This is a genomic window from Qipengyuania polymorpha, assembly GCF_019711435.1.
In the GTDB taxonomy this organism is placed as follows: Bacteria; Pseudomonadota; Alphaproteobacteria; order Sphingomonadales; family Sphingomonadaceae; genus Qipengyuania; species Qipengyuania polymorpha.
The window spans coordinates 335501-702840 of the sequence record NZ_JAIGNK010000002.1; the positions used below are offsets into that span (position 1 = coordinate 335501).

At 63.5% G+C, this 367340-nt stretch carries 339 protein-coding genes, 7 tRNA genes, 1 other RNA gene and 2 riboswitches (1 of these 349 cut by a window edge); of the genes, 177 read left to right on the forward strand and 170 right to left on the reverse strand.

Annotation, left to right across the window (positions count from 1 at the left end):
• From K3152_RS06970 to K3152_RS06980, 3 genes are all read right to left on the reverse strand, one after another.
• Positions 1-961 carry the 5' end (the start) of an autotransporter assembly complex protein TamA gene (locus K3152_RS06970; RefSeq protein ID WP_345719774.1) on the reverse strand. 1118 nt of this gene lie to the left of the window's left edge, so the window shows 961 of its 2079 coding nt (coding positions 1-961); it begins with the start codon at positions 959-961; its stop codon lies beyond the left edge, outside the window.
• A 52-nt stretch (positions 962-1013) separates the two neighbouring features.
• Entirely contained in the window at positions 1014-1856 is an 843-nt protein-coding gene (locus K3152_RS06975; RefSeq protein ID WP_221573390.1) for an arginyltransferase, read from the reverse strand.
• 158 nt (positions 1857-2014) lie between these two features.
• Positions 2015-3268, reverse strand: coding sequence for a threonine ammonia-lyase (locus tag K3152_RS06980; protein ID WP_221573391.1), 1254 nt, complete (start codon positions 3266-3268; stop codon positions 2015-2017).
• A 112-nt stretch (positions 3269-3380) separates the two neighbouring features.
• On the opposite strand from K3152_RS06980, the gene K3152_RS06985 reads away from it, so the two are divergent.
• Entirely contained in the window at positions 3381-5030 is a 1650-nt protein-coding gene (locus K3152_RS06985; RefSeq protein ID WP_221573392.1) for an amidohydrolase, read from the forward strand.
• Here K3152_RS06985 and tatC read toward each other — a convergent pair.
• The 9 genes from tatC to K3152_RS07025 form a co-directional block, all read right to left on the reverse strand.
• Positions 5027-5824: a twin-arginine translocase subunit TatC gene (gene tatC, locus K3152_RS06990; RefSeq protein ID WP_221573393.1), complete on the reverse strand. Its 798-nt coding sequence runs from the start codon at positions 5822-5824 to the stop codon at positions 5027-5029. The two genes, K3152_RS06985 and tatC, sit on opposite strands and share 4 nt — an antisense overlap.
• Position 5825: 1 nt before the next feature.
• Entirely contained in the window at positions 5826-6287 is a 462-nt protein-coding gene (tatB, locus tag K3152_RS06995; protein ID WP_221573394.1) for a Sec-independent protein translocase protein TatB, read from the reverse strand.
• Between the two features lie 24 nt (positions 6288-6311).
• A complete protein-coding gene (gene tatA / locus K3152_RS07000) occupies positions 6312-6542 on the reverse strand; it encodes a twin-arginine translocase TatA/TatE family subunit (RefSeq protein ID WP_040964955.1) in 231 nt (76 codons plus the stop codon).
• Between the two features lie 64 nt (positions 6543-6606).
• Positions 6607-7224, reverse strand: a complete 618-nt coding sequence (gene scpB / locus K3152_RS07005; protein ID WP_345719775.1) for an SMC-Scp complex subunit ScpB — start codon at positions 7222-7224, stop codon at positions 6607-6609.
• Positions 7221-8024 (reverse strand): segregation and condensation protein A, encoded by an 804-nt coding sequence (locus tag K3152_RS14120; protein WP_247713255.1) that lies wholly within the window; start codon positions 8022-8024, stop codon positions 7221-7223. The genes scpB and K3152_RS14120 overlap by 4 nt, the downstream gene beginning before the upstream one ends.
• Positions 8021-9040, reverse strand: a complete 1020-nt coding sequence (gene nagZ, locus K3152_RS07010; protein ID WP_221573396.1) for a beta-N-acetylhexosaminidase — start codon at positions 9038-9040, stop codon at positions 8021-8023. Before nagZ ends, K3152_RS14120 begins: the two co-directional genes overlap by 4 nt.
• 91 nt (positions 9041-9131) lie before the next feature.
• Complete coding sequence (locus K3152_RS07015; RefSeq protein WP_221573397.1) at positions 9132-9836, reverse strand: SPOR domain-containing protein; 705 nt, start codon at positions 9834-9836, stop codon at positions 9132-9134.
• Positions 9837-9840: 4 nt separating this feature from the next.
• Positions 9841-11580: an arginine--tRNA ligase gene (gene argS / locus K3152_RS07020; RefSeq protein WP_221573398.1), complete on the reverse strand. Its 1740-nt coding sequence runs from the start codon at positions 11578-11580 to the stop codon at positions 9841-9843.
• A 171-nt stretch (positions 11581-11751) separates the two neighbouring features.
• Positions 11752-12405 (reverse strand): hypothetical protein, encoded by a 654-nt coding sequence (locus K3152_RS07025; protein ID WP_221573399.1) that lies wholly within the window; start codon positions 12403-12405, stop codon positions 11752-11754.
• A gap of 93 nt (positions 12406-12498) precedes the next feature.
• Here K3152_RS07025 and ispH point away from each other — a divergent pair, with 93 nt between their 5' ends.
• The 3 genes from ispH to rnhA are packed head-to-tail and all read left to right on the forward strand — an operon-like array spanning position 12499 to position 14932.
• On the forward strand, positions 12499-13485 hold the full coding sequence (ispH, locus tag K3152_RS07030; RefSeq protein ID WP_221573400.1) for a 4-hydroxy-3-methylbut-2-enyl diphosphate reductase: 987 nt from the start codon (positions 12499-12501) through the stop codon (positions 13483-13485).
• A gap of 12 nt (positions 13486-13497) precedes the next feature.
• Positions 13498-14454: a homoserine kinase gene (gene thrB / locus K3152_RS07035; protein ID WP_221573716.1), complete on the forward strand. Its 957-nt coding sequence runs from the start codon at positions 13498-13500 to the stop codon at positions 14452-14454.
• Between the two features lie 28 nt (positions 14455-14482).
• The gene (gene rnhA, locus K3152_RS07040; RefSeq protein WP_221573717.1) at positions 14483-14932 is read left to right on the forward strand and encodes a ribonuclease HI; all 450 of its coding nucleotides are present in this window, start codon (positions 14483-14485) and stop codon (positions 14930-14932) included.
• Positions 14933-14935: 3 nt separating this feature from the next.
• Here the strand turns inward: rnhA and K3152_RS07045 are convergent, their stop codons facing one another.
• The 3 genes from K3152_RS07045 to K3152_RS07055 form a co-directional block, all read right to left on the reverse strand.
• Complete coding sequence (locus K3152_RS07045) at positions 14936-15112, reverse strand: YegP family protein (RefSeq protein ID WP_221573401.1); 177 nt, start codon at positions 15110-15112, stop codon at positions 14936-14938.
• 67 nt (positions 15113-15179) lie between these two features.
• Positions 15180-16277 (reverse strand): NAD(P)/FAD-dependent oxidoreductase, encoded by a 1098-nt coding sequence (locus tag K3152_RS07050; protein WP_221573402.1) that lies wholly within the window; start codon positions 16275-16277, stop codon positions 15180-15182.
• On the reverse strand, positions 16274-17248 hold the full coding sequence (locus K3152_RS07055) for an alpha/beta fold hydrolase (protein ID WP_221573403.1): 975 nt from the start codon (positions 17246-17248) through the stop codon (positions 16274-16276). Before K3152_RS07055 ends, K3152_RS07050 begins: the two co-directional genes overlap by 4 nt.
• A 108-nt stretch (positions 17249-17356) precedes the next feature.
• Here K3152_RS07055 and K3152_RS07060 point away from each other — a divergent pair, with 108 nt between their 5' ends.
• The 7 genes from K3152_RS07060 (at position 17357) to K3152_RS07090 (ending at position 24868) form a co-directional block, all read left to right on the forward strand.
• The gene (locus K3152_RS07060) at positions 17357-18070 is read left to right on the forward strand and encodes an A24 family peptidase (RefSeq protein WP_221573404.1); all 714 of its coding nucleotides are present in this window, start codon (positions 17357-17359) and stop codon (positions 18068-18070) included.
• A 91-nt stretch (positions 18071-18161) separates the two neighbouring features.
• Positions 18162-19238 carry a Flp pilus assembly protein CpaB gene (cpaB, locus tag K3152_RS07065; RefSeq protein WP_221573405.1) on the forward strand — a complete coding sequence of 359 codons (1077 nt, stop codon included), beginning with the start codon at positions 18162-18164 and terminating at the stop codon, positions 19236-19238.
• A gap of 38 nt (positions 19239-19276) precedes the next feature.
• Entirely contained in the window at positions 19277-20854 is a 1578-nt protein-coding gene (locus K3152_RS07070; protein WP_221573406.1) for a type II and III secretion system protein family protein, read from the forward strand.
• A gap of 14 nt (positions 20855-20868) precedes the next feature.
• On the forward strand, positions 20869-21525 hold the full coding sequence (locus tag K3152_RS07075) for a CpaD family pilus assembly protein (RefSeq protein WP_221573407.1): 657 nt from the start codon (positions 20869-20871) through the stop codon (positions 21523-21525).
• A gap of 3 nt (positions 21526-21528) precedes the next feature.
• Entirely contained in the window at positions 21529-22803 is a 1275-nt protein-coding gene (locus tag K3152_RS07080; RefSeq protein WP_221573408.1) for a pilus assembly protein CpaE, read from the forward strand.
• Positions 22804-22890: 87 nt separating this feature from the next.
• The gene (locus K3152_RS07085) at positions 22891-23862 is read left to right on the forward strand and encodes a type II secretion system F family protein (RefSeq protein WP_221573409.1); all 972 of its coding nucleotides are present in this window, start codon (positions 22891-22893) and stop codon (positions 23860-23862) included.
• Between the two features lie 22 nt (positions 23863-23884).
• The gene (locus K3152_RS07090) at positions 23885-24868 is read left to right on the forward strand and encodes a type II secretion system F family protein (RefSeq protein ID WP_221573410.1); all 984 of its coding nucleotides are present in this window, start codon (positions 23885-23887) and stop codon (positions 24866-24868) included.
• 54 nt (positions 24869-24922) lie between these two features.
• Here K3152_RS07090 and K3152_RS07095 read toward each other — a convergent pair whose 3' ends face one another.
• Both K3152_RS07095 and K3152_RS07100 read right to left on the reverse strand, forming a co-directional pair.
• Positions 24923-25393: a MarR family winged helix-turn-helix transcriptional regulator gene (locus K3152_RS07095; protein WP_221573411.1), complete on the reverse strand. Its 471-nt coding sequence runs from the start codon at positions 25391-25393 to the stop codon at positions 24923-24925.
• Positions 25394-25458: 65 nt separating this feature from the next.
• Positions 25459-26331 (reverse strand): crotonase/enoyl-CoA hydratase family protein, encoded by an 873-nt coding sequence (locus K3152_RS07100; RefSeq protein ID WP_221573412.1) that lies wholly within the window; start codon positions 26329-26331, stop codon positions 25459-25461.
• Between the two features lie 206 nt (positions 26332-26537).
• Between K3152_RS07100 and K3152_RS07105 the strand changes: the two genes are divergently transcribed.
• On the forward strand, positions 26538-27737 hold the full coding sequence (locus K3152_RS07105) for a pyrophosphate--fructose-6-phosphate 1-phosphotransferase (RefSeq protein WP_282098347.1): 1200 nt from the start codon (positions 26538-26540) through the stop codon (positions 27735-27737).
• A gap of 64 nt (positions 27738-27801) precedes the next feature.
• The gene (locus tag K3152_RS07110; protein ID WP_221573414.1) at positions 27802-28401 is read left to right on the forward strand and encodes an SDR family oxidoreductase; all 600 of its coding nucleotides are present in this window, start codon (positions 27802-27804) and stop codon (positions 28399-28401) included.
• An 82-nt stretch (positions 28402-28483) separates the two neighbouring features.
• Here the strand turns inward: K3152_RS07110 and K3152_RS07115 are convergent, their stop codons facing one another.
• Positions 28484-29269, reverse strand: coding sequence for an SDR family NAD(P)-dependent oxidoreductase (locus K3152_RS07115; RefSeq protein WP_221573415.1), 786 nt, complete (start codon positions 29267-29269; stop codon positions 28484-28486).
• Between the two features lie 27 nt (positions 29270-29296).
• The gene (locus K3152_RS07120; protein WP_221573416.1) at positions 29297-30469 is read right to left on the reverse strand and encodes an acetyl-CoA C-acetyltransferase; all 1173 of its coding nucleotides are present in this window, start codon (positions 30467-30469) and stop codon (positions 29297-29299) included.
• 366 nt (positions 30470-30835) lie between these two features.
• Here K3152_RS07120 and K3152_RS07125 point away from each other — a divergent pair, with 366 nt between their 5' ends.
• The gene (locus K3152_RS07125; protein WP_221573417.1) at positions 30836-33826 is read left to right on the forward strand and encodes a TonB-dependent receptor plug domain-containing protein; all 2991 of its coding nucleotides are present in this window, start codon (positions 30836-30838) and stop codon (positions 33824-33826) included.
• Positions 33827-34685: 859 nt separating this feature from the next.
• On the opposite strand, the gene K3152_RS07130 is transcribed toward K3152_RS07125, so the two are convergent.
• The 3 genes from K3152_RS07130 to K3152_RS07140 form a co-directional block, all read right to left on the reverse strand.
• Positions 34686-38225, reverse strand: a complete 3540-nt coding sequence (locus tag K3152_RS07130) for a TonB-dependent receptor domain-containing protein (RefSeq protein WP_221573418.1) — start codon at positions 38223-38225, stop codon at positions 34686-34688.
• A 377-nt stretch (positions 38226-38602) separates the two neighbouring features.
• A complete protein-coding gene (gene clpB, locus K3152_RS07135; protein ID WP_221573419.1) occupies positions 38603-41179 on the reverse strand; it encodes an ATP-dependent chaperone ClpB in 2577 nt (858 codons plus the stop codon).
• A gap of 256 nt (positions 41180-41435) precedes the next feature.
• Complete coding sequence (locus K3152_RS07140; RefSeq protein ID WP_221573420.1) at positions 41436-42887, reverse strand: ATP-binding protein; 1452 nt, start codon at positions 42885-42887, stop codon at positions 41436-41438.
• A gap of 118 nt (positions 42888-43005) precedes the next feature.
• On the opposite strand from K3152_RS07140, the gene K3152_RS07145 reads away from it, so the two are divergent.
• The 5 genes from K3152_RS07145 (at position 43006) to K3152_RS07165 (ending at position 50276) form a co-directional block, all read left to right on the forward strand.
• Positions 43006-45237: a penicillin acylase family protein gene (locus K3152_RS07145; protein WP_221573421.1), complete on the forward strand. Its 2232-nt coding sequence runs from the start codon at positions 43006-43008 to the stop codon at positions 45235-45237.
• Positions 45238-45323: 86 nt separating this feature from the next.
• A complete protein-coding gene (locus K3152_RS07150; RefSeq protein ID WP_221573422.1) occupies positions 45324-48233 on the forward strand; it encodes a M16 family metallopeptidase in 2910 nt (969 codons plus the stop codon).
• Positions 48234-48291: 58 nt separating this feature from the next.
• A complete protein-coding gene (locus tag K3152_RS07155) occupies positions 48292-48597 on the forward strand; it encodes a hypothetical protein (protein WP_221429168.1) in 306 nt (101 codons plus the stop codon).
• Positions 48598-48778: 181 nt separating this feature from the next.
• Entirely contained in the window at positions 48779-49564 is a 786-nt protein-coding gene (locus K3152_RS07160; protein WP_221573423.1) for a hypothetical protein, read from the forward strand.
• Between the two features lie 40 nt (positions 49565-49604).
• On the forward strand, positions 49605-50276 hold the full coding sequence (locus tag K3152_RS07165) for a hypothetical protein (RefSeq protein WP_247713257.1): 672 nt from the start codon (positions 49605-49607) through the stop codon (positions 50274-50276).
• 3 nt (positions 50277-50279) lie between these two features.
• Here the strand turns inward: K3152_RS07165 and K3152_RS07170 are convergent, their stop codons facing one another.
• The 17 genes from K3152_RS07170 to rpsU form a co-directional block, all read right to left on the reverse strand.
• Complete coding sequence (locus K3152_RS07170) at positions 50280-50516, reverse strand: hypothetical protein (RefSeq protein WP_221573424.1); 237 nt, start codon at positions 50514-50516, stop codon at positions 50280-50282.
• Between the two features lie 115 nt (positions 50517-50631).
• The gene (locus K3152_RS07175; protein WP_221573425.1) at positions 50632-52794 is read right to left on the reverse strand and encodes a S46 family peptidase; all 2163 of its coding nucleotides are present in this window, start codon (positions 52792-52794) and stop codon (positions 50632-50634) included.
• A gap of 120 nt (positions 52795-52914) precedes the next feature.
• Positions 52915-53517, reverse strand: coding sequence for a hypothetical protein (locus K3152_RS07180; RefSeq protein WP_221573426.1), 603 nt, complete (start codon positions 53515-53517; stop codon positions 52915-52917).
• Positions 53514-54743, reverse strand: a complete 1230-nt coding sequence (locus K3152_RS07185; protein WP_221573427.1) for a M48 family metallopeptidase — start codon at positions 54741-54743, stop codon at positions 53514-53516. The genes K3152_RS07180 and K3152_RS07185 overlap by 4 nt, the downstream gene beginning before the upstream one ends.
• Complete coding sequence (locus K3152_RS07190; RefSeq protein ID WP_221573428.1) at positions 54740-55600, reverse strand: hypothetical protein; 861 nt, start codon at positions 55598-55600, stop codon at positions 54740-54742. The genes K3152_RS07185 and K3152_RS07190 overlap by 4 nt, the downstream gene beginning before the upstream one ends.
• Before the next feature lie 184 nt (positions 55601-55784).
• The gene (locus K3152_RS07195) at positions 55785-56387 is read right to left on the reverse strand and encodes a hypothetical protein (RefSeq protein WP_221573429.1); all 603 of its coding nucleotides are present in this window, start codon (positions 56385-56387) and stop codon (positions 55785-55787) included.
• 1 nt (position 56388) lies between these two features.
• The gene (locus K3152_RS07200) at positions 56389-57552 is read right to left on the reverse strand and encodes a M48 family metallopeptidase (protein WP_221573430.1); all 1164 of its coding nucleotides are present in this window, start codon (positions 57550-57552) and stop codon (positions 56389-56391) included.
• Positions 57553-57554: 2 nt separating this feature from the next.
• On the reverse strand, positions 57555-58289 hold the full coding sequence (locus K3152_RS07205; protein ID WP_247713258.1) for a hypothetical protein: 735 nt from the start codon (positions 58287-58289) through the stop codon (positions 57555-57557).
• Between the two features lie 114 nt (positions 58290-58403).
• The gene (locus K3152_RS07210; protein WP_221573431.1) at positions 58404-59261 is read right to left on the reverse strand and encodes a hypothetical protein; all 858 of its coding nucleotides are present in this window, start codon (positions 59259-59261) and stop codon (positions 58404-58406) included.
• Complete coding sequence (locus K3152_RS07215) at positions 59258-59866, reverse strand: hypothetical protein (protein WP_221573432.1); 609 nt, start codon at positions 59864-59866, stop codon at positions 59258-59260. Before K3152_RS07215 ends, K3152_RS07210 begins: the two co-directional genes overlap by 4 nt.
• 60 nt (positions 59867-59926) lie before the next feature.
• Positions 59927-61426 carry an Asp-tRNA(Asn)/Glu-tRNA(Gln) amidotransferase subunit GatB gene (gatB, locus tag K3152_RS07220; RefSeq protein ID WP_221573433.1) on the reverse strand — a complete coding sequence of 500 codons (1500 nt, stop codon included), beginning with the start codon at positions 61424-61426 and terminating at the stop codon, positions 59927-59929.
• Positions 61423-62199 carry an FkbM family methyltransferase gene (locus K3152_RS07225; RefSeq protein ID WP_221573434.1) on the reverse strand — a complete coding sequence of 259 codons (777 nt, stop codon included), beginning with the start codon at positions 62197-62199 and terminating at the stop codon, positions 61423-61425. Before K3152_RS07225 ends, gatB begins: the two co-directional genes overlap by 4 nt.
• On the reverse strand, positions 62199-63680 hold the full coding sequence (gene gatA / locus K3152_RS07230) for an Asp-tRNA(Asn)/Glu-tRNA(Gln) amidotransferase subunit GatA (RefSeq protein ID WP_221573435.1): 1482 nt from the start codon (positions 63678-63680) through the stop codon (positions 62199-62201). The genes K3152_RS07225 and gatA overlap by 1 nt, the downstream gene beginning before the upstream one ends.
• On the reverse strand, positions 63680-63982 hold the full coding sequence (gatC, locus tag K3152_RS07235) for an Asp-tRNA(Asn)/Glu-tRNA(Gln) amidotransferase subunit GatC (protein WP_040965000.1): 303 nt from the start codon (positions 63980-63982) through the stop codon (positions 63680-63682). Before gatC ends, gatA begins: the two co-directional genes overlap by 1 nt.
• 58 nt (positions 63983-64040) lie before the next feature.
• A complete protein-coding gene (locus K3152_RS07240) occupies positions 64041-65744 on the reverse strand; it encodes a DUF4153 domain-containing protein (RefSeq protein WP_221573436.1) in 1704 nt (567 codons plus the stop codon).
• A gap of 82 nt (positions 65745-65826) precedes the next feature.
• Entirely contained in the window at positions 65827-66393 is a 567-nt protein-coding gene (locus K3152_RS07245) for an FKBP-type peptidyl-prolyl cis-trans isomerase (RefSeq protein WP_221573437.1), read from the reverse strand.
• 137 nt (positions 66394-66530) lie between these two features.
• A complete protein-coding gene (gene rpsU, locus K3152_RS07250; protein ID WP_040965003.1) occupies positions 66531-66737 on the reverse strand; it encodes a 30S ribosomal protein S21 in 207 nt (68 codons plus the stop codon).
• A 203-nt stretch (positions 66738-66940) separates the two neighbouring features.
• On the opposite strand from rpsU, the gene crcB reads away from it, so the two are divergent.
• From crcB to K3152_RS07280, 6 genes are all read left to right on the forward strand, one after another.
• The gene (gene crcB / locus K3152_RS07255; protein ID WP_221573438.1) at positions 66941-67351 is read left to right on the forward strand and encodes a fluoride efflux transporter CrcB; all 411 of its coding nucleotides are present in this window, start codon (positions 66941-66943) and stop codon (positions 67349-67351) included.
• On the forward strand, positions 67348-68472 hold the full coding sequence (locus tag K3152_RS07260) for an RluA family pseudouridine synthase (protein ID WP_221573439.1): 1125 nt from the start codon (positions 67348-67350) through the stop codon (positions 68470-68472). The genes crcB and K3152_RS07260 overlap by 4 nt, the downstream gene beginning before the upstream one ends.
• Positions 68469-69122 (forward strand): HAD-IA family hydrolase, encoded by a 654-nt coding sequence (locus tag K3152_RS07265; RefSeq protein ID WP_221573440.1) that lies wholly within the window; start codon positions 68469-68471, stop codon positions 69120-69122. Before K3152_RS07260 ends, K3152_RS07265 begins: the two co-directional genes overlap by 4 nt.
• Positions 69115-69327, forward strand: coding sequence for a hypothetical protein (locus K3152_RS07270; protein ID WP_221573441.1), 213 nt, complete (start codon positions 69115-69117; stop codon positions 69325-69327). The genes K3152_RS07265 and K3152_RS07270 overlap by 8 nt, the downstream gene beginning before the upstream one ends.
• Complete coding sequence (locus K3152_RS07275; protein WP_221573442.1) at positions 69324-70025, forward strand: ATP12 family chaperone protein; 702 nt, start codon at positions 69324-69326, stop codon at positions 70023-70025. Before K3152_RS07270 ends, K3152_RS07275 begins: the two co-directional genes overlap by 4 nt.
• A gap of 73 nt (positions 70026-70098) precedes the next feature.
• Complete coding sequence (locus tag K3152_RS07280; protein ID WP_221573443.1) at positions 70099-70464, forward strand: hypothetical protein; 366 nt, start codon at positions 70099-70101, stop codon at positions 70462-70464.
• Here K3152_RS07280 and K3152_RS07285 read toward each other — a convergent pair.
• From K3152_RS07285 to K3152_RS07305, 5 genes are read right to left on the reverse strand one after another with little or no spacing between them, the layout of a single operon-like run.
• Positions 70461-70895: an OmpA family protein gene (locus K3152_RS07285; protein ID WP_221573444.1), complete on the reverse strand. Its 435-nt coding sequence runs from the start codon at positions 70893-70895 to the stop codon at positions 70461-70463. The two genes, K3152_RS07280 and K3152_RS07285, sit on opposite strands and share 4 nt — an antisense overlap.
• 2 nt (positions 70896-70897) lie before the next feature.
• The gene (locus K3152_RS07290; protein ID WP_221573445.1) at positions 70898-71482 is read right to left on the reverse strand and encodes an ABC-type transport auxiliary lipoprotein family protein; all 585 of its coding nucleotides are present in this window, start codon (positions 71480-71482) and stop codon (positions 70898-70900) included.
• Between the two features lie 17 nt (positions 71483-71499).
• Complete coding sequence (locus K3152_RS07295) at positions 71500-72447, reverse strand: MlaD family protein (RefSeq protein WP_221573446.1); 948 nt, start codon at positions 72445-72447, stop codon at positions 71500-71502.
• Positions 72448-72450: 3 nt separating this feature from the next.
• A complete protein-coding gene (locus K3152_RS07300) occupies positions 72451-73353 on the reverse strand; it encodes an ABC transporter ATP-binding protein (protein ID WP_221573447.1) in 903 nt (300 codons plus the stop codon).
• Positions 73353-74462, reverse strand: coding sequence for an ABC transporter permease (locus K3152_RS07305; RefSeq protein ID WP_221573448.1), 1110 nt, complete (start codon positions 74460-74462; stop codon positions 73353-73355). Before K3152_RS07305 ends, K3152_RS07300 begins: the two co-directional genes overlap by 1 nt.
• A 105-nt stretch (positions 74463-74567) precedes the next feature.
• On the opposite strand from K3152_RS07305, the gene K3152_RS07310 reads away from it, so the two are divergent.
• Both K3152_RS07310 and K3152_RS07315 read left to right on the forward strand, forming a co-directional pair.
• Positions 74568-77276 carry a valine--tRNA ligase gene (locus K3152_RS07310; RefSeq protein WP_221573449.1) on the forward strand — a complete coding sequence of 903 codons (2709 nt, stop codon included), beginning with the start codon at positions 74568-74570 and terminating at the stop codon, positions 77274-77276.
• Between the two features lies 1 nt (position 77277).
• The gene (locus K3152_RS07315; RefSeq protein ID WP_221573450.1) at positions 77278-78012 is read left to right on the forward strand and encodes a 7-carboxy-7-deazaguanine synthase QueE; all 735 of its coding nucleotides are present in this window, start codon (positions 77278-77280) and stop codon (positions 78010-78012) included.
• Between the two features lie 124 nt (positions 78013-78136).
• On the opposite strand, the gene K3152_RS07320 is transcribed toward K3152_RS07315, so the two are convergent.
• The 5 genes from K3152_RS07320 to K3152_RS07340 all read right to left on the reverse strand — a co-directional run bounded on the left by K3152_RS07320 (position 78137) and on the right by K3152_RS07340 (position 83746).
• Entirely contained in the window at positions 78137-80131 is a 1995-nt protein-coding gene (locus K3152_RS07320; protein WP_247713259.1) for an ATP-binding protein, read from the reverse strand.
• A gap of 102 nt (positions 80132-80233) precedes the next feature.
• Positions 80234-80944: a TIGR02186 family protein gene (locus tag K3152_RS07325; RefSeq protein WP_221573721.1), complete on the reverse strand. Its 711-nt coding sequence runs from the start codon at positions 80942-80944 to the stop codon at positions 80234-80236.
• A 35-nt stretch (positions 80945-80979) separates the two neighbouring features.
• The gene (locus K3152_RS07330; RefSeq protein ID WP_221573451.1) at positions 80980-81885 is read right to left on the reverse strand and encodes a sulfite exporter TauE/SafE family protein; all 906 of its coding nucleotides are present in this window, start codon (positions 81883-81885) and stop codon (positions 80980-80982) included.
• Positions 81886-81932: 47 nt separating this feature from the next.
• A complete protein-coding gene (locus tag K3152_RS07335; protein WP_221573452.1) occupies positions 81933-82349 on the reverse strand; it encodes a hypothetical protein in 417 nt (138 codons plus the stop codon).
• Complete coding sequence (locus K3152_RS07340; protein ID WP_247713260.1) at positions 82346-83746, reverse strand: glycosyl transferase family protein; 1401 nt, start codon at positions 83744-83746, stop codon at positions 82346-82348. The genes K3152_RS07335 and K3152_RS07340 overlap by 4 nt, the downstream gene beginning before the upstream one ends.
• A gap of 82 nt (positions 83747-83828) precedes the next feature.
• On the opposite strand from K3152_RS07340, the gene nhaA reads away from it, so the two are divergent.
• Positions 83829-85040 (forward strand): Na+/H+ antiporter NhaA, encoded by a 1212-nt coding sequence (gene nhaA / locus K3152_RS07345; RefSeq protein ID WP_221573454.1) that lies wholly within the window; start codon positions 83829-83831, stop codon positions 85038-85040.
• A 21-nt stretch (positions 85041-85061) separates the two neighbouring features.
• On the opposite strand, the gene K3152_RS07350 is transcribed toward nhaA, so the two are convergent.
• On the reverse strand, positions 85062-85499 hold the full coding sequence (locus K3152_RS07350) for a VOC family protein (protein ID WP_221573455.1): 438 nt from the start codon (positions 85497-85499) through the stop codon (positions 85062-85064).
• 85 nt (positions 85500-85584) lie between these two features.
• Positions 85585-86337: a TorF family putative porin gene (locus K3152_RS07355; protein WP_221573456.1), complete on the reverse strand. Its 753-nt coding sequence runs from the start codon at positions 86335-86337 to the stop codon at positions 85585-85587.
• A 272-nt stretch (positions 86338-86609) separates the two neighbouring features.
• Here K3152_RS07355 and K3152_RS07360 point away from each other — a divergent pair, with 272 nt between their 5' ends.
• On the forward strand, positions 86610-87407 hold the full coding sequence (locus K3152_RS07360) for a metallophosphoesterase family protein (protein WP_221573457.1): 798 nt from the start codon (positions 86610-86612) through the stop codon (positions 87405-87407).
• Positions 87408-88718, forward strand: a complete 1311-nt coding sequence (locus K3152_RS07365; RefSeq protein WP_221573458.1) for a UDP-glucose dehydrogenase family protein — start codon at positions 87408-87410, stop codon at positions 88716-88718.
• A 10-nt stretch (positions 88719-88728) separates the two neighbouring features.
• On the opposite strand, the gene K3152_RS07370 is transcribed toward K3152_RS07365, so the two are convergent.
• From K3152_RS07370 to K3152_RS07400, 7 genes are all read right to left on the reverse strand, one after another.
• Positions 88729-89511: a hypothetical protein gene (locus tag K3152_RS07370; protein WP_221573459.1), complete on the reverse strand. Its 783-nt coding sequence runs from the start codon at positions 89509-89511 to the stop codon at positions 88729-88731.
• A gap of 42 nt (positions 89512-89553) precedes the next feature.
• An RNA gene (rnpB, locus tag K3152_RS07375) (RNase P RNA component class A) lies at positions 89554-89952 on the reverse strand.
• Positions 89953-90009: 57 nt separating this feature from the next.
• Positions 90010-90729, reverse strand: a complete 720-nt coding sequence (locus K3152_RS07380; protein ID WP_221573460.1) for an energy transducer TonB — start codon at positions 90727-90729, stop codon at positions 90010-90012.
• A 291-nt stretch (positions 90730-91020) separates the two neighbouring features.
• A complete protein-coding gene (locus tag K3152_RS07385) occupies positions 91021-91386 on the reverse strand; it encodes a carboxymuconolactone decarboxylase family protein (RefSeq protein WP_221573461.1) in 366 nt (121 codons plus the stop codon).
• Positions 91387-91460: 74 nt separating this feature from the next.
• Positions 91461-92207, reverse strand: coding sequence for an N-acetylmuramoyl-L-alanine amidase (locus K3152_RS07390; protein WP_221573462.1), 747 nt, complete (start codon positions 92205-92207; stop codon positions 91461-91463).
• Positions 92204-92863, reverse strand: coding sequence for a histidine phosphotransferase family protein (locus K3152_RS07395; protein WP_221573463.1), 660 nt, complete (start codon positions 92861-92863; stop codon positions 92204-92206). Before K3152_RS07395 ends, K3152_RS07390 begins: the two co-directional genes overlap by 4 nt.
• A gap of 34 nt (positions 92864-92897) precedes the next feature.
• The gene (locus tag K3152_RS07400; RefSeq protein ID WP_221573464.1) at positions 92898-93293 is read right to left on the reverse strand and encodes a M67 family metallopeptidase; all 396 of its coding nucleotides are present in this window, start codon (positions 93291-93293) and stop codon (positions 92898-92900) included.
• A gap of 16 nt (positions 93294-93309) precedes the next feature.
• On the opposite strand from K3152_RS07400, the gene K3152_RS07405 reads away from it, so the two are divergent.
• The 8 genes from K3152_RS07405 (at position 93310) to K3152_RS07440 (ending at position 99818) form a co-directional block, all read left to right on the forward strand.
• Positions 93310-94254, forward strand: coding sequence for an RluA family pseudouridine synthase (locus tag K3152_RS07405; RefSeq protein ID WP_221573465.1), 945 nt, complete (start codon positions 93310-93312; stop codon positions 94252-94254).
• Positions 94255-94322: 68 nt separating this feature from the next.
• The gene (gene rpoH / locus K3152_RS07410) at positions 94323-95282 is read left to right on the forward strand and encodes an RNA polymerase sigma factor RpoH (RefSeq protein ID WP_247713261.1); all 960 of its coding nucleotides are present in this window, start codon (positions 94323-94325) and stop codon (positions 95280-95282) included.
• Between the two features lie 72 nt (positions 95283-95354).
• Positions 95355-96026 (forward strand): monofunctional biosynthetic peptidoglycan transglycosylase, encoded by a 672-nt coding sequence (gene mtgA / locus K3152_RS07415; RefSeq protein WP_221573467.1) that lies wholly within the window; start codon positions 95355-95357, stop codon positions 96024-96026.
• Complete coding sequence (locus K3152_RS07420; RefSeq protein WP_247713262.1) at positions 96019-96813, forward strand: glycoside hydrolase family 25 protein; 795 nt, start codon at positions 96019-96021, stop codon at positions 96811-96813. Before mtgA ends, K3152_RS07420 begins: the two co-directional genes overlap by 8 nt.
• 147 nt (positions 96814-96960) lie before the next feature.
• Positions 96961-97887, forward strand: coding sequence for a cation diffusion facilitator family transporter (locus K3152_RS07425; protein WP_221573468.1), 927 nt, complete (start codon positions 96961-96963; stop codon positions 97885-97887).
• Positions 97887-98456: a sigma-70 family RNA polymerase sigma factor gene (locus tag K3152_RS07430; protein WP_221573469.1), complete on the forward strand. Its 570-nt coding sequence runs from the start codon at positions 97887-97889 to the stop codon at positions 98454-98456. Before K3152_RS07425 ends, K3152_RS07430 begins: the two co-directional genes overlap by 1 nt.
• Positions 98453-99163, forward strand: a complete 711-nt coding sequence (locus tag K3152_RS07435) for an anti-sigma factor (RefSeq protein WP_221573470.1) — start codon at positions 98453-98455, stop codon at positions 99161-99163. The genes K3152_RS07430 and K3152_RS07435 overlap by 4 nt, the downstream gene beginning before the upstream one ends.
• An 82-nt stretch (positions 99164-99245) precedes the next feature.
• Positions 99246-99818, forward strand: a complete 573-nt coding sequence (locus K3152_RS07440) for a fasciclin domain-containing protein (protein WP_221573471.1) — start codon at positions 99246-99248, stop codon at positions 99816-99818.
• A gap of 174 nt (positions 99819-99992) precedes the next feature.
• Here K3152_RS07440 and clpX read toward each other — a convergent pair whose 3' ends face one another.
• The 6 genes from clpX to K3152_RS07470 form a co-directional block, all read right to left on the reverse strand.
• A complete protein-coding gene (clpX, locus tag K3152_RS07445; RefSeq protein WP_221573472.1) occupies positions 99993-101249 on the reverse strand; it encodes an ATP-dependent Clp protease ATP-binding subunit ClpX in 1257 nt (418 codons plus the stop codon).
• Between the two features lie 195 nt (positions 101250-101444).
• Positions 101445-102158 (reverse strand): ATP-dependent Clp protease proteolytic subunit, encoded by a 714-nt coding sequence (locus tag K3152_RS07450; protein WP_221573473.1) that lies wholly within the window; start codon positions 102156-102158, stop codon positions 101445-101447.
• A 64-nt stretch (positions 102159-102222) separates the two neighbouring features.
• Positions 102223-103176: a DUF6999 family protein gene (locus K3152_RS07455; protein WP_221573474.1), complete on the reverse strand. Its 954-nt coding sequence runs from the start codon at positions 103174-103176 to the stop codon at positions 102223-102225.
• Positions 103169-103858, reverse strand: a complete 690-nt coding sequence (locus K3152_RS07460) for an iron-containing redox enzyme family protein (RefSeq protein WP_221573475.1) — start codon at positions 103856-103858, stop codon at positions 103169-103171. Before K3152_RS07460 ends, K3152_RS07455 begins: the two co-directional genes overlap by 8 nt.
• Positions 103855-105003, reverse strand: coding sequence for a 3-oxoacyl-[acyl-carrier-protein] synthase III C-terminal domain-containing protein (locus tag K3152_RS07465; protein WP_221573476.1), 1149 nt, complete (start codon positions 105001-105003; stop codon positions 103855-103857). Before K3152_RS07465 ends, K3152_RS07460 begins: the two co-directional genes overlap by 4 nt.
• A 62-nt stretch (positions 105004-105065) precedes the next feature.
• Entirely contained in the window at positions 105066-106787 is a 1722-nt protein-coding gene (locus tag K3152_RS07470) for a methyl-accepting chemotaxis protein (RefSeq protein ID WP_221573477.1), read from the reverse strand.
• A 372-nt stretch (positions 106788-107159) separates the two neighbouring features.
• On the opposite strand from K3152_RS07470, the gene K3152_RS07475 reads away from it, so the two are divergent.
• Positions 107160-109244, forward strand: a complete 2085-nt coding sequence (locus K3152_RS07475; protein WP_345719776.1) for a TonB-dependent receptor plug domain-containing protein — start codon at positions 107160-107162, stop codon at positions 109242-109244.
• Between the two features lie 45 nt (positions 109245-109289).
• A complete protein-coding gene (locus tag K3152_RS07480) occupies positions 109290-110645 on the forward strand; it encodes a cation:proton antiporter (RefSeq protein ID WP_221573478.1) in 1356 nt (451 codons plus the stop codon).
• Between the two features lie 68 nt (positions 110646-110713).
• Here the strand turns inward: K3152_RS07480 and tig are convergent, their stop codons facing one another.
• Both tig and K3152_RS07490 read right to left on the reverse strand, forming a co-directional pair.
• Positions 110714-112279, reverse strand: coding sequence for a trigger factor (tig, locus tag K3152_RS07485; RefSeq protein WP_221573479.1), 1566 nt, complete (start codon positions 112277-112279; stop codon positions 110714-110716).
• 61 nt (positions 112280-112340) lie between these two features.
• Positions 112341-112425: transfer RNA gene (locus K3152_RS07490), tRNA-Leu, on the reverse strand.
• 151 nt (positions 112426-112576) lie between these two features.
• Here K3152_RS07490 and K3152_RS07495 point away from each other — a divergent pair.
• The 6 genes from K3152_RS07495 to K3152_RS07520 all read left to right on the forward strand — a co-directional run bounded on the left by K3152_RS07495 (position 112577) and on the right by K3152_RS07520 (position 115820).
• A complete protein-coding gene (locus K3152_RS07495) occupies positions 112577-112825 on the forward strand; it encodes a hypothetical protein (RefSeq protein ID WP_221573480.1) in 249 nt (82 codons plus the stop codon).
• Positions 112826-112837: 12 nt separating this feature from the next.
• Complete coding sequence (locus K3152_RS07500; RefSeq protein ID WP_221573481.1) at positions 112838-113011, forward strand: hypothetical protein; 174 nt, start codon at positions 112838-112840, stop codon at positions 113009-113011.
• A 39-nt stretch (positions 113012-113050) separates the two neighbouring features.
• Positions 113051-113347, forward strand: coding sequence for a DUF3297 family protein (locus tag K3152_RS07505; protein WP_221573482.1), 297 nt, complete (start codon positions 113051-113053; stop codon positions 113345-113347).
• Between the two features lie 212 nt (positions 113348-113559).
• Complete coding sequence (gene der / locus K3152_RS07510; RefSeq protein WP_221573483.1) at positions 113560-114999, forward strand: ribosome biogenesis GTPase Der; 1440 nt, start codon at positions 113560-113562, stop codon at positions 114997-114999.
• Positions 114992-115495, forward strand: coding sequence for a DUF2721 domain-containing protein (locus tag K3152_RS07515; RefSeq protein ID WP_221573484.1), 504 nt, complete (start codon positions 114992-114994; stop codon positions 115493-115495). Before der ends, K3152_RS07515 begins: the two co-directional genes overlap by 8 nt.
• A gap of 112 nt (positions 115496-115607) precedes the next feature.
• On the forward strand, positions 115608-115820 hold the full coding sequence (locus K3152_RS07520; RefSeq protein WP_221573485.1) for a hypothetical protein: 213 nt from the start codon (positions 115608-115610) through the stop codon (positions 115818-115820).
• On the opposite strand, the gene bfr is transcribed toward K3152_RS07520, so the two are convergent.
• The 3 genes from bfr to K3152_RS07535 all read right to left on the reverse strand — a co-directional run bounded on the left by bfr (position 115817) and on the right by K3152_RS07535 (position 117980).
• Positions 115817-116308 (reverse strand): bacterioferritin, encoded by a 492-nt coding sequence (bfr, locus tag K3152_RS07525; RefSeq protein ID WP_040965055.1) that lies wholly within the window; start codon positions 116306-116308, stop codon positions 115817-115819. The genes K3152_RS07520 and bfr overlap by 4 nt on opposite strands.
• A gap of 125 nt (positions 116309-116433) precedes the next feature.
• Positions 116434-116628 (reverse strand): (2Fe-2S)-binding protein, encoded by a 195-nt coding sequence (locus tag K3152_RS07530; protein WP_040965057.1) that lies wholly within the window; start codon positions 116626-116628, stop codon positions 116434-116436.
• A gap of 71 nt (positions 116629-116699) precedes the next feature.
• Positions 116700-117980, reverse strand: coding sequence for a DUF418 domain-containing protein (locus K3152_RS07535; RefSeq protein WP_247713264.1), 1281 nt, complete (start codon positions 117978-117980; stop codon positions 116700-116702).
• Positions 117981-118269: 289 nt separating this feature from the next.
• On the opposite strand from K3152_RS07535, the gene K3152_RS07540 reads away from it, so the two are divergent.
• The 3 genes from K3152_RS07540 to K3152_RS07550 are packed head-to-tail and all read left to right on the forward strand — an operon-like array spanning position 118270 to position 121126.
• Positions 118270-118986: a ParA family protein gene (locus tag K3152_RS07540; RefSeq protein ID WP_221573486.1), complete on the forward strand. Its 717-nt coding sequence runs from the start codon at positions 118270-118272 to the stop codon at positions 118984-118986.
• A gap of 33 nt (positions 118987-119019) precedes the next feature.
• Complete coding sequence (locus K3152_RS07545) at positions 119020-119760, forward strand: hypothetical protein (RefSeq protein WP_221573744.1); 741 nt, start codon at positions 119020-119022, stop codon at positions 119758-119760.
• Positions 119761-119800: 40 nt separating this feature from the next.
• Positions 119801-121126: an SPOR domain-containing protein gene (locus K3152_RS07550; RefSeq protein WP_221573487.1), complete on the forward strand. Its 1326-nt coding sequence runs from the start codon at positions 119801-119803 to the stop codon at positions 121124-121126.
• Positions 121127-121201: 75 nt separating this feature from the next.
• Here K3152_RS07550 and K3152_RS07555 read toward each other — a convergent pair whose 3' ends face one another.
• Positions 121202-122428 (reverse strand): dihydroorotase, encoded by a 1227-nt coding sequence (locus tag K3152_RS07555; RefSeq protein ID WP_221573488.1) that lies wholly within the window; start codon positions 122426-122428, stop codon positions 121202-121204.
• Positions 122425-123450, reverse strand: a complete 1026-nt coding sequence (locus tag K3152_RS07560; RefSeq protein WP_221573489.1) for an aspartate carbamoyltransferase catalytic subunit — start codon at positions 123448-123450, stop codon at positions 122425-122427. The genes K3152_RS07555 and K3152_RS07560 overlap by 4 nt, the downstream gene beginning before the upstream one ends.
• Positions 123451-123562: 112 nt before the next feature.
• On the opposite strand from K3152_RS07560, the gene sppA reads away from it, so the two are divergent.
• Both sppA and K3152_RS07570 read left to right on the forward strand, forming a co-directional pair.
• Positions 123563-125443 carry a signal peptide peptidase SppA gene (sppA, locus tag K3152_RS07565; RefSeq protein ID WP_221573490.1) on the forward strand — a complete coding sequence of 627 codons (1881 nt, stop codon included), beginning with the start codon at positions 123563-123565 and terminating at the stop codon, positions 125441-125443.
• Positions 125444-125528: 85 nt separating this feature from the next.
• Positions 125529-125603: transfer RNA gene (locus tag K3152_RS07570), tRNA-Val, on the forward strand.
• A gap of 37 nt (positions 125604-125640) precedes the next feature.
• On the opposite strand, the gene K3152_RS07575 is transcribed toward K3152_RS07570, so the two are convergent.
• Positions 125641-126930, reverse strand: coding sequence for an adenylosuccinate synthase (locus tag K3152_RS07575; protein ID WP_221573491.1), 1290 nt, complete (start codon positions 126928-126930; stop codon positions 125641-125643).
• A 125-nt stretch (positions 126931-127055) separates the two neighbouring features.
• Between K3152_RS07575 and K3152_RS07580 the strand changes: the two genes are divergently transcribed.
• The 3 genes from K3152_RS07580 to K3152_RS07590 are packed head-to-tail and all read left to right on the forward strand — an operon-like array spanning position 127056 to position 129454.
• Positions 127056-127874 carry an aldo/keto reductase gene (locus K3152_RS07580; protein WP_221573492.1) on the forward strand — a complete coding sequence of 273 codons (819 nt, stop codon included), beginning with the start codon at positions 127056-127058 and terminating at the stop codon, positions 127872-127874.
• A gap of 40 nt (positions 127875-127914) precedes the next feature.
• Complete coding sequence (gene trhO, locus K3152_RS07585) at positions 127915-128856, forward strand: oxygen-dependent tRNA uridine(34) hydroxylase TrhO (RefSeq protein ID WP_221573493.1); 942 nt, start codon at positions 127915-127917, stop codon at positions 128854-128856.
• Positions 128849-129454 (forward strand): glutathione S-transferase, encoded by a 606-nt coding sequence (locus tag K3152_RS07590; RefSeq protein WP_221573494.1) that lies wholly within the window; start codon positions 128849-128851, stop codon positions 129452-129454. Before trhO ends, K3152_RS07590 begins: the two co-directional genes overlap by 8 nt.
• Here K3152_RS07590 and K3152_RS07595 read toward each other — a convergent pair.
• The 3 genes from K3152_RS07595 to K3152_RS07605 all read right to left on the reverse strand — a co-directional run bounded on the left by K3152_RS07595 (position 129451) and on the right by K3152_RS07605 (position 133416).
• Entirely contained in the window at positions 129451-130563 is a 1113-nt protein-coding gene (locus tag K3152_RS07595; protein WP_221573495.1) for an ATP phosphoribosyltransferase regulatory subunit, read from the reverse strand. The genes K3152_RS07590 and K3152_RS07595 overlap by 4 nt on opposite strands.
• A gap of 28 nt (positions 130564-130591) precedes the next feature.
• Positions 130592-132175: a phosphoglycerate dehydrogenase gene (gene serA / locus K3152_RS07600; RefSeq protein WP_221573496.1), complete on the reverse strand. Its 1584-nt coding sequence runs from the start codon at positions 132173-132175 to the stop codon at positions 130592-130594.
• A gap of 86 nt (positions 132176-132261) precedes the next feature.
• Entirely contained in the window at positions 132262-133416 is a 1155-nt protein-coding gene (locus K3152_RS07605; protein WP_221573497.1) for a phosphoserine transaminase, read from the reverse strand.
• 257 nt (positions 133417-133673) lie between these two features.
• On the opposite strand from K3152_RS07605, the gene K3152_RS07610 reads away from it, so the two are divergent.
• On the forward strand, positions 133674-134846 hold the full coding sequence (locus K3152_RS07610) for a glycosyltransferase family 4 protein (protein ID WP_221573498.1): 1173 nt from the start codon (positions 133674-133676) through the stop codon (positions 134844-134846).
• A 1-nt stretch (position 134847) separates the two neighbouring features.
• Here the strand turns inward: K3152_RS07610 and K3152_RS07615 are convergent, their stop codons facing one another.
• Together K3152_RS07615 and K3152_RS07620 are read right to left on the reverse strand one after the other, a co-directional pair.
• Positions 134848-135300 (reverse strand): hypothetical protein, encoded by a 453-nt coding sequence (locus K3152_RS07615; RefSeq protein ID WP_221573499.1) that lies wholly within the window; start codon positions 135298-135300, stop codon positions 134848-134850.
• 73 nt (positions 135301-135373) lie between these two features.
• The gene (locus K3152_RS07620; protein WP_247713265.1) at positions 135374-136006 is read right to left on the reverse strand and encodes a PadR family transcriptional regulator; all 633 of its coding nucleotides are present in this window, start codon (positions 136004-136006) and stop codon (positions 135374-135376) included.
• Positions 136007-136111: 105 nt separating this feature from the next.
• Between K3152_RS07620 and K3152_RS07625 the strand changes: the two genes are divergently transcribed.
• On the forward strand, positions 136112-137428 hold the full coding sequence (locus K3152_RS07625) for a replication-associated recombination protein A (protein WP_221573500.1): 1317 nt from the start codon (positions 136112-136114) through the stop codon (positions 137426-137428).
• Complete coding sequence (locus K3152_RS07630) at positions 137415-138293, forward strand: hypothetical protein (protein WP_221573501.1); 879 nt, start codon at positions 137415-137417, stop codon at positions 138291-138293. The genes K3152_RS07625 and K3152_RS07630 overlap by 14 nt, the downstream gene beginning before the upstream one ends.
• Here the strand turns inward: K3152_RS07630 and K3152_RS07635 are convergent.
• Positions 138290-139231 (reverse strand): glutaminase, encoded by a 942-nt coding sequence (locus K3152_RS07635; protein WP_221573502.1) that lies wholly within the window; start codon positions 139229-139231, stop codon positions 138290-138292. The genes K3152_RS07630 and K3152_RS07635 overlap by 4 nt on opposite strands.
• A 90-nt stretch (positions 139232-139321) precedes the next feature.
• On the opposite strand from K3152_RS07635, the gene K3152_RS07640 reads away from it, so the two are divergent.
• Positions 139322-139397: transfer RNA gene (locus K3152_RS07640), tRNA-Thr, on the forward strand.
• 66 nt (positions 139398-139463) lie between these two features.
• On the opposite strand, the gene K3152_RS07645 is transcribed toward K3152_RS07640, so the two are convergent.
• Together K3152_RS07645 and K3152_RS07650 are read right to left on the reverse strand one after the other, a co-directional pair.
• Complete coding sequence (locus K3152_RS07645) at positions 139464-139727, reverse strand: hypothetical protein (RefSeq protein ID WP_221573503.1); 264 nt, start codon at positions 139725-139727, stop codon at positions 139464-139466.
• Positions 139728-139773: 46 nt separating this feature from the next.
• Positions 139774-140394, reverse strand: a complete 621-nt coding sequence (locus tag K3152_RS07650) for a TetR/AcrR family transcriptional regulator (protein ID WP_221573504.1) — start codon at positions 140392-140394, stop codon at positions 139774-139776.
• Between the two features lie 121 nt (positions 140395-140515).
• Between K3152_RS07650 and K3152_RS07655 the strand changes: the two genes are divergently transcribed.
• Positions 140516-142843, forward strand: coding sequence for a TonB-dependent receptor (locus K3152_RS07655; RefSeq protein WP_221573505.1), 2328 nt, complete (start codon positions 140516-140518; stop codon positions 142841-142843).
• A gap of 61 nt (positions 142844-142904) precedes the next feature.
• On the opposite strand, the gene K3152_RS07660 is transcribed toward K3152_RS07655, so the two are convergent.
• Complete coding sequence (locus K3152_RS07660) at positions 142905-144209, reverse strand: sulfotransferase family protein (RefSeq protein WP_247713266.1); 1305 nt, start codon at positions 144207-144209, stop codon at positions 142905-142907.
• Positions 144210-144340: 131 nt separating this feature from the next.
• Here K3152_RS07660 and serS point away from each other — a divergent pair, with 131 nt between their 5' ends.
• From serS to K3152_RS07675, 3 genes are read left to right on the forward strand one after another with little or no spacing between them, the layout of a single operon-like run.
• A complete protein-coding gene (gene serS, locus K3152_RS07665) occupies positions 144341-145621 on the forward strand; it encodes a serine--tRNA ligase (protein WP_221573506.1) in 1281 nt (426 codons plus the stop codon).
• Positions 145618-146382, forward strand: a complete 765-nt coding sequence (gene surE, locus K3152_RS07670; RefSeq protein ID WP_221573507.1) for a 5'/3'-nucleotidase SurE — start codon at positions 145618-145620, stop codon at positions 146380-146382. Before serS ends, surE begins: the two co-directional genes overlap by 4 nt.
• Positions 146383-146425: 43 nt before the next feature.
• A complete protein-coding gene (locus K3152_RS07675) occupies positions 146426-147553 on the forward strand; it encodes a potassium channel family protein (RefSeq protein ID WP_221573508.1) in 1128 nt (375 codons plus the stop codon).
• A gap of 3 nt (positions 147554-147556) precedes the next feature.
• Here the strand turns inward: K3152_RS07675 and K3152_RS07680 are convergent, their stop codons facing one another.
• Positions 147557-147925 carry a DUF1761 domain-containing protein gene (locus K3152_RS07680; RefSeq protein WP_221573509.1) on the reverse strand — a complete coding sequence of 123 codons (369 nt, stop codon included), beginning with the start codon at positions 147923-147925 and terminating at the stop codon, positions 147557-147559.
• Between the two features lie 66 nt (positions 147926-147991).
• Here K3152_RS07680 and rimO point away from each other — a divergent pair, with 66 nt between their 5' ends.
• The 7 genes from rimO (at position 147992) to eda (ending at position 157962) form a co-directional block, all read left to right on the forward strand.
• Positions 147992-149365, forward strand: a complete 1374-nt coding sequence (gene rimO, locus K3152_RS07685) for a 30S ribosomal protein S12 methylthiotransferase RimO (RefSeq protein WP_221573510.1) — start codon at positions 147992-147994, stop codon at positions 149363-149365.
• Positions 149366-149666: 301 nt separating this feature from the next.
• Positions 149667-151955, forward strand: a complete 2289-nt coding sequence (locus K3152_RS07690; RefSeq protein WP_221573511.1) for an EAL domain-containing protein — start codon at positions 149667-149669, stop codon at positions 151953-151955.
• Between the two features lie 242 nt (positions 151956-152197).
• Positions 152198-152995 (forward strand): transglutaminase-like domain-containing protein, encoded by a 798-nt coding sequence (locus K3152_RS07695; RefSeq protein ID WP_221573512.1) that lies wholly within the window; start codon positions 152198-152200, stop codon positions 152993-152995.
• Between the two features lie 94 nt (positions 152996-153089).
• Positions 153090-154538 (forward strand): glucose-6-phosphate dehydrogenase, encoded by a 1449-nt coding sequence (gene zwf, locus K3152_RS07700; RefSeq protein ID WP_221573513.1) that lies wholly within the window; start codon positions 153090-153092, stop codon positions 154536-154538.
• Positions 154531-156342, forward strand: a complete 1812-nt coding sequence (gene edd, locus K3152_RS07705) for a phosphogluconate dehydratase (protein ID WP_221573514.1) — start codon at positions 154531-154533, stop codon at positions 156340-156342. The genes zwf and edd overlap by 8 nt, the downstream gene beginning before the upstream one ends.
• A gap of 37 nt (positions 156343-156379) precedes the next feature.
• A complete protein-coding gene (glk, locus tag K3152_RS07710; protein WP_221573515.1) occupies positions 156380-157351 on the forward strand; it encodes a glucokinase in 972 nt (323 codons plus the stop codon).
• Positions 157348-157962, forward strand: a complete 615-nt coding sequence (gene eda / locus K3152_RS07715) for a bifunctional 4-hydroxy-2-oxoglutarate aldolase/2-dehydro-3-deoxy-phosphogluconate aldolase (protein ID WP_221573516.1) — start codon at positions 157348-157350, stop codon at positions 157960-157962. The genes glk and eda overlap by 4 nt, the downstream gene beginning before the upstream one ends.
• On the opposite strand, the gene tilS is transcribed toward eda, so the two are convergent.
• The 5 genes from tilS to K3152_RS07740 all read right to left on the reverse strand — a co-directional run bounded on the left by tilS (position 157959) and on the right by K3152_RS07740 (position 163427).
• Positions 157959-158945, reverse strand: coding sequence for a tRNA lysidine(34) synthetase TilS (gene tilS / locus K3152_RS07720; RefSeq protein WP_221573517.1), 987 nt, complete (start codon positions 158943-158945; stop codon positions 157959-157961). The genes eda and tilS overlap by 4 nt on opposite strands.
• Position 158946: 1 nt before the next feature.
• Positions 158947-159846, reverse strand: coding sequence for a tetratricopeptide repeat protein (locus tag K3152_RS07725; RefSeq protein WP_247713267.1), 900 nt, complete (start codon positions 159844-159846; stop codon positions 158947-158949).
• A gap of 89 nt (positions 159847-159935) precedes the next feature.
• Complete coding sequence (locus tag K3152_RS07730; RefSeq protein ID WP_221573518.1) at positions 159936-160769, reverse strand: helix-turn-helix domain-containing protein; 834 nt, start codon at positions 160767-160769, stop codon at positions 159936-159938.
• Positions 160770-160912: 143 nt separating this feature from the next.
• Complete coding sequence (ptsP, locus tag K3152_RS07735; RefSeq protein ID WP_221573519.1) at positions 160913-163183, reverse strand: phosphoenolpyruvate--protein phosphotransferase; 2271 nt, start codon at positions 163181-163183, stop codon at positions 160913-160915.
• 88 nt (positions 163184-163271) lie between these two features.
• Positions 163272-163427, reverse strand: coding sequence for a YdcH family protein (locus K3152_RS07740; protein ID WP_221573520.1), 156 nt, complete (start codon positions 163425-163427; stop codon positions 163272-163274).
• Between the two features lie 151 nt (positions 163428-163578).
• Here K3152_RS07740 and K3152_RS07745 point away from each other — a divergent pair, with 151 nt between their 5' ends.
• Entirely contained in the window at positions 163579-163785 is a 207-nt protein-coding gene (locus K3152_RS07745) for a YdcH family protein (RefSeq protein WP_221573521.1), read from the forward strand.
• Positions 163786-163889: 104 nt separating this feature from the next.
• Positions 163890-164345: a DUF1465 family protein gene (locus K3152_RS07750; RefSeq protein WP_247713268.1), complete on the forward strand. Its 456-nt coding sequence runs from the start codon at positions 163890-163892 to the stop codon at positions 164343-164345.
• Positions 164346-164354: 9 nt separating this feature from the next.
• Here the strand turns inward: K3152_RS07750 and glpK are convergent, their stop codons facing one another.
• Positions 164355-165818, reverse strand: a complete 1464-nt coding sequence (gene glpK / locus K3152_RS07755) for a glycerol kinase GlpK (protein ID WP_221573522.1) — start codon at positions 165816-165818, stop codon at positions 164355-164357.
• A 118-nt stretch (positions 165819-165936) separates the two neighbouring features.
• On the opposite strand from glpK, the gene K3152_RS07760 reads away from it, so the two are divergent.
• From K3152_RS07760 to K3152_RS07775, 4 genes are all read left to right on the forward strand, one after another.
• On the forward strand, positions 165937-166812 hold the full coding sequence (locus tag K3152_RS07760; protein WP_221573523.1) for an MBL fold metallo-hydrolase: 876 nt from the start codon (positions 165937-165939) through the stop codon (positions 166810-166812).
• Positions 166813-166903: 91 nt separating this feature from the next.
• Entirely contained in the window at positions 166904-167683 is a 780-nt protein-coding gene (locus K3152_RS07765; RefSeq protein ID WP_221573524.1) for a hypothetical protein, read from the forward strand.
• An 82-nt stretch (positions 167684-167765) separates the two neighbouring features.
• Positions 167766-168752, forward strand: a complete 987-nt coding sequence (gene nadA, locus K3152_RS07770) for a quinolinate synthase NadA (protein WP_221573525.1) — start codon at positions 167766-167768, stop codon at positions 168750-168752.
• 34 nt (positions 168753-168786) lie between these two features.
• On the forward strand, positions 168787-170109 hold the full coding sequence (locus K3152_RS07775) for a DUF2254 domain-containing protein (RefSeq protein WP_221573526.1): 1323 nt from the start codon (positions 168787-168789) through the stop codon (positions 170107-170109).
• On the opposite strand, the gene K3152_RS07780 is transcribed toward K3152_RS07775, so the two are convergent.
• A complete protein-coding gene (locus tag K3152_RS07780; RefSeq protein ID WP_221573527.1) occupies positions 170093-171010 on the reverse strand; it encodes a DMT family transporter in 918 nt (305 codons plus the stop codon). The genes K3152_RS07775 and K3152_RS07780 overlap by 17 nt on opposite strands.
• 55 nt (positions 171011-171065) lie before the next feature.
• On the opposite strand from K3152_RS07780, the gene K3152_RS07785 reads away from it, so the two are divergent.
• On the forward strand, positions 171066-172175 hold the full coding sequence (locus K3152_RS07785) for an alkene reductase (RefSeq protein ID WP_221573528.1): 1110 nt from the start codon (positions 171066-171068) through the stop codon (positions 172173-172175).
• A gap of 49 nt (positions 172176-172224) precedes the next feature.
• Complete coding sequence (locus tag K3152_RS07790) at positions 172225-173100, forward strand: HpcH/HpaI aldolase/citrate lyase family protein (protein ID WP_221573529.1); 876 nt, start codon at positions 172225-172227, stop codon at positions 173098-173100.
• Between the two features lie 6 nt (positions 173101-173106).
• Here the strand turns inward: K3152_RS07790 and K3152_RS07795 are convergent, their stop codons facing one another.
• Together K3152_RS07795 and lipB are read right to left on the reverse strand one after the other, a co-directional pair.
• The gene (locus K3152_RS07795) at positions 173107-173418 is read right to left on the reverse strand and encodes a hypothetical protein (RefSeq protein WP_221573530.1); all 312 of its coding nucleotides are present in this window, start codon (positions 173416-173418) and stop codon (positions 173107-173109) included.
• Positions 173406-174077, reverse strand: coding sequence for a lipoyl(octanoyl) transferase LipB (lipB, locus tag K3152_RS07800; protein WP_221573531.1), 672 nt, complete (start codon positions 174075-174077; stop codon positions 173406-173408). Before lipB ends, K3152_RS07795 begins: the two co-directional genes overlap by 13 nt.
• 63 nt (positions 174078-174140) lie before the next feature.
• On the opposite strand from lipB, the gene K3152_RS07805 reads away from it, so the two are divergent.
• The gene (locus K3152_RS07805; protein ID WP_221573532.1) at positions 174141-174971 is read left to right on the forward strand and encodes a hypothetical protein; all 831 of its coding nucleotides are present in this window, start codon (positions 174141-174143) and stop codon (positions 174969-174971) included.
• Here the strand turns inward: K3152_RS07805 and K3152_RS07810 are convergent.
• A complete protein-coding gene (locus tag K3152_RS07810) occupies positions 174968-175585 on the reverse strand; it encodes a class I SAM-dependent methyltransferase (RefSeq protein WP_221573729.1) in 618 nt (205 codons plus the stop codon). The two genes, K3152_RS07805 and K3152_RS07810, sit on opposite strands and share 4 nt — an antisense overlap.
• 113 nt (positions 175586-175698) lie before the next feature.
• Between K3152_RS07810 and K3152_RS07815 the strand changes: the two genes are divergently transcribed.
• Positions 175699-177048 carry an MFS transporter gene (locus K3152_RS07815; RefSeq protein ID WP_221573533.1) on the forward strand — a complete coding sequence of 450 codons (1350 nt, stop codon included), beginning with the start codon at positions 175699-175701 and terminating at the stop codon, positions 177046-177048.
• On the opposite strand, the gene arsC is transcribed toward K3152_RS07815, so the two are convergent.
• Complete coding sequence (gene arsC, locus K3152_RS07820; protein ID WP_221573534.1) at positions 177045-177389, reverse strand: arsenate reductase (glutaredoxin); 345 nt, start codon at positions 177387-177389, stop codon at positions 177045-177047. The genes K3152_RS07815 and arsC overlap by 4 nt on opposite strands.
• A gap of 166 nt (positions 177390-177555) precedes the next feature.
• On the opposite strand from arsC, the gene K3152_RS07825 reads away from it, so the two are divergent.
• Positions 177556-179652, forward strand: a complete 2097-nt coding sequence (locus K3152_RS07825; protein WP_221573535.1) for a TonB-dependent receptor — start codon at positions 177556-177558, stop codon at positions 179650-179652.
• Between the two features lie 58 nt (positions 179653-179710).
• Here the strand turns inward: K3152_RS07825 and K3152_RS07830 are convergent, their stop codons facing one another.
• On the reverse strand, positions 179711-180271 hold the full coding sequence (locus tag K3152_RS07830) for a (2Fe-2S)-binding protein (RefSeq protein ID WP_221573536.1): 561 nt from the start codon (positions 180269-180271) through the stop codon (positions 179711-179713).
• A gap of 41 nt (positions 180272-180312) precedes the next feature.
• On the reverse strand, positions 180313-181077 hold the full coding sequence (locus K3152_RS07835; protein WP_006834481.1) for a class II aldolase/adducin family protein: 765 nt from the start codon (positions 181075-181077) through the stop codon (positions 180313-180315).
• A gap of 122 nt (positions 181078-181199) precedes the next feature.
• On the opposite strand from K3152_RS07835, the gene K3152_RS07840 reads away from it, so the two are divergent.
• From K3152_RS07840 to K3152_RS07880, 9 genes are all read left to right on the forward strand, one after another.
• A complete protein-coding gene (locus K3152_RS07840; RefSeq protein ID WP_221573537.1) occupies positions 181200-182567 on the forward strand; it encodes an MATE family efflux transporter in 1368 nt (455 codons plus the stop codon).
• A 49-nt stretch (positions 182568-182616) separates the two neighbouring features.
• Positions 182617-185019, forward strand: a complete 2403-nt coding sequence (locus K3152_RS07845; RefSeq protein ID WP_221573538.1) for a chemotaxis protein CheA — start codon at positions 182617-182619, stop codon at positions 185017-185019.
• A complete protein-coding gene (locus tag K3152_RS07850; RefSeq protein WP_221573539.1) occupies positions 185016-185450 on the forward strand; it encodes a chemotaxis protein CheW in 435 nt (144 codons plus the stop codon). The genes K3152_RS07845 and K3152_RS07850 overlap by 4 nt, the downstream gene beginning before the upstream one ends.
• Positions 185451-185507: 57 nt before the next feature.
• A complete protein-coding gene (locus K3152_RS07855; RefSeq protein WP_006834477.1) occupies positions 185508-185873 on the forward strand; it encodes a response regulator in 366 nt (121 codons plus the stop codon).
• 20 nt (positions 185874-185893) lie between these two features.
• Entirely contained in the window at positions 185894-186988 is a 1095-nt protein-coding gene (cheB, locus tag K3152_RS07860; protein WP_345719777.1) for a chemotaxis-specific protein-glutamate methyltransferase CheB, read from the forward strand.
• The gene (locus tag K3152_RS07865) at positions 186979-187851 is read left to right on the forward strand and encodes a CheR family methyltransferase (RefSeq protein WP_221573540.1); all 873 of its coding nucleotides are present in this window, start codon (positions 186979-186981) and stop codon (positions 187849-187851) included. The genes cheB and K3152_RS07865 overlap by 10 nt, the downstream gene beginning before the upstream one ends.
• A gap of 151 nt (positions 187852-188002) precedes the next feature.
• Positions 188003-189541, forward strand: coding sequence for a putative bifunctional diguanylate cyclase/phosphodiesterase (locus tag K3152_RS07870; RefSeq protein ID WP_345719778.1), 1539 nt, complete (start codon positions 188003-188005; stop codon positions 189539-189541).
• A complete protein-coding gene (locus K3152_RS07875; RefSeq protein WP_247713270.1) occupies positions 189538-191316 on the forward strand; it encodes a methyl-accepting chemotaxis protein in 1779 nt (592 codons plus the stop codon). Before K3152_RS07870 ends, K3152_RS07875 begins: the two co-directional genes overlap by 4 nt.
• Before the next feature lie 50 nt (positions 191317-191366).
• On the forward strand, positions 191367-192710 hold the full coding sequence (locus K3152_RS07880; protein ID WP_345719779.1) for a methyl-accepting chemotaxis protein: 1344 nt from the start codon (positions 191367-191369) through the stop codon (positions 192708-192710).
• A 71-nt stretch (positions 192711-192781) separates the two neighbouring features.
• On the opposite strand, the gene K3152_RS07885 is transcribed toward K3152_RS07880, so the two are convergent.
• Both K3152_RS07885 and K3152_RS07890 read right to left on the reverse strand, forming a co-directional pair.
• Entirely contained in the window at positions 192782-196120 is a 3339-nt protein-coding gene (locus tag K3152_RS07885; RefSeq protein WP_221573541.1) for an amidohydrolase family protein, read from the reverse strand.
• 84 nt (positions 196121-196204) lie between these two features.
• Positions 196205-197233 (reverse strand): LacI family DNA-binding transcriptional regulator, encoded by a 1029-nt coding sequence (locus tag K3152_RS07890; protein WP_221573542.1) that lies wholly within the window; start codon positions 197231-197233, stop codon positions 196205-196207.
• Positions 197234-197382: 149 nt separating this feature from the next.
• Between K3152_RS07890 and K3152_RS07895 the strand changes: the two genes are divergently transcribed.
• The 6 genes from K3152_RS07895 (at position 197383) to K3152_RS07920 (ending at position 206560) form a co-directional block, all read left to right on the forward strand.
• Positions 197383-198432: a glycosyltransferase gene (locus tag K3152_RS07895; RefSeq protein ID WP_221573543.1), complete on the forward strand. Its 1050-nt coding sequence runs from the start codon at positions 197383-197385 to the stop codon at positions 198430-198432.
• Positions 198429-199802, forward strand: coding sequence for a hypothetical protein (locus tag K3152_RS07900; protein ID WP_221573544.1), 1374 nt, complete (start codon positions 198429-198431; stop codon positions 199800-199802). Before K3152_RS07895 ends, K3152_RS07900 begins: the two co-directional genes overlap by 4 nt.
• A gap of 45 nt (positions 199803-199847) precedes the next feature.
• On the forward strand, positions 199848-201245 hold the full coding sequence (locus K3152_RS07905) for an O-antigen polymerase (protein WP_221573545.1): 1398 nt from the start codon (positions 199848-199850) through the stop codon (positions 201243-201245).
• Between the two features lie 57 nt (positions 201246-201302).
• The gene (locus tag K3152_RS07910; protein WP_221573546.1) at positions 201303-202820 is read left to right on the forward strand and encodes a flavin-containing monooxygenase; all 1518 of its coding nucleotides are present in this window, start codon (positions 201303-201305) and stop codon (positions 202818-202820) included.
• 33 nt (positions 202821-202853) lie between these two features.
• The gene (locus K3152_RS07915) at positions 202854-203609 is read left to right on the forward strand and encodes a competence/damage-inducible protein A (protein ID WP_221573547.1); all 756 of its coding nucleotides are present in this window, start codon (positions 202854-202856) and stop codon (positions 203607-203609) included.
• Positions 203610-203764: 155 nt separating this feature from the next.
• Positions 203765-206560, forward strand: a complete 2796-nt coding sequence (locus tag K3152_RS07920) for a DUF2339 domain-containing protein (protein ID WP_425594671.1) — start codon at positions 203765-203767, stop codon at positions 206558-206560.
• 99 nt (positions 206561-206659) lie between these two features.
• Here K3152_RS07920 and rplA read toward each other — a convergent pair whose 3' ends face one another.
• Both rplA and rplK read right to left on the reverse strand, forming a co-directional pair.
• Complete coding sequence (rplA, locus tag K3152_RS07925) at positions 206660-207352, reverse strand: 50S ribosomal protein L1 (protein ID WP_221573549.1); 693 nt, start codon at positions 207350-207352, stop codon at positions 206660-206662.
• A gap of 4 nt (positions 207353-207356) precedes the next feature.
• Positions 207357-207788, reverse strand: a complete 432-nt coding sequence (gene rplK / locus K3152_RS07930) for a 50S ribosomal protein L11 (protein WP_221573550.1) — start codon at positions 207786-207788, stop codon at positions 207357-207359.
• Between the two features lie 422 nt (positions 207789-208210).
• Between rplK and K3152_RS07935 the strand changes: the two genes are divergently transcribed.
• From K3152_RS07935 to K3152_RS07945, 3 genes are all read left to right on the forward strand, one after another.
• Positions 208211-208891: a PspA/IM30 family protein gene (locus tag K3152_RS07935; RefSeq protein WP_221573551.1), complete on the forward strand. Its 681-nt coding sequence runs from the start codon at positions 208211-208213 to the stop codon at positions 208889-208891.
• Positions 208892-208991: 100 nt separating this feature from the next.
• Positions 208992-210035, forward strand: coding sequence for a retroviral-like aspartic protease family protein (locus K3152_RS07940; protein WP_221573552.1), 1044 nt, complete (start codon positions 208992-208994; stop codon positions 210033-210035).
• 121 nt (positions 210036-210156) lie between these two features.
• Positions 210157-210909 carry a CPBP family intramembrane glutamic endopeptidase gene (locus tag K3152_RS07945; protein WP_221573553.1) on the forward strand — a complete coding sequence of 251 codons (753 nt, stop codon included), beginning with the start codon at positions 210157-210159 and terminating at the stop codon, positions 210907-210909.
• 76 nt (positions 210910-210985) lie between these two features.
• On the opposite strand, the gene nusG is transcribed toward K3152_RS07945, so the two are convergent.
• Together nusG and secE are read right to left on the reverse strand one after the other, a co-directional pair.
• Entirely contained in the window at positions 210986-211522 is a 537-nt protein-coding gene (gene nusG / locus K3152_RS07950; protein ID WP_040965140.1) for a transcription termination/antitermination protein NusG, read from the reverse strand.
• A gap of 26 nt (positions 211523-211548) precedes the next feature.
• Positions 211549-211782 carry a preprotein translocase subunit SecE gene (secE, locus tag K3152_RS07955; RefSeq protein ID WP_221573554.1) on the reverse strand — a complete coding sequence of 78 codons (234 nt, stop codon included), beginning with the start codon at positions 211780-211782 and terminating at the stop codon, positions 211549-211551.
• Positions 211783-212022: 240 nt separating this feature from the next.
• On the opposite strand from secE, the gene K3152_RS07960 reads away from it, so the two are divergent.
• Positions 212023-213546, forward strand: coding sequence for an alanine/glycine:cation symporter family protein (locus K3152_RS07960; protein WP_221573555.1), 1524 nt, complete (start codon positions 212023-212025; stop codon positions 213544-213546).
• Positions 213547-213633: 87 nt separating this feature from the next.
• Here the strand turns inward: K3152_RS07960 and K3152_RS07965 are convergent, their stop codons facing one another.
• The 5 genes from K3152_RS07965 to K3152_RS07980 all read right to left on the reverse strand — a co-directional run bounded on the left by K3152_RS07965 (position 213634) and on the right by K3152_RS07980 (position 218020).
• Positions 213634-213783, reverse strand: coding sequence for a hypothetical protein (locus K3152_RS07965; protein ID WP_221573556.1), 150 nt, complete (start codon positions 213781-213783; stop codon positions 213634-213636).
• Positions 213784-213984: 201 nt separating this feature from the next.
• Positions 213985-214458 (reverse strand): EF-hand domain-containing protein, encoded by a 474-nt coding sequence (locus K3152_RS07970; protein WP_221573557.1) that lies wholly within the window; start codon positions 214456-214458, stop codon positions 213985-213987.
• A 105-nt stretch (positions 214459-214563) separates the two neighbouring features.
• Positions 214564-216423 (reverse strand): DUF885 domain-containing protein, encoded by a 1860-nt coding sequence (locus K3152_RS07975; RefSeq protein WP_221573558.1) that lies wholly within the window; start codon positions 216421-216423, stop codon positions 214564-214566.
• A gap of 122 nt (positions 216424-216545) precedes the next feature.
• A complete protein-coding gene (locus K3152_RS14260) occupies positions 216546-216674 on the reverse strand; it encodes a hypothetical protein (protein ID WP_282098348.1) in 129 nt (42 codons plus the stop codon).
• A 68-nt stretch (positions 216675-216742) separates the two neighbouring features.
• A complete protein-coding gene (locus K3152_RS07980; protein WP_221573559.1) occupies positions 216743-218020 on the reverse strand; it encodes a metal-dependent hydrolase family protein in 1278 nt (425 codons plus the stop codon).
• A gap of 131 nt (positions 218021-218151) precedes the next feature.
• Between K3152_RS07980 and K3152_RS07985 the strand changes: the two genes are divergently transcribed.
• A complete protein-coding gene (locus K3152_RS07985) occupies positions 218152-220209 on the forward strand; it encodes a S9 family peptidase (RefSeq protein ID WP_221573560.1) in 2058 nt (685 codons plus the stop codon).
• 53 nt (positions 220210-220262) lie between these two features.
• Here K3152_RS07985 and K3152_RS07990 read toward each other — a convergent pair whose 3' ends face one another.
• The gene (locus K3152_RS07990) at positions 220263-220856 is read right to left on the reverse strand and encodes a DUF2585 domain-containing protein (RefSeq protein ID WP_221573561.1); all 594 of its coding nucleotides are present in this window, start codon (positions 220854-220856) and stop codon (positions 220263-220265) included.
• Between the two features lie 71 nt (positions 220857-220927).
• Positions 220928-221809 (reverse strand): MipA/OmpV family protein, encoded by an 882-nt coding sequence (locus K3152_RS07995; protein ID WP_247713271.1) that lies wholly within the window; start codon positions 221807-221809, stop codon positions 220928-220930.
• A 100-nt stretch (positions 221810-221909) separates the two neighbouring features.
• Here K3152_RS07995 and K3152_RS08000 point away from each other — a divergent pair, with 100 nt between their 5' ends.
• From K3152_RS08000 to K3152_RS08035, 8 genes are all read left to right on the forward strand, one after another.
• Positions 221910-222650 (forward strand): hypothetical protein, encoded by a 741-nt coding sequence (locus tag K3152_RS08000; protein WP_221573563.1) that lies wholly within the window; start codon positions 221910-221912, stop codon positions 222648-222650.
• Positions 222651-222662: 12 nt separating this feature from the next.
• The gene (crtY, locus tag K3152_RS08005) at positions 222663-223853 is read left to right on the forward strand and encodes a lycopene beta-cyclase CrtY (RefSeq protein WP_221573564.1); all 1191 of its coding nucleotides are present in this window, start codon (positions 222663-222665) and stop codon (positions 223851-223853) included.
• Between the two features lie 56 nt (positions 223854-223909).
• Entirely contained in the window at positions 223910-225406 is a 1497-nt protein-coding gene (locus K3152_RS08010; RefSeq protein WP_221573734.1) for a phytoene desaturase, read from the forward strand.
• Positions 225403-225840, forward strand: coding sequence for a hypothetical protein (locus K3152_RS08015; protein WP_221573565.1), 438 nt, complete (start codon positions 225403-225405; stop codon positions 225838-225840). The genes K3152_RS08010 and K3152_RS08015 overlap by 4 nt, the downstream gene beginning before the upstream one ends.
• Positions 225837-226418, forward strand: a complete 582-nt coding sequence (locus tag K3152_RS08020; protein WP_221573566.1) for an LOG family protein — start codon at positions 225837-225839, stop codon at positions 226416-226418. Before K3152_RS08015 ends, K3152_RS08020 begins: the two co-directional genes overlap by 4 nt.
• 104 nt (positions 226419-226522) lie before the next feature.
• Entirely contained in the window at positions 226523-227437 is a 915-nt protein-coding gene (locus tag K3152_RS08025; protein WP_345719784.1) for a phytoene/squalene synthase family protein, read from the forward strand.
• Between the two features lie 61 nt (positions 227438-227498).
• The gene (locus tag K3152_RS08030; RefSeq protein WP_221573567.1) at positions 227499-227960 is read left to right on the forward strand and encodes a nuclear transport factor 2 family protein; all 462 of its coding nucleotides are present in this window, start codon (positions 227499-227501) and stop codon (positions 227958-227960) included.
• Positions 227957-229828 (forward strand): acetyl/propionyl/methylcrotonyl-CoA carboxylase subunit alpha, encoded by a 1872-nt coding sequence (locus K3152_RS08035; protein WP_221573568.1) that lies wholly within the window; start codon positions 227957-227959, stop codon positions 229826-229828. Before K3152_RS08030 ends, K3152_RS08035 begins: the two co-directional genes overlap by 4 nt.
• Before the next feature lie 125 nt (positions 229829-229953).
• Here K3152_RS08035 and K3152_RS08040 read toward each other — a convergent pair whose 3' ends face one another.
• Positions 229954-231213 carry a multidrug effflux MFS transporter gene (locus tag K3152_RS08040; protein WP_221573569.1) on the reverse strand — a complete coding sequence of 420 codons (1260 nt, stop codon included), beginning with the start codon at positions 231211-231213 and terminating at the stop codon, positions 229954-229956.
• A 64-nt stretch (positions 231214-231277) separates the two neighbouring features.
• On the opposite strand from K3152_RS08040, the gene dinB reads away from it, so the two are divergent.
• Positions 231278-232393 carry a DNA polymerase IV gene (gene dinB / locus K3152_RS08045; protein ID WP_221573570.1) on the forward strand — a complete coding sequence of 372 codons (1116 nt, stop codon included), beginning with the start codon at positions 231278-231280 and terminating at the stop codon, positions 232391-232393.
• On the opposite strand, the gene K3152_RS08050 is transcribed toward dinB, so the two are convergent.
• The 4 genes from K3152_RS08050 to K3152_RS08065 all read right to left on the reverse strand — a co-directional run bounded on the left by K3152_RS08050 (position 232390) and on the right by K3152_RS08065 (position 235416).
• Complete coding sequence (locus tag K3152_RS08050; RefSeq protein WP_247713272.1) at positions 232390-232803, reverse strand: NUDIX domain-containing protein; 414 nt, start codon at positions 232801-232803, stop codon at positions 232390-232392. The genes dinB and K3152_RS08050 overlap by 4 nt on opposite strands.
• A 44-nt stretch (positions 232804-232847) precedes the next feature.
• The gene (locus tag K3152_RS08055) at positions 232848-233468 is read right to left on the reverse strand and encodes a 6-phosphogluconolactonase (RefSeq protein WP_221573572.1); all 621 of its coding nucleotides are present in this window, start codon (positions 233466-233468) and stop codon (positions 232848-232850) included.
• A 71-nt stretch (positions 233469-233539) separates the two neighbouring features.
• A complete protein-coding gene (locus K3152_RS08060) occupies positions 233540-234001 on the reverse strand; it encodes a Dps family protein (RefSeq protein ID WP_221573573.1) in 462 nt (153 codons plus the stop codon).
• A 98-nt stretch (positions 234002-234099) separates the two neighbouring features.
• Positions 234100-235416, reverse strand: a complete 1317-nt coding sequence (locus K3152_RS08065; RefSeq protein ID WP_345719780.1) for an alkaline phosphatase PhoX — start codon at positions 235414-235416, stop codon at positions 234100-234102.
• 84 nt (positions 235417-235500) lie between these two features.
• On the opposite strand from K3152_RS08065, the gene K3152_RS08070 reads away from it, so the two are divergent.
• Together K3152_RS08070 and K3152_RS08075 are read left to right on the forward strand one after the other, a co-directional pair.
• Positions 235501-236295, forward strand: a complete 795-nt coding sequence (locus K3152_RS08070; RefSeq protein WP_221573574.1) for an SDR family oxidoreductase — start codon at positions 235501-235503, stop codon at positions 236293-236295.
• Entirely contained in the window at positions 236292-236690 is a 399-nt protein-coding gene (locus K3152_RS08075; protein ID WP_221573575.1) for a nuclear transport factor 2 family protein, read from the forward strand. Before K3152_RS08070 ends, K3152_RS08075 begins: the two co-directional genes overlap by 4 nt.
• 15 nt (positions 236691-236705) lie before the next feature.
• Here K3152_RS08075 and K3152_RS08080 read toward each other — a convergent pair whose 3' ends face one another.
• Both K3152_RS08080 and K3152_RS08085 read right to left on the reverse strand, forming a co-directional pair.
• Complete coding sequence (locus tag K3152_RS08080; RefSeq protein WP_221573576.1) at positions 236706-236954, reverse strand: DUF6356 family protein; 249 nt, start codon at positions 236952-236954, stop codon at positions 236706-236708.
• Between the two features lie 60 nt (positions 236955-237014).
• A tRNA-Gly gene (locus K3152_RS08085) sits at positions 237015-237088 on the reverse strand.
• A gap of 114 nt (positions 237089-237202) precedes the next feature.
• Between K3152_RS08085 and K3152_RS08090 the strand changes: the two genes are divergently transcribed.
• From K3152_RS08090 to K3152_RS08110, 5 genes are all read left to right on the forward strand, one after another.
• The gene (locus K3152_RS08090) at positions 237203-238417 is read left to right on the forward strand and encodes a DUF819 family protein (protein WP_221573577.1); all 1215 of its coding nucleotides are present in this window, start codon (positions 237203-237205) and stop codon (positions 238415-238417) included.
• Positions 238418-238505: 88 nt separating this feature from the next.
• The gene (locus K3152_RS08095; protein WP_221573578.1) at positions 238506-240014 is read left to right on the forward strand and encodes a CoA-acylating methylmalonate-semialdehyde dehydrogenase; all 1509 of its coding nucleotides are present in this window, start codon (positions 238506-238508) and stop codon (positions 240012-240014) included.
• A gap of 28 nt (positions 240015-240042) precedes the next feature.
• Complete coding sequence (locus K3152_RS08100) at positions 240043-240519, forward strand: hypothetical protein (RefSeq protein WP_221573579.1); 477 nt, start codon at positions 240043-240045, stop codon at positions 240517-240519.
• 44 nt (positions 240520-240563) lie between these two features.
• Complete coding sequence (locus K3152_RS08105; protein ID WP_221573580.1) at positions 240564-240818, forward strand: I78 family peptidase inhibitor; 255 nt, start codon at positions 240564-240566, stop codon at positions 240816-240818.
• Positions 240815-241204: a RidA family protein gene (locus tag K3152_RS08110; protein WP_221573581.1), complete on the forward strand. Its 390-nt coding sequence runs from the start codon at positions 240815-240817 to the stop codon at positions 241202-241204. Before K3152_RS08105 ends, K3152_RS08110 begins: the two co-directional genes overlap by 4 nt.
• Here the strand turns inward: K3152_RS08110 and K3152_RS08115 are convergent.
• Positions 241201-241398, reverse strand: coding sequence for a YgaP family membrane protein (locus tag K3152_RS08115; protein ID WP_221573582.1), 198 nt, complete (start codon positions 241396-241398; stop codon positions 241201-241203). The genes K3152_RS08110 and K3152_RS08115 overlap by 4 nt on opposite strands.
• A 166-nt stretch (positions 241399-241564) precedes the next feature.
• Between K3152_RS08115 and K3152_RS08120 the strand changes: the two genes are divergently transcribed.
• From K3152_RS08120 to mmsB, 4 genes are read left to right on the forward strand one after another with little or no spacing between them, the layout of a single operon-like run.
• Positions 241565-242719 carry an acyl-CoA dehydrogenase family protein gene (locus tag K3152_RS08120; RefSeq protein WP_221573583.1) on the forward strand — a complete coding sequence of 385 codons (1155 nt, stop codon included), beginning with the start codon at positions 241565-241567 and terminating at the stop codon, positions 242717-242719.
• An 8-nt stretch (positions 242720-242727) separates the two neighbouring features.
• Positions 242728-243783: an enoyl-CoA hydratase/isomerase family protein gene (locus K3152_RS08125; RefSeq protein WP_221573584.1), complete on the forward strand. Its 1056-nt coding sequence runs from the start codon at positions 242728-242730 to the stop codon at positions 243781-243783.
• Positions 243780-244562, forward strand: a complete 783-nt coding sequence (locus K3152_RS08130; protein ID WP_221573585.1) for an enoyl-CoA hydratase-related protein — start codon at positions 243780-243782, stop codon at positions 244560-244562. Before K3152_RS08125 ends, K3152_RS08130 begins: the two co-directional genes overlap by 4 nt.
• A 40-nt stretch (positions 244563-244602) precedes the next feature.
• Positions 244603-245469, forward strand: coding sequence for a 3-hydroxyisobutyrate dehydrogenase (mmsB, locus tag K3152_RS08135; RefSeq protein ID WP_221573586.1), 867 nt, complete (start codon positions 244603-244605; stop codon positions 245467-245469).
• A 139-nt stretch (positions 245470-245608) separates the two neighbouring features.
• Here mmsB and K3152_RS08140 read toward each other — a convergent pair whose 3' ends face one another.
• The 9 genes from K3152_RS08140 to K3152_RS08180 all read right to left on the reverse strand — a co-directional run bounded on the left by K3152_RS08140 (position 245609) and on the right by K3152_RS08180 (position 256773).
• Complete coding sequence (locus K3152_RS08140; RefSeq protein WP_221573587.1) at positions 245609-246337, reverse strand: Nmad3 family putative nucleotide modification protein; 729 nt, start codon at positions 246335-246337, stop codon at positions 245609-245611.
• A gap of 16 nt (positions 246338-246353) precedes the next feature.
• The gene (gene gcvPB / locus K3152_RS08145; RefSeq protein ID WP_221573588.1) at positions 246354-247961 is read right to left on the reverse strand and encodes an aminomethyl-transferring glycine dehydrogenase subunit GcvPB; all 1608 of its coding nucleotides are present in this window, start codon (positions 247959-247961) and stop codon (positions 246354-246356) included.
• Entirely contained in the window at positions 247958-249325 is a 1368-nt protein-coding gene (gene gcvPA, locus K3152_RS08150) for an aminomethyl-transferring glycine dehydrogenase subunit GcvPA (protein ID WP_221573589.1), read from the reverse strand. Before gcvPA ends, gcvPB begins: the two co-directional genes overlap by 4 nt.
• Before the next feature lie 42 nt (positions 249326-249367).
• Positions 249368-249739 carry a glycine cleavage system protein GcvH gene (gene gcvH / locus K3152_RS08155; RefSeq protein WP_221573590.1) on the reverse strand — a complete coding sequence of 124 codons (372 nt, stop codon included), beginning with the start codon at positions 249737-249739 and terminating at the stop codon, positions 249368-249370.
• Between the two features lie 4 nt (positions 249740-249743).
• Positions 249744-250916 carry a glycine cleavage system aminomethyltransferase GcvT gene (gene gcvT / locus K3152_RS08160; protein ID WP_221573591.1) on the reverse strand — a complete coding sequence of 391 codons (1173 nt, stop codon included), beginning with the start codon at positions 250914-250916 and terminating at the stop codon, positions 249744-249746.
• 52 nt (positions 250917-250968) lie between these two features.
• Positions 250969-251068: riboswitch (glycine riboswitch) on the reverse strand.
• Positions 251069-251166, reverse strand: a riboswitch (glycine riboswitch). It lies immediately after the preceding riboswitch.
• A 57-nt stretch (positions 251167-251223) separates the two neighbouring features.
• Positions 251224-253839, reverse strand: a complete 2616-nt coding sequence (gene metH, locus K3152_RS08165) for a methionine synthase (RefSeq protein ID WP_247713274.1) — start codon at positions 253837-253839, stop codon at positions 251224-251226.
• Positions 253839-254879 (reverse strand): homocysteine S-methyltransferase family protein, encoded by a 1041-nt coding sequence (locus tag K3152_RS08170; RefSeq protein WP_221573592.1) that lies wholly within the window; start codon positions 254877-254879, stop codon positions 253839-253841. The genes metH and K3152_RS08170 overlap by 1 nt, the downstream gene beginning before the upstream one ends.
• A gap of 5 nt (positions 254880-254884) precedes the next feature.
• Positions 254885-255805, reverse strand: coding sequence for a methylenetetrahydrofolate reductase (metF, locus tag K3152_RS08175; protein ID WP_221573593.1), 921 nt, complete (start codon positions 255803-255805; stop codon positions 254885-254887).
• Entirely contained in the window at positions 255802-256773 is a 972-nt protein-coding gene (locus K3152_RS08180) for an ArsR/SmtB family transcription factor (protein ID WP_221573594.1), read from the reverse strand. The genes metF and K3152_RS08180 overlap by 4 nt, the downstream gene beginning before the upstream one ends.
• A gap of 231 nt (positions 256774-257004) precedes the next feature.
• Between K3152_RS08180 and K3152_RS08185 the strand changes: the two genes are divergently transcribed.
• Positions 257005-259047 carry a glycoside hydrolase family 3 C-terminal domain-containing protein gene (locus K3152_RS08185; RefSeq protein WP_221573595.1) on the forward strand — a complete coding sequence of 681 codons (2043 nt, stop codon included), beginning with the start codon at positions 257005-257007 and terminating at the stop codon, positions 259045-259047.
• Here the strand turns inward: K3152_RS08185 and K3152_RS08190 are convergent.
• From K3152_RS08190 to K3152_RS08240, 11 genes are all read right to left on the reverse strand, one after another.
• Entirely contained in the window at positions 259044-260030 is a 987-nt protein-coding gene (locus tag K3152_RS08190) for a DUF2891 domain-containing protein (RefSeq protein ID WP_221573596.1), read from the reverse strand. The two genes, K3152_RS08185 and K3152_RS08190, sit on opposite strands and share 4 nt — an antisense overlap.
• Complete coding sequence (locus K3152_RS08195) at positions 260021-260971, reverse strand: DUF979 domain-containing protein (protein WP_221573597.1); 951 nt, start codon at positions 260969-260971, stop codon at positions 260021-260023. Before K3152_RS08195 ends, K3152_RS08190 begins: the two co-directional genes overlap by 10 nt.
• Positions 260968-261639, reverse strand: coding sequence for a DUF969 domain-containing protein (locus K3152_RS08200; protein WP_221573598.1), 672 nt, complete (start codon positions 261637-261639; stop codon positions 260968-260970). The genes K3152_RS08195 and K3152_RS08200 overlap by 4 nt, the downstream gene beginning before the upstream one ends.
• Before the next feature lie 3 nt (positions 261640-261642).
• Positions 261643-265194, reverse strand: coding sequence for a hydantoinase B/oxoprolinase family protein (locus K3152_RS08205; protein ID WP_221573599.1), 3552 nt, complete (start codon positions 265192-265194; stop codon positions 261643-261645).
• A gap of 38 nt (positions 265195-265232) precedes the next feature.
• Positions 265233-266657: an aldehyde dehydrogenase family protein gene (locus K3152_RS08210; protein WP_221573600.1), complete on the reverse strand. Its 1425-nt coding sequence runs from the start codon at positions 266655-266657 to the stop codon at positions 265233-265235.
• Positions 266658-266762: 105 nt separating this feature from the next.
• Positions 266763-269735 (reverse strand): M10 family metallopeptidase C-terminal domain-containing protein, encoded by a 2973-nt coding sequence (locus tag K3152_RS08215; RefSeq protein WP_221573601.1) that lies wholly within the window; start codon positions 269733-269735, stop codon positions 266763-266765.
• A gap of 306 nt (positions 269736-270041) precedes the next feature.
• On the reverse strand, positions 270042-271277 hold the full coding sequence (locus tag K3152_RS08220) for an MFS transporter (RefSeq protein WP_221573602.1): 1236 nt from the start codon (positions 271275-271277) through the stop codon (positions 270042-270044).
• 56 nt (positions 271278-271333) lie between these two features.
• Positions 271334-273301: a tetratricopeptide repeat-containing sulfotransferase family protein gene (locus tag K3152_RS08225; protein ID WP_221573603.1), complete on the reverse strand. Its 1968-nt coding sequence runs from the start codon at positions 273299-273301 to the stop codon at positions 271334-271336.
• A gap of 80 nt (positions 273302-273381) precedes the next feature.
• Positions 273382-276054, reverse strand: a complete 2673-nt coding sequence (locus tag K3152_RS08230; RefSeq protein ID WP_221573604.1) for a TonB-dependent receptor — start codon at positions 276052-276054, stop codon at positions 273382-273384.
• A gap of 364 nt (positions 276055-276418) precedes the next feature.
• Entirely contained in the window at positions 276419-278101 is a 1683-nt protein-coding gene (locus tag K3152_RS08235) for a BCCT family transporter (protein WP_221573605.1), read from the reverse strand.
• 226 nt (positions 278102-278327) lie between these two features.
• The gene (locus K3152_RS08240; protein ID WP_221573606.1) at positions 278328-278996 is read right to left on the reverse strand and encodes an OmpW/AlkL family protein; all 669 of its coding nucleotides are present in this window, start codon (positions 278994-278996) and stop codon (positions 278328-278330) included.
• Positions 278997-279090: 94 nt separating this feature from the next.
• Between K3152_RS08240 and K3152_RS08245 the strand changes: the two genes are divergently transcribed.
• The 14 genes from K3152_RS08245 (at position 279091) to K3152_RS08310 (ending at position 293917) form a co-directional block, all read left to right on the forward strand.
• The gene (locus K3152_RS08245) at positions 279091-279840 is read left to right on the forward strand and encodes a helix-turn-helix domain-containing protein (RefSeq protein ID WP_221573607.1); all 750 of its coding nucleotides are present in this window, start codon (positions 279091-279093) and stop codon (positions 279838-279840) included.
• 80 nt (positions 279841-279920) lie between these two features.
• On the forward strand, positions 279921-281594 hold the full coding sequence (gene ccoN, locus K3152_RS08250) for a cytochrome-c oxidase, cbb3-type subunit I (protein WP_221573608.1): 1674 nt from the start codon (positions 279921-279923) through the stop codon (positions 281592-281594).
• Between the two features lie 12 nt (positions 281595-281606).
• On the forward strand, positions 281607-282371 hold the full coding sequence (gene ccoO, locus K3152_RS08255) for a cytochrome-c oxidase, cbb3-type subunit II (RefSeq protein WP_221573609.1): 765 nt from the start codon (positions 281607-281609) through the stop codon (positions 282369-282371).
• Positions 282368-282532 carry a cbb3-type cytochrome c oxidase subunit 3 gene (locus K3152_RS08260; protein WP_221573610.1) on the forward strand — a complete coding sequence of 55 codons (165 nt, stop codon included), beginning with the start codon at positions 282368-282370 and terminating at the stop codon, positions 282530-282532. The genes ccoO and K3152_RS08260 overlap by 4 nt, the downstream gene beginning before the upstream one ends.
• The gene (ccoP, locus tag K3152_RS08265; RefSeq protein ID WP_221573611.1) at positions 282522-283433 is read left to right on the forward strand and encodes a cytochrome-c oxidase, cbb3-type subunit III; all 912 of its coding nucleotides are present in this window, start codon (positions 282522-282524) and stop codon (positions 283431-283433) included. The genes K3152_RS08260 and ccoP overlap by 11 nt, the downstream gene beginning before the upstream one ends.
• Entirely contained in the window at positions 283420-285003 is a 1584-nt protein-coding gene (ccoG, locus tag K3152_RS08270) for a cytochrome c oxidase accessory protein CcoG (protein WP_221573612.1), read from the forward strand. The genes ccoP and ccoG overlap by 14 nt, the downstream gene beginning before the upstream one ends.
• Positions 285003-285449 (forward strand): FixH family protein, encoded by a 447-nt coding sequence (locus K3152_RS08275; protein WP_221573613.1) that lies wholly within the window; start codon positions 285003-285005, stop codon positions 285447-285449. Before ccoG ends, K3152_RS08275 begins: the two co-directional genes overlap by 1 nt.
• On the forward strand, positions 285446-287569 hold the full coding sequence (locus tag K3152_RS08280) for a heavy metal translocating P-type ATPase (protein WP_221573614.1): 2124 nt from the start codon (positions 285446-285448) through the stop codon (positions 287567-287569). Before K3152_RS08275 ends, K3152_RS08280 begins: the two co-directional genes overlap by 4 nt.
• Complete coding sequence (gene ccoS, locus K3152_RS08285; RefSeq protein ID WP_221573615.1) at positions 287566-287721, forward strand: cbb3-type cytochrome oxidase assembly protein CcoS; 156 nt, start codon at positions 287566-287568, stop codon at positions 287719-287721. Before K3152_RS08280 ends, ccoS begins: the two co-directional genes overlap by 4 nt.
• Positions 287718-287927, forward strand: a complete 210-nt coding sequence (locus tag K3152_RS08290) for a hypothetical protein (protein ID WP_221573616.1) — start codon at positions 287718-287720, stop codon at positions 287925-287927. The genes ccoS and K3152_RS08290 overlap by 4 nt, the downstream gene beginning before the upstream one ends.
• Positions 287928-287959: 32 nt before the next feature.
• On the forward strand, positions 287960-289273 hold the full coding sequence (gene hemN / locus K3152_RS08295; RefSeq protein WP_221573617.1) for an oxygen-independent coproporphyrinogen III oxidase: 1314 nt from the start codon (positions 287960-287962) through the stop codon (positions 289271-289273).
• Between the two features lie 245 nt (positions 289274-289518).
• Positions 289519-291135 carry a hypothetical protein gene (locus K3152_RS08300; RefSeq protein WP_221573618.1) on the forward strand — a complete coding sequence of 539 codons (1617 nt, stop codon included), beginning with the start codon at positions 289519-289521 and terminating at the stop codon, positions 291133-291135.
• Positions 291132-292682, forward strand: a complete 1551-nt coding sequence (locus K3152_RS08305) for a Dyp-type peroxidase (RefSeq protein WP_221573619.1) — start codon at positions 291132-291134, stop codon at positions 292680-292682. Before K3152_RS08300 ends, K3152_RS08305 begins: the two co-directional genes overlap by 4 nt.
• Positions 292679-293917 carry a cytochrome P450 gene (locus K3152_RS08310; RefSeq protein WP_221573620.1) on the forward strand — a complete coding sequence of 413 codons (1239 nt, stop codon included), beginning with the start codon at positions 292679-292681 and terminating at the stop codon, positions 293915-293917. The genes K3152_RS08305 and K3152_RS08310 overlap by 4 nt, the downstream gene beginning before the upstream one ends.
• A 15-nt stretch (positions 293918-293932) precedes the next feature.
• Here the strand turns inward: K3152_RS08310 and K3152_RS08315 are convergent, their stop codons facing one another.
• Positions 293933-295570 carry a winged helix-turn-helix domain-containing protein gene (locus K3152_RS08315; protein WP_221573621.1) on the reverse strand — a complete coding sequence of 546 codons (1638 nt, stop codon included), beginning with the start codon at positions 295568-295570 and terminating at the stop codon, positions 293933-293935.
• Between the two features lie 295 nt (positions 295571-295865).
• On the opposite strand from K3152_RS08315, the gene K3152_RS14265 reads away from it, so the two are divergent.
• Both K3152_RS14265 and K3152_RS14270 read left to right on the forward strand, forming a co-directional pair.
• The gene (locus tag K3152_RS14265; protein WP_282098349.1) at positions 295866-295988 is read left to right on the forward strand and encodes a hypothetical protein; all 123 of its coding nucleotides are present in this window, start codon (positions 295866-295868) and stop codon (positions 295986-295988) included.
• 60 nt (positions 295989-296048) lie between these two features.
• The gene (locus K3152_RS14270; RefSeq protein WP_282098350.1) at positions 296049-296171 is read left to right on the forward strand and encodes a hypothetical protein; all 123 of its coding nucleotides are present in this window, start codon (positions 296049-296051) and stop codon (positions 296169-296171) included.
• Between the two features lie 93 nt (positions 296172-296264).
• Here the strand turns inward: K3152_RS14270 and K3152_RS08320 are convergent, their stop codons facing one another.
• Complete coding sequence (locus K3152_RS08320) at positions 296265-299495, reverse strand: autotransporter outer membrane beta-barrel domain-containing protein (protein ID WP_221573622.1); 3231 nt, start codon at positions 299493-299495, stop codon at positions 296265-296267.
• Between the two features lie 89 nt (positions 299496-299584).
• Entirely contained in the window at positions 299585-301228 is a 1644-nt protein-coding gene (locus tag K3152_RS08325) for a bifunctional helix-turn-helix transcriptional regulator/alpha/beta hydrolase (protein WP_221573623.1), read from the reverse strand.
• A 276-nt stretch (positions 301229-301504) separates the two neighbouring features.
• Here K3152_RS08325 and K3152_RS08330 point away from each other — a divergent pair, with 276 nt between their 5' ends.
• Positions 301505-303145, forward strand: coding sequence for a bifunctional helix-turn-helix transcriptional regulator/alpha/beta hydrolase (locus K3152_RS08330; protein WP_221573624.1), 1641 nt, complete (start codon positions 301505-301507; stop codon positions 303143-303145).
• Between the two features lie 182 nt (positions 303146-303327).
• Here the strand turns inward: K3152_RS08330 and K3152_RS08335 are convergent.
• Both K3152_RS08335 and K3152_RS08340 read right to left on the reverse strand, forming a co-directional pair.
• Positions 303328-303403, reverse strand: a tRNA-Thr gene (locus K3152_RS08335).
• A 20-nt stretch (positions 303404-303423) separates the two neighbouring features.
• A tRNA-Cys gene (locus K3152_RS08340) sits at positions 303424-303497 on the reverse strand.
• A 114-nt stretch (positions 303498-303611) separates the two neighbouring features.
• Between K3152_RS08340 and K3152_RS08345 the strand changes: the two genes are divergently transcribed.
• On the forward strand, positions 303612-304391 hold the full coding sequence (locus K3152_RS08345) for an acyl-CoA thioesterase (protein WP_221573625.1): 780 nt from the start codon (positions 303612-303614) through the stop codon (positions 304389-304391).
• Between the two features lie 438 nt (positions 304392-304829).
• Positions 304830-305330 (forward strand): transglutaminase-like cysteine peptidase, encoded by a 501-nt coding sequence (locus K3152_RS14125; RefSeq protein WP_247713275.1) that lies wholly within the window; start codon positions 304830-304832, stop codon positions 305328-305330.
• 4 nt (positions 305331-305334) lie between these two features.
• On the opposite strand, the gene K3152_RS08355 is transcribed toward K3152_RS14125, so the two are convergent.
• The 3 genes from K3152_RS08355 to K3152_RS08365 form a co-directional block, all read right to left on the reverse strand.
• Positions 305335-306135 (reverse strand): crotonase/enoyl-CoA hydratase family protein, encoded by an 801-nt coding sequence (locus K3152_RS08355; protein ID WP_221573627.1) that lies wholly within the window; start codon positions 306133-306135, stop codon positions 305335-305337.
• Entirely contained in the window at positions 306107-306853 is a 747-nt protein-coding gene (locus tag K3152_RS08360; RefSeq protein ID WP_345719781.1) for a winged helix-turn-helix domain-containing protein, read from the reverse strand. The genes K3152_RS08355 and K3152_RS08360 overlap by 29 nt, the downstream gene beginning before the upstream one ends.
• A 112-nt stretch (positions 306854-306965) precedes the next feature.
• A complete protein-coding gene (locus K3152_RS08365; RefSeq protein WP_221573628.1) occupies positions 306966-308150 on the reverse strand; it encodes an LL-diaminopimelate aminotransferase in 1185 nt (394 codons plus the stop codon).
• A 134-nt stretch (positions 308151-308284) separates the two neighbouring features.
• Between K3152_RS08365 and K3152_RS08370 the strand changes: the two genes are divergently transcribed.
• The 5 genes from K3152_RS08370 to K3152_RS08390 all read left to right on the forward strand — a co-directional run bounded on the left by K3152_RS08370 (position 308285) and on the right by K3152_RS08390 (position 313343).
• Complete coding sequence (locus K3152_RS08370; RefSeq protein WP_221573629.1) at positions 308285-310165, forward strand: PHA/PHB synthase family protein; 1881 nt, start codon at positions 308285-308287, stop codon at positions 310163-310165.
• A gap of 24 nt (positions 310166-310189) precedes the next feature.
• Complete coding sequence (locus tag K3152_RS08375; protein ID WP_221573630.1) at positions 310190-311308, forward strand: FG-GAP repeat domain-containing protein; 1119 nt, start codon at positions 310190-310192, stop codon at positions 311306-311308.
• A 139-nt stretch (positions 311309-311447) separates the two neighbouring features.
• Positions 311448-312263: a phasin family protein gene (locus tag K3152_RS08380; RefSeq protein WP_221573631.1), complete on the forward strand. Its 816-nt coding sequence runs from the start codon at positions 311448-311450 to the stop codon at positions 312261-312263.
• A 203-nt stretch (positions 312264-312466) separates the two neighbouring features.
• On the forward strand, positions 312467-312832 hold the full coding sequence (clpS, locus tag K3152_RS08385) for an ATP-dependent Clp protease adapter ClpS (protein ID WP_221573632.1): 366 nt from the start codon (positions 312467-312469) through the stop codon (positions 312830-312832).
• Between the two features lie 4 nt (positions 312833-312836).
• Positions 312837-313343 carry a DUF427 domain-containing protein gene (locus tag K3152_RS08390; protein WP_221573739.1) on the forward strand — a complete coding sequence of 169 codons (507 nt, stop codon included), beginning with the start codon at positions 312837-312839 and terminating at the stop codon, positions 313341-313343.
• Between the two features lie 15 nt (positions 313344-313358).
• On the opposite strand, the gene K3152_RS08395 is transcribed toward K3152_RS08390, so the two are convergent.
• On the reverse strand, positions 313359-314594 hold the full coding sequence (locus K3152_RS08395; RefSeq protein WP_221573633.1) for a hypothetical protein: 1236 nt from the start codon (positions 314592-314594) through the stop codon (positions 313359-313361).
• 108 nt (positions 314595-314702) lie between these two features.
• On the opposite strand from K3152_RS08395, the gene K3152_RS08400 reads away from it, so the two are divergent.
• The 4 genes from K3152_RS08400 (at position 314703) to K3152_RS08415 (ending at position 317867) form a co-directional block, all read left to right on the forward strand.
• Positions 314703-315929: an LptF/LptG family permease gene (locus tag K3152_RS08400; RefSeq protein WP_221573634.1), complete on the forward strand. Its 1227-nt coding sequence runs from the start codon at positions 314703-314705 to the stop codon at positions 315927-315929.
• A gap of 3 nt (positions 315930-315932) precedes the next feature.
• A complete protein-coding gene (gene lptG / locus K3152_RS08405) occupies positions 315933-317030 on the forward strand; it encodes an LPS export ABC transporter permease LptG (RefSeq protein ID WP_221573635.1) in 1098 nt (365 codons plus the stop codon).
• Entirely contained in the window at positions 317027-317545 is a 519-nt protein-coding gene (locus K3152_RS08410; RefSeq protein WP_221573636.1) for a GNAT family N-acetyltransferase, read from the forward strand. Before lptG ends, K3152_RS08410 begins: the two co-directional genes overlap by 4 nt.
• A gap of 67 nt (positions 317546-317612) precedes the next feature.
• Complete coding sequence (locus tag K3152_RS08415) at positions 317613-317867, forward strand: hypothetical protein (RefSeq protein ID WP_221573637.1); 255 nt, start codon at positions 317613-317615, stop codon at positions 317865-317867.
• An 81-nt stretch (positions 317868-317948) separates the two neighbouring features.
• Here K3152_RS08415 and K3152_RS08420 read toward each other — a convergent pair whose 3' ends face one another.
• Positions 317949-319040: a fatty acid desaturase family protein gene (locus tag K3152_RS08420; protein ID WP_221573638.1), complete on the reverse strand. Its 1092-nt coding sequence runs from the start codon at positions 319038-319040 to the stop codon at positions 317949-317951.
• Between the two features lie 155 nt (positions 319041-319195).
• Here K3152_RS08420 and K3152_RS08425 point away from each other — a divergent pair, with 155 nt between their 5' ends.
• Both K3152_RS08425 and K3152_RS08430 read left to right on the forward strand, forming a co-directional pair.
• Positions 319196-320353 (forward strand): GNAT family N-acetyltransferase, encoded by a 1158-nt coding sequence (locus tag K3152_RS08425; RefSeq protein WP_221573639.1) that lies wholly within the window; start codon positions 319196-319198, stop codon positions 320351-320353.
• A gap of 139 nt (positions 320354-320492) precedes the next feature.
• Complete coding sequence (locus K3152_RS08430; protein WP_221573640.1) at positions 320493-320921, forward strand: response regulator; 429 nt, start codon at positions 320493-320495, stop codon at positions 320919-320921.
• 250 nt (positions 320922-321171) lie between these two features.
• On the opposite strand, the gene K3152_RS08435 is transcribed toward K3152_RS08430, so the two are convergent.
• Complete coding sequence (locus tag K3152_RS08435) at positions 321172-321825, reverse strand: Crp/Fnr family transcriptional regulator (RefSeq protein ID WP_221573641.1); 654 nt, start codon at positions 321823-321825, stop codon at positions 321172-321174.
• Positions 321826-322068: 243 nt separating this feature from the next.
• Here K3152_RS08435 and K3152_RS08440 point away from each other — a divergent pair, with 243 nt between their 5' ends.
• Positions 322069-322860 (forward strand): response regulator, encoded by a 792-nt coding sequence (locus K3152_RS08440; protein WP_221573642.1) that lies wholly within the window; start codon positions 322069-322071, stop codon positions 322858-322860.
• Positions 322861-323053: 193 nt separating this feature from the next.
• Here the strand turns inward: K3152_RS08440 and K3152_RS08445 are convergent, their stop codons facing one another.
• Positions 323054-324688 carry a CHASE domain-containing protein gene (locus K3152_RS08445; RefSeq protein WP_345719782.1) on the reverse strand — a complete coding sequence of 545 codons (1635 nt, stop codon included), beginning with the start codon at positions 324686-324688 and terminating at the stop codon, positions 323054-323056.
• Positions 324689-324954: 266 nt separating this feature from the next.
• On the opposite strand from K3152_RS08445, the gene K3152_RS08450 reads away from it, so the two are divergent.
• From K3152_RS08450 to K3152_RS08460, 3 genes are read left to right on the forward strand one after another with little or no spacing between them, the layout of a single operon-like run.
• Positions 324955-325134 (forward strand): NepR family anti-sigma factor, encoded by a 180-nt coding sequence (locus K3152_RS08450; protein ID WP_221573644.1) that lies wholly within the window; start codon positions 324955-324957, stop codon positions 325132-325134.
• Positions 325134-325742, forward strand: a complete 609-nt coding sequence (locus K3152_RS08455; RefSeq protein ID WP_040965207.1) for a sigma-70 family RNA polymerase sigma factor — start codon at positions 325134-325136, stop codon at positions 325740-325742. Before K3152_RS08450 ends, K3152_RS08455 begins: the two co-directional genes overlap by 1 nt.
• A gap of 54 nt (positions 325743-325796) precedes the next feature.
• Complete coding sequence (locus K3152_RS08460) at positions 325797-326975, forward strand: AI-2E family transporter (protein ID WP_221573645.1); 1179 nt, start codon at positions 325797-325799, stop codon at positions 326973-326975.
• A gap of 59 nt (positions 326976-327034) precedes the next feature.
• Here K3152_RS08460 and K3152_RS08465 read toward each other — a convergent pair whose 3' ends face one another.
• Positions 327035-327646, reverse strand: coding sequence for a superoxide dismutase (locus K3152_RS08465; RefSeq protein WP_221573646.1), 612 nt, complete (start codon positions 327644-327646; stop codon positions 327035-327037).
• A gap of 174 nt (positions 327647-327820) precedes the next feature.
• Between K3152_RS08465 and glmM the strand changes: the two genes are divergently transcribed.
• From glmM to thiD, 3 genes are read left to right on the forward strand one after another with little or no spacing between them, the layout of a single operon-like run.
• The gene (glmM, locus tag K3152_RS08470) at positions 327821-329158 is read left to right on the forward strand and encodes a phosphoglucosamine mutase (protein WP_221573647.1); all 1338 of its coding nucleotides are present in this window, start codon (positions 327821-327823) and stop codon (positions 329156-329158) included.
• Positions 329158-329382: a DUF1272 domain-containing protein gene (locus K3152_RS08475; RefSeq protein ID WP_221573648.1), complete on the forward strand. Its 225-nt coding sequence runs from the start codon at positions 329158-329160 to the stop codon at positions 329380-329382. Before glmM ends, K3152_RS08475 begins: the two co-directional genes overlap by 1 nt.
• Complete coding sequence (gene thiD / locus K3152_RS08480; RefSeq protein WP_221573649.1) at positions 329379-330200, forward strand: bifunctional hydroxymethylpyrimidine kinase/phosphomethylpyrimidine kinase; 822 nt, start codon at positions 329379-329381, stop codon at positions 330198-330200. Before K3152_RS08475 ends, thiD begins: the two co-directional genes overlap by 4 nt.
• Here the strand turns inward: thiD and K3152_RS08485 are convergent.
• Positions 330197-331087 carry an LOG family protein gene (locus K3152_RS08485; RefSeq protein WP_221573650.1) on the reverse strand — a complete coding sequence of 297 codons (891 nt, stop codon included), beginning with the start codon at positions 331085-331087 and terminating at the stop codon, positions 330197-330199. The genes thiD and K3152_RS08485 overlap by 4 nt on opposite strands.
• Positions 331088-331180: 93 nt before the next feature.
• On the opposite strand from K3152_RS08485, the gene K3152_RS14275 reads away from it, so the two are divergent.
• Positions 331181-332386 carry a calcium-binding protein gene (locus K3152_RS14275; RefSeq protein WP_221573651.1) on the forward strand — a complete coding sequence of 402 codons (1206 nt, stop codon included), beginning with the start codon at positions 331181-331183 and terminating at the stop codon, positions 332384-332386.
• A gap of 13 nt (positions 332387-332399) precedes the next feature.
• Here the strand turns inward: K3152_RS14275 and K3152_RS08495 are convergent.
• Positions 332400-332475, reverse strand: a tRNA-Trp gene (locus tag K3152_RS08495).
• An 89-nt stretch (positions 332476-332564) separates the two neighbouring features.
• On the opposite strand from K3152_RS08495, the gene aat reads away from it, so the two are divergent.
• Positions 332565-333248, forward strand: a complete 684-nt coding sequence (gene aat / locus K3152_RS08500) for a leucyl/phenylalanyl-tRNA--protein transferase (RefSeq protein WP_221573652.1) — start codon at positions 332565-332567, stop codon at positions 333246-333248.
• Here aat and K3152_RS08505 read toward each other — a convergent pair.
• Genes K3152_RS08505 through K3152_RS08520 form a run of 4 tightly spaced genes read right to left on the reverse strand, consistent with a single transcriptional unit; the run spans position 333197 to position 335183 of the window.
• Complete coding sequence (locus tag K3152_RS08505) at positions 333197-333682, reverse strand: DUF2155 domain-containing protein (RefSeq protein WP_221573653.1); 486 nt, start codon at positions 333680-333682, stop codon at positions 333197-333199. The two genes, aat and K3152_RS08505, sit on opposite strands and share 52 nt — an antisense overlap.
• 2 nt (positions 333683-333684) lie before the next feature.
• The gene (locus tag K3152_RS08510) at positions 333685-334083 is read right to left on the reverse strand and encodes an NADH:ubiquinone oxidoreductase subunit NDUFA12 (RefSeq protein ID WP_221573654.1); all 399 of its coding nucleotides are present in this window, start codon (positions 334081-334083) and stop codon (positions 333685-333687) included.
• 51 nt (positions 334084-334134) lie between these two features.
• Entirely contained in the window at positions 334135-334605 is a 471-nt protein-coding gene (locus tag K3152_RS08515; RefSeq protein WP_221573655.1) for a DUF192 domain-containing protein, read from the reverse strand.
• Positions 334605-335183 (reverse strand): regulatory protein RecX, encoded by a 579-nt coding sequence (locus K3152_RS08520; RefSeq protein WP_221573656.1) that lies wholly within the window; start codon positions 335181-335183, stop codon positions 334605-334607. Before K3152_RS08520 ends, K3152_RS08515 begins: the two co-directional genes overlap by 1 nt.
• Before the next feature lie 129 nt (positions 335184-335312).
• Here K3152_RS08520 and K3152_RS08525 point away from each other — a divergent pair, with 129 nt between their 5' ends.
• Both K3152_RS08525 and K3152_RS08530 read left to right on the forward strand, forming a co-directional pair.
• Positions 335313-337052 (forward strand): fatty acyl-AMP ligase, encoded by a 1740-nt coding sequence (locus tag K3152_RS08525; RefSeq protein ID WP_221573657.1) that lies wholly within the window; start codon positions 335313-335315, stop codon positions 337050-337052.
• 195 nt (positions 337053-337247) lie between these two features.
• Entirely contained in the window at positions 337248-337583 is a 336-nt protein-coding gene (locus K3152_RS08530) for a response regulator (RefSeq protein WP_221573658.1), read from the forward strand.
• Here the strand turns inward: K3152_RS08530 and K3152_RS08535 are convergent.
• Positions 337580-338605 carry a PAS domain-containing protein gene (locus K3152_RS08535; protein ID WP_221573659.1) on the reverse strand — a complete coding sequence of 342 codons (1026 nt, stop codon included), beginning with the start codon at positions 338603-338605 and terminating at the stop codon, positions 337580-337582. The genes K3152_RS08530 and K3152_RS08535 overlap by 4 nt on opposite strands.
• 179 nt (positions 338606-338784) lie before the next feature.
• Here K3152_RS08535 and K3152_RS08540 point away from each other — a divergent pair, with 179 nt between their 5' ends.
• The 5 genes from K3152_RS08540 (at position 338785) to K3152_RS08560 (ending at position 344405) form a co-directional block, all read left to right on the forward strand.
• Complete coding sequence (locus K3152_RS08540; protein WP_247713277.1) at positions 338785-340032, forward strand: toxic anion resistance protein; 1248 nt, start codon at positions 338785-338787, stop codon at positions 340030-340032.
• 4 nt (positions 340033-340036) lie between these two features.
• Positions 340037-340792 carry a hypothetical protein gene (locus K3152_RS08545; protein ID WP_221573660.1) on the forward strand — a complete coding sequence of 252 codons (756 nt, stop codon included), beginning with the start codon at positions 340037-340039 and terminating at the stop codon, positions 340790-340792.
• On the forward strand, positions 340792-341094 hold the full coding sequence (locus K3152_RS08550) for a hypothetical protein (protein WP_221573661.1): 303 nt from the start codon (positions 340792-340794) through the stop codon (positions 341092-341094). Before K3152_RS08545 ends, K3152_RS08550 begins: the two co-directional genes overlap by 1 nt.
• A 204-nt stretch (positions 341095-341298) precedes the next feature.
• Positions 341299-341835, forward strand: a complete 537-nt coding sequence (locus K3152_RS08555; RefSeq protein ID WP_221573662.1) for a biliverdin-producing heme oxygenase — start codon at positions 341299-341301, stop codon at positions 341833-341835.
• A complete protein-coding gene (locus tag K3152_RS08560; protein ID WP_221573663.1) occupies positions 341832-344405 on the forward strand; it encodes an HWE histidine kinase domain-containing protein in 2574 nt (857 codons plus the stop codon). The genes K3152_RS08555 and K3152_RS08560 overlap by 4 nt, the downstream gene beginning before the upstream one ends.
• Here K3152_RS08560 and K3152_RS08565 read toward each other — a convergent pair.
• From K3152_RS08565 to K3152_RS08575, 3 genes are read right to left on the reverse strand one after another with little or no spacing between them, the layout of a single operon-like run.
• A complete protein-coding gene (locus K3152_RS08565; protein WP_221573664.1) occupies positions 344365-345168 on the reverse strand; it encodes a class I mannose-6-phosphate isomerase in 804 nt (267 codons plus the stop codon). The two genes, K3152_RS08560 and K3152_RS08565, sit on opposite strands and share 41 nt — an antisense overlap.
• A 20-nt stretch (positions 345169-345188) precedes the next feature.
• The gene (locus K3152_RS08570; protein WP_221573665.1) at positions 345189-346205 is read right to left on the reverse strand and encodes a mannose-1-phosphate guanylyltransferase; all 1017 of its coding nucleotides are present in this window, start codon (positions 346203-346205) and stop codon (positions 345189-345191) included.
• 52 nt (positions 346206-346257) lie between these two features.
• On the reverse strand, positions 346258-346869 hold the full coding sequence (locus tag K3152_RS08575; protein ID WP_247713278.1) for a TonB family protein: 612 nt from the start codon (positions 346867-346869) through the stop codon (positions 346258-346260).
• A gap of 200 nt (positions 346870-347069) precedes the next feature.
• On the opposite strand from K3152_RS08575, the gene K3152_RS08580 reads away from it, so the two are divergent.
• Entirely contained in the window at positions 347070-349841 is a 2772-nt protein-coding gene (locus K3152_RS08580) for an ATP-binding protein (RefSeq protein WP_221573667.1), read from the forward strand.
• A 91-nt stretch (positions 349842-349932) separates the two neighbouring features.
• Here K3152_RS08580 and K3152_RS08585 read toward each other — a convergent pair whose 3' ends face one another.
• The 3 genes from K3152_RS08585 to K3152_RS08595 all read right to left on the reverse strand — a co-directional run bounded on the left by K3152_RS08585 (position 349933) and on the right by K3152_RS08595 (position 355921).
• Entirely contained in the window at positions 349933-353373 is a 3441-nt protein-coding gene (locus tag K3152_RS08585) for a TonB-dependent receptor (protein ID WP_221573668.1), read from the reverse strand.
• 251 nt (positions 353374-353624) lie between these two features.
• Positions 353625-354566, reverse strand: coding sequence for an isopenicillin N synthase family dioxygenase (locus K3152_RS08590; RefSeq protein WP_221573669.1), 942 nt, complete (start codon positions 354564-354566; stop codon positions 353625-353627).
• A 14-nt stretch (positions 354567-354580) separates the two neighbouring features.
• A complete protein-coding gene (locus K3152_RS08595) occupies positions 354581-355921 on the reverse strand; it encodes a NupC/NupG family nucleoside CNT transporter (RefSeq protein WP_221573670.1) in 1341 nt (446 codons plus the stop codon).
• Positions 355922-356058: 137 nt separating this feature from the next.
• Between K3152_RS08595 and K3152_RS08600 the strand changes: the two genes are divergently transcribed.
• On the forward strand, positions 356059-356748 hold the full coding sequence (locus tag K3152_RS08600; protein ID WP_221573671.1) for a queuosine precursor transporter: 690 nt from the start codon (positions 356059-356061) through the stop codon (positions 356746-356748).
• On the opposite strand, the gene K3152_RS08605 is transcribed toward K3152_RS08600, so the two are convergent.
• From K3152_RS08605 to K3152_RS08615, 3 genes are read right to left on the reverse strand one after another with little or no spacing between them, the layout of a single operon-like run.
• Positions 356745-357257, reverse strand: coding sequence for a DUF421 domain-containing protein (locus tag K3152_RS08605; protein WP_221573672.1), 513 nt, complete (start codon positions 357255-357257; stop codon positions 356745-356747). The two genes, K3152_RS08600 and K3152_RS08605, sit on opposite strands and share 4 nt — an antisense overlap.
• A 32-nt stretch (positions 357258-357289) precedes the next feature.
• On the reverse strand, positions 357290-358279 hold the full coding sequence (locus K3152_RS08610) for a radical SAM protein (RefSeq protein WP_221573673.1): 990 nt from the start codon (positions 358277-358279) through the stop codon (positions 357290-357292).
• On the reverse strand, positions 358276-359691 hold the full coding sequence (locus K3152_RS08615; RefSeq protein ID WP_221573674.1) for a dihydrolipoyl dehydrogenase family protein: 1416 nt from the start codon (positions 359689-359691) through the stop codon (positions 358276-358278). The genes K3152_RS08610 and K3152_RS08615 overlap by 4 nt, the downstream gene beginning before the upstream one ends.
• Positions 359692-359798: 107 nt before the next feature.
• Here K3152_RS08615 and K3152_RS08620 point away from each other — a divergent pair, with 107 nt between their 5' ends.
• Positions 359799-360812 (forward strand): SDR family oxidoreductase, encoded by a 1014-nt coding sequence (locus tag K3152_RS08620; protein ID WP_247713279.1) that lies wholly within the window; start codon positions 359799-359801, stop codon positions 360810-360812.
• On the opposite strand, the gene K3152_RS08625 is transcribed toward K3152_RS08620, so the two are convergent.
• From K3152_RS08625 to K3152_RS08635, 3 genes are all read right to left on the reverse strand, one after another.
• Positions 360809-361531 (reverse strand): glycosyltransferase, encoded by a 723-nt coding sequence (locus K3152_RS08625; RefSeq protein WP_221573675.1) that lies wholly within the window; start codon positions 361529-361531, stop codon positions 360809-360811. The genes K3152_RS08620 and K3152_RS08625 overlap by 4 nt on opposite strands.
• Positions 361528-362103, reverse strand: a complete 576-nt coding sequence (locus K3152_RS08630) for a TIGR04282 family arsenosugar biosynthesis glycosyltransferase (protein ID WP_221573676.1) — start codon at positions 362101-362103, stop codon at positions 361528-361530. The genes K3152_RS08625 and K3152_RS08630 overlap by 4 nt, the downstream gene beginning before the upstream one ends.
• Positions 362104-362317: 214 nt before the next feature.
• Positions 362318-362827, reverse strand: a complete 510-nt coding sequence (locus tag K3152_RS08635; protein ID WP_221573677.1) for a hypothetical protein — start codon at positions 362825-362827, stop codon at positions 362318-362320.
• A gap of 111 nt (positions 362828-362938) precedes the next feature.
• Here K3152_RS08635 and K3152_RS08640 point away from each other — a divergent pair, with 111 nt between their 5' ends.
• The 7 genes from K3152_RS08640 to K3152_RS08670 all read left to right on the forward strand — a co-directional run bounded on the left by K3152_RS08640 (position 362939) and on the right by K3152_RS08670 (position 366970).
• Positions 362939-363592 (forward strand): hypothetical protein, encoded by a 654-nt coding sequence (locus tag K3152_RS08640; RefSeq protein WP_221573678.1) that lies wholly within the window; start codon positions 362939-362941, stop codon positions 363590-363592.
• A gap of 293 nt (positions 363593-363885) precedes the next feature.
• The gene (locus K3152_RS08645; RefSeq protein ID WP_221573679.1) at positions 363886-364314 is read left to right on the forward strand and encodes a hypothetical protein; all 429 of its coding nucleotides are present in this window, start codon (positions 363886-363888) and stop codon (positions 364312-364314) included.
• Between the two features lie 695 nt (positions 364315-365009).
• Positions 365010-365315, forward strand: a complete 306-nt coding sequence (locus K3152_RS08650; RefSeq protein WP_221573680.1) for a type II toxin-antitoxin system RelE/ParE family toxin — start codon at positions 365010-365012, stop codon at positions 365313-365315.
• A gap of 82 nt (positions 365316-365397) precedes the next feature.
• Positions 365398-365730: a helix-turn-helix transcriptional regulator gene (locus tag K3152_RS08655; protein WP_221573681.1), complete on the forward strand. Its 333-nt coding sequence runs from the start codon at positions 365398-365400 to the stop codon at positions 365728-365730.
• A 47-nt stretch (positions 365731-365777) separates the two neighbouring features.
• Positions 365778-366233 carry a surface-adhesin E family protein gene (locus K3152_RS08660; RefSeq protein WP_221573682.1) on the forward strand — a complete coding sequence of 152 codons (456 nt, stop codon included), beginning with the start codon at positions 365778-365780 and terminating at the stop codon, positions 366231-366233.
• Positions 366234-366328: 95 nt separating this feature from the next.
• Positions 366329-366748, forward strand: a complete 420-nt coding sequence (locus K3152_RS08665; protein WP_221573683.1) for a hypothetical protein — start codon at positions 366329-366331, stop codon at positions 366746-366748.
• A gap of 18 nt (positions 366749-366766) precedes the next feature.
• On the forward strand, positions 366767-366970 hold the full coding sequence (locus K3152_RS08670) for a hypothetical protein (RefSeq protein ID WP_221573684.1): 204 nt from the start codon (positions 366767-366769) through the stop codon (positions 366968-366970).
• A gap of 3 nt (positions 366971-366973) precedes the next feature.
• On the opposite strand, the gene K3152_RS14385 is transcribed toward K3152_RS08670, so the two are convergent.
• Positions 366974-367135: a DNA methyltransferase gene (locus K3152_RS14385; protein WP_425594672.1), complete on the reverse strand. Its 162-nt coding sequence runs from the start codon at positions 367133-367135 to the stop codon at positions 366974-366976.
• Between the two features lie 76 nt (positions 367136-367211).
• Positions 367212-367340: helix-turn-helix domain-containing protein (locus tag K3152_RS14280; protein WP_221573742.1), on the reverse strand; the 129-nt coding region annotated here is incomplete at its 5' end.

The following is a 367340-nucleotide window of genomic DNA, read 5'->3' on the forward strand; positions in this document are numbered from 1 at the left end:
CCATCGACAGGCTGCGCTTGTACGTTTCGCCCGGCTCGAAGCGCGCGATGGTGCCGAGATGGCGCCCGGACAGGAATTCCGGATCGCTGCTGGTCACTTCGCCAAAGACATATTTGCCATTCGGCTCGACCGCGAGGGTGAGGTCGCCTTCCTCGCGCGCATGGTCGATGAGCAGTTGCGGCTCGTCGATGGCGGCGAAGGGATAGCCGGTTTCGCCCAGCATGCGGTCGAGGTCGAACTGCTCCTGCACGATGGTGTCGCTTTGCAGGAAGTCCCCGGGGTAAATTTCGAACGCGGCGCGCAAGGCCTCGAAATCGGGCGCCGCGGCGAGATTACCGAGGTTCACCGCGCCCACGCGGTAGCGGTTGCCAGGCACGATATCGAACCGCACCGTCGGCGACGCATCGGCGGTCTCGTCGCCCGCCTCCAAGGTGCCGATGCTGCGCGTGACCTGCCCGTCGTAATACCCGTAAACACGCAGCAGGTTGTTCAGCAGTTCCTCATCCTCGTTGGCGCGCGCGGCAAGCTGGGCGACACTGGCTTCGTCGCTGCCCAGTTCCTCGATGGTCGAGAGCGCCTCGTAGCGCTCGACGAAATCGCCACGGTCGGTGAAAGGGGGTTCGGCCTGCGGGAAGCCGAGCACGAGATTGTCTGCCAGCCGCTCGGTTTCGGCTTCTTCGAAATTCAGTTCCGCACGGCCGAGGTCGAGATCGGCGAACTCGATATCCTCCTCCGGTTCGAGCTGCTCGATATCCTCAATGGCGATGTCTTCGGGCCAGGGCAGGTCGAGCCCGGGAGGGGTTTCGATAGGTGTTTCGGGCTCGGGCGTCTCGGCGTCAGGGGCCTGCACTGTTTCGTCCGAACCCTGCGAGGCCCAGTCCTCGGGATTGTCCAGCGCCGAATCGGGAATGAGGTCTTCAAGGGTCTTCGGCGCCTGCCGGTCTTGCGCGGCCAGCGGCACTCCCGCCAGCGCAATCGCGGCGACACACAGTTTCAGTCCGTTGCAAAAAAGCTCAGTCGGCGAGCTTGTATTCGAGCTGGCTGCCGTCCTTGGAGGGCATGGGCTCGCCATCGCGTTCCTTGCGGGGAGCGGTTGCGGCACTGATGAGGCGCTTCTGCTCGGCGTCGGGCATGCGCTCCCAACCGTTGCGGCTGAGGCGTTCGAGCGGGCGATAGCGGACCTTGTATTGCATCCGGTCGGAGCCTTCGACCCAGTAGCCGAGGTACACGTAGGGGAGGCCGCTGTCCGCAGCGCGCCTGATGTGGTCGAGGATGATGTAATTCCCAAGCCCGGCCCGATCCTCAATCTCAGGGTCGTAGAAGCTGTAGATCATCGACAGCCCGTCGCCCTGCACGTCCGTGAGGCAGGCACCGACCAGTTTCCCTGGCTCGTTACCCTCTCCCGGTTCCCGATATTCAATGACATAGCTGGATACCGGCGTGTGTTCCACCATATCCGCAAAATCGCTTTCGTCCATCTCCGCCATGCCCCCGCCGGGGTGACGTGCCGCAAGATAGCGACGAAGCAATTCATACTGCTCGTCGGTCGCCCATGGGCGACACTCGGACGCGATAAGGTCGCTGTTCTGCTTGAGCGTGCGCTTCTGGCTGGACGAAGCCTTGAATTCGTTCGCCACCACGCGAACCGAGACGCAGGCCTGGCAATCGAGGCAGGAGGGACGATAGGCGACAGTCTGGCTGCGGCGGAAACCGATCCGGCCCAGCGCTTCGTTCAACTCGTCGGCGGAATCGCCGCGCAGTTCGGTGAAGACCTTCCGCTCGCTGCGCCCGGGCAGGTACGGACACGGCGCAGGGCTGGTCACGAAAAACCGGGGAAAGCGAATGGGTGCCGTCACGGCTGCGGGATCCTCTCTTGGTGCGACGTTCTATTCGTTAACAACTCCTTTATGCATGAGCAGGGTCCGGGTTAAAAGGCAATTAACCACGAAAAATCGCCTCGCCGCGCGAGTCGCACGGGTCGGATGGTTAATCGCGTTAAGATTCAGGCGCCTGTTCAGGCGAGTTCGGCAAGCTCTACCGAATAGCCCTTGGCTTCGAGTGCCTTGACCAGCCGGTCGATTTGCGCCCCGTCGCGCGCTTCGCACTCGATTTCGGTAATCAGGCCCTTCGCCGGCAGCGTCGTGAAGATCCGCTGGTGATAGATCTCGATGATGTTGACGTTGTGATCGTTGAACTCGCGCATGACCTTGTAGAGCGCGCCGGGCCGGTCCTGCAGGGTGATCCGCAGGCGCGCGAGGCGGCCCGAACGGGCGAGGTCGCGCACGAGAACGTTGGCGAGCAGGCGCGTGTCGATGTTGCCCCCGCACAGGACGAGGCCAACCTTCTTGCCTGCGAACTTCTCCGGATTGGAGAGCACGGCAGCAAGACCCGCGGCCCCTGCGCCCTCGACCACGGTTTTCTCGATTTGCAGCAACAGCGAGACGGCGTGTTCGAGCGCAGGTTCTTCGACCAGCAGCACTTCATCGACCAGTTCGGAGATAATCTGGCGGGTGAAGGCACCCGGCTCCTTCACCGCGATGCCTTCCGCCAGCGTATCGCCGCCGCAAGGTAGCTCGTCGCCAGTGACGGCCGAATACATTGAGGGATATAGTTTCGCCTGCACGCCGACCATCTGGATGTCGGGATTGAGCGTCTTGGCGACGGTCGCCATGCCGCTCATCAATCCGCCGCCGCCGATGGGCACGACCAGGCAGTCGAAATCATCCTTCAGCTCGAGCATTTCGAGCGCGACCGTCCCCTGCCCCGCCGCGACCTGCGGGTCATCGAAAGGATGGACGAAGGTGAGGCCGCGCTCCTTTTCGAGCGTGCGCGCATGGGCATAGGCCTCGTCGAAGGTCTCGCCGACCAGCTCGACATTGCCGCCTACGCTTTCGGTCTGCATCACCTTCACGCTGGGCGTGGTCGAGGGCATGACGATGGTCACCGGCACGCCAAGGCGACGGCCGTGGTAGGAGAGGCCCTGCGAATGGTTGCCAGCCGAGGCGGCAATCACACCCTTGGCCCGCTGTTCCTCGGTCAGCTGGAGCAGTGCATTCAATGCGCCGCGTTCCTTGTAGGCCGCGGTGAACTGGTGGTTCTCGAACTTGAGCCAGATTTCGGCGCCGGTAATTTCCGACAGCGTAATCGAGTGCATCATCGGCGTCTTGACCACTGCGCCATCGATGCGCGCCGCCGCTGCGCGCACATCTTCGAGGGTGAGGAGCTCGGTCGCGCTCTGCTCGGCGCGCAGGGATGATGCCTGTGTCATACCTCCGCCCCTAGGCCGCGCGCCGCGCTCACGCAATCGGGATAAGGGTTTGCGCAAGCCAAGCTATGCCTTATCGCCTGCACAATTGATTCAATCGGGGTCCAGAAAGTCCATGAAGCTCAAACTCGTCGCCGTCCTCCTCGCCAGCGCGATCGCCATGCCCGCCCATGCCGATGTGCTGGTCGACAATGTCAGCGGCATCACCATCGATGCCGATGGCAAGGTGAAGCGCTTCGAGGCGCTGGTCATCGACGATGATGGCAAGGTCGCGCAGCTCATCGAGCGCGGACAGGAGCGCCCGCGGACCGACTATCTCGAAGATGCCGGCGGCAAGGTCATGCTGCCAGGCTTCATCGATGCGCATGGCCATGTGAGCAGCGTCGGCTTCAACGCGATGACGCTGGATCTCTCGGGCACCAATTCGCTCGAAGAGGCGCTCGAAGCCATTCGCGTTTTCGCGGCAGAGAACGAGGCGCGCCCGTGGATTCTCGGACGCGGCTGGAACCAGGAGAAATGGGGCCTTGGCCGCTTCCCGACCGCAGCGGAACTCGACAGCGTGGTGTCCGACCGTCCTGTCTGGCTCAACCGTGTCGACGGCCATGCCGGCTGGGGCAACAGCCTCGCGCTGAGGGCTGCCGGTATCGATGCCAAGACCGTGTCCCCTGCTGGTGGCCGCATCGAGAAGCTGGCCGACGGGAAAACCCCTTCTGGCGTCTTCGTCGACATGGCGATGGGCCTCGTCGAGAAGGTCGTCCCCGCCCCGCGTCCGGTAGAGCGCGACCTCGCGCTGGCCGAGGCGCAGAAGGTCCTCCACGCGCAAGGCATCACCGCCATGGCCGACATGGGCACCACCATCGAGGACTGGCAGTCTTTCCGCCGCGCGGGCGACAATGGCACGCTGACCCTGCGCATCATGTCCTATGCCGCAGGGCCCGACCAGATGGTGCTGCTCGGCGGCAGCGGCCCCTCCCCGTGGCTTTATGACGACAAGCTGCGCATGAACGGCGTGAAGCTCTATCTCGACGGCGCGCTGGGCAGCCGCGGGGCGTGGCTGAAGGAGCCTTATGCCGACGACCCGCACAACACGGGCCTGCCGCTGACCCCGCCCGCCGCGCTTCGCAACATCCTCGTCCGCGCGGCGCAGGGCGGCTTCCAGCCCGCCATCCACGCCATCGGCACCGCCGCCAATGCCGAGGCGCTGAACGCCATCGGCGAAATCGCGGAAAGCTTCGACGGCGACCGCCGCTGGCGCATCGAGCATGTGCAGATTGTCGACCCGGCCGACCTGCCCAAGCTGGCCGAGCATGGCATCATCTCGAGCATGCAGCCGGTCCACCAGACCAGCGACATGTTCATGGCCGAAGCCCGCCTCGGCCCCGACCGGCTCGGCGGTGCCTATGCCTGGAACACCATCCTCGAGATGGGCGGGCGGCTGGCCTTCGGCTCGGACGCCCCGGTGGAATCGGCCGATCCCTTCGCCGGTCTCGCTGCCTCCATCACCCGCAGCAATGCGGCAGGCGAACCCTTCGGCGGCTGGCGCCCGCAAGAGCGCGTGAACCGCGAGCAGGCGCTGGCAGGCTTCACTTCGGAAGCGGCATTTGCGGGTTTCGCGGAAGGGCGCTTCGGACGCCTGATACCGGGCGAGCGCGCCGACTTCGTGCTGGTCGATGTCGACCCGCTGATGGCCACGCCCGACGAAATCCGCGCCACCAGGGTCCATGAAACCTGGGTCGGCGGGCAGAAGGTCTACGACGCGGATTAAGAGGCTTCAGGCTCGCTTGTAGCTTCGTCCTTCGCTTTCGCATCGCGCTTGTCGAACAAACGCATGAGGACGAGTGAGCCTTCGAATAGCAACAACAGCGGCACGGCCAGCAGGAGCTGTGAGCCAGGGTCGGGCGGCGTGATGACGGCGGCCAGCGCCACCACCAGCACGATGACATAACGCCGCGCGCCGACCAGTTGCGCGCGCGTCACGATGCCTGCGCGATGCAGCAGCAACAGCAGAACCGGCAGCAGGAAGCTCATCCCGAAAGCGAGGATGAACTGCATGACGAGGCCGAGATATTCGTTCGCAGTCGGCAGCGCCTGTATTTCCAGCCCGCCCGCGCTACCCTCGAAGCCGAGAAACCACTCGAAAGCGGTCGGCATGACCACGTAATAGGCAAGGCTGGCGCCCGCGAGGAACAGGAAGGGCGTCGCCACGAGGAAGGGCAGGAAGGCCTTCTTTTCCTTCGCGTAAAGCCCCGGCGCGACGAAGGCCCAGAGCTGGTTGGCGATATAGGGAAAAGCGATGCAGAAACCGGCGAAGAGCGCCACTTTCAGCTCGACGAAGAACACCTCGTAAAGCTTGGTGAAAATTAGCTGGCCCTGCCCGTCTGGAAAGGCTTTCTTCAGCGGCTGGATGAGGAAGCCGAGGATCCGGTCGGCGAAATAGAGGCAGACGCCGAAAGCCAATACCAGCGCCGCCACGCAGCGCACGAGGCGGCTGCGCAGCTCGATGAGATGGTCGAGCAGCGGAGCCTGCGTGTCGTCGATATCCTTCACTTCGAACGCCATGTTACGCGCCCTTTTCCGGATCGCCGAAAGGAAGGCCCGGCTCGTCGATCTTCGGTGGCGGGGCGGGTTTCGCCTCTCCGCCATGTTCGGGAGCCTTTTTCGGGGCAGCCCGCGCTATCGCAGCTTCGGCGGCAGCATCGGGGTCGGCGACTTCACCGGCAGAGGCAAGCGGCTCCATCTGCGGCGTAGGAATTTCCTCCGGCGCACCGCCTTCCGGCTCGTCGCCGGTGGGGTATTTCGCCATGATTTCCTTGTTACGCTGCGACCACTTTTCTTCCATTTCCTCGATTTCGGCCTGCCGGACCATCTCGTCGATGCCCGAGCGGAAATGGGCGGACATGCGGCGCAGCTTGCCGATCCAGCGCCCCGCGGCGCGCATCGCGGCGGGCATGTCCTTTGGCCCGATGACGAGTATCGCCACCACGACGACCACCAGCAGTTCGGCCGCGCCGATATCGAACATGGCTTAACCCGCCCTCAGGTGAGCTTACTTGGGTTCGGAAGGCGTCTTGACCTGCTCTTCCGTGAGGCCCTGATCGGCAGGCTTGGCCTCGTGCGAAATCTGCTTCGAAGGTTCGGCATCGTCTTCGTTCATGCCCTTCTTGAAGCTTTTGATACCCTTGCCGAAATCGCCCATCATTTCCGAAATGCGGCCGCGCCCGAACAGGACGAGGATGACGATGGCGATGATGATGAGCTGCCAGGGGCCGAGTGACATGGGATTTACCTTCAAAACATAGGGTGTTGTCGCCAATATAGGCGTTGCCGCACACGAAAGCCAGTCAGGCTGCGTCGGTGGCGTCTTCTTCCGTTTCGGGAGCCTCCTGCGGCCCCTCTTCCTCGCCCTCGCCCATCAAATCGTCATAGGCATCGTCGACGGGGTCGAGCAGGCCGGTGGCTTTCAGTTCGGCAATGCCCGGCAGGTCGCGGCGGCTGGTGAGGCCGAAATGGTCGAGGAATTCGGGCGTGGTGGCGTAGATGGTCGGGCGGCCGGGCACTTCGCGGCGACCGGCAATCTTCACCCAGCCCGCCTCCATCAGCACGTCTAGCGTGCCGCCACTGGTCTGCACGCCGCGGATCGATTCGATTTCGGCGCGGCTGACCGGCTCGTGATAGGCGATGATGGCGAGCACCTCAGTCGCAGCACGGCTCAAACGGCGGACCTGCTCGCGCTCCTTGCGCAAGAGGTGGGCAAGGTCGGGCGCGGTCTCGAAGTGCCAGCGCTTGCCGCGCTCGACGAGGTGGATGCCGCGCTTTTGATAGGTTTCGGCGAGGGCTTTGAGGGCACTGCGCACATCGGGCTTTTCCGCATCGCCAAGGAAACCCGCCAGCGCATCGACGCTCATCGGCTCCTCGGCCGCGAAGAGCGCTGCTTCGACCGCGCGCTCCAACTGGTTCACGCTACCCGCCTCAGCTTCATCGGGCCGAAGACTTCGTCCTGCGCAATTTCGGCCTTGCCCAACCGCGCCAGTTCCAGCGCCGCGACGAAGCTGGAAGCCAGCGCCGATTTGCGCAGGCGCGGCTCGGCATGCGGCGGCAGGAAGTCGCGCAATTCCATCCATTCGAGCGTCACACCGAGCATGTTGGACACGCGGTCGAGCGCCGATTCCAGTGTCATCACCGGCCGCTCGCGGACCATGTGGACGGCTGGCGCGGTGCGCGCCTTGACCCTGCCATAGGCCTCGATGAGCGCGAACTGGTCGCATTGCCAGTTGGTCTTGCGGACGATGTCGAGACCTTCGGGGCTGCCACGCAGGAACACGTCGCGCCCGATACGGTCGCCGCCCATCAGCCGACCTGCCGCCTCGCGCATCGCGCCGAGACGCTGGAGGCGCAGTTGCAGCTTGAGCGCCAGCTCTTCCGGCGACGGGTCTTCCTGCTCTTCCTTCGGCAGGAGCATGGCTGATTTGAGATAGGCCAGCCACGCCGCCATCACGAGGTAATCGGCGGCCAGTTCGAGCTTCAGCGCCTCGGCCTGCTCGATATAATCGAGATATTGTTCGACCAGCGCGAGGATGGAAATTTCGCGTAAATCGACCTTCTGGCGGCGCGCGAGGTCGAGCAGGAGGTCGAGCGGACCTTCCCAACCGTCGAGTTCGAGATACAGCGCATCGCTATCGACCGTGGCTTCGGCAGCGATGCCGTCCCAGTCTTCCGACTCCTCCTGCGGCGGGTCGGTGAAGAGCACGCCGTCGCTCATGCAGCGGCCTCGGCGATGGCCAGCAGCGCATCGCGCTTGGCGAGGAGTTCGGCGGTGTCGACGCCTTCGGGAGCCTCGCCCATGGCATCATGCACGCGGTCGAGGCGGGCTTTGCTCGCTTCGGACAGGTCCGGGAAGCGGTTGGCGATTTCCTGCTGGTCGTCCATTTTCGCCCAGCAGTTGAGAATGATGTCGCACCCCGCCGCCAGCGCCGCTGCGCCGCGGTCAGGGATAGTGCCGTCGAGCGCCTGCATGTCGATATCGTCCGACAGCAGCAGGCCATCGAAGCCAATCTTGCCGCGAATGATGTCGTCGATGACCTTCTTCGACAGCGTTGCGGGATTGTCCGCATCCCATGCCGAGAACACGATATGCGCGCTCATGCCGAGCGGGTGGGAGGACAGCGTGCGGAAGGGCTCGATATCGGTTTCGAGCTCTTCCTCGCTTGCCGTGACGAGGGGCAATTCCTTGTGGCTGTCCGCCGTGGCTCTGCCGTGCCCCGGCATGTGCTTGAGGCAGCCGACCACGCCTACGCGCGCCATGCCATCGAGCACGGCGCGGCCCAGTGCGGCCACCTGCATCGGCTCGCTGCCCAAGGCGCGGTCGCCGATGACGTCGTCGGTTTCGGGGCGGCGCACGTCGAAGGGCGCGTGATAGTCCACGCTCACGCCCACCAGCGCCAGTTCGCGCGCCATCGCCTCGGCATTCACCCGCGCCGCCTCGATGGCCGAGGCAGGGGCGATGTCGTAGAGCTTGGCGAAGGCCTCGCCCGCCGGGTACTTCGGCCATTCGGGCGGCTTCATGCGGGCAACGCGCCCGCCTTCCTGGTCGATCGAGACAATCAGCCGATCGCGCCCGTGGATGCTTCGCAAATCATCGGTCAGCGCGCGCATCTGGTCGCGGGTTTCGCAATTGCGCGCAAACAGGATGTAGCCCGCGGGGTCGGCCTCCTTGAAGAAGGCGCGTTCGTCGGCTGTCAGACTTGGGCCAGAAATGCCGAAAATTGCGGGCGTCATGGAGGCGAAGCTGCGACTTTTCTTGGCGATTGCCAAGCGAGGCGGAGTCGTCAGGTGTGGAAATTACGCCGAGACGAGTCCAAAACGGCCATTATTTGACGAAACAGGCCAGCCCGTCGTCCTTCAGCCGTCCGCACAGCGCGCGCGCCTCGGCATTGCCGCCGGTGACTGCCTGCAGGCGGTAAACCGTGCCGATGTCGACCTGGGCCTCGACCACGCGGTGACGCACGCCGTTGAGCGAGGTCGTCTGGCGCATCAGCCGGCCCCATGCCTCCTGCGCATCGCCGCGGCTGGGATAGGCACCGACCTGCACCAGCGTGCCCTTGGGCGGTTCGCTGGCGCGCGGGCCTTCGTTGAGCGTGGTGGCGAGCGACGGACCGGCAGGCTCGTCGCTCGGTTCGGGGGTCGGGGTGGGTGTGGGGGTCTTGTCCGCGAGCTTGCCGACGCGGGTCTGCCCCTCGCCCACTGCAAAGCTGGTGTCGCCCGTTCCGGCATGAACCTTGCCGCCCGGATCCTCGGGCTTGGTCTTGTAGGGGCCCTCCGGCGCCTCGACGAGGCTGCCGTCGGCAGGAGGCTCGTCGCTCGTTGCGCCCATTGCGAACCACGCGACCGCCACCAGAGCACCCACGACGACCAGCGACAGCACGCCCAGCATGACCAGCCGTGAGGTGGCGAAACCCGCCTCGCGCTCTTCATCATCCTCGGCATCGAGCCACGGCAGCCGCTCGTCGCTCTCCATGAGCTCGAGCTCGGCCGTATCCCAGTCCTCGTCGTGTTCGTAGGGCGGACGCGCCATTCGTTTACATCTCCTCCACCGCCTCGACACCCAATATGCCGAGACCGTTGCGGATTACTTGCCCGACCTGCGCCGCCACGAACAGGCGTGCGGCGGTCAGCTCGGCATCATCCTCCTGGATAATCCGCTTTGCCGGGTCATCGTTACCCGCATTCCAGAAACTGTGGAAGGCAGCGGCCAGATCGCCGAGGAAAAAGGCGATGCGATGCGGCTCGCGCGCCTTGGCGGCGGCTTCGACCACGCGCGGGAATTGCGCCGCTTCGCGCACCAGCACCAGTTCGTCCGCGCCGAGGCGGTCCAGATGCGCATCGCTTGGCTCGACACCTGCCTTGCGCAGCGTAGAGCGGATGCGGGCGTGCGCATATTGCAGGTAGAAGACCGGGTTGTCCTTGCTGGCCTCGACGACCTTGGCGAAGTCGAATTCCATCTGCGCTTCGGGCTTGCGGGTGAGCATGGTGAACCGCACCACGTCCTTGCCCACTTCCTTCACTACATCGGCCAGCGTCACGAAGGTGCCCGCGCGCTTGGACATCTTCACCGGCTCGCCATTGCGGACGAGGTTGACCATCTGCACCAGCTTGACGTCGAAAGGCACATCGCGGCCTGCGCCCTTGGTCAGGGCGGCGACGGCGGCCTTGATGCGCTTGACCGTACCCGCGTGGTCCGCGCCCCAGATATCGATGAGCGCATCGGCGCTTTCGGCCTTCTGGAAATGATAAGCGAGGTCGGCGCCGAAATAGGTCCACGCGCCGTTCGACTTCTTGATGGGGCGGTCTTGGTCGTCGCCGAATTCGGTCGAGCGGAACAGCGGCAGTTCGACCGGCTCCCAGTCCTCGGGAGGAGCCTTGCCCTTGGGCGCTTCGAGCACGCCATCATAGACGAAACCATGCTCGCGCAGCCACGCCTCGGCCTCTTCGGGCTTGCCGGCGGCCTGCAGCTTCGCCTCGGAAGAAAACAGGTCGTGATGAATGCCGAGCAGCGAGAGGTCCTCGCGAATCATGTCCATCATCGCGGCGACGGCGCGCTCGCGGAACTGGGCGAGCCATTCGCTTTCAGGCGCGTGTTTGTAGGCATCGCCGAATTCCTGCGCGAGCTTCTTGCCGACGGGAATGAGGTAATCGCCCGGATAGAGGCCTTCGGGAATGGCGCCGATATCTTCGCCCAGCGCCTCGCGGTAGCGCAGGTGCGCCGAACGGGCGAGAACGTCGACCTGCCCGCCCGCATCGTTGACGTAATATTCGCGCGTGACCTTGTGGCCGGAAAATTCGAGCAATCCTGCCAGCGCATCACCCACCACCGCGCCGCGGCAATGCCCCATGTGCATCGGCCCCGTCGGATTGGCCGAGACATATTCGACGTTTACGACCTTGCCGCCGCCGACTTGCGAGCGACCATAGTCCTCGCCCAGCGCGGCGATGGCTTTCAGCTCGCGCAGCCATGCCTGTTCGGACAGGCGAAGGTTGATGAAACCGGGGCCGGCAATACTCGCCTCGGTGATATCGGGCTCGCGTTGCAGGTGCTCGACAATCAGTTCGGCAAGGGCGCGAGGATTGGTCTTGGCCTGCTTGGCCAGCACCATGGCGGCATTGGTCGCAAGGTCGCCATGCGAAGGGTCGCGCGGCGGCTCGACAGTTACGTTTGCGCGGTTGGTCTCGGGCGGAAGGTGGCCTTCCATCTCGAGGGCGTTGAGAACGGCGTCGATTTTCGCCGCGAAACCGGCGTGCAGGGTCTGGATGTCGGACATGCACGCGCGCCTAGACGATTGGCGCGAAATCGCAAGATGCCATCCAGCGCTGGAGGGCTGCAAATCGCGCCTCCGAACGCTTCCGGTGCTCACGGGCTAGATGCCCGCTGCGCTCCCGGTCATTCGACAGCCCGATTTTCGCACCTCCATCATCTGGATGGCGAACACAGATTAACGCGTGGCGTTGTACTTGAGCTGGTCCTGCGTCAGCTGGAACCCGACGAGCATCTCGAAGCTGGCGCGCTGGACTGCGGCGCGCACTTCGGGATCGGCCAGCGGGTCGAGCGCGGCATCGGGGTCGCCCGGCTTGCGCTTGCGGGTGATTTTCTCGCGAATGTCGGCAGGAAGCGTGGCTTCGGCGCGATCAACATAGGCACCCGCCTTGCCTGTCGCCACTGCGCGCTCCGCACCATCGGCGAAGTTCAGCGTGACCGTGCCGACGCGCTTGGAAACGACGGCACTTCCGCCGCGAAGGACAGTGGTGAAGTAAGGAAGCTGCACGCTGCGTGCGCCGCGCACATCGGTGCGGCGGGCGACGACATTGAAGGTAGCCTCGGTGTAGACGCGCTCGACATCTTCATTGCAGGTCGAGGTGAGGTCGGTCATCGCCGCAGTCACATCGAGGTCGGCGAGCGTCTTGGAAGTTTCGCTGCGGAACAGCGTCACGTCGCCGGTGTAATCGGGAATGCCGACTGCCGGGCAGGTCGTGCGCAGCGCGGTGATACCCGCGCCGCCGGCGTCAACCACCAGTTCACCTGACGACTTGCATCCTGCCAGCGCAAGACCCAGTCCAAGGGCGGTCAGGAGGCGATTGCGAGTGTTCATATCGGCGGCATTCCTCAAGTGTTCGTATGCATGGCAAGCCATGGGCGACGCGTCCCCTAGCTTGGCGCGATGCAAAGCGCTAGGGGGGCGGGTATGAACGCTCCCTTTCAATCCCCGAATGAAAATAGCGGCAATGCCGACCCGCGCCTGCCGTTAAAGCTGCTGATTGCCGCGCCGCGCGGTTTTTGCGCCGGTGTCGACCGTGCCATCGAAATCGTCGAGCGCGCGCTCGAGAAATATGGCGCGCCGGTCTATGTGCGGCACGAAATCGTCCATAACCGCTATGTGGTCGACAGCCTGAAGGCCAAGGGCGCGATTTTCGTCGAGGAACTGGACGAAGTGCCCGACGATGTGCCCGTGGTCTTTTCCGCGCATGGCGTGCCCAAATCGGTGCCTGCCGAAGCCGACCGCCGCAAGCTGCTCTATGTCGATGCGACCTGCCCACTGGTGAGCAAGGTCCACCGCCAGGCCGAACGGCAGATCGAAAAGGGCCAGCACATCCTCTTCATCGGTCACGCGGGCCATCCCGAAGTCATCGGGACGATGGGGCAGGTGCCCGAGGGCCAGATAACGCTGGTCGAAACGGTCGAGGATGTAGCCACCCTGCCCTTCACCAGCGATGACAACCTTTCTTATCTCAGCCAGACCACGCTTTCGGTCGACGACACGCACGAGATTATCGAGGCATTGGAAGCGCGCTTCCCGCAAATCGTCGCGCCCAAGGCGGAGGACATTTGCTACGCCACCAGCAACCGGCAGGCGGCGGTAAAAATCATCGGCCCGTCGAGCGACCTCGTGCTGGTCATCGGTGCACCCAATTCCTCCAACTCGCTGCGGCTCGTCGAAGTGGCAGAGCGGCTGGGTACCGATGCGAAGCTCATCCAGCGCGCCGATGAAATCCAGCCTGAATGGCTCGAAGGCGTGGGGACACTCGGCCTCACGGCGGGTGCTTCGGCGCCCGAAAAGCTGGTGCGCGAAGTGGTCGACCGCTTGTCCGAGTGGCGGCTGGTCGAGGAAAACCCGGTCGTGTCGGCAGAAGAAAACATGATTTTCAAACTGCCCCGCCAGCTCACGGAATAATTGGCCGAACAGGTGGCGGTCTACACCCATCTCGGCGCGGAAGAACTCGCGCGGCTGATTGCCGAGTATGACGTCGGCGAACTGGTCTCGGCCAAGGGTATCGCCGAGGGTGTGTCCAATTCGAACTGGCTGGTGGAGACGACCGGCGGGCGGTTCATCCTCACCATGTACGAGCGGCGCATCGATATTGCGCAGCTGCCCTTCTTCCTCGGCCTGCTCGACCATCTGGCAGCGGCAGGCTGCGCGGTCCCGGCGACCATTCACGACCGTTCGGGCGAAGCGCTGAGGGAGGTCGATGGCAAGGCGGTAGCGCTTATCGAGTTCCTGCCGGGTGTATCACCGAACGAGCCGACACCTGCGCAAGCTCGCGCGGTCGGTGCAGCGCTGGCGCGTGTGCATCTCGCGGCGAAAGATTTCATGCCGCAGCGCGAGAATGACCTCGCGCCGAAGGACACGTCGCGCATCCTCGACAAGTGCGGGATGGATGCCTTGCGCTCCATCGATGCGGCCTTACCCGAAATCGCAGAGAGGGCGCATCGTTTGGTCGAGCAATGGCCGGACGACCTGCCCCACTCCATCATCCATTCCGACCTCTTCCCCGACAACGTCCTGATGCTGGGCGACGAGGTTTCGGGGATGATAGACTTCTATTTCGCGGCGCACGACATGATGGCTTACGACCTCGCCGTGACCCATGCGGCCTGGTGCTTCGACAAGACCGGCGAGTTGTTCGATGCAGCGGTCGGCAAGGCACTGGTCGAAGGGTACGAGAACATCCGCCCGCTGGAACCTTCCGAACGCGAGGCGCTGCCCTTACTGGCCGAAGGTGCCTGCCTGCGCTTCGTTGCCAGCCGTGCGGAGGACTGGCTCGACACGCCCGCCGATGCCCATGTCCTGCGCAAGGACCCGATGGATTTCGTCCGCCGGTGGGATTTCTACCGTGATCAAGGCGCTGCGGCATTTGCCTGAACGCAAGCAGGCGCTAGAGACGCGCGCGATGAAGACAGTCGAGATTTTCACCGATGGTGCCTGCAAGGGCAATCCCGGCCCGGGCGGCTGGGGCGTGCTGCTGCGCATGGGCCCGCATGAGAAGGAAATGTCCGGCGCCGAGGTCGAGACGACCAACAACCGGATGGAAATGACCGCCGCCATCCGCGCATTGGAAGCGCTGCGCGAACCGTGCGAAGTCCTGCTCCACACCGACAGCAAATACGTGATCGATGGGATCACCAAGTGGATCCACGGTTGGAAAAAGAAGGGCTGGAAAAACTCGGCCAAGAAGCCGGTGATCAATGAAGACCTGTGGCGCGAGCTCGATGCCCTGCGCGGCAAGCACCAGGTAACCTGGCACTGGGTGAAGGGCCACTCCGGCCACGCGGAAAACGAGCGGGTGGACCAGCTCGCCAGCGACGCGGCCGAGGCCATCGCCGCTGGCGGTGATTGCTAGGCGTTACGAATTGTCGACGGTTTCCGCGCCGGGGCCGTTCTTCTTGATCGACGCGATGGCGTTCTTGGCGCTTTCCTTCGAGCTGTAGCCTTCGGTCGAGAACATGATTTCCGAATTGTACTTGAAGCGCACGCGAAACTCGCCGGCCTTGTCCTTGTAGATTTCGAAATGGTGACCCATCGATGTTCTCCCGTTGATGGTTGGTAGTTCTTGCGAAGCGCCACCCTATCAAACGAAACGCGCTTGGCTAGTCGAAGCGTGCCGGGTCATAAAGCGCAGCATCGAGCCCCCGCGTCATGTCGTCGCGGTCCAGCCCAAGCAGCAATTGCGCGGCAAGGCGCGCGGCGGCCGGAGAGGTCTGGATGCCGTAGCCGCCCTGCCCGGCAAACCAGGCAAAACCTTCGACCCTCGGGTCCCGGCCATAGACCGGCAGGCGGTCTGGCGCGAAGCTGCGCAGGCCCGCCCAGCGGCGCTCGACCGCCTCGACCTTCCAGTCGACGACCTTTTCGAGCCGGTCGATGGCCTCGGCCACGGTCAGTTCCTCGGGCGCGGCATCGCACGGCGCGCTAGGCTGCTCGTCATGCGGGCTGAGCCACAAGCGACCCGCTTCGGGCTTGAAGTAGAAAGTCCCCCCGATATCGAGCACGAGCGGCTGGTCGGGGTCGGGCGCGGGGCTGGTCCGCAACTGGGCGACGGTGCGCAGCAAGGGCTGGATGCCGAGCGCGCGGGCTCCGGCCATTTGCGCGACTGTGTCGGCCCATGCACCGGCAGCGTTTACGAGATTTGCGGCAGCAAAACCACGTTCATCCTCGCATCCGATGCTCCACACGCCTTCCGACTTCGCGACACGCGAAACACGTGCGCGGCATTCGAGGACGACCCCTGCCCTGCGTGCACGAGAGAGATAATGCGCGTGGAGCCCCGCCACATCGATATCCGCGCAGGCCGGCTCCCAGACCGCTCCGGTCCATGCTTCGCGCAAGCTCTCGATACGTGTCTCGAGCCCTTCCCTGCCGAGCCTTTCGATGGTCGCGCCGGTCTTGCCGAAGCGCTCCATGAAGGCATCGAGTTCGCCCGCATCCTCGTCGCGCCCGATGTAGAGCGCGCCGCGCCGGGTGAGGAAGCCGTTGTCGCGCAGGTAATCGCCCGAGGCGAGCGTCAGCGGGACAAGTTCGGGGCCGCCATAACATTCCTCCCAGAACGCCGCCGAACGTCCGGTGGCGTGGTAGCCGGGCCGGTCCTCGGCCTCGAGCAGCAGCACGCGCGCGCCGCCCTCGGCCAGTTCGGCAGCAAGGCTGGCTCCGGCAATCCCGGCTCCGACAAGGGCGAAATCGAAAAAGGTCACGGTTGCGGCGGAGCTACCCGGTCGAGGAAGTCGGCAATCGCGCCCATCGCCCGGTCCCGCACTTCGGGCACCTCGCGCAGGATTTCATGGTGCGCCTCCTCGCCGAATTCGGCCAATTCCCCCTTGGGAAAGCGCTGTGCGGCCCGCGCCGCAGCATCATGCCTGACCAGCTTGTCGTTCGAGGTGGATACGACGAGGACGGGAGTGGACACCTTTTCCATCACGCCCGGCGCTTCGAGTTCGCGGGTCGAGGCATAGGCGCGCTCCACCCAGCCCCAGCTGCCCGGACCCATGGCAAGTTCGGGCCGCTTTTCGCGCCAGTAGAGTTCGTCCTCGTAGCGGGCATCGTCATGCGTCAGCAGGTCGCGGCGGCGCGAGGGCATTTCGCCCGGCTTCTCGCTCCACTTCCATGCGGGGCGCTTGGGCGAACCGATGCGCGCCATCACGCGCGCGACCGAATGGAGCACCGCGAGCGGCAGCGGCGGCCCCGCCATGCCGAGCATCGGTGCCGATAGCACCATGGCATCCGGATCGACCGCCCCGTCGATCAGTGCGCGCGTGACGATATGGCCGCCCATCGAGTGCGCGACGAGGACATGCGGCCCCGGAGATTCTGCCTTCCAGGCGGTCCAGAAGTGTTCGAGGTCGGCGACCCATGTGTCGAAATCATCGACATGGCCGGTCAGCGCATCGTCGCCCAACCGCCCCGAGCCTGCCTGCCCGCGCCAGTCGGCAGCGGTCACTTTCCAGCCCGCGCGATGCCATTCTTCCAGGCTTTCGAGATATTTTTCGTAGAAATCGCCGCGCCCGGGGAGGAACAGCAGCGAGCCGCGCTTGCCCCCGCCCCCGTACTCGCCCGCACCCGGCCAGTCGATACGGCGCAACTCGTGTCCATCAGCCGCCTGCCAGCGGCTTTCCGCGGCATGCGCAGGAATTGTCCTGCGGTCGATGGAGTCGCCGCTGCGGGTCATGGTCGTTTCGGGAATGGGAACCTCCGTTGCGAATTCCGGGCCATGGTTACTCTTTGGTAAGCATGTTTCTGTAGCTCTCCTGCCCATTAGATATTCGCAGGGCAGGTCATGGACCAACAGATTCTCAACTATGTGCTCCTCGGCGCCTTGGCAATGGCGCTGCTGGTTGCCGCCTTCACCGATCTGAAGAGCCGCACCATCGCCAACAAGCTGAACATTGCGATTGCCGCGGGCGCGCCGCTGTACTGGTGGACCAGCGGCCTGTCGCTGTGGCCGGGCGTGGGATACCAGCTGGGCATCGCCGCCATCACCCTTGCCGTGTGCGCCCTGTTCTTCGCCATCCGCCAGATGGGCGGCGGCGACGTGAAACTGCTGACCGCGCTCGCGCTGTGGTTCCCGCCGAGCAACTTCATCGGCCTCGTGCTCATCATGGCCATGCTCGGCTGGGTGCTGACGCTGGCCATGGGCATCTGGGGTGTCGCCCATTCGCGCGTCGTCGGCGCCAAGCCGGTGCGCGACACCACCTTGCTCATCGCCTGCACGCTCGTTGCCGCCAATTTTGCCAGCGCCGTGCTCGGCGGTCCGAAACTGGCCATTCCGCAGCCGCTGATCGATTCGCTGGGTTCGAATCCGGCCATGTCGATTCTGCTCGCGATGCTGCCGATTGCCATCCTGGCGGTCGTCACGCTCGCCTCTATTCGCATCATCCGCCGGCACGAGCACCAGCCGCGCGTCCCCTACGGCCTCGCCATCTCGATGGCGGGCCTGTGGATAGTTGCAGGCGGGCTCGCGGCAGGAATGTCGGGCAATCCGGTCGGCTGAAACCCGATTTTAACCAATCGCCACTTACAGATGGAAACCATAGCTGCCCGCACACGAATCCAAGCGGGCCATACGAGGGGGCTTAATAGCCATGGATAGGAAGAAGCTTGTTCTGCTGGTTGGCGCACTGGTCGTTGCGATCGGTACCGCACTTATCGCCCGCAGCATGTTCGCAGGAGCAGCCGCTCCGCAGGCAGAGGCCGCTGCGGTGGTCGAAGCACAGGGACCCAAGATCCTCGTCGCGCAGCGTGCGCTGCCGGCAGGGACCATCATCACGGCAGACGCCATCGGCTTCCAGCTGTGGCCCGAAGAGCTGGTCCAGGATGCCTACTTCCTCGACGGCGAGGCCGACGTGACCAAGCTCATCGGCACGGTGGTGCGTCACAATGTGACCGCCGGCGAACCGGTGACCCAGGGCTCGCTCGTGAGCCCCGGCGACCGCGGCTTCCTCGCAGCAGCCCTCACCCCCGGCATGCGCGCCATCACCGTTCCGGTGGACGCCAAGGCCGGTGTGGCAGGCTTCGTTTTCCCGGGTGACCGGGTCGACATGGTCCTGACCCAGTCGGTCAAGGGCGAAGACGGCCCCTCGCTCAAAGCGTCGGAAACCATCCTTCGTAACCTTCGCGTCCTTGCGACCGACCAGTCGACCACGCAGAGCAAGAAGGACGGCCGCACCGTGGTCCGCGCTTTCCGCACCGTTACCCTCGAAGTGACGCCGACGATTGCCGAAAAGGTGGCCGTTGCGCAGACCCTCGGCACGCTCAGCCTCGCGCTGCGCCCGCTGGCCGACAGCCAGGGCGAACTCGACAAGGCCATCGCATCGGGTGACCTCGTGATCCCCGAAGGCGCCACGCCCGAAGAAGAAGAAGCGCTCATCCGCGAAGTCGCCGGTCGTCCCGACGATGGCAAGAGCACCTATGTCACCGGCGGCGACGTCTCGCGCTTCCAGCGCAGCTCGGCCCCCGCACAGGGTCGCCAGGCAGCCAGCAGTGGCGGCGGTAGCGGTGAAGCTGCACCCGTTCGCAAGGGTCCGACGGTCATCGTGACCCGTGGACGCAACTCGCAGGCCGTGAACGCCGGTCCGGTCGGTCGCTACAATGCGGCTGTCGCAGGCGGCGTGAGCAAGGCTGGCAAGACCGCTCCGGTCGGCCTGAGCACCTTGCGTTGATTTTAGAACAGACAGGAAGCCATTCAGGGGGCAATTCCATGAAACGTCGTCTTACCACCAAGCTCCTGCTCGCCAGCATGGCCCTCGTGCCGCTCGCAGCAGTCCCGGCAACCACTGCCACCGCGCAGTCGGTCGTCAAGCCGAACACCGAGATCGTCCTTTCGATCGGTTCGGGTGAACTCGTCAACGTGCCGGGAACCATGGCCGATGTCTTCATCGCCAACGATTCCATCGCCGATGTGCAGATCAAGTCGCAGCGCCAGCTGTACCTGTTCGGCAAGTCGGGCGGTGAAACCACCGTCTACGCCAGCAATGCAGCGGGCGACATCATCTGGGCCAGCACCATCCGCGTCGGCTCGAACATCGGCAGCATCGACCAGATGCTGGCGCTGGCGATGCCGCAGGCCAAGGTCAATGTCGCGACGATGGGCACCAACACGATCCTCCTGACCGGCACCGTTGCCGCTCCGGAAGATGCCGCCGATGCCCAGGCGCTGGTCGAAGCCTATGTCGGCGAAGACACGAACGTCATCAGCCGCCTGCGCATGGCGACGCCGCTGCAGGTCAATCTGCAGGTCCGCATCGCCGAAGTCAGCCGTTCGGTCGTCAAGGCCATCGGCGTGAACCTCGCCACGGCAGACTTTACCGACGGCTTCCAGTTCGGTGTCGGCAAGGGAAGCTTCCTGCAGAACGAGGAAGGTTTCTTCTATGGTGCCCCGCTTGGTGTTGGCGTTACCGCCAGCACGGCAGGCATCGACCCGACGACCGGTGAACTCGCCAAGATCACCGGGCCGTCCGTCGGCGCTACCGACCTCGGCAACACGCTGGGCTTTGCCGGTCGCCTTCTCGGCCTCGACATCATCGGCGCGCTCGACCTGGCCGAAACGCAGGGCCTCGTGACCACGCTGTCGCAGCCGAACCTGACCGCCCTGTCGGGCGAAACGGCGGAATTCCTCGCCGGTGGCGAATTCCCGATCCCGCTCAGCCAGGGCCTGGGTTCGACCTCCATCGAGTACAAGAAATACGGTGTCAGCCTCGCCTACACGCCGACCGTGCTTGCCAACGGCCGCATCTCGATGCGCGTGCGTCCGGAAGTTTCGGAACTGTCGACGCAAGGGTCGATCAACCTCAACGGCTTCAACGTGCCGTCGCTGGTGACCCGCCGCACCGAGACCACGGTCGAACTGGGCTCGGGCCAGAGCATGATGATTGCCGGCCTGCTGTCGAACTCGGCGCAGAACTCGATCGAGAAGGCACCGGGCCTCGGCGATGTGCCGATCCTGGGTAACCTCTTCCGCTCGACCTCGTACCGCAAGGGCGAAACCGAACTGGTCATCGTGGTCACGCCGTATCTGGTGAAGCCGGTGAATGCGAACGACATCCGCCTGCCGACCGACGGTTACCTCAAGCCGACCGAATACCAGCGACTGCTGCAGTATCGCGAAGCCGACGGTGTCTCGGGCGCAACCCGCCCGATGCCGACGGCAACCGGTGAGGCCGCAAGCCCGCAGGTTTCGCAGGGTCCCGCCCAGCCGGGCGAACAGGTGGCTGCCTCGCCCGAGGCACGCCGTAACGAGAAGACCGCGGCGGCCAAGCCCGGCTTCAGCTTCGAATAAGGGAGACGAGGACAATGCGTACCATCAACACTCGCAAACTCGCCGCTCCGCTGGCGGTCTCGCTTGCCCTGACGCTTGGTGCATGCGGCGGCGTCAACATGGACAACCGCACTCTCTACAGCGTCAAGCAGCCGGTGGTCGAACGTTCGAACTACGTGCTCGACGTGAACACCACCAGTGAAGGCCTGCCCATTTCAGAGCAGCAGCGCCTTGCCGGCTGGTTCGAGAGCATGGGCCTTCGCTATGGCGACCGTGTTTCGATCGACGACGGCAGTGCCAATCTCGCCGTGCGCGACGATGTAGCTGCCATTGCCGGCCGCTATGGCATCATGGTTGCCGAAGGCGCCCCGGTTACCGCCGGTGCCGGCAATCCCGGCCAGGCGCGCGTCATCATCACGCGTACCAGCGCATCGGTTCCGGGCTGCCCGGACTGGTCGCACACGGCCGAAGAGAACGAACTCAATTCGACCAATCCGAACTACGGCTGCTCCGTGAACAGCAACCTTGCTGCCATGGTCGCCAATCCGGAAGATCTCGTGGTGGGCCAGCAGGGCTCGGGCGAGACGATCGTCACCACCCACACCAAGGCGATCGAAACCTACCGCGACCAGGAGCCGACCGGCAAGGCCGGACTGCCGCAGGTCAGCACCAGCTCAGGAGGAGGCAAGTAAGTCATGAGCGGATTTTCCAAATCGGGCGGCATGCCCGGCAACCGCGACCCGTTCGCTGCCTATATCTGCGACGAGACTGCGCTGGACGTCCTGCGCCCGGTGGTCATCGAACTCGGCTGGCAGCCGGAGAAGTGCAACAAGGGCGGCCTGCGTAACGCCGTCCAGTCGCTCTCGGTCTCGGCCAGCCCGAACATCCTGATGGTGGACCTGTCGGAAAGCGGCGACCCGCTCAACGACATCAACGCGCTGGCCGAGGTTTGCGAACCCGGCACGGTCGTGATCGCCATCGGCCAGGTCAACGACGTGCGCCTCTATCGCGACCTGCTCGCAAGCGGCATCCACGACTATCTCCTGAAGCCGCTGTCGGCCTCGGTCCTGCGCGACTCGCTCAATGCAGCGCAGCAGGTCTTCTCGGCACCGCGCGGCGGTGAAGCCGAAACGGTCAAGAGCCATATTTCGACCGCGATCATCGGCACGCGCGGCGGTGTGGGTGCCTCCACCCTCGCCACCTCGCTCGCCTGGCACTACAGCGCCGACAAGCGCATGCCGACCGCACTGCTCGACCTCGACGTGCACTTCGGCACCGGCGCGCTCACGCTCGACCTCGAGCCGGGCCGCGGCCTGACCGACGCGATCGACAACCCCAGCCGTATCGACGGGCTGTTCATCGAACGCGCCATGATCCGCGCGAACGACAACCTCGCCCTGCTCTCGGCCGAGGCTCCGATCAACTCGCCGCTGATGACCGACGGCGCGGCCTTCCTGCAGCTGCAGGAAGAATTCCGCCATGCCTTCGAGATGACGCTGGTCGATTTGCCGCGCAACATGCTGATCAACTTCCCGCATGTTCTCAACGACGTGAATGTCGGCGTGGTGGTCTGCGAAATGACGCTGGCTTCGGCCCGCGACACCATTCGCGTGCTGAGCTGGCTCAAGGCCAACGCCGGTCACGTGACCCCGCTGGTCGTCGCCAACAAGGTCCAGCCGGGCACCGCCGAAATCAGCAAGGCCGATTTCGAAGCCTCGATCGAACGCAAGCTCGATGTCATCATCCCCTTCGACCAGAAGGGTGCCAGCGCGGCAGCCAAGCTCGGCAAGACCTTCATCGACGCCAACGGCTCGAGCAAGGTTTCCGGCGCCATCAAGCAGGTCGCCAGCAAGATCATCGGCCTCGGCGATGCCGACGGTGAAGGCGAAGGCGAAGACGGCGGCAAGAAGAAGTCCGGCGGGTTCGACCTCAAGGGTCTGCTCGGCAAGAAGGACAAGGCCGACGCCTGATACGCAAAAAGAGGAAGGGCGGGTCATCGGGAACCGCCCTTCCCCCACAATTTCGAAGTTTTGAACGCACGGGACGGAGTAGGTTAGATGAACATGATACAGCTTGTGATGCTTGCTGGCGGTGTCCTGGTCCTGCTCGTCCTGGCATATGCAGCCTTCGCCGGCCCCAATGCCGCCAAGGCCAGCCAGCGCCGTCTCCAGCAGGTCCGTTTCCGTCACTCGGAAAGCACCGACGCCAAGGTGGAATCGCAGCTGAAGAAGGCGATTGCCGCGCGCAAGCCCAAGAAGTTCACCAAGGCGGGTTCGGGCTCGCGCGTCGAAGCGCTGGCTATGCGGCTCGACCGGACCGGCAAGGGCTGGACGCTGAGCCAGTATACCTACGCCTGCGTCGGCGTCGGTCTGGTCGTGGCCGTGGTCCTGTTCCTGCGCACCGCCTCGCTGCCGCTGTCCTTCGCAATCGGCGTTGCTGCGGGTGCGGGTATCCCCCACTTCATCGTGGGACGCGCAATCAAGAGCCGCACCAACAAGTTCAACACGAAATTTGCCGACGCTATCGAATTGCTCGTACGCGGCCTGCGCTCGGGTCTGCCCGTCACCGAGACCCTCAACGTGGTCTCGCAGGAAGTCCCCGGCCCCGTGGGCGAGGAATTCAAGGGCATCGTCGAGCGTATCAAGATCGGTCGCACGATGGAGGAATCGCTCCAGGAAACCGCCGACCGCCTCGGCATCCCCGAATTCAACTTCTTCTGCATCACGCTCGCGATCCAGCGCGAAACCGGTGGTAACCTTGCCGAGACGCTGTCGAACCTCGGCGACGTGCTGCGCAAACGCTCGCAGATGAAGCTCAAGATCAAGGCGATGAGCTCGGAATCGAAAGCTTCCGCCTACATCGTCGGCGCCCTGCCCTTCATCGTCTTCATGCTCATCTGGTGGGTGAACCCGGGCTATCTCGGTGGCTTCTTCACCGACGACCGCCTCATCGTGGCGGGCATCGGCGGGCTTGTCTGGATGAGCATCGGCGCCTTCATCATGGCCAAGATGGTCAGCTTCGAAATCTAACCGACCGAGGGATCAAAAAATCATGGAATCCGGCCCAACGCTCCTAGGTTTCGACGTCATCCTCGTCGGTTCGATCCTTGCCGGGATCGCGGCAATGGCGGTGCTCTTCGCCATCTACACCGCGGTCACGATCAAGGATCCGATGCAGAAGCGCGTGAAAGCGCTCGAGGGACGGCGCGAGGAACTCAAACTCGGCCTCGTCACGGCCAGCGCCAAGAAGCGCACCAGCCTCGTGCGCAAGTCGGGCACCACCGACAAGGTGCGCGACACGCTCAAGGACATGAAGGTCCTGCAGGCGAGCCAGGTCGAAATGATGCAGCAGAAGCTGGCCTGGGCCGGTTTCCGCAACAAGGAAGTCGCCGTCCTGCTGATCGGCCTGCGCATGGTCGCGCCGATCATCCTCGGCATGGTCGCCGCCATCCTGCTCTATGTCGTCGAGATCTTCCCCGACTGGGAATTCAAGCGTGTTGCAGCGCTGTCGGCTGCGGTCTTCATCGGCTACAAGGGACCGGAGATCTATCTCAAGAATATCGCCAACAAGCGCACCGATGCCATCCGCAAGGGCCTTCCCGACGCGCTCGACCTGCTGGTCATTTGCGCCGAGGCCGGCCTGACCGTCGACGCCGCGTTCAACCGCGTGGCCAAGGAACTGGGCCGCGCCTATCCTGAACTCGGCGACGAATTCGCGCTGACCGCCATCGAGCTCTCATTCCTCAACGAACGCAAGAAGGCCTTCGACAATCTCGCCTATCGCGTGAACCTCGAAGCGGTGAAGGGCGTGGTCACGACCATGATCCAGACCGAACGCTACGGTACGCCGCTAGCATCGGCACTGCGCGTGCTCTCGGCGGAATTCCGTAACGAGCGCATGATGCGTGCAGAAGAAAAGGCAGCCCGCCTGCCGGCCATCATGACCATCCCGCTGATCATGTTCATCCTGCCGGTCCTGTTCATCTTCATCCTCGGACCCGCAGCCTGTTCGATTGCCGACGCCTTCTCGATGTAGGCAAGGCAGCCGGAAGGCAGAAAACCGAAGGAAGCGAGGGCCTCGCCGACTGTCCTAGTCGGCGAGGCTTTCTGCATCGAAGTCCCCGGCATTTTCGCGCAGGCGCGCCAGCATGTCGCGCATCTGCGCCTGCTCTTCCTCGTTGAGGACCGAGAACAGCTCTTCCTCGATGGCCAGCGCCAGCGGCATGATGCCGGCGTGCACCGCCCTGCCCTCTGCCGTGAGTTCGAGGAGGTGCGAGCGACCGTCTTTCGCATTGGGCTTGCGCTCCGCGAGCCCGCGGCTTTCCAGCGTCTTGCAGGCGCGGTTGACCGGCACCTTGTCCATCAGCGTCATCTGCGACAGCTCGCGCTGCGTGGTCGGCCCGCTATCGCCCAGCACCGCCATGATGCGCCACTCGGTGGTCTTCAGCGCGAAACGCTTGCGATACTGCTCTGCAATCCGGGTCGAGACCGCGTTGGACGCGACCGAGAGCTGGTAGGGCAGGAAGTCGGCGAGGCGCTTGGCGGGCTTGCGTGCAGTCATGACGCCTAGCTGTAACCCGCTTGTCGCACTTGGCAAGGTTTCGCCTGTGACTATTACACTTGCAACTACTCGAAGCCCGGCTCGTCCCACCAGGGATAGAAGTCGGGCATGTCCTCGCTGACAGTGTCGGGATAGGCGGGCGAACGCTTCTCGAGGAAGCTTGCGATACCCTCTTTGGCATCGGCACTCCGGCTCAGGCGATAGATGGAGCGGCTGTCGATCCTGTGCGCCATCATCGGATGCTCGGTGGCAGACAGGCGCCACAGCATCGCGCGGGTCATGCTGACCGAAACGGCAGAAGTGTTGTCGGCGATTTCGCGCGCCAGCCCCACGGCCGCATCCATCAGCTCTGCCTGCGGGTGGACCGAGCGCACCAGCCCGCGCTCCTTGGCCTCGGCGGCGTCGAACACGCGGCCCGTCATGCACCATTCGAGCGCGGTCTGCATGCCGACCAGCCGCGGGAGGAACCAGCTGGAAGCCGCCTCGGGCGTGATGCCGCGCCGGGCAAATACGAAGCCGAAACGCGCATTGTCACTGCAAAGGCGGATATCGAACGGCAGCTGCATCGTCGCGCCAACGCCCACCGCAACGCCGTTGCAGGCGCCTATCAGCGGCTTCATCGAATTGAACAGCCGCAAGACCAGCCGCCCGCCCCCGTCGCGCACGCGCTCGTCGGAAAGATCCTCGACCGGATTGGGATCGGAGAAGACGTGCCCACCGCCCTCGGGTCTCAAATCGGCCCCGGCGCAGAAGGCACGGTCGCCGTGGCCCGTGACGATGACCGCACGCACGCTGTCGTCGGCATCGGTCACGTCGAGCGCCTCGATGAATTCCTGCATCATCACGCGGGTGAAGGCATTCATCTTCTCGGGCCGGTGGAGCGTCACCGTGGCAATGCCATCGGCGATGTCGAGCTTGATTTGCGTGAAGTCGGTCATTGGGATTTCTCTCCTTCGGTCCCCTCAGGATGGAACACTTGGAACACGGTCCTGCGGCAAAATCCATCCCTCTCGCACATTGCGCAAAGCAGGGCAGGTGGATGAGGGGTAAGCGTAGGCTTGCCGGTAGGAAAGCGCCGCCTTTGCATTCGTAGTCATTCGAGGCGGCTCTGGCCTTCGTCCCCTACCCTTGCCACAAGTCCGCCATGGGAGAGAAAACCGTAGCCATGCTCACCGCCGGGGGCCTTGCGCCCTGCCTGTCCTCCGCTGTCGGGGGGCTCATCGAGCGGTACAGCGAAATCGCGCCCGATGTGCGCATCGTCGCCTATCGCAACGGCTATGCCGGCTTGCTGACGGGCAACTTGATCGAAGCCACCGACGAGGTGCGCGCCAATGCGGGCCGCCTCCACGCCTTCGGCGGCAGCCCCATCGGCAACAGCCGCGTCAAGCTCACCAATGTCGAGGACTGCGTGAAGCGCGGTCTGGTCAAGGAAGGCGAGGACCCTCTGGCGGTGGCCGCCGAGCAGCTGAAGCGCGACGGCGTCGACATCCTCCACACCATCGGCGGGGACGACACCAACACCGCCGCCGCCGACCTGAAGGCGCATCTTGCGGCAATCGGTTCGGACCTTACCGTGGTCGGCCTGCCCAAAACCATCGACAACGACGTCGTACCAATCCGCCAGTCATTGGGCGCATGGACCGCTGCCGAGCAGGGCGCGCTCTATGCCCGCAACATCATCGCCGAATTTTCCGCCAATCCGAACATGCTCATCGTGCACGAAGTGATGGGCAGGAACTGCGGATGGCTGACCGCTGCCACTGCCCGCGCACACCATGAATGGGTCGGCACCGCGCCGTTTGCCGAATGGGTCGACAATGCCGCCGCGCGCTGGGACGTGCACGGGGTCTATATCCCGGAACGTGCTTTCGATCTGGCAACCGAAACCGAACGCCTGCGCGGCATCATGGACGAACATGGCGGGGTCAACCTGTTCGTTTCCGAAGGGGCCGGCGCGCGTGAAATCATCGCCGAGATGGAGGCTGCAGGCGAAGAGGTCCCCCGCGATGCCTTCGGCCATGTGAAGCTCGACAAGATCAATCCGGGCCAGTGGCTGGCGGACCGTTTTGCGGCAGAACTGGGCGCGGAAAAGGTGCTGGTGCAGAAGAGCGGCTACTTCTCCCGCTCGGCCCCTGCCAACGCATCGGACCGCGAACTGATTGCCCATTGCACCCGCCTCGCCGTCGATGCTGCGCTCGAAGGCACCAGCGGCGTGGTCGGCCATGACGAGGAGCGCGGCGACGATCTGCGCGTCATCGAGTTCGACCGCATCAAGGGCGGCAAGGCGTTCGACGTGACGCAGAGCTGGTTCCGCGAATTGCTCCAGGACCTCGGCCAGGCCTGAGCCTGGATTACGCGAGGAACAGGCCCGCCTGTGACCGGTTCATCCGGCAACACAGGAGACAATCATGAAAATACTCGTCGCCGGAGCCACCGGCAACACCGGCACGCGGCTGGTCAGGGAGCTTCAAAGCCGCGGCCATGACACCGTTGCGCTGGTCCGTTCATCTTCGGACACCAGCGATTTGCCCGAAGATGTCACGCTTCGCGAAGGTGATCTGACCGACCTTCAGGACGACGTCACCGACGGCTGCGAAGTGGTGATTTTCGCCGCCGGGTCGGGCGGCGACACGAGCGCAGAAATGACCGACAAGGTCGACCGCGATGGCGCTATCAAGCTCATCGACATTGCCGACAAAAGCGACGTTCGCCGCTTCGTGATGCTGAGTTCGGTCGGCGCGGACAATCCCGACCCCGACAGCGACCTTGCGCATTATCTCGAGGCGAAACACGCCGCCGACGAACACCTGAAGCAAAGCAGTCTCGAATACGCCATCCTGCGCCCGGTCGCGCTCACCGATGACGGGCCGACTGGCTCGGTGATGCTGGGCGATGACGTCGACCCCAAGGGCAAGGCGGCGCGCGGCGATGTGGCGCAGTTGCTCGCCGACGCGGCCGAGCAGGACGAGTGGACCGGCTCGATAAAGATGATGGAAACGGCCTACTAAACGGCCTCGACCAAACGCAAAACGCCGCCCGTTCCAAGTTTGGGGCGGGCGGCGTTTGCTTGTTCAGGCGAACTTGCGGCGCTTAACGCGGCGCCATGCGGATTGCGCCGTCGAGACGGACGTCTTCGCCGTTGAAATAGTCGCACTCGATCATGGTCATGGCGAGCTGCGCGTATTCGCTCGGATTGCCGAGGCGCTTGGGGAACGGGACCGAAGCGGCCAGCGCGTCCTTCACCTGCGGCGGGGCAGCGTTCATCAGCGGGGTGTTGAAGATGCCCGGCAGGATGGTGTTCACGCGGATGCCCTCATTCATCAGGTCGCGTGCGATGGGCAGCGTCATGCCGATCACGCCGCCCTTCGATGCCGAATAGGCGGCCTGGCCGATCTGGCCGTCTTCACCGGCCACCGAGGCGGTGTTGACGATCGCGCCGCGCGCGCCGTCGTCGTTCAGCGGGTCCAGCGTCATCATGCCCGCTGCCGATTTGGCGATGCAGCGGAAGGTGCCGATGAGGTTCACCTGGATGACGAATTCGAAGGCCTGCATCGGGAAGTGGCTGATTTCGCCGGTCTGCTTGTCGCGCTTGGCGGTCTTGATGGCGTTGCCGATGCCGGCACAGTTGACGAGGATGCGTTCCTGTCCGTGCGCTTCGCGCGCCTTGGCGAAACCGGCGTCGACGTCCTCGTCGCTCATCACATTGACCTTGCAGAAGATGCCGCCGATGTCCTTGGCGACCGCCTCGCCCTTTTCTTCGTTCATGTCGAAGATGGCGACCTTGGCACCCTTGGCTGCGATGGCGCGGGCGGTGGCTTCACCAAGGCCCGATGCGCCGCCGGTGACGACTGCGGGGGTATTGCTGCTGACTTCCATTTCAGATTTCCTCTCGAATGGGGATAATTAAAGCGCCTCTACGATAGTGACGTTGGCGACACCGCCGCCTTCGCACATCGTCTGGAGGCCGTATTTCTTGCCGCGCGCCTTCAGCGCGTGGACCAGCGTGGCCATGAGCTTGGTGCCCGATGCACCCAAGGGATGGCCGAGCGCAATAGCGCCGCCGTTGACATTGAGCTTTTCCGGGTCCGCTCCGGTGTGCTTGAGCCATGCGAGCGGCACGGGCGCGAAGGCTTCGTTGACTTCGAACAGGTCGATGTCGGAAATTGTCATTCCCGCCCGCTCCAGGGCGCGGTCGGTCGCGAACAGCGGCTCTTCGAGCATGATGACCGGGTCGCCCGCAGTGACAGTGAGGTTGTGAATGCGCGCGAGCGGCGTGAGGCCGTATTCCTTGAGGGCTTTCTCGCTGACCACCAGCACCGCGCTCGACCCGTCGCAAATCTGGCTGCTCGAGGCGGCCGTGATGGTGCCCTCGGGGCTCAGCAGCTTGACCGACTGGATGCTTTCAAGCGTCGCGTCGAAACGAATGCCCTCGTCCACCGTGTGCATCTCGGTGCCTTCGGGCGTCTCGATCTCGACCGGCACGATTTCCGCCTCGAACGCGCCCGCACGGGTGGCTTCGATGGCCTTCTGGTGGCTCGCCAGCGCGAAGCGGTCTAGGTCGTCCTTGGTGAAGCCGTGCTTCTTGACGATCATCTCGGCGCCCATGAACTGCGACCACTGGATACCGGGGTATTTCTCTTCGAGACCGGGCGATTTGTAGTTCCCCAGCCCCTCCTTCATGTGGAACATCGCGGTCGAGCCCATCGGCACGCGGGTCATGCTTTCGACCCCGCTGGCGATGACGACATCCTGAGTCCCGCTCATCACCGCCTGCGCGGCAAACTGGATGGCCTGTTGCGAGGAGCCGCACTGACGGTCGATGGTGACGGCAGGAACGCCTTCGCCCAGATGCTTCGAGGCAAGGACGGCGTTGCGTCCCACCTGCATCGCCTGTTCGCCGCCCTGGCTGACACAGCCCATGACGACATCGTCGATCGCTTTCGCTTCCAGCCCCGAACGCTCCATCACGGCGTCGAGAGACTTGGCCGCGAGGTCGACCGGATGCACGCCGGCAAGCCTGCCTCCACGGCGTCCGCCTGCGGTCCTGACGGCTTCGACGATATAGGCTTCGGGCATGGAGAATCCTCTCTGGGTAGATGTTGCCGTGGGCCTATTTGCGCTTTCCGTTTACGTCAAGGGGAGGTCGCATGTTGCAGCGTCGATCCGTGCATAGGATTGCACAAACGCCTTAACCTTCACGATAAACCGTTTCCCCCGCAATTTTCCTGCGTTCGTAACGCTTGTGACTAAATGGCAACACCGCCACGGAGTCTTGCCTCTTTTGTTACAAAATCTTTGCGTTTCGGGGCGCGCTACAGGCAAATGCCCTCATCCGCAGGGGGAAGCGCCATCAGTGCGTCCAACAGCGGGAGGTATCTCAAGAAACCTCCATTGCCGGATGAACCGGTGTGGGGGCCTTGGATTAAAGAGGAAACTTATCACATGAAGATGCATAGCAAGCTCAAGCTCGCTGCAGCGCCGACCGCGCTTGGCATCGCGCTCATGGCCCAGCCGGTCATGGCGCAGGATGTCGAGGACGATACGGTAGCCGACGCACCGGAACCGATCGTTGTTACCGGTTCGCGTATCCAGACGACCTCGTTCGACACGGTCGCACCGGTTACGGTCATCGGCGAACAGTCGATCGAATCGACCGGCGCCGTCAACATCCAGGAAACGCTGCTCCGTGACCCGGTCATGGGTACGCCGAGCTTCTCGCGTACGAACACCTCGTTCAGCACCAGCGGCACCGGCCTCTCGACCGTTGACCTTCGCAACCTCGGCATCAGCCGCACCCTGATCCTCGTCGACGGCCGCCGTCACGTTTCGGGTGTCCCGGGTTCGTCGGCAGTCGACCTCAACGCCATTCCCACCGCGCTCATCGACCGCGTCGACATCCTGACCTCGGGTTCGGGTTCGGCAATTTACGGTTCGGACGCTGTGGCCGGCGTCATCAACTTCATCCTCAAGGATGACTTTGAAGGCTTCGATGTCGAAGGTTCGGCTGGTGTTACCGAAGTCGGTGACAGCCCCGAGTACACCCTTGGCGTGACCATGGGTTCGAACTTCGCAGACGGCCGCGGTAACGCGACGCTCTTCGCTGGCTACAGCTACGAAGGCACCGCCTACCTGCGTGACCACAAGACCGAAGCAGGTCCGTCGGAACGCGACAGCCTGAGCGCTCTCTACTTCGGTGGTGACTACCAGGACGTCGTCGAGCCGTTCTACTCGAGCTACTCGCCCTACGGCACCTACTTCACCGACAACTACTCGTTCACCTACGCTCCGAACGGCGTGCTGCAGGGTTGTACCACGACCAACGGCACCACCTGTACTTCGGGTGACGGTGTTTACAGCGGTGTCGGCCCGACCGGCTTCAACCGTACCTTCTTCCGCTATCTGGCCGCACCGACGGAGCGCTTCATGCTCACCGCCAATGCGACCTACGACATTGCGGACAACCACGAGTTCTTCCTGCAGGGAAGCTACATCAACACCGCAGTGGAATCGAACGTCGAACCGTTCCCCTTCGCTTCGGCTGATGCATACTCGGACGGTCAGATCCCGATCGAAACCATGCTCGACGACGGCACGATCTTCCGTAACCCGTTCGTTCCCGATGCCATCTACAACGATGCCAGCGACACCAACGGCGACGGCCTTCGTGACATCTATGTCACCAAGCGTCTGACCTCGTTCGGTCCGCGTAACGCAAGTGCAGATCGCGATACCTTCCGTATCGTTCTCGGCATGCGCGGCGACATCACCGATAGCTGGAACTACGAAACGTTCTTCAACTACGGCAAGACCAAGCAGATCCAGCTCGGTACCGGCCAGATCAACACCCCGGCCCTGCGCCAGGCACTGGCGATCATCCCCGATCCCAGCGATCCGACCGGCACGACCTTCATCTGTGCCGATGCTGCTGCACGTGACGCAGGCTGTCAGCCGGCCAACATCTTCGGTCGTGAGTCGCTCTCGCCCGAATCGCTGGCCTACCTTGAAGCTCCCACGAGCTACAACGCTGACGTCAGCCAGATGCAGATCGGTGCCTTCGTTGGTGGCGACCTGTTCGCTCTCTACAGCGACATCGACCCGATCCAGGTTACGACCGGTGTCGAATACCGTAAGGAAGAATCGTCGTCGGTTTGGGACGTGCTTTCGCAGCGCGGCCTGAACGCAGGTAACGCCCTGCCGCCGACCGTCGGTGAGTTCGACGTCAAGGAAGCCTACATCGAAGGCAAGATCCCGCTCATGCAGGACTCGTTCCTCTATGACGTGTCGATCCGCGGCGCTGCCCGTATTTCGGACTACAGCACCGTTGGTCAGACCTTCAGCTGGAACGCTGGCGGTGAAATCGCGGTTACTCCGGATCTTCGCTTCCGTGCGATGTACGCCGAAACCGTTCGTGCACCGAACATCAACGAGCTGTTCGCAGGCCTGAGCCAGACCTACCCGACCCTGACCGACCCGTGCTCGGGCGCGACGGATGACGGTTCGGTCCTCGGCACCGCCTGCTTCGCCGACCCGGGTGTCCGCAACAACGCGGCAGCCAACGGCGGCGTGTTCACGCTGAACGGCACCTCGGACGTGCAGGGCGTCACCGGCTTCGACGGTGGTAACCCGCTCCTGAACGAAGAAACGGGTAAGACCTTCACCGCTGGTGTGGTCCTCAACCCGACCTTCATCCCGGCGCTTGAAAACCTGACGCTGACCGTCGACTACTTCAACATCGAAGTCGCCGACTACATTCAGCCGACCAGCCGTCAGTTCATCCTGAACCAGTGCTACACCGAAGGTAACACGGCACTTTGCGACCAGTTCGTTACGCGTCGTGAATTCGCCGAAGGTCCTTACAGCGCCGGTTCGCTTGACGAGGTTAACACGTCCTCGCTCAACTCGGGTGGCCTGAAGACCGAAGGTATCGACGTCAAGGTGAACTACAACACGGGTCTCGGCTTCATCAACGAAGACGCCGACCTGCGTATCAGCTTCGCCTACACCCACCTGATCGAGCAGTACATCGACCAGCTGCAGGACACGGACGAAGAGCCGCTCGACCTGCAGGACGGCGAAGTCGGCTACGCCAAGGATCGTTTCACCTCGCAGGTCTTCCTCGGCCTTGGTGACGTGACCCTCGCAGCAACCGGCACCTACTATGGTCCGTCGTACCTCGACGACCAGCTCACGGGTGTGACGCGCTTCGACGAAGGCTACGAAGACTATCGCTGGCACGATGAGTTCTACCTGGACCTCCAGGCACGTTGGAACGTCACCGACCGCCACGAATTCTACGTCGGTGTCGACAACGTCACGGACAACTCGCCGGTCTATGCTGGTGGCCTGATGGTCGCCGGTATGGAAACCGACACGGGTACCTACGATCCGCTGGGTCGTCGTTACTACGCCGGCTTCAAGATCTCGCTGGACTAATTTCCAGCCGATCATTGGCTAAAGAAGAAGGGCGGGGAGCAATCCCCGCCCTTTTTTCGTGCAAGGGGCGCGCAGGCGCGGGTGCCGCACACCTCCCCTGCCCGCCAACAGCATGACCTGCTGCGCTTGCTGACCACCTTCTGGCATGGGACCTTCCGGCCTCCCCACCGCCGCTGGGCAAGATCAGACCACTCGATATAGTCATCGGTGGCGCACAGGCGCGCTGTCCACCCGCTGCATTCGAGGCGCGTGATCATGTCAGGGACTACTTTGGGGAGCTCCTGCGAAGGGTGAATCCTCTAACGGGGCAGCAGCCCACAAGGCCTCTCACACCAGCATCAGCCGCCGCCCCCACGTCCAGTGCTGCTCTCCATGGCGGGCGAGCGCGCATTCGCTTCCTATCCAGGCCCCACAGGGCTTGTGCACCGTGTTTCCGATGCCAGGCGAGCAACCTCGCCGCCGTTGCTTCGTCGGCAGGCCTGACAAGCGATGTCCGCGAACCCGCAACCGCACCGATAGTGCGCAGGATGCCGCATTCAGGCCTGCTCCCGTCTTCGCGGATACGCCGCAAAGCTGATCTCGAGCGTCGTGCGCCAGCCCTCTCGCGGACCCGCTCTGGGCGCGCAACGCCAGCCGCGAACAGGCTCCCCCCCCCCTGCCAGCTCGAAGGATTGCTCGAGCGCTCACTATCAAGGCCATTCCAGGTCGACCGCCCGGGGGCCATCGAACACGAGGCGTGGCAAATCGCCGCTGTATCGCAGGGCCAATCCCGCGACCGCCGCCGGTCTACCTCGAGCACACAAAAAAGCGGCCCCGCCGAAGCGGAGCCGCTGTTTGTCAGGCTAATGCCTGGTTCGGTTTAGAAGCGGAATTCTGCCGAAGCGAAGAATTCACGGCCGTCGAGGTTGTACGTACCACCCAGCGGGATGTTCGAACGACACAGGCCGACTTCACGGCAGTCGACGCGCGGCGGAGCCGTGTCGAACAGGTTCGAGACACCGAAGCGCAGGGTGAAGTCGTCGCCGTTGTAACGGATCGAAGCAGCGTGCTCGAACCAGTCGTCTGTCCAGCCGATGCCGCGACAGTAGACGCCGTCACCTTCGACAACACCGTCAGGGTTGCCGTCCGCGTCACGCGAACCGCCACCGGTACAGGTCTTGCCTTCGAAGTCGGGGATGCCGTTGCCGTTTTCGTCGATGAACTCACCGTCCGGGCCGTAACCGAAGGCATCGGCGAACTCGTCGCGGAATTCTTCGGGGACGCTCTGCTCGCCGACCCAGCGGGTCTGCCAGGTGAACAGGAAGCGACCGACTTCGGCGGTGAAGGTACCGCGGCCAGCCCATTCGGGAAGACCGAATTCGCCTTCGTCACGATCGTAGAACGCGTTGCCATCGAAATCGAGGAACGTGGTGCTGCGCTCGATCAGGTGGTTGGCGCGCAGGTCGATGCCGAGGTCGACGACCTGGCCACCGAGTTCGATTTCCTTGTCGACAGCGGCGTTGAAGTCAGCACCGCGAACCGCCTGCTTGTCGAGGTTGACGAAGCCAACCGTGCTCGACGTGAGGAGGCCAAGGCTACCGGCCGAGGCCGGGTTGTCCTGGAGACCATCGCAGAACTGGCTGCGGGGGCCTTCACGCTCGTAACACTCCGAAACCGCCAGCGCCGGGCTGAGTTCGACCACCGAATCGTCGATCTTGATGTCGTAGTAGGAACTCGACAGCGAGACGTCGAAGCCACCGAAGCTCTGCTCGAAAGCGAAGCCTGCGGTAATCGAACGCGAGGTTTCCGGCTCGAGGTCGAGACTACCGGTCTGGTTGACTTCGAGGCTGGCGATCTGGGTGACCGAAAGCACGCGACCGTTCGGGTTGATACCGATGCTGGTCGGATCGCGACCTTCACGAACACAGTTCGCGAGGACGAAATCCTCACGTGGATCGAGGGTCGGATCGTAGGATGGCTGCGTACCGGCCGGCGAACCTGCCGGGACCACGAAGGCCTCGGTCGGGATTGCGCAGGGGTCGATCACGCTGAGGAAGCCCGTGGTGTTGGTGAGGAAGTTCTCACGCAGGTTCGGTGCGCGGAACGACGTACCATAGCTGAAGCGCAGCAGCAGCGGATCCACCGGACGCCAGCCAGCCTTGATCGAGTAGGTCCCGGCCGTGCCGTAGAATTCCTCGTCGGTCAGACGGGCAGCCAGGTTCAGACGCAGGTCGCGTACGAAGGGCTTGTCCGCCTGCAGCGGAACGTCGACTTCGGCGTAGGCTTCGCGGATCCACTTGGAACCCGTGGCGCCCTTGTCCGAGTTGAAGTTCAGCCACAGGCCGTTGCCGGTGACGAAGTTGGTCGTCGAGTCGATCGAGTCTTCGCGCCATTCGACACCGACCACGGCACCAACCGGACCGGCGGGCAGTTCGAACAGGTCACCCGTTGCGAAGGCCGAAAGGACCGTCTGCTCGTAGGTGGTGTCCGACGAACGCACACCGAAGAGGTAGTCGCGCTCTGCCTGCGTGGCGAAATCACCGACAGCATAGCCAAGGATGGTCGGCGAGAAGAGGTTCACCGGCACACAGCCATCGAGCAGATCGGGCGAAATCGTGTCCGGGTTGGACAGGATCGAGGTGTCGCACGGCGTGCCTGCGGCCGGATAGCCGAACAGCGCACCGTAGGACTGGGTCGAGTCGAATTCGTCGGCAATGCCGTCACCGTCGTTGTCGACCACGCCGTCGCCATTTGCGTCGCGCGTCGGGTCGATACCCAGGGCGAAGGCAAGCTTGTCTTCGCGCAGGCCGACAGCCGAGGACTTACCGATCGACTTGGTGTAGGTACCGGCGACTTCGAAGGTCCAGCTCGGCGAGATGAATGGAAGGTCGCCGCGAACACCGAGCACGCCGCGATACTGTTCCATGTCGACGTCGTAATTGTTGCGGTCGCCACGGATAACACCGCGGGCAGCAACCGGTCCGTCGATCAGGAACGGATAGAACGACAGTCCGAAGTTGAACTGCGTCGAAGCGTCGAAACAGTCGACGCCGCTCGGCTGGTACGGGTTACACGGGTTGAACTGGTTCGTTGCGGGAACCTCGATCTGGTAACCGATCGCGCGGTTATCGACCGATTCGATATCCACCTTGGTGAACAGGGCTTCGAAGAAGGGCGTGATGTTGGCATCGCCGCCGAGTTCGTACTCACCGTAAGCCATTACGTTCCAGCGCTGCTGCTCCGGCTGGAGCTCGAGGTTCTGGAAGGTGCCGTTGGTGCTGAAGTCGGAGTAGATGATGTCCGCGATGCCATCACCGTCGGTGTCGGTGTCCTGGCCGAAGAACGTGCGCGATTCCGTGAAGTTCGGAACGCCCGTGTTGCTCTCGCCCGGGGTGTAATAGATGACGCCGAAATAGTCCTGCGTCACGATACCGCCGCGGAGGCCGTAGCCCTGGCGGCTACACTCGTTGTCGGGGCGGGTGATGGTGCCGCCGCTGTCGACCAGCGTGTCGACGCGGTCGCTGACTTCCGCAGTGCGGATTTCGCCCGTGGTGGTTTCTTCATATTCGGTCGTACAACCGGCAAGGAAATCACGATCGCGCGAACGGATGCGCTCACGGAAATCGTATTCGGCGCCGATGCCGAAGAAGCCGCGGTCGAAGTTCTTACCCCAGCCGGCTGCGACCGTGTAATCGTCGCCAGCGCCTTCGGGATTGTAGCTGCCGCTGCCGTAAAGCTCGAGGCCGTCGAAATCCTTCTTGAGGATGACGTTGACCACACCGGCCACGGCGTCCGAACCGTAGACCGACGAAGCACCGTCGAGCAGCAGGTCGACACGTTCGATCAGCGAGGACGGCAGGAGGTTGATCGACGGCGCAGTCGGCGAACCACCCACACCCGAAGGTGCGAGACGGCGGCCATTGACCATCAGCAGGGTGCGGTCGGCACCGAGGCCGCGCAGGTTGACCGTCTGGTTACCCGGACCGTTGTCGAGCACGTAGCCGGTGAAGGTCGAGTCGATCTGCGTACCCGTGGCAGCTTCGTCGCGCTGCAGGATCTGGCTGGGGTCGAAAAGGCCGGCATCGTTCGCGCGGTCGGTGTTGATCACCTGCAGCGGCGAGATACTCGAATAGGCGTCGGGACGGCGGATACGCGAACCGGTCACGATGATCGCGCCGTCGTTCTGCTGGCCGGTGGCGCCGGTGTCGGTCACATCGACGACATCGTCGGTGTCGTTGGCATTGTTGGCAACACCATCGGGGCCGGGCGTCTGGACAACGCACTCGTCACCGACGAACTCTTCGTTCGCGGCGCAATCTTCCGGTGTCTCCTGAGCAAAGGCCGAACCGCCGGTGGCGATGGCAAGGACCGATGCGGAAAGCGCGAGCCCCTTCAATTTCGTGTGATTAATCTTTCGCATTTCATACTCCAGTCGCGACAACTGGAACTGCGACCGCCAACCCATCACACAGATGAAAACCACACACCCCTAGCTGCGCGGTTACCTGTTACGAAATGTGAGGTTGACTATGACCCCAGTCCCAACAGACGGAGTGATGCGTTAACCCTTGTCCCCTGTCAAAGGAGTCAGGTTGAATTCAGGGTGGCTGTTGCGAGAATCCCACAATTTTTGGTGTAGCGTCCTTGGCGAAAATTGCTTCAGGCAAGATTCGAATGCCCTGCACCCGGGTGCGGGGCATAAAATTACGCGAACGCGAGACCTCGCTTCATGCCATTCGTATGCGGCGAGGCGAATCGGCGCGCATGCCGCGCGCCGATTACGCCGTCATTACAGGGTCAGGCGATGCTCATTGCTAGCTCGCCATCGCCCTCGTCGATCGTCACGGTCGAGCCGTCGGGCACCTTGCCCGAAAGGATCATGTCGGCGAGCGGGTCCTGCACATAGCGCTGGACCGCGCGTTTCAGCGGACGTGCGCCATAGACCGGGTCGTATCCCACCCGGCCGAGCCACTTCTTCGCGGCGTCCGTGAGGTCGAGCTCGATCTTGCGGTCCTTCAAGAGCTTCTGCACCCGCGCGACCTGGATATCGACGATCGGCGCCATGTGCTCCATCGCGAGGCGGTGGAAGAGGATGATCTCGTCCAGCCGGTTGAGGAACTCGGGGCGGAAATGTCCGCGCACAACATCCATCACCTGCGGCTCGACATCTTCGACCTTCTGGTCGTCGTCCATATTGGCGAGGTATTGGCTGCCGAGGTTCGAGGTGAGGATGATCAGCGTGTTCGAAAAATCGACCACCCTGCCCTGCCCGTCTGTCAGGCGCCCGTCGTCGAGCACCTGCAGCAGCACGTTGAAGACATCGCTGTGCGCCTTCTCGACCTCGTCGAACAGCACAACCTGATAGGGCCTGCGCCGCACGGCTTCGGTCAGCACGCCGCCTTCCTCGTAGCCGACATAGCCCGGAGGCGCGCCGATCAGGCGGGCGACCGCGTGCTTCTCCATGAATTCGCTCATGTCGATGCGGACCATTGCCTGGTCGTCGTCGAACAGGAAGCCTGCGAGCGCCTTGGTCAGCTCGGTCTTGCCGACACCCGTGGGGCCGAGGAACAGGAAGCTGCCGAGCGGACGGCCCGGGTCCTGCAGGCCTGCACGCGCACGGCGCACGGCCTTGGATACGGCATCGATGGCCTGCGTCTGGCCGATGACGCGCTTGGAAAGAATACTCTCCATCTCGAGCAGCTTCTCGCGCTCGCCTTCCATCATCTTGTCGACCGGGATGCCGGTCCAGCGCGAGACCACGCCGGCGATGTCGTCCTCGGTGACCTCTTCCTTCAGTAGCGCATTGTCGGTGTGGCCGCTGGCTTCCTCGAGCTTTTTCTCAAGCTCGGGGATGCGGCCATACTGGAGCTCGCCCGCCTTCTGCAGGTCGCCTGCGCGCTGGGCCTGTTCCAGCTCGATACGCGCCTGGTCGAGTTCTTCCTTCACGCGGGCCTCGGCGTGGATCTTGTCACGCTCGTTTTGCCAGCGGGTGGTGAGCTCGGAGGACTGCTGCTCGAGTTCGGACAGCTCCTTGCGCAGGTTTTCGAGCCGCTCCTTCGAAGCGCTGTCGGTTTCCTTTTGCAGCGCCTGCTCTTCGATACGCAGCTGGATGATGCGGCGGTCGAGGCCTTCGATTTCCTCGGGCTTCGACTCCACTTCCATGCGGATGCGCGAAGCCGCTTCGTCCATCAGGTCGATGGCCTTGTCGGGCAGGAAGCGGTTCTGGATGTAGCGGTCGGACAGGCGCGCGGCGGCGACAATCGCGCCGTCGGTGATGCGCACGCCGTGGTGCAGCTCGTACTTGTCCTTGATGCCGCGCAGAATGGACACGGTGTCCTCCACGCTGGGCTCGTCGATATAGACCGACTGGAAGCGCCGCTGCAGCGCCGGGTCCTTCTCGACATACTTCTGGTATTCGTCGAGCGTGGTCGCGCCGATGCAGTGGAGTTCGCCGCGGCTGAGCGCAGGCTTCAGGAGGTTGCCAGCATCCATGCTGCCCTCCGACGCCCCCGCGCCGATGAGCGTGTGCATCTCGTCGATGAAGAGGATGATCTGGCCCTCTGCACCCTTCACCTCGTCGAGCACGGCTTTAAGCCGCTCCTCGAACTCGCCGCGATACTTCGCGCCAGCGATGAGCGCGCCCAGGTCGAGCGCCATCAGCGTGCGGCCCTTGAGGCTGTCGGGCACGTCGCCATTGGCGATGCGCAGCGCGAGGCCTTCGGCAATCGCGGTCTTGCCGGTGCCGGGTTCGCCGATGAGGGCGGGATTGTTCTTGGTGCGGCGGGCGAGGATCTGCACCGTGCGGCGGATTTCCTCGTCGCGCCCGATGACGGGGTCGAGCTTGCCGTCGCGCGCTGCCTGCGTGAGGTCGCGCGCGTACTTCTTCATCGCGTCATAGGCGTCTTCCGCGCCCGCGCTGTCGGCGGTGCGGCCACCGGTCGCTTCCTGAATAGCGGCTTCCAGCGACTTGGCGTCGATGCCCGCTGCCTTCAGCGCGCGGCCTGCCTCGTTGTCTGCCATGGCGAGAGCCTGGAGGATGCGCTGGACCGGCACGAAGCTGTCGCCGGCCTTCTCCGCCAGCTGCTCGGCCTGGTCGAGCGCGCGCACGGCGTCATTGTCGAGGCCCGGCGTCTGCTGCGCCCCGCCGCCCGACACTGCCGGAATCTTGCCCAGCGCCGTGTCGACTTCGGTTATCGCCACACCCGCATTGCCGCCCGCGCGCTGGATGAGCTGAGCGGCCATGCCCTGCTCGTCGTCGAGCAGCGCCTTCAGCAGGTGCGAAGGCGTGATGCGCTGGTGGTTCATGCGGATTGCGACCGTCTGCGCGGCCTGCAGGAAGCCTTTGGCGCGGTCGGTGAACTTTTCGAGATTCATTCAAACACCCCTGACTGGAATTATGCCTCGAATATGGTGTTGCGATAATGCAACACAAGATCTCCCCGACGTTTTTTGTCGAGGTGTGTTAGTCGCATATAGGGGTGGCCTCTCGATTGGCGAGAGGCAAGGCAAAAAATTGCCCCTCCGTTCGTATCGAGCGGAAGCCGCAGGCTGTAGTCGAGATACCGAGGCAAGCGTGTCTCGACGGGCGCCGACGTCCCTGACGGGACACCGGCTGCTCGACACGAACGGGTCAAGTGGTGACGCTAACACCTTCAAGGCCCGGCACCATCACCGTGCGCCCACCGCCGAAATCCTCGCGCACCACGATGAGGCCCTGCCGTTCGAGGTGGTCGAGCAGGCGGCGGATGCGGCCAGGCGAGCTGGTGCCATAGGCGCGCGCCAGCTCGTTCTCGTCGACCTGCGTTTCGCCCGCATGGGCGGCCTTGGCGATGACGAGGAAGGGGCCGAGCAGGTCTTCATCGACCGCGCTGGCAAGCTGCATGATGCGCGCCTGCATTTCTTCGCCAAGCGCCTCCAGCCCCGCGCCCGCAACGGCGAAGCGGCGGCGGAAGGCGTGCATGTCGGGCATCGGACCGATAAGCCGCTCGCGGCGGCAGCGGGTGAGGAAAGTCTGGTATTGCGCGCTGGCGGACTGGAAGGCGATGCCCTCCTCGCTCGCCAGCTCGGCAATGATTTCCGCGATGCGCGAGGCGACATGCGAAGTGTCGAGCGCTTCTGCCGGAGCCTCGACCTGCCGCTCCTCGGCATGGGCGATGCTGTCTTCCATTTCCTCCATCCGCGGCGCGGGCGGCGGCGCTGGCGGCGGCGGAGCCTTGGCGACATCGGCAGCAAGGTCGCGGGTGAGAAGGTCGGCCATGTCCTCGGGCGCGGTGTCGGGAAGCGCCATCAGGCCTTCGCTGCGCACGGTGTTTCCGGTCTTCACCGGACCGATCTTGCAGGCCAGCGGCAGCCGCGTGATGGCCGGACCGAGCGCGAGGAAATGACCACGTTCCAACTCGCGAATACGCTCTGCCTGCCGCCGCTCCATGCCGAGCAGGTCGGCCGCGCGCACCATGTCGATGTCGAGGAAGGTGCGGCCCATGAGGAAGTTCGACGCTTCTGCCGCGACGTTCTTGGCAAGCTTCGCCAGCCGCTGCGTCGCGACGATGCCCGCCAGCCCGCGCTTGCGCCCGCGGCACATAAGGTTGGTCATCGCGGTCAGCGTCATGCGCCGCGTGTCCTCGGCCATCTCGCCTGCGGCAGCAGGTGCGAACATCTGCGCCTCGTCGACCACCACCAGCGCGGGATACCAGTGCTCGCGCGGGGCATCGAACAGCGCTGTGAGAAATTGCGCGGCGCAGCGGATCTGCTGTTCCACTTCCAGCCCGTCGAGATCGAGCACCACGCTGGCGCGGTGTTCGCGGATACGGCGGGCCAGCGCCTCTATCTCGCCCGGCGAATAGGCCGAGCCGTCGATGACGACGTGCCCGAACTCTTCCGCCAGCGAAGGGAAGTCGCCTTCGGGGTCGATGACGACCTGCTGCACCATCCCTGCGCTTTCTTCGAGCAGGCGGCGCAACAGGTGCGACTTGCCGCTGCCCGAATTGCCCTGGACGAGCAGGCGGGTGGCGAGAAGCTCCTCGATATCGAACTCGACCGGCTTGCCGGACGATTCGTGGCCGATGGTGATTTGTGCTGACACTCCCCTTGGCTAGCGGCCCCCACCGGCAAACCGGAAGTGCGCTAACCATCGTTTTGCCCAACACATTGCCTCGCTTCGTCGCACTCGCTAGTCAGGTTGCAAGAGAGGACTGAAATTTATGAAGAAGTGGTCGCTGCGCATCGGCGCTGCCCTGCTCGTCATCCTGCTGGTGGTGTTCATCGCGCTGGCAAGCTGGGAACCGTTCTGGGCCAAGCGCGAGGGCGTATCCACGCCGCCCGCCACCTATTCCGCCGAGATCATCCGCGACGAATTCGGTGTGCCGCACATCTATGGCAAGCGCGACCGCGACGTGGCCTACGGCGTTGCCATCGCGCATTCGGAAGATGATTTCTCCACCCTGCAGGACGTCATCGCCATGGCGCAGGGCCGTTATGGAGCAATCGCGGGCGAGGACGGCGCACAGGTCGATTTCTTCTATCACCTGCTCGATGCGCGCGGGACGGCCGAGCGGCACTATCCGACGCTGCCCGAAGATACGCGCGCGCTGTTCGAAGCCTATGCCACTGGCCTCAACGATTTCGCGGCGCAGAACCCGGACGAGGTGAAGCTGGCCAACCTCTTCCCGGTCAACGGGACGGATGTGGCAGCGGGCTTTGCGCTGCGCCAGCCGCTCTTCTTCGGCCTCGGCAGCGTGGTGGGACAGCTGGTCGAGGGCAGCGATCCCTACCGCGAATACGGGCCCGACATTCCCGGTTTCCCGCGCGACAATCCGCCTGAGCCGATGTTCGAGGAGCCCTCGAAGCCAAGCGCAAAACCCGCTCCGGCCAGTCAGGCCCGTGCCCTTCCGGCCCATCTTGGCGAGGATGGCGCGCTCGCGGGCTCCAACGCCTTTGCCGTCGCGCCGGAGAAATCGGGCGGGCCGACCATCCTCGTGTCGAACAGCCACCAGCCCTGGTGGGGCGGCGTGGCGTGGTACGAGCTGGTCGTCGAGAGCGAGGAAGGCTGGCACTATGCCGGGGCGAATTTCCCCGGTTCGCCCTTCCCCTTCCTCGGCCATAACGAAGACCTCGGCTGGACCAACACGGTCAACACGCCCGACATGACCGATGTCTACCGGCTCGAACTGGACGAGGATGGCAAGCGCTACCGCTTCGGCGGAGAATGGCGCGAACTGGAAACCAAGACCGTGACCCTGCCCGTCCGCATCGGACCGGTCGTGCTACCCATCCAGCAGGACATCCACCGCAGCATCCACGGCCCCGTCATCATCAACGACAAGGGCGCATTTGCCTTTCGTTACGGCGGGATCGACAACCTCGGCCAGCTCGACGCCTATTACCGGCTCAACAAGGCGAAGAGCCTCGATGAATGGGAAAGCATCCTTGCCCGGATGGACATTCCCTCGACCAATTTCATCTATGGCGATCGCGAAGGCAACATCGCCTATGTCTACAACGCCGCCCTGCCAGACCGGCCCGAGGGTCCGAACTGGCGCGGGGTGCTCGATGGCTCGGACCCTGCGCTGCTGTGGCAAGGCCCGGTCGATTACGACAAGCTTCCGCGCTACGTGAACCCGGCCTCGGGCTGGCTCTACAACGCCAACAACACGCCCTTCACCGCGGCCGGCCCCGGAAGCGACCTCGAGCCGGAACAATTCGCGCCCGAACTGGGCGTCGAACTGAAACAGACCAACCGCTCGCGCATGGCATGGAAGCTCCTGAGCGGGGTCGATCTGCTCGACCGCGCCGCGCTGGAGGAGATCAAATACGACACCACCTATGCGCGCGAAGGCTACATCGCCGATCTGTGGGACGCATTCGAGGCGCTCGACGTGTCGGACGACGCAGACCTGGCCGCAGCGCGCCAGCTCTTGCTCGACTGGGATTTCACCGCCGACAATATCGGGCGCGGCGACAGTCTTGCGCTGCTGGTGATCCGCGAATTCATGTCCTGTCGCTACCAGAACAAGCCCTGCCCGACCGCGCGCGAGGAACTGGAAAAGGCCGTCGACCATCTCCAGACGCACTTCGGGCGGATCGACCCGCCGATGGGCGATCTGCTCCGCCTGCGCCAGGGTGATGTCGACCTCCCGCTCGACGGGGGCTCGGATACGCTACGCGCCTCCACCCTGTGGCACGTCCACGAGGATGGCCGACTGGCGGTGCGTCACGGCGACAGTTTCATCCAGTGGACCGAGTGGCAGCCGGGCGAGCGCGTGACCTCGCGTTCGATCATGCCTTTCGGTGCGGCCACCACGCGGCCCCGCTCGAAGCATTACACCGACCAGTCTACGCTGTTCGTCCAGCACCGCTTGAAGCCGGTGCGTTTCTGGCGCGACGACGTGCTGGCCAATGCCGTCACCCGAAAAACGGTGACGCACGCGCCCTAGCTGCCTAGGGTCCGCCCCGCGCGAGTCGGGGAGAGACTCGAATTTCAATGCCTTGGCGGTGAGCAGACACCGCAAACGGGGAGAGCATGATGAAGAAGATTACCGCAATGACATCCGTGCTTGCGTTGGCGCTCGGCGCCTGCACGAGCTACACGGATGGTGAAGTCGAAAGCGCGCCGGTCGCACCGGTCGCCGAAGCGGATACCGGCGATGCCGAGCTTGCCGCACTGGTCGACGAAGTCCAGATTCCCTACGAGACCTTCACCCTCCCCAACGGGCTGACCACTGTGGTCCACACCGACCGCAAGGCCCCGCTGGTCGCAGTGTCGGTCTGGTACGATGTCGGCTCCAAGCATGAACCGGCCGGCAAGACCGGCTTCGCCCACCTCTTCGAACACCTGATGTTCAACGGTTCGGAAAACGCCGACGGCGATTTCTTCGAGCCGCTCCAGCAGGTCGGCGCGACCGGCTTCAACGGCACCACCAATGCCGACCGCACGAACTATTTCGAAACCGTGCCGACCGCCGCCATCGACCGCGTGCTGATGCTGGAGAGCGACCGCATGGGTTACCTGCTCGGCGCCGTCACGCAGGAAAAGCTCGATAACCAGATCGGCGTCGTCCAGAACGAGAAACGCCGCGGCGACAACCAGCCCTTCGGCCTGTTGCGCTACGAAGTGGTCGAGAACATCTTCCCCAAGGGGCACCCCTACCATCACTCGACCATCGGCTCGATGGACGACTTGCAGAACGCCTCGCTCGAGGACGTGAAGCAGTGGTTCCGCGACAATTACGGTCCGAACAACGCCGTCCTCGTGCTGGCTGGCGACATCGATGTCGCCACCGCCAAGGAAAAGGTCGCCCACTGGTTCGGTGCCATCCCGCGCGGTGACGAGGTCGTCGACCCCGCGGTGACCGTGCCGCAGCTGGCCGCCGACAAGGAAAAGGTCATCAAGGACCAAGTCTCGACCACGCGCATCTACCGCATGTGGCCGGTGCCGGGCGAGACCTCGACCGATTACGTGCCGCTCGTCATGGCGCAAACCACGCTTGGCGGTCTCGCCAGCTCGCGTCTGGACAATGCGTTGGTGCGCGGCCAGAGCCTCGCGGTCTCGGTTGCCAGCTGGCAGTGGTCGAACGAGGACGCCGGTGTCTTCGTGGTGCAGGCCGACCTCAAACCCGGTGTCGAACGTGCGGCGCTCGAAGCCGCGCTCGACGAGCAGATTGCCGGCTTCATCGCCGAAGGTCCCACGCAGGACGAGCTCGACCGCTCGAAGACGAGCATCGTCTCCGGCTTCATCAGCGGCATCGAATCGGTTGGCGGCTTCGGCGGCAAGGCCGTGACGCTGGCCGAAGGCGAACTCTATCACGACAATGCCGGACACTTCCGCACGCAGCTCGACCAGATGGTCGCGGCATCGCCGGAATCGGTTCGCGCGATCACCCAGCAGTGGCTGACGAAGCCCCGCTTCTCGCTTATCGTCGAACCGGGCGAGCGCACCGAAGGCGGCGAAAACCGCGGGGGTGCGGCCATTCCCGACACCACCGGCGAAGGCCTCAACGCGGCTGCGGTCGATTGGTATTGCAATCCCGATTTCTGCGATCCCGAAGAGATGCAGACCACGGCAGCCCAGGACCGCTCGAAGCTGCCAGAAGTCGGTCCGCTGACCGACCTCGACTTCCCCGATATCGAGCGCGCCACGCTCTCGAACGGCATGGAAGTCTATTTCGCGCGCCGCGATGCAGTGCCGAAGGTTACGGTGCGCATGGTCTTCGATGCGGGCTACACCGCCGACAGCCGTGACGCGCTGGGCACCCAGTCGCTGATGCTGGCGGCGATGGACGAAGGCACGGACAGCCTCGACGCGACCGAGCTTGCCATCGCGCAGGAACGCCTCGGCGCGAGCGTCAACGGCTTTGCCAACCTCGACGAAACGAGCTTCCAGCTCACGGCCCTGTCGACCCGGCTCGCGCCTTCGCTCGACCTGCTCGCCGATTTCATTCGCAACCCGGCTTTCCGCGCGGATGACCTCGAGCGTGTCCGTTCGCAGCAATTGAACCGCATCAGCGCGGAGATGAAGAGCCCGGTGGCTGCCGGACAGCGCGTGTTGACGCCGCTGGTTTACGGGGACCATCCCTACGGCATTCCGGCGTCTGGTCTTGGTGATAGCGACGTCGTGACGGGCCTTACTCCTGCCGCGCTCGATGCTGCGCACCAGCGCTGGATCCGCCCGGACAATGGCAAGGTCTTCGTGGTCGGCGACACCACGCTTGCCGAAGCCGTGAGCCTGCTCGAAGCCTCCTTTGGCGATTGGCGCGCACCGGCAACGCCGCTACCGGCCAAGGCTTTCGACGTGGAAATCCCCGAACCGGATGCCCGCATCGTCCTGCTCAATCGTCCGAATTCGCCCCAGTCGGTCATCCTTGGCGGGCGTATCCTCGATGCGCGCGGCACCGATGACAACACCGTGCTGCTCGCTGCAAACGAGGTCCTGGGCGGTAGCTTCCTCTCGCGCATCAACATGAACCTGCGCGAGACGAAGGGCTGGTCGTACGGGTCGCGTTCGGGCGTCGTCTACAACCGCGACCGGCTGGGCTTTGCCATCCAGGCCGAGGTCCAAGCCGACCGCACAGGCGATTCCATTCTCGAACTGGAAAAGGAAATCACCGGCTTTGTCGGCGACAATGGCGTGACCCCGGAAGAGCTCGAACGCACCATCAACGGCAATGTCCGCGAACTTCCCGGCCAATTCGAAACCTCCAGCAGCGTGCTCGCCGGAATGGTCAACATCGTGAAATACGGTCGCGCAGACGACTATTACGAGACCATCGCCGACACTTACCGCTCCATGACCGCCGAACAGATGGTCGACGCCGCCCGCCGGAACTTTGTCTATGACGACATCGTCTATGTCGTGGTGGGTGATGCCGAAGTGGTCGAGCCGCAGCTCGAGCGCACCGGCCTGCCCTACACCGTGCAGGAACTCGACCAGTAATTGACAAGAGTGTCAGTAACAGCAAAGAAGCTGCATCTTTAATCCAAGGAGAATATGCATGTCCGTAGCCGGTACTTATGACACCGTCGTCAAGAGCCCGATGGGTGACCAGAAGGGCACCTTCACTGTCGTTCCGGGTGACGATGGCAACACCTTCACCGGCTCGATGGCCGGCGGCATGGGTTCGATGGACGTCAAGGACGGCAAGATCAACGGCGACGAGCTGACCTGGGCGATGGACATGACCGTCCCGATGCCGATGACGCTCAACTGCAAGGCCACCGTCAACGGTGACCAGCTGACCGGCACCGTCAACGCCGGCGCGTTCGGCGACATGGCGCTGACCGGCGAACGCCAGGGCTAATCAGCCTCGCAGCATCAAACGAAGGGCCGCCGGTAGCGATACCGGCGGCCTTTTTGTTTGGCGCGACGAGTCGAAGGCCTTGAAAGCTTCACCTTTCACTGTTGGTATTCAGGTCACACGGGTCGAGTCGGGCGGGCAACTGCAAAGCAGTGAGCGCCATTTCGCTGAAGGGAGACCCGTTGTGCCATCCAGAATCGCCAAACTCGCCGCTACCTGTGCCGCCGTATCGCTTGTCGCCACCCCGGTCCTTGCCGAGAAGGCAAGCCAGTTGGTCGACATCAACGGATCGATGGGCCGCGATGCGGAATACCAGCTTCGCGAGCGCGGCTTCGCGCATGTTTCCACCCACAAGAACGACATCGGCTACGTGTACAGCTACTGGTGGGACGAAGCTGACGACGACTGCGTCAATGTCGAGGTCTACGACGGGCGCGTGATGACGATCAACGACGCGAGCGACCAGGATTGCGGCCACCACAAGGGCAATGCCGGAGCAGCGGTGGCAGCCGTTGCAGGAGCCGCGATCCTCGGCGCCCTGCTCAGCCACAAGTCGCACCACCACGAAGACAACCAGCACCACGAGGACCGCGATGCGGAACTCGCCTACGAGAGGGGTTACACGGATGGCCTGTACCACCATCCCTTCCACAACCCCGACCGCGAATCTGCTTACGTCAACGGGTATCACGCGGGCGTGAGCGAGCGCCAGGCAAACGCCGAGCATCACTATGGCCGCGGTGGCCACGCGCAAGTCGCGCGGTTCAAGGATTTGCAGGGCGCGCGTGCGGCGGGCGGCATGTCCGAACTGGAGCGGCGGGGCTTCCGCCAGGTCGACAATTTCACCAGTGGCAACACGCGCTATTCCATCCAGTGGCAGCCGCAGTCGCGTCAATGCGTGCAAGTGACCATTGCCGACGGGCGGCTTTACGACCTGCGCGATATCGGCCGCCATCCCAAGTGTCGCTGAGTAGGGAGAAATAGCGTGAAATTCATCCATCTCGCGGCGGGTGCTTCGGCACTCGGCCCTCGCCGCTTGCGGGGAAACGCCAACGGCAGACGCGACTTCGGAAGAGTCAGCTGCTGCCGAGACGGCAGTCGCCATTCCCGAAAGCCTCGCCCCGTTCGGAGAGGGCTATCCCAACGCGGGCGATGCCTGCCGGAACCTCGGCGAAAGCGCAGCCACATCGAATTATCTCGACGACAGCGCCATCCTCGTGGGATGCCCGAGCGAGGCCTCGGCAGAGGCACTGGGCGGCACGATCGTCGACAACATCGACGGCGTGCGGCTGGTCAGTGTCCCGATGGGCGATGCCAACGCAGGAATGGGCGAGAACGGACCCATGGCCGGCCGCGGCGATGCGATGGTTGCCGGGACCGACTATAACGCGACAGCCCCCGTGCCATGCGGCTTTGGCGGCGCGTCGCCGTCGCAAACCTGCAATGCAGGCGTGAAACGCAACTGGGGCGAAGACGGGACCACGCTGGTCGAGGTCACCAAGCCGGATGGCCGCAAGCGCGCCATCTTCTTCAACGGCACCGAGCCCTATGGCGCGGACAGCGCCCAGACCGACGGTTCGGCAGGATGGGATTTCACCTCGACACGCGATGGCGACCGGGTAACGATCAAGTTCGGCCCCGAGACCTATGTCGTGGTCGACGCCTTTATCGAAGGCGGCTGATCCTCACTTGCGCCAGAGCCAATAGAGGATACCGGCATTGATGAGCGGCGCCAGGACGGCGACAAGCGGTCCGCCCAGCCCCGCCCGATCGGCAAGGATGTTCCATGGCAGACCCAGCGGCATCAGGAAGACACCCGAAAGCGGATCGCGCTCTTGCCCAAGCCAGCCGAAGGTCCCGATGGCCAGCAACATGAGAGCCACGAGATACAGGGCTAGGAATATCAGGAATACCCACTTCATGGCTGTCACCCTCCGCATCGCTTGAGGCGGCGACCATAGCAGGAGGGCAAAATCACCAAAAGGGCCGCCGGTATCGCTACCGGCGGCCCTTTTTTCGTGGCGTATCGCCCTTGGCTTATTCGACGATGTCCATTTCCTCGATGAGGCCGTTGGCCCCGTCGACCTTGTCCATCACCCACAGCATGTAGCGCGTGTCGACGTGGATGGTCCGCGTGGTGCGCGGGTCGAAATCCCAGTCGGAATTGACGCTTTCGAAGGTGCCGTCGAACAGCAGGCCGACCAATTCGGCGCGCGCGTTGAGCGTAGCCGAGCCGCTGTTGCCGCCCGTGCTGTCGAGGTCCGACAGGAAGTTCACCGGCACCGAGCCGACTTCGGGCGAGTAATAGGCGCCGTAATCCTTGTTGCGGATGTGTTCGAGCTGGTGCTTGGGCGCGTTGAACGGGTCTTCGCCAGTGTCCTTTTCAAGAATGCCTTCGAGCGTGGTGAACGGCAGGTAGGCCATGCCGTCCTTGGGCGAGCCGCCCAGCACGGTGCCATAGGTCACGCGCAGGGTGGAATTGGCATCGGGGTAGGTCAGCAGGCCCTGGCTCGACTGCCAGCCGGTGATGGCTTCCATGTAAGCCGGGCGCAGCGCGAGGGCGCGGCCGTCGCGTTCCTCGGCAGCGTCTTCGAGACCGCGCTCGTATTCATAGAGCGCGACCGCCAGCTTCATGAACGGGTCGTCGAGCGATTCCAGCTCTGCGGGGGTCGCTTCCATCAGCTCGAGACGGTTCTCCGCATCGGCCAGCATGGTGCCTTCGTAATAGGCGTCGAGCTTGGCCGAAAGCTCCGCTTCGGTGAGGCCCGGAGTGAGGCCAAGCGCCTCGTCGAATACGGCGACGCGGTTGCCGGCAGGCTCTTCGAGATAGGTGTCGAGGAACAGCAGCCACTGCGCCTTGTCGACCGATGCGTCATAGCGGCGGTCCAATGCCTGCATGCCCTGCTTGAAGAAGGTCATGTCGCGTTTCTGGTAGCCGCGCTCGCGCTGGGCGTCGGGCAACTGGCGCTCGTGCGACAGGCGGTAGAGACGCTGCGCGGTGGAAAGCAGCGCAGGGCGCGTGGCGAAGTTGTACCAGAACGCCTGGCGCGCGATTTCTGCGCTCTCTTCAGACAATGCCTGCAGGTCGGCGATCGCCTTGGCATAGCCCGCGCGGCTCTTGTCCGCAGCGATCCACGCGGCAAGCGCTTCTTCGCGCTCCGCACGGCGGCCGACGAGGTCGACACGGCGCGCGCCATCGAGCTGGCCGCGGGTGTTCTTCTCGAAATTGTTGAGGCCCGCGAGAAGCGATTCGTACTTCACGCGCGCGTCCGAACCTTCGGGAGCGGCCTCTTCGATGGTGTCGATCCACTCGTTCACCAGCTTCACGTAGGTCGGGTAGGACCAGCTGAAGGTGTTCTCCACCTCGGCCAGCGTCGCATAGCGCGAGGTCGAGCCGGGATAGCCCGCCGCCATCACGAAATCGCCTTCCTTCAGGCCCGATGCGCTCACCTTGAGGTGGTGTTCGGGCTGGTAGGGGACGTTGTCTTCCGAATAGTCGGCAGCCGAGCCGTCAGGCGCGACATAGGCGCGGTAGAAGGCGAAGTCGCCGGTGTGGCGCGGCCACATCCAGTTGTCGATATCGCCGCCATACTTGCCGATGCTGTCGGCGGGCGCATAGACGAGGCGCACGTCGCGCACTTCGAGACGCTCGATCAGCGTGTATTCCTTGCCGCCGTAGAAGCTGGCGACCTGGCAGCGGTAGCCCGCCTTCTGCTCGCACTCGGCGGTGATGTCCTTGGTGCGCTGGTCGATGGCGTCGTAGCGCTCGGTCGCGCTCATCGCTTCGGTGCCGCTGCGCATGCGCTGGGTGACGTCGGTCAGCGCGGTGGTGACATAGATGCGCGAACCCGGCGCTGCGGCCAGTTCATCGCCCTTGGTCTTCGCGAGGAAGCCGTTCTCGAGATAGTTGTTCTCGGCAGTAGAATTGTACTGCACCGAGCCGCGTGCGCAATGGTGGTTGGTGACCACGAGGCCTTGCGGCGAAACGAAGCTGGCCGAACACCCGCCCAGCGAGACGATTGCGCCCATCGGGAAACCGGTGAGGTCGCTCAGCGCCTCGGGGTCGATTTCGAGACCGGTTGCGCGCAGGTCTTCGGCAATTTCGGGAAGCTGCTGCGGCGTGAACATGCCTTCCTTGGCAGCGAGCGGCGCGGATGCAGCGCAGGCCAGCAGGGCGGCGATGGTGGCGGTTTTACGCATGTATGATTGACCCTCTCAAAAAGGCGCGATCCCCTCGCGCGCACGGCCGGTGGCTAGGCAGGAATCCCGAGGCAATCAAGCGCCCGCCATGCAGTTCGTCGAAGAATGTCGAGCGGCGGGCTATTCGAAGCGGGCATTATCCATCATCGCGCGCACGCCGGTGATGTAGCGGTCGAAATAATAGATTTTCGGCGCTTCGAAGCTGATGAGGTACAGCTTCTCGTCGATAATGGCCGCCCTCACCTCGCCCAGCCGCGCGACATTGTCGCCGCCGGTGTAGCTATAGCGGAAGTGCACGCCGGGATAGCCGCCGAGCGTCGCGGGCTGGACCTCGACAATCTCGAACAGCGACCCGCCGAGCACGATATTGGCCGTGTCTTCATACCATTCGACAAGGTCGGTCGGCAGCATGTCGGGACTGAACTCGGGCAAAGGGTTGCGCTTGCGCTGGCGGCGCTTGAACAGCGTCTCGCCGTCCTTGATCTTGGCATAGAACATCAACTCGGTGAGTTGCGTGCCCTCTGTGGTCCAGATCTCGCTGCGGCTGGTCGGGCGCTCGGTGGCGCGGTTCCAGTCTTCTGGCGCGGTGACCACGAGCTTGCTGCGCGCGACCTTGCGCTCATCGCCAGCCTCGACGAGACGCCAGCGGGCCTCGGCAGGAGCGGCGACCAGCGTGCTGGCCAGCGCCAGTGCGGCGGCGGATTTCATCAGGAAGTTCATCATGCAGTCTCCCCGGCCATGCTGGCCAAAAGCGCCGCGTCGGGCGCGTCGGGACGAAGGTCGAGATAGCTGCGAAGGGCAGCCTGCCCCTCCGCCTTGAAGCCGTCACGCAAGAGCGAAATGCCCAGTCCGCGCCAGCTTTCGGCAGGCGCCGTGCCGGTGGCTATCGCCTGGCGGTAGAAATCGGCAGCCTGCGCGAAATCGCCTTCTTCGGCGCGCGCGCGGTAAAGTTCGCCGCGGGCGTAGAGCAGGTCGCCGGTCCATCCGAGCGGGTCGTCACCGGCGAGCGTGGCCAGAAGGTATTCGGTCCCGCCGAAGTCCTTCAGCGCAATCTGGTCGTCGATAAGCTTGGGCCACCAGTCGCCGATGGCAGCGCGATATTCGGTAGCACCGCGGTCGTATTCCTTGTCCTCGTCCATCGCCTCGCGCGCCATGATGGCAAGCTTGCCCATGCGGTCGGTCGAGCGTGGGTGAGTGGCAAAGAGGCCGCCATTGCGGTTCTTGTCGCTGCGGTGGCGGCGTTCCTTGGCCGTCGCATCCATCTCCGCGCCCAGCTGCGACCAGATAGCCGAGGCAGCACGCGGGTCGTAACCGGCACTCACCAGCTCGTCGATGGAGCCGGCATCCGCCTCGCGCTCCATCTCGCGGTTGAAGGAATAGACGCTGCCGATGAGCGCATATTGCGACGCCATGGCGGCAGCATAGGGCAGCCGCACCGGCAGGATCGACAGCCAGCTCATGATGTCGGTCTTGGTGCGGATCGAGCGGAAGATGCGCAGCGAATGCTGTTTTTCGAAATGGGTGAACTCGTGGCCCAAAACGGCAGCCAACTGCGCCTCGTCGCGCATGCGCAGGAGGAGGCCCGAATAGACCAGCATCGCGCCATTGGGCGCCATGCTCGCGTTGAATTGAGGCGTTCGCACAAGGTAGAGGCGGGTTGCCTGACAACGCTCCTCACCCACGGTCTTGCACAGCACCGAGCGGACGTAGGCGTTGAGCTCGGGGTCCTCGATGAGGAAGCGCGATTCCTTGAGGCGCTTTTCCGCCTCGTCCATCTCGTACCACAGGCCCTTTTCGAGATCGTCCTGCGGCTCGTAACCGTGGGCGCTGGGGAGCGGGGTGTCGTCGACATCCTCCGCCTCGATGATTTCAGGCTCGTCGGCGTCCTGCGCGGCGAGCGGCTGGATGGCGAGGCCCGCGATGGCGACGCTGGCAAGGAGGCCCTTCATTCTGCGTCCTCCTCTTCGGTCGCTTCGGTGGCAGGCAAGTCACTTTCCTCACCGGCAGGCCGCAGCGTGCCGTCCTCGGCCGTGGCGGGAGGGACGACAATGACCACGCCTTCCGGGTCTTCACCCGGCTCGCCAGCGGCCTTGAGCGGGAACTCCTCCATCAGCTGCGCGACACGCTTCTGCGCACCTTCCACCGTGCGCGGGTCGCCGCCCATCGAGGTGTCGACGTTGAGCCAGACAAGGTCGCCCGTGTTGAGATCGACCAGCCCGGCATAGCCCATGTGCACGCCCGAAGGCACGAACCCGCCGCCCAGCACCAAAGCAAGGCCCTGGATGACTTTGCGGCCCGTCGAACCGTAGCTGTCGTAGGTATAGAAGAAGAGGCCGTAATCGCCGCCCAGTTCCTTCAACTGCGCCGCGCCCTCACCCAGCGTCCAGTCGAACCGATCTTTCTTGGTCGGCAGGCGGTTGCCATAGGTCATCTTGTGCGTGAGCACCGCGCTCGCGACCGTGCCGAACAGCGCGGTGTAGCTTTCCACCACATCGCCCATCTCGCCTTCCTGGTCAGGCACCATGACCAGTTCGATGCCGTTCGCTCCGTGCATTTCCTGCATCGCGCCGATGAGGTTGGCCTTGGCGGTCTCGGTCCACTCGGCGTTCGGCTCGTGCATCCCGCCCGTGGTCTGCGCGCCGACGCGCACATTGGGGCGGAAGACGAGGATGTTCGCCTCGCCCGCCTTGATCTGGTAGCCTTCCTTGACTTCCGTACGCTCCAAGCCGCCGAACTGCGCATGGGCAGGCAGGGCGGTGACGAGCGTCATCGACAGGGCGGCCGCAACCGCAAGAATATATCGCATGAGGAGCGAGCCTCCATGTATGGGGAATGCGCATAATCGCATCCATGTAATGAACCATCGCTGACGGGCGAGTGTTCCATTTGTTATAGCTGGAGAATCCCGCCGAGTGCCTTGGCGCGGGCATGAAAAAGGGCACCGCGAGCAAGTGCCCGCGGTGCCCTTGTCGGCTAGCAAGCTAAGACGCTTATTTCAGCTGGAGCGTGTCCATGATGACATGCACTTCCTCGATCGACTGGTCGAAATAGTGCAACTCGGGAGCGATGAAGTTGACGAGGTAGACCTGGCCATCGACCTTTGCCAGACGTGCCTCGCCGACGCGGGTGAGCGCATCGTTGGGCAGCGCAAATTCATAGGTCATCTTGATGGCATCATGGCCGCCAAGTTTCGAAGGTTCCATTGCGCGGACATCGAACTGCGTCACGTCATATTCGATCGAGAAGCTGGCTTCGAACAGTTCTGCAAGGTCGGTGACGAGCATGTCGCCGCGGACCTTGGGCATCGGCCGTTCCTTCTTCTTGCGGTCCTTGAACAGCGTATCGCCATCGCCGACCTGGCCGATGAAGTGCATCATGTTGAGGCCGAAACCGTCCTGCGTCCAGATTTCACCGCGCTTGGCGGGGCGACGCGACCAGCGGCTCCACTCGGTCTGCGGCGTGACGACGAAAGCGCCCTTGCCGACATCGGTGGCTTCGGTGGTGATACGCTTCCAGCCAGCAAATGCCGGAGCCGGGGCGATGGCCATCGCAGCAGTGGCGAGGGCGAGCGAAAGTTTCTTTGCAGTCTTCATGTTACGACCCCTTGATCATCATCTGCATCATCGGTGCATCGGGCGCATCCGGCGCCAGTTCGAGATAGGTTGCGAGCGCTTCTGCGCCCTGTTCGCGGTTGCGTGCCCGCATCAGTGTGAGGCCCAGCCCGCGCCATGCCTCGGGACGGGTCGACCCCGCCTCGATAGCTGTGCGATAGGCTTCCTCTGCCGTAACGAGGTCACGCGGAAGGCCGCGCTTGCGGTAGAGTTCGCCCTGCATGACGTAATGGATGGGACGCCACTGGTCGCCGCCCATCTGATCGAGAATGAACTTCGAAGCAGCGAAGTCATTGCGCTGCAACTGGTCCTCGAAGAAGGTCAGCAGGTAGGGGTCCATGGTCTCGCCATAACGCTCGAACCCATAGTCGCCATCGTCAGCATGCTCGGCTGTGGCGCGCGCCAGATACTCCGAACGTGCCAGCGGGGCCGGATGGCTGGCGAACCAACCGGTGCTGCGACCACGCTTGCGACGCTTGCGTTCTTCGGCGCGGGCATCGTCCTCGTCGATCAGGCGAACCCAGATGTCGGCAGCCGCGCGGCTCGCATAGGGCGAGGCGGCGAGATAGTCTGCCGATGCCACATCGGCTTCCTTCTCCATGTCGCGATTGAAGCTGAAGACATCCAGCAGGAAGAAGGCCCCGAGCGGAACGCCCACGACCACGCTGACAATCGACGCGATGTCCGAACCGCTGCGCAGCCGTTTGAACAGCTGCAGCGAATGCCGCTGTTCGAAATGGCTGAACTCGTGACCCAGTACGGACGCCAACTCAGCCTCGTTGCGCATGCGCAGGAGGAGGCCGGAATTGACCATCATCATGCCGTTGGGCGCCATGCTGGCATTGAAGGCATTGTTGCGGACAACGTAGATGCGCGTGGCGTTGCAGCGGTCGTCACCGACCGAGCGACACAGCACATCCTTCATGTACTGGTTGATGCCTTCGTCGCGAATGAGGTCCTTGCTGGTCGCAACCTTGCGTTCGACTTCGTCGAAGCTTTCCCACAAGCCGCGTTCATCGACATCTTCCGGTTCATATGCGCCGGTGAAGACAGGATATTCGGCGCGATTGGCCTTATCACCCGCCTGCACCGCAGGGGCGCAGGCGAGAGCAACGAAAGCCCCTGCCGTAGCGAGGAGAGAGCGCATGATTACTTCTCTTCGGTGATGGTGCTGCCGGGGAAGTCGGCGAGCAACTGGCTTACGCGCTTCTGCATTCCGTCGGCTTCGCGCACATCGCCGCCCATCTGCGGGTCGGCATTGAGCCACAGCACGTTTCCAGTGCGAAGATCGACGAGACCAGCGTAGCCGATGTGCACCGGCGGGACACCGCCGACGAGCATGCGCATGATCTTGTTACCGGCCGAGGCGTAGTGGTCTTCGGTATAGATGAAGAGGCCGTATTTCGCGTCGGAAACCTCGGCGAGGCGGGCGATCTCGTCACCCAGCGTCCAGTCAAAGGCGCCGCGCTTGCGGGTTGGCAGGCGGTTGCCGACGAAGAACTGGTGCACCATGATCGAGTTGGCGACCGAGTTGAACAGCGCTTCGTATTCGGCAACCAGTTCGGCCTGCTCGCCGTAGAGTTCCGGCATCTGGACGAGTTCGTTCGACATCCGCGACTGGGCGTTGACCAGTTCCGCGTCCATCAGCTTGCGGGCTTCTTCGGTCCATTCGGCACGCGGTTCGAACATGCCGGCCATCGACTTTTCGCCGACCTTCACGCTCGGGCGAAAGAGAAGGATCTTCTCGCCCTGGATCGAAGCTTCTTCGAACCCGGGACGGACGCCCGATTTTTCCTGCGCGAAGGCAGGCTGCGTGGCCATGCCGAATGCAAGGACAGCACCAAACGCCGCCACGAAGGCAGCGCGCAAACGCAAAATAGTCATGATCTTGTGACCCCTGAAATAATCCCGGGATCACGTTACTGCCGAAATTGGACAGTTCAACTACGAAACACCCCTAAATAGGGGTTAAATTAACAGTTCTCTATTGCCTTGCACTCAGCGCCCGGGTCGCATGTCCAGCATTTCATCGCGGTGGTAGTCGACCAGGCCGGGGAAAGGCTGGATCCGTGAAATACGCTCGCCGAAATAGTTGGGCATGCGCTGGACCAGTTCGAAATCGGGTATGGTCAGCATCTCGAACGGAATGCGCGGGTCGATCACGTAATCGCTCGGTGGCTGGAGCATCATGCCGAAGCGTGTCGCCTGGTCGGTGCTGTTGCTGGAACCGGGATAGGCGGGCAGCGAATTCCCGCGTTCGTCGAGCCATGTCAGCCCGACGCGCACTGCCGTCACCATGCCAGCGCGGGTATTGAAGGCCATCGTGCCCATGCAGGCGCAGTCGCCCGCGCCCCCGGTCCCTACCCCGTAGAAGACATATTTGCCGACCGGCACCTCGAACAGCCAGAGCGAGAATTCCTTGCCGTTCGCGAACCGGTTTTGCGGTCCCACTGTAAACACACGCTGCGCTTCCAGTGCAGGCCAGGCGAAATTGGCATCGGTGGGCTCCACCGGCATTTCAGGTGCCGCCTCGCCCGTTGGCGATGCTTCCCAGCGCGCACGCCTTTCCTGATAGCGCTCCATTTCGCGGGCGAATTTCGCCTGCTTCTCGGCAAGCGCCGCCTGCCGCTGTTCTTCCCAATCGGCGCGCTCGGCATCGCTCGGCAGCGCCAGCCAGCGCGAAATGACCTGGCCCGGCGCCTCGACGAGCAGATAGGCCTTACTGCGATCGAGCGCGAGGTTCTTCACGTCGCCGAAGCGGCGAATTTCCAATGGTTCGCTCTCCTGCGCGGCAGCAGGGGTAGCCGTGAGCATGGCCGAGCCGAGCGCGGCGGCCAAAACGAGAAAGCGCTTCATAGTCCAAGGTCCTGCGTCGTGGGTCGTTCACCGGATGCCACCAGCGCCTGCTGCGCCAGTTTGCGTTGCCTGTCCTCTTCGACGACAGCGCGAGCGCCTTCTTCGAAATTGAAAGCTTCCCACAAGTCCTTGTCGAGACCGAAGCGCGCATAGCCCTTGTAGAACATGCAGCGGCGCATCGACACGCGGCGGGTCAGCCGGGCTTCCGCAGGGGCGAAAATCGCAGTTGCGAGGGCTCCGACGACAGCGCCGCCCACCTGACCGGCAAGCAATCCATATTGCGCACTGGCTGCAGCGGTGTCTGGATAAAACGAGGAGCGGGTCAGTCCCCGTGCCAAGCCGTCGCATTCGCGAAGGTCGCCCAATGCCTCGGCAAAACCCGTATCCGCGCGGTGGAAGTAGTAATACTTCTCGTAATTCTTGCGGTCGTCACGGTCCTCGACGAAATCGAGCACCGGTATTTGAATCTCGGACGGGTCGGGCACCCAGCCCATCCACTCCACATCGCTCGTAGGATCGGCCACCTTGCCCGGCACAGGATTTTCCTGCGCTGCGACGGGCAAGGCCGCGCATGCCAGCACGGCCGCGAATATGCGGTATTTCATCTGCGACCCCCAATTCCAATCGGGTGCGACCTTATGCACCCGACCGGATGGAGGCAAGCGTCAGCCGTCCAGCTTGGCCTTCAAGAGCTGGTTCACCACCGCCGGATTGGCCTTGCCCTGCATCGCCTTCATCGTCTGGCCGACGAAGAAGCCGAAGAGCTTGTCCTTGCCGCCGCGATATTCGGCGACCTTGTCCTCGTTCGCGGCGATGATCTCGTCGATCTTGGCCTCGATCGCGCCAGTGTCGCTCACCTGCTTGAGACCGCGCTCGTCAGCAATGGCTTCGGGCTCGCCGCCTTCCTTGAGGACGATTTCGTAGATCTCCTTGGCCTGGCCGCCGGAGATTTCGCCCTTGTCCTGCATGGCAAGGATGCTCGCCTGCGCCTCGGCCGTGGCGTTCGCCATGTTCGCGTCGTCACCCAGCGACTTGACCACGCCCGGCGCAACCGAGAGCGCCCAGTTGGCGACCTGCGTTGCAACCTTGGCCTCGGGCTTGCCGATTTTGGCGGCGGTTGCCGCAAGCAGCGTTTCGAAGCGGCCGAAGGTCTCGACCTCGGCAGTCAATTCGCGTGCGTTGTAGGGCGTGAGGCCCAGCTCGTTCTCGTACCGCGCGCGCTTGGCGTCGGGCAGTTCGGGAAGCGAAGCGCGGCATTCCTCGATGAAGCTGTCCTCCAGTTCCAGCGGCAGCAGGTCCGGATCGGGGAAATAGCGATAGTCATGCGCGTCTTCCTTCGAGCGCATGGTGCGCGTCGTGCCGGTACCGGGGTCGAACAGGCGCGTCTCCTGGTCGACCGTGCCGCCGTTTTCCAGAACGTCGACCTGGCGGTTCGCCTCATATTCGATGACCTGCATCACGAAGCGGACCGAGTTCACGTTTTTGGTCTCGGTGCGGGTGCCGAATTCCTCGCCCGGGCGGCGGACCGACACGTTGACGTCGGCGCGCATCGAACCTTCTTCCATGTTCCCGTCGCACGATCCGACATAGCGCAGAATGCTGCGCAGCTTGCGGACATAGGCACCCGCTTCGGCGGGGCTGCGCATGTCGGGCTTCGACACGATTTCCATCAGCGCGATGCCGACGCGGTTGAGGTCGACATAGGACATGGTCGGATGCTGGTCGTGCATCAGCTTGCCCGCGTCCTGCTCGACATGGATGCGCTCGATGCCGATGACCTTGTCTTCCGGGATGCCGGCCTTCTCGTCCGCCTCGATATGCAGCACGCCCTCCCCCACGATGGGGTGGTAGAGCTGGCTGATCTGGTAGCCCTGCGGAAGGTCGGCGTAAAAGTAGTTTTTGCGGTCGAACCGGCTCCATTTGTTGATCTGCGCCTCGATCGCCATGCCCGTGCGCACCGCCTGGCGGATGCACTCCTGGTTCGGCACGGGCAGCATGCCGGGCATCGCCGCATCGACGAGGCTGACCTGCGTGTTCGGCTCGGCACCGAAAGCGGTCGAAGCGCCGCTGAACAGCTTGGCGTTGGAAGTGACCTGTGCGTGGACTTCGAGGCCGATCACGACCTCCCATTCGCCCGTTGCGCCCTGGATGCGGTAAGTACTCATGTCGTCTGCTCCTCGCGGCGGATGTAGATCAGGTTTTCGCCCCTGATCAGCAGGTCGAAATCGCGCCTGCCCATTTCCGCCTGGAAATTCCTGCTCGTCCCCCTTGTGGGGAAAATGTGATCGTGCGGCTCGATATAGACGAGTTTCACCTCGTCGAGCCAGTCGGTGTTCGCCGCAAAAAGGTCGTCTTCAAAACCTTCGATGTCGACCTTCACCGCAAAAAGTTCGCCCTTGTCCACCATCGCCACACAATCGGCGGCAGTGACCACCCGGCAGCCGCTGTCGGCCCGGGTGGTGGTGACGGCAAAGGCTTCCGCCTCGCTGCCGACCGAGACATGGCCCGGCTCTCCGCCGATGGCTCCCTCGACCAAGGTGATGCGGCCGTGACCGGCGCAATTGGCCTGCGCCATCGCAAAATTGGCCGCGTCGGGCTCGACCGCGACGATATGCGCTTGCGGATACTCCTGCGCGAACCAGAGCGATGCAGGGCCGATATTCGCGCCCGCATCGACGATGACCGGCACATTGCCGCGCGCACGGATATCCGCTTCGTAACGCGCGGCGCGCTCGCGGTGCGCGGCCTGCGCAATGGCATATTGCCGGTCCCGCCAGACCTGCCTGACGACTTCGACATCGCTGCCGTTGGGACGCACGCGAATGCTCCCGCCACCCGCGAGCGGCAGGGTCGAGGACCCAAGCGCCGCACGCGCAGTGAAGGCCGGACCGCCGCGCAGCAGGTCCTTGGCAGTGGCAAGAGCCCTGCCCTTGAGCATTACCACCACTTCTCCGGCTGCGCCTCGAACCCGGCGCGCTGCTGGATGGCGAGGCCGGCGTTGAGCACGCCTTGCTCGTCGAAGGGCTTGCCGACCAGCTGGAGGCCGAGCGGCAGGCCGTCCGAATTGACCATGGCGGGCACGCTCATCGCAGGCAGGCCGGCGAGCGATGCGGGAACGGCGAAAACGTCATTCAGATACATCGTCAGCGGGTCTTCGTTTAGCGAACCCAGCGGGAAGCTGGCCGTCGGCGTCGTCGGCGCGAGAATTACGTCGCACTCGGCGAACGCCTTCTCGAAGTCCTGCGCCACCAGCGTGCGGATCTTCTGCGCCTGCGTGTAATAGGCGTCGTAGAAACCGGCGCTGAGCACATAGGTGCCGATGAGCACGCGGCGCTTCACTTCGTCGCCGAAACCGGCGGCGCGGGTGGCGGCGTACATGTCCTGCAGGCCAGCCCCATCGGGCAGATCGCGCAATCCATAGCGCACGCCGTCATAGCGGGCGAGGTTGGACGAGGCTTCTGCCGGAGCGATGATGTAATAGGCAGGCAGCGCGTATTTGGTGTGCGGCAGCGAGACGTCGACGATTTCCGCGCCAGCATCGCGGAGCATGGCCTTGCCCTGCTCCCAGCTGTCGAGGATCGCCTGGTCGGTGCCGTCCATGCGGTATTCCTTCGGGATACCGACTTTCTTGCCCTTGAGGTCAGCCGACAGCGCCGCTTCCCAATTGGGCACGTCCATCTGCAGGCTGGTCGCATCCTTCGGGTCGAACCCGGCCATGGCTTCGAGCATGATGGCGCAGTCTTCGACCGAGCGCGCCATCGGGCCTGCCTGGTCGAGGCTGCTGGCAAAGGCGACGACGCCCCAGCGGCTGCAGCGGCCATAGGTCGGCTTGATGCCGCAGATACCGGTAAAGGCGGCGGGCTGGCGGATCGAGCCGCCGGTGTCGGTGCCGGTTGCGGCGGGCGCGATGCGCGCGGCGACGGCGGAGGACGAACCGCCCGACGAACCGCCCGGGCTCATCGCGGCATTGGTGCCGTCCTTCTTCCACGGCGAGGAGACATTGCCGAAATAGCTGGTCTCGTTCGACGAACCCATCGCAAACTGGTCGAGATTGAGCTTGCCGAGCATGCCCGCGCCCGCATCCCACAGGTTCTGCGAGACGGTGCTCTCGTACTCGGGCTTGAAGCCTTCGAGGATGTGGCTGGCTGCGGTGGTCTGGACGCCCTTGGTGGCGAAAAGGTCCTTCATGCCGATGGGCACGCCGCCCATCTTGCCAAGGTCCTCTCCCTTCGCGCGCTTGGCATCCGTGGCATCTGCCGCGGCAAGCGCATGGTCCGGCGTTGTGACGATGAAGGCGTTGAGTTCGGCAGCAGCGGCAACGGCAGCGTTGAAGCTTTCCGCCACTTCGCGCGCGGTGAAGTCGCCGCCGGCCACGCCGTCACGGATGTCCTTCACGCCAAGCTGGGTAAAGTCGGTCATTATTCGATCACCTTGGGCACGCCGAAGAAGCCGTGTTCGGCTGCCGGTGCATTGGCGAGCACATCCTCGCGGCGGCCCCCGCTGGTTTCGGGGATGGCATCGACCACGTCGTCGCGCAGGCGCAAGCTGTTCGGGATGACCGCGGTCATCGGCTCGACGCCCGAGGTATCGACCTCGCCCAGTTGTTCGACCCAGTCGAGGATGTTGTTGAGTTCGGGGACCATCCGATCGAGTTCCTCGTCGCCCATCTTGATGCGGGCGAGCGAGGCGATCTTGGCCACTTCTTCGCGTGTGACTGACATGGCCAAGCGCCCTAGCCGCGCCGTGGATTCGCTTCAAGCGGCGATGGGCCGTGAAATGCTATTCGAACGGCCTGCCTGCGGGTTTCCCGTCGATATAGACGCGGCGGCCGGTCCATTCGCGGATTTCGACCGTGGAATCCGGTTTCTGAGTGGCTTTCAGATCGCCTTCTTCCATGGCCACTTCGACAGCGAGCACCTCGTCGGACTCGCTCTTCCCGCTGCGCAAGTCAAAGAAGTGCCGCTCAACCCTGCCGTTCTCGACGAAAGCGACTGTATGCTCATCCCTTTCGTTCCGCCCAAGGTCGAGAACCACGCAAGGGTCGTCACACAGCCATGACCTTTGTCTTATGCGCTCCAGCACAGCCTCCCGGAGAGCCTCGTCTTCGATCTGCACCCGGACATTGGCCAGCCGCTCGTCGCGCTCTTCGCTGGGTTCACGTCTGCGATAGCTGCGCACTTCCTCGTTGCGCGCTGCGGTAGCCAGTTCCGCTACCTTATCGTCACCGCTGCGGGTGAGCCGCTCCAGCGCCTCGCGCCCGGCATCGCCGAAATCCCAGCGCAGGGCGGTGAAGTCGAAATCCTCGACATCGACCTTGCCTGCCTCGAGCCGGGCAATCTGGTCGCGCGCCGAGATGGCGCCGAAGTCGAGGACGGGCAGCGCGAGCAGAAACGCCACCACGCAGGTGCCCACGGCAAGATGCAGGTTCGCGGTTCGCACGCGCTCCATCCAGTGCGCCATCCGCCCGCGGATGGGGGCAACAAAATAGGCCACGCCATAGGCCACCGCCACCACGATGGCGACGAGGCCCCAGATGCGTTCGGGACTGAGCCCGTATTCGGCAATCCGCGTGCCGGTCGATGCCGCGGCCATGATGCCGAGCGGCAGGATACCCAGCGCCAGCACCAGCGCCGCCCAGCGCATGACGCGGCTTCCGCTCGCCTCATCGTCTCTGTTGCGGACGACCGAATTGACGAGGACGAAGCTAGCCGCCGCACAGGACAGAAGGAGCGGCGTCGGGCTGCGGGTTGCGCCCCAGAGCACGTCCAGCCCACTCACCAGAACAGCGAGGATGAAGATGACGAGCGCCGCAGCGAAGGGCACCGCAATGAGCGAGAAGACGAGCATCACCACCGATTGCATCGTGCCGATGATTTTCAGCTGGTTCCGCAGCACGCCAAATGCCGCTCCGAAAGTCACGCCCGCAAATGTCGCGGTGAACCAGTCGTCACGCAGCAATTCGCGCAGGAGCGTGATGTCGATGGTCGCGAACAGCTCGGAGAGCAAATACGCCAGCAGCAGGGAAAGCAGGAAGAAGGCCAGCGCCCCTGCCGCGCTGATGGCATCGGTCCAGACGTGGAAATGCGTTTCCTCGTAGGGCGTGCGCCAGAGCAGCTTGTAAAAGTGCGACTGGAACAGAGGGATGGCGAGCACCACCGAGACCACTCCGGCGGCCATCCAGTAACCGGCGTCCGTATAGTGGTCGCCCGCGCTCTGGGCGCGCCAGGCTATTCCCGCCATCACCAGTCCGGCGAGCAACGAGAACAGCAGCGGACGTTGCCACTCCTTGGGATCGATGGTGAAAGCCAATGCGCCGAAGCCGAAGAACACGAAGGCCCCTGCTGCGGCACGCCACGGCACGAATTCTGCGCGCGACACGTCGGTGAAAAACCAGACGAGCAGGCCCGCCAGACCGAGCAATCCTGCCAGCACCCATGGGCGCAGGGACCAGTCGGTCTGCTGAGTGGCTGCGGCTTCGGTCACGGCTAATCCTCCCTCTTTCAAGGAAGGGCTAGCCGATGATCCTTACCCGCGCATGGCCGCGCAGGCATCAAACGGTGGAAAGTTACTCGACCGGTGCTGGTGCGCCCTCGGTCGCCTGTTGCTGCTGCATTGCGCCCATCATGGCCTGGAGCTGCTGCATACGCCCCTCCGCTTCTTCGCGGCTCAGGACACCGTGCACGGTAACCTCGAAGATAAGGTCGCTGTTCGGTGGTATTGACGACCCGGCGCGTGGGCTAGCCCCGTAGGCTTCGTCGGAAGGAATCTCTATGCGATACTTCCCGCCATCGCGCGTACGCATCAGGCCATTGAGGAAGCCTGGAATAAAGGCGCCCTCCTCGAGGACAATAGGAGTTCCATCGGGAAACACTCCCGGCGGGAAGGGACTGGCGGGCGAGCGTTCGAATACGGTTCCGTCGGACAATGTCCCGACATAATCCACAAACACAATATCACCCATCTGCGGTGCCCGTCCGCTGCCTTCAGTCAGCGTTTCGACCTCGAGCATCTTCGGCGCTGCCGCCCATGCCAGACCGCCACCCAGCAGGATGGCGACGATAACCCCGAGCCAGAGCTTGGTCAGCGACCCCTTCTTGATGGGCTGCAGCGGAACGCGGGTAATATCGGTCATGGTGAACTTGTCCTGATACGCAAAGGGCGCGGATTTCTCCGCGCCCTCATGGCTTAGCTTAGGTGCTGGTGCAACGCGGTTTTGAGTTTTCGGCCCGTCCGGGCGCAAAACCGCTGCACACTTTTGCTGACGGCTCCTTACTTGATGCCGTCACGCTCCATACGCTTGCGCTCGAGCTTGCGTGCGCGGCGAACGGCGGCAGCCTTTTCGCGGGCGCGCTTTTCGCTCGGCTTTTCGAAGTGGCGACGCAGCTTCATTTCGCGATACACACCTTCACGCTGCAGCTTCTTCTTGAGCGCGCGCAGGGCCTGGTCGACATTGTTATCGCGAACGATGATCTGCATAAATTCAAACACCTCAACTTGCGGGCCAGAGCCCGGCGAAGCGGGTTTTGCCTCCGTAAAATGGTTTCGCCTGATAAACGAAAAACGCGCCGAATCCGTTCCGGACCGGCTCGAACGAGGGCGCACATAAGGATTCGGGCGCCAAAAGGCAACCCACTAACGGGCGCTTTCGTAATTGCCTTACTATCGCTAGAGGGGCGGCAATGTCTACCCTTTCAACCTCTGTCGCCACGCTGCACGTCGCCCTCGGCGGTGCAGCCGGAGCGGCGCTGCGCTATCATGTGGGACGCGCGATGACGCAATGGCTCGGCGCGCCCATCATCGGCGCTTTCCCCTTCGCCACGCTCGCCGTGAACGCCGTCGGGAGCCTGCTGATGGGCGTGCTCGCCGGATGGCTGGCACGGAGCGGCGGCGCCAATTCGGACCAGCTGCGCCTGCTGCTGGGCGTCGGCCTTCTCGGCGGCTTCACCACTTTCAGCGCCTTCAGCCTCGAAATGGTGCTGATGATCGAGCGCGGACAATATCTTTTCGCCTCGCTCTACGCCGTGCTCTCCTTCGCACTGGGCATCTCCGGGCTGATGATGGGGCTCGGCATAATGAGAATAGCATCGTGAAAACCTCCGACGAAGTCCGCAATTTCACTGTCGAAGCCGATGACGACGGCATCCGCCTCGACCGTTGGTTCAAGCGGCACCTGCCGCAAATCGGCTTCGGCACGGTCAGCAAATGGGCGCGCACCGGGCAGATCCGTGTCGACGGCAGCCGCGCGAAGCCCGACGACCGGCTCGCCCAAGGCCAGCAAATCCGCGTGCCGCCGGGCGGCGATGCGCCGCACAAGACGCCCAAGCCCAAGCGCGAGCTGACCAAGGCCGAGGTCGAGGCTGCAGAGGCCATGCTCATCAAGCAGACCAAGAGCGCGCTGGTGATCAACAAACCGCCGGGCCTCGCGACGCAGGGCGGGACCAACACCTTCAACCACGTCGACGGCCTGCTCGATGCTTATATGGAAGAGGGTGACGAGCAGCGCCCGCGCCTCGTCCACAGGCTCGACAAGGATACCTCCGGCGTGCTGCTGGTGGCGCGCACTCCGGGCAGTGCGGCGTTTTTCTCCAAGCGCTTCTCGGGCCGCAGCGCCAAGAAGATTTACTGGGCGCTGGTGGTCGGCGTGCCCGACATCAAGGAAGGTGTCATCGAGGCCCCGCTCGCCAAGCAGCCCGGTTCGGGCGGCGAGAAGATGCATGTCGACCACGAAGGCGGCGCACCCGCCAAGACCAAGTATCGCGTCGTCGACAGCGCGGGCAAGAAAACCGCGTGGCTCGAACTCCAGCCGCTGACAGGCCGCACCCACCAGCTGCGTGTCCATTGCGCCGCGATGGGCCACCCCATCGTGGGCGATGGCAAATATGGCGGGAAGGAAAGCTTCCTCACCGGCTCGGTCAGCCGCAAGATGCACCTTCATGCGCGTCGTCTCATCATCGACAGTCCTGATGGCGGGAAGCTCGACGTGACTGCCGACCTGCCCGAGCATTTCGCGGCCAGCATGGAGCAGCTGGGCTTCGACGAGGGCAAGAGCGACGCCACGCCCATGCGCGACGACCCGCCGCCCAAGACGCGCGAGGAAAAGAAGCAACAGGCCCGCCAGCACGCCAAGAACTACAAGAAATCGCAGCGCGGCCCGCGCCGTGCTCGGGGCGGTGCGAGTGGCAAGCCGAAGGGCCGGGGCAAGAAGAAGTGACCCGCGTCGTCATCTTCGATTGCGACGGCACGCTGGTCGACGGGCAGGCCGCGATTTGCGACACGATGGACGAGGCCTTCGCCGCGGCAAAGCTGCCCGCGCCCGACCGCAACGAAGTGCGCCGGATGGTCGGGCTGAGCCTGCCGCAGGCGCTGCGCCTGCTCGCGCCCGATGCGGACGAGGAAAAGCATGCCGTCGCGCTCGAAGCCTACAAGTCGGGTTATCGCGAGCGGCGCATGTCCGGTACGCTGGAAGAGCCGCTCTATGACGGCATGGCGGCACTCATCGAGCGGCTCGCCGAAGCGGGCTGGCTGCTGGGCGTGGCGACGGGCAAGAGCGACCGGGGTCTTCATGCCTGTCTCGACACGCATGGCATCAAGCACCGCTTCGTGACGCTCCAGACCGCCGACCGCCATCCTTCCAAGCCGCATCCGGCGATGCTCGAAGAGGCTTTGGGAGAAGCAGGTGCAGAGGCTGCAAACGCAGTGATGATCGGCGACACGACCTTCGACATCGAGATGGCCCGCGCGGCCGGCGTGCGCGCCATCGGTGTCGCTTGGGGCTATCACGAACCGCGCGAACTCATCGCGGCGGGCGCGGTAGGTGTGGCGCAAACTATGGAAGAACTTGAGGACCTTATAAATGGCTGAGCCAGACCCCGCTGCGCGCCGTTTCTGGATAATCCAGCTCGCCCGTTTCGGTGCGGCCATCATGGTGGTGTTCGGCGCGCTCATCATCGGCAGGCTCATCGATGTGCCGCAAGCCGTCGGCTATGTCCTGCTGGTCATCGGAGCGGTCGAATTCTTCCTCGTGCCCAACCTCCTCGCCCGCAAATGGCGCAGCCCGAAATCATGAAGCGTTTCTACAAGGATGTGAGTGTCGCGAAGACCGAGCTCGGCTGGACTATCGCGCTCGACGGGCGGCCGCTGAAGACACAAGGTGGCCAGCCGCAAGTGCTGCCGAGCGAAAGGCTGGCGGAAATGCTCGCCGAAGAATGGCGCGCGCAGGGAGAGGAAATCGACCCCGCCGCATTCCGTTTTCGCGATATGGCCGATTATGCGCTCGACGTGGTGGCGAAGGATACATCCGCGCTGGTCGAGAAATTGCTCGGCTATGCCGAGACCGACACGCTGTGCTTCCGCGCCGACCCCGAAGATGCGCTCTACCGACGCCAGCAGGAGGTGTGGGAGCCGATCGTGCTGGGCATGGAGGCGCGCGAGGATGTGAAGCTGCACCGCATCAGCGGCATCCTTCACCGCCCGCAGACCGAGGAGACCCGCGCGCGGCTCGCCAATAGGCTCGACACGCTCGACCCCTTCACGCTCGCCGCGCTCGAACAGACCACCTCGCTCGCCGCATCCCTGTGCATCGGGCTGGAAGCACTCGAGCCGCATGCCGACGGCGAGGCGCTGTGGGATGCGGCCAATCTCGAAGAAGATTGGCAGGCAGAGCTGTGGGGCCGCGACGAGGAGGCCGAGGAACGCCGCGCCAAGCGCAAGGGCGATTTTCTGGCCGCAATAGAGTTTACGCGCGCCGCGCGCGCTTTAACCTAAAGCCGTAAAGCTTCGCTCAGCACTCTTTCCTACCCTTTGCACACCACATTCGGGTGAAACGAGGGCCAGGCACATGACGCTGAGCAGGAATGTCCGCATCGCAAGCTGCACGCTGGTGCTCTGCGTCCTCGCATTGCTCGCGCCCGCCTATGCCCAGTCGCCCGAGCGCAGTTTCCTCTATTGCGTCGCCTCCGCATCCGAACCCGGCGGCAAGGCCTATTTCACCGGCGTCTATCCCGGCACATGGGAGCAATCGGCGGACGACGAGGAAAGCTATTTCGGCCACGTCTCAGCCAAACTGGACGACGGCGTGGAGCGCAGCACGACCTATTGCTACGTGCTCGACAGCTTCGACGAAGCCGGCCTCGACCGCGACGAGGGCAAGTCGATGGTCAGCAAGCAGGGTTGGGAGCCGGTGGACGTCACCTGGCGACCTTAATCGGCGGGCACTTCCCAAGGACCGAAGGTAATTTCGACCCGGCGATTTTCCCGCATCGGGACATCCGGACCTGTGCTTTTACGAAGACGGTTCGGACCGTAAGAAACCGCGTGGGTCATCTCCTCGGCAAAGCCAAGCTCCCGAAAGAGGTCTCGCACCCGGTCGACCCGCTTATCGCTCATCTCCACCGTTTCCGCCGTGTCAGAATGACCCTCAATTCTGACTTTCGAATATTTACAAACTTGCGCAGCGTCTTTCGCATAGGCCAAGATTTCCCTCGCCTCGTCACCAATGGACGCTGAGTTTTGGTCGAAAAAAATCACGTATGGCCCAGCGTCGCAGGAAAAAGCATTCGCCGCTTGAGACGAGAGGAGCGCGCCGACCAGAACGAGGCAGTTAGCGAGTGGATATTTCTGTCCACTCTTGGCCATTATTAGCTAACCCAGTCCGCCACCTGTGCGGCCACATCATTGGCCGCCTGGTTGAGCGCCGGGCCCACACTCGCGACATCGGCTGCAACGCCCGGCACGACGGCCTCGAAGCGGCGAGTGGTGACGGACGAACCTTCACCGGGACGCACGGCATCGAACACGACCACCACGCTGCTCGTCCGCGCGTCATAGCCGAACTGGCGCATCGTGCCGGTCAGGCGGTTGTCGGCGAGCACGCCGGGATCATCGCCATCGACCACCACGCGGTTCGAGCGCGTACGGATGGTCTCGGCAATCAGGCGGCGGAACAGGCGGGCAGGCTTTTCGACCCACACCGCGTCTTTCAGATAGGCGAGCTCGGTGTCGGTCACCTGGACCGGCACGCGGGTCACGTCGAGCGCGCTGGGCGCTTCGAATTCCTGCAGTACGATGGCCGTGCCCGCCGCGCTCGAGGCGCCGCTTCCGGCAGGAGCGGTCGCAGCAGGCGTGAGCGTCAGCAGGCTCGGCGGCGGTTCGCTGCCGAAGGAAATGCAGCCCGACAGCAGGAGCGCGGGAGCAAGGATGGCGAGGTGAAGCTTCTTGGTCATCGCTCTGTTACCCAATCTCAAGGCTCGTACTCGGGCAGCGGCTGCCCTTCGAGGAGCGCGCCGGCGCCCTTCTCGTCCAGTTTCTCGGTCACGTCGCGCAGCGCCTTGCTGGTTGCGCGAAGGTCGCGCAGCGTGGCTTCGGCGGCGGGCAGCGTGCTTTCGGTGAGTTGCTTGGTCGCCGGACGCGCTTCTTCGAGCAGGCCGCCCAGCTCTTCCGATGCATCGCCCGCCTGCTTCAGCGTCACACGAAGTTGCTGCGCCAGCTGCGCGCCTTCCTGGTTGAGGATGCGGTCGGTCGAAGCCGTGACCTTCTCGAATTCGTCCAGCGCTTCGGAAGCTTCACGCAAGGTCACCTGCAGTTCGGCCATGGTCGCCTCGAATTGCGGCGCCGCCTGCGCAAGGTCGGCCGTCATCTGGTTGGTGTTGGCAAGGATGCCGGCAATCTCGCCCTGGTTGTCCTCGTCGAGCAGCTGCGTCAGCCGCTCCGTCAGAGTGGCCAGCCGTTCAAGGAGCAAGGGCGCGTTCGAGAGCAGTTCTCCCAGCCCGCCGGGCTTGGGCGGGATGATGGGCACGCCTTCGGTACAGGCGGTCGTTTCGCAGGAAATCGGCGGAGCACCGCTGCGCGCGCCGTCGAGCAGGATGGTCGATACGCCGGTAAAGCTGCCCTGGATGGTTGCCGTGGTGCCGACGAGGATGGGCACTTCTTCCTTCACGCTGATGCGCACGCGGACGTATTCGGGATCCTTGTCCCACAGCACGATCTGGCTGACCTGTCCGACCGGGACACCCGCAAAGGCGACCTGGCTGCCGTTGGCAAGGCCCGACACGCTTTCCTTGAAGAAGATGTCGTATTCCTTCTGCGCGCCTTCGCCCCAGCGCGCGATCCAGACGATGAACAGCGCCAGCGCTGCCAGCACTGCGAGCGTGACCGCCCCCACCCAAACGTAATTTGCCCGCGTTTCCATTCGCTAAGCCTTATCCTTGCCCGCAGGCGGTTTGTCCAACGCTTTGACTGCATGGGCAGCAACCGGCATGTCCATGTGCTTGCGCAATTCGTCGAGTGCCTGTGCGGTCAGCGCGGCGCGTCCACGCGGGCCGTTGAAATATTCCTGTATCCAGGGATGGTCGAGTTCCATCAGCTTGGGCACCGTGTCGACCGCGATCACCCGCTTGTCGGCCAGCACCGCGACACGGTCACAAATCTCGTGCAGCGTATCGAGGTCGTGGGTGATGAGGAAGACGGTGAGGCCCAGCGTTTCCTTCAGTTCGCGCGTGAGGTTGTCGAAGGCCGCCGCGCCAATGGGGTCGAGGCCTGCAGTCGGCTCGTCGAGGAACAGCAGTTCGGGGTCGAGCGCCAATGCGCGGGCAAGCCCGGCGCGTTTCTTCATCCCGCCCGAAAGCTCGCTCGGGAACTTGTTGACCGCATCTTCGGGCAGGCCCGAGAGCAGCACCTTGTAGCGCGCGATTTCGTGGCGCAACTCGTCCGAGATATCGGGGTAGAACTGCTTTAGCGGCACCTCGACATTTTCGCCCACCGTCAGCGTGGAGAACAGCGCCCCGCCCTGGAACAGGACGCCCCAGCGATCGCGCACACCGATGGCCTCGTCGGGCTCGGCATCGATGATCGACTTGCCGAAGACCTGAACATCGCCCGCGCTGGGCGGCTGCAGGCCGATGATCGAGCGCATCAGCACCGACTTGCCCGTACCCGAGCCGCCGACCACACCGAGGATCTCGCCGCGGCGCACCTTGAGGTCGAGGTCCTGGTGCACGACGTGGTCGCCGAACCGGTTCTCCAGCCCTTCGACCACGATGGGGTAATCGCCCCTGAAGCGCTGGGGGCCGGTGGCGGTATCCCTTTCCTCGCCCATCAGCCCCACCCCAGTTCGGTGAAGAATACCGCGAAGAAGGCATCGAGCACGATCACGGCGAAGATCGCCGCCACCACGGACAGCGTGGTGCGCCGGCCGACCTCTTCCGAATTGCCCTTGACCTGCATGCCGTTGTAGCAGCCCGCCAGCCCGACGATGAGCCCGAAAACCGGTGCCTTGATGAGCCCGACCCACACGTCGTAGGTCGGCACCACTTCCTGGATGCGCGACAGGAAAGTCCAGAACGGAATGCCGAGCATCAGGTCGCCCACCACCGCGCCGCCGATGATCGCCAGACACGAGGCGTAGAAGCCCAGCAACGGCATCATGAGCACTGCAGCAAGGATACGCGGGATGACCAGCGCCTCCATCGGCGAAATGCCGATCGTGCGCATGGCATCGACCTCTTCGGTCAGTTTCATCGTGCCGAGCTGCGCGGCAAAGGCGCTGCCAGAGCGGCCCGCGACCATGATCGCGGTCATCAGCACGCCCAGTTCGCGCAAGGTGATCCGGCCGACGAGGTTGATCGTCAGCGTCTCCGCCCCGAACTGCGCCAGCTGGACCGCGCCCTGCTGGGCAATGACGATGCCGATAAGGAAGCTCATCAGCCCGATGATCGGCAGTGCGGAAACCCCGACCAGCTCGACCTGGTGAACCAGTGCGACCATGCGGAAGCGGCGCGGGTGCCGGATGAGGGTGCCAGCCGAAATCAGCAGTGCGCCAAGGAAGCTGACGACGCCCGTGGCACCGGTCCGCGCATTGAAGACCTTCTCGCCCATCGCCTCGGGCACCCGCTTCCACACCGGCAGGCGGGGAGCGGCAAGTTCCTGTTCGCTGTCCATGCCGGTCAGCGCGCCCAGCAGGCGCTGCGCCCGCTCGCTCGCCCCGGTAATCTCTGCCCCGTGCGAACTGGCAAGACTGCAGGCCAGCCACGCGCCGACCGTATCGATTTCGGAAACGTCCGACAGATCGACCCGGCTCAGGGGTTCTTCCATGTCGCGCAGGTCGTCATCGATCGCGCCGACGGTGGACACGAGATAGGGTCCGGACAGTGCCAGCACTGTGCCCCCATCGCCCCTTTGCAACTCGTATTCTGCCAAGCGTGTCATTCGTGCTCGCGGTATGCGTGGAAATGCCACGCTAAACAAGCGCGTATCACTTCGCATCCCCTACGGCGTTGCATCGCACAATTTGCGCTGGCATGGGCGTTCGTCATGAGCACCGAGCTATCCAAGACTTTCGACCCCGCCGATATCGAGCAGCGCTGGTATGCGCATTGGGAGGAAAACGGCCTGTTCCGCCCTGAGCGGCCCGACGCCGAGCCCTTCACCATCGTCAACCCGCCGCCCAATGTGACGGGTTCGCTCCACATCGGACACGCGCTCGACAACACGCTGCAGGACGTGGTCATCCGCTATGAACGCCTGCGCGGCAAGGATGCGCTGTGGGTGGTCGGCACCGACCATGCAGGCATCGCCACGCAAATGGTGGTCGAACGCCAGATGGAGGCGAAGCAGGACAAGCGCACCAATTACAGCCGCGAGGATTTCGTCGGCAAGGTGTGGGAATGGAAAGAGGAAAGCGGCGGCCAGATTACCCGCCAGCTGCGCCGCCTCGGCTGTTCGATGGACTGGTCGCGCGAACAGTTCACGATGGACGAGCATTTCTCGAATGCCGTGCTCAAGACCTTCGTCGACCTCTACAATGACGGCCTCATCTACCGCGACAAGCGGCTGGTGAACTGGGATCCGAAACTGAAAACCGCCATTTCGGACCTCGAAGTCGAGACCACCGATGTGAAGGGCGGCTTCTGGCACTTCAAATATCCGCTCGAAGACGGCGTTACGCTCGACGATGGCCGCGATTATATCGAGGTCGCCACCACGCGCCCCGAAACCATGCTCGCCGATATGGCAGTGGCGGTGCACCCCGATGACGAGCGCTACAAGTCGGTCGTCGGCAAGTATGTCGTGCTGCCCATCACCGGACGCCGCGTGCCGGTGGTGGCGGACGAACATGCCGACCCCGAACTGGGCTCGGGCGCGGTGAAAATTACGCCGGGTCACGATTTCAACGATTTCGACGTGGGCAAGCGCGCAGGCTTCGCTGCAGGCGAGATGCTCAACATGCTCGATGCCGAGGCGAATGTCTGCCAGACCGCCGACGGGCTGGTGCCGGAGGAATTCCTCGGCCTGCACCGCTTCAAGCGCGACGGTGTGGATGGCGCGCGCGAACTGGTGGTCCAGCGCCTTAAGGAACAGGGCTACCTCATCCCGCATATCGCCAAGACCAAGAAGGGCGAGGAACAGGAACTCGACGCAGAACCGCGCACCATCGCGACGCCCTTCGGCGACCGCGGCGGCGTGGTCATCGAGCCGTGGCTGACCGACCAGTGGTATGTCGATGCCGAAAAGCTCGCCCGCGCACCCATCGCGGCGGTGAAGGACGGGACCATCGAAATCGTCCCGAAGAGCTGGGAGAAGACTTTCTTCAACTGGATGGAGAACATCCAGCCCTGGTGCGTGAGCCGCCAGCTCTGGTGGGGTCACCGCATCCCGGCTTGGTATGACGCCGAGGGCAATGCTTACGTCGCGATGACCGAAGAGGAAGCGCAGGCAAAGGCCGGTGACGGCGTTTCGCTCACCCGCGACGACGACGTGCTCGACACGTGGTTCTCTTCCGCGCTCTGGCCCTTCGCCACGCTCGGCTGGCCCGAGAAGACCGACCTGCTCGACAAGCATTACCCGAACAATTTGCTGATCTCGGGCTTCGACATCCTGTTCTTCTGGGATGCGCGCATGATGATGCAGGGCATGCACCTGACCGGCAAGGCGCCGTGGCCGCGGCTGTATCTCCACGGGCTGGTCCGCGCCGCCGACGGGGCGAAGATGTCGAAGTCGAAGGGCAATGTCGTCGACCCGCTCGGCCTCATCGACCAGTACGGTGCCGATGCGCTGCGCTTCTTCATGTCGGCGATGGAAAGCCAGGGCCGCGACATCAAGATGGATGAGCGCCGCGTCGAGGGCTATCGCAATTTCGCAACCAAGCTCTGGAATGCGACGCGTTTCTGCCAGTCGAACGGCATCGGCGCGAGCACCAGCATCGCCGCCCCTGCTGCCACGCAAGCGGTGAACAAGTGGATTATCGGCGAGGTCGTCGAGACCAAGAATGCCCTCGAACAAGCGATGGCCGACCTGCGTTTCGACGCCGCCGCGAACACCATCTACCACTTCGTGTGGGACCGCTTCTGCGACTGGTACATCGAGCTCATCAAAGGCAATTTTGACGAGGAAACCAGGGCCGTCGCCGGCTGGGCGCTCGACCAGATTCTCGTCATGCTGCATCCCTTCATGCCCTTCATCACTGAAGAGCTGTGGTCGAAGCAGGGTGACCGCGCTGATTACCCGCTCATCACCGCAAAATGGCCTGAGCCCGAGGCCGAAGTGGATGCAGACGCCAAGGCCGAAATCGACTGGCTCATTGCGCTCACCAGCGCAGTGCGCACAGCAAAGAACGAACTCGGCATCGCGCCGGGCGCGAAGCTGGAGGCTTACTGCCCCGCCCCGTCCACTCTCGGCCGCAAGGTCGTCGAGGAAAACGCTGCCGCCATCGAACGCCTCGCGCGCCTCACGCCGGTCCATTTCGCCGAAGCCCCGGGCGGCGCGGCAATGCAGGTGGCAGCGGGCGAGGATGGCTTCATCATCCCGCTCGAAGGTATCATCGACATCGAGGCGGAAAAGGCGCGCCTGACCAAGGCGCTCGAAGCCTCGGCCAAGGAAGCCAAGTCGCTCGAGGGCCGCCTCGGCAACGCCAATTTCGTCGAACGCGCCAAGCCCGAAGCCGTCGAAAAGGCCCGCGCCGACCACGCCCATCACACGGCGGAAATCGAGCGGTTGCAGGCAGCACTGACGCGGCTGGGCTGACATGAGCCTCGTCCTCGCCACCGATGACGACGGCGGGCCGGAGATTTTTGCTTCGGTCCAGGGCGAGGGTCCGAGTGCAGGCATGCCGGTCGCCTTCATGCGGCTGTCGCGCTGCAACCTTGCTTGCGTGTGGTGCGACACCGCCTACACCTGGCATTTCGAGGGCGACAACCGCCCGCACCGCGATGGCATGACCTTCGAGCGCAAGGCGAACCAGCTCACGCTGGACGAGGAAGAAGTCGTCGCGCGCATCACGCGGCTAGGTCAGGACCGGCTCGTCATCACCGGCGGCGAGCCGCTGCTGCAGGCCCCTGCGCTGGCGAAATTGCTCGACCTGCTGCCGGACATCTCGGTCGAGATCGAGACCAACGGGACCACCAAGGCCCCTCCCCGCCTCGATATCCGTATCGACCAGTTCAACGTCAGCCCCAAGCTTTCGCATAGCGGCAATCCAGCGGACTTGGCGCTGCTCCCCGAACGGCTCGACGCCTACGCCACCGACCCGCGTGCGTGGTTCAAATTCGTGATTGCCGAGCCCTCGGACGTCGACGAGGTTCTCGCGCTACGCGACCGCTACCGCTTCAAGCCCGGCCACGTTTTCCTGATGCCCGAAGGCACCGACAGCGAGACCTTGCGCGAACGGGAAAAATGGCTTGCGGACCTGTGCCTCAAACACGGGTTCCGAATGAGCGACCGCCTGCACATCCACCTGTTCGGTGATACCAGGGGGACTTAACGCGATGACGCGCGTCCGGGCTGCGACTAGCAGCCCGCAAGGGCGACCGCCCGCCCGCAGCGGGTGCAGCTTGCTGCACGAATAGCGAGGACGAACCCGCGGAGGCGGGTTCGAAAAACAAGAGTCAGCCCTGACTACGCCAGCGCTGCACGGTGCGCAGGACGAGGTCTTCCTCGCCGCCGGGGTTGTTCCACTGCTCGATGAAGCTGGGGTCTTCCGATGCCGGGCGCTTCACTTCCTCGAGGTTGTCGAAGCTCACGCGGATCGGAATGGCGACACCTTCGCCGCAGACGATGCACTCGCGGTTGCGCAGCGCCGGAATGGCGTCGAGGAAGCCGCGCGCCCCTTCGGGCATGGCGGCGCGCACGAAATCCTGGTCGCGGTCGTTGTTGAGGCGCATCGAGATGATCGTGCCGCACTGCGACAGCACGCCTTCCGCCAGGTCGGACGGGCGCTGCGTAATGAGGCCCAGCGAGATCCCGTATTTACGGCCTTCCTTGGCGATACGGCCGAGGATGGTGCCGACCGAGTTGCCATCGGCATTCTTCTCGTTCGGCACGTAACGGTGCGCTTCTTCGCAGACCAGCAGGATCGGCACGGTCTTGTCGTCGCGGCCCCAGATGGCAAAATCGAAGACGAGGCGGCTGAGCACGGCGACCACGGTTGCGGTAATATCCGAAGGCACACCCGACACGTCGATGATCGAAATCGGCTTGCCGTTCGAGGGCATGCGGAAAATCTTCGAAATGAAGTCGGCCATGGTGTCGGCCACCAGCATGCCTGAGAACATGAACTGGTAACGCGGGTCGGCTTTCAGCTCGTCGAGCTTGTTCTTGATGCGCATGTAGGGCGCGGAATTGGTCGCCTTGTCGAGCTTGCCCATCTGGTCCTGGATCTCGTTCGAGAGGTCGGACAGCAAATAGGGAATGGGCGAATCGACGGTGATCTTGCCCATCGTCTGGGCGAGCTTGCTCTTGCTGCGCGCCTTCAAGAGGCACTTGGCGAGGATGTCGCTGTCGACCTGGCGTTCGTTGCCGCTGCTGGTGAGCAGCACTTCGCAATGCTCCTCGAAATTCATGATCCAGTAGGGCATCTGGAGGTTCGACACGTCGAGGATGATCCCGGTCTGCCGGAAAGCGGCCGAATATTCGCCGTGAGGGTCGATCATCACGATATGGCCTTCGGGCGCGGCCTCGCAAATGCGGTGCAGGATCAGCGCGGCGCTGGTCGACTTACCCGTACCGGTCGAACCCAGCAGCGCGAAATGCTTGCCGAGCATGGCATCGACATAAAGGCCGGCGCGGATGTCCTTGGTGGGATAAACCTTGCCGATCGTCACCGAGCTGCGACCGTCGCTGGCGTAGACCTGCTTGAGGTCGGGCGTGGAAGCGGGATAGACCATCGCGCCCGGCACCGGATAGCGGGTCACACCGCGGCGGAAACCATGGAGCTTGCCGGTAAGCTTCTCCTCGATGCCTTCACCGAGAAAGTCGATATTGGCGAGGATGCTGCCGGCCTTGCGGTCCTGCTTCTGGTTGCGGACGCTGGCAATAAGCCAGCTTTGCCCGACACGGATCTTGATCTGGCTGCCGACCTGGCCTGCCATGGCGACCGAAGGATCGCTGTCCTCGCTGCATTCGTTGAGGCGCTGCAGGTCGATGGCGATCATCGAACCGGAGCCTGCAATTTCGAGCACCACGCCGATCGGTTGCATGGCGTTGTCGCTGACTGGCTGCTCTTCCTTTACGGGTTCTGGCTCGGGCTTGGGCTCGGGCTTGGGCGCGAGTTCCGAAGGGCGCGGCGGGGCTTGGCCGAGACGCGGCTCGGATGTCGGCGCCGCCGGGCGGGCTACGGGCGCATCCTGGCGCGCCTGCACTTGCGGCTCGGGCTGGAAGCCGGGTTGCGGAGCGGGCTGCTGGGCAACGGGTTCCGGCTGGGCGTCGGCTTGCGGCTGGTGGACATAGCCCGAGCGCGAAACTCCGCCCTGCTGGGCAGGAGGCGCTTCGCTTTCGGCGGAACGGCGGATGCGATCGCGCAAGTTGCGCCGCCCGGCTTCTTCGCCCTGCATCTGGCGCGAACCGCCGAAAGAACCGTAATTGCCGTTACCCGTATCGCTCATTGAAAGCCCCAAAGCCCGTTAGATTTCACGCATAAGCGTAGGGCTGGGGTGATGGCGGAAAAGGGTTAAAATCGGGTCAACGATGATGGCGGGCGATGCCCCCTAGAGCCGCGCGAACAGGCGGCCCGCGCCCCAGCCCATGAGCACCGAGAGCATCACCGCAAGGGCCCCGTAGAGCAGCCCGAAATTCTGCGAGAAATATTCGACCTCGCGCTCCAGCCCCACTTTGCGCACCTCAACCTGCGATTCCGCCGAGGCGATGACACGCCCCTGGGTCACGGCGAAGGTTTCCGCCGTATAGGTTCCCGTCGTGACGTTGGAAGGCAGGGAAATGCGGGCCTGGTAGAGTACGCTCTGCGTGATCGTCACGCCGTTCATGTCTTCCTTGTAGAGGCCCTGCCTCTGCTTGAGGTCGACCAGCCCGTCGCGGAAGCGGCGCTGCTCGACAGGATCGATGTTCCCGCTCGGGGAAAGCTGGATATAGCCCGTGCCGAATTCGTAGATCGCGGCGGTCTTCTCGTCGACGATCTGGCCGATGGGGCGCGAGGACGCGACCGCGAAGAAGCTGGGGACCGACCTGAGATCGGTGCTTTGCGCATTGACCCAGACCCCGGCGAACCGTTCCTTTTCGCGCAGGCGGATCGGCTCGCTCGGGCCTTTCAGGACCACGACGATATCATAACCCTGCCCGGCCCTCCCGGCCGGGTCCAGCACGGCCCCGAACAGCAGCAGCTCGGTACCGGTGAAGCCCTGCCGTACCTTGACGTCATGCTGCGAAACCTCGGGCACGAGCAGGGCATCGCGCTGGCCCATCAGCGCGAGGGCTGCAAGCAGGAGGAAGGCCCACCTCACAGCGGGTAGACCGTGTAGATTTCGTCGGGCTGGTAAAACAGGCCGAGCAGCATGCGGAAGGCGATGGCCAGCACGATCGCGGCCAGGACGAGGCGCAGGATTTCAGGCTTGGCCTTCACCGCCAGTTGCGAGCCGAATTGCGCGCCGGTCACCGAGCCGATGAGCAGCAGCGCGACAAGAATGATGTCGACCGCGCGCGTCGTCAGCGAATGCATGATCGTGGTCGCGATGGTGACGAAGAGGATGTTGTAGAGGCTGGTGCCGACAACGACATTCGCGCTCATGCCGAGAATGTAGAGCATGGCGGGCACGAGGATGAAGCCGCCGCCCACCCCCATCAGCATCGTCAGTATACCCACGGCAACGCCGACCAGCGCCGGAGCGAGCGGGGAAATATAAAGGCCCGAGCCGTAGAAGCGCCAGCGCCACGGCAGGCTCGCAACCAGCGGATGATGACGCCTGCGTGCCGCCTGCCTGTTCCCCGTCCCGCGCAGGAGCTGGAGCGATTCCCTCGCCATCAGCAATCCGATCGAGCCGAGCAGCACCACGTACAGCGCGTTGATGACCACGTCGATCTGGCCGATGGACCGGAAGAAGCGGAACAGCAGCGCGCCGATACCGGCACCGATGATGCCGCCGCCCACCATGACGCTGCCCATGCGGTAATCGACGCCCTTGCGCTTGCTGTGCGCGATGACGCCCGACACGCTTGCGCCGGTTACCTGCGTCGAAGCCGAGGCTGCGGCGACCGTCGGCGGGATGCCGTAAAAGATCAGCAAGGGGGTCGTCAGGAACCCTCCGCCAACGCCGAACAGGCCCGACAATACTCCCGTAAGCGCGCCAAGGGCCACGATCCAGAGACCGTTCACCGACAGATTGGCGATGGGGAGGTAGACGTCCATGAACCGCCCCTATCGCAGCAGGGCGGTGTATAAAAGCAGAACTGCCCTCAAAATTCCTCCGTGACAGGCGGCTCACTCGGGGCTGCTACGGGCAGCGGCACGGCAGCTTCGAAATCGCCCGATGCATCCATCCAGAGAGCATTATGGGCCGCTGCTGCCGGAAGCGGGTCGAAACCATTTTCCAAGTGAGCAGGTGGTGGTGCCTCGAGAGCAGCCGGCTCTTGCGTTGCAGGTGCCGGCTGGGGTGCTTGCGGCTCTACGGTTTCGCTGCCTGCCACCGTGGGCTGGTCCTGTTCTGCGGCCCGAAGCGCCATCTGCACTGCGGGGTCGTTCTGGGCGGGAGCGCCGCTTTCAACTTCCGGCCAAGCGGTAAGGACAGCGAGGCGAAGACCAATCCATGAGAAACCGAGCGCCGCAAGGAAGGCCAGCGGACGGCCGCGCCTGGTGACATCGCGAGTGCTCATGCAGCCCGCTCCTTTAACGCGGCCAGCGCCGGATGGGCGCGGTGGCTGGTCTTGTCCCACACCACCGGCGCGCCGCGCAGCGTGCGCAGATAAGCGGCCAGCGCCCTGCGCCCGCTCATGATGGTGATGATGTTCGATACCACGACCCGCGGAATGGCGAGCAGGCCCTGTTTCAATCCATATTCGCGCCCCGTAAAGACAGCGCGCAAGAAGAGCCGCCATGCCAGACCGACAAAGGTAACAAGCAACAGCGCGCCGAGAACCGGCGAAGTCTTCTGCGGGCTGACGAGGCCCATGTCGGCTGCCAGATGCATCGCCATGGCGAGCGCCATCGTGACATAGGCAATCAAGAGAAGGATGGCGGCCAATGGGCCCCGCCGGTCGCGCAACGTCATCCAGCGCTGCGCGAGCGAACCGCCCCATCCCAGTCGGTCCCAACCCTGCAGGGCAATACCATGCGTCCAGCGGGTCTTCTGGCGAACCGATTGTTCGAGTTCATCGGGGAAATAGGCACGCGTGGCGACGAGCCTTCCCTCGTTCGTGCGGACGCGAAGGTAACGGCCCTTCCCGCCCAATGCGTGGACCTCGAGGCCGAGTTCGTAATCTTCGGTCAGGCTGCCTTCGGGGAATGGCCCGGTCGCTCCGTCCTTCACCAGCCTGTCGAGCATGGGGCGCGCAAAGGCGCAGCCGACACCCGCGCCCGGAATTGCGGCCCCCAGATGCTGGCGCACCGCCATGACCTTGGCATGTGCCTCGGCGAACTCATCCGAATAATGGCTCGCTATCCAGCGGGAATCCGACGGCGGCAGGGCCATCACGGGCAGCTGGACGAAATCGCTGTTCCAGACCGCGAAGTCCATCAGCGGGAGCGCGGCCGCATCGATCATGTCCTCGGCATCGTGGAGCACGACCATGTGCGCCCTGTAACCGCAGCGCGCTTCGTCGGTGCGCAGGGCATCATACAGGCGGTTGAGGCAATGCGCCTTCGAGGTCGGTCCGTCCTCTCCGACGATGACCACGCGCACCCGTTCGTCGCCGCGCGATGCCGCCATGACCGAGGCAATCGTGTGCGGGTCGTTGCGATAACATCCGACATAGATGCGCAACTCGTCCTGCGGCCACGAAGCGAGCGCATGAGCCAGCGTCGGCCCGATGACGGCATCTTCCTTCCACGCGGGGATGAACACGGCAGCCATGCCGGAGAGCTGCTGGCGCGCAAGGCTGTGCTCGTCGACCCGCGGCGTACGCATCCCTCCGGTCAGGCGGTTCCAGAAATACACCGCATCGACCGCAAATTCGTCGAGCATGCCGATGGCGAAGAACACCGCCGCGAACAGCAGCAGTTCGTTCTGTAGCGCGAAAATCGCCTCCGCGGCGATGATATGAGGTGCTTGCAACCCTTTTTCCCCCCGCGAAGGTCCTAACGCGGCCAATCGGGACTTGCAACGCGCTATGCTTTGCGAAAAAGAGCGCAGCGACATGACCGAACGCCCCTCTGCATTCCGCCTCGTCTTTGCCCCCGTCCGCGCGCTGTTCGTCAGCGACGCTTCGGCAGGCATCTTGCTCATCCTCGTGGCCGTGGCCGCGATGCTGGCGGCCAATTCGCCGTTTGCAGACGAGTACCAGCAGCTGTTCTACGGCAAGCTGCCATGGACGCCCATCCCCAAGCTTTACGACCTGCACCTGTGGATCAACGATGGCTTGATGGCGATTTTCTTCTTCGTCGTGGGCCTCGAGGTGAAGCGCGAGTGGATTGAGGGACAACTCAGCACGTCGCAGCAGCGCAAGCTGCCCATCCTTGCAGCTGTCGCGGGCATGGCTGTGCCCGCCCTCTTCTACGTCGGTGTGGTCGGCGGAGATTCCGAACTCTTGCGCGGCTGGGCCATCCCGGCAGCAACCGACATCGCCTTTGCGATGGGCGTCCTCGGCCTGCTCGGCAATCGCTGCCCGGCATCGCTTCGCCTGTTCCTGCTGACCGTTGCCATCGTCGACGATATCGGGGCGGTGGTCGTCATCGCCGCGTTCTACACCGAGGAAATCAAGCTCTTGTGGCTCGGCGCCTCGGCGGTTGTCGTAGGTGTGATGTACGCGATGAACAGGATGGGTGTGAGCCGTTACTGGCCGTTCGTCCTGATGGCGCTGGTCTTATGGGTCTTCGTGCTCTTCAGCGGCATCCACGCCACCATCGCCGGTGTCGTCGCTGCGCTTTGCATCCCCATGGTCGGCAAGGACGACGAGACCATGGTCGAGAAGATGGAGCACGGCCTCGCCCCGTGGAGCGCCTATCTCATCGTGCCGGTATTCGGCTTCGCCAATGCCGGCGTGCCGCTGGCAGGCATCGGCATGGAAGGCGTGCTGGCGCCGCTCCCGCTGGCGATTGCCGCGGGTCTCTTCCTCGGCAAGCAGGTGGGCATTTTCTCGGCGATATGGGTCGCCGACCGGATTGGTTTCGCCCCGCGTCCGGACAATGCCAGCTGGCAGGAAATCTGGGGTGTCAGCATCCTGTGCGGTATCGGCTTCACCATGTCGCTGTTCATCAGCGGGCTGGCCTTCACCGGGCAGCCGCTGTTCATCAACGAGGCGAAGATCGGCATTCTCGGCGGTTCGCTGCTCTCGGCGATACTGGGCTATGCAGTGCTCAGGCTGTCGACCGAACACCCCGACGACGCCAAATCGCCCTACGTAGATTGAGGAATATGAGCCCCGGCAGCCTTACCAGCTGCCGGTATTCTCCATGCTCGCCCAGGGTTCTGCCGGGTCGAGATAGCCGTCCTGCAACAGTTCGACCGAAATCCCGTCTGGCGAGCGGACGAAAGCCATGTGCCCGTCGCGCGGGGGGCGGTTGATAGTGTGGCCGGCATCCATCAGGCGCTGGCAGGTGTCGTAGATATTGTCGACGCGGTAGGCGAGGTGGCCGAAATTGCGGCCGCCGGTGTATTCCTCCGGCGCGCTCCCGTCCTCGGGCGGCCAGTTATAGGTCAGTTCCAGCTCGGCCACGTCCTCCTGCCCCGGCGCGGCGAGGAAGATGAGCGTGAAGCGCCCCTTCTCGCTTTCCTTGCGGCGGACCTCCTCGAGGCCGATGAGCTTGAAGAAATCGATCGCCGCTTGCGGGTCGGCGACGCGGATCATGGTGTGGAGGTAATGGGTCATGCCCCGCCAGATAGGGCGGGCACGCGCAAAGAAAAAGGGGCGCGCCTAGCCAGCACGCCCCTTCATTTTGGCGCCAGTGAATTCTCTAGAAACTGGCGCTAAGCGTGGCGACGATGGTGTCGTCGGTGAAGCCGTCGATCGAAGGTCCTTCAACGCCAACATAGGAAATTCCGAGTTCGAGCGGGCCGGAAGCGACTGAAGCTCCGAGCGACCAGTCGAGGCCGCTGTCGTCGAGATCGCCGGCCAGCAGCGGCGGCGCGAGCACGCCGTCGGTATAGCCGAGGTGCGCCGAGAGCGAGATCGGCGTTGCGGGCAGCGAGAAGCCGAGATCCGAATAGAGATAGAGGTTATCCCCGCCGAGCGAATCCTGGTCCCAGGCATAGGCTGCGCCGACCGTCGCTTCTGCCGGGCCGAGGGTGAAGGCGGCAGAGGCATAGGGCTCGAAATAATTGACTTCCGCGCCGATGTTTTCGGACGGATAGAGGTAATAGAGCAGGCCGACATCGACGGTCACGCCCTCGGCGACATCGCCCGACCAGCCGCCGTAAAGATCGAGCTCGAGCTCGCCATAGGCATCGCCGCCCTCGATCGAGGAGGCCCAGGTGCCGACATAGAAACCGCTTTCATGGCCGACATCGATGCCGCCCTGGATGGCGGGGTCGCCATTCGACAGCGAGACACCGCGGAAACGGTAATCGGTGGTCAGCGCGACATTGGCAGAAACGGTGACAGGACCGGCTTCTTCGGTATCCTGCGCGAGCGCCGCTGAGGGCGCAGTGATGCCGGCTGCAAGAGCGGCGAGCGAAACGGCAAGTTTGCCGCGAAAGGACGTGAGCATTCTCGAAACCCCTTGGTTCGGTTTGGTGCTTCGTCCCACCTGCGTTTTCGCCGGGTCCCGGTTTTAGAGGAGGGCTCCTCGGTCGAAATCGAAAGGAAGGTGCACGATTCGCACACCCCGCGCAAGATGCGTGCGCAATCCATTCGCTTGTGCAGCAAATAGCGTGGCTATTGTGCAACTGCGAAATGGTGCGGATGTGTCCCGCGACTTGCCGCCCCGCCTGCGAGCGCCTAGATGCTCGCCAACCCCCGAGAAAGCCCCGCAACGCCCGCATGTTCGATTCCATCCGTCGCATCTTCTCTTCCGGCCAGCCCGCGCGTCGCACCGCGCGCGTGCCCGATGGAGAGCGCTGGTATGTCATCGGCGACATCCACGGTCGGCGCGACCTGCTCGAAGCGCTGCAGCAGGCCATCGAAAGCGATGACGACGGCGCCAGCGAGACCACTGTGGTCTTCCTCGGCGACCTCGTCGACCGCGGGCCGGACAGCAGGGGCGTAATCAAGCTTGCCCGCAAATGGGGCGAGAGCCGCAAGGTCCGCTACCTTGCCGGCAATCACGAGGAAATGTTCCTCCAGAGCTTCGAGGACAAGGAAGTTCTGCGCCATTTCCTGAAACATGGCGGGCGCGAGACGGTGCTGAGTTACGGCATCGACAAGAAAGCCTATTCCAAGATGAAAATGGGCGAGTTGCAGGATGCGATGCACGAGGCCGTGCCGCAGAAGCATCGCGATTTCCTCGAGAGTTTCGAAGACCTAATCGTCGCGGGCGACTATGTCCTCGTCCACGCAGGGATAAATCCCAAGCTCGCCATCGAGGAGCAGAAGAAGTCGGACCTGCGCTGGATACGCGACCGCTTCCTGAGCCACGAGGAACCCTTCAGCCACGTCGTCGTGCATGGCCACACCATCTTCGAGGATGTGGAACATCGCGACCATCGTATCGGTATCGATACCGGAGCCTTTCGCACCGGGCGCTTGACCGCGCTCGTGCTCGAAGGCAGCGACAGGCGGCTTATCCAGGCCATCGCAGATGACGACGGCGCAATAAAAATCGAAAAGGTGGATGCGTAAATGAAGATCGCAATGGTGGGTTCGGGCTATGTCGGCCTGGTGTCTGGCGCATGTTTCGCCGATTTCGGCCATGACGTGGTCTGCATCGACAAGGACCAGTCGAAAATCGACCGCCTCCACGATGGCATCATGCCCATTTACGAGCCGGGCCTTGCCGAACTGGTCGGCACCAATGTGAAGGCGGGCCGCCTCACCTTCACCACCAGCCTTGCCGAAGGCATCAAGGGCGCGGATGCGATCTTTATCGCCGTCGGCACCCCAAGCCGCCGCGGCGACGGCCATGCCGATCTTTCCTTCGTCTATGCCGTGGCCGAGGAAATCGGCCAGAACCTCGCCAATGACGCGGTCGTGGTGACCAAGTCCACCGTTCCTGTCGGCACGGGCGACGAGGTCGAGCGCATCCTCAAGGACAGCGGAACGAGCCACAAGTTCGCGGTCGTCTCCAATCCCGAATTTCTGCGCGAAGGCGCGGCCATCGGCGATTTCAAACGCCCCGACCGCATCGTCATCGGCGCCGAAGACGAGTTCGGCCGCGAGGTGATGCGCGAGGTTTACCGCCCGCTGTTCCTCAATGAATCGCCGATCCTCTTCACCGGCCGCCGCACCAGCGAGCTCATCAAATACGCCGCCAACGCCTTCCTCGCGACGAAGATCACCTTCATCAACGAAATGGCGGACCTGTGCGAAAAGGTCGGTGCGGACGTGCAGGACGTGTCGCGCGGCATCGGCATGGACAACCGTATCGGCGCCAAGTTCCTCCATGCAGGGCCCGGCTATGGCGGCTCGTGTTTCCCCAAGGACACGCTTGCCCTCCTGAAGACGGCAGAAGACTACGACAGCCCGACGCGCATCGTCGAGGCGGTGGTCAAGGTCAACGACAGCCGCAAGCGCGCGATGGGCCGCAAGGTGCTCGATGCACTGGGCGGCGCGGAAAACGCGCGCGGCAAGAAGGTCGCGCTGCTTGGCCTCACCTTCAAGCCCAACACCGACGACATGCGCGACAGCCCGGCTATCGCCGTGGCGCAGACGCTGACCGATGCGGGGGTGGAAGTGGCCGCTTTCGACCCCGAGGGCATGGAAATTGCCGCGCCGCTGATGCCCGAAGTGACCATGGTCGACGAACCCTATGCCGCCATCGAAGGCGCGGACGCGATTGCCATCGTCACCGAATGGGATGTCTTCCGCGCGCTCGACTTGAAGCGGGTGAAGGAAATCGCCAAGGCCCCGGTCCTAGTCGACCTGCGCAATATTTACCGCCCGGACGACGTGCGCGCTGCGGGTTTCGAATATTCGAGCATCGGGCGCGGCTGACCGCGCCTGTTCAGCCGAACCAGTGGTGGCGGTTGGCCCGGGTTTTCAGCCCGACGACCGCTGCACCTGCCACCAATAGGCCCGAAATAAGGGTGGCGAGCGCAATTGCGCCGTTTTCCTGCCCGCCCTTGAAATAGATGGCCAGAAGCGCCCAGCAGAACACCAGCGCATACCACGGGTTGCCGCGGCTGCGTGCAGTGGCAAGCGCGGCAATCACGCCGCCGACCACGACAAGGATCGCGGTAATCATCGGGAAGTCCCCACCGCCGCCGACGCCATGATAGACGAGGCTCGCCGTGATGTTGACGATGCTGGCAGCCGTCAACCACGCCGCCAGCGCGCTGAAGGTAATGGCGACGATAGTCCGCTCCGCCAGTGAAAAGGGCCGCTCGAAAGCGACCAGCGTGCGCAGGATGGAAAGCAGCGCGGCAAGCGAAGTGAGGATGATGATGGCCGAAAGGAAGGTCAGGTTCGCGAACTGGGTGTAGATGGCCCAGACGCCCTGCATCGAGAGCGCCAGCACCGAGGCCCACCCGATCCGGTCGAGCAGGACATTGTCGCGCTGCGAAGGGAGAGCCTGCCAGATGGCATAGACCGCCGAGCCGAAGAACAGCGGACCCCAGATGGCAAAGGCCCAGCCGGCAGGGGTGATGAGTGTCCTCACGCTGTCCGACCGCTCACCGATCGGATCGCCGAAACCCAGTTGCGGCAGGAAGGTCGCGCCGATCTGGATAACGACGGCAAGGATGATGGCGAGGCGCTGGAAGGCGCTGCGGTGCTTGTGCGTGCTCATAACCGGCCCAATCGCCAGCCAGAGCGCATAGTTCCGTGAATAAGTGCCAGGGGGCCTGTAAGCCGGGTTCTGTCCCGCCCGCGGTATGCTTGCACACCAGCCGCGCGGAGGCAGCCATTCGTCTGGGCCCTGGATTGCTCCAGAGCTCGAGCAGCCAACCCGGGCGGTCGATACGAAACGCATCTGCCAGCAAGCTGGCGCGCCGCCCCTATTTGGCCTTGCTCCGGGTGGGGTTTACCATGCGGGCCGCGTTACCGAAGCCCCGGTGCGCTCTTACCGCACCCTTTCACCCTTGCCTGATCTCCCGAAGGAGCCATCGGCGGTATGCTCTCTGTGGCACTTTCCCTGAGGTTGCCCTCGGCGGGCGTTACCCGCCACCCTTGTTTCGTGGAGCCCGGACTTTCCTCGCGACCGAAATCACGCGGCTGCCCGGCCCCCTGGCGGATGTGCAGATAAGCTGGTCGAGCCGAGATGCCAAGCATGTAACGAAGGTGAAGGTCAGCCTTCAGGTTCCAGTGTCTGGACGGGATAGAAAACCGGATAGATGCCCGGCACGGCCTCGCCGCTCAGCAATGCAGCAGGCGTGAAACGCGCGTGCTCCAGCAAACCCGCGCAAGTCTTCCGGTCGAGAGCGACATCACCGGAAGGATAGGCCATACCGCAACCGGTCGGCTTGCCGTTTTCATCGAGGGTCAGCATGTAGATTGCCCGGCCCCTTCCGACCTTGCCGATGGCGGCAACAAACTCGCTATCGAAAACCTTTTCCCGCCAGGCCTCTTCATCGATGGGTTCGGCCCGATCGTACGGCCTCGGGGAAATGGAAGACGCATCCGGCAAGACATAACGGATCGACTGCTTCATCGTCGTAGCAATCGTGTCGCCGTTTTCATTGCGCGCCGGATCATACTGCGCGTGCCGCAGCATTCCGCTACAGGCAGCGTTGTCGAGCGCTTGCGAACCACTCGTCTGCTCGATCTGGCACGATGTCACCCGCCCTTCGGTTCCAATTCCGATCGACATGACGACAGTCCCCTCTTCTGCATTGCGAAGAGCGGCCGAAGGATATTCCTGCTGGATTTTCCCTGCCCAGACCTGGATATCGCGAGGCGTGGCGCCACGGGGGCCGTCAGCCTCCTGCGCCCATGAGGAAACCGCAGACATTGCGATCGGTGCAACCATCATGGCCGCCAGATATTTGCGAAAATTCTTGTGTATCATGCGTGACCCCTGTCGCAATCGAGCAGCAGTCCGATTTGGTCGCTCGAAATTCGCCGTCGATTTATTCACGAATTTTCTGTGACTGTTAGCGTTCAAAGTCAAACACTTCGCAATAACGGGCCGCTGCCAACCTCGTTAATTGAAACCAATCCAAGGGGTTCGAATGGGTAACCCGTTTAGACTACCCGAAGCGACATTTTCTCTATCGATATCGCCGGCGGTAGGCTCTCTGTGCCTGCTGCCCTTGGCGGGCACGCACATAGGGCCGGTGCCGGCGAACTGGTTGCGCGCTCAGTCGTTCGCGCTGTCGACGTACTGATCGTAAGCTTCGAGTGCCTGCGCAGCGTACATCGCACTCGGCCCTGCGCCCATATAGACTGCAAGCCCCATCGTTTCGGCGATTTCCTCGCGCGTGGCGCCCTTCTTGCGCGCACCTTCGACATGGTAGGTTATGCAGGGGTCGCAGCGCATCGCGACCGAGATGGCAACAGCGAGCAATTCCTTGGTCTTGGCATCGAGCGCACCGCCCTCATGCGCGGCAGCGCCCATTTCGCGGAACGCCTTCATCACTCCCGGAGCCCCCTTGTGGAGCTCCTTGATGGCAGGGATGAGATTGGCGGCCATGCCAGGCCAGTCCTTGAATTCGGTATGCGCCATGTGCGGCTCCTCGCTTGGTTTTCACGAGTCCTGCACGCATCGGGGCGGCGCATCATTGATGCAGGTCAATCCTGCTAGCGCGAAAGTCCCCTGTCGCGATCGAGCAGCAGCTGGAACAGGATCGCCCGCACCTCGCCATCGATTTCGCCATTGATTTTCTCGGGCCGCCAGCGGCGCTGGAAAGCCTCGACCGCCTTGTGGCCGTCCGTGATGTCGTAGCCGAAGCGTTCGAGCGCGAGGTAGAAGGCCGCATCGTTGTCGAACGGGTCGCCGCGTTCGAGCTTCTTGGGGCGCGGCAGGCACAGGCCGTATTCTGCGAGGCGGTCCCACGGGAACAGCTCGCCCGGGTCGATCTTGCGGGCGGGCGCAACGTCCGAGTGGCCGACCACGTTGGCGCGCGGAATGTCGTATTGCTTGACGATGCGGGCCACCAGCGGGACTAGCTTTTCGAACTGCGCATCGGGAAATTCGCAATATCCGTATTTGTGACCCGGATGATCGAGCTCGATTCCGATGCTGGCCGAATTCACGTCCTTGATGCCGCGCCAGTAGGACACGCCGGCATGCCAGGCGCGCTTTTCCTCGGGCACGAGACGAACCACTTCGCCGCCCTTGCCGATCAGGTAATTGGCCGAAACCTTGGCTTCCGGGTCGCACAGCCGTTCGATGGCGAAGCCCTTGTCCTCCATTTCGGTGTAGTGGATCACTACCATGGAGATGGGCAGCTTGCGCTCGTCATGGTTGGGCGAAAGGATCTTGCGGTCGACCAGCTCGTCGTTCGCTTCGGGTAGGCCGGCACCCAGTTCGCCGAAATCGCTCATCCGATCAGGCCCTCGGCTTCGGGAAGCACTGCCCCCAGGACCAGCGTTTCGTCGGTCCGCGCAAATTGCAGCCCGCCGCCTGCGCCTTCGGCAAGCAGGTGGATCATGTGGGCAGCCGCCGTGCGGCTGGAGAGTTCCGAGCGATCGAGACTGCCGTCGAGAGCCTTGCCGATATTGTCGTCGAAACCGATCTTGCTGCCCGTGGCGCGCACAACGATCTCGCAATTGCCCTCGCGTACCTCGGCCCCGATATCGAGCGTCCCGCCGCGCACCAGCGCGTCGAGCGCGATCTGGGCAAAGTTGAGCAGGACCTTCACCGCAGGCTTGGCAAGATTGGCCGCGTCGATGGCCCAGTGGATTTCGACATTGTTCTTGTCGGCTGCCAGCGCATCGATCAGCGCCTTGGGTTCGGCCACGTCGACCCGGTCGCCGAAGCCGCCCGCGGCACCGAAGGCGAGGCGGAAGAACTTGAGCTTGTTGGTCGACGTCGTCGCGCTTTGTTCGAGCAGCGCGATGACGCTCTTTCGCATTTCCGGGTCGTCTTCCATGGCCAGCAGCTCGAGCCCGTTGTTGAGCGCGCCGACCGGGCTCAGCATGTCGTGGCAGAGGCGCGAGCAAAGCATTGCCGCAAGGTCAACTGATTGGCTGTCGTCCATGTATTTCCTGTCGAAACTCGAAATTTATCGTCTTCTAGCGAGAGGTTGTCACATAGGGAAGCGCGGCGAACCCCGCAGCCCCTTCGCGCCAGAAGGTGACTCGCCCTGCCGCGATAATCGCCCAGACCACCCCCTGCCCGGTCGCCATCGCCTCGTCGGTAGCCGACGGACGGGCGAGGCCATTGGGATGCGAGTGGTAATAGCCGAGCACCTGCGGTCCGCCATTCCGCGCGGCGCGGTGGGCATCAACCAGCGCCTGCGGGTCGATTTCGAAATGGGTTTCGGGATCGGGATGGACGTTGGCGCCGGGCTGGAGGGAGGTGACGATCAGCCCCTCACCGAGCAATATCCCGCAGCACTCGCGAGGGAGCGCGCTTTCGGCCTCGGCGAGCAGCCGATCCAACACATTGCTTGAGACTTCCAGCGTCATCGCGCATGGCCCTAGCATGGCTGAGCCAGAAGTCCTCACCGGAACGCTCGAAACCGCAGGCCGCCTCGACAAGGCGCTGGCGGAGGCGACGGGCCTGTCGCGCGAGCGTGTGAAGGGGTTGATTGCCGACGGAATGGTGGAAGTGGGTGGAAAGCCCGCGAAATCGGGCTCGGCCAAGCTCACGGGAGGGGAGACTTACAGCATTGCCCTGCCCCCGCCCGAACCGCTCGAAACCGTGGCGCAAGACATCCCGCTCGATGTCGTCTTCGAGGACGAGCACTTGCTGGTCGTCAACAAGCCGGCGGGCATGGTCGTTCACCCCGCGGCCGGAAATCCCGACGGCACACTGGTCAACGCGCTGCTCTTTCACTGCGAAGGCCAGCTTTCTGGCATCAACGGGGTGGCGCGGCCGGGTATCGTCCACCGCATCGACAAGGACACCTCGGGCCTGCTGGTCGTCGCGAAAAGCGATGCCGCGCACGAGGGGCTGGCGAAGCAGTTCGCAGACCATTCCATCACGCGCCGCTATCTCGCGGTGTGCGCCGGACATCCCAATCCGCCGTCGGGCAGCGTCTCGGGCCGCATCGGGCGTTCGGACAAAGACCGCAAGAAAATGGCCGTCCTCCCCGATACTTCCACCCGCGGGAAACACGCGGTCACGCATTTCGAGACCGTCAGGCTGCTGGACCACGCCGCGCTCCTCGAATGCCGGCTTGAAACAGGGCGCACACATCAGGTCCGTGTTCACTGCGCGTCAATCGGTCATCCGCTATTGGGAGACCCTGTTTACGGGCGTACTCCCAAGCCGCTTCGCGCGCTTCTCCAGCAGCTGCAATTCGCGCGCCAGGCGCTGCACGCAGCAAGGCTCGGATTCATACATCCTATCAGCGGTGAAAGCTTGGATTTCTGCGCCGAATTGCCCGCCGATATGGCGGAACTTATCGACGAAACCGCACGTTGATATCGACGAAAGTTAATGCAAATTCGCGCCGTTTGCGCTATAGGAATGCACGTGGCCCGAAAGACCGGATGCCCAGCAGGGGTCCGGCGCATGAGGTCGACGAAAGAAAGGTCAGGGTACAAGTGAGCAGTACAAGAAGTTTGAGCGTTCCGGCGCTCGGTGGTGAGCAGAGCCTCAACCGCTATCTTTCCGAAATCAAGAAGTTCCCGATCCTCACGCAGGAACAGGAATATATGCTCGCCAAGCGTTATGAAGAGCATGGCGACAGCGAAGCTGCAGCGCAGCTCGTCACCTCGCACCTGCGCTTGGTGTCGAAGATTGCCATGGGCTATCGCGGCTACGGCCTGCCCGTTTCGGACCTCATTTCCGAAGGCAATGTCGGCCTGATGCAGGGCGTGAAGAAATTCGAAGCCGATCGCGGCTTCCGCCTCGCCACCTATGCCATGTGGTGGATCAAGGCGAGCATCCAGGAATATATCCTTCGTTCGTGGTCCCTCGTGAAGATGGGCACCACCGCTGCGCAGAAGAAGCTGTTCTTCAACCTGCGCCGCATGAAGAAGAACCTCGATGCCTACGAGGACACCGACCTCCATCCGGACGACGTGCAGAAGATTGCGACCGACCTCGGCGTGCCCGAGCAGGAAGTGGTCAATATGAACCGCCGGATGATGATGGGTGGCGATGGCTCGCTCAACGTGCCGATGCGCAATGGCGAAGAAGGTTCGGGCGAATGGATGGACTGGCTGACGGACGACCGTCCGCTGCAGGACGAGACCGTCGCCGACGCCGAGGAAGCGCAGGTTCGCCACGAAATGCTGGGCGAGGCGATGGAAGCGCTTAACGAGCGCGAACAGCACATCCTCACCGAACGCCGCCTGACGGAAAACCCGCAGACGCTCGAGGAACTCAGCCAGGTCTACAACGTCAGCCGCGAACGCATCCGCCAGATCGAAGTGCGCGCATTCGAGAAGCTGCAGAAGGCGATGAAAGCCATCGCCGGCGAAAGGCTGCTACCGGGCGTCGCCTGATAGCGACATTTGAACATCGAAGCGGCGCGAAGGGATGGACCTTTCGCGCCGCTTTTTCGTAAGGACGGCGCAATGATACGCTGGATTTCCGTGTTCTTCCTCAAGCTGGCGCTGGGCCTGTTCGCGCTCAGTCTGCTGTTGGTCGTCCTGTTCAAATTCGTTCCCGTGCCTGTCACCGCGACGATGGTGATGGACGGCTACGGCATCACAAAGGACTGGGAGCCGCTGTCCGACATCGACCGCAACCTTGTGCGCGCGGTGATTGCGGCGGAGGACGGCAAGTTCTGCAGCCACGAAGGTTTCGACCGCAAGGCCATCGAGGACGCGATAAAGAGCAATGCCAAGGGAGGGCGCATCCGCGGCGGTTCGACCATCAGCCAGCAGACCGCGAAGAACGTCTTCCTGTGGCAGGGTGGCGGCTATTTCCGCAAAGGGGTGGAGGCCTATTTCACATTCCTGATCGAGAAAGCCTGGGGCAAGCGGCGCATCATGGAAGTCTATCTCAACGTCGCGGAGACCGGCATCGGGACTTACGGGGCGGAGGCCGGGGCGCAGCGCTATTTCGGCAAGCCCGCCAATTCGTTGACCACGCTGGAGGCCGCGCGCATGGCGGCCGCGCTTCCCCTTCCCAAGGAGCGTTCGGTCAAGAACCCGACCGGCTGGCTGCGCGGCCATGGCAATACGATTGCCGCGCGGATCGGCCAGGTCCGGCGCGACGGTCTCGACGCCTGCGTCTATGAGTAGCGCCTACGTCCCGCGTGACCCCAATGCGCCGCCGCCCAAACGCCTGCGCAAGCCGAAATCGAAAAACAAATGGGGCTGCGGCCTGTTCATCGTGCCGCTGGTGCTGGCTGCTTTCTATGCCTTCATGGAAGCAAAGAACTGGCATCCTTCGGACGATGACTATCCGGCACAGGGCATCGATATCTCGCACCATCAGGGGGCCATCGACTGGTCGCTATTGCCGGACCAGGGTGTCGACTTCGCCTATATCAAGGCCACCGAAGGGGGCGATTTCGTCGACCCGCGCTTCGCCGAGAACTGGGAGGCGGCAGGTGAGGCGGGCATCGCACGCGGGGCCTATCACTTCTTCACGCTATGCAAGCCGGGCGCGGAGCAGGCAGCCAACTTCATTGCGACCGTCCCGCGAGACGAGCGGGCTCTCCCGCCGGTGGTGGACCTCGAATATATGGGCAATTGCTCAGAGCGCCCGAAGCTCGACGATGTGCGGGCGGAACTGGGCGACTATCTGCGACTGGTAGAGGCACACTACGGCAAACCCGCCGTGCTCTACCTGACCGAGGAATTCGACGAGGAATATGCCATCAGCGAGAATTTCGACCGTCCGCTGTGGCTACGTTCGCTCGTCCTCGAACCCGAGTTCGGCGCCCGAGACTGGACCTTCTGGCAAGTGTCGAACTTCCGCCAGCTTGAGGGGATGCAGGGCCGCGTCGACTGGAATGTCATGCAAGAGACGGCTCTCACCATCCAGCCGACACCCGTTCCCGAAGCCACCTCATCAAGCCCCTAATCGCTTGCCTACTTGTGAGAATGATATAACATTGCAGTCCTGATATTCCGTATCATACTGAATTTTCGCGGATTTTTCTTGAAGGCCTCTCCTGCTTTCGCCTAATCCGCGTCATAGGGACGCGAGAAGAGAGGGGCATTGCCGCCAGTGGGAATTGGACACAGCCACAGCCACGATGACGGGCATGACCACGGCCACGGGCATGCGCACGCCCCCAAGGATTTCGGCCGCGCCTTCCTCATCGGCATCGTGCTCAACACCGGCTTCGTCATCGTCGAGGCGGTTTACGGCTGGCTCTCGGGTTCGATGGCCCTCATCGCCGACGCCGGGCACAACCTCTCCGACGTCCTCGCCCTGCTCCTCGCCTGGGGCGCGAGTGTCGCAGCGAAGAAGCCGCCATCTGGACGTTTCACCTATGGCTACAAGAGCTCGACCATCCTTGCCGCGCTCGCCAATGCGGGGCTGCTGCTGGTGGCCATCGGCGCGATTGCCTTCGAGACCTTCCACCGCATGGCCGAACCTGCACCCGTACAAGGTATGACCATGGTCATCGTTGCCGGGATAGGCATCGCCATCAACACCGGCACCGCGCTGATGTTCATGCGCGGGCGCGAGAACGACATCAACGTGCGCGGTGCCTTCCTTCACATGGCCGCCGATGCGCTGGTCAGCGTGGGGGTGGTCCTCGCCGGTTTTGCCATCCTGATGACCGGCGCATTGTGGATCGACCCCGTGGTGAGCATGATCATCGTGCTGGTCATCGCGTGGGGCACTTGGGGCCTTCTGAAAGACAGCGTGGCAATGAGCCTGCTCGCCGTCCCCAAGGGTATTTCCGAAAGCAAGGTTCGCGGTTACCTTGCAGGGCTCGAGGGGGTGAAGGAAATCCACGAACTGCACATCTGGCCCATGTCGACGACCGAAACGGCGCTCACCGCGCATCTCGTCATGCCTGCCGGACATCCGGGTGACGAATTCCTCCGGGAGGTGAGCGAGGAGTTGGAACACCATCACCGCATCGGCCACGCGACAATCCAGGTCGAAACCTCTCGCATCCATTGCACGGGTAGGTGCTGATGCAGCCAGCCAGCCGAGAAGCACGTGAGCGCCTCAAGGCAGCCATGGCGCGCCTCGCTGGCGGGGAGCGCAAGGCGCTTGAAGATATTTATCGCGCAACCTCGGCGAAACTTTTCGGAATTTGCCTTCGTATCTTGAAAGACGAGAAGGAAGCCGAGGACGCCTTGCAGGACGTCTACATCACCCTCTGGCGGCGTGCAGACCGCTACGACCCCGAGCGGGCCAGCCCGATCAGCTGGCTCGCCACCTTCGCGCGCAACCGCGCCATCGACCGGCTGCGCGTGGGCAAGGTCCGCGCGGGCAGCGTTGGCGAGGAACAGGCGGCGCCGGTGGCCGATAAGACCCCACTCGCCGACAGCCTTCTCATCGACGAGGAACGCGACGCGCGCGTCCACACCTGCCTCGAAACGCTGGACGAGAAACCCCGCGATGCCATCCGCACGGCATTCTTCGAAGGCCGCACCTATGCCCAGATTGCCGAGGAAGGCGGCGTCCCGCTCGGCACGATGAAAAGCTGGGTGCGGCGCGGCTTGCAGAAACTCAAAGCGTGTATGGAGAGGGGCGAATGAGCGACGAACCTGCCCCCGAGGAAATGCTGGCTGCCGAATATGCGCTCGGCCTGCTCGAAGGCGAGGAACTGCTCGCCGCGCGTGGCCGCGAGGCATCCGACCCGGCCTTTGCTACCGAAGTGGCACAGTGGCAGGAGCGGCTTGCTCCGCTTCTCGACGAGATTTCGCCAGCCACGCCGCGCGAGGAAGTCTGGCTGCGTATCAGTGCTGAGCTCGAAGGATCCGGCCGGGAAGCAGACGTCATCTCGCTCAAGACCCGCATACGCCAATGGCAACTCGCAACCGGAGTGGCTGCGGCGGCTGCCGTTGCGGCATTCGCCCTGCTGTTCACCATTCCGGTACAGACCAATCCGCCGGCGCCCCAGGCCCCGCTCGCCGCGTCGATACCGATTGGCGACACGCAATTGCGCCTGGCCGTCACCTATCTGCCCGAGAGCGAGGAATTGCTTATCTCGGCCAGCGGCCTCACCGCTGATGGTGTCCACGACCACGAACTTTGGCTGGTCCCGCAAAGCGAGGACACGCCGCTGCTCTCGCTTGGTGTTGTGGCACCGGGCGAAGAGCGCCGCATCCAGCTCACCCCGGCGGTGGCAGCTGAAATGGCAGACGGATCCGGCCTCGTCCTGACCCGCGAGCCGCTCGGCGGAAAACCGCGCGACGCCGACGCCGGACCGGTGGTCGCCGAAGGACGCATGCAAAAAATTTGAAGCCGGGTGCATCCGCCGCGCGGGGCGCTTCGTAACTCTTCGCACAAGTTGGACGGGGCTTGTGAGGAAAGAGGAGTTACCAATGACCATTTCGACCCAGCTCAAGGCCGCAGCCGCAGCATCCATCCTCGCGATGGGCGGTGTCACGCTTGCCGCCAGCGTCCCCGCCGCCGCGCACAACCACAAGGCCAAGCCCGCGCAGGCGCCGGCCAATATCGTCCAGACCGCCATCGGCACCGGTGTGCACGAGACGCTGGTCGCCGCCGTCCAGGCCGCAGACCTCGTGGACACGTTGTCCTCGCCCGGCCCCTTCACCGTCTTCGCGCCGACCGACGATGCTTTCGCTGCCCTGCCCGACGGCACGGTGAGCACGCTGCTCGAGCCGCAGAACAAGCACCAGTTGCAGGACATCCTGAAGTATCATGTCGTCGCAGGCCGCGTACCGGCCGCGGCGCTGTCGGCAGCCATCAAGAAGCACGGTGGCACCTACACCTTCGACACGGTCGCGGGCGAGGAACTGACCGCCAGCTTCAGTGGCGACAACAACATCGTGATTACCGACGGCGCCAACCGCACCAGCACGGTCACCATGGCCGACGTGAAGACCACCAACGGCGTCATCCATGTAACCGACGGTGTTTTCCTGCCGGGCTGACACCACCAGTTCCATCACGCCGCTTTGGGTCACCTCCCCCTTAAAGGTGAGCGGCGTCACTGCCCCGCCCGGCCATCTCATCGGCCCGGCGGGGCTTTTTTGCACCCCGAACGCAAAAGCGCCGCGCAGTCCCGAGACTACGCGGCGCCTTGAAATTCTTGGGAAAAGGTCGGCTTAGGCCGCTTCTTCCTTCGGACCGTGGACCTGGATGGGTTCCTTCTTGCCCTCGACCACATCGGCATCGATGACGATTTCGGTCACGCCGTCCATGTCGGGCAGGTCGAACATCGTGTCGAGCAGGATGCCCTCGACGATCGAGCGCAGGCCGCGGGCGCCGGTCTTGCGGGCGATGGCCTTCTCGGCGATCTTCTGCAGCGCGTCCTGCTTGAAGGTCAGCTCGACATTCTCGAGCTCGAACAGCTTCGCATACTGCTTGCACAGCGCGTTCTTCGGCTCGGTCAGGATGGTGATGAGCGCATCGGTGTCGAGGTCGCGGAGCGTCGCGATGACCGGCAGGCGGCCGACGAATTCGGGGATCAGGCCGAACTTCAGCAGATCTTCCGGCTCGCCCTTTTCAAGCAGCTCGCCGATGCGGCGCTTGTCGGGGTCGGCGACATGCGCGCCGAAACCGATCGAACGCTTCTGCAGGCGGTCGGCGATGATTTTTTCAAGACCCGCAAACGCGCCGCCACAGATGAACAGGATGTTCGTCGTGTCGACCTGCAGGAATTCCTGCTGCGGATGCTTGCGGCCACCCTGCGGCGGAACCGAGGCGGTGGTGCCTTCCATCAGCTTGAGCAGCGCCTGCTGCACGCCTTCGCCCGACACGTCGCGGGTGATGGAGGGGTTTTCGGCCTTGCGGGTGATCTTGTCGATTTCGTCGATGTAGACGATGCCGTGCTGTGCCTTCTCCACATTGTAGTCGGAGGCCTGCAGCAGCTTGAGGATGATATTCTCCACGTCCTCGCCCACGTAACCGGCTTCGGTCAGCGTGGTCGCGTCGGCCATGGTGAAGGGGACGTCGAAGGTGCGCGCCAGCGTCTGCGCCAGCAGCGTCTTGCCGCAGCCGGTCGGGCCAACGAGCAGGATGTTCGACTTGGCCAGCTCGACATCGCCGGCCTTGCCGCCATGCTTCAGGCGCTTGTAGTGGTTGTGCACGGCGACCGAGAGAACGCGCTTGGCGCGGTCTTGGCCGATGACATAGTCGTTGAGCGTTTCGAAGATTTCCTTCGGGGTGGGGACGTCGCCGTCCTTCTTGCCCGAGATGCCGGCCTTGGTTTCTTCGCGGATGATGTCGTTGCACAGTTCGACGCATTCATCGCAGATGAACACGGTCGGGCCCGCAATCAGCTTGCGGACTTCGTGCTGCGACTTGCCGCAGAAGCTGCAGTACAGCGTGGATTTGCTATCGGTTCCGGTCAACTTCGTCATTTCCTGCTCTGCCCCCGCCTAGCCCTACAATACAGGGATTCGCCGACTCTAGGCCGGTGGGGGATTCGGTCAATATGTCACCTACCACCAACCCCTTGCCATAAGCTGAAGGCGCGAGGTTGCGGTTTTCCTAGGACAATAATGCAACAGTCCCCCTCGGGGACAAAATCTGCGAGGGTTACTGTAGAGTAAAGCTTACTCGGGCGCGCCGCCCGAGCCCTTGTCCTCGTCCTTGATGGGCTCGTCGTCACCCTCGGTATCGGGACGCGTTTCGAAGACCTTGTCGACGAGGCCGAACTTCATTGCTTCGTCGGCTTCGAGGAAGGTGTCGCGGTCCATCGCCTTTTCGATTTCTTCCAGGCTGCGGCCGGTGAACTTCACATAAAGGTCGTTCATGCGCTTGCGGATGCGCAGGATTTCGCGGGCCTGGATTTCGATATCCGAAGCCATGCCGCGCGCGCCGCCCGAAGGCTGGTGGATCATCACGCGGGCGTTGGGCAGCGCGATACGCATGCCGGGTTCGCCAGCGGCAAGCAGGAAGCTGCCCATGCTGGCGGCCTGGCCCATGACCACGGTCGAAACACGCGGCTTGATGTACTGCATGGTGTCGAAAATCTGCAGGCCGGCCGTCACCACGCCGCCCGGCGAATTGATGTACATGCTGATCGGCTTGGAGGGATTTTCGCTTTCGAGGAACAGCAGCTGCGCGGTAATCAGCGACGCCATGCCGTCTTCGATCTGGCCGGTGACGAACACGATACGTTCGCGCAGCAGGCGGCTGAAGATGTCGAAGGCGCGTTCGCCGCGGCTGGACTGTTCGACCACGGTCGGCACCAGCGCCCCGGTGAGGGGATCGCGGGTGAACTGGCCCTGCGTGCCGTATGCTTCGCTGCCGAAGAGGTCGATCATGAAAATCCTTCCGTCTGAATATCGAGCGCCTATGTCGCCATCGCGGGCGCGATGTTCAAGGGGGTTAACCCTGCGCAGGCGCGGTTTTTCCCCGCTCGGCCGCCTGGCGCTGTTTCAGCTCGACGAGGAAACCGTGGAGCACCTCGGTCGAAAGGCCGTGAAGCATGAGGCGGAAACCGGCCTTCAGCGTGCTTTCGGGAACCAGCGGGTGGGCGTTGGTGACCATGGCGAGGTGCTGTTCCTCCCCCGTAAGCCGCGCACAATAGAGGCCGATGGTCTCGTCGAGCTGGAGCGAATTGGCGGCGCGCCAGAAATCGCGGTCGGTCAGCCAGAAGGCATAGGCCGGCGTGTACATCTCGATCGCCGTCTGGAGGTCGATCTTGTTGAAGCGCCCCTTCGGCATATCGTCGATCTTCACCGCCTCGGGATCGATGGCGGAGAAGTCGAGGCTCTCGGCCTTTTTCAAGCTCACCCCGCGCTTATCCATCTCGTGACTGAGCTGGATGAGGAAGTTGTAGATGTTGAGGTCGTGCTTCAGGAAAAGGTTGTCGCGCACGCCGTCGACATCCTTCGGGTCCATCGGCTCGAGCACGGGGCGGAAACCCGGCGTCACATTGTCGGCAATGAAGAGCAGGATTTGCGAGCCCAGGTGAAAGTGCCGCAGGATCAGCCAGTTGGCATCGGGGGTGAGGAAACGCTTCATCCCCGTCGCAATCATCCAGTGCAGGAACTTCGGCGCATGCGGGAAGCGCGGGAAGACCGCCTTGAAGACCTGCGCCAGCACGATCGTCAGCCGCGCGAGCGGACGCACGAAGGGCAGCAGGAACTGGCGGCTTGCCGAACGTTGGTCGCGCAGCAGCGCGGCCTTAGCTGCGGGGTCGAAGGGCAGCGAGCGGTCCATTGCCAGCGCCGCCCATGGGTCGGGGTCTGCCGGATCGTGGACGCCGAAGGCATGGACGATGGGCTCGTCATGCGCGGTCCCGGGATGCGGCCTCTTAGCGACCTTGGCGTCAGACATTGTCGATTTCTTCGAGCTGCAAACGGTAGAGCCGCGCGACGATTTTCGCGTGGCGAACGATATCCGCGCCGACTTCTTCGGACGTGACCGCCATTTCCATCGCCTCGTCGAATTCGTCGAGATGGTGGCTGTCGTTGACCGCATGGTACTTGAAGAAGCTCACCGCTTCGTCGGGTAGGTCGAGCTGCTTCTGAATGAGCTCGGACCACGGCCCCGCGATGCGATTGCCCAGCCCCTCGATGATGAACATCGCGCCGAGCAGTCCCACGGGGTCGGGCTTGGAGGCGGCATGGTACATGAAGGCCGACAGCGCTTCCGAACCGACGTTCTTGGGCGCGTTCTGGATTTCCTCGCGCGCGCCGCCGACGGCGACGTAGCAATCCTCCAGCATGCGGAAATCGCGGTGCTCTTCCTGCGCATGCGACAGGAACATGCTGCGCAAATCCTCATGCGTGGGTGTGAGGCTGGAGGACGCGCGCGCAATCCAGCGGCTGCCTTCGATGACCTGCTGGCGGAGGTTGCGCAGCAACGCCCGGTAATCCTCGATACGCCACTTGCCTGCATGGAGCCGCGAGACCAGCGGTACGGTCATCAGCGCGCTTTCGAAATCAATCCAGACCTGCGCCAACTGGCGATGGGTCTTGGCTAGCGGCGCGTCGGGCCGTCCTGCTTCTGCGTTCATTTCGCGTCCCTCCCGTCATGCGGGCCGACAACCGTCATCCCCGCGTAGGCCATCACACATTGCCCGCTTTCGGGCACGGCGCAAAGCACCGTCTGTCCTTCCTCCAGCTTCGCGCTTTTCAGCAGGTCGTCGAGGATGAGGAAAATCGAGGCCGCGCCGACATTGCCCTTGGTGGCGAGGTTCGAGAACCAGCGCTCCTCGGGTATCATGCAGCCCGCCTTGGTCGCTTGTTTTATCATCTCCTCGCGCAACGAATGGGCGGAGTAATGGATGGCGAACCAGTCGACCGCGTCGGGCTCGATCAGCCCCTCGTCGACCAGCCTCATGAACTCGCCGAGCCACACCGGGAGCATGCGGTAAAGCGCATCGACGTCCTGCCGCAGCTGGAAAGCGCCCGCCTGCGCGGCGGCGCGAATGTTTTCATGGTGCGACCACGGGGTGAGGCTGCCCTCCCTGTCGCGCACCGAGCCAGCGGTCATGCATGGCTCGAACCGGTCGGCGAAACTGCGCAGGCTGACCCAGTCCACCCGCAGCGACAGGCCGCGACTGGCCGGGCGGTCCTCGAGCAGCACTGCAGCCGCGCCGTCGCTCAGCGTCCAGCGCAGGAAGCCCGCATCGCCCGGCAGCGTCCCGTCTTGGAGCACGCTGTCGGTACCCTCGTAGAAACCGGGCCGGAAATAGCGACTGGCAAATTCGCCCCCGCCGACCAGCGCCGCGCGGTGCTCGCCCGATTTTACCTGCAAGTAGGCAGATTTGAGCGCCATCATCGAACTGGCGCAGACCGATTGCATGCTGGCAAGTTCGAGCGGCGGCAGTCCCAGTTCACCATGCACCTGGCTGGCGAGGCCCGGCACCATCAAGTCGTTCTGCGTGGTCGAAGTGGCGAGATAGCCGACCTGCTTCGCATCGATTTCGGCATCGTCGAGCGTCGAGCGAACCGCCTGCCCGAGCATTTTCGCAATCGTCCAGTCGGTCGTTCCGTCGGGCTTCATCGCATAGTGGCGGGTCGCAATCCGGTTCTGGCGCAGGACCAGCCGCCCGAGCCGTTCCGCCTGTGGCGAAAGGCGGCCGATATGGTCGGCCATATGGGCATTATCGACAGGGTCTCCGGGAAGGAACTGACCCGATGCGGTGATGTATACCATGGCCCCGATGTCGGTATTCGTTCATCGGCGCGCAAGGCAGGGCAGCATTTTTCCCAATGAAATCAGGCAGCGCGGACGTGTTCGAGGAACTCGGCCACCTGCGCACGCAGGACTTCGGCCTGTTGTTCGAGCGAAGTGCAGCCGGTGAGGACCTGGCTGGCCGCAGCACCCGTTGCGAGCGCCATGCGGCTGACCTCGTCCATGTCGCCGCTGACGGCCTCGGTGTTGCGCGCGGCGGCATCGATGCTGCGGGCGAGTTCCTGACCCGCGACCGCCTGCTGGTCGACGGCGGCGGCAATCGAGGTCGAGGTGACGCCCAATTGGCCGACTTCCTCGGTAATCTTGCGGAGCGCGCCGGCGCTGGCCGAGGACGAGCCCTGGATGAGCTTGATCTGCGCTTCGACTTCCTCGGTCGCGCGCGCGGTCTGCGCGGCGAGTTCCTTGACCTCGCTCGCCACCACGGCGAAGCCGCGGCCCGCCTCGCCGCCACGCGCAGCCTCGATGCTGGCATTGAGCGCGAGCAAATTGGTGCGCTGGGCAATCTGGCCGATCATCTCGACGACCTGACCGACATGGGTTGCCATCTGGTCGAGGTCGGAAATCGTGCGGTCGGCGTCCTGCGCGGCAGTGTTGGCATGCCCTGCACGCTCGGCACTGGAGGCGGCCTGACGGCTGATCTCGCCGATCGACATGACGAATTCGTCCGAAGCAGCGGCCGCGCCGGTTACGCCTTCGCTCGTCTCGGCCAGCAGGCGCGAGGCGTTGACGACGCGCTGCGAGGACATTTCGGCATTGTCCGACATGGTCCGCGCCGCATCCTTGAGCTGGCCGCTGGCGGCGGCGACATCATGCGCGACACCGCTGACCATCTGTTCGAACGCATCGGCGAGGTTCTGGATGGCGGCGACCTTGCGGTCGCGCTCTTCCGACGAGGCGACCTGCGATTCGAGCTGGTCGTTGGCGGCCTGACGTGCGGCTTCCTGGATGACGCGCAGGCTTTCCAGCGCGCGGGCCATCTCGCCGATTTCGTCCTGACGGTGAATTTCGGGAATTTCGAGGTCGCTCGCGCCTTCGGCGAGCAGCGTGCTGGTTTCGCCAATGTTGCGGATGGGGGCGACAACGCGGCGCGCCATCAGCTTGCGACCAAGGAACACGGTCACCAGCGAGGCGAGGCCGAGCAAGACCATCACCGCGATGAAGGTCTCGATTTCCTCGCCCTGCGCGCGCTGGACGCGGTAAAGGCTCACTTCCGAACGATTGCGCAGCGAATTGGAAATCTGGCCAACCGCATAGCCATGCTTGAAGGCCGGGATGACGCCGGCGTAGATATCTTCGGGTGCCGTGGTGTAGAGCGCGGATAGCGCGGCCTTGAGCCCGACAAGTTCTTCGCGAATTTGCGCGATGTCCTCCTGCGCGGCAGGGTCTGCGTCTCCGACCAGTTCGGACAGCGCCTCGTTCTGCTCGGTCGCGCGCTCGACCAGCTCGATGGCGGTGTCGAGGTCCTGCGCCCGGTTGCCCTCGTCGAGGAAGTTGCCGAGGCTTTCCTGCGAGGCATGCACATCGGCTCCGGTCCGGGAAACCAGCAGCACGCTCTCGGTAATCTGGGTGAGTTCGTCGGAATGCGACTGGACGCGCTTGAAGCCGAATGCGGCGACAACACACAGCACCACCACGCCGATTGCGAAAGCGGCGAACAGGCCGTTCATCTGGCGCGCGATCGACTTACCGCCCCCGCCGATGGAATGCTCGGTGGCCTCGAATTCGTAACTATCGCTATAGGACAATGGACTCTCACTCGCACTTCGATGCGGGCCATGCCGTCCGGCACTGTGCAGGAAAGTCGGCGCGCAGCCGGATGGCGGGCGAATGCCCTGCCCCCGACAGCATCTTGCGACCCCATGCGACCCCGATTGGTCTTTTCGGCTTACGCGCGGACGCCGAATCATTCCGTTCGTCCGCTTGCCCTCCTCCTAGATCGCGAAGGTAATATAACAGTTAACCATCCGGCGCCCGTTTGCCCGTTTCAAACCGCCACCCAACTCGCCGTTCATCGGATGCGCTGAGCGCTCGTCGGGCTTGGTTCGTCATTCATCGACAGCGCCTTGGGTGTATTGGCTACATTTGTAAACGGCGCATCCGGTCTTGAGGAGAAACTAGTGTCGCGACTTCGGAATTCCTGCCTGCTGACCCTTGCCAGCCTGCTATGCCTGCCCGCCCCGCTGGCTGCGCGCGAGGAAGCAGCCATGGCCAGTCCGGAGCGCGGCCCGACGCAACGCGCACGGGTCTACGAGCCACAGTACTTCGCCCAGTTTGCCCCGCGCAACGCGCTCGACATGGTCAGCCGGATCCCCGGCTTCACCATTTCCGGCGGCAATGATGGCGGCCAACGCGGATTGGGCCAGGCCGACCAGAACGTGCTCGTCAATGGAGAGCGGTTTTCGAGCAAGTCGGATTCGGTACGCGACCAGCTGAGCCGCATTCCCGCAAGCGATGTCGTCCGCATCGAACTGGTCGATGGCAACACGCTCGACGTGCCGGGACTCACGGGGCTCGTCGCCAATGTCATCTACACGAGCACCGGCCCTTCGGGGCAGTTCCAGTGGAACACCGGTTTCCGGCCGCACAATACCGAAGCCCAGCTCTACGGCGGGGAAATTTCTCTGACCGGCAGCGAAGGTGCTCTCGATTTCACGATCTCGCTGTCGAACGAGAACAACCGGTTCGGCGCCGACGGCCCCATCACCATCACCGGCCCGGACGGCGAACTCATCGAGGAACAATACTCGCAATTCTCTGGCGGCTTCGACAATCCCAAGCTCACCACCGCCTTCACCTATGATTTCGGCAGCGAGACAGTCGGCAATCTCACCCTCAGCTATGGCGAAGACTTCTTCTTCGTCGACGGGACCGAAGATGCGACCTCGCCCGGCGGCCCCGACCGGCTCCAGGATAACGGGCGCAGGGAGAACGGGCCCGAATATGAAATCGGCGCGGACATCGAATTCCCGCTCGGCCCGGGCAAGCTGAAGCTCATCGGGCTCGAACGGTTCGAGCGCGACAATTTCTCCAGTTTCCTCGTCGACACCTACGCCGACGACACGCCCGCCGCAGGATCGCGCTTCAACCAGACGAACGGGATCGGAGAGCGCATCGGCCGCCTCGAATACGGCTGGAACATGCTTTCGGCCGACTGGCAGGTTTCGGGCGAAGCCGCCTTCAACCGATTGGACAGGACATCATCGCTCTTCGTCCTCGAAGATACCGGAGAGTACGTCGAATTGGACTTTCCCGCGGGCACGGGCGGTGTCACCGAGGACCGCTACGAGGGCAGTCTATCGTTTTCGAAACAATTGTCCCCGACACTTTCGATGCAGGCCATTGGCGCAATGGAGTTCTCGCGCATCGAACAGACCGGCTCTGCTGCCAATTCACGCTCTTTCCAGCGTCCCAAGGGCTCGCTGGCGACGACATGGAAGCCAGCCGACGACTTCGACATCTCGCTGACCGTGGAACGCAGCGTGAGCCAGCTGTCCTTCGGCGATTTCCTGGCCAGCGTCTCGCTCGACAATGACAACGAGAACGGCGGCAACAACGAACTGGTGCCCTTCCAGAGCTGGGGCTTCGAGGTCGAAGCGAACAAGACGCTCGGCCCGTGGGGATCGCTCACCCTGGAACTCGAACACGACTGGTTCGAGGACTGGATCGACTGGTTCCCGCTCGACGATGGCGGGGAAGCGCGCGGCAATGTGGGGGATGCAGAGCGCACCAAGCTGCAATTGACCGGGACGCTCAATCTCGACCCCCTTGGAATTTCCGGAGCCCGTCTCGATCTGCGCACCGCCAAGCGATGGATGGACACGACCGACCCCTTCACCGGCGAGAGCCGCGCCATTTCGGGCGCACAATACGACTTCATCGACCTCGATTTCCGGCACGACATTCCCGCAACCGACCTTGCCTGGGGGGCCTCGCTCTACAGCAACAACAATGTCGGCTACTTCCGCCGCTATGAAGAGGGGCGCGAATGGGAAGGCCCCAGTTTCGTAAGCCTGTTCGTAGAGCACAAGGACGTGTTCGGCCTGACCGTGCAGGCACGGGCCGGCAACCTGCTCGGCGCGCGCAACAAGTTCTACCGGACCGTCTACGAGACCTCCCGTCCGTCGGACGACGTCGCCTTTCGCGAAGCGGTGGACCGGCGTATCGGCCCCATCTTCCGCTTCTCGGTCAGCGGGGACTTCTAACCTGCGTGCTTGCATTGTCCCCCCGCCCTGTCAGGGTGCGGGGACATGGAACTCGACCCGCGCATATTGATGTTCGTCATCTTCGGGCTCGGCCTGACGCTGGCGGTCACGCTGGAACGTTTCCTCGCGAAATTCTGGCTCTCGCTACCGATCCTCTACGTGGGCGCAGGTTTTGCGCTGTTCTCGCTGCCGCTGGGCCTGCCGCATATCAATCCCACGCTCGACAGTTTCGATGCGGTGGCGCTGGAGTATATCACCGAGTTCATCGTCATCGCCTCGCTGATGGCGGCAGGTATCGCCATCGACCGGCCGGTGAGCTGGAAGAACTGGCGCCAGATTTGGCCGCTGCTGGTCATTGCCATGCCGCTCACGATCGCAGCCGTCGCGTTGATGGGCTGGTGGGTGGTGGGCCTTGCTCCCGCCAGCGCGCTGCTGCTTGGCGCGGCCCTCGCTCCGACCGACCCGGTGCTGGCGCGCAGTGTGCAGGTCGGACCGCCGGGCGAGAACAAGCGCCACGACGTGCGCTTTTCACTGACCGTCGAGGCGGGGCTGAATGACGGGCTGGCCTTTCCCTTCACCTATCTCGCCATTGCCGCTGTCGGCATGACTTCGCTCGGCATGTGGACGATCGAGTGGGCGGCGCTCGACCTCGTGTGGCGGATTGCGGCCGGATGCGCAGTGGGCTGGGCCGTGGGCAGAGCAGGCGCGTGGTACGTGTTCGAGCGCGAGGCCGATGCGCCGATGGAGGCCATCGAGCAGGAGGACACCGCCGAGCAGCCCAAATACTCGACCAGCGAGGGGCTCATCGTGCTCGGCACGCTGCTGCTCGCCTATGGGCTGGCCGAGCTGGCCGAGGGCTACGGCTTCCTCGCGGTGTTCGTCGGCGCGGTCACGGCCCGCCAGCGCGAGAACCGCAGCCGCTATCACAAGCTCAGCCACCACTTCATCGACCAGATCGAGCAGATCGTGCTGGTGCTGGTCCTGTTCGGTTTCGGCGCCATGCTGGCGAGCGGCGTGCTGGCATCGCTGACATGGGAGGGCGCCGCCATCGGGCTGGCGCTCATTTTCATCATCCGCCCGTTATCGGGCCTGTTGTCCGAAAGCTTCTGCGGGCTGCCGCTGCCCGGGAAACTGGCGGTCGCCTTCCTCGGCGTGCGCGGCATGGGGTCTATCTACTACCTCGCCTACGGGCAGAACCATGGCAATTTCTTCCATTTCGACCAGCTCTGGGCGATTGCCAGCTTCACCATCCTCGTCTCGATCGTGGTGCATGGCATCGTGGCCGGTCCCTTCATCCGCCTGGTGGAGGAGCGCTCCTGGCATATCCATGACGGCGAGGATGAGGGTCTCGAAAGCCACAGCCCCGGCAGCATCGCCGTCCCCGCCCCCGACAAGCCCTGACCGGGCGAAACAAAAGGGCGGCAGGATTTCTCCCGCCGCCCTCGTGTTCGTTCAGCTGAAGGAGAAGCTTACTTCTTCTTCGCTGCAGCCTTCTTGGGCGCTGCCTTCTTGGCAGGGGCCTTCTTGGCGGCAGGCTTCTTCTCGCCTTCATCCTTCTTGGCAGCAGCCTTCTTGGCCGGTGCCTTCTTGGCCGGTGCCTTCTTGGCAGCAGGCTTCTTGTCGTCCTTCTTCTCGTCGGACTTCTTGGCAGCAGCCTTCTTCTTCGGCGCGGCCTTCTTCTTGGCCGGCTTCTTGGCTTCTTCGCCTTCCTCGGCTTCGATAGCGGCTTCCAGTTCTTCGCGCGTCACTTCGCGGTCGGTGATTTCTGCCTTGTCGAAGAGGAAGTCGACGACCTTGTCTTCATAGAGCGGGGCGCGCAGCTGTGCGGCGGCCATCGGCTCCTGCTGGACGTACTGGATGAAACGTTCACGGTCTTCGGGGCGATACTGCTGGGCGGCCTGCTGGATGAGCATGCTCATTTCCTGCGAGGTGACCTGCACGTTGTTCGCCTGGCCGATTTCCGACAGCAGCAGGCCGAGGCGCACGCGGCGTTCGGCGATACCGCGGTAATCGTCCTTCTCCGCGTCCATTTCCTTCAGCATTTCTTCGGGGTTTTCCGAACGAGCCGCTTCCTGCTGGAGCTGGGTCCAGATCTGGTCGAATTCCGCATCGACCATGCCCTCAGGCACGGCGAAGTCGTGGCCGGCAGCCAGCTGGTCGAGCAGCGAGCGCTTCATCTGCGTGCGGGTGAGACCGGCAGTTTCCTGCTCGAGCTGGCCGCGCAGCAGTTCCTTGAGCTTGTCGATGCCGTCGAGACCGAAGTTCTTGGCGAAATCGTCGTCGAGCTTGGTCTCGCCTTCGACCTTCACCTGCTTCACGGTGACGTCGAACTCGGCCTTCTTACCGGCGAGATGCGTCGCCTGGTAATCTTCCGGGAAGGTGACTTCGATGGTCTTCTCGTCGCCGGTCTTCACGCCGACCAGCTGGTCTTCGAAGCCGGGAATGAACATGCCCGAGCCCAGCACCAGCGCAGCGTCTTCGGCCTTGCCGCCTTCGAATTCCTCGCCGTCGACGCGGCCCACGAAATCGATGATCAGCTGGTCGCCATCGGCAGCCTTCTTGGTCTTGGCGGCGTCCTTGTAGCTCTTGTTGTTTTCAGCAAGCTTGCCGACTGCGTCCATGACTTCCTCGTCGGACACGGGAACGGTCAGGCGCTCGATGGCGAGGCCATCGGTCGAAGGTGCCTCGATTTCGGGCAGCACTTCGAGTTCCATGGTGACTTCGGCGTCCTTGCCCTGCTCGTAGCCTTCGCCCAGTTCGACCTTCGGCTGCATCGCAGGCTTCAGCTTGTTGTCGGCCATGGTCTTGTCGACCGATTCGCGAATCATCGAGTTGAGCGCTTCAGCGTGAAGCTGCTCGCCATGCATCTTGCGCACGAGGTTGGCAGGGACCTTGCCGGGGCGGAAGCCGGGCATCTTCACCTGCGGGGCGATCTTCTTGATCTCCGAATCGATACGACCATCGATTTCCTTGGCCGGAATGGTGATGGCGTAAGCGCGCTTGAGGCCGTCGTTGGCGGTTTCTTTGATTTGCATGGGTGTAGGACTCGTCGGTTTACTGTCTGTCTGTGCGAATGGCCTGCGACAGGAGCGGAAATGGTGCGGGCGAAGGGACTCGAACCCCCACATCTTTCGATACTGGTACCTAAAACCAGCGCGTCTACCAATTCCGCCACGCCCGCAAACCGCAAAAGCTTTGGCTGCGCCAACGGGACCCCGCCGCGCATATAGGCGCGTGCCTCTAGAAGGATGCGACCAAAAGGGCAAGCGCGGCGAAGCTCCGAGGAACAGGGTTTCGCGCCGAAGCGTTCTATTGGCGAAAGGACCCGCCGCATGAGCGACTACGAAACCCCCAAGGTACCTCCCGCGACGCCGCCCGTTATCGATCCCGATGTCGATCCGAAGACCGCAGCCGAAATGGCAGCGGACGGCGAATCCGAAGGCGACGTGCTTGCCGACAGGACCGAGCCGGACGAAATCGACATCGAGGCTGAACAGGCCATGCGCCCGGCCATGGAAGGCGGCAAGGACGGCGAAGGCGAAATGGCCGCCGATGCTGCTACAATGCTTCCGCCCGACTAAGGAGAACAGGACATGGCAACCCAACCCGATCCCGACACCATCCAGCCCGGTGCCCCGCCCGAGATGCCGCCCGGCAGCCCACCCGACGAGACGCCATACGAGGACCCGCCGGGCTTCGAGCCTCCGCAGCCCGATTACGACGATCCCTCGCCGGGCCCCGAGGAGACACCCGTGCTGCCCGAATGAGCTTGCCGCAATCCGCAGTCCGCAGTACAGGCGCGCGCCATGACTGACGACACCAAGACAGACGACAAGCCCCAGACGCCCCCGATGCAGCTTTCGGTCAATCCGAAGAGCGAACATTTCGACGTGGACGTGCTGCAGCGCGGCGTCGGCATCAAGTTCAAGGACCGCGTGCGGACCGACATCGAGGAATACAATATTTCCGAAGGCTGGGTGCGCGTACAGGCCGGCAAGACCGTCGACCGCCACGGCAACCCGCTGACATTGAAGCTCAACGGTCCGGTCGAGGCATGGTTCGAAGACCTCGGCGACGACCCGCCGGTCGCCAAGGCCGGCTGATACGCGTTCCTACACGGGCAGCGGGATGGCAGGAGGCATAGAATGAACTTCGCCTGCCTTCAGAACCCGCACGAAACCGCCGCCTGCGCAGCTATTTTGCGCGGCGGCGTTTTTCTTGCCCCTACCCTGTTCCATGTGTTCCATCCTGTAGGAACACCCCAGCGCCCTTGCCAAAGCGCGCCCCATCGCCCAACTCGGCGCCGAGCAACATCATGACAGCAATCGAAAAACCAACCGTCATCATCATCGGCCGGCCCAATGTCGGCAAATCGACGCTGTTCAACCGGCTCGTCGGCAAGAAGCTCGCGCTGGTCGATGACCAGCCGGGCGTGACGCGTGACCGCCGCATGGGCGATGCGGAAATCGCAGGGCTTGAATTCACCATCGTCGATACGGCGGGCTGGGAAGACGAAGACCCCGACAGCCTCCCCGGGCGCATGCGCAAGCAGACCGAAGTCAGCCTCGAAGGCGCGGACGCGGCGCTGTTCGTGGTCGATGCGCGCGCCGGCCTGACCCCGCTCGACGAGGAAATCGGCCGCTGGCTGCGCGGGCAGGACGTGCCGGTCGTGCTCGTGTGCAACAAGGCCGAGGGCAAGGCCGCAGAGCCAGGCATCCTCGAAAGCTACAGCCTCGGCCTCGGCGAGCCGATGGGCATTTCCGCCGAACATGGCGAAGGCATTGCGGACCTCTTCAGCGGCCTGTGGCCCATCATCGGCGCAAAATCGGAAGCGGCTGCAGCAGCTGCAGAGTTCGAGGCCGAGCTGGACGAGGAAGACCTGAACGCGCCGCTGAAGCTCGCCATCGTTGGGCGGCCCAATGCGGGCAAGTCCACGCTCATCAACCGGATGCTGGGCGAAGACCGCCTGCTGACCGGTCCCGAGGCAGGCATCACGCGCGATTCGATCGCGGTCGATTGGGAGTGGTTCGACCCCAAGGCGAACCTCCAGCGCGAAATCCGGCTCATCGACACCGCCGGTATGCGCAAGCGCGCCAAGGTCACCGAGAAGCTGGAAAAGCTGTCGGTTGCCGATGCCAAGCGCGCGGTCGATTTCGCCGAAGTCGTCGTGCTGCTGCTCGATGCGACTAAGGGGCTGGAACACCAGGACCTCAAGATTGCCAGCCAGGTGCTCGAAGAAGGCCGCGCGCTGATGGTCGCCATCAACAAGTGGGACATCGCCGAGAACGCCTCCTACCTCTTCAACGGCATTCGCGAGGCGCTGAACGAGGGCCTCAGCCAAGTACGCGGCGTGCCGCTGTTCGCCGTGTCGGCCAAGACCGGCAAGGGCATCGACACCATGCTGTCGGCCGCCTTCGAACTGCGCGAAGCGTGGAGCCGCCGCGTGCCAACCGCTGCATTGAACCGCTGGTTTGACGACGCGCTGGAAGCAAACCCGCCGCCCGCGCCGGGTGGCCGCCGTATCAAGCTGCGCTACATCACGCAGGCGAGCACCCGCCCGCCGCGTTTCGTGGTGTTCGGCACGCGCCTCGACGATTTGCCCAAGAGCTACGAGCGCTATCTCGTCAACGGCATCCGCGCCAAGCTGGGCTTCGATGCGGTGCCGGTGCGCGTGGTGCTGAAGAGCCCCAAGAACCCCTATGATTCGAACCGCGGGGGTGGCGGCAAGTTCAGTGGCGGCGAAGGCCGTGATTGAGCCGCTGCTGCTGATACCGGGCATCGAACTGCTCGAACGGACGAGCTCGTCCATCCGCGTCCAGAACGTGGTGCAGCTCTCGATGGCTCCGGCCTTCCTGCTCGCAGGCATCGGTGCGGTCATGAATGTCATGACCAACCGCCTCATCTGGGTCGCGAACAAGATCGAGAAAATCCTGAAAGCGGGCCGCGACGAGGAAGCCAACGAGCTGCTGGTCGAAATCCCCGCGCTGGAAAAGCGCCGCCTCCACGCCCAGCGCGCGGTGATGCTCAGTACGGCCGCCGCCTTTACCATCAGCATCGTCATCATGCTGCTCTTCGTGAGCGCTTTCGTGAAGGCTCCGCTTGGCAGCCTTGTGGCCTTCACCTGGATGCTGACCATGGGCCTACTGATGGCGGGCCTCGCTTCCTTCCTGCTCGAAACGAGAGTGGCAGCCCGGCGCAATCGCGAACGGATGAACGAGCGCACCTACGGTCCCGACGTCACCTCGTCCTGAATTCGAGGCCGAAGCAGGACAGGGCGCCCCTGCGGCGAGGCCGTATGCAAGTGGTTGTCTCGCGTTCACAATTTCCTGCGCATCACCTTTCCTACCAATAAGGAGACGTGCCATGCCGCGCATCGAGATTGCCTTGTGTTCGCGCTATGACGAGAAGGGGGAAACCATCCGGATGGACGCGCTCGACGTGCCCACCGCGCTGACGATTACCGATATCAACGTGCCCGCCGGCGATGCCGAATTGTGGCAGGACGGACGGCGGCTGTCCCGCCTGACCAAGCATGGCGGGATGCACGGGACTTTCTGGGAATTGGGTACGAACTAGCCCTCTTCGCCCTCGCCCGCTGCTTTGGAATTGAGCTGGACGTAGTTCTGCAGCCCCATGCGCTCGATCATGTCGAACTGCGTTTCGAGGAAATCGACATGCTCCTCTTCGCTTTCGAGAATCCGCTCGAAGATTTCGCGGGTGGTGAAATCGCGGACGGTCTCGCAATGGGCGATGGCGTCCTTCAGCAGCGGGATGGCCTCCATCTCCACCGCGAGGTCGGCTTTCAGGATTTCCTCGACCGTCTCGCCGACCTTGAGTTTGTGGATCGCCTGGAAGTTGGGAAGCCCGCCAAGGAAGAGAATGCGCTCTGCCAGAATATCGGCGTGCTTCATCTCGTCGATGCTCTCGTGCCGCTCGTATTCGGCGAGCTTGGTCACGCCCCAATCGGCCAGCACGCGATAGTGCAGCCAGTACTGGTTGATAGCCGTCAGTTCGTTGGTGAGCGCCTTGTTGAGAAATTCGATAACCTTGGGGTCGCCCTTCATGGCACCTCTCCACCTAGTGAACTGACGCGGAGGATTATGTGCTTGCCCGCGCATCCACGCAAGAGCAGGATGGAGAAAAATCGGCGGAATTCCGCCAGTTGCAAGCGATTGTCAGTAGCGAGAAGTCAGGCCGCGACAGTAGCCGGTTCGAAGGCCATTTCGCGCTCTTCGAAGAGGATGGCCTCGGCATCGTCGAGGCAGGTGCCGCATGCGGGGCGCTTGCCCAGCGCAGCGTAGCAGGCCTCTGCATCGCCCGCGCAATGCTTGGCCGCGCGCCGAAGCTCGCTTTCCCTGATGGCATTGCAAATGCAGACGTACATACGGCCCTGCGCTCCATTGAGATTGATTCGCAAAAGCAGATGTAGTGCGAATCATTCTCAATAGCAAGACGTCAGCGCTTGAGCGGGAATCGTCGTCCGTAGGTGAGGCAGCGCCAGAGCCATTCGAGCGGCCCGTAGCGGAAGCGCTCCAGCCAGGGCTTGGACCATGCGAGCATGACCAGCCATGCCGCGATGGTGACGAGGTAGAGCTCGCTCCGGCCCAATGCGCCGAACAGGTCGAGGCCCCAATTGCCGAACACCAGCAGCATGACCACGGAGGTGCCGAGATAATTGGTGAAGGCCGCTCGTCCCGCTGCCGAAACACGTTCGGACAGCCAGCCGCCCGCCGCAGGGGCGAAGGAAACGAGCAGTGCGGCGATGCCCAGTGTCATGAAGATGCGCGGGAAGTGCGACCAGCCCATGAATGCCGCCAATGCGCCGTAATAGGTAAAGCCGCCCGCCTTCGCCGACAGGGCAATCCACAAGGTGAGCGCGCCACCCGCTACGAGCCCTATCAGGCCCCACAGCCGCATCTTGCGATTCGAAAAGCCGCCGCTGAAAAAGCCCATGCGATAAAGCGCCATCCCGATAAGCATCAGCGGCAAGGTCTCGAAGGCGAACATCATGAGCGAGGCCAGCGGGTCGAACGCATGCGCTTCGAAATTATGCGCCACATAATCGAGGTAGCTTCCCTCTTGCCTAATTTCGCTTTCCGCACGGCCATCGGCAAGATCCGCATCGGCAGCCTTCACAAACTCAGCCTGGACCGATTCGAGTGCGACATTGTCAGCGGCGGGACCGTCGGCGACATTCTGCATGAAGCCGAACAGGGCACCATAAAGGATGCCGCCCGCAATATATCCAAGGATGCCGAGGACCAACTGCTTGCGGGCGCTAAGGCCGATGAACAGCAACGCAACCAGCCCCGACACGGCATAGAAGAACAGGATGTCGCCCCGCCAGATGAAATAGAAATGGACGAGGCCGAACAATCCCAGCCAGAGGAGGCGCTTTGCCTGTAGCCCCGTGGTTGCCCCCTTCGCCCACGCCTTCTCAAGGAAGAGGTAAAGCCCCGCACCGAAGAGGAGCGTGAACAGCCCGCGCATCTTCCCGTCGACCAGCACCAGTTGCCAGACCCACATCCAGTCTTCCGCCTCGGAATGCGGCACGGTGAAGGCTTCGGGGAAAGCATAGGCAGTAAATGGCTGCCCCATCGCCATGATATTGGCGGCCAGGATGCCCATGACGGCAATCCCGCGGATAAAGTCGAGGCTGCCGATTCGACCGCCCGTCACTGCGACAGGCTGCGGCCGGTCCGGCGTGGCCGCGACCGAATCATGCTCCGACATCATCTGTTTACCCCTTCCCCCTAGATAGTGCCGAGAACTCCTAGGCCGGAGAGCGCCATGCGGCAGCCCTCCTCGCCCAAGAGTTCACAGCTTTCGACCAACGCAAGGGCGTAATGCCGCCTTTGGCCGGAGTGAAGGCAAACGGCGGGTTACCGAGGTTCGACCCAGTGCCAGGCGGCAAAAGTTGAACGTTATTAACCCTAAATTAGGGGTAGTCTGCGATTTCCCCAATTCGAGACCGCCGCAATGACGCGGCAAGAGTGAAGATACAGGCCTACAGGGGGACCTAGCCTTGCGTGTATTGGCATTGGCATCGCAGAAGGGCGGATCGGGTAAGACCACGCTCTCCGGACATCTGGCCGTTCAGGCCCAGCGAGCGGGCGCAGGTCCGGTCGTCCTGATCGACATCGACCCGCAGGGGTCGCTGGCCGACTGGTGGAACGAGCGCGAGGCTGAACTGCCTGCATTCGCACAGACCACCGTCGCCCGTCTTGCAGCCGATTTGGCGATCCTTCGCCAGCAGGGCTTCAAGCTTGCCGTCATCGATACGCCGCCGGCAATCACCATGGCCATCCAGTCGGTCATTTCGGTTGCCGAGCTCATCGTCGTCCCGACACGCCCCAGCCCGCACGACCTTCGTGCGGTCGGCGCGACCGTCGACCTTTGCGAACGTGCCGGCAAGCCGCTGATCTTCGTGGTCAACGCGGCAACGCCCAAGGCGAAGATCACTTCGGAAGCCGCTGTCGCCCTGTCGCAGCACGGCACCGTCGCCCCGATTACGCTCCACCACCGCACCGATTTCGCCGCCTCGATGATCGACGGCCGCACGGTGATGGAAGTCGATCCGGAAAGCCGTTCTTCGGCCGAGATTACCGCGCTGTGGAAGTATATTTCGGACCGCCTCGAAAAGCAGTTCCGCCGCACCGTTTTCACTGCGCCCGGCCAACAGGCCCAGCAGCCCGGTGCCTATCGTCCCGCCGGTGGCTTCGGCCGTCGGGTCGCCCAGTAAGAGCAACTTTTAGGAAAGGCGGAGGCCAGCCGGATGTCAGACGCCAATTTCGCTTCTCTTTCTTCGACCCTGCTTGCACGCAAGGGCGGCGCCAAGCCTGCCATGCGTCCGCAATCGGCAGTGCTCGGACCGGTCGACGGCGTTGCCGCCGCGGCTAATCTCGAGGACCTGGGCTGGAACGACATGGGCGAGGACGCGCCCGAACAGCAGGCCGCTGAAGCTGTTGCAGCGCCCAAGGCCGCGCTCGGTGGTTCGGCATCGCTGTCGGAATCGAGCCTCATCAAGAAGCCTGCCCTTCCCCCGATCGACGAGCGCGAGTTCGTCGAGGGTGATGAAGAGTACGCAGCCGAAGACGAATCGAACCGCGTGGTTTCGCTGAACCCGCTGCAGTCGAAGGACAGCGGCGCCAGCCAGAACCAGGTCCGCGAATCGCTCGACCGCATTGCCAACCAGTTGGAAGGCAAGCCGGCGATCGAGGCCGATAACGAGGACGATGAGGACTTCGAGGAAGAGGTCGCCGAGGAAGCGCCCGCTCCCGCCGTACTTCCCAAAGCCATCAAGCCTGCCCCGGCCCGCTCGAAAGCGGCTGCCAAGGGCAAGCGTGCAGCCTTCACGCTGCGTCTCGATCCGGAGCGTCACCTGATGCTGCGCCTCGCCTGCACCGTTCGCGGCAGCAGCGCACAGCAGCTCGTGACCGACGCTCTCGATGGCCTGCTGGCTGAAATGCCGGAAATAGCCATGCTCGCCGCCCAGGTGCAGCGCAGGCCGAATTGAAACTTGAAGGACGTGGGATCGCCTTTTGAGGGGTAATGTAATGAACACCAGGAACTCAACCTTCATCCGGCTTGCCGTCACCACGGCGCTCGCATCCACCGCTCTGGCCGGATGCAGCGGCAAGGTTGCGCCGTCTTTTGCCGAAAGCTCGGACAAGGCCGAAGTCGCACTCGCCAAGGGCAAGGCCGACAAGGCCGTCACTCACGCCGAGCAGGCAGTCCTTGCCAGCCCGCGCGATGCCTACAGCCGCACGCTGCTCGGCAATGCCTATCTCGAAGCAGGCCGCTTCGCATCGGCAGCGCAGAGCTTCGAAGACGCCATCGCGCTCGGCGACAATTCGCCGCGCACCACCATCAGCCTTTCGCTGGCACTGACCGGCATGGGTGACCGCGCCAAGGCGATCTACGTGCTCGAGCGCCAGGAAGCCGCCATCGACCCGGCAGACTTCGGTCTTGCCATCGCACTGGCCGGCCAGCCGCAGCGCGGCGTGCATGTCCTTTCGAACACGCTTCGTGCAGGCAACAACACCGCCAAGGTGCGCCAGAACCTCGCCTATGCCTACGCGATGAGCGGCCAGTGGCGCGAAGCGCGCATCATGGTTGCCGAAGACGTGCCTGCCGACCAGGTTGGCGAGCGCATGGCCGAGTGGGGCGCCATCGCACGTCCTGAACAGTATCGTGTCCGTGTGGCCAGCCTGCTCAAGACGCAGATTGTCAACGACCCGGGCCAGCCGGCCATGCTCGCGCTGAACAACAATCCGAGCGTGGAAATGCTCGCTTCGGAAAATGTCGAAGCGGAAGCGACCGAACTCGCCTTCGCTGAAGAGCTTCCCGCAAGCCAGCCCGCTCCGATCGAACGTATCGTGTTCGACGTGGAAGACGATGGTGAAGATGAGCCTAAGCCGGTCATCATCGCCTCGCTCCCGGACGAGCCTGCTCCGAAGCCGGCAGCAAAGCCCGCGCCCAGCGTGGCCCAGGCATTCGCCGAAGCTCCGGCTCCTGCAGCCAAGGCACCGGCTCCGGTAAAAGCAAAGGCTCCGGCATCTGCGCCGCGCCTCTCGCTCGCCTCGGGTGACTACAACATCCAACTCGGCTCCTACTTCTCGCAAGCCGACGCCGAGGAAGGCTGGACCAAATTCCAGAAGATGTATCCCGAACTCGCCGATGCGCAGCGCGTGATCAGCAAGGCACGGGTAAACGGCAAGCTCTACTACCGCGTCGCGGCAGTCGGTTACGCCAAGGATTCGGCGCGGGCCATGTGCTCCAGCGTCAAGGGCAAGGGGGGTGGTTGCATCGCCTACGCCCAGAACAACCCGCTGCCGGGCGCACTGCTCGACAACGGGAATGTACGGGTCGCAGCGCGGTAACCCCCGCGCAAACCCAATACCACCGAGCCTTGGGCCTCTTCCGGATCCGTCCGGAAGGGGCCTTTTCTTATCCGGTTACAGCTCGACCGGGACCCCGCCCTTCCAGAGCGCAGTAACGCGGCCCTGCGTGGGCTGGCCGTCGAAGGGCGTGTTGCCTGCCGTCGCTGCCATCATGGCGCTCTGGACGACCCATGGCTTGTCGGCATCGACGATGGCGATGTCGGCTTCGTATCCTTGGCTCAGGCTTCCCGCCTCCACGCCCAGCAGGCGCGCCGGATTGGTCGCGACCAATTCGAAGGCGCGGGATATATCGATGACCTCGTCACGTACCAGCGAAAGCACCATGGCGAGCAGCGTTTCCGCCCCGGCCATGCCGGGCTCGGCATCGGAGAACGGCAGGCGCTTGTCTTCCGGTCCGCGCGGGTCGTGGCCGCTCGAGACGACATCGATTGTGCCGTCGGAAATCGCCTCGCGCACCGCGTGGCGGTCGTCCTCGCTGCGTAGCGGGGGCGAGAGGCGGGCGAAGGTGCGGAATTCGGCAGTGGCGAGGTCGGAGAGCATGAAATGTGCAGGGGTGACACCAGCGGTGACTTGCTGACCCGCCGCCTTGGCCTTGCGTACGAGGTCCAGCCCCGCGCGGGTCGTGACCTGGCGGAAATGGAGGCGCGCGCCCGCCATCTCGGCCAGCGCGAGGTCGCGCGCGATGGCGATGGCCTCAGCTTCTGCCGGAGCGCTCGGCAAGCCGCGGCGCGTGGCATATTCGCCAGCCGTTGCGACCGCGCTGCCGACCAGTGCAGCATCCTCGGCGTGCGCGATGACCGGCATGTCGAGCATGGCCGCATATTGCAGCAGGCGTAGCATCGCTCCGCTGTCGGAAATCCACTGGCGGCCGGTGGCGATGCCCCTCGCCCCGGCTTCGCGCATCAGCGCTATCTCGGCGATTTCCTTGCCTTCGAGGCCGCGTGTGGCCGCCGCCAGCGGATGGACCCAGAAGTCCGGCTTGCCGCTCTTGGCGATGTAGGAGACGCGGCTCGGCAAATCGAGCGGCGGAGACTGATCGGGCATCAGCGCCGCGCGCGTGATACCACCGAAATGGAAGGCGGGCTTGTCGATGGCGAAAACGCCCAAATCCACGAGGCCGGGCGCGACTAGTTTGCCGCCCGCGTCGACAGTCTCGCCCTCGCCCGGCATATCGCCGAGCGCGGCGATCCGCCCTTCTTCCATGCGAAGCGAACCCTCGCGCAGCCCATCGGGCGTGACGAGGCGGGCGTTGGTGATGGTGATGAAAGCAGCCTGCTTCATGCCGCATCTCCCCATCCCTCGACCCCGCGGGCGCGGCGGGTCAGCACGTCGAGGCAGGCCATACGGATGGCGACACCCATCTCGACCTGCCGCGTGATGATGGAGCGGTCGATGAGGTCGGCCACCTCGCTGTCGATTTCCACCCCGCGGTTCATCGGCCCGGGATGCATCACCAGCGTATCGTCCTTCGCCTTGTCGAGCCGCGCCTTGGTCAGCCCGTAAAGGTGGTGGTATTCGCGCGCCGAGGGGATGAACTGGCCGCTCATCCGCTCGGTCTGGAGCCGCAGCATCATGACGACGTCCGCGCCGTCGAGAGCAGCGTCGAAATCATGGAACACCTCGGCCCCCATCGCCTCGATACCCACCGGCATCAACGCAGGCGGAGCGCAGAGCCTTACAGTCGCGCCCAGCGCCTGCAGGCACAGCAGGTTGGAGCGAGCGACACGGCTGTGAAGGATATCGCCGCAAATCACGATGGTCTGACCGGTAAAGTCGTCCGCTCTCTCGCCCCGCTCGCGCAAGGCATGGCGCAGCGCCAGCGCATCGAGCAGCGCCTGCGTCGGGTGCTCGTGCTGCCCGTCGCCCGCATTGAGGACCGGGCAATCGACCTTGTCGGCAATCAGCCCCGTGGCCCCGCTCGAACCATGGCGGATGACAATCGCATCGGCGCGCATGGCGTTGAGCGTTATCGCCGTGTCGATCAGCGTCTCGCCTTTCTTCACGCTCGATTGCGCTGCGTGCATGTTGACGACGTCCGCGCCCAGCCGTTTGCCCGCAATCTCGAAGCTCAAAAGCGTGCGGGTCGAGTTTTCGAAGAAGGCGTTGATGATGGTGAGGCCCGCCAGCGCGTCCGAATGCTTGGCGCTCTGGCGGTTCAGGGCGACCCACTGCTCTGCCTCGTCGAGCAGGAACAGGATCTCGTGGCGCTCCATCTGCCCGATGCCGAGCAGGTCGCGATGCGGAAAGGCCTGCGCGCCCGCGGGATAGCGGGCCGCATGCGGCGTGGTTTGCGAAGCTGTCATTAAAGCCACGCCCTTAGTCGAGAGCCATGCCACCCTCAAGCATATTCCTGTGGCGCAGCGCGTCCGCCTCGCCTAGGTTTGAAGCTGGACAAATTCAGGGGACGAGTTTCACATGCGTTTTGCAGGCAAGGTCTGGCGGCTGCTGGTTGGTATCAAGGACGGTCTCGTCCTTCTCTTCATGCTGCTTTTCTTTGCAGCGCTGTTTGCCATACTGACCGCACGCCCCAGCCCTGCGCAGGTACGCGACGGCGCCCTGCTGCTCGAACTCGACGGCGTGATTGTGGAAGAACGCACCCCGGTAGACCCCTTCGCCGCGCTCTTGTCCGGCAGCACGCCGGTCGGCGAATACCAGGCCCGCGACCTTGTGCGCGCCATCGATGCCGCCGCCAGCGACAAGCGTATCGAAGCCGTCGTGCTCGACCTCGACCGCTTCATGGGCGCAGGCCAGGTCCATCTCGCCGAAGTGGGCGCCGCGCTCGACCGGGTGCGTGCGGCCGACAAGCCCGTGCTCGCCTATGCCACCGCCTATGGCGACGACGGCGTGTTTCTCGCCGCGCATGCCAGCGAGGTCTGGCTCCACCCGATGGGCGGCGCCATCGTGGCGGGCCCGGGCGGCAATCGCCTCTACTTCGCGAACCTGCTCGAGAAGCTGAAAATTAACGCCCGCGTCTACAAGGTCGGCACCTATAAGAGCGCAGTCGAACCCTTCACCGAAAGCGGCATGTCCGACCCCGCGCGCGAGAACGCTCAGGCGCTCTACGGCGCATTGTGGGAAGAATGGCAGGCCAATGTGAAGAAGGCCCGCCCCGCCGCCAATCTCGACCTCGTCAGCAAGAGCCCCGCCGAATGGGTGGAGGCAGCCAGGGGTGATTTGTCGCTCGCAGCTAAGAACGCCGGGCTGGTCGACACCCTCGGCACGCGCGTCGAATTCGGCGAGCGCGTCGCTGAACTCGTCGGCGAGGATGAGTGGGACGAAACCCCCGGCGCCTATCCGCACACCAACTTGACCGCATGGCTGGCTGACAATCCGTGGCCCAGCGAAAGCAATGAAATCGGTGTGGTGACCATCGCCGGCACCATCGTCGATGGCGATGCCGGCCCCGGCACGGCAGGCGGCGACCGCATCGCGGAACTGCTCGACGATGCACTCGAACGCGACTTCAAGGGCCTCGTCGTACGCGTCGACTCACCCGGCGGTTCGGCCATGGCCAGCGAAGTCATCCGCAACGCCATCCTGCGCCACAAGGCCAAGGACATTCCGGTCGCTGTCTCGATGGGCAACGTCGCGGCGAGCGGCGGCTATTGGGTGGCGACGCCCGCCGATCGCATCTTTGCCGAGCCCGAGACCATCACCGGCTCGATCGGCATCTTCGCGATGATTCCGACCTTCGAGAATGCCGCGGCCGAAATTGGCATCAACAGCGACGGGGTGAAGACAGGCCCGCTCTCGGGCCAGCCCGACCCGATCGCCGGCTTCACGCCCGAAGTCGACCGCATCCTGCAGGCGAGCATCGAGGACGGCTACACCGACTTCCTCACCCGCGTCGCCGAATCGCGCCAGATGACGCTTGACCAGGTCGACACCGTCGGCCAGGGCCGCGTCTGGGACGGCGGCACCGCGCGCCAACTGCGCCTCGTCGACGAATATGGCGGCATGGCCGAAGCGCTCGCATGGGTCGCCGGACAGGCCGAGCTCGAGGATGGCAAATGGTCTGCCACTTACCTCGGCGATGGCGAAAGCACGGCCGATACGATCCTGCGCCAGATGCTTATCGGCGAGGAAGATGCAGGCGGACGCGATGTCTTCGCCATGCTGGCCGGACAGCAGCGGGCTAGCGCGGGCATGATCCTGCTCGATGCGCAGCGCCTGCTCGGTACCAAGGGCGTACAGGCCTACTGCCTCGCCTGTCCTTCGCCAGCTTTGGCACAGGCACAGGGCGAGCGCAGCTTCGACGGCTTCATCGCCAAACTCGTGGGCTTCTTCCGCGACTGAATTTTCAGGTGAGGGCGCGCTTGCCATGCGGCGATTCGCCGCGTAAAGGCGCGCCCCTGCCCGGCATTGACTGCCGCAAGAGGGCGGGCGCGTAGCTCAGTGGTAGAGCACACCCTTCACACGGGTGGGGTCGCAAGTTCAATCCTTGCCGCGCCCACCATCTCCTTTCCCGGAGATGATCAGCGCCGGGCCGGTTCTCAATCCATGAACGGATCGCGCATCAGGATGGTGTCGTCGCGCTCGGGGCTGGTGGAGACCAGCGCGACGGGCGTTTCGATGAGTTCCTGGATGCGCTGGACGTATTTCACCGCATTGGCGGGCAGGTCGGCAAAGCTGCGCGCACCGGCGGTCGATTCCTTCCAGCCTTCCATTGTTTCGTAGATGGGCTCGACCGCGGCCTGGTCGGCGGCGTGGCTGGGGAAGTAGTCGTAGACATTGTTGCGCAGGCGATAACCTGTGCAGATTTTCACCTCGTCGAGGCCGTCGAGAACGTCGATCTTGGTCAGCGCGATGCCGGTGACGCCGCTGATGGCACAGCTCTGGCGCACGATGACCGCATCGAACCAGCCGACACGGCGCTGGCGGCCGGTGACGGTGCCGAACTCATGCCCGCGTTCGCCGAGGCGCTGACCGATTTCGTCTTCCAGTTCGGTCGGGAACGGGCCGCTGCCGACGCGGGTCGTGTAGGCCTTGACGATACCCAGAACATAGCCGGTCGCACTGGGGCCGAGGCCGCTGCCCGAGGCCGCCGTGCCGCTCACCGTGTTCGAGCTGGTGACGAAGGGATAGGTCCCGTGGTCGATATCGAGCAGCACGCCCTGCGCGCCCTCGAACAGGATTTTCGCGCCCGCCTTGCGCACCTTCTTGAGGCGCTTCCACACCGGCTGCGCGAACTGGAGAACGAAGTCCGCAATTCCGCGCAAATCGTCGAGCAGGCGCTCGCGATCGACGGGCGGCTGGTCAAAACCGGCGCGCAGGGCATCGTGATGGGCGCAGAGACGGTCGAGCTGCGGCTCGAGACTGTCGAGATGGGCCAGGTCGCACACGCGGATCGCGCGGCGGCCGACCTTGTCTTCATAGGCAGGGCCGATGCCGCGACCCGTGGTGCCGATCTTGCCCGAACCCGCCGCGGTTTCGCGCAGGCCGTCGAGATCGCGGTGGATCGGCAGGATCAGCGGGCAATTGTCGGCAATCGCGAAATTGTCGGGATTGATCGTGACGCCCTGCCCTTCGAGCTTCTCGATCTCGCTCTTGAGGTGCCACGGGTCCAGCACCACGCCATTGCCGATGATGCTGAGCGTTCCGGTCACGATACCGCTCGGCAGCAGGCTGAGCTTGTAGGTGGTATCGCCGACAACCAGCGTGTGGCCGGCATTGTGCCCGCCCTGGAAACGGACCACGGCATCGGCGCGGCTGGCGAGCCAGTCGACGATCTTGCCCTTGCCCTCATCGCCCCACTGGGCGCCGATTACGGTTACATTGGCCATCGGGAATTCTTTCAGCTGGAAGGAAGCTCAAACGCGCGCGGCACTAGGCGCATATGGGGCACGGGGCAAGGCACAAGGCGGAAACATCCCGCCTGTTCTTTCATTGGTGGGGCAAAGGAGACCTTATGACCGACTATCCCACGCTGAACCTCAACGATGGCCGCCAGTTACCCCAACTCGGCTTCGGCACATGGCAGATGGAAGAAGAGGACGCGCCCGAGGCCGTCGCGACCGCCATCGATGTGGGCTACTGGCTTGTCGACACCGCGGCCATCTATGGCAACGAAAAAGGCGTCGGGAAAGGCGTGGGCGAGTGGTCGGACATTTTCCTTCAGACCAAGGTGTGGAACGAGAGCCAAGGTTACGAGCGCGCCAAGAAAGCCGCTGACAAATGCCTTGAACGGCTGGGCCGCGAGCATGTCGACATGCTGCTGATCCACTGGCCCTGCCCGAAGAAGGACCTGTTCGTGGAGACGTGGAAGGCCTTCATCGAACTGCGCGACGAAGGGAAGGCCAAGTCCATCGGCGTCTCCAATTTCCGCGAGGAGGACCTGCGCCGCGTCATCGACGAGACGGGCGTGACGCCCGCACTCAACCAGATCGAACTTCACCCCAGCTTCCAGCAGCGCGAAATGCGCAAGGTGCACGAAGAACTGGGCATAGTGACGCAAAGCTGGTCGCCGCTCGGCCAGGGCAAGGGCATGTCGAACGAGGTGATCCAGGCGATTGCAGACGAGACCGGCCAGCCGGAAAGCGCGGTCATCCTTCGCTGGCATATCCAGCATGGCCTCTGTCCCATCCCCAAGGCTTCGAGCCGCGACCATATCGAAGCGAATTTCAAGGCGCTGTCGTTCGAGTTGTCGGACGCACAGATGGAGCGCATCGATGCTCTCGACGACCCCGATGGCCGGATGGGTCCGCATCCCAGCGAACTCAACGAATAGGGGTGAAAGCGGCGCGCCGTGCTGCTATCTGCGCGCCGACATGTCCAATCTGCCTATCCGCATTGCAGCGCTCTACCATTTCACGCGCTTCGACGACCCTGCATCGCTTAAGCCGGGCCTGCTGGCCTGCGCGGAGGACAATGGCGTGCGCGGTACGCTCCTGCTGGCAAGCGAAGGCATTAACGGGACCATCGCCGGGAGCGACGAGGGCATCGAAGCGGTGCTCGATTACATCCGCGCCCTGCCCGGTTGCGCGGACCTCGACTGGAAGGAATCGCGCGCGGAGGAGATGCCCTTCCACCGCACCAAGGTTCGCCTGAAGCGAGAAATCGTGACCATGGGCCAGCCCGACCTCGACCCGGTCGAGGGCGTGGGGACCTATATCGATGCGCAGGACTGGAACGCGCTGATTTCGGACCCCGACACCATCCTCATCGATACGCGCAACGACTACGAGGTCGCCATCGGCACATTCGAGGGCGCCATCGACCCGGAAACGAAGAGCTTCCGCGAATTTCCCGAGTGGTTCCGCGCGCGCCGCGCCGAGTTCGAGGCCGAGGGGCGCACACCCAAAATCGCCATGTTCTGCACCGGCGGCATCCGCAGCGAAAAATCGACTGCCTTCGTGAAGTCCGAAGGGCTGGACGAGGTCTATCACCTCAAGGGCGGCATATTGAAATATCTCGAGGATGTGCCGGAGGCGGACAGCCGCTGGCAGGGCGAATGCTTTGTCTTCGACGAGCGGGTCAGCGTGAAGCACGGCCTCGATGTCGGCACGCACAGCCTGTGCCGCGCCTGCCGCCGCCCGCTGTCCGAGGCGGACCTTGCGCATGAGCACTATGAGGAAGGCGTCTCCTGCCACCAGTGCCATGACGAGCGCAGCGAGGAACAGCGCGCCCGCTATCGTGAACGTCACCGGCAGGCAAAACTCGCCGAGGCGCGCGGGGACGAACATATCGGTCGCAGGGAAGAGGATGGCTGAGACAATCCTCTACAGCTTCCGCCGCTGTCCCTATGCAATGCGGGCACGGATGGCGCTCAGCGTGAGCGGCGCCGATTATGAGCACCGCGAAGTCGTGCTCCGCGACAAGCCTCCCGAGATGCTTGAAGCCTCGCCCAAGGGCACCGTGCCGGTGCTGGTGACCGAGGATGCAGGCATACTCGAAGAAAGCCTCGACATCATGCGCTGGGCGCTGGCGCAGGGCGATCCCGAGGGCTGGCTGGAACGGCAGGACGAGGAACTGCTGGCGGCCAATGACGGGCCGTTCAAGCATCATCTAGACCGCTACAAATATTCGACGCGCTACGACGATGTCGACCCGGAGGAACACGGAGCAAAAGCTGCCGAGCATTTGCGGGTGCTGGACGAACGCCTCGCGACCTCACCTTACCTTTGCGGCGAAAAGCGCGGCTTTGCCGATATCGCCATCTTTCCCTTCGTCCGCCAGTTCGTGAATGCGGACAAGGAGTGGTTTGCCGCGCAGGGACTCAAGCACGTCGATAAGTGGCTGGCCGGCCTCACCGGCTCGGAATTGTTCACCGGCATAATGGCCAAGCACGACCAGTGGAAAGCCGCCTAGAGCGGTTTCGGCTCGCCACCCTCAAAAACGTGCGTGCAGCCAAGAGCTTTCGCATCATCGCTTTCCGCGTTTGCGGCAACGGTCCGCCAGCCCTCGCCGCGCAGGCGCGCCGCCAGCTCGCGGTCGTGTCCTTCGGGAAGGAAGACGGTCCTACGCTGCTCGCCATTGTCCGTGCCGAGGACTTCGAGGAGCGGCTCCATGTAGAGCGAAAAGCCCGTCGCGGCCTCGTCGCTGCCCTTGATGGCGTAGGTCCCGCCGCGCCCGAGAGCACCGCGTGCACCGCTGGCGTGGACGGTGAAGCCGAACCAGCTCTGGTATTCGAAGCCATGGCGCTCGGACGGGTCAAGCGTCAGGCGAACGCGGTCGCCCAGAGTGCCAGCCACCTCGCGCAAGGCCGCGATACGGCTCGCGAGAACGCCGCCGGCATCGAGCGCGGCCAGTTTCTCGATAGCCTCGTCGAATGGGCCGGTCGCATAGAGCAGCGGCAGGTACGCATCGCCGCCCGCTGCCTTGAGAGCGCCTGCATCCTTCATGTCGAGTTCGCGGCGCACAGCCTCACGCTTGTCGTCGGCGAGCGGCAGCGCATCCTCGGCCAGCGTGTCGACGAGGTCGGGCAGCGTCAGATCGACCGAGAGGCCGGTCACGCCGGCGGCTTCGAGCGCATCGAGCGCGACAGTCACCGCCTCGATGGCTGCGGCCACATTATCGCTGCCGATAAGTTCGGCGCCCATCTGCAACCGCTGGCGCGCCGGGTCGAGCTGGTCCGCCTTGAGCAGCGCCACATCGCCCGCATAGCAGAGGCGCAAAGGACGCGGTGCATCGGCGAGGCCGGTTGCGGCAATGCGCCCGACCTGCACCGTCATATCGGCGCGCAAGGCCAGCGTGCGCAGGCTTTCGGGGTCGGTGAAGCGCACCATCCGGCGCGTCGCCACGCCTTCCATACGGCCCGCCAGCGACTGCTCGAACTCGATGAGTGGCGGACGCACACGGTCGTAGCCATGGCTGTCCATTGCCTTCAACACGTCGCGCATGGCGCGGGTGATGGTGGCGGCACGCGCGGGCAGCGCGTCTTCGAGGCCGATGGGCAGGAGATCGTCTGGCTTGGTCATAGCGGCGCGTCCCCTGCCCTATCGCGATTTAGAATGCCAGAGGCATTACCGTCTTCACGCCTTCCAGCGCGCAGGCCTTCTTGACGACATCGTCCGGGATGGGCTGGTCGACGCTCAGCAGTAGCACCGCTTCCCCGCCTGCATTGCGGCGGCCAAGGTTGAAGGTACCGATGTTGATACCGTTCTCGCCGAGAAGCGAACCGATGCGGCCGATGAAACCCGGCGCATCTTCGTTGACGATGTAAAGCATGTGGCCTTCGAGTTCGGCCTCAATGCGCACGCCGAACATTTCGACAAGGCGCGGGGCATCGGCGCCGAAGAGCGTACCGGCCACCGAGCGATCGCCCTGCTCCGTACCCACGGTCACGCGGATAAGCGTGTTGTAAGCGCCTTCCTTTTCATGGCGGATAGAGCGGATATCGAGACCGCGCTCCTTGGCGAGGTAAGGCGCGTTGACCATGTTCACCGTGTCCGAATACTGGCGCATCAGGCCCGCAAGCACCGCACCCTCGATGGGCTTGCCCGAGAGTTCAGCCGCCGCGCCTTCGCGCTCGATCGAAATCTTGGTGAGATTGCCATGCGCAAGTTGGCCGACGAGGCTGCCGAGGTTTTCGGCAAGGCCCATGTAGGGCCGCAGCTTGGGCGCCTCCTCGGCGCTCAGCGAGGGCATGTTGAGCGCATTGGTGACGCCGCCATTTACCAGATAGTCGGCAAGCTGCTCGGCCACCTGCAGCGCGACATTGACCTGCGCCTCGGTGGTGCTGGCGCCGAGGTGCGGGGTGCAGATAAAATTGGGCTTGCCGAAGAGCGGCGAGTCCTTTGCCGGCTCGGTCTGGAACACGTCCAGCGCCGCACCTGCAACCTGTCCGCTGTCGAGCGCTTCGGCGAGGGCCGCCTCGTCGATAAGACCGCCGCGCGCGCAGTTTACGATGCGCACACCCTTCTTGGTCTTGGCGAGGTTTTCCGCCGAGAGGATATTGCGCGTCTCGTCGGTCAGCGGCGTGTGGAGCGTGATGAAGTCGGCACGGCCCAGCAGCGTGTCGAGGTCGACCTTCTCCACGCCGATTTCCAGCGCGCGTTCCTCGGTCAGGAAGGGGTCGAAGGCGATGACCTTCATCTTCAGGCCCTGCGCACGGCTGGCGACGATCGAGCCGATATTGCCCGCGCCGATCAGGCCTAGCGTCTTGCCGGTCACCTCGACGCCCATGAAATCGTTCTTCGGCCATTCGCCCGCCTGCGTGCGACGGTCGGCCTGCGGGATCTGGCGGGCAAGCGCCATGATCATCGCGATGGCGTGTTCGGCCGTCGTGATCGAGTTACCGAAGGGGGTGTTCATCACCACCACGCCCTTGCCGCTGGCATAGGGGATATCGACGTTGTCGACACCGATACCGGCGCGGCCGATGACCTTGAGGTTGGTCGCCGCATCGAGGATTTCGGGCGTCACCTTGGTCGACGAACGGATGGCGAGGCCATCGTATTCGCCGATGCGGGCCTTGAGTTCTTCGGGTGTTTCGCCGGTGATGACATCGACGTCGCAGCCGCGCTCTTCGAAAATCTTCGCGGCGTTCGGGTCCATCTTGTCGCTGATGAGGACTTTGGGTTTGCTCATGACGGAATATTCCTGTCGTTTTCCCGGCAGGTCGCCGGGCAATAATAGGGGAAAGCGGCGGCCCTAAACGCGGGCCGCCAGCCGAATCAGCCGTTTTTGACCTGCTCGTAGGCCCACTCGATCCACGGCAGGAGACGCTTCAAGTCTTCCTGCTCGACCGTGCCGCCGCACCAGATGCGCAGGGACGGCGGGGCGTCGCGATAGCCGTTGAAGTCGTAACCGACGTCGCGCTCTTCGAGCAGCTTGACGATCTTCTTCGGGACGCCTGCCTTGTCCTCGTCGGAAAGGCTCTCGTACCAGTCGCCCTGGAAGACGAAGCATACGCCGGTGTTGGTCTGCTTGGCAGGGTCGGAGACCATGTTGCGCAGCCACGGGGTCGCTTCGATCCAGTCCTTGACGATCTTGGCATTGGCATCCGCGCGTTCGAACATCGCCTTGCGGCCACCCATCGCCTGCGCCCATTCGAGCGCTTCGATATAGTCTTCGGTGGCAAGCATCGAGGGCGTGTTGATGGTCGCACCTTCGAAAATGCCGGTGTTGATCTTGCCGCCCTTCTTGAGGCGGAAGAGCTTGGGCAGCGGCCATTCGGGGTCGTATTCCTCGATGCGCTGCACGGCCTTGGGGCTCAGCACCAGCATGCCGTGCTGGGCTTCGCTGCCCATCACCTTCTGCCAGCTATAGGTCGTGGCATCGAGCTTGGCCCAGTCCATCTCCATCGCGAAGACGGCGCTGGTGGCGTCGTTGATGGTCACACCCTCGCGGCCCGGCGCGAGCCAGTCGGTGTTCGGGATTTTCGCGCCGGAGGTCGTGCCGTTCCAGGTGAAGACGACGTCGTTGTCCTGCGGGATCGACGCAAGGTCGGGAATCTCGCCGTAATCGGCGTCGAGCGTGGTCAGCTTCGGCAGCTTGAGCTGCTTCACCGCGTCCTGGATCCAGACGTTGCCGAAGCTTTCCCAAGCCGCGACGGTGGCCGGGCGGTCGGGGCGCAGCATCGTCCACATCGCGCATTCGAGCGCGCCCGTGTCCGAGGCCGGCATGATGCCGACGAGGTAATCCTCCGGCACGCCGAGCATCTCCTTCGACAGGTCGATGGCATATTTCAGCCGCGACTTGCCAAGGGCGCTGCGGTGCGAGCGACCGAGCGATTCGGTTTTGAGGTTGGAAGCGGACCAGCCCTTGTGTTTGGCGGTCGGCCCCGACGAGAAAAAGGGGCGCTCTGGCTTGAGCGTCGGTTCAGTCATGTATTCTCTCCTTGCAGAGAGCTCGCGCGGCGTTGGGACCGCGTGGCCCGCCGGCGGCAATAAAGTTGCTTGTCAGGGAGTCAATGCGAAATAGGTATGCGTCCGCGAAGCTCCGGCTCGCCCAACCAAGCCGCGAGCAGCCCCAGTCGTTCCATCGCGTGCCCGGCTGTTCGGCGAGCCGGTCACGAAGGCCGGTGCCCCGTGCAATTCCGCAACCCTCTCGCCAAAGCCTCGCGCTTTTCCTATGGCCGCGACCAATGGACGTAAAAGACCTTCGCATTGCGCTGTTCAGCGGCAACTACAATTACACCCGCGACGGGGCGAACCAGGCGCTGAACCGGCTGGCCGAATACCTGTTGCGGCAAGGCGCCTCGCTGCGCGTCTACGCGCCCACGGTGGCGGAGCCGGATTTCGAGCCGACCGGAGACCTGGTCGATGTTCCCAATGTCCGCATGCCGGTCAAGGGACGCGGGGAATACCGCCTGCCGCTCGGCCTCAATGCCGAGGCACGCCGCGACCTCGAGGCTTTCAAGCCCAACATGGTCCATGTCTCCTCCCCCGATCCGACAGGGCATGCGGCGCTCAAGTGGGCACGCCAGAATGACGTGCCCGTGCTGGCGAGCGTCCACACTCGCTTCGAAACATACCCGCGCTATTACGGGCTCGGTTTCCTCGAGCCGGTAGTGGAAGGCATCCTGCGCCGTTTCTACAACCGCTGCGACGCACTGGTCGCGCCTTCGCAAAGTCAGATCGACGAATTGCAGGCGCAGGGCATGCACGAGGACATCACCATCTGGTCGCGCGGCGTCGACCGCGAGGTCTTCGACCCGTCCAAGCGCGACCTGGCGTGGCGACGCGAGAATGGTCTTGCCGATGACGATGTCGCGATTGTCTTCTTGGGGCGTCTCGTGATGGAGAAGGGGCTCGACGTCTTTTCCGACACGATCGTCGAACTGCGCAAGCGGCAGGTGCCGCACAAGGTACTCGTCATCGGCGACGGCCCGGCGCGCGACTGGTTCGAAAAAGCGCTTCCGGGCGGCACTTTCGTCGGCTTCCAGACCGGCAAGGACCTCGGCCGCGCGCTGGCGAGCGGCGACATCTTTTTCAATCCGTCGATCACCGAGACTTTCGGCAATGTAACGCTGGAAGCGATGGCCTGCGGGCTGCCCGTGGTGGCGGCAGGCGCGACCGGCGCCGCCAGCTTGGTCCACGACGGCGAGACCGGCCAGCTCGTCCCGCCGAGCAAGACCGACGCCTTCTCGAAAGGCTGCGCCGAAGCGCTCGCGCCCTATTGCACCGACGACGCACTGCGCCTTGCGCACGGAGCGGCAGGCGAAATAGCCGCCCGCGCCTATAGCTGGGACGCCATCAACCAGGCGGTGGTCGACACCTATTTGCGGCTGCACGACCAGCGCGCAGCCGCCGGCTAGATCAGCGAAGGACGCCCTTTGCGGTCATCCGCCGGGCATACCAGGCGAGCAGGCCGGTCACGACCCAGATTACCGCAGTGAACGCCCACATCATGGGTGAGCTGAGTTCGGCTGGCAGGTCGGCGACAAGCGTATACAGTGTCGTCCCCGCAAGCCCCAGCAGCGCGACCAAGAAAGCATGGTAGGAAAACCGGCTGCGCAATAAGAGCAGCACCGAGCCGGCAAACGCGCCCCATACCCCAAGCGCCCAGAAGGCATCGGCCCATGCCGGGAAGCTGGTGTAATAGCCGAGCATCGTATCGTAGGGCACGCCCGCATTGTCGGCTGCCGTGCGCAAATAGTCCTCGTTGCGCGTCTGCGTCATGGTGTAATCATAGGCACCGCCCGCATTCCATAGCGTGGCGACGATGCCGATGACCCAGAGGTGCCACGGCGTCTTGGTTGCAGTTTCCATGTCCACTCTCCCCTTCTGCGCCCCTCGCTGCACAGACTAGCGGCGCGGCGGGGGGACGCAAGTGGGAGGCGGTTCAGAGGCGCTCGATCTTCTTCGCCAGATCGTCGATCAGATCGACGATTTCTTCCATGGTCTTCTGGTCGAGCCCGCCGCTGCGCGCCTTGTTCTTGAGGACACCGGCAAGGTTGCCCGCGGCACGAAACATCTCGGGCGTCGCATAGGCGCGGCGATGTTCGCCGTGTCCTGCCAGCCGCTCCATCAGCCGCTCGACCTCTTCGGCCCGTTCTTCGAGCTCCGCGCGGCCCGCTTCGGTCGCCTCGTAGGCCTTGCGCGTCTCGTCACCCTTGGCGGGCGCGATTACCCCCTCGTCCTCGAGCAGCGAGAGCGTGGGATAGACGGTGCCGGGACTGGGCGCGTAGCTGCCGCCGGTCAGGTCCTCGACCGCCTTGATGAGTTCATAGCCGTGGCGCGGCTCGTCCTCGAGCAGCTTGAGCAGCACCAGCCGCAATTCGCCCGAACCGAACATGCGCCGCCGCCGGCCGCCGCCGCGCTTGCCGAAGGGACCGCCGGGACCAAATGGGCCTCCGGGGCCGAAGGGGCCATCGGGCCCGAACGCATCGTCCCAACCGCCGGCCATGCCGACATGCGGCCACATGCCCATTTTTCTTAGCTTGCGCAGCTTCCGCAGTTTGTGTGCCCTGTGCATGATCGTTCCTTCCAAACATCGTCGATAGGTCTACGATATATCTTAAAGGAAGCGATGCAAGAGGACGCTGCAATTCCTCTGCGAACCTCCTATGTGAGCCGACCAATGGCAGACTTGTTTTCAGATGAACTCCCCCAGAGCCCGAATTCAGGCGAATTGCGCGAGGACGCCCCGCTGGCCGACCGTTTGCGTCCGGCAAACCTCGACGAGGTTATCGGGCAGGACCATCTGACCGGACCCGAGGGCGCCATCGGCCGGATGGTTGCGGCAGGCCGCCTGTCGAGCATGATCCTGTGGGGCCCTCCCGGCACGGGCAAGACCACCATCGCTCGCCTGCTCGCCGATAGCGTCGGCATGCGGTTCGAAAGCGTCAGCGCGGTATTTAGCGGCGTGGCGGACCTCAAGAAGGCCTTCGCCGCTGCCGACAAGGCCGCCGAGGCGGGGCAGCGCACGCTGCTGTTCGTGGACGAAATCCACCGCTTCAACCGCGCGCAGCAGGACGGTTTCCTCCCCTTCGTCGAGCGCGGGACGGTGACGCTGGTGGGCGCGACCACGGAGAACCCGAGCTTTGCGCTCAACGCCGCACTGCTCAGCCGCGCGCAGGTGCTCATCCTCCAGCGACTCGACCACGAAGCGCTGGGGCAATTGCTCGGCCGCGCCGAGGTCTTGGAAGGCCCCCTGCCCCTCACACCGCAAGCGCGCGATGCGCTGGTGGCGAGCGCCGATGGCGACGGGCGTTTCCTCCTCAACCAGGCCGAAACGCTTTACAACGCCAAGATCGACGACCCTCTCGACCCCGCCGCGCTCGGCAAATTCCTCCAGCGCCGCGTGGCGGTCTACGACAAGGACCGCGAGGGGCATTACAACCTCATTTCCGCGCTCCACAAGGCGGTGCGCGGCAGCGATGTGCAGGCGAGCCTCTATTACCTCGCCCGCATGCTTACCGCCGGGGAGGAGCCGCGCTTCCTCGCCCGCCGCCTCGTCCGCATGGCGGTGGAAGACATCGGCATGGCCGACCCGCAGGCGCTGGTGCAGTGCATGGCGGCGAAGGATGCTTATGAGTTCCTCGGCAGCCCCGAGGGCGAACTCGCGCTGGTGCAGGCCTGCACCTATCTCGCCACCGCGCCCAAATCGAATGCGGTCTACAAGGCGCAGAAAGCCTCGTTCAAATCGGCGAAGGAAACCGGCAGCCTGATGCCGCCGCAGAATATCCTCAACGCGCCGACCAAGCTGATGAAGGATATCGGATACGGTGCGGGCTACAGCTACGACCACGATGCCGATGACGGCTTTTCGGGCGACAATTACTGGCCCGAGGAGATGGAGCCGCAGAGCTATTACGAGCCGGTCGAACGCGGTTTCGAGCGCGAGGTGAAGAAGCGGCTCGATTACTGGGACAAGCTGCGGCGTGAACGCTCCTAGGTTCCGCCACTTCGTCGCTATCGACTGGTCGGGTGCCAAGGGAGCTCGGCAGAAGGGCATCGCACTGGCGATTGCCGATGCTGCAGGCGGGCCTCCGGTGCTGGTCGAACATCATTGGTCGCGCGACGAAGTCCTCGGAGTCTTGCGCGATGAACTTCCCAGCGATTCCCTGGTGGGTCTCGACTTGGGCATTGCGCTCCCACACGCGGATTGCGGCGCCTATTTCCCGGGCCTTGATAACACCCCGCCCGACGCTCCTGCCTTGTGGCACCTCATCGACGAACTCGCTGCCGGTGACGAAAATCTCGGCGCGAACAGTTTCGTCGCGCACCCCGCCATGCGCCCATATTTCCGCGACGGCACGGACACTGGCGAACACTTCGGGTGCGACGGTGCGGAGCATGGTCGAGGCCGTTTTCGCGTCACCGAACAAGCGCAGGCGGCGATGGGCTGCAAACCCTATTCGAACTTCAACCTCGTGGGCGCGGCGCAGGTGGGCAAGTCGAGCCTCACCGGCATGCGCATGCTCCATCACCTTCGCGGCCACCTTCCGGTATGGCCGGTCGACCCGCTGCCGGATGCGGACTCGGTCGTGGTCGAGATCTACACCACCCTTGCCGCGCTGGAGGCGGGCCGCAGCGCGGCGAAGGCCAAGATGCGCAGCTACGAGGCGTTGAACGAGGCGCTCGCCGTGCTCGGCTCGCCGCCGGTGGAGCGGAGCGGAGAAGTCGACGACCACACGACCGATGCCCTCCTCACCGCCGCATGGCTCCGCGCTGTCGCGCCTGAACCGGAGCGCTGGTCTCCTGCCGGCCTGACACCGGCAATCGCCCGCACCGAGGGCTGGACCTTTGGCGCTCTCTAGATTTCGGGAAGCTTGCCGCTGAAGACCGACCATCCGGTCCTCAGGCCAATACGCGAGAGCGCCTTTGCCCCCAGCACGCTCGTGCCCGAACGCCCCAGCCCCGGCGACCACACTGCGATGGCCGCCCTGCCCGGCACACTGGCGAGGATACCGCCGCCCACGCCCGACTTGCCGCAGAAGCCGACCTCGAAGGCGAACTGGCCCGAATTGTCGTAGTGCCCGCACATCAGCATCAGCGCATTGATGCGGCGCGCGCGGCTGGCGCTGCACATCTGCTGGCCGGTGACAGGGTCAGTGCCGTCGAAAGCGAGGAAGAGCGAGGCTTCGGCCAGCTGGCGGCAACTTAGCCGCAATGCGCATTGCCGGAAATAGACCGACAACACATCCTCAACCGGGTTCCTGAGACGCCCAAAATCCTCGAGGAAATAGGCAAGGCTGCGGTTGCGCGAGCCCGTCTCACTCTCGCTGCGGGCAACCTCTTCGTCGAAGGTGATGCTTTCGTCGCGGCCCATGCGGCGCAGGCGCGTGAGGAGGTCCTGCACCGCCTCTTCGGGCGTGCTGTCTCCGATGAAGCGGTCGGTGGTCACGATGGCACCGGAATTGATGAAGGGATTGCGCGGAATGCCCTTTTCGCGCTCAAGCTGGACGATGGAATTGAAGGCATTGCCCGAAGGCTCGCGCCCCACCGCATCCCATAGCGCCGGTCCCTCGCGCTCCAGCGCCAGTGCCAGCGCATAGACCTTCGAGATGGACTGGATGGAAAAAGCCTCGTCCGCATCGCCTGCGCAGAACACCTCGCCATCGGCGGTCGCCAGCGCGATGCCGAACTTGTTCGGGTCGACCAGTGCCAGAGCGGGAATGTATCGTGCAGGCGTCCCGCTGCCGCGCTCGTCGGCAAGCTCGGCGTAGGTCTCTGAAACAATTGCGCCCAAATCCATGATCGTGGCGATAGGCGCGGGCGGCTCAGGGTGCAATCGGACTGGACGCGGCGACGATTTTCCGCCAGAGGCGCGCGCTCCATCTGGTACGCCGGTTTAGCTCAGTTGGTAGAGCAGTTGATTTGTAATCATCAGGCCAGGGGTTCGAATCCTCTAACCGGCACCACCCTCTTCCGCGCAAACGAAAAGGCCGCCCCGAAGGACGGCCTTTCCTTAATCGTTTTCTCTGCAATCAGGCGGCAGCGGCGGTCGGCGTTTCTTCCGTTTCGCTGACGATGGTTTGCGTCGGGGTCTTCTTCGCCTCGTTGCGCTCGTAAAGCTTCTTGGCGACATAGCCGCCAGCGCCCAGAGCGATCATTGCGGGAAGGCTCATGCGGCGCAGCACGCTGGCCGCAACCACGCCAAGGGCCGCGCCACCTGCGCCGCCGATGCCGAGACCGCTTGTCTGCTTGGCGAGCTTGTCGCCCGCATATGCTCCGATAATCTTGCCAATCATGTGGTATCTCCTTTGCCCAATCAACGGCTTGGGCAGCGAGATGTTCCTAATCTGTCGAGCGCCCGATGCCGCTCTGGAGCATCCGGTTTGCCGCCTCCGCGACCTCTGCCGCATCGGGGTCACCTTCCCCGCGCCAGATGGCATAGCGCAGGCCGAGAAAGACATTCATTCCCATCAGCGCCCAAGCCTCGATTTCGCCCAGGCCTTCGCGCATCGCACCGCTATCGCCGCCTTTTTCGAGGCGCTCGATGATACGCGCGCCGACCGTCTCGTAATGCATGCGATAGGAGCGCGGGTCGACGAATTCGGCCTCATCAATGATGCGATAGACTTCCTTGTGCTCGCCCGCGAAGCGCAGGAAGGCTTCGAGTGCAGCACGTTCGACCTCCAGAGCGCCCATCTCCGGCGCAATCGCCTCGCGCGCGGCACGCTTCACCGATTCGCTCATGTCGGCGACCAGCGCGCGGAAGATCTCGTCCTTGCTGTCGAAATAGGTGTAGAACGTCCCCAGCGCGACGCCCGCGCGCCGTGTGATCGAGCTGATCGAGGCCTCATGGAAGCCGTGATCGCCGAACTCCCCCGCTGCCGCATCGAGCAGCTTGCGCAAGGTCCTGCGCCCCTTCTCGGTGCGCGGCGTTTTCTTTTCGTCAGGCGCGCTGGCAGCCATTCCCAATCCCCTCCACGCCCCTTGGCTAAGCTATAATCCACCGCGCATGCAAGAACAAACTTGAAAGGTGGTTCAGTTTTCAATATTGGGGAGGATAGAGAGATAATCGGGAGGGATTTGAATGAAGTTTCGTCACGCCAAACCGGCTGCTGCACTGCTCGCGGGCACGGCGGCACTCGCCTTCGCCGCACCTGCAGCGGCCCAGTCGTCGCAGGACATCGACTCCGACACCGAGCTGAGCGAGGACGCTTCGCCCGCGGAAGATGGCATCATCGTCGTCACCGCACGGCGCCGTACCGAGCGCATCACCGACGTGCCGATCGCCGTCACTGCGCTTTCGGGCGAGGAGCTGGTTCGCGGCGGCACGCTGGAAATCACCGAAATCGCCGACGAGGTACCCAACCTCACGCTGGAAGTCAGCCGCGGCACCAATACGACCCTCACCGCCTTCATCCGGGGCGTGGGCCAGCAGGACCCGGTCGCCGGTTTCGAAGCAGGTGTCGGCCTCTATGTCGACGATGTCTACCTCAACCGCCCGCAAGGCGCAGTGCTCGATGTCTATGATGTCGAACGTATCGAGGTCCTGCGCGGGCCGCAGGGTACGCTCTACGGCCGCAACACCATCGGCGGCGCGATTAAATACGTCACCGCCCGCCTGCCCGATGAAACGCAGGTCAAGGTGCGCGGCACATATGGTTCATACGACCAGGCCGACCTCATCGTCTCGGCATCCACTCCGCTGAGCGACAATTTCCGTCTGGGCGTGAGCGGCGCGCGGCTTTCCCGCGGCGGCTATGGCGAAAATCTCGAACTCGGCACCGAGAACTACAACAAGGACGTATGGGCCGGTCGCGGCACGCTCGAATTCGACAGCGGCCCGCTCTTCGTGCGCCTGTCGGGCGACTATGTGAAAGACAACAGCAATGCCCGCCAGGGTGGCCGCCTGCTCGAGGGCCGTTTCACCGGCGCCCCCGTGCTGGACAACCCCTACGACACGCGTGCCGGTCTCAATGTGGTCGATCAGGAGGTCGAAGCTTACGGCGGCGCGCTGCAAATCGCTTACGAACTCAGCGACACGCTGACGTTCAAGTCCATCACCGGCTACCGCGAAGATGCCTCGACCAGCCCCATCGATTTCGACAGCCTTCCCGCTGCCGATCTCGACGTCCCCGCCATCTATGAAAACGACCAGTTCAGCCAGGAACTCCAGCTGCTGGTTGAAGGCGACCGCCTGTCGGGTGTCTTCGGCGTCTACTATCTCGACGCCAATGCCTACACCGCATTCGACGTCGCCCTGTTCACCACCGGCGACCTCATCGGCCTGCCGGGCCTCAACGCGCAGACGCTGGGCGATGTCGGCACCGAAACCTACTCGGTCTTTGGCGACTTCACCTATGACTTCAACGACTGGATCAGCCTCTCGCTGGGCGGCCGCTATACGTGGGACAACCGCGACAGCCGCATCCTGCGCACGACCTTCATCGGGGGTTATTCCGACCTCTTCGACGGCGAGGGAATCCCCATCGCAGTCACCAGCGATTTCGAAGGCGAGGCGAAGTACAAGGAATTCACCCCGCGCGCCTCGCTGGCCTTCAAGCCGAGCATCGACCACACGCTCTACGTGTCCTATTCAAAGGGCTTCAAGGGCGGCGGCTTCGACCCGCGCGGCCAAACCAGCGCGGCGCCGGATTTCGACGGCAACGGTACGGTCAGCTACGACGAACAGTACCGCTTCCTGAACTTCCAGCCGGAAACGGTCGACAGCTATGAAGCGGGCTGGAAGGCCAGCCTGCTCGACAACCGCCTCAACATCGCGCTCGCAGGTTTCGTCGGGAAGTACGAAGATGTCCAGATCCCCGGCTCCATCGGCTTCGACAGCAATGGTGACGGCGTGAACGACAGCTTCATCGGCGTGACCACCAATGCAGCGAGCGCCGACATCAACGGCATCGAGTTTGAGGGCAATGCGCTGGTCGGGCGCGACTTTGCCGGAACCGGCAGCCGCATCGGCTTCAACTGGTCGGTCGGCTATCTCGACGCTGGCTTCAACGAATATGTCGACGCCTTTGGCAATGACGTGGCCGACGAGCGCGTCATCCAGAACACGCCCGAGTTCACCGCGCATGCCGGTGTCAACGTCGGCATCCCCGTTGCAGGCGGCATCGTCGACTTCCTCGGCTCGGTTTCGATGCGTTCGGAAACAAGCCAGTTCGAACTGCCCGGTCCGCTCGACCAGGGGGCCTATGAAATCGTCGATCTCGGCGTGGTCTACACCGCCGACAGCGACCGTTTCGCCATCGGCCTGCATGCAAAGAACGTGTTCGACCAGCGCTACATCGTTTCGGGCTATGACTTCGTGACCGGCACCGTGCTCGGCCTCGAAGGCAATCTGACCGCCTTTTACGGCGATCCGCGCCGGGTTTTCGTGACCGGTGAGGTCAAGTTCTAGGCGAGACTTACCACTTCCTCCCTGGGGGCGGCGGCCGGGCGACCGGTCAGCCGCCCTCTTTTTATCCTGCGGCGATGGCGGGACGGGTGAGCGCAAAGGGGTCCTCGACCGGGACCTTGTACTTGCGCACGTAGTCGCCGAGCCGCTCGTAGACCTCGCCCGTGCTGAGGCCGAACTCCTCCAGCGAATAGGAGTGCGGGCGGCGCTTCATCGCGGCCGAACGCGCGAGGAAATCCTCCATCCCTTCGACCGCCGGCTCCATGTCGAGGCCGAGGAAGGCGTAGATGCGCTCCATCGTGCCGCGCCAGTCGCGGTCCATCGCGTCATACTGGACATCGATCATGCGCTCGCGCGGGATATTGTCGCGCGCCGACCGCATGCGCTCGATCATCAGCTCGGTCTTGCGCAGCCACTCGCGGCCATGCGGCGCGACCTCGATGTCGTCAGCGTAGATAATCGTCTGGTTCCACGCGAGCGAGGCGGTGCTGCCGACCACCGACTTGGGGTCGCGGTGGGTGAAGATAAGCCGCGCATCGGGGAACACCTCGAGCAGCGCGGGCAGGTCGAGCATATGCTGCGGAGTTTTCAATATCCACGGGCGCAGCGAGCTTTCCTGCTGCGACCAGCCGATGAGCCGCATGAGGTTAGCCATGTGGCGATAGGCCGGAACCGCGCTCTGTTCCTCGCACCAGCGCGTGTAGGTCGGCACGCGCCACTGGGCATCGAACTTCATCCCGTAAAAGCTGGCGGCTATGAGGCCGAGTTCTTCTTCGGGCTCGTAAGGTCCGGTCGGATGGATCGAGAGCGTGCGCGGATTGGCGAGCCGCGCGACCTTCATGATGCGCTTGGCTAGGACGGGGCGGAAGTCTTCCTTCTCGCCAGCCATCACCTCTTCGAAATCGGGGCGCGGGACCGGGCTGATGGTCTCGAAACTGCGCAAATGCGCGAAGCGGCGGTCCGACGACAGCAAGCGGTGGAGCCGCGTCGTACCCGAACGCATCGGCCCGACGATGACCACCGGGTTCTTGATGGGCCGCGCAAGGATTTCGGGATGCCGCTTGAACCACATCTGCGCGTAGAGCCTGTCGCGCAGCAGGTGGTGGATTTGCTTCATGGCGGAAAAGTCGCCCGCCGCATTCAAGCGCGCCTCGACCCGCGCGGAATCGAGCATCACGTCGAGCGGGCGGGTGAACCAGTCGTCGCCGAAATCGTCGAGGCCGTATTCGCGGGCCACTTCTTCCATCAGCGCGTCGCGGTCCCAGCAAGCCTCGTCGACCAGCCCGAGCCCACGCCCTGCCCTTATCCCGGCATCGACCATATCGATAAAACGGCTGCGGCGCGGCGGGGTAAGTGGCTGGTTTCGCAAGTCTCTCGGCCTCGTCTGGTCTGGCGGCGGTCGGGAGGAGCGCCATAGACACAGGAACTGCCGCCAATCCAATTCGGTCCCGCCGCAATCCACACTGGAAATGCGCAGCGGCAAACGGCATAGCGCGCGCCATGCATGATATCGCTACTATCCGAGCCAATCCCGAAGCCTTCGACGCTGCGCTGAAACGCCGCGGTGCGGAGCCTGTCGCCGACAAGATTGTCGCCCTCGACGCTAGGAAGCGCGAGGCGCAGACCCGCGTGCAGGAAGCGCAGAGCCGCCGCAACGAGGCTTCGAAAGCCATCGGGCAGGCGATGGGTCAGGGCGACAAGGACAAGGCCGAGGCGCTGAAGGCCGAAGTCGCCGAAATCAAGGCGAGCATGCCCGAATGGGAGGAGGCCGAACAGAAGGCGGGAGCCGAACTGACCGACCTCCTCGCCCGTCTGCCCAACATCCCCGCCGACGACGTTCCCGAGGGTGCGGACGAGGAGGACAATGTCGAAATGGCCGTGTGGGGCGAGAAGCGCGAGTTCGCTTTCGAGCCCAAGGAACACGCCGATATCGGCCCGGCGCTGGGCATGGATTTCGAAACCGGCGCGGCGCTCTCGGGTGCGCGCTTCACCTTCCTGCGCGGCGACATCGCCCGCCTCCACCGCGCGCTCGCCCAGTTCATGCTCGACAAGCAGACGCGCGAGAACGGCTATACCGAATGCAATCCGCCGGTGCTGGTCAACGACGATGCCATGTACGGCACCGACAAACTGCCCAAGTTTGCCGAGGACAGCTTCCAGACGACCGATGGCCGCTGGCTGGTTCCGACTTCCGAAGTCCCCCTGACCGCTTCGGTTGCCGGCCAAATTATCGACGAACCCGTCGAACCCATCCGTCTCACCGCGCACACTCTTTGCTTCCGCAGCGAGGCAGGCTCTGCCGGGCGCGACACGCGCGGGTTTATCCGCCAGCACCAGTTCGAGAAGGTCGAAATGGTCAGCATCTGCCGCCCCGAGGACAGCGAGGCCGAGCATGAGCGCATGACTGCTTGCGCCGAGGGCATCCTGCAGGCGCTCGGCCTGCCCTATCGCAAGGTGCTGCTGTGCACCGGCGACATGGGCTTCGGCGCGAAGAAGACCTACGACCTCGAGGTGTGGCTTCCCGGACAGGGCGCGTACCGCGAGATATCCTCCTGCTCGAACACGGGCGACTTCCAGGCCCGCCGCATGAACGCGCGCTACAAGCCCGAAGGCGAGAAGAAGACGCGCTTCGTGCACACGCTTAACGGCTCGGGCCTTGCCGTCGGCCGAACGCTGGTGGCGGTGATGGAGAATTACCAGCAGGAGGACGGTAGCGTGACCGTGCCTGAAGTGCTCGCACCTTACATGGGCGGCGTCGAAAAGCTGGCGCCGCAATCATGAAAATCCTCCTCACCAATGATGACGGCGTTCACGCCCCCGGCCTCGACGTGCTCGAGGCCATCGCGCGGCAATTCTCGGACGACATCTGGATTTGCGCGCCCGACGAGGAGCAGTCGGGAATGGGCCATGCGCTCACCCTGACCAAGCCGGTGCGCCTCCGGAAGCATTCCGAACGCCGCTTCTCGGTCACCGGCACGCCGACGGATTCGGTCACCATGGGCCTGAGGCAGGTGATGGACGGCGCGCCCGACCTTATCCTGTCGGGCGTCAATCGCGGGGCGAACCTCGGCGACGACATCACCTATTCGGGCACCGTGTCCGCCGCCATCGAGGGCGCTTTGGCAGGTATCCGCTCGATCGCGCTGAGCCAGGTCATCGGCCGCGACGATGCGGGCCACGACATGTCCTTCGCCGCTGCTGAAGGCTGGGGCGCAAAGGTCCTCGCCCCGCTGCTCGAAGCGCCGCTGCCCGAGCGCACGCTGGTCAACATCAACTTCCCGCCCCGCGCTCCGCAAGACGTGAAAGGTATCCGCGCCGTCGCGCAGGGCTTCCACGATTATTCGCGCGGAACCGTGGTCGAAGGGCGCGACCCGCGCGGCTTCAAATATTTCTGGTTCGGCCTTCAGGCCATCGAGCACACGCCTGACCACGGCACGGACCTTGAAGCGATTGCAGACGGTTACGTCTCGGTCACGCCGCTGCAGCTCGACCTCACCCATCACGCCTCGCTTACAGCGCTGGGCGAAAGATACAGCGATTGAAGGTGCTTGACCGCACCCCCGCCCTCGCCCACTTGAGGGGTGAATGAGCGAGAAAAAACAACTCGACACCGTCGCGCCGGGCACGGGAAGCGCCCGGGTTTATCGCGGGCCGCGCTTCCAGCCGCTGCGCCGCGCGACCAAGATTCCGGTCTGGGGCGACCTCGGTATCCGCCTTGGCGCGGCGCTGTTCCTGATTTTCATCGTCGTCATGATCCACTGGTGGGACCGTGAAGGGCTGGTGGACAATCTCGATGGCGAAGTCAGCTTTCTCGACGTCATCTATTTCACGATGATTTCCATCACCACGACGGGGTTTGGCGATATCGCGCCGATTTCCGATCGTGCCCGCCTGGTGGAGGCTGTCATCGTCACGCCGATCCGTTTCGCCGTGTTCTTCATCTTCGTGGGCACGGCCTATAATTTCATCATCAAGCGAAGCTGGGAGAAATTCCGCATGGCCCGCATCCAGGAAAAGCTATCCAACCATATCGTGGTGCTCGGCTACGGGATTTCGGGTTCCGAAGCGGTGGCCGAACTCATCGAGCGCGGCACTGATCCAAGCTGCATCGTTGTCATCGACCCGAGCGAGGAACGCCTTCACGCCGCCGAGAGCCTCGGCTGCAATGTGATGGCCGCAGACGCCACGCGCGACGAGACGCTGAAAGCGGTGCGTATCTCGGAAGCGCAGAACGTGCTCATCTCTGCCGGCCGCGACGACACGACCATCCTCATCACGCTGACCGTGCGCGCTCTCGCCCCGCGCGTGCCCATCAGCGTGGTGGTGCGCGCTGACGACAACGAATCGCTTGCGCGTCAGGCTGGTGCCAACAATGTCATTAACCCCGTCCGTTTCACCGGATTGCTTCTGGCAGGAAGCGCCAAGGGCGAACACATCGCCGATTACCTTGCCGACCTTGCCAGCGTGTCGGGCCGCGTCCAGTTGGTAGAACGCGAGGTCGAAGACGAGGAATGCGGCTGCGCCATCAGCGAACTCGAAAGCGGCGGCAGGGGCCTGCGCATCTATCGCAATGGGCGCGCGATCGGTTTCTGGGAAGACGAGTGCCAGAACCTCCAGAAGGGCGATATCATTGTCGAAATCGTCGCGACACCGAATGGAGAAACCAAGGGCGACGGACACCGCAAGGACGACCAGATTCGCGAGGATAGTTGAGCCTCACCCCAACAGCCAGAACACCCCGCCCATCGCCACATAGGCGGCCAGCCAGTAGGCCCAGTCGAACAGCGCCGTGGCAACGGGTTCCTCGCGGCGGACAGCCGTTGTGAAGATCGCAGGACCGATGAAGGTCAGCGCCAAGCCGCCCGCCATCATGAAATAAAGCCACCACTTCACCTCCAGCGTCTCGCTACCCACACGCGCGATCATGTGGCCGAGCATGGCGGCGCTGGCGAACAGCAGCAGGCCTGCCACGATGTGCAATAGATACGGCGAGCGCGGTGTCGCTGCCCGTCCGTAGAAGGCCACACCCAGCAGCGCCGCGACAGCCCATGCGGCCACAACGGCGATCCAGTTTACAGGTCCCATGCGGTGCCTCCTAGCGCGAGGCGAGCTCTTCGTGTAGGGGCGCGCGCAAATCCCACGGACATTCATATGAACACCCCCACCACCCCGATCCCCGACCAGAAGAAGGTCGGCATGGTTTCCCTCGGCTGCCCCAAGGCGCTGGTCGACAGCGAACGCATCCTCACGCGCCTGCGCGCAGATGGCTATGCGATGAGCCCCGATTACGCCGGTGCCGACGTGGTGCTGGTGAACACCTGCGGCTTCCTCGACAGCGCGAAGGAAGAAAGCCTCCAGGCCATCGGCGAGGCAATTGCCGAGAACGGCCGCGTCATCGTGACCGGATGCATGGGCGAAGAAGCCGACGCCATCCGCGCCGCGCATCCCAGCGTCCTCGCAGTAACCGGCGCGCACCAGTACGAGGCGGTTGTGGAGGCGGTCCACGAGCACGCCCCGCCCTCGCAGGGTCCCTTTGTCGACCTCATCCCGCAGCCGGACGTCAAGCTGACCCCGCGCCACTACAGCTACCTCAAGATTTCCGAGGGCTGCAATCACTCTTGCGCCTTCTGCATCATTCCCGACCTGCGCGGGAAGCTGGCCAGCCGCCGAATCGATGCCGTGTTGCGCGAGGCGGAAAAGCTGGTCGAGGCGGGCACGAAGGAACTGCTGGTCATCAGCCAGGACACCAGCGCCTATGGCGTCGACACGCGCCACGAGAGGAAGCCGTGGAAGGGCCGCGAAGTGCGCGCCCACATGACCGACCTCGCACGCGAACTGGGCCAGCTCGACATCGGTGGCGGCATGCCGCCTTGGGTGCGCCTCCACTATGTCTATCCCTATCCGCATGTCGACGCGGTCATCCCGCTCATGGCCGAAGGGCTGCTGACCCCCTATCTCGACATCCCCTTCCAGCACGCCAGCCCCAAGGTGCTGCGCGCGATGAAACGCCCGGCAAACGAAGCCAAGGTGCTCGAACGCCTCAAGGGCTGGCGCGAGATCTGTCCCGATATCGCCATCCGCTCCAGCTTTGTGGTCGGCTTCCCTGATGAGACCGAGGATGATTTCAAATATCTCCTCGACTGGCTGGAAGAAGCACAGCTCGACCGCGTCGGCGCGTTCCGCTTCGAGCCGGTCGAGGGCGCGCAAGCCAATGCCCTGCCCGACCCCGTGCCCGAAGAGGTGAAGGAAGAACGCTACGCCCGCGTCATGGAAGTGACCGAACGCATCAGCGCCGCCAAGCTTGCTGCCAAGGTCGGCCGCACGATCCCCGTCATCATCGACGAGGTCGGCGAGCCGGACGAGGACGGAGATATCGGCGCGACGGGTCGCAGCCATGCCGATGCGCCCGAAATCGATGGAGCGGTCTATTTGCGCGAAGTTCCCGCCAATCTGGCCGCGGGCGACATCGTATCGGTAAAAATCGAGGATGCCGACGCGCATGACCTCTACGGGGTCATCTCCTAGGCAATATCGGTTGCCCCAAATGCATTTACCATTTCGGGAAACGATTGGGCCCTCGCTCTAAAAAGCTGAAATCAGGGCGGAAAATTCGCGCGTCGTCGCATCTTTACAATTCGGCGTGCGATTTTCCTTCATCACAATCCCTACCTCGCTTTTAACCACGCGAAAGCGCGGAAACGCGTGACTCCCTGTAAAAATGTGAGCGCGCGTCAAAACATTCTTAAGTTTAATCTGAGCATACGGGCAACGAATGTTCGACGCTCGTGCAACCGACCGTGCCCCAGCGCCTTTTGGCTGGCTCTCCGTGAGCCTCCGCAAGGATGCCGTGACCCGGCTCAAGAACCTGCTTTACGCGGGCCTTGTCGCGCTGGCGTTGATGTTGTTCGCCTTCCTCCAGCCAGCCGACCAGATAATCTGGACCTTCCAGTCTAAGATCATCGATCGCGCCCCGACCGGCGATATCGTGTTCGTGGGAGCGGAACGCGACATGGCAGATCCGCGCCTGCCCGAGCGTAGGCTTGAACTGGCGACTGCTCTCGAGGAACTGAATCGGCAAGGCGTGGGACAAGTCTACATCGACATCCCGTTCCCGAAGACTTCCACTCCAGAGGCTGATGCGCGATTGGCTGCGGCTATCGCCTCGCTCGGACCACGTGCTGTACTGGTCGACCAGATTGAGCGGTCGTTGTCAGGCGAAGACCAGCTAAACTCGACTGCTGCCAGCATCGGACTTGATACGCGGCGGGTCGTATCGCGCCGCACCAGCAACTGGATGGGCTTTGCCTGGGAACGCGAATACGCTCACAATGTCCAAGGACGGCGCATTCCCTCGCTCGCCGCCTCGCTGGCCGGGGTCGAGGACGTCCCACCCGGCAGGTTCCAGGTCGATTACGCCATCCCGTCGGAAGATATTCCAGCCATCGGCTTGAGCGAGATGACATCGGGCAATAACGTCCACAGCCTTGCCGGTCGCACGGTCGTCATCGGGGAAGATGCCGGCCTGTCGGAAATGCAGCAGCGCGTCCCGGGCAACTATTCGGTGCCCTTCAGCTTCGTCGCCATCTACGCTGCGGAAACCCTGAAGGCAGGGCGCGACCGGCACATGTCGGCTCTCCCTGCGCTTTCGATCTTCCTGCTCCTTTTTGCAGCATGCCTCATTCTGGCCCGCGACCAGCGCCGTCGCTATGTTGCATACGCGGCCATCGCCGCATTCCTTCCGGCATCGCTCTATCTGGCCAGCCTGGTCGGCGTACGACTGGACATCTCCTATTGCGTGGCCGTGATCCTTGCCTACGCCATCATGCGTTCGCGTGCGCGATGGAAAAACCGCATGGCGCTGGTCGACAATGAAACCAACCTGCCCAAGCTGCAGGCACTGGAAGAGGCCATTTCGCCCGACCTGCACCTGCGCGGCCATATCGTGGTTGCGCGCATTCACGGTTACGAGCATGTCCTCAAGACCCTGCGACGCACCGACCGCGCCCATTACATCCTCAAACTGGTCGATCGCCTGCGCGCCGCTGATGGTGACCTCAAAATCTATTCCGAGGGCCACCACCTCGCCTGGCACTCCAAGCAGGAAGACAGCGCCCTGCTGGCCGAACATCTCGAGGGCACCCGTGCCATGTTCGCCGCGCCGGTCAACGTGGCCGGTTCGTCCGTCGACGTCGGCATCAGTTTTGGCGTGGCGAAACTTGATGGCGACCCGGCCGTCCGCCTTGCCGCCGCAGTCGCTGCTGCAGAGGAAAGTTCCGAAGCGCTGCAACCCATCAAGCTCGCCGAAAGCAGCTCGCGCTTCGACGAGCTCTGGGACATCTCGCTCCGCGCCCGCATTGACGAGGCCATGGAGGCAGGCGAGATTTTCTGCGTCTACCAGCCGAAGATCGACACGCGTAACGGCAATATGACCGGGGTCGAGGCGCTCGTGCGCTGGCAGGACCCGGCACGCGGCTTCATCCCGCCGATGCACTTCATCGCCCAGTGCGAGAAGGCCGGGCGCATGGACGCGCTGACTCAATATGTCCTCGAGCATTCCTGCTCTGCAGGTCGCCTGATGCATTTCCGCGGACGCTCGATCACCATGTCGGTCAACATCTCGGCGACGCTCCTGTCCGACATGCGCATCGTCGGCATGGTTCGCAACGTGCTGCAGGCCACCGGTTTCGACCCTCGCTTCCTTGTCCTGGAAGTGACCGAAACCTCGCGTATCGGTAACCTCGAGACTGCGGAGATGGTTCTCAACGAACTCAAAGCTCTCGGAGCACGGATTTCGATGGACGACTTCGGCGTCGGCGAAACCAACTTCGAGACATTTTTCGAGCTCCCGTTCGATGAAGTTAAGATCGACCGGCTGTTTGTCGCCAACATTACCAAGAGCGCAAAAGCCAAGGCAATCGTCGCAAGTATTGTCGGCATGGGACGCGATGCGCGAATCGGGGTGGTCGCGGAAGGCGCGGAGGACCATGAAACCCTGAAATTGTTAACAGAAATGGGCTGCACGCACGTCCAGGGCTACGTTTTGGCCCGCCCGATGAGTCTAGATAACCTTATGGAATTCAATAACTTGAAGGATAACGGTGCTCGCGAAGCATAGTTAACGCTTTACAAACAGATATAGTTAACAGAAGGTTACCGCCTGTACGTCAACAGGAGGCTACTATGCTGTTTGATTTTTGGGGCTGGATGTTCGGTAAAGAACGCAAGGACGACTAAGCACAGTCCACTACGAATTTGAGAAGGGTCCCTCACGGGGCCCTTTTTCTTTGCGTGAAGGGCTTTCGGGCTGCCCTGGGAATTAAGCCGAAACACAAGTGCCCGCTGCTGCGTTGGGCCACTATGCCCATTTCCATCGATACGAAGTTCTCGTTCAAACTCCCCCGCATGACCGACATCCTGCTGCAATTCGAAGCAGCGGCGATTCCGGAACAGGAATTGCTTTCCACCGACACCGACCTCACCGATGCCGAACACTGCGCCTGGGTTCCCGCGCAGGACGACATAGGTGAACGCATCTGGATAAGGGCCGAGGGACAATTCGACGTCTCCTATCGCGCCGAGGTCGACCTCAAACGCCAGCTGGCCGACCTTTCCAGCCTCCGCCGCCTTGCCCCCCACGACATGCCGGGCGAAGCGGTGCAGTATCTCTTCGACAGTCGCTATTGCGCAGCCGACCGCTTCCAGACCTTTGTCGACGAGGAATTCCCGGGCACCGACGGCGGGGAGCGCATCGCCGCCATCCGCGACTGGATTGCCGACAAGTTCACCTATTCGCCCGGTGCGTCCGGCCCCCAGACCACCGCGCTCGATACGTTTATCGAGCGCCGCGGGATCTGCCGCGACTATGCGCATGTCATGGTCGCCCTCGCCCGCGCGAGCACTATCCCCGCACGCTACGTCGCCTGCTATGCTCCGGGCGTGGAGCCCCCCGATTTCCATGCCGTGGCAGAGATTTTCCTCAACGATCCCGAGACCGAAGGTGGGGGAACATGGCAGCTGGTCGATGCTACCGGAATGGCCGATCCAGCGCAGACGGTGAAGATAGGCGTGGGCCGCGATGCCGCGGATGTGAGCTTCCTCACCAGCTTCGGAACGAACGAATTCGGCGACAAGCACGTGTCGGTCACCGCGACATGAGCGCCGCCATGAATAGCAATGCGGCCCACTGGCGCTGCGGGGGCCTCGCTGATAACGCCGCGCCAAAGGGAGAAGAGATACCGATGGACGGTACATGCTCGAGTTAAAGTTCGAAGCCGACCGCCTGCTCCTGTTCGGGGCCACCGGCGACTTGTCACAGCGTATGCTGCTGCCTTCGCTATGCGCGCTGCACGCCGACGGCTTGCTCGACCCGGAGTTGCGCATCGTCGCCACGGCACGATCGGAGATGACGACCAAGGAATTCCGTCAGTTCGCGCGCGAAGCCCTCGAAAAGCATCTTCCCGATAGCCGACGCGGCCCGACTGCCGACTTCCTCAACAAGCTGAGCTACGTGCCCGTCGATGCGACGACGCCCGCGGGATATGACGCGCTTGCGAAGGAAGTTGGCGAATACAAGGGGCTCGCCATCTTCCTCTCCACCGCGCCGAGCCTGTTCGAGCCGACCATCGCCGGGCTGAAGCGCGCCGGCCTCACCAATGGCAACGCGCGCATCGCGCTCGAAAAGCCGCTCGGCACCGACCTCGGCTCGAGCTGCGAAATCAACGATGCGGTCGCGAGGGCCTTCAGTGAAGACCGCATTTTCCGCATCGATCACTATCTCGGCAAGGAAACGGTGCAGAACCTGCTCGCGCTTCGCTTTGCCAATATCCTGCTCGAGCCGGTGTGGAATTCCAACTACGTCGACCACGTCCAGATTACCGTTGCGGAAACGGTCGGGCTGGAAAGCCGAGTCGCCTACTACGACGATAGCGGCGCGCTGCGCGACATGGTGCAGAACCACATGCTCCAGCTGCTCGCGCTGGTCGCGATGGAGCCGCCGACCAGCTTCGACGCCACTGCCGTGCGCGACGAAAAGGTCAAGGTGCTGCGCGCGCTGCGTCCGCTCCAGGCGAACGAGGTCGTCACGGGCCAGTACCGTGCCGGCGCTGTCGATGGCACGAGTGTTCCGGGCTATGACGAGGAACTGGGCAAGGACAGCGACACCGAGACCTATGTCGCTCTGAAAGCCCATGTCGACAATTGGCGCTGGCGCGGCGTGCCCTTCTACCTGCGCCACGGCAAGCGCATGCCCAAGCGCGTCACCGAAATCGTCATCCAGTTCAAATGCATCCCGCATTCGATTTTCGAAGGCCGCGGAGCGAAGACCGAACCCAACCGCCTCGTCATCGAAATCCAGCCGGAAGAGAACATCCAGCTCACAATGATGGCCAAGGTGCCGGGCCTCGGCAGCGACGGGTTGCGCCTGCGCCCCGTCCCGCTCGACATCGCCATGCCCGATGCCTTTTCCGATGTGGTCCGCCGCATCGCTTACGAACGCCTGCTGCTCGACCTCATCCATGGCGACCAGACACTCTTCGTTCGCCGCGACGAGGTCGAGGCCCAGTGGGACTATATCGACCATATCCGGGCGCTCTGGGCAGAGAACCAGACGCAGCCCAAGACCTATGCCGCGGGCACCTGGGGGCCTAGCTCGGCCGTGGCACTGGCAGAACGCGACGGGGTGACCTGGCACGATGACTAAGCCGCTGAACGATACCATCCACCGCGTGACCGAGCGCGTGATCGCCAATTCGCGAGACAGCCGCAGCGCCTATCTGGGCCTGATGGACCGCGAGGGCGACCGCGCTGTCAATCGCGGCACGATGAGCTGCTCGAACCTCGCCCATGCCTATGCCGGTGCGGAGGAAGACCAGCAGGCCATCATGGCCGCGCGCGGGCCGAACCTCGGCATCGTGACGGCCTATAACGACATGCTGTCGGCTCACCAGCCGTACTATCGTTATCCCGAACGGATGAAGATCTGGGCACGCGAAGTCGGCGCTACCGTGCAAGTCGCAGGCGGCACGCCCGCCATGTGCGACGGCGTGACGCAGGGCGAGGACGGGATGGAACTCTCTCTCTTCAGCCGCGACACGATTGCGCTCTCGACCGTAGTGGCGCTGAGCCACGCCATGTATGACGGCGTGGCGCTGCTCGGCATTTGCGACAAGATCGTTCCGGGCCTGCTGATGGGCGCGCTGCGTTTCGGGCATTTGCCTGCCATCTTCGTACCCTCCGGCCCGATGGGCACCGGCATTTCCAACAAGGAAAAGCAAAAGACCCGCCAGCTTTATGCCGAGGGCAAGGTCGGGCGCGAGGAATTGCTTGCGAGCGAGATGGGCAGCTACCATTCCCCCGGCACCTGCACCTTCTACGGGACGGCCAATTCCAACCAGATGATGATGGAGATGATGGGCCTCCACGTTCCGGGCGCTGCTTTCGTCCAACCGGGCGCGAAACTACGGCAGGAACTGAGCCGCAAGGCAACCCATCGGCTTGCGGGAATGAGCAAGGATGGCGACTTCCGCCCGCTGGGCAAGGTCGTCGACGAGAAGGCCATCATCAACGCCGCCATTGGCCTGCTCGCCACGGGCGGCTCGACCAACCACGCCATCCATATCCCGGCCATGGCGCGCGCGGCGGGTATCAGGTTCGACTGGACCGACCTCGCCGAACTCTCCAGCGCTGTGCCGCTGGTGGCGCGCGTCTATCCCAACGGCTCTGGCGACGTGAACCATTTCCACGATGCGGGCGGCATGGGTTATGTCATTGGCACGCTGCTCGACGAGGGGCTCGCGCATGGCGACATCCTCACCGTCTGGGACGGCGGCTTTGAAGCCTACGCCCAAGAACCCGGCATGGACGGCGACGCGCTGACCTGGCGTGAACCGGGCCCCAGCGGCGATACCGAAATGCTCCGCCCCGCCTCCGAACCGTTCCAGAGCGACGGTGGAATGCGTCTCGTTCAGGGCAACCTGGGCCGTGCCTGCTTCAAGTCCTCCGCCGTCGAGCGCGAGCGTTGGACCATCGAGGCGCCTTGCCGGATTTTCGAAGACCAGCCGAGCGTCAACGAGGCCTTCAAGAAGGGCGAACTCGACCGCGATGTCGTCGTGGTCGTCCGCTATCAGGGCCCGCGCGCAAACGGCATGCCTGAACTGCACAAGCTGACGCCCGCGCTCGGCGTTCTGCAGGACCGCGGCTACCGCGTGGCCCTCGTGACCGATGGCCGCATGTCGGGCGCGAGCGGTAAGGTCCCGGCGGCCATCCATTGCACGCCCGAAGCGCTCGGCGGCGGCCCGCTTTCCAAGCTTCGCGATGGCGACATCGTGAAGGTCTGCGCCGAGACCGGCACGCTCTCGACCACCGCCGACTTGGGCGCGCGCGAGGCATCGCCCGAGCCGCAGGCGGACAGCGGCATGGGCCGCGAACTTTTCGCCATGTTCCGCAGCAATGCCGACGGCGCCGAACAGGGCGCCTCGTCCATGCTGGCGATGGCAGGACTATGATTGACATCGAGGCTCAAGAGGGCCCGAGGGGAGGACAATGGAACTCGTAAGCGTCGATATCGGCGGCACCCACGCAAGGTTTTCAATCGCGACCGTCCATGATGACGGCAGCATCACGCTGGATGAACCCGAAACCATCCACACGCAGGACCACGCCAGTTTCCAGACGGCATGGGAAGATTACCGCGCGCGCAAGGGAGGCACCCTCCCCTCGCGCATTTCGATGGCGATTGCCGGCCCCGTGGGCGGCGATGTCATCCGCTTCACCAACAACCCGTGGATCATCCGCCCGGCGCTGGTGAAGGAAAAGCTGGGTGTCGACAGCTACTGCATCGTCAATGATTTCGAAGCCGTGGCGCATGCCGTGGCGCGCGTGGACAACGACCAGTTCCTTCACCTATCCGGCCCTGACATTCCGCTTGCGCCGACCGGCCGCCTGACCGTTCTCGGACCCGGCACGGGCCTCGGCGTCGCCCATCTCTACCGCGAACCCGACGGCAGCTACCGTGTCTCGGCGACCGAGGGTGGCCATGTCGATTTCGCCCCGCTCGACCAGATCGACGACGCACTGCTCGCGCGCCTGCGCAAGCGTCACAACCGCGTCTCGGTCGAGCGCGTCGTCTCGGGCCCGGCCATTGTCGATATCTACCAGACGCTGGCTGCGCTCGAGGGCAAGGCAGTGAAGGAGGAAGACGATATCGCCATCTGGACCCGCGGGCAGGACGGCAGCGACAGCCTTGCCGCCGCCGCGGTCGACCGTTTCTGCATGTCGCTCGGCAGCGCAGCGGGCGATTACGCTCTTTCGCAAGGCGGTTTCGGCGGCGTCGTGATTGCGGGCGGCCTCGGCTACCGCATCCGCAACACGCTGGTGCGCTCCGGCTTTGCCGAGCGCTTCAAGGCCAAGGGCCGCTTCCAGGAACTGATGGCGAGCATTCCCGTCAAACTCATCACCCATCCGCAGCCGGGCCTGTTCGGCGCGGCCGCCGCCTATGCGAGGGAACACCCGTGACCGCTATCGCCGACATCATGCAGACCGCACCGGTCATTCCCGTCATCGTAGTGGACGAGGTGGAGCATGCCGTTCCCCTCGCCCGCGCTTTGGTCGCTGGCGGATTGCGCGTCCTCGAAGTCACGCTGCGCACGCCTGCGGCGCTCGACGCCATCAAGGCGATGAAGCAGGTAGAGGGCGCGATTGTCGGCGCAGGCACAGTCACCAACCAGCAGGAACTCGCCGATGCAATTGGCGCCGGCAGCGAATTCATCGTCTCGCCCGGCCTCACCGAAAGCCTCGGCAAGGCGGCCATTCGCGAAGGCATCCCCTTCCTCCCCGGTATCGCCAATGCGGGCGATATCATGCGCGGACTCGACTTGGGTCTCACGCATTTCAAGTTCTTCCCCGCCATGGCCGCAGGCGGCCTGCCCGCCCTGAAGGCGCTCGCCGCGCCCTTTGGCCAGTGCCGCTTCTGCCCGACCGGCGGAATTACGCTGGAGAACGCACCTGACTGGCTCGGTTTCGACCCGGTGCTGTGCGTCGGCGGAAGCTGGGTCGCACCACGCGGTGCGGTGGACGAGGCTGAGGTGGAAAAGGTCGCACGCGAGGCTGCTGCGCTCGGCGGCTAACCCGTTCGGCGAGGGTTTTCCGGCGCAAAGGTCCAGACCATCTCATCATCTTCATAGCGAGACGATGCGTGGATGCCACCGATGTTGAGCGGCGTCTCACCCGTAAGGCTTTCAGCCATGCGTGCAGCATCGGCGCGTGAAATCGTCCGCTCGAAATCCTCGAACACCATCACGATGATTTCCGCCCAGACCGAGGGACGGTAAACGCCGGAACGCGCGAGCGGGCGGTAGGTGATACGCTGGCCGTCATCCTCGCTGGCCAAGGCGTAGTCTTCTGCCGCGAGCCCCAGGATGTCGTCTTCCATTTCGGCGAGCACTTTTGCGGAGCGCGCCACCCCCTCGCGGTCAATCCAGTCCGCCGAGACAAGCGCCTCGCGCATCCTGACGCGGTCGTAAACGATGTCCTTGTTCGAGGGGTCAAGCACGGCTTCAAAGCCGCTTTGCTCGACCACGCTTTCAAGCTCTTGCCTGTTCCAGCCAAGCAAGGGCCGCAGGAGGATGACCTCGCTATCGGGTACAAGGCCGGCTTCGCGGACCCCTGCCAAGCCTGACAAGCCGCTCCCGCGATTGAGCCGCATCAGCAGCGTCTCGACCTGGTCGTCACGGTGGTGCGCGGTGCACAGCGTGTCGACACTGCGGCGGTTGGCCCAGTCCGACAGCGCTCCATAACGCGCAAGCCGTGCCTGGTTTTGCAGGTTCCCTTCGCCGACTTCGACACGCAGAGTTTCGTGAACCACGCCAAGTTTCGCACAGATGCCTGCCGCATGCTCGGCTTCAGCGGCGCTCTCCGGTCGTAATCCGTGATCCACCGTGGCCGCCTCGACCCTGCCCGGCAAGGCGGCGCTCGCAAGGAGCAGCAAGGCAAGGCTGTCCGGACCACCCGACAGGGCGATACCAAGCTTTGCGTCCGGCTCGTCCACATCGAGCCACACATCGGAAAGGTCCGCCCGGAACCGCTCTACCAGTTCCGGGTCGAGCACCATCTTAGCCGCAGCTCACCTTGCTGCGAGCGGTCGCATACTGGCCCGAGAGGCGGCCTGTTGCGAGTGCGGGGTAGGTCTCGCCGAATTCGGACAGCGCGATACAGGCGCGGTTGGTGTCCTTCAACGCAATCATCGACTCCGCGAGGAACAGCAGGCTGTCACCGGCGCGCGCGCCGTTCTTGTCGGCCTGGTAGTTGCGCAGGAACCACGGAGCGGCCTCGGTCGGCTTGCCATCGTCGAGATAAGCGCGGCCCAGCAAATTGCGGCCGAAGCTGGTGCGCGAGTGGTTGGGGTATTTTTCCACAAACAGCGTCAGCTGCTGCTGCGCCTCCGGGTAAAAGCCCGCTTCCCACAGCCGGAAGCCATAGGAATATTCGTCATCGCCCGCATCGTCGGTCTGCGGCTTGGTGATGGCCTGCACCGCAGCGACGCGCGCCGGGTCGGGCTGCGAGACCGGCTCCGGCTGGGCGGCAGGAGTCTTCACGACCGGCTCGGGCGGCGGGGCGTTCGCACCTTCCAGCGCCTCGACCCGCTCTTCGAGCAGCCGCATGGCGTTGGTGCCGACCTCATATTGCGCGGTGAGGCGCTGCAGCTGGCTTTCCAGCGCATCGAGGCGCGCGAGGATATCGGTCACCGCCGTGGTCGAGGGCGCAGCCGAAGCAGCGGGTGTGGTGGTCCCCGTCGCAGGCGCGGTAATCTGCGGCTCGAAATAGCGACCGTCGCCGCCCGGAAAGACCTTGCGCTGGAGCGCACGGACTTCGGCTTCGAGCTTGCGGATGCGGGCCTCGTCATCATCCTGCGCGGCGGCGGGCATGGAGGTGGCGAGAAGAGCCGTGGCAATGGTGCCAAGGCCTAGGGCGCGTGCACTGCGTGCGAACATCGTAATTTCGTGCTCCCTCATGGAGAATTCGTATCGGTGGAATCTGCCCTAGCCCTGCGAAGCTGTCGAGGGGATGAAGGCGGATATCCGCTACCGGATGGTATCGAGATTCAGGTCGCGGGCTGAGCGGCGGCGGGTGTCGCTTCCGCAGCCGGTGCCTCATCGCGCGCCAGCAGCGCCTCGGCGGTGACCGGGACATCGCGGATCACCGTGTCTTCCTCGGTCAGCTTGGGCACTTCGCGTCCGCCGATGGTAATGGCTAGCGCATAGGGCCTGCCGGTCCAGATCTGCGGACCATCCGCATCCTCGGGGATGGTGAAGCTGTCGCCCGTGTTCATTTGCGCTTCGTAGAGCCGCGTGCCGTTGGCATCGTAGAATTTGACCCAGGTGCCATCCATCTCGCTGGTGAAGACAACGGGGCCGCCGGTCGGCTGCGGAGCGGGCGTAGCCGCCTGCTGCGGTGTCTCGTTCTCGGCAACCTGCTCTTCGGGGTCCTGCAGGGGCGCAGGACCGATGCCGGGCGCAAAATAGCTCGAATAAAAGGCATAGACGCCACCGAGCAGCAGGATAGCCGCGAGGACGGCGAACCATGCGAGGCCGCGCCCCGGTACTCGCGCCGGGTCGCCGGGTTCGAACTTGGCCGGGCGTTCGACCGCTTCGGGGTCGCCTTCGGCCAGTTCGGCACGGACCTGGTCGAGAATTTCGTTCTCGTCGAGGCCGACCGTGCGGGCATAGGTGCGCGTGAACCCGATGGCATAGGTGCGCGACGGGAGCGCAGACCAGTTGCTTGCCTCGATTTTATGCAGGTGGTCCTTGTTGATGCGCGTTTCAGCAGCAATCTGCTCGAGTTCGAGCCCCTTCGCCTCGCGCGCCTCGCGCAAACGGTCGCCCGCGCGCTGGGCAGGCGCGGTGTTCTCTTCGACGGTGTCGATTTCTTCTTCCATGCGTATCCCGAATTCCTGAGACCCCGCGGGTGTTCCCGCTTCCCGTGCGATGCGTAGAGAGGGCGCGGGCGCCGCAATGTCAACTCTCGCACCCCCGCCTCATGTGCCGCAAACCGACGAAATGCGCGGCGCGAGCGACGAAATCAGTCGAGGTCGATGCCGTTGGTCTCCGCCCAATGGGCGAGCGCGGCGCGCATGTCGGGCGGCGGGCTCATCATCCACTGCTGCATCTGCTTGGTGAGATCCGGCAGGTAGACCTTGCGCACCAGCTCCTTGATGGGGCCAACGGCGGCAGGTGTGATGGAAAAGCGCGTGTAGCCCAGCCCCATCAGCGCCAGCGCTTCGAGCCTGCGTCCACCCATCTCGCCGCACACGCCGATGCGGACCTGGCTGCCGACCATGTTCTTCGCGATGCGCGCGAGGAAGCGCAGGATGGCGGGGCTGAGCCAGTCGTAGCGTTCCGCCAGCTTGGGATTGGCGCGGTCGGCCGCGAAGAGGAACTGGGTGAGGTCGTTCGTGCCGATGGAAATGAACGACAGTTTCGGCAGCAATATATCGAGCACTTCGGCAAGCGATGGCACTTCGAGCATGCAGCCGTATTCGATGCTTTCCGGCATCAGCTTGCGCCGGTCGCGCAGGAAATCCGCCTGTTCTTCGAAAATGGCCTTGGCGGCATCGAATTCCCACGGCTCTGAGACCATGGGGAACATGACCGAGAGCTGGCGACCGGCGGCGGCTTCCAGCAATGCCCTCGCCTGCGCTTTCAGCAAGCCTTCGCGTTCGAGCGAGAGCCGCAAAGCGCGCCAGCCCATGGCCGGGTTCTCGTCTTTCTCGGCGGTATGGTTGTCGAGATAAGGCACGGCCTTGTCGCCCCCGATATCGACCGTGCGGAAGATAACCGGCTTGCCATCAGCAGCGTCCAGCACGTCGCGATAAAGCCGCATCTGCCGATCGCGCGCGGGCAGCGTCGAGGAGACGAGGAACTGGAACTCGGTGCGGAACAGCCCGATGCCGTCCGCACCGGTCAGTTGCAGCGCGCTGACATCGTCGCGCAACCCGGCGTTCATCATCACCGTGATGCGCGTACCGTCGCGGGTGAAGGGTTCGACATCGCGCAGTTCGGCATAGGCCGCAGCGCGTTCCTTGCTCTTGGCGAAACGGGCGTCGAATGCTTCGAGCAGTGGCCCCGAGGGGCGCAGCGTGACCGTGCCCTTGTCGGCATCGACCAGCACTTCATCACCTTCGGAAACCTTGCTGCGCACGCGCGCCACGCGGCCGAGTACCGGAATGCCCATGGCCCGCGCCACGATGACGACATGCGCGGTGAGCGAGCCTTCCTCCAGCACCACGCCCTTCAGGCGTCTGCGGTCGTATTCGAGCAATTCGGCAGGCCCGAGGTTGCGCGCGAACAGGATGGAATCTCGCCTGAGACCCTGCGTTGCGGCCGTGCCGAGCTGGCCCGAGACGATGCGCAGCAGCCGGTTCGACAAATCCTCAAGGTCGTGCATGCGGTCCGCCAGCAGCGGGTCGTCGATTTCGCGCATGCGCATGCGGGTGCGCTGCTGGACGCGCTCGATGGCCGCTTCTGCCGTCAGCCCGCTGTCGATCGCCTCGTTGATGCGGCGGCTCCAGCCCTCGTCATAGGCGAACATCTTGTAGGTCTCGAGAACCTCGACATGCTCGCCGCCCTTGCCGAATTCGGGCTCTCGGCCCATCGCGTCGATCTGGTCGCGCATCTTGTCGAAGGCGCGGTAGACGCGCTGGCGCTCGGCCTCGATATCCTCGGCCACGACCTGGTCGATTTCGACGCGCGGCTGGTGGAACACCGCCTGCCCCGCCGCGAGGCCTTTTACTAGGGTCAGCCCTTCAAGCACCTCGCATTCGGTAGAGACGTCATCGAGGTCGATCTCCTGCTCGTCGTCGACCAGTTCCTTGTGCGCGATAAGTTCGGACAGCACCATTGCGGTCGTCTGCAGCGCCTCGATCTCGACGTCCTCGTAGCGGCGCGGCTCGACATGCTGGACGCAGAGCACGCCCACCGAACGCTCGCGGTAGACGATGGGAACGCCGGCGAAGGAATGGAACTTCTCCTCGCCCGTTTCGGGGCGGTAGAGGAAGTCGGGATGTGCCTTGGCCTCGGCGAGGTTCAGCGTCTCGATATTCTTGGCAATCGTGCCCGTCAGCCCCTCGCCGATACCCATGCGGGTGACGTGGACAGCCTCGGGGTTGAGGCCGTGGGTGGCGTAGAGTTCGAGTTCGCCATCGCGCAGCAGGTAGATCGAGCACACCTCGCTCGTCAGGCTGTCGGCGATGATGTCGACCACGCGGTCAAGCTTGTGCTGGGCATGGTGGCGTCCGGCCATGACCTCGTGCAGGCGCGTGAGGATCTGGCGGGCGGATGCAGCTGCTGACATGGGCGGCAGCTATAGCAAAAAGAGAGGCAAGCGAAAGCGGGGCGGTGGAAGGGAAATCCTTCCAGCCCCGCAAGCGTTCAATCGCGCCTTACGCGTGGGCGATCTCTTCCTTGATCTTCAGCTTCTGTCTCTTGAGCTGCTGGATCATCGCGATGTCGGGCGAAGGCCTTGCCTGTTCGTCGTGCAACTTGGCTTCGAGCCCAGCATGCTTGGCCTTGAGTGCGGCGACATGGGATGATTGCATAGGTTGGCTCCTTCTAGAGTTGGCGACCCCGGATGAAGCGACTCGTGCATTGCGGCACGTGCCGCTCGATTGGTATCAAACCACAGCTTGGCGAATTTACAAACCCCCGTAGAAACGCCATGCGACGAGGCGAGATTCGCAAGGGACGACCGTGAACGAGCAGGAACTTCGCAAGCGACTGGAATCGCTCAAGAGCGAGCACCGCGACCTCGACGTGGCTATTGTTGCGCTGAGCGAAGCGGGCGAGAGCGGTTTCGTCGATCAGCTGCAGATTGCGCGGCTGAAGAAGCGCAAATTGCAGCTGAAAGACCGAATCGCGGCCATCGAGGACAATCTCATTCCCGACATTATTGCCTGAGCGCGGGTTCCGCCCAAGCGGCGACTCGTTTCATCGCGGGACAGGCCCGCACAATCCCTTGGGTCTTGCGGAGCGGTTGGCTTAGTCCATTGTTCACGATGGATATGGACCGCACCATTCATGAACAGGTCGTCGAAGACCTCTACGCAGAAGCGCTGGCGCTGGCCGACGAGGCGCGCGCGGTGTTCGACCTGCGCGACGAAACGAGCCGCGGCAACACGCCCGACCAGGTCCGCATTGCCATGTCCATCGAAGGGCTGCGCACCACCACCCGCGTCATGCACGTCCTTGCATGGCTCCTGAACCAGCGCGCCTATCACGCTGGCGAGCTGACCAAGCTGCAATTGCTGCGCCACGGGACGCTGGGCGAGGAACGCCCTTCCGACCCGGCCAACATGGAACTGCTCGAACTCACCACGCGCAGCCTTATCCGCGACACCGAGCGGCTGCACGCCCGCGTCAGGCGCCTCGACGAGGAACAGCGCCAACTCGACAGCGAGGCAGTAGACCCGGTGCGCGGCATGCAGGGACGCATCGCTCAGGCCTTCGGCGCGGCTTAAGCGACCGACTTAGGCCACGGATAGGGCCCGGGCGTAGCGCGCCAGCCGGTCTTTCCTGACATCATCGGACATCGACGGCGTGAAGCAGCGCGCGCCGCCGCGCATAGCCTTGGCTGCGTCTTCGAGATTTTCATACAGGCCCGCGCCGACACTCGCGCAGATGGCAGCACCAAGTGCCGTCGTCTCGACGAAGTCGGGACGTTCGACTTCGAGGTCGAGAATGTTGGCAAGGTCCTGCGCCATCCAGTCGTTTGCACTCATCCCGCCATCGATGCGCAGGCTGGTCCACGCCGCCCCATCGGCAGCGAAGGCCGAGGCAAGGTCGTGCGTCTGGTGCGCCATCGCCTCGAGCGCAGCGCGGGCAATCTGCGCGCGCCCGCTGGCAAAGCTGAGACCCGAAATCACGCCGCGCGCATCGGGTTTCCAGTGCGGCGCGCCGAGGCCCGCTAAGGCCGGCACGATAACCACTTCGCCGCTGTCCTCGATCGAACGGGCAAGTTCCTCGGTCTCGCTGGCGCTGCCTATGAGGCCGAGCTGGTCGCGCAGATACTGGACGAGGCTGCCTGCCACGAAGCACGCGCCCTCGATGGCGTAGGTCCGATTGCCGCCCGACTGGTGCAGCACTGTTCCCAGCAGCCGGTTGTCCGAGCGCGGAATGTCGTGCCCCTTGTTGGTAAGGACAAAGGCGCCCGTGCCATAGGTTGCTTTGGTCTCGCCGAAGGAGAGGCAGCCCTGCCCGATGGTCGCCGACTGCTGGTCGCCCACCAGCCCGCAAATCGGGATATCGCGCCCGAGCCATTCCGCCGTGCAAGTCGCAAGCTGGCCGTGTGTGTCGACCACCTCGGGCAGCGCCGGTTTCGGCACGCCGAACAGGTCGCAAAGCTCAGCGTCGAATTGCTCGCCATCGAGCGCCAGCAGCAGCGTTCGGCTGGCGTTGCTGGCATCGCTCACGTGGCACCCGCCCGACAGTTTGAACACCAGCCAGCTCTCGACCGTACCGAAGGCCAGCGTGTCGTTTTCCGACGCCGCGCGCACTGCATCGTCATTGTCGAGCATCCAGCGCATCTTGGTGCCGGAGAAATAGGGGTCGAGAAGCAGGCCGGTGCGTTTCTGCACCTCGGCCTCGTGCCCCGCCTCTTTAAGCTGCGCACAGAAATCCGCTGTGCGCCGGTCCTGCCAGACAATGGCGCGCGTGTGCGGCTCGCCCGTGTCGCGGTCCCAAGCGACGACCGTCTCGCGCTGGTTGGTGATGCCGATGGCGGCGATATCGCCAGCCGCTTCGCCCACCGCCTCGCGCATGCAGGCGAGCGTCTTGTCCCAGATTTCCGCCGCGTCGTGCTCGACCCAGCCCGGCTTCGGGTAATGCTGCGTGAGTTCGGCCTGCGCGACGCCTACCATCCGGCCGTCGCGGCTGAAGACCATGGCCCGTGTCGAAGTCGTCCCCGCGTCGAGGACCAGAATTTTCTCTCCCATATGCCCCTTCTGCCGTTCGCCTCGAGCGGATGCAACGCACTTCCGCAGGAAGAACTCGAGAGGCGGTTTGCGCGAACGTGTCTCGACTTCGCTCGACACGAACGTCTAGGGAGTCTCCATGGCAGGACCACCTCCCAAACCATGGCCCACGGGCGAAGCGATGCAATTGGAGCCGCTGGTGCGCCGCGTGCTGGCGCCCAATCCCTCGCCCTATACCTATACGGGAACGCAGTCATACATCGTGGGACTGGGACAGGGCTGCGCGGTTATCGACCCCGGGCCGGACGAGAAGGCGCACCTGCTCGCGCTCGATGCCGCCATCGGCGAGGAGCATGTCTGCGCGATTCTGTGCACGCATACCCACCGCGACCATTCACCTGCTGCCAGGACACTCGCCGCGCGCACCGGCGCGCCCATCGTCGGTTGCGCCCCGCTGGTCCTCGACGACAGCGGGCCGCGCGCCGATGCGAGCTTTGACCGCACCTATGAACCCGACCGCGTGCTGGAGGACGGCGAAGCAATGACCGGCCCCGGCTGGACCCTGCGTGCCGTCGCGACGCCCGGCCATGTCTCGAACCACCTCTGCTTCGCGCTGGAGGAAAGCGGCGCGGTCTTCACCGGCGACCATGTCATGGGCTGGTCGACCAGCGTCGTCGTGCCGCCCGATGGCGACATGGCCGACTACATGGCAAGCCTCGAAAAGCTCTACGCCCGCGAGCAGGACACGGTCTATTACCCCGCCCATGGCGAGGCCATCACCAAGCCGCGCCAGCTCGTGCGCGGCATGATCGGCCACCGCCGCCAGCGCGAGAACCAGATTTTGCGCCACTTGCGCGAAGGCCCTCATGCCGCGGGCGATTTCGTGCCGAAGATGTACAAGGGCCTCGACGAGCGGTTGCACGGTGCTGCGAAAATGTCGGTCACAGCCCATCTCATCGACCTAGAGCGCCGAGGCCTCGTCCGGCGCGAGGGCGATATGTGGGTGGGTATCTGACCCGGCCCCATTGACGGGCGAGACCCCTTCCGGAAATATGCGTCCATAACAAAAGACAAGATGGTCGCTCGTTCTGGGGGAGATTACGAGTATGGCTACAGCCGCCGCCGCGCCGGAAGATACCGCAATCCGCGGAAACACGCGCTTTTTCACCATTATGGCCTTCGTGATGAGCTTCATCATCGTGGCCGGTTTCGTGGTCAACCTCGCCTTCGCGCGTTCGAGTTTCGACGTGCCCTGGCCTTATCACGCGCATGGCGTCATCTTCATGTCGTGGCTTGGCATCTATTGCGGCCAGCACCTGACCGCCTCGTGGCAGAACTGGTCGCTCCACGCGAAATTCGGCAAGATTGCCTACCTCTGGGTGCCGATGATGGTCATCTTCGGCACGGTCATCATGGTGGTGGTGGCGCGCCGGACGGGTGGCCCCTTCTTTTTCCACGTCAGCGAGTTCCTGTGGAGCAACACCATGCTGGTGTGGCTCTTCGGCGGGCTCACCTTCTGGGCGCTCTCGCGCCGCCGCTACACCGGCTGGCACCGCCGTCTCATGCTGTGCGGCATGGCCATCCTGACCGGCCCCGGCCTCGGACGGCTGCTTCCGCTGCCGCTGATGATACCCAACGCCTGGCTCATCACGACGCTGGCCACGATGATCTTCCCGGTCATCGGGATGATTGCCGACAAGCGCAGCCAAGGCCGCGTGCATCCCGCATATTGGTGGGGCCTCGGCCTTTACATCGCGGTCTTCGCCATCTCGGTCCTGCTGGCGCACAGCAGCTTCGGCATGGGCATTACCGAGCAGGTCATCGCGGGCACGCCCGGTGCCGAGCGCCCGATGGAAGCCTTCCTGCCGCCTGGCTTCTCGATGTAATGCATTCGCGAGGCAAGGAACCCCCTCGCCTCGCCACCCGTTCCGTCTATAAGAGCGCCAAAGCAATCAGACGGGACCAAGAATGACCGCCGAAAACAGCCTTCCGACCGGCGAAGACCTGCTCGCCGCCATCGACCGCCTCCGCAAGGAGAAGAATGCGATCATCCTCGCGCATTATTACCAGACCGCGCAAATCCAGGATCTGGCCGATTTCGTGGGCGACAGCCTCGAACTGAGCCGAAAGGCGGCGGAAACCGACGCCGACGTCATCGCGTTTTGCGGCGTGAAGTTCATGGCCGACACGGCCAAGATCCTGTCGCCTGAGAAGATCGTCGTCCTGCCCGACATGGACGCAGGCTGCAGCCTCGAAGACAGCTGCCCGCCCGAAAAATTCAAGGCTTTCCGCGAAAAGCACCCCGACCATATCGCGCTGACCTACATCAACTGCTCGACCGAGGTGAAAGCATTGAGCGACATTATCGTCACCTCTTCCAGCGCCGAAACCATCATCAGCCAGATCCCCGAAGACCAGAAAATCATCTTCGGCCCCGACCGCCATCTCGGCAGCTACATGAGCCGCAAGTTCGGCCGCGAGATGCTGCTCTGGCCGGGCGTGTGCATCGTGCACGAAGCCTTCAGCGAAACCGAACTGCTCAAGCTGAAAGCGCAGCACCCCGGCGCCCCCGTTGCCGCGCATCCCGAATGCCCGCCGACCATCGTCGAGCATGCCGATTACGTCGGCTCGACCAGCGGCATCCTGCAATTCGCGCAGACCTTCGAAGGCGACACGCTCATCGTCGCGACCGAGCCGCACATCATCCACCAGATGGAAAAGGCGCTGCCCGAAAAGAATTTCATCGGCGCGCCGGGCGCGGACGGCAACTGCAGCTGCAACATCTGCCCCTACATGGCGCTCAACACGCTGGAAAAGCTCTACAAGTGCCTCGACACGCTCGAGCCGCGCATCGAAATCGAGGAAGGCCTGCGCCTGAAAGCGAAGCAGAGCCTCGACCGCATGCTCGAAATGGCCAGCGGCACGATTGGGAAAGGCGATCTGGGGAAGGTGTAGGCAACCCTTCCGCAGCACGAGCGTTTAGCCCTTCATGACCGCCCGCCTCCGCAAGTTCTGGCTGAGTGTAAATGCCAGCTACTGGTTCCTGCCTGCACTGTTCTCGCTTGCGGCATTGCTGCTTGCGAGCCTGACTATCTGGCTCGATCGAAGCGGCTGGGCAGCCTTCCTCAACGACGTAGCCTGGCTTCATCCGGCCCGGCCCGACGGGGCGAGCAACATGCTCACCGTCATCTCGGGCACGATGATCGGTGTCGCCTCCACCGTTTTTTCCATCACCATCGCAGCCGTCGCCTATGCCAGCGGCAATTACGGCCCGCGCCTGCTGACCAATTTCATGGAAGACCGCGGCAACCAGTTCAGCCTCGCGACCTTCATCGGCACTTTTGTCTATTCGATCACTGTCCTCAGGACCGTGCGGACGGAGGACGAAGTCCCGTCGGCGATCGAGGACTCGATTACCGGAGCCATGCCGGGCTTCGTGCCGCAGCTCTCGCTGCTGGTCGCCTTTGCACTGGTGCTACTGAGCGTGGCGGTGCTGGTCTATTTCCTCAACCACATCCCCTCCTCCATCCGGATCAACACTGTCCTGAAGGGCATCGGCGCACGCCTGCTTGACGAAATAAGGGAGTTGTTCCCAGACGAAAACGAGGGCGAGCACGCGCATTCGGCACCCGATGGCTCTCCCATCGCCGCTCATGACACGGGCTACGTCCAGGCCATCGCCTATGCCAAGCTGGAGCAACTGGCAAAACGCGAAAACGGCAAGCTGAAGCTGGCGGTGCGCACGGGCGATTTCGTCCACCCCGAGGTGACGATCGCCTACTGGGCCGACATGGATGTGGTCGATAAATCCCCCGACGACGATGTGCGCGCTGCCTTCACCCTCGGCAGCATGCGCACGCCGAGCCAGGACATGCAGTTCCTGATCGACGAGCTGGTCGAAATCGGCCTGCGCGCGCTCTCGCCCGGCATCAACGACCCCTTCACTGCGGTGACCGCTGTTCACTGGCTGGGCGCGGCAACGGCGGAACTGGCGCGGCGCAATTTGACGCGCAGCTATGCCAGCAATGGGGAAGAACCGCATCTCGTGCTGCTGGAGGACGATTTCGAGCATTTCGTCGCGCGCGGTTTCGGAGCAATGCGCAGCGGGGTCGCCACCAACAGGATTGCCGCGCTGGTGACCTTCGACGCACTGGTCGATGCCGCTTCGACACTCGATGACGAGCAGCGGCGTGCAGTCATAAAAAAGGAAGGCGATTTGCTCGCGATGCAGGCGCGCGAACATCTCCTCGGCCCCGAACTCGACGCGGTCGAGGCGCGCTACCAGACTTTCCTGATCAAGATCGAGCGGTAGGCAGGCGCTCGGGCGGGGCGCTCTTCGCCAGCAGCAATGCTGCCGCAACCAGCACCATCCCGAGGATATCGAGCGGCACGAGCAACTCGCCGAAGACCAGCCAGCCGACCGTGGCTCCGACTGCGGGCTGGGTCAGCAGCGCCATGCCGATGATGAGCGGCGGGAAATTCTTCAGCGAATAGACCAGCAGACCCTGCCCGATGACCTGGCTCGACAGGGCAAGCAGCAGCACCGGCGTCCAGCCCGCATCGCCCGGCCAAACGGGCTCGCCCGCAAGAACCGCGATGCCGAGCAGGAGCGGAGAGGCAGCGATACTCACCAGCAGCAACACGCTCCACTGGCCAAGCTCTCCCCGCGCGCGTTGGGCGGGGAGGAGGTAGAAGGCGTAGCACAGCCCAGCGAACAGGCAGAAAAGGTCGCCGACGAAGGTCGTGGTCGAGATTTCGAGGCTCCGTCCGAGCAGGATAGCCGCGCCGAGCAGGGCCGCTGCCACGCCTCCGCCCTCGCGCCATGAAGGCGCGCGGCGCAGCGCTACCAGCCCCCAGAACATCAGGATGACGCTGCCCGAATTGCCGAACAGCACCGCGTTGCCGAGGCGGGTGCGCTCGATGCCGACATGCCAGCTTGCAAGGTCCAGAGCGAAGAACACGCCTGCCGCTAGCACCAGCAGCGCCAGCTTGCGGTCGAGCCTGCCCGGCGCCCTCCCCCGCCACGCGAGGAAGGCGATGAGCGGGATGGGCAGGAACAGCCGCCAGAACGCCGCCGAGACCGGCCCGGTATCGGCCAGCCTTACCAGCCATGGGCCCAGCGCCAGCGCGATATTGCCGGCAATCAGCGCGGCAAAGTGCCATGCACCCGCCTGAAAGCCATTCTTGTCCGCTGTGGTGCTTGTCTCGCCCATGACCGCCCCCTAGCTCTTGTGCCACACAAGGCCAGCCAAAAAGGACTACGCCTCCATGCACGAAAAACTCTTCGAACCCGTCACCCTTGGCTCCATCGAGGCGAAGAACCGCGTCTTCATGGCCCCGCTCACGCGCGGCCGCTCGACCCAGCCGGGTTCGGTCCCGAACGAGATGATGGCGACCTATTACCGCCAGCGTGCAGGCGCGGGCCTCATCATTTCCGAAGCTACCGGTATCAGCGTCGAAGGCCTCGGCTGGCCCGCCGCGCCGGGCATCTGGAGCGATGCGCAGACCGAGGGCTGGAAGCCGGTGACCGAAGCCGTCCACGAGGAAGGCGGCAAGATTGTCCTCCAGATGTGGCACATGGGCCGGCTCGTGCACCCCGACTTCCTCGGCGGCAATGCGCCGGTTTCGGCCAGCGCGACAAAGGCTCCCGGCCACGCGCATACCTTCGAAGGCCGCAAGGATTACGAACAGGCGCGCGAACTTTCGACCGATGAAATCGCCCGCGTGGTGGAGGATTACCGCCACGCTGCGGAGAATGCCAAGAAGGCGGGGTTCGACGGCGTCCAGCTGCATGGCGCGAATGGCTATCTCGTCGACCAGTTCCTGCGCGACAGCACGAATTTGCGCGAAGATGAGTACGGCGGCAGCCCTGAAAACCGCACGCGCTTCCTGCGCGAAGTGCTGACCGCGCTGGTCGATGTCTGGGGTGCGGACAAGGTCGGCGTGCGCCTTTCGCCCAATGGCGAGACGCAAGGCTGCGACGACAGCGATCCGCCCGCGACCTTCGGTGCGGCGGCCAAGGTGGTCGAAGACCTCGGCCTCGCTTTTCTCGAACTGCGTGAGCCGGGCCCGGAAGGCACCTTCGGTTCGACCGATGTACCCAAGCAGAGCCCGCTCATCCGCAAGCTCTATTCGGGCAAGCTCATCCTCAATTCGGACTACACGCCCGAGCAGGCCGTCGCCGATATCGAGGCCGGGCGCTGCGACGCGGTAAGCTGGGGCCGCGACTTCATCTCCAACCCCGATTTGCCCGAGCGCTTCCGCCTTGGCGCAGAGCTGCAGCCCAACGTCAACGTACCGCAAAGCTGGTACCTGCCGGGTCCCGAAGGTTACATCGATTACCCGATGCTAACCAAAGTCGGAGATACTGTTTCCTAAAGGTGATTCGCGCCATGCGGGCGCGTGTCGTCGCGCAAAGGAGACTGACATGCGCTCGTGGCTCTACGTCCCGGCGGACAAGGAAAAGGCGCTCAAGGAAGCGGGTCGAAGCGGTGCCGACGCCATCGTGCTCGACATGGCGCGCGCGGCGAAAGAGGAGGCCAAGCTCCGTACGCGACTCGTCGCGCGCGACTGGCTGATGTCGCATCGCCAGCAGGTCACCCACTCACGTCCCTTCGCGCGCTGGGTCCGCATCGGCCCGATGAGCAGCCCCTACTGGCGCGGTGACCTCGAAGCCGTGCTGGAGGGCCAGCCCGACGGCATCATGCTGGCCGAGTGCACCGATACCGAGGAGGTGAAAAACCTCGCCGCCGCGCTTTACGAGCTCGAGAGCAATATCGGCATCCGTGCGAACACCACGCATATCATTCCCGAACTGGGCTCGAACCCGGTTGCGGCACTGCATTTGCGCCCCTTTGCCGAAGAATTGCACCAACGCGTTACCGGCCTGACCTGGGACAGCGCAGCCCTCGCCCGCTCGCTCGGCGCGCGCCGCATGCGCGGACCGGGCGGTTTGTGGACCGACCCGCTCGCCATGGTCCGCGCGCAGGTCCTGCTTGCTGCCCATGCACAGGGCTTGCAGGTGCTTGAAGCACCCTTCCGCGACCGCCGCGACGAGGAAGGTGCCATCCGCTCCTTCAACGCCGCGCGCGCCGATGGTTTTACCGGAATGCTCGCGATCCATCCTTCGCAGATCGAGGGCATCAACGCCGCCTTCGCGCCCACGAGCGAGGAAGTGGCCGAGGCACGCGAAGTGGTAGGCCTCTTCGCGCTCAATCCCCATGCGGAAAAGGTCGTGTTCCGCGGCCGCCATGTCGGCCAGCGCGAACTGGCGCAGGCCCAGGCACTCGCTGGCGTCGCCTAGCCGCGTTTACTCGGCAGGTTCTAGGTCATCCTCGCTGGGGTCGGCGGGCTGTGCAGCCTCGGCAGGAGTTTCCTGCACAGGTTGGGAGGCGGCCGGGGTAGAGCTCGCTGCCGGCGCAATGCTTTCTTCCGCCTGAGAGGGCGATTGCGAGGTCACCGTGTCGAGCGGCAACATATCGTCGCTGATCGTGCCGCCCAGAACTTCGCCGCGCGCGTCGAGATTTTCTTCCTCGCCTTCGGCAGGTGCAGGGTCATCGCTGCAAGCGGCGAGCGCGAGGCTGGCCGCGGCAATCATGGCAAAGCGTTTCATGGCAGGCATTCGCCCTTTCCTTCGAGCGCCCCGAGAAAATCCTCGAAACGGTTGTGGAGCGCCTTATCGAACTCTTGCGGTCCCATGTCGATGCCGAGTTTTTTAAGGCTCGTCACGCCGAATTCCTCGATGCCGCAGGGCACGATACCGGTGAAATGCGAAAGGTCGGGCGAGAGGTTCACCGAAAAGCCATGCATGGTCACCCAGCGCCGCACCCGCACGCCGATGGCGCCGATCTTGGCCTCGCGCCCGTCGATGTCCTTGGTCCAGATGCCGATACGCCCCTCGGCGCGCCAGCATTCGACACCGATGTCGCCCAGCGTGGCAATTACCCAGCCCTCGACAGAATGGACGAAGCAGCGCACATCGCGCCCGCGCTCTTTCAAATCGAGCATGAGGTAGCCGATACGCTGACCCGGCCCGTGATAGGTATAGCGCCCGCCCCGCCCCGCTTCGACGACCTCGAAACGCGGGTCTAGCAATTCGGCCCCGTCGGCGCTGGTCCCGGCGGTATAGACGGGCGGATGTTCGAGCAGCCACACCTGCTCACGCGCGCGCCCTTCCGCAATCGCGGCATTGCGCGCCTCCATCGCGGCCAGTGCATCGCGATAGGGAACCTGGTCGAGGCAACTCAGCCATTCGACGTTTTCGGTGCGTATTGCAGACATGGCGGATTGCGTGGCGAATGACTTCGCGCTTATCAAGGGGGAAGAACGAGGGGACCCCTGACAATGAAATTCGATCTCGATACCGCGTGGAAGGACACCACCAGCCTGGTGCGCGACAATTTCGGCCTGCTGGCCGTTCTTTCGGGGGTCTTCTACTTCGTGCCCTATCTCGCAGCGCTGCTCTGGGTGCCGGGCATGTCCGAACTCGCCATGGGGCAGTTCGACCCCAACAACGACAAGATGGAAGCCATGGTCCAGGCGATGTTCGCCGATTACTGGTGGGCGTTCATCCTGCTCACGCTCGTGCAGGGCGTCGGGCTGTTGTCGATGCTCGCCCTCTTGCGCAGGCGCGCCAGTCCGACCGTGGCCGAGGCAATCAAAGTGGGCGTACGCTCGGTCGCAAGCTATTTCGTTGCGTCGATACTCCTGGGTTTCATGATCGGGCTGGCTGCAATCGTGATTGTCGCGCCCGGCGCACTCTCCGGCATAGCGGCACTGGCGGTGATAGGCGTCATCGTGCTCGTCGTCATGATGTTCTATCTCTTCACGAAGTTCTCGATGGTCTCTCCAGTTATCGCCATCGACAGCGTGCTCAATCCGCTGGAGGCGCTATCCCGTTCGTGGAAGCTGACCAAGGGTAACAGCGTCAGGATTTTCTTCTTCTACGCGCTGCTGATGGTCGCCTATCTCGTGATTTCGACCGTCGTTTCGCTGGTATTCTCGCTCGTCTTCGCACTGGGCGGCGCCGAGGCGCAGACCTTCGGCAACGCCTTTTCGGCCAGCCTGATGCAGGCGGTCTTCGCGGTCGTGTTCATCGGCGTGCTGGCCGCAGTCCACGCGCAGCTGACGCGGCTCAAGGCCGCGCCCGCCGAGCCTGTCGACGGGACCTACTAGGCTTTCGGTTCCTTCCAGCCCCAGAAGAGCTGGCAGGGCAGGACGTTCAAGGCTTCGAAGCCGCTGTCGATCCGCTCGAAGTGGCGGGCCATGAAGTCGCGCGCCTTGGCCGAGAACTGGTAAACGAGGAACGCGCCGCCCGGACGGATGACGCGGTAGGTTGCCGCTGCGATGGCAGGGCCTACGCCCTCTGGCAGGGTCGAGAAGGGCAGGCCCGAGAGCACGTAGTCGGCATGCTCGTGCCCGTGAGCCTTCACGATTTCCTCGACATCGGCGGCCGAGCCGTGGACCGCCGAGAAGCGGCTGTCGCGAAAATGCTTCTTCAGATAGTCGATATAGAGCGGGTTGGTGTCGATAACGATGAGCTGTCCGTCACGCGGAAGCCGGTCGAGCACTTCCTGGCAGAAGGTGCCGACACCCGGACCATATTCGACGAAGACCTTGCATTCGTCCCATTTCACCGGGCCCAGCATCTTGTTGATGGTGAAGCGCGAGGACGGGATGATCGAGCCGACCATTTTCGGCTCTTCGAGGAAGCCCTTGAAGAAAACGCCCCACTGGCCCAGCAGCCGCGACGCCTTGTCCCTGAACGAGCGCCGTTCGATGGCGCCGATACCGTATTGTCCGGTCAAGGTTTTTCCTCTCTTTGACCCTTATGGAAGCCGCAAAGTCTGGCAGGAGGCAAGGGCCATTGCAAGCCGATGGAGACAGGCCTAGCGGTTTATCCATGGCCGATGCCGACCCCAAAGCTGCCGTTACGGCACCGCCGACAGCACGCCCGAAGACGATTTCGCGCGAACGCATGGTCCTGCTGTTCATGGTCATGCTGACCACGGCGGCAGGCAACACGGCCATGCAGTCGGTGATGCCCTCGATCGGCACGGCGCTCGAAATCGACGATGTCTGGATCAGCCTCGCCTACAGCTGGTCGGCATTGCTGTGGGTGGTGTGCGCGCCAATCTGGGCGGATCGTTCGGACCGGCGCGGGCGCAAGGCGATGATGGCAGTGGGAATGCTCGGCTTCATTTCCTCCATGGCGCTTTGCGGGCTGGCCCTGTGGCTGGGCTTAATCGGCGTGCTGGGCGGCACCGCCGCGCTGATCGCCTTTGCCGTTGCGCGCAGCCTTTACGGCGGCTTCGGCAGCGCCGCGCCGCCTGCGGTGCAAGCCTATGTCGCGAGCCGCACACCGCGCGCCGAGCGGACGCAGGCGCTGTCCCTCATTGCCTCCAGTTTCGGCCTCGGCACGGTGATCGGCCCTGCCCTCGCGCCGCTGATGGTACTACCCCTGGTCGGATTGACCGGGCCCTTCATCATCTTTGCGCTCATCGGTGTCGCCACCTTGATGGCATTGCGCCTGCGGCTGCCCAATGACGAGCCCCAATTCGCGGCGCGCGGCCAGACCTATGACGCGCCCTATGCCGGGGCGACCTCTTCGCAGCCCGAAGACGAGGAGGAAGGCGAAGAGCAAATCGAGCCGCGCAAGTTGCGGTGGTTCGAGCCGCGCCTGCGCCCCTGGGTGACGGTTGGCCTTTTGGGCGGGCATGCACAGGCGATGATCCTCGGCATCATCGGCTTCCTTGTGCTGGACCGTCTGGGCCTGCGCGCCACGCCCGCCGAGGGCACCGGCCCCGTCGGGCTCGTCCTGATGAGCGGTGCGCTTGCCACGCTGCTGGCCCAGTGGGGGCTGATACCGCGGCTCGACCTTGGCCCGCGCGCCGCGACCCTGTCGGGTATCGTGATTGCCGCAGGCGGTGTCCTCTACCTTGGCGTGGCCGACGACCTCCATGCCATTGCGCTGGCCTATGCGATTGCCTCGCTAGGCTTCGGCCTTTTCCGCCCCGGCAGCACTGCGGGCACCTCGCTCGCTGTGACCCGTGCCGAGCAGGGGCAGGCCTCGGGCGTGACCGCCAGCGTGGCGGGCGCGAGCTTCATTTACGCGCCCGCGCTCGGGGTGTGGCTCTACGGCCATTCCGACTGGCTGGGTTTCGGGCTGATCGCGGCCCTTTGCGCGATTGTTTTTAGCTACGGCTGGGTGGCGCTGCAAAAGGACAGCGCCCTCACCACCGAGCGCCGCTAGAGGATTTCCAGCACCCGGTCCTGCGGCCGGCAAAGGCGCACGCCCTTGTCGGTTTCCACCAGCGGGCGCTCGATGAGGATGGGATCGGCCGCCATTGCCGCCAGCACTTCCTCCGCGCTCGCATCGGGCAGGCCGCGCTCGGCAGCATCAGTGCCGCGGGTGCGCAGGCCTTCGTTCGGAGTGATGCCCGCATCTTTGTAAAGCTGCGCGAGCTTTTCGGCGCTCGGCGGGTCCTTCAGATATTCGACCACCTCGACATCGACCTTCGACAGGTTTTCGAGGATGGCGAGCGTCTTGCGCGAGGTGCCGCACTTGGGATTGTGCCAGATGGTGGCCTTCATAATGGGTCTCCTTTGCCGACTGCGCTAATCGACCCTTGCGATGAGAGAAAGCCACTCTTGCGATTTTTTCATGGGCGAAATGCAGATTCAGGGTTGCAACTGCGAATGGTTCTCAATAGCAGGCGTTCCGCAACTGATAATCATTCGCAAGAACAGAAAGCCCTTTATGAAGCCCTTTACCTCGGTCGCAATCCTGCTCGCCGGAACCGCCTTTGCCACCCCCGCCCTCGCCGACACTGCGGCGGACGGCCAGCCCGATCGCGATTACCTGCCCTCCGACATCGTCGTGAAGGGTGAACGTACGGATGAGTATGGCACGGACGACGGCTCGACCGCGACCAAGACGCCCACGCCGCTCATCGACGTGCCGCAGGCGGTCAGCTTTATCACCGAAGACCAGCTCGAGGACCAGGCGGTTCACCAGCTCAATGATGCGCTGCGTTATGTCCCCGGCATCAGCATGGAAAGCGGCGAAGGGCACCGCGACGAGGTGTTCATCCGCGGCCAGGAATCGACCGCCGACTTCTATATCGACGGTCTGCGCGACGATGCGCAATACTACCGCTCGCTCTACAACATCGAGCGCGTCGAGGTGCTGAAGGGCGCCAACGCACTCATCTTCGGCCGTGGTGCGGGCGGCGGCGCCATTAACCGCGTGGCCAAGCGCGCCGAGTTCCGGTCCGCCATCAGCGGCGAGGCTTCGGTCGACAGCTTCGGCGCCTTCGCACTGCTTGCCGATGTTAACCAGTCGGTCTCCGACAGCCTCGCGCTGCGTCTCAACGCAACCTATGAGGAATTCGACAACGACCGTGATTTCTACGAGGGCCGCTTCATCGGCGTCTCGCCCACGCTCACCGCAGCGCTCGGCCCCGACACCACGCTGACCGCCAGCTACACCTACGACAATGACGAGCGCGTCACCGACCGCGGCGTGCCCTCTCTCAGCACCGGCCCGCTGACCGGCTATGACAGCACCTTCTTCGGCGATCCCGACCTCAATCGGTTCGAATCCGAAGTGAACATTGCCCGCCTGCGCCTGGAGCATGACTTCAATGGCGGATGGAGCACCAATGCCAGCGTGCAGTTCGCCGATTACGACAAGATCTACGCGAACATCCTGCCGACCGGCACCGATGGAGCCACTGTGTCGCTGTCGGGCTATGAAGATGCGCAGCAGCGCCGCAATTGGATCGGCCAGGCCAATGCCATCTGGGAGGTGGAAGGCGGAAACCTCGAATCGACCCTGCTGTTTGGCATCGAGGCGAGCAGCCAGGATTCGCTCAACACGCGCCGCACGATCAGCTTCGATGATGGCGACCCGCTGACCGACAACGACAACCGGACCCCGCTGGCAGAGACGATCTTCATCCCCGCCTACAGCTTCAACACGGTCTCGCGTGCCAACGACAGCCAGCTTTCGACCCTGTCGGTCTACATCCAGGAACAGCTGCAAATCGGCGATTACATCGAACTGGTCGGCGGACTGCGCTGGGACCGGTTCGACCTCGAGACGATCGACATCGATGATGTCGAAGGCAACCGGGTCGACGAGGAATTCAGCCCCCGCGCCGGGATTATCGTCAAGCCAACGCCCGACCTGTCCATTTATGCCAGCTATGCGGAAAGCTTCCTGCCGCAGGCGGGCGACCAGTTCTTCCTGGTTTCGCCGACCAACGCCCAGCTCGAGCCGGAGAAGTTCACCAATTACGAAATCGGGCTGAAATTCGCGCCGCTCGACAATGTCCTCGTCAGCGCCGCCATCTTCCGCCTCGAACGTAGTAACTCGCGCTTCACAAACGAGTTCGGCATCACCGAGCTGACCGGCGAAAGCCGGACCGAAGGCTTCGAAATCGGCGCCGTCGGCGAAGTCACCGATTTCTGGAAAGCCAATCTCGGCTACACCTATCTCGACGGCGAGCTGACCAGCTCAAGCAGCTTCGGCCCGGCCGGGCGCCGCCTCCAGCAGCTTCCCCGCCACTCGGTCAGCGCGTGGAACCGCTTCGACTTCACCGACAACATCGGTGTCGGCCTCGGCGTCATCCACCAGTCGCAGCAGTTCGCCAGCTTCAGCAACGAAGTCGTGCTGCCCAGCTACTGGCGCGTCGATGCGGCGGCCTATTACACGGTCAGCGAGAAGCTGAGCATGCAGCTCAACATCGAGAACCTGTTCGACGAGACCTATTACCCGAGCGCGCACGGCGACAACAACATCCAGCCCGCCGACCCGTTCAGCGCGCGCATCGGTGTTCGCTTCGAACTCTGACCTTTGAGGTTGACGACACAGAAAGCGGCGGGCGGAAACGCTCGCCGCTTTTGCTTGCCTAGTCGTCCGGAGTGACGACCTTTTCCGGCGCGCTGAGCGCGGGCACTTCGGCTGCTGCGTCCTCGGCGCTGATGCCTGGTGCCGGAGCGGCGCTGATACGCTCCTGACGTCGCGCCACCCGGCCCGCGCGCTGGATGGCGCGGACGAGACGCGGATACACGCCGCAGCGGCAGATGTTGGGTATCGTCTCGCGAATTTCGCTCTCTGTCGCGCCGGGATTGCGGTTGATAAGCGCGGCGGCGGCCATCACGATGCCGGGTGTGCAGAAGCCGCACTGGATGGCCTGTTCGGCCACCATCGCCTGCTGCACCGGGTGGGTGCGGTCGCCCGACAGGCCCTCGATGGTCTTGATGAAGCGCCCTTCGGCTTCCGCAATCGTGACGAGGCAGCTACGCAGCGGCTCGCCATCGATATGGACGATGCAGGCGCCGCAATCGCCATTGCCGCAGCCATATTTGGTGCCGGTGAGATTGGCAGCATCCCTCAGCGCCCACAGCAGGGGCGTTTCGGGGTCCATCAGGAATTCGATGGGACGTTCATTGACCGTCATGCGCGACATGGCGGTGCTTTCGCTTCAATGCTCGAAAAAGTCGAGGGGTCTTAGCTCTTCCAGCTGTCGTCGATTTTCGAGACACGGCGCTTCCACGCCTCGAAATCGAACAAGCCTGCACCGCCTTGCGTCTGCATAGTCGACAGGTCGCGCTGGTGCACGTCGACCACCTCCTGCTTGACGATATTCGGCTCGCCCTGGCTCAACGTGGCCACCTGGATTTCGCAAGCGCGCTGCAGCGCCCACATTTTCACGAACATGCCGGGGATGGTCTTGTCCATCACGACGGGGCCGTGGTTGCGCAGCATCAGGATGGAGTGATCGCCGAGGTTCTCGACCAGCCGATCGCCCTCTTCGGGACGCACGGTGACGCCCTCGAAATCGTGATAGCCGATTTGCCCCTGGAAATTGCAGGCGTAGAAATTGGTCGGAAGCAGCCCGTCCTTGTGGCTGCACACTGCCATCGTGGCCGTGGTGTGCACGTGGCAGATGGCGGTCGCCTTCTCACCCAAATGCTTGTGGAAGTGGGCGTGCTGCGTGAAGCCGGCCTTGTTGACCATATATTGCGACTGGCCGACATTGTTGCCCTCGACATCGATCTTCACGAGGTTCGAGGCGGTCACTTCGTCATAAAGCAGCCCGAAGGGATTGATGAGGAAGGTGTCTTTCTCGCCCGGCACGGCAACCGAGATGTGGTTGTAGATGCTCTCGCCCCAGCCGAGGTGCTCGAAGATGCGATAGCACGCGGCCAGATCCTGCCGGACCTTCCATTCCTCTTCGCTACACTCGAACTTGGGCTTCATCTGGGTGGCCACGGGGCGCTCTCCTTAAGTCTCTCTTTGCAACCGTATCGCACGGGATGGCCCTCCCGCACAAGGCGGATGGCGCAAAATCGGCGCTTCCCAAGCGCGCCCTGCCCCGCTAGCGCGCTGTTCTAATGAGCGAGACGGCCAAACTCACCCGCGGGAGCATACGCGGCCATCTCGTCACCCAGACATTGCCGATGATCATCGGGGTGGCCGCCATCATGTCGGTCGGCCTCATCGATGCCTATTTCATCGGGCAACTCGGCAGCGCCGAACTGGCGGCGGTCAGCTTCATTTTCCCGGTCATCATAGCGCTTTCCAGCCTCGGCGTGGGCGTGATGGTCGGCATCAACTCGGTCATCGCCCGCGCTTTGGGTGAAGGCGACCGGGACCGGGCCGAACGCCGCGCGAATTTCGGCGCAGTCTTTGCCCTGGCCATCGGCGTGACGCTGGGCCTGCTGCTGTTCGCGCTCAACGCACCGCTCTTCCGGCTGATGCAGGCGAACGAGCGGCTCATGCCGCTGGTGCTTGAATATATGAACCCCTTCGCGCTCGGCCTGCCTGTGCTGCTACTGCAGATGGGCCTCAGCGGCATCCTGCGCGGACAGGGCGAGGCGCGCTATGTCTCGCTTGTCTCGATCACCTATTCGGTGATGAACTGGATCCTCGATCCCATCCTCATCACCGGAGCCTTTGGTTTCGAGGGTTTCGGCATAGCGGGCGCGGCTTACGCCTCCATCATAGGTTACGGCGTGGCATGCCTGATGGCTTACTATTTTATCGGCAGGACGCAGCTAGCCATCCACCCGACGCTCGTCAGCCAATGCGATCTGGCCGGTTCGAGCAAGGCGATCATCAGCGTGGCGGGTCCCGCGGCCTTCTCCAATGCCATCAATCCCATCGGCCTCTCGGTCCTCACTGCTTTGCTCGCCAGCCAGGGCGAGGCGGCGGTGGCGGGTTTCGGCGCGGCGGGGCGATTGCAAAGTTTTGCAGTCGTGCCCCTGCTTGGGCTGTCCGGTTCCATCGGCGCAATCATCGGGCAGAACTGGGGCGCCAATCGCGCCGATCGTGCGCGGCGGGCGATGTATTGGGCGGGCCTGTTCTGCATCGGCTACGGGCTCGCGACCGCCGTCATCCTGTTCCTGTCCGGCAACTGGTTTGCCGATTTCTTCACCGATGATCCGGCAGTCATCGAGCAGTTCTCGCGCTATCTCGCCATCTCGGTCTGGGGCTATGCCGGTTTCGGCCTGCTGATTGTCGGCAATGGCGCGCTGAACGCAGTCGACCGGGCACAATTCGCCCTCGCCCAGAGCGCGGCGCGCGTCTTCCTCGTCATGCTTCCCTTTGCCTGGCTGCTGCGCGCAAGCTGGGGGGCGGAGGCGATTTACGGGGCGGAACTGGTGGCCAATCTCGCCGGCGGAGCGCTCGCCGCATTCGTCGTCTGGACGGTCCTGAAGAGCCCCACAGAAAAGTCCTTACCGCATCCAACGAAACGTTAACCATCCTCGTGCATAGCGGACCCTAACAAGAACTGGGGGTCCAAGACCAATGGATGAATTGCTGGCAGATTTCGTCGCGGAAACGCGCGAAATGCTCGAGCAGAGCGGTAGCGAACTGGTCGCGTGGGAAGCCGATCCGTCGGACAAGAAGCGCATCGATACGATCTTCCGCTTCGTCCACACGGTGAAGGGCAATTGCGGCTTTTTCGACTTCCCGCAGCTCGAAAAGCTGAGCCATGCTGCCGAAGACGCGCTGGCCGAATGCCGCGCCGGCCGCCGCGAGCCCGATAGCGCCCTGGTCACTGCCGTGCTCGCCATCATCGACCGCATTTCGGAAATGACCGACGCCATCGAGGCCGGCGAAGAGCTTGGTACCGGCAACGACGAGGCGCTGATTGCCGCGCTCGATGCCGATGCCGAGGTCGAAGTGCAGAGCGATGTCGCTATCATCGAAGAGGAAATCGAGGTCGCTGCCGTATCGGCTCCTGCAAACGATACCCAGGCCGAAGCCGCGCCCAAGGCTCCCGCCAAGGGCGTCCAGCGTTCCATCCGCCTGCCCGTCGACCTGCTCGACGAGGTGATGAAGGGTGTGTCCGACATGGTGCTGGCGCGCAACGACCTGGCGCGCCGCCTGCGCGAGGCCGGCGAACAGCCCGCCATCGACGGCCCGTTCGAACGCCTCTCCGCCATCCTCGCCGATGTGCGCACCTCGATTACCCGTATGCGCATGCAGCGGCTCGAGCATCTCTTCTCCTCGCTCCCGCGTCTCGTGCGCGATTTGTCGAACGAACTCGGTAAGCAGGTGATGGTCGATTTCGAAGGCAGCGAAGTCGAACTCGACCGCGAGATGATCGAAATGGTCCGCGACCCGCTGACCCACATCATCCGCAACGCCATCGACCACGGTATCGAAACCCCGGCCGAGCGCCTCAGGAACGACAAGCGCGAAATCGGCCTGCTGAAGTTCGCTGCGCGCCAGTCGGGCAACCAGATCAGCCTCGTCATCACCGACGATGGCAACGGCATCAATGTCGAGCGCGTGTGCGAAAAGGCCATCGCCAATGGCCTCTATTCGCGTTCCGAAATCGACAAGATGAGCGACAAGCAGCGCGAAAACCTGATTTTCGAGCCCGGACTGTCGACTGCCGAAAAGGTGAGCTCGGTATCGGGCCGCGGCGTCGGCATGGACGTCGTGCGTTCGAACATCGAGCGCGTCGGCGGCTCGATCGAAGTGTCGAGCAAGCCGGGTGAAGGCACCAGCTTCCACCTCCAGCTGCCGCTCACCCTCTCCATCATCGCCGCACTAACCGTGGGCAGCGGCGACCAGCGCTATGCAATCCCGCGCAGCTATGTCGAAGAAATCGTCTTCGGCAATTCGAGCCATGTGGAATTCGCGCAGGCCGGCGACCGCCGCCTCGTCACCTTCCGCGACAAGCGCGTGCCCTGCCTTTCGCTTGGCGAAGTCATGGGCAGCGAAACCAACGCGGAATGCGACTGGACGAGCAAGACGCTCATCCTCGTGCGCCTCGCCAGCGACGATGTCTTCGCGCTCGCGGTCGACCGCGTATTCGATCACGAGGACGTGGTGGTCAAACCTATCGCGCCGGCCATCATGGAAACCAAGCTCTACGCGGGCACCACCCTCCTCGACGATGGCCGTCCGATGATGCTCATCGACCTGCCCTCCATCGCGCAGATGCGCGGCATGGTCGGCGGTGTCCGCACCAAGCCGACGATTGCCGACAAGTCCGAGAAGGTCGAGAAGAGCAGGGCCGTGCCGGTCATGCTGTTCGCCGGGCTCGATGGACGCCACCGGGCGGTCCGCCTCGAACTGGTGCGCCGTATCGACACCATCTCGCGCGATGCCATCGATATCGAGGGCGACCGCGCGCAGGCTGTCATCGACGGCGAGATCATGACGCTGGCCGGCCACGATACCGGCCCGCTGCCCGACGGCCGCTGCCGCCTGCTCCGCCTCTCGGACGGCGAGCACGAGCTGGTCTATGCGGTCAAGGAAGTGCTCGACGCAGCCGATGTCACCGAAGACGTCGTCCCGAGCGAAGCGGACACCGCCATCGAGGGCGTCACGCTCATCGGCGGCAAGCCCATCCCGCTGCTCGACGGCCATGCGGTCTTCTCGCGCTACCGCGCCACGAAAAAAGTCGAGCACACGCTCACCTGCCGCATCCCGGAAGGAAGCGAATGGGCACGCACCATCCTCGAACCGCTGGTGCAGGCCGTAGGCTACCGGATTGCCGGTGACGACGACGAAGTCGAAGCCGATCTCGCCATCGCGCTCGCCGAAGAGGGCGAAGTCCTCACCACCGGCGCGCGCGAGGTCATCCGCCTGCGCCCCGAGCCCGAGGATGCCGGTGACGACACCATCTACCGCTACGACCGCGACGGACTGCTCGCGGCATTGAAGCGCATTCGCACCGGGAGGGCGGCATGAACGAACTGCTTTTGATGTGCACCATCGCCGGCCGCCGCGCGGCCATCCCCGCGATCGAAGTGCAATCGGTGATCGAGGTCGATAACATCACCCCGATTCCCGGTACGCCCGATTTCATCCTTGGCCTGACCGCGCTGCGCAGCCAGGCTCTCACCGTCATCGACTGCGCGCTGGCCATCGGCCTCGAAAAGGCATGCACCTCCAGGGACCAGCGGGCAGCGGTCGTCGACATCGACGGCCACCTTTACGCGCTGCTCGTCGAGGAAGCCCACGACGTGGGTGAAGCCAAGAGCGAGCCGGTCGCCGTGCCGGGGGGCTTTGGCGAAGGCTGGCAGCGTGCCGCACGCGGCATGGTGGAAACCGACGGCGGCCCGACGCTGCTAGTCGATATCGGACAACTCGTCTCCGGACCTCTGCGTCAGGCGGCTTAAGCGATTAGTTACCGCCTCCCGTTATAAGGGGCGGACAAGTGTAAGGGATCACGTGAAATGAAAACCTGTCTTATCGTCGATGATTCGCGCGTCATCCGCAAGGTGTCGCGCCATATCCTCGAAACCCTCGGCTTCACGGTCGACGAAGCCGAGAACGGCCAGGAAGGCCTCAACAAGTGCCTCGAGAGCATGCCCGAAGTGGTCCTGCTCGACTGGAACATGCCCGTCATGACCGGCATCGAGTTCATCCACGAACTGCGCAAGCACGAAGGCGGCGACAAGCCCAAGGTCGTGTTCTGCACCACCGAGAACGATGTCGCTCACATCCGCGAAGCCATCAGCGCCGGCGCCGACGAATATGTCATGAAGCCGTTCGACCACGAGACCCTTCAGATCAAGCTCCAGCTCGTCGGCATGGCCTGATCCGCTAAAGGAAACGGGTCGTGGCGGCTGCTCTGAAATACAATACGACAGCCGAACGCGGCGAACGGAGCGCCCCGCGCACTGTTCGGGTCATGCTGGTCGACGATTCGCTCACTGTGCGGACCGTTTTCTCGCGCATGATCGAACGCGAGAACGACATGACCATCGTGGCCGCCGCCAGCACCGCCGAGCGCGGTCTGGAGGAGCTCAAGACGAAATTCGTCGATGTGATCCTGCTCGACCTCGAAATGCCCGGAATGGGCGGCATCGAGGCCCTGCCGAAGCTTCTCAAGGCCTCGCCGCGGACCAAGGTGCTTGTGATCTCCTCGCTCACGGCAGAGGGCGCGGAACATACGGTCAAGGCGCTCCAGATGGGCGCCGCCGACACGATGCTGAAACCGCGGCCGGGCGGTTTCAACGACGAGTACCGTGACCAGCTGCTTGCCAAGATCCGTGCGCTCAAGGGCCTGGCTCCGCACGAGCAGCCCGAGCGCAAGGCCCCGAAATTCGCGCAGCGCCGCGTCGGCAAGCGCCCGCAGGTACTCGCCATCGGTGCATCGACCGGAGGCATTCATGCACTCGGCCTGTTCCTGCGCCAGGTGCCGAAGAATTTCGACCTTCCTATCCTCATTACCCAGCACCTTCCCGCCAGCTTCATTCCTGTCTTCGCCAAGCAGATGGAAATGGCCGCCGGACGCGAAGCCGTGCTGGCCGACGAAGGTACGGAAGTGACCCGTGGCCGCATCCTGATTGCGCCCGGCCACGGTCATATGGTCGTGCGCAGGAAGGGCACCAGATACGTCACCGACCTCGCCTTCCATCCCGTCAAGAGCGGCTGCACGCCCTCGGTCGATCCGATGTTCGAAACGCTTGCCGAAGCCTATGAAGGCAAGGTTGCGGGCATCCTCCTGTCGGGCATGGGCCGCGACGGGACCGAAGGCGCAGACGCCATCATCAACGCCGGCGGCTCGATGTACGCCCAGAGCGCCGACACTTGCGCCGTCTGGGGCATGCCGCGCGACATTACCGAACGCGGTCTTGCGTCCGCCGTCCTCCCGCCGGAGGAACTGGCCGACCGGGTCCTATCAACTGCAGGAGCCGATGCATGGCGCTAGAAGACGCCTCCCACCAAATTATCGCCGACCTGCTCGAAGCCCGTACCGGCCAGACGCTCACCGAGAGCCGCCGCTGGCGCATTTCGACCGCGCTTTCGGGCCTGTTCCGCGAATTCGGCATCGAGAATGTCGACCAGCTTGCCTGCATGCTCGAGCGTCCGGGCGAACATCGCCTCGCGACCCGCGTGGTCGAGGCGCTGCTCAACAACGAGACCTATTTCTTCCGCGACCATGCGTATTTCACCACGCTGGCAAACACCATCCTGCCCGAACTGGCGAAGCGCCGCGCCGATTCGCGCCGCATTTCGATCTGGTCGGCAGGCTGTTCGACTGGCCAGGAAGTGCTCAGCCTCGCGATGACCTTCCTCGAGCAACCGGGCCGCTGGGCGGACTGGAAAATCGAAATCCTCGGCACCGACGTGTCGACCAAGGCCGTCGACCAGGCGAAGACCGGGACCTACTCGCAGTTCGAGATCCAGCGCGGCATTTCGGTCGCGCAGATGCTGAACTTTTTCTCCGAAACGCCCAGGGGCTGGCAGGTCTCGCCCCGCGTGCTCGAGATGACCCGCTTCGAGCAGCGAAACCTGCTCGATTACCCGCCCTCGCCGGGCAAGTTCGACCTCGTCTTGTGCCGCAACGTGCTGCTCTATTTCGACCCGGAAACGCGCCGCAGGGCGTTCGACCGCCTGCATGGCGGGGTGGCGAACGACGGCTTCCTGATGCTCGGCGCGGGCGAGACCGTGGTCGGCCAGACCGACAGGTTCGAGCCCTCGCCATTCGGCTCGGCGATGTATGCGCCCAAGGGCGCAAGCGATATCGGCGCGGTTCTGGGCACGATGCCGCCGCGCGTCGTCAACGGCTGATATTTCCCATCCCAGCTTGAACAGGGCGCGTGCCGCGCAGCCCGCAGCCACGCTTATCATCCAAGGTAAATTTCGGGTTTACCGTTAATTAGCGAATGCACGTTAGCGGTAGGACACTTGACCGGACCATGCCACCGAGGGGGATACCTGCGTGCGTTCACATACAGAGATGGCACAGCAAAGCACACGCGTGATGATTTTCGCGCCGCTGGCTGCGCTCGCCGGTATCGTCAGCGTGACCGCGCTGCTCGCCTTTTTCGGCCCGCAACTCGGCATTGCCTCGATGTCTGCGGTTCTCGGAGGCGGCCTGGTCGCCTTCCTCGCCAGCATCGGCGGCTTTGCGGTCCTCGGCATCAAGCACCTCCGGCGGCTCGAGCGCCTGTCGAGCAGCGACGCGCTCACGCTCCTGCCGAATCGCCGCGCGCTGCACCGTGACATCACCGACACCATGTCGGCCGAGCACGAGGTCGCGCTCGCCATCGTCGATCTCGACGGGTTCAAGATTATCAACGACCACTACGGTCATGTCGTGGGCGACAACACCATCAAGGAAATCGCCCGCATCATCCGCGATATCTGCGGCGAGGAAGCCGACCTCTACCGCCTCGGCGGCGACGAATATGCCATCCTGATGACCGGTGACCTTTCGGGCACGCTGCTCGAAGGACATTGCCGCCGCATCATCGAGCGACTCGCGAAATCCATCAAGGTTGCCGACCGCCGCCTGACGCTGGGCGCCAGTATCGGCCTTGCGCGCAATGCGCCGGGCAAGACGGTTGCGTCGTCCGAAATGCTGCGCCGCGCGGATGTCGCCATGTATGCCTCCAAGCGCGGGGGCAAGATGCGCTGCACCTGGTTCAACGAGGCCTTCGACCGCAGCCGCGAACAGATCAAGCAGATGGACGACGAACTGCGCCAGGCGCTCGCGCTGGGCGAGTTCCGCATGCATTACCAGCCGCTGGTCGACAGCACGACGCGCAAGGTCGTCTCGGTCGAGAGCCTGCTGCGCTGGGACCGCCCCGACGGCAAGGTCGTGGGCCCCAACGTCTTCGTGCCCGTGGCCGAGGAATCGGGCCTCATCAATCCGATCGGCCTGTGGGTCCTGCGCCAGGCCTGTGTCGATGCGCTCGAATGGGAAGGCGTGACCCTGTCGGTCAACATTTCCGCCGCCCAGCTGCGCAACCCGGAATTCCCCATCCAGCTCGGCCACATCCTCGAGGAAACGGGCTTCGACCCCGAGCGCCTCGAACTCGAAGTGACCGAAACCTGCCTCGTGCTCGATCCCGTGGTCGCCGAGCGCAGCCTCAACCTCATCCGCGGCTTCGGCATCAGCGTCGCGCTCGACGATTTCGGCACGGGTTATGCCTCGATCGGCTTCCTGCGCCAGTTCCGCTTCGAGAAGCTGAAGCTCGACCGCAGCCTCGTCAGCCAGGCGAGCGAGGACGATTCCAGCCGCGCCATGATGCTCTCCAGCATCACCATGGCGCGCGCCATGAAGATGGAAGTCACCGCCGAAGGCGTGGAGACCGAAGAACAGGCCGACATGGTCCGCGCGGCCGGCTGCGACCAGATCCAGGGCTGGCTCTATTTCAAAGCCATGCCCGCCGACCAGATCCCGCAATTCCTCGGCAGCGAGGTCAAGGCGGCAGATGACAAAGAAAACACCGATTGGGAAAGCAAGGTAGCATGAACGCCGTCACGCATGACTTCGAAGCGCAGGATACCGACACTGCGAAGTACTATTCCGACGAGATTGCCGAAGATCGTGCGATCCTCGCGGACATCGGTGCCGGAAGCACGGGCCTGCGCGGCAAGTTTGCCGACCTTTCCATCGGCGGCAAACTGAGCATCGTCGCGCTTGCCAATATCGGCGCGGTTGTCTTCATTCTCCTGTCGATCATCATCGGCGGATGGACTGCCGTGCAGCTGCGTCACGAGCGCATGCAGATTGGCGAGATGCTGGTCCTGTCCACCGAACTCAAGACGGATATCGACGAAGCGCTGCTCAACGCGCAGCGCTTCGCATGGACTGGCGACACCAGCTCTATCACCAACGCCGAGGAAAGCCTTCAGGAAGCGCGCCGTGACCTGAACTCGCTCGAGCGCGGTGCGCGCGATATCGCGGCTACGGAACTCGAAACAATCGCCGAACTTCGCACCAGCCTGGACGTTATCCAGTCGGATATCGCAAGCCAGAAAAGCGCTCCGGACCTTGCGACCCGCGCCTTGGTCGCCGAAGAGGCATTGGACCATGGCGATGCCTTCAATGCCCTTGCCAGCAAGCTGAAGACCAGCCTCTTCCGCCAGGGCGAGGCAAGCGACGCTGCAGGCGAAACCACCATCTTCTGGCTCTTCGTCGCCTTCTTCTCGGTCGCCACCATCGGCATCGGGCTCATCCTCGTCAGCACCCGCGTGATCGCGCGCGATATTGCCGGCACGGTGAGCGAACTCACCGACGCATCCGAGCGCCTCGCGACCGGTGACAAGTCGATCCAGATACCCGGCCTCGAGCGCCGCGACGAGCTGGGCGGCCTCGCCCGTTCGCTCCACGTGTTCCTGCGCGCTGCCTTCCGTTTCGAAAAGATGTCGGAAGAGAAAGAGGCCATGCGGGCCCAGCGCAAATACGACCTCGAACGCCTCGCCCTGCAGTTCGAAAGCACCGTCGGCGAAGTGGTCAGCGGCGTGGCCGCCGCTTCCACCCAGCTCAACGCGACCGCCTCCAGCGTGGCCGCTGCTGCCGAGCAGGCTTCCTATCAGAGCGAGGCTGTCTCCAACGCGATGGGGCAGGCTTCGGGCGGCGTGACCGCAGCTGCTGCCGCTTCGGACGAATTCGCCATGTCGATTGGCGAAATCAGCCGCCAGGCATCGCATTCGGCCGAGCTAGCCCGCAAAGCCTCGGACGATGCGGAAGGTGCCGACCACACGATCGGGGCGCTCGCCGCCTCGGCAGAACAGGTGGGACAGATCGTCGAACTCATCCAGTCGATCGCCCAGCGCACCAATCTCCTTGCATTGAACGCCTCGATCGAAGCTGCGCGTGGCGGCGAGGCCGGTCGCGGCTTCGCCGTGGTCGCCAGCGAGGTTAAGGAACTCGCCGCACAGACCAGCCGCGCAACGGAGGAAGTGGCGGAGCAGATCCAGGCCATGCAGGCCTCAACCGGCGCCAGCGTCGACGCGCTGCGCTCGATCGGCGACCAGATCAAGCAGCTGGAGACGACCGCGATTTCGATTGCCAGCGCCGTCGACCAGCAGTCGGTCGCAGGGCAAGACCTGGCGCGCAGCATCGACCTTGCCGCGCGCTCTACCGACGAGGTGTCGGGCAGCATCGCGCAGGTGCGCGAAGCGAGCGTGGCGACGGGCGCTGCGGCCAGCCAGGTGCTCGGCTCTGCCACCAGCCTCGAATCGCAGGCCGGGGTGTTGCGCCAGCAGGTCGATGAATTCCTGCAGCACGTGCGCGCTGCTTGAGTCGATAATTGTTCTGCGCCGGGAGAGGCGCAGTGTTTGGGGGAAATACCGTGAACGCACATACGACGGTGATTGACGAGGAACTGAACCGCGAGATTGCCGAGGTCGAAGGCGCGGACATCGAAGACCTGCGCTATACGGGCGGCCTGCACGGCTGGTTCATGGCCAAGTCGATGGCTGCCAAGGCCAAGATTGCCTCGATCTTCACGCTCGGCGGCGTTCTCAGCCTCGCGATCCTCTCTCTCGTCGGCCTCTCCAACCCTGACATGGCCGATACCGTGCGGGTGCTCGTCATCGCTATCGCCGCAATTTCTTGCATTGGCGCGGTGCTCAGCCTGCGCTTCATCCTGGGCGAAGTGATCGTCCCCTTCCAGCACATGGTCGGTGAAATGGGCCGTCTCTCGGCTGGCGCACGCGACATCGAGGCGGGCGACACCAGCCGTCCCGACGAAATCGGCGATCTCGCACGTGCGCTGGCGGTCTTCTCCCGCTCCGGCCACAAGCTCGACGAGCTTTTCGCCGGCCGCAAGGCAGCTTCCGAGCAGCGCAAGCAGGAACTGATGCTGCTGGCCGACAGCTTCGAGAAGACCGTCGGCGATGTCGTCGGCGGCGTAGCGGCGGCCTCCAGCCAGCTGAATGCGACTGCAGGCGCAATGGCATCGGCTGCCGAACAGGCCGCCGGACAGGCCAGCCAGGTATCGGTCGCCATGGAAACGGCCTCGGGTGGCGTAACCGCCGCCGCCGCCGCGTCGGACGAATTCGCCATGTCGATCAGCGAAATCAGCCGTCAGGCGGCCAATTCGGCCGAACTTGCCCGCAAGGCTTCGGATGATGCAGAAAACGCAGACGGAACGATTTCTGCGCTGGCCTCTGCTGCCGAGCAGGTCGGCCAGATCGTCGAAATGATCCAGTCGATTGCACAGCGCACCAACCTCCTCGCCCTCAACGCTTCAATCGAGGCGGCACGTGGCGGCGAAGCGGGGCGTGGCTTTGCAGTCGTGGCGAGCGAGGTGAAGGAACTCGCCGCGCAGACCAGCCGAGCGACCGAGGAAGTCTCGGAGCAGATCCAGGCGATGCAGGCCTCGACCGGAGCCAGCGTCAGTGCTCTGCGCTCGATCGGCGAGCAGATCAAACAGTTGGAGACGACCGCCATCTCGATTGCCAGTGCCGTCGACCAGCAGTCGGTCGCAGGTCAGGACCTTGCGCGCAGTATCGACCGCGCCGCGCATGGGACGGACGAAGTGGCAGGTCACCTCGACAATATGCGCGACACCAGCATTGCGGCCGGCGCTGCGGCGAGCCAGGTGCTCGCTTCTTCGAGCGATCTCGAAGGCCAGGCGACGACCTTGCGCGACAAGGTCGACGAATTCCTGTTCCACATTCGCGCGGCGTAATTTGTCCCGCGCTGGCTAGCGCATGAGGCACGGAAGGGCGGCCCGGCACTACGCCGGAGCCGCCCTTTTGCTTACTCCCACCAATAGGGCAGGCGCTCCTCGTTGCCGGTCTCGACCTCGTTCATCGTCCGCGCGTCGTAGAGACGCCCGCCGAGCATGACCTGCGCAATGTCATCCGAGTTCTGGATGTCCTGCGCCGGGTCTGCAGTCAGGATAACGAGGTCGGCGAGCTTGCCGACTTCGAGGCTGCCGACATCCTGCGCCATGCCCAGCGATTTTGCCGGTTCGATGGTCCCGGCCCGCAGCGCCTGCACATTGGACATGCCGCCGCGTACGAAGCTCCATAGCTCCCAATGCGCCGCGATGCCCGCCTGCTGGCCATGCGCGCCGATGCTGACCTTCACGCCGCGCTCGGCCAGTTTCTTGGCCTCACGCGCGGCGTTGTCGTCGACGAAGGCCCAGTCGGGCGCGGTGATGCGGCGGCCGGTCTGGGCGAGCAGCAGCTTGGGCGGCGTGTGGACGAGCAGCGGGTTGTCGAACACATCGGTCGCCTGCCGCCAGTATGGGTCGGCGGCGAGACCGCCATAGGTCACGGTGAGCGTCGGCGTGTAATTCGTGTCCGAGCCGCTGAACATCTGCAGCACGTCCTCGTACATCACATCGACCGGGATGTTGTGTTCGACGGTCGAATTGCCGTCGGCGATCAGGTTCATGTCCATGCCGAAGAGCGAACCACCCTCGGCAACCACCAGCATGTTTTCGGCCCGCGCGGCGGCCACGACCTGCTGGCGCTGCTCGCGCCGTGGCTGGTTGTAGTTCTTCACGCTGATGCCGCCCTGCGCCTTGATGCGGCGGACATGGGCGAGCGCGTCTTCGTAGCTGTCGATGCGCGCATAGACGCTGGGCGCCTTGGCACCGTAGATGATTTCGCCGGTCGAGAAGATACGCGGGGCGAGCAGAGTGCCCGCCTGCTGGCGTTCTGCCGCGGCGAAAATCATGCTGGCCGAAGACGACGGGTCGTGGATGGTCGTCGAACCCATCGCCAGTTGCTGGACCTGGTACCAGTTCTGCTGCGGGATGAGATCGCCCGACCCTTGCGGCCCGTGGGCATGGGCATCGACGAGGCCGGGGATGATGGTGCGGCCATTGGCCTCGACCACCGTTGCTCCCGAAGGCACCTGCACAGAGCCTGCCGGACCGATGGCAGCGATACGGTCACCCTCGATAAGGATGGTGCCGTTCTCGATGGTGCCTGCGCCCTCGCCCGCCATGGTGTGGATGCGCGCGCCGGTAATCGCCACCGTGCCGCTCGCCTTGTCGGCTCGGATAGTGCGCGCGAGCGAGGTGCCGGTGTCGGGCGGAGTGAATTTCGGCGCTTCGCTATCGGGCGTGGTCGGCGTGAGCGCGGAAGTGCTGGCGCGGTAGAGCACCGGTCCCATCGACCAGTGCAGCGTCGAGCCATCCTCTGTCCAGCCGATGTAATCCGCCCCGCCCGTGCTGACCTTGGTAATCGGCAGCGAGCCGGATTTCTCGCTCACCGTGACGGTCTGGCCGCCGGGAAGAAGCGGCATGGCGAACACTTCGTAATTCTGGCGGAAGGCCACGTAATCGCCGCGCGGGCTGACCCGGAAGTCGTTGGCAAGCTCGCCCTCGACATGGACGCGGCGCGCCTCGCCGTCGAGGTCGGCAGAGAGCAATTGCAGCTTGCCGCCCGAGCGGCCGAACATGAAGACGCGGTCATCGTCTGCCCCGAACTGCGGGGTCGAGGTATCGCGCGCAATCAAGCGCGGCGTGCCGCCTCCTGCATTGACCGCATAGGTGCCCTCGTTTTCCGAAAAATAGGGCGAGGTCAAATAACCGCCGCCGCGCTTCTCGAAGACGATGGTGTCGCCTTCGGGAGAGAATTGCGGGACGGCATAATGGCCCTGCTGGCTGGTCACGATACGCTCGCCGCGCCCGCGGCTGTCGACCGTGACAATCTTGCCGAGGCCGCTGTCGGTCCAGCGCACGAAGGCAATGCGCTTGCCGTCGCGCGACCATGCGGGCCACAGTTCAAGGGCATCGCCGCCGCCCGAAGTCAGGCGGCGCGGCTCGGCATTGCTGCCGACCGGCTTGGTGTAGAGCTTGCCGAGGCTTTCGAAGACCACCGTACGGCCATCGGGCGAAACGCTGGCGAAGCGCGGGATTTTCGCAGTGAAGGCATCGGGCGCGACATCGATGACCGGATGCGGCGCTTCGGCGACCATCCGCGTGTCGGAGATGCTGAAGGGGATGACGCTCGCGCCAGAGCCGTCGGCAGACACCCGATTGAGCTTGCCACCTGCCCAGACGACCATGCTGTTCCCGTCGGGCATCCAGTCCATCATCGGATAGACGCCGTAGACCGCCCAGGTCTCCTGCAAATCGAGGTCGAGCGAGCCGTAGATCATCCGCTCTTCACCCGTGGAGAGGTCCTTCACCCACAGCTGCGACTGGTCCTTGTCGCGGCGCACGAAGGCGATTTTCTTGCCGTCGGGCGAAGGCGTGGGACGCACTGCGCCGCCGAAACCGCCGACTGCGGTGGTCACCTCACCGGTGTCAATGTCGTAGCGCTCGATATTGAAGATGCCCTGCGTCGAATCCTGCGCATATTCGAAGGTCGCGCCGGGGGTGATGTTGCGGGTGTAGTAGATGGCGTTGCCGTCAGGCGCGTAGATGGGTTCGCCCAGCTCCTTCTGCACCGCTTCGCTTGAGCGCTTGACCAGCTGGACGCCGCCGCCGCCCGAGACATGATAGAGCCAGATTTCGCCCGTGCCGGCGCTGCGCTGCGTGGTGAAATGCTTCTTGGCGACGATGTAGCGCCCGTCGGGCGACCAGCTTGGCTGGTTGAGGAGGCGGAAGTCCTCCTTGGTCACCTGCAACTTGTTCGAGCCGTCGGTGTTCATCAGCCAGATATTGTCGCCGCCGCCGCGGTCCGAAATGAAGGCGATGCGGCTGCCGTCGGGCGAGAAACGCGGCTGGATTTCCCATGCCAGCCCTTCCGCAATCCGCGTCGGCGTACCGCCCGTGACGGGCATCGTATAGATGTCACCGAGCATCGAGAAGGCGATCGTGCGCCCGTCGGGTGAGACGGCGACATCCATCCAGGTGCCTTCGTCGGTGTTGATCGCGACTTCGCGCATGGTGGCACCGCGCGGGGCGGTGACGTCCCAGCCCTGGTCCTTCTCGCCCTCGCCCGCAATCGGGACGGTGGCGGGCGCTGCATCGACCTGTTCGCCGCTGCCTTCCTCGGGCAGCTCGTCCTGCGAGGCGTCGACCTCCTGCTCCTCGACCGGATTGGGGCTCGGCTCGGGTTCCTGGTTCTGCGCGAAGGCAGGTGCGGACCCCGCACAAAGCACGAGCGCGAGGGCGGAAGCGATGCTGGTTTTCATGTCTCTTAGCTCTCCCCTAGAGATGTGCGGGGAGGCTTAGACGTGGCGACGCCCGCTTGGCAAACGGGCATTGGGCGAGCGTCGTTACTTGGCGCTCGAACGCTCCACCAGTCGCACGGGCACACGCCGCTCGGCGCGCTCGCCTTCCCCAGCCAGCGCGGTCTCGACCAGCAGGCGTCCCGCTTCGGCGAAATCGGGTTCGACCGTGGTCAGCGGGGGATTGCTGAATTCGCCCGAGCCGAGGCCGTCGAAGCCGACCACGCCGACCTTGCCCGGCACGGCGATGCTGCGCGAAGCCAGTTCCTCCAGCGCGCCCAGCGCCATGGCATCGCAGGCGAAGAAGAGCCCATCGAAATCTGCGCCGCGATCGCACAGATCAGCCACTGCAGTGCGGCCCTGCACAACGCGCTCGCCCTTGTCCGGCACGACCGCTTCGTACGCTGTCAGGCCGGATTTCTCCATGGCGGTCTTGTAGCCCTCGTAGCGTTCGCGGAATTGTTTCTGCGAGGAATTGGGGTCGCCGACGAAGTGGATGTCCTTCGCCCCGCCCGCGATCAGCCTCTCGACCGCCAGCCTGCCGCCCTCGGCATTGTCCGAACGCACCCAGACCGCATCGTCGAAGGGCGAGCCCCAGAAGGCAATCGCATGGCTGCTCGCCGCCACGGTGCGGAAATAGTCCCACGCCGGCGTATTCGTAGCCGTGCCGATGACCACCACGCCATCGGCCTGCCTGCGACCGACATAATGGCCGAAGAGCTCGTCTTCCTTGGCCTGGAACGAAACGAGCGCTTCGTAGCCACGCTCTGCCGCCGCGGCGCAGGTGCTGCCGAGCAGGCTGTAGTAAAAGGGGTTGATGGCGGCCGGCCCCTGCCCGTCGCGTCCGATGACGACAATGGCGATGGTGCCGGTCTCGCCCTTGCGCAGGCCTGCGGCGCGCATATTGACGTGATAGCCCAGTTCGGCAGCGGCCTGTTCGACCCGGCGCCGCGTGGCTTCGGTAATCGTTTCCGAACCCGACAGCGCGCGGCTGACAGTCGACTGGCTGACCCCGGCGCGCTCCGCAACGTCAATGGACGTCACGCGATAGGGGCGCCCGTTACCCTCTTTTGTCATGGCAACTCCTCAACTCCGGACCTGCCCTAGCGAAAGGAATTCGGGAAAGCGAGAGGCCGCGAAACTTGCGCAAGTGGCATTCTCGTGGGATGTCGCGTCGCCAAGGGTCAACGGGGACAGCGCATGCAGCAGCATCGCGAACACTAAAGATGAGCGATTGCACCATATCCGCCGGCGAGAGGGAGCTGGAAACGCCCGCGCCGGTGCGCTTTGTCCACAATGACCGTTTCGGTGCGGCAGAGGCCATCGCGAGCGAGGATTTCGACGCGCTGCTGGGCGCGAGGCCCGACATCCTCAAGAGCTTTGCCGAGAATGGCGACCTTTGCTGGACGGTCCAGACCTGGTGCCGCCTGCGCGACATGGGCGTGGGCGGCATCGAGATTGCGACCGAGCCTGCCGAGGGGCGCATCAACCTCGCCAAGTCGAAGACGCTGTCGCGCGCCGGGGCGGACCCTTCACTGTTTCAGGTTTCGATCCAGGCGGACTATCCGCGCGTGCTGTGGGCGCAGTTCCATATCCAGCAGAACACTGACCTCCTCTGCGAAGACGGGGCGCTGCAATATCTCTGGCCGCAGGCGGGCATCGTCCCGCGCGACGAGAGCCGCGAAGGCGTGAAGCGGGTCGGTTTCCTTGGCAAGCTCGACGGCAATCTTGCAGGCACCGCCGAGCAGTGGAGCAAGGCGATGGAGGCGCGCGGGCTCGAATTCGTGGTCCAGCCGCCCGAACGCTGGAACGACTATTCGGACATCGACATCGCCATCGGCCTGCGCAGTTTCGGCAATGCACGCCATTCGCGCAAACCGGCGAACAAGCTGCTCAATTCGTGGATTGCAGGCGTGCCCTTCGTCAGCGGAAGCGACAGTGCCTTTGCGCAGGTCGGCACTGCGGGCATGGACCATTTGCTCGCACATAATCTCGAAGAGGCGGTGAGCCAGATAGACCGGCTGCGCAGCGACCCGGGCCTTTACCGCGACCTCGTCGAGGCAGGCCACAGGCGGGCGAAGACCTTCAGCGTAGAGCGGCTGGCCTCGCAATGGGTTGCCTTGCTCGAAGGCCCGATATCAGCGCGCCATCGCCAGTGGGAAGCGCATTTGCCGCGCGAGAAGCGCCGCGTGAGGGCGCTTGGCGCGGCACAGGCCGTCGTCGACACGGGCAAGTCCGTCGGACGCAAACTGCTCGGGCGAAAGACCGAGGCATGAGCGACCAGCGCCGCCTCCTACGCGGCATTTCTGCCAATTTGATGGCCGTCGCGACGCGCATCGCGGTGCAATTCGCGACGTTGCCGATTTTCTTCGCCAGCTGGAGCGTGGAGGCGGTCGGGAGCTGGCTCATTCTCTTCGCCGTGCCTGCCTATGTCGCTCTGGTGGGCAACGGCTTTGCAGGCGCAGGCGGGACTGCCGCATTGGCCGCAGCACAGGCAGGCGACCTAGCCCGCGCCCGGCAGGATTTCCGCGCGGCATGGACCATTTCCGCCTTCTCCACCGCCGCTCTCGCGCTGGTCTTCGCGAGCGCTGCGATGTTCATCATCCCCTCGGTGGTCGAATATGACGGCGATGTCGCCCTGTGGGACATGGCGAAAGCCGCGGCATGGCTCTCGCTCTACATTTTCGCGACCAGCCAGATGGCGATTTTCGACATCCCCTACCGCGTCGCGGGCCGCTATCCCGACCACATCTTCCTCTACAATGCGACAAGCCTGCTCGAAATCGTGGTGATTGCCGCTGCGGTCACCTTCTCCGACAGCCTGTCGACGCTCGCCATGAGCCTCGCGCTGTTCCGCTGCCTGTCCGCGCTGTGGATTTACCTCTCCGCCCGCAAGGCTGCGCCGCAAATGTTCGAGAGCGGACATGGCGACCTGCAGGCGAGCGTCACCGACCTGTGGCGCCCCAGCCTCGCCTTCATGCTGATGCCGCTGGTCTTCGGTCTCAACCTGCAAGGCTATCTCCTGCTGGTCGGCGCGACCTTTGGAGCCGTCGTCCTCGCGGGGTTTGCCGCGACCCGTACCCTCACCCGCCTGCTCGACCTCGTCACCAACGTGACCTACGGCCTGCAGTTCTACGAGAGCGGCTATATCGATGGCGACCGGCGCGCCGTGCAAAAGCGCATGCTCGCGACGATGACGCTTGTATCAATCGGCATCGCGGCCCTCTTCGCCTTCTTCCTCCTGGCCATCGGTCCGTGGCTGCAGGACCTTTACACGCTGGGCGAGACGATTTTCAGCACCAGCATCGCCCTCGTCCTTGTGACTGCGGCCACGCTGAGAGCCTTGTCCGCTGCGCCCATGGCGGTGCTTGCCGCCGATAACGCCCATGCCCCGGTGGTCGTGCTCTATCTCGCCGGGTCGGCGCTGGCGCTCCTGCTCGCTGTCTTGCTGGGCTGGGCGGGATTTTCGCTTTCGGTAGTCCTCTTGCCGCTCATCCTTGCCGAGGCGAGCCAGTTCCTTCCCGCCCTGAAGCGTACGCTCGCAGCGCTGGAAATGACGGCTTCCGAGTTCGCCGCTTCGCTGACCTCACCCGAGCGGCTGGACGATGTGCGGGGCCTCTCGCGCGCGCTTGCGAAACGCAAATGACCAACTTGCTTAGCCTGCGCACTACGAGATAGAAACAGCACCGCCGTGTACGACTTCCTCCTCCTTGCCTCGCTCTTCGTATTTATCGGGACGGGCATCGCCTATTTGAGGCACCCGGCGGCCTCGCTGGCGCATCCGGCGAGCTTCTACCTCGCCTTCCACGGCTTCATCTTCGTGTTCCGCCCGCTGGTGGCGCGCTGGTACGATTTCGATTTCGTCTACCGCCTTTATGAATTCCAGCCGTCGCTGGACAACAAGATAACCGTCATCCTCGGCGCGAACCTTGCCATGCTGGTCTTCGTTCTCGCCAGCCTTGCTATCGGTTCGAAACCGGCACTGCATACTCCGCAGGACCGCTTTGCCGAGATACGCCTAAGGATGCTCTGGCCCATGCTGACGGCTGTGGGCCTCATCACCCCTTTGGCCCTCTTCGCGCAATTTGCCAACTGGAGCAGGCGCGCCAATGATTTCGAGGCGATGGTCCGCGATGCCTCGACCGGAAACCTCGTCAACATCCAGGGCAATGGCTGGTTCACCGATGCCGCGCTGATGATGGCCCCGATGGCGGTGATGATGGTGTGGCTATCACGCTATCGCTGGTGGGGCTGGCTTTATTTTGCAGGTTTCGCCTTTGCCCAAGCCGGGACAGGGTCGCGCCACGCGCTCATCTTCGCTGTCGCTGCCGTCGCCATCTGCTGGCTGCTGGAAAAGGGCCGCAAATGGTTCGACTGGCGTGCGGTGGTGCTGGGGCTGGCCGCCCTCCTCGCCTTCAACCAGCTGGTCATCGACCGCGGCGGCGCGGTGCGCACGCTGGTCGATGACGACCTCGGCGCAAGCTACATTGCAGAAGGCGAGCTCGACCCGCTCGAGCACATGGACTTCGCCAATCTCGAGTACTTCGAATATATCGTCTACGCCGTTCCCGAAAAGACCGGTACATGGGACTATTTCGCCCATACGCTGCAGATTTTCACCGAGCCCATCCCGCGCGCTTTGTGGAGCGAAAAACCGGTCGGCAGCCCCATCCAGCATTTCTCGCTGTGGGATTACGGCCAGCCAATCGGCATGACCGCATCGCTGCCCGGCATCGGCTGGATGAGCCTCGGCTATCCAGGCATCGTGATACAGGCGCTGGTTTTCGCGGCCATCTTCGGCCTCGCCTACAAGTTCCTGCTGACCATGCGCGGCGGGCCTGTGGCAAGGCTTGCCTATACGCTGGTCATTTCGATGACCGTACTGGGCTTTCGCGACGGGACCCTGCTCACGCTGGTGCGCACCGCGCCGTTTTATTTCGGCCCTTTCCTGCTGGCGCTGGCTTTCGCGCGTTTCGCCCGCGTGCGTGCCGAAACCCCGCATGCGCTCGAAGCCGAGCAGCGCCGCGCCATGACCCCCGCCGAGCGCCGCCGCGCGCTGGCGGAGCGGGGCAGCCACGCGGCGAGATAGGTTTCTCGCCGCAACTTACGCTTCCCCTCGCGCGCGGCTTGGGATAGTCTGCCCTTCATGGGAGAGAGACCAGCAAGCAACCGCGCCACCGATTTCGACGTGCTCATCGTGGGTGCCGGCATTTCCGGCATCGGCATGGCCGCGCACATGAAAGAGAAGGTGCCAGGCCACAGCTTCGCCATCGTCGAGCGGCGCAAGAACCTTGGCGGGACATGGGACTTGTTCCGTTATCCCGGCATTCGTTCGGACAGCGACATGCACACGCTGGGCTTCGATTTCGAGCCGTGGAAGCACGAGAAGAGCATCGCCGATGCGCCGGCCATTCTCGACTATCTGGGCACGATTGCGGACGAGCGCGACATCCGCCGCCACATTCGCTTCGGCCACAAGGTCATTTCCGCCGACTGGCAGAACAGCGATGCGCGCTGGCACGTGACGCTGGAAACACCCGATGGCGAGCGCAAGAAGCTGACCGCCAACTGGCTCTATCTCGGCTCGGGCTATTACGATTACGACGAGCCCTACGACCCGGGCTTCGATTTCGGCGAGTTCACCGGACAGGTCATCCATCCGCAATTCTGGCCCGAGGACCTCGACTACACGGGCAAGAACGTGGTCGTCATCGGCTCTGGCGCGACGGCGGTCACCATCGTCCCTTCGATGGCGGACAAGGCGGCCAAGGTCACCATGCTCCAGCGCACGCCGACGTGGATGTTCTCGCGCCCCGCCAAGGACGGCATTGCCAATTTCCTGCGCAAGGTCCTGCCCGAGAAGACCGCCTACAAGATCACCCGCTGGAAGAACATCAAGCTGCAGGACGTCAGCTTCAAGCGTGCGCGCACGAAGCCCGAAAAGGTGAAGCAATTCCTGCACAAGAGGATCATGAAGATCATGGGCAAGGACTACGACCTTGCCCCCTTCACCCCGCCATACGACCCGTGGGACCAGCGCCTGTGCCTCGTGCCCGACGACGATCTCTTCGAAGCGATGAAGAGCGGCAAGGCCGAGGTTGTGACCGGACGCATCAAGGCTTTCGAGAAGGGCGGCGTGAGGCTGGAAGACGAGAGCTTCCTGCCCGCCGATATCGTCGTGACCGCGACCGGCCTGAAGCTGGCCGTGGCGGGCAAGATCAAGCTCAGCCAGGAAGGCGAGCCGGTCGATCTGGCGCAGCGCTTCTACTACAAGGGCTGCATGTTCTCGAACCTGCCCAACCTTGCGGTGGTGTTCGGCTATCTCAACGCCAGCTGGACACTGCGTGCGGATATCAATTCGGACTATGTCTGCCGCGTGCTCGATCTCACCAAGCGGATGGGCGTCGACATCGCCGTGCCGACCTTGCCCGAAAACCACGGGCTGGAAGAGGACGATATCTTCGACTTTTCCTCGGGCTACATCCAGCGTTCCAAGCACATCATGCCGAAGAATGCGGTGAGCTATCCGTGGCGCCTCAACCAGGAATATGTGCTCGACCGCAAGCGCATGGCGAGCGACCCAGTCGATGACGGCATCCTCACTTTCTACCGCGCGGGCGCCGAGGTCACAGAGCCTGCAAAGAAGATGGCACCTGCAGAGTAGCATTCGCCGCAAAGCCGCACTACGAACGCTCGCATGACCAATCGCATCTACACCGCAGGGCTCGTCGTCATCGGCGACGAAATCCTTTCCGGCCGCACGCATGACAAGAACATCGCGCAGGTCGCCAGCTGGCTGCAGGTGCAGGGTATCCGCCTTTCGGAAGTGCGCGTGGTGCCCGATGTAACCGCGCGCATCGTCGAGGCGGTGAACGCGCTGCGCGAGGCGTACGACTACCTCTTCACCACCGGCGGCATCGGCCCGACGCATGACGACATCAGCGTCGATGCAGTGTCCGAGGCGCTGGGCGTGCCGGTCATCGTGCACCCCGAGGCGCGCGCCATCCTCGAGAAATATTACGCCGACAAGGGCGGGCTCAACGAAGGCCGCCTGCGCATGGCGCGCACGCCCGAAGGGGCCGAACTCATTCCCAACCGCATGTCGGGCGCTCCGGGCATCCGTATCGGCAATGTCCATATGATGGCCGGTGTGCCGCACATCACAGCGGGCATGCTCGACGCGCTCACTGGCACGCTCGAAGGCGGCGCGCCGCTGATATCAGAGACCGTCGGCGGCTTTATTCCCGAGAGCGAAGTCTCGACCCTGCTGCGCGATGTCGAGAAGGCGCACGAGAACTGCCAGATTGGCAGCTATCCCTTCTTCAAGGAGGGCAAGGTCGGCGCGAATTTCGTCATTCGCTCGACCGACCGCGCCGAACTCGACGCCTGCCTTGCCGCACTGTGCGAGGGGCTGGAGCAGGCCGGTTTCGCATTTACCCACGGCGGAATTTGACCTGCACTTGCGTGGGCCGATGCGCGCACTAGCCTGACAGCACCATGCTCTGGCTAATCGTCATCGGCCTTGTCGTAGCCTGCGTGCTGCTGTTCCAGCGCATGAAGTCGACCGAGCAGCGTCTCGGAGAACTGGAAAAGCGGCACACCGAACAGATGTGGCGCCTGCACGCGCTGGCCTCCTCGAGTGCACCACCGGGCGAGGTCGAAAAGGCCGTCGAGGACGAGCCTGAGCCGTTTGAAGAACCGGAGTCGGTGACCGCTCCCGCAGTCACCTTGCGCAGGAGCGAAGAGCCGGTTGTCACTACGGAGCCGCCCGCTCCTCAGCCGCCGCAACGGCAAGAACCAGTCGAAACGGTTATCGAGGATGCACCTGCACCCTCCCGCCTCAGCCTTGATTTCGAGGATATCTTCGGACGCCGTCTCCCCATCTGGGCGGGCGGTATCACTCTGGCCATCGCGGGCGTTTTCCTCGTGCGCTATTCCATCGAGGCGGGGCTGCTGACCCCGCAGGTGCGGGTGGCGCTGTCCTTCATCTTCGGCATCGTGCTGCTGGCGGGTGCCGAGATGGCTTATCGCTTCGAGGACCGCGTGCGCGACGAGCGGGTGCGGCAGGCGCTCGCCGGTGCTGGTCTCGCAACGCTTTATGCGGCCTTCTACCTCGCTGGCACGCAATACGAGCTTATCGGGCAGACCTTCGCCTTCCTCGGCCTCGCGGGCGTGACGGCGCTCGCCATCTTCCTGTCCTACCGTTTCGGCCTGCCGAGCGCGGTGCTGGGACTGGTCGGAGGCTTCGCCGCGCCCGCGCTGGTCGGCGGAGAAGACGCGAACCTGCCGATGCTGGCGCTTTACCTCGCGCTGGTGACCGGCGGATTGACCCAGACCGCCAATCGCCAGAAACGCTCGTGGCTGGGCCTCGGTGCGCTGGCCGGTGGTCTCGGCTGGGGCGCACTGCTGTTGCTCGGCGGGGATTACGATTTCTCCGACATCCTCGCGCTAGGCCTTTATTTCATCGTCCTCGGCACGCTCGTTCCCGCGCTGCTCGACATCGACACTTTCGAGCAGCCCGTGCGGCTTGCTGCTGCCGGTTTCGCCGGTTTGCAGCTCGCGGTGCTGGTCGATGCAGGAGGCTACCAGCCGCTGGCCTGGGGCCTCTATTTGCTGCTCGGCGCGGCGCTTGCATGGTTCGGCTGGCACAAGCCCGGAATGCGCGCGGGCAGCGCCATGGCGGCGGCCATCGGCATCGTCCTCCTGCAACTGTGGCCCTCTCCTGACCCGCTGTTCTTCACGCTTGTCGCAGCGAGCCTTGCCGCGCTCTTCGCAGGCGTTCCACTCGGCCTGCTGCGCCTGAAGGATGGCGGCGCGCTCGAGGCCATGAGTGTGGCGGCAGTGACGCTGGCTATCGGCCTCGTCACGCTGTGGACCTTCGAGACCTACGACCGCGACGTGGTGCGTCTGGCGGAAGGTGTCGGCCTGCTTGCCCTCGCTGCCTTGTCCGCCGCCGCTGCCTTCGTTTTGTGGCCGCGCAAGGTGAAGGGCGAACTTGCAGCCAACCTCGCCAGCGCGGGGCTGCTGGCCTTCCTCGCCAGCGTGGCGCTGCTGCCAGATGTCGCCCTGCCTTTCTCCGCCAGCGCCATCGCGCTCGGCCTCGCCTATCTCTTGCGGGAGCGCGCCAATGACAGCCGCTCGCTCGCGTCGCTGCTCTGGATGGCGGCTATCGGCACCTTGCTGGTGCTTCCCGTCACCGACACGCCCTTCACCGAAATCGAAGACCTCTGGCAGGGCGTCGGCGAGGTCAGCATCCTGTCCTTCCTCCGCTGGCTGGCAGCCGCGCTTCCCTTCGCCGCCATCGCGCTCGTCCGCAATGAAGGCCAGGTCCGCGCTGCAGCCGAGTTCACCGGAGGGCTGGTCCTCTTCGCGGCGCTGGCCCAACTCTTGCCGCCCATCTGGCTCGTCTGGATCACCGCCGCACTGGTGGTGGGCGTCCGCTTCGTCCTTCCCAAGCGCTCGTTCGCCGCGCTAGCGCTCATCATCTGCATGGCATTGTGGGCCATCCTCCCCGTCGGCGAGTGGCTCAGCGAAGCCCTGCGCGCGCTGGCAGGCGAGCCTTTGCTCGTCACCTACTTGCCGAGCCTGCGCGAAACCGTCGGATTCATCCTCCCACTCGCCATCGCGCTCGGGGCCACCCGTCTGCGCATTGCGAGCTATTTCGAGCAGCCGCTGGCGCTGTTCTGGTTCGCGCTGCCACTCGCCCTCGTCGTGGCACACACGCTCTTCAAGCAACTCTTCCATCTCGACTCGCTGCCCGATTTCGCCGCCAAGGGCCTGGCGGAGCGGACCCTCTGGCAGGCCCTCCTCCTCGCCATCGGCTGGGGCATGTGGACCGGCCTAAAGGATCGCATCCTCGCCACTGCCTTTGCCGGAGCCGCCTTCGCGCATTTCGCGTGGTTCAGCCTGCTCCTGCACAACCCGCTCTGTGCGCACCAGGCGGTGGGACCGGTCCCGCTCGCCAACCTTGCCCTCGCCTCTTACGCCGTCGGCATCGGCGCGCTCGTTTCTGCCCGACTTTGGTGGCCCGAGTGGCGGCGCGCGACCGACAGCGCCATCATGGCCCTCGCCACGCTCGGTGCGATGACCTTGCTGCGGCAGGTCTTTGCCGGAACCTATCTCGACACGCTGCCCATGTCGCAGACAGAGGACCTGCTACGCTCGTTCGTGGGCATCGTCCTTGCCATCGCTTTCCTCCTCATCGGTTCGATGCGCGAGGAGCGGCTGTGGCGTATCGGCTCGCTGGTGCTGATGACGAGCACGGTGCTCAAGGTCTTTATCGTCGACACTGCAGGTCTCGAAGGCCTGCTGCGCATCGCCAGCTTCGTAGCTCTAGGCGCCAGCCTCATCGGCATCGGCTGGTTTTACTCGCGGCAGCTCAAGGCTGCGCCATCCGAACAATAAGAAAGGGCCGGAGGTTTCCCCCCGGCCCTATTCTCATCCTAGCATTGTAGGAAAGGTGTTTATGCGCTCAAGTAGCGCGAAGCGCGGTAGCACAGAAGGTTACGCACCCTCGACTTCGCCGAGGTCGACCTTGAGGCCGGGGCCCATCGAGCTGGTCAGCGTGACCTTGCGGACATACTTGCCCTTGGCGCCTGCCGGCTTCGCCTTGACGATGGCGTCGGTCAGGGCCTTGAAGTTGGTCTTCAGGTCTTCGTCCTTGAACGACAGCTTGCCGATGCCGGAGTGGATGATGCCCTGCTTTTCCACGCGGAATTCGACCTGGCCGCCCTTGGCGTCCTTCACGGCCTGCTCCACGTTCGGCGTGACGGTGCCGAGCTTCGGGTTCGGCATCAGGCCCTTGGGGCCGAGCACCTTACCGAGACGGCCGACGACACCCATCATGTCGGGGGTCGCGATCACGCGGTCGTAGTCGAGATTGCCGTTCTGCATGTCTTCCATGAGATCTTCGGCACCGACCTTGTCTGCACCTGCAGCAAGAGCCTTCTCGGCATTGTCGCCCTTGGCGAACACGGCGACCTTGACGTCCTTGCCGGTTCCGCTCGGGAGCGAGACCATGCCGCGGACCATCTGGTCGGCGTGGCGCGGATCGACGCCGAGGTTCATCGCGACTTCGACGGTCTCGTCGAACTTCGCCTTGTGCTCGCGCAGCGTGGCGAGTGCTTCGTCCACGGTGTACAGCTTTTCGCTGTCGAGCTTCGCGCGGACCTGCTGGTTCTTCGTCTGCTTAGCCATGTTCTTAGCCCTCCACCACTTCGAGGCCCATCGAACGCGCGGAGCCTTCGATGATCTTCATAGCCTGGTCGATATCGTTCGCATTGAGGTCCTTCATCTTGGCCTCTGCGATTTCCTTGACGGCGCTCTTCTTGATGGTGCCGGCGGAAACCTTGCCCGGCTCCTTCGAGCCCGACTTCAGCTTGGCAGCCTTCTTGAGGTAGTACGATGCCGGCGGCGTCTTGGTGACGAAGCTGAACGAACGATCGGCATAGACCGTGATCACGGTCGGGATCGGGGCGCTCTTTTCGAGGTCCTGCGTGGCGGCGTTGAACGCCTTGCAGAATTCCATGATGTTGACGCCGCGCTGACCCAGTGCCGGGCCGATGGGGGGCGACGGGTTTGCAGTGCCCGCGGGCACCTGCAGCTTGATATAGCCTTCAATCTTCTTGGCCACGATTGGCCTCCTTTCACACTGTCGGCTGCCTCTTTCGAGAAAGCCTCATGTTGAGCGGTCGAGCGGCTTGCCGTGAGGCAGTCCTCCCGCGTGGAATCCCGAACTGTCGCTTGGGAAGGCGCGCACATAGCGATTCTGCCCGTAAATGCAAGCGTGCCGCGTGCGTAGGAGCGGCAGGCGGGCAGACCGACAGGATGGAACACATGGAACACGGTCCCGGCGAAGAAAAGCTCCCCCTGCTCGGCCTCCGTGAGCCGCACTGAGGAAAATAGGGCGTGATTACGGAAAGTCATCGCGGCGTTTTATTCTTTTACCGCGCCGTAGGAAAATCTGAACAGGGTTAAAAATGCCCTGTATTTCCGGTTTCAATTGCTTAAGACTTGGCCACTAGAATATTGAGGACTTTTCGAGGGGACGCAGACATGGTTCATATCGCAATCCGGGTCAGGGAACTGGTTTCCAGCAATGTTTCGAGCGCCATCGACAGCGCGTCGAACCCCGCCAAGATGCTTGCCCACCTGCAGCGCGAAATCGAGGAAGCGCTGATCGGGCTTCACGGCGACATCGCCAAGGCGCGCCGCCAGCAAGAGCGCAAGCAGGCCGACCTCGACAAGGCAGGCTGGACCGAAAGCGACTGGAGCGACAAGGCCCAGGTCGCCATGGACCATGGCCGCGAGGACCTGGCGCGCCAGGCGCTGATGGCGCGCGAGGACTGCCGTTCCTCCATTGCCGCGATGAAGAAGGACGTCGAGGCTCTTGAAGCCGGTATTGCCGAGATGGAGGAGGCCGAACGCGAACTCGAGGCCAAGCGCGAGGATGTTCGCCAGCGCCTTGCAGACCAGCGCGCGAGCGACGGCAAGTCCGGCCCCGCAGCACCCGCGAACCGCACCGAGCGCCGGTTGGACCATATCGACGCGCTCGAAAAGCGCACCACTTTCGCCACCGCAGAAGCTGCAAATGATTGCGCCAACGCTTCGGTCGAGCGGGAAATCGAGGCCATGCGCCGGGAGCGGGAAATCGAGGAAGAACTGGCCGCGATGCGGACCGGCAAAGCTGCCGCAAAACCGGCAAAGAAGGCGGGTAAACGCAAGAAGACCGTGTAGATTCGGCCCTTCGTCGAATTGCCCTAGCCCTTTGCGGACGGCCTGATAGGCTTGTCCGGTGCTTTGCCCTGCCCCATCTTGGAGGCGGCTGACAGCCGTCATGACAGGCGCCGCCCTCGCCTTGGCGTCCGGCGCTTGGGCACAGGAAAGCAATCCCGTACCGCCCGTGACGGAGCCGGAACCCGTCGAACAGACGGTGGGTGAAGCCTATCGCCTGCCCCCTGCCGAAATCGACGAGACCCTCGCCATCGGCGGACAGGCGATCGATGCCGGCAAGATCCGCAGCCGGATGACCGTCGAAGTCGAGATAAACGGCAAGGGCCCTTACCGCTTCGTCGTCGACAGCGGGGCCGACACCTCGGTGGTCAGCAGCAAGCTTGCGGGCCAGCAGGGCCTCATCGTGGGCGAGCCGCACATGCTCCAGTCGATGACCGACTTGCAGCTGGTCGACCGCGTCCTTGTCGACGAGCTCAGGCTTGGCCCCACCGCCTTCCACGATCTGCAATTGCCCGTCCTCAGGGAGCGGCACATCGGGGCCGACGGCATGATCGGTCTCGACGCGCTGGTGAACCAGCGGCTGATGATGGATTTCGAGGAGCGGACGATATCGGTCGACGATGGCAACACGCCCGCCCCCGTCCTCGACGGGGTGATCATCGTGACCGCGCGGCTTCAACGCAGCCAGCTCATCCTCACCGAAGTCAAGGCGCAGCGCGTAGCGGTCGACGCGGTAATCGATACGGGCACGGAAATCTCGATCGGAAATTCGGCTTTGCGCGAACAACTCATGAAACGGCGCGGTCGCAAGTTCGAGACGGTGCAGATCATCGGCGTCACCGGCACCCCGGCGACACTCGAGATCGGGGTCATCAGGGAGCTGAAGCTGGGGCCGGTGACTTTGACCAACGTGCCGGTCGCCTTTGCCGATGTCCCGCCCTTCGAACTGTTCGGCATCGCCGACAAGCCCTCGCTCCTGCTAGGCACCGATCTGATGGAGACATTCCGCAAGGTCTCGCTCGACTTCCATGAGCGCAAGGTGCGCTTCCAGCTCAAGAAATGCGAACGCTCGACCATCCGTATCCGCACAGCGCCAAGCTTTGCCACGAGGCTGAGTGCCGAGCGCGAAACCGCTTGCGCGCGGTAGGAATGGACTGAAGCGCGGAAAACACAGCCAACACAGGTGAACTGGCCATCTTCGGGTGTTAGGGCGAGGACGGATGGCAGCGCCCTTTTTGAAGCGGGCGAGGCAACAGGGGAGTGAGACGATGACCGAGACCAAGCCGCAGACCCTTGGATGGGGCCGCTTCCTCCTCCAGTTCTTCACGGTCGCCATACTCTACCTGCTCGCACAGGTCCCCGGGGTCGCCATCTGGGGCGAAATCGGCCCCGACGGTCAGCTGCAGATTTCCTCCACCGTCATGGCCGGGACCACCGCCTTCGGCATGGTCGTGGCGCTGCTTGTCTCGTGGCTCTGGCTGCGCAAGGACGGGGCCGTGGCGGAAGCGTGGAAGCTCCTGCCGACCGACGGATGGGGCAGGACGCTGCTGATTGCGTTCGCCACCACCATCGCGATTCTCGGCTGGTTCACGCTCGGCACGATGGCGCTCGACAGCCTCGGACTGGGCACACCGGCCGTGAACGAAATCCTCGGCATGGTCACGCAGAGCGGCTTCCACTACGTTTTGTGGGTGGTGCTGGTCGCATGGTTCGCCGCAGGGCTCGGCGAGGAACTGCTTTACCGCGGCTTTTTGATGGACCGCCTGCAGCGCCTCAAGGGCGTCGGCTCCACGCTCTGGGGCCCGATCATCATCCAGGCGCTGATTTTCGGCCTTTCGCACGGCTACCAGAGCGTTGCGGGTGTGATCATCACAGGCATGGTCGGGCTCGGCCTCGGCTGGCTGCGCACGCGGACCGGCAGCCTGATGCCGCTCATCCTCGCGCATATGGCGGTCGACACTTTCTCGATGAGCATGGCCTATGCCGACAAGCTGGGCATGATACCCGCCTTCAGCACCTGACGGCCCAGCCTGATGCGAAAAGGGGCGCCCCTCGATTGGAGGAGCGCCCCTTTTTCGTAGGGTTTGGCAACCGGCCTTACTTGACCAGTTCGACCTGTTCGAATTCGAGCTCGACCGGCGTTGCGCGGCCGAAGATCGAGACCGAGACCTTGACCTTCTGCTTGTCGAAATCGAGTTCCTCGACAAGGCCGTTGAAGCTGGCGAAGGGACCGTCGAGCACCTTGACCTGATCGCCGATTTCGTAATCGACCGAAACCTGCTTCTTCGGAGCCGACTTCGCTTCCTCGACACCGCCGAAGTAACGCGCCGCTTCCTTTTCGGAAATCGGCTGCGGCTTGTTGTTGTTGCCGAGGAAGCCGGTGACCTTGGGCGTGTTCTTCACGAGGTGGTAGACGTCGTCGGTCATGTTGAGCTTGGCCAGCACGTAGCCGGGCATGAACTTGCGCTCGACCTGGACCTTCTTGCCGCGCTTCACTTCGGTGACGGTTTCGGTCGGGACTTCGACTTCTTCAACGCCCTCGGAAAGGCCGAGACGCTCGGCCTCGGCGATAATCGAATCGCGGACCTTGTTCTCGAAACCGGAATAGGCGTGGATGATGTACCAGCGTGCCATGTGTCTCTTGTTACCTTTTCGTCAGGTCAGGCCAGCGTGAGCAGCCAGCGCACGACGGCGCCGAACAGCGAATCGACGCCGAGGAAGAAGAGCGAGAGAATGACCATCATGATGAACACGAAGATCGAGATACGGATGGTCTCTTCCTTCGTCGGCCAGACGACCTTGCGGCCTTCGGTCTGGACCTGCCGGATGAACTCGGCGGGCGAGGTCTTCTTGCCCTTGGCAACCTTGGCTGTCTTGTCGGCGTTGTCGGCCATGTCGATGCGCTCTCTCGCGAATGAATTTTGCGTTGCTTCCGGGATGGGGGTTTCGCCGCCCCGATACAAGGTCGGGAGGGGCTTTTCCTTCATCGATGTCGGAAGACGGGCACGCATTTAGGACGGGCAGGCGCAAAACGCAAGCGGTGGAAGTTCGCGCATTTCCGGCTTTCCAAGAGCGCCCCTCGTAGCTAGCCTGCACAGCTTGAATTCAAGGGACGCTTGAGGGGAATACCAACAATGGCAAACGCCACACCGCCGAGTTTTGGCGAACGGATGATCGAACCGGTCACCAACATATCGGACTTCATTTGGGGAGGGACCTGGAATGGCGAGGCCGTCATCCCCTTCCCGCCGCTGGCCATCATCCTGCTGGGTGTGGGCCTGTGGTTCATGGTGGGGCTGCGCTTCTATCCGATCGTCAAGCTCGGCAGCGCTGCCAAGGGCCTGTTCGCGGGCCGCAAGAGCGCCGGCGACGGCGAGATTTCTCCCTTCGCAGCGCTCTCGACCGCGCTTTCCGGACAGGTCGGCACGGGTAACCTCGCCGGTGTCGCCACGGCCATCGCACTGGGCGGACCGGGCGCCATTTTCTGGATGTGGATTACCGCATTGTTCGGCATGGCACTGGCCTTTGCCGAAGGTTCGCTCGCCATCCGCTATCGCGAGCGCACCAGTGACGGCGTGCTGCGCGGCGGCCCGATGACCTATATCATGATGGGCCTGGGCAAGAAGTGGACCTGGCTCGCCGTGGTCTTCTGCCTCGGCACGCTGTTCTCCGCGCTCGTCACCGGCAACTCCATCCAGGCGAACGCCGTGGCCGATGGCCTCAACGAGCTCTTCGGTATCGAGGAATGGCTCGGCGGTCTCATCGTCGCCATCCTCGTCTTCATCGTCATCATCGGCGGCATCAAGTCGATCGGTAACGTGGCCGAGAAGGTCGTGCCCTTCATGGCTGCCGCCTATATCGTGATGGCCATCATCGCGCTGATCCTGAACTTCGGCGATCTGGGCGAGACCTTTGCCCTTATCTTCAACGGTGCCTTCAACCCGCAAAGCGCGGTCGGCGGCTTCACCGGTGCAGCCATCATCATGGCCATCCGCGCCGGTGTCGCGCGCGGCCTGTTCTCGAATGAGGCGGGCCAGGGTTCGACTGCCATCGCCCATGCGGTGGCGCAGACCAACGACCCCGAACAGCAGGGCCGCATGGCGATGCTGGGCACCTTCATCGACACGGTGGTCATCTGCACCATGACCGCGCTGGTCATCCTGACCGTGCGCGGTGACTTCATGGCGGGCGGCGAAGCGGTGGCCCACGCCTGGCAATCGGACCGCGTCGGCTTCGAGATGACCAGCGGCGCCTTTGCCGCGGCCTTCCCGGTCGAACTGGCGGGCATCCCGATCGGTACGCTCATTGCCTCGATCGCGCTCATCCTGTTCGTGTTCACCACGCTCCTGACGTGGAGCTATTACGGTGAGCGTGCGATCACCTTCCTCTACGACCGCATCAAGGGCTCGACCCGCAGCGGCGAGAAGAAGCTCCACATGGCGTGGCGCGTGCTGTGGTGCGTGGTCATCTTCCTCGGTGCAGCACAGCCGAGCGAGCTGGTCTGGCGCCTCGGCGATATCTCGAACGCGGCGATGGCGCTGCCCAACCTCCTGGCGCTGGCATTGCTGAGCGGCGTGGTCTTCAAGCTGGCGCGCGGGCAGAAGGATGCCGGGCCGACACACACTGCAGATACGCCGGAGGAACCGGAGGAGTACTAACCTCCTCCACCTTCACTCTAAGGCACGAAAAAGGGGCCGGGAGCTTTTCAGCTTCCGGCCCCTGTCCTTTTGACTGAACCAAATTCGTCAGCGAGCGCCGAACAAACGGGCGAAGAAGCCGGGTTCCTCCATCGGGATGATTTTCCCGTGGTGCTTATAGCGAAGGCTGGCGTCGCTATAACTCTTCGGCTTCACCCACCCGTCGGGGCGGCTGCTGCGATAGGACAAGCTCGACATGGCTACTCCTCCATGAAATCTTTTCCCTGCGTCCGCTCCGTAGAACCGACTATATGCAGCAGCGGTTCCCGCATATTTGCTCACAGGGCGAACCCATGTGACAAATTGGCACCATTAACCAACTGAAACCACAGTGTTCCCTAACGTCACGCGGTCTACTGCGTGAGCGGGTAAACCTCCGGCGCTGTCAGGTGGGATCACCTATTTGATGATGCCGGCCGCGCGCATTTCGACTTCGGTAGCGATGCCGTCGCGATCGGTGTCGATGCGGTCGAAATTGGCCTGCGTGGCGATGCGGTACTCGACCAGCGTGATGATGCCGTCCTTGTCGCTGTCGAACTGGTTCATCAGCGGCGTGGGGTCGACGGGCACGGCGTCGACATTCACCAGCCGCGCAAATTCCTGCGGGGTCAGCGTGCCGTTCCTGTCGGTATCGAGCTGCTCGAAGATGGCCTGGTTCTGCCGCAGCGCCTGCGCCTGTGCAGCGGCGCGCTGGCTGTTGGCGATTTCGGCCGGGACAATCATGCCGTTGCCGTCACCGTCCAGTCGCTGGAACTCGGCATCCATCTGCGCGATGAACTGCTGGCGCTGGAGCGGCTCGGCCGGGTTCTGCTGCGCAACTGCCGGTGCGGCGATGGCGAGAGCGCCAGTGGCGGCGAGAACGAAACGAAACATATGCGTGACCCCTGAATCCTGGCGGCACGGCATGAATGGCCGCGCCAGTCGAAACTGGCACGTGCCACACATCATCTCAACCCATGCTTAACGGGCAGCTTGCGGTCAGCCGCCGCCGTTCGCAATCCAGCGGTCGATTTTCGCCTCGAGTACCGGCAGCGGCAGGGCGCCAGTATTGAGCACCTGCGCGTGGAAATCGCGGATGTCATAGGCATCGCCCAGCTTTTCCTCGGCCCGCTTGCGCAGTTCCTGGATCTTCAGCGCGCCGACCTTGTAGGCCAAGGCCTGGCTGGGGATGGCGATATAGCGTTCGACCTCGGCGACCACCTCGGTTTCGGTCATGCCCGAATTTTCGAGCATGAAGTCGATCGCCTGCTCACGCGTCCACCCCTTGGCGTGGAGGCCCGTATCTACCACGAGGCGCATGGCGCGCAGCTGTTCGTCCTGCAGCGTGCCATAGCGATTCCACGGGTCGTCAAAGAAGCCCATCTCATAGCCCAGCGTCTCGGAATAGAGCGCCCAGCCTTCGACATAGGAGGTCTTGCCGCCATAGCGCATAAAGCTGGGCAGGTCCTCGTTCTCCCGCGCGAGGCTGATCTGGAAGTGATGACCCGGCGCACCTTCATGCAAATAGAGCGTGACGTTGCCGGTCGTCAGGCGGCTCGGCAGGTCGTAGGCGTTGAAATAGAAGGTGCCCGGACGGCTGCCGTCGGGCGAGCCGCTTTCATAGGAGCCGCCCGCGCTGAACTGCTCGCGATATTCCTCGTAAGGCTTGATGAGCAGCGGGGTCTTGGGAAGCAGCGAGAAATAGTCGCCGATCTTCTCGTCCACCTGCTTGCCGATGTCGTAATAGCTCTGCGTCAGCGCCTCGCGGCTTTCCGGCTTGAACTTGGGGTCGGTGCGGACGTAGTCGAAGAATTCGTTGAGCGTGCCGTCGAAACCGACCTCGGCCTTGATTTCCTCCAGCCCCGTCTTGATACGCGCGACTTCGCTCAGCCCCAGGTTGTGGAGGTAATCGGGGGTCAGCGGCAGCGTGGTCGTGCCCTCGATGAGGTGCTGGTAGAGCGCGGGGCCACCCTTCATCTGCGACAGGCCGACACTATCACGCGCTTCGGCGTAATATTCGTCGCGCAGGAAATCGCGCAGGCGGCGATGGGCGGCGTAGATGGCCTCGATGGATTCCAGATATTCGAACTTCAGGCGTTCCCGGTCGCTTTCCGAGAAGTCTTCCGGGAAGTTGGTGATCGGCATCCAGAAGGGCGATTCATGCACTTCCATCGCCAGCTGCGTGTCGAGCTGGCTGATGACATTGCCGATGGTGAGCTTGGTTTCGAGCACGCCGCTGTCGAGGCCTTCGCGGAACTTGGCAATCGCGCGGTCGGTCAGGACGACGTAATTGGCGTGGCGCTTGAGGTTGTTTTCGTAATCCTCGAGCGTCTTGAACGGCGCTGCGCTCTGCCCGCTGGCGAACCCTGGATAGAAGGTGTGGAAGCCGGAGAAGTGATTCACCGGGCGCACCTGGGTGATCGCCACCATTTCGGGCGTCAGGCCTTTTGCTGCGCGCTCCTGATCGTATTTGAACACGTCATAGGCGAGCTGGTCGGTGGGCGAGAGCGCGCTGCGATCGATCTCGGCAAGCTTCGCCAGGTTCATGCGCACGTCGGCACGGGTGGCCTCGGTATATTCGTCGGTGAGGTAATTTCCGAGCTTGTCGGCATAGCGCATATCGCCGCGGAACAGTGCGTTCATCGGGTTGAGCTTGAGATTGCGCTCGTCCGCATCGGCGAAGAGCGCGAAGAGTTCCTCATGCGCCGCATCCTGCGCGTCCTTCTCGTCGGCGGCAGCTTCCATTGCCATCACGACATCGTCTTCACCGGTCGAAGCGACGGGTTCGCGGCCGGTCGAGGAACAGGCGGCGAGCGAAAGGGCAGATGCGCCGAGCAGCGCGAAACGGGCGATAGTCATGGATATTTCCCCACTGGATTACGTGGGGAAATCGCTAACCGCGTGAAGTCAGTTGCACAAGCAGCGCCACATGAAGCGCCTATGGCGCTCGACCGGCGGCAATGGAGGTCCGGCCTGAACGCTTAGGAAAAGGCGAGCTTTACAACGCCGAAAATGACCACGAGCACGGTCATGACGCTGAGCGTCCGTTCGAAATTCGATTGCTTCTTCCAGTCGAACAGTTCGAAAGCGATTTGAAAGATCTGGTACAAGGCGGCCCTCCTCATGAAGTCAGGAGGGGAGATAGCATCCAGCTGTTTCCAAAGCTTTAATTGGCAGTTTATTCCTGCACGCGACCGCGCACCATGACCCAGTCGACATCTTCCAGCACGGTCACATCCTCGAGCGGATTGCCCTCGACCGCGATGATGTCGGCAGAATAGCCCGGCGCGATGCGGCCGATTTCGTTTCCCATGCCGATGACCCGTGCCGCTCCGGTCGTGGCAGAGGCCAGCGCTGCGCGGTCGCTCATGCCGTTGTTCTTGAGAAGCGCGAATTCGCCGGCGTTTTCGCCATGCGGGAAGACGCCCGCATCGGTGCCGAATGCGACCGTCACGCCCCAGCGCTGCGCGCGGGCAACTATGGTTCGCGAATATTCGCTCACAGCGCGGATCTTGTCCTCGACTACCGGCGTGTAGAAGCCCTTGCCCAAGTTCGCGCTGACGCCTTCGAAAGCCATCAGTGTCGGGACGAGGATGGTGCCGTTCTCGCGCATGACCTTGGCCGCGCGCTCGTCGAGATAGGTGCCGTGTTCGATCGTGTGCACGCCTGCCCTCGCCGCTGCCTCGATACCGCGAGCGCCATGCGCATGGGCAGCGACCTTGAGGCCGAGGCTCTCGGCGGTGGTCACGATGCTGCGCATTTCCTCGTCGCTGAAATGCGCTTCGAGACCGCGTCCCTGCTGGCTCAATACCCCGCCCGTCGCGGTTATCTTGATGAGGTCGGCTCCGTATTTGGAGGCGGTGCGGACCATCTCCGCGCACTCGACCGCGCCGGTGCAGGTGAAATCCGTAATCAGTGTGTCGTGCAGTTCGCGCCGGAAGCCGTTGGTGCCGTCGCCATGCCCCCCGACGATGGCAATGGTGCGTCCGGCAGTCACGATGCGCGGTCCCGGCAGCATGCCTTCTTCCGTCGCACGCCTGAGGGACTGCATCGCCTGGTCGGGCCACGAACCCAAGTCGCGCACGGTAGTAAAGCCGGCATTGGCGGTCACGCGCGCATTCTTCGCGGCAACCAGCACACTCCATTCCGACGGTGTGGTAGCGCCGCGCCAGTACTCACCGCTCGGATCGACCGAAAGATGCGTGTGGAGGTCGATGAGGCCCGGCACCAGTGTCTTGCCCTCGAGATGCACCATCTCCGCCCCCTCGGGCACGGCGGACCACCCTTCTTCCACGCTGACGATGCGCCCGTCGGTCACGATAACAGTGCCGCGGCCCATGGGCTTGCTGTCGGCATCGACCACGAGGCCATCGGCATGGATGACCGTGGTCTGGGCCAGCACCGGCGCGGCGCTTGCCATGAGGGTTGCCGCAAGGCCTGCAAAAAGGGTGCGCATCGTGTCTCTCCTCCTGTCTCTCTTGCGACAAGTGATGCCCGCTCGCCCCGTCCCCGGCAAGCCCCGGTTTGCCCTTTGCGGCTGGCCCGCTATGAGTGCGCGCGACAAACCGGACAAGGAGAGGTTCGCATATGAAATTCCGCTCGCTCGCCATTACCGCCACGCTGCTGGCAGGCGCTTCCGTCACCGCCACCGCGCAGGCGCGCCCGATGACGCCAGAAGACGTCGCCAAGCTCGAAAGCGTCGGGACCATCGCCGTCTCGCCCGACGGCAGCCGCATCGCCTACACCAGCGCCAGCCTGCCCGACATCACCGAAGGCGAGGAAAACGGCGGCTTCGAAAGCCAGCTCAAGCTCGCATACGGCGCGAACAATGCGCGCGACTTCCTGCCCGACGACATGAGTGTTTCGGGCGTCACCTTCTCGCCCGATGGCCGGATGATCAGCTTCGTCTGGGCCGACGAGGACGAGGACCGCGCGGTCTGGGGTATTCCCGTCGACGGCGGTGCGCACCGCAAGCTGGCAGCCGTCGAAGACGCAGACGTGCGCAGCCACGCATGGTCGCCCGACGGCAGCCGTATCTGGATGCTGGTCGGCGGCGAAAAGGACGAAGCGCGCGAGAAGGAATCGAAGGCCGGCTTCAACGCCATCGTCTATGAGGAAGAGGCACGCCTCAACCGCCTGTTCTCCGCTGCCACCGGCACCGAAGTGGACGAAGCGCCGGTCGCGGTCGACATCCCGGGCTATGTCAGCCAGTTCAAGGTCGCACCGGGCGGCAAGACTGCCGTCGTCCAGAGCGCACCCACCCCGCAAATCGACGATGAGTACACGTCGAAGCGCGCGCATGTCGTCGACCTGACGAGCGGCAAGGTCCTCCGCGCCGTCGAAACGCCGGGCAAGCTGGGCGATGTCGAAATCTCGCCCGACGGCAAGCAGCTTTCCATGATTGCCGGCGTCGACATGAACGACCCTGCCGACACCACGCTGCACCTCGTCGACGTCGCGACGGGCAAGTACCGCGCGCTTAACGCAGGCGCTCCCGAAGCAGCGGTCGATGCCGAATGGCTCGCCGACGGCCGCCTCGCCGCGGTCATTCACAAGGGCGCCCAGAGCGCACTGCGTATCTACAACGCCAATGGCACGGTCGCCGAAGAGCATGATGGCGGCGCCCTCATCCTCACCAGCGTCGAAGCAGGCGGCAAGACCATCGCGGTCGAAGCCAACAGCCCCACCCACCCGACCGAGCTGTTCGTGTGGAACAAGGGCAAGTTCAACCGCTGGACGCAGCACAATCCGTGGCTCTCTGAAATCACCTTCGGCAAGCAGCGCACCTTCCGCTACACCGCGCGTGACGGGCAGGAAGTCGAAGGCGTGCTCATCGAGCCGGTCGGCGGAGCACCGCGTGGCGGCGCGCCGCTCATCCTCAACGTCCATGGCGGGCCGGAAGCACATGACAGCAACGGCTGGCAGACCGCTTACTCCAAGCCCGGTCATGTGGCAGCGGGTCAGGGTTATGCCGTGTTCCTGCCGAACTATCGCGGTTCGACCGGCTACGGCACGGCGTTTTCCAAGCAGCACACCGGCCGTTACACCGACCCCGAGTTCACCGACCTCGTCGATGCGAAGAACGCGCTGGTCGAAGCCGGCATTGCCGACCCCGACCGCACCGGCGTGACCGGCGGTTCCTACGGCGGCTATGCCACCGCGTGGAGCTCGACCTATTTCAGTGACGAGTTCGCAGCGGGCGTGATGTTCGTCGGCATTTCGAACCAGATTTCGAAATTCGGCACCACCGACATCCCGTATGAAATGTACAATGTGCACAGCAATGCATGGCCGTGGGACGACTGGCAGAAGATGCTCGAAGTCAGCCCCATCTACCATGTCGACAAGGCCAATACGCCGCTGCTGATCCTGCATGGTGCAGAAGACACCCGCGTCGACCCGGGCCAGAGCTACGAGCTCTACCGCTCGATGAAGGTCCGCAAGCCCGACGTGCCGGTACGCCTCGTGCTCTATCCGGGCGAAGGCCACGGCAATCGCAAGGCGGCCTCGCGCTACGACTACAACCTGCGCATGATGCGCTGGTTCGACACCTACCTGAAGACCGGCGACCGTGATGCGGAATTGCCCAACAGCCGCCCGGTCCTGCCCGAAGGCACGACCGGCGCCAGCAAGTCGGAAGACTGAGGAAAAGGAAAGGGCGGCCCGCGGGTCGCCCTTTTCATATCAGGTGCCGATGCTCAGCCCGCTGCCTGCCATTCGCGGATGAAGTCGAACGGGTAGAGCAGCATGATGACGTTGAGCGTAAGGTTGTCGCGCACGACGATGGCCGTGACGATTTCCGCAATCAGCGCCAGCGCCACCGTCACGCGCACCGGTAGTTTCAGTGCCAGCCAGAAACCGAAGCTCATCCAGCCGATGTCGGCCATGGAATTGATGATGCTGTCGCCCGAATAACCCCAGTTGACCGTGACCGAGCGATAGCGGTCGATAATCCACGAGGTGTTCTCGAGCACTTCCCAGGCGGCCTCGATGAACACGGCAAGCGGGAAGCTCCACTTCGCGGCCTGCTTGCCCCCCAGCCCCAGCTTCCTGAACAGGAACCAGCCCAGCGCATAGAATAGCATGCCGTGGATGATGTGGCTGGGGGTGTACCAGTCGGACAAATGCTGGCTGTTGCCCGAGGCGTTGATGTCGCCATACCACAGCGCGACATAGCCACAGGTGCAGATAGGCGGACGGCCCATGGCGAACAGCACCGCCAGCGTGATGGCGGTGATGACAAGCGCAGCGATGACGGCGCGGCGGTGCGGGCGCATGGTTTTTGCAGACATGCGGTGAAACTGCGGTCAGTTCGACCTGCTGCCAAGCGCTGCGCGAAAACTATCCGCCGAAAATCTGGCCGCTAGAAAGTGTAGCCCACGCCCAGTGCGATGAAATACTGGTCGTTATTGCCGCGAATGCTTGTGAAAGGCGTATCCGCGGCATCGTTCACCAGCTTCGACCAGCCGCCGATACCGACCAGCGACAACCCGCCATCGGTAACGTCGCCCGAAAGGTCATGTGCCAGCAGCAGGTTCACGCCGTAACTCTGCATCCCGCCCTCGGCCTGGAAACCTGGCAGCACATCCTCGTCGGGCAGCAGCGTATTGGTTGTCGGCACCGAATAATAATAGTCGGCGAAGTCATCGTCGATGAAGGTCGTGCTGAGCGAAAGCGAGGCTGCGGTCGCCCGGCTGAGCGGTGAGAAATAGGTGACGCTGGGGCTCCAGTACATTCCGCCATGCGCGCCCGCCACGTCCCAGGCGGCATCCACATTGACGCTCAGGCTGTCGTAGGGATGCAGCACCTTGGGAAACTTCACGCCCACGCTGCCGCCCAGTTCCACCGCCCTGTCGAGCTCGCCATAGGCGGCGACGATATCGTCGTTGACGTCTTCGGCATCGACGCGGTCGCTCCGCAGGCGGACCATGGGCCCGGCCGAAAAACCGACACCTTCGTCGGGGTCGGGAATGAAATCGATCGCAATGCCGGCTGGGCGCGGATTGATATCTATGCCCCAGACCGATGCCTGGATGATCGGCAGGACATTGACGTTGTAATCATCGCTGCCCGAGTAGCTCGCATTGTAGCCGACACCCACGCCGACGCTGAGGAAATCTCCGTCGAATACGGTTGCAGGCGGACCGGCGCGGACCGGCTCTTCGATTTCGGCATCCCGCGCGAATGCAGGTGTGGCCAATAGACCCAACGAGGCTAGTGCGGCGACGGGCGCGAAACGGTTCATTACTGATTTCCCTCTGTTATTCATCCGCAAACGAATTTGTCCGCCGCACGTTCCTTTCCGCCAATTGCGCTTTCCCCACGCTGGCCATAACGTCGCCACCATGAAGAACCAGTCCTTGAGCGCGATCCTTCTGAGCTTCGCCATACCCCACATCGCATTCGCCCAAGACGTCGTGCCCGCTGTCGTTAGCGAGCAGGATTCGTATGAAGCACTCGTCGAGTCCATGATCCCGCCGGGCGGATTGGAAGCGGCCCAAGCGAACACCTTGCGCGAAATTCGCGCGGCATACCAACAGGACCCCGATTTTGCCGATCTCGAGCAATCCTGTCCGGGAACAATCGGTGTGGTGATGGATACGATGACGCCAATCCTCAAGGAATACGACATCATCGAGCTGAGGCTGCGAAGGGAGGCGATGCTCGAGATCCTGAAAGTCGAATTATCGCCCGATCAGGCGCGTTTGGCCGCTGACTTCTATTCCAGTCCTCTGGGCCGGAAACTCATGGGCGCGGTGGCGGCAAATCACTCGCTGTCGAACACCCTTCAATCGGTCATGGCGAGCGAGGACGAAACCCCGCTGATCGACAGCGAGACCGTGTCGAAGGACAATCGCGAAGCCGCGATCAAGGCAGTTAGTGAACTGAGCCCGGAGGAGATTCAAACCATTCGATCGCAAATTGGCGAGGAAGAATGGTACTTTGCCTTGATGGCCACACGACCGAAGATGCTCGAGGCCGCCATGGCCATCGCGAACAGCGACTTCGCGCCACATCTCGACAAGCGCCTGGATGAAGAAGTGGAAGCTGCGATGACAAGCCATCTGGAGACGTGCGGTTATTGATCGCACCTATCCATGAGCGGTCAGTCATCCCTCGATATCGCCATCGTGGGTGGCGGGTTAGCAGGCGGGCTTCTCGCGCTGGCGCTGCAACGCCATGCTCCAGAGCTATCCTTCGCCCTGTTCGAGGCAGGCGAGGCCTATGGCGGCAACCATCGCTGGAGCTGGTTCGAACACGATCTCGACACCGCAGGAAACGCGCTGCTTGCGCCCTTCCCCAAGGCCGAGTGGACCGGCGGGAATGATGTGCGCTTCCCCGCCCATTCGCGCCGGCTGGACAGCAACTACCGTTCGCTCGACAGTCGCGATTTCGATGCCGGATTGCGCAAATTACTCCCGCAGCAGAGCATTCGGACCGGGTCTAAAGTGGTCGGGCTGGACGGCTCGGGCATCACGCTTGAATCCGGCGAACGGATCGCCGCACGCGCAGTGGTTGATTGCCGCGATGCCGTGCCCAGCGAACATCTGACCGGCGGCTGGCAGGTCTTCCTCGGCCAGCACCTGCGCACTGCCGCGCCACATGGCATCGAGCGGCCGGTCATCATGGATGCGACCGTCGAGCAGCCGGGCGCATACCGTTTCGTATACCTGCTGCCGCTTGATCCGGACGAGATCTTCGTCGAGGACACCTATTACGCCGACAGTCCCGAACTCGACGCGGAGACCTTGCGCCAACGCATCGAGGATTACGTCACCGCCAAGGGGTGGAAGGTCGAGGTGGTGCACGAGGAAACGGGTGTGCTGCCGGTCATCACCGGCGGTGACTTCGAAGCTTACCGTGCCTCGCTGACGACGCCGGGAGTGGCGCTGGCAGGCGCGCGCGGAGGCTTCGTCCATCCGCTGACCAGCTACACCGTGCCGATTGCGGTCCGCAATGCGCTGGCGATTGCGGAGGCGGCGCGCAACGACCTCGTATCGCTGCCGCACCTCGTCGAAAGCCGCGCGCAAGACCACTGGCGCGGCACTGCCTATTACCGCCTGCTCGGCAAGATGCTGTTCGAGGCGGCAGAGCCTTCGGAACGATACCGCGTGTTCGAGCGCTTCTATCGCCTTCCCGAACCCCTCATCTCCCGTTTCTACGCCGCCCGCTCCACCCCGCTCGACAAAATGCGCATCCTCACCGGCAAACCGCCCGTATCTGTGTCTCGCGCCATCCGCGCCCTGCTTGGCAAGGGCGCACCGCTGGTCCAAGGAAAGTCCCCATGAACGCCGCCACCCCCGACACCGCCTTCCGCGCCACCGATTTGCCCGAAAGCCCGATGATGCCCGAACCCACGGGCAAGACCGCCTGCGTCGTCGGCTCCGGCTTCGGCGGCCTCGCGCTGGCCATCCGCCTCCAATCGGCGGGCATCGCAACCACGGTCATCGAGGCGCGCGACAAGCCGGGCGGCCGCGCCTATTTCTGGGAGCGTGACGGCTTCACCTTCGATGCCGGACCGACCGTCATCACCGACCCCGATTGCCTGCGCGAACTCTGGGCGCTGACCGGTCACGACATGGCCGACGACATCGAAATCATGCCGGTGATGCCCTTCTACCGCCTCAACTGGCCCGACGGGACGAATTTCGATTATTCGAACGATGAAGAGCAACTCTTCCGCGAGATTGCCGAGCTCAATCCGGGCGATGTCGCAGGCTACCAGCGCTTCCTCGAATATGCCGAAGGCGTCTACGAGGAAGGCTATGTGAAGCTCGGTCATGTGCCTTTCCTCGACTTCAAGTCGATGATGAAGGCCGCCCCGGCCCTCGCGAAGAAGCAGGCCTGGCGCAGCGTCTATTCGATGGTGTCGAGCTATGTCGACAACGAGAAACTGCGCGAGGCCTTGAGCTTCCACACGCTGCTGGTTGGCGGCAATCCGATGAAGACCAGCAGCATCTACGCGCTCATCCACAAGCTCGAAAAGGACGGCGGCGTGTGGTGGGCGAAAGGCGGCACCAACCGCCTCATCGCCGCCATGGTCACGCATTTCGAGCGGATCGGCGGTACCATGCGCGTTGGCGACCCGGTGACGCGGATCCACACGCTCGGCAGCAAGGCGAGCGAGGTGGAAACCCATTCGGGATTCAAGCAGCGCTTCGATGCGGTCGCCAGCAATGCCGACATCATGCACAGCTACAAGGATTTGCTCGCCGGCACCAAGCGCGGGGAAAGCTATGCGAAGTCGCTGTCGCGCAAGAAGTTCTCGCCCAGCCTTTTCGTCGTCCATTTCGGCATCGAGGGCACCTGGCCGGGCATTCCGCACCACATGATTTTGTTCGGCCCGCGCTACAAGGGCCTGCTCGAGGACATTTACGACCACGGCGTGTTGCCGCAGGATTTCTCCATCTACCTGCACCACCCAAGCGTCACCGACCCCAGCGTCGCGCCCGAAGGCATGAGCACCTTCTACGCGCTGGTCCCCGTCGCCCACATGGGCAAGCTCTCGGTCGACTGGGAAGAAATGGGACCCGTTCTGGAAAAGCGCATCCTCGACGAGATCGAGCGCCGCCTCATCCCTGACCTGCATGGCCGCATAAAGACCAAGTTCCACTACGCCCCGCGCGATTTCGCGATGGACCTGAACGCCCACAAGGGCAGCGCCTTCAGCCTCGAACCGCTTCTGACCCAAAGCGCCTTTTTCCGCGGGCACAATCGCGACGACGTACTGGACAATTTCTACCTCGTCGGTGCAGGGACGCACCCCGGCGCCGGTATCCCCGGCGTGGTCGGCAGCGCCAAGGCGACCGCCGGATTGATGGTTGAGGATTTGGTTTCGTGAAGTTCTACTTTCCCGTATTTTTCGCCGGGCTGATGCTGGCGGCGTGCGAGGCGCCGGAGGCGACACCGGCGCTGCCTGAACAGCCGGTCGCGCCCGCCGGGATGGACGCCCTGGCCATGCCTGACGACACCAAGGTCTATTTCGACCCGAACTCGCTCGAACCGGGAGAGGCCAATGGCCGCCCGGCAATATCCGGCGAATTTGTCGAGGTCCTGAAAACGAAGGAAGGCGGTTGGGCATACCGCCGTTCGCGCATTGCGGCCAATTGCAATCCCGACCACAACCAGTCGACGATCATTGAAACCATCGATGGCGATGGCCAACCGGTGGACGACGAGGCACTTGTGACGGAGAACCGCACCATTTCCGAAAAGAGCGCCTATTACCGCGCGATGACTGGCCGCCTCTGCGCGGCCGAGGGGGCGCCGGGATGAAGCGTCTTGCAGTCTATTGCGGTTCGGCCTCTCCCGAGGACCCGCGTTATCTGGAACTTGCGCGCGACGTGGGCGCAGGCCTTGCCGAGCGGGGCATCGGCGTCGTTTATGGCGGCGGTCGCCTCGGCCTCATGGGCGCAGTGGCATCCGGCGCGCTCGATGCGGACGGCGAGGTTATCGGCATCATTCCCGATGCGCTCGCCAACAGCGAGGTTGCCAATCACGATTGCACCGAGCTTTACACCGTTTCCGGCATGCACGAACGCAAGCAGCACTTCACCGACCTGTCAGACGGTTTCGTCACCATTCCGGGCGGCGTCGGCACGATGGACGAGCTGTGGGAAGCGGTAAGCTGGGCGCAGCTTGGCTATCACCAGAAGCCCGTCGGCCTGCTTAACGCTTTCGGTTTCTACGACCACCTCATCGCCTTCAACCGCCACATGGCCGAGGTCGGCTTCGTGCGTCCGGCACACCAGGGGATAATTCTGGCCGAAGAGACGTTAAGTGCGTTGCTGGACAAAATGGAAAGCTATCAGCCGCATACGCCAATCTTCCAGATGAAGGCATCCGACCTCTGAGCGACAAGCCCCGCCCCCTGACCACGCAGAACCTGCGCCCCACCCCTTCGCGGGCGGGCGGCGGGCGCGACAGGGCCTTCCTCGTCGACAAGGCGCTGGAATCGATCGAGGTCGGCTCGCACAGTTTCTCGGCGGCCTCCAAGCTGTTCGACAAGGCCACGCGCGAGCGCAGCTGGCTGCTCTACGCATGGTGCCGCCGCTGCGACGATATTGCCGACAACCAGGACAAGGGCGGACCGCTCGGCAACCAGGGCACGCCCAAGGAAGCCGAGGACCGCATCCAGGCCATCCGCGTCCTCACCCGCCGCGCATTGGATGGCCAGCCGACGGCGGACTTCGCCTTCGATGCGCTAGGCATGGTCGCGTCGGAATGCGGCCTCACTTACGAGATGGCGAACGATGTCATCGGCGGTTTCGCCATGGACGCGACCGGTTTTGCGCCGAAAAACGAAAACGACATGCTGCGCTATTCCTACCATGTTGCGGGCGCGGTCGGCATCATGATGGCGAAAATCATGGGCGTGCATGACGACGATGGCGAGACGCTGGACCGGGCGAACGACTTGGGCCTAGCCTTCCAGATTGCGAATATCAGCCGCGACGTGGTGGAGGATGCCGCTGCGGGCCGGGTCTACATCCCCGCGACATGGCTCGAAGAGGCCGGTCTCACACCGGGCGAACACGCCAATCCCGAAAACCGTTTCATTCTCGCAGGCGTCATGCCGCGCATGATCGCTCTGATGCAGAAGCACGAGGATGCCGCGCGTCTCGGCGCGAAACGCCTGCCCTTCCGCTCGCGCTGGGCGGTGCTGGCTGCGGCGAACATTTACGGCGCTATCGGTCGCAAGGTCCTTACCCGCGGGCAGAAGGCCTGGGACACGCGCACCCGCGTCAACGATGCAGAGAAGATGTGGCATGTCGCCACCGCCTTCTTCCAGGCCGTGTGGAACCGGCCCAGCGGCCCGCAAGAGCCGATTATCTGGTCCCGCCACGATTTCCGCCCCGTCGCGGGCTGGTAGTGGACCTTGCGCGCCTGCCGCGCTAGCGGGTGCGACTGAGAGAAACGATCGGAGAGAGACAATGCACAGGTGGCCCGCCCTGCTGGGTATTGCCGCGTCGCTCGCAATCGCAGCGCCGGTCTCGGCGCAGGATTCAAGCAACGCCGATGTGCTGGCCGTGGTCGATACCTTCTTCGAAGGACTGAACACCGCCGATGCCGTGCTGATGAATTCGGTCGTGGCGGAAGGCTCACTGGTCACTTTTGTCGTGGAGAGCGACGACCGCCCTGATCTTCGCGTCCGGACGATGGAGCAGGCCACCGAAGGCCTCGTCGACGGCGGGAATTATTACGAGGAATATTGGGAGCCGACAGTACTGGTCAAAGGACCGATTGCCGTGGTCTGGGCGCCCTATCTTTTCGACGTCGATGGCAAGCGAAGCCATTGCGGGATCGACGTCTTCAATCTCCTGCGCCTCGAGGGCGAATGGAAAATCACCGCGATACAATACTCAGTCGATGAAGGGTGCCCTGCGGGACGATGATTAAGAAGCTCCTGATTGCCAATCGCGGCGAAATCGCCTGCCGTATCATGCGCACTGCGCGCGAGATGGGCATCGCCACCGTTGCGGTCTATTCCGATGCCGACGCCAAGGCGCTGCATGTCCGCCAAGCCGACGAAGCAGTGCACATCGGCCCCTCGCCCGCTGCCGAGAGCTATCTGGTCGGCGAGAAGATTATCGCAGCGGCAAAGCAGACCGGCGCAGAAGCGATCCATCCGGGGTATGGCTTCCTGTCCGAGAACGCCGGTTTCGCGCAGTCGGTGATCGATGCCGGCCTCGTCTGGGTCGGCCCCAAGCCTTCCAGCATCGACGCGATGGGCCTCAAGGACGCGGCGAAAAAACTGATGCGCGATGCCGGTGTGCCGGTGACGCCGGGCTACGAGGGCGAGGACCAGTCGGTCGAGCGCCTCAAGCAGGAAGCCGACGCCATCGGCTATCCCGTGCTCATCAAGGCGGTCGCGGGCGGCGGCGGCAAGGGAATGCGCAAGGTCGATGCGGCAGCTGACTTCGAGGCGAGCCTCGAAAGCTGTCGGCGCGAGGCGAAGGCCAGCTTCTCCAACGACGAAGTGCTGCTGGAAAAGTGGATCACCTCGCCCCGCCATATCGAGGTGCAGGTCTTCGGCGATGCCCATGGCAATGTCGTCCACCTGTTCGAACGTGACTGCTCATTGCAGCGCCGCCACCAGAAGGTGATCGAGGAAGCTCCCGCCCCGGGCATGGACGAGGCGACGCGCGAAGAAATCTGCGCCGCCGCAGTGCGCGCAGCACAAGCGGTCGATTACGAAGGCGCAGGCACGATCGAATTCATCGCCGACGCCAGCGAAGGCCTGCGCGCCGACCGCATCTTCTTCATGGAGATGAATACCCGCCTGCAGGTCGAGCATCCGGTGACCGAGGAAATCACTGGCGTGGACCTGGTCGAATGGCAACTGCGCGTGGCGAGCGGTGAGCCGATCCCGCTCAAGCAGGACGACCTCTTCATCGACGGCCACTCGATCGAGGCGCGTCTCTATGCAGAAGACCCTTCGGGCGGCTTCCTGCCCTCGACCGGACCGCTCGACCATTTCGACCTCGGCGTGGAAGGCCGTATCGAGACCGGCGTCGAGGAAGGCGACATGATCTCGCCCTATTACGACCCGATGGTCGCCAAGCTGGTGGTCTGGGGAGAAACGCGCGCCGAGGCGATCGACCAGCTCGCCGAGATCGCCGAGAGCGTGGAAATCTGGCCGGTGAAGACCAACGCCGCCTTCATCGCCAATTGCCTGCGTGACGAGGATTTCGAGGACGCCAATCTCGATACCGGCTTTATCGAGGCGAAGCTCGACACGCTCGTATCCTCGGACGAAGCCGATGAGGAAATCTGGCAGACCGCTGCCGATTTTGTCGCGCTGGCAGAAACCGAGGACCACGAAGACCTGCCACTCGGCCTGCGCCTTAATGCCCCTGGTGTGCTTTCCGCCACGCTTACGCACAAAGGCGAGACACGCAAGGTGGCCGCTGCGCAGGCTTCGGCTGAGGACGTCGCCACCGGCTTCGTCGACCCCGCGCGCGTGGTGGTGTTTGCCGATGGCCAGAGCTTCGTTTTCGATCGCCAGTCGCGCGGCTCGGGCGCCGCAGCGGCAGGCGACGGTGCGATCATCGCCCCCATGCCGGGCAAGGTCATCGCGGTCGATGTGGCCGAGGGCGACAAGGTGACCGCAGGCCAGCGCCTCATGGTGCTCGAGGCGATGAAGATGGAACACGCGCTCACCGCGCCCTTCGACGGAACCGTGACCGAGCTTTCCGCTGCGACAGGCGGACAGGTGCAGGTCGAGGCTGTGCTGGCGGTGGTTGAGCCGGGCGAGGACTGACAGCCTCCCCGTGCCGGGGAGGTGGCAGCCCGCAGCGCTGACGAAGGGGATTTTCCTCAAAGCGCCACTTTGCGGCGATTCCCCTCCACCGCCTTCGGCGGTCCCCCTCCCCGTGCCGGGGAGGATCAATCCTCCATCTTCTCGCCGAACAGCTCGCCGCGTTCGGAGAAGAGGACGAAGAACAGGCTGAGCACCGCCGTACACAGCAGCGCCAGAGCAAGCGGGCGCGCCGTGCCGTCGTACATGTAGCCGATGAAGGCCCCTAGCGCCGCACCGCTGGTCATGCGCAGGAAGCCCTGTGCGGAGGATGCCGCACCCGCGATATGGCGGAAGGGCTGCAATGCGATGCTGCCGAAGTTCGCGCCGATGAAGCCGAGCAGGCTCATATTCGCCGCCATCAGCGGGACGAAGGTCCAAAGCGTTTCGTCCGGGTCGTTGGCAAACCACAGCTGCAGCGCAGCAACGAAGATGAAGGCGAAGAGTGCCGCGTGGCTCACCTTGCGCGCGCCGAAACGCTCGACGATGCGGCTGTTCGACCAATTCGCCAGCGCCATGCAGCCGGCGCAGATGGCGAAGATGAGCGGGAACTTGTTGCCCGCGCCGAAGGCCTCGCCGATGAGCTGTTGCGAGGAATTGATGAAGCCGAACAAGCCGCCGAACACCAGCGCGCTGCCAAGCGTGTAGCCGATGGTTTCGCGCAAGGTCACCGCACTCTTCATGTTGCGCGTGATGGTCGGCAGGTGGATGTCCTGCTTGTCTTCCTCGTGCAGCGTTTCGGGCAAGCGGAAGTAGACCCATGCGCTCATTACGCAGCCCAAGAGCGCCATCGCGCCGAATATCCAGCGCCAGTCGCCCAGCGCATAGAGCACCGCCTGCCCGATACTGGGCGCGACGGCGGGAACGAGCAGGAAGATGACGAAGATGAGGCTCATCATGCGCGCCATCTTGTCGCCGCCCACGCGGTCGCGGATGATGGCGGGTGGGAGGGCGATAATGCCGGCGGCGAAGAACCCCTGTGCCGCGCGCAGGCCCACAAGAATGTCGAAAGTCGTCGCCACCGCGCAGGCGAGCGAGAGCACGATATAGCAGGCGAGCGCCACGAACAGCACCGGCCTGCGACCGTAGCGGTCGGCAAAGGCCCCGGGCACAAGCGTGCCGAAACCGGCTGCCAGCAGGTAGGCGCCGACCACGAACTGCCGGTCGTTGCCCGCCGCGCCGAGGTCTCCCGCAAGCGCGTCGAGGGCGGGAAGGATAGCATCGATGCCGAAGGCGTTGCAGGCCATCAGCAGCGCCATCATCCAGATAAGCTCGCGCTCGCCGATCTTCGATCGCCGGGCGCGGCCCGGGAGCGGGCGTTCACCGCTGGCAAGCTGTTCGTTTCGCATCTGCACAAAATGGCGGGTGGACCACAAGGTTCCGGTTTGCAACCCGCCTCGCTATTGAGGGGCGATGAGCGAGGTCGATGATTCAGATGATGCCGAGGCCGATGGCCTGAGGAAAATCATCCATGTCGACATGGACGCTTTCTTCGCCAGCGTCGAACAGCGCGACAATCCGGAATTGCGGGGCAAGCCCGTCGCCGTCGGCGGGTCGAGCGGACGCGGCGTGGTCGCTGCGGCCAGCTACGAAGCGCGCACGTTCGGCGTGAAGAGCGCGATGCCCAGCGTCACCGCCAAGCGCAAATGCCCCGAGCTTATCTTCGTAAAGAGCCGTTTCGATGCCTATCGCGAGGTGAGCCGACAAATCCGCGCGATCTTCCACCACCACACCGATCTCGTCGAACCGCTGAGCCTCGACGAGGCCTATCTCGATGTCACCGAAGACAAGCTCGGCATCGGCAGTGCAACGCGGATTGCCGAGCTCATCCGGCAGGAAATCCGCGCCAAGACGAAGCTGACCGCAAGCGCCGGTGTGAGCTACAACAAATTTCTCGCCAAGCTCGCCAGCGACCAGAACAAGCCTGACGGCATGTGTGTCATCCGCCCCGGACAGGGCGCGGAGTTCGTGCAGTCATTGCCCGTACGGCGCTTTCACGGTGTCGGCCCGAAAGGCGCGGAGAAGATGGACCGGCTCGGCATCGTCACCGGCGCGGACCTCGCGGCTAAGGACATCGAGTGGCTGCGCGCGCATTTCGGCAGCTTCGCCGACTATCTCTACCGTGCCGCGCGAGGCATCGACTTGCGACCCGTCCGCTCCAGCCGCATCCGCAAATCGGTCGGCGGAGAGCGGACCTTTAGCCGCGACCTCTCATCGGGCAGCGAACTGCGCGAGACGCTGGAGGACATCATCGACATCGTCTGGGGCTATATCGAGCGCGCCGAGGCGAAGGGACGCACGGTCACGCTCAAGATGAAATACACCGATTTCCAGATTTTCAGCCGCGCGAAGACGGTCGACCGCCCGATTGCGGACAAGGACGAATTTGCCGCCCTGTCCCGCAAACTGCTTGAGGAAGTGCTACCCCTGCCCATGCCTATCCGGCTGATGGGACTGACCTTGTCGAAACTTGAAAGGGACGGCGCGGAGGAACCCAAGCGCCCCGACGCGCAGCTTTCGCTGCTCTAGCTCTTGCGCGCCTGCCACATTTTCAGCCGCTCGCGCGTGCGTGGGCTGAGCGGCTCGGGAAGCGAGTGGGTCGGGAAAAAGCGCGCGTCGACGATCTCGCGCCCGTCGGCTTCGGGCATGTCGCTGACCACGCCTTCGAAAAGGTGGTCCTTGTGCGGCGCGCCGGACAGGGTTTCATCGATGATGCCGACCAGTTTCATCCCCGTGATCTCGCACGCGGTCTCTTCCATCAGCTCGCGCATTGCCGCCTCTTCGGGGCTTTCGTCATCGCCGATGCCGCCGCCCGGGAAAAACCACTCGTTCGGGCCATAGCTGTGCCGCACGAGCAGGATCTGTCCGTCGAAATCGCGCCCAACCACGGTCACACCGTCGCGGGTCTTGCCCGTGGCACGGCGTTTCTGCTGCCGCAAATTGTGGGCGACCCTCAGTGCAAACCGGTGCAGCGGAGCTGGTATCAGGTGAAGCATGTGACAGGCTGTGTAGCGCCTGCCAGCAACCTCGCAACTGGCAAATCGCTATTTCCACCAGCCGCTTGTTCAAAAATTGCGCGCTTCTCCTCGCCGCGGATAACGAAGACCACCCGGTCGCTGGCGAGCAGCGAGGGAATGGTCAGGCTGATGCGGTCGAAAGGCGCTTCGGGGGGCAGCGGGTCGGGCGTCAGACGCAGGATTTGCCGCGGCTCGTCCACTTGCGGGTCGGTATTGGGGAACAGCGAGGCGATGTGCCCGTCCGCGCCCATGCCGAGCCATGCAAGGTCGAAATGCGGGACCTGCTCCATGATGGTAAGCGTCACGACTTCAGCGCCCCTGGGTTCGAACAACGCGCGCAGCTTGCCGGTGTTCGAGGCTTCGTGATCCTCGGGCACGACGCGGTCGTCTCCCGGCCATACCACCAGCCGCGACCAGTCGAGTTCGGCTTCCAACAGCTTCGCCATGATCGGGAACGGCGTCGAGCCGCCCGGCACGGTGATGGTCACCGGCCCTTCGCGGGATGCGAAAGCCTCCGCCAACTGTTGCTCCAGCCAGCTGGCGATATCCGCATCGCTGGCGTTCTCGATGATGTTTACGACGGCCATGGATCCTCCGATACAGCAAACCCGCGCCCGGGAAAGCCGGACGCGGGTGAATTGCTATGCGCTTCGTATGCCTACTTGCTCGTCTGGTTGAGGAACCAGATGCGCTCTTCGGCCTGGTCGATCCAGTCGTCGACGATGCCGCTCGTCGCGTTGTCGCCCACGCTTTCCGCCTCTTCCTTCACGGTTTCGAGCCGATCGTGGAGCTTGCGGTTATCGTCCCTCAATTCGGCCACCATCGCATCGGCGCTGATGGTGACATCGTCCTGGTCCTCGATCTTCGTCTCGGAAGCGATCGTGCCGATAGAGGTGAGCGTGTATTCGTCGTTCTTGCGCACACGTTCGCCGATGGCATCGACGGTCCCGATGAGCTGCGCGGCCTGTTCGTCGAACAGGAGGTGAAGGTCGCGAAAGCGCGGACCCGCGACGTGCCAGTGAAAGTTCTTGGTCTTGAAATAGAGCGCCATCGTGTCTGCCAGCGCCCCGTTGAGCGCGGTCACGAGACCAGATTTCGCATTATTGCCGAGTTCGGCCATTAGATATCTCCGTGTGTCTGTTGCCCTATCAACGGGCAACAGTCGCACGAGTTTCTCGAAGTCCTACGGCCCCAGTAATCGATTGAGGCGATTACAGGTCACACTGCCCACGGCCCCGTGATGGCGACGGTGCGGGTCGGCGAATAGGCATTGACGAAGAACCATTTGCCGTCCGGCGAGAAACAGCCGCCCGCGAGTTCCGTCTGCATGTGCAAATGGCCGAGGACGTGAGATTCACCGGAAGGCGTGATGAGGATCAGGCGGTTGTTGACCACCGGCGTGTACTGGTCCTCGCACACGATAAGGTGCCCGTTGGGGGCAACCGTCAAATTGTCGCCGAAATTCAACTGTGCCGGGTCTTCGCTTTCGAAGAATAGCTCGATTTCATCGGGTTTCTTCCCACGTCCGGGGATGAGCTTGAAGATCTGGCCCAGCTTCCTGGCGCCGCCGCTGGTCGAGCAGACGAAGAGCTCGTCCGTGCCCATATGGATACCCTCGCCGCGCGCGATGAGCGAGCCGCCTTTCGCTGCTGCGCGCTTGCGCAAATCATCCTCGGGAGCCTCAACGTTGTCGAGCGGAAACCATTCGACCTTGTAGCGCTTGCCGACTTCCATCGTCGCGATGTCCCAATTGCGCGTATCGGGCAGGCCGACGATTCGCATGGCTTGCAGCTGTCCGCCTTGCGCAAGGTCGCCCGGCACCTCGGGCTCAAAGCGGTAGAGGACGGAATCGTCGCGGTCCTCGGTCTGGTAGACGAGGCCGGTCCGCGGATCGACGCAGGCTGCTTCGTGGTTGAACCGGCCCATCGCCTTCAGCGGCGCAGGATTGACCTGGCCGGTCGCATTGGCAGGGATCTCGAAGGTCCACCCGTGCTCGGCACCAAGCTTGTCGGGAGCGATCTGTTCGGGCGTGCTGACGAATTCCTCGCAGGTTAGCCAGCTGCCCCAGGGTGTCACGCCTCCGGAGCAATTGCGGATCGTACCGGCGAAGGAGCGGAACTCGCGCTTCTTTTCCAGCGTGGCCACGTCGAGGACGATAGTGGTCGTCCCGCCCGGCAGGACCATTTGTCCCGCGGCCTTGTCATAACCGACCGAAAGGTTGGCACCCGCCCCTTGCCCCGGAACCAGTTCATGGTTGCGCACCAGCGCGATCTCGCCGCCCGGCAAGGGCAGGCAGCCCATTCCGTCGGCATGATCGGGAACCTTGCCCCAGTCGCTCATCGCGTCGTCGAGGCTCGACAGCAGGCGATAGGAAAAGCCTTCCGGCAGATCGAGCAAGCCGTTGGGGTCGGGCAGGAGCGGCCCGTAGCCTGTGAAATTCGTCCTCGTTGATGACGGCGTCATGCAGCCGCTCAAGGACAATCCGCCGAAGGCCATGGCGGTGGCTGACAGGAACTGGCGACGGTACATTTCCATGGTCATGATTCTCTACACTTGGCGGATCGGTTTGGCCCATGCGATAGCACTGCGTCAGGCAAATGACAGTGGGGAGAAAAGCGGATGGAACTGACCGAAGGCATGGCAGCGGTCGTCACTGGCGGCGCGAGCGGGCTTGGCAAGGCGAGCGCAAAGGCGCTGGCGGACCTTGGCCTCAAGGTGACGATTTTCGACGTCAACGAGGAAACTGGGGAGGAACACGCAGCAGCCATCGGCGGCACGTTCGCCCGGGTCGACATCACCGACGAGCAATCGGTCGTCGACGGGTTTACCAAGGCTCGCGAGGCGCATGGGCAGGAACGCGTGACCGTCCACTGCGCCATGACCAGCCGGCGCGGCAAGACGCTCGGCTGGGACAAGGAGACGGGCGGTTACAAACGCCTCTCGACCGAGGATTACGCGTTCGGGGCCGAGGGCATCCTCGTTTCCTCATACCGCATTGCCAGCCATACGGCGCTCGGCATGGCGAACAGCGAGCCCTTGAACGATGACGGCGAGCGCGGATGCATCACACTGACCGCCAGCGTAGCGGCGCAGGACGGGCAGATCGGGCAGGTCATCTACGGCAGCTGCAAGGCGGGCGTGAACGGGCTCGTCCTGCCGATGGCGCGCGATTTGATGGATCTCGGCATCCGCGTGAATTCGGTCATGCCCGGCATTTTCGCCACACCGCTGATGCTCGGCATGAAAGAGAGGAACCCGCAGATGTGGGACCAATTGAACGCCAGCGTCCCCTTCCCCAAACGCCTCGGCGAGCCGGAAGAATTCGCCTCGCTCATCTGCGAAATTGCCCGCAACAGCTATATCAACGGCCACCAGTTCCGGCTGGATGGAGCCATAAGAATGCCTCCGAAATGACCGACAGACAGCGCAATATCGCCAATGTGAAAGCCTTCTATTCGATGGCCTTCAACGATTGCGAACCCGCCAAGGCAATGAAGCTCTATTCAGGCGACCGCTATGTCCAGCACAACCCGCTGGTAGGGGACGGCAAGCAGCCCTTCATCGACTATTTCGAGCGCATGGCGCGCGAACATCCGGACAAGCGCCTGGAAATCAAACGCGAACTCGCCGACGGCGATTTCGTCATCCTGCACTGTTATCAGGATTGGCCCGCAACCGCGTCGAGCGAGCGGGAGGAATATGCGGGCATCGACATCTTCCGCTGCGACGAGAACGGCAAGGTCGTCGAGCATTGGGACGTGCTGCAACTCATCCCGCCGACTGCGGAACACGACAACGGGATGTTCTGAAAGTCCGGGCCGGTCTTAGATGCACCAGTCGCGCTGTTCGCCCTGCGTGGCCTTACCGCCATATTTTTCGCGGCCCTGGATCATGCGTTTATGCAGCGCGAAGATGGCCTTGCTGCCGGTTGTCTTGCACAGGAAAGGAAAGACTGCGTGAACCCAGCAGGCGAGACCCGCTGCAATCATCTTTGCGCCGGTCCCCGAAGCCACAGCAAAATGCTCGCCATAGGTTTCGCCAACGGAGCGGGGGTGGTCGGTAAAGAGTTTCATGTGCGTTGGTAGCCTCCCTCGCGCCCGAATAGCGCGAAGCGCGGTAGCGCACAATTATTCTGGAGCGGGTGAAGGGAATCGAACCCTCGTCGTCAGCTTGGGAAGCTGCTGCTCTACCATTGAGCTACACCCGCTCGCCCGAGCAGTGCGATGTGCCTGTGGCCGGTTTGCCGGTCAACATGGTTTTTCGCAGCAAACGCCGCTAGGCCATTTCCCAAGGGACCAATCGGGAGCGGGACGCACTACCCATGATTAGCGACGATCGTATCATTCTCGGCCTGCTGGCTGCACTTCTGGCCTTCGTCTTCGCAACGCGCGACCGGCCGGGCTGGAAGCGGTTCTACGTTTTCGTCCCCATCATCCTCGTCTGTTATCTCGTGCCCTCGCTCTTCGTGACGAGCGGGCTCATCGACACGTCGGAAAGCCAGCTGTGGCCGATTGCCAAGGACTATTTCCTGCCCGCCGCGCTGTTCCTGATGACGCTGAGCATCGACATCAAGGGTATCCTCGGCCTCGGCAACAAGGCCATCATCATGTTCCTGACCGCGACGGTGGGCATCATCCTCGGCGGCCCGCTCGCGCTGTGGATTGTCGCGCAGTTCGACCCTTCCATCATCGGTGAAGGCAATAGCGCAGCATGGCGCGGGCTTGCCACGCTGGCGGGCAGCTGGATTGGCGGCGGCGCGAACCAGACCGCCATGCTTGAGGTCTACCAATATCCCATCGAGGGCTTCTCAGCCCTGCTCGCGGTGGACATCATCGTCGCCGAAATCTGGATGATTTTCCTGCTCTATGGTGCTGGCGCGCATGAGAAGGTCGACAAGTGGCTGGGCGCGGACAGTTCCTCCATCACGCGGTTGCAGGAAACGATGCAGGACTATTCCGACAGCATCGAACGCGTCGCGAAGGCGAACGACTATGTCCTTTTGTTCGGTGTTGCCTTTGCCGTGGTGGGCCTGTCGCATTTGCTCGGCGGATGGCTCGGCGGGTTCTTCGCCGATTTGCAGGGCGAGGATGCGACGCTTGCGAGCAGCTTCTTCTGGGTCGTCGTCATTTCGACCACGGCCGGGCTCATCGCCAGCTTCACCCGCGCGCGCGAACTGGAAGGCGTTGGTGCGAGCAAGTTCGGCGTCCTCTTCATCTTCCTGCTGGTCGCCATCATCGGCACCCGGATGGACGTGACGAAGATCATGGACGCGCCCGCTTTCATGGCCATCGGCGCGATCTGGATGCTGTTCCACATCGTGCTGCTGCTGGTGGTCGCCAAGATTATCAAAGCGCCGTTCTTCTTCGTCGCGGTGGGGAGCAAGGCCAATGTCGGCGGTGCAGCTTCGGCTCCGGTCGTGGCGGGCGCGTTCCACCCCGCCCTTGCGCCGGTCGGCGTGCTGCTGGCGGTGCTGGGCTATGCGCTGGGGACCTATGGCGCCATCCTGTGTGCGCAGTTGATGGCGCAAGTCGGCTGACGCATCGAGCAAAGGTTTCATCTGAAACCGGTTGATTTTGGACCTCTCGCTTGCCAAGGCCGTTGGCAAGAAAAGAGAGGATTCCCCCATGCGTCAGGTTGACCATTTCATCGCTAATTTCTCGGGGGGCGGAGCCGCAGGTTCCGCCACTCGCACCCACAAGATCTGGAACCCGTCGACGGGCGAGGTTCAGGCCGAAGTCGCGCTGGGCGATGCCGCGCTGCTGCAGCGGGCTGTCGACAACGCCAAGAAGGTCCAGCCCGAATGGGCCGCGACCAATCCGCAGCGCCGCGCCCGCATCATGTTCGCCTTCAAGGAGCTGGTCGAAACGCACAAGCAAGAGCTCGCCGAGCTGCTGTCGAGCGAGCACGGCAAGGTCGTCGACGACGCGCATGGCGACGTGCAGCGAGGGCTCGAAGTCATCGAATTCGCTTGCGGCATCCCGCAGGCGCTCAAGGGCGAGTACACGCAGGGCGCGGGTCCGGGCATCGACGTCTATTCGATGCGCCAGCCGCTCGGCATCGGTGCAGGCATCACCCCGTTCAACTTCCCCGCGATGATCCCGATGTGGATGTTCGGCATGGCGATTGCGGCGGGTAATGCCTTCATCCTCAAGCCTTCCGAGCGCGATCCGAGCGTTCCGGTCCGCCTCGCCGAACTGTTTCTCGAAGCGGGCGCGCCCGAGGGCCTGTTGCAGGTCGTCCATGGCGACAAGGAAATGGTCGACGCCATCCTCGACCATCCCGACATCCCTGCGATCAGCTTCGTCGGTTCCTCGGACATCGCGCAGTATATCTATTCGCGCGGGTCGGCGAATGCGAAGCGCGTGCAGGCCTTCGGCGGCGCGAAGAATCACGGCATTGTTATGCCCGACGCTGATCTCGACCAGGTGGTAAACGACCTTGCGGGCGCGGCCTTCGGTTCGGCTGGCGAGCGTTGCATGGCGCTGCCCGTCGTGGTCCCCGTGGGCGAGGACACCGCCAACCGCCTGCGCGACAAGCTCATCCCCGCCATCAACGCGCTGCGCGTCGGCGTCTCGACTGACAAGGACGCGCATTACGGCCCCGTCGTCACGCCCGAGCACAAGGTGCGCGTCGAAGGCTGGATCGATACGGCCGAGAAGGAAGGCGCCGAAGTCGTGATCGACGGTCGCGGTTTCACTTTGCAGGGCTATGAGGACGGCTTCTTTGTCGGCCCGACGCTGCTCGATCACGTCACCACCGACATGGACAGCTACAAGGAAGAAATCTTCGGCCCCGTGCTCCAGATCGTGCGCGCCAAGGACTTCGAGGAAGCGGTCAAGCTGCCGAGCGAGCACCAGTACGGCAATGGCGTCGCCATCTTCACCCGCAACGGCCACGCCGCGCGCGAATTCGCGAGCCGCGTAAACGTCGGCATGGTCGGCATCAACGTGCCCATTCCTGTGCCCGTAAGCTATCACAGCTTCGGCGGCTGGAAGCGCTCGGGCTTTGGCGACATCGACCAGTACGGCATGGAAGGCCTGCGCTTCTGGACCAAGACCAAGAAGGTCACCCAACGCTGGCCCGACGGCGGCGGTGACGGGTCGAACGCCTTCGTCATTCCGACCATGGGATAAGAATGTCGGGCGGAGCGTTGGAAGGGGCATGAAACAGCTCACCCTCCTCGGCTCCGCCCTTCCCTTCGCCCTGCTCGCGCTTTCCGCCTGCGCCGAACCCATCGAGGACCGGCCCGAGGCCGAAGAGACGATGATACCCGTCGAACCCGATGGCGGGATCGGCGACGGCGCGGAGCCGCTGCCCGATGTGGTAGAAGAAAACCGCATTCCGGATCGCTTTCACGGCAGCTGGGATGCCTCGGCAGAAGATTGCTCCAGCCGTTCCGACATGCGCCTCGAGATCGCGGGCGATCGCATCCGCTTCCACGAATCAACCGGCGAAGTCACCTCTGTCGCGATCGATGGCCCGTCGACCATTCGCGTGGCCATGACGGTCAGCGGGGAAGGAGAAACCGCCGAGACAGCCCGCGCCTACGCGCTTTCCGATGACGGGCAGACGCTCACCTCGTCCGCCGGCGATGGCGAGCAGTTCGAACCTTTCGACCTCGTCCGGTGTCAGGCATGATGCGCTTTGCCGCCCTCCCCCTCGCCCTTTCTGCAGCGGCCTGCATGACCTCTTCCCCGCCCACCGGCGGCATCGAAGCGCCCGACGCGCCGCCCGCAGCCTGCAACGCCACCGAGGCGCAGCAATTCATCGGGCGCAAGGCGAGCTCCTCCATCGGCAACAGCGTGCTCGACATGACCGACGCCCGCCGCCTGCGCTGGGGCGCGCCCGACAGCGTCTTCACCATGGATTACCGCGAGGACCGTGTGAACGTCATCTACGACGAGCAAGGCCTCATCACCCGGATATATTGCGGGTGAGCGTTTCCACCCGCGCCTTCACCGGCTCCCCCTTCGAGGCGCGCTTCGGTTTTGCCCGCGCGGTGCGCGAAGGCAATCGCATCATCGTCGCCGGCACCGGCCCGGTCGAGGATGACGGCTCTTCCACAAAAGGTGATGCCGCTGCTCAGGCGACGCGCTGCTGCACCCTCATCCTGCGCGCCATCGAGGAATTGGGCGGAACGGCAGCCGACGTCGTGCGCACCCGCATGTTCCTGACCGACTTCGACGATCAGGAAGCCGTAGGCGAAGTCCACGCGCGCTTTTTCGGCGAGGCCCGGCCAGCCGCAACGATGGTCGGCGCGCGCTGGCTTTGCCGCCGCGAATGGCGGGTCGAAATCGAAGCCGAAGCGCTGGTCCGCGGCTAGCTTCTGGTGCTGATACCGAAGGGCAGATAGGCCGGGCAAACAGAGACCAGGCTGGTCACGACGAATATGGCGGCAACCACATAGGCCACCACGGCAAACGTACCGGTAATCGACCCCGTGAGCGCCAACGCCACGAGAACGGCGGCCGCAATCAGCCTCAAGGCCTTGTCGAGCGATCCCATATTCTTCGTCATGACTGATACTCCATCGCGCGAGCGAAATGCCCGCCGCAATCTTGCTACGCTTCACACGGTCACCTTGGCAAGGAATGGAAAGCGCAAATCATCGCTCCTGCAATCCTTCCCGATAAGCCGCTCGGCCCCCTTCCCTTGCGGCAACGGGGGGGCTAGAGCGCGCGACATGACTACGAATGCAGGACAATTCCAGCTCACCGAAGAGCAGCTGCAGATCCAGGAAATGGCGCAGCGCTTCACCGCCGACAACATCACGCCGCACGCTGCGGAATGGGACGAGAAGTCGCATTTCCCGCGCGACGTCATCAAGCAGAGCGCCGAGCTCGGCTTCGGGGCGATTTACGTTTCCGAAGAAAGCGGCGGCATCGGCCTCGGACGACTGGAAGCAGCGCTCATCATGGAAGCCATGGCCTATGGCTGTCCGGCGACCAGCGCCTATATCTCGATCCACAACATGGCCGCATGGATGATCGACCAGTTCGGCGGCGCGGAGGTGAAGGAGAAATACCTTCCCGACCTCGTCACCATGGAAAAGATCGCCAGCTATGCGCTGACCGAACCGGGCAGCGGCTCGGACGCGGCAGGGCTGAAAACCTCGGCGAAGCTCGACGGCGACCACTATGTCCTGAACGGCACCAAGCAGTTCATTTCGGGCGGCGGCTTCAACGATGTCTATGTCACGATGGTCCGCACCAGCGACCACAAGACCAAGGGCATCACCTGCCTCGTCATCGACAAGGACACGCCCGGCATTTCCTTCGGCAAGCCCGAGAAGAAGCTCGGCTGGAATGCCTCGCCCACCGCGCAGGTCATCTTCGAGGATGCCCGCGTCCCCGTCGCCAACCGTGTCGGCGATGAAGGCGAAGGTTTCCGTTTCGCGATGATGGGCCTCGACGGTGGCCGCCTCAACATCGGTGCCTGTTCATTGGGCGGGGCGCAGCGCTGTCTCGACGAGGCTGTGGCATACACGAAGGACCGCAAGCAGTTCGACACGCCCATCGCCGACTTCCAGAATACGCAGTTCATGCTCGCCGACATGGCGACCGACCTCGAGGCGGCCCGCGCGCTGCTCTATCTCGCGGCGGCCAAGGTCACCGACGGCGCGCCCGACAAGAGCAAGTTCTCCGCCATGGCCAAGCGCCTCGCGACCGACAGCGGCAGCAAGATCGTCAACGACGCGCTGCAGCTCTTCGGCGGCTACGGATATTTGCGCGAATATCCCATCGAGCGGTTCTGGCGCGACTTGCGCGTGCATTCGATCCTCGAAGGCACCAACCAGGTCATGCGCATGATCGTGGGCCGCGACCTCCTGCGCCAGTGAGCCTTGCCATGACCGAAGACGTAAACATCCACACCCATGGCCGCGTCGGCCATATCTCCCTGAACCGTCCCAAGGCGCTGCACGCGTTAACGCTCGACATGTGCCATGCGATGAGCGCGGCACTCACCGAATGGGCGAAGGACGATACCATTGAGGCCGTGATCCTTGATCATTCGGAAGGACGCGGGTTCTGCGCCGGCGGCGATATCAACCTGCTGCGCCACTCCGCATTGAACGACGGCGGCGAGAGTGGCCGCAAGTTCTTCCACGACGAGTACCAGCTCAACCACCAGATGATGACCTATGACAAGCCGATCGTGGCCTTCATGGACGGCATCACCATGGGCGGCGGCGTGGGCATTGCTTTGCCGTGCACCTACCGCGTCGCGACCGAGAACACGCGCTTCGCCATGCCCGAAACCGGCATCGGCCTCTTCCCCGATGTGGGGGGCGGCTGGCACCTCTCGCGGCTCGGCGGACGGCTCGGACAGTTCCTCGCGCTGACGGGCGCGCGGCTCGATGGGGCGGAGTGCCTCTGGGCAGGCATCGCCACGCATTATGTGCCGAGCGACATGCTCGCCGATGTGAAGGCGCGCATCATCGAGAAGCCCGACCGCATCCGCGGTATCCTGTCCGAACCCGTGGGCACGCCGCCCAAGGCGCGTATCGAGGGTAATGCCGACAAGATTGCCCGCCACTTCGCTTCCGACCGTTACGAAGACATCCTCGCCAGCCTCGAAAAAGCCTCTGACGAAGGGGACGAATGGGCGACCAAGGAACTGCACACGCTGGGCACCAAGAGCCCGCAGACCTGCAAGGTCGCGCTGCGCCAGCTGGCGACGAGCAAGGACCTCGGCAGCTTCGCCGACAACATGGTGATGGAATACCGCATCGCCAGCCGCGTGCTGACCCGCCCCGATTTTGCCGAAGGCGTGCGCGCGGTCATCGTGGACAAGACCAACGACCCCAAATGGGACCCGGCAACGCCCGAGGGCGTGAGCGAGGAACTGCTCGACAGCATCTTCGCCCCGCTTCCCGCCGATGAGGAATGGAAACCCCTATGAGCTTCGAAACTATCACCGTCGAAAAGCGTGACGCGGTTACGCTGATTACCCTCAACCGCCCCAAAGCCTTGAACGCGCTCAACAGCAAGGTGCTTGACGAACTCATCGAGGCTTTCGCCGCCTACCAGGCCGATAGCAGCCAGCTGTGCGCAGTGCTCACCGGCTCGGGCGACAAGGCCTTTGCTGCAGGCGCCGACATCAAGGAAATGAGCGAAAAGGAAGCGGCAGACTTCTATCTCGACGATTTCTTCGCGCCCTGGACCAGCGAAATCGTCAAGAAGACCCGCAAGCCATGGATTGCCGCGGTGAACGGCTTTGCGCTGGGCGGTGGGTGCGAGCTTGCCATGATGGCGGACTTCATCATCGCTTCGGAAAACGCCAAGTTCGGCCAACCCGAAATCAAGCTCGGCGTGGCTCCCGGCATGGGCGGTTCGCAGCGCCTGACCAAGGCCATCGGCAAATCGAAAGCCATGGAAATGTGCCTGACGGGCCGCATGATGGGCGCAGAGGAAGCCGAGCGCAGCAACCTCGTCGCGCGCGTCGTCCCGCATGACGATTTGCTCGAGGATGCCATGAAGACTGCCGCGCAGATTGCCGCGATGCCACCTATGGCTGCGATCGCGAACAAGGAAATGGTCAATGCCGCTTTCGAGACAAGCCTCGACCAGGGCCTGATCATCGAACGCCGCATCTTCCAGATCCTCACCGCGAGCGAGGACAAGGCCGAAGGCATGGCCGCCTTCGTCGAAAAGCGCGAGGGCAAGTGGAAGGGCCGGTAAGCCCGACCCTCAAGAGCAAAAGAAAACGCGGAGAGAGAACATGAAAATCGCCTTCATCGGCCTCGGCAATATGGGCGGCGGGATGGCCGCGAACCTCGTCAAGGCGGGGCATGAGGTGAATGCCTTCGACCTTTCGGAAGAAGCGCTGGCGACGGCACGAGACAATGGCTGCGCGACCTTCACCGATGCCGCTGAAGCCGTCGAAGGTGTCGAGGGCGTGGTGACCATGTTGCCCAATGGCGGCATCGTGAAGTCGGTCTACGAAGCCAGCGTCATCAGCCACGCACCCGAAGGCGCGGTGCTGCTCGACTGCTCGACCATCGACGTCGCCACCGCCAAGGACGTTATCGCCAAGGCCGAGGCGGCTGGATACGACATGGTCGACGCCCCCGTTTCGGGCGGGATTGCGGCGGCCAATGGCGGCACGCTCACCTTCATGGTCGGCGGAACCGACAAGGCTTTCAAGCGCGCTGAAGAGATTCTCCAGGCCATGGGCAAGGCGGTCATCCACGCTGGTGACGCTGGTGCAGGCCAGACGGCCAAGATCTGCAACAACATGCTGCTCGCCATCACGATGATCGGTACCACCGAGGCGATGACGATGGCCGAAAAGCTCGGCCTCGACCCGCAGAAGTTCTACGAGATTTCGAGCCAGTCCTCGGGCTATTGCTGGCCGCTCAACGCCTACACGCCGATGCCCGGAGTGGGCGTCGAAAGCCCCGCCGACAATGGCTATGCGGGCGGCTTCGCCACCGCGCTGATGCTCAAGGACTTGCGCCTCGCGATGGAAGCGGCGGGCAGCGTCAATGCGAAGACCGCGCTGGGGCAGCACGCGACAGAAATCTACGAAGCCTTCGCCGAGAAAAACGGCGGGCTCGACTTTTCGGCGGTCATCAAGACGCTCTGATTTTTTAGGGAAGTGGTATCGCGACGCCGCCAATAGGGCGACTGGCCGAAAGGCTCGGGGCAGCACCGCGATACCGAGGTCCATGTAACCCGCGTTTCCTTACGAGTCTTGTACCCAAATCTGCATTAATTCTGAATTCTTAGCCCAATTCGCTCAGGACTTGCGCCAGCCAGCGGCGGGGGGCTTGTCGTCGGCCGATATCGGCGACGAATTCCTGCCCCCGCGCAACGCTCCTGAGCCGCCCGCCACGCAGCCACCGGTCGTCGCGGTCGTGGTAGCTGAGGCCGCCTTTGCGGAGCCATTCGGGGTGGTTCCAGAGGCTGGGAGGTCCACCCGGAACCGTCAGGCGTAGCGTATCGCTGGCGCTGTTCGCAGTGGCACCAGATCCGACATAGAGACAGTCATTGGAGCCGTGCATTTCAAGCGCATGCGGATGGTGCACATCCGAGAATTCGCGTCGGTCAGCCTCGTCGGATTCCCCCAAATGCACCATCCGCTTTACTTCGAGAAAGCCGAAGATGCGGTGGTGTGGCTCGCACGTTTCCTCCTCGCGAAAAAGACCGAAGAAGAGGAAAACATCGCCCAGACCCACGCCCTGGTTGGCGAGATGTGTTTGGGCCGCCCCGACCTGTCCGAAAATGCAGGTGCCATCGTCCAAAAACATCGGATCGTGGTGGCAGAGGTCGTCCGGACCCAGCTTGCCGCGACTGGCCTTGGAGGCATGCTCGCCCAGTCCAAGGTCGCCATAACTCGTGCCCGAGGCCACTCCCGCCGGGATGGGCAGGCTAAGCGGCCTGTCGTCCACGATCGGCGAAGGCCCGCCGCCTGCCGCGCTGTCGAAGCCCTTGCGGCTGAAGATAATCCTCATGACCGCGCGAGGGCGCTCAACGCCCGCCCTGCTCGCTCATTGTCGGCGTGCCGGCGGGGGGATTAGGCTCCTCCCAGGCGAGGATCGGTTTCCGCGCTGCCAAAGTCTCGTCGAGACGGCGGCGCGGTGCGTAATGCGGCGCGGTCTTGAGTGCCTCGTCGCCCGCCCGCGCCCGTTCGGCCACGCTGCGAAGCGCGGTGATGAACTGGTCGAGCGTCGCCTTGCTTTCGGTCTCGGTCGGTTCCACCAGCATCGCGCCATGCACCACGAGCGGGAAGTACATGGTCATCGGGTGATAGCCCTCGTCGATCAGCGCCTTGGCGAGGTCGAGCGTCGAGATATCCTCGGCAAAACCCTTATCGCTGAACAGCGCCTCGTGCATGCAGGGGCCGCTGTGTCCGAAGGGCGCGTCGAGCACGTCTTCGAGGCTGCGCAGGATGTAATTGGCGTTGAGCACGGCGTCCTCTGCCACCTGCCGCAATCCATCCGCACCGTGGCTGAGGATATAGGCCAGCGCGCGGGTGAACATACCCATCTGGCCGTGGAAGGCGGTCATGCGGCCGAAGGCCTTGGTGTGCTCGAACTCGTCGGCGTTCTCTTCCTCGACGAGGTGCACCTCGCCATCCTTGCCGCGCACCACGTAAGGGAGCGGGCCATAGGGCGCGAGCGCTTCGGAGAGGACCACCGGCCCCGAACCCGGACCGCCGCCGCCATGCGGGGTGGAAAAGGTCTTGTGGAGGTTGATATGCATCGCATCGACGCCGAGGTCGCCCGGGCGTACCTTGCCGACGATAGCGTTGAAATTCGCGCCGTCGCAATAAACGAAGCCGCCCGCCTCGTGGACCGCATCGGAGATGGCCTTGAGGTCGCGCTCGAACAGGCCGAGCGTCGAGGGGTTGGTGATCATCACACCGGCAACATCGGGGCCGAGACGGCTCTTCAGGGCATCGAGGTCCACGCGGCCATCGCTATTGGCGGGGATATCCTCGATCTTGTACCCGGCGAAGGCGGCAGTGGCAGGATTGGTGCCATGCGCGCTTTCGGGAACGAGGATGACCTCGCGCGCATCGCCCCGAGCTTCCAGAGCAGCGCGGATGCAGAGGATGCCGCAAAGCTCGCCATGCGCGCCCGCCTTGGGGCTCATCGCGACGCCATGCATGCCGGTGAGGTCGATGAGCCAGTTGGCCAGCTCGTTGATGACCTCGAGACCGCCCTTCACCGTGTCGACCGGCTGGAGCGGGTGCACGTCGGCAAAACCGGGCATCCGCGCGACCTTCTCGTTGAGGCGCGGATTGTGCTTCATCGTGCATGAGCCGAGCGGGAAGAGGCCGAGGTCGATGGCGTAGTTCTGGCGAGAAAGGCGCGTGTAGTGACGCACCGTTTCCGGTTCGGAGAGACCGGGAAGGCCGATGCTCTCGCTGCGGTCGAGCCCGCCGAGGCGGTTCGCGCCGCCCGCCGGTTCGGGCAGATCCACGCCGGTCGTATCGGTGGTGCCGATTTCGAAAATCAGCGGTTCCTCGAGCATCAGCGCGCGATTGCCGGTGACGGTGTCGGGGCCGCTCATCGCATTGTGGTCCTGAACGGGGCTGCCGGGCTTCCAGCCGGACTGGTTGGGAGTGCTCATGCCAGCACCTCCTTCAGCGCGGAGACGAGGGTTTCGATGTCCTCCTCCGTGGTGGTTTCAGTGACCGCGACGATGAGGCCGTCGGCCAGTTCTTCGTGCTGCGGGAAGAGGCGACCGAGCGAGACGCCGGCGAGGACATTGTCCTTGGCGAGGCCGCGCACAATCGCGCGGGCATCGGTTCCGATACGGATGGTGAATTCGTTGAAGAAGCTGTCGTTGAGTACCGAGACACCCGGCACTTCGGCCAGCTTGTCGGCGGCGAGGCACGCAAGGCGATGGTTCTCGGCGGCAAGTTGGCGCAGGCCCTTTTCGCCCAGCAGCGTCATGTGGACGCTGAACGCCAGCGCGCAGAGGCCGGAGTTGGTGCAGATGTTCGAGGTCGCCTTCTCGCGGCGGATATGCTGCTCGCGGGTCGAGAGCGTCAGAACGTAGCCGCGCTTGCCCTCGGCATCCTGCGTTTCGCCGCAGAGGCGCCCGGGCATCATGCGGACATGCTTGGGGTCGCGCACCGCGAAGAGGCCGAGATAGGGGCCGCCGAACTGCAGGCCGACGCCAATCGACTGGCCCTCGCCCACGACGATATCCGCGCCCATTTCGCCGGGCGACTTGATCGCGCCCAAAGCCACTGGCTCGGTGTTGACCACGATTAGCAGCGCGCCCTTTTCATGCGCAGCATCGGCAATCGGCTGGAGGTCGGTCACGCGGCCGAGGATGTCGGGATATTGCACCACGACGCAGCTCGTGTCCCCATCGATACGGGAGATAAGTCCGTCCGTGTCCGGCGCGGCCTGCATCGCGGGCTTGGCGTGCGCAATCTCGTCATCGGTGAACTTCGCCATGGTCTTCACGACCTCGGCGTAATGCGGGTGCAGCGCGCCCGAGAGCACGACCTTGCGCTTTTTGCCCCGAGCAATGCGGCTCGCCATCGCCACCGCTTCCCAGCAGGCGGTCGAGCCATCGTACATGCTCGCATTGGCCACCGCGCAGCCATAGAGATGTGCGACCTGGCTCTGGAACTCGAACAGCATCTGCAGCGTGCCCTGCGCGATTTCGGGCTGGTAGGGCGTATAGGCGGTCAGGAACTCGCCGCGCTGGATGATGTGGTCGACGGATGCCGGCACATGGTGGCGATAGGCCCCTGCCCCGAGGAAGAAGGCCGCATCGGCTGCCGCGAGATTCTTCTTCGACAGACGGCGCATATGCTTTTCCACAGCCATTTCGCTGGCATGCATCGGCAGGCCCTCGATGGGACCGGAAAGCCGCGCCTCCTCGGGCACATCGACAAAAAGCGCGTCCACATCAGGCGCACCGATTTTCTCAAGCATCGCCGAACGGTCGGCATCAGTCAGCGGCAAATAGCGCATTTACAACCTCGTAGGCCCCGTGTTGCGGAGCAAGGATGGGAATTAGAGCCCGTCGCAGAAGCTCTTGTAGGCCTTGTCGTCCATCAGCCCTTCAAGTTCGGACTTGTCGGACACGGTCATCTTGAAGAACCAGCCGTCTTCCTCGGGCGAGGAATTGACCAGCGCCGGATCGTCTTCCAGCCCATCGTTCACCTCGACTACCTCGCCCGACAGCGGCGCGTAGACGTCGCTCGCCGCCTTGACGCTCTCGACCACAGCTGCGTCCTTGCCCTTTTCGACCATGGTGCCGACCTCGGGCAGTTCGACGAAGACGATGTCTCCCAGCTGGCCTTGCGCGAAATCGGTGATGCCGACCGTGGCGGTGTCGCCTTCGAGGTCGATCCATTCGTGTTCATCGGTGAAATAGCGGGCCATCAGGTCATTTCCCTCTGTAGTAGCGGTTGGGGACGAAGGGCATCGATGCAACCTTCGCGGGCAGTCTCTTCTTACGAACCTCGACTTCGAGTTCGGTTCCCTCTTCGGTGAGGGCGGTGTCGATATAGGCCATGGCAATCGGGCGCTGGAGCGTGGGCGAAAAGCCGCCGCTGGTCACGCGGCCGACCTGCTTGTCGCCAGAATAGACGAGCGCGCCTTCGCGGGCGGGCATGCGGCCTTCGATTTCGAGGCCGACACGCTTTTGCGCAGGCCCCTCGGCGAGGACCTTGGCGACCGCCTCGTGCCCCATCCAGCCGCCTTCCTCGCGGCGCTTCTTGGTCAGCGCGAAAAGCAGGTCGGCGGAGACCGGGTCGGTCTCTTCGGTGATGTCGTGACCGTAAAGAGGCAGGCCCGCTTCGAGGCGCAGGCTGTCACGCGCGCCGAGGCCGATGGGGCGCACCTCGATTTCGGCGCAAAGACGGTTGCAAAGGCTTTCGGCATGCTCGGCAGGGATCGAGATCTCGAAGCCGTCCTCGCCGGTATAGCCCGAGCGGGTGATGCGCAGCGGCCATTCGCCGAAATCGTGGCAGACCGAATCCATGAACACCAGGTCGTCGATGACATTGCGCATCACGCGGTTGAGCGCGGTCGCGGCATTCGGCCCCTGCAGAGCCACCAGCGCATGGTCCTCCATGTGGGTGAGCGTCACATCGTCATCGAGATGTTCGCGAAGATGGGCGATATCGTCCCACTTCATCGCGCCATTGACGACAAGGTAAAAAGCCTGCTCGCCCCAATGGCCTTCGGTACCTTCCTCTTCGTCGCCTTCGATCCACGGCGTGGCGTTGGTGACCATCAGGTCGTCGAGAATGCCGCCATCTTCGGCCATCAACAGCGAGTAGCGCGTGCGGCCCGGTTTCAGCGAAGCGATGGCGCCGGGCAGGAGCTTTTCGAGTTCCTCGGCAGCGTTCTCGCCCGTGACCATGAGCTGGCCCATGTGGCTGACATCGAACAGGCCCGCCTGCTCGCGCGTCCAGTTGTGCTCGGCGACGATGCCTTCGTACTGGATGGGCATTTCATAGCCCGCGAAGGGCACCATGCGGGCGCCCTTGCGACGATGCCAGGCATCCAGCGGCAGCGTCTGCACTTCATCGATGGTTTCGTTTTCTTCGCTCAAGTCCCGTCCTTCAAAAGCATGGGAGCGCGCCTGCCGACGCGCCAAACCAACCCATGCCCCCTCTGTCGGGAAACCTGAGAGACTGGCGTGCAGATGGGCACGCTTACCCCTTCGGTGGTCGCCCGGACGGGCGACGCTTTCCAGAGTGTCGATGGCAGCGCACGGTCCCAAGTGCCTGAGAGTTTCCGGGGCGGTTGCTCCTTCGGCGCTGCGCGGGGTGTCCCCGCACAGGCTCTCCCGTGCGCGCCTGCCGCAGAATCGCTTCCGCAGCCGACGGGAAATGCCCTGCGCGACTATGCCCGCCGGGTCAATCCAGATTGGGCCTCAGCCAGCGCTCTGCCGTGGCGATATCCACACCGCGCCGCTTGGCGTAATCTTCCAGCTGGCCGCGCCCGATGCGCGCGACGCCGAAATATTCCGCTTCCGGATGGCCGAAATAGAAGCCGCTGACAGCCGCTGTAGGCCACATCGCGAAATTCTCGGTCAGCGTCAGGCCGGCGTTCGCCTCGACATCGAGCAGGTCGAAAAGAATGGGTTTGAGGCTGTGGTCGGGGCAGGCCGGATAGCCGGGGGCCGGGCGAATGCCGCGATATTCTTCCTTGATCAGCGCTTCGTTGGTCAGCTGTTCCTGCGGCGCATAGCCCCAGAGATCGGTGCGGACGTGCTGGTGAAGGCGCTCGGCGAAGGCTTCCGCAAAACGGTCGGCGAGTGCTTTGAGGAGGATGTCCGAATAGTCATCCTTGTCCTCGAGGAAACGCTTGGAATGCGGTTCGATGCCGTGGATGCCGACGGCAAACCCGCCAATCCAGTCGCCCGCCGGGTCGATGAAGTCGGCAAGGCACATGTTCGCGCGCTCGCGGCTCTTTTTTACCTGCTGGCGCAGGAAGGGCAGGACCGTGTGCGTCTCGCCGTCGCCTGCGTGGATAGTGACATCGTCGCCGTCGCGCGCGCAGGGCCAGAAGCCTGCGACACCGCGCGCGGTCAGCCACTTGCCCTCGATAATGCGGTCGAGCATCGCGTCGGCATCGGCCTTCAGCTGGCGCGCGGTCTCGCCCACCACCTCGTCGTCGAGGATTTTCGGATAGGTGCCGTGCAATTCCCAAGCGCGGAAAAAGGGTGTCCAGTCGATATAGTCGCGCAGGTCGGCAAGCGACCAATCGTCGAAGGCATGCACGCCGGGCTTGAGCGGCGGCGCGGCTTTGTCGGAAAGATAGGCGTCGAAGAAATTCGCGCGCGCTTCTTCGAGGCTGAGGAGCACGCTCTGCGCCTTGCCCTCGCGGGCCTCGCGCACTTTCACATAGTCCGCAGCAGTGCTCTCGACGAACTCGTCGCGCTGCGTGTCGGACAAGAGGCGGCTCGCGACGCCCACCGCGCGGCTCGCGTCGAGCACATGGATGACCGGCCCGTCATAGGCCTTGTCAATGCGCAGCGCAGTGTGGACCTTGCTGGTGGTCGCCCCGCCGATGAGCAGCGGCAAATCCATGCCCGCCGCCTGCATTTCCTCGGCCACGGTCACCATCTCGTCCAGTGAAGGCGTGATGAGGCCGGAGAGGCCGATCATATCCGCCTTCACCTCGCGCGCGGTTTCGAGGATTTTCGCCCATGGCACCATGACGCCAAGGTCGACCACCTCATAGCCATTGCACTGGAGCACCACGCCGACGATGTTCTTGCCGATATCGTGGACGTCGCCCTTCACCGTCGCCATGACGATCACGCCCTTGGCTTTCGCGCCCTCTTCCTTCTCCGCCTCGATGAAAGGGATGAGGTGGGCAACCGCCTTCTTCATCACGCGCGCCGATTTCACCACCTGCGGCAGGAACATCTTGCCGCTGCCGAAGAGGTCGCCGACGACATTCATGCCGTCCATCAGCGGGCCTTCGATGACCTCGATGGGCCGTCCGCCCGAGGCCGCGACCAGTTCACGCGCTTCTTCGGTGTCCTCGACCACATGCGCGTCGATGCCCTTGACCAGCGCATGCTCGAGCCGCCGCTGGACCGGCCAGCCGCGCCATTCCTCGGCGGCCTTCTCGTCCGCCGCGCTCTTGCCGCGATAGCTCTCGGCGAGTTCGATCAACCGTTCCGTCGCGTCCGGACGGCGCATGAGGATGACGTCCTCGCACGCCTCACGCAATTTGGGGTCGATCTGGTCGTAGACGTCGAGCTGGCCCGCGTTCACGATGGCCATGTCGAGCCCCGCCGGAATGGCATGGAACAGGAACACCGAATGCATAGCGCGGCGCACGGTCTCGTTGCCGCGGAAACTGAAGCTGAGATTGGAGAGGCCGCCCGAAGTCTTGGCGAGCGGGCAGCGCTGCTTGATTTCGCGCACCGCCTCGATGAAGTCTAGACCGTAGCGGTCATGCTCCTCGATACCAGTCGCCACGGCGAAGATATTGGGGTCGAAGATGATGTCTTCGGGCGGGAAGCCGATGCCGGTGAGCAGGTCGTAGGCGCGGCTGCAGATTTCGACCTTGCGGTCCTTCGTGTCGGCCTGCCCCGTCTCGTCGAAGGCCATGACCACCACGGCGGCGCCGTAATCCATGCACTTGCGCGCGTGATCGAGGAACTGCTCCTCGCCTTCCTTCATGCTGATCGAATTGACGATCGGCTTGCCGGACACGCATTTCAGCCCCGCCTCTATGACATCCCATTTGGAACTGTCGATCATCACCGGGACGCGCGCGATGTCGGGCTCGGCGGCAATCAGCTTGAGGAAGGTGGTCATCGCCTTTTCGGCGTCGAGGAGGCCTTCGTCCATGTTGACGTCGATGATCTGCGCGCCGTTCTCGACCTGGTCGCGCGCGACCTCGACTGCGGTTTCATAATCGTCGCCAAGGATGAGCTTCTTGAACCGAGCCGAACCGGTCACATTGGTGCGTTCGCCGATGTTGACGAAGCGGGCAGTGGTAAGGTCACTCATCAGGCAGCAATCGTAAAGGGTTCGAGACCGGCGAGGTGCATGTCCGGCGCGACCTCGGGCACCTGGCGGGGCGCGATACCGGTCACGGCCTTCGCCATGGCAGCGATATGAGCAGGCGTTGAGCCGCAACATCCGCCGAGCGCATTCACACGGCCATTGTCGGCCCAGACCTTGGTGAGGCCCGCCGTCGTTTCAGGGACCTCGTCATATTCGCCGAGGTCGTTGGGCAGGCCCGCATTCGGGTAAGCCATCAAATAAGTGTCGGCGATGTCCGAAAGGATTTGCACATGAGGTCGCAACTGCTCTGCACCGAAACTGCAATTCAGGCCCATGGTGAGCGGCTTCGCATGCCGCACCGTGTGCCAGAATGCCTCGACCGTATGGCCCGACAGGTTTCGTCCCGAAAGGTCTGTAAGGGTGAGCGAAATCATCAGAGGGATGTCGCGGCCGAGTTCGCGCTCGAGCTGCTTCACTGCCATGATGGCCGCCTTGCAATTGAGCGTGTCGAACACGGTCTCGATGAGGATGAAATCGACCCCGCCCTCCAGCAGCGCGCGCGCTTGCTCGACATAGACGTCCACGATTTCATCGAAGGTCACTTCGCGGAAGCCCGGGTCTTCGACATCGGGCGAAAGCGACAGTGTCTTGTTGGTCGGCCCCATCGCGCCGGCCACGAAGCGCGCTACGCCATCGGTTCGCGCATCGACCGCCTCGCGGATGATACGCGCGGCCGAGACATTGATGTCATGCACGAGGCTCTCCGCCCCGTAATCGGCCTGGCTGATACGGTTGGCATTGAAGGTGTTGGTGGCGAGGATATGCGCGCCCGCATTGATGTAGCTGTCGCAAATGGCGCGTATGACCTGCGGCTGGGTCAGGTTGACGAGGTCGTTATTGCCCTTCTGGTCATGAGCGAGGCCAGTGTCACCCGCATAGTCTTCCGCGGCCAGCTTCGCGCGCTGGATTTCGGTTCCGTAGGGGCCGTCCTTGATAAGGATTTGCTTCGCTGCTGCGGCTGCGAATTCTTCGCGCTTTGACATGGCGGTCACGCTTTCGGGCGCAGGCCGAGCATATGGCAGATGGCATAGCTCAGCTCGGCGCGGTTGAGGGTGTAGAAGTGGAACTGGCGGACGCCGCCTGCATAGAGGCGGCGGCACATTTCGGCGGCGATGGTGGCGCTGACCAGCTGGCGCGCTTCGGGACGTTCGTCGAGTCCCTCGAACAGGCCCTCCATCCAGTCGGGTATGGCCGTGCCGCACAGGCCCGACATGCGCTGGACGGCGGCAAAGCTCAGCACCGGCATGATGCCCGGCACGATTTCGCCCTCGATACCGGCGGCAGCGGCCTTGTCGCGGAAATCGAAGAAACATTCAGGCTCGAAGAAGAACTGGGTGATGGCGCGAGTCGCCCCCGCATCGAACTTGCGCTTGAGGTTGTCGAGGTCGGCTTGCCGGTCGGGCGAGTCCGGATGGACCTCGGGATAAGCCGCGACCGAGATTTCGAAATCGGCGATTTTCTTCAGGCCCGCGATCAGGTCGACCGCATTCTGGTAGCCGCCGGGATGCGGCGTATAGCCATTGGCGCCATCGGGAGCATCGCCGCGCAGGGCAACGATGTGGCGCACGCCCTCTTCCCAATATTCGCGCGCGACCTGGTCCACTTCCTCGCGGGTCGCCTGCACGCAGGTGAGGTGGGCGGCGGCGGGTATGTCGGTTTCGCTGACGATACGGCGCACGGCTTCATGCGTGCGTTCGCGGGTCGAACCGCCCGCGCCGTAAGTCACCGAAAGGAACCGCGGGCCGAGCGGCGCAAGCGTTTCGACGCTGTGCCACAGGGTCTCGGCCATCTTCTCCGTCTTGGGCGGGAAAAACTCAAAGCTTGTCTCGATATCGCCGGAAAGGCCGGAGAAAAGGGGTGTTTCCAGCGCGCGCTGGGCTTCGCGCATCTGGTCGAGCGTCGGGCTCATCCGAAGGTCCTTTCTGCAGCGCGGCGGCGCCGGGCGATCCAAATCCTGATACCGATTTCGCCATCGTCGAGCGAGACCGACGGTTGCGGCTCGAACCCCGCATCATCGAGCAGGTCGAGCATCTGCTCCTCGGCGAACCCCAGGCGGGCGTGGGCGTGTTTCTCGCGCAATTCCTCGTGCTGGTGCGCGTCGAAATCGACAATGGCGATGCGGCCGCCGGGCGTGGTCACGCGGGCTGCCTCGTAAAGCGCGGCGGCGGGACTGTTGGCGAAATGCAGAACCTGGTGAAACAGGACCGTATCGAAACTGTCGGGCGCGAAGGGCAGGCTGGTGAAGTCGCCCTGCACCACTTCCACGCGGTCGGCAGAGATGTGCTGCAGCTTGGCGCGGGCGACGCGCAGCATGGCGAGGCTCTTGTCGAGCGCGACGATATGGTCGGCGCGCTCTGCAAACAGCTCGGCCATGCGACCAGTGCCGGTGCCGATATCGAGCAAGCGGCCCAGCCGCCCCCCTCCCAGCGCATCGGCCAGCGCCTGCTCTATCTGCTCGTCCGAGGAATGCAGGCGGCGAAGTTCGTCCCAGTCATGCGCGTGGTTGGCGAAATACTCCTGTGCCTGCGCCTCGCGCGCGGCACGGATTTCAGCAAGCTTCGCGCGGTCCGCCTCGCATTGTTCATGGAACGCCGGGTCCAGCGTTTCGGAGCGGGCCAGCAGGCGTGCAATGTCGGAGCGCACTGGAACCGCACCTTTTTCATCCGAAGTGGCGCGCAGGAATATCCAGCTTCCCTCGCGCCGTCTTTCGGCAAGTCCGGCATCGCACAGGATACCGATATGGCGGGACACGCGCGGCTGGCTCTGCCCCAGCGCCTGCGCCACCTCACCCACAGCCAGCTCCATCGATCCGAGCAAGCGCATGATGCGCAGCCGGGTCGGGTCGGCAAGGGCACGGAAGATGGCGTCGGTTTTCATTCTTGAGCTACATATAAAGATATTTTTATATCGGTAAACGGCCAGCCGGAAAGCAATCATTGGCCCCGCCAAAACATAGCCTTGGCGTCCGCGATAACCCGATCTTCACCATTCTTTGCCAGTGTGGCTGCCGGAATTCACGGTCGCAGCAGGACAGGACAGCAAGGTGAGATCGCACACACAGCGCCCGCATGCTCGCCGCAATGCCTGCGCGGTCGGTGGCATGGACGTATGAACCCCGCCCATTTCGACCCCGAATGCGAGCGGCTTGTTGCCGACCTCCTGGCCTATATGACCCCGGCGGAAAAAGCCGGGCAGCTTGCGATGGCGCAGGCGCCTGCACCGGAAAATCGCGAGGCCTGCGACGTCCTCGTCGAGGAAATCCAGCAAGGCCGGGTCGGCTGCATCCATTCGATCGCCGATCGCGAGCAGGCCGATTTCCTGCAGAATATCGCGCGCGACGAGACCCGGCTGGGTATCCCGCTGCTGTTCCCTGCGCATCTGGGGCAGGGTATCGATACCATCCTGCCCAGTCCCCTTGCCGCTGCCGCCAGCTGGGATTGCGACAGCGTCGAGGCGGCGGAAGCCGTACAGGCGCAGGAGGCGGAAGCGCGCGGCATCAATTGGGCCCTGGGCCCGAAAATCGGCATCGCGGTGACAAGCGCGCCGGTCGGCTCTCAATCCTCGGGCAGCGCTATCCACCTCGCCGCCTCGATGGCCGTAGCGCGTATCCGCGGATTGCAGGGTGCTTCGTCGATCAACCAGGCACACCTGCTTGCCCAGCTCGACCTTTCCGGGGCGACGACACGGGAAGATGGAAGGGGCGCGGATCCCGTCACCCTTTTGCGGCTCGTCCGGGCCGCGATCATCGGCGGCAATGTAGCCTCGCTCAATCTCGCCGATTTCTCGGCACTAGAGCGCCTCGAACTGGCCAAAGCCCTGCGCATGCTCAACGCGCCGGGCACTTACGATGGCATCATGCTGTCCCAATGGGGCGAGATAGCGCGCGCGATCGGGGCAGAAGACACCGAAATCCTGCTCGAAGGCGTGCCCTTTAACGACCTTGTCGAAGGCATGGCCAAGGGCACAGTCGGCATGGACATCGTCAATGATGCAGTTGCGCGCGTGCTGGGGGCGAAGTTTCGCCACGGCCTGCTGCGCGCAGCACTGTCTGCGCCGATGACCAGGCCTGCGCGGGCGCTGCCTACACCTGTCCATAATCGCGAGGCCGCCCTCGCGCTCGCACGCCGTTGCGCGGTGCTCCTGCGCAACGACCCTGCGCTCCTGCCGCTGGGCATCGATTCGGGCGAACTCCTGCTCGTGGGCCCGGCCGTTGCTGACCGGCAAGCGCCCATGCCCGAGGGCGCGGGCGTTGCCGCCAGCGTGCTCGACGGCCTCGAGCAGCTGGGCATCCCCCACCGCTATGTACCCGGCCTTGCCCTGCGGGAGGGCAAGCATGCCCGCGGAGGCCTCATCGCGGCCGATTCCATGGCCATCGGCATGGCCAACGAGGCTGCCAAACGGGCCGGGACGGTCGTCCTTGTCCTGGAGAATGACGAACGAGGCATGTTCGGCGAGGCGCAAGACCAATTGCTTGCGGCTCTGGTCAACGCGACTTCGCGCCTTGTGGTGGTGAATATCGGGCCATGCCCGGTCGACCCGTGGCTGGCGGGCAAGCCACTGGCCAGCCACCTCCATGCCGGACAACTCGGTGTCATGAGCGGGCACGCCATCGCCGAGCTTCTGGTCGGCGAGTTCGCGCCCTGCGGCAAATTGCCGATCGCGATCGGGCCGGTTGGAAAGTCCCCCGGCCTGCCCTTCGGCCACGGGCTCAACTATGCCGATTTCGCGCTCACCAACCTTGCGATCGAGCGCGGACGCGACCGGCTGCATGCCTTCGTCGAATTGCGCAATGTGTCGGTGCGCGAAGGCACCGAAGTGGTCCAGCTTTACCTGCGCCGGAGCGGTACCAGCGATGGTGGCGAGAGGGAAAGCAGGCTGGAGCTCGTGGATTTCCAGCGTCTGTCGCTGCGCGGCGGTCAGGTCGAAACGCTGGTTTTCGACATCGGCCGCGAGGAGTTGGGGCGATATACCAAGGACGGCTCCTTCCTGTTCGAGGAAGGAATGGCAGAAATCTTCGTCGGCCTGTCCAGCGAACGGGGCATGCTCGCCAACGTCGAGATCGAGGCCGACCTCGCGCGAGCAATCGCGCATTCCGGTGTGCACCCGGCTGCACCGGGCGATAGATCCGATCTGCGGCGGCGCCGCGCTTAATTCGCGAGCAGCGCAAGGAGGGCGAAGCTCGCCAGCCAGTGCTCGCCCATGTAGTCGCCCGCGACATGCGGCATGGCGGCGGCGAGGTGGCGATCTGCAGTCTGCTCTATGATAGCCGATTGCGGGTGTGGCCCCAGTGCTTTCGCGATTTCACGGAGGCACCATGCCCGGCTGAGATTGAGCCCGTCGAGATGGGCAATTTTGCCATCGCTGCGGTCGGACACTGTAACGGGATAACACTCGCGCTCCAGCCAGCCGTTGGCGAGCACCAGTCCCTCGAACCACGGCGCGAACTGGCCATGCGGCATGACCTTGCTCATCAGCAGGCTCGCGGTGAGGACCGGCGAGAGGAACTCGTCCCCGCCCGGCTCCCATCCGGCGTAGTCCTGCCGCTGCGCGAAAGCGGCCATCGCCCAGTCGTCGATAAGCGCGAGGAGTTTCGGGTCGCGTGCCTCGGCCCAGTCACGCGCCAGCACGAGCGCGAAGCTGGTGTTGAAATGCGTGCCGACGGTGATGGGATAGGTGAGAACGCGCAGGTAATCGGCCAGCCGCGCTGCGAAGGCTCGTGCAAGCGGCTCAAGACGCTTATTCCAGGCCTCGTCGCCATGCCGTGCTGCCTCATGATGAAGGTAGAGCAGCCACGCCAACCCATAGGGCCGCTCGAAGCCGCGAGAGCTAGGTCGGTCCAAATAAGCGAGCTCGACTGCCAGCTTCTCCTCGGTGAAACTCGCGTCAGCCAGAGCTTCGATGTCGGCCGCCTCGGGCATATCCGGATAGATCCGCCGCAGGGTCAGCAAAGTCCACCAGCCATGGACACAGCTGTGCCAATCGAAGCTGCCGAAGAAGACCGGATGCGCCTCGCGCGGGGGACGCACATCCGCCTCGCTCTCGAAGACGTGGTCATCCTTGTAGGGATAGGGCCGCGTCACATGGCCCAGCGCAATGCGCGCGAAATTGCGGGCGATGTCCTCGGTCAGCTCCATAGCAGGAAGGCCCCGACATAGATGATGGCGACATTGCAAAGCCACAGCGGGATGGCGGTGCCGACCTGCTGGCGGATGACCCCGTTCTGGTCCTTCAGTTCGAGCAGGGCGGCGGGCACGATGTTGAAGTTCGCCGCCATGGGCGTCATCAGCGTGCCGCAGAAGCCCGCCAACATGCCGACCGCGCCGATGACTGCCGGGTTGCCGCCATAGGTTTCGACCAACAGCGGAATGCCGATCGCCGCCGCCATTACCGGGAAGGCAGCGAAGGCATTGCCCATGATCATCGTGAAAATCGCCATGCCCAGCGCGAAGACGACGACGGTCAGGAACACGCTGCCCTTGGGAATGACATCGCCCGCCAGCCCGCCGATGATATCGCCCACTCCGGCGAGCGCGAAGACCGCGCCCAGCGCGGCGAGCATCTGCGGCAGGATACCCGCCCAGCCGATGGAGTCGAGCAGGCGCCGCCCTTCTTCCGCAGGCGCAAGCAGGTGCGGCTTGAGCCACACCATCGCGACCACGATAGCAACCAGTACCCCGATACCGAACAGGATGAGGGTCTCGCGCCGCTCGGCGAACAGCCCGGTCTCGCCCAGCGGTGTGTAGTTGTAGAGCAGCGTGCCAGCGACGGCAGTGACGGGCACGATGAGCGCGGGCAGGAACAGCCTGTTGCCGAGTCTTGCTGAGAAGACCTGACGCTCCTCTCCCGAAGTTGTCGGCGGGTCGCTGCGCTTGAGCAGGCCGAGCCCGGCAATCCCGACCATCGCCAGCACGAGCAATCCGTTGACGAAATCCGACACGTGGCTGCCGATGAGGAAACTTGCAGCAAGCAGCCCCCAGAAAGCGGCGTTGCCCCGCTTCCCGTCCCGCAGCGAAAGAACCGCCCACACGACAAAGAAGAGGCCCGTCAGGACATAGAGCCATTCGTAGGTTATCATGCCGCGACCCTCCCCAACCGCCGGTCGAGCGCATGGATACGCCAGCCGTGGATGATGAAGGCGCAGATAGCGGTGGGAATAGCCCAGACCGACAATTGCAGCGGGGTGAGCGGGTAGCCGTAGCTCTCGAACACGCCCTGGATGAGCAGGATGGAGGCGATGGCGAAGAAGATGTCCTCGCCGAAGAACAGCCCGACATTGTCGGTCGCCGCCGACATGGCGAGCACCTTTTCACGGTCGCCTTCCGACAGGCTGCCGTGCGTTTTCTCTGCCGCCGCCTCGGCCATGGGCGCGACCAGCGGGCGCACGGCCTGCGGGTGGCCGCCAATGTCCTTCATCCCGATGGCCGCAGTGACCTGGCGGAAGAGGAGATAGACGGTCAGGAACTTGCCCATGGTCGCCCCGCGCAGGTTCTCGATAACTGCGCGCGCACGTTGCTGGAGGCCGTATCGCTCAAGCAGGCCGATGACGGGCAGGATTATCCAGGTGACCGAGATATAGCGGTTGTCGTTGAAGGCCTTTCCCAGCGCCTCGATAACCGCGACGAGATCGAGCCCCGCCAGCACGCCCGTCGCGAGCGCTGCGCCGACCACGACCAGCAGCGGATTGAAGCGCAGGGCAAAGCCGACAACGACGATGGCTATGCCCAGCAGCGGCCAGTAATTCATGCCCTACCCCTCCCCGAAGCCGCCCCCTCCGGGCGTCAGGATGACGAACGTGTCGCCCGGCTTCATCTGCGCAGATGCGGTAGCCGTCAATTCCTCGCGAGAGCCGTCGGCGCGTTCGACCCAGTTGCGGCCCGGCGCTGCATCGCCGCCGCCGCATATGCCGCGTGGCGGCACCTCGCGGCGGTTGGCGAGCATGTCGCCACGCATTTCTTCGAGAAAGGTCACGCGGCGCTCCACCCCGTCGCCGCCCTGATGCGCTCCCTTCCCGCCCGAGCCGCGACGGATAGCGAAGCTTTCGAGCCGCACCGGCAGGCGCGTTTCGAGGATTTCGGGGTCGGTCAGGCGGCTGTTGGTCATGTGTGTTTGCACCGCGCTGGTCCCCTCGTGGTCTGGCCCAGCGCCCGAGCCGCCGCAGATGGTCTCGTAATATTGGTGCGCCTCGTTGCCGAAGGTAAAGTTGTTCATCGTCCCCTGGCTCGGCGCGAGGCGTCCGGTGGCCGCGAAAAGCGTGTCGGTGACGACCTGGCTGGTCTCGACATTGCCCGCCACCACGGCCGCTCCGGGATGCGGATTGAGCATGCTTCCTTCAGGCACAATCAGTTCGACCGGCCTCAGGCAGCCGTCATTCATCGGAATCCGGTCGTCGATGAGCGTGCGCAGGACATAGAGCGCGGCAGCGCGCGTGATGGAACGCGGGGCGTTGAAATTGTTGTCCTGCTGCTCGCTGGTGCCGGTGAAGTCGAACACGGCCGAGCGCGTAGCGGAGTCGATGCGGATGGCGACCTTCACAATCGCGCCATTGTCCATCTCGTAGGCGAACTCGCCATCGTCGAGGCGGCCCAGCAGGCGGCGCACGCTCTCCTCCGCATTGGCGAGGACGTGCGACATGTAGGCGGAGACGACCTCTGCCCCCTGGTCGCGCGCCGCGCCCTGCAGCAATTCCGCACCGCGTGTGCAGGCGGCGAGCTGCGCGCGCAGGTCGGAGATATTGCGCGAGGGGTTGCGCGCCGGGTGCCTTGCATCGGCAAGCGCCTCGCGCACGGCGGCTTCGCGGAATGTGCCTTCGTCGACCATCAGTAGGTTGTCGATAAGGACGCCTTCCTCCTCGATGGTCCGGCTTTCGGGCGGCATGGAGCCGGGCGCGATGCCGCCGATATCGGCGTGGTGCCCGCGCGCGGCGACGAAGGCATCGGGTTCCTTGCTCGTTTCGTCGTAGAACACCGGGACGATGACGGTGATGTCTGGCAGGTGCGTGCCGCCGCGATAGGGATCGTTGAGGACATAGGCATCGCCGCGCCTGAAGCCGCGCCCGTCAGCCTGTCTGCCGCGCTGCTCGACCACCCGCGCAATGCTGTCGCCCATGCTGCCGAGATGCACCGGGATATGCGGCGCATTGGCGATCAGCGCGCCAGTATGGTCGAACAGCGCGCAGGAGAAGTCGAGCCGCTCCTTGATGTTCACCGATGTCGCGGTGGATTGCAGCACCACGCCCATTTCCTCGGCAATCGCCATGAAGAGATTGTTGAAGATTTCGAGCCGCACGGGGTCGACTTGCGTTCCCACTGCGCGGTCGCGTTCCAGCTTTTCCGTGCGCGTAAGGACCAGCGTGCCTTCGCGCTCCAGCCGCGCCTGCCAGCCGGGCTCGACCACGGTGGTGGAACCGGGGTCGACCACCAATGCAGGCCCGGGCACTTCCTCACCCTCGCCCAAGTCGGCGCGCGCCAGCGTGCGCCATGTGCCGCTGGCCACCCCGGCGATGTCGACCGGGTCCGCCTGCGCGGTAGCGAGGCCGCCGGAAATGCCGCTGGCCTCGACGCTCAGCGCCTCGACGATGATGGGCGCCTCGGCATCGGAATAGCCGAAACGCTGGCGGTGCAGCAGGCGGAAGGCCTCGTCCATCGCTTCCCGCTCGCCGACATCGACCGTGAGCATGGAATCGCTGCCCTTGAAGCGCAGCCTTGCGCGGCTCTCGATTGTGATGGCTTCGCGGGCAATGCCCTGTTCGACCAACGCAGCGAGTGCCTCTTCCTGCAGCGCGGCGAGGTTGGATGAGAAATCACTCGTCAGCGGCTTCACCAGGCTGACCTCGCGAATGGCCTTCACCGGCGCGAGACCGATGCCGTAGGCGGAAAGGATGCCCGCCAGCGGATGCACCAGCACGGTCTCGATACCCAGCTCGTCTGCCACCTTGCAGGCGTGCTGCCCGCCCGCCCCGCCGAAACAGGCGAGCGCATAGGTGGTCACGTCATGCCCGCGCGCCACAGAAATCTTGCGGATGGCGTTGGCCATGTTGTCGACCGCGATGGCGAGGAAGCCCTCGGCGATGTCCTCCAGAGGTTTCGGCTCCGGCAGCGCGGCGGCGATGTCTTCGAGAAGCGCGCGCGAGGCCGCCGGGTCGAGCGGCTGGCCGCCATCCGGCCCGAAGACGCTCGGGAAAAACGCCGGGTCGATGCGCCCGAGGAAGAGGTTGCAATCGGTCACCGTCAGCGGACCACCCTTGCGATAGCATGCAGGTCCCGGATTGGCTCCGGCACTTTCGGGGCCGACGCGGAAGCGCGCGCCGTCGAAGCTGCAAATCGAGCCTCCGCCAGCCGCGACGGTATGGATTTGCATCATCGGTGCTGCCACGCGCACGCCCGCCACCACGCTGTCACCGGTCAGTTCGTATTCGCCCGCGTAATGCGCGACGTCGGTGCTGGTCCCGCCCATGTCGAAGCCGATGAGCTTGCTATGCCCCAGCGGCTCGGAGGCTGCGACCATGCCGACTACCCCGCCTGCCGGACCCGACAGGATCGCGTCCTTGCCGCGAAACGCCCCGACTTCGGCCAGCCCGCCGTTCGACTGCATGAAACGTAGCCGGTCGGCATCGGGCAGCGCGGCCCGCAGATTGTCGGTGTAACGCCGCAGCACGGGCGAGAGATAGGCATCGACCACTGTCGTATCGCCGCGCGGCACCAGCTTGATGAGCGGCGCGACCTCATGGCTGACGCTGACCTGCGCAAAGCCGATGTCCCGCGCGATTTTAGCCAGTCGCTCCTCGTGGTCGCGATATTTCCACCCGTGCATCAGCACGATGGCAATGGCGTCGAAGCCGTCCTCGCGTAGCGCCTCGAAATCGCAGCGAGCCGCGTCCTCGTCGAGCGCGAGCAGCACCTCGCCATCCACGCCGACGCGCTCGGCCACTTCGACCACGCGTGCGGGCAATTGCTCGGGCAGCACGATGTGACGCGCGAAAATCTCCGGCCGCGCCTGCGTGCCGATGCGCAGTGCATCGCCGAAGCCTTTCGTGATGGCGAGCGCCAGCCGCTCGCCCTTGCGTTCGAGCAGGGCGTTCGTCGCCACCGTGGTTCCGATGCGCAGTTCGGCAATCGGACCCTCGCCATGCTGGCGCATCAATCGCCGCACGGCCTCGCTCGCCGCATCGCGGTAGTGCTCGGGATTTTCCGAGAGCAGCTTGTCGGTCACCAGCCTCCCGTCGGGAGTGGTGGCTACGACATCGGTGAAGGTCCCTCCGCGATCGATCGCGAAGCGCCATGCTGCTTTGTGTTCGGTCATCGCGCGCACCCTAGGCGCGCGCGATACCTATTCAAGGGTCAGACCTCTGCGTCGCGCTTGACGGTGATGACCTGCGGATAGGTGAATTCCTTAAGGCCATCGATGCCGTATTCGGCGCCGATGCCCGACTGCTTGTGCCCGCCGAAGGGCGCGAGCGGCGAAATGTGCAGGAACTCGTTGATCCACACCGTGCCGGTTTCAAGCTGCTCGGCAATTTCGACACCCTTGTCGGTGTCCTTGGTCCAGACCGCGCCCGCAAGCCCGTATTCGGAATTGTTGGCGCGCTCGATGGCTTCTTCCACGCTCCCGAACTTCATCAGCGGCATGACCGGACCGAACTGCTCCTCGGCCACGATACGCGCGTCTTCGGGCGGATTGTCGAGGATGGTAATCGGCACGTAATAGCCCGTGCCCGAGGGATCGACATCGCCGCCGGTCAGGAACTGGTAGCCATTGTCCTTGGCATCCTGGATCAGCTCGCACACGCGATCGAACTGCTTCTTGTTCTGGATCGGGCCGACGCCCGTGCCCTGCTGCGAACCGTCACCCACGACGACGGTCTTGGCATATTCCGCGATGGCCTTGCTGAGGTGGTCGTAGATGTCTTCGTGGATGTAGATGCGCTTCGCGGCGACGCAGATTTGCCCGGCGTTCGAGAAGCTCGACCAGAAGAGCTGCTGGGCGACCGCTTCGACATCGGCATCGGGCAGGACAATCGAGGCATCGTTGCCTCCCAGTTCCAGCGTTATGCGCTTGAGGTCGCCCGCGGCGCCTTCCATGATCTTCTTCCCCGTCGCGGTCGAGCCGGTGAAGGTGATCTTGTCGATATCGGGATGTTCGGTAATCATCGGGCCGAGCTCGTCGGGGCCGGTGATGATGTTGACCGTACCCGCAGGGACCACGTCCTTGATAAGCTCGGCAATCCGCAGCGTGGTGAGCGGGGTGAAGGGCGAAGGCTTCAGCACGATAGTGCAGCCCGAAATCAGCGCGGGCACGATTTTCTGGATCGCCATCATGACCGGGAAGTTCCACGGTACAATACCACCGACCACGCCCACCGGCACGCGGCGGGTCCGGCTGAGGCGCGTGTCATCGTCCTGGTTGATGACATCGTCGAGCTTCAGGCCCGATTGCGCGGCGGCAAGGCCTGCGGCACCGTAAATTTCCTGCTGCGCCTGCTGGTGCGGCTTGCCCTGCTCCGTGGTCAGGAGGCGGAACAGCTCGTCGGCATTGTCCTTGATGGCCGCGGAAATGCCCATGACGACCTTCTGGCGCTCTTCGGCGCTGGTCTTTTTCCAGGTCCTGAATGCGCGGCGGGCAGCGGCGACCGCACGGTCGAGCTCGTCCTTGCCGCAGGAGGGGACGAGGCCCACGACCTCTTCATTGGCCGGATTGACGACTTCGAACGTGCCGCTCGTCGTCACCATCTCGCCGTCGATAAGATTGGCGTAAGTCGTGGTCATGGGTCTCTCCTCGAAAACGGTAGAATCGGTTTCGAGGAGAAACCTAGGCGCGCCTGCGACGCTTCGCAAACGGCATCTGGCCGGGCGAACCCGGCCAGTGCTGGGTCAGAGAACGAGGTCCGCCATGGTCAGGTCGACCTGGCCCTGCAGCTGGATGTGGAAATCGGCCACGCCGTCTCCGTTCACATCACCCGCAAGGTAGGTGTTACCCTGGCACTGGAAGACCGCGAGCTCGCCAGCCGTGCCGCTGAACTTTTCGCTACCGATGAAGGTGAAGGCATCGTCTGCCCCGCCTGCAATTGCATCGATACCGCTTAGGTCGATGATGTCGCCCTCGGCTGCATTGAAGTCGGTGATGACGTCGGCATTGCCCATCCAGCGGCCCGAGTGGCCCTGTTCGAAAACGAACTCGTCGGCGCCGAGACCACCGGACAGCGTGTCCCTGCCCCAGCTGCCGAGCAAGACATCATCGCCGTCGCCGCCAAGGATGGTGTCGGCTCCGGCACCGCCGTGGATGAAATCGATATTGGCACCGCCATCGAGGAAATCGTTGCCGTTACCGCCATAGAGATTGTCGTTGCCATCTTCGCCGTAGAGCGTGTCGTTCCCGCCTTGGCCGGAAAGCATGTCGTTCTCGGTGCCGCCCCAGGCGATATCGTCGCCAGTGAAGAGATAGGCACGGTCGGTGCCGCGGCCACCGTAGATGGTGTCATTGCCCGCGCCAGCCTTGAACAAATCGCCGCCATTGCCGCCGTCGAGGATGTCGTCGCCCGCGCCGCCGCGCAGCTGGTCCCACCCCGGGCCGCCGATCATGATGTCGTTGCCGTCCTCACCGAACAGGCGGTCCGAACCACCAGCGCCGCCGCCATCGATGATGTCGTCGCCCGCGCCGCCATAGATATTGTTGACAAGGTCGTCGCCGGTGAGCGTGTCGGCGAAGGCCGAGCCGCGCATGTGTTCGAGCGCGGAAAGCGTATCGATGCCTGCGCCAATCGTGTCCTGTGCATCGAGACGACCGAGATCGACGGTCACACCGGCAGAAGCATTGCGATAGCTGACGAAATCGGTGCCGTTGCCACCGTCGATGACATCGTCACCGTCGCCGCCTTCGAGAACGTCCCAGCCATTACCGCCGCGCACCACGTCGTTGCCGGCGCCGCCCTGGACATTGTCGTTGCCCGAGAAGCCTTCGATCGTGTCGTCACCGTCCATGCCGAGGATGGTGTTGGCGACGTCGTTGCCATGTATCGTGTCGCGGCCCGTACCGCCACGCGCGTTCTCGATCACGCTGCCGGCAGCGATCGACACGTTGCCGGTCAGCCCGCCGATGTTCATGAAGGTGTTCTCGGCCAGCGTGATGAACTGGTCGGCCGCGTGGCCCGAATAGTCGAGCGTATCGACACCGTCGCCATCGACGATGGTGTAGCCCGTGCCCGACATCAGCGTGGCGTCGTAAAGGTCGCCGGCCGTAGCGTTGAAGCCGTAAGTGTCGTTGCCCGAACGCGCCGCGGTGCTCAGGCCGTAAAGCGCCTGCACGGCAGCGATGTCGGCGAGCAGCGGGGTCACTGCATCGAACTGCGAGAAGCCGAGACCGGCGGTGTAGGCATTCGAGGCATTGTCGAAGCCCGACATGACCGAAATCGAGTTGCTGTCGTTGAGGAAGACGACATTGTCGGCGCTGAATTCGGGCGTCTCGCCATGGGCGTAGCGGCCAGCATTGCCGAGGCCGAGCGCGTGGCCAACCTGCTGCATGATGAGCTGGTAGGCGCGGCCGACGCCGGTGCCGGTGATGTCGGTGCCAAGCGTGACGACGGCCCCGTTGATGGTGCTGTCGAGGATGTCACAGCTGCAGCTGGTCTGCGCACCGGTGACAAAGCTCAGCGCGCCGCCGACGGTTTCGGTGAAGGTGATGCCCGAAGCATCGCTCCATGCCTGCAGCGCATCGCGAACCATTTCGGCCAGCCCTGCATCGAGACCCGAGAGGTCGACGCTGATGCTGTTGCCCGCATCGAGCGCCCAAGTGGCCGCGGTCGTGCCCATGTCGCTGTGCCAGGTCGAGGCGATGTAATTGCCCAGCTCGTCGACACTGCCCGCCTGCGGATCGTATGTCAGTTCGGCATTGAGCGTATAGCTGCCGGCTTCGGAGTCGTTGAAGCCGCCGATGTCGACATAATAGGTGCCGCTGGTCGGCGCGGCGAATTCGACGCGGCTGAACAGATCGTCGCCGAAGTCGTCATTGGTCATCACCACATTGCCGTCCTGGTCGTAGACGGTGATGGTGGTGTCGCTGACCGAGCCGTTCGCGCCCGCGCTCGTCCAGATGGCGATCGCCTGGCCTGCGCCGACCTCGACGCGGTACCAGTCGTGGTCGCCGGTGAACTCGAGCGTACCGTCGATGACATCGCCCGCTGCGATGACGGCGGTGGTGTCGACCGAGGCCGAAATGGTGTCTGTGGCGAGGTCGACCGTTTCCATGGTCAGGTCGTAGGAGCCCATGGCCCCTGCATAGCCCTGCACCGCGAGGTAATAGGTGCCGTCCGCATCCGGCGTGTGCAGCAGCGAGGAAAACAGCGTGCCGCTGGAATCGTCATTGCCCGAAACGAGGTTGCCCTCGGCATCGTAAAGCACCAGCACGGTATCGCTGATTCCGTCGGCCGCGCCTGCCGGGGCGGAGGTGCCGAAAGTGTAGGTAGTGCCGGCGGTCAGCTCGACGCGCACCCAGTCGCTGTCGGTCTCGCCGCCGATGTCGCTGGACAGGACTTCGCCAATCGCAAGCGTTGCAGTGGTGGTGATGTCGGCCGCGATATCGCTCGGAGCATTGCCATTGCCACCAGCATTCGAAGTGCCACCATTGCCGTTTCCGGTTGCGCCACCGGTCGTGCTGCCGCCATTGCCGCTGGTCGTGCCGGCACCGGCGTTGCCGTTGGTCTGGCCCTGGTCGCTGGCATTCGCTTCGGAGTTGCCGCCAGCATTGCTGTTGGCACCGTGGTTGCCGTTGTTCCCATTGCCGTTGCCACCCGCGGTCTCGCCGCCGGTTACGATCGTGCCAGGATCAAAATCCTTTTGCTTCGTAGGCATAGTACTTCCCGTCACCCTTCCAACTGCCCCTCTTGCGAGGGAGAAGCCGTTCCCCTTTTCCGCGACCCTCCGCAAGAATACGGGGGAGGCGCGAAATATACGGTCATCGACAGCCTGCGTTATGCCGTCAAAGTCTTAACGAGGTGCTACGTAAAACCCCTTTTCGAGCAAAAAAAACCCCTTTTTTCACGCATTTGCGTTGATTTATGGTTAACGCGAAGTTGAAGTGTGAAAATCCGTTAACCGATGACGGACACAGCCCGTCCGATTCGCTTTGAGAACTTGGGTCAGGTCACGTCAGGCGCGTCAGCGACTGGAAGAGGGGTCGTCCTCTGCCTCCAGCACCGCGGCCATGGGCGTCGTACGCGGCAGGCTCTGGAAGCTCTGCTGGTCGTCGGCAGGAACAGCCGCGCGGGCAAAGGTCCGCCAGATACCGAAGACACCGCCCAGAAGCGCCAGAGACCCGATGACCACGAACAGGCCGGCGGGGCCGAGTGCGCCCATGCCCGCCGAGCCGATCAGCGGCCCGGCAACCGCGCCCGCCGAATAGGTCAGCACGAGGCCGCTGCTCGCACCGATCCGCTCGTCCTCGGAGAGGTGGTCGTTCGAATGCGCAACGCACAGCGGATAGAGCGCGAAGGAAAAGCCGCCGAACAGGCTCCCCAAAGCGATGGTGCCGGTCGCACCGATGTCGAGGAAAACGATCGGCGCGCAGACGAGTGCGGCCGCGAGGAAGCAGGCGATCACCACCAGGCGGCGATCGAAACGGTCGGAAAGGATGCCCAGCGGATATTGCAGGGCAACGCCGCCCGCGATGACGCAGGAAGTGAACAGCGCGATTTGCGACAGTCCCATGCCGATACGCTGGATATAGACTGCGCCCAGCGCATAGAAAGCGCCCAGCATCGCCCCCGTAACCAGCGTCCCGACAATACCCAGCGGCGAGACCTGGTAGAGGCGCTTCAGCGAGAACGGCGCGACGGCCTCGATGCGCGGCTGCTCCATCCGGGTCAGCAGGATGGGCAGGAGCGCGATCGACAGCAGGATGGCCGAGACCATGAAGGGCAGGTCCGGGGCATTGTCACCGAGGTTCAGCAGGAACTGCCCCGCCGCCTGTCCGCTGTAGAGCGCGATCATGTAGATGGCGAGCACCGCGCTGCGGTTCTTCGGGCTGGCCTGCTGGTTGAGCCAGCTCTCGAGGCAGACGAAGACGCCCGCCATGGCGAAACCGTCGACGAAGCGCAGCATGGTCCACACGGCAGGGTAATCGATGATGGCGTAGGTCAGGCTGCTGGCGGAATAGACCGTGACGAAGGCTGCGAAGGCACGGATATGGCCGATGCGGGCCATGACGCGTTCGACGCGCATCGACCCCAGCATGAGCCCGCCGAAATAGGCGGTCGCGACGAGGCCGATGATCCCTGCCGATGCGCCTGCGGTTTCCAGCCTGACGGCGAGCAGCGTCGACAGGAAGCCGCTCCCGGCCATGAGCAGGAATATCGCCATCAGCAGCGCGCGTACGGGATAAGCCGAAGTCATCATTGCGCCGCCCCGTATTCCCCTGCGCCCCACTCTTCAAGCGAAGCGTTTGACAGATGTCAGGCCGCCAAGGGACCGAGCGCGTGCTTGAGCGGGCCGAGCCATGGCTCGAAAGGCTTCCACGCATCCTGGCCCTTGCGGTTGATCGGGCGGCGGACCTGTTCGCTGCTGGCGGTGCGCACCGCGCGGTCGGTCTTGTGGAAGTCGAGGCATGTTTCTTCAAACGGCAGGCCGGCATGGTGGAGCATGCGGCGTGTCTGCCCTTCGAGGTCGTCGAGCACATCCTCGTGGTTCACGCGCAGCACCTTGCCGGGCAACACTTGGTCCCAGTGGTCCATCAGCGCCACGTAGTCGGAATAATAGCGGCCGACCTCGGTCAGGCCGTAAGTGAATTCCTGTCCTTCGGCAAAGAGCTGTTTGAAGCCCGAGAAGCAGCAATCCATCGGCGAACGGCGCGCATCGATAATCTTCGCATTCGGCAGGATGAGGTGGATGAGGCCGATGTGGCGGAAATTGTTCGGCATCTTGTCGATGAAGAAGGGCGCGCCCTGCCGGTGAACGCGCGTATCCTCGATGAACTTCTGCCCGAATGCGGCGAGCTGCTCGCGGGTGAGGTCGTGCAGCACCTGCGGATAGCGTGACTGTCCTGCCTTGCGGCCCCGTAGCCGGTGGGCGAGCGCGAGGATATTGGGCAGTTCCAGCGTCCCGTCGACTTGGCTGTGGCTGGCGAGGATTTGCTCGAGCAGTGTCGAGCCCGCTCGCGGCAGCCCGAGGATGAATATCGGGTCGGGTGCGGAATGGCCGGCTCCGGCATGCGCGTCGAACAGTGCGGGCGTGCAGACCTCGGCCTGCTTCGCCAGTTCCTCGCTCATCGCATCGGCGCTGTATCGGGTCTGCGCGCGCTTCAGCGCATTGCCCTCTTCGTAGAAGCGGAAGGACTGCTCGTAATCGCCGCGGTCCTCGTAGGCCTTGCCAAGCGCGAAGGAGAGGTGGACGCGGTCCATGAAGGCGAGGTCCGCGCGGGAGACCTGCTCGCGCATGGCGGCGATTTCCTCGTCGGGAAATTCATAAGTCTTGAGGTTGGCGAGCGCGTAATAGGCATCGCCATGGTCGGGCTTGGCGGCAAAGGCTGCGCGGTAGCTGGCGACGGCTTCCTGTTGCTTGCCCGTGGTCTTGAGCGCGTGACCCTGGCTGGTCAGCGTGGCGGGGTCCCGCGGCAGTTTTTCAAGCACTGCATCGAAGAGTTCGAAGGCGCGGTCATAGTCGCCCGTCTGCATGCTCTCGATGGCGAGGTGCGACTGGAACAACGGGTTCTCCGGGTCGCGCTTATGCAGCGCTTCTGCCTCTTCGCGCGAGCGTTCGAACTTCTGCCTCCGGCGCAGCACATCGATATAGTCGAGGCGGACCTGCACATTGTCGGGTTCGAAGGTCTTGGCACTGTCGAGGAGGAACTCGGCATCGTCGAAAATACCCAGCTTGATGCCGATTTGCGCGAGCAGCCGCATGCCTTCGACGCTTTTGGGATGGCTGCGCAGGTAGTGGCGGCAAATATCCTCTGCGCGCAGCAGCCTGCCCTCGTGCAGGTGGTGCGTGACCGCGACCAATTCGCGCGGGAGGGTTGCGATGCGCTCTGCCTGCGCCTGTGCCGAACGGGCTTCCGCCATGCGGTTCGCCTGCGAGAGCAAGTCGGCGAGCGCCCGCCAGCTCGCATCGAGAGCGGGGTTGAAGCGGGTGGCGCGGGTGTAGGCTGCAATGGCCTCGTTTGGCTCGCCCCGGTCACGCGCGAGATGCCCCGCTTCCTGCCATGCGCGGCCATATTCGGGCATGGCTGTATGCAGCTTGCCCAGCGCATTCTCGGCGCCTGCGAAATCTTTCGAGAAGCGGGCGGCGACAGCGAGCATGTATAGCGCTTCGGCATCCTCGCCATCGAGTGCGAGCAGTTCCTCTGCGAGGGCCCGGCCGCGCGCGAAATCGCCCGCCTGGAGCGCCGCCTGTGCTGCTTTCAAAGTATCTTCACGCACTGCCATGCCCCGCGCCCTAACAAGCAAAAGCGGCGGAAGCGATATCGAACCGCTCCCGCCGCCTTTCGTTCACGCGAAACGCGCTATCAGTAGTCGAAACCAACGCGCAGGCCGACCGTCAGCGGACGGTTGATTGTGTCGCGGCTGACGTCGTTTCCGAAATTCCCAGCAATCTGCGCACGTTCGTCAAACAGGTTGTCGCCGAATAGCTCAAGGCTCCACTGCTGGTTCTTCACGCCGACTGCAAGGTCGAATATCGTGTAGCTATCGAGTTTGTCTTTATTTATCTCAATGACATCCGTGAATTTAGACGCCGAGTGGGAAACCTGAGGTTGAATGAAGGCCTCCCAGTCATTCGATATTGGCCATTCGTAACGAGCGCGAAGGTTTGCTTGGAATGGTGGCGCATATGCCAGATTAGATCCGACCACGATGTCATCGGTGACTACGTTCCCCGCGTCATCGACCAGCAACACCTCGGTAATTTCGGTATCCAGAACCGAGAAAGCGCCCGAGACAGTGAGACCCGGGATTGCGTAAGGCGCGTAGCTGAAGTCTGCCTCCACGCCTAAAATTTGAGCGTTAGCAGCGTTATCCGAGAAGAAGAGATTTGTGATTGAGGGATCGAAAATAGTGATCTGCAGCCGGCTGATATCGACATAAAAGGCGCTGCCGTTAAAGCGAAGTTGACTGTCAGCAAGCTCGGTTTTCCAGCCCAACTCGTAGTTCTTCACCTCGTCGGTTTCGAGTTCAAACGGAACAACAAAACCTGCACCATTGGTCGCGCCGCCCGGGCGGTTGAGCAGGCCGGGACGGAACCCTTCCGAATAGGTGCCGTAGAACATTAGGTCCGGAGTAGGCGTGACTGTCAGAGTTCCCTTGTAAATGACTCCTTTGGCCTTCGCCTCTCCGGGCGCGCGTATGGCATTGAACACTTGGCGCGCCTGCGACTGGCTGAGGCCTGCATCACGGATATCGCGGAAGGTATCCTCGCGCGTGAAGGTCTGGCGCAGCGCCGGGTCACAGCTACCGATGAAGGTATAGCGTCCGTCACCATCGTAGAGGTCCGAGATATTGGTCCCGAAGGCGTTCTGGTCTTCTGCGCTGAAGCTGTTGCAGAAGCTGGAGTTCGCGCTGCCCTCGAAATCGACCCGCACGTTGTAATAGCGGATGCCGCCGGTGAACGTCAGCAGGTCGGGGACAATATCCACGCTGGTTTCGCCGAAGATGCCGAACTGCTTGTCGGTGCGGCGAATGTCGTTGCGGAAGATGGTCTCAGGCGCGAACGGACCCGGGTCGGTGTTGAAGCCGGGAAAGGGGAAGTTCGGCTTGAACTCGCCGAAGGGGTCCGCGAGCGTGTTTGACGGGTAGTTGAAGTTGTTGCGCTCTTCCAGTTCGAGGTCGGAGAAGAACACACCGCCCGTCGTGCGGATCCAGTGGTCCGCATCGGTGCTGAAGCGGAACTCGTTGGTGAACACCTTGGTGTTGCTGAGCGAATGCACGTTGAGGATGGGCGAGTAGCAGGTGCCGCTCGGGTCGGCGCTGCCGGGATAGGTCACGCTGCCGTCACAGATGTAATAGGGCAGGTACTGGCCGACGAAGAGGTAGTCGGTGTAATCGACGACCTGCTCGGTCGTGCGGTCGGTATAGGCACCGGTGTAGACGATATCGAGCGCGGCGAGGCGGCCCTCGATGGTCCAGCTGGTGTTGGAAAATTCATCCTCCAGCGTGTCGTCCACGAAGCGCTCGATTTCGAGGTCGTCGAGCCCGTCGAGGTTCGGGTCGGCGAAGAAGACGCCGTCGCTGTCGACCTGCTGGCGCGTGTGAGCGACGGTAAGATTCCAGTCGGGCGTGATTTCCCACAGCGCCGTGGCGCGGCCACCGATATACTGCGTGTCGTTGAAATCGTCTTCCACGAGGTCGGCATTGTCCGCCTCGATGAAGGTGACGTCCGACAGGTCTGCTCCGGCCTGGAAACCGGCGCGAAGGGCGTTCACGGGCACGCCGTTTTCGCGCACCGTGCCTTCGGGGCGGAAGCGCGCGCTTTCGCTGAGGTCACGCGTGCCGAGGACATTGTCGATATAGCCGCCCTGGTGGTCGTAATAGGCGACCGCGCGAAGCGCGATGGTTTCGGCCACGGGCAGGTTAACCATGACCTCGCCCTTGTAGCTGGCTTCGCCGCCTTTGGTGAAGGAGAGGCCGGCATCGGCGCTCATGTCGAAGCCCGAAAGCGACGGTTTGGCCGTGATGAGGCGGACGACGCCTGCCTGCGAGCTGGCGCCGAACAGCGTGCCCTGCGGACCCGAGAGGACTTCGATACGCTCCATGTCGGCGGCATAGACGTCGAGGTTGCGGCCCGGCTGCGCGAGCGGCTGTTCGTCGAGGTACAGCGCGACGTTCGGGGCAAGGCCGGCGACACCGGCTGTCGTCAGGTTGGGCGTCGTCGAGGCGAGTCCGCGAATGTAGATGGTGCTCTGGCCCGGACCGCTACCGCCGGCGGTGACGGTGGGAAGCTGCTCGAGGTAATCCTCGAACGTGTCGATGGCGAGTTCGTCGAGCTGTTCGGCGCCGATGGCTGCCACCGAGACAGGCACGTCCTGCAGGTCTTCGCTGCGCTTCTGCGCGGTGACGACGATGGTCTGGACCCCGCCCTGGCGCTGCTGCGTCTCGGGCTGTTGCTCGGCTTCCTGAGCCACGGCAGGCGATGCGATGGCGATGGCAAGCGCGCTGACGGACGCGCCGCTGACGAAAGTCTTCATGACTGGAATTTCCCCCATCCGGATCTGTTTGGGCGGACTTGCGAGGTGCAAGCCCAATATTGGTAGCAAGCCTGCTCACACATTCCCGCTCAACGAAATCAATAAGAGGGCGATTTGGACGCGGCCACAGCCGGAACGCAATTTCTCCGAATGAATTTGCGAATGTTGCGAAAGAACAACAGGAATCGAATTAGACTTTGCTACTTGAAGACTGTACCGATTATTCTGCAATAATTAGAAGCTTATACCTTTTCGCATAGGTTGCTATTTTGCTTTAGCGCAAGTGCAACTAAAAGTAGTTTCAAATAGAAATCTATCTATTCGTAAATCAGGGGTTCGCTGACTACAACCTATTGTAGGCGCTTTATTTTGCGCTCTCCCACTCGGCGCACCCATCCGCAGTAGTCGGAACGCCATGCCGCTTGCGGCGAATGTCGAACACGACTGCTTTCACAATGGAAATGGCCATCAGCGCCACCACAAAAGAGAATGGCAGGGCGCCGATTATCATCGTGATCCGGATGGCGTCGATCCCGCCAAGGATCAGCATCGAGCCGACCACGAGCGCCAGCGCCGCACCCCAGAACAGGATGTGCCGGCGCCGCTGCCCCTCGGTCTCGCCTGCACCGTTGATGGTGTTGACGATAAGGATGGCGCTGTCGGTCGATGTGACAAGGTAGGTCATCAGCAGGATGACCACGAGACCGAAGACAACATTCGCAACGCCGTCCGAAAGGAGCACCGACAAGGTGGCAAAGAGCTGGTCGGAAATGCCGGCCTCGACAATCGATCCCGCCGCCGCGCCGGACAATTCGAGATCGATGGCGGTCCCGCCTACCAGCGTCATCCACACGAAACACATCAGCGATGGCACGAGGATGACGCCCAGGACATATTCGCGAACGGTACGCCCGCGGCTGATGCGCGCGATGAACATGCCGACGAAGGGCGCAAAGGCGATCCACCATGCCCAGTAGAAAACGGACCAGTCGAGCTGCCACTGGACCAGGGCATCGCCGGTCTCGCTTCCACCGGAAAACATCGTCAGCGAATTGGGCACGATGGTGCGCAGGTAATCCCACAGGCCCACCGCCAAGAGCTCCAGTCCCAGCAATCCGGAACCGGCTATGGCGAACAGCACCAGCAGGGCAAACGACAGCCCCATGTTGAGGTTGGACAGCCACTTGATCCCGCGCCCGACACCCGACAGCGCACTGATGGTCGAAGCTCCGACCAGCACCAGCAGCGCGACGATGACGGCAGCGGCTGATGAAGAACCATCTGCATCCAGCAGCCAGTCACCCAGTTCCAACCGTGCGAGCCCGGCCACGAATTGCTCGACCCCCAGCCCCATGGTCACGGCCACGCCGAGGATCGTGGCAACGACCGCGACGATATCGATCAGATGCCCCCAGATACCCGTCAACCTCAGGCCGAAGAGCGGCGCTAGCGCGGAGCGGATCGTAAGCGGCAGGTTCCGGCGATAAGCGACATAGCCGATAGCCAGCCCCACCAGCGCATAACTGCCCCAGGCAGCGAAGCCCCAATGGAGGAAGGTGTAGATATAGGCCGGCCGGACAGCCTCTGCGGACAGCGGCTCGATGGTGCCGCGGATAATGTCGGGGTTGTTGGCGAAATGCGCCATCGGCTCGCCAACAGAATATGTCAGCATGCCGATACCGATTCCCGCCCCGAACAACATGGCAAACCACGAGAAGCGCCCGAACTCGGGACGCTCGTCCTGCTGACCGATGCGCAGGCTTCCGGCCTGCGGCCAAAGCGCAAGGAGGAAACACACAGCCATCAGCGCCGCGACGAGATAGACATACCAGCCGGCGAAGCTGGAAATGATCGTCGAATTGGCGGCCGAGAGCGTTTCGCTGGCACTTACCGGGAAGAATATCGCCCACATGATGATGAGCGAGACGATGACCTTCGACGGGATCGTGACCGCCCGGCTGAAGCCGTCATAGAACCCGCGATCGTGCGTATTGATGGGAAGTTCGACGAGAGGAGGCGCCACGGCGGCGTCGTCTTGGGGTTGCATCTGATGGGCTTCCTGTTCGCACGATTGGCTTTACCGGCGTGACAGGCGAACAATGGAGCCGCCTGCCGCGGCGAAGAGGCGCAAGCATAGGAAACCTGCAGCAAGATGCAACGTGCGGGCCATTCCGCCGTGAAACAGGTTGCCCGCGACACCTCGACCAGCTGCATCGCAGCGAGGTTCGGGGGAGGTGCCCGTATTCCGAGTACGGGCACCTCCCCGGACCTGGTTAGAAGCGGTAGCTCATGCCCGCACTCAGGACCCATGGATCGAGCTTGTGCTCGGTCTCGATGGCCAGCGTATCACCGGCATACCAGCGGGCAGTCGTATCGACGAAGTAACGCTTGGCATCCACCGTGAAACCAAGCCCGCTCTCGCCCAGCGCCACGTCGGCGCCCGCCTGGAGGACGAAACCGAGCTCGTCCGACAGCGTGGTGCGCGTCACGCCAAGCGGGATGGTGTCCGCACCCGGCTCGACATCCACCCACCAGAAGTAGGTCGCCCCTGCCCCGAGGTAGGGCTTCACCCCATCGAGGTCGAAATGGTATTTCGCCGTGAAAGTCGCCGGGATGAGCTTGGCGTCCGAGACCAGTTCGGCACCCGCAAGCCCGGACACGGCATCGACATCGTGCTGGGTCATGCAGCAGATCGTCTCGATCGAGAATTCGGGGCTGACGAAATATTCGATGGCCAGCGTCGGCACGAAATTGTCGTTTGCTTCGGTCTGCGTATCGGCGGGCAGGCCGACGATATCCGTGGGTTTTTCGGTAATCTTGCCATCCGGCGCCACATAGGTGCCGAGCAGCTTGACCTGCACCTTGCCTGCGTCGTCCTGTGCCTGCGCGGGGGTGGCGAGCATTGCCGCGCTGGCAAAAGCGGCGGCGAGCAACTTTTTCATTCGATCATCCTCGTGCGCCGCAGTGGCCACACCGTGTGGCCCAGGGAAGTTGCAGCGCAGGGCCGACTTCTGGACATGAAATTCCCCGCCTGCATTGACCTGGATCAAGGCACCTGCAGGCGAGCCGCGCGAAAAGACGCGCATGACGACATTCGCCGAAGCCTTCCAGCGGTTCGCTGACCAGTTCCTGCCTCCGAACCTTTCCGATGCCATGCATCTGAGGTTCCAGGCGGCTGCGCGCTCCAGCCAGCTCGGCAGGGAGAATTCGCTGGAATTCGGGGACGGCGGCCAGCACATCGTCTTTGTCGTGCGCGGAGCGACAAAGCTGGTCGCCCATGCTTCGGAATCGCGCGACCAGATCGTCGCCTTCCATTTTGCCGGTGAGGTCTTCACGGTCCCCGAGCCCGGCAACCACTCCTATTCGGTCAGCGCGTTGAAGGATTGCGACATCCTTTCCTTTCGCTGGACGGACTTCAGCACGCTGGCATCGAGCGAACCGGCCGTACTCAGGCGCCTGCTGGAGACCACCATGCAATCGCTGCGCCGCTGCCGCGAGAATGCGATCGGGCTGGGGCGCAAGACGGCCGGGGAACGCATTGCCGTGTTCCTGCTCGGAATGGCCGAACGGATCGGGAGCGAGCAGGACGGGCGGATTTTCCTCGACCTGCCCATGTCGCGCCGCGACATTGCGGAAAGCCTCGGCCTCACGATCGAGACCGTCAGTCGGCAGCTGACCAAGCTCAAGGAAGAGGGCGTCATCCAGACCGCCGGTCGTTCCGGTGTGATCCTCGGTGCACGGGGTCACCTTCGCGATCGTGCGGGCTTCCTGCTGGAGGCTGCTTGATTTCTTTTTCGAATTTGACCTAGGTCAATGCCCTTGAGGGGGTGTCCGCCTAACCAGCGACAAAAGGACGGAGAATTTCAATGCAAGCGGAAACTGCACTGGGCCGGGTGGGCCTGTGGTTCCTGGTGATGCTCGTCGCGATGGCGGCGGCGCTTGGTGCGGCGGACAGCGGCTTTGCTGCGCACGCCTGGATCATTGCGGCGCTGGGCTTCGTGATGATCTGGATGAGCGCATCGCGGTTCGACCCGATGGGCAAGGCGCAAGGCTTCTTCAAGATGCCCGACGGCCCCTCGCGCTATGACGACGACCCCATCCGCTGGGGCGTCATCGCCACCATGTTCTGGGGCCTGGCGGGCCTCTTGGCAGGCGTCTTCATCGCCGCGCAGCTTGCCTTTCCGCAGCTCAATATCGAGCCGTGGTTCAACTTCGGCCGCGTCCGCCCGCTGCATACCAGTGCCGTCATCTTCGCCTTCGGCGGCAACGCGCTGCTGGCAACCAGCTTCTACGTCGTGCAGCGCACCTGCCGCACGCAGCTCGCCTTCCCGACGCTCGCCCGGTTCGTGTTCTGGGGGTACCAGTTGTTCATCGTGCTGGCCGCTACCGGCTATCTGCTCGGCATCACGCAGTCGAAGGAATATGCCGAGCCGGAATGGTACGTCGACCTGTGGCTGACGATCGTCTGGGTGGCCTATTTCATCGTCTTCGTCGGCACGCTGGCGAAGCGCAAGGAGCCGCATATCTATGTGGCCAACTGGTTCTACCTTGCCTTCATCGTGACCGTGGCGATGCTGCACATCGTCAACAACCTCGCCATGCCCGTCAGCCTGCTGGGGGCGAAGAGCTATTCCGCCTTCGCCGGTGTGCAGGACGCGCTGACCCAGTGGTGGTACGGCCATAACGCGGTCGGCTTCTTCCTGACCGCCGGCTTCCTGGCGATGATGTACTACTTCGTGCCGAAGCAGGCCGAACGTCCGGTCTACTCCTACCGCCTGTCGATCATCCACTTCTGGTCGCTGATCTTCCTCTACATCTGGGCGGGTCCGCACCACCTCCATTACACCGCACTGCCCGACTGGGCGCAGACGCTGGGCATGGTCTTCTCGATCATGCTGTGGATGCCGAGCTGGGGCGGCATGATCAACGGCTTGATGACCCTGAACGGGGCATGGGACAAGGTCCGCACCGACCCGATCATCCGCATGATGGTGATGGCGCTGGCCTTCTACGGCATGAGCACCTTCGAAGGCCCGATGCTGTCGATCAAGAGCGTCAACTCGCTCTCGCACTACACGGACTGGACCATCGGCCACGTGCATTCCGGCGCGCTCGGCTGGAACGGTCTCATCACCTTCGCCTGCGTCTACTTCCTCGTGCCCCGCCTGTGGAAGCGCGAGCGGATGTATTCGCTGCGCATGATCAACTGGCACTTCTGGCTCGCGACCATCGGCATCGTTTTCTACGCTGCCAGCATGTGGGTCGCCGGCATCATGCAGGGCCTCATGTGGCGCGAATACGGACCCGACGGCTACCTCGTCTGGTCGTTCGCGGACAGCGTTTCGGCGATGTTCCCGATGTATGTCATCCGTGCGGTGGGCGGGCTGCTCTACCTCTCGGGCGCCATCATCATGAGCTACAATATCTGGATGACCCTGGCCGGCAAGCAGCGCGAGGAAGCGCCGCTCAAGGATGCTGCCTACGATCCCGAGAAGGATCGCCCCATCGTCACCCAGCCCAGCGCCGTACCGGCCGAATAGGATCCATAAGACATGACCGATCCCGTCGTCGAAGAAACCGTGAAGGGCCACAAGCGGCTCGAACGCAACATCACCCTGCTGGCCATCGGCACCTTCGTGACCGTCGCCATCGGCGGCCTCGTGCAGATCACGCCGTTGTTCTATCTCGAGAACACGATCGAGGAAGTCGAAGGCGTGCGCCCCTATTCGCCGCTCGAACAGGCCGGGCGCGACATTTACATCCGCGAAGGCTGCTATGTCTGTCACAGCCAGATGGTCCGCCCGTTCCGCGACGAGGTGGAACGGTATGGCCCCTACAGCCTCGCGGCCGAAAGCATGTACGACCATCCCTTCCAGTGGGGGTCCAAGCGGACCGGGCCGGACCTTGCCCGCGTGGGCGGGCGCTATTCCGACGAATGGCACGTCCAGCACCTCGAGGATCCGCAAAGCGTCGTGCCCGAAAGCGTGATGCCGCAGTACGGCTTCCTCAAGGAAACCGAACTCGATATCGGCGATCCCGCCGCCACCCTGACCGCGCTGCGCCGCGTGGGCGTGCCCTATAGCGACGAGGACATCGAGAAGGCAGAGGCCGACATGCTCGCCCAGGCCAATCCGGAACTCGATCCGGGCGACCTCGCCGAGCGCTATCCCAAGACGCAGATCCGCGATTTCGACGGCAATCCCGCCAAGCTGACCGAGATGGATGCGCTGATCGCCTATCTCCAGATGCTCGGCACGCTGGTCGATTTCGAAAGCGCGGCTCCCTACGAGGAACTGGCCGAGGAGAAGGGCCGGTGAGCTTTTACGAGACCTTGCGCCACTTTGCCGACAGCTATGCGCTGGTCGGCATGCTTATCCTCTTCGTGGTGCTGTGCGCCTGGCCGTTCCGGCCCGGTGCCAAGCAGCGCAACCACGAAGCCGCAACACTGATTTTCGAGGGGCAGGACGATGGCGAATAAGCGCGTCGACGAACCGACCGGGACCGAAACCGTCGGCCATGAATGGGACGGTATCGAAGAACTCGACACCCCGCTGCCGCGCTGGTGGCTGTGGACCTTCTACCTGACGATCGTCTTCGCGATCGGTTACGTGATTGCCTATCCGGCCTGGCCGATGATCGACCGCGCCACCGCGGGCGTGCTCGGCTGGTCGAGCCGCGGTGATCTGGCGGAAGACATGAGCGCAGCCGAGATGGCCCGCTCCGATGTGCGCGAACAGCTTGCACGCATTCCGATCGAGCGCCTGCCAGAAGACAGCGCCCTGATGCAGCAGGCGGTTGCCGGGGGCGCAGCTGCCTTCCGCGTAAACTGCGTGCAGTGCCACGGCTCGGGCGCAGCCGGCAGCCAGGAGCTTGGCTACCCCAACCTCAACGACGATGACTGGCTGTGGGGCGGCGACCTGAAGGCGATCGAATATACGCTCGTCCACGGCATCCGGCAGGCTGGCGACGACGAGACCCGCACCAGCGTGATGCCGCCGTTCGAGGGTGCGTTCGACAGCGCACAACTCGACGCACTGACCGATCACGTGCTTGCGCTGAGCGGCAAGGCGGAACCCAATGCCGCAGGCGCACAGATCTATGCCGACAATTGCGCAGCCTGCCATGGCGTGCGCGGCGAAGGCGACCGGGCGCAGGGTGCACCGAGGCTCAACGATGCCATCTGGCTGCGCGGCAGCAGCCGCGAGGCCATCAAGCGCCAGGTCCTGCAGCCCCGCATGGGCATGATGCCCAAGTGGGAAGGCCGCCTCGATCCGGTGACGATCAAGATGCTGGCTGCCTATGTCCACTCGCTCGGGGGAGGCGAAGACTTCTTGGAGGTCGCCGAAAATCCCGAGGTAGAGGTCGATGAGCAACCCTGACACTCCGAAAGACGGCGGCGGGCGCGACTGGTCGGTCGTCGTCGAGGACGGGATAGCCAAGTCCAACAAGCCCGTGTCGAGCGCGGTCGCCGAGCCCGAAGCGGCGACCCGCCGGCACGAACCCCACGAGCCCCCTCGCGAACACCTGCCCGCGCGGCTCTACGAGCCGCGCAAGGCGGTCCACAACAAGCGCATCGACGGGCCTTTCCGGCGCTTCAAGTGGCTGGTGATGCTGGTCACGCTGGGGATTTACTACGTCACCCCTTGGCTGCGCTGGGACCGTGGACCCTATGCGCCGGACCAGGCCGTGCTCGTCGACCTCACCAACCGGCGCTTCTACATGTTCAGCATCGAGATCTGGCCGCACGAATTCTACTTCGTTGCCGGATTGCTGATCATGGCGGGGATCGGGCTGTTCCTCGTGACTAGTGCAGTCGGCCGCGCATGGTGCGGCTATGCCTGCCCGCAAACGGTCTGGACCGACCTGTTCCAGCACGTCGACCGCTTCGTCGATGGCGATCGCAATGCGCGCATGCGCCTCGATGCGGCTCCGTGGACCTGGGGCAAGGTTGCGCGCCGCGGTTTCAAATGGACGATCTATGCCGCCATCGGCCTCGTCACCGGCGGGGCCTGGATCCTCTATTTCGCCGATGCGCCCACGCTGTTCCGCGACTTCTTCGCCGGAGAGGCAGCGCCGGTTGCCTACATCACCGTCGCCATCCTCACGCTGACCACGGTGACGCTCGGCGGCTTCATGCGCGAACAGGTGTGCATCTACATGTGCCCCTGGCCGCGCATCCAGACCGCGCTGATGGACGAGAAGTCGTTGCTGGTGACCTACAAGGACTGGCGCGGCGAACCGCGTGGGAGCGTCAAGAAGGCGCAGAAAAACCCGGGACAATTCGGCGACTGCATCGACTGCATGCAATGCGTGCAGGTCTGCCCCACCGGTATCGACATCCGCGAGGGCCCGCAGATCGGCTGTATCACCTGTGCGCTGTGCATCGATGCCTGCGACCGGGTGATGCAGGATATCGGGCGGCCGCGCGGACTGATCGACTACGCGACGCTGGAGGATTGCGAGCGCGAGGCGGCGGGCGGCGAAGTCAAACCACCCTGGCGCACGCTGCTGCGTCCGCGCACCATCGCCTATTTCATGATCTGGGCTGGCATCGGGGGAGCCTTGCTGTTCGCTTTGGGCAATCGCACCCACACCGATCTCACCGTCGCGCCGGACCGGAACCCGCCCTTCATGCTGATGTCGGACGGATCGGTGCGCAACTCCTACACGCTCAAGCTGCGCAACATGGAAAGCCGCCCGCGCGAGATGGAAATCGCCGTCGAGGGATTGCCCGACGCGATCATGTGGACCGACACCATCGGCCTTGACGAAGCAGCCGCGACGCAGCGGGTGACCGTGCCTGCCGACCAGGTCCGGCAGGTGCGCGCCTATGTTGCCGTGCCCGCCGGGGCCGCATCGCAGGAATTCAGTTTCCGCCTCACGTCGCTGGACACCCAGCGCGAAACCGACACAGTCGCAACGCGCTTCGATGCGCCGGAGAACCAGTGATGCGCCGCGAGTTTACAGGCAAGCACATGGCCATGATCATGATCGCCGGGTTCGGCATCGTGATCGCGGTGAATTTCTACATGGCCTCGCTCGCCATCGGCGGTTTCGGCGGCGTCGTGGTCGAGAACTCCTATGTCGCCAGCCAGAAATACAATGGCTGGCTCGAGGAAGCGCGCGCGGGCGAACAGCTGGGCTATGAAGCCACTGCGCTGCGCGGCCATGATGACCGGCTGGTCGTAACGACCCGCGGAGTCCCCCGCTATGCGCTGCTGTCGGCCGAACTTCGCCGCCCGCTCGGCCAGCCCGAAGACATGGCGCTGCAATTCGAGCAGACGGGTGCGGACACCTATGCGTCGACCGACGACCTTCCTGCAGGGCGCTGGATCGCGCGCATTTCCATCGAGACAGACGGCAGCCGCTGGGTGGACGAGGTCGAGGTGCAATGAATGCGCCCCTCGATATCGACGCGCTTGCAGCCGCCAGCCTGCAAGACAGCCGCCTGACCGTACCCGGGATGCGCTGCGCCGGGTGCATCTCGAAGATCGAGCGCGGCCTGGCCAAGCTCGACGGTGTCGAAGCGGCGCGCGTCAATTTCTCGGCCAAGCGCGTGGCGGTCCGCCACGAGGCGAAGCTCGATATCCAGGACCTTGTCGACGCGATTGCCGACATCGGCTTCGAAGCACAGCCGGTGGCGGAAAACCCGATGGGCCGCGACGACCGCGAAGCCAGATTGCTGCTCCGCTCGCTGGCGGTCGCCGGTTTCGGCATGATGAACATCATGCTGCTGTCGGTCAGCGTGTGGTCCGGCGCCGGCGGCGTGACCCGCGACCTGTTCCACTGGCTCTCGGCGATTATCGCCCTGCCCGTCATCGCCTATGCCGGACGCCCCTTCTTTGCGAGCGCCGCCATGGCGCTGCGCCACCGGCGGACGAACATGGACGTGCCGATTTCGATCGGTGTCCTGCTGGCAACCGCGCTGAGCCTCTATGAAACCATCGCCAGCGGCGAACATGCCTATTTCGACAGCGCGGTCATGCTGTTGTTCTTCCTGCTTGCCGGACGGGCGCTCGACGCGACGATGCGCAACCGGACGCGAGCAGGTATAGGTGCCCTGCTCTCGCGCATGGGCAAGAGCGCATTGGTGCTGGAGGATGGCGGGAGCCAGCGCACCCTTGCTGCCGAAGACCTTGAAGCGGGCATGGTCATGCTGGTGGCAGCGGGAGAGGCGCTTGCCGCCGACGGCATCATCGAAGAGGGCGCAACCACGCTCGACAATGCGATGCTCACCGGGGAAAGCGCGCCGCAGGCCGCCCATACCGGCGACATGGTCTATGCCGGTGCGATAAACCTGGGCAATCCGGTTCGCGTGCGCGTCACCGCTGCGGCTTCGGACACCGCGCTCGCAGAAATCGCGCGGCTGATGGATGAAGCCGGGCAATCGCGCAGCCATTATGTCCGCATCGCGGACCGCGCCTCGCGGCTCTATGCACCCGCCGTGCATTCGCTGGCACTGCTCGCCTTCGCCGGCTGGATGATCGCCGGGGCGGGATGGCACCAGTCGCTCGTCATCGCGATTGCCGTCCTCATCATCACCTGTCCCTGCGCCATGGGGCTGGCCGTTCCTGCAGCCCAAGTCGTGGCATCCGGCGCGCTTGCCCGCCGCGGCTTGCTGGTGAAAGACGGCAGCGCGCTGGAACGCCTCGCCGAGGTCGATGTCGCCGTGTTCGACAAGACCGGCACGCTGACGCTCGGCGAGCCCCTTCCCGAGCTCGGTCATCTCAGCCCGAGGCAGGCCTCTGTCGCGCTCGCGCTTGCCCGCACCAGCCGCCATCCGCTGAGCCGGGGCATCGCCAAGACTTTGGAAGCCCGTGGGGTGGCAGCCGCCGCACTCGACAACATCACAGAAGAGAGCGGCCGCGGGGTCACGGGCCTGTTCGAGGGTACGCATGTGGCGCTCGCGCGCCCCGATGCCGCCGGAACGAAGATCGCGACGGGCCTGCGCATCGGCGACGAGGTGACGGACATCGTCTTCACCGACCCGGTCCGCGCCGATGCCTCGCAGGCGCTGGCAGACTTGTCGGGCGCGGGCGTCGAGAGCTCGATCCTCTCGGGCGACCGGGAGGGGCCTGTCGGCGCGCTCGCTGCCGAACTCGGGCTGGAATGGAAAGCCGGGCTGCACCCCGACGACAAGCTGGCGCATCTCGAACAATTGAAGGCGGCCGGTCACCGCCCGTTGATGGTGGGCGATGGCATCAATGACGGCCCTGCCCTTGCCGCGGCCCATGCCTCTATCGCGCCCGGCAGCGCCAGCGACGTCAGCCAGCAGGCGGCCGATGCCGTCTTCCTCGGCGGCGACCTCAAGCCGGTCGCGCTGGCAGTGAAGGTCGCCCGCCGGACCATGGTAATCGTGCGGCAGAATTTCGCCTTCGCGATCATCTACAACATTTTCGCCGTGCCGCTGGCGCTCGCCGGCATGGTCACGCCGCTGATTGCCGCCGTGGCCATGTCGCTCAGTTCGCTTGTCGTGGTCGGCAATTCGCTCCGGCTGGCAAGGGCAGCGCGATGACCGGTCTCGCCTTCCTCATACCCATCGCGCTCGGCCTCGGCATGCTGGGCCTTGCTGCCTTTTTCTGGGCGATGAAGAAGGGCCAGTTCGAGGATCTGGATGGCGCAGCGCAGCGCATCCTGATCGACGACGACGACGAGGATGAGGAATGAAGCTCGACGCCCTTGCGGGCCTGATCGCGCTGATGCCACTGGCCCTCGGGCCGCTGCCGGCCTCCGACAGGACGATCACCGCCAGCCTGTGCAATGGCGGCTCGATCGAGATCCCCCTGAGGCGCGAGGCCCCGCCCGAGCCTCCTTGCGCTGCCAAGGCCTGCCATTCCGCATCATGCCGCAAGAGATTTGACCTGGCTCAATGACGGCGCGCCATGCCTCTCCCAAGAGGCACGGCATGTGGACCTATTACCCCGATCTCCTCGCCCGGCCCGTGCCCCGTTACACGAGCTATCCCACCGCCGCCGAGTTCGGCAGTCTGGAACCCGATATCCACCGCCACGCTCTCCGCACGGCAGAGGGCGACATATCGCTCTATGTCCACATCCCCTTCTGCGAGAAAATCTGCTTTTACTGCGGCTGCAACACCGCTTCATCGGGGCGCCGCCAGCGGCTTGAAACCTATCTCGCCGCGCTTCACCGGGAAATCGGACTGGTGGCCGCAGAGCTGCCCAAATCCGCGCGGATCCGAAGGATTGCTTTCGGAGGAGGCAGTCCCAACGCCATCACGCCCGACGATTTCCAACGGCTCGTCGATGCGCTCTTTTTCAACCTGCCCGTGGTCGAACCGGTGTTGTCGATCGAACTCGACCCGCGGACGATGACGCGCGAATGGGCCGAGGTCATCGAGCGGGTCGGCATCGAGCGTGCCAGCCTTGGCGTTCAGACGTTTTCGCCCGAATGCCAGCAGGCCATCGGCCGCGTGCAACCCGAGGAATGCATCGTGCAAACGGTCGACTGGCTGCGCGAGGCGGGAGTGACCTCGCTCAATTTCGACCTCATGTACGGCCTGCCGGGCCAGTCGATGCACGATCTCGAAGACAGCCTGCAGCGCACGCGCGTGCTCGGGGCCGACCGGGTTGCGCTGTTCGGCTATGCCCACGTCCCGCACATCGTGCCGCGCCAGCGGGCCATCGACGACAGCAACCTGCCCGGCCAGCAGGAGCGATTCTCCATGGCGCAGATGGGCTACGGCTATTTCGCGACGCATGGCTATGCGCCGATCGGGTTCGACCATTTCGCCAGGCCCGGGAGCGATCCGCTCGCGAGGGCAGCGCTCGACGGAACGCTGCGGCGCAACTTCCAGGGCTTCACCGACGACCAGAGCGAGGTGCTGATCGGCCTCGGCGCATCGGCCATCAGCAGCTTCCCGCATGTGCTGGCGCAAAACGAAAAGAACAGCGGGCGCTATCGCATGCTGTCTTCGCAGGACTGCCTGTCGGCCAATCGCGGCATCCAGCGCAGCGCCGAAGACCGCTACCGTTCTGCCGTCATCGAGAACCTCCTGTGCCAGGGCCGCGCGCGGCTGGGCCGGCGCCTGATGCGCGAAGCCCACGAGGGGCTGCAGCCCTTCCTCGAGCGCGGGCTTGCCTCGATCGACGGGCAATGGCTCGCCATCCCTCCCGAAGGCCTGCCCTATGCGCGCTCGATTGCCGCGCTCTTCGATGCCTACCGCCAGCCTGCCGCAAGGAAATTCAGCTCGGCAATCTAGCCGCCCCTCTGCACCGAAAAATCACGGCGGAATGAAAGCGCGAGACATTCGGGCCGGTTTGTCCGCCTGCCTGTTCGAAGAACACGGCTTTGACGCCGCCCCCGCTTTTCGGGGGCAGGACTTTCCGTTCTCGGTTGAAGTATAGGCACAAACGCAACACTATTGCTTTTGGCGGCGCTACATGTATCTTTTATAACCTCAATCGAAAACAAATCGGTCGCATATTGCTCAACGGGGGTAATGGCATGCGGCTGAACACCCGCTCGATATCGCTGGAGGTCAAGCCTTCGCACGAGGACAAGCTCGTGCGACTGCTCGTCGACCTGCGTGGCGGGAGGTCGGTCGGGCGCGAAGGTGAACCCGGTCACTATCCCGATATACTGGCGCGGCTCCCGACCTGCCATTTCCTTTCCATCTGCATGGTAGAATCGAGCGATTACGATCCGCTGCTCGTCATCGAGGCAAATTTCGATGGTCCCGAGGGGCCCTTCTGGGCGCAATTGCAGGCGGTTCTGGGAGAGGCCCTGCGCGAAGCCCTGCGCTGCTGCAAGCGCCCTCTGGACGACACTGCCGAACTCTACGATCTTGTCACCGCTCACCGGTCACGCCGCGATCCTGCCCCTTTCCTCGAACGTCATGTCATGCGCCCCAAGGCGTTCTTCCATGGCAATCGCGGATTGCCGCGCGAACGGATCCTCGCCGAGAAAGCACTCGCGGAAGCCGTCGAGCAGCGGCTGCATGACGGCGGCGGCGCGTGGAACGGGAAATCCTCGGAAGACGTGCGCCTCGCCTTGCGATCCCAGCTGATGCCCCGGTTCGAGTGGCTCGGCCAGAAACCGGCCGCGCGCATCCCCTTGGGCGAAAGCTTGCTCGACTGGGCGAAGCTCGCAGCCGTCCTGTTCCTGGTGCTGCACCTCGCCCTCGTCCCGGGCGCGATACTCGCGGCACTTCTGGGAAACACCGCACTGGGCGTCTTGCTAGCGCTCGTCGCCGTTCCGGTCTGGCTTTTCTTCACCCGCTACCGGCGACCCGCGGGGGACGTCGGCACCTCCAGCTCCAACACCTTGCTATCGCTCGCCCGTACCAATGCCTTCAAGATTATCGGCGCGCTGGCCGTCCTGTTCCTTTTAAGCTGGCCGGTCAGCGCCAGCGTCAATCTTGTTGCGAAGGACATGGCCTGGCCGGAAGCGTGGCAGGCATCGGCGCGCCAGCTGGCATGGGGCATCGTCTGGCTCGTGGCCGTGCTGGTCCCTGCCGCACTCATCTGGATGCGCTATCTGGAAAGACACGACTCCAGCCAGGACGGGCCGGTCACCGATCCTGTTGCCCTGCGCCAGATGAGGGAGATGGAAGACTGGATCCCGCAAAACCACATGGTCTCCGTGGTTTCGCTGCGCCCGCAGATACCGCGCAGGGCGATGTCCTACATCGGCACTCCGCTCATCCATCTCGCGCTGCGGGCAGCGGTTCGTGACGGGTACCTGGGTTCGATGCGCACGATCCACTGCGCGCAATGGGCCTTCGTCAACAACGGCTCGCGGCTGCTGTTCCTGAGCAATTACGACCTGAGCTGGGAATCCTATTTCGACGATTTCATCGAGAAGGCGCACGAAGGCGTCACCGCCGTGTGGTGCGGGAGCGTGGGCTTTCCCCCGGTCACCATGATCATCGAGGACGGTGCCGCGCATGGGCGGGCGTTCAAGAACTGGGCGCGGCACAGCATGTCGCCGACCCGGTTCTGGGTCAGCGCCTACCCCACGCTCACCGTCGACCAGATCGAGCGCAACAACCGCATCGCAAACGGGTTGTGCGCAGCCAGCCTTCCGCCGGCGGCGGCCCGGCAATGGGCGGACGACCTGTGAGCGACAAGAACCTCGACGGCAGCTCGTGGAAGCTTGCAAAGTCGCATGCCCACGAGGTGCAAGGCATGGTGGTCAGCGGCTTCAGCCACCTTCCGATCTCGCAGACCTTGCTGCTGCAGTTCAAATGGCCCGGAACCGCCCATGGCGGGAAATGGCTCCAGAAGCTGGAGAAAGTGGCCCCCGTCACACCTGCCGACGGCAAGCAGGATTCCTCGGTCTCGCTCGGAATTACCGCGACGGGCCTGCGCAAGATGGGTGTCGGCGAGGAGATCCTCGCCGGCTTCTCGCAACCCTTTCGCGAGGGGATGTTCCAGACCGACCGGATGCGGCGGCTTAACGACCGGGTCGGCAAGGACTGGAGCGAATGCGTCATCAAAGGCGGCCCGCTGTGGAGCGCGAATACGCCCTTCGACCATGCCGGCGATGGTTCAGGCCAGCTTGCCAATCTGCCGAGGCGCGACAGCATCGAGGTCGAGACCGAACTTACCGTCCATGCCATCCTCATCATTCACTGCAAGGAGGCACCGGAGGCCGCCGCTTGGGCGCAAAGGACTGCCGATGTTCTCAAGCAGTGCGATGTCGACGTGGTCCGGGCGAAAGAAACGACGCTAGGTTTCGACGGCGAAGGCATGGTGCGCGAGCATTACGGTTTCGTCGACGGCCTCTCGCAGCCAATTCCGTGGGACGAGAAAGCGGTCCACGATGCCCCTCCCGAGCCGGACCCCGTCAACGGCATTGCCCTGGGCGATGTCCTGCTGGGCCATGTCGACGGCCATCACGAGGTGACCAAGGGACCTCTGGTCGAAAGGCAGGGCAAAGGCCTCGCAGATCCGGACGATAAAGAGGGCTTGGACCTTTTGTTCAACGGAACCTACCTGGTGGTGCGCGAACTCAGGCAGGACGTTGCCGGCTTCTGGAAGAGCGCCAAGCGCATTGCGCGTTCGATGGGCCCCGACCCCAAGACCGGCAGGCCATTCGGTGAAGACTGGGTTGGCGAGCGTGTTATCGGACGTTCGATGGCGGGCGACGTGCTGCGCCCCGGCGGGGTGCTGAAGCGCAAGGACCCGGCGGTGCCCGACAACGACTTTCTCTACTTCGATGACGATCGCGCAGGGCTGGGCTGTCCGCTCGGGTCGCACATCAGGCGCGGCAACCCGCGCGACGGGCTGGCGACCAAGCCATCCCAGACAAAATCCCTCCTCGCATCGAGCAACCGGCACCGGATTATCCGGCGCGCGAGGAAGTTCGGACCCTATATCGAAGACCGCATGGTCGATGACGGCGTCGAACGCGGGTTGATGTTCGGGGTCATCAACGCCGATATCGAGCGGCAGTTCGAGTTCGTGCAGCAGACCTGGATGATGAGTCCCTCTTTCAGGACGCTGTTCGACGAGACGGACCCGCTGCTCGGCCCCAAGTCGCACTTCAGCATGGGCGCAGAGCCGGTGCGGCGCCGCGTCACCGTCCATAACCACACCAGGCTGGCTGGCGGCGATTACTTCTTCATGCCCAGCCTGCCGGCAATCGAATGGCTCTCGCGGTTATGACCCGGACTGGTGCTCCCATCCTGCGCAACCGCACCGGCAAGCTCAAGCAATGGGTGATGAACCGGGTGCGGGCTGCGTTGCCGGGATTGTTCGCGGCATTTCGCCGCCTCTGGCCGATTGCGAAAATCGGCTCGGTGCATGTCGTCACGCTCCATGACGACGTGCGTGAGGTCCTCCTCACCGACAAGGCCTTCAAGGTTCCATATGCGAAGAAACTGGTGGTGCTCATGGAGGGGCACGAGGCCTTCATCGGCATGCAGGACACTGACGCCTACCGCTCGCAACTCGGCCGCCTCGAGTCGCTGGCGCGCCCGGAGGACATGGATTGGCTGGCCGATGCGACCGAGCAAAGGGCCGAGGCCATCGTGGCTGCATCGGGTGGCCGGCTCGAAGTCGTCGACACACTGTTCCGGACAGTGACCTTCGACATCCTCGAGGACTATTTCGGCGTCACGAAGCCAGAAATCGGGGACATGCGGATATGGTCGACCCGCATGTTCGAATACCAGTTCCTCGGGTCGGACGAATCGCTTTACGAGGAAATCGAGTGGATGGCCCCCGCGCTGCTGCGCCACATCGAGGATATCATCGAGAAACGGCGTGCGAGCGGAGACTTCAGCCAGAAAGACCTGCTCGGCCGCGCGCTTGCCCTCCAGCAGCAGGGTGAAAAAGGCTGGGACGACCTCTTCATCCGGACCATGCTGTCCGCCCTCGTCATCGGCGGGCCGCCACAGCCGCCCATGGTCCTGCCGCAGGCGCTGGAACAGCTGCTGCGCCGGCCCGATGCCCTCGCATCCGCGCAAAAAGCAGCCCGCGAGCCCGACGAAGCGCTTACCTTCGGACATATTTTCGAAGCCTTGCGCTTCGACCCCATCTCCCCGATCCTGCCACGCGAGGCGACCTGCGATTGCGTCATCGCCCAAGGTACGAAGCGGTCGCACAAGGTCGCCAAGGGAGACAAGGTGCTTGCCGCCATCCAGTCTGCCATGTCCGACCCGCGGCGCATCCCCTCCCCAGGCAGCTTCATCCCGACGCGCCAGCCCCATGAATATCTGCACTTCGGCCTCGGCCTTCATGAATGCTTCGGCAGGCATATAAACCGGGCGATGTTCCCGGCCATCTGCGCGCCGCTGCTGCGCCGCAAGAACCTGCGGCGCGCGAAGCGCCCGGCGGGCAAGCTCGCCTATGAGGGCTTCTTCCCTGCTTCGCTCACGGTAGTTTTCGACAAGGACTGAGTATCGCCGCCACCGTCACTCGGCGGACGCGATTGCCAGGCATTCCTCCACCATCCGCTGGTGTTCGGGAACGCGCATGAGGGCAAGACCGCCGATCGCGCCACCGGACGCATCGAGCTTGGAGTAGACGTCCCTGGCCTCCTCGACACGTTCGAGCTTGACCAGGGCAATGGCGAGCGCCGCCAGTGCATCGCCCTGCGGCGATATCTCGACGACCTTCTCCAGCATGTCGGCGGCTTCTTCGTAGCGCCCCAGCTGGATCAGCCCGATCGCATGGGGGATGGCAATGAGATGGCCGATACCCGACTTGGGATTGACCGCCAGCGAGGTCTTGGCACGCTCGATCCCGCGTTCGGCATTGCCGGCGGTCACGTCCATCCAGCTGCCCCAGATCAGGCTGCCCGCATCGCAGGGATTGATCTCGATCGCCTTGTCGGTGAGCTGGTGTGCCAGTTCGATCTTGTGCCCGACGCAGTTGAGCGCGGGCCCGCACAATCCAAAGACGCGCTCGTCGGCACCGGGATCCTTGAGCGCGATCTCGCAATAGCGGATCGTCCGTTCCCGGCTCATCTCGCGATCGGAAGTCCAGCCAAGCAGGAACTGGAACCCGTTTGCCAGCGCGGCCATCGCCGCCGCCCACGAGTTCTCCGGCTCCAGTTCCAGTGCACGTTCGGCGAGCGTGAGCACCGTAGCAATCGACTTCGGCTCGATCCGCCGGATGAGCAAGTTGGCCTGGTAATAGATATCGCGGATGTCGCGCGAGGGCTGGTGCCTCGCGCGATAGGCCTCGGCATCCGAAATCGACACGCCGATATTGCGCGCCACGGCGCCGGCAATCCGGTCCTGAAGTTCGAAAATGTCGTCGAGATCCTCGTCGAACTTCTCGGTCCAGACCATCCGCTTTTCGATCACATCGTCGAGATGCGCGATGAAACGCACGCGCTGGGCGAAACGCTGGATGGTACCGCTGAGGAAATACCGCACGCCAAGCTCTTCGGCCACTTCCTGCGGTGGACGGTCGCGGTTCTCGGGATGGAGCGAAGTCACCGACGACAGCACGAAGAACTCGCCGAAGCGGGCAAGCGCGACCGTGATTTCGTCCGCAACGGCATCGGGGAACCATGGCTCGGTCTTTTCGCCGACCTGCTGGAACGGGACAACGGCGATGGACGGCTTGGACGAGAGGCTTTCTGGCAGTTCGCGCGGGATCCGGCTTTCCTGCAATCCTGAAATTTCCCAGGGCCGGGTCCCCATCCTGGCCACGGGCGCATCCTCGACCACCAGTTCGGTTGCCTTCAGGGGCTCTTCTTCCGCAGCGACCTGGCGGATCGGCGCAACCAGCCGGTATCCCCGGCCATAAACGCTTTCGATAATGTGCGAATTGCGGGGCGTGTCGCCCAAGGCACGGCGCAGTTCCTTGATGACCGAGGTCAAAGCGGATTCGGACACATGCGTCCCGTCCCAGACGGTCTCGAACAGCGTATCCTTGGTCAGCAGCTTGCCGTCGCACTCGATCAGCGCTTCGAGCACCTGATAGGCCTTGTGGCCAAGGTGCACGGGTCCCTGGGGTCCGACGACCCGTTCATCCTCGCGATCCAACAGATAGCGATCGAACTGGACTCGCTGCTCGGCTGCGATGCCTTCCTCCGTCATTGGCAGTTCCCGAATGACGCGACCGGACCAAATTTATTGCAATTCCCGCGCCGGTTCAACGTGAATCGGACGGCGAATACGTACCAAGGTGAACCTTTGCCTCGCCTCCGTCAACGGACACAGGGCCGGTGCAACAGCCTCTGCAGGCGGCTTAAGGCACGGCAAATTCAAATTCGCCGAATTCTGGAAAGATTCTGGGACAGAGTCTTTCCACCCCTGCCTCAGGATGCCCGGTTCGGTCGGCCCTAGAACAAAATCACCGGCAAACAAGCCGCCCCTATCAGGAGAAAGATCCATGCTTGCCAAGGCCCTTACCACCATCACCGCCGCCCTGATGACCCTGTCGGTTTTCACCGCCACCGTCTCGGCGATGAACCTTGCCGCCAGCGCAAATCCGACTGCGCAGGCGAACCGGTAAGCCGGGACCTCCCGCAGATCCCTTCACCCAGCATCCCAAGCCTTCACCCGGAGTACCACCATGATCAGCAAGACCGTGTCCATCTTCACCGCCCTTTTCGTCACGATGTCGATTTTCAGCGGGACCGTTTCGGTCATGACCTACTCGGCAAGCGATAATGCCGGACAGTTCAGCCAGTCTTGAACCCGGGACTATCTGCAGGTTGTGCCCCAAAGACAAAAGCGGGTCGCGAAGGCTGAGCCCCCGCGACCCGGTATCTTCGACCTGGTCGACAGATCAGAAGCTGAAGCCGACCGTCACGCTGGCACCCAGCGCCTTGTAATCGTCCTCGCCGATGCCGTCGTAATAGCCAGACAGGCCGAAGCGCACATCGTCGGGCGAACGCACATCGATCCCGACTGCCGTCTTTCCGCGCAGGCCGTTTTCGACAGGTGAGAAGGCGTTGGCGCCGAAGGTCAGCAATCCTTCCACCTTTGCATAGGGCGCCGTGGCCCAACCGTCGGCGGTCTCGGAGAAGTAGTCGATCCGCGGGCTGAAGGCGACTTCGCCTTGGTCGACATCGAAATCGTCGATCCGCACACCGAGCGCATCGGTGTAGCCTTCGACGCCTTCGCGCAGGTAACGCACGCTGGCTTCGGGCCACAGGGTGAAACCTTCACCGAGCGCGACATCGCCCGAGGCGGCCAGGGTCGCGAACAGGCGGGTGGTGTCGAAATCGCTGACGAAGGTACCCAGGGGCGAGACCGAGTTCGACGATTTGCCGTAGGCCACGCGCGCATCGATGTAGAACTGCTCGTCGAAGCGGGCGGTGAGGTAGGGGCCGGCCATCCAGCCGCTGCCCTGAGCCTCGCCCGCGCCGAGCGTTTCGTCATCATTGTCGAAATCGTCGATCTGGAACAGCGCGCCGACGAGCAGGTTCTCGCTGACCACATAGTCCGCACCGATGAAGCCGGCCTTGAAGGTGCCCTTGTTGCGGCCCAGCGTGACGTCGGCCATCTGGCCTTCGAACCAGATATCGAACTTGCCTTCGGCGGCGCCGCCCATGCCGAGCGTGTTGCGGGTCATGGCAAGGCTGCCACGCACCACCGTCTTGTCGCCGTCGATGCCGACCTGCATCGGCAGCTTGTCGCCCCCGGGAAGTGCCATTCCGCCGACCGTCGCCTGGCCTCCTTGCGGAGCGCTGCCGCGCAGGCGGTCGATGCGGCGCTGGCGCGAAGGTTCGGCGCCCATCAGCAGCGCGTTGCGTCCGCCGAGGAATTCGCTGATCGCCTGGGTCGCGGCGCTACGCGTGTCGCTCAGCTCCACTGTGCAGACGAGGTCTTCGCTCGGCGAAAGCTCGATGTCGATGCTGGAATTGGCGAGCGAAACCGCGCTGTCGGTGTCGTTGCAGTCGAGCGCGGTCAGGGCGTAGCCTTGTGCCCTGAGATCATCGACCGAGAAGCTGTAGCTACCGGCAGTGACCTGCGAAACGCTTGCGCTGCCCTGTCCGCCGCTTGTCGTAATGGTCGACGCGAGGCCCGGTACATTGGTGGTGTAGGCCACCGTCGTATCGTCGCCCACCACGCGCTGGACGATCGTGATGGTCCCCTGCGCCCGGATTGCGATCCGCACCGTGTCGGGCGCGCTGTCGACCTGCCCGTCGTTGACGACGAGCTGGAAGACGAGGTCCTCCGTCCCGGCAACCAGCGGCGCTGCAAAGCTGGGCGTTGCGGTGTTGGCACCGGTCAGCGTGACCGAAGTGCCGGAGACCTGGGTCCAGCTGTAGCTCAGGGCATCGCCTTCAGGATCGCTCGAGCCGTTACCGTTGAGCTGCACGCTGGTGCCGCTGTCGATCGGCCTCTGGTCGCTTCCCGCATCGGCGATCGGCGCGGTGTTGGGCTCCACAGTAATGGTGACCACATCGCTCGTCTGGCTGTTGCCGTCGTCGACCGTTACTTCGAATTCCAGGACCTGTGCGTTCGCAGTGCCGATCGGTGCGATGAAGCTGGCCGTACCATTGCCGTTATCGGCCAGCGTGACGCTGGTGCCCGACAGCTGCGTGAAGCTGTAACTCAGCGGATCGCCATCGACGTCGGAGGAGTTGGTCGCGTCGAGAATGACCGAGGTCAGGCCCGCGACCGTCCGGTCCATTCCGGCATCTGCGAGAGGGGCCGAATTGGCGAGGACGAGGTATTCGACCTGGTCCGTCGAACTTGCTCCCAGCGCGTCGGTAACGGTCAGTTCGAAGACCAGCGTTTCGTCCACCGTGATACCGGCAGGGGCACCGAAGGTCGTCTGCGCTGCCGAGGGCTGCGCGATGGCCACACTCGTGCCGCTGACTTGCGTCCAGCTGTAGGTCAGGGCGTCGCCATCGGGATCGAAGGAGCCGCTGCCGTCGAGCGAGGCCTGGCTTCCCTGGCTCACCGTCTGGTCGGTGCCGGCATCGGACGCCGGGGCCACGTTTGCCGCGACCGTCACGGTTACTGATTGCGTGTCCTGGAGACCCGAGGGATCGGTCACTGTCAATTCGAAGGTCAGCACCTGTGCGCTGTTGGTCTTGGCCGGGGCCTGAAAGCTCGCGACGGCCTGGCTGGAGCCATTCAGGGTGACCGAGGTGCCACCGGTCTGGACCCAGTCATAACCGATCGGGTCGAGCTGCGGATCGGACGAGGGCGAACCGTCGAGGGTGACGGTCTGTCCGCCACTTGCCGAAACCGATGTCGCGGCAACTGCCGCCACGGGCGCCGTGTTGTTCGCCGGGATGACAGTCACGGTAGCCGTGGTCATATCGCTCGCACCGAAGGGATCGGTCACGGTCAGTTCGAAGACGAGATCCGTCCGGACATTGCTGGCAGGGGCAGTGAAACTTGGCATCGCCGAGGCCGGGTCGGACAGGGTGACCGCCGGACCGGAGACCTGTTGCCAGCTGTAGGTCAGCGCCTGGTTTTCAGGATCGCTCGATCCGCTTGCATCGAGGGTGAAGCTGTTCGTCTCCACCACGCTTCCCCCGGACGCGGCCGCGCTCGGGGCAGCGTTGGTCGTATTGGGAATTGCGTTCGCAGCCGCGGCACATTCTCCGCCTGCTGCACGCATGGCGGCGGGATCGAGCGGTGTCTGCGCGATGGTCACATACTGCGTGCCGGTAGCCGTCGGGATATTGTCGATGACGGAATAGTAGAGCGGCGAGAAACGCGCGTCGTCTGCGGTTATTCCGCGGATCGAGGCCGAGAGGGTGCGCGTTGCCGTACTACCCACGGCAATCAGGTCGCTGCTTCCCATATCAAGGCGCGCGTCGACATTCCCGTCGGTGACGCGCACCTGGAATTCGTCGCTGTTGGCAGGATTGTCCGCAGTCGTGCCGGTTATGGCGAAGGTGGCGTTGATCATGCAGCGCCCCCCGGCGCTGGCGTAGACCAGATTTCTCGGCGTGGTGCTGGTTGCAGCCTGGGCGCTGCCAGCCATGGCGATGGCAACGGCCGAGGCCGATCCGAGGACGAGACTGCGTTTGGCAAATTTGGAAATGTTCATGTTGAGACCCCTGGTTGAAAAGGTCCCGGGCGATTGGCAGCCAAGCGCAGGCATCGGCATATCCCAGATGGGATAGTGATGCGGTTTTCTCAGTCGCGGCTTAAGATTTCAGCAAGCTTTCGGGGCGCGTCGACGAGGAGGAAACTCCCCGCATCGTCGAAGAATTGCGGTTCCGGCAGGCCCAGTCGCCGGGCTATCGCTTCGACGAGGGCCGGCCCCATATTCGCATCCTCGCGCCCGTAGAAGAGAGTGAGCGGCACGTCTCTCGATACGAGCAGCGGCGACCAGTCGCTTGCCCATGTCTGCATCGTGTCGATGGCCCCGTCGATGGAGCTGGCAAGGGCATAGCTGGCCGAACGACGCATGACGCTCACCACCTCGGGATGGCGCACTGCGGCCAGTTCGCGCTCGTGGCCCTCGTAGAAATTCTCGACGAAACGGGTGAGGTTTCCCTTGCCGACAGAGGCCAGCATGCCGCGCTGGTACATGCGTGCAAAGGCCGGCGAGGCGCGCACCGCCCTTATCGACAGGCGATGGCTCATCGGAATGAGCGCCATCTCCGCATCGTTGCCGATAGGCAGGAACGCGCCGAAGCCGTAGGCGCGCGAGAAGCGCTGCGGAACGTAATGCACGGCAGCTGCCATATAGGGCGCGCCCGCCTGGGTTGCGAAACAGCGGGCCTGCTCGATCCCGAGGCGGTCCAGCCACAGGGCGATATCGCGCGCGAAGTCCTTCGTTCCGTCCAGTCCGAAGCCGCTGCCCGTGGTGTCGCCATGGAATGGCCGCCATGGGGCGAGGATGCGCAGCCCCCGCTGGCGAAAGGCGCGTTCGGCGGAATTGGGAAGCAGCGCGCCTTCGAGCGGGTGGAAGAACACCACCGGCTTGCCGGACGGATCTCCCAGCTCTTCCCACGCCAGCGAGCCCTTGTCCGTCTGCATCACATGCGCGCAAACATGCTGCGCCGTGGCTGTCCGTCCGGCGTTACCTTCCAGCGTGCCGACGAAACCCGCATAGAGGAGCAGCACCTCTTCCTTTGAGCGCACCGCCAGTTTGCGCTGCAGCACCTTCATCTGGTTGCGAACCGTCCCGAGGGACCGTGCACGGCTGTCGGCAAAACTGCGCAGGGTCCCGCCGCGGACGAGATGGCGCAGCATCATGGTTTCGACATCGGACAGGCCGAGCGCATCCTGGAAAGCCACGCCGTGCGCGTCGTCCCATTGCATGCGAAGGGCGAAGAAGCGGATCTGCTCCGGTTCCCCCTCGTCCGTCATGCGGCGCACCACGAACCAGCTGCCGTCCCCGTCATCCTCGCGGCAGTGCAGCCGTACGAGGCCCGGCTGGCCGTCGCGCGGGATCCGGTCGCGTTCGGCAGACCCGCGCGCGATATTGTCGAGCGCCCAGTCGGGCAGGAATTCGCCGGGTACGAAGCGCGTCTCGTCAAGCAGGGTGCAGTTGCAATGAAGGACGCGTAACGTGCCGTCGATGGCGAGATCGCAGTCGAAATCGGCACCCGGCCTCGTGTCGAGCGATGCGAGGGCCTCGGCACTCAAGGGATACATCTGGTCAATGATGTCGGCAGCATTGGCGAGATGCGCCTCGAGCGCGCGTGGCGGCTCGCGCGGGTCCCTGCCGAGCGTACCGAGCAGCTCTATAACGCTGTCGGGCCGCGCAATGGCAGCGTAGGTCTGCGCGACGATATCCTCGATACCCGCCGAGTGCATTTTGTCGGTCATGTGAGCGTTGCGATCCGCTGGACTGAGTGTCTGCGCAGGAGGCTAGCGGCGCGCCGACCAAGACCGGAATATCCCATTTGGGACATGGGGTCCGATTTCGCCCTGCGCTAATCGGCAGGACGCGACCCGGTAATCAAACTGGGCGGGACTAAGTTGCGACCCGACACGATGCCTGTCATCGTGAGTCCCGCCGGGGCCACCCGCCTAGTGTCGGGTGGCCCATTTTTTTGACAGGCGAAGTCCCGCAACGGGGGCTCGCCGGGCAGGGTTGCAAAGATGATGGACCAGCCAAGCGAGAGAAGCCGCCTGATCGCCGCGATCTACGCGGTTGCGCACGATCCGGCACGCCTGCTCCTCCTGCGCCCGTCACTCGCGCTGCTCGCCGACAAGGGCGTGCTCCACGATCCTTCCGCCGACCTCGCGTTTCATTTCGAGCAGGCCGACCGCCTGCTGGCCGAGAGCGGGGCCGCCGGAGCCGGCGCGACACAGCACGCAGCGCCCAAGGATATCATCCTCGACGGACGTTTGGTCCTGCAAGTGCCGAGTGCCGCCTTGTCCAATGTGAGGCCGGGCGACTTCCTTCCCGACGAGACCTGGCAGGCCGACCGCGGCGGGAAGGACCGCGACATCGTGAAGGCCGTGAGCGCCGGATTGCAGGAACAGGCCATCATCAGCCTGTCGCTGGACGGAGACGAACAGCGCCCCATCCTGCATCTCGTCTTTCGGACGCCCGGGCGCTCGGAGACCGTTACCCTGCGCCCCATACCCCTGCGATGGGACCGCGACAGCGCGGCGCGCTTCGCCGACGATTTTGCGCTGACGGGCGCCGAGCAGGCGATCCTGCGCGAAGTGCTGGAGCGGGGCAGCCTGCGCTTGCTCGCCGAAGAGCGGGGGACCTCGCTCGGGACGGTCCGCAACCAATTGAAGCGCCTTCTCGCCAAGCTTTCGCTCGGCTCGCAAGGCGAGCTGATTGCGCTGTATGGCGGTTATCGCGAAGTGCACAAGCTGCGCCCGGAAGGCCTGCCGAAGGAAGTTCAAGGATCCTCGCAAGGCAGCTTCCTCCTGGGCGGGATCGATGTGCGGGTCGAATTCTACGGTCCGGCGACGGGACGGCCCGTCCTCTATTTCCATCCCCTATTCGGAGGACCTTTCCTGCCTGAGGAAACGGTCGAGGCGTTCGTCGCCGCTGGCCTGCGCATCATCGCACCCTGGCGCCCCTATTGCGGCCGCACAGCCGAGGAAGGCAGCGGTGTGCCGATGGCGCGCGAATTTGCCCGGCGCTGCGCGCAATTGCTCGACATACTGGGTGTGGAGCGGGTCACCGCGCTTGCCGCCTCGGGAGGGACGGCTTTCGCCCTGGCCTTTGCCCAGAACCATTCGGAGCTATGCCGGAAAGTCGTCATTGCGGGACCGGCAATCCCCATCGCGACCGACGCGGATCTTGCCCAGCTTGGGCTCGGCCATCGCTTGCCCTTGCAGCTGGCACGACGACTGCCTGCCGCGATGCGGCTCTACGTGCGCGCCGTGGTCGCCAAGATCCGCAAGGGGCTCGATGCCAATTATCTCGACACCTTCTTTCGCGATGCCCCGGCGGACCATGCCTTTGCCGCCCGGCCGGCAATTCGCGAGTTCCTGCGCACCGCCATGCTGGAGATTTTCCAGCATGGCTTCCGGGCTGCGACAGAGGAACTCGAGCTTTACGCCATCGACTGGAGCGAACTTGCCGAATCTATCGAAGTCCCTGTCACGATCCTGCGCGGGGTCGACGACAAATTGGCAAACAGGGACCTAGCAGACAGCTTCGCTGCAAGACACGGATTCCGGGTTTTGAAGTCCATCCCGGATTCAGGCAGTTTCCTGGTTTTCCAGGACACCGGACGGGTCGTTTCGCAACTGGATGGCGACCTTGCGGAATGACGGCAAGGCAGGGATGTGTTTTCCCGGCGATGACCTGGACGTCGTCCGTCACGCGTAAGCGAAACTGGCAGATGCGCCCCCGTTGCCCAACATCGAACGCCATCGTGTGATACATAGATATGCGTCACAGTCAGTCGGCGACCGCGTGGTAGATCGCTGTAAATCAGCAGCTTTTCAGAAAGTGGTGCCGCTTACGTGACTCGAACACGTGACCCCATCATTACGAATGATGTGCTCTACCAACTGAGCTAAAGCGGCACATTCCCAAGCGAGGGAAGTGGAGGCCCGAGCCGGAATCGAACCGGCGTGCAAGGATTTGCAGTCCTCTGCGTAACCACTCCGCCATCGGGCCTCGCCCCGGCCTTTCGACACGGGAAGCGGCCCACTAGCGATTCTCCTGCAGCATTGCAATCGCCTTACGTAACGTCAGTCTGGACGAAGCGAAAAAGCCGCGCGATGAGGGGGAATGAGCATTGCCAGCCTGACCGACCCCATCACGCCCCAAGGCGGGCACACGAGCTTCGATAATCTCGACCACTGGATGCAGGGGCGCACGCTTTACGGCGGGGCGTCGGCGCTGATTGCCTACACTGCCGCGGTGCGGGCGTTCGCCGACCTGCCCCCGTTGCGCGCCGGACAGGTCGCCTTCGTCGCGCCGACCGGTCCGGAGGTCGAGCTGAAGCGCGAGATTGTGCGGCAGGGGCGCAACGTGGCGCAGGTGCGAAGCGAAATCTGGTGCGAGGGCAAGTGCACGCTGAGCGCCTTCTGGCTCTTTGGCACGACCCGCGAACCCAATGCGACCCATCCTGCCGCACGAGTTTCCGACTGGCCCGGCCCGCCCGAGGAGGCCGAAGCCACCATGACCGGCAAGGGTCCGGCCTTCATCCAGAACAATTTCGAGCTGCGCAAAGCGCAGGACATCAGCGGACGGGGAGAACCGGTTGTCCGTCGCTGGGCCCGGCTTGCCGACCGCGAGGGGCTGGACCCGGTGAGCGAACTCATCCTGCTGGGCGATGTCCTACCGCCCGGTGCGATGCGGGCGATGCAGAGGCAGGGGCCGATCAGTTCGATCAACTGGTCGTTCAACCTGCTCGACACCGCCCCGGAAACGCGCGACGGGTGGTGGCTGTCGGAGAATGCCAGCCAGCATGCGGCCGGCGGCTATTCCAGCGAGCGGCTGCGGCTATGGAATGCCGAGGGAAGGCAAGTGCTCGACGGGATGCAATGCGTGGCGATTTTCGGCTGACATCCGCGCTTCTGCACAGGGCCGTGCGACGGACTGTGCGACCAGTGGAGTGAAGCGAACCCCGCGCGGCTTGCAATCCGGCCCGAAGCGGGCATTTTCCGGCATGGATCAGGACAAATGCCGAAAATCAATTCAAGACCAGCCAGTGTGCTAGCCGGCCTCGCTGTGTTGCCCTGCCTTGCAGCGGCGGCTTCCGTGTCGGCGCAGGAAGGCGAATTGGGGCCACCCCCTGTCATCGTCCTCGACGTGCCGGATAGCATTCCCGAATGCCCCGTTGAGAGTGAAGCGCCTTTGGAGGCGCAAGCCGAAAGCTTCGTGATGCCAACGACAGGTGTCATTTTCACCCTGCCGACCGATGAAGGGAAGCCCGAACCGGAGCCTTGTGTCGAGCCCGGCCCTCCCCCTCCCGTGAGACCGCCGGCGCCGAGCCTGTTTCGCATGGTCGCACTCCCCATCGGCAACGGGGCAAACGCGATGCTGAAGTGGGACGTGGCGCGCGAGGTCGACCTGATCGCGCAATCGGGGCCTTGGGACGAATTCCTCGCGCAGGCGAACCAGGTGACCGGCGGCAATCCGGTTGCGATGGTGAACCAATGGGTCAACTGGCGCGTGCGCTACGAGGATGACCGGGGCGGCGACCAATGGGCGAGCGCGCCCGCAACGCTGACGCGGGGCTATGGCGATTGCGAGGATTTCGCGCTGGCGAAGATGGCCCTGCTCGAGGCGCTGGGCGTATCGGCGGACGACATGTATCTCGTCCTGCTCGAGGACCGCCAGAGGACCGACCATGCAGTTCTTGCCGTAAGACAGGACGAGCGCCTGCTGATCCTCGACAACCGCACTGACAAGGTTTTGCCCGCGTCGATGGTTCGCGACTATACGCCGACCTTCGGTTATTCGGGGCCCTTCGCCTGGACTTACGGGAAAGCCTCGCGCTGATTGCCTAGACGTCGGTGAACTTCGGCGCGCGTTTTTGCATGCCAGCCATGACCGCCTCGATCTGGTTCGGTTTGCGCATCACGGCGGCCTGCTCGACGCTTTCGGCCATCAGGATGTCGTCGCCCGATTGTTCGAGCATCGCCTCCGACAAGCGTTTCGCGCCGCGGATGGCTTCGGGATTACGGCTGGCAATCTCGTTCGCGATGTCGTTCGCCTTGCCCAGCGGGTCTTCGGTGACGAAGGTGGCGAAGCCATATTCGAGCGCGTCCTGCCCGCTGAATTCGCGGTTGGTGTAGACCAGTTCGCGCAAGGTGTCGTCGCGCACATTGCCGCGCCACAGGTGGTAGCCGCCCATGTCGGGGACGAGGCCCCACTTCATTTCCATAACCGCCATGCGCGTTGCCGGATGGACCACGCGGATGTCCGCTCCGCTGGCGATTTGCAGCCCGCCGCCAAAACATACGCCGTGGACCGCAGCGATGACGGGAACGGGGCATTTGCGCCAGGTCATGGCGACTTCCTGGAAGGTGTTGGCATTGCCGTGCGTGCGCTCGGTCAGGGGCTTGCGCTCCCCGTCGGGTGCGGCGGTGAAGCTCGATACGTCGAGCCCGGCGCAGAACGCCCTGCCCTCGCCCGCCAGCACCACCGCGCGCAGGCCCTTCATCTCGCGCAAGTTTTCGCCCGCTTCTATAATCGCCTCGAACTGCGCCGGGTCGAGCGCGTTCATCTTGTCGGGGCGGTTGAAGCGGACCTGCGCGACACCGTTGTCGGCAAGGTCAATCGTAACGCGGTTCTCGGCTGTCATGGGGCTGGGTAATCCTCGGCTGCTCTGGCCGATAGTCCTGCGTTATCGGCCCCGCCCTGTCCACCCGTAGAACGTCGCTGCGCGGTTTCGTGCCCACGCAATAGCCCCCGCCTTCATGCGTTCGCACTATCCAGCCGACATTGCTGACAGCCAGCTTGGCGCGCAGCCGCGAGACATGCACTTCGAGCGAATTGGTTTCCGGTTCGTGGCTGAGGCGCCAGACGTCGCGCAGCAATTCCTGCTTGCCGACCGGGCGATGCGGGGTTTCCGCCAGCCGCCACAGCAGCGCAAATTCGCGCGGGTGGAGGCCGACCCACTGGCCCTTCACCTGCGCGTCGCGGTGGAAGAGATCGAGCGTGACCGGCCCTATGCGCTGCTGGCGCGGTATCTGGCGCTCCAGCCCTTCCAGTTTGAGCAGGCGCGCGGCCAGCTCGATGTGCGCCACCTGCGCCGGCAGCGCATCACCAAATCCTTCGCCGATAAGCTGCGCGCGAACTTCGGGTTCCTCGACACCGACGGCTATCGCGCTCTGCTTGCAAGGAAGGTCCGCCCAGTCGGAACAGCGATAGCCGATGCGCCAGTCGAGCAGGATGGGGATGCCGCGCCGTATGCTCGGCACGCGAAATTCCGGGTGGAGCCGCCAGGCCAGCATGCGCAAATCCCACCGCCCCGGGGGCTCTGGCGCGACCGACAGCCATGTGTATTCAGCAAGTTCCACGGGCTACTCCATAGCCCTCCCGCCAGTGAGTTGCACAAGCAGAGCCAGCGTAAAACCGATATTCCGGTGGACTACCTATAAGGGCTTTACCTGAGGTTTACCCTGCCCCTCCTTATCGGGCGTTATCGGTGAGGAACTTCTTGATGTTGCGGGCAGCCTGCCGGATGCGCTGCTCGTTCTCGACCATGGCGATGCGCACGTAACCCTCGCCCTCTTCGCCGAAACCGACACCTGCGGCCACGGCGACCTCGGCCTCCTGCAGCAGCTTCTTGGAAAACTCGAGGCTGCCCATGTCCTCGAAGCCGGGCGGTAGCTTGGCCCAGGTGAACATGCTGGCGGGCGGCGTGGGGATTTCCCAGCCTGCACGGGTGAAGCTTTCAACCATCACGTCGCGGCGCGACTGGTAGCGGGCGCGGTTCTCGGCGACCACATCCTCTGGGCCGTTCAGCGCAGCGCAGGCGGCGGCCTGCACGGGGGTAAAGGCGCCGTAATCGAGATAGCTTTTCACCCGCGTCAGCGCAGCGATGAGCTTCTGGTTGCCGACGCAAAAGCCGATGCGCCAACCGGCCATGGAAAAGGTCTTGGACATGGAGGTGAACTCCACCGCCACGTCCTTTGCACCCGGCACTTCGAGGATGGAACGGGTCGGCTTGCCGTCATAATAAAGCTCGGAATAGGCAAGGTCGGAAAGAACCCAGACCTCGTTGCGCTTCGCCCATGCAACCAGCCGTTCGTAGAAATCGAGGTCGACCGTCTCGGCGGTCGGGTTGCTTGGGTAGTTGACCACCAACACCGTCGGGCGCGGCACGGTGTAGGCCATCGCATTGTCGAGCGCCTTCCAGTAATGCTCGTCGGGCGTGGTTGGCACGCTGCGGATGGTCGCGCCAGCTATCATGAAGCCATAGGTATGGATGGGATAGGCCGGGCTCGGCGCGAGGATCACATCGCCCGGCGCGCTGATGGCGGTGGCCATCGAGGACAGCCCCTCTTTCGACCCCATGGTGACGACGACCTCGCGTTCGGGGTCGAGTTCGACCCCGAAGCGGCGCTCGTAATAATTGGCTTGTGCGCGGCGCAGGCCGGGGATGCCCTTGGACTGCGAATAGCCATGCGCGGTCGGTTTCTGCGCCACCTCGCACAGCTTGTCGATCACATGCTGCGGCGGCGGCTGGTCGGGATTGCCCATGCCGAGATCGATGATGTCGCGCCCCGCCTGCCGTGCCGCATGGCGCATCGCGTTGACCTCGGCGATGACATAGGGCGGCATGCGTTTGATGCGGTAGAATTCGTCGGACATTTCGCCTCGTGTGTGCGTTGTTTCGTCACACTGATTACCTATTCGCGTCCCAAGCGCAAAGATACTCGCTATTGCAGCGCGACGAATTATCTTGGACGCCCGAGAAGAGCCGCTTTCACGGCCAGAGGACATAGATGACCGAAACGCCCGACCCGTTCACCAATCTCTACGAACACCCTGCCAAGCTGATGCGCGCCATGTTCGCGCCGATGACCGGCGGCATGGACCCGCAGATGATGATGGGCGAGGCTCCGATGAAGCCCGAGGATGCGCAAGCTTGGGCTGAGACGGGCGCGAAGCTGCAAACGCTCTGGGCGCAATACCAGGCCGAGCAGATGAGCAATCCGCAGGCGCTGGTCCCCTATTTCGATCCGGCGCGCTGGATGGCACTGGCGGGCGACTGGTACAAGCAAATGCCGATCGCGCAGGCCGAACAGCAGAAAGCCCTGTGGGAAGAGGGCATGCAGTTGTGGAACGAGGTGCTCGGCCAGTACGGGCTCGGCCCCAAGGCTGGCGCGAAAGCCGAAGGCGATGTCGAATTGCCGCGTAAGGACCGCCGCTTCGCCGACGAAAAGTGGCGTGCCCACCCGGCCTTTGCGCTCATCCACCAGACCTATCTCTTCCTCGCCGAGCGGGTCGAGGAAATGGCCGACAATATCGACGGCCTCAATCCGCAGCAGCGCGAGCAGCTGAAGTTCACCACCAAGGCCATCACCGAGGCAGCGAGCCCGGCCAACTTCCCGCTGCTGAACCCCGTAGTGATGGAGCGCACGCTCGAGACCAAGGGCCAGAACTTGGTCAAGGGCATGGAGCACCTGCTTGCCGACATGCGCCGCGGGCAGCTGAGCCACACCGACGCCAGCGCCTTCACGCTGGGCGAGAATATCGCCACCACGCCGGGCAAGATCGTCCACGAAACGCCGCTTTACCAGCTCATCCAGTACAGCCCGACCACCGAGAAGGTCATGGCCACCCCGCTGGTGATCTTCCCGCCGTGGATCAACCGCTTCTACATCCTCGACCTCAACGAGAAGAAGAGCTTCGTGCGCTGGGCGGTCGAGCAGGGCGTGACCGTGTTCATGGTCAGCTGGAAGTCGGCAGATGCGAGCATGAAGGACGTCATCTGGGACGACTACGTCCGCGCGCAGATGGACGCCATCGACCATATCCGCACACGGCTCGACGTGCCGAGTGTCCACGCCATCGGCTATTGCGTGGCGGGCACGACGCTGGCCGCCACGCTCGCGCTGCTCCATCGCCGGGGCGAAGAGGACAAGGTCAGGAGCGCCACCTTTTTCACCGCGCAGGTCGATTTCGAAAAGGCGGGCGAGCTGCTCAACTTCATCGACGACGGCCAGCTCGGCACCATCAAGGCGCTCTCGCCCGACGGCTATCTCGACGGGCGCTACATGGCGGCGACCTTCAACCTGCTGCGCGGCACCGACCTCATCTGGAACTACGTCGTCAACAATTACCTTCTGGGCGAAGACTATCCAGCCTTCGACCTGCTGCACTGGAACGGCGACGTCACCAACCTGCCCGCCAAGTGGCACCAGCAGTATTTGCGCGACCTCTACCGCGACAACCGGCTGGTCGAGGCCGATGCGCTCGAAGTCGATGGCACACCGGTCGACCTCGGCCTCATCAAGACGCCGACCTATGTCCAGGCGGGCAAGGAAGACCACATCGCGCCGGCCGAGAGCGTGTGGCGGATGAAAGAGCACTTCACCGGCCCGCTCAAATTCGTGCTCGCCGGTTCGGGGCACATCGCGGGCGTCGTCAATCCGCCCTCCTCGGGCAAGTACCAGTATTGGCTCAACGATGGCGAGCCCCGCAACCTCGCCGAATTCCGCGACGGCGCCGTTGAGCACAAGGGTAGCTGGTGGCCCGACTGGGTAGAATGGCTGCGCGAACAGGACGGTGAAACCGTGCCTGCCACGGGCAAGCGCAAACCGGGCGGCAAGGGAGACAAGGTGGTCGAAGACGCTCCGGGACGCTACGTCGCCACGCGTTGATTCGCGTATCGGGAGGGAAATCGCGTGACACCATGCAAACGCGCGCTGCTAGGCTGCGGCGCAGCGCTGATGACTGTACCGGCAGCGGCGCAAGTGGAATTGCTCGACATCGTGTTCCTCGAATTCGAGTTCGAGGCACGCATGGCCGCCGATATCGCGCTGGCCGATGTCGATGGTGACGGTGACCTCGACGTGCTGGCCGCCAACGGACGGCACTGGGCGCAGCCCGACTTCGCCTATCTCAACCACGGTGACGGCCGCCTGCTCGAGGCGCTGCCCATCGGGCGCGGTCCCTCGGCAAGCTATCGCCTCGAACCCGGCGACTTCGACGGGGACGGCGATATCGACGTGGTCATGGTGCGCGACACGCTCCCCGCCCTCGCCTTTGCTAATGACGGCGGGGGCAATTTCACGCTGACGGGCGCGTTGGAAGGCAGTGGCGGCGCCGCGCGCAGTTCCATCACCATCGACGCGAACGGAGATGGCCGTCCGGACATCGTCATGGCACGCAGGCGCGGCGAGGACTTGCTGTTCCTTGGTCTTGGCGCGATGAAATTTGCCTCCGCCACTCCGATTGGCGGGACCGATGGCCCCTCGACAGGCCTCGCCGCCGCCGACTTCAATGGCGATGGTCATGCCGACCTCGCCATCGCACAGCGCGAAGGTGTGGCCAGCCTGCTGTTGCTCGGAGACGGTAAAGGCGGTTTCGCGCCACGCGACCTGCCAGAAACCGCAGGAGACAACCGCAAGCTGATCGCCGCCGACATGGACAGTGATGGCGACATGGACATCGTTCTGGGTCAGGGTGACGGGTCCGTCGCGCTGCTTGCCAATGACGGCAGCGGGAGCTTTGCCACGCCCAGCGTGCTGTGGTCGGGTGACAATTCGGTGCAGGCACTCGCGAGTTTCGATGTCGATGGCGACGGTGACCAGGACCTCGCCGTCGGAGTCGAAGGCAGCAACAGCCTCCTGCGCAATGATGGTACCAGCTTCGCACGCCTGCCGCTCGATGAGGCGGAAGCCGATACCTACGGGATTGCGATTGGCGACATGAACGGCGACGGGCGGCCCGATATTGCACTTGCGAATTCGGAATCGGCTAACAAGATAGTGTTGAACCGGACCAGTCAGGCACCGGAATAGCGGATACCCAACCCGAATTGTGATGTAACCCGCTGAAAACACGCCTCGTCGCGCCTTATTGTGCACTGCACAAAAAATCCTTGACTTCGCAGCTGCAATGCCTATTTTGTGCAGTGCAACATAAAGCGAGGTTATTCCCATGGCCGAGAGCCAGACCAAAATCGATGCTGCTGCCGAAAAGGCTTATGCCGAGGCTGCCGAGAAAAAGACTGCCGAGGTAAGCCTCAAGGCCGTCGAGAAGGCTGTCGAAGCTGACCAGACCGCTCCGGTAAAGACCGACAAGGTCGCCAAGGCCGTTGCAGCGAAGCCGAAGAAGGCGCCCGCCAAGAAGAAGGCGGCTCCTGCCAAGGCGAAGAAGGTCGCTGCCAAGAAGGCTCCGGCAAAGAAGAAGCCGGTCGCCAAGAAGGCCGCTCCGAAGAAGGTCGCCGCCAAGAAGGCTGCACCTGCCAAGAAGCCGGCCACCACGACCTCGACCACACCGATTACCAAATTGAAGGACACCATCATGGCCACTGCCAAGAACGCTAAGACCACCGACTACACCTCCAAGGCGAAGGAAATGGCTGCCGACATGCAGACCCGCGCCAAGGCTGCCTACGACAAGGGCACCGAACTGACCAAGGACGCCGTCGAATTCCAGAAGGGCAACTTCGAAGCCCTCGTCGAAAGCGGCAAGATCCTTGCTTCGGGCATGCAGGACATGGGCCGCACCTATGTCGAAGAAGCCAAGTCGGCTGCCGACACCGTCCAGGGCGACGTCAAGAAGATGGCTGCCATCAAGTCGCCGACCGAGCTGTTCCAGCTGCAGGGCGAAATCGCACGCCGCAACTTCGACGCGATGGTCTCGACCACCTCGAAGAACACCGAAGCCATGCTCAAGCTCGCCAACGAAGCCTTCGCTCCGCTTTCGAGCCGCATGAGCCTCGCTGCCGAGAAGGTCCGCAAGGCCGCTTAATTAATTCCAAGCTTCAACCCGCCGGGCATCTCTCTCCTCTCTCCCTTGCCCGGTAGTTGGAAACGGCGGGTCGGATGGCACCATGTGTCGTCCGGCCCGTTTGCATTTGGACGAACCCCTGCCCTGCGCCGAACTCTCGTTTCGGCGCATCATGGTTTCCACGCTTGCGATTTGCGGATTCGATACGATATTGGCGCCCTGAAATGACCCATCCCTTCCGCCTCCACACTATCCGTGCCGCCGAAAACGGTGACGACGATACGCGCGAAGGCGACGGTCAGGTCGCCATCGCCACCAAGACGCGCGCAAAGCCCAAGAAGCCCAGCCAGTACAAGGTGCTGCTGCTGAATGACGACTACACCCCGATGGAATTCGTGGTCATCATCCTGAAGCGCTTCTTCCGCATGGACATGGAAGAGGCGACACGCGTGATGCTGCACGTCCACCAGAAGGGCGTGGGCGTCTGCGGCATCTTCCCTTACGAAGTCGCCGAGACCAAGGTGAACCAGGTGATGGACTTCGCGCGCCAGAACCAGCACCCGCTCCAGTGCACACTGGAAAAGGCCTGAGGGAATCGCCTTCCTCGGCCATCCCGAACCCGACCCGGTCGGCGAAGGACAGGAAAGCGTCTGGGACTATCCCCGCCCCGCCATTGCAGAGCCGACCGACAGGCATATCGTCATTCGCCATCGCGGCGTGACGCTGGCCGATACGCAAGAAGCATGGCGCACGCTGGAAACCAGCCACCCGCCGACCTATTACCTCCCGCCTGCGGGTGTGGAGACACAGTTCCTGACCTCGAACCCGCAGCGCTCAATGTGCGAATGGAAGGGGCAGGCCCGCTATTGGGACGTAGAGATCGGCGGCGATTTGCTCACCGCGGCCTGCTGGAGCTATCCCAACCCGACCGGCTCCTTCACCCCAATTGCTGGCTACTTCGCCTTCTATCCCGAACCCTTCGACGAATGCCTTGTCGACGGCGAGCAGGTTATACCGCAACCGGGAGGCTTCTACGGCGGATGGATAACCAGCCGCGAGGCCGGCCCGTTTAAGGGCATTCCGGGCAGCCGTTTCTGGTAAGGCCCGCCCGAGGCCTCAGTTGAACTGCCGGATGCAGCGGTCGCGCACTTCCAGCCCGCTGCGCCCGAGTCGCTCCTGCCGCCGATAGCAGGCGATGACCTCGTCCCACGCTTCCTGATAACCCAGCCCCTCGGCTTCCGCGTAGTCTGCCAGCCAGTCGGATGCGGGAAGCGAGAATTCGCGCAGGCTCTGCGGCGTGCCGATGTTGACGATTTGCCCCTCGCCGCAGCGTGCGCGAAGCGTCTTCACTGTTTCCCATTCCTCCTGAGCGCTATTGGGTCCACCCCACGCGCCTACCTCCCCTATCCGGTATGTTTCGGTCTCCCACTGGTTGGTGCTGGTGACGATGAGGAAGCCCTCCTCGTCCAGCCCGAGCTGCGTCTGGTAACCGAACATGACCAGCGGGCCTTTGTCCCCGTCATCGTCCCTCTCGAAACGGAAGCAGCCGTCGTCGAGGATGACCCGGCCCATGCCCAAAGCCAGCAACTGGATGGCAGGCGCGGTTTCCGCGCGTGGGAAAATGCGGATGAGGTCCTCGACGCGGCTGTCCGCGAATGGCGGCGGTGCGGGCGGTGCGAAAGTGAATTGCACCTCGTCACCCCATTTCCAGCCGCGTTCTTCGGCCGCAGCCATGAAGGTCTCGCGGGTGACGCCGGGCGTGATTTCCAGCACTCCGCGTGATGCATTCCCGCCAATCGCGGAGGACCACTTCAAGCCCTCGAACCGCTCAATCCAGACCTGCTGCAGCCGGTCGAGTTCCACCTGCGTCAACCCGCCCGTGCGCGGGAAAATATCGTCGCGCGAGGTATAGCGGGCGAGCGTTTCGGCCGCGTCGCGCTTGAACCAGACCTCCGCGCCCAGCAGCGTCTTCGGGTCTACCATCGCGGTCTCATCGCGCAGCAGCTTCACCTGTACGAAGTTGTCCGGCTCCTCGACCCGCAAGACTTGCTGGAGGCGCTGGACCTCGGCCTGGAAGGCGGCGGTCCCGTTGGCTTCCTCCCACAATTTTTCCTGCTCGGCGGGCGTGGCCTTGGAGAGGCGCGTGGAGAAGCTCTCGATGCCGTCCGGCTCCGGCGGCGGGCTTTCGGGATAGGGGAGCGCGGGCACTTCTGTGACCGAGATAAATCCACTTTCATTCAGAGTCGCGCCCGCAGGCACGAAAGTGCCATCGGCACTGACTGTCGGCGCAGGCGTATCGGATACCGAGGCGCAGGCAGACAGCAAGAAAACAGGCAGAATGGCGTAGCGCATGAGAGCGACCTCCTTTACCTCACAACTCGCCAACGTGCCTTGCGGGTTCCGCCGCGCGATTTTCTTCGCTAGGGCCTTGGGCCAAGCGCCCCAACAGCCGGAACCCGAGTGCTCAATTTCCTTCCCGCAATAGACCGCTACATCTTCCGGCTCGTCATCGTGCCGATGCTGGGCGTGTTCGTGCTGGCGGCATCGCTGCTGGTGCTCGACAAGATGTTGCGGCTGCTGGATTTCGTTGCTGTCGAAGGAGGCCCGGTCGGCGTGGTCTTCAAGATGCTCGCGACGTTGCTGCCCGAATATGCCAGCCTTGCCATCCCGCTGGGCTTGTTGCTCGGCATCCTGCTCGCCTTTCGCAAGCTTGCGACGACGAGCGAGCTCGACGTCTTCCGCGCGGTCGGGATGAGCTATGGCCGCCTGCTGCGCGTGCCCTTCGCCATCACCGCCATCCTGATGACGCTGAACGTGGCGCTGGTGTTCTTCATCCAGCCGGTCAGCCGCTTCACCTACGAAAGGCTTGAATACGAGCTGCGTTCGGGCGCGCTGGGCGCTTCCATCAAGGTGGGCGAGTTCAACACCATCGCCGACCGCATGGCGCTGCGCATCGAGGAGAGCGAGGACGACGGGCGCAAGCTGAAGGGCATTTTCGCACGCGTCGCCAACGACAAGGGGCAGGTGCTGTCGATCTCGGCCCGCGAAGGCGCATTCCTCGCCACCACCGATGACCCCGACACCATCATCCTGCGCCTGACGCAGGGCACGATCGTGCAGGACACGGGCAGCCAGACACCGCGGGTGCTCACCTTCACGCGGCACGACTTGCCCATCGACCTGCCGGCTATCGAGGAATTCCGGGCCAGGGGGGAGGACGAGCGGGAATACATCCTGCCCGAACTGCTCCGAATAGGCTGGGCCGACAACCAGACCGAGACCAAGCGCGATGCGTCTCAGGCCAGTTTCAACTTCCGACTGGTGGAGGTGGTGATGATGGCGCTGATGCCGCTCCTGGCAGTGGCGCTCGGCATACCGCCAAAACGAAGTACCAGCGCGCTTGGCGTGTTCCTCTCCATCATCATGGTCGTCGCCTATCACAAGGTGAACCAGTACGGGGAGGACGTCGGTGCGCTCGGCATCGTCGACCCGGTGCTCGCATTATGGGTGCCGTTCTTCCTGTTCGGCGCGCTGATATTGTGGATGTATTACCGCGTGGCCTACGTGCCCGGTGGGCAGGCCATCGGCGCGCTCGAGAACTGGTTCGGCAAGGTGACCAAGCGCGTGACGAAACTGTTCCGCAGGAAGCGGCGCGTGGTCCTGCCAGAAGAAGAGGCCGAGGCCTAAGACATGCAGCTCGATTTCTTCCCTTCGGCCACGCTGACGAAATATCTCGCCAAGCTGTTCGTCGTCCGCATCCTCGCGGTGCTGGTCATGCTCGTGCTGGTGCTGATGATGCTCGACCTCTTGTCGAACAGCGGCAAGATTTTGGCGGTCCCGGGTAACGGCCAGGGTGAGCTCCTCACCTATGCGGGGCTGCGCATTCCGCAGCTGATACAGCGCTTCCTGCCCTATTCGGTGCTGCTGGCGACGCTGATTACGCTGGTGACGCTGAACCAGAATTCCGAAGTCATCGCGATGAAGGCGGCCGGGCTGTCGGCGCACCAAGTGCTGGCGCCGCTCTTGCTGACGGCGCTGGTGGTCGGCGGCGCAAGTTTCGTCTTCAACGAGCGGGTCGTTACCCGCGCCACCGCTACTTTGAAAGCGTGGGATGCGGCAGAATTCGGGCCGATACCCGAGGAATCGACCGTGCGCGCCAACGTCTACCTCGCCGACGGGCCGAACGTGCTGACCGCAGCGCAACTGGCCGGAAGCGGCGACAACATCCGCATGACCGACGTCACCTGGTACCGTCGCAGCCCCGAGGGTGCGATTGTCGAGCAGGTCGACGCGGCGCGCGCGACCTATGCCGGCCCCGGCTGGCGGCTCGAGGACATCACTCGCTTCGATGTGGCCAGCGCCGGGTCGAGCGAGGCAGAAAGCCTGGTGGTGGGTGAGGAACTTACCCCGGACCAGATCGACCTCGCCAAGATAGACCCCGATGCCGTGCCCTTCTGGGATCTCGGCGAGCAAATCGACGCCTTCGAGGAAGCAGGCCGTCGTACTGGCGAGATGCGCGCCAAGTGGTGGCACAAGCTGTCCGGGCCGCTGTCGTCCTTCCTCATGCCATTGCTCGGCGCGGTGGCCGCCTTCGGCCTCGCGCGTTCGGGCCAGCTCTTCGTACGCGCGCTTATCGGCATGGCGCTCGGCTTTGCCTATTTCGTGGTCGACAATGCCGCGCTCGCCATGGGGAATTTCGGGGGCTATCCGCCGCTCTTGGCGGCATGGGCGCCGTTCTTCCTGTTCGCGCTGATAGGCGAAACGGTGCTCATCCGCACCGAGGAATGAGCGACTTTTCCATCCGGCTGGCGCGCGCGGAAGACGCAGACGCGCTGCCCGCAATCGAACTGGCCGCGGGAAAAATTTTCGATGGCGTGGAGGGCCTGTCCGGGGTTTCCGGCATGGATGCCGTTTCCGCCGACGAGCAGCGCAGGCTGATCCGCAAGGGCCATTCATTGGTGGCGGAAGCCGACGGGCGCATCATCGGCTTCCTGTCGACCGAACCCTTCCGGCGCGAACTGCACATCCGCGAATTCTCGGTCCACCCCGACCATCAGGGCCAAGGTATCGGCAGTGTCCTGCTTCGCGCTGCAGACATCGATGCGCGCAACAGCGGCTTTGCGGCGCTCACACTCACCACCTTCGTCGACGTGCCGTGGAATGGGCCCTTCTACGCTCGCCATGGTTTCAAGACCGTCACCGACCTCGATGCCCACCCGCGCCTCAAGGCTGATATCGAGCAGGAAGTGCAACACGGCCTGCCGCGCGAACGGCGCATCGCAATGATACGCTTCCTCGATTGACGAATTTCGGGAACCGCCTCAATTTCGGCGCATTGACGACACAAAGCTGCCACAAAGGAGTTTTGGCATGAAGAAGTTTGCTATTCCCGCCCTCGCCGCTGCAATCGCGCTTGGCGCCTGCGCCGAAGCCGAAGCCCCTGCCGATGAAGGCACCGACGGCACCGACACCGTAGTCGTCGAAGAGCCCGCTGCCACCGAGACCACCGTCGTGACCGAACCCGGCACGGGCGAAGGCACCGGTTCGAGCGTCACCATCGACGGCGCCGACGTCGACGCGACCATCAGCGAAGACGGCGTGCAGGCCAATATCGACGCTAACTAAGCGACAAATTCACCGGGTCGCAGACCCGTGATTTAAGGGCCGTTCCCAGTCACCGAGGGGAGCGGCCCTTTTTCGTGTCCGTCAGGATTTGCGGCCCATGGTGCTGCGGGCAATCCGCGCGACCAGCACGCCCATGCCGGCATGATTGGCACCGTGATAGGTCGAGCTCTCGCCCAGTTCCTTTACAAGGCGGCGATGCGCCTCGGGCAGCGAGTGATAGGGCATCGAGGGCATGAGGTGGTGCAGCGCGTGATAGCGCAGGCCCACCGGAGCCCAGATCTCGGCAATACGGCCGGGCGGCGGCACGTTGACACTGTCGAGGAACTGCGCCGTGACGGTCATCGCCTCGCCCTCGTTCTCCCACAGATGCGCCACGAGCGTGCGCAGCTGGTTGAGCAGTGCCACGACCGAGGCCACGCCCAGCGCGATGAGCAGCGGCTTCCAGCCAAGCACGAAGATGCTGCCGATGAGTAGCCAGGCCCAGAGGGCACCGGCGGCTTCCTGCATGATCACGCGCGGGCGCAAATCGCCTTCGGGCGGACGGCGGCGAAATTCGGGGTTGATGGCCAGAGCGCTCGCCCGCTGCCAGGTCAGGCGGCGGATGGGCGGGATGATTGCGCCCAGCGGCACCAGCACGGCAAAGCGGAACAGCAGAGCTACGGGTGCGAGGATGGCGATGATGACGAAGAGCGGCAGGCTCCACGCATTCATGAGCGCAAGCGGGAGGTATTCCGGGTCTGCCACCGTCCCGTACTGCGTGCGCTTGTGGTGCAGCGTGTGGACCTGCTCGTACATGAAGGACGGGGTCAGCATGGGTACGCCGACCAGCGCGTTCCACGCCGTACGGAAGCCCGGCAGAGCGCCGTTCCGGAAATGCGAAATCTCGTGGATGAAAAGCAGTGCGCGATAGAGCGACAGCACGGAGACCACGGCGAAAACCGCCGCCAGCGCGATGTTTTCGACGAGAATGGCCGCCGCCAGCGAGCCGTAACCAACCAGCGCCGAGCCGACCATGTCGGTCCAGTAAATCGCGGCGCGGTGCTCGGCGATATCCTTGGTCAGGTCGCGCGCAGCGCGAAGCATCGCCTTGTCGTCGGCGATTTGCGAATGCCAGCCGCGTTCGCGCGGTGCGGATGCGTCCTTGGCGACAGAAATGGTCTGTTCGGCGTTCATGTCATGTGTTCCTGAGGGTGCGCCCTTAGCGGAAAACCGCGGGCTTTCACAGCCTGCACTCTCGATGAATGTAATCGAGCCGCGCGCAAGCTTGCTTGACATCGTCCCTGTGCCACAGAAAGGGCTAACCCCGGCTGAACAAGGAAGAATGCCCAGTGTCCGACACGCATATCGTTATCGAGCCCGTCGAAGGCAAGAAGGGGCGCGCTGCCTTTGTCGACATCGGACGCGAATTCGCCGCGCGCGAGGAGCATTCGGTCCCGCAGCTGCGCTCCGAACAGCTCGAACTTGTCGATCCCAAGAAGAACCCCTTCTTCGGCCACGCCACCGTCCAGCTCTTCATCGCGACCCGCGACGGCAAGCCGGTGGGGCGGATTGCCGCGCATATCGACCACCTCGCGCTCGAACTGCCGCAGGAACAGGGCATGGGGCCGGGCACCGGCATGTTCGGCTATTTCGATGCCGAGGACGAGGCAGTCGCGCACGCATTGCTCGCAAGGGCCGAGGAATGGCTGCGCGCACAGGGCATGACCCGCGTTATCGGGCCGCTTTCGCTGTCCATCTGGGAAGAGCCTGGCTTGCTGGTGAAGGGACAGGACCACGCGCCCACCATCATGATGGGCCACCATCCGGCACACTACCAGGGCTGGATAGAAGGCTATGGCTTCGCCGAGACGAAGCGTTTGATGACCTACGACCTTCCCATCGACAAGCCCTTCCCCAAACTGGTGCAGCGCATCGTGCAATCGGGCGAACGCAACGAGCGTATCACCATCCGCCCCATCGATATGAAGCGGTGGGACGAGGAAATCCGCTCCGTGCTCCACATCCTCAACGATGCCTGGTCGACCAACTGGGGCTTCGTGCCCTTCACCGATGACGAGATTTCGCATGCGGCGAAGAAGATGAAGCCCATCATCAAGCCGCAGCTCAACATGATTGCCGAACTCGATGGCCGCCCCGTGGCCTTCATGATGGTGTTGCCCGACATGAACCAGGTGCTGAAGAAGGTGGACGGCAAGCTCTTCCCCTTCGGCTGGTTCCACGTGCTGCGCTGGCTGCGGAAGCCCATGGGCGCGGATATGCGCGTGCCGCTGATGGGCGTGCTCAAGGAGTTCCAGAACTCGCGGCTCGCCAGCCAGCTGGCCTTCATGATGATCGAATATATCCGTCGCAACGCCACCGCAGACTACAACAGCAAGCGAGGTGAAATCGGCTGGATCCTCGACGACAACAAGGGAATGATTGCGATTGCCGACACCATCGAGGCCGTCGTCAATCGCGAATATGTGATCTACGAGAAAGCGCTTTAGCAATCCGGCGCGTGGCAGCCCTGCCACACCACCCGCGCGATGTGACCGCGCGCGGGAACAAGCTCGGCCCCGGCATGGTTCGGTAAAGCAGGGGCTCGCAAGACTGCGGGGCCCATATCCATCGGACCCCAGGGGCAGCGTGAAGCAAGCAAAAATCTCGACCGTCCTCCCGGCCCATGTGCTGGTCGTGGAAGACGATGCCATTATCGGCCTCACCATCGAGCAGGCGCTGGTCGATGCAGGGGTGGGCGAGGTCGAGATTTGTCCCACGACCGATGAAGCGCTGGCGGCGCTGCGCCGCAAGCAACCCGATGCCATCGTGCTCGACATCCACCTTGCCGACCGCGACGACGGCTGGGCGATTGCCGAACTCGTCCGCACATTGGGCCCCGACAGCCCGCGCATCATCTTCTCGACCGGCATGCCGCGCGACATCCCTGCCGATATCGCCGAACTTGGCTGTGTCCTCGAAAAGCCGTATGAGCCCGAAGTGCTGGTGGACCTTCTGCGCGAACCTGCGCGCAAAGGCATCATCTCACGACTTCGCGGCGCTCTCAAAAGCCACTAGGCCCCTGAAAATTGGATGCGGGCCCGCCGTTCAAGGGCGCTCGATGCTGTGCGCGCGATCAGCAACACGCATCACGGCCAAAAAAAAGGCCTTCGCTCTCTGGGAGCGAAGGCCTTTCGGGATCGTATCACCAGCCGCTTGGACGGGAGGGGGGGTCTCGGCGGTGACATAGACTAAATGACCCGACCGAAATGGGGTTCCCGGCAATAGCAAATTTTTTTGCTTAACCCGTCCGCGCCCCAGCCTCCCTTTAGATATAGGGGCGTTGTCCTTTGCGCGAGCGCTCAAAATCGGCGTAGTCGGCGGCCTTGTCCATGTCGGGCACGCAGATCTCGCGTGGCCCCCACTGGACCAGCCCTTCACGGTCGAGCGCCCGGATGGTGCGGTTGGTATGGACCAGCGAAAGCCCGAGCATGTCGGCAATCTGCGACTGGGTGATCGGGATATCGAGCACGTTGTTGTCATGCGCGAGGCCGGTGGCAATCGCGCGGTCGAGCAACCAGACGGCGAGGAACACCACGCGTTCTTTCGCGCTGCGCTGGCCGAGCGAGACAATGTGCCCCTCGAGCGCGGTCTCTTCCTTGGCCGCGAGCCAGGTCACATCGTAACCGAGTTCCGGATTGTGCTTGATGAGATGGGTGAAGTCACCGCGGTTGAAAACGCACAGGCGTACCGGGATGAGCACTTCGACCGAATGGCTCGAAGGCTCGTCGAAAGCGCCCTGCAGGCCGACAAGGTCTCCGGGAAACATGAAGTTGACGATCTGGCGCCGGCCATCCTCGAGCGAGCGATAGCGGATGAGCACACCTTCCAGCACCGTGTAGAGATGCCGCACCTCTTCATCTTCGCGCACGACCGTGTCGCCACGTTCGTACAGCTTCTCGCCTTGCTTGATGGTGTTCATATAGGCTCGCTGGGGCTCCTCCAGCGGGCGCAATCCCCGGCAATCGAGCAACGGGCAGCTCAGGCAGTTGTATGGCTCGGCTACGTCCAGCAAGGCGGTTCCCCTCTGCCTGATCGGATAATTCTCCAACATCGCTCTCGTTGTCGGAAATAAGCAGTTTGTCAAATCACGGTTTTTGCCGCAGCAGGCGGAACCGATGCAAAGCAGGGACGTTCTCCCCGCGCAAACCACGGAAGGGGTTATATGTCGCTTGGTGACCAGATTGCTAAAAACCTGCCTTATCTACGCCGTTATGCCCGCGCGCTGACCGGCTCGCAGGCTACCGGAGATGCCTTTGTCCGCGCCACGCTCGAAGCAGCGCTGGCCGACGAACAGTTGAAATCTTCGCTCGAAGGCGGTCGCGTGCCGCTCTACCGCGCTTTCAACAAGGTGTGGTCGAGCGCCTATATGGACGTGCCCGGCGAAGAGGGCGATACCGGCCACGAAGGTGCTGCGCAGGACCGCCTCAAATCGATTACGCCATTGAACCGCCAGGCCCTGCTGCTGACCACGCTTGAGGATTTCAGCGTCGAGCAGGCCGGCGAGATCATGGAAGTCGACGCTTCCGAGATCGAGCGCCTTGTCCAGGATGCGGTCACCGAAATCGACCGCGAGAGCGCGACGAGCGTCCTCATCATCGAGGACGAGCCGCTGATCTCGATGCAGCTCGAAGACCTCGTGACCTCGCTCGGCCACGAAGTGTGCGGCACCGCCGCCACCCGCACGCAGGCGCAGGAAGTCGTCGCAGAGAAAACCCCGGGCCTCGTGCTCGCCGACATCCAGCTGGCCGACGGCTCCTCGGGTCTCGATGCGGTGGACGACATCCTCGCCATCGACAGCGTGCCGGTGATTTTCATCACCGCCTATCCCGAGCGCCTGCTTACCGGCGACCGTCCCGAGCCGACCTATCTCGTGACCAAGCCGTTCCAGGAACAGACGGTGCGCGCGGCTATCAGCCAGGCGCTGTTCTTCGGGTCGAGCCGCCCGCTCGGCTGACACGGTTCACCAGTCAAAAGGGGATGAGGCCGCGCGGAGCGATCCGGGCGGCCTCTTCTTTTGCCGATCAGGAGGGACAAGTGCCGCCGCCCGAGCCGACGCCCGAATGGGGTCCTCCCGAGTGCGCGTGGGGGAGCCGTGAGTGAACGAGGCTATCTGTAGGGGAAAGGCGCAGCTGGCGGCCTTCCATGGCTCAATGCCCGCGCGCAGCGCCTGCCGGTCCCTTGCTGCGCAATTCGAATTCGCTCGGCTCGCGCACCGGCACGAGCAAGGTGCAGCGCACGCCTTCGGGCGCGAATTCGAGCTCGACCGGATGGCGCAATTCGTGGGCTACGATTTTTTCGATGAGGTCGGTTCCGAAGCCTCGCTTGCGCGGCAGGGTCACCTGCGGGCCCTGGCTCTCGACCCATTCGACGCGGGCGAGCGTGTCGTTCACCAGCTCCCAGCGGATTTCAACCTTGCCGCCACTCGTCGAAAGCGCGCCGTATTTGGCGGCATTGGTGGCCAGTTCATGCAGCGCCAGCCCGAGCGACAAGGCGTCGTTGGGCGCAAGCTCTACCTCCGGCCCCTCGATGACCAGTTCGTGGTCCTCATCGTCTGTATAGGGCGCAAGCTCGACCGAGACGACCGAGCGAACGGGCGTGGTACCCCACTCGGACTGCGTCAGCAGGTCATGGGTTGCGGACAGCGCGCGGATGCGGCTGTCGATACCTTCGGCAAATTCGTCCAGCGAATCCGTCCTGCGTCGGGTCAGCGAAACGATGGAGAGCACATTGGCGAGCGTGTTCTTCACGCGATGATTGAGTTCGCGGGTGAGCGAGTTGCGGATCGAATTTTGCTGGGCGAACCATTCGAGCGAACGGCTGTCTTCTTGCGCCTGCTGGGTGAGCAGGCGGGCGACGACGAGCAGCAGGCTTGCCACGGCAAGGCCGAACAGCAGGGTAATCATGGACAGCGGCGACAAGGTCGCGTCGCGCCCGGACTGGATCACCATGACCATCCTTCGGTTGGCGAGGTCGACCTCGCGCTCGACCTTCTCGCCCTGGTCGTTCCAGCCGGGCGTCTGCGCCATCAGCAGGCGCTCCCCCCCGGAGACATCGTAGAAGCGCACGCTCGCCTTGGTCCCCTGGACGAGCTCGGAAGCGGAAGAGAGGAATTGCGAGGCGTTGAAGGGGCTATAGACAAAGCCCTTCAGGCTGCGGCCCGGCCCGGTCCCGTCGAACACCGGCATATAGATTAGGAAACCCGCCTCCTCGGCACCCCCTTCCTGGACGAGGGTAACCCGGCCGCTGGCGGTGGGCCGCATCGTCCGGGTTGCCTGGTCCATCGCCTCACGGCGCGTAGGCTCGGAATACATGTCGAAGCCGAGCGCGCGGCGATTGCGCAGCGTGTCGGGCTGCAGGAACAGGATGGGGACCAGCTGGCTGCGCGGTTGCTCATCGAGCGAAGGGACAACCTTCGTCAGCCCTATCTTGCCCGAACTGGCCACGCGTTCGAAATCGGCAACCTGACGGGCGGATATGGCGGGAGCCCATCCGATGCCTTCCGCACCCCGGTAATCGGCATCGAGCCGCAGCTCGGAAACGAACTGGCGGAAAAGTTCGGGCGTAACTTCTGCCTGCGCCCCGAACAGCGCAGCGCCTGCCCGCAGGAACGAGGAATTGGAATAGGCGCGCCGCTCGATCGCGCCGACCATCGATTGCGCCTGCCGGTTGAGTTCGGCGGTCTCGCGCACCCGCTCCCCGCGCTCGATCGAGAATACGCTGACGACCGTGACGGCGGCGACCAGCAGGAAAATCGCGAGGGGCACGGCGCGCGGATAATCCACCAGCCAGCGCCTCCGCATCCCCCTTCGAATGAGATCGTCCTGTACCAGCGGAAATCCTCGTTTATCTACTGCCCCGGCAGCCCTACTATCCGCCGCCTCACCTAAAGTTCCACGGACATGGGGAGTTTTCCCCCGCAGTTGCAAAATTGCCTTGGAACCACATTGAGAGTTCGGCGTTCTGCACGCACACACGGGATCGAAAACGCGGGAGGTCCGGCAGGTGCCGGGCCTTGAATCCGCGAAGGCAAGGACGCATTCTTCAAACGATGACTTCTGAAAAACCTTCCGCAAGCAAGCCCGTGGCGGGCAGCGCGAAGGAAGCAGCTTCCGGCAAGGAACGACCCGACTGGGCCAATGGCCTGCGTCGGCTTTACGATTCCGTCGTCGAGGAAGAGCTTCCCGACAGCTTCAAGGATCTTCTTTCACAGCTGGACAGTAAGGACTGATGGGGGCCGAGAAACGCACGGCCTCGGAAAAGGCCGACTTCAAGCGAGAACTTACCGAGGTGGTGCCGCACCTGCGTGCTTTTGCGCGCGGTTTGTGTGGGCGCGCCGACATGGCCGACGATCTCGTCCAGGAAACCCTGCTCAAGGCTTGGGCGGCGCAGGAGCGCTTCCAGCCGGGCACCAGCATGCGCGCATGGACCTTCGTAATCCTGCGCAATGCCTATCTCACCGACATGCGGCGCAACCGCTTCCGCGGCGAGTATGACGAGACCGTGGCCGAACGCGTGCTGACGGCACCTGCCGGACAGGAGGAGCCTATCCACCTCTCCGACATGCACCGCGCGCTTCTGACCCTCCCGCCCGAACGGCGAGAGGCGCTGCTGCTGGTGGGCGCGGGCGGCTTTTCCTACGAGGAAGCGGCCAATATCTGCGGCTGCGCTGTCGGCACCATCAAGAGCCGCGTGGGCCGCGCCCGCGCCGCCTTGAACACGATGCTGGCCGATGGCTCCATTCCCAAGCGCTCGATCGAGGATGACACCGCGCACCGCGCCATCCTCGAGGAACTCGACGATGTAGCAGCGGGGCAGGGTGTCGCGGCACGTAGCTAGTCGCTGGCAGCGCCGTCTTGCCCACGTTCAGACTTCACGGCACATAGGGCGGCGATGAGCGAGGGAGACATCAAGGAAACCGGCAGCCAGCCACCCGTCGCACCCGCGCACGGGCGGCGGTTCACCTTTGCCGAGCAGGAACTGCGACTGATTTCCGCACTGGTCGTCTTCATCGGCCTCGGCCTGTTCTTCGCCCTGCCCTTCGTGCTCTCCATCGGTTCGGTGGTCTTCCTGCCGGTGGTGACGGCGATCGTGCTGACGGTCATCCTTTCGCCTCTGGCCGACAAACTGCACGGCTGGGGCCTGCCCAATGCGCTCGCCTCGCTGATTTCGCTGGTGGTCTTCTTTGCCATACTGGTGCTGGCGCTGGCGCTCATCCTCCAGCCGGCGGTCGCGCTGTTCGACGAATTTCCTGCTCTCCTCCAGCAGGTAGGCGACCGCTTCACCGAGATCCGCACGCAGTTCGACTGGGTGGCCCAGATAAACCAGCAGCTCGCCGAACTGGTCGAGCGCGAGGAAGCGCGCGAGGTGGTGGTCGCCACGCCCAGCATGCTCGAGGAAATCGCCATCGCCACACCGACGGTGATTATCGAGGCCATCCTCACGCTGCTGATGGCCTTCTTCATGATCGAGGCGCGGGTGCGGCTGCGCCAGCGCCTGCTGTTCGGCCGCGCCAGTTTCGGCACCAGCATCAAGGCAGCGCGTGTCCTGCGCGAAGTGCAGGACCGCGTTGCCGCCTATATCCTCACCGTTGGCTGGATCAACGCGCTGGTCGGCGTGGTGGTGGCATTGGGCGCGTGGGCGCTCGGAGTCGACGCGCCGATCATGTGGGGCGGGCTCGCCGCCATCCTCAACTTCCTGCCCTATATCGGCCCCACCATCATGGTTTTCCTGCTTGCGCTATTCGGTATCGGGACGACCGAGACGGTCTTGCTCGGCCTTATTCCGGCAGCAGCCTATCTTGCGCTGCATACCGTCGAGGCGAATGTCATCACGCCTTCCATTCTCGGCGCACGCTTCACGATGAACCCGGTGATGATCCTCATCGCCCTGTCCTATTTCACCTGGATTTGGGGGGTGTTCGGGGCCTTGCTGTCGGTCCCAATCCTGCTGATGCTGACCGCGCTGTTCGACCATGTCGGCAGGCCCAACCTCATCGGCTTCATCTTCGGCGAACCGCTGTTTGCGAACAAGTTCCTCGAAGATGCGCCCGAAGAGGCAGAGACCAAGTAAAAAACCCGCCGCGCAGATGAGCGCAGCGGGCTTTCCTGAAATTCAGTCGCGAGACGCGCTTAGCAGGGATACTGCCAGGTGGTGCCGCGGGCGAGGTTGTCGCTGGCGAACTTCCAGTTGAGCTTGCCGGCAACCGCGCCGAGGTACTCGGGGCGCGCGTTCTGGTGATCGAGGTAATAGGCGTGTTCCCAGAGGTCGATGACGAGGAGCGGGTTCACCCCGTCCTGATCGGCCAGCGTGTCGCCGTCATGCGTTTCCTCGATGGTCAGTTCGCCATTCTTCACCGCCAGCCAGACCCAGCCGCTGGCGAAATGGCCTGCGCCGCGTTCTTTCAGCTTGTCCTTGAGCCCGTCGACCGAGCCGAAAGCGCTGTCGATCATGCTCTTGAGCTCATCCGAAGCGTTGGTTTCTTCTGCCGCCATCGAGTGCCAGTAGAAGCCGTGGTTCCAGCTCTGTGCCGAGTTGTTGAACAGGCCCTGGTCGCTGCCGCGCGCTGCCGCAATCACTTCCTCTAGCGTCTTGCCGGAAAGGTCACCGCCATCGATGGCCGCGTTGGTCTTGTCGATATAGGCCTTGTGGTGCCTGCCGTGATGGTAGCTCAGCGTCTTGGCCGAAACGGCGGGTTCGAGTGCGGTGTCGTCATACGGAAGATCGATCAGCTCGAAAGCCATGGAGTGGTCCCCTCTTGGGTTGGTGTGTAGAACTCTTCTGCGACCCTAACGCACCAAGGCGCGCGTGGTTGCATGTAGCAGCGACAAGCGGAACCGAAAGGGGGGTGAGCGGTCTTTTCTTCGCTGGCCGAACGCGCCAGAAGGGGCGAACACGGGAAAGCACAAAGGAAATCCATGGCGCGCAAGTTCTTCGGCACCGACGGTATTCGCGGACGCACCAATGAAGGCGTGATGACCGCCGAAATCGCGATGAAGGTCGGGCAGGCTGCCGGTACGCATTTCTTGCGCGGCGGCCACCGCCACCGCGTCGTCATCGGCAAGGACACACGCCTGTCGGGCTATATGATGGAGAGCGCGCTGGTAGCGGGCTTCACCAGCGTGGGCATGGATGTCATCATGACCGGACCGCTGCCGACCCCGGCCATCGCCCTCCTCACCCGCGAGATGCGCGCCGATTTGGGCGTGATGATTTCAGCCAGCCACAACCCGTTCGAAGACAATGGCATCAAACTCTTCGGCCCCGACGGCTTCAAGCTGTCGGACGAAGCCGAGATGGCGATCGAGACGCTGATTGCGCAGGAGCCGCTGCTGGTCAGCCCCGACCGCATCGGCCGCGCCCGCCGGATCGACGACGCAAGCGGGCGCTACATCCACGCGGTCAAGCAATCGGTGGCGAGCGACATCCGCTTCGACGGCCTCAAGGTCGTGGTCGATTGCGCCAATGGCGCGGCCTACAAGGTCGCCCCGGCAGCCATCTGGGAACTGGGTGCCGACATCGTCACCATGGGGGTCGAGCCGGACGGCACGAACATCAACCGCGACGTAGGCTCGACTTCGCTCGATGCGATCAAGGCGCGGGTGGTCGAGGAAGAAGCGCATATCGGCATCGCTCTGGATGGCGACGCCGACCGCCTCATCGTCATCGACGAGAAGGGCCGCACGGTCGATGGCGACCAGATCATGGGCCTCATCGCCTCGCGCCTTCACGACCGCGGCGACCTGAAGGGTGGCGGCGTGGTAGCGACCGTGATGAGCAATCTCGGACTCGAACGCTATCTTGAAGGCCAGGGCCTGACGCTCGAGCGCACCAAGGTCGGCGACCGCTACGTGCTCGAACGGATGAAGCAGGGCGGCTTCAACGTGGGCGGCGAGCAGTCGGGGCACATGATTTTGACCGACCACGGCACGACCGGTGACGGCACCGTTGCCGCGCTGCGCGTGCTCGCCAGCCTCGTGCGCTCGGGCAAGCCGGCGAGCGAATTGCTGCATGTCTTCGACCCTGTCCCGCAACTGCTCAAGAACGTGCGCTATTCGGGCGGCAAGCCGCTGGAAAACGAAAGCGTGAAGGCGGTCATCGCCGAAGCGGAAAAGGAGCTGGAGGGCAAGGGCCGCCTCGTCATCCGTCCTTCGGGTACGGAGCCGGTCATCCGCGTGATGGCGGAAGGTGATGATGCGGCACAGGTCGAGCAAGTCGTCGACCGCATCTGCGATGCCGTGAGGGAGGCCGCCTGATGCTCGAAATGCGACCCGATTGCGAGCGCTGTGGTACCGACCTCCCCGCCGAAGCGTCCGGCGCTTTCATCTGCAGCTTCGAATGCACTTACTGCGCCGACTGCGCCGACGCGCTCGACGACCTCTGCCCCAATTGCGGCGGAGAATTGATGGACCGCCCCACCCGCGCGGCCAGGCTGCAGGAGAAATATCCGCCCAGCACGACGCGGAAGTTCAAGGGGTGAGCGAGGCGAATACCCCGCCCCGCGTCCTCTCCATTGCCGGATCCGACAGTTCGGGCGGTGCGGGCATCCAGGCCGACATCAAGACCATCACCATGCTCGGCGGCTATGCCATGAGTGCCATCACCGCCGTCACCGCGCAGAACACGCGCGGGGTGCAGGGGATCGAGGTCATGCATCCCGACCTCGTCATGGACCAGGTCGGCAGCTGCCTTTCCGATATCGGTGCCGATGCGATCAAGATCGGCATGCTGGGCTCGCCCGAGATCGCGCTGCGGCTTGCAGAGCGGCTCGACACCTATTCGGGCGCTATCGTGTTTGACCCCGTTATGGTCGCGACCAGCGGCTCTGCGCTCGCGGACGATGCCACCATCGGAGCTTTCTCGGCGCTGATGCAGATTGCCACCATCGTCACACCCAACCTTCCCGAACTCGCCGCACTCACCGGGCGCGAGGAAATCGGGCCGGACGAGGTCTTCGAGGCCGCGAGCCAGCTTGCCGGGGAGCAGGACACCATCGTGCTTGCCAAGGGCGGGCACGGCGAGGGTGACCAGGTGGTCGACTACGTGGTTTCGTCGAGCGGCAAACTCGCCAGCTTCGGCCACGCGCGCATCGATACGCGGCACACACATGGCACGGGCTGCACGCTATCCTCGGCGCTTGCCACCATGCTCGGACACGGCCAGCCGCTGACCAATGCCATCCGCATCGCGCGCGCCTTTACCCGGGCCGCGATTATGCAGGCCCCGGGCTTTGGCGAAGGCAGCGGACCGCTCGGCCACCAGTCCGTCAGGAAGCTGGAGCCGGGCGACGGAAACTAGCGTTCGAGGCCGTAGAAACCGGAAATCTTTTCCCAGGCCTCGTCGGCAGTCTCCACCCAGCGGAAAAGGTCGAGGTCCTTCTTCGAAATCGTGCCTTCCTCGGCAATCGCCTCGAAATTGATGACACGGCTCCAGAAATCCTTGCCGAACAGCAGGATCGGCATGGGCTTCATCTTGCCCGTCTGGATCAGGGTCAGCAGTTCGAAGAATTCATCGAACGTGCCAAAACCGCCGGGGAACACCGCCACCGCCCGGGCGCGGAGCAGGAAGTGCATCTTGCGCAGCGCGAAATAGTGGAAGTTCAAGGAGAGGTAGGGCGTCACATACTGGTTTGGCGCCTGCTCATGCGGCAGGATGATGTTGAGGCCGATGCTCTCGCCACCCGCATCGCTCGCGCCGCGGTTGGCCGCTTCCATAATCGACGGGCCGCCGCCAGAGCACACCACGAACTGACGCTTACCATCCTCTATGATGGACTTTTCGGTGACCATGCGCGCCAGCTTGCGCGCTTCGCCGTAATATTTCGACTTGGCGACAAGGTTCTCGACGATCTTGCGCTCGTCCTCCGGAAGGTTCTTCGCACCTTCGAGCGCTGCTTCGGCGGCTTCGGGCGGGGGAATGCGGGCGCTGCCGTACATCACCATGGTCGAACCGACACCCGCCTCGTCGAGAATCATTTCCGGCTTGAGCAATTCGAGCTGGAAGCGCACCGGGCGCAGCTCCTCGCGCAGCAGGAACTCCTTGTCCTGGAATGCGAGCTTGTAGGAAGGATGCGCCGTTTGCGGCGTATGCTGTTCCAGTCCCTTTTTTTCGAATTCGGCCTCTTTTTGGGCCGGATAGAACTTGCGATCCTTGAGATCGCGCTTTTGCTTTTCTTCTTCTGTCATGACGAGCGCGATACGTTGCGGGGATAATCGATACAAGTCTGGCCAATCCGCTTTCGCTATTTATAGGTTATCGGAGCAAACAAGGAGAGCAGCTTGGCGAAGAAAGAGACAGAGGCAGAACGGCGCGGGGGCGCGCAGGCCGAAACTCTCACAGGCACGGCCGGCGCTGACGACATACGCGGTTTCGGCGGGGACGACAGGCTCTTCGGTTTTTCCGGCGACGACCTGCTCGATGGCGGCAGCGGTGCAGACCTGATGGTCGGCGGAACGGGGAACGACACCTACTATGTCGATGCAGCGACAACCGACTGGATTGTCGCCGAAGGGCCGCTCGACGAGATTGTCGAGTGGACGGGCGGAGGAATCGATACCGTCATTACATCGGCTGCCGCCACCCAGCTGTGGTGGGGCGTGGAAAACGGCATCGCCACCGCTGCCGGAGCCATCCTTGCCGGAAACCTGCTCGGCAACACGCTGACCCTCGAGCAGACCGGCGAGGCCTACGGGCTGCGCGGAGCGGACGAACTTGTCGGAAGCGAAGGGAACGACCGTTTGTTCGGCGGGAACGGCACCGATATCCTGCTGGGCGGTGCGGGTAATGACGTGCTCGATGGGGGCACGGGAGCGGATGTGATGACCGGTGGTGCTGGCAATGACACGTACTACGAGGACGTGCGCGACGATGCGATTATCGAGGCATCGGGCGAAGGGACGGACACGCTTGTTTCCACGCTATATTACGCGCGCCTCGTGGCCAACGTGGAAAACCTCGTGATGGCAGGCGAGCGCGGGCGCATCGGCATTGGCAACAGTCTCGACAATACGATGACCGGCAACGAACTTGCCAACACGATCAGCGGATATGCTGGAGACGATGTTCTTCTAGGCCTCGGCGGTTCCGACCAGTTGTTCGGCTATAGCGGCGACGACATTATCGAGGGCGGCGCAGGCAATGACCGGATTCACGGTGACGAGGGGCGCGATATCCTGACCGGCGGGGAAGGTCGCGACATCTTCTATTTCAGCGCGCCCGAGACCGGGAACGACCGGGCAACGGCAGATATCGTCACCGATTTCCACCGTTTCGAGGACAAGCTAGCCCTCACCTTGGCTCCGGGCGTGGAAGCCCGCTTCATCGGGTCGGACGCCTTCACCCACAGTGTTGGGGAGGTGCGGTTCGAAGTGCTCGACGATGGAGTGCTGGTCGAAGTCGATGAGGACGGCGATAGTAGCGCCGACTTCGCCATTTTCCTCCGCGACTGCGATGCGCAGCTCACGGCGAACGATTTCATTTTCTGAGGAAGGGCGCGCTTGGCAGGGGTGACAGGATTCGAACCCGTGGCCCTCGGTTTTGGAGACCGATGCTCTACCAGCTGAGCTACACCCCTGCAGCGCGAGGGGCGCACTAGTCTAGCGCCGCGCACTTGGCAAGACACCTATCGCAGCTCGCCAAACAAACTGATAGGAAGTTCGCGCAATGCATGCCCCCGTGCCAGAGACGATACCTGTAGAACTGTTGCTGCGCGCCTATCGCAGCGGGGTCTTCCCCATGGCCGACCATCGCAGTGACCGCGAGGTCTACTGGGTCGAGCCGCGCGAGAGGGCGATCATCCCACTCGACGGCTTCCATATGTCTAAGAGCCTGAAGAAGGTGCTCAGGCAGGACCGCTTCCGCGTGAGCTGCGACGAGGCCTTCCCGAATGTCATCGCCGCCTGCGCCGAGCCGCGCGAGGAACTGTCCGAAAGCTGGATAAGCCACCAGATCGAAGCGAGCTACATCGAGTTGCAGCGCGCCGGCCACGCGCATTCCATTGAGGTTTGGCAAGGCGAGGAACTGGTCGGCGGCCTCTACGGCGTCGCCTTCGACCGTGTCTTTTGCGGCGAGAGCATGTTCAGCCGCACCGACAACGCCAGCAAGGTCGCGCTGGCATGGCTGGTCGCTGCGATGCGGCGCGCGGGCTATGCGCTGCTCGACTGCCAGTTCATGACCGACCACCTCGCCACCATGGGCGCGGTGGCCATGCCGCAATCTGCCTATCTGGAAAGGCTGTTTGCCGCGACCGGCACGCCGTTATCGAGCATTCCGCAAGCCGTGGCCGCGGCAAATGCTCACTCTTCGCCCGGGAATTCCATCGCGCAGGATTTGACCCAGACGTCGTAAATCGGGTGCTCGACGACGTTGATGGACGGCTTGTTCTTGAACAGCCAGCCGGAGAAGACCCTGCGGAATTCGTCCTCGGTCCCGCGTTCGCGAACGAGGACCTGAACGAAGCCGCCCTCGTCCTTCTCGAATTCCCACGGCGCGGTGCGCTCGCAAGCGCGCAAGCGGATGATGACGTCGCCGACGCGCCGCTGCTCGCCGGGCTTCAGTTCGAGGTCCTGGCTGAGATTATTGCGCTTGTTGAGCAGGCCGATGGTCGCGACGCGCTCTTCCATCGGGGTGCCGATGCCGGCATCCTCGGCGATGATTTCGGGCAGTTCGACGCCTTGGAGTTCTTCGGGAATTTCGGTTTCGACCGGCGCCGGCTCGGGCGGGTCGTCCGAACAGGCGGCCAGCAATGCCACCAGCGGGAACAGCGCGACCGCCCGAAGCATAATCAGGCGTCCGGCGACCAGGCTTCGTAGTCGCCCACGGCGCGGGCGCGCTTGCCACCGCGCTCCAGCGCGCCTTGCGGACGGTAGGCCGCCTGCGTGCCGGTCGCGTTGGGCGTATAGTCCGCTTCCCAGATGCGCGCGGGCGGAAGGTTGCTTTCAGGAACGTCGTCGAACGAGCCGTGCAGCCAGCCATGCCATTCGCTCGGCACGCGGCTTGAATCGTTGGCGCCTTCGTAGATCACCCAGCGGCGCTCGCGCTGGCCTTCGCCGCGCTTCTTCGAGCGGTAATATTTGTTGCCTTGCGCATCGGTGCCGACGTGTTCGCCATTGCGCGACGACCAGAGCAGCGTGCCGATGGTCGCACCATCCCACCAGGTGAAGATTTTGCCGAGGATACCCATGGCCGCGCCCCTATCCGATTCGTCGCCCCGCGCCAAGAACCTAGTGCGCAATTACCAGCTGACGCTGTCGCCAGGTTCGATGCCGAGCTCCTCTGCGCGGCCTCCGGCAATTTCCAGCACCGCGCTGACCGAGCCGACCGAATAGACCGGCTCTTCCGAATAGGGTTCGGTCATCGCCGCGATATTGGTGATGCGACCATCGAGCCCGACGAAGATGATATCGAGCGGGATGGGCGTGTTCTTCATCCAGAAACTGCGCGCGGTCGGCTGCTCGCTGGGAAAAAGCATCGCCTCGCCCCGTCCCAGCTGTGTGCGGTGCATCAGGCCCTTGGCCTGCAACTCCTTTGTATCGGCGAGCTCTGCGCGGAATTCGTAGGAATTCTCGCCGGTCGAGACGACCACCGGTACGATTTCGAGACCCGAGACGGGGTGCGTGCTACTTTGCGCGGCGGCGACTGTATTCTCATCGGTGGCGGCTTGCGGCGAGCAGGCCATCGCCAGCCCGGCCAGCGCTGCGGCCATCAATCGCTTGCTTCGGCGACCCATTCTTCCAGTTCCCTTTCGCTGCCCGCCTCCACTGCGCGGCGGGCGTGGTCGAAGGAATGGCCTGCGCGGAGAATGGCGGCAAGCTGCTTTTCGCGCGCCTTGTGTGCTGCCTCGGGACCCTCACCCTTCGGCGCGATCCGGAACGGGCCGAAACGGCGGCGGCGGACATAGGCGAACACGGCCTCGCGCGCCTCGTATTCCTTGGGTGCATTGGCAGCACGGACGCTCTCGCCCAGACCGTCGGCCTTAAGCTTCTCCTCGACCCGCCGCGCGCCGTAGCCCCGCGCCAGGAGGCCGCTCGTCTTCATGCGGGCATAGGCCTCGTCGTCGACATAATTCTTTTCGGCAAAGCGGGAAACGAGACCGTCGATGTCGGGCTCCCCCTCGCCGTCCCAGCCACGCTCGCGCAGCTTGCGCTTGAGATAGGCTTCCAGCTTGCCCGAAGAGGTCGCAAACCGCGCGACATAATGCAGCGCCAGATCGTTCAGCCGCGTGCGGTCGAGCGGTTTTGGTGTGCGACGAACTCGCCTGCGTGTTGCATCACCATCAGCCATCGGCCATATTCGTGCCACAAACCTTGACGAATGGGAAAGGCTGAAAGGAAACCGCTTGTGGGAGGGCGGCTTTCATTCGTGAGAGGGTCGCCTGCAAGGCATTGTTTTCAAAAGGTATAAAGACAAAATATGACCGACGCCATTTTGACGCCGACGCCGAACGACTGCAGCCTGCCGCGCCGCAGGAGCGATTTTGCGACCTTCAACGAGGCCATCGATTACGCTGCGAAGAGCGAAAAGGGCCTAAATTTTCACGATATGCGCGGCTCGCTTGAGCGCGTGTATCCGTTCGCCGAAATGCGCGAGGATGCGCTGAGGCTCGCCTATGTCATGAAGGCGTATGGCATCGAGAAGGACGACCGCGTCGCGCTGGTCGCCGAAACCAGCCCCGAATTCGCCGCGCTCTTCTGCGCCTGCGTCTATGCCGGTGCATGGCCCGTGCCGCTGCCGCTGCCGACCACCTTCGGCGGCAAGGACAGCTATATCGACCAGCTGAAGGTCCAGCTGGCCAGCAGCGACCCCAAGATCCTCATCTACCCGCCCGAAATCGCCGAAATGGCGAAGGCGGCTGCCGACCAGCAGGGCTGCGACGGCGAAAGCTGGGACGTATTTGCGAAGCGCGACGGGCCGGAGTGCGAACTTCCCGAAGCCCGCCCCGACGACATCAGCTACCTCCAGTATTCCTCCGGCTCGACCCGCTTCCCGACCGGCGTGGCGGTTACCCACGAAGCGCTGCTGCACAATCTCTTCGGCCATGCGACCGGCGTGGACCTCGGCACGAACGATCGCGTGGTCAGCTGGCTGCCGTGGTACCATGACATGGGTCTGGTCGGCTGCTTCCTCTCGCCCATCGCCAACCAGGCCTCGGTCGATTACATCAAGACCGAACATTTCGCCCGCCGCCCGCTGGCGTGGCTCGACCTCATCAGCCGCAACAAGGGCAATACGCTCAGCTATTCGCCGACATTCGGCTACGACATTTGCGCGCGCCGTATTTCGAGCCAGAGCCATGTGTCCGAGCGGTTCGACCTCTCGCGCTGGCGCACCGCCGGCAATGGTGCGGACATGATTCGCCCCGACGTGATGCAGAATTTCGTCAACGCTTTCTCCGAAGCCGGCTTCAAGGCGACCGCCTTCACGCCGAGCTACGGCCTTGCCGAAGCGACGCTGGCGGTCACCGTCATGCCTCCGGGCGAAGGCATCCGCGTCGAACTGGTCGAGGAAGAGCGCCTTTCGGGTCGCCCGCGCGACCTGTCGAAGCCCGCGCGCTATCGCGCCATCGTCAATTGCGGCAAGGCCCTGCCCGGCATGGAAGTCGAAATTCGCGGCGAAAATGGCGACGTGAAAGGCGACCACCAGATCGGAAAGGTGTGGTGCCGCGGCAAGAGCGTCATGCACTCCTATTTCCGCAACGAGGAGGCCACCAACGACTGCTTGGTCGATGGCTGGCTCGACACGGGCGACATGGGCTATCTTGCCGATGGCTATTTGTTCATCGTCGGCCGCGCCAAGGACATGATCATCATCAACGGCAAGAACCTCTGGCCGCAGGATATCGAATGGGCGGTCGAGCAATTGCCCGGCTTCAACCATGGCGACATCGCCGCCTTCTCGGTCGACACCGAAAATGGCGAGGAAGCGCCCGCCGTGCTGGTCCACTGCCGCGTCTCCGAGCCGGAAGAGCGCCTCAGGCTGCGTGAGCAGATTGCCGACAAGGTCCGCGGTGTCACCGGCATGAGCTGCGTGGTGGAACTGGTGCCGCCGCGTACGCTGCCAAGGACCAGTTCGGGCAAGCTCAGCCGGGCGAAGGCCAAGCGCCTTTATCTCTCGGGCGAAATCCAGCCGATCGAGCTCGAACTGGCCGCCTGACAGAACTCCCAGGGATCGAGCAATGTGGCGTCTCGGCAACAGCCCGATGGCGCTCCGCGAGACGTGCCATTTGGGCGATGAGTGACGGAACGCCGCCATTTCCTGACTCATTATTTTCGCACGCAAAGCGGGTCGCGACGCTAAGCTGTGTGAAAAGACATGACGAGAAACTTGCGTGGGAAACGGGTTCTCATTGTGGAAGACAACCCGGTCCTCGCTTACGATACTCTGGACTTCTTGAAAGAAATCGGTGCCGAACCTGTCGGACCCGCACTCGACCTGCGATCAGGCCTCGAACTGGCTCGCCGAACCGTTCTGGATGCCGCCTTGCTCGACACAAACCTGGGGAACGGGGAACTGGTCTGGCCGCTCGCGGAAACGCTCCGCCAGCATAATGTGCCGGTCATCTTCATCAGCGCGGAATGCACGAGGAAGTATTTCCCCGAAGCCTTTCAGGCGTTCACCTGCCTCGAAAAGCCGGCCTCGAATGACGAGATACTGGACGAATTGACCGCCGCGCTGGCAGCTTAGGCCGCAGTGCCGATCGCGCCCTTGGGAAGCGTGCGCAGGTAGAAGGTCGTGGTCAGCCCCGACCGATGCCATTCGGTCTGCCCCTTGGCATCACCCGTCGAACCGAGCCGTTCGAGCAGCTTGAGACCCGAGCCGACGCGCTCTGGCAATGGGACATCGCGTCCGCATTCCTCATGCCATTGCAGGCGTAGCGAACGGCCCTGCATTTCACCGCTCAGCGTAATCCTGCCCTTCTCGTCACGCAGCGCGCCATACTTCAAGGAGTTGGTCTGCAATTCGCCGAGGATGAGCGCCAATTGCTGCACTGCGTCGTCGCCGAGACGCGCATCGGGCACGTGCAGCACCTCGATGGCCTCACCCGCCCCGCTGGCCCCGAGCACCTGCGACAGGGCTTCCTCCGCCGTGATCGGTTCATCGCGATGGACGGTAAGCAAGTCCTGTGCACGCGCCAGCGCCATCAGCTTGCTTTCGAATTTCTCGCTCATCTCGGCGGCGGTTTCGGAATGACGCGCGAGCAGCTTCGCCACCGAACCGACCACCGCCAGCTGGTTCTTCAGCCGGTGCCGCATTTCACGCGCCACGGTTTCCGCAAAGCCGGCCTCCCGCTCGGCCTCCTCGCGGCGGATCTGGTCGTTGAGCCGCCGGTTCATGTAATCGGTCACGTCGCGCATCGTAACCAGCACGTGCACCAGGTTCTTGGTGCTGTCGTAGACGGGCGCCGCGACGACATCCCACCAGTGCGGCTCCGCGACCTTGCCGGGGCTGAAAACCTCGAACCGGCTGCGGTGCCCGCGCAGGGCCTTGGCGTGACTGTCGGTGAATGTTTTTCGCGTGTCTTCGGGCCACAAGTCGACCCATGGGTTGCCCGCTACCTGCTCGAATTCCTCGATTTCCAGGGCGGTGCGGGCGTTCTTGTTCATGTACTCGAGATCGCCGTCGGGACTCAGCAAGAGGATACAATCCTGGCTCTGGTCGAGGATCGCGGCCAGCACGACCTGCGATTCATCTGCAAAACTCGTCATGTACGCGCTGGACACACCCATTCCCCGTCCTAGCTTACGAGACCCCTCTCGATGCGACTCGATTAACACAAAAAGCCCTTATTTCCGAATCATTTAGCTTTCCCGCGCACGGAGCCTTGAAGATTGCGTCTTAGGAACCTAATACAGATAGGAGATTCAAATGGAGGTCTTCGCCAGTCATGAGTGATGCAAAACCGCAGGCAGAAACGGCCAGCGCCCCCACACCCGCTCCCACCACGACGGCGGCTCCGCCCGAATTCGACCTGACCCCGCCCGATCCCGTTCCCGCGGTCGCGCCCGAAAAGGCGGCCGGCCTCGTGCCCGTGTCGGAAGAAGTGAAAAGCAAGCTCCAGACCAAGGTCGACAGCTTCGTCGACGATTTGCTGGCGCAGGACGCGAACTCGCCCGAATTCGGCAAGAAGGTCGACCAGCTCACCAATATGGGCCGCAAGGAAATCATGGCCGCCGCCGGCATGTCGAACCGCTTCCTCGACCGTCCGGTGCGCGCGATGGACAAGGACGAGGGCGTGGGCGCCAACCTCGCCGAACTGCGCCGCGTCGTGGAAGACCTCGACCCGGGCAAGCGCGGCAAGCTGTCGGGCACGCGCAAGATCCTCGGCATCATCCCCTTCGGCAACAAGCTGACCAATTACTTCCGCAGCTACCAGAGCGCCCAGACGCATATCCAGTCGATCCTCGGCAATCTTGCCAGCGGCAAGGACGAGCTCATCATGGACAATGCCGCCATCGACGTCGAACGGCAGAAGCTGTGGGAGGCGATGGGCAATCTGGAACAGATGATCCACATTTCCAACTCGCTCGACGCGAAGCTGGAGGAAAAGGCTGCCGAACTCGATGCGACCGATCCCGCCAAGGCCAAGGCCGTGCGCGAAACGGCGCTGTTCTACGTCCGCCAGCGCACGCAGGATTTGCTCACCCAGATGGCAGTCAGCGTACAGGGCTACCTCGCGCTCGACCTCGTTAAGAAGAACAATGTCGAACTGGTGAAGGGCGTGGACCGCGCCAGCACCACCACCGTCGGTGCGCTGCGTACCGCAGTGACCGTGGCCGAGGCGATGACCAACCAGCGCCTCGTGCTGGGCCAGATCACCGCGCTCAACCAGACCACGTCGGGCATCATCGACAGCACTTCGACGATGCTGCGCGAGCAGACCGGCAAGATCCACGAGCAGGCCGCCGCCAGCACCATCCCGCTGGAAACGCTGCAGCGCGCCTTCCAGAACATCTACGACACGATGGACGAGGTCGACAATTTCAAGGTCCGTGCGCTCGAAAGCATGAAGCAGACCGTCACGGTGCTCTCCGACGAGGTCGAGAAGTCGAAGGGCTATATCGCCCGCGCCGAAGGACAGGCGCAGGCGCAGCGGCAGGTCGCCGAAAGCGGCCTGTTGAGCATCGAGGGCTAAGACCTTGGGCGAGCTCACACGAGACAGCGACCGCATCCTCGACGAAGCCCGGCGTGTGCGCGACGACAACCGCGAGGGCGGGCGTCACCGCCGCGCTGGTTCGATCGGGGCCGGCTCGGCGAAGATCAAGTCGAAGCACCTCACCAAGAAGCTCGTGCAGCTCGCCATCGGGCTCGTCGGCATCTGGGTCGCCGCGGGCATTGCCGGAGCCGTGCTCAACGGCATCGGTTTCTGGGGCGTGATGATTGCCTTCCTGATGATGGCGCTGCTGTTCGGCGGTGTCATGATGCAGAAGGTCAAGGTTCCCAGGCGCGCCGACATCAACAAGGGCAATGTCCAGCAGATGGTCGGCCGGACTGAACTCTGGCTCGAAAGCCAGCGCCCCGCCCTGCCCCCGCCAGCGGCCGCCATCGTCAGCGACATGGGCGTGCAACTGGACGCGCTTGGGCTTCAGCTCGAGGGCGTCGACCAGAACCACCCCAAGGCGCGCGAAGTGCGCAGCCTCGTGGGCGAGCAGTTGCCAGAGATGATCGACAGCTACCAGCGCATCCCCGCGCACATGCGCAAGGAAGAACGTGCTGGTTCGACGCCCGACCAGCAGCTCACCGAAAGCCTCGGCAAGATCAGCGGCGAAATCGATTCGATCACCCGCCAGCTGGCCGAAGGCTCGCTCGACGACCTCGCCATCAAGCACCGCTATCTCGACTACAAGTTCGGCGCCGGTGCCGAAACCTCTCCCCAGCTGGAGCACAAGGACTGATGCGCGTTCCCCTTCCCCACAATCTCGGCAAGGAAGAGGTGCGCCGCCGCCTGAAAACCCGCAGCCATGAAATCGGCGACGCCATCCCCGGCGGCATGGCCGATGTGACAACCAGCTGGCCCAACGAGGACTGCATGGCGCTGGACATTCACGCGATGGGCAATCTGACCCGTGCTCAGGTGCTTATCGAGGAAACACAGGTCGTGTTCGAAATCGACTTGCCGCCCGCGCTGTCTTTCGTCGAACCGATTATCGCGGGCGCCATCCGCAAGAAGGGCCAGAAGCTGCTCGCCGCCGAGTGACGCCGGCCTCTCTCCAAGCCATTCTGCCTGCTGGAAAATATCCAGCACTCCAGCGGAACCAAATTCCGTCCTGCGCGCTTAGTATCGCGGCCCGACGGCTAAGTTTGCCCGCCGTCCGCCGCGCCTCGCTTTCGAGCCTCCGGTTCGCAAGGCCCGGCAATGGTCTTTTGGCGAACGGGTTAAGCAGGGACGGGGGTCCGTATTTTGAGAGAACGACTGAGGCAGGCGACAGGGGAAATCCATGCGCGCCTCGACGAGACGGTCGGCCACATGCCGGTCTCCTCCGAGAACGAATACGCAGCCTTCCTTTCGGCGCAGTTCGCAGCCCGCTGCGCGGTAGAGCGCGCGCTTGCCATGCAGCCGCCGATGGGTCTTGCTGCACCGCCATCGCAGGCTGCTGCGCTTGCGCAGGATTTGGCCGATCTTGGCGTGACGCCTGAGCGCATGCCGCACGAATTCGCCCTCGATACCCCGGCAGCCGCCCTTGGCGCAGCGTGGGTCCTTGCCGGGTCTTCGCTGGGCAACAAGGCGATGCTCGTCCAGCGCGGCAAGACCGGATCCAAGGGTCCGGAACGCTTCTTGAGCGATACCGGCCTCGCCCGCTATTTCGGCGGCCTGCTCCATGTGCTCGACCGGCCCCACTCGGAGGCCGATATCGCGCAAGCCATCACCGGCGCGCTCGCCACCTTCGCTCTGTTCGAACAGGCTTTCGCCGCGGTCCGGCTGGAGAAAGTCGCATGAGCCATGGCGACCCGCAGGTAGACCTGTCCAATTGCGACCGCGAGCCCATCCACCAGCTCGGCCGCATCCAGGATTTCGGCGCGCTGCTGGCGGTGAACGCCGACTGGTTCCTCGCTCACCGCTCCGCCAATCTCGAAAGCATGCTCGGGCTCGAAAGCGAACTTGAAATAGGGTCACGCTTGTCGAACGCCATTTCGCAAGGTGCATTCCAGAGGCTGCGCAGCGGCGTCGCCGCACTGGTCGACAGTGACCAAGTCGAACGCATCTTCGGTGTCGACCTTCTAGGCAATGGCAAGCTTTTCGATTGCGCAATCCACGCCTCAGGCCTCTACACTGTTATTGAAATCGAGCCTCATGCCGAGGGTGACCTTAACCGGCAAATAGCGCTGTTGCGCCCCGTCATGGCCCGGCTCGAGAAGCACGAAGATACCGGTCGCCTGCTAGACGAGGCGGCTCGCCAGTTGCGTGCCACGCTCGATATCGACCGGGTGATGGTCTACCGTTTTCACGGGGACCTGTCAGGTGAAGTGGTCGCTGAAGCGCGGCGCGACGATCTCGAGGCCTTTCACGGTTTGCGCTATCCGAAAAGCGACATTCCGGCACAGGCGCGCGAACTCTATAAGCGCAACCGTTTCCGCATCATAAGCGATGTGACTGCCGAAACCGTTCCGATCCTGCCGGAGCACTCCTCCGAAGGCGAACCGCTCGATTTGTCGATGAGCACGCTCCGTGCTGTTTCACCCATCCATGTCGAATATCTGCGCAACATGGGCGTGGGCGCATCGCTGTCGATTTCGATCATCATCGGCGGCAAGCTTTGGGGATTGTTCGCCTGCCATCACTATGGCCCCAAGAAACTTCCCTATTCGCAGCGCACCTCGGCAGAACTTTTCTCGGAGCTTTTTTCGCTGGTGCTAGAACGCGCGCTATTTCGCGAGCGCGAGGAACTGCGCGAGGCCCGGCGCAGCATTCATGACCGGCTGATGCGTGATATTGCGGCAGGTACGCCGCTGTCCGACACCCTGCCCACGCTTACCCCCGTCATTCAGCAGGTTATTCCCCACGATGGCGCAAGCGTCTTCATCGAAGATATATACAATTCCAGTGGGTCTGCCCCGAACGAAGAAGAATTCCGGGCAGTGGTTTCAGGGCTCAACGCGGCTGCCACCAGTCGCATCCTCGCAACCGATGCGCTAAGCGAGCGATTGCCCAAGGCGGATAGGTTCGCCAACCGTGCCTCGGGCGCGATGGTGATACCTGTCTCGCGCACCCCGCGCGACTACCTTGTGCTGTGGCGCAAGCCGTTGACCCAGAAAGTGCTCTGGGCGGGCAATCCCGAAAAGCCGGTGGAATACGGCCCCAATGGCGCACGCCTGACCCCGCGCAAGAGTTTCGAGGCATGGCAGGAAACGGTCGAAGGCCGCAGCGCGCCATGGAGCGATGGCGAACTCCATGTTGCCGATGGCCTGCGCACGACGCTGCTCGAGATCATCCTTCGCCTGACCGATGAGGCCGTGCAGGAACGCGCCAAGTCACAGGCACAGCAGGAATTGCTGATCGCCGAGCTCAATCACCGTGTGCGCAACATCCTCAACCTCATCCGCGGCCTCATCAGCCAGTCTCGCCGCGAGGCGGAATCGATGGAGCAATTCACCGAAATCGTCGGCGGGCGCATTTCCTCGCTCGCCTCGGCGCACGACAATATCACCAAGAGCAACTGGTCACCCGCTCCGTTGAGCGAGCTTATCGAGACCGAAGCGCACGCCTATCTGAGCGCCGAAAAAGACCGTGTCTTTCTGAGCGGACCGAATGTGCTGCTCCAGCCCGAGGCCTATACGGTTGTCGCCTTGGTCATCCACGAGATGGTGACCAATTCCGCCAAATACGGCTCGTTGTCCGATAGTAGCGGCCAGCTCGAAATCACAATCTCGCGCAATGATGATGACTCGCTGCAGCTGACGTGGAAGGAAAGTGGCGGCCCGCCGGTGAAACCGCCCACGCGGCGCGGCTTCGGGTCCACTATCGTCGAACGCTCGATCCCCTTCGAACTGGGCGGGGAGGCAAAGGTCGACTACAAGCTCTCGGGACTGGAGGCGGACTTCTGCATCCCCTCTCGCTCTGTCGTCTGGAAAGGTGGGCACATGGGTTCGCAACCGGATAAATCCTCAGGCATTTTCAGCGGTCCAAAAGGCGAAACGCACGCACCCGAAAGCGTACTGCTTGTCGAGGACAGCATGATCATCGCGCTCGACACGGAAGACTGCCTGCGCGAACTCGGCGTGAAGAAAGTCATCGTCGAAAGCACGGTTGCGGGCGCGCTGGCCAGCCTTGAAAAACACGAGCCCGACCTCGCCATCCTCGACTACAACCTCGGCAAGGAAAGCAGCGAGAAGGTGGCAGAAGAGCTGGCCCGCCGCTCCATCCCCTACTGGCTCGCCACCGGCTATGGTGAAATGGCCGAGCGCGTGGAAGAAATGGGCGCGCGCGGCCTGCTGACCAAGCCCTATGGCAAGGACGAGCTGGTCGGCATCATGGAAGAACTGGCTGGTTCGTCGAACGCGGCGGATTGAACACCAGCAGGCAACGCTCGCTGGCGGTGAAATCGATGTCGCGCAATTCCTTTGCCCAGCCGGACTGGCCAGGCGCGACAGCCTCGCCCGCAATCGTGCAATGGCCGGCCAGCGGCAGGATTTGCACTGCCCCTCGATAGGGCGCAATCTCCTGCCCGGGCACGCCTGCGACCTGCACGACGCTGTAATGCGGTCCGTCGACGAGCACCTGCGAGCGCCGCGGATCGACCTTGCGCCCTAGCCCTGCGGGATGAGGGCCTGGCCGAACCGAGCGCATGGCCTCGTCGAGGTGCAATTCGCGCGGCCGCCCGTAGTCGTAGAGGCGAAAGGTCACGTCGGTGTTCTGCTGCACCTCTACCAGCGTGAGGCCCGGCCCGATGGCGTGGACCGTGCCGGAGGGAACATAGAGGAAATCGTCGACCTGCACCTCGCGCCAGTCGAGCATGCCTTCGATCGATCCGTCGAGCGCAGCGGAGCGAATGTCCTCTCGCGCGACCTCCTGCCGAAATCCGATGGCGAGCCGCGCACCCGGCGCAGCCTGCGTTACCAGCCAGCATTCGTCCTTGCCTGCCCCGACCGGGCAATGTTCGGCAAGCGGATGGACCTGCACGGAAAGCTGCTCTGCCGTGAACAGATATTTGGTCAGGATGTCCCGAAGGAGGGCCGGGGTGTCGAACCAGATCTCGCCAACCGCATCGCCGCAGGGCGAAGCGAAGGGGGCCGGCAAGTCGCGCCGCCCCCAAGGCTTGACGAGGCGTTTCATGCCCAGGATGCCGCCGCCGTTCACCTGCTCTCATCCCCTGCAAGCGAACCGATTTTCTCGGCCGCATCCCGCGCCACGACGAGGACTTCGTCTCCCTCGACGACGATGATGACATCTTCAAGGCCCAGGGCGCTAACGCGCGGACCATTGCTGCGCACCATGACACGCTTGCAGTCGACCAGTCGGGCATTGCCGCTTGCGGCCCCGCCCTTGCTCTCATGCGCATCCATCAGTGCCTTCCACGAGCCGATGTCCGACCAGCCCATGTCGGCAGTCACCACCGCGGCATGGCGTGTGTTCTCCATCAGCGCGTAATCGATGCTCTCTGCCGCGATTGCAGAAAAGGATGCTTCGGCCGGGAGGAAGGTGTCACCCTTTTCCCGGCCCTCTTCGACTGCAGAGCGGACCAGTTCCGCCATCTCGGGCCGGAATTGCGCAAGTTCGTCGAGGAGTTGCCCTGCCCGGAAAACGAAAATGCCTGCATTCCAGACGAAATTGCCGTCCGCGAGATAGGCTGCGGCCGTCGCTTCATCGGGCTTCTCGACAAAGCGGGCCGTGCGATGCCCCGCCCCGAGGACTTCGCCGCGCTCGATATAACCGTAGCCCGTTTCGGGTCTGTCGGGCTCGATCCCGAGCGAAACGAGATTTCCGTCGGCGGCGAGTTCGCTTGCAGTATGGACCGCATCACGGAAGGCCGACTCGTCGGCAATATAATGGTCGCTGGGACAGGCCAGCATCAGTGTTTCCGGGTCCAGCCGCGCCGCCGCCAGCGCTATCGCGGGAGCTGTGTTGCGCGCGCAAGGTTCGACGATGAGTGCATGATTGCCCGCCTGCTCGGCCACCCACTGCCGGTGGGCCTCGCCCGCCACCACGAGTGGGGTGGCAAAAAGCGACCGGTCGGCCACCCGGTCCAGCGCCTGCTGGAACAGTGTCCGCTCCCCCAGGAGCTGCAGGAATGGCTTCGGCTTTTCCGGAGTGCTCACCGGCCACAGCCGCGTGCCCGAACCCCCACACAGGATGACCGGTTGTATTAGCATTTGCGGACCCGTTTTATCATGGCGAGGGCTATAACTGCGCCCTCGGGCCTTGTCAGTTAAAGAACCGCTGCTGGTAGTAGAAGGGCGCGGCCACCGGATTGCCCTGTGCATCGCGGGCCGGCTCGAAGCGTATCTGGCTGTACGACAGCTCGCATACCTTGGCGTCGGTTTCGGGGAACGGGCTGGCGCGATAGACCGAACAGGAGGTCACGCGGCCTTCGGCGGAGACCATCAGCTTCACGATGACCGATTTGCCGATGCGCGCCTCGCGTCCGCCGGGAGGAATGGGAAAGGCGCTTGAATCGCTGATTGCGCGGGTGAGAACCGGCTTGGTCGCCGCAACACCGCCCTGCCCGCCGCCACCACGGCCTGCACCGGTACCTAGCCCGCTACCCGCCGCTCCGGTGCCCGCGCCAGCATCGGTGGCACCCGACGTCGTGGCCGTGCCCGTCGAGGATGCGCGGGGCTTGGGTGTGTCTTTCTTCGGCAGCTTGGGTTTGGGCGCCGTGACCGGTTGTGGCACGGCCTCCCGGCCAGGATCGCCCTGCGCACCTTCATCTGGTTCGGGCTCCACCACGGGTGTTTCTTCTTCAGGGGCAGTTACGGTCACCGTAAAGGCAGAGACCACGCTCTCTTCCACGCTCGCGACCGTGTTCGGCGCCAAGCTACGTATCAGTACGTAGAAGATTACCAAATGAATCAAAGCTATAGCGAAGATAACCCAAGGGTTGGGTCGCTTCCTGGCGGTACTGAAATTGGTCGCTTGTTCGGCCATATCCGCATCAACGGCAAAGTTGGCCCATGCGTTCCGCGCTGCGCGACATCGCGAACACGACGAGAGACCCGGAGGATTGGCACAGGATCATGGCTACGATTGCCGGCAGAAGCGAGCCCCTCACCCCGCGCGCAGCCCATTCCCTGAAAGGCTTCGTCTTCGCGTCGCTGATGATGCTTGCCTTCGGCGCGCTGGCTTATCTGTGCATCGAACTGACAAGGGGAAGCGGACGCATTGCCGTCATCTGGATTCCCAACGCGATCGTTGTCGCCATGCTCCTGCGATGGCGCGTCCCTGATGAAAGGCTCGCCATTGCGGCCTGTGTGCTGGGCAATGTCCTGGCGAATCTTGCTGTTGGAGATGCGCCGCTGGTCGCGGGCGGGCTGGCCCTCGCCAATGGTGCGGAAATCCTTCTCGCCGTGCTCCTGGCCCGCAAGTGGTGCGGTGGCGATCCGCGCATGGACGACATCAACGACCTGTCTCGCTTCGTGTTCGCAGCCGGGATCCTGGCGCCGACCGGCTCTGCCATGGTGGCCGCCTGTGTCTTGTGGCTGAACGGCCCGTTCGGCCTGGCGGGGATGACGCGCTGGGCGATGTCCGATTCGCTGAGCATGCTCATCATCGCACCCAGCGCGATGGTAATTATCGACGCAGTCCGCAAACGGCGGAGGCCGACGCGGCGTGAACTGGTGGAATGGCTGCTGCTGACCGGCTTCGGCACCACCGTGACACTGCTGGTTTTCAGCCAGACTACCTATCCTTTGCTCTTCATCATCCCGCTGGTGGTCATTTCGCACGCCTTTCGCCTCGGAACCCTGGGGACCGCGTTCTCGGTGCTCAAGGTCGCAACGATCGCCTCGATTTTCACCGAGCTGGGCCATGGCCCCATCAACCTGCTCCCGGTGGCCGCCGAATTCCAGTTGCTGCTGCTCGAGGGGTTCCTCGCGTCGGCACTCGTCGTCGGCCTGCCCGTGGCCGCCGCCTTGTCGACCCGCGAGCGGATTACCCGCGAGCTGGAGCTGCTGGCCGAGAATATTACCGATGCGATCCTGCGATATGACCTGCACGGCCTGTGCACCTACGCCTCGCCTTCGGTCACCGCCGTTCTCGGAGCCCCGCCGAGTGCCTTCATGGGGACGACCACCGATGAACGGGCGCATCGCGATTCGCGCGAAGACATCGCCCGGGTGCAAAGCCGTCTCCTTTCCGGATGCAGCGATACCGAGCGCTTCACCTATCGCCGCCTGCTCGACGATGCCGACGGCAATCCCGTCTACATCGAGGCCGACTGCGCCGTTGCCTACGACAACACCAATGGCGAACGCGAAGGGATCATCGTGTCCGCTCGCGATGTGACCGAGCGCGTGCAGCTCGAGCGCAAGCTCAAACGCGCAACCCGCCACGCCGAGAATGCCGCACGCGCCAAGGCGCAGTTTCTCGCCAATATGAGCCACGAAATCCGCACTCCGATGAACGGTGTGCTCGGCTTTGCCGACCTGCTGTGCCAGATGAAGCTCGAGGATGACGCTGCCCACTATGCCGAACTCATCGTCAGTTCGGGCCGCTCGATGATGATGCTGCTCAACGACATCCTCGATATTTCGAAAATCGAGTCCGGGCAGCTGGTGCTCGCTTACGAGAAAACCGACCTCGGTAAGCTGGCGGGAGATTGTGTGCGGCTCCACCAGACCGGGGCCGAGCGGAAGGATGTGCACCTTTCGCTGGCCTGCGGGCCCGACTTGCCCGAGCGCGTTGTTACCGACCCGCTGAGGCTGCGCCAGATCCTGCTCAACCTCATCGCCAACGCAGTGAAATTCACCGAGAACGGCTCGGTCGAAGTCAGCGTGCAGCGCGAGGGCGAGCGGCTGGCGATATCGGTCGAGGACAGCGGTATCGGCATCGACCCCGCCCGGCTCGAGCAGATTTTCGACCCGTTCACGCAGGAAGAGGCCAGCACGACAAGGCGCTTCGGCGGAACGGGACTGGGCCTCAGCATTTCGCGCCAGCTGGCCGAATTGCTGGGCGGGTCGCTGTCGGTCGATTCCATGCCGGGCGTGGGATCGCGTTTCACCCTGCGTGTACCGCTTGAAGAGGTCCCGGCCGAGGCTGCGGCCGCGAAACGCAATGCTGCGGAAGCTCCCGCAGCGCAGATGCGGAGCGGGGCGCGCGTCCTGCTCGCCGAGGACCATGACGTAAACCGCATGCTGGTCACCGCCATGCTCGAGCAGCTGGGGCAGCACGTCGAAGTTGCGCATGACGGTCTCGAAGCCGTGTCGAAAGCGCTCGATGCAGCGGAAAGCGATGCCCCTTTCGACCTCGTGCTGATGGATGTCCAGATGCCGGGCTGCGACGGCTATTCGGCCACCCGGATGATACGCCAGGGCGGCGTCTCGCAGGCACGGCTGCCGATTGTCGCGCTGACCGCCAACGCGTTCCCGGAGGACGTGGCGGCCGCGCGCGATGCGGGGATGCAAGCCCACCTCGCCAAACCTCTGGTGTTCGAGGAACTCGCCGCCGCGCTCGCCCGCTGGCTTCCGGTGCGGATTGTCGATGAAGCGCCGCGACCAGCCGTTGCCACACCCACGCCCGGTCAGACTCACTCGAAGGAAATTCTCGCGCGCTGGAACGAGCGCCGCTCCGAAGCTCTCGACGCCGTCAACGCCGCCTTGCGCGATGACAGCCTGGAAGGCGTGCGCGTGGAGGATTTGGCACGCACCGTCCACAAGCTGGCGGGCACTGCCGGCATGTTCGGCGAGGAGGAGCTTGGGGAGAAAGCCGCGGCGCTCGAACGTGCCTTGCGCGCTGGCGTGGAACGCGAGGTAAGGAAGCAGCTTGCCGAAGAACTGGTGGCGATGGCCTGAGCCGTTCCGCCCCGCTCCACGCCCTTCGCGCACAAACGAAAAGGGCGGCCCCGAGAGGCCGCCCTTTCCTGTATCAGTTCCGCTCTCGCGATTAGAACTTGTAGCTCACACCAACCTTGATGCGCCACACCGATGCCGGCGTGTAAAGCTGGTTGTCGGCTTCGAATTCTTCGACGCCGTTGAAGCCGCTGATGATGTAGCGGCCCTGGTCGTCGATGCCATCGATGTCGGCAACACCCTGCTGGCCAGCGTACTGACGCGAACGCAGCACGTTCCAGTCGCCGTCAAGCATGTTCAGGAAGTTGTCGATCATGCCGTAGACCTGGATCGAGTCGTCGAGACCGAAGAAGCTGCCCGGACCCGGGAGGTTCTGCGACAGCTTGAGGTCCATGTCGAAGTACCAGTCGTTCTCGCAGGTATTACGAGCGATGGTACGACCGGCATAGTCCTTCGCACAGTCGAGACCGGCAGCGAACTCGGCAAGGTCTGCGACTGCATCCATGTCGGAATCGGGCGACACATTCGGGTCGCTGATGCCGGTCGGGATGTAGAGCAGCGCGTTGTCCGAACCCGAGGTGCTGTCGTTGAAGATGCCGCCGCCGTTGAAGGCGAGACCATAGTGACGGCCCGAACGAGCGGTGAAGCTCGCCGTGAAGCGGGTGTCATGCTCGGGAATGAACTCTTCCGCGATGGACAGACGCGCAGTGATGTTGTGCGTATTCGAGTAGATCGAGGTGGCTTCGGCCGGATTCTGCAGGTCGAAGGCCAGCGTACGGTCGTAGTTCGAGCCCGCGGTCGAGCTGGTCATCGCACGACGGTCGTTTGCATCGGTGTAGGCATAGCCGACGAGGAAGTCGACGCCGCCGCCATCGGTGATGATGCCGCTGCTGGTGCTCTTCGACAGGATGAACGAAGCCGTCCAGCTGTCGAAACCGTCTGCATTGGTGAGAATCAGCTCGTTGTCGCGACGGGTGTTGAAGCAGGCGAGGTTGACGTTGGTGTAGACCGGGCCAGGGTTATTGCCCTGGAACTCGGCGGTACAACCGTCAACCGTCGGGTCAATCGCGCGATAGATCGGGCGACCGTCGATGGTGTAGCCATTGAGGCCTGCGCCCGGCGCATCGATCGGATTGGCGACAACCTGCGAAAGGTCGGCAATCGTGAACGGGTTCTTGAAGGCGGAGTAGATGAAGTCCGTCTTGAAGCGCCAGTTGCTCAGGAAGCCTGCATCCGCGAAGTCCAGGCCGCTTTCGAAGCCGAGGTTGAAGCGCAGAACGCTGGGCGTCTTGATGTCGGGGTCGATCGACTGCGTGTCGGCCTGACCGTTGGCGGCTTCGGCCTGACCGTCGGCGAAGACGCACTGCGGAACACCGGTGAAGACACCGCCGACGTAGACGTCGTTGCTGACGCCGTCACATGCGCTCGAACCGAGGTTGCCTTCCGAATAGGTGATACCGTTGTTCTGGAAGGCGTTGCCGAACCAGACCAGCGGGTCACCGCCCGAGAAGATGCCGGCACCAAGACGCAGGCTCGAACCGGTCAGCGGGCCGACGTCACCCAGGTCGTAGGTGAAGGCAGCACGCGGCAGGAACGAGACGGGCAGGTTGCTGAAGCCGATGGCGTTCGAACGGCCATAACGCTCTGCGAAGTTCGGGTTGTAGGCCGGAGCGTCACCGTCATACAGGTCGACGCGGACGCCGATGACTGCATTGAGGCGATCGGTCATGTCCCAATCGTCCTGCGCGAAGAAGCTCCAGGTGGTGCGGGTGAAGTCTGCCGCAGCGTCATTCACGTCGCCCGTTGCCGAGGAAGCACCGGTCGCACCCACAACGCGGTTGTTGTAGAGGTTGAAACCGAAGAATCCGCGATCGCGGCTGCCGGTGGTCAGGATGCCTGCCTCGAAATCGTCGAGGTTGGCGAAGTTGAGCACACCGCTCGAACCGGGGACGAACAGGTTGAAGATGCCAACCTGGTTCCAGGTCGCGCCCAGCTTGAAGTTGTGGTTGCCAGCGTCGATGCGGGCAATTGCGGTGGCATAATCGACGGTGGTGTTCAGCTGGTTGGCCATACGGAAGTATCCCGGGCCAGCCTGGAAGCCACCGTAGATGTCGCTGTCTGCGTCGTAGGTGCCGACGTTGATCTGCGGAAGCGGGTTGTCCGACTGCGCTTCACCGCCGCCGACCGGATCTTGGAGATCGTCGATCTGCGAGTGCGCATAGCGCAGCTCGGTCGAGAAGTTATCCGACCAGTCGGAGTAAAGGCGAGCCGAATAGTAATCCGACTTGGTGCCCGAGTTGTAGAAGTTGTTCAGTCCGGTGATGGTCGGCGAGCTGATCGAGCTGAAGATACCATCACGCTTGACGGTGTTTTCTTCGAGGCGCTGGTAGGTCGCTTCGAGACGATGGTCGTCGTTGATCTGCAGGTCGAGACGGCCGAAATAGCGGTCGTTCTCATACGGCAGGTTGTAAACCAGCGGACCGGCTTCGATGCCGTACTGATCACGCAGGATCTGCGAGAAGCGGTTGAAGTCCTCGACCGAAATGCCGGGGGTTTCGTTGGCATAGCCGCCGCCCGAGGGGCCGAAGTCCCATGCTTCGCCGCTTTCCTGGTGCGAATAGGCACCGAAGAAGAACAGGCGGTCGGGGATGATCGGACCGCCGAGCGAAACGCCGTAGTTCTTCTGCGCTTCGACGGGATTGGTTTCTTCGCCGGCGACGTCCTTGCCGCGCAGGCCGTTGTCCGAATATTCGTAGAAAGCGCTACCGTGGAAGTCGTTACCGCCCGAACGGGTGATGACGTTGATGGCGCAACCGGTGAACTGGCCGTATTCCACATCGAACGGAGCGAATTCGACCGAGGTTTCACGGATCGCCGAGTAGGGGATCGGGGTCGAGCTGCGCGATGCGAAGCCGTTGCCGTTCAGGCCGTAAAGGTCGCCCTGGCTGATGGCGTCGACTGTGAATGCGTTCGAACGGTCGTTACCGCCGAGGCACGAGATGCGGTTCTGGCCCGAGCTGGTGTCGGCGTCGAGCGTGACGCGCGGGTCGAGACGGATGATGTCGCGAACGTCGCGGTCGAAGGTCGGCGATTCTTCGATGATGGCGGTGCCGAAGCCAGTGCCCGGTCCGACTGCAAGCTGCGTCACGCGGACGCGCGAGCCGGTGACGACGATGACGCCGCTGCCGCTGGTGAGGGTGAAGGTCAGTTCGGTAGCACCCGAGACGTTGGTGTTGACGCCTTCGACCGTCTGGCCCTCATAGCCATCGGCGCTGGCCGAAACGGTGTAGGGTCCGCCCGTGACGAGGTTGGCTGCGTTGAAGCCGCCGTTCACGCCGGTGGTCAGCGTGCGGGTTGCGCCCGTACGCGTGTCGGTGACAGTGACGGTTGCGCCGGCGACAGGTGCGCCTGCTTCGTCCTGGACCGTACCCTGCACGGTCGAGGTAATCTGCTGTGCAGCTGCCGGAGTGGCAACCATCGCGCCGGTCGCGGCAAGGCTGACCGCGCTTGCAGCAAGGAGATACTTGAACTTCATCGGAGAAGACCCCTTCGTCTCTTCAGATTGGAAATGAGTAGCACTGGATATGCGCAGCCCCGCTAGGCGTGCGATGTTTCGCCAAAGCTATCCTTTTGTGACAGAGTCAAGACACACCCCCGACAAGTGTGGACGACGAGTCACGACGCCCGCAAAACCCGCGGAAGTCCGGGGGTTTGCGGGCGTTGCAAAAACCACACAGTGGGAAAAAAGATTCTTCCGCCGCAACCGGGGCGACGACAGGGCGTGCTTTACGCGAGATTGATCTCGCGCAGGCGCTGCATCAGGAAGTCGTGGCTGGAAATCGGCTCGGGATGGTCGGCCGGGTTTTCCGGATCGATGCAGGATGGCAGCGTCTCGATCACGTAATCCGGGCGGAAGTGAAGGAAGAACGGCATCGAATAGCGCGCCCTGTAAGCCGCTTCGCCGCGCGGATTGACGACCCGGTGGGTGGTCGAACGCAGCCTTCCATTGGTCAGCCGGTCGAGCATGTCGCCGACATTGATGACCAGCGCCCCCTCGGGCACGTCGACCGATTTCCACTCGTCCTGCTTGGTCAGCAATTCGAGCCCCGCCTCTTCTGCACCCAGCAACAGGGTGATGGTGTTGATGTCGCCATGCGCGGCCGCACGGATCGCACCTTCGGCTTCCGCACCTTCCAACGGGGGATAGCGCAGCAGGCGCATCACCGAATTGCCGTCCTCGACGGTGGCAGCGAAAAACTCACGCGGCAGGCCGAGATGGATCGCGATGGCTTCGAGCACGCGGCCACCGGCTTCTTCAAACGCCGAGTAGAGGTTGCTGAAAGTCTCGCGGAAACCCTCGACCTCGTCGGGCCAGACGTTGTCGGCCATGTATTCGGCAAGCGGATGGCCTTCGGGCAGTTCGCGTCCGACGTGCCAGAATTCCTTGAGGTCGTGAACCTCGGCATCCTTGGCCTTTTCCGTGCCGAACGGCGTGTAGCCGCGGGCACCGCCGCCGCCGGGAATGTGATAGGCCTGTTTCACATCGTCGGGAAGCGCGAAGAATTCCTTCGACAGGGCCTCTGCCTTGTCGATCAGCTCCTGCGGGATGCCATGATCGCGAATGACGGCAAAGCCGTATTCCTGGAAACTGCGGCCGAGTTCCTCGGCGATGCTTTCGAGCGGCTGTGCCAGCGACACAACCGCGATATCGGTGTTCGAATCGGTCATAATGGGTGCGCCCTTTAATACGGAAGGAAGAGTCCTGCCAGCGCGGCGCTCATCAGGTTGGCGAGGCTACCGGCAGCGAGCGCGCGTATACCCAGCTTCGCGATGACCGGTCTTTGATTTGGCGCAAGTCCGCCGGTCACCGCCATCTGGATGGCGATCGAGCTGAAATTGGCAAACCCGCACAGCGCGAAGGTCACAATGGCGCGGCTGCGATCGGTCAGCACACCTGCTTCCATCCCGCCCAGCTGGATGAAAGCGACGAATTCGTTGAGCACAATCTTGGTGCCGAACAAGCCGCCAGCTGCTCCTGCCTGGTCCCACGGAATACCGATAAGGTACATGACCGGCGCAAAGACATAGCCGAGCAGCTGCTGGAAGGTCACATCGGGATAGCCGACAAGACCGCCGATGCCACCGAGAATACCGTTGGCGAGCGCGACGAGTGCGACGAAGACCATCACCATCGCACCGACGGCAACCGCGAGCTTCACACCCGTCTGCGTGCCCTGCGCTGCCGCTTCGATGACGTTGGCAGGCTTATGGCCTTCCTCGAAGGTCTCGGCGACCTCCACCTCGTGCGGCTTGCCGCTTTCGGTGAGCGCAGCCGGACCCTCGGCGCTGATGCGCGCTTCGGGAAGCGTAATTTCATCTTCCGTCCCGGCGAGTTCGGCCGCGTCGCGGGCGAGCGCGCTCTCGTCATCGGGCATGATGATCTTGGCCATCAGGATGCCGCCGGGCGCCGACATGAAGGCCGCGGCGAGCAAGAAAGGCACGGCTTCCGACCCGATGAAGCTGGCATAGGCGGCAAGGATAGTGCCTGCGACCCCCGCCATGCCGACCGCCATCAGCGTGAACAGGCGGCTCGGCGTGAGCGCTGCGAGATAGGGACGAACCACCAGCGGGCTTTCGGACTGGCCGACGAAGATGTTCGCCGCACTACCCAGCGCCTCGACCTTGGAAATGCCGGTAATCCAGCCGATCGCCCCGCCGACCCAGCGTACGAGACGCTGCATGATGCCCCAGTGATAGAGAATCGAGACGATGGCCGCGAAGAACACGATGACCGGGAGAGCCGCAATCACGAAGGTGTTGGTGAAGGGATTGGCGTCCATCGGGCCGAAGACCGATTCAATGCCGACCTTCGAATAGTCGAGCAGAGCGATGACCCCGTTCGACATCGCCTGTATAAGCTCGACACCCCACGGCGTGCGCAAGACCAGCAGCGCCATGACAGCCTGCAGCGCGAAAGCCGCACCCACGACGCGCAGCTTGATGCGCTTCTTGCCGGTAGAAAGCAGGAAAGCGATTGCAAGAATCGCGAAAATCCCGAGAATATTGATAATCACTGGCGGCATGCCGACCCCTTTGGCTTTGCGCGACTAGTTGCGGATGAAATCAGCCGCTACCTTGCGCGGCGGGCCCGCATAGTCAATTTACGCTCCCGATTCCAGCTCCGCCTATCACCAGACCAGAAAGCACTGCACCCAGCCTCATGACCGAGACCACCGGAGATATCCGCATCAAGGCCGCTACGACCCCGCTGGGTCTGTTCGTCTATACGCTCGTCTATGGCGGGATGACGGTGCTGGCAGGCGTGCTCGCATTCAAGCAGGTGCAGCTTTACCCGACCGACCTCGCGGTCGAGGCGGGGATTTTCGCGTTTCTACTGTTGGTGGTAATTTCCTCCACGATTGCACAGCTTTACGGTGAAAAGTTGGCCAACCGCATCGTCTGGTGGGGCTTCCTGCCGCTGTTGCTGGCGGCGCTGCTGATGCAGCTGGTGCTCAACTTGCCCGCCTCGCCCGAAATGGCCGGCGGGCGCGCGGATGACCTTGCTGCGTTCGAGCAGGTGCACGCGACGATCTGGCGGGTCTGGGCAGCGGGCCCGGCCGCCTATATCGTCTCGCTGCTCCTCAACGTGTGGATTTTCTCGCGCCTGCGCGGGAGCGACGAGAACACCGGCACGGTCTCGCTGATGATACGCGGCGCGATTGCATCGGCGCTGAGCCAGGCCATTGATTCGGTGATTTTCATCACCTTGGCGTTCTACGGCCAGTTCCCGATTACCAACCTGCTCATCGGGCAAATCCTCGCCAAGGTCGTGCTCAGCCTCGTGCTGGTGCCGTTCCTGATTACGGGCGGTGTGGCCTTTGCGAAGTGGCTCGACCGCCGCAAAGGCTAGTCGCGCACATTCTCGACGAGGCTGTCGTCGAGCTTCTCGCCGTGCAGGACAGATACGTCTCCGGTTGTCTCCAGTACCACGGCGCGAACCTCCGATAGCGAAAGCACATTGGCCTCGCGCAGCTTGGCCATCACATCGCTGCGCGCGACGCGGGTCGATTTGAGCGCATCTTCGCAAAACTCGCCTTCGCGCATGAGAAAAATCGGTTCGTTCTGGATCGCGGTCTCGAAGGTATCCGAATCCTTGCGCGCGCGGGCGACGAGCCACTGGAAGAGGAACAGGCCCGCCATGGCTGCGATGCACTGGCCGAAGACGGTCCACTTGTCCGCAGTGACCGCAGCGGCGAGGACCGAACCCAGCGCCACCGTCATCACGAAGTCGAAATTGGTCATCTTGGAGAGCGAGCGCAGGCCCACGATGCGAATGAGCAGCGTCACCCAGGCGAGACCGATGGCCGAGAGGATGAAGCCGCGCGCCGCGATGTCGAGAAGGGTATTGTCGAAGAACATGCCCCTTTAACGGGCACTTGCGGCAATCGGTCCTAGCCCGAACAACTCGCCCCCCCAAGCACGCAAAACCGCGCGCAATGCGGGTGGTTCAGCGGAACATCGCGCGATGCTTCGGCCAGTGTCGCGCCAAGGTCGAAGCCTGCATCGTAAGGTATGAGCGTGCAGGCAACGACGCGCGGGACTGGTTCGCCCTTGCGGTGCACGACCATGCGGCTGGTGTTGCACATGACATCCGCCGGGGTCTTGCCGAGGATACCCCAGCAGGCGGTGGTGATCTCGGCAATGTCCCTGTCCGCGTCCATCTCGGGAAAGAGCACGAGCCGCGCGGGGTTGTGCGCATCGGCGGCAATGCCTTCGCGTGCGAACAGCGAGGCGTAGCCTTCCCGCGCCTGCACTTCCCCCTCCTCGGGGAGGAGCCGCCCGGCAACGGCAATCGAAAACCCGTTTCCCGCCAGCCAGCGCAGGCCTTCCATGGCCGGCTCCCAGCTTCGCGCACCACGCTCGGCCTCGTGGACTGCCTGCGTGTGGTGGTCGAGGCTGACGCGCAGGGTGAGCTTGTCGCCGAACTTCTCGCGCAGGTCCAGCAGCGCTGCCTCGTGCCGCCGCATCGGCTTCATCGCATTGGTCAGCACCAGCGCTTCGAACCCGCGCACGAGCGTATCCTCGAGCATCGCCAGCATGTCGGGGTTCATGAAGGGCTCGCCGCCGGTGAAGCCCACTTCGCGCGTGCCCGTCGCTTCCGCCTCGTCGAGGAAACGCTCGGCATGATCTGCCGAGAGATAGAGCAGCGCATCATTGGTCGGGCTGCTCTCGATATAGCAGGTCGCACAGGCGAGATTGCACAGCGTGCCCGTGTTGAGCCAGAGCGTGTCGAGCTTGGCCAGCGGCACACTTGCGCGCGCCTCGCCCTTGGCGGTGACCAGCGGATCGCTGAACTTCTCGCGCGGGAGCGGCGCGGCCTCGACCGCGAAGGGTGACGGCTCGGCAGGCGCATTGCGAGACTTGGTGCGCGCCTCGCTCATGCGAGCTTCCGACGCAATTTGGCGAGCGTCTGCGCCCACCATTTGGGGACCTTGCCGAAGACCGTCGGCTCCCATGCGCTGAAGGCGGCGGCCTTCGAAATCTCGCTGCGGGTCGGGTAAGCGATGATGGCCGAACCCAGCGCAAAAGTGCTGCTCTTGCCGGTAATCGCCTGCGCGAAGGGTAGCAGCAATTCGCCCGCATTCTTGCCCACGATGCTCGCGCCGAGCACTTTCTTGCCCTTTAGCACCAGCTTGAGATGCCCCTTGTCCGCCCCTTCCGCCAGCGCGCGTTCGTTGTCGTGGAAGGTCTCTTTGACCACCGTGACCTTGTCGCCATGCCTCTCGCGCGCTTCTGCTTCGGTCATCCCGATTTGCGCGACTTCGGGGTCGGTATAGGTGCACCATGGCAGCGCCGACCAGTCGACCTTAGCGGGCAGGCCGAGCGTGATTTCGAGCGCGACATTCGAGCCTTCATAGCCCGAGACATGCGTCAGCCGAGGCCCGTCGCGGCAATCGCCGATGGCGTAGATGCCCTTCACCGATGTGCGGCGGCGGTCGTCGACCTTGATGCCGTTCCTGTCCATCTCGACCCCGATTTCCTCTAGGCCGAAGCCTGTGCAATTGGCCTTGCGTCCGGTAGCGATGAGAAGGTGCGAGCCTTCGATGGTCTCCTCCGGGGTGTGGAGCCGGATGGCACCCGCCTCGCCCTCGACACTTTTCGCGAGGCCTTTCACGAAGCGCACGCCTTCGTCTTCCAGCGTTTCGCGCACCACTGCCACGCTGTCGGGGTCGTCGCGGCCCATAAGCTCGCCCGGCTCGACCACCGTCACCGCGCTGCCGAGGCGGCGGAAGGCCTGCGCCATTTCCATCCCAATGACCCCGCCGCCGACGATGACGAGATGCTGCGGCAGTTCGTCGATGTCGAACAGGTTTTCGTTGGTGAGGTAAGGCACATCGGCCAGCCCCTCGATAGGCGGCAGGGCGGCCTTCGAGCCGGTCGCGATGACGATGCGCGGCGCGGTCAGCGTGCGCCATGCGACCTCGACCGATTGAGGCCCCGTGACCTGCGCCCAGTCGCGGAAGACCTCGCAGCCCATCTCCTCGAACCGTTCCTCGCTGTCATGCGGGGCGATGGCCGCGATGGCATCGTGGATGTGCTTGTGCACGCCGGCCCATTCGACCTTGGGCGGCTCGAGGGTGATGCCATAGCGTGTTGCTTCGTTCGCCTCGGCCGCGCGCTTGGCCGCGGCAATCAGCGCCTTCGACGGCACGCAACCATCGTTCAGGCATTCGCCCCCCATCTTGCGCGCTTCGATGAGCGCAACCTTCAGCCCGAACAGCGCACAGCCGCCCGCTGCGGTGAGGCCGGCAGCCCCGCCGCCTATCACGATAACGTCATGGGTGAATTTCATTGCTTGCCCCGTAACCGAATTTGCTGGAGATGCGAAGCAAGTCGCAGCCTTTCCCTTCCCCTTCGCTTGCAGGGATCTCCCGGTTACATGGCACTGGCACTCGCATCTTGAGGATTCTCGTCACCGGAGCCGCCGGCCTTCTGGGCGGCGAAGTCTGCGCCCGGCTGCTGGCGGAAGGGCACGAGGTCACCGGTCTCGTCCACCGCAACCCTGATGTGCGCGCCAACAATGGCGATGCCGTCGCTATCCCGACCATCGCCGGCGATGTGTCGCAGCCGATGCTGGGCTGGGACGAGGCGCGCTTTGCCGAAGTCGCAGCCGCGCACGACCTGCTCGTCCACTGCGCTGCCACGGTCCGCTTCGACCTGGCCGAAGAAGACTACCGCGCGGTCAATGTCGGCGGCGTGGCGCATGCGCTGGCGCTGGCGGAGGCGGGAGGCATGGATTTCCTGCATGTCTCGACTGCCTATGTCTGCGGCGACACCAGCGGCATCATCCGCGAAGACGAACCGCTGCCGGAAAGCGGCTTCGCCAACGGCTACGAGGCTAGCAAGGCAGCAGGCGAACGCCTCGTACGCGCCAGCAATTTGCGCTGGGCCATCGCGCGTCCCTCCATCGTCGTGGGCGAATACGAAAGCGGCACCATCCGCCAGTTCGACACGACCTATGCCGCGTTCAAGCTGATCGCGGAAGGCCGGGTGCGGCACATGCCCGCGAGGGAAGACGGGACGCTCGACTTCGTGCCCATCGACCATGTTGCGGGCGGCATCGCCGTGCTGGCGAACCGGATGGACGATGCGGCAGGCGGGACCTTCCACCTCGTCTCCGGCCAGCCGCTGCCCGTGGCGCAATTCGCACAAGCCATCGGCAGCTATCCGAATTTCCACGAGCCAGATTTTGTCGCGCCCGAAGGCTTCGACCCCGCCGCCCTACCCGCGCTCGAGCGCCGCCTCTACCGGCGTGTCGCAGGCCTCTATGCGAGCTATTTCCAGCGCGACCCGCATTTCTCGGACAGCGAATTCCGCGCACTGGCCGGGCGCGGCTGCCCGCCGACGGGGGAGCCCTATATCCGCCGTCTCATCGACTATTGCATCGAGGCGGGTTTCCTGCCCGAAGCCTAGCGCACGTCGGGATAGTGCTGCCCCATGCGGCTGCGCAGACCGAAGGCCCATAGCATGCCGACCTTGAAGTAAATCCAGTTCGCCTTGAGCGGCCCCCATGCGGCGATGCGCCTGTCCGAGGTGTAGACCCTGCGCGGCACTATCTTCACCTTGCCGAGCCGCGCGAATTTCACGCACAAATCCGCCTCTTCCATCACCGCATCGCCCGGCGTGCAGCCGCCGATCTTAAGGAAATCGGCGCGGCGGAAGAACATTGCGTGGTCGCCGAACAGCAACCGCACGCCGCGCACGAAGAGATGCGGACGCGTGATGAGCGGCGCGTACCAGGTCTTGGCCCAGTTATGCAGCGTCGTGCCCCAGCGGGTTTTTTCGGGCCCGCGAATTACGGGAGTGAAGCTGGCAAGCGCAATGCGCGGATCGGCCAGTGTCTCCTCGATGACCTGCACCATGTCGGAAGGCGGAAGCGTATCGGCATGGACCACGCAGACAAGCCCGCCTTGCGCCTGCTCGACGCCGAAATTGATCTGCCGCGCCCTACCCTTCTCGCATTGCAGCAAGCGCCATCCCGCAGTTTCAGCGATGGCAACAGACGCATCGCTGCTGCCCCCATCGACCAGCAGGATTTCTTCCGGCGCCGGGTCGAGTTTCGTCAATGCATCGACCAGTTCCGGCAGGGCCTTTTCCTCGTCCAGAACCGGCACGAGCAGCGTGACGCTCATTCGAATTCGGGCCACTGCGCGAGGTCTTCCGCCGTATCGATATCGGCGAGTTCGGGCAGCACTGCGGGTCCCATCCCGCGCTCGACCAAACGCTTGAGTGTCTCGGGAAGGACGCTCGGCGTGCTCCACTCCATTTCGTCGAACAGGAAAGGAACCGGTTCGCTGAACCCGATGAGGTAATATCCCCCGTCGTTTGCCGGGCCCAGCACTACACGCCGGTCTTCCAGCGCGCCCGCAGCGGCCTGCAGAAGCGGCGCGGTCACGCCGGGACAATCGCTGCCAATGAGCAATGCCGGAGCCTCCACCCGAGCCATCTTCGCGCCGAGGTCGCCATCGCCCTGGTCGACCACCTCGACATCCGCGCCGAACAGTTCGTGAAATGCCGCAATCTCCCCGCCCGTTACGCGAAGCTCGAACTCCAGCCCGCTCTCGCGCGCCACTTCGACCGTCTGCGCCAAGAGCCGCGCATAAAGCCGCGCAGCCCCTTCCTCGCCCAAGGCGGGAATGAGTCGCGTCTTCACCTTGCCGGGCACAGGCAGGCGAGCGAAAATCGAAAGCTTGGGGGATACCATCGCCGACCACGATAACGTGCTGGCTGCGCAGGGAAAGGGCGATGGAGGAAAATTCGTGGTGAGCCGTGCTGGGTTCGAACCAGCGACCTACTGATTAAAAGACATTTTCTGAGATGCTGAAACCCTTAGGAGTCCGCCATTCTCTGAAAATTTTGGAATACATTTTGGAATACTACCACCATTGTGCAGGATACCGCGCTAGCCCCGTTTGCAACTAATAGAAGCTAACGTTGTCCAGATCGATTAATCCGAATTCGTCAGGATCGCGAAAACCGTCGCTTATCATTTCCTCCCGCACTTCCTGACGGCTTCTAGTGTAGGTCATGTAAGCTTCTCTCTCACAATCCTGCATCGCGATAGACCCCTCCAATGTGTCTGGATCAAATCTTCTCTGACATGCTTGTTCAGCGCTGAGTCGCAGCCGTCGTGCAGTCAAGATGCGGTCTTTGAATTCGCGTTCGGCAATTTCTCTATCGGCTTGTGACTGGGCTTCTCGCGCCTCCCTTTCAATGCGCTGTCGCTCTGCCTCTTCTGGGTTATCACGCTCCCATACCGCACGTTTATAGCTTTCGTAGCACGCTGATACTTTTCGGACCCCAGCCTTCTTATCCGTCTCAGCTAGATCGACGGCTTCATCGCCGCATCGATCATGCTCTTCCGTTAGCGGATCGCCGCAAGAAGCGCACAATAGTAAAGGAAGAACTAGAAAGGATCGCAAAAGCATGACGCTGTTCTGACAGCAAATTAAGCTTCGACAATCAATGTGCGTGACTCTTGCCAAATCAGCGCTTGGAGCCTTACTGCCTGTCAGCAAATTTTCTATGGGGGCAATACGATGACAGATGATGCACCTGCGAAAGCAGGTATGGGCAGCGGCAAGATGGCGCTTTGGGGCGTCGGCATATTTTTCGGCCTCGCATTCCTTGGCGCGCTTATGGAAGGGCCTGAGGACGATGCGTCGGCTAATACCCTAGCATCAATGGAAGCTGACGCGATGTTGGAAGCAGAGGCAGATGCAATTGAGGCGTCAGCAAACGAGGCGGCAGCGGCTGTATCGGAACCTGAACCTCGCAGCGATTGGTCGGTGAGTGAGCAAAAAGACGAGTTGCGTGGCACGACTGATCGCTTCGCAGAAGTGACTAGCAACAATTCTGTGCGCTTCGATTTCCCATATTGCTGTGATTCACGTCTGCGCATGACAGTGCGCAAAACCCAGCAGTATGGTGAGGATGTGATATTCCAAATCAGCGACGGTCAAATTGTATGCCGCATTCGGGATTGCGCTGGCATGATTTCGATTGACGGAAAGCCTGAGCGGCTCAGCCTTAACCGTTCAGCCGATGGCGATTCCACAGTGGTCTTTGCACAATATCCTGCTGCGATAATCCGCAAACTCAAGTCGTCTGAAAAGGTCATCGTTGAGTTGCCATTTTATCGTGAGGGCAACCGCCAATTCAAATTCGACACGGCAGGCCTAGAGTGGGAATGATCTGATGGGCGCGCGGCTCCGGCCGCGCGCCCCTTCGGTCCTAAATAGGGGCATGGATTTGTTTGAAATCGCCACGCTTATTGTGCGCATCTGGCGCTGTGCTGAGCGGTTGGGGTTTAGGAGAACAGGCGGGTGGTATGGGATGTATGGCCGTCGTGGCCCTGCATGTGACGGATGAAATAAGAATTGGTGGTGGGCTTCGTATTTCTTCGAGATTATCGGCGCTGTTCTATCTGTTCTTCATGGGAGGGTTTTGGGCTGCCATATTTTTCGCACACTGCTAGGGACACAGAATGAGATATTTTTGGATCGCAGCCTTTGCAATCGCCGCACCTGTGTTCGCTCAGGATAATGGTTCACTCGTTTATGAGCGTGAGCGATTGGTTCAAGCTTCCGATGCTGCACGCTATTACGTGTTCAAGCGGGTGGCTCCCAAATCAAACATCGATGAAGTGATGTGGGGCAGGCTTAGCGAGGCCGAGCGAGCAAATTACACGCGCTTCGTCTTTTCGCTCCAAACGCTGCGCAAGATCGCCAATCATCCGCTAGACCCCAGCTTGGCGACTATCGTTGAAACCTTTGATGGCGAGAACGCCGTTGATGTTTTGGAACGGTTCGAAGCACGGTTTTATGAATTGAATGGTCGCTACCCAATCGAATTCGTAGGTGTAGATGTGAACTCAGTCATTCTTCGCACTGATAGCGACATGACTATTAGATGATGCATGGACCACAGAGCTAGGGGTCTTGCCATTGGAATGGCTGGGCTGGCTCTAATGTTGCATAGCGTTATTTTCATGCGCCCAACTCAACGTCCAGCTTGCTGCTGATTTCATCAGCCAACTCTCTGCGCTTGTAGACGCGCTTGTCTGGGCGCTATGGTTTACGGTCATTTGCCATGACCGTATTTATCGAGGCCGCAGATTTGCGCGCTTCCGTGGCAACCGTTCTCAATCAGGAAATGCGTGTAATTTAACCCTCACATTTCCCACGATTCGCACAGTTAATTTCCAACAAATTACCTATAAACAGGCACATCAACGCGGCTCTGCGGGGTTGCGACGAGTCAACAAATTAATTTCAGATTTTTTACAGTTATCCCTCTTGCGCACGACTCAGTTCTGACTCTTAATAGAGCCAGTCCTTTCGCATCATGGCGGGGATAGGAGCGCGACATGGCACGTGCTGACAGGCTTTTGCGGCCCCTTCCAGAAGGGCCTCCCACCATTGTCGCGCTCCGCCCTTTATCAAGCACAACACTTGCCAGATGGTAAGTGCAAATTTCGCAAATCGCAGTTCTGCGTGCGAACTTTTCCAGCCCCCCTTTGCCCAACCCAAGAATGTATCGCGTGGCGATACACTTTTTCCTTGTATCGCGGCGCGATACATCCTATCGGTGCGTTGAAGGGAAAATGACATGAAAGTCAGCGCAAAAGATAAGCGCATCAAAGCGATACTGAAAGGCCATCCGAAGCCTGCCGCTGAAAACATGAGGGGCCTGCCACGGGGCATTGCGCCCAAGATTCAGGCCATTGTTGCGCAGCTATTGGCCTCAACTAACCTCAGTCAAATCTGTGCAGCAAATCCCAACTGGCGTTGTCACGAATACAAAGGCCAGCAGGGCACATGGAGCATCGATGTGCAGGGAAGCACTCGCTTGCTCTTTGAATATGATGATAAGGCCCACGTGATAACAGGGCTAAGATATGACGACCCTCATTAGTGGGCGTCACACTACTGCTTTCGGCGACCTGCAAAAGTGGGCGTCGCAATAGCCTAGAACATAATAAACTAGGAGATTACCTGTGACCAGCCGCCTAAACCCGTATTGGGATGATGAAGAACTTGACCTGTCGCAAGGTGATGGCTTTGCCTTGCACGCAGGTATTGTGCTCAAGTCCGTTCTTGCAGATCGTGACATTAAGCCCGCCGTTTTGGCGCGTCACCTTGGCGTTCCTCATTCTGGCTTTTACAATATGCTCAACGGCAAGCGTGCAATCACCGCGCCTTTGGCAAGCAAGATTGAGGACGCGATTGGCTATCCTGCCGAGACGCTTATGACGATGATGGCACGGCATGATTTGGCAGTTGCAAGAGCCGACAAAGCCAATCATGTCGAGGCGATGGAAATAGCTTAATGGAAGCCGTTTTCTTTCTTTAAGTATTTCGAATTATCTGGGGGCACATGATGAAATTCAGAATCGCACTGGGCGCTGCCCTGACATGCTTGGCAGCGCCTGCATTTGCTGAAGGACGCTATCAATTTGTCTACATTGACGACGATACAGCGGTGCTCGTTGATGACAATTCGCTACGAAAGCTGGCCTCCAGTCGTGTGCGCCTATGGGCGGCAATGATTAAGGCTGAGTCGGACCCTGATTACGTCCTTACAAACTTTGAACTCGACTGCTCATCGCGAGATATCAGGGCTGTCCATGCAATCAGTTATAAGAATGAAGAGGTGGCCAACAGCGCCCCTTATACAAATCCCGCTCAGCCAATCGCTCCAAATTCCGTCGCAGAAGCAGTTGCAAATTACGCTTGTGACGACGTTTTGATCGCTGGTTTACGGCGCGACAAGGTTGATGCTGAGATGCTTGGAACCTTCAAAGGGGCATTGCAGAACATGGCAAAGGATTGAACGCCTTGCCTCTGACAACTCCCCATCGCATTCACAGCCCAATCAGGCGACTAGCGCGGTCCATCATTCGCGATGCTGAACCTCGATATATTCCCGTGAAACCCTGCCCAGACGCTGAGCATGGTCACTGTTATATCAATGCGCGCAATCATCCTGACGGTAAGCCAGTCAACGGCTGGATGTTCTGGGAGCGCAAGAAGGCTTTCGTAGAAGCTGAGGCTCACTGCGTTGTGGAATTGCCCGATGGAAGTCTTATCGACAACACACCTAAGCCCGATGGCGAGAAGCAAATTTTGTTTCTAGCAGACCCTGACTTGGAAACGCCTGACGATGGAGAAATGGGGCCTGCTAATAGGCGGCTGCTCATCTGCGATGATCGAATGATGCGGGACTGGCTTGAGTTGGCTGAAAAGCGCGACGCGATCATGCGCAACGTTTATGAGGGAAACGATGCACAGAGCGTGTTGATGGAATTCATGATGAGCAACAACCAAGTGATGATGCGCTTTCCCTAACCTCAAGAGGAATTGTCGATGCTGCAAATTATAGGTTGGATGGGCTGCGTGTATCTCTTCGTCAAAGCGCTTGAACTTTTTGGTGCTGCGAAAGCGAGAGGCGACGGCGAAGCTTACGACCAACTAACTATCACCGCAGGAGCGATTGCGCTAATTAGTGCGGCCATATTCTTCTTTCTGATTAACGGCCAAGTTGAAGCGTCGAGCGGGTATTTGAATTAAGGCTTATAGGGCGTCTCGCAGCCGTCTGACTGCCGTTTCAGAATACTCTTCGTCTCGCTCGATTCCGATTAAGTCGCGGCCCCTGTTGAGTGCGGCCATACCTGTGCTGCCGCTTCCCATGAAGGGGACAAGCACAGTCCCGTTCTCTGGCGTGACGAGCCCAATGAGGTGCTACATTAGGGCCACTGGTTTCATGGATGGACGGGGCTTGCCCCGCCTCTCAAATCGACTTTGCAAAACTTTATTCTGACAGTGCTCGATAGACGCTAGCCCGACCGATCTTCAGTTCCTTGGCGATCTGCGACGCTCCCATACCCTGTTCCTTCAATGCTTTGACCTCATTCGGATCGATGCTGGCGGGACGTCCCTT

Coding starts and splice junctions, on each gene's coding strand:
- K3152_RS06980 (WP_221573391.1), bottom strand. CDS start 3,268: ATGACACAGGCATCATCCCTGCGCGCCGAGCAGAGCGCGACCGAGCTC.
- K3152_RS06985 (WP_221573392.1), top strand. CDS start 3,381: ATGAAGCTCAAACTCGTCGCCGTCCTCCTCGCCAGCGCGATCGCCATG.
- tatC (WP_221573393.1), bottom strand. CDS start 5,824: ATGGCGTTCGAAGTGAAGGATATCGACGACACGCAGGCTCCGCTGCTC.
- tatB (WP_221573394.1), bottom strand. CDS start 6,287: ATGTTCGATATCGGCGCGGCCGAACTGCTGGTGGTCGTCGTGGTGGCG.
- tatA (WP_040964955.1), bottom strand. CDS start 6,542: ATGTCACTCGGCCCCTGGCAGCTCATCATCATCGCCATCGTCATCCTC.
- K3152_RS14120 (WP_247713255.1), bottom strand. CDS start 8,024: ATGAGCGACGGCGTGCTCTTCACCGACCCGCCGCAGGAGGAGTCGGAA.
- nagZ (WP_221573396.1), bottom strand. CDS start 9,040: ATGACGCCCGCAATTTTCGGCATTTCTGGCCCAAGTCTGACAGCCGAC.
- K3152_RS07015 (WP_221573397.1), bottom strand. CDS start 9,836: ATGGCGCGTCCGCCCTACGAACACGACGAGGACTGGGATACGGCCGAG.
- argS (WP_221573398.1), bottom strand. CDS start 11,580: ATGTCCGACATCCAGACCCTGCACGCCGGTTTCGCGGCGAAAATCGAC.
- K3152_RS07025 (WP_221573399.1), bottom strand. CDS start 12,405: ATGAACACTCGCAATCGCCTCCTGACCGCCCTTGGACTGGGTCTTGCG.
- ispH (WP_221573400.1), top strand. CDS start 12,499: ATGAACGCTCCCTTTCAATCCCCGAATGAAAATAGCGGCAATGCCGAC.
- rnhA (WP_221573717.1), top strand. CDS start 14,483: ATGAAGACAGTCGAGATTTTCACCGATGGTGCCTGCAAGGGCAATCCC.
- K3152_RS07045 (WP_221573401.1), bottom strand. CDS start 15,112: ATGGGTCACCATTTCGAAATCTACAAGGACAAGGCCGGCGAGTTTCGC.
- K3152_RS07055 (WP_221573403.1), bottom strand. CDS start 17,248: ATGACCCGCAGCGGCGACTCCATCGACCGCAGGACAATTCCTGCGCAT.
- K3152_RS07060 (WP_221573404.1), top strand. CDS start 17,357: ATGGACCAACAGATTCTCAACTATGTGCTCCTCGGCGCCTTGGCAATG.
- cpaB (WP_221573405.1), top strand. CDS start 18,162: ATGGATAGGAAGAAGCTTGTTCTGCTGGTTGGCGCACTGGTCGTTGCG.
- K3152_RS07070 (WP_221573406.1), top strand. CDS start 19,277: ATGAAACGTCGTCTTACCACCAAGCTCCTGCTCGCCAGCATGGCCCTC.
- K3152_RS07075 (WP_221573407.1), top strand. CDS start 20,869: ATGCGTACCATCAACACTCGCAAACTCGCCGCTCCGCTGGCGGTCTCG.
- K3152_RS07080 (WP_221573408.1), top strand. CDS start 21,529: ATGAGCGGATTTTCCAAATCGGGCGGCATGCCCGGCAACCGCGACCCG.
- K3152_RS07085 (WP_221573409.1), top strand. CDS start 22,891: ATGAACATGATACAGCTTGTGATGCTTGCTGGCGGTGTCCTGGTCCTG.
- K3152_RS07090 (WP_221573410.1), top strand. CDS start 23,885: ATGGAATCCGGCCCAACGCTCCTAGGTTTCGACGTCATCCTCGTCGGT.
- K3152_RS07095 (WP_221573411.1), bottom strand. CDS start 25,393: ATGACTGCACGCAAGCCCGCCAAGCGCCTCGCCGACTTCCTGCCCTAC.
- K3152_RS07100 (WP_221573412.1), bottom strand. CDS start 26,331: ATGACCGACTTCACGCAAATCAAGCTCGACATCGCCGATGGCATTGCC.
- K3152_RS07105 (WP_282098347.1), top strand. CDS start 26,538: ATGGGAGAGAAAACCGTAGCCATGCTCACCGCCGGGGGCCTTGCGCCC.
- K3152_RS07110 (WP_221573414.1), top strand. CDS start 27,802: ATGAAAATACTCGTCGCCGGAGCCACCGGCAACACCGGCACGCGGCTG.
- K3152_RS07115 (WP_221573415.1), bottom strand. CDS start 29,269: ATGGAAGTCAGCAGCAATACCCCCGCAGTCGTCACCGGCGGCGCATCG.
- K3152_RS07120 (WP_221573416.1), bottom strand. CDS start 30,469: ATGCCCGAAGCCTATATCGTCGAAGCCGTCAGGACCGCAGGCGGACGC.
- K3152_RS07125 (WP_221573417.1), top strand. CDS start 30,836: ATGAAGATGCATAGCAAGCTCAAGCTCGCTGCAGCGCCGACCGCGCTT.
- K3152_RS07130 (WP_221573418.1), bottom strand. CDS start 38,225: ATGCGAAAGATTAATCACACGAAATTGAAGGGGCTCGCGCTTTCCGCA.
- clpB (WP_221573419.1), bottom strand. CDS start 41,179: ATGAATCTCGAAAAGTTCACCGACCGCGCCAAAGGCTTCCTGCAGGCC.
- K3152_RS07145 (WP_221573421.1), top strand. CDS start 43,006: ATGAAGAAGTGGTCGCTGCGCATCGGCGCTGCCCTGCTCGTCATCCTG.
- K3152_RS07150 (WP_221573422.1), top strand. CDS start 45,324: ATGATGAAGAAGATTACCGCAATGACATCCGTGCTTGCGTTGGCGCTC.
- K3152_RS07155 (WP_221429168.1), top strand. CDS start 48,292: ATGTCCGTAGCCGGTACTTATGACACCGTCGTCAAGAGCCCGATGGGT.
- K3152_RS07170 (WP_221573424.1), bottom strand. CDS start 50,516: ATGAAGTGGGTATTCCTGATATTCCTAGCCCTGTATCTCGTGGCTCTC.
- K3152_RS07175 (WP_221573425.1), bottom strand. CDS start 52,794: ATGCGTAAAACCGCCACCATCGCCGCCCTGCTGGCCTGCGCTGCATCC.
- K3152_RS07180 (WP_221573426.1), bottom strand. CDS start 53,517: ATGATGAACTTCCTGATGAAATCCGCCGCCGCACTGGCGCTGGCCAGC.
- K3152_RS07185 (WP_221573427.1), bottom strand. CDS start 54,743: ATGAAGGGCCTCCTTGCCAGCGTCGCCATCGCGGGCCTCGCCATCCAG.
- K3152_RS07190 (WP_221573428.1), bottom strand. CDS start 55,600: ATGCGATATATTCTTGCGGTTGCGGCCGCCCTGTCGATGACGCTCGTC.
- K3152_RS07195 (WP_221573429.1), bottom strand. CDS start 56,387: ATGAAGACTGCAAAGAAACTTTCGCTCGCCCTCGCCACTGCTGCGATG.
- K3152_RS07200 (WP_221573430.1), bottom strand. CDS start 57,552: ATGCGCTCTCTCCTCGCTACGGCAGGGGCTTTCGTTGCTCTCGCCTGC.
- K3152_RS07205 (WP_247713258.1), bottom strand. CDS start 58,289: ATGACTATTTTGCGTTTGCGCGCTGCCTTCGTGGCGGCGTTTGGTGCT.
- K3152_RS07210 (WP_221573431.1), bottom strand. CDS start 59,261: ATGAAGCGCTTTCTCGTTTTGGCCGCCGCGCTCGGCTCGGCCATGCTC.
- K3152_RS07215 (WP_221573432.1), bottom strand. CDS start 59,866: ATGAAATACCGCATATTCGCGGCCGTGCTGGCATGCGCGGCCTTGCCC.
- gatB (WP_221573433.1), bottom strand. CDS start 61,426: ATGAGTACTTACCGCATCCAGGGCGCAACGGGCGAATGGGAGGTCGTG.
- K3152_RS07225 (WP_221573434.1), bottom strand. CDS start 62,199: ATGCTCAAGGGCAGGGCTCTTGCCACTGCCAAGGACCTGCTGCGCGGC.
- gatA (WP_221573435.1), bottom strand. CDS start 63,680: ATGACCGACTTTACCCAGCTTGGCGTGAAGGACATCCGTGACGGCGTG.
- gatC (WP_040965000.1), bottom strand. CDS start 63,982: ATGTCAGTCACACGCGAAGAAGTGGCCAAGATCGCCTCGCTCGCCCGC.
- K3152_RS07245 (WP_221573437.1), bottom strand. CDS start 66,393: ATGACCGATATTACCCGCGTTCCGCTGCAGCCCATCAAGAAGGGGTCG.
- rpsU (WP_040965003.1), bottom strand. CDS start 66,737: ATGCAGATCATCGTTCGCGATAACAATGTCGACCAGGCCCTGCGCGCG.
- crcB (WP_221573438.1), top strand. CDS start 66,941: ATGTCTACCCTTTCAACCTCTGTCGCCACGCTGCACGTCGCCCTCGGC.
- K3152_RS07270 (WP_221573441.1), top strand. CDS start 69,115: ATGGCTGAGCCAGACCCCGCTGCGCGCCGTTTCTGGATAATCCAGCTC.
- K3152_RS07275 (WP_221573442.1), top strand. CDS start 69,324: ATGAAGCGTTTCTACAAGGATGTGAGTGTCGCGAAGACCGAGCTCGGC.
- K3152_RS07280 (WP_221573443.1), top strand. CDS start 70,099: ATGACGCTGAGCAGGAATGTCCGCATCGCAAGCTGCACGCTGGTGCTC.
- K3152_RS07285 (WP_221573444.1), bottom strand. CDS start 70,895: ATGGCCAAGAGTGGACAGAAATATCCACTCGCTAACTGCCTCGTTCTG.
- K3152_RS07290 (WP_221573445.1), bottom strand. CDS start 71,482: ATGACCAAGAAGCTTCACCTCGCCATCCTTGCTCCCGCGCTCCTGCTG.
- K3152_RS07295 (WP_221573446.1), bottom strand. CDS start 72,447: ATGGAAACGCGGGCAAATTACGTTTGGGTGGGGGCGGTCACGCTCGCA.
- K3152_RS07300 (WP_221573447.1), bottom strand. CDS start 73,353: ATGGGCGAGGAAAGGGATACCGCCACCGGCCCCCAGCGCTTCAGGGGC.
- K3152_RS07305 (WP_221573448.1), bottom strand. CDS start 74,462: ATGACACGCTTGGCAGAATACGAGTTGCAAAGGGGCGATGGGGGCACA.
- K3152_RS07310 (WP_221573449.1), top strand. CDS start 74,568: ATGAGCACCGAGCTATCCAAGACTTTCGACCCCGCCGATATCGAGCAG.
- K3152_RS07315 (WP_221573450.1), top strand. CDS start 77,278: ATGAGCCTCGTCCTCGCCACCGATGACGACGGCGGGCCGGAGATTTTT.
- K3152_RS07320 (WP_247713259.1), bottom strand. CDS start 80,131: ATGAGCGATACGGGTAACGGCAATTACGGTTCTTTCGGCGGTTCGCGC.
- K3152_RS07325 (WP_221573721.1), bottom strand. CDS start 80,944: ATGGGCCAGCGCGATGCCCTGCTCGTGCCCGAGGTTTCGCAGCATGAC.
- K3152_RS07330 (WP_221573451.1), bottom strand. CDS start 81,885: ATGGACGTCTACCTCCCCATCGCCAATCTGTCGGTGAACGGTCTCTGG.
- K3152_RS07335 (WP_221573452.1), bottom strand. CDS start 82,349: ATGAGCACTCGCGATGTCACCAGGCGCGGCCGTCCGCTGGCCTTCCTT.
- nhaA (WP_221573454.1), top strand. CDS start 83,829: ATGACCGAACGCCCCTCTGCATTCCGCCTCGTCTTTGCCCCCGTCCGC.
- K3152_RS07350 (WP_221573455.1), bottom strand. CDS start 85,499: ATGACCCATTACCTCCACACCATGATCCGCGTCGCCGACCCGCAAGCG.
- K3152_RS07355 (WP_221573456.1), bottom strand. CDS start 86,337: ATGCTCACGTCCTTTCGCGGCAAACTTGCCGTTTCGCTCGCCGCTCTT.
- K3152_RS07360 (WP_221573457.1), top strand. CDS start 86,610: ATGTTCGATTCCATCCGTCGCATCTTCTCTTCCGGCCAGCCCGCGCGT.
- K3152_RS07365 (WP_221573458.1), top strand. CDS start 87,408: ATGAAGATCGCAATGGTGGGTTCGGGCTATGTCGGCCTGGTGTCTGGC.
- K3152_RS07370 (WP_221573459.1), bottom strand. CDS start 89,511: ATGAGCACGCACAAGCACCGCAGCGCCTTCCAGCGCCTCGCCATCATC.
- K3152_RS07380 (WP_221573460.1), bottom strand. CDS start 90,729: ATGATACACAAGAATTTTCGCAAATATCTGGCGGCCATGATGGTTGCA.
- K3152_RS07385 (WP_221573461.1), bottom strand. CDS start 91,386: ATGGCGCATACCGAATTCAAGGACTGGCCTGGCATGGCCGCCAATCTC.
- K3152_RS07390 (WP_221573462.1), bottom strand. CDS start 92,207: ATGAGCGATTTCGGCGAACTGGGTGCCGGCCTACCCGAAGCGAACGAC.
- K3152_RS07395 (WP_221573463.1), bottom strand. CDS start 92,863: ATGGACGACAGCCAATCAGTTGACCTTGCGGCAATGCTTTGCTCGCGC.
- K3152_RS07400 (WP_221573464.1), bottom strand. CDS start 93,293: ATGACGCTGGAAGTCTCAAGCAATGTGTTGGATCGGCTGCTCGCCGAG.
- K3152_RS07405 (WP_221573465.1), top strand. CDS start 93,310: ATGGCTGAGCCAGAAGTCCTCACCGGAACGCTCGAAACCGCAGGCCGC.
- rpoH (WP_247713261.1), top strand. CDS start 94,323: ATGCCCAGCAGGGGTCCGGCGCATGAGGTCGACGAAAGAAAGGTCAGG.
- mtgA (WP_221573467.1), top strand. CDS start 95,355: ATGATACGCTGGATTTCCGTGTTCTTCCTCAAGCTGGCGCTGGGCCTG.
- K3152_RS07420 (WP_247713262.1), top strand. CDS start 96,019: ATGAGTAGCGCCTACGTCCCGCGTGACCCCAATGCGCCGCCGCCCAAA.
- K3152_RS07430 (WP_221573469.1), top strand. CDS start 97,887: ATGCAGCCAGCCAGCCGAGAAGCACGTGAGCGCCTCAAGGCAGCCATG.
- K3152_RS07435 (WP_221573470.1), top strand. CDS start 98,453: ATGAGCGACGAACCTGCCCCCGAGGAAATGCTGGCTGCCGAATATGCG.
- K3152_RS07440 (WP_221573471.1), top strand. CDS start 99,246: ATGACCATTTCGACCCAGCTCAAGGCCGCAGCCGCAGCATCCATCCTC.
- clpX (WP_221573472.1), bottom strand. CDS start 101,249: ATGACGAAGTTGACCGGAACCGATAGCAAATCCACGCTGTACTGCAGC.
- K3152_RS07450 (WP_221573473.1), bottom strand. CDS start 102,158: ATGATCGACCTCTTCGGCAGCGAAGCATACGGCACGCAGGGCCAGTTC.
- K3152_RS07455 (WP_221573474.1), bottom strand. CDS start 103,176: ATGTCTGACGCCAAGGTCGCTAAGAGGCCGCATCCCGGGACCGCGCAT.
- K3152_RS07460 (WP_221573475.1), bottom strand. CDS start 103,858: ATGAACGCAGAAGCAGGACGGCCCGACGCGCCGCTAGCCAAGACCCAT.
- K3152_RS07465 (WP_221573476.1), bottom strand. CDS start 105,003: ATGGTATACATCACCGCATCGGGTCAGTTCCTTCCCGGAGACCCTGTC.
- K3152_RS07480 (WP_221573478.1), top strand. CDS start 109,290: ATGGAACTCGACCCGCGCATATTGATGTTCGTCATCTTCGGGCTCGGC.
- tig (WP_221573479.1), bottom strand. CDS start 112,279: ATGCAAATCAAAGAAACCGCCAACGACGGCCTCAAGCGCGCTTACGCC.
- K3152_RS07495 (WP_221573480.1), top strand. CDS start 112,577: ATGAGCGACTACGAAACCCCCAAGGTACCTCCCGCGACGCCGCCCGTT.
- K3152_RS07500 (WP_221573481.1), top strand. CDS start 112,838: ATGGCAACCCAACCCGATCCCGACACCATCCAGCCCGGTGCCCCGCCC.
- K3152_RS07505 (WP_221573482.1), top strand. CDS start 113,051: ATGACTGACGACACCAAGACAGACGACAAGCCCCAGACGCCCCCGATG.
- der (WP_221573483.1), top strand. CDS start 113,560: ATGACAGCAATCGAAAAACCAACCGTCATCATCATCGGCCGGCCCAAT.
- K3152_RS07520 (WP_221573485.1), top strand. CDS start 115,608: ATGCCGCGCATCGAGATTGCCTTGTGTTCGCGCTATGACGAGAAGGGG.
- bfr (WP_040965055.1), bottom strand. CDS start 116,308: ATGAAGGGCGACCCCAAGGTTATCGAATTTCTCAACAAGGCGCTCACC.
- K3152_RS07530 (WP_040965057.1), bottom strand. CDS start 116,628: ATGTACGTCTGCATTTGCAATGCCATCAGGGAAAGCGAGCTTCGGCGC.
- K3152_RS07535 (WP_247713264.1), bottom strand. CDS start 117,980: ATGATGTCGGAGCATGATTCGGTCGCGGCCACGCCGGACCGGCCGCAG.
- K3152_RS07545 (WP_221573744.1), top strand. CDS start 119,020: ATGTCAGACGCCAATTTCGCTTCTCTTTCTTCGACCCTGCTTGCACGC.
- K3152_RS07550 (WP_221573487.1), top strand. CDS start 119,801: ATGAACACCAGGAACTCAACCTTCATCCGGCTTGCCGTCACCACGGCG.
- K3152_RS07555 (WP_221573488.1), bottom strand. CDS start 122,428: ATGAAGCAGGCTGCTTTCATCACCATCACCAACGCCCGCCTCGTCACG.
- K3152_RS07560 (WP_221573489.1), bottom strand. CDS start 123,450: ATGACAGCTTCGCAAACCACGCCGCATGCGGCCCGCTATCCCGCGGGC.
- sppA (WP_221573490.1), top strand. CDS start 123,563: ATGCGTTTTGCAGGCAAGGTCTGGCGGCTGCTGGTTGGTATCAAGGAC.
- K3152_RS07575 (WP_221573491.1), bottom strand. CDS start 126,930: ATGGCCAATGTAACCGTAATCGGCGCCCAGTGGGGCGATGAGGGCAAG.
- K3152_RS07580 (WP_221573492.1), top strand. CDS start 127,056: ATGACCGACTATCCCACGCTGAACCTCAACGATGGCCGCCAGTTACCC.
- trhO (WP_221573493.1), top strand. CDS start 127,915: ATGTCCAATCTGCCTATCCGCATTGCAGCGCTCTACCATTTCACGCGC.
- K3152_RS07590 (WP_221573494.1), top strand. CDS start 128,849: ATGGCTGAGACAATCCTCTACAGCTTCCGCCGCTGTCCCTATGCAATG.
- K3152_RS07595 (WP_221573495.1), bottom strand. CDS start 130,563: ATGACCAAGCCAGACGATCTCCTGCCCATCGGCCTCGAAGACGCGCTG.
- serA (WP_221573496.1), bottom strand. CDS start 132,175: ATGAGCAAACCCAAAGTCCTCATCAGCGACAAGATGGACCCGAACGCC.
- K3152_RS07605 (WP_221573497.1), bottom strand. CDS start 133,416: ATGACTGAACCGACGCTCAAGCCAGAGCGCCCCTTTTTCTCGTCGGGG.
- K3152_RS07610 (WP_221573498.1), top strand. CDS start 133,674: ATGGACGTAAAAGACCTTCGCATTGCGCTGTTCAGCGGCAACTACAAT.
- K3152_RS07615 (WP_221573499.1), bottom strand. CDS start 135,300: ATGGAAACTGCAACCAAGACGCCGTGGCACCTCTGGGTCATCGGCATC.
- K3152_RS07620 (WP_247713265.1), bottom strand. CDS start 136,006: ATGCACAGGGCACACAAACTGCGGAAGCTGCGCAAGCTAAGAAAAATG.
- K3152_RS07625 (WP_221573500.1), top strand. CDS start 136,112: ATGGCAGACTTGTTTTCAGATGAACTCCCCCAGAGCCCGAATTCAGGC.
- K3152_RS07635 (WP_221573502.1), bottom strand. CDS start 139,231: ATGGATTTGGGCGCAATTGTTTCAGAGACCTACGCCGAGCTTGCCGAC.
- K3152_RS07645 (WP_221573503.1), bottom strand. CDS start 139,727: ATGATTGGCAAGATTATCGGAGCATATGCGGGCGACAAGCTCGCCAAG.
- K3152_RS07650 (WP_221573504.1), bottom strand. CDS start 140,394: ATGGCTGCCAGCGCGCCTGACGAAAAGAAAACGCCGCGCACCGAGAAG.
- K3152_RS07655 (WP_221573505.1), top strand. CDS start 140,516: ATGAAGTTTCGTCACGCCAAACCGGCTGCTGCACTGCTCGCGGGCACG.
- serS (WP_221573506.1), top strand. CDS start 144,341: ATGCATGATATCGCTACTATCCGAGCCAATCCCGAAGCCTTCGACGCT.
- surE (WP_221573507.1), top strand. CDS start 145,618: ATGAAAATCCTCCTCACCAATGATGACGGCGTTCACGCCCCCGGCCTC.
- K3152_RS07675 (WP_221573508.1), top strand. CDS start 146,426: ATGAGCGAGAAAAAACAACTCGACACCGTCGCGCCGGGCACGGGAAGC.
- K3152_RS07680 (WP_221573509.1), bottom strand. CDS start 147,925: ATGGGACCTGTAAACTGGATCGCCGTTGTGGCCGCATGGGCTGTCGCG.
- rimO (WP_221573510.1), top strand. CDS start 147,992: ATGAACACCCCCACCACCCCGATCCCCGACCAGAAGAAGGTCGGCATG.
- K3152_RS07695 (WP_221573512.1), top strand. CDS start 152,198: ATGCCCATTTCCATCGATACGAAGTTCTCGTTCAAACTCCCCCGCATG.
- zwf (WP_221573513.1), top strand. CDS start 153,090: ATGCTCGAGTTAAAGTTCGAAGCCGACCGCCTGCTCCTGTTCGGGGCC.
- edd (WP_221573514.1), top strand. CDS start 154,531: ATGACTAAGCCGCTGAACGATACCATCCACCGCGTGACCGAGCGCGTG.
- glk (WP_221573515.1), top strand. CDS start 156,380: ATGGAACTCGTAAGCGTCGATATCGGCGGCACCCACGCAAGGTTTTCA.
- tilS (WP_221573517.1), bottom strand. CDS start 158,945: ATGGTGCTCGACCCGGAACTGGTAGAGCGGTTCCGGGCGGACCTTTCC.
- K3152_RS07725 (WP_247713267.1), bottom strand. CDS start 159,846: ATGAGGGAGCACGAAATTACGATGTTCGCACGCAGTGCACGCGCCCTA.
- K3152_RS07730 (WP_221573518.1), bottom strand. CDS start 160,769: ATGGAAGAAGAAATCGACACCGTCGAAGAGAACACCGCGCCTGCCCAG.
- ptsP (WP_221573519.1), bottom strand. CDS start 163,183: ATGTCAGCAGCTGCATCCGCCCGCCAGATCCTCACGCGCCTGCACGAG.
- K3152_RS07740 (WP_221573520.1), bottom strand. CDS start 163,427: ATGCAATCATCCCATGTCGCCGCACTCAAGGCCAAGCATGCTGGGCTC.
- K3152_RS07750 (WP_247713268.1), top strand. CDS start 163,890: ATGGACCGCACCATTCATGAACAGGTCGTCGAAGACCTCTACGCAGAA.
- glpK (WP_221573522.1), bottom strand. CDS start 165,818: ATGGGAGAGAAAATTCTGGTCCTCGACGCGGGGACGACTTCGACACGG.
- K3152_RS07760 (WP_221573523.1), top strand. CDS start 165,937: ATGGCAGGACCACCTCCCAAACCATGGCCCACGGGCGAAGCGATGCAA.
- K3152_RS07765 (WP_221573524.1), top strand. CDS start 166,904: ATGGCTACAGCCGCCGCCGCGCCGGAAGATACCGCAATCCGCGGAAAC.
- nadA (WP_221573525.1), top strand. CDS start 167,766: ATGACCGCCGAAAACAGCCTTCCGACCGGCGAAGACCTGCTCGCCGCC.
- K3152_RS07775 (WP_221573526.1), top strand. CDS start 168,787: ATGACCGCCCGCCTCCGCAAGTTCTGGCTGAGTGTAAATGCCAGCTAC.
- K3152_RS07780 (WP_221573527.1), bottom strand. CDS start 171,010: ATGGGCGAGACAAGCACCACAGCGGACAAGAATGGCTTTCAGGCGGGT.
- K3152_RS07785 (WP_221573528.1), top strand. CDS start 171,066: ATGCACGAAAAACTCTTCGAACCCGTCACCCTTGGCTCCATCGAGGCG.
- K3152_RS07790 (WP_221573529.1), top strand. CDS start 172,225: ATGCGCTCGTGGCTCTACGTCCCGGCGGACAAGGAAAAGGCGCTCAAG.
- K3152_RS07795 (WP_221573530.1), bottom strand. CDS start 173,418: ATGCCTGCCATGAAACGCTTTGCCATGATTGCCGCGGCCAGCCTCGCG.
- lipB (WP_221573531.1), bottom strand. CDS start 174,077: ATGTCTGCAATACGCACCGAAAACGTCGAATGGCTGAGTTGCCTCGAC.
- K3152_RS07805 (WP_221573532.1), top strand. CDS start 174,141: ATGAAATTCGATCTCGATACCGCGTGGAAGGACACCACCAGCCTGGTG.
- K3152_RS07815 (WP_221573533.1), top strand. CDS start 175,699: ATGGCCGATGCCGACCCCAAAGCTGCCGTTACGGCACCGCCGACAGCA.
- arsC (WP_221573534.1), bottom strand. CDS start 177,389: ATGAAGGCCACCATCTGGCACAATCCCAAGTGCGGCACCTCGCGCAAG.
- K3152_RS07825 (WP_221573535.1), top strand. CDS start 177,556: ATGAAGCCCTTTACCTCGGTCGCAATCCTGCTCGCCGGAACCGCCTTT.
- K3152_RS07830 (WP_221573536.1), bottom strand. CDS start 180,271: ATGTCGCGCATGACGGTCAATGAACGTCCCATCGAATTCCTGATGGAC.
- K3152_RS07840 (WP_221573537.1), top strand. CDS start 181,200: ATGAGCGAGACGGCCAAACTCACCCGCGGGAGCATACGCGGCCATCTC.
- K3152_RS07845 (WP_221573538.1), top strand. CDS start 182,617: ATGGATGAATTGCTGGCAGATTTCGTCGCGGAAACGCGCGAAATGCTC.
- K3152_RS07850 (WP_221573539.1), top strand. CDS start 185,016: ATGAACGAACTGCTTTTGATGTGCACCATCGCCGGCCGCCGCGCGGCC.
- K3152_RS07855 (WP_006834477.1), top strand. CDS start 185,508: ATGAAAACCTGTCTTATCGTCGATGATTCGCGCGTCATCCGCAAGGTG.
- K3152_RS07865 (WP_221573540.1), top strand. CDS start 186,979: ATGGCGCTAGAAGACGCCTCCCACCAAATTATCGCCGACCTGCTCGAA.
- K3152_RS07875 (WP_247713270.1), top strand. CDS start 189,538: ATGAACGCCGTCACGCATGACTTCGAAGCGCAGGATACCGACACTGCG.
- K3152_RS07885 (WP_221573541.1), bottom strand. CDS start 196,120: ATGAAAACCAGCATCGCTTCCGCCCTCGCGCTCGTGCTTTGTGCGGGG.
- K3152_RS07890 (WP_221573542.1), bottom strand. CDS start 197,233: ATGACAAAAGAGGGTAACGGGCGCCCCTATCGCGTGACGTCCATTGAC.
- K3152_RS07895 (WP_221573543.1), top strand. CDS start 197,383: ATGAGCGATTGCACCATATCCGCCGGCGAGAGGGAGCTGGAAACGCCC.
- K3152_RS07900 (WP_221573544.1), top strand. CDS start 198,429: ATGAGCGACCAGCGCCGCCTCCTACGCGGCATTTCTGCCAATTTGATG.
- K3152_RS07910 (WP_221573546.1), top strand. CDS start 201,303: ATGGGAGAGAGACCAGCAAGCAACCGCGCCACCGATTTCGACGTGCTC.
- K3152_RS07915 (WP_221573547.1), top strand. CDS start 202,854: ATGACCAATCGCATCTACACCGCAGGGCTCGTCGTCATCGGCGACGAA.
- K3152_RS07920 (WP_425594671.1), top strand. CDS start 203,765: ATGTGGCGCCTGCACGCGCTGGCCTCCTCGAGTGCACCACCGGGCGAG.
- rplA (WP_221573549.1), bottom strand. CDS start 207,352: ATGGCTAAGCAGACGAAGAACCAGCAGGTCCGCGCGAAGCTCGACAGC.
- K3152_RS07935 (WP_221573551.1), top strand. CDS start 208,211: ATGGTTCATATCGCAATCCGGGTCAGGGAACTGGTTTCCAGCAATGTT.
- K3152_RS07940 (WP_221573552.1), top strand. CDS start 208,992: ATGACAGGCGCCGCCCTCGCCTTGGCGTCCGGCGCTTGGGCACAGGAA.
- K3152_RS07945 (WP_221573553.1), top strand. CDS start 210,157: ATGACCGAGACCAAGCCGCAGACCCTTGGATGGGGCCGCTTCCTCCTC.
- nusG (WP_040965140.1), bottom strand. CDS start 211,522: ATGGCACGCTGGTACATCATCCACGCCTATTCCGGTTTCGAGAACAAG.
- secE (WP_221573554.1), bottom strand. CDS start 211,782: ATGGCCGACAACGCCGACAAGACAGCCAAGGTTGCCAAGGGCAAGAAG.
- K3152_RS07960 (WP_221573555.1), top strand. CDS start 212,023: ATGGCAAACGCCACACCGCCGAGTTTTGGCGAACGGATGATCGAACCG.
- K3152_RS07965 (WP_221573556.1), bottom strand. CDS start 213,783: ATGTCGAGCTTGTCCTATCGCAGCAGCCGCCCCGACGGGTGGGTGAAG.
- K3152_RS07970 (WP_221573557.1), bottom strand. CDS start 214,458: ATGTTTCGTTTCGTTCTCGCCGCCACTGGCGCTCTCGCCATCGCCGCA.
- K3152_RS07975 (WP_221573558.1), bottom strand. CDS start 216,423: ATGACTATCGCCCGTTTCGCGCTGCTCGGCGCATCTGCCCTTTCGCTC.
- K3152_RS07980 (WP_221573559.1), bottom strand. CDS start 218,020: ATGCGCACCCTTTTTGCAGGCCTTGCGGCAACCCTCATGGCAAGCGCC.
- K3152_RS07985 (WP_221573560.1), top strand. CDS start 218,152: ATGAAATTCCGCTCGCTCGCCATTACCGCCACGCTGCTGGCAGGCGCT.
- K3152_RS07990 (WP_221573561.1), bottom strand. CDS start 220,856: ATGTCTGCAAAAACCATGCGCCCGCACCGCCGCGCCGTCATCGCTGCG.
- K3152_RS07995 (WP_247713271.1), bottom strand. CDS start 221,809: ATGAACCGTTTCGCGCCCGTCGCCGCACTAGCCTCGTTGGGTCTATTG.
- K3152_RS08000 (WP_221573563.1), top strand. CDS start 221,910: ATGAAGAACCAGTCCTTGAGCGCGATCCTTCTGAGCTTCGCCATACCC.
- crtY (WP_221573564.1), top strand. CDS start 222,663: ATGAGCGGTCAGTCATCCCTCGATATCGCCATCGTGGGTGGCGGGTTA.
- K3152_RS08010 (WP_221573734.1), top strand. CDS start 223,910: ATGCCCGAACCCACGGGCAAGACCGCCTGCGTCGTCGGCTCCGGCTTC.
- K3152_RS08020 (WP_221573566.1), top strand. CDS start 225,837: ATGAAGCGTCTTGCAGTCTATTGCGGTTCGGCCTCTCCCGAGGACCCG.
- K3152_RS08030 (WP_221573567.1), top strand. CDS start 227,499: ATGCACAGGTGGCCCGCCCTGCTGGGTATTGCCGCGTCGCTCGCAATC.
- K3152_RS08035 (WP_221573568.1), top strand. CDS start 227,957: ATGATTAAGAAGCTCCTGATTGCCAATCGCGGCGAAATCGCCTGCCGT.
- K3152_RS08040 (WP_221573569.1), bottom strand. CDS start 231,213: ATGCGAAACGAACAGCTTGCCAGCGGTGAACGCCCGCTCCCGGGCCGC.
- dinB (WP_221573570.1), top strand. CDS start 231,278: ATGAGCGAGGTCGATGATTCAGATGATGCCGAGGCCGATGGCCTGAGG.
- K3152_RS08055 (WP_221573572.1), bottom strand. CDS start 233,468: ATGGCCGTCGTAAACATCATCGAGAACGCCAGCGATGCGGATATCGCC.
- K3152_RS08060 (WP_221573573.1), bottom strand. CDS start 234,001: ATGGCCGAACTCGGCAATAATGCGAAATCTGGTCTCGTGACCGCGCTC.
- K3152_RS08065 (WP_345719780.1), bottom strand. CDS start 235,416: ATGGAAATGTACCGTCGCCAGTTCCTGTCAGCCACCGCCATGGCCTTC.
- K3152_RS08070 (WP_221573574.1), top strand. CDS start 235,501: ATGGAACTGACCGAAGGCATGGCAGCGGTCGTCACTGGCGGCGCGAGC.
- K3152_RS08075 (WP_221573575.1), top strand. CDS start 236,292: ATGACCGACAGACAGCGCAATATCGCCAATGTGAAAGCCTTCTATTCG.
- K3152_RS08080 (WP_221573576.1), bottom strand. CDS start 236,954: ATGAAACTCTTTACCGACCACCCCCGCTCCGTTGGCGAAACCTATGGC.
- K3152_RS08090 (WP_221573577.1), top strand. CDS start 237,203: ATGATTAGCGACGATCGTATCATTCTCGGCCTGCTGGCTGCACTTCTG.
- K3152_RS08095 (WP_221573578.1), top strand. CDS start 238,506: ATGCGTCAGGTTGACCATTTCATCGCTAATTTCTCGGGGGGCGGAGCC.
- K3152_RS08100 (WP_221573579.1), top strand. CDS start 240,043: ATGAAACAGCTCACCCTCCTCGGCTCCGCCCTTCCCTTCGCCCTGCTC.
- K3152_RS08105 (WP_221573580.1), top strand. CDS start 240,564: ATGACCTCTTCCCCGCCCACCGGCGGCATCGAAGCGCCCGACGCGCCG.
- K3152_RS08115 (WP_221573582.1), bottom strand. CDS start 241,398: ATGACGAAGAATATGGGATCGCTCGACAAGGCCTTGAGGCTGATTGCG.
- K3152_RS08120 (WP_221573583.1), top strand. CDS start 241,565: ATGACTACGAATGCAGGACAATTCCAGCTCACCGAAGAGCAGCTGCAG.
- K3152_RS08125 (WP_221573584.1), top strand. CDS start 242,728: ATGACCGAAGACGTAAACATCCACACCCATGGCCGCGTCGGCCATATC.
- K3152_RS08130 (WP_221573585.1), top strand. CDS start 243,780: ATGAGCTTCGAAACTATCACCGTCGAAAAGCGTGACGCGGTTACGCTG.
- mmsB (WP_221573586.1), top strand. CDS start 244,603: ATGAAAATCGCCTTCATCGGCCTCGGCAATATGGGCGGCGGGATGGCC.
- K3152_RS08140 (WP_221573587.1), bottom strand. CDS start 246,337: ATGAGGATTATCTTCAGCCGCAAGGGCTTCGACAGCGCGGCAGGCGGC.
- gcvPB (WP_221573588.1), bottom strand. CDS start 247,961: ATGAGCACTCCCAACCAGTCCGGCTGGAAGCCCGGCAGCCCCGTTCAG.
- gcvPA (WP_221573589.1), bottom strand. CDS start 249,325: ATGCGCTATTTGCCGCTGACTGATGCCGACCGTTCGGCGATGCTTGAG.
- gcvH (WP_221573590.1), bottom strand. CDS start 249,739: ATGGCCCGCTATTTCACCGATGAACACGAATGGATCGACCTCGAAGGC.
- metH (WP_247713274.1), bottom strand. CDS start 253,839: ATGAGTGACCTTACCACTGCCCGCTTCGTCAACATCGGCGAACGCACC.
- K3152_RS08170 (WP_221573592.1), bottom strand. CDS start 254,879: ATGTCAAAGCGCGAAGAATTCGCAGCCGCAGCAGCGAAGCAAATCCTT.
- metF (WP_221573593.1), bottom strand. CDS start 255,805: ATGAGCCCGACGCTCGACCAGATGCGCGAAGCCCAGCGCGCGCTGGAA.
- K3152_RS08180 (WP_221573594.1), bottom strand. CDS start 256,773: ATGAAAACCGACGCCATCTTCCGTGCCCTTGCCGACCCGACCCGGCTG.
- K3152_RS08185 (WP_221573595.1), top strand. CDS start 257,005: ATGAACCCCGCCCATTTCGACCCCGAATGCGAGCGGCTTGTTGCCGAC.
- K3152_RS08190 (WP_221573596.1), bottom strand. CDS start 260,030: ATGGAGCTGACCGAGGACATCGCCCGCAATTTCGCGCGCATTGCGCTG.
- K3152_RS08195 (WP_221573597.1), bottom strand. CDS start 260,971: ATGATAACCTACGAATGGCTCTATGTCCTGACGGGCCTCTTCTTTGTC.
- K3152_RS08200 (WP_221573598.1), bottom strand. CDS start 261,639: ATGAATTACTGGCCGCTGCTGGGCATAGCCATCGTCGTTGTCGGCTTT.
- K3152_RS08205 (WP_221573599.1), bottom strand. CDS start 265,194: ATGACCGAACACAAAGCAGCATGGCGCTTCGCGATCGATCGCGGAGGG.
- K3152_RS08210 (WP_221573600.1), bottom strand. CDS start 266,657: ATGACCACGACTTACGCCAATCTTATCGACGGCGAGATGGTGACGACG.
- K3152_RS08215 (WP_221573601.1), bottom strand. CDS start 269,735: ATGCCTACGAAGCAAAAGGATTTTGATCCTGGCACGATCGTAACCGGC.
- K3152_RS08220 (WP_221573602.1), bottom strand. CDS start 271,277: ATGATGACTTCGGCTTATCCCGTACGCGCGCTGCTGATGGCGATATTC.
- K3152_RS08225 (WP_221573603.1), bottom strand. CDS start 273,301: ATGGCAGTGCGTGAAGATACTTTGAAAGCAGCACAGGCGGCGCTCCAG.
- K3152_RS08230 (WP_221573604.1), bottom strand. CDS start 276,054: ATGAAGACTTTCGTCAGCGGCGCGTCCGTCAGCGCGCTTGCCATCGCC.
- K3152_RS08235 (WP_221573605.1), bottom strand. CDS start 278,101: ATGCAACCCCAAGACGACGCCGCCGTGGCGCCTCCTCTCGTCGAACTT.
- K3152_RS08240 (WP_221573606.1), bottom strand. CDS start 278,996: ATGAAAAAGTTGCTCGCCGCCGCTTTTGCCAGCGCGGCAATGCTCGCC.
- ccoN (WP_221573608.1), top strand. CDS start 279,921: ATGCAAGCGGAAACTGCACTGGGCCGGGTGGGCCTGTGGTTCCTGGTG.
- ccoO (WP_221573609.1), top strand. CDS start 281,607: ATGACCGATCCCGTCGTCGAAGAAACCGTGAAGGGCCACAAGCGGCTC.
- ccoP (WP_221573611.1), top strand. CDS start 282,522: ATGGCGAATAAGCGCGTCGACGAACCGACCGGGACCGAAACCGTCGGC.
- ccoG (WP_221573612.1), top strand. CDS start 283,420: ATGAGCAACCCTGACACTCCGAAAGACGGCGGCGGGCGCGACTGGTCG.
- K3152_RS08275 (WP_221573613.1), top strand. CDS start 285,003: ATGCGCCGCGAGTTTACAGGCAAGCACATGGCCATGATCATGATCGCC.
- K3152_RS08280 (WP_221573614.1), top strand. CDS start 285,446: ATGAATGCGCCCCTCGATATCGACGCGCTTGCAGCCGCCAGCCTGCAA.
- ccoS (WP_221573615.1), top strand. CDS start 287,566: ATGACCGGTCTCGCCTTCCTCATACCCATCGCGCTCGGCCTCGGCATG.
- K3152_RS08290 (WP_221573616.1), top strand. CDS start 287,718: ATGAAGCTCGACGCCCTTGCGGGCCTGATCGCGCTGATGCCACTGGCC.
- hemN (WP_221573617.1), top strand. CDS start 287,960: ATGTGGACCTATTACCCCGATCTCCTCGCCCGGCCCGTGCCCCGTTAC.
- K3152_RS08300 (WP_221573618.1), top strand. CDS start 289,519: ATGCGGCTGAACACCCGCTCGATATCGCTGGAGGTCAAGCCTTCGCAC.
- K3152_RS08310 (WP_221573620.1), top strand. CDS start 292,679: ATGACCCGGACTGGTGCTCCCATCCTGCGCAACCGCACCGGCAAGCTC.
- K3152_RS08315 (WP_221573621.1), bottom strand. CDS start 295,570: ATGACGGAGGAAGGCATCGCAGCCGAGCAGCGAGTCCAGTTCGATCGC.
- K3152_RS14265 (WP_282098349.1), top strand. CDS start 295,866: ATGCTTGCCAAGGCCCTTACCACCATCACCGCCGCCCTGATGACCCTG.
- K3152_RS14270 (WP_282098350.1), top strand. CDS start 296,049: ATGATCAGCAAGACCGTGTCCATCTTCACCGCCCTTTTCGTCACGATG.
- K3152_RS08320 (WP_221573622.1), bottom strand. CDS start 299,495: ATGAACATTTCCAAATTTGCCAAACGCAGTCTCGTCCTCGGATCGGCC.
- K3152_RS08325 (WP_221573623.1), bottom strand. CDS start 301,228: ATGACCGACAAAATGCACTCGGCGGGTATCGAGGATATCGTCGCGCAG.
- K3152_RS08330 (WP_221573624.1), top strand. CDS start 301,505: ATGATGGACCAGCCAAGCGAGAGAAGCCGCCTGATCGCCGCGATCTAC.
- K3152_RS08345 (WP_221573625.1), top strand. CDS start 303,612: ATGAGCATTGCCAGCCTGACCGACCCCATCACGCCCCAAGGCGGGCAC.
- K3152_RS14125 (WP_247713275.1), top strand. CDS start 304,830: ATGGTCGCACTCCCCATCGGCAACGGGGCAAACGCGATGCTGAAGTGG.
- K3152_RS08355 (WP_221573627.1), bottom strand. CDS start 306,135: ATGACAGCCGAGAACCGCGTTACGATTGACCTTGCCGACAACGGTGTC.
- K3152_RS08365 (WP_221573628.1), bottom strand. CDS start 308,150: ATGTCCGACGAATTCTACCGCATCAAACGCATGCCGCCCTATGTCATC.
- K3152_RS08370 (WP_221573629.1), top strand. CDS start 308,285: ATGACCGAAACGCCCGACCCGTTCACCAATCTCTACGAACACCCTGCC.
- K3152_RS08380 (WP_221573631.1), top strand. CDS start 311,448: ATGGCCGAGAGCCAGACCAAAATCGATGCTGCTGCCGAAAAGGCTTAT.
- clpS (WP_221573632.1), top strand. CDS start 312,467: ATGACCCATCCCTTCCGCCTCCACACTATCCGTGCCGCCGAAAACGGT.
- K3152_RS08395 (WP_221573633.1), bottom strand. CDS start 314,594: ATGCGCTACGCCATTCTGCCTGTTTTCTTGCTGTCTGCCTGCGCCTCG.
- lptG (WP_221573635.1), top strand. CDS start 315,933: ATGCAGCTCGATTTCTTCCCTTCGGCCACGCTGACGAAATATCTCGCC.
- K3152_RS08410 (WP_221573636.1), top strand. CDS start 317,027: ATGAGCGACTTTTCCATCCGGCTGGCGCGCGCGGAAGACGCAGACGCG.
- K3152_RS08415 (WP_221573637.1), top strand. CDS start 317,613: ATGAAGAAGTTTGCTATTCCCGCCCTCGCCGCTGCAATCGCGCTTGGC.
- K3152_RS08420 (WP_221573638.1), bottom strand. CDS start 319,040: ATGAACGCCGAACAGACCATTTCTGTCGCCAAGGACGCATCCGCACCG.
- K3152_RS08435 (WP_221573641.1), bottom strand. CDS start 321,825: ATGAACACCATCAAGCAAGGCGAGAAGCTGTACGAACGTGGCGACACG.
- K3152_RS08440 (WP_221573642.1), top strand. CDS start 322,069: ATGTCGCTTGGTGACCAGATTGCTAAAAACCTGCCTTATCTACGCCGT.
- K3152_RS08450 (WP_221573644.1), top strand. CDS start 324,955: ATGACTTCTGAAAAACCTTCCGCAAGCAAGCCCGTGGCGGGCAGCGCG.
- K3152_RS08455 (WP_040965207.1), top strand. CDS start 325,134: ATGGGGGCCGAGAAACGCACGGCCTCGGAAAAGGCCGACTTCAAGCGA.
- K3152_RS08460 (WP_221573645.1), top strand. CDS start 325,797: ATGAGCGAGGGAGACATCAAGGAAACCGGCAGCCAGCCACCCGTCGCA.
- K3152_RS08465 (WP_221573646.1), bottom strand. CDS start 327,646: ATGGCTTTCGAGCTGATCGATCTTCCGTATGACGACACCGCACTCGAA.
- glmM (WP_221573647.1), top strand. CDS start 327,821: ATGGCGCGCAAGTTCTTCGGCACCGACGGTATTCGCGGACGCACCAAT.
- K3152_RS08475 (WP_221573648.1), top strand. CDS start 329,158: ATGCTCGAAATGCGACCCGATTGCGAGCGCTGTGGTACCGACCTCCCC.
- K3152_RS08485 (WP_221573650.1), bottom strand. CDS start 331,087: ATGACAGAAGAAGAAAAGCAAAAGCGCGATCTCAAGGATCGCAAGTTC.
- aat (WP_221573652.1), top strand. CDS start 332,565: ATGCATGCCCCCGTGCCAGAGACGATACCTGTAGAACTGTTGCTGCGC.
- K3152_RS08505 (WP_221573653.1), bottom strand. CDS start 333,682: ATGCTTCGGGCGGTCGCGCTGTTCCCGCTGGTGGCATTGCTGGCCGCC.
- K3152_RS08510 (WP_221573654.1), bottom strand. CDS start 334,083: ATGGGTATCCTCGGCAAAATCTTCACCTGGTGGGATGGTGCGACCATC.
- K3152_RS08515 (WP_221573655.1), bottom strand. CDS start 334,605: ATGGCCGCAGCGCTGGCCGGGCTGGCGATGGCCTGCTCGCCGCAAGCC.
- K3152_RS08520 (WP_221573656.1), bottom strand. CDS start 335,183: ATGGCTGATGGTGATGCAACACGCAGGCGAGTTCGTCGCACACCAAAA.
- K3152_RS08525 (WP_221573657.1), top strand. CDS start 335,313: ATGACCGACGCCATTTTGACGCCGACGCCGAACGACTGCAGCCTGCCG.
- K3152_RS08535 (WP_221573659.1), bottom strand. CDS start 338,605: ATGACGAGTTTTGCAGATGAATCGCAGGTCGTGCTGGCCGCGATCCTC.
- K3152_RS08540 (WP_247713277.1), top strand. CDS start 338,785: ATGAGTGATGCAAAACCGCAGGCAGAAACGGCCAGCGCCCCCACACCC.
- K3152_RS08550 (WP_221573661.1), top strand. CDS start 340,792: ATGCGCGTTCCCCTTCCCCACAATCTCGGCAAGGAAGAGGTGCGCCGC.
- K3152_RS08560 (WP_221573663.1), top strand. CDS start 341,832: ATGAGCCATGGCGACCCGCAGGTAGACCTGTCCAATTGCGACCGCGAG.
- K3152_RS08565 (WP_221573664.1), bottom strand. CDS start 345,168: ATGAAACGCCTCGTCAAGCCTTGGGGGCGGCGCGACTTGCCGGCCCCC.
- K3152_RS08570 (WP_221573665.1), bottom strand. CDS start 346,205: ATGCTAATACAACCGGTCATCCTGTGTGGGGGTTCGGGCACGCGGCTG.
- K3152_RS08580 (WP_221573667.1), top strand. CDS start 347,070: ATGGCTACGATTGCCGGCAGAAGCGAGCCCCTCACCCCGCGCGCAGCC.
- K3152_RS08585 (WP_221573668.1), bottom strand. CDS start 353,373: ATGAAGTTCAAGTATCTCCTTGCTGCAAGCGCGGTCAGCCTTGCCGCG.
- K3152_RS08590 (WP_221573669.1), bottom strand. CDS start 354,566: ATGACCGATTCGAACACCGATATCGCGGTTGTGTCGCTGGCACAGCCG.
- K3152_RS08595 (WP_221573670.1), bottom strand. CDS start 355,921: ATGCCGCCAGTGATTATCAATATTCTCGGGATTTTCGCGATTCTTGCA.
- K3152_RS08600 (WP_221573671.1), top strand. CDS start 356,059: ATGACCGAGACCACCGGAGATATCCGCATCAAGGCCGCTACGACCCCG.
- K3152_RS08605 (WP_221573672.1), bottom strand. CDS start 357,257: ATGTTCTTCGACAATACCCTTCTCGACATCGCGGCGCGCGGCTTCATC.
- K3152_RS08610 (WP_221573673.1), bottom strand. CDS start 358,279: ATGAGCGAGGCGCGCACCAAGTCTCGCAATGCGCCTGCCGAGCCGTCA.
- K3152_RS08615 (WP_221573674.1), bottom strand. CDS start 359,691: ATGAAATTCACCCATGACGTTATCGTGATAGGCGGCGGGGCTGCCGGC.
- K3152_RS08625 (WP_221573675.1), bottom strand. CDS start 361,531: ATGAGCGTCACGCTGCTCGTGCCGGTTCTGGACGAGGAAAAGGCCCTG.
- K3152_RS08630 (WP_221573676.1), bottom strand. CDS start 362,103: ATGGTATCCCCCAAGCTTTCGATTTTCGCTCGCCTGCCTGTGCCCGGC.
- K3152_RS08635 (WP_221573677.1), bottom strand. CDS start 362,827: ATGCTTTTGCGATCCTTTCTAGTTCTTCCTTTACTATTGTGCGCTTCT.
- K3152_RS08640 (WP_221573678.1), top strand. CDS start 362,939: ATGACAGATGATGCACCTGCGAAAGCAGGTATGGGCAGCGGCAAGATG.
- K3152_RS08645 (WP_221573679.1), top strand. CDS start 363,886: ATGAGATATTTTTGGATCGCAGCCTTTGCAATCGCCGCACCTGTGTTC.
- K3152_RS08650 (WP_221573680.1), top strand. CDS start 365,010: ATGAAAGTCAGCGCAAAAGATAAGCGCATCAAAGCGATACTGAAAGGC.
- K3152_RS08660 (WP_221573682.1), top strand. CDS start 365,778: ATGATGAAATTCAGAATCGCACTGGGCGCTGCCCTGACATGCTTGGCA.
- K3152_RS08670 (WP_221573684.1), top strand. CDS start 366,767: ATGCTGCAAATTATAGGTTGGATGGGCTGCGTGTATCTCTTCGTCAAA.